General features: G+C 71.4%; 447 protein-coding genes, 7 tRNA genes, 5 pseudogenes and 2 riboswitches (2 of these 461 cut by a window edge). Of the genes and pseudogenes, 254 read left to right on the top strand and 205 right to left on the bottom strand.

Annotated elements, in window-relative coordinates; all coding sequences use genetic code 11:
* On the bottom strand, positions 1-175 hold the beginning of the coding sequence (locus tag FHX81_RS14880) for a helix-turn-helix domain-containing protein (RefSeq protein WP_141978738.1). It extends 254 nt beyond the left edge of the window; only the first 175 of its 429 coding nucleotides appear in the window; the start codon lies at positions 173-175; its stop codon lies off the left edge, out of view.
* Between the two features lie 165 nt (positions 176-340).
* Between FHX81_RS14880 and FHX81_RS14875 the strand changes: the two genes are divergently transcribed.
* From FHX81_RS14875 to FHX81_RS14855, 5 genes are read left to right on the top strand one after another with little or no spacing between them, the layout of a single operon-like run.
* Entirely contained in the window at positions 341-619 is a 279-nt protein-coding gene (locus FHX81_RS14875) for a helix-turn-helix domain-containing protein (protein WP_141978737.1), read from the top strand.
* A complete protein-coding gene (locus FHX81_RS14870) occupies positions 616-960 on the top strand; it encodes a WhiB family transcriptional regulator (RefSeq protein WP_342787200.1) in 345 nt (114 codons plus the stop codon). The genes FHX81_RS14875 and FHX81_RS14870 overlap by 4 nt, the downstream gene beginning before the upstream one ends.
* Entirely contained in the window at positions 957-1286 is a 330-nt protein-coding gene (locus FHX81_RS14865) for a hypothetical protein (RefSeq protein WP_141978735.1), read from the top strand. Before FHX81_RS14870 ends, FHX81_RS14865 begins: the two co-directional genes overlap by 4 nt.
* Before the next feature lie 14 nt (positions 1287-1300).
* Positions 1301-2080: a hypothetical protein gene (locus FHX81_RS14860; RefSeq protein ID WP_141983942.1), complete on the top strand. Its 780-nt coding sequence runs from the start codon at positions 1301-1303 to the stop codon at positions 2078-2080.
* Positions 2077-4188, top strand: coding sequence for a cell division protein FtsK (locus tag FHX81_RS14855; RefSeq protein ID WP_141978734.1), 2112 nt, complete (start codon positions 2077-2079; stop codon positions 4186-4188). The genes FHX81_RS14860 and FHX81_RS14855 overlap by 4 nt, the downstream gene beginning before the upstream one ends.
* Positions 4189-4432: 244 nt before the next feature.
* Here FHX81_RS14855 and FHX81_RS14850 read toward each other — a convergent pair whose 3' ends face one another.
* The 3 genes from FHX81_RS14850 to FHX81_RS14840 all read right to left on the bottom strand — a co-directional run bounded on the left by FHX81_RS14850 (position 4433) and on the right by FHX81_RS14840 (position 6103).
* Positions 4433-4756 (bottom strand): hypothetical protein, encoded by a 324-nt coding sequence (locus FHX81_RS14850; RefSeq protein ID WP_141978733.1) that lies wholly within the window; start codon positions 4754-4756, stop codon positions 4433-4435.
* Positions 4757-4982: 226 nt separating this feature from the next.
* Positions 4983-5306, bottom strand: coding sequence for a hypothetical protein (locus FHX81_RS14845; protein ID WP_141978732.1), 324 nt, complete (start codon positions 5304-5306; stop codon positions 4983-4985).
* Between the two features lie 398 nt (positions 5307-5704).
* Positions 5705-6103, bottom strand: a complete 399-nt coding sequence (locus FHX81_RS14840; protein WP_141978731.1) for a recombinase family protein — start codon at positions 6101-6103, stop codon at positions 5705-5707.
* A gap of 260 nt (positions 6104-6363) precedes the next feature.
* Here FHX81_RS14840 and FHX81_RS14835 point away from each other — a divergent pair, with 260 nt between their 5' ends.
* Entirely contained in the window at positions 6364-6984 is a 621-nt protein-coding gene (locus FHX81_RS14835; protein WP_141978730.1) for an NUDIX domain-containing protein, read from the top strand.
* 1 nt (position 6985) lies between these two features.
* Here FHX81_RS14835 and FHX81_RS14830 read toward each other — a convergent pair whose 3' ends face one another.
* From FHX81_RS14830 to FHX81_RS14820, 3 genes are all read right to left on the bottom strand, one after another.
* Complete coding sequence (locus tag FHX81_RS14830; RefSeq protein WP_141978729.1) at positions 6986-8566, bottom strand: tyrosine-type recombinase/integrase; 1581 nt, start codon at positions 8564-8566, stop codon at positions 6986-6988.
* A gap of 112 nt (positions 8567-8678) precedes the next feature.
* A tRNA-Arg gene (locus FHX81_RS14825) sits at positions 8679-8751 on the bottom strand.
* A gap of 124 nt (positions 8752-8875) precedes the next feature.
* Entirely contained in the window at positions 8876-9931 is a 1056-nt protein-coding gene (locus tag FHX81_RS14820) for a LacI family DNA-binding transcriptional regulator (protein ID WP_141978728.1), read from the bottom strand.
* 63 nt (positions 9932-9994) lie between these two features.
* Here FHX81_RS14820 and FHX81_RS14815 point away from each other — a divergent pair.
* Positions 9995-10885, top strand: a pseudogene (locus FHX81_RS14815) (MFS transporter); the annotation flags it as partial.
* 262 nt (positions 10886-11147) lie between these two features.
* Here FHX81_RS14815 and FHX81_RS14810 read toward each other — a convergent pair.
* Positions 11148-11717: a DUF3558 family protein gene (locus tag FHX81_RS14810; protein ID WP_141978726.1), complete on the bottom strand. Its 570-nt coding sequence runs from the start codon at positions 11715-11717 to the stop codon at positions 11148-11150.
* Positions 11718-11796: 79 nt separating this feature from the next.
* Here FHX81_RS14810 and FHX81_RS14805 point away from each other — a divergent pair, with 79 nt between their 5' ends.
* A complete protein-coding gene (locus tag FHX81_RS14805; RefSeq protein ID WP_141978725.1) occupies positions 11797-13749 on the top strand; it encodes a bifunctional copper resistance protein CopD/cytochrome c oxidase assembly protein in 1953 nt (650 codons plus the stop codon).
* Here FHX81_RS14805 and FHX81_RS14800 read toward each other — a convergent pair.
* The 3 genes from FHX81_RS14800 to FHX81_RS14790 are packed head-to-tail and all read right to left on the bottom strand — an operon-like array spanning position 13746 to position 16122.
* Positions 13746-14549, bottom strand: a complete 804-nt coding sequence (locus tag FHX81_RS14800) for an ABC transporter permease (protein ID WP_141978724.1) — start codon at positions 14547-14549, stop codon at positions 13746-13748. The two genes, FHX81_RS14805 and FHX81_RS14800, sit on opposite strands and share 4 nt — an antisense overlap.
* Positions 14550-14563: 14 nt before the next feature.
* Positions 14564-15493, bottom strand: a complete 930-nt coding sequence (locus tag FHX81_RS14795; RefSeq protein ID WP_211363485.1) for an ATP-binding cassette domain-containing protein — start codon at positions 15491-15493, stop codon at positions 14564-14566.
* 11 nt (positions 15494-15504) lie between these two features.
* Entirely contained in the window at positions 15505-16122 is a 618-nt protein-coding gene (locus FHX81_RS14790) for a TetR/AcrR family transcriptional regulator (protein WP_141978722.1), read from the bottom strand.
* A 162-nt stretch (positions 16123-16284) separates the two neighbouring features.
* Here FHX81_RS14790 and FHX81_RS14785 point away from each other — a divergent pair, with 162 nt between their 5' ends.
* The 4 genes from FHX81_RS14785 (at position 16285) to FHX81_RS14770 (ending at position 28133) form a co-directional block, all read left to right on the top strand.
* Complete coding sequence (locus FHX81_RS14785; RefSeq protein WP_170232052.1) at positions 16285-16776, top strand: single-stranded DNA-binding protein; 492 nt, start codon at positions 16285-16287, stop codon at positions 16774-16776.
* A 988-nt stretch (positions 16777-17764) separates the two neighbouring features.
* Positions 17765-19441: an energy-dependent translational throttle protein EttA gene (gene ettA, locus FHX81_RS14780; RefSeq protein ID WP_141978720.1), complete on the top strand. Its 1677-nt coding sequence runs from the start codon at positions 17765-17767 to the stop codon at positions 19439-19441.
* A gap of 18 nt (positions 19442-19459) precedes the next feature.
* On the top strand, positions 19460-22978 hold the full coding sequence (locus tag FHX81_RS14775; protein WP_141978719.1) for a hypothetical protein: 3519 nt from the start codon (positions 19460-19462) through the stop codon (positions 22976-22978).
* Between the two features lie 196 nt (positions 22979-23174).
* Positions 23175-28133 (top strand): NAD-glutamate dehydrogenase, encoded by a 4959-nt coding sequence (locus FHX81_RS14770; RefSeq protein WP_141978718.1) that lies wholly within the window; start codon positions 23175-23177, stop codon positions 28131-28133.
* A 51-nt stretch (positions 28134-28184) separates the two neighbouring features.
* Here FHX81_RS14770 and FHX81_RS14765 read toward each other — a convergent pair whose 3' ends face one another.
* Positions 28185-29750 (bottom strand): carbohydrate-binding module family 20 domain-containing protein, encoded by a 1566-nt coding sequence (locus tag FHX81_RS14765; RefSeq protein ID WP_246107819.1) that lies wholly within the window; start codon positions 29748-29750, stop codon positions 28185-28187.
* A 217-nt stretch (positions 29751-29967) separates the two neighbouring features.
* On the opposite strand from FHX81_RS14765, the gene FHX81_RS14760 reads away from it, so the two are divergent.
* The 6 genes from FHX81_RS14760 to FHX81_RS14735 all read left to right on the top strand — a co-directional run bounded on the left by FHX81_RS14760 (position 29968) and on the right by FHX81_RS14735 (position 35105).
* Positions 29968-31518: a glycoside hydrolase family 13 protein gene (locus FHX81_RS14760; protein WP_141978716.1), complete on the top strand. Its 1551-nt coding sequence runs from the start codon at positions 29968-29970 to the stop codon at positions 31516-31518.
* Positions 31500-32522, top strand: a complete 1023-nt coding sequence (locus FHX81_RS14755) for a LacI family DNA-binding transcriptional regulator (protein WP_141978715.1) — start codon at positions 31500-31502, stop codon at positions 32520-32522. Before FHX81_RS14760 ends, FHX81_RS14755 begins: the two co-directional genes overlap by 19 nt.
* Positions 32519-33436 (top strand): DNA glycosylase AlkZ-like family protein, encoded by a 918-nt coding sequence (locus FHX81_RS14750; protein ID WP_141978714.1) that lies wholly within the window; start codon positions 32519-32521, stop codon positions 33434-33436. The genes FHX81_RS14755 and FHX81_RS14750 overlap by 4 nt, the downstream gene beginning before the upstream one ends.
* Positions 33437-33486: 50 nt before the next feature.
* On the top strand, positions 33487-33918 hold the full coding sequence (locus FHX81_RS14745; RefSeq protein ID WP_141978713.1) for an acyl-CoA thioesterase: 432 nt from the start codon (positions 33487-33489) through the stop codon (positions 33916-33918).
* The gene (locus FHX81_RS14740; protein ID WP_141978712.1) at positions 33911-34537 is read left to right on the top strand and encodes a DUF8010 domain-containing protein; all 627 of its coding nucleotides are present in this window, start codon (positions 33911-33913) and stop codon (positions 34535-34537) included. The genes FHX81_RS14745 and FHX81_RS14740 overlap by 8 nt, the downstream gene beginning before the upstream one ends.
* Before the next feature lie 109 nt (positions 34538-34646).
* The gene (locus FHX81_RS14735; RefSeq protein WP_141978711.1) at positions 34647-35105 is read left to right on the top strand and encodes a hypothetical protein; all 459 of its coding nucleotides are present in this window, start codon (positions 34647-34649) and stop codon (positions 35103-35105) included.
* A gap of 39 nt (positions 35106-35144) precedes the next feature.
* Here the strand turns inward: FHX81_RS14735 and FHX81_RS14730 are convergent, their stop codons facing one another.
* Together FHX81_RS14730 and FHX81_RS14725 are read right to left on the bottom strand one after the other, a co-directional pair.
* Positions 35145-36734, bottom strand: a complete 1590-nt coding sequence (locus FHX81_RS14730; protein WP_141978710.1) for a glycoside hydrolase family 13 protein — start codon at positions 36732-36734, stop codon at positions 35145-35147.
* Between the two features lie 57 nt (positions 36735-36791).
* A complete protein-coding gene (locus tag FHX81_RS14725) occupies positions 36792-37178 on the bottom strand; it encodes a globin (protein WP_141978709.1) in 387 nt (128 codons plus the stop codon).
* 146 nt (positions 37179-37324) lie between these two features.
* On the opposite strand from FHX81_RS14725, the gene FHX81_RS14720 reads away from it, so the two are divergent.
* Positions 37325-38689 (top strand): NsdA family TPR-like regulatory protein, encoded by a 1365-nt coding sequence (locus tag FHX81_RS14720; protein WP_141978708.1) that lies wholly within the window; start codon positions 37325-37327, stop codon positions 38687-38689.
* Positions 38690-38731: 42 nt separating this feature from the next.
* On the opposite strand, the gene FHX81_RS14715 is transcribed toward FHX81_RS14720, so the two are convergent.
* Both FHX81_RS14715 and FHX81_RS14710 read right to left on the bottom strand, forming a co-directional pair.
* The gene (locus FHX81_RS14715; protein WP_141983941.1) at positions 38732-39619 is read right to left on the bottom strand and encodes a mechanosensitive ion channel family protein; all 888 of its coding nucleotides are present in this window, start codon (positions 39617-39619) and stop codon (positions 38732-38734) included.
* Positions 39620-39674: 55 nt separating this feature from the next.
* Positions 39675-41768, bottom strand: coding sequence for a prolyl oligopeptidase family serine peptidase (locus tag FHX81_RS14710; protein ID WP_246107817.1), 2094 nt, complete (start codon positions 41766-41768; stop codon positions 39675-39677).
* Between the two features lie 152 nt (positions 41769-41920).
* Between FHX81_RS14710 and FHX81_RS14705 the strand changes: the two genes are divergently transcribed.
* Complete coding sequence (locus FHX81_RS14705; protein ID WP_246107816.1) at positions 41921-42586, top strand: HNH endonuclease; 666 nt, start codon at positions 41921-41923, stop codon at positions 42584-42586.
* A 13-nt stretch (positions 42587-42599) separates the two neighbouring features.
* Here FHX81_RS14705 and FHX81_RS14700 read toward each other — a convergent pair whose 3' ends face one another.
* Positions 42600-42782: a hypothetical protein gene (locus tag FHX81_RS14700; RefSeq protein ID WP_141978706.1), complete on the bottom strand. Its 183-nt coding sequence runs from the start codon at positions 42780-42782 to the stop codon at positions 42600-42602.
* A gap of 580 nt (positions 42783-43362) precedes the next feature.
* Here FHX81_RS14700 and ctaJ point away from each other — a divergent pair.
* Positions 43363-43608 carry an aa3-type cytochrome oxidase subunit CtaJ gene (gene ctaJ, locus FHX81_RS14695; RefSeq protein ID WP_141978705.1) on the top strand — a complete coding sequence of 82 codons (246 nt, stop codon included), beginning with the start codon at positions 43363-43365 and terminating at the stop codon, positions 43606-43608.
* A complete protein-coding gene (locus FHX81_RS14690) occupies positions 43595-44080 on the top strand; it encodes a DUF5130 family protein (protein WP_141978704.1) in 486 nt (161 codons plus the stop codon). The genes ctaJ and FHX81_RS14690 overlap by 14 nt, the downstream gene beginning before the upstream one ends.
* A 48-nt stretch (positions 44081-44128) precedes the next feature.
* On the opposite strand, the gene FHX81_RS14685 is transcribed toward FHX81_RS14690, so the two are convergent.
* Entirely contained in the window at positions 44129-44293 is a 165-nt protein-coding gene (locus tag FHX81_RS14685) for a DUF397 domain-containing protein (protein ID WP_141978703.1), read from the bottom strand.
* Positions 44290-45129 carry a helix-turn-helix domain-containing protein gene (locus FHX81_RS14680; RefSeq protein ID WP_141978702.1) on the bottom strand — a complete coding sequence of 280 codons (840 nt, stop codon included), beginning with the start codon at positions 45127-45129 and terminating at the stop codon, positions 44290-44292. Before FHX81_RS14680 ends, FHX81_RS14685 begins: the two co-directional genes overlap by 4 nt.
* A gap of 212 nt (positions 45130-45341) precedes the next feature.
* Between FHX81_RS14680 and FHX81_RS14675 the strand changes: the two genes are divergently transcribed.
* Positions 45342-46220 (top strand): helix-turn-helix domain-containing protein, encoded by an 879-nt coding sequence (locus FHX81_RS14675; RefSeq protein ID WP_170232051.1) that lies wholly within the window; start codon positions 45342-45344, stop codon positions 46218-46220.
* A 28-nt stretch (positions 46221-46248) separates the two neighbouring features.
* Here FHX81_RS14675 and pepN read toward each other — a convergent pair whose 3' ends face one another.
* The gene (gene pepN / locus FHX81_RS14670) at positions 46249-48810 is read right to left on the bottom strand and encodes an aminopeptidase N (protein WP_141978700.1); all 2562 of its coding nucleotides are present in this window, start codon (positions 48808-48810) and stop codon (positions 46249-46251) included.
* A 221-nt stretch (positions 48811-49031) separates the two neighbouring features.
* Here pepN and FHX81_RS14665 point away from each other — a divergent pair, with 221 nt between their 5' ends.
* The 3 genes from FHX81_RS14665 to FHX81_RS14655 all read left to right on the top strand — a co-directional run bounded on the left by FHX81_RS14665 (position 49032) and on the right by FHX81_RS14655 (position 51773).
* Positions 49032-49655, top strand: coding sequence for a mycothiol-dependent nitroreductase Rv2466c family protein (locus FHX81_RS14665; RefSeq protein WP_141978699.1), 624 nt, complete (start codon positions 49032-49034; stop codon positions 49653-49655).
* Between the two features lie 68 nt (positions 49656-49723).
* Positions 49724-51079: an aldehyde dehydrogenase family protein gene (locus tag FHX81_RS14660; RefSeq protein WP_141978698.1), complete on the top strand. Its 1356-nt coding sequence runs from the start codon at positions 49724-49726 to the stop codon at positions 51077-51079.
* A gap of 157 nt (positions 51080-51236) precedes the next feature.
* Positions 51237-51773 carry a hypothetical protein gene (locus FHX81_RS14655; protein WP_141978697.1) on the top strand — a complete coding sequence of 179 codons (537 nt, stop codon included), beginning with the start codon at positions 51237-51239 and terminating at the stop codon, positions 51771-51773.
* Here the strand turns inward: FHX81_RS14655 and FHX81_RS14650 are convergent.
* A complete protein-coding gene (locus tag FHX81_RS14650) occupies positions 51744-52481 on the bottom strand; it encodes a 2-phosphosulfolactate phosphatase (protein ID WP_246107815.1) in 738 nt (245 codons plus the stop codon). The genes FHX81_RS14655 and FHX81_RS14650 overlap by 30 nt on opposite strands.
* 27 nt (positions 52482-52508) lie before the next feature.
* Here FHX81_RS14650 and FHX81_RS14645 point away from each other — a divergent pair, with 27 nt between their 5' ends.
* Together FHX81_RS14645 and FHX81_RS14640 are read left to right on the top strand one after the other, a co-directional pair.
* Entirely contained in the window at positions 52509-52976 is a 468-nt protein-coding gene (locus FHX81_RS14645; RefSeq protein ID WP_141978696.1) for a ribose-5-phosphate isomerase, read from the top strand.
* Positions 52976-53779 carry an Fpg/Nei family DNA glycosylase gene (locus FHX81_RS14640; RefSeq protein ID WP_141978695.1) on the top strand — a complete coding sequence of 268 codons (804 nt, stop codon included), beginning with the start codon at positions 52976-52978 and terminating at the stop codon, positions 53777-53779. The genes FHX81_RS14645 and FHX81_RS14640 overlap by 1 nt, the downstream gene beginning before the upstream one ends.
* A gap of 1 nt (position 53780) precedes the next feature.
* Here the strand turns inward: FHX81_RS14640 and FHX81_RS14635 are convergent, their stop codons facing one another.
* Positions 53781-54542, bottom strand: coding sequence for a hypothetical protein (locus tag FHX81_RS14635; protein ID WP_141978694.1), 762 nt, complete (start codon positions 54540-54542; stop codon positions 53781-53783).
* A 62-nt stretch (positions 54543-54604) separates the two neighbouring features.
* The gene (locus tag FHX81_RS14630; protein ID WP_141978693.1) at positions 54605-55813 is read right to left on the bottom strand and encodes a GNAT family N-acetyltransferase; all 1209 of its coding nucleotides are present in this window, start codon (positions 55811-55813) and stop codon (positions 54605-54607) included.
* An 83-nt stretch (positions 55814-55896) separates the two neighbouring features.
* On the opposite strand from FHX81_RS14630, the gene FHX81_RS14625 reads away from it, so the two are divergent.
* Positions 55897-56616, top strand: a complete 720-nt coding sequence (locus FHX81_RS14625) for a maleylpyruvate isomerase family mycothiol-dependent enzyme (RefSeq protein ID WP_141978692.1) — start codon at positions 55897-55899, stop codon at positions 56614-56616.
* A 141-nt stretch (positions 56617-56757) separates the two neighbouring features.
* Here the strand turns inward: FHX81_RS14625 and FHX81_RS14620 are convergent, their stop codons facing one another.
* The gene (locus FHX81_RS14620; RefSeq protein WP_141978691.1) at positions 56758-57105 is read right to left on the bottom strand and encodes a VOC family protein; all 348 of its coding nucleotides are present in this window, start codon (positions 57103-57105) and stop codon (positions 56758-56760) included.
* Positions 57106-57119: 14 nt separating this feature from the next.
* Between FHX81_RS14620 and FHX81_RS14615 the strand changes: the two genes are divergently transcribed.
* Positions 57120-57746, top strand: a complete 627-nt coding sequence (locus tag FHX81_RS14615; protein WP_141978690.1) for a hypothetical protein — start codon at positions 57120-57122, stop codon at positions 57744-57746.
* A gap of 345 nt (positions 57747-58091) precedes the next feature.
* Here FHX81_RS14615 and FHX81_RS14610 read toward each other — a convergent pair whose 3' ends face one another.
* From FHX81_RS14610 to FHX81_RS14590, 4 genes are all read right to left on the bottom strand, one after another.
* Positions 58092-58994 (bottom strand): hypothetical protein, encoded by a 903-nt coding sequence (locus FHX81_RS14610; RefSeq protein WP_141978689.1) that lies wholly within the window; start codon positions 58992-58994, stop codon positions 58092-58094.
* A 56-nt stretch (positions 58995-59050) separates the two neighbouring features.
* Complete coding sequence (locus FHX81_RS14605; protein ID WP_141978688.1) at positions 59051-59485, bottom strand: hypothetical protein; 435 nt, start codon at positions 59483-59485, stop codon at positions 59051-59053.
* A 180-nt stretch (positions 59486-59665) separates the two neighbouring features.
* Positions 59666-60127 carry a lactococcin 972 family bacteriocin gene (locus FHX81_RS14600; RefSeq protein ID WP_141978687.1) on the bottom strand — a complete coding sequence of 154 codons (462 nt, stop codon included), beginning with the start codon at positions 60125-60127 and terminating at the stop codon, positions 59666-59668.
* A gap of 668 nt (positions 60128-60795) precedes the next feature.
* Positions 60796-60869, bottom strand: a tRNA-Gly gene (locus FHX81_RS14590).
* A 61-nt stretch (positions 60870-60930) separates the two neighbouring features.
* On the opposite strand from FHX81_RS14590, the gene FHX81_RS14585 reads away from it, so the two are divergent.
* Positions 60931-61004, top strand: a tRNA-Pro gene (locus FHX81_RS14585).
* A gap of 65 nt (positions 61005-61069) precedes the next feature.
* On the opposite strand, the gene FHX81_RS14580 is transcribed toward FHX81_RS14585, so the two are convergent.
* Together FHX81_RS14580 and FHX81_RS14575 are read right to left on the bottom strand one after the other, a co-directional pair.
* A complete protein-coding gene (locus FHX81_RS14580; protein WP_141978686.1) occupies positions 61070-61321 on the bottom strand; it encodes a hypothetical protein in 252 nt (83 codons plus the stop codon).
* A gap of 89 nt (positions 61322-61410) precedes the next feature.
* Positions 61411-62316, bottom strand: a complete 906-nt coding sequence (locus FHX81_RS14575) for a LysR family transcriptional regulator (protein WP_141978685.1) — start codon at positions 62314-62316, stop codon at positions 61411-61413.
* Positions 62317-63480: 1164 nt separating this feature from the next.
* Between FHX81_RS14575 and tig the strand changes: the two genes are divergently transcribed.
* The 5 genes from tig to FHX81_RS14550 all read left to right on the top strand — a co-directional run bounded on the left by tig (position 63481) and on the right by FHX81_RS14550 (position 68307).
* On the top strand, positions 63481-64839 hold the full coding sequence (gene tig, locus FHX81_RS14570; RefSeq protein WP_141978684.1) for a trigger factor: 1359 nt from the start codon (positions 63481-63483) through the stop codon (positions 64837-64839).
* 142 nt (positions 64840-64981) lie between these two features.
* Positions 64982-65560 (top strand): ATP-dependent Clp protease proteolytic subunit, encoded by a 579-nt coding sequence (locus FHX81_RS14565; RefSeq protein WP_211363810.1) that lies wholly within the window; start codon positions 64982-64984, stop codon positions 65558-65560.
* A gap of 35 nt (positions 65561-65595) precedes the next feature.
* A complete protein-coding gene (locus FHX81_RS14560; RefSeq protein ID WP_141978683.1) occupies positions 65596-66222 on the top strand; it encodes an ATP-dependent Clp protease proteolytic subunit in 627 nt (208 codons plus the stop codon).
* A 209-nt stretch (positions 66223-66431) separates the two neighbouring features.
* A complete protein-coding gene (gene clpX / locus FHX81_RS14555; RefSeq protein WP_141978682.1) occupies positions 66432-67712 on the top strand; it encodes an ATP-dependent Clp protease ATP-binding subunit ClpX in 1281 nt (426 codons plus the stop codon).
* A gap of 1 nt (position 67713) precedes the next feature.
* The gene (locus FHX81_RS14550) at positions 67714-68307 is read left to right on the top strand and encodes an RBBP9/YdeN family alpha/beta hydrolase (protein ID WP_141978681.1); all 594 of its coding nucleotides are present in this window, start codon (positions 67714-67716) and stop codon (positions 68305-68307) included.
* On the opposite strand, the gene FHX81_RS14545 is transcribed toward FHX81_RS14550, so the two are convergent.
* The 4 genes from FHX81_RS14545 to fdhD are packed head-to-tail and all read right to left on the bottom strand — an operon-like array spanning position 68294 to position 71998.
* Entirely contained in the window at positions 68294-69037 is a 744-nt protein-coding gene (locus FHX81_RS14545; RefSeq protein ID WP_141978680.1) for a methyltransferase domain-containing protein, read from the bottom strand. The two genes, FHX81_RS14550 and FHX81_RS14545, sit on opposite strands and share 14 nt — an antisense overlap.
* Positions 69038-69085: 48 nt before the next feature.
* Positions 69086-69952, bottom strand: coding sequence for an alpha/beta hydrolase (locus FHX81_RS14540; protein WP_141978679.1), 867 nt, complete (start codon positions 69950-69952; stop codon positions 69086-69088).
* A gap of 58 nt (positions 69953-70010) precedes the next feature.
* On the bottom strand, positions 70011-71177 hold the full coding sequence (locus FHX81_RS14535) for a CaiB/BaiF CoA transferase family protein (protein ID WP_141978678.1): 1167 nt from the start codon (positions 71175-71177) through the stop codon (positions 70011-70013).
* Positions 71174-71998, bottom strand: coding sequence for a formate dehydrogenase accessory sulfurtransferase FdhD (fdhD, locus tag FHX81_RS14530; protein ID WP_141978677.1), 825 nt, complete (start codon positions 71996-71998; stop codon positions 71174-71176). The genes FHX81_RS14535 and fdhD overlap by 4 nt, the downstream gene beginning before the upstream one ends.
* Positions 71999-72065: 67 nt before the next feature.
* Here fdhD and FHX81_RS14525 point away from each other — a divergent pair, with 67 nt between their 5' ends.
* Genes FHX81_RS14525 through FHX81_RS14515 form a run of 4 tightly spaced genes read left to right on the top strand, consistent with a single transcriptional unit; the run spans position 72066 to position 77298 of the window.
* On the top strand, positions 72066-73373 hold the full coding sequence (locus FHX81_RS14525; protein ID WP_141978676.1) for an OFA family MFS transporter: 1308 nt from the start codon (positions 72066-72068) through the stop codon (positions 73371-73373).
* On the top strand, positions 73370-73477 hold the full coding sequence (locus FHX81_RS42995) for an MFS transporter small subunit (protein ID WP_425473820.1): 108 nt from the start codon (positions 73370-73372) through the stop codon (positions 73475-73477). The genes FHX81_RS14525 and FHX81_RS42995 overlap by 4 nt, the downstream gene beginning before the upstream one ends.
* A 10-nt stretch (positions 73478-73487) precedes the next feature.
* The gene (locus FHX81_RS14520; protein WP_141978675.1) at positions 73488-75008 is read left to right on the top strand and encodes a phytoene desaturase family protein; all 1521 of its coding nucleotides are present in this window, start codon (positions 73488-73490) and stop codon (positions 75006-75008) included.
* A gap of 4 nt (positions 75009-75012) precedes the next feature.
* Complete coding sequence (locus tag FHX81_RS14515; RefSeq protein WP_141978674.1) at positions 75013-77298, top strand: tetratricopeptide repeat protein; 2286 nt, start codon at positions 75013-75015, stop codon at positions 77296-77298.
* A 7-nt stretch (positions 77299-77305) separates the two neighbouring features.
* Here FHX81_RS14515 and FHX81_RS14510 read toward each other — a convergent pair whose 3' ends face one another.
* The gene (locus FHX81_RS14510) at positions 77306-77749 is read right to left on the bottom strand and encodes a hypothetical protein (RefSeq protein WP_141978673.1); all 444 of its coding nucleotides are present in this window, start codon (positions 77747-77749) and stop codon (positions 77306-77308) included.
* 127 nt (positions 77750-77876) lie between these two features.
* On the opposite strand from FHX81_RS14510, the gene FHX81_RS14505 reads away from it, so the two are divergent.
* Both FHX81_RS14505 and FHX81_RS14500 read left to right on the top strand, forming a co-directional pair.
* Positions 77877-78449 carry an ArsR/SmtB family transcription factor gene (locus FHX81_RS14505; RefSeq protein ID WP_141978672.1) on the top strand — a complete coding sequence of 191 codons (573 nt, stop codon included), beginning with the start codon at positions 77877-77879 and terminating at the stop codon, positions 78447-78449.
* 9 nt (positions 78450-78458) lie between these two features.
* On the top strand, positions 78459-78659 hold the full coding sequence (locus FHX81_RS14500; RefSeq protein WP_141978671.1) for a hypothetical protein: 201 nt from the start codon (positions 78459-78461) through the stop codon (positions 78657-78659).
* 4 nt (positions 78660-78663) lie between these two features.
* On the opposite strand, the gene FHX81_RS14495 is transcribed toward FHX81_RS14500, so the two are convergent.
* The 3 genes from FHX81_RS14495 to FHX81_RS40515 form a co-directional block, all read right to left on the bottom strand.
* A complete protein-coding gene (locus FHX81_RS14495) occupies positions 78664-80955 on the bottom strand; it encodes an FdhF/YdeP family oxidoreductase (protein WP_141978670.1) in 2292 nt (763 codons plus the stop codon).
* Between the two features lie 211 nt (positions 80956-81166).
* Positions 81167-82123 (bottom strand): hypothetical protein, encoded by a 957-nt coding sequence (locus tag FHX81_RS14490; protein ID WP_141978669.1) that lies wholly within the window; start codon positions 82121-82123, stop codon positions 81167-81169.
* A gap of 66 nt (positions 82124-82189) precedes the next feature.
* A complete protein-coding gene (locus FHX81_RS40515; protein WP_170232049.1) occupies positions 82190-83089 on the bottom strand; it encodes a hypothetical protein in 900 nt (299 codons plus the stop codon).
* A gap of 133 nt (positions 83090-83222) precedes the next feature.
* On the opposite strand from FHX81_RS40515, the gene FHX81_RS14485 reads away from it, so the two are divergent.
* The 4 genes and pseudogenes from FHX81_RS14485 to FHX81_RS14470 all read left to right on the top strand — a co-directional run.
* On the top strand, positions 83223-85859 hold the full coding sequence (locus tag FHX81_RS14485; protein WP_141978668.1) for a valine--tRNA ligase: 2637 nt from the start codon (positions 83223-83225) through the stop codon (positions 85857-85859).
* Positions 85856-87220, top strand: a complete 1365-nt coding sequence (gene folC / locus FHX81_RS14480; protein WP_141978667.1) for a bifunctional tetrahydrofolate synthase/dihydrofolate synthase — start codon at positions 85856-85858, stop codon at positions 87218-87220. The genes FHX81_RS14485 and folC overlap by 4 nt, the downstream gene beginning before the upstream one ends.
* Entirely contained in the window at positions 87217-87615 is a 399-nt protein-coding gene (locus FHX81_RS14475) for a DUF4233 domain-containing protein (protein ID WP_141978666.1), read from the top strand. Before folC ends, FHX81_RS14475 begins: the two co-directional genes overlap by 4 nt.
* A 215-nt stretch (positions 87616-87830) precedes the next feature.
* Positions 87831-88576, top strand: a pseudogene (locus FHX81_RS14470) (alkaline phosphatase D family protein); the annotation flags it as partial.
* Positions 88577-88771: 195 nt separating this feature from the next.
* Here the strand turns inward: FHX81_RS14470 and FHX81_RS14465 are convergent.
* The 3 genes from FHX81_RS14465 to FHX81_RS42990 all read right to left on the bottom strand — a co-directional run bounded on the left by FHX81_RS14465 (position 88772) and on the right by FHX81_RS42990 (position 89935).
* Positions 88772-88951 (bottom strand): transcriptional regulator, encoded by a 180-nt coding sequence (locus FHX81_RS14465; protein ID WP_342787199.1) that lies wholly within the window; start codon positions 88949-88951, stop codon positions 88772-88774.
* Between the two features lie 92 nt (positions 88952-89043).
* Positions 89044-89289, bottom strand: coding sequence for a hypothetical protein (locus tag FHX81_RS14460; RefSeq protein WP_141978664.1), 246 nt, complete (start codon positions 89287-89289; stop codon positions 89044-89046).
* A gap of 268 nt (positions 89290-89557) precedes the next feature.
* Positions 89558-89935 (bottom strand): Imm1 family immunity protein, encoded by a 378-nt coding sequence (locus FHX81_RS42990; protein WP_425473886.1) that lies wholly within the window; start codon positions 89933-89935, stop codon positions 89558-89560.
* 315 nt (positions 89936-90250) lie between these two features.
* Here FHX81_RS42990 and FHX81_RS14445 point away from each other — a divergent pair, with 315 nt between their 5' ends.
* The 5 genes from FHX81_RS14445 (at position 90251) to FHX81_RS14425 (ending at position 95298) form a co-directional block, all read left to right on the top strand.
* Entirely contained in the window at positions 90251-91738 is a 1488-nt protein-coding gene (locus FHX81_RS14445) for a helix-turn-helix transcriptional regulator (protein WP_342787198.1), read from the top strand.
* A gap of 393 nt (positions 91739-92131) precedes the next feature.
* Positions 92132-92476, top strand: a complete 345-nt coding sequence (locus FHX81_RS14440) for a WhiB family transcriptional regulator (protein WP_141978660.1) — start codon at positions 92132-92134, stop codon at positions 92474-92476.
* Entirely contained in the window at positions 92473-92805 is a 333-nt protein-coding gene (locus tag FHX81_RS14435; RefSeq protein WP_141978659.1) for a hypothetical protein, read from the top strand. Before FHX81_RS14440 ends, FHX81_RS14435 begins: the two co-directional genes overlap by 4 nt.
* A 62-nt stretch (positions 92806-92867) precedes the next feature.
* On the top strand, positions 92868-95123 hold the full coding sequence (locus tag FHX81_RS14430; RefSeq protein WP_246107814.1) for an FtsK/SpoIIIE domain-containing protein: 2256 nt from the start codon (positions 92868-92870) through the stop codon (positions 95121-95123).
* On the top strand, positions 95116-95298 hold the full coding sequence (locus tag FHX81_RS14425) for a hypothetical protein (protein WP_141978657.1): 183 nt from the start codon (positions 95116-95118) through the stop codon (positions 95296-95298). Before FHX81_RS14430 ends, FHX81_RS14425 begins: the two co-directional genes overlap by 8 nt.
* A gap of 65 nt (positions 95299-95363) precedes the next feature.
* Here the strand turns inward: FHX81_RS14425 and FHX81_RS14420 are convergent, their stop codons facing one another.
* Positions 95364-96998, bottom strand: coding sequence for a recombinase family protein (locus FHX81_RS14420; RefSeq protein ID WP_170232048.1), 1635 nt, complete (start codon positions 96996-96998; stop codon positions 95364-95366).
* Between the two features lie 60 nt (positions 96999-97058).
* Here FHX81_RS14420 and FHX81_RS14415 point away from each other — a divergent pair.
* Positions 97059-97853: pseudogene (locus FHX81_RS14415) on the top strand (alkaline phosphatase D family protein); the annotation flags it as partial.
* A gap of 215 nt (positions 97854-98068) precedes the next feature.
* Here FHX81_RS14415 and FHX81_RS14410 read toward each other — a convergent pair.
* Genes FHX81_RS14410 through FHX81_RS14400 form a run of 3 tightly spaced genes read right to left on the bottom strand, consistent with a single transcriptional unit; the run spans position 98069 to position 100763 of the window.
* On the bottom strand, positions 98069-98743 hold the full coding sequence (locus tag FHX81_RS14410; RefSeq protein ID WP_141978654.1) for a hypothetical protein: 675 nt from the start codon (positions 98741-98743) through the stop codon (positions 98069-98071).
* A gap of 5 nt (positions 98744-98748) precedes the next feature.
* Positions 98749-99573 (bottom strand): 5'-methylthioadenosine/S-adenosylhomocysteine nucleosidase family protein, encoded by an 825-nt coding sequence (locus FHX81_RS14405; protein ID WP_141978653.1) that lies wholly within the window; start codon positions 99571-99573, stop codon positions 98749-98751.
* Positions 99570-100763, bottom strand: a complete 1194-nt coding sequence (locus FHX81_RS14400) for a hypothetical protein (protein ID WP_141978652.1) — start codon at positions 100761-100763, stop codon at positions 99570-99572. Before FHX81_RS14400 ends, FHX81_RS14405 begins: the two co-directional genes overlap by 4 nt.
* A gap of 124 nt (positions 100764-100887) precedes the next feature.
* Here FHX81_RS14400 and FHX81_RS14395 point away from each other — a divergent pair, with 124 nt between their 5' ends.
* The 3 genes from FHX81_RS14395 to pulA all read left to right on the top strand — a co-directional run bounded on the left by FHX81_RS14395 (position 100888) and on the right by pulA (position 107733).
* Positions 100888-101091 carry a hypothetical protein gene (locus FHX81_RS14395; RefSeq protein ID WP_141978651.1) on the top strand — a complete coding sequence of 68 codons (204 nt, stop codon included), beginning with the start codon at positions 100888-100890 and terminating at the stop codon, positions 101089-101091.
* Positions 101092-101332: 241 nt separating this feature from the next.
* Complete coding sequence (locus tag FHX81_RS14390) at positions 101333-102037, top strand: NUDIX hydrolase (RefSeq protein WP_246107813.1); 705 nt, start codon at positions 101333-101335, stop codon at positions 102035-102037.
* Between the two features lie 173 nt (positions 102038-102210).
* The gene (gene pulA / locus FHX81_RS14385; protein ID WP_141978650.1) at positions 102211-107733 is read left to right on the top strand and encodes a pullulanase-type alpha-1,6-glucosidase; all 5523 of its coding nucleotides are present in this window, start codon (positions 102211-102213) and stop codon (positions 107731-107733) included.
* Positions 107734-107780: 47 nt separating this feature from the next.
* Here pulA and FHX81_RS14380 read toward each other — a convergent pair whose 3' ends face one another.
* Positions 107781-109814 (bottom strand): hypothetical protein, encoded by a 2034-nt coding sequence (locus FHX81_RS14380; RefSeq protein ID WP_141978649.1) that lies wholly within the window; start codon positions 109812-109814, stop codon positions 107781-107783.
* A gap of 64 nt (positions 109815-109878) precedes the next feature.
* The gene (locus tag FHX81_RS14375) at positions 109879-110511 is read right to left on the bottom strand and encodes a hypothetical protein (RefSeq protein ID WP_246107812.1); all 633 of its coding nucleotides are present in this window, start codon (positions 110509-110511) and stop codon (positions 109879-109881) included.
* A 73-nt stretch (positions 110512-110584) separates the two neighbouring features.
* Between FHX81_RS14375 and ndk the strand changes: the two genes are divergently transcribed.
* Positions 110585-110995, top strand: coding sequence for a nucleoside-diphosphate kinase (gene ndk / locus FHX81_RS14370; RefSeq protein ID WP_141978647.1), 411 nt, complete (start codon positions 110585-110587; stop codon positions 110993-110995).
* On the opposite strand, the gene FHX81_RS14365 is transcribed toward ndk, so the two are convergent.
* On the bottom strand, positions 110970-111650 hold the full coding sequence (locus FHX81_RS14365) for a GNAT family N-acetyltransferase (RefSeq protein ID WP_141978646.1): 681 nt from the start codon (positions 111648-111650) through the stop codon (positions 110970-110972). The two genes, ndk and FHX81_RS14365, sit on opposite strands and share 26 nt — an antisense overlap.
* Before the next feature lie 56 nt (positions 111651-111706).
* On the opposite strand from FHX81_RS14365, the gene FHX81_RS14360 reads away from it, so the two are divergent.
* Genes FHX81_RS14360 through FHX81_RS14340 form a run of 5 tightly spaced genes read left to right on the top strand, consistent with a single transcriptional unit; the run spans position 111707 to position 116718 of the window.
* Positions 111707-112627, top strand: coding sequence for an ABC transporter ATP-binding protein (locus FHX81_RS14360; protein ID WP_246107811.1), 921 nt, complete (start codon positions 111707-111709; stop codon positions 112625-112627).
* A gap of 1 nt (position 112628) precedes the next feature.
* Positions 112629-113417, top strand: coding sequence for an ABC transporter permease (locus tag FHX81_RS14355; protein ID WP_141978644.1), 789 nt, complete (start codon positions 112629-112631; stop codon positions 113415-113417).
* Complete coding sequence (locus tag FHX81_RS14350) at positions 113414-114268, top strand: ABC transporter permease (RefSeq protein WP_141978643.1); 855 nt, start codon at positions 113414-113416, stop codon at positions 114266-114268. Before FHX81_RS14355 ends, FHX81_RS14350 begins: the two co-directional genes overlap by 4 nt.
* 42 nt (positions 114269-114310) lie before the next feature.
* The gene (locus FHX81_RS14345) at positions 114311-114721 is read left to right on the top strand and encodes a DoxX family protein (protein ID WP_141978642.1); all 411 of its coding nucleotides are present in this window, start codon (positions 114311-114313) and stop codon (positions 114719-114721) included.
* Positions 114722-114753: 32 nt separating this feature from the next.
* Entirely contained in the window at positions 114754-116718 is a 1965-nt protein-coding gene (locus tag FHX81_RS14340) for a TIGR03960 family B12-binding radical SAM protein (protein WP_141978641.1), read from the top strand.
* Between the two features lie 43 nt (positions 116719-116761).
* Here the strand turns inward: FHX81_RS14340 and FHX81_RS14335 are convergent, their stop codons facing one another.
* Positions 116762-118240, bottom strand: coding sequence for a S8 family peptidase (locus tag FHX81_RS14335; protein WP_141978640.1), 1479 nt, complete (start codon positions 118238-118240; stop codon positions 116762-116764).
* A gap of 261 nt (positions 118241-118501) precedes the next feature.
* Here FHX81_RS14335 and FHX81_RS14330 point away from each other — a divergent pair, with 261 nt between their 5' ends.
* From FHX81_RS14330 to proB, 6 genes are all read left to right on the top strand, one after another.
* Entirely contained in the window at positions 118502-119245 is a 744-nt protein-coding gene (locus FHX81_RS14330) for a TIGR03936 family radical SAM-associated protein (protein ID WP_141978639.1), read from the top strand.
* Positions 119246-119437: 192 nt separating this feature from the next.
* On the top strand, positions 119438-122419 hold the full coding sequence (locus tag FHX81_RS14325; RefSeq protein WP_141978638.1) for a translation initiation factor IF-2 N-terminal domain-containing protein: 2982 nt from the start codon (positions 119438-119440) through the stop codon (positions 122417-122419).
* A 263-nt stretch (positions 122420-122682) separates the two neighbouring features.
* The gene (rplU, locus tag FHX81_RS14320) at positions 122683-122997 is read left to right on the top strand and encodes a 50S ribosomal protein L21 (protein WP_053722830.1); all 315 of its coding nucleotides are present in this window, start codon (positions 122683-122685) and stop codon (positions 122995-122997) included.
* Positions 122998-123011: 14 nt separating this feature from the next.
* Entirely contained in the window at positions 123012-123275 is a 264-nt protein-coding gene (gene rpmA / locus FHX81_RS14315) for a 50S ribosomal protein L27 (RefSeq protein ID WP_073889563.1), read from the top strand.
* Between the two features lie 95 nt (positions 123276-123370).
* Positions 123371-124843 (top strand): GTPase ObgE, encoded by a 1473-nt coding sequence (obgE, locus tag FHX81_RS14310; RefSeq protein WP_141978637.1) that lies wholly within the window; start codon positions 123371-123373, stop codon positions 124841-124843.
* Positions 124840-125970 (top strand): glutamate 5-kinase, encoded by a 1131-nt coding sequence (gene proB / locus FHX81_RS14305; RefSeq protein WP_141978636.1) that lies wholly within the window; start codon positions 124840-124842, stop codon positions 125968-125970. Before obgE ends, proB begins: the two co-directional genes overlap by 4 nt.
* A gap of 374 nt (positions 125971-126344) precedes the next feature.
* On the opposite strand, the gene FHX81_RS14295 is transcribed toward proB, so the two are convergent.
* The 3 genes from FHX81_RS14295 to FHX81_RS14285 form a co-directional block, all read right to left on the bottom strand.
* On the bottom strand, positions 126345-127616 hold the full coding sequence (locus tag FHX81_RS14295) for an MFS transporter (RefSeq protein WP_141978635.1): 1272 nt from the start codon (positions 127614-127616) through the stop codon (positions 126345-126347).
* Positions 127617-127774: 158 nt separating this feature from the next.
* Entirely contained in the window at positions 127775-128311 is a 537-nt protein-coding gene (locus tag FHX81_RS14290) for a GNAT family N-acetyltransferase (protein ID WP_141978634.1), read from the bottom strand.
* 22 nt (positions 128312-128333) lie between these two features.
* Positions 128334-130412 carry a RecQ family ATP-dependent DNA helicase gene (locus tag FHX81_RS14285; RefSeq protein WP_141978633.1) on the bottom strand — a complete coding sequence of 693 codons (2079 nt, stop codon included), beginning with the start codon at positions 130410-130412 and terminating at the stop codon, positions 128334-128336.
* A 141-nt stretch (positions 130413-130553) separates the two neighbouring features.
* Here FHX81_RS14285 and FHX81_RS14280 point away from each other — a divergent pair, with 141 nt between their 5' ends.
* From FHX81_RS14280 to FHX81_RS14220, 13 genes and pseudogenes are all read left to right on the top strand, one after another.
* Positions 130554-131819, top strand: a complete 1266-nt coding sequence (locus FHX81_RS14280) for a glutamate-5-semialdehyde dehydrogenase (protein WP_211363483.1) — start codon at positions 130554-130556, stop codon at positions 131817-131819.
* Positions 131816-132376, top strand: a complete 561-nt coding sequence (locus tag FHX81_RS14275; protein ID WP_141978631.1) for a TetR/AcrR family transcriptional regulator — start codon at positions 131816-131818, stop codon at positions 132374-132376. The genes FHX81_RS14280 and FHX81_RS14275 overlap by 4 nt, the downstream gene beginning before the upstream one ends.
* 59 nt (positions 132377-132435) lie before the next feature.
* Entirely contained in the window at positions 132436-133620 is a 1185-nt protein-coding gene (locus FHX81_RS14270; protein ID WP_141978630.1) for a cytochrome P450, read from the top strand.
* 4 nt (positions 133621-133624) lie between these two features.
* Complete coding sequence (locus tag FHX81_RS14265; protein ID WP_141978629.1) at positions 133625-133846, top strand: ferredoxin; 222 nt, start codon at positions 133625-133627, stop codon at positions 133844-133846.
* A 118-nt stretch (positions 133847-133964) separates the two neighbouring features.
* Positions 133965-135149, top strand: a complete 1185-nt coding sequence (locus FHX81_RS14260; protein ID WP_141978628.1) for a cytochrome P450 — start codon at positions 133965-133967, stop codon at positions 135147-135149.
* Positions 135150-135153: 4 nt separating this feature from the next.
* Positions 135154-135375, top strand: a complete 222-nt coding sequence (locus tag FHX81_RS14255) for a ferredoxin (protein WP_141978627.1) — start codon at positions 135154-135156, stop codon at positions 135373-135375.
* 198 nt (positions 135376-135573) lie between these two features.
* The gene (gene nadD / locus FHX81_RS14250) at positions 135574-136167 is read left to right on the top strand and encodes a nicotinate-nucleotide adenylyltransferase (RefSeq protein ID WP_141978626.1); all 594 of its coding nucleotides are present in this window, start codon (positions 135574-135576) and stop codon (positions 136165-136167) included.
* A gap of 69 nt (positions 136168-136236) precedes the next feature.
* Positions 136237-136623 carry a ribosome silencing factor gene (gene rsfS / locus FHX81_RS14245; protein ID WP_141978625.1) on the top strand — a complete coding sequence of 129 codons (387 nt, stop codon included), beginning with the start codon at positions 136237-136239 and terminating at the stop codon, positions 136621-136623.
* The gene (locus FHX81_RS14240) at positions 136620-137234 is read left to right on the top strand and encodes a histidine phosphatase family protein (protein WP_141978624.1); all 615 of its coding nucleotides are present in this window, start codon (positions 136620-136622) and stop codon (positions 137232-137234) included. Before rsfS ends, FHX81_RS14240 begins: the two co-directional genes overlap by 4 nt.
* On the top strand, positions 137231-137962 hold the full coding sequence (octT, locus tag FHX81_RS14235; protein WP_170232047.1) for a diglucosylglycerate octanoyltransferase: 732 nt from the start codon (positions 137231-137233) through the stop codon (positions 137960-137962). The genes FHX81_RS14240 and octT overlap by 4 nt, the downstream gene beginning before the upstream one ends.
* 11 nt (positions 137963-137973) lie before the next feature.
* A complete protein-coding gene (locus FHX81_RS14230) occupies positions 137974-138816 on the top strand; it encodes a DegV family protein (protein WP_141978622.1) in 843 nt (280 codons plus the stop codon).
* A gap of 86 nt (positions 138817-138902) precedes the next feature.
* Positions 138903-139634: a ComEA family DNA-binding protein gene (locus FHX81_RS14225; RefSeq protein WP_141978621.1), complete on the top strand. Its 732-nt coding sequence runs from the start codon at positions 138903-138905 to the stop codon at positions 139632-139634.
* 544 nt (positions 139635-140178) lie between these two features.
* Positions 140179-142461 (top strand): annotated as a pseudogene (locus FHX81_RS14220) (DNA internalization-related competence protein ComEC/Rec2); the annotation flags it as partial.
* 632 nt (positions 142462-143093) lie between these two features.
* On the opposite strand, the gene thrC reads toward FHX81_RS14220, so the two are convergent.
* Positions 143094-144356, bottom strand: a complete 1263-nt coding sequence (thrC, locus tag FHX81_RS14210; protein WP_141978620.1) for a threonine synthase — start codon at positions 144354-144356, stop codon at positions 143094-143096.
* 11 nt (positions 144357-144367) lie between these two features.
* Positions 144368-144483, bottom strand: a riboswitch (SAM riboswitch).
* A 96-nt stretch (positions 144484-144579) separates the two neighbouring features.
* Between thrC and holA the strand changes: the two genes are divergently transcribed.
* Positions 144580-145563 carry a DNA polymerase III subunit delta gene (gene holA / locus FHX81_RS14205; RefSeq protein WP_141978619.1) on the top strand — a complete coding sequence of 328 codons (984 nt, stop codon included), beginning with the start codon at positions 144580-144582 and terminating at the stop codon, positions 145561-145563.
* Between the two features lie 251 nt (positions 145564-145814).
* Here holA and rpsT read toward each other — a convergent pair whose 3' ends face one another.
* Both rpsT and FHX81_RS14195 read right to left on the bottom strand, forming a co-directional pair.
* A complete protein-coding gene (gene rpsT, locus FHX81_RS14200) occupies positions 145815-146075 on the bottom strand; it encodes a 30S ribosomal protein S20 (RefSeq protein ID WP_141978618.1) in 261 nt (86 codons plus the stop codon).
* A gap of 128 nt (positions 146076-146203) precedes the next feature.
* Positions 146204-148483 (bottom strand): glycoside hydrolase family 3 N-terminal domain-containing protein, encoded by a 2280-nt coding sequence (locus FHX81_RS14195; RefSeq protein ID WP_170232046.1) that lies wholly within the window; start codon positions 148481-148483, stop codon positions 146204-146206.
* Positions 148484-148630: 147 nt separating this feature from the next.
* Between FHX81_RS14195 and FHX81_RS14190 the strand changes: the two genes are divergently transcribed.
* Complete coding sequence (locus FHX81_RS14190) at positions 148631-149434, top strand: TSUP family transporter (protein WP_246107810.1); 804 nt, start codon at positions 148631-148633, stop codon at positions 149432-149434.
* Here FHX81_RS14190 and FHX81_RS14185 read toward each other — a convergent pair.
* From FHX81_RS14185 to FHX81_RS14175, 3 genes are all read right to left on the bottom strand, one after another.
* On the bottom strand, positions 149403-150173 hold the full coding sequence (locus FHX81_RS14185; protein ID WP_246108255.1) for a VOC family protein: 771 nt from the start codon (positions 150171-150173) through the stop codon (positions 149403-149405). The genes FHX81_RS14190 and FHX81_RS14185 overlap by 32 nt on opposite strands.
* Positions 150174-150275: 102 nt before the next feature.
* Positions 150276-150491: a type II toxin-antitoxin system antitoxin gene (locus FHX81_RS14180; protein WP_141978614.1), complete on the bottom strand. Its 216-nt coding sequence runs from the start codon at positions 150489-150491 to the stop codon at positions 150276-150278.
* Position 150492: 1 nt separating this feature from the next.
* Complete coding sequence (locus tag FHX81_RS14175) at positions 150493-151413, bottom strand: SPFH domain-containing protein (protein ID WP_425473819.1); 921 nt, start codon at positions 151411-151413, stop codon at positions 150493-150495.
* A 120-nt stretch (positions 151414-151533) separates the two neighbouring features.
* Here FHX81_RS14175 and FHX81_RS14170 point away from each other — a divergent pair, with 120 nt between their 5' ends.
* The 3 genes from FHX81_RS14170 to FHX81_RS14160 are packed head-to-tail and all read left to right on the top strand — an operon-like array spanning position 151534 to position 153488.
* Positions 151534-152643: a winged helix DNA-binding domain-containing protein gene (locus FHX81_RS14170; RefSeq protein WP_141978613.1), complete on the top strand. Its 1110-nt coding sequence runs from the start codon at positions 151534-151536 to the stop codon at positions 152641-152643.
* Between the two features lie 4 nt (positions 152644-152647).
* Positions 152648-153106, top strand: coding sequence for a GNAT family N-acetyltransferase (locus FHX81_RS14165; RefSeq protein ID WP_141978612.1), 459 nt, complete (start codon positions 152648-152650; stop codon positions 153104-153106).
* A 13-nt stretch (positions 153107-153119) separates the two neighbouring features.
* Positions 153120-153488 carry a VOC family protein gene (locus FHX81_RS14160; RefSeq protein WP_141978611.1) on the top strand — a complete coding sequence of 123 codons (369 nt, stop codon included), beginning with the start codon at positions 153120-153122 and terminating at the stop codon, positions 153486-153488.
* On the opposite strand, the gene FHX81_RS14155 is transcribed toward FHX81_RS14160, so the two are convergent.
* The 4 genes from FHX81_RS14155 to FHX81_RS14140 all read right to left on the bottom strand — a co-directional run bounded on the left by FHX81_RS14155 (position 153465) and on the right by FHX81_RS14140 (position 156625).
* Positions 153465-154061 carry a class I SAM-dependent methyltransferase gene (locus FHX81_RS14155; protein ID WP_141978610.1) on the bottom strand — a complete coding sequence of 199 codons (597 nt, stop codon included), beginning with the start codon at positions 154059-154061 and terminating at the stop codon, positions 153465-153467. The two genes, FHX81_RS14160 and FHX81_RS14155, sit on opposite strands and share 24 nt — an antisense overlap.
* A 207-nt stretch (positions 154062-154268) precedes the next feature.
* Positions 154269-154940 (bottom strand): hypothetical protein, encoded by a 672-nt coding sequence (locus tag FHX81_RS14150; protein ID WP_141978609.1) that lies wholly within the window; start codon positions 154938-154940, stop codon positions 154269-154271.
* Positions 154937-156130: an AAA family ATPase gene (locus FHX81_RS14145; protein WP_141978608.1), complete on the bottom strand. Its 1194-nt coding sequence runs from the start codon at positions 156128-156130 to the stop codon at positions 154937-154939. The genes FHX81_RS14150 and FHX81_RS14145 overlap by 4 nt, the downstream gene beginning before the upstream one ends.
* A 60-nt stretch (positions 156131-156190) precedes the next feature.
* Positions 156191-156625: a type II toxin-antitoxin system PemK/MazF family toxin gene (locus tag FHX81_RS14140; RefSeq protein ID WP_211363482.1), complete on the bottom strand. Its 435-nt coding sequence runs from the start codon at positions 156623-156625 to the stop codon at positions 156191-156193.
* A gap of 102 nt (positions 156626-156727) precedes the next feature.
* Between FHX81_RS14140 and lepA the strand changes: the two genes are divergently transcribed.
* Together lepA and FHX81_RS14130 are read left to right on the top strand one after the other, a co-directional pair.
* Positions 156728-158575, top strand: coding sequence for a translation elongation factor 4 (gene lepA, locus FHX81_RS14135; protein ID WP_141978605.1), 1848 nt, complete (start codon positions 156728-156730; stop codon positions 158573-158575).
* A 116-nt stretch (positions 158576-158691) separates the two neighbouring features.
* Complete coding sequence (locus FHX81_RS14130) at positions 158692-159264, top strand: Uma2 family endonuclease (protein ID WP_141978603.1); 573 nt, start codon at positions 158692-158694, stop codon at positions 159262-159264.
* A gap of 55 nt (positions 159265-159319) precedes the next feature.
* Here FHX81_RS14130 and FHX81_RS14125 read toward each other — a convergent pair whose 3' ends face one another.
* Both FHX81_RS14125 and FHX81_RS14120 read right to left on the bottom strand, forming a co-directional pair.
* Positions 159320-159541 carry a hypothetical protein gene (locus FHX81_RS14125; RefSeq protein WP_141978601.1) on the bottom strand — a complete coding sequence of 74 codons (222 nt, stop codon included), beginning with the start codon at positions 159539-159541 and terminating at the stop codon, positions 159320-159322.
* A 120-nt stretch (positions 159542-159661) separates the two neighbouring features.
* Positions 159662-160087 (bottom strand): HD domain-containing protein, encoded by a 426-nt coding sequence (locus FHX81_RS14120; protein ID WP_141978599.1) that lies wholly within the window; start codon positions 160085-160087, stop codon positions 159662-159664.
* A 109-nt stretch (positions 160088-160196) separates the two neighbouring features.
* Between FHX81_RS14120 and FHX81_RS14115 the strand changes: the two genes are divergently transcribed.
* The 3 genes from FHX81_RS14115 to FHX81_RS14105 all read left to right on the top strand — a co-directional run bounded on the left by FHX81_RS14115 (position 160197) and on the right by FHX81_RS14105 (position 164520).
* Positions 160197-161681 carry a chitinase gene (locus tag FHX81_RS14115; protein ID WP_141978597.1) on the top strand — a complete coding sequence of 495 codons (1485 nt, stop codon included), beginning with the start codon at positions 160197-160199 and terminating at the stop codon, positions 161679-161681.
* Between the two features lie 143 nt (positions 161682-161824).
* The gene (locus tag FHX81_RS14110) at positions 161825-162862 is read left to right on the top strand and encodes an NAD(P)H-dependent flavin oxidoreductase (protein WP_141978595.1); all 1038 of its coding nucleotides are present in this window, start codon (positions 161825-161827) and stop codon (positions 162860-162862) included.
* A gap of 17 nt (positions 162863-162879) precedes the next feature.
* Positions 162880-164520 (top strand): DUF885 domain-containing protein, encoded by a 1641-nt coding sequence (locus tag FHX81_RS14105; protein WP_141978593.1) that lies wholly within the window; start codon positions 162880-162882, stop codon positions 164518-164520.
* Here FHX81_RS14105 and FHX81_RS14100 read toward each other — a convergent pair.
* Both FHX81_RS14100 and FHX81_RS14095 read right to left on the bottom strand, forming a co-directional pair.
* On the bottom strand, positions 164494-165927 hold the full coding sequence (locus tag FHX81_RS14100) for an amino acid permease (protein ID WP_141978591.1): 1434 nt from the start codon (positions 165925-165927) through the stop codon (positions 164494-164496). The two genes, FHX81_RS14105 and FHX81_RS14100, sit on opposite strands and share 27 nt — an antisense overlap.
* A gap of 121 nt (positions 165928-166048) precedes the next feature.
* Positions 166049-167017: a quinone oxidoreductase family protein gene (locus FHX81_RS14095; protein WP_141978589.1), complete on the bottom strand. Its 969-nt coding sequence runs from the start codon at positions 167015-167017 to the stop codon at positions 166049-166051.
* Positions 167018-167085: 68 nt separating this feature from the next.
* On the opposite strand from FHX81_RS14095, the gene FHX81_RS14090 reads away from it, so the two are divergent.
* Genes FHX81_RS14090 through FHX81_RS14080 form a run of 3 tightly spaced genes read left to right on the top strand, consistent with a single transcriptional unit; the run spans position 167086 to position 168029 of the window.
* Positions 167086-167322: a hypothetical protein gene (locus FHX81_RS14090; protein WP_141978587.1), complete on the top strand. Its 237-nt coding sequence runs from the start codon at positions 167086-167088 to the stop codon at positions 167320-167322.
* A 12-nt stretch (positions 167323-167334) separates the two neighbouring features.
* The gene (locus FHX81_RS14085) at positions 167335-167763 is read left to right on the top strand and encodes a guanyl-specific ribonuclease (protein ID WP_141978585.1); all 429 of its coding nucleotides are present in this window, start codon (positions 167335-167337) and stop codon (positions 167761-167763) included.
* Positions 167760-168029 carry a barstar family protein gene (locus FHX81_RS14080; RefSeq protein ID WP_141978583.1) on the top strand — a complete coding sequence of 90 codons (270 nt, stop codon included), beginning with the start codon at positions 167760-167762 and terminating at the stop codon, positions 168027-168029. The genes FHX81_RS14085 and FHX81_RS14080 overlap by 4 nt, the downstream gene beginning before the upstream one ends.
* On the opposite strand, the gene FHX81_RS14075 is transcribed toward FHX81_RS14080, so the two are convergent.
* Positions 168026-168817 carry an enoyl-CoA hydratase-related protein gene (locus FHX81_RS14075; protein WP_141978581.1) on the bottom strand — a complete coding sequence of 264 codons (792 nt, stop codon included), beginning with the start codon at positions 168815-168817 and terminating at the stop codon, positions 168026-168028. The two genes, FHX81_RS14080 and FHX81_RS14075, sit on opposite strands and share 4 nt — an antisense overlap.
* A gap of 62 nt (positions 168818-168879) precedes the next feature.
* Between FHX81_RS14075 and FHX81_RS14070 the strand changes: the two genes are divergently transcribed.
* Both FHX81_RS14070 and FHX81_RS14065 read left to right on the top strand, forming a co-directional pair.
* Positions 168880-169500 carry a DJ-1/PfpI family protein gene (locus tag FHX81_RS14070; RefSeq protein WP_141978579.1) on the top strand — a complete coding sequence of 207 codons (621 nt, stop codon included), beginning with the start codon at positions 168880-168882 and terminating at the stop codon, positions 169498-169500.
* A gap of 11 nt (positions 169501-169511) precedes the next feature.
* The gene (locus FHX81_RS14065) at positions 169512-169982 is read left to right on the top strand and encodes a MarR family winged helix-turn-helix transcriptional regulator (RefSeq protein WP_246107809.1); all 471 of its coding nucleotides are present in this window, start codon (positions 169512-169514) and stop codon (positions 169980-169982) included.
* A gap of 3 nt (positions 169983-169985) precedes the next feature.
* On the opposite strand, the gene FHX81_RS14060 is transcribed toward FHX81_RS14065, so the two are convergent.
* The 11 genes from FHX81_RS14060 to FHX81_RS14010 form a co-directional block, all read right to left on the bottom strand.
* The gene (locus FHX81_RS14060; RefSeq protein ID WP_141978577.1) at positions 169986-170774 is read right to left on the bottom strand and encodes a hypothetical protein; all 789 of its coding nucleotides are present in this window, start codon (positions 170772-170774) and stop codon (positions 169986-169988) included.
* Between the two features lie 11 nt (positions 170775-170785).
* Positions 170786-171493 carry a helix-turn-helix domain-containing protein gene (locus FHX81_RS14055; RefSeq protein WP_141978575.1) on the bottom strand — a complete coding sequence of 236 codons (708 nt, stop codon included), beginning with the start codon at positions 171491-171493 and terminating at the stop codon, positions 170786-170788.
* Between the two features lie 95 nt (positions 171494-171588).
* Positions 171589-172314: a sirohydrochlorin chelatase gene (locus FHX81_RS14050; RefSeq protein ID WP_141978573.1), complete on the bottom strand. Its 726-nt coding sequence runs from the start codon at positions 172312-172314 to the stop codon at positions 171589-171591.
* Complete coding sequence (locus FHX81_RS14045) at positions 172311-173183, bottom strand: ABC transporter permease (RefSeq protein ID WP_141978571.1); 873 nt, start codon at positions 173181-173183, stop codon at positions 172311-172313. The genes FHX81_RS14050 and FHX81_RS14045 overlap by 4 nt, the downstream gene beginning before the upstream one ends.
* Positions 173170-173958 carry an ABC transporter ATP-binding protein gene (locus FHX81_RS14040; RefSeq protein ID WP_141978569.1) on the bottom strand — a complete coding sequence of 263 codons (789 nt, stop codon included), beginning with the start codon at positions 173956-173958 and terminating at the stop codon, positions 173170-173172. Before FHX81_RS14040 ends, FHX81_RS14045 begins: the two co-directional genes overlap by 14 nt.
* Positions 173959-173979: 21 nt before the next feature.
* The gene (locus FHX81_RS14035; RefSeq protein ID WP_141978567.1) at positions 173980-175041 is read right to left on the bottom strand and encodes an ABC transporter substrate-binding protein; all 1062 of its coding nucleotides are present in this window, start codon (positions 175039-175041) and stop codon (positions 173980-173982) included.
* 14 nt (positions 175042-175055) lie between these two features.
* The gene (locus FHX81_RS14030) at positions 175056-176399 is read right to left on the bottom strand and encodes a sulfate adenylyltransferase subunit 1 (RefSeq protein WP_141978565.1); all 1344 of its coding nucleotides are present in this window, start codon (positions 176397-176399) and stop codon (positions 175056-175058) included.
* The gene (cysD, locus tag FHX81_RS14025; RefSeq protein WP_246107808.1) at positions 176400-177305 is read right to left on the bottom strand and encodes a sulfate adenylyltransferase subunit CysD; all 906 of its coding nucleotides are present in this window, start codon (positions 177303-177305) and stop codon (positions 176400-176402) included.
* A complete protein-coding gene (locus FHX81_RS14020; RefSeq protein ID WP_141978561.1) occupies positions 177302-178003 on the bottom strand; it encodes a phosphoadenylyl-sulfate reductase in 702 nt (233 codons plus the stop codon). Before FHX81_RS14020 ends, cysD begins: the two co-directional genes overlap by 4 nt.
* Positions 178000-178158 carry a hypothetical protein gene (locus FHX81_RS42025; RefSeq protein WP_015098919.1) on the bottom strand — a complete coding sequence of 53 codons (159 nt, stop codon included), beginning with the start codon at positions 178156-178158 and terminating at the stop codon, positions 178000-178002. The genes FHX81_RS14020 and FHX81_RS42025 overlap by 4 nt, the downstream gene beginning before the upstream one ends.
* Positions 178155-179837, bottom strand: a complete 1683-nt coding sequence (locus FHX81_RS14010; RefSeq protein ID WP_141978559.1) for a nitrite/sulfite reductase — start codon at positions 179835-179837, stop codon at positions 178155-178157. Before FHX81_RS14010 ends, FHX81_RS42025 begins: the two co-directional genes overlap by 4 nt.
* Before the next feature lie 292 nt (positions 179838-180129).
* Here FHX81_RS14010 and hemW point away from each other — a divergent pair, with 292 nt between their 5' ends.
* The 6 genes from hemW (at position 180130) to FHX81_RS13980 (ending at position 185838) form a co-directional block, all read left to right on the top strand.
* Positions 180130-181344: a radical SAM family heme chaperone HemW gene (gene hemW, locus FHX81_RS14005; RefSeq protein ID WP_141978557.1), complete on the top strand. Its 1215-nt coding sequence runs from the start codon at positions 180130-180132 to the stop codon at positions 181342-181344.
* A 115-nt stretch (positions 181345-181459) separates the two neighbouring features.
* Positions 181460-182482, top strand: a complete 1023-nt coding sequence (hrcA, locus tag FHX81_RS14000) for a heat-inducible transcriptional repressor HrcA (protein ID WP_141978555.1) — start codon at positions 181460-181462, stop codon at positions 182480-182482.
* 82 nt (positions 182483-182564) lie between these two features.
* Positions 182565-183713: a molecular chaperone DnaJ gene (gene dnaJ, locus FHX81_RS13995; RefSeq protein WP_141978552.1), complete on the top strand. Its 1149-nt coding sequence runs from the start codon at positions 182565-182567 to the stop codon at positions 183711-183713.
* Entirely contained in the window at positions 183710-184444 is a 735-nt protein-coding gene (locus tag FHX81_RS13990; protein ID WP_141978550.1) for a 16S rRNA (uracil(1498)-N(3))-methyltransferase, read from the top strand. The genes dnaJ and FHX81_RS13990 overlap by 4 nt, the downstream gene beginning before the upstream one ends.
* A 47-nt stretch (positions 184445-184491) precedes the next feature.
* On the top strand, positions 184492-185322 hold the full coding sequence (locus tag FHX81_RS42845) for an alpha/beta hydrolase family protein (RefSeq protein ID WP_170232045.1): 831 nt from the start codon (positions 184492-184494) through the stop codon (positions 185320-185322).
* A 174-nt stretch (positions 185323-185496) separates the two neighbouring features.
* Positions 185497-185838, top strand: coding sequence for a histidine triad nucleotide-binding protein (locus tag FHX81_RS13980; protein WP_141978547.1), 342 nt, complete (start codon positions 185497-185499; stop codon positions 185836-185838).
* Positions 185839-185841: 3 nt separating this feature from the next.
* Here FHX81_RS13980 and FHX81_RS13975 read toward each other — a convergent pair whose 3' ends face one another.
* On the bottom strand, positions 185842-186630 hold the full coding sequence (locus FHX81_RS13975; RefSeq protein ID WP_141978545.1) for a GNAT family N-acetyltransferase: 789 nt from the start codon (positions 186628-186630) through the stop codon (positions 185842-185844).
* 136 nt (positions 186631-186766) lie between these two features.
* Here FHX81_RS13975 and FHX81_RS13970 point away from each other — a divergent pair, with 136 nt between their 5' ends.
* The 11 genes from FHX81_RS13970 to FHX81_RS13920 all read left to right on the top strand — a co-directional run bounded on the left by FHX81_RS13970 (position 186767) and on the right by FHX81_RS13920 (position 196476).
* A complete protein-coding gene (locus tag FHX81_RS13970; RefSeq protein ID WP_141978543.1) occupies positions 186767-187843 on the top strand; it encodes a PhoH family protein in 1077 nt (358 codons plus the stop codon).
* Between the two features lie 5 nt (positions 187844-187848).
* On the top strand, positions 187849-188403 hold the full coding sequence (gene ybeY, locus FHX81_RS13965; RefSeq protein WP_141978541.1) for an rRNA maturation RNase YbeY: 555 nt from the start codon (positions 187849-187851) through the stop codon (positions 188401-188403).
* 13 nt (positions 188404-188416) lie between these two features.
* The gene (locus tag FHX81_RS13960) at positions 188417-189715 is read left to right on the top strand and encodes a hemolysin family protein (RefSeq protein WP_141983934.1); all 1299 of its coding nucleotides are present in this window, start codon (positions 188417-188419) and stop codon (positions 189713-189715) included.
* A complete protein-coding gene (locus FHX81_RS13955) occupies positions 189708-190040 on the top strand; it encodes a cytidine deaminase (RefSeq protein ID WP_141978539.1) in 333 nt (110 codons plus the stop codon). Before FHX81_RS13960 ends, FHX81_RS13955 begins: the two co-directional genes overlap by 8 nt.
* Positions 190041-190370 (top strand): (2Fe-2S) ferredoxin domain-containing protein, encoded by a 330-nt coding sequence (locus FHX81_RS13950; protein ID WP_141978537.1) that lies wholly within the window; start codon positions 190041-190043, stop codon positions 190368-190370.
* Positions 190371-190439: 69 nt separating this feature from the next.
* Entirely contained in the window at positions 190440-191336 is an 897-nt protein-coding gene (era, locus tag FHX81_RS13945) for a GTPase Era (RefSeq protein WP_141978535.1), read from the top strand.
* Complete coding sequence (gene recO / locus FHX81_RS13940) at positions 191337-192089, top strand: DNA repair protein RecO (RefSeq protein WP_141978533.1); 753 nt, start codon at positions 191337-191339, stop codon at positions 192087-192089.
* A 43-nt stretch (positions 192090-192132) separates the two neighbouring features.
* Positions 192133-192951, top strand: coding sequence for an isoprenyl transferase (locus tag FHX81_RS13935; protein ID WP_141978531.1), 819 nt, complete (start codon positions 192133-192135; stop codon positions 192949-192951).
* Entirely contained in the window at positions 192952-193377 is a 426-nt protein-coding gene (locus FHX81_RS13930) for a YbjN domain-containing protein (RefSeq protein ID WP_281291734.1), read from the top strand. It begins immediately after the preceding gene.
* Entirely contained in the window at positions 193377-193649 is a 273-nt protein-coding gene (locus tag FHX81_RS13925; RefSeq protein ID WP_141978529.1) for a hypothetical protein, read from the top strand. Before FHX81_RS13930 ends, FHX81_RS13925 begins: the two co-directional genes overlap by 1 nt.
* Positions 193650-193731: 82 nt before the next feature.
* Positions 193732-196476, top strand: a complete 2745-nt coding sequence (locus FHX81_RS13920; RefSeq protein WP_141978527.1) for a P-loop NTPase fold protein — start codon at positions 193732-193734, stop codon at positions 196474-196476.
* On the opposite strand, the gene FHX81_RS13915 is transcribed toward FHX81_RS13920, so the two are convergent.
* Positions 196461-197111, bottom strand: a complete 651-nt coding sequence (locus FHX81_RS13915) for an SAM-dependent methyltransferase (protein ID WP_141978525.1) — start codon at positions 197109-197111, stop codon at positions 196461-196463. The genes FHX81_RS13920 and FHX81_RS13915 overlap by 16 nt on opposite strands.
* A gap of 98 nt (positions 197112-197209) precedes the next feature.
* Here FHX81_RS13915 and FHX81_RS13910 point away from each other — a divergent pair, with 98 nt between their 5' ends.
* A complete protein-coding gene (locus tag FHX81_RS13910; RefSeq protein ID WP_141978523.1) occupies positions 197210-198220 on the top strand; it encodes a permease in 1011 nt (336 codons plus the stop codon).
* Positions 198221-198233: 13 nt separating this feature from the next.
* A complete protein-coding gene (locus FHX81_RS13905) occupies positions 198234-198953 on the top strand; it encodes a TIGR03943 family putative permease subunit (protein WP_141978521.1) in 720 nt (239 codons plus the stop codon).
* Here FHX81_RS13905 and FHX81_RS13900 read toward each other — a convergent pair.
* Genes FHX81_RS13900 through FHX81_RS13890 form a run of 3 tightly spaced genes read right to left on the bottom strand, consistent with a single transcriptional unit; the run spans position 198941 to position 200082 of the window.
* Positions 198941-199372 carry a Fur family transcriptional regulator gene (locus FHX81_RS13900; RefSeq protein ID WP_141978519.1) on the bottom strand — a complete coding sequence of 144 codons (432 nt, stop codon included), beginning with the start codon at positions 199370-199372 and terminating at the stop codon, positions 198941-198943. The two genes, FHX81_RS13905 and FHX81_RS13900, sit on opposite strands and share 13 nt — an antisense overlap.
* Positions 199369-199770 (bottom strand): ArsR/SmtB family transcription factor, encoded by a 402-nt coding sequence (locus tag FHX81_RS13895; protein WP_141978517.1) that lies wholly within the window; start codon positions 199768-199770, stop codon positions 199369-199371. Before FHX81_RS13895 ends, FHX81_RS13900 begins: the two co-directional genes overlap by 4 nt.
* Positions 199771-199815: 45 nt before the next feature.
* Positions 199816-200082: a hypothetical protein gene (locus tag FHX81_RS13890; RefSeq protein WP_246107806.1), complete on the bottom strand. Its 267-nt coding sequence runs from the start codon at positions 200080-200082 to the stop codon at positions 199816-199818.
* 17 nt (positions 200083-200099) lie between these two features.
* Between FHX81_RS13890 and FHX81_RS13885 the strand changes: the two genes are divergently transcribed.
* Both FHX81_RS13885 and FHX81_RS13880 read left to right on the top strand, forming a co-directional pair.
* A complete protein-coding gene (locus tag FHX81_RS13885; protein WP_141978515.1) occupies positions 200100-200480 on the top strand; it encodes an antibiotic biosynthesis monooxygenase family protein in 381 nt (126 codons plus the stop codon).
* Between the two features lie 111 nt (positions 200481-200591).
* Entirely contained in the window at positions 200592-201977 is a 1386-nt protein-coding gene (locus FHX81_RS13880; RefSeq protein ID WP_141978513.1) for a glycine--tRNA ligase, read from the top strand.
* 81 nt (positions 201978-202058) lie between these two features.
* Here the strand turns inward: FHX81_RS13880 and FHX81_RS13875 are convergent.
* Positions 202059-202961 (bottom strand): annotated as a pseudogene (locus FHX81_RS13875) (AraC family transcriptional regulator); the annotation flags it as partial.
* Between the two features lie 33 nt (positions 202962-202994).
* Here FHX81_RS13875 and FHX81_RS13870 point away from each other — a divergent pair.
* The 3 genes from FHX81_RS13870 (at position 202995) to FHX81_RS13860 (ending at position 209016) form a co-directional block, all read left to right on the top strand.
* Entirely contained in the window at positions 202995-206357 is a 3363-nt protein-coding gene (locus FHX81_RS13870) for an NACHT domain-containing protein (RefSeq protein ID WP_141978511.1), read from the top strand.
* Between the two features lie 67 nt (positions 206358-206424).
* A complete protein-coding gene (locus FHX81_RS13865; RefSeq protein WP_141978509.1) occupies positions 206425-206856 on the top strand; it encodes an anthrone oxygenase family protein in 432 nt (143 codons plus the stop codon).
* Positions 206857-207480: 624 nt separating this feature from the next.
* Positions 207481-209016, top strand: coding sequence for a SulP family inorganic anion transporter (locus FHX81_RS13860; RefSeq protein ID WP_246107805.1), 1536 nt, complete (start codon positions 207481-207483; stop codon positions 209014-209016).
* 47 nt (positions 209017-209063) lie between these two features.
* Here FHX81_RS13860 and FHX81_RS13855 read toward each other — a convergent pair whose 3' ends face one another.
* The 3 genes from FHX81_RS13855 to FHX81_RS13845 form a co-directional block, all read right to left on the bottom strand.
* Positions 209064-209525, bottom strand: a complete 462-nt coding sequence (locus FHX81_RS13855; protein ID WP_141978508.1) for a DUF6194 family protein — start codon at positions 209523-209525, stop codon at positions 209064-209066.
* Between the two features lie 73 nt (positions 209526-209598).
* Complete coding sequence (locus FHX81_RS13850; protein ID WP_141978506.1) at positions 209599-210474, bottom strand: serine hydrolase; 876 nt, start codon at positions 210472-210474, stop codon at positions 209599-209601.
* Between the two features lie 16 nt (positions 210475-210490).
* Positions 210491-211222, bottom strand: coding sequence for a Type 1 glutamine amidotransferase-like domain-containing protein (locus FHX81_RS13845; RefSeq protein WP_141978504.1), 732 nt, complete (start codon positions 211220-211222; stop codon positions 210491-210493).
* A 52-nt stretch (positions 211223-211274) separates the two neighbouring features.
* Here FHX81_RS13845 and FHX81_RS13840 point away from each other — a divergent pair, with 52 nt between their 5' ends.
* From FHX81_RS13840 to FHX81_RS13830, 4 genes are read left to right on the top strand one after another with little or no spacing between them, the layout of a single operon-like run.
* The gene (locus FHX81_RS13840) at positions 211275-211913 is read left to right on the top strand and encodes a YdcF family protein (RefSeq protein WP_141978502.1); all 639 of its coding nucleotides are present in this window, start codon (positions 211275-211277) and stop codon (positions 211911-211913) included.
* A gap of 21 nt (positions 211914-211934) precedes the next feature.
* The gene (locus FHX81_RS13835) at positions 211935-213197 is read left to right on the top strand and encodes a deoxyguanosinetriphosphate triphosphohydrolase (protein WP_141978500.1); all 1263 of its coding nucleotides are present in this window, start codon (positions 211935-211937) and stop codon (positions 213195-213197) included.
* A gap of 20 nt (positions 213198-213217) precedes the next feature.
* Positions 213218-213466, top strand: a complete 249-nt coding sequence (locus FHX81_RS40510; RefSeq protein ID WP_170232044.1) for a hypothetical protein — start codon at positions 213218-213220, stop codon at positions 213464-213466.
* Entirely contained in the window at positions 213445-214491 is a 1047-nt protein-coding gene (locus tag FHX81_RS13830; protein ID WP_141978498.1) for a serpin family protein, read from the top strand. The genes FHX81_RS40510 and FHX81_RS13830 overlap by 22 nt, the downstream gene beginning before the upstream one ends.
* A 623-nt stretch (positions 214492-215114) precedes the next feature.
* Here the strand turns inward: FHX81_RS13830 and FHX81_RS13820 are convergent.
* Positions 215115-215552, bottom strand: coding sequence for a helix-turn-helix domain-containing protein (locus tag FHX81_RS13820; protein ID WP_425473818.1), 438 nt, complete (start codon positions 215550-215552; stop codon positions 215115-215117).
* A gap of 247 nt (positions 215553-215799) precedes the next feature.
* Here FHX81_RS13820 and FHX81_RS13815 point away from each other — a divergent pair, with 247 nt between their 5' ends.
* Positions 215800-216369: a carboxymuconolactone decarboxylase family protein gene (locus FHX81_RS13815; protein ID WP_141978495.1), complete on the top strand. Its 570-nt coding sequence runs from the start codon at positions 215800-215802 to the stop codon at positions 216367-216369.
* Between the two features lie 4 nt (positions 216370-216373).
* Here the strand turns inward: FHX81_RS13815 and FHX81_RS13810 are convergent, their stop codons facing one another.
* The gene (locus FHX81_RS13810; protein ID WP_281291733.1) at positions 216374-217291 is read right to left on the bottom strand and encodes a sigma-70 family RNA polymerase sigma factor; all 918 of its coding nucleotides are present in this window, start codon (positions 217289-217291) and stop codon (positions 216374-216376) included.
* 34 nt (positions 217292-217325) lie between these two features.
* On the opposite strand from FHX81_RS13810, the gene dnaG reads away from it, so the two are divergent.
* From dnaG to FHX81_RS13795, 3 genes are all read left to right on the top strand, one after another.
* On the top strand, positions 217326-219215 hold the full coding sequence (gene dnaG / locus FHX81_RS13805) for a DNA primase (protein ID WP_141978493.1): 1890 nt from the start codon (positions 217326-217328) through the stop codon (positions 219213-219215).
* Positions 219215-219718 (top strand): hypothetical protein, encoded by a 504-nt coding sequence (locus FHX81_RS13800; RefSeq protein WP_141978491.1) that lies wholly within the window; start codon positions 219215-219217, stop codon positions 219716-219718. The genes dnaG and FHX81_RS13800 overlap by 1 nt, the downstream gene beginning before the upstream one ends.
* 63 nt (positions 219719-219781) lie before the next feature.
* A complete protein-coding gene (locus tag FHX81_RS13795) occupies positions 219782-220528 on the top strand; it encodes a trans-aconitate 2-methyltransferase (RefSeq protein WP_141978489.1) in 747 nt (248 codons plus the stop codon).
* A 69-nt stretch (positions 220529-220597) separates the two neighbouring features.
* Here FHX81_RS13795 and FHX81_RS13790 read toward each other — a convergent pair whose 3' ends face one another.
* Positions 220598-220828, bottom strand: a complete 231-nt coding sequence (locus tag FHX81_RS13790) for a hypothetical protein (protein WP_141978487.1) — start codon at positions 220826-220828, stop codon at positions 220598-220600.
* Positions 220829-220966: 138 nt separating this feature from the next.
* Between FHX81_RS13790 and FHX81_RS13785 the strand changes: the two genes are divergently transcribed.
* The 3 genes from FHX81_RS13785 to FHX81_RS13775 all read left to right on the top strand — a co-directional run bounded on the left by FHX81_RS13785 (position 220967) and on the right by FHX81_RS13775 (position 222179).
* Positions 220967-221038 (top strand) — tRNA-Asn (locus tag FHX81_RS13785).
* Between the two features lie 119 nt (positions 221039-221157).
* Positions 221158-222018, top strand: coding sequence for an oxygenase MpaB family protein (locus FHX81_RS13780; RefSeq protein ID WP_141978485.1), 861 nt, complete (start codon positions 221158-221160; stop codon positions 222016-222018).
* Positions 222019-222104: 86 nt separating this feature from the next.
* Positions 222105-222179, top strand: a tRNA-Ile gene (locus FHX81_RS13775).
* A 68-nt stretch (positions 222180-222247) separates the two neighbouring features.
* Here the strand turns inward: FHX81_RS13775 and FHX81_RS13770 are convergent.
* The 11 genes from FHX81_RS13770 to FHX81_RS13725 form a co-directional block, all read right to left on the bottom strand.
* Positions 222248-223423, bottom strand: a complete 1176-nt coding sequence (locus FHX81_RS13770; protein ID WP_141978483.1) for a site-specific integrase — start codon at positions 223421-223423, stop codon at positions 222248-222250.
* Positions 223423-223602, bottom strand: coding sequence for a helix-turn-helix transcriptional regulator (locus FHX81_RS13765; protein WP_141978481.1), 180 nt, complete (start codon positions 223600-223602; stop codon positions 223423-223425). Before FHX81_RS13765 ends, FHX81_RS13770 begins: the two co-directional genes overlap by 1 nt.
* Positions 223599-224939, bottom strand: a complete 1341-nt coding sequence (locus FHX81_RS13760) for a replication initiator (protein WP_141978479.1) — start codon at positions 224937-224939, stop codon at positions 223599-223601. The genes FHX81_RS13765 and FHX81_RS13760 overlap by 4 nt, the downstream gene beginning before the upstream one ends.
* A 91-nt stretch (positions 224940-225030) precedes the next feature.
* On the bottom strand, positions 225031-225867 hold the full coding sequence (locus tag FHX81_RS13755) for a hypothetical protein (protein WP_246107804.1): 837 nt from the start codon (positions 225865-225867) through the stop codon (positions 225031-225033).
* Between the two features lie 5 nt (positions 225868-225872).
* Positions 225873-226226, bottom strand: a complete 354-nt coding sequence (locus FHX81_RS13750; protein ID WP_141978477.1) for a hypothetical protein — start codon at positions 226224-226226, stop codon at positions 225873-225875.
* Positions 226227-226295: 69 nt separating this feature from the next.
* Positions 226296-226733: a hypothetical protein gene (locus tag FHX81_RS40505; RefSeq protein WP_170232043.1), complete on the bottom strand. Its 438-nt coding sequence runs from the start codon at positions 226731-226733 to the stop codon at positions 226296-226298.
* Complete coding sequence (locus FHX81_RS13745; protein ID WP_141978475.1) at positions 226733-226948, bottom strand: hypothetical protein; 216 nt, start codon at positions 226946-226948, stop codon at positions 226733-226735. Before FHX81_RS13745 ends, FHX81_RS40505 begins: the two co-directional genes overlap by 1 nt.
* A gap of 71 nt (positions 226949-227019) precedes the next feature.
* The gene (locus FHX81_RS13740; RefSeq protein ID WP_246107803.1) at positions 227020-228273 is read right to left on the bottom strand and encodes a cell division protein FtsK; all 1254 of its coding nucleotides are present in this window, start codon (positions 228271-228273) and stop codon (positions 227020-227022) included.
* Positions 228274-228496: 223 nt separating this feature from the next.
* On the bottom strand, positions 228497-228688 hold the full coding sequence (locus tag FHX81_RS13735) for a hypothetical protein (RefSeq protein ID WP_141978471.1): 192 nt from the start codon (positions 228686-228688) through the stop codon (positions 228497-228499).
* A gap of 2 nt (positions 228689-228690) precedes the next feature.
* Positions 228691-228954, bottom strand: a complete 264-nt coding sequence (locus tag FHX81_RS13730; RefSeq protein ID WP_141978469.1) for a hypothetical protein — start codon at positions 228952-228954, stop codon at positions 228691-228693.
* 254 nt (positions 228955-229208) lie between these two features.
* Positions 229209-229541 (bottom strand): hypothetical protein, encoded by a 333-nt coding sequence (locus FHX81_RS13725; RefSeq protein WP_141978467.1) that lies wholly within the window; start codon positions 229539-229541, stop codon positions 229209-229211.
* A gap of 117 nt (positions 229542-229658) precedes the next feature.
* On the opposite strand from FHX81_RS13725, the gene FHX81_RS13720 reads away from it, so the two are divergent.
* From FHX81_RS13720 to FHX81_RS13690, 8 genes are all read left to right on the top strand, one after another.
* A complete protein-coding gene (locus FHX81_RS13720) occupies positions 229659-230483 on the top strand; it encodes a hypothetical protein (protein ID WP_141978464.1) in 825 nt (274 codons plus the stop codon).
* Positions 230474-231295 (top strand): protein phosphatase 2C domain-containing protein, encoded by an 822-nt coding sequence (locus FHX81_RS13715; RefSeq protein ID WP_141978462.1) that lies wholly within the window; start codon positions 230474-230476, stop codon positions 231293-231295. Before FHX81_RS13720 ends, FHX81_RS13715 begins: the two co-directional genes overlap by 10 nt.
* 1401 nt (positions 231296-232696) lie before the next feature.
* A tRNA-Val gene (locus tag FHX81_RS40500) sits at positions 232697-232785 on the top strand.
* Between the two features lie 784 nt (positions 232786-233569).
* Positions 233570-234634, top strand: a complete 1065-nt coding sequence (locus FHX81_RS13710; RefSeq protein WP_141978460.1) for a sigma-70 family RNA polymerase sigma factor — start codon at positions 233570-233572, stop codon at positions 234632-234634.
* 57 nt (positions 234635-234691) lie between these two features.
* Positions 234692-236236 (top strand): MFS transporter, encoded by a 1545-nt coding sequence (locus FHX81_RS13705; RefSeq protein ID WP_246107802.1) that lies wholly within the window; start codon positions 234692-234694, stop codon positions 236234-236236.
* Positions 236237-236510: 274 nt separating this feature from the next.
* Positions 236511-237476 (top strand): LLM class flavin-dependent oxidoreductase, encoded by a 966-nt coding sequence (locus FHX81_RS13700; protein ID WP_141978458.1) that lies wholly within the window; start codon positions 236511-236513, stop codon positions 237474-237476.
* Between the two features lie 112 nt (positions 237477-237588).
* Positions 237589-237819, top strand: coding sequence for a ribbon-helix-helix domain-containing protein (locus tag FHX81_RS13695; RefSeq protein WP_141978456.1), 231 nt, complete (start codon positions 237589-237591; stop codon positions 237817-237819).
* On the top strand, positions 237806-238153 hold the full coding sequence (locus FHX81_RS13690; protein ID WP_141978454.1) for a type II toxin-antitoxin system PemK/MazF family toxin: 348 nt from the start codon (positions 237806-237808) through the stop codon (positions 238151-238153). The genes FHX81_RS13695 and FHX81_RS13690 overlap by 14 nt, the downstream gene beginning before the upstream one ends.
* Before the next feature lie 58 nt (positions 238154-238211).
* Here the strand turns inward: FHX81_RS13690 and FHX81_RS13685 are convergent, their stop codons facing one another.
* Positions 238212-238406, bottom strand: a complete 195-nt coding sequence (locus FHX81_RS13685; RefSeq protein WP_141978452.1) for a ferredoxin — start codon at positions 238404-238406, stop codon at positions 238212-238214.
* On the bottom strand, positions 238403-239602 hold the full coding sequence (locus FHX81_RS13680; protein WP_141978450.1) for a cytochrome P450: 1200 nt from the start codon (positions 239600-239602) through the stop codon (positions 238403-238405). Before FHX81_RS13680 ends, FHX81_RS13685 begins: the two co-directional genes overlap by 4 nt.
* Before the next feature lie 185 nt (positions 239603-239787).
* Here FHX81_RS13680 and FHX81_RS13675 point away from each other — a divergent pair, with 185 nt between their 5' ends.
* Genes FHX81_RS13675 through FHX81_RS13665 form a run of 3 tightly spaced genes read left to right on the top strand, consistent with a single transcriptional unit; the run spans position 239788 to position 241744 of the window.
* Positions 239788-240660: an ABC transporter ATP-binding protein gene (locus tag FHX81_RS13675; protein WP_141983927.1), complete on the top strand. Its 873-nt coding sequence runs from the start codon at positions 239788-239790 to the stop codon at positions 240658-240660.
* Positions 240657-241508 carry an ABC transporter permease gene (locus FHX81_RS13670; protein ID WP_246107801.1) on the top strand — a complete coding sequence of 284 codons (852 nt, stop codon included), beginning with the start codon at positions 240657-240659 and terminating at the stop codon, positions 241506-241508. Before FHX81_RS13675 ends, FHX81_RS13670 begins: the two co-directional genes overlap by 4 nt.
* Entirely contained in the window at positions 241505-241744 is a 240-nt protein-coding gene (locus FHX81_RS13665) for a helix-turn-helix transcriptional regulator (RefSeq protein ID WP_033437276.1), read from the top strand. Before FHX81_RS13670 ends, FHX81_RS13665 begins: the two co-directional genes overlap by 4 nt.
* 314 nt (positions 241745-242058) lie before the next feature.
* Here the strand turns inward: FHX81_RS13665 and FHX81_RS13660 are convergent, their stop codons facing one another.
* A complete protein-coding gene (locus FHX81_RS13660; RefSeq protein WP_211363481.1) occupies positions 242059-242643 on the bottom strand; it encodes a TetR/AcrR family transcriptional regulator in 585 nt (194 codons plus the stop codon).
* A 59-nt stretch (positions 242644-242702) separates the two neighbouring features.
* Here FHX81_RS13660 and FHX81_RS13655 point away from each other — a divergent pair, with 59 nt between their 5' ends.
* The 5 genes from FHX81_RS13655 (at position 242703) to FHX81_RS13635 (ending at position 248033) form a co-directional block, all read left to right on the top strand.
* Complete coding sequence (locus FHX81_RS13655) at positions 242703-243806, top strand: FAD-dependent monooxygenase (RefSeq protein WP_141978448.1); 1104 nt, start codon at positions 242703-242705, stop codon at positions 243804-243806.
* 201 nt (positions 243807-244007) lie between these two features.
* The gene (locus FHX81_RS13650; protein ID WP_141978446.1) at positions 244008-245168 is read left to right on the top strand and encodes a nitric oxide synthase oxygenase; all 1161 of its coding nucleotides are present in this window, start codon (positions 244008-244010) and stop codon (positions 245166-245168) included.
* Between the two features lie 83 nt (positions 245169-245251).
* Entirely contained in the window at positions 245252-246349 is a 1098-nt protein-coding gene (locus tag FHX81_RS13645; protein WP_141978444.1) for a Re/Si-specific NAD(P)(+) transhydrogenase subunit alpha, read from the top strand.
* Positions 246346-246669 carry an NAD(P) transhydrogenase subunit alpha part 2 gene (locus FHX81_RS13640; protein WP_425473817.1) on the top strand — a complete coding sequence of 108 codons (324 nt, stop codon included), beginning with the start codon at positions 246346-246348 and terminating at the stop codon, positions 246667-246669. The genes FHX81_RS13645 and FHX81_RS13640 overlap by 4 nt, the downstream gene beginning before the upstream one ends.
* Complete coding sequence (locus FHX81_RS13635) at positions 246666-248033, top strand: NAD(P)(+) transhydrogenase (Re/Si-specific) subunit beta (protein ID WP_141978440.1); 1368 nt, start codon at positions 246666-246668, stop codon at positions 248031-248033. The genes FHX81_RS13640 and FHX81_RS13635 overlap by 4 nt, the downstream gene beginning before the upstream one ends.
* Here the strand turns inward: FHX81_RS13635 and FHX81_RS13630 are convergent.
* Both FHX81_RS13630 and FHX81_RS13625 read right to left on the bottom strand, forming a co-directional pair.
* Positions 248030-250078 (bottom strand): EAL domain-containing protein, encoded by a 2049-nt coding sequence (locus FHX81_RS13630; RefSeq protein WP_141983924.1) that lies wholly within the window; start codon positions 250076-250078, stop codon positions 248030-248032. The genes FHX81_RS13635 and FHX81_RS13630 overlap by 4 nt on opposite strands.
* 5 nt (positions 250079-250083) lie before the next feature.
* Entirely contained in the window at positions 250084-250890 is an 807-nt protein-coding gene (locus tag FHX81_RS13625; protein ID WP_141978438.1) for an SAM-dependent methyltransferase, read from the bottom strand.
* 467 nt (positions 250891-251357) lie between these two features.
* Between FHX81_RS13625 and FHX81_RS13620 the strand changes: the two genes are divergently transcribed.
* The 3 genes from FHX81_RS13620 to crcB are packed head-to-tail and all read left to right on the top strand — an operon-like array spanning position 251358 to position 252467.
* On the top strand, positions 251358-251795 hold the full coding sequence (locus FHX81_RS13620) for a MarR family winged helix-turn-helix transcriptional regulator (RefSeq protein ID WP_141978436.1): 438 nt from the start codon (positions 251358-251360) through the stop codon (positions 251793-251795).
* Positions 251785-252138 (top strand): fluoride efflux transporter FluC, encoded by a 354-nt coding sequence (locus FHX81_RS13615; protein ID WP_141978434.1) that lies wholly within the window; start codon positions 251785-251787, stop codon positions 252136-252138. Before FHX81_RS13620 ends, FHX81_RS13615 begins: the two co-directional genes overlap by 11 nt.
* Positions 252135-252467: a fluoride efflux transporter CrcB gene (crcB, locus tag FHX81_RS13610; protein WP_141978432.1), complete on the top strand. Its 333-nt coding sequence runs from the start codon at positions 252135-252137 to the stop codon at positions 252465-252467. Before FHX81_RS13615 ends, crcB begins: the two co-directional genes overlap by 4 nt.
* On the opposite strand, the gene FHX81_RS13605 is transcribed toward crcB, so the two are convergent.
* From FHX81_RS13605 to FHX81_RS13595, 3 genes are all read right to left on the bottom strand, one after another.
* The gene (locus FHX81_RS13605) at positions 252457-255132 is read right to left on the bottom strand and encodes an NACHT domain-containing protein (protein ID WP_141978430.1); all 2676 of its coding nucleotides are present in this window, start codon (positions 255130-255132) and stop codon (positions 252457-252459) included. The two genes, crcB and FHX81_RS13605, sit on opposite strands and share 11 nt — an antisense overlap.
* A gap of 3 nt (positions 255133-255135) precedes the next feature.
* On the bottom strand, positions 255136-257385 hold the full coding sequence (locus FHX81_RS13600; protein WP_141978428.1) for a HelD family protein: 2250 nt from the start codon (positions 257383-257385) through the stop codon (positions 255136-255138).
* A 225-nt stretch (positions 257386-257610) separates the two neighbouring features.
* On the bottom strand, positions 257611-258450 hold the full coding sequence (locus tag FHX81_RS13595; RefSeq protein WP_246107800.1) for an SGNH/GDSL hydrolase family protein: 840 nt from the start codon (positions 258448-258450) through the stop codon (positions 257611-257613).
* Between the two features lie 211 nt (positions 258451-258661).
* Between FHX81_RS13595 and FHX81_RS13590 the strand changes: the two genes are divergently transcribed.
* From FHX81_RS13590 to FHX81_RS13575, 4 genes are all read left to right on the top strand, one after another.
* Positions 258662-259348: a hypothetical protein gene (locus FHX81_RS13590; RefSeq protein ID WP_246107799.1), complete on the top strand. Its 687-nt coding sequence runs from the start codon at positions 258662-258664 to the stop codon at positions 259346-259348.
* 250 nt (positions 259349-259598) lie between these two features.
* Positions 259599-260165 (top strand): TetR/AcrR family transcriptional regulator, encoded by a 567-nt coding sequence (locus FHX81_RS13585; RefSeq protein WP_246107798.1) that lies wholly within the window; start codon positions 259599-259601, stop codon positions 260163-260165.
* A gap of 54 nt (positions 260166-260219) precedes the next feature.
* A complete protein-coding gene (locus tag FHX81_RS13580) occupies positions 260220-261581 on the top strand; it encodes a dihydrolipoyl dehydrogenase family protein (RefSeq protein ID WP_141983922.1) in 1362 nt (453 codons plus the stop codon).
* Between the two features lie 117 nt (positions 261582-261698).
* Entirely contained in the window at positions 261699-262070 is a 372-nt protein-coding gene (locus FHX81_RS13575; protein WP_141978422.1) for a hypothetical protein, read from the top strand.
* 30 nt (positions 262071-262100) lie between these two features.
* Here FHX81_RS13575 and FHX81_RS13570 read toward each other — a convergent pair whose 3' ends face one another.
* Positions 262101-263345 carry a hypothetical protein gene (locus FHX81_RS13570; RefSeq protein WP_141978420.1) on the bottom strand — a complete coding sequence of 415 codons (1245 nt, stop codon included), beginning with the start codon at positions 263343-263345 and terminating at the stop codon, positions 262101-262103.
* A gap of 437 nt (positions 263346-263782) precedes the next feature.
* Here FHX81_RS13570 and FHX81_RS13565 point away from each other — a divergent pair, with 437 nt between their 5' ends.
* Entirely contained in the window at positions 263783-264286 is a 504-nt protein-coding gene (locus FHX81_RS13565; protein ID WP_123743506.1) for a DUF3145 domain-containing protein, read from the top strand.
* A 124-nt stretch (positions 264287-264410) separates the two neighbouring features.
* Here FHX81_RS13565 and FHX81_RS13560 read toward each other — a convergent pair whose 3' ends face one another.
* From FHX81_RS13560 to lanKC, 4 genes are all read right to left on the bottom strand, one after another.
* Entirely contained in the window at positions 264411-266159 is a 1749-nt protein-coding gene (locus FHX81_RS13560; protein ID WP_141978418.1) for an ABC transporter ATP-binding protein, read from the bottom strand.
* Positions 266159-267751 (bottom strand): ABC transporter ATP-binding protein, encoded by a 1593-nt coding sequence (locus FHX81_RS13555; protein ID WP_141978416.1) that lies wholly within the window; start codon positions 267749-267751, stop codon positions 266159-266161. The genes FHX81_RS13560 and FHX81_RS13555 overlap by 1 nt, the downstream gene beginning before the upstream one ends.
* Positions 267752-267911: 160 nt before the next feature.
* Complete coding sequence (locus tag FHX81_RS13550) at positions 267912-268073, bottom strand: SapB/AmfS family lanthipeptide (RefSeq protein WP_141978414.1); 162 nt, start codon at positions 268071-268073, stop codon at positions 267912-267914.
* Between the two features lie 38 nt (positions 268074-268111).
* On the bottom strand, positions 268112-270643 hold the full coding sequence (gene lanKC, locus FHX81_RS13545) for a class III lanthionine synthetase LanKC (RefSeq protein ID WP_141978412.1): 2532 nt from the start codon (positions 270641-270643) through the stop codon (positions 268112-268114).
* A gap of 500 nt (positions 270644-271143) precedes the next feature.
* Here lanKC and FHX81_RS13540 point away from each other — a divergent pair, with 500 nt between their 5' ends.
* The gene (locus FHX81_RS13540; protein ID WP_141978410.1) at positions 271144-271722 is read left to right on the top strand and encodes a hypothetical protein; all 579 of its coding nucleotides are present in this window, start codon (positions 271144-271146) and stop codon (positions 271720-271722) included.
* 119 nt (positions 271723-271841) lie between these two features.
* Here the strand turns inward: FHX81_RS13540 and FHX81_RS13535 are convergent, their stop codons facing one another.
* The 6 genes from FHX81_RS13535 to FHX81_RS13510 form a co-directional block, all read right to left on the bottom strand.
* On the bottom strand, positions 271842-273269 hold the full coding sequence (locus tag FHX81_RS13535) for an acyl-CoA carboxylase subunit beta (RefSeq protein WP_141978408.1): 1428 nt from the start codon (positions 273267-273269) through the stop codon (positions 271842-271844).
* 30 nt (positions 273270-273299) lie between these two features.
* Positions 273300-274535, bottom strand: a complete 1236-nt coding sequence (locus FHX81_RS13530) for a beta-ketoacyl-[acyl-carrier-protein] synthase family protein (protein WP_141978406.1) — start codon at positions 274533-274535, stop codon at positions 273300-273302.
* Complete coding sequence (locus FHX81_RS13525; protein WP_053720023.1) at positions 274532-274771, bottom strand: acyl carrier protein; 240 nt, start codon at positions 274769-274771, stop codon at positions 274532-274534. Before FHX81_RS13525 ends, FHX81_RS13530 begins: the two co-directional genes overlap by 4 nt.
* A gap of 61 nt (positions 274772-274832) precedes the next feature.
* Positions 274833-275810 (bottom strand): beta-ketoacyl-ACP synthase III, encoded by a 978-nt coding sequence (locus FHX81_RS13520; RefSeq protein ID WP_141978404.1) that lies wholly within the window; start codon positions 275808-275810, stop codon positions 274833-274835.
* On the bottom strand, positions 275807-276757 hold the full coding sequence (locus FHX81_RS13515; RefSeq protein WP_141983921.1) for an ACP S-malonyltransferase: 951 nt from the start codon (positions 276755-276757) through the stop codon (positions 275807-275809). Before FHX81_RS13515 ends, FHX81_RS13520 begins: the two co-directional genes overlap by 4 nt.
* A gap of 172 nt (positions 276758-276929) precedes the next feature.
* Positions 276930-278105 carry a PucR family transcriptional regulator gene (locus FHX81_RS13510; RefSeq protein WP_141978402.1) on the bottom strand — a complete coding sequence of 392 codons (1176 nt, stop codon included), beginning with the start codon at positions 278103-278105 and terminating at the stop codon, positions 276930-276932.
* A gap of 128 nt (positions 278106-278233) precedes the next feature.
* Here FHX81_RS13510 and FHX81_RS13505 point away from each other — a divergent pair, with 128 nt between their 5' ends.
* Together FHX81_RS13505 and FHX81_RS13500 are read left to right on the top strand one after the other, a co-directional pair.
* Positions 278234-279733, top strand: coding sequence for an alpha/beta hydrolase (locus FHX81_RS13505; RefSeq protein ID WP_141978400.1), 1500 nt, complete (start codon positions 278234-278236; stop codon positions 279731-279733).
* A 215-nt stretch (positions 279734-279948) separates the two neighbouring features.
* On the top strand, positions 279949-280767 hold the full coding sequence (locus FHX81_RS13500) for a mechanosensitive ion channel family protein (RefSeq protein ID WP_141978398.1): 819 nt from the start codon (positions 279949-279951) through the stop codon (positions 280765-280767).
* Positions 280768-280839: 72 nt separating this feature from the next.
* Here FHX81_RS13500 and FHX81_RS13495 read toward each other — a convergent pair whose 3' ends face one another.
* Positions 280840-282087, bottom strand: coding sequence for a phytase (locus FHX81_RS13495; RefSeq protein WP_246107797.1), 1248 nt, complete (start codon positions 282085-282087; stop codon positions 280840-280842).
* A 143-nt stretch (positions 282088-282230) separates the two neighbouring features.
* Positions 282231-282354, top strand: a riboswitch (FMN riboswitch).
* 49 nt (positions 282355-282403) lie between these two features.
* Between FHX81_RS13495 and pnuC the strand changes: the two genes are divergently transcribed.
* Positions 282404-283036: a nicotinamide riboside transporter PnuC gene (gene pnuC, locus FHX81_RS13490; protein ID WP_141978396.1), complete on the top strand. Its 633-nt coding sequence runs from the start codon at positions 282404-282406 to the stop codon at positions 283034-283036.
* Here pnuC and FHX81_RS13485 read toward each other — a convergent pair.
* From FHX81_RS13485 to aceE, 3 genes are all read right to left on the bottom strand, one after another.
* Positions 283033-284259 carry an extracellular solute-binding protein gene (locus FHX81_RS13485; protein WP_141978394.1) on the bottom strand — a complete coding sequence of 409 codons (1227 nt, stop codon included), beginning with the start codon at positions 284257-284259 and terminating at the stop codon, positions 283033-283035. The two genes, pnuC and FHX81_RS13485, sit on opposite strands and share 4 nt — an antisense overlap.
* Before the next feature lies 1 nt (position 284260).
* Positions 284261-286279, bottom strand: a complete 2019-nt coding sequence (locus FHX81_RS13480) for a substrate-binding domain-containing protein (RefSeq protein WP_141978392.1) — start codon at positions 286277-286279, stop codon at positions 284261-284263.
* A gap of 161 nt (positions 286280-286440) precedes the next feature.
* Positions 286441-289191, bottom strand: a complete 2751-nt coding sequence (gene aceE, locus FHX81_RS13475) for a pyruvate dehydrogenase (acetyl-transferring), homodimeric type (RefSeq protein WP_141978390.1) — start codon at positions 289189-289191, stop codon at positions 286441-286443.
* A gap of 296 nt (positions 289192-289487) precedes the next feature.
* Here aceE and FHX81_RS13470 point away from each other — a divergent pair, with 296 nt between their 5' ends.
* The 3 genes from FHX81_RS13470 to FHX81_RS13460 all read left to right on the top strand — a co-directional run bounded on the left by FHX81_RS13470 (position 289488) and on the right by FHX81_RS13460 (position 290602).
* Positions 289488-289922: a DUF3052 domain-containing protein gene (locus tag FHX81_RS13470; protein ID WP_141978388.1), complete on the top strand. Its 435-nt coding sequence runs from the start codon at positions 289488-289490 to the stop codon at positions 289920-289922.
* A 112-nt stretch (positions 289923-290034) separates the two neighbouring features.
* Positions 290035-290493: a peroxiredoxin gene (locus FHX81_RS13465; RefSeq protein ID WP_141978386.1), complete on the top strand. Its 459-nt coding sequence runs from the start codon at positions 290035-290037 to the stop codon at positions 290491-290493.
* Positions 290494-290530: 37 nt separating this feature from the next.
* Positions 290531-290602: transfer RNA gene (locus FHX81_RS13460), tRNA-Val, on the top strand.
* Positions 290603-290705: 103 nt separating this feature from the next.
* Here the strand turns inward: FHX81_RS13460 and FHX81_RS13455 are convergent.
* On the bottom strand, positions 290706-291017 hold the full coding sequence (locus FHX81_RS13455; protein ID WP_141978384.1) for a hypothetical protein: 312 nt from the start codon (positions 291015-291017) through the stop codon (positions 290706-290708).
* Positions 291018-291885: 868 nt separating this feature from the next.
* Here FHX81_RS13455 and FHX81_RS13450 point away from each other — a divergent pair.
* Positions 291886-292671, top strand: coding sequence for a hypothetical protein (locus FHX81_RS13450; protein ID WP_141978382.1), 786 nt, complete (start codon positions 291886-291888; stop codon positions 292669-292671).
* Positions 292672-292680: 9 nt separating this feature from the next.
* Here FHX81_RS13450 and FHX81_RS13445 read toward each other — a convergent pair whose 3' ends face one another.
* A complete protein-coding gene (locus FHX81_RS13445) occupies positions 292681-293526 on the bottom strand; it encodes an MOSC domain-containing protein (RefSeq protein ID WP_141978380.1) in 846 nt (281 codons plus the stop codon).
* Between the two features lie 79 nt (positions 293527-293605).
* Between FHX81_RS13445 and FHX81_RS13440 the strand changes: the two genes are divergently transcribed.
* A complete protein-coding gene (locus tag FHX81_RS13440) occupies positions 293606-294046 on the top strand; it encodes an Lrp/AsnC family transcriptional regulator (protein ID WP_141978378.1) in 441 nt (146 codons plus the stop codon).
* A gap of 16 nt (positions 294047-294062) precedes the next feature.
* On the opposite strand, the gene FHX81_RS13435 is transcribed toward FHX81_RS13440, so the two are convergent.
* Positions 294063-294470, bottom strand: coding sequence for a TIGR04141 family sporadically distributed protein (locus FHX81_RS13435; RefSeq protein WP_170232041.1), 408 nt, complete (start codon positions 294468-294470; stop codon positions 294063-294065).
* Positions 294471-294924: 454 nt separating this feature from the next.
* Between FHX81_RS13435 and FHX81_RS13430 the strand changes: the two genes are divergently transcribed.
* Together FHX81_RS13430 and FHX81_RS13425 are read left to right on the top strand one after the other, a co-directional pair.
* Complete coding sequence (locus tag FHX81_RS13430) at positions 294925-295215, top strand: hypothetical protein (RefSeq protein WP_141978374.1); 291 nt, start codon at positions 294925-294927, stop codon at positions 295213-295215.
* Between the two features lie 24 nt (positions 295216-295239).
* The gene (locus FHX81_RS13425) at positions 295240-296271 is read left to right on the top strand and encodes a saccharopine dehydrogenase family protein (RefSeq protein WP_141978371.1); all 1032 of its coding nucleotides are present in this window, start codon (positions 295240-295242) and stop codon (positions 296269-296271) included.
* On the opposite strand, the gene lipA is transcribed toward FHX81_RS13425, so the two are convergent.
* From lipA to FHX81_RS13410, 3 genes are read right to left on the bottom strand one after another with little or no spacing between them, the layout of a single operon-like run.
* Positions 296246-297250, bottom strand: coding sequence for a lipoyl synthase (lipA, locus tag FHX81_RS13420; RefSeq protein WP_141978369.1), 1005 nt, complete (start codon positions 297248-297250; stop codon positions 296246-296248). The two genes, FHX81_RS13425 and lipA, sit on opposite strands and share 26 nt — an antisense overlap.
* A gap of 15 nt (positions 297251-297265) precedes the next feature.
* Entirely contained in the window at positions 297266-298207 is a 942-nt protein-coding gene (locus tag FHX81_RS13415) for an oxidoreductase (protein WP_141978367.1), read from the bottom strand.
* Between the two features lie 21 nt (positions 298208-298228).
* Positions 298229-298684 carry a hypothetical protein gene (locus FHX81_RS13410; protein WP_141978365.1) on the bottom strand — a complete coding sequence of 152 codons (456 nt, stop codon included), beginning with the start codon at positions 298682-298684 and terminating at the stop codon, positions 298229-298231.
* A 124-nt stretch (positions 298685-298808) separates the two neighbouring features.
* Here FHX81_RS13410 and FHX81_RS13405 point away from each other — a divergent pair, with 124 nt between their 5' ends.
* Both FHX81_RS13405 and FHX81_RS13400 read left to right on the top strand, forming a co-directional pair.
* On the top strand, positions 298809-299450 hold the full coding sequence (locus tag FHX81_RS13405) for a TetR/AcrR family transcriptional regulator (RefSeq protein ID WP_170232416.1): 642 nt from the start codon (positions 298809-298811) through the stop codon (positions 299448-299450).
* Positions 299451-299498: 48 nt separating this feature from the next.
* Positions 299499-300431: an LLM class F420-dependent oxidoreductase gene (locus FHX81_RS13400; protein ID WP_141978363.1), complete on the top strand. Its 933-nt coding sequence runs from the start codon at positions 299499-299501 to the stop codon at positions 300429-300431.
* Here FHX81_RS13400 and FHX81_RS13395 read toward each other — a convergent pair.
* The 7 genes from FHX81_RS13395 to lpdA all read right to left on the bottom strand — a co-directional run bounded on the left by FHX81_RS13395 (position 300416) and on the right by lpdA (position 307484).
* Complete coding sequence (locus tag FHX81_RS13395) at positions 300416-300856, bottom strand: ArsR/SmtB family transcription factor (protein WP_141978361.1); 441 nt, start codon at positions 300854-300856, stop codon at positions 300416-300418. The two genes, FHX81_RS13400 and FHX81_RS13395, sit on opposite strands and share 16 nt — an antisense overlap.
* A 1-nt stretch (position 300857) precedes the next feature.
* Entirely contained in the window at positions 300858-301709 is an 852-nt protein-coding gene (locus tag FHX81_RS13390) for a hypothetical protein (protein ID WP_141978359.1), read from the bottom strand.
* 52 nt (positions 301710-301761) lie between these two features.
* Positions 301762-302505: a lipoyl(octanoyl) transferase LipB gene (gene lipB, locus FHX81_RS13385; RefSeq protein WP_141978357.1), complete on the bottom strand. Its 744-nt coding sequence runs from the start codon at positions 302503-302505 to the stop codon at positions 301762-301764.
* Positions 302492-303082, bottom strand: coding sequence for a phosphatase PAP2 family protein (locus tag FHX81_RS13380; protein ID WP_246107796.1), 591 nt, complete (start codon positions 303080-303082; stop codon positions 302492-302494). The genes lipB and FHX81_RS13380 overlap by 14 nt, the downstream gene beginning before the upstream one ends.
* Positions 303083-303087: 5 nt before the next feature.
* A complete protein-coding gene (locus FHX81_RS13375; RefSeq protein WP_141978353.1) occupies positions 303088-303972 on the bottom strand; it encodes a TIGR01777 family oxidoreductase in 885 nt (294 codons plus the stop codon).
* 323 nt (positions 303973-304295) lie between these two features.
* Positions 304296-306059 carry a 2-oxoglutarate dehydrogenase, E2 component, dihydrolipoamide succinyltransferase gene (sucB, locus tag FHX81_RS13370; protein ID WP_141978351.1) on the bottom strand — a complete coding sequence of 588 codons (1764 nt, stop codon included), beginning with the start codon at positions 306057-306059 and terminating at the stop codon, positions 304296-304298.
* A 54-nt stretch (positions 306060-306113) separates the two neighbouring features.
* Entirely contained in the window at positions 306114-307484 is a 1371-nt protein-coding gene (gene lpdA / locus FHX81_RS13365) for a dihydrolipoyl dehydrogenase (protein WP_141978349.1), read from the bottom strand.
* 176 nt (positions 307485-307660) lie between these two features.
* Between lpdA and FHX81_RS13360 the strand changes: the two genes are divergently transcribed.
* Positions 307661-307981, top strand: a complete 321-nt coding sequence (locus tag FHX81_RS13360; protein WP_141978347.1) for an oxidoreductase — start codon at positions 307661-307663, stop codon at positions 307979-307981.
* Between the two features lie 38 nt (positions 307982-308019).
* On the opposite strand, the gene FHX81_RS13355 is transcribed toward FHX81_RS13360, so the two are convergent.
* Positions 308020-308589, bottom strand: a complete 570-nt coding sequence (locus FHX81_RS13355; protein WP_141978345.1) for a TetR/AcrR family transcriptional regulator — start codon at positions 308587-308589, stop codon at positions 308020-308022.
* 49 nt (positions 308590-308638) lie between these two features.
* Here FHX81_RS13355 and FHX81_RS13350 point away from each other — a divergent pair, with 49 nt between their 5' ends.
* Entirely contained in the window at positions 308639-309247 is a 609-nt protein-coding gene (locus FHX81_RS13350; RefSeq protein WP_141978343.1) for an NAD(P)-dependent oxidoreductase, read from the top strand.
* A gap of 25 nt (positions 309248-309272) precedes the next feature.
* On the opposite strand, the gene FHX81_RS13345 is transcribed toward FHX81_RS13350, so the two are convergent.
* On the bottom strand, positions 309273-310769 hold the full coding sequence (locus FHX81_RS13345) for a leucyl aminopeptidase (protein WP_141978341.1): 1497 nt from the start codon (positions 310767-310769) through the stop codon (positions 309273-309275).
* A 193-nt stretch (positions 310770-310962) separates the two neighbouring features.
* On the opposite strand from FHX81_RS13345, the gene FHX81_RS13340 reads away from it, so the two are divergent.
* Positions 310963-312183, top strand: coding sequence for an APC family permease (locus FHX81_RS13340; RefSeq protein ID WP_141978339.1), 1221 nt, complete (start codon positions 310963-310965; stop codon positions 312181-312183).
* Positions 312184-312304: 121 nt separating this feature from the next.
* On the top strand, positions 312305-313405 hold the full coding sequence (locus FHX81_RS13335; RefSeq protein WP_141978337.1) for a branched-chain amino acid aminotransferase: 1101 nt from the start codon (positions 312305-312307) through the stop codon (positions 313403-313405).
* Between the two features lie 69 nt (positions 313406-313474).
* Here FHX81_RS13335 and FHX81_RS13330 read toward each other — a convergent pair whose 3' ends face one another.
* From FHX81_RS13330 to cobU, 4 genes are all read right to left on the bottom strand, one after another.
* Positions 313475-313711 carry an RICIN domain-containing protein gene (locus FHX81_RS13330; protein WP_141978335.1) on the bottom strand — a complete coding sequence of 79 codons (237 nt, stop codon included), beginning with the start codon at positions 313709-313711 and terminating at the stop codon, positions 313475-313477.
* 178 nt (positions 313712-313889) lie between these two features.
* Positions 313890-314594 (bottom strand): adenosylcobinamide-GDP ribazoletransferase, encoded by a 705-nt coding sequence (gene cobS / locus FHX81_RS13325; protein ID WP_141978333.1) that lies wholly within the window; start codon positions 314592-314594, stop codon positions 313890-313892.
* The gene (gene cobT / locus FHX81_RS13320; RefSeq protein ID WP_141978331.1) at positions 314594-315631 is read right to left on the bottom strand and encodes a nicotinate-nucleotide--dimethylbenzimidazole phosphoribosyltransferase; all 1038 of its coding nucleotides are present in this window, start codon (positions 315629-315631) and stop codon (positions 314594-314596) included. Before cobT ends, cobS begins: the two co-directional genes overlap by 1 nt.
* The gene (gene cobU / locus FHX81_RS13315) at positions 315628-316185 is read right to left on the bottom strand and encodes a bifunctional adenosylcobinamide kinase/adenosylcobinamide-phosphate guanylyltransferase (protein ID WP_141978329.1); all 558 of its coding nucleotides are present in this window, start codon (positions 316183-316185) and stop codon (positions 315628-315630) included. Before cobU ends, cobT begins: the two co-directional genes overlap by 4 nt.
* 78 nt (positions 316186-316263) lie before the next feature.
* Here cobU and FHX81_RS13310 point away from each other — a divergent pair, with 78 nt between their 5' ends.
* Positions 316264-316464: a hypothetical protein gene (locus tag FHX81_RS13310; RefSeq protein ID WP_141978327.1), complete on the top strand. Its 201-nt coding sequence runs from the start codon at positions 316264-316266 to the stop codon at positions 316462-316464.
* Positions 316465-316540: 76 nt separating this feature from the next.
* Here the strand turns inward: FHX81_RS13310 and FHX81_RS13305 are convergent, their stop codons facing one another.
* A complete protein-coding gene (locus tag FHX81_RS13305) occupies positions 316541-316774 on the bottom strand; it encodes a hypothetical protein (RefSeq protein WP_141978325.1) in 234 nt (77 codons plus the stop codon).
* A gap of 368 nt (positions 316775-317142) precedes the next feature.
* On the opposite strand from FHX81_RS13305, the gene FHX81_RS13300 reads away from it, so the two are divergent.
* Positions 317143-317850 carry a helix-turn-helix domain-containing protein gene (locus FHX81_RS13300; protein WP_141978323.1) on the top strand — a complete coding sequence of 236 codons (708 nt, stop codon included), beginning with the start codon at positions 317143-317145 and terminating at the stop codon, positions 317848-317850.
* 65 nt (positions 317851-317915) lie between these two features.
* Here FHX81_RS13300 and FHX81_RS13295 read toward each other — a convergent pair whose 3' ends face one another.
* Entirely contained in the window at positions 317916-318902 is a 987-nt protein-coding gene (locus FHX81_RS13295) for an aldo/keto reductase family protein (protein ID WP_141978321.1), read from the bottom strand.
* 49 nt (positions 318903-318951) lie between these two features.
* Entirely contained in the window at positions 318952-319587 is a 636-nt protein-coding gene (locus FHX81_RS13290) for a DUF3043 domain-containing protein (protein WP_141978319.1), read from the bottom strand.
* 42 nt (positions 319588-319629) lie between these two features.
* On the opposite strand from FHX81_RS13290, the gene FHX81_RS13285 reads away from it, so the two are divergent.
* From FHX81_RS13285 to FHX81_RS13275, 3 genes are all read left to right on the top strand, one after another.
* Positions 319630-320649 carry a glycerate kinase family protein gene (locus FHX81_RS13285; RefSeq protein ID WP_141978317.1) on the top strand — a complete coding sequence of 340 codons (1020 nt, stop codon included), beginning with the start codon at positions 319630-319632 and terminating at the stop codon, positions 320647-320649.
* Positions 320650-320739: 90 nt separating this feature from the next.
* The gene (locus FHX81_RS13280) at positions 320740-321114 is read left to right on the top strand and encodes a HesB/IscA family protein (RefSeq protein ID WP_141978315.1); all 375 of its coding nucleotides are present in this window, start codon (positions 320740-320742) and stop codon (positions 321112-321114) included.
* Between the two features lie 74 nt (positions 321115-321188).
* Entirely contained in the window at positions 321189-321503 is a 315-nt protein-coding gene (locus FHX81_RS13275; RefSeq protein ID WP_141978313.1) for a PASTA domain-containing protein, read from the top strand.
* 111 nt (positions 321504-321614) lie between these two features.
* Here the strand turns inward: FHX81_RS13275 and FHX81_RS40495 are convergent, their stop codons facing one another.
* Together FHX81_RS40495 and FHX81_RS13270 are read right to left on the bottom strand one after the other, a co-directional pair.
* Positions 321615-321788 carry a hypothetical protein gene (locus FHX81_RS40495; RefSeq protein ID WP_170232040.1) on the bottom strand — a complete coding sequence of 58 codons (174 nt, stop codon included), beginning with the start codon at positions 321786-321788 and terminating at the stop codon, positions 321615-321617.
* 74 nt (positions 321789-321862) lie between these two features.
* Positions 321863-323044 carry an MFS transporter gene (locus FHX81_RS13270; RefSeq protein ID WP_246107795.1) on the bottom strand — a complete coding sequence of 394 codons (1182 nt, stop codon included), beginning with the start codon at positions 323042-323044 and terminating at the stop codon, positions 321863-321865.
* 81 nt (positions 323045-323125) lie between these two features.
* On the opposite strand from FHX81_RS13270, the gene FHX81_RS13265 reads away from it, so the two are divergent.
* Positions 323126-323560 (top strand): MerR family transcriptional regulator, encoded by a 435-nt coding sequence (locus FHX81_RS13265; RefSeq protein ID WP_141978311.1) that lies wholly within the window; start codon positions 323126-323128, stop codon positions 323558-323560.
* 49 nt (positions 323561-323609) lie between these two features.
* Here the strand turns inward: FHX81_RS13265 and asnB are convergent, their stop codons facing one another.
* Complete coding sequence (gene asnB / locus FHX81_RS13260; protein ID WP_141978309.1) at positions 323610-325538, bottom strand: asparagine synthase (glutamine-hydrolyzing); 1929 nt, start codon at positions 325536-325538, stop codon at positions 323610-323612.
* Between the two features lie 205 nt (positions 325539-325743).
* Here asnB and ctaC point away from each other — a divergent pair, with 205 nt between their 5' ends.
* The gene (gene ctaC, locus FHX81_RS13255) at positions 325744-326676 is read left to right on the top strand and encodes an aa3-type cytochrome oxidase subunit II (RefSeq protein WP_141978307.1); all 933 of its coding nucleotides are present in this window, start codon (positions 325744-325746) and stop codon (positions 326674-326676) included.
* A gap of 12 nt (positions 326677-326688) precedes the next feature.
* Entirely contained in the window at positions 326689-327105 is a 417-nt protein-coding gene (locus FHX81_RS13250) for a cytochrome c oxidase subunit 4 (protein WP_141978305.1), read from the top strand.
* A 53-nt stretch (positions 327106-327158) separates the two neighbouring features.
* Here the strand turns inward: FHX81_RS13250 and FHX81_RS13245 are convergent, their stop codons facing one another.
* From FHX81_RS13245 to FHX81_RS13225, 4 genes are all read right to left on the bottom strand, one after another.
* A complete protein-coding gene (locus FHX81_RS13245) occupies positions 327159-327827 on the bottom strand; it encodes a lysophospholipid acyltransferase family protein (protein WP_141978303.1) in 669 nt (222 codons plus the stop codon).
* Positions 327828-328221: 394 nt separating this feature from the next.
* On the bottom strand, positions 328222-329274 hold the full coding sequence (gene trpD, locus FHX81_RS13235) for an anthranilate phosphoribosyltransferase (RefSeq protein WP_141978301.1): 1053 nt from the start codon (positions 329272-329274) through the stop codon (positions 328222-328224).
* Between the two features lie 7 nt (positions 329275-329281).
* Positions 329282-329692, bottom strand: a complete 411-nt coding sequence (locus tag FHX81_RS13230) for a hypothetical protein (protein WP_141978299.1) — start codon at positions 329690-329692, stop codon at positions 329282-329284.
* A 53-nt stretch (positions 329693-329745) separates the two neighbouring features.
* Entirely contained in the window at positions 329746-330138 is a 393-nt protein-coding gene (locus FHX81_RS13225) for a hypothetical protein (RefSeq protein WP_141978297.1), read from the bottom strand.
* Positions 330139-330222: 84 nt separating this feature from the next.
* Between FHX81_RS13225 and ctaE the strand changes: the two genes are divergently transcribed.
* From ctaE to FHX81_RS41285, 5 genes are all read left to right on the top strand, one after another.
* Positions 330223-330831, top strand: coding sequence for an aa3-type cytochrome oxidase subunit III (ctaE, locus tag FHX81_RS13220; protein WP_082404045.1), 609 nt, complete (start codon positions 330223-330225; stop codon positions 330829-330831).
* A gap of 44 nt (positions 330832-330875) precedes the next feature.
* Positions 330876-331685 (top strand): cytochrome bc1 complex diheme cytochrome c subunit, encoded by an 810-nt coding sequence (gene qcrC, locus FHX81_RS13215; protein ID WP_141978295.1) that lies wholly within the window; start codon positions 330876-330878, stop codon positions 331683-331685.
* Positions 331682-332806 (top strand): cytochrome bc1 complex Rieske iron-sulfur subunit, encoded by a 1125-nt coding sequence (gene qcrA / locus FHX81_RS13210; protein WP_141978293.1) that lies wholly within the window; start codon positions 331682-331684, stop codon positions 332804-332806. Before qcrC ends, qcrA begins: the two co-directional genes overlap by 4 nt.
* Positions 332803-334473: a cytochrome bc1 complex cytochrome b subunit gene (gene qcrB / locus FHX81_RS13205; RefSeq protein ID WP_141978291.1), complete on the top strand. Its 1671-nt coding sequence runs from the start codon at positions 332803-332805 to the stop codon at positions 334471-334473. The genes qcrA and qcrB overlap by 4 nt, the downstream gene beginning before the upstream one ends.
* A 65-nt stretch (positions 334474-334538) precedes the next feature.
* Positions 334539-335039 (top strand): hypothetical protein, encoded by a 501-nt coding sequence (locus FHX81_RS41285; RefSeq protein ID WP_211363479.1) that lies wholly within the window; start codon positions 334539-334541, stop codon positions 335037-335039.
* 268 nt (positions 335040-335307) lie between these two features.
* Here the strand turns inward: FHX81_RS41285 and FHX81_RS13195 are convergent, their stop codons facing one another.
* Both FHX81_RS13195 and FHX81_RS13190 read right to left on the bottom strand, forming a co-directional pair.
* Entirely contained in the window at positions 335308-335592 is a 285-nt protein-coding gene (locus FHX81_RS13195; protein ID WP_053718754.1) for an Lrp/AsnC family transcriptional regulator, read from the bottom strand.
* 42 nt (positions 335593-335634) lie between these two features.
* Positions 335635-337338: a DEDD exonuclease domain-containing protein gene (locus tag FHX81_RS13190; protein ID WP_141978289.1), complete on the bottom strand. Its 1704-nt coding sequence runs from the start codon at positions 337336-337338 to the stop codon at positions 335635-335637.
* Positions 337339-337465: 127 nt separating this feature from the next.
* Here FHX81_RS13190 and FHX81_RS13185 point away from each other — a divergent pair, with 127 nt between their 5' ends.
* From FHX81_RS13185 to FHX81_RS13170, 4 genes are all read left to right on the top strand, one after another.
* Positions 337466-338815, top strand: a complete 1350-nt coding sequence (locus FHX81_RS13185) for an NYN domain-containing protein (protein ID WP_170232039.1) — start codon at positions 337466-337468, stop codon at positions 338813-338815.
* Positions 338816-339111: 296 nt separating this feature from the next.
* Positions 339112-340152: a C40 family peptidase gene (locus FHX81_RS13180; RefSeq protein WP_141978287.1), complete on the top strand. Its 1041-nt coding sequence runs from the start codon at positions 339112-339114 to the stop codon at positions 340150-340152.
* Positions 340153-340216: 64 nt separating this feature from the next.
* Positions 340217-341455, top strand: coding sequence for a hypothetical protein (locus FHX81_RS13175; protein WP_141978284.1), 1239 nt, complete (start codon positions 340217-340219; stop codon positions 341453-341455).
* A 9-nt stretch (positions 341456-341464) separates the two neighbouring features.
* Complete coding sequence (locus tag FHX81_RS13170; RefSeq protein WP_141978282.1) at positions 341465-342595, top strand: glycosyltransferase family 4 protein; 1131 nt, start codon at positions 341465-341467, stop codon at positions 342593-342595.
* Positions 342596-342705: 110 nt separating this feature from the next.
* Here the strand turns inward: FHX81_RS13170 and FHX81_RS13165 are convergent, their stop codons facing one another.
* Entirely contained in the window at positions 342706-345603 is a 2898-nt protein-coding gene (locus FHX81_RS13165; protein WP_170232038.1) for an AfsR/SARP family transcriptional regulator, read from the bottom strand.
* Positions 345604-345925: 322 nt separating this feature from the next.
* Positions 345926-347734 (bottom strand): AMP-dependent synthetase/ligase, encoded by a 1809-nt coding sequence (locus tag FHX81_RS13160; protein WP_141978278.1) that lies wholly within the window; start codon positions 347732-347734, stop codon positions 345926-345928.
* 112 nt (positions 347735-347846) lie between these two features.
* On the opposite strand from FHX81_RS13160, the gene FHX81_RS13155 reads away from it, so the two are divergent.
* The 7 genes from FHX81_RS13155 to FHX81_RS13125 all read left to right on the top strand — a co-directional run bounded on the left by FHX81_RS13155 (position 347847) and on the right by FHX81_RS13125 (position 353054).
* Positions 347847-348227 (top strand): polyketide cyclase / dehydrase and lipid transport, encoded by a 381-nt coding sequence (locus FHX81_RS13155; RefSeq protein ID WP_425473815.1) that lies wholly within the window; start codon positions 347847-347849, stop codon positions 348225-348227.
* Positions 348228-348238: 11 nt separating this feature from the next.
* Positions 348239-349027 (top strand): metallophosphoesterase family protein, encoded by a 789-nt coding sequence (locus FHX81_RS13150; RefSeq protein ID WP_141978274.1) that lies wholly within the window; start codon positions 348239-348241, stop codon positions 349025-349027.
* Positions 349028-349054: 27 nt separating this feature from the next.
* Positions 349055-349492, top strand: a complete 438-nt coding sequence (locus FHX81_RS13145) for an SRPBCC family protein (RefSeq protein ID WP_141978272.1) — start codon at positions 349055-349057, stop codon at positions 349490-349492.
* Positions 349489-350697 carry an ArsA family ATPase gene (locus FHX81_RS13140; protein ID WP_141978270.1) on the top strand — a complete coding sequence of 403 codons (1209 nt, stop codon included), beginning with the start codon at positions 349489-349491 and terminating at the stop codon, positions 350695-350697. The genes FHX81_RS13145 and FHX81_RS13140 overlap by 4 nt, the downstream gene beginning before the upstream one ends.
* Before the next feature lie 5 nt (positions 350698-350702).
* The gene (locus tag FHX81_RS13135; RefSeq protein WP_141978268.1) at positions 350703-351056 is read left to right on the top strand and encodes a hypothetical protein; all 354 of its coding nucleotides are present in this window, start codon (positions 350703-350705) and stop codon (positions 351054-351056) included.
* Positions 351050-352021, top strand: a complete 972-nt coding sequence (locus FHX81_RS13130; protein WP_141978266.1) for an ROK family protein — start codon at positions 351050-351052, stop codon at positions 352019-352021. The genes FHX81_RS13135 and FHX81_RS13130 overlap by 7 nt, the downstream gene beginning before the upstream one ends.
* Before the next feature lie 100 nt (positions 352022-352121).
* Entirely contained in the window at positions 352122-353054 is a 933-nt protein-coding gene (locus FHX81_RS13125; RefSeq protein ID WP_141978264.1) for a sensor histidine kinase, read from the top strand.
* A 183-nt stretch (positions 353055-353237) separates the two neighbouring features.
* Here the strand turns inward: FHX81_RS13125 and FHX81_RS13120 are convergent, their stop codons facing one another.
* Positions 353238-353714, bottom strand: coding sequence for a hypothetical protein (locus FHX81_RS13120; RefSeq protein WP_141978262.1), 477 nt, complete (start codon positions 353712-353714; stop codon positions 353238-353240).
* A gap of 202 nt (positions 353715-353916) precedes the next feature.
* Here FHX81_RS13120 and FHX81_RS13115 point away from each other — a divergent pair, with 202 nt between their 5' ends.
* The 4 genes from FHX81_RS13115 to FHX81_RS13100 all read left to right on the top strand — a co-directional run bounded on the left by FHX81_RS13115 (position 353917) and on the right by FHX81_RS13100 (position 356890).
* Positions 353917-354651 (top strand): lysophospholipid acyltransferase family protein, encoded by a 735-nt coding sequence (locus tag FHX81_RS13115; RefSeq protein ID WP_141978260.1) that lies wholly within the window; start codon positions 353917-353919, stop codon positions 354649-354651.
* A 22-nt stretch (positions 354652-354673) separates the two neighbouring features.
* Positions 354674-355186, top strand: coding sequence for a polyadenylate-specific 3'-exoribonuclease AS (locus tag FHX81_RS13110; protein WP_141978257.1), 513 nt, complete (start codon positions 354674-354676; stop codon positions 355184-355186).
* An 80-nt stretch (positions 355187-355266) separates the two neighbouring features.
* On the top strand, positions 355267-356292 hold the full coding sequence (locus FHX81_RS13105; RefSeq protein WP_141978254.1) for a 6-phosphofructokinase: 1026 nt from the start codon (positions 355267-355269) through the stop codon (positions 356290-356292).
* Between the two features lie 169 nt (positions 356293-356461).
* A complete protein-coding gene (locus tag FHX81_RS13100; RefSeq protein WP_141978252.1) occupies positions 356462-356890 on the top strand; it encodes a hypothetical protein in 429 nt (142 codons plus the stop codon).
* On the opposite strand, the gene FHX81_RS13095 is transcribed toward FHX81_RS13100, so the two are convergent.
* Positions 356877-357896 (bottom strand): DUF2891 domain-containing protein, encoded by a 1020-nt coding sequence (locus FHX81_RS13095; protein WP_141978250.1) that lies wholly within the window; start codon positions 357894-357896, stop codon positions 356877-356879. The genes FHX81_RS13100 and FHX81_RS13095 overlap by 14 nt on opposite strands.
* 64 nt (positions 357897-357960) lie before the next feature.
* Between FHX81_RS13095 and FHX81_RS13090 the strand changes: the two genes are divergently transcribed.
* Positions 357961-359349 (top strand): class II 3-deoxy-7-phosphoheptulonate synthase, encoded by a 1389-nt coding sequence (locus FHX81_RS13090; protein WP_141978248.1) that lies wholly within the window; start codon positions 357961-357963, stop codon positions 359347-359349.
* 55 nt (positions 359350-359404) lie between these two features.
* Here the strand turns inward: FHX81_RS13090 and FHX81_RS13085 are convergent, their stop codons facing one another.
* Entirely contained in the window at positions 359405-361465 is a 2061-nt protein-coding gene (locus FHX81_RS13085) for a Stk1 family PASTA domain-containing Ser/Thr kinase (RefSeq protein ID WP_141978246.1), read from the bottom strand.
* Positions 361466-361650: 185 nt separating this feature from the next.
* Between FHX81_RS13085 and FHX81_RS13080 the strand changes: the two genes are divergently transcribed.
* On the top strand, positions 361651-362016 hold the full coding sequence (locus FHX81_RS13080; protein WP_170232415.1) for an Rv2175c family DNA-binding protein: 366 nt from the start codon (positions 361651-361653) through the stop codon (positions 362014-362016).
* A gap of 84 nt (positions 362017-362100) precedes the next feature.
* Here the strand turns inward: FHX81_RS13080 and FHX81_RS13075 are convergent, their stop codons facing one another.
* From FHX81_RS13075 to FHX81_RS13065, 3 genes are all read right to left on the bottom strand, one after another.
* Positions 362101-362988 (bottom strand): phytoene/squalene synthase family protein, encoded by an 888-nt coding sequence (locus tag FHX81_RS13075; RefSeq protein ID WP_141978244.1) that lies wholly within the window; start codon positions 362986-362988, stop codon positions 362101-362103.
* A 112-nt stretch (positions 362989-363100) separates the two neighbouring features.
* Complete coding sequence (crtI, locus tag FHX81_RS13070) at positions 363101-364594, bottom strand: phytoene desaturase family protein (protein WP_141978242.1); 1494 nt, start codon at positions 364592-364594, stop codon at positions 363101-363103.
* Positions 364595-364596: 2 nt separating this feature from the next.
* Positions 364597-365664 carry a polyprenyl synthetase family protein gene (locus tag FHX81_RS13065; protein WP_141978240.1) on the bottom strand — a complete coding sequence of 356 codons (1068 nt, stop codon included), beginning with the start codon at positions 365662-365664 and terminating at the stop codon, positions 364597-364599.
* Positions 365665-365769: 105 nt separating this feature from the next.
* Here FHX81_RS13065 and FHX81_RS13060 point away from each other — a divergent pair, with 105 nt between their 5' ends.
* Complete coding sequence (locus tag FHX81_RS13060) at positions 365770-366657, top strand: methylenetetrahydrofolate reductase (RefSeq protein WP_141978238.1); 888 nt, start codon at positions 365770-365772, stop codon at positions 366655-366657.
* An 82-nt stretch (positions 366658-366739) separates the two neighbouring features.
* Here FHX81_RS13060 and FHX81_RS13055 read toward each other — a convergent pair whose 3' ends face one another.
* A complete protein-coding gene (locus tag FHX81_RS13055; protein ID WP_141978236.1) occupies positions 366740-367396 on the bottom strand; it encodes a DUF3153 domain-containing protein in 657 nt (218 codons plus the stop codon).
* A 105-nt stretch (positions 367397-367501) separates the two neighbouring features.
* On the opposite strand from FHX81_RS13055, the gene FHX81_RS13050 reads away from it, so the two are divergent.
* Entirely contained in the window at positions 367502-369181 is a 1680-nt protein-coding gene (locus tag FHX81_RS13050; protein WP_141978234.1) for a DUF885 domain-containing protein, read from the top strand.
* Between the two features lie 87 nt (positions 369182-369268).
* Positions 369269-369895 (top strand): CHAP domain-containing protein, encoded by a 627-nt coding sequence (locus FHX81_RS13045; RefSeq protein WP_141978231.1) that lies wholly within the window; start codon positions 369269-369271, stop codon positions 369893-369895.
* A 46-nt stretch (positions 369896-369941) separates the two neighbouring features.
* Here FHX81_RS13045 and FHX81_RS13040 read toward each other — a convergent pair whose 3' ends face one another.
* The gene (locus tag FHX81_RS13040; RefSeq protein ID WP_141978229.1) at positions 369942-370502 is read right to left on the bottom strand and encodes a GNAT family N-acetyltransferase; all 561 of its coding nucleotides are present in this window, start codon (positions 370500-370502) and stop codon (positions 369942-369944) included.
* Positions 370499-370999, bottom strand: coding sequence for a YbaK/EbsC family protein (locus tag FHX81_RS13035; RefSeq protein ID WP_141978227.1), 501 nt, complete (start codon positions 370997-370999; stop codon positions 370499-370501). The genes FHX81_RS13040 and FHX81_RS13035 overlap by 4 nt, the downstream gene beginning before the upstream one ends.
* A 182-nt stretch (positions 371000-371181) precedes the next feature.
* Here FHX81_RS13035 and FHX81_RS13030 point away from each other — a divergent pair, with 182 nt between their 5' ends.
* Both FHX81_RS13030 and FHX81_RS13025 read left to right on the top strand, forming a co-directional pair.
* Positions 371182-371595 (top strand): SAV_6107 family HEPN domain-containing protein, encoded by a 414-nt coding sequence (locus FHX81_RS13030; protein WP_141978225.1) that lies wholly within the window; start codon positions 371182-371184, stop codon positions 371593-371595.
* Complete coding sequence (locus tag FHX81_RS13025; protein ID WP_141978222.1) at positions 371592-372356, top strand: maleylpyruvate isomerase family mycothiol-dependent enzyme; 765 nt, start codon at positions 371592-371594, stop codon at positions 372354-372356. The genes FHX81_RS13030 and FHX81_RS13025 overlap by 4 nt, the downstream gene beginning before the upstream one ends.
* Before the next feature lie 81 nt (positions 372357-372437).
* On the opposite strand, the gene FHX81_RS13020 is transcribed toward FHX81_RS13025, so the two are convergent.
* Positions 372438-374012 (bottom strand): alkaline phosphatase D family protein, encoded by a 1575-nt coding sequence (locus FHX81_RS13020; RefSeq protein WP_141978220.1) that lies wholly within the window; start codon positions 374010-374012, stop codon positions 372438-372440.
* 23 nt (positions 374013-374035) lie between these two features.
* Between FHX81_RS13020 and FHX81_RS13015 the strand changes: the two genes are divergently transcribed.
* The 5 genes from FHX81_RS13015 (at position 374036) to FHX81_RS12995 (ending at position 378486) form a co-directional block, all read left to right on the top strand.
* Positions 374036-374746: a VOC family protein gene (locus FHX81_RS13015; protein WP_141978218.1), complete on the top strand. Its 711-nt coding sequence runs from the start codon at positions 374036-374038 to the stop codon at positions 374744-374746.
* Positions 374747-374761: 15 nt separating this feature from the next.
* Complete coding sequence (locus FHX81_RS13010) at positions 374762-375073, top strand: hypothetical protein (RefSeq protein ID WP_141978216.1); 312 nt, start codon at positions 374762-374764, stop codon at positions 375071-375073.
* A gap of 22 nt (positions 375074-375095) precedes the next feature.
* Positions 375096-376751, top strand: coding sequence for an ankyrin repeat domain-containing protein (locus FHX81_RS13005; protein ID WP_141978214.1), 1656 nt, complete (start codon positions 375096-375098; stop codon positions 376749-376751).
* A gap of 93 nt (positions 376752-376844) precedes the next feature.
* The gene (locus FHX81_RS13000) at positions 376845-377489 is read left to right on the top strand and encodes a GntR family transcriptional regulator (RefSeq protein ID WP_141978211.1); all 645 of its coding nucleotides are present in this window, start codon (positions 376845-376847) and stop codon (positions 377487-377489) included.
* A 1-nt stretch (position 377490) separates the two neighbouring features.
* Entirely contained in the window at positions 377491-378486 is a 996-nt protein-coding gene (locus tag FHX81_RS12995) for a 1-aminocyclopropane-1-carboxylate deaminase (RefSeq protein WP_141978209.1), read from the top strand.
* A gap of 242 nt (positions 378487-378728) precedes the next feature.
* Here the strand turns inward: FHX81_RS12995 and FHX81_RS12990 are convergent, their stop codons facing one another.
* Positions 378729-383276 (bottom strand): ATP-dependent helicase, encoded by a 4548-nt coding sequence (locus FHX81_RS12990; RefSeq protein WP_141978207.1) that lies wholly within the window; start codon positions 383274-383276, stop codon positions 378729-378731.
* Between the two features lie 84 nt (positions 383277-383360).
* Here FHX81_RS12990 and FHX81_RS12985 point away from each other — a divergent pair, with 84 nt between their 5' ends.
* Positions 383361-385259 (top strand): Hsp70 family protein, encoded by a 1899-nt coding sequence (locus FHX81_RS12985; RefSeq protein ID WP_141978205.1) that lies wholly within the window; start codon positions 383361-383363, stop codon positions 385257-385259.
* Between the two features lie 51 nt (positions 385260-385310).
* Positions 385311-386528, top strand: coding sequence for an MFS transporter (locus FHX81_RS12980; RefSeq protein WP_141978203.1), 1218 nt, complete (start codon positions 385311-385313; stop codon positions 386526-386528).
* Here FHX81_RS12980 and FHX81_RS42605 read toward each other — a convergent pair whose 3' ends face one another.
* Together FHX81_RS42605 and FHX81_RS12975 are read right to left on the bottom strand one after the other, a co-directional pair.
* Positions 386529-386654: a hypothetical protein gene (locus FHX81_RS42605; RefSeq protein ID WP_281291732.1), complete on the bottom strand. Its 126-nt coding sequence runs from the start codon at positions 386652-386654 to the stop codon at positions 386529-386531. It abuts the gene before it with no gap.
* Between the two features lie 9 nt (positions 386655-386663).
* Entirely contained in the window at positions 386664-387503 is an 840-nt protein-coding gene (locus FHX81_RS12975; protein ID WP_141978200.1) for a LysR family transcriptional regulator, read from the bottom strand.
* Between the two features lie 71 nt (positions 387504-387574).
* Here FHX81_RS12975 and FHX81_RS12970 point away from each other — a divergent pair, with 71 nt between their 5' ends.
* The 4 genes from FHX81_RS12970 (at position 387575) to FHX81_RS12955 (ending at position 390041) form a co-directional block, all read left to right on the top strand.
* Complete coding sequence (locus tag FHX81_RS12970; RefSeq protein WP_141978198.1) at positions 387575-388036, top strand: cupin domain-containing protein; 462 nt, start codon at positions 387575-387577, stop codon at positions 388034-388036.
* Positions 388037-388046: 10 nt separating this feature from the next.
* Positions 388047-388241 carry a DUF3046 domain-containing protein gene (locus FHX81_RS12965; protein WP_141978196.1) on the top strand — a complete coding sequence of 65 codons (195 nt, stop codon included), beginning with the start codon at positions 388047-388049 and terminating at the stop codon, positions 388239-388241.
* Positions 388242-388412: 171 nt separating this feature from the next.
* Positions 388413-389456 carry a recombinase RecA gene (gene recA / locus FHX81_RS12960; RefSeq protein WP_141978194.1) on the top strand — a complete coding sequence of 348 codons (1044 nt, stop codon included), beginning with the start codon at positions 388413-388415 and terminating at the stop codon, positions 389454-389456.
* Between the two features lie 114 nt (positions 389457-389570).
* On the top strand, positions 389571-390041 hold the full coding sequence (locus tag FHX81_RS12955; protein WP_246108250.1) for a regulatory protein RecX: 471 nt from the start codon (positions 389571-389573) through the stop codon (positions 390039-390041).
* 266 nt (positions 390042-390307) lie between these two features.
* Here FHX81_RS12955 and FHX81_RS12950 read toward each other — a convergent pair whose 3' ends face one another.
* Positions 390308-390997, bottom strand: coding sequence for a YqeB family protein (locus FHX81_RS12950; RefSeq protein WP_141978190.1), 690 nt, complete (start codon positions 390995-390997; stop codon positions 390308-390310).
* A 54-nt stretch (positions 390998-391051) separates the two neighbouring features.
* Between FHX81_RS12950 and FHX81_RS12945 the strand changes: the two genes are divergently transcribed.
* Positions 391052-391693, top strand: coding sequence for an HAD family hydrolase (locus tag FHX81_RS12945; protein WP_141978188.1), 642 nt, complete (start codon positions 391052-391054; stop codon positions 391691-391693).
* Between the two features lie 45 nt (positions 391694-391738).
* Here the strand turns inward: FHX81_RS12945 and eda are convergent, their stop codons facing one another.
* Together eda and edd are read right to left on the bottom strand one after the other, a co-directional pair.
* Positions 391739-392377: a bifunctional 4-hydroxy-2-oxoglutarate aldolase/2-dehydro-3-deoxy-phosphogluconate aldolase gene (gene eda, locus FHX81_RS12940; RefSeq protein WP_141978186.1), complete on the bottom strand. Its 639-nt coding sequence runs from the start codon at positions 392375-392377 to the stop codon at positions 391739-391741.
* Positions 392374-394239, bottom strand: coding sequence for a phosphogluconate dehydratase (gene edd / locus FHX81_RS12935; RefSeq protein ID WP_170232037.1), 1866 nt, complete (start codon positions 394237-394239; stop codon positions 392374-392376). The genes eda and edd overlap by 4 nt, the downstream gene beginning before the upstream one ends.
* Before the next feature lie 225 nt (positions 394240-394464).
* On the opposite strand from edd, the gene FHX81_RS12930 reads away from it, so the two are divergent.
* The 4 genes from FHX81_RS12930 to FHX81_RS12915 all read left to right on the top strand — a co-directional run bounded on the left by FHX81_RS12930 (position 394465) and on the right by FHX81_RS12915 (position 398279).
* Positions 394465-394761 carry a hypothetical protein gene (locus FHX81_RS12930; RefSeq protein ID WP_141978184.1) on the top strand — a complete coding sequence of 99 codons (297 nt, stop codon included), beginning with the start codon at positions 394465-394467 and terminating at the stop codon, positions 394759-394761.
* A gap of 118 nt (positions 394762-394879) precedes the next feature.
* A complete protein-coding gene (locus tag FHX81_RS12925) occupies positions 394880-395641 on the top strand; it encodes a hypothetical protein (protein ID WP_141978181.1) in 762 nt (253 codons plus the stop codon).
* 9 nt (positions 395642-395650) lie between these two features.
* The gene (locus tag FHX81_RS12920) at positions 395651-397528 is read left to right on the top strand and encodes a fumarate reductase/succinate dehydrogenase flavoprotein subunit (RefSeq protein ID WP_141978179.1); all 1878 of its coding nucleotides are present in this window, start codon (positions 395651-395653) and stop codon (positions 397526-397528) included.
* A 1-nt stretch (position 397529) separates the two neighbouring features.
* Positions 397530-398279 carry a succinate dehydrogenase/fumarate reductase iron-sulfur subunit gene (locus FHX81_RS12915; protein ID WP_141978177.1) on the top strand — a complete coding sequence of 250 codons (750 nt, stop codon included), beginning with the start codon at positions 397530-397532 and terminating at the stop codon, positions 398277-398279.
* Positions 398280-398297: 18 nt separating this feature from the next.
* Here FHX81_RS12915 and FHX81_RS12910 read toward each other — a convergent pair whose 3' ends face one another.
* The 7 genes from FHX81_RS12910 to FHX81_RS12880 form a co-directional block, all read right to left on the bottom strand.
* Positions 398298-399461: an MFS transporter gene (locus tag FHX81_RS12910; RefSeq protein ID WP_141978175.1), complete on the bottom strand. Its 1164-nt coding sequence runs from the start codon at positions 399459-399461 to the stop codon at positions 398298-398300.
* Between the two features lie 72 nt (positions 399462-399533).
* Positions 399534-400124, bottom strand: coding sequence for a TetR/AcrR family transcriptional regulator (locus FHX81_RS12905; RefSeq protein ID WP_141978173.1), 591 nt, complete (start codon positions 400122-400124; stop codon positions 399534-399536).
* Between the two features lie 29 nt (positions 400125-400153).
* Positions 400154-400711, bottom strand: a complete 558-nt coding sequence (locus FHX81_RS12900; protein ID WP_246107793.1) for a hypothetical protein — start codon at positions 400709-400711, stop codon at positions 400154-400156.
* Between the two features lie 361 nt (positions 400712-401072).
* Positions 401073-401330, bottom strand: a complete 258-nt coding sequence (locus tag FHX81_RS12895) for a hypothetical protein (protein WP_141978171.1) — start codon at positions 401328-401330, stop codon at positions 401073-401075.
* A gap of 247 nt (positions 401331-401577) precedes the next feature.
* A complete protein-coding gene (locus tag FHX81_RS12890) occupies positions 401578-404430 on the bottom strand; it encodes a vitamin B12-dependent ribonucleotide reductase (RefSeq protein ID WP_141978169.1) in 2853 nt (950 codons plus the stop codon).
* Between the two features lie 104 nt (positions 404431-404534).
* Positions 404535-404993, bottom strand: a complete 459-nt coding sequence (nrdR, locus tag FHX81_RS12885) for a transcriptional regulator NrdR (protein WP_073886580.1) — start codon at positions 404991-404993, stop codon at positions 404535-404537.
* A 347-nt stretch (positions 404994-405340) separates the two neighbouring features.
* Complete coding sequence (locus FHX81_RS12880; RefSeq protein WP_141978167.1) at positions 405341-405838, bottom strand: LysM peptidoglycan-binding domain-containing protein; 498 nt, start codon at positions 405836-405838, stop codon at positions 405341-405343.
* Positions 405839-406079: 241 nt separating this feature from the next.
* Between FHX81_RS12880 and lexA the strand changes: the two genes are divergently transcribed.
* On the top strand, positions 406080-406757 hold the full coding sequence (gene lexA / locus FHX81_RS12875) for a transcriptional repressor LexA (protein ID WP_230566876.1): 678 nt from the start codon (positions 406080-406082) through the stop codon (positions 406755-406757).
* Between the two features lie 13 nt (positions 406758-406770).
* On the opposite strand, the gene FHX81_RS12870 is transcribed toward lexA, so the two are convergent.
* Genes FHX81_RS12870 through FHX81_RS12860 form a run of 3 tightly spaced genes read right to left on the bottom strand, consistent with a single transcriptional unit; the run spans position 406771 to position 409775 of the window.
* On the bottom strand, positions 406771-407793 hold the full coding sequence (locus FHX81_RS12870; protein WP_342787195.1) for an LPXTG cell wall anchor domain-containing protein: 1023 nt from the start codon (positions 407791-407793) through the stop codon (positions 406771-406773).
* Positions 407794-407797: 4 nt separating this feature from the next.
* Positions 407798-409243: a GTPase HflX gene (gene hflX, locus FHX81_RS12865; protein ID WP_141978163.1), complete on the bottom strand. Its 1446-nt coding sequence runs from the start codon at positions 409241-409243 to the stop codon at positions 407798-407800.
* Positions 409244-409286: 43 nt separating this feature from the next.
* Positions 409287-409775, bottom strand: coding sequence for a helix-turn-helix domain-containing protein (locus FHX81_RS12860; RefSeq protein ID WP_246107792.1), 489 nt, complete (start codon positions 409773-409775; stop codon positions 409287-409289).
* Positions 409776-409847: 72 nt separating this feature from the next.
* Here FHX81_RS12860 and FHX81_RS12855 point away from each other — a divergent pair, with 72 nt between their 5' ends.
* The 3 genes from FHX81_RS12855 to FHX81_RS12845 are packed head-to-tail and all read left to right on the top strand — an operon-like array spanning position 409848 to position 412162.
* Entirely contained in the window at positions 409848-411065 is a 1218-nt protein-coding gene (locus FHX81_RS12855; RefSeq protein ID WP_141978159.1) for an MFS transporter, read from the top strand.
* On the top strand, positions 411049-411312 hold the full coding sequence (locus tag FHX81_RS12850; protein ID WP_141978157.1) for a hypothetical protein: 264 nt from the start codon (positions 411049-411051) through the stop codon (positions 411310-411312). Before FHX81_RS12855 ends, FHX81_RS12850 begins: the two co-directional genes overlap by 17 nt.
* Positions 411305-412162 (top strand): SMP-30/gluconolactonase/LRE family protein, encoded by an 858-nt coding sequence (locus FHX81_RS12845; protein ID WP_141978155.1) that lies wholly within the window; start codon positions 411305-411307, stop codon positions 412160-412162. Before FHX81_RS12850 ends, FHX81_RS12845 begins: the two co-directional genes overlap by 8 nt.
* Here the strand turns inward: FHX81_RS12845 and dapF are convergent.
* Genes dapF through FHX81_RS12830 form a run of 3 tightly spaced genes read right to left on the bottom strand, consistent with a single transcriptional unit; the run spans position 412159 to position 414566 of the window.
* Complete coding sequence (dapF, locus tag FHX81_RS12840; protein WP_425473814.1) at positions 412159-412965, bottom strand: diaminopimelate epimerase; 807 nt, start codon at positions 412963-412965, stop codon at positions 412159-412161. The two genes, FHX81_RS12845 and dapF, sit on opposite strands and share 4 nt — an antisense overlap.
* A gap of 10 nt (positions 412966-412975) precedes the next feature.
* Positions 412976-413878, bottom strand: a complete 903-nt coding sequence (gene miaA / locus FHX81_RS12835) for a tRNA (adenosine(37)-N6)-dimethylallyltransferase MiaA (protein ID WP_141978150.1) — start codon at positions 413876-413878, stop codon at positions 412976-412978.
* Between the two features lie 4 nt (positions 413879-413882).
* Positions 413883-414566 carry a class III extradiol dioxygenase subunit B-like domain-containing protein gene (locus FHX81_RS12830; RefSeq protein WP_141978148.1) on the bottom strand — a complete coding sequence of 228 codons (684 nt, stop codon included), beginning with the start codon at positions 414564-414566 and terminating at the stop codon, positions 413883-413885.
* A 185-nt stretch (positions 414567-414751) separates the two neighbouring features.
* Between FHX81_RS12830 and FHX81_RS12825 the strand changes: the two genes are divergently transcribed.
* A complete protein-coding gene (locus FHX81_RS12825) occupies positions 414752-416086 on the top strand; it encodes a DUF349 domain-containing protein (protein ID WP_141978146.1) in 1335 nt (444 codons plus the stop codon).
* A 323-nt stretch (positions 416087-416409) separates the two neighbouring features.
* Here FHX81_RS12825 and FHX81_RS12820 read toward each other — a convergent pair whose 3' ends face one another.
* The 3 genes from FHX81_RS12820 to miaB all read right to left on the bottom strand — a co-directional run bounded on the left by FHX81_RS12820 (position 416410) and on the right by miaB (position 418885).
* Positions 416410-416865: a hypothetical protein gene (locus FHX81_RS12820; RefSeq protein ID WP_141978144.1), complete on the bottom strand. Its 456-nt coding sequence runs from the start codon at positions 416863-416865 to the stop codon at positions 416410-416412.
* Positions 416866-416942: 77 nt separating this feature from the next.
* Positions 416943-417419 (bottom strand): Rv2732c family membrane protein, encoded by a 477-nt coding sequence (locus tag FHX81_RS12815; protein ID WP_141978142.1) that lies wholly within the window; start codon positions 417417-417419, stop codon positions 416943-416945.
* Positions 417416-418885, bottom strand: coding sequence for a tRNA (N6-isopentenyl adenosine(37)-C2)-methylthiotransferase MiaB (gene miaB / locus FHX81_RS12810; protein ID WP_170232036.1), 1470 nt, complete (start codon positions 418883-418885; stop codon positions 417416-417418). The genes FHX81_RS12815 and miaB overlap by 4 nt, the downstream gene beginning before the upstream one ends.
* Before the next feature lie 57 nt (positions 418886-418942).
* Here miaB and FHX81_RS12805 point away from each other — a divergent pair, with 57 nt between their 5' ends.
* A complete protein-coding gene (locus FHX81_RS12805; RefSeq protein WP_246107791.1) occupies positions 418943-419890 on the top strand; it encodes a TAXI family TRAP transporter solute-binding subunit in 948 nt (315 codons plus the stop codon).
* A 230-nt stretch (positions 419891-420120) separates the two neighbouring features.
* On the top strand, positions 420121-421056 hold the full coding sequence (locus tag FHX81_RS12800; RefSeq protein WP_246107790.1) for a beta-propeller fold lactonase family protein: 936 nt from the start codon (positions 420121-420123) through the stop codon (positions 421054-421056).
* Between the two features lie 5 nt (positions 421057-421061).
* On the opposite strand, the gene FHX81_RS12795 is transcribed toward FHX81_RS12800, so the two are convergent.
* Both FHX81_RS12795 and FHX81_RS12790 read right to left on the bottom strand, forming a co-directional pair.
* Positions 421062-422441: a HAMP domain-containing sensor histidine kinase gene (locus tag FHX81_RS12795; protein ID WP_141978138.1), complete on the bottom strand. Its 1380-nt coding sequence runs from the start codon at positions 422439-422441 to the stop codon at positions 421062-421064.
* The gene (locus FHX81_RS12790) at positions 422442-423113 is read right to left on the bottom strand and encodes a response regulator transcription factor (RefSeq protein ID WP_141978136.1); all 672 of its coding nucleotides are present in this window, start codon (positions 423111-423113) and stop codon (positions 422442-422444) included.
* 161 nt (positions 423114-423274) lie between these two features.
* Here FHX81_RS12790 and FHX81_RS12785 point away from each other — a divergent pair, with 161 nt between their 5' ends.
* The 4 genes from FHX81_RS12785 to FHX81_RS12770 all read left to right on the top strand — a co-directional run bounded on the left by FHX81_RS12785 (position 423275) and on the right by FHX81_RS12770 (position 426546).
* Positions 423275-424003 (top strand): amino acid ABC transporter ATP-binding protein, encoded by a 729-nt coding sequence (locus FHX81_RS12785; RefSeq protein WP_211363805.1) that lies wholly within the window; start codon positions 423275-423277, stop codon positions 424001-424003.
* A gap of 62 nt (positions 424004-424065) precedes the next feature.
* Positions 424066-424950: a glutamate ABC transporter substrate-binding protein gene (locus FHX81_RS12780; RefSeq protein ID WP_141978132.1), complete on the top strand. Its 885-nt coding sequence runs from the start codon at positions 424066-424068 to the stop codon at positions 424948-424950.
* A 76-nt stretch (positions 424951-425026) separates the two neighbouring features.
* Positions 425027-425701: an amino acid ABC transporter permease gene (locus FHX81_RS12775; RefSeq protein WP_141978130.1), complete on the top strand. Its 675-nt coding sequence runs from the start codon at positions 425027-425029 to the stop codon at positions 425699-425701.
* Positions 425698-426546, top strand: coding sequence for an amino acid ABC transporter permease (locus tag FHX81_RS12770; RefSeq protein ID WP_141978128.1), 849 nt, complete (start codon positions 425698-425700; stop codon positions 426544-426546). Before FHX81_RS12775 ends, FHX81_RS12770 begins: the two co-directional genes overlap by 4 nt.
* 58 nt (positions 426547-426604) lie before the next feature.
* Here the strand turns inward: FHX81_RS12770 and FHX81_RS12765 are convergent, their stop codons facing one another.
* A complete protein-coding gene (locus FHX81_RS12765) occupies positions 426605-427684 on the bottom strand; it encodes an Rv2629 family ribosome hibernation factor (protein WP_141978126.1) in 1080 nt (359 codons plus the stop codon).
* Between the two features lie 48 nt (positions 427685-427732).
* Between FHX81_RS12765 and FHX81_RS12760 the strand changes: the two genes are divergently transcribed.
* From FHX81_RS12760 to FHX81_RS12750, 4 genes are all read left to right on the top strand, one after another.
* Entirely contained in the window at positions 427733-428431 is a 699-nt protein-coding gene (locus FHX81_RS12760; RefSeq protein ID WP_141978124.1) for an EcsC family protein, read from the top strand.
* Between the two features lie 292 nt (positions 428432-428723).
* A complete protein-coding gene (locus FHX81_RS40490) occupies positions 428724-428876 on the top strand; it encodes a hypothetical protein (protein ID WP_170232035.1) in 153 nt (50 codons plus the stop codon).
* Between the two features lie 31 nt (positions 428877-428907).
* The gene (locus FHX81_RS12755; protein ID WP_141978122.1) at positions 428908-429099 is read left to right on the top strand and encodes a hypothetical protein; all 192 of its coding nucleotides are present in this window, start codon (positions 428908-428910) and stop codon (positions 429097-429099) included.
* 415 nt (positions 429100-429514) lie between these two features.
* A complete protein-coding gene (locus FHX81_RS12750; protein WP_141978119.1) occupies positions 429515-429943 on the top strand; it encodes a CBS domain-containing protein in 429 nt (142 codons plus the stop codon).
* A 42-nt stretch (positions 429944-429985) separates the two neighbouring features.
* On the opposite strand, the gene FHX81_RS12745 is transcribed toward FHX81_RS12750, so the two are convergent.
* On the bottom strand, positions 429986-430510 hold the full coding sequence (locus FHX81_RS12745) for a CGNR zinc finger domain-containing protein (RefSeq protein WP_211363477.1): 525 nt from the start codon (positions 430508-430510) through the stop codon (positions 429986-429988).
* A gap of 62 nt (positions 430511-430572) precedes the next feature.
* Between FHX81_RS12745 and FHX81_RS12740 the strand changes: the two genes are divergently transcribed.
* From FHX81_RS12740 to FHX81_RS12730, 3 genes are read left to right on the top strand one after another with little or no spacing between them, the layout of a single operon-like run.
* Positions 430573-431223 (top strand): maleylpyruvate isomerase family mycothiol-dependent enzyme, encoded by a 651-nt coding sequence (locus FHX81_RS12740; protein WP_141978115.1) that lies wholly within the window; start codon positions 430573-430575, stop codon positions 431221-431223.
* Between the two features lie 59 nt (positions 431224-431282).
* Positions 431283-432215 carry a DUF3500 domain-containing protein gene (locus FHX81_RS12735; RefSeq protein ID WP_141978113.1) on the top strand — a complete coding sequence of 311 codons (933 nt, stop codon included), beginning with the start codon at positions 431283-431285 and terminating at the stop codon, positions 432213-432215.
* Entirely contained in the window at positions 432212-432844 is a 633-nt protein-coding gene (locus FHX81_RS12730; protein WP_141978111.1) for an endonuclease V, read from the top strand. The genes FHX81_RS12735 and FHX81_RS12730 overlap by 4 nt, the downstream gene beginning before the upstream one ends.
* Here the strand turns inward: FHX81_RS12730 and FHX81_RS12725 are convergent.
* Both FHX81_RS12725 and FHX81_RS12720 read right to left on the bottom strand, forming a co-directional pair.
* Positions 432832-434052 (bottom strand): family 4 glycosyl hydrolase, encoded by a 1221-nt coding sequence (locus FHX81_RS12725; RefSeq protein ID WP_141978109.1) that lies wholly within the window; start codon positions 434050-434052, stop codon positions 432832-432834. The genes FHX81_RS12730 and FHX81_RS12725 overlap by 13 nt on opposite strands.
* Complete coding sequence (locus FHX81_RS12720) at positions 434049-434915, bottom strand: LysR family transcriptional regulator (RefSeq protein WP_141978107.1); 867 nt, start codon at positions 434913-434915, stop codon at positions 434049-434051. Before FHX81_RS12720 ends, FHX81_RS12725 begins: the two co-directional genes overlap by 4 nt.
* A 71-nt stretch (positions 434916-434986) precedes the next feature.
* Here FHX81_RS12720 and FHX81_RS12715 point away from each other — a divergent pair, with 71 nt between their 5' ends.
* Together FHX81_RS12715 and FHX81_RS12710 are read left to right on the top strand one after the other, a co-directional pair.
* Positions 434987-435889, top strand: a complete 903-nt coding sequence (locus tag FHX81_RS12715; RefSeq protein WP_141978105.1) for an alpha/beta hydrolase — start codon at positions 434987-434989, stop codon at positions 435887-435889.
* Positions 435889-437052, top strand: coding sequence for an MFS transporter (locus FHX81_RS12710; RefSeq protein WP_141978103.1), 1164 nt, complete (start codon positions 435889-435891; stop codon positions 437050-437052). The genes FHX81_RS12715 and FHX81_RS12710 overlap by 1 nt, the downstream gene beginning before the upstream one ends.
* On the opposite strand, the gene add is transcribed toward FHX81_RS12710, so the two are convergent.
* On the bottom strand, positions 437009-438010 hold the full coding sequence (add, locus tag FHX81_RS12705; protein WP_141978101.1) for an adenosine deaminase: 1002 nt from the start codon (positions 438008-438010) through the stop codon (positions 437009-437011). The two genes, FHX81_RS12710 and add, sit on opposite strands and share 44 nt — an antisense overlap.
* Positions 438011-438169: 159 nt before the next feature.
* Between add and FHX81_RS12700 the strand changes: the two genes are divergently transcribed.
* The 5 genes from FHX81_RS12700 (at position 438170) to FHX81_RS12680 (ending at position 444004) form a co-directional block, all read left to right on the top strand.
* A complete protein-coding gene (locus tag FHX81_RS12700) occupies positions 438170-440011 on the top strand; it encodes a Xaa-Pro dipeptidyl-peptidase (RefSeq protein ID WP_141978099.1) in 1842 nt (613 codons plus the stop codon).
* Positions 440012-440103: 92 nt separating this feature from the next.
* On the top strand, positions 440104-440616 hold the full coding sequence (locus FHX81_RS12695) for a M23 family metallopeptidase (protein ID WP_141978097.1): 513 nt from the start codon (positions 440104-440106) through the stop codon (positions 440614-440616).
* 122 nt (positions 440617-440738) lie between these two features.
* Positions 440739-441503 carry a M23 family metallopeptidase gene (locus tag FHX81_RS12690; protein ID WP_141978095.1) on the top strand — a complete coding sequence of 255 codons (765 nt, stop codon included), beginning with the start codon at positions 440739-440741 and terminating at the stop codon, positions 441501-441503.
* A gap of 115 nt (positions 441504-441618) precedes the next feature.
* Positions 441619-442647, top strand: a complete 1029-nt coding sequence (locus FHX81_RS12685) for a DUF4192 domain-containing protein (protein WP_170232034.1) — start codon at positions 441619-441621, stop codon at positions 442645-442647.
* 613 nt (positions 442648-443260) lie between these two features.
* On the top strand, positions 443261-444004 hold the full coding sequence (locus tag FHX81_RS12680; protein WP_170232033.1) for a phosphotransferase: 744 nt from the start codon (positions 443261-443263) through the stop codon (positions 444002-444004).
* On the opposite strand, the gene FHX81_RS12675 is transcribed toward FHX81_RS12680, so the two are convergent.
* Genes FHX81_RS12675 through FHX81_RS12660 form a run of 4 tightly spaced genes read right to left on the bottom strand, consistent with a single transcriptional unit; the run spans position 444001 to position 448900 of the window.
* On the bottom strand, positions 444001-446052 hold the full coding sequence (locus tag FHX81_RS12675) for a S9 family peptidase (RefSeq protein WP_141978091.1): 2052 nt from the start codon (positions 446050-446052) through the stop codon (positions 444001-444003). The genes FHX81_RS12680 and FHX81_RS12675 overlap by 4 nt on opposite strands.
* Complete coding sequence (gene galE, locus FHX81_RS12670; protein WP_141978089.1) at positions 446052-447029, bottom strand: UDP-glucose 4-epimerase GalE; 978 nt, start codon at positions 447027-447029, stop codon at positions 446052-446054. The genes FHX81_RS12675 and galE overlap by 1 nt, the downstream gene beginning before the upstream one ends.
* Before the next feature lie 27 nt (positions 447030-447056).
* Entirely contained in the window at positions 447057-448211 is a 1155-nt protein-coding gene (gene galK, locus FHX81_RS12665; protein WP_141978087.1) for a galactokinase, read from the bottom strand.
* The gene (locus tag FHX81_RS12660; RefSeq protein WP_141978085.1) at positions 448208-448900 is read right to left on the bottom strand and encodes an iron-dependent transcriptional repressor DtxR; all 693 of its coding nucleotides are present in this window, start codon (positions 448898-448900) and stop codon (positions 448208-448210) included. The genes galK and FHX81_RS12660 overlap by 4 nt, the downstream gene beginning before the upstream one ends.
* A gap of 61 nt (positions 448901-448961) precedes the next feature.
* Here FHX81_RS12660 and FHX81_RS12655 point away from each other — a divergent pair, with 61 nt between their 5' ends.
* Positions 448962-449810, top strand: a complete 849-nt coding sequence (locus tag FHX81_RS12655; protein ID WP_141978082.1) for a sulfurtransferase — start codon at positions 448962-448964, stop codon at positions 449808-449810.
* A 131-nt stretch (positions 449811-449941) separates the two neighbouring features.
* Here the strand turns inward: FHX81_RS12655 and FHX81_RS12650 are convergent, their stop codons facing one another.
* Entirely contained in the window at positions 449942-450559 is a 618-nt protein-coding gene (locus tag FHX81_RS12650; protein WP_141978080.1) for a DUF3558 family protein, read from the bottom strand.
* Positions 450560-450721: 162 nt separating this feature from the next.
* Between FHX81_RS12650 and FHX81_RS12645 the strand changes: the two genes are divergently transcribed.
* The 5 genes from FHX81_RS12645 to FHX81_RS12625 all read left to right on the top strand — a co-directional run bounded on the left by FHX81_RS12645 (position 450722) and on the right by FHX81_RS12625 (position 456926).
* Positions 450722-451897: an acetoin utilization protein AcuC gene (locus FHX81_RS12645; protein WP_141978078.1), complete on the top strand. Its 1176-nt coding sequence runs from the start codon at positions 450722-450724 to the stop codon at positions 451895-451897.
* A gap of 2 nt (positions 451898-451899) precedes the next feature.
* On the top strand, positions 451900-454563 hold the full coding sequence (locus FHX81_RS12640; protein ID WP_141978076.1) for a bifunctional acetate--CoA ligase family protein/GNAT family N-acetyltransferase: 2664 nt from the start codon (positions 451900-451902) through the stop codon (positions 454561-454563).
* A gap of 134 nt (positions 454564-454697) precedes the next feature.
* Positions 454698-455531: a glutamate ABC transporter substrate-binding protein gene (locus FHX81_RS12635; protein WP_141978074.1), complete on the top strand. Its 834-nt coding sequence runs from the start codon at positions 454698-454700 to the stop codon at positions 455529-455531.
* A 58-nt stretch (positions 455532-455589) separates the two neighbouring features.
* Entirely contained in the window at positions 455590-456363 is a 774-nt protein-coding gene (locus tag FHX81_RS12630; protein ID WP_141978072.1) for a GntR family transcriptional regulator, read from the top strand.
* Between the two features lie 236 nt (positions 456364-456599).
* Positions 456600-456926 (top strand): hypothetical protein, encoded by a 327-nt coding sequence (locus tag FHX81_RS12625; protein WP_141978070.1) that lies wholly within the window; start codon positions 456600-456602, stop codon positions 456924-456926.
* Between the two features lie 78 nt (positions 456927-457004).
* Here the strand turns inward: FHX81_RS12625 and FHX81_RS12620 are convergent, their stop codons facing one another.
* The 4 genes from FHX81_RS12620 to FHX81_RS12605 all read right to left on the bottom strand — a co-directional run bounded on the left by FHX81_RS12620 (position 457005) and on the right by FHX81_RS12605 (position 460096).
* Positions 457005-457670, bottom strand: coding sequence for a hypothetical protein (locus FHX81_RS12620; RefSeq protein ID WP_141978068.1), 666 nt, complete (start codon positions 457668-457670; stop codon positions 457005-457007).
* Positions 457667-458218 carry a hypothetical protein gene (locus FHX81_RS12615; RefSeq protein ID WP_141978066.1) on the bottom strand — a complete coding sequence of 184 codons (552 nt, stop codon included), beginning with the start codon at positions 458216-458218 and terminating at the stop codon, positions 457667-457669. Before FHX81_RS12615 ends, FHX81_RS12620 begins: the two co-directional genes overlap by 4 nt.
* 97 nt (positions 458219-458315) lie before the next feature.
* A complete protein-coding gene (locus FHX81_RS12610; RefSeq protein WP_141978064.1) occupies positions 458316-459119 on the bottom strand; it encodes an ABC transporter permease in 804 nt (267 codons plus the stop codon).
* Positions 459116-460096 carry an ATP-binding cassette domain-containing protein gene (locus FHX81_RS12605; protein WP_141978062.1) on the bottom strand — a complete coding sequence of 327 codons (981 nt, stop codon included), beginning with the start codon at positions 460094-460096 and terminating at the stop codon, positions 459116-459118. The genes FHX81_RS12610 and FHX81_RS12605 overlap by 4 nt, the downstream gene beginning before the upstream one ends.
* A gap of 572 nt (positions 460097-460668) precedes the next feature.
* Between FHX81_RS12605 and FHX81_RS12600 the strand changes: the two genes are divergently transcribed.
* A protein-coding gene (locus tag FHX81_RS12600) for a helix-turn-helix domain-containing protein (RefSeq protein WP_141978060.1) crosses the window boundary here: on the top strand, positions 460669-461373 show its 5' portion. It continues 150 nt past the right edge of the window; 705 of the gene's 855 nt are visible here — the first part of the coding sequence; it begins with the start codon at positions 460669-460671; its stop codon lies off the right edge, out of view.

The raw sequence follows: 461373 nt of genomic DNA, 5'->3' as shown, positions 1-461373 counted from the left end.
TCGAGAGCGCTTCGAGCGTCCGGCGGCTTCTTCGGCGCTGTGTGCTGTTGTTCTGGAGCTCGCCGACGATCGCCTTGGACACACCCGAGCGGTCGGTGAGTTCGCGCTGGCTGATGTCCAGTTCGGCCATGCGCTGGTTGATCGCTTGTGCGACCGCCGCCCAGTCCCCGGTCAAGTGCTCCTCCGCGCTCCGCCCGAAAGGCGAGCGTAGCGCGGTGCAATTCCGCTGACCTCCGAACACGCAGTGTCCAGCGGTTTTGGCCCTTGCTGTGCCTTGGCGGGATGAAATTGACCCGCGAACGCGACTGAAACTAGACGTTCGACACAAGGGGTCTTGCTTATGAGCGACAAGCCTGAGAGCGCCAAGCCGGCGTTCTACACAGTCCGAGAGGCGGCGCGGATTCTGCGCGTCGCGCCTTCCACGCTCTACCGAGTGATCCGTGAGGGTGACTTCCCAGCCGTTCGGCTGCGGACGCGCTACGTGGTGCCAGCCATCGCGCTTGACCAGCTCTTGGAGCAAGCGGCCACGAGTGGGGGGTTGGTCGACCCCGCTCAGATCGCTGCTCAGCGGCGAGCTGCCCGCGAGTTCAACCGGAAGGTCGGGGGTGCCTCGTGGTGAACCCGGAGGACTACTTCGAGGTGGTTGCGGCGGATCTTGACCGGTTCGCGGCGGTGCCGGACGAGGTGTTGTGGGAGATCGTCACGTTGGACGGTCGGTGCTTGTGGTTGGTGCCGGTCGACGAGGTGCCGGAGTGGGACGAGGAGGAGTCGACCGATCGGGAGTTGGCTGCCCGGTTGTGTGCGGAGTGTCCGGTGCGGCGTGCGTGCTTGGAGTTGGAGTTGCGTACGGCCGGTGCTGACACGGTTGGTGTGTGGGGTGGCCTGTCCGAGGAGGAGCGGCGTGCCCTGTACCCGGTGTGGCGGGCGCGGCGTGGCCGGATGGGTGGGCCGTCGTCATGACGATCGACCTGACGGCTACTCAGGTGTTCGCTGGCGTGGGTGTGCTGCTGGCGTTGGTGATGGTGTGGCGGGCCGGTTCGCGTAAGGCGAAGGCTGCGGCGGACACGGCGCGTGCCGGTGCCCGGTTGCTGTCGCTTACGGGTCGGGTGCTCGTGACGGCCGGCGTCATCGTGGGTGTGCAGTGGCTGGTGATCACGCACGGGCGTGACTCCACGTTGCTGTGGGTGGCGCTCGGTCTGCCGGCGTTGTTCTCGGCCTACACGCTCACCAGGGCGTTGACGGTGACTGCGGTGGACGGTCCGCGTCGTAGGGGTGATCGACGGTGAGCACACCGAAGGGTGTGGGAAGGGTGGTCGCCTTCGGGCGGCCACCCGCCGCGCCGGACGAGAACACGGCCGCGAGGCTCGCGCGGGAGGCTGCCGAGGCGGCGGAGCTGCGGGCGCACCAGGCGCGGCCGGACGTGGTGGCGTTGCGGGTCGAGCGAGTACGGGCGCAGGTCGACCGGTTGTGTTGGGCGGGGATCGTGCTCGGTCTCGGGTTCACCATGACCAACGTCCAGCACTTCGCGGCTGGTGACGCGCCGGTGTGGTCGTTGCCGTGGTTGGCCGCGTGGTTGCTCGATCCCACGGTGTCGCTCGTGCTGCTCGCGATCCTGCGGGCGGAGCAGGTGACGGCGCGGTATCGGGTGCGGACGGGGCCGTGGGTGCGGCGGGCGAAGTGGTTCACGCTCGCTGCCACCTACGTCATGAACACATGGGCGTCCTACGCGGCCGGTTCGCTGTCGGGGATCGTGCTGCACTCGGTGCCGCCGCTCGTGGTGTTCGTCGCGGCGGAGGCGGTCACCGACCTCCGGGACAAGCTGACCGAAGCGGTGTCGGCAGCGTTCACGGAGGCCGACCAGCGCAGGCCGGTGACCGTTCATGAGCGACAGCCGCGAACGAGCGCCAGAAGCAAGCGTCGGACCACGTTCGGGGAGTACCTGGCGGCAGCACGGGCGGCGTGGGCACCAGAGGTCACGGTGACGCCGTCGTGGGTGCGTGAGGTCACCGGGTGCTCGCGCGGGCTGTCCTCACGGCTCGCCGCCACGCTCGTCCGTGAAGTGGGCGGGAGCGGGTCATGAACGGTCGGGAGGTCGTGAGCGCGGTTCTTGAAGGTGAGTTCGTGAACGACCAGCCGTCACGGAGGTCGTGGGGACAGCGGCTGGTGGACTGGTGGCAGCGTTCACCGCGTGTGCCCGGTGTGCTGAAGTCGCGGCGGCTCGTGGTGCAGGCCGTCAAGGATCTCGTGGTGGCGGTGCTGCGGTCGCCGTTCCGGTTCGTCGGTGCGGTCGTGCGTGGGCTCGTGGTCGCGGCGCGGTGGTGGCGGTCGTGGGTTCGGGTTGCCGACTACCGGGCGGCTGCGGAGCAGTCGGAGAAGTTGGCGGACAAGTTCACCGACATTCGGGCGTTGGCGTTGTTCCGGTGGAAGGTCACCGGCGCCGTCGTCGTCCTGGCCGCCGTGGTGGTAGCGGTGCTCGATCTCGTCTACGGACACAGGGTGCTGTGGATCACTGGCGGACTGGTCGCGGTCGCGCTGGCGGTGCTCGGCCGCCGCAAGGACGGCTCACCGGGCCGTAAGCCGGTGCTGGCCGGACCACGGACGCTGACGTGGACGATGGACCCTCAGGTGCTCGTGGACGCGTTCCGGGACGCGAAGCTCATCGGCAAGGACGAGTCGCTAAGGCTGGTCGAGCGCGCCACCAGGCAGGGTGATGGGTGGGCCGTCACCGTGGACCTGCCCGCGACCCGCAAGGCGGCCGACGTGGTGAAGAACCGGGAGGCGTTGGCGTCGGCGCTCGCGGTGGACGAGGTACAGCTCATCGTGGAGCGCGTACGCGGCAACGGCGGCCACGCGGGCAGGGTCGCGCTGTGGGTCGCCGACGAAGACCCTTACGGCTCGCCTCCACTCCGGACACCCTTGCTCACCGTGGAGCGGTGGGACGCGTGGCGGCCGGTGCCGTTCGGCCGTGACGCGCGGCAGCGGCGGGTGGACCTGCCGTTGGTGTGGACGTCATTGCTCGTGGGCGCAATCCCCAGGCAGGGCAAGACTTTCGCGGCACGGTTGGCAGCCGCGGGCTTGATCCTGGACCCGCACACCCGGCTCTACGTGGCCGACTTCAAGGCCGGAAAGGACTGGTACGCGGCGGCACAGGTCGCCCACCGGTTCATGGCCGGTGACGAACCGGCACACGTCCTGACCCTGGTGGACTGGCTCGTGGAACTCGTCGCCGAGGTGCAGGGCCGCTACCGGCGGATGCAGGACCTTGACGACGAGGTGTGCCCCGAGTCGAAGATCACGCCCACCATGTCCCGTGACCCGAACCTCGACATGCCGGTGACCGCGATCTTCATCGACGAAGTCCAGATCCCGCTGGAGGACCGGACACCGCTGGAGGTGCAGGACAAGAAGCTCACCGCAGGCGAGTACGTGGGCGAGTTGCTGACATGGCTAGCCCGCAAGGGACCGGCCGCCGGCATCGTGCTCGTGCTGGCCACCCAACGACCCGACAGCAAGACCATCCCCAGCAACCTTCGGGCGGTACTGGGCTCACGGTTCGCGCTGCGGGTCATGGACTGGCGCGACAGCAACATCGTGTTGGGCGAGCAGATGAACACACGCGGCTACGACAGCAGCCGGCTACTGGCCACGCACAAGGGCGTCGGCATCCTCCGACCGGACGGAGAGACCACCGCAGGGGCAGACGTACTCGCCACCACGGTGCGGACCTACTACATGCCGAATGAGGACTGGCGAGCCATCTGCGCCCGTGGACGCGCGCTTCGGGAGGCAGAGGGCACCCTGTCCGGTCACGCGGCCGGACAGGACAACCGGCCGATGCTCGACCATGCCGCAGTGGCGAAGGCGCTCGGAACGGTCGCCGAACGCACGACGGAAGTGGAGGTACCTGAACCGCTGGCGTCCGTTGTGGACTACCTCGGCGACGACCTCCAGCCCGGTGGGCGTGACTTCGTTCCCACAGCGGAACTCGTGGCCGCGCTGGACGTCGAACCCACAGCGTTCGGTCTGCGCATGGGCGAGTTCGGCTGCCGACCGACCCGCGACCGGATCACCACCGACGACGGCGTGCGCCAGGTACGCGGCTACCTTGTCGCCGACATCCGCGCGGCACTCACCGCCGTCCGAGAGGGCGCGATCGTGGACGGTGAGGTGGTCGAGGATGACCACTGACCCGTCCCGAACCCCGTCCCACACCGGTGAACCCGTCCCACCGGCTGTGACACCTCCGAAACCGCGTCTCACCAGCGCAAACAAGCTCTTGTGACGGGGTGTGGGTGGGACGGGACACCCGTCCCAGACAAGGCGAAACGGCCGTGTGCGGTGCCATCCGAGTGGATGGTTCGCACACGGCCGTCCCGTCCCACAGGTGCCGGGGGAGGCGTCCGGCACCCCATGCCCAACCGTCAGGGCGCGGTCAACGACGGTTGGAGGTCTCCAGCGCCAACAGGTCCGCCAAGTCCGGGCCGCTCATCAGCAGCCCGTCACACTCGGCCGGCGACACGAGCCACCGTGTCCGGTGCCCTTCGACCACGGCGGGAGGCAGCGGCAGCATCGAACCCGGAGGGAACACCAACTTCTCGTCCAGCCCGTCTGCCGATGACACCACGAACACGGCCGACTCGATCATCAGACCGAGTGTCGGAACGGGAAGCATCACCACCGGCGTCGGCACCGTGCGGAACGCCTTCGACGCGACCACCCGCCGCGCCGGCTCAGGCTCCACCACCACGGCGGTCATCAGCGTCCCGAGAACGGCCAACGCCGACCGCGTGACACCGCCGTCCGACACCGGCCACAACCGCCGGACCTCCTGAGGGTCCAACGTCGCCATGGCCGGAGCCGACAACGCCAGCGCATCGCACTCGGAGTTCGTGACCGGATCGACGTAGGTATCACCGACCCACAACGCACCCGGCACTACCGGCCACCCGTGGGCCACGCACTCCAGCGCGGTCTCGAGCCCGTTACTCCTCACCGGCCCCCCCGACCCAGAAGATCCGGGGGATCGCACGCCCGCCGGCCCGGTAGAAGATCAACGCACTCTCCGCCGACTGAAGACCCATGCGCATTCCACCGTGGACGCTGATCACCTCGACGCCCGTCTTGGTAGTCATCCCCCACGCGACGATCTGCAAGTCCTCAGGAGGTCCGAACGTCTCTTGCACCACCGCGAACACACGCGGAGCCTGACCGTCCACGAACTCCTGAACCTCACCCACGACCTTCGGATCATCGAACAGCGAGACCGCCTTCTCGTCGTCCTTGTCATCCACCAACGTCAGGTCCATGACGTCCCTTCTCTATCTTTATTCCTCTCGGTCGGGCGCACTTGGTTGCGCGCCCGTACCGCTATCTGCGGCTTGTTCCGGCTCTGCGGGACGAACGAGGTCAACGGACAGGCGACGACCTTGAGCACGCTCTCGAAGCGCGTCACCCAGCGCCACCATCTGATCGCCAAGTGCCTGCTCTCGATCCGGTGGAAATGCCTGGTCAGGCCATCTCTCGTCTGCACCTATTGAGGCGAAGATGTATGACGCCATCTCAGTGTTTACGGCCGTCAGAGCCGCCATGAACACCACTGGATCGAGGATCACGATCCACCTCGTCGCCAGTCCAGGAAAGCTGCCGCGAGGCAGACGATGGCTATCACCGTGAGCGTTATTCCCCAGATCTCCATCACGACGGCTCACATCCCGTCCGTCTTGGTGCCGTCGTCCACCTCATGGATGACGACCACTGTGGAACCGGCGCGCTGGATCAGACGGCGTAGCTGCGCCTGCACCGCAGATTGATCCGACAAGTGATCAAGGGCCGGAACGATCACAGCGGTTTCGTTCCGCAACACCAGTGCTTGGAGCAGACCGCCGACACCGGGCCGCGTCACCTGATCCGACCGCGACCCGCGATCGGTGAACACGTTCGCGAGTCGAAGCCCGCGTTCCTGGCAGAACTGGATCATCTCGGCGCGGAGCGCCGCCAACTCGGCTTCGGTTGCCGCATCCGACCGGAGATACCCGTAGACAACACGTTCGAGTGGATCAGTTGGGGTCGGAGGCTCCTCGGTGGGTTCTGCTGTCACCGTCATGTCATCCCCTTGCTTTGGGAGTCCGGCGACAGGGCTCCTGGGAGGGGTGCAACCGTCACCGGACAGCGCGGGAAGCCACCGTTAGGCGGCTTGTGTCAGAATGAAATCAAGTCTGATATTGACCCGTGGGTCAGAACATGACCTGCGCACGACACGGTGACGCCACGCGAGGCGCACGAGATGGCGGGGGAGGCTTGGCCATGCCGGTGACCGGTTCGCAGAGCCGCACGGTCCTGGAGCAACAGATCAGGGCGCGACGGATGACCTTCGAGGAGTTCGCCGAGTACGCCGAGACGTTCGCGCGGCAGCATGGTGAGGTCGGGACGCTCAGCGTGCGTCACCTACAGCGGCTCGCTGCTGGCCCTCGCAAGGACGGCCGACCGGTTCGTGTTCTGCCGTCCACCGCCCGACTGCTCGAAGCGATCTTCCACACGAGCATCGAAGACCTGCTCGGTCGGCCAGACCTCCGCCGCGCTCAACGGGATAGCCATCCACTTCGGGTGGTTATCGCCGTAGTCGTAAAGGGCTCTGAGGTTCTCTTGGTACGGAGGCGGAGCGAACCGGCTGACAGGGCGTGGCAATTCCCGGCGGGAATGGTGAAGCCAGGTGCCACGCCGGAGGTCGTGGCGGTCCGCGAGACGTTGGGTGAAACCGGCGTTCACTGTGCCGTGCGTAATGAACTCGGCAGCCGGCTCCACCCGATCACCAACGTGCTGTGCGACTACGTTCTCTGTGACTACGTAGCGGGCCACGCGGAGAACGCGGACGAGTTCGAAAACGTAGATGTCAGGTGGGTGGGACGGGACGAGTTGGAGCGGTTGATCCCGGCCGACCAGATCTATCGACCAGTGCTCGACGCGCTCGAACTGTCTGCGGTATGAGCTACTTCGCTTTCCGGTCGGCGTGTAGTTCCACGACTTCGGCCGAGTGATCAGGGATCGGTTTGGTCGGGTCGAGCACGACCGCTCGCTTACCGCGACTCGCTGAAACTAGACCTTCGGCCTTCAACTCGGCAACCGCTCGGTTCGCGGTACCCACCGAAACGCCGTAGCGGGCCTTCAGTTCGACAACGGTGGGGAGCATGTCGCCGGGGCGGAGCGCACCGCAGGCGATAGCGCCGCGAAGGTCTGCCGCGATCTTTTGGTACGGCCCGGTGATCTTTGGCTCAAGCCGTGTGACCGTACGGCCGCTCTCGTCCACGACGATGGGCGCGGCGGGCATCCGACCGGACAAGGTGCCTGCGGCCCTCTGATCGGCCTCTGAGAGCCACGCCGTGTAGACGCGCAGGGTCGTAGCACCACCACCGCCATGGCCGAGGCGACCGGCCACGGTGCGCGGGTCCACGCCAGCGCTGATCAGCTCTGTGGCGCTGTAGTGGCGCAGCTCGTGAAGGTGGCTTTCGATGCCGAGTCGCTTGCACATGCGCGAGTACCGCTGGGAAACCGAGTCCGGCTTCAGGTATGCGCTGTGGTCGATCGACGTCGAGAAAAGGTAGCCCTTCGGGTTGACCTTCCGGCCCATCTCCGCAGCAACGCTTTCGCACTGCTGGAGGTAGATGCGCAGGAGACTCACAGTGGTCTCGTCCAGCGCGATCCGGCGTTGCTGGTGATCCTTGGTGTCCTTCTCCCAAGTGTCCGCGCCCTCTTGGCCGATGCTGGTCTTGACTTCCAGCAGCGCTTTGTCCAAGTGGAGCTGATTGAGTCGAAGGCCGCAGAGTTCACCGCGACGAGCACCCGTGGTCATGGCCAACCAGACCAGCATTCCCCACGGGAGGTCTTGGAACGCATCGTTGACGATGACGGCGGCTTGCTCAGGGGAAGGCGGGTTCGGCTTCGCTTTGGGGGCAGCCGGTTGCTTGGCTTGATCGAGCGGGTTGACAGAGATCCACCTCCACCGCATGGCCATCGCGAGAGCGCCGCTCAGACAGGCGTGGACTTTGCGGATGGTCGAGGCGGACAAGCCCTTGCACTCGTGGGGCTTGCACTTGTCAGTGCACTCATGCTCGCCCTTCTTGCGGTGCTCGATGAACTTGCCCTTGCCGCCGCAGTGGGCCGAACACTGCTTGAGGATCGAGTAGAACGACTCGATCGTCTCGCCGTCGAGCTTGGCGACCTGCAACCCGCCGAGCAGTGGCCGGATGTGGTTGCGGATCAACCGCTGGTAGCCGATGAGGGTGCTCTTGTCGACGTTCAGGCCGTCGAGGTACCGGCCCATGAGCGTGTCGACGTTCACCTTCGTGCGCGGGTTGCGCTGCTCGTCCACCTGGTTGAGCAGGCGTGTGAGCACCTTCTCGGCCTCGCGCTCGGCGTTCGGGGTGCCGTGGGGGACGAGTTCCTTGAGGTAGTTGCGCTGACCAGTCAACTGGTCCACACCTGCGTAGACGCTGACGCGCAGCGATCCGCTGGGCAGCGTCTCGATCTGGCCGCGCTTGCGGCGCTCAGAGCGTGTCTTGGAGGCCGTCATGGTGCGAGTCTACGACTGTTCGCACCACATGCGGCACCACGGAACGTTACTAAGATCAACTAAGTTCCTAGCCTCTGACCTGTCCGTGCAGGTCAGAGGCTTGTACATCCAGCGCCCCCGGCAGGATTCGAACCTGCGACCTCGGGATTAGAAGTCCCTCGCTCTCTCCACTGAGCTACGGAGGCTGGAGGGGCTGTGACCACGCGCTGTAGCAGCGTAGCCGCCCCACCGGACACATCGTCCGGAAGACTCGTCGCGTTTCGTCCCGGGGCCGGAAGGGTGATCAAGATGGCCGAAAAGTGAGGTGGATCACTTCGGTGAGGCCGTCGAGTCGCGCGAGACGAGGGACACCGGCAGTCTTGTCGGCTCTCCCGGTCTGCCGCCGTCGAGCAGGCGCAGGGCCAGTTCGCCCGCGTGCCGACCCTTCTCGGCCAGGGGTTGACGGACCGTAGTCAACGGTGGGTCCGCGTGCTCGGCGGCGGGCACGTCGTCGAAGCCGATGATCGACACGTCGGCCGGCACGCGCAGCCCGAGGTCCCGCACGGCCTGGAGCGCGCCGAACGCCAGCTCGTCCGAGGCGCACAGCAACGCCGTCGGTCGCGGGGTCGAGGAGAGCAGGCTGCGGGCGCCCGCGCGGCCCAGTTCACGGCTGCTCCGCGCGCACTCCCACACCGGCGTGTCCGTCCCCGTCACGTCGAGGTAGCCGTGCAGCCGGTCCCGCGTCACGCGGAACGACGTGGAGGCCAGCCGCTCGGGCGTCACCGGCCCGTTGTGCCCGTCCGGGTGCAGCGCGAACGTCACCACGCCGAACCGCCGGTGTCCCATCCCCCACAGCGACGACGCCGCCAGCCGCGCACCGCCGAAGTCGTCCACCTCGACGCGCGCGGTGTTCGGCAGCACCGGTTGGTCGATCACCACCATCGGCAGCCCGCGTGCCCGCACGGCGGTCAGCGCGGGCGCGTCGTCGGGCAGCGAGTAGGCCACCACGACATCGGCCTGCGCCCGCGTCACGGTCTCCGGCCGCGGCCCGCCCCGGTCGCGTCCCGGCATCAGCACCAGGCAGTGGTCGTGCCCGTCCACGGTCGACGCGAGCCCGTCCAGCACGATCGACAGCGCCGCGTCGGCGAACGACGCCGACAGCCCCTGTCCCAGCATGAACCCGACGGCCGCGCTGTGCCGGGTCGCGAGGCTGCGCGCCACCGGGTCGGGGCCCGCGTACCCCATGGACGCCGCGGTCTCCAGGATGCGCTCGCGCAGTGCGGCGGAGAGCTGGTCGGGCCGGTTGTAGGCGTTGGACACGGTGGCTCGCGACACGCCGACCGCGCCGGCCACCGTGTCGAGCGTCGGCTTGCGAGGGCGGTCCACGTGATGAGCGTAACCAGGTAATCGATTGGACGTTCTGAAGCGCTCTAGTTCACACTCGACGGCATGCCCACGTCACGTCTCGCCGTCTTCGCGGTGTTCCTGTTCAACGGGGCGTTGTTCCTGTCCTGGGCCGCGCGCATGCCCGCGCTGGCGGCGCAGGTGGGCGCGACCGAGGCCACGCTCGGCCTGGCCCTGTTCGGCGCCAGCGTCGGCCTGGCGTCGACGGCGCCGTTCGCCGCCCGGATCTGCGCGCGGGTCGGTGCGCGGAAGCTGATCGTGGTGGGCGCGGGCGTCACGGTGCTCGCCGTGCCGTCCCTCACGCTCGCCGACACGCCGTGGCAGCTTGGTCTGGTGCTGTTCGTGCTCGGCGCGTGCGGCGCGTCGCTGGACGTCGGCATGAACGTGGCGGCCGTGGCCGTGACCCGCAGCCTGGACCGCCCGCTGATGCCGCAGTTCCACGCGGGGTTCAGCGTCGGCGGCCTGATCGGCTCGCTGGGCGCGGCGGCGGCCGCGGCCGCCGGCTGGGGGCTGACCCGGCACCTGGTCTTCGTCGCGATAATCGGCGCGGTCGTGATCGCCTGGGTGATCAGGGCCGTGCCGGACACCACCGGGGAGACGACCGACACCGCCGCGGACGACCGCCCGGTCCTCAAGCGGCCGTTGCTGTGGCTGCTGGCCACGATCACGCTGTGCTCGGCGATCGCCGAGGGCGCGGCGTCGGACTGGTCGGCGCTGTTCTTCGTCAACGAACGGGGCGTGAGCGAGGCCGCGGCCGCCGCCGCGTACGCCGGGTTCTCCATCGCCATGGCCACCGCCCGCCTGCTCGGCGAGCCCGCGCAACGCCGGGTCGGCCCGTACGGGCTGCTCGCTTCGGGTGCCGTGGTGGCCGCGCTGGGCCTGGGGCTGGCCGTGCTGGTGCCGCTGCCCGCGTTCGGCTACGTCGGATTCGCCTTGGCGGGGCTCGGGCTGGCGTTCGCGTTCCCGGTGATCATGGACCTGGCCGGTGACGCGGGCAAGCGCGCCGACGGCACGGGCGGTGAACGCGAGATCGGCCTGGTGACGACGGTCGCCTACACCGGGTTCCTGCTCGGCCCGCCGCTCGTCGGCGGCATCGCGCACGTCAGCGACCTGTCGATCTCGCTCGGTTTCGTGGCGTTCGTCATCGCGTTGATGGTGCCCGCCGTGCTGCTGGCGCGCCGGTCCCGCGCCCGTGAGCTCACGCGATCGGGAGCCGGTTCAACGCGGCCTTGAGCAGGGGCTGCATGGCGGCGAGCATCTGCTCGGGCACGCCGCCCGCCTGCGCCATCGCCACCAGGACGCTGCGGTTGGCGTTCACCGCCAGGGTCGCGGTGCACGCCATCTCGCCGCCGCTCAGCTCGCACAGCACCCACGTCGAGTGCCCGTCGACGACCACCTCGCGGCCCTTGGCCTGCCGCGTCCGCACCTGCTCGTACTTCTGGTAGAGCGCGGCGACGACGGTCCGGCCGGCCTGCGAGCCGTCGTCCAGCACGTACTGGCACGACTCCTGGATCACGTCGTCCTTGCGCGCGGGGTCCTTCTTGAACGGCCCGATGCCCTTCAGGTCTGCCGCCGTGAGCAGCGAGCACGGCTCCACGCCGACGACCGTGCGCGCCTTGGCGATCTTGGGTTCGCCCGCCGGTTCGGCCGATGCCGTCGTGGGTGTGATCCCGGCCTGGGGCAACGCGTCCCCGTTGACGGAGTAACTGCACCCCGCCGACAGGAGCAAGGCGAGGGCCATCACGAGCGCCGAGCGAGAACTGGTCACGTCCGGCAACGGTAGTGGGTGTGATCTCCGCACGTCCGGCGGTTGGTGGCGGTGTGGTCGGGCCGCCTACGCTCGTCACGTGCCCACTGACGCGCCCTCCCGCACCCGGCGGACCGGTCTCATCCCCCTGCTGATCGTCGGCACGGCGATAGCCGCGCTGGTGGCGGTGGGGCTGCTCGTGCTCAACGGCACCGACGCGTCCGGGTTGATCGTCGTGCGGGTGGTGACCGAGGCCGCGGCCGTGGTGACGATCGGGTCGCTGCTGCTGGCGGCGTTCCTGGTGCCGCCGCAGGAGACCGGCACGCTGGCCGCGGACGGTTACGCGGCCGTGCGGACGGCGGGCTGGGCGGCGCTGGTGTGGACGTTGGGCGCGGTGCTGTCGGTGCCGTTCACGGTGGCCGACGCGCTCGGCCAGCCGGTGACGGCGCTGCTGGAGCCGTCGGTGCTGGTGCAGGTGGCCGGGCTGGTGGAGCAGTCGAAGGCCTGGATGATCACGGCGGTGCTGGTGGCGCTGCTGGCGCTGGGCTGCCGGCTGGTGCTGTCGTGGGGCTGGACCGTGCCGCTGTTCCTCCTGTCGGTGTTCGCCCTGATCCCGGTGGCCGTGACGGGGCACTCGTCCGGCGGCGGCTCGCACGACGTGGCCACGAACAGCCTGCTGTTCCACCTGATCGGGGCGGCGTTGTGGGTGGGCGGGTTGATCGCGCTGCTGGCGCACGGCCGGCGTGGCGGCGAGCACCTGGGGTTGGCCACGGCGAGGTTCTCCCGGCTGGCCCTGGTGTGCTGGATCGTGATGGCGGCGTCCGGCGTGATCAACGCCTGGGTGCGGCTGCCGGTGAGCCGGCTCCTCGGCAGCGACTACGGGCTGTTGGTGCTCGGCAAGGCGATCGCGCTGATCGTGCTGGGTGTCGTGGGGTACTTCCAGCGCGAGAAGAGCGTGAAGGAGGTCGTGGCCACCGGTTCCGGGCGGTCGCTGGTGCGGCTCGCGGGCGTCGAGGTGCTGCTGATGTTCCTCACGCTGGGGCTCGCCGCGGCGTTGAGCCGCACGCCGCCGCCGGCCGAGGGTCGCGTGCTGCCCAGCACGGTGGAGCTGCGCATCGGTTACGACCTGTTCGGCGCGCCGACGCTGTCGCGGCTGCTGTTCGACTGGCGGTTCGACCTGATCTTCGGCACGGCCTTCATCGCGCTGGGCGTGCTGTACCTGCTGGGGGTGTGGCGGCTGCGCAAGCGCGGTGACGCGTGGCCGGTCGGCCGCACGATCGCGTGGGTGGCGGGCTGCCTGACCGTGGTGTTCGCCACGTCGTCCGGCGTGGGTCGGTACGCGCCCGCGATGTTCAGCATCCACATGGAAGCGCACATGCTGCTGTCCATGCTGGCGCCGATCCTGCTGGTGCTGGGCGGCCCGGTGACGCTGGCGATGCGCGCCCTGCCGCCGGCCGGCAAGGGCAACCCGCCGGGGCCGCGGGAGTGGCTGCTGGCGTTCGTGCACTCGCCGGTGGCGAAGGTGCTGACCAACCCGTTCGTGGCGCTGGCGCTGTTCGTGGGCTCGTTCTACGGCCTGTACTTCTCCGGCCTGTTCGACAGCGCGTTGGACTACCACTGGGCGCACCTGGCGATGAACGCCCACTTCATCCTGGTCGGCTACGTCTTCTACTGGCCGGTGATCGGCATCGACCCGGCGCCGAACCGGCTGCCGCCGCTGGGCCGGCTCGGGCTGCTGTTCGCCTCGATCCCGTTCCACGCGTTCTTCGGCATCGTGCTGATGAGCTCCCAGACCGTGATCGGCGACAACTTCTACCGGTCGCTCGGCCTGCCGTGGGTGACGTCGCAGCTGGAGGACCAGCGGCTGGGCGGCGGCATCGCGTGGGCGGCGGGCGAGTTGCCGCTGATCGTGGTGATGGTGGCGCTGCTGGTGCAGTGGGCCAGGTCGGACAGCCGCGACGCCCGCCGGGCGGACCGGCGGGCGGACGCGGACGGTGACGCGGACCTGGCCGCGTACAACGCGATGCTGCGCAAGATGTCCGGCAAGGACTAGAGCGGCCGGCGGAAGCCCTTGACCGCCGCGAACCACCCCGCCGCGGCCAGCACGGCGCTCGTCGCCAGCGCCCCGACCACGCCCGTCACGGGCTGGGCCAGCGCCAACGACCGCGCCGCGTCCACCGCGAACGTCAACGGGTTGACGGTCGCGATCGCCTGGAGCCAGCCGGGCAGGCCGTTGATCGGCACGTACGCGCTGGAGGCGAACATCAGCGGGAACATGGCCAGGAAGCCGACGGTCTGCATCAGCTCGGCGTTGCGCAGCCACGCGGCGATGGCCAGGAAGATCCAGCCCAGGCCCCAGCCGACGGCCAGCGCCAGAGCCAGCGCCGCGGCGGTGCCCGTGATGCCGCCGGCGGGGGAGTAGCCGAAGACCACGACGGCGAACACGAGCATCAGCAGCAGTTGCGCGGCCGTGCGGACCAGGTCGGACAGGCTGCGTGCGACCAGCACCGAGCCGGACCGGATGGGCAGCGAGCGGAACCGGGCCAGCACGCCGTTCTTCATGTCGGTGACGAGTCCGACGCCCGCCTGCAACGCGGACTGCATGGCGGTGTTGACCAGGATCGCGGGCATCAGGAAGTCGATGTAGGCCACGCCCTGCGGGAAACCGGGGGTGTCGGCGATGCTCGCGAAGATCTGGCTGAACAGGGTCAGCATGATCAGCGGCTGGAGGATGCTGAACACGATCATGCGCGGGTCGCTGACCAGGGTGCGCAGGGAGCGCTGGGTCAGCACCAGCACCTGGGTGCCGAAGTCGGTGCCGCGCCAGCGGGGCGCGGCGGTGAGGGTGGTCATCCGGGGGCTCCTGTTCAGGCCGCGTGCTGCGCGAGGGTGAGGTAGACGTCGTCCAGGGTCGGCTCGCCCAGGGCCAGTTCGGTGGCCTCCAGGCCGACCTCGTCCAGCGCGCGGACCACCGTGGCGATCTCGCGGGACGACGTGACCGGCGCGGTCAGCGTGTTGGCCGCGGGCACGGGCTGCAGGCCCGCCCGTTCGAGGGCGCCGGTGGCCTGGGGGACGTCCGAGACGTCGGCCAGGGTCACGGTGACGGTGCGCTGCCCGACCTGGGCCTTCAGCTCGGCGCTGGTGCCGGCGGCGACGACCTTGCCCTGCGCCAGGACCGTGATCGAGTCGGCGAGGCGGTCGGCCTCGTCCAGGTACTGGGTGGTGAGCAGGACCGTGGTGCCGTCGGTGACCAGGTTCTCCACGATCTCCCACAGGCCGAGCCTGCTCGCCGGGTCCAGGCCGGTGGTCGGCTCGTCCAGGAAGATCACCTCCGGGTGCCCGACCAGGCTCGCGGCCAGGTCGAGGCGTCGGCGCATGCCGCCGGAGTAGGTGCGGGACGGCCGCTTCGCCGCGTCCGCGAGGCCGAACAGCTCCAGCAGTTCCGCGCCCCTGGCCCTGGCCTCGCGCGGTGACGCGCCGAGCAGCCGGGCGATCAGGACGAGGTTGTCCAGGCCGGAGAGCTGCTCGTCGACGGCGGCGAACTGGCCGGTCAGCCCGATCCGGCTGCGCACCTGGTGCGCCTGCGCGACCACGTCGAACCCGGCCACCTCCGCGTGGCCGGAGTCCGGCGGGAGCATCGTGGTGAGGACGTTGACCAGCGTCGTCTTGCCCGCGCCGTTGTGGCCGAGCAGGCCGAGCACGCTGCCCTTGGGCACCGCGACGCTCACCCCGTCCAGGGCTTTCTGCGCGCCGAACGCCTTGCCGACGTCGGTCACCTCGATCATCAGGTCTTCCACTGGTTTCCCCCTCAGTTCTGCGTCAGCACGCCGTGCAGGAACAGCTGCACGAGCTGGTCGGCGTCGGCGGTGGAGTCGCCGAAGCCCTCGCCTTGCATGCGGTTGGTGAACACGAGCCCGAGCAGCAGGCGTGCGGCCAGGGACGGGTCGACGCGCAGGTGGTCGTCCGGGCCGAACAGCGACGCGACGCGCTCGGTGATGCGCTGCATCTCGACCGGCGGTCCCTTGCGCTGCCTGCCGTGCCCGTCCTCGCCGTTGTGCGGGTCGTAGCCGGAGTCGCGCAGGACGCTCATCAGCTTCCACATCCGGTCGAGGTAGCCGGAGACGGCGCTGATGGCCCAGGAGAGGCGTTCGGCGAGGGTGCTCGCCTGCCCGGCCTCGTCGATCAGCGCCAGCTCGGAGTCGACCGCCAGCACGCTGAGCACGCACGTGCGGATGAGTTCCTGCTTGTCCTTGAACGCCCGGAAGACCGTGCCCTCCGCGATGCCGGCCGCTTTGGCGATCTGACTGGTCGTGACGTTGGCGCCGTGCGCGTACAGGAGCGGGACGGTGGCCGCGACGATCGCCTCCCGGCGGTCTTCGGGGCTCATCGCGGGTGCTCGGCGGCGGCGGGTGGTCTCCTCGGGCATGGGTGCAGCTTATGAGTGAGTCCTCACTCATGTCAACGAGTGAGCGCTCACTCATTCGCGTTATGCATGCTTCAGGCAGTTGTCCACAGATCCGAAACCACTGCTGGGCCGCCGCTCGGAGCACCGGCAACCTGGTCCCAAGAGCGCAACCAGGAGGCGGACATGGCTTACAACGAGACCCGGGTCACCATCTGCGGCAACGTCGCCGGCCCGGTCACCCACACCAAGGTCGGCACGGGCTTCAGCCGGGCGAAGTTCCGGCTGTTCAGCGCCGAGCGGATCTGGGACCAGGAGGATCGCAGCTGGTCCGACGGCTCGCGGATGTTCTTGACGGTGTCCTGCTGGCGGATGTTGGCGGACAACGCCCAGGCGTCGTTGAACAAGGGCGACCCGGTGGTGGTCACCGGCCGGCTGACGATCAAGGAGGTGGAGGTCGAGGGCAAGCGGCAGCCGGTGGTGGAACTGGAAGCCACCGCGATCGGCCCCAACCTGGCCCTGTGCACGGCCATGCCGACACGCACCAGGCACACCCCGGACTCCGTCGAGGCCAGGGCCGCGCCCGAGATCGTCGCCCCCCGCGAACCGGGCCAACTGGCACTGGCCGTCGCGGGTGACGTGGAGCAGTCGAAGAAGGTGGCCGAAGTGCCGTTCTGAGCCGCGGTAGCCGGGCGCTCGGAGGTGCCGCGCCGGCTCGTCGAGGGCGAACGTGCCCGGTGGTCGGGCGGCCGGGAGCCGTCACCGCTGGTTTCATGGAGGAGAGGAGCCGAAGGGGCGACCGGGATCCCGGGACCGACGACCCGGCCACCTGCCGCAGGCGATCAGGCCGACCTCAGGGGCCACACCTCCGCGCCGCACGGCGGAACACCCGCCTGCCCGGAATTTCCGTCGCCCGACCAACTCCACGCCGCACCTCGACCGGCACCTCCGGCCGTTCCGCCCGTCCCGTGACCGTCGACCGCACTTCCGTGCCGCAGGGCACCGCGGGCTTGTCGGGACCCCGACCACTGCCTCCGTCCGGCGACCGCCGACCGCAGTTCCGCGTGATGGGGCGCCCTCGGGCTTGTCGAGGCTCCGGCCGGGGCCACCGGACCGGCTCGAAGCGCGCCTGGACCGGCACCGAGGATCACGTCCTCCTCTCCGGGACCATCAGCGGCAAGGTCGCGGGGCATCCGGGCGCCCGGTCGACGTCCCGGTCGGCGGCCGGCGTGGTCGGTTGACGAGAGCGCTCGGTGGCCGATCGGACGGTCGGCGAACCGGAGCAGGCGCCGCTGGCCCTCCCGGGCCAGGCGGGGCGCCCGAAGGAGGTGGCCGAAGTGCCGTTCTGAGCCGATCGAGCGACAAGGGCTCCCGCCGGCCCGATCGGGGCGGAGAATGCGCGGGCAGTCGTCGCCGTTGCGAGCGTGGAGGGGGGAGGTCGTCGGGCCGGCGCCAGGGCCGGATCCGCACGCGGGCACCGGGGGTTGACAGCGCACCGAGTTCGCGCATCCGGTCGGAGCCGCTGGTCGCAGGGTCGCGCCAGGCTGGACCGGTGGTCGTGTGACGTCTGTGGGTGACCCACGTTCGCGTTAACTCTGCGTTGTGACCCGTCCGTAGCCGGCGTCCGAGGTTCGGGCCCGATCGGCACCGCTCTACGATCGCGGGCATGGCCGAGTACGTCTACACCATGAAGAAGGTGCGCAAGGCGCACGGGGACAAAGTCATCCTGGATGACGTCACCATCATGTTCCTCCCCGGTGCGAAGATCGGCGTTGTCGGTCCGAACGGCGCCGGCAAGTCGAGCGTGCTGAAGATCATGGCCGGCCTGGACACACCGGGCAACGGCGAGGCCTTCCTCTCGCCCGGCTACACCGTCGGCATCCTCCAGCAGGAGCCGCCGCTCAACGAGGAGAAGACCGTCCTGGGCAACGTCCAGGAGGGTCTCGGCGAGATCAAGGTCAAGCTCGACCGCTTCAACGAGATCGCCGAGAAGATGGCCGTCGACTACTCCGACGAGCTGATGGAGGAGATGGGGCAGCTCCAGGAGGAGCTGGACCACGCGAACGCGTGGGACCTCGACTCCCAGCTGGAGCAGGCGATGGACGCCCTGCGCTGCCCGCCGCCCGACGCCGACGTCAAGACGCTGTCCGGTGGTGAGCGCCGTCGGGTCGCCCTGTGCAAGCTGCTGCTGAGCAAGCCGGACCTGCTGCTGCTCGACGAGCCCACCAACCACCTGGACGCGGAGAGCGTGCTGTGGTTGGAGCAGCACCTGGCGCAGTACGCGGGCGCCGTCCTGGCCGTCACCCACGACCGGTACTTCCTGGACAACCTCGCCGAGTGGATCCTGGAGCTCGACCGCGGTCGGGCCCACCCGTACGAGGGCAACTACTCGACCTACCTGGAGAAGAAGGCCGAGCGGCTGGCAGTCCAGGGCAAGAAGGACCAGAAGCTGCAGAAGCGGCTCAAGGACGAGCTGGAGTGGGTCCGGTCGGGCGCGAAGGCCCGCCAGGCCAAGTCCAAGGCGCGTCTCGGCCGCTACGAGGAGATGGCCGCCGAGGCGGAGAAGACCCGCAAGCTCGACTTCGAGGAGATCCAGATCCCGCCGGGCCCGCGTCTGGGCAACGTCGTGGTCGAGGTGGAGAACCTGAAGAAGGGCTTCGGCGAGCGGGTGCTGATCGACGGGCTGTCGTTCAGCCTCCCGCGCAACGGCATCGTCGGCGTCATCGGTCCGAACGGCGTCGGCAAGACGACGCTGTTCAAGACCATCGTCGGCCTGGAGCAGCCGGACGCGGGCACGGTCCGCATCGGCGAGACGGTCAAGCTGTCCTACGTCGACCAGAACCGCGCGGGCATCGACCCGAAGAAGAACGTGTGGGAGGTCGTCTCCGACGGCCTGGACTACATCCACGTCGGCAACGTCGAGATGCCGTCGCGGGCCTACGTCAGCGCGTTCGGCTTCAAGGGCCCGGACCAGCAGAAGCCGGCGGGCGTGCTCTCCGGCGGCGAGCGCAACCGGCTCAACCTGGCGCTGACGCTCAAGCAGGGTGGCAACCTGATCCTGCTGGACGAGCCGACGAACGACCTGGACGTCGAGACCCTGGGCTCGCTGGAGAACGCGCTCGAGCAGTTCCCCGGCTGCGCCGTGGTCATCTCGCACGACCGGTGGTTCCTCGACCGCGTCGCCACGCACATCCTGGCGTGGGAGGGCACGGACGAGAACCCGTCGCAGTGGTACTGGTTCGAGGGCAACTTCGAGGGCTACGAGAAGAACAAGGTCGAGCGCCTCGGCGCGGAGGCGGCCAGGCCGCACCGCGTGACCTACCGCAAGCTCACACGGGACTGAGAGCCGGGTACCTACATCGTGGCGGCGAGGGGCGAGGCGCAGGCGGACGTCGAGGTGAGCACGCTGGTCGTGCCCGCCTGGCGGTTGCGTTGGCGGGCACCGGAGCTCGCGCTGGTGCTGGGCGAGCGCGCGGTCGCGCTCGCCTCCACCCGCCGTGACGAGGTCGACCGGCTGCGCGCGGAGGCACTGGTGGTCTTCGCGAGCAACCGCATGGGCCGGGGCGTCCGGATCGCGGACCGGGCGCTGGACGCCCTCAAGGCGGCCGAGGCGGCGTCGGAGCGGGAAACGGCCTGGCGGTTGCGGGTCGAGCTGGCCGATTGCGCCAGGTCGGTCGGCGCGCCGCTGACGGGGTTCGCGGCCGTCCGCCCGGTCCTGGAAGCCGACGACGTCCCGCCGGGGCTGCGGGCGACCGCGCTCGTCCAGGCCGGCGAGTGCCTGGTCTCGGTGGGTCGGGGCGCGGCCCTGGCCCAGGCGTTGGACGAGGCGGACCACCTGTACCAGGCGGATCCGCTGCTGGACCACGACACGACCCTGCTGCACCGGGGTCTGCTCCGCGCCTCGGCGGCGGGTCAGCACCGCCGGTGGGGCGACCTGCCGGCGGCGGTCGCCGCGGCCCGCGACGGCCTGGCCGTGCTGGACCGACTCAAGGAGCCGTCGACCGACAACGGCCAGGTCCGGGGCAGGCTCACGGTCGAGCTGGTCTGCGCCCTGATGGACCTCGACAAGCTGGGCGAGGCCTCCGAGATCGGCACCCCGCTGCTGGAACGCCCGGTCCGCGCGCCGTCCGCCTCCACCGCCGGCTGGCTGAGGTTGGCCCTGGCCACGCGGGTCCACCTGCCCGCCGGCCGGGTGGACCAGGCTCGTGACCTGCTCCGCGACGCCGCCGACAGCGCCGAACGCCACCAGCTGGACACGCTCCTCGCGGAGAGCCTCCTCGCGCTGGCGCACGTCCACGAGGTGGCGGGCGACCTGGCCGAAGCCCTGGCGAACCTCCGTTCCGCGCACGCGGCCGAACGCCGTCGGGCCAGGGCCGTCTACGCGGTCCGGGCGAGGCTGGCCGCCGAGTTCGCGGGCATCCACCGCCGCCCCGCCGGCGGCCTGCACGACGAACTGGCCGCCCTGCTCCGCACCGGCACGCCGACCCCGGCCACCGACCCCAACCTGGCCCCGGAGGTCAAGCAGCAACTCCGCCAGTGGCGTCCGGTCCAGATGCACCGCAACGAGGGCGTCCGGGTCAAGCGCTCTCGCCGTGCCGCGGAGGACATGACCGTCGACGGCATCTCCGCCGCGAGGGCCCACGCCGCCGACCGCTGGCGCCTGGTCCAACCGTTCGGCGAAACCGAAGGCGACCAGCAGCCCGGCGACCAGCAGCCCGGCGGCCAGCAACCAGGCGGCCGCCGCCGCGCCCCGGACCGGGAACCCCGCCCCACGCAGGGCCGTCCGGAACACGCGAGGAGCGGCCAGGCCCGCCCCACCACCGGCGCGCCTTCAGGCACCCGCACAAGCCCCGCAAGCCCGACGCAGCCGACGCCGCCCACTGCCACCCCCGCGCGCCCCGCCGCCGCCACACCGGCCGGAACCGAGCCGACCGGCGGTTCGGATGGCGCCACGACTTCGGCGGACACCCCCGCGGTCGGCTCGGCGACGGCCGGTGCGGGGGTCGGGGTCGTATCGGCCGCCGGCCACGCGGCGGACGGCTCCGATGACGCCACGACTCCGGCGGCCGCCCACGTGGGCGGCTCCGGTCCAGCCGCGGCCGGGTCCAGCGCTGCCGAAGCCGGGGTCGCCTCGGCCGGCAGCCACGCGGCGGGCGGGTCCGGGGACGCCGTCACTCCGGCCGGTACCCACGTGGGCGGCTCCGGGCCGGTCGCCGCCGGTGTGGGCGGTTCGGAGGACGCCATGACTCCGGCGGGCACCCGTGCGGGCGGCTTCGGGGAGGTTGCGGCTGTTCCGAGCGACGGGGTCCCGGGTGCGGGTCCTGCGCACGTGAGTGGTGCCGGTCCGGTCGTGGATGCGTCCGGCGGGGCCGGGGCGGAAGTCGGCTCGGGTGGGGTGTCGGCTGCCGGTGGGTCGGGTGGCGACCCGTCGGGAGACGCGCGAGGCGTGGCGGAGGTACCGGCCGCGGGCGGTGTCGGGCTTGCTGATGCGGGGTCGGCCGGGGCGCGCCAGGATGCGTCCGTGACGAGCGGCATCGAGGCGGGAAGTGTGGCGGAGGGCCCTGCCGCGTCGGCCGGTCAGGCAGGCGCGGAGGCCGGTGGGCACCGCGAGTCGACCGGCCCGGCCGGTGCCGTGCCGACGGCGGAAGCCGGTGGTCCGGTCGGTGGCGGGTCCGGTGAGGCGGATGCCCCCGCCGCGACCGAGGGCGGCGAGCGGAGCGTGCCCGCGGCCGGGTTGATCGCGGCGGCCGGTGCGGTGCGCAGTGGGCGCAGGCGGGCCCGTGAGGCTTCGGAGGAGCAAGGCGAGCGGGCGGCTGGTGAGTCCGACTCCAGTGTGCTGGACACGTTGAAGGCGGCCGGGTTGCTCGACCCGCAGCGGGCCGGTGGACGGCGGCGGGCTCGGGACGCGGACGAGGCCGAAGCGCCCGAATCCACGCCGCGGGCGGAAGGCGAGCCGGTGCAGTGGCGGGTCGAACCACCCGCCCGGTTGCGGAGCGAGGACCCGCCGGTGGTCGACATGTTCGACTCGCCGACCATGGTCCAGCCCGCCATCCGCGACGACGTGCCGCCGGTCGGGCTCGGCGCGGCCTTCGTGAAGGGGCCGCTCATCCCGACCGCCCGCGTGCCCGACCCGCCCGACTACCCGCCGCCGCCCGTGCCCGACTTCGGCATCCCCGGCCAGTCCGGGTTCCAGGCGGAGCGGACGACGCCGGAGCCCGAGGCGGCGGACGTCGAAGCACGTCCCGCCTTCCCCGCCTCCGACGTCGACTCGACGCCCGAGGAGCAGGTGGAGCCGTTGCCCGAGCCGGACCAGGTGCCGGGCTTCCCCGAACCCGACCAGGTCCCGCCCGTGCCGGTGCCCGAGCCCGTCCCGGCCGACCCGTCGCCCGAACCCGCGCCGCCCCCGGCGCGGTTCGGCCCGACCGGGTTCCTCAGCGCCGCCGACGTCGAGCACGACGACACGCCGACGACGACCAGCCCGAAACCGGCACCCGCACCGACACCGGAGCCGGAAGCGCCGAGCGGTGAGGTCCCGAAGGAACCCTTCGTCACCGCGGTCGTGGTCGGTGGCAAGACGATCGACCTGCCCGCGATCGTCGAACCGCCGCCGCCGTCCGGCGACTCGCCGAGCGCCACCCGCGCCTCACGCCGCCACAAGAGCGACCTGAGCCTGGCCGAGCTCCTGGCCGAAGCCCTGGTCGCCTACGAGGACGCCCGGCGCGAGGACGAGGCCGCCGGTCGCGTCGACGTGGACGAGGACACCGTGCCGATCCCACCTGTCGGGACACCGCCACCCGTCCCGGACACCGAGACGACGGCTCCGATCCAGCGCGTCGACCCGCCGCGCCGGTTCGACACGTGGACACTTCCCGAAGCGTGAAATGATTTGAGGTTCTAATAAGGTTTCCCACCGGTAACAAAGCGGGAAATAGCCCACGTCACAAGTGAATTCCGGACTTTCCGGCAAGTTGTTCGATTCAGTGCGAGGGTTGCGGCGAACGTGATCGCGCCCGTCTGGTTAAGTGGTGCGCACACCCGGTACACAGAGGTGCCGGATAGCGTGGAGTCGCCTGAACATGACCTCGACTGGAGCCCCGTCCCGATCCGAGCACGCCGCCCGCGACGTCGGCGCGGCTCGCCCGGCCAGTCCCGAACAGGCCCGTGACGAATTGATCGAACGTGCCGCCGCCAACGCCCCCGAACTCGCCGAGCTCATCCGCCTGTACTACCGCCACGTCCCCGCCGAGGAAGTCAACGACGACGACCCGGTGGACCTGGTGGGCGCGGTGCGCTCGAACTACCAGCTCGCCGGGACACGGGTGCCCGGTCGCCCGGTGGTGCGGATCATCAACCCCACCCGCGCGCACGACGGCTGGGCGTGCCCGGCCACGGTGGTGCAGGTGGTCACCGACGACATGCCGTACCTGGTCGACTCGGTGGCCTCCGAGCTGACCCGGGGCGGCGTGCAGGTGCAACGGGTGGTGCACCCGATCGTCGTGGTGCGCCGGGACCTGGTGACGGGCGCGCTGCAGGAGGTCCTGCCGGCCGCGGACCCGGCCGACCCGCCGGGCGACGCGCTGGCCGAGTCGTGGATGTACATCGAGGTCGACCTGCTCACCGACCCGGACCGGGCCCGTGAGCTGGAAACGAAGCTGCACGCGGTGCTCAACGACGTCCGCGAGGTCGTCGAGGACACCGACAAGATGACCGGCACGGCCCTGCACCTGGCCCAGCAGCTGGAGGCCGAGCCGCCGCCGCTGCCCGACCACGAGGTGCGCGACGGCGCGAACCTGCTGCGCTGGCTGGCCGACGACCACTTCACGTTCCTCGGCTACCGCCAGTACGAGCTGGTCCACGACGACCCGGCGACCGGCGGTGACCCCGCGCTGCGGGCGGTCCTGGCCAGCGGCCTGGGCGTGCTCAGACAGGACAGCCTGGCGGCGCGCAGCCTGACCGCGGGCCCGGACGCGGGCGCGCAGGCACTGTCACCCGAACTGCTGGTCCTGACGCAGGCCAGCGCCCAGTCGAGCGTGCACCGGTCGGTGTACCCGTACTACGTCGGTGTGAAGACGTTCGACGCCGACGGCAACGTGACCGGCGAGCACCGGTTCCTCGGCGTCTTCTCCACCACCGCGCTGCACGAGGACGTGCTGGACATCCCGGCCGTCGAACGCCGGGTCCGCGACGTCATCCACCGCGCCGGCTTCCCGCTGCACTCGTACTCGGGGCAGCGGATGCTGGAGGTCATCCAGAACTACCCGCGCACCGAGCTGTTCTCGGTCGACCCGGACACGCTCTACCAGACCGTGACGGGCGTGATCGCGCTGGCCGAACGCCGCCGGCTGCGCCTGTTCCTGCGCCGCGACCCGTACGGCCGCTTCTACTCGTGCCTGGTCTACCTGCCGCGCGACCGCTACACCACGACGTCGCGGCTGGCCATGCAGGAAGTGCTGATCGACCAGCTCGGCGGCGTGAACCTGGAGTACAGCGCGCGCGTCGGCGAGTCCGCGCTGGCCCGCGTGCACTTCACCGTGCACACCGACCCGACCCGCCAGGTCGAGCCGGACACCGGCTACATCCAGCAGTTGCTGGCCGAGGCGGTGCGCTCCTGGGACGACCGCATGGTCGAGGCGGTGCTGGACGACCGGGGCACCGGTCTGGGCGCGGAATCGTCGTCCGAGCAGGGCCAGCGGATCGCCGCGGCGTTCCCCGAGGCCTACAAGGAGGACTTCACCGCGGCCGAGGGCCTGGCGGACTTCCGGCGCATCGAGGCGCTCAAGCCCGGCGACCTGGACCTGGTGTTCTACGTGCCGAGCGACGCCGAGCCGGGTGAGCGGCGGTTCAAGCTGTTCCTGGTCGGGGCGCGGCTGACGCTGTCGGACGTGCTGCCGATGTTGCAGCGCATGGGCGTGGTCGTGGTGGACGAGCGCCCGTACGAGCTGTCCCGCGACGACGGCGCGGAGTGCTGGATCTACGACTTCGGCCTGCGCGTCGACCAGGTGACGCTGGACAAGCTGTCCGCCGAGGACATGGAGGCCGTGCGCACCCGGTTCCAGGACGCGTTCGCCGCCGCGTGGCGCGGTGAGGCCGAGGTCGACGGCTTCAACACGCTCGTGCTCAAGGCGGGTGTCACGTGGCAGCAGGCCGCGATGCTGCGCGCCTACGCCAAGTACCTGCGCCAGGCGGGCACGCCGTACAGCCAGGACTACATCGAGGACGCCGTCCTGGGCCACACCGAGGTCGCCACGGCCCTGGTGCGGCTGTTCGAGGCGCGGTTCGACCCGGCGCTGTCGGACGACCAGCGCGTCAGCCGCACCGAGCACCTGGCCGCCGAGATCACCGCGATGATCGACGACGTGACCAGCCTGGACGCCGACCGCATCCTGCGCAGCCTGCTCACGCTGGTGCAGGCCACGTTGCGCACGAACTACTTCGTCCGCGACGTCGACGGCAACCCGCGCCCCTACCTGGCGGTGAAGCTGAACCCGCAGGCGATCCCGGACCTGCCGCAGCCGCGGCCGCGGTTCGAGATCTTCGTGTACTCGCCGCGGCTGGAGGGCGTGCACCTGCGCTTCGGCCCGGTGGCACGCGGCGGGCTGCGCTGGTCCGACCGGCGCGAGGACTTCCGCACCGAGATCCTGGGCCTGGTCAAGGCGCAGGCGGTGAAGAACGCGGTGATCGTGCCGGTCGGCGCGAAGGGCGGCTTCGTGCTCAAGCGCCCACCCGCACCGACCGGTGACGCCGGCTACGACCGCGAGCAGCTGATGGCCGAGGGCATCTCCTGCTACCGGCAGTTCATCTCCGGCCTGCTGGACCTGACCGACAACCTCAACTCCGGCACGGTGCTGCCCGCGCCGCAAGTCGTCCGGCACGACGGCGACGACACTTACCTGGTGGTCGCGGCGGACAAGGGCACCGCGTCGTTCTCCGACATCGCCAACGAGGTGTCGAAGTCCTACGGCTTCTGGCTGGGTGACGCGTTCGCGTCCGGCGGGTCCGTGGGCTACGACCACAAGGCCATGGGCATCACGGCCAAGGGCGCGTGGGAGAGCGTGAAGCGGCACTTCCGCGAGCTCGGCGTGGACACGCAGTCGGAGGAGTTCACCGTCGTCGGCGTCGGTGACATGTCCGGTGACGTGTTCGGCAACGGCATGCTGCTCTCGGAGCACATCCGGCTGGTGGCCGCGTTCGACCACCGGCACATCTTCATCGACCCGAACCCGACCGCGGCGGCGGGCTTCGCCGAGCGCAAGCGACTGTTCGAGCTGCCCCGCTCGTCGTGGGACGACTACGACCGCTCGCTGATCAGCGAGGGCGGCGGCGTGTGGCCGCGCACGGCGAAGTCGATCCCGGTCAGCGACCAGGTCCGCGAAGCACTGGGGCTGCCCGAGGGCGTGGTGAAGCTGTCGCCGCCTGAGCTGATGAAGGCGGTCCTGCTCGCGCCGGTCGACCTGCTCTGGAACGGCGGCATCGGCACCTACGTGAAGGCGGGCGCGGAGTCGCACGCCGAGGTCGGCGACAAGGCCAACGACGCGATCCGCGTCAACGGCGCCGACCTGCGCGTCAAGGTCGTCGGCGAGGGCGGCAACCTCGGCCTGACCCAGCGCGGCCGGATCGAGTTCGCCCGCACCGGCGGCAAGGTCAACACCGACGCGCTGGACAACTCGGCCGGTGTCGACTGCTCCGACCACGAGGTCAACATCAAGATCCTGCTGGACGAGCTGGTGCGGGACGGCAAGCTCGACCAGGAGCAGCGCAACGAGCTGCTGGGCCAGATGACCGACGAGGTCGGCGAGCTGGTGCTGGCCGACAACTACTCGCAGAACGCCGTGCTCGGCGTGTCCCGGGCCCACGCCGCGCCGATGCTGTCGGTGCACGCGCGCCTGGTCGCCGACCTGGAGCAGCGGGGCGTGCTGGACCGCGCGCTCGAAGCGCTGCCCAGCGCGGCGGAGTTCAAGGCGCTGGAGAAGGCGGGCGACGGCCTGACCTCGCCGGAGCTGGCCACGCTGCTCGCGCACGTGAAGCTCGCGTTGAAGGAGGAGGTGCTGGCCGGCGACCTGCCGTCGATCGACGTGCTGGCCCGCCGGCTGCCCGAGTACTTCCCGAGCGAGCTGCGGGAGCGGTTCGCCGACGCCATCGGCAGCCACCCGCTGTCCCGCGAGATCATCACCACGGTGCTGGTCAACGAGGTCGTGGACGGCGCCGGCGTGTCGTACGCGTTCCGGTTGGCCGAGGAGATCAGCGCGTCGGCCACGGACGCGGTGCGCGCCTACACCGTGGTCACGGGCATCTACGACCTGCCGTCGATCTGGCGGCAGATCCGGGCGCTGGACACCGTCGTGCCGACCGAGGTGCAGGACGACATGGTGCTGGAGACGCGCCGCCTGCTGGACCGCGCGTCGCGCTGGCTGCTCACCAACCGGCCGCAGCCGCTGGCGGTGGGCTCCACGATCAGCCGGTTCGCGCCGGTGATCGCCGAGCTGGCGCCGCGCACGATCGACCTGCTCCAGGGGCGCGAGAAGGAGTCCGTGCTGGCGCACGTCGAACGGCTGGTGGGCCACGGCGTGCCGGAGGAGCTGGCGCGCCGGATCGCCGGGCTGCTGTTCACCTACGGCCTGCTGGACGTGACCGAGGTGGCCGAGCTCGCCGAGCGCGAGGAGGGCGAGGGCGCGACCGGGCAGGAGCGCACGCACGCGGAGACGGCGGAGCTGTACTTCGCGCTGTCGGAGCACCTGGACGTGGACCGGATGCTCAGCTCGGTGTCGAACCTGGAACGCCTGAACCGCTGGCACTCGCTGGCGCGCCTGGCGCTGCGGGACGACTTCTACTCGTCGCTGCGGTCGATCACGATCGACGTGCTGCGGTCGGCGGAGCCGGGCGACAGCCCGGAGGAGAAGATCGCCACCTGGGAGCAGGCGAACTCGTCCCGCCTGAGCCGCGCCCGCGCCGCATTGGCCGAGATCAACCGGGTGAGCAAGCTGGACCTGGCCACCCTCTCCGTGGCCGCCCGCCAGGTTCGCAGCATGATCCGCTGACGTGCCGCCGCCGGGGCACCACCACGCGGTGCCCCGGCGGCGGAACGCGGTCTAGTTGCGCCAGGTGTCCGACAGCGTCGCCGGGGACGTGGCGGTGCGGTTCGCGCCGCTCTCCCACGTCACCGCGCCGTTGGACTCCTTGCGGATGTACTTGTACTGGAACGACGTCCCGGTGGGCAGCGACACCGAGCCCCGCCAGGTCGGGTAGGTGGCCGCGGACAGCGGGACGGCGGCGGCCGGGTTCCACGAGCCCAGGGACGGGTGGTCGCCGACCACGAAGATGTTCTGCCCCAACGACGTGGTGGCGTTCACCGCGAACGACGCCGTGCCGACCGGCGGCGGCGTGTCCCCGCCCGTCGCGCCGACGTGCAGCGCCAACGCCTCACCCGCGCCCACCGTGGCGGTGAACTGACCGTTCGCGCCGACGGCCACGGCCACGCACCCGTCCTTCTGCACGTTGCAGTACGACCCGGCGGGCAGCGAGGTCTGGAACGTCCGCGTCAGCGCCGACGACTCGCGGTTGATCGCGACGAAGCCCTTGCCGCCCCGCCCGAACGCGATGGCGTCGCCGCCGTTGTCCCACCAGTTCACCACCGACGTGCCGGCCACGGCGTTGCGGAACTGGACCATCGACGCGATCTGCGTCCACCGGTGCTGGCACTTCCACCCGGACGTGTAGCACTCGGACCCGGACGGCGGACCGGCGTCGTGGTTGGAGAACTCGTAGCCCGAGTACACGTTCGGCGCGCCGTAGGGCCAGGCCAGCATGAACACGTTCGCCAGCGTGTAGGTCGACCCGTCCTTGTACGTCAGCGTCGACCCGTTGCGCTCGGTGTCCCAGTTGTCGACGAACGACCGCGCCTGACCGCTCGGCAGGTAGCCCCACGACTGCCCGAAGGTGCTCAGGTACGCCAGGTTCTCGTTGTTGAAGATCCGCTTGATGTCGTAGGCGTACCGGAACTCGTCCACGTCACCCGACCCGGTGTACTCGCCGGGCTGCACGGCCTCGCCGGCGCCGTAGATCACCTCGTGCACCCAGAACACGTTCGGGTTGCTCAGCCGCGACTTGATCGCCGACAGGTCGGCCGCCGCCATGTGCTTGGCCGCGTCGATCCGGAACCCGTCCACGCCGAGCGAGATCAGGTGGTTGAGGTAGGACGCGATGCGCCCGCGCACGTGGTCGCTGCCGGTGTTGAGGTCCGACAGCCCGACGAGCTCGCAGTTCTGCACGTTGCCGCGGTTGCGGTAGTCGCTGATGTGCGACCGGCACGAGTGGAAGTCCGGGTCGCTGTAGATGCCGGGGTAGTTGTACTTCGTGTACGACGAGCCGCCGGTCCCGGTGCCGGACCCGGCGCTCATGTGGTTGATCACCGCGTCCGCGATGACCTTCACGCCCGCCGCGTGGCAGGTGTTCACCATGTTCCGGAACGCGGCCTCGTCGCCGAGGCGTCCGGCGATGCGGTAGCTGACCGGTTGGTACGAGGTCCACCACTGGGACCCCTGGATGTGCTCGGTGGCCGGCGAGACCTCCACGAACCCGTAGCCGCGCGGCCCGAGGACGTTCGTGCACTCACCGGCGACCCGCGCGAACGGCCACTGGAACAGGGTCGCGGTCACGTCCTTCGCGGACGGCGGCGTTGCAAAACTTTGCGGAACCGCCAAAAGGCTGAACAGCAGTACGGCTATCGCGCACAAAGCGCGTCGACTAGCGGAAACCACGTTGTCTCCTAGGTGGCAGGGATGTGCTCTACGTCATACCAGCTGCCGGACTTGCTGAAAACACTTGCAAAGTATTTCATTGCCCTCCGGCGGAACCGATCCGGAAGGACACCCCATGACGCAGGACTGGTGGCGCGAGGCCGTCATCTACCAGGTCTACGTGCGCAGCTTCGCCGACTCGGACGGCGACGGCGTCGGTGACCTGCCCGGCATCCGCTCCCGGCTGCCCTACCTGGCCGACCTCGGCGTGGACGCCGTCTGGATCACGCCGTTCTACCGCTCCCCGATGGCCGACGGCGGCTACGACGTGGCGGACTACCGCACCGTCGACCCGCTCTTCGGCTCCAACGACGACGCCGAGGCCCTCGTCCGGGACGCCCACGAGCTCGGCATCCGGGTGATCGTGGACCTCGTCCCGAACCACACGAGCGACCAGCACGCGTGGTTCCGGCAGGCGCTCCAGGCGGCGCCGGGCTCCCCGGAACGCGCCCGCTACCACTTCCGCGACGGCCGGGGCGACCTGCCGCCGAACGACTGGGAGTCCGTCTTCGGCGGCCCCGCGTGGACGCGGGTGGCCGACGGCCAGTGGTACCTGCACCTGTTCGCGCCCGAGCAGCCCGACCTGAACTGGGACCAGCCGGAGGTGCGCGACGAGTTCCTGGACGTGCTGCGCTTCTGGCTCGACCTGGGCGTGGACGGCTTCCGCATCGACGTCGCCCACGGCATGGTCAAGGCCGACGGCCTGCCCGACGTCGGCACCCCCGGCCACCTCAATCTGCTGGGCACGGAGGCGCTGCCGTTCTTCGACCAGGACGGCGTGCACGAGATCTACCGCGACTGGCGCAAGGTGCTCGACTCCTATCCGGGCAACCGGATCGGCGTGGCCGAGGCGTGGACGCCCAGCCCCGAGCGCACCGCCCGCTACCTGCGCGCCGACGAGCTGCACCAGGCGTTCAACTTCCACTACCTGACCGCCGGGTGGGACGCCGCCGACCTCAAGCAGGTCATCGACGACTCGCTCGCCGCGATGCGCCCGGTGGCCGCGCCGACGACGTGGGTGCTGTCCAACCACGACGTGCAGCGGCACGCGACGCGGTACGGGGGCGTGACGCGGGCGCGGGCCGCCGCGCTGCTGATGCTGGCGCTGCCCGGCAGCGCGTACGTCTACCAGGGCGAGGAGCTGGGCCTGCCCGAGGTGCTCGACCTGCCCGAAGACGTGCTCCAGGACCCGGTGTGGGAGCGGTCCGGCCACACCGACCGCGGCCGGGACGGCTGCCGCGTGCCGGTCCCGTGGACGGCCGACGGCCCGTCGTTCGGCTTCGGTGACGGCGGCTCGTGGCTGCCGCAGCCCGCCGACTGGGGCCGGCTCAGCGTGGCGAGCCAGCTCGGCGACCCGAACTCGGTGCTGGAGCTGTACCGCGCCGCGCTGCGCGTGCGGCGGGAGCACCCGGACCTCGGCGCGGGGTCCGACGTGGAGTGGCTCGACGTGCCGGAGGGCGTGCTGGCGTTCCGCCGCGGGGCGTTCACCTGCGTGGTGAACTTCGGCCCGGACGTGGCACGACTGCCCTCGGACGGGGACGTGGTGCTCGCCTCGGGTGGATTCGCGACCGAAGACGCGGACGTCCTCGTGCCGCCGGACACGACCGTGTGGCTCTCGCGCCCGTAGAGTCACACGGTGTGACAGCGCGGCTCAGTGACATCGCGACCCAGGCAGGCGTGAGCGAGGCGACGGTCAGCCGAGTGGTCAACGGCAAGCCAGGCGTTTCGGCCGCGACCCGCCAGGCGGTGGTCGCCGCGATGGACGTGCTCGGCTACGAGCGCCCGCCCAGGCTCCGCCAGCGCAGCGCCGGGTTGATCGGGTTGATCACCCCCGAGTTGAACAACCCGATCTTCCCGGCGTTCGCGCAGGTCATCGAGCAGGTGCTGACGCGCGACGGCTACACGCCGGTGCTGTGCACGCAGACACCCGGCGGCTCGACCGAGGACCAGTTGACCGAGATGCTGGTCGACCGGGGCGTCACCGGGATCGTGTTCGTGTCCGGGCTGCACGCCGACACGACCGCCGACAAGGACCGGTACGTCAAGCTGGCGGGGCGCGGCGTGCCGTTCGTGATGATCAACGGCTACACCGACCAGGTGTCCGCGCCGTTCGTCTCGGTGGACAACCGGGCCGCCGTCCGGTTGGCGGTCACCCACTTGGTGGAACTCGGGCACGAGCGGATCGGCCTGGCCGTCGGACCGCCGCGGTTCGTGCCGGCGCAGCGCATGGTCGAGGGCTTCACGCTCGTCCGCCCGCAGGCCGCCGACCTGGTCGAGCACTCCCTGTTCACGGTCGAGGGCGGCCAGGCCGCGGCCGACGCCCTGCTGGACCGCGGCTGCACGGCGATCGTGTGCGGCAGCGACCTGATGGCGTTCGGCGCGATCCGCGCGGCCCGCCGGCGCGGCTTGGCCGTGCCGCGCGACGTCTCCGTGGTGGGCTTCGACGACTCGCCGCTGATCGTGTTCGCCGACCCGCCGCTGACCACGATCCGCCAGCCGGTCGAGGCGATGGGTCAGGCCGCCGTGCACGCGTTGCTGGAGGAGATCGGCGGCACGCCCGCACCGCACGCGGAGTTCGTGTTCCAGCCGGAACTGGTGGTGCGCGGCTCGACGGGCGCCCGTCCCAGATGACCGTGCCCGCCCAGCGGATGCGAGCGCAGCGGCTGTCGCACCCGGCCACCGACGTGGTGGACCTGTTCGCCTCCGTGTTCGCCCTGCAAGCACAGGACGTCCCGGCGGTACGGCTCGCGGCGCGCGCCCGAGGCGTGAGGTCCCTCGACGGTCCTCTGGTGCGCACCTGGGCCATGCGCGGCACCCTGCACCTGCTCCACGAAGACGACCTGTGGGTCGTGAACCTGCTCGGTCCGACCTTCATCGCCGCCGGACGCCGTCGCCGCGATCAGCTCGGCCTCACCGATGAGCTGTGCGAGCGCGCGCTACCCGCGTTGCGCGAAGTCCTCACCGAGCCGGTGGACCGCGCCGAACTCGTGCGCCGGCTCGCCGAGGTCGGCATCGCGCTCGACCCCAAGTCCCAGGCACCGGCCCACCTGCTGGCGTTCGCCGCGCACTCGGGCGTGCTGTGCCGGGGCCTGGACGACACCTACCGGCTCCTGCGCGTCGAGTGCGAGCCGCGCGGCGTGGACGAACTGTGGCGGCGCTACCGACGTGCCTACGGACCGGCCACGCGGCACGACTTCGCCGCGTGGAGCGGCCTGCCCAAGCGGCAGCTCGGGGACCTGCCCGAGGTGGCCGACGCACCGGCCGAGCCGACCGGCGCGGTCCGGGTGCTCGGCCACTTCGACACCTACCTGCTCGGCTACCGCGACCGCTCCGCCGTGCTCGACCCCGAGCACGCGCCGCTCGTGCAGACCGGCGGCGGTGTCCTCACCCCGTACGTCGTGGTCGACGGGCAGGTGGTGGCGGTGTGGCGGCGCGACGGCGGGCACTTCGCCGTGCGGCCGTTCGGCGAGCGCCCGGACATCGCGGACGAGGTCGCCGACCTGGGCCGATTCCTCCACGTGGACGCCCGCTTAACCTGGGTGTAGCTCGTGGATAAGGTCACTGCCACGCATCGACACCGGGAGGCGCGTTCAACTTGGGTGTGTTCGTCACGGGCGTGCGCCCGCGCTGGTCGGACATGGACGCGTTCGGCCACGTCAACCACGCCAACACGGTGACCCTGCTGGAGGAGGCGCGCATCGACCTGCTGTTCACCGAGGCGGCCCGCCACGGTGTGCCGGAGATGTCGCACGGCATGGTCGTGGCCCGGCTGGTGGTGGACTACCTCGCGCCGCTGGTGTTCACCGGTGACGAGATCGTGGTGGAGATGTCGGTGCGGGAACTGAAGTCCGCGTCGTTCACGTTGGACTACACGGTCCGCGGCAGTCGCCAGGAGGGCAGCGCCGTCGTCACGACGGCCGAGACCCTCATGGTGCCGTACAACCTGACGGCCGGACGTCCGCGCCGTCTCCTCGAAGCCGAGCGCGACTTCCTCGCGGGCTGGCGTGCCGGAGGTAATGGTGCCTGAGCTGGTCCTCGCCGATCCCGCCGAGCGGGACGACCTCGGCGCGTTCGTCGCCCGTGCCGTCCGCCTGGACGCCCAGGCGGTCGTGCGGCTGCGCAACCGCGCGTCCGGCGACCTGGTGGACGCGTGGGTCGCGACCCCGTTCGACACCCTGGCCACCCGGACCGTGGCCGGCCGCACCACGCCCGGCGACGTGACGGTGTCCGGCACCGACCTGCTCACCGGCCTGGCCGTGGTCCGCAGCGAGACCGTGGACCCCGGGCCGTCGCGGGACATGATGTGGCGCTCGGCGCTGCCGCCGTCCGCGGGCTGGCTGCCGGTCGACCGGCTGCCCGGCAGCGTCGTGTCGGAGCTGGCCGAGAAGGGCGTGGAGGTCGCCCGGGAGAATGCCGGTCCCCGCGGTACCCCGCCCGCCTCGCTGCTGGACCAGACCGTGCTCACGGTGAGCGGTTCGGGCCTGGACGTGAAGGTGCCGATGCGGTGCCTGTTCGCGTTGTCCGGCATGGGTTTCCTGGGCGGTGACGACGTCCGCATCACCGCCACCGACTCGTGGCTGCGCATCGACGCCCGCTTCGGCGCGGTCGTCCGCCGCCGCCACTCCATGCTGCCGCTGCTGGTCTGACCTCACCGCTCGACCGGATCAGCTCCGCTATCGTCGGTCCGTGGCAGCACGCGCGCGAAGCGCTCCGGGCTCCCGTCCCGACGGGGGGTTACCGGAGGCCGACGGTCCGGTGAGCCGTCCGACGGGCTGGTTCGAGCAGCCGATCCGGACCGGGCTCGCGCTCCTGGTCGTGTGCGCCGGTCCGCTGATCCTGCTGGCCGGTCTCGGCGGGTACGTCCCCGACGACGACCGGACGGCCGTGGTCGTGACCGGCCTCGTCTGGACCCCGCTGACCGTGGTCGTCCTGGCCCTGGCCGTCGGCGGCACCGTGCGGGACCAGCGCGTGTGGCGCGCCCTGGACGCGGACGGCGTGCGCGTCATGGGCGAGGTAACGTCCGCCGAGCACATCCCGTGCGGCGAGGACGAGCGCTGCACCAGGGTCCGGATGCTGGTCACCGTGCCGGGACGGCCGCCGTTCACCACGAGCCACCTCCTCCTCGGCGAGGAGGTCGTCGCGGTCGGCACCCGCATCCCGATCGACGTGCACCCGACGCGCGACCTCTTCCGCCTGGCCGACGCGTCCCGGTAGTCCTCCCGCCGCGGGCGGCGCGGCGGGAGGACCACCGGGCTAGACCAGCCAGACCGCCGTGTCCGGTGGGAGCTGGTTGCCCGCCATCGGGCCGCTGGCCAGCAGGACCTCGCCCGGCGGCAGCGGCACGGGTGCGCCGGAGGTGTTCAGGGCGCAGATCAGGCCGCCGCCCTTGCGCCGGAACGCGAAGCAGCCGGGCGGTGCGCCGTACCACTCCAGCTCGTCGCCGTTGAACGCGCCGTGCGACTTCCGCAGCTCCAGGGCGTGCCGGTAGAACGACAGCATCGAGTCGGGGTCTTCCAGCTGCGACTCGGCGGTCAGGCCGGCCCACTCGTTCGGCTGCGGCAGCCACGTGGTCACGCCCCGGGTGAAGCCGAACGGCGGCGTGTCGCCTTCCCACGGCAGCGGCACGCGGCAGCCGTCGCGGCCCCGCTGGGTGTGGCCGGAGCGCAGCCAGATCGGGTCCTGCAACGCCCACTCGGGCAGCTCCACGTCCGGCAGGCCGAGCTCTTCGCCGTTGTAGAGGTAGACCACGCCGGGCAGCGCCAGCTCCACCAGCGTCATCGCCCGCGCCCGCTGCGCGCCGAGGGCGCCGCCGCCGTACCGCGTCACGTGCCGCGGCACGTCGTGGTTGGACAGGGTCCAGGTCGGCGGCGCGCCCACGCCGCGCACCGCGCCCAGCGAGTGCTCGATCGCGGTGCGCACCGCGTCCGCGTCGAACGGCGCCTTCACCAGCCGGAAGTTGAACCCCAGGTGCAGCTCGTCGGGCCGCACGTACCGCGCGAACCGCTCGTCGTCGGCGACCCAGATCTCGCCGACGGCCATCCGGCCGGGGTACTCGTCGATGACCTTGCGGATCATCCGGTGGATCTCGTGCACGCCGTCGTCGTCGAACCGGGGGTCGAGCGAGTTGTCGTGCATGCCGACCGGATCGGCCCGCGGGTCCAGGTTCGGCAACCCGTAGGGCTTGGCCATGCCGTGGGCGACGTCGATGCGGAACCCGTCCACCCCGCGGTCCAGCCAGAACCGCAGCGTGTGCGCGAGGTCTGCGGCGACCTCCGCGTTCGCCCAGTTCAGATCGGGCTGCTCGGGCGCGAACAGGTGCAGGTACCACTGGCCGTCGGGCACCCGGGTCCACGCCGGGCCGCCGAACTGGCTCGGCCAGTTGTTCGGCGGCACGGACCCGTCGAACCCGCCGCCGTCGCGGAACACGAACCGGTCCCGCTCGACCGAGCCGGGCCCGGCCCGCAGGGCGGCCTGGAACCACGCGTGCCGGTCGCTGGTGTGGTTCGGCACGAGGTCGATGGTGACCTTGAGGTTGTGCGCGTGCGCCTCGGTGACCAGCCGGTCGAACGCGGCCAGGTCGCCGAACAGCGGGTCGACGTCACGCGGGTCGGCCACGTCGTAGCCGTGGTCGGCCATGGGCGAGGTGAAGAACGGCGTGAGCCAGAGGGCGTCCACGCCGAGCAGTTCGAGGTAGCCGAGCCGGGAGCGGATACCGTCGAGGTCGCCCACGCCGTCACCGTTCGCGTCGGCGAAGGATCGGACGTAGACCTGGTAGAAGACGGCGTCACGCCACCAGGCGGACTCGTCGGCGATCTCTGGTTGTAGATCGGAGGATCGTCGCACGAGGAGTCATCCTGCCATTCGCGACCGACACCACGACCCCGTTCGGGTGATCAAGAATCACACCCAGGCGTTCATCATGCTGTTCGCGGCCATCTCGAGGTAAGCCCACAGTTGCTTGCGGTGCTCGGGCGACAGCTCAACGGAGTCGACGCCCACCTTGATGCAGCGCAACCACGCGTCCCGCTCGACGGGACCGATCACGAACGGGGCGTGCCGCATCCGCAACCGGGGATGGCCGCGGTTGTCGGAGTACGTGTGCGGTCCGCCCCAGTACTGCATGAGGAACAGCCGGAAGCGCTCCTCGGCGGGGCCGAGGTCTTCCTCGGGGTACATCGGACGCAGGACGGGATCGTTGGCCACTTCCTCGTAGAAGCGCGCGACGATCTGGTGGAACGTCTCGTACCCGCCCACTGCTTCGTAGAAGTTCTCCGGAGGAGTGGTCACCCCTCCATCCTGCCTCAGCCACCGGTGGGCAGCCGACGCCGGGCGGGGTTGGCGAACGTCTGGCGCATCACCGCGACCCGTGGTGGCCGCGTCACGCCGCCCCGCATCCTGGCCCCGGCATCACCTGCCGTGAGGGAGGACACGACATGGGCGGCTCGAACGAGGCGCTGCTGAGCTGGTTCCGGCGGGGTGGGTGGACGCAGCTCGAGCTCGCGCGCGCCGTCGGGCGGCTCGGCCGGGCGCGGGGGTTCAACGTGGCGCCGGACAGCTCCCGGGTGCGGCGGTGGCTGGAGGGCGAGCAGCCGCGGCACCCGGTGCCGGAGCTGCTGGCGGCGTTGTTCGCGGAACGGCTGGGCACGCCGTGCACGCCGGCGGACCTCGGGTTGACCGCGCCGGCCCGCGACCACGTGTCGTGGGACCACCGGGCGCTGGTGGCGACGTTGCAGGACTTCACGAGGAGCGATCTGATGATCAAACGCAGGGACGTGCTCGGCGCGACCGCCGCCCTGGCCACCGGGGCGGTGCTGGAGGGGCGCCTGGCCGGGTGGCTGGGCCCCGACGACGCGGTGCCGGCCCCGGCGCTGGGCCCGGGTCGGATCGGCAGCGCGGAGATCGCCGAGATCGAGGCCGCGACCAGGACGTTCTGGGCCTGGGACGCCCAGCGCGGCGGCGGCCTGTACCGGGAGGCGGTGGTGGGGCAGCTCAAGGCGATGACGGACCTGCTCGACCACGCCTACCCCGACCCGATCGCGCGCCGGCTGTTCCGCTCGACCGCGGACCTCGCCCGGCTGGCCGGGTGGATGTCGCACGACGTGGGTCTCCAGGCGACCGCGCAGCGGTACTTCACCCTGGCGCTGCACTGCGCCAAGCGGGCCGGTGACACCGGCCTGGGGGTCGAGGTGCTGTCCCGGATGGCGCGCCAGATGGTGCACGTGGGCAAGCCGCGCGAAGCGCTGTCCCTGGTCGCGCTGGCCCGCCGGGGCTCGGGGAGCGGGCTCGCGCCGATGGCGTCGGCGATGCTCTCCACCTGCGAGGCGTGGGCGCACGCGACCCTGGGCGACGTCGGGGCGGTGGACCGGGCGCTGGGAGCCGCGCAGGAGCGGTTCTCGCGGGCCGACCCCGCCGGGACCCCCGGCTGGCTGTCGTACTTCGACCTGGCGGGCCTGGAGGGCATGGCGGCCCTGGCGTACCGGACGGCGGCCGAGCACCGGCCCGGCACGGCGGACCGGGCCGAACCGCACCTGGCCGAGGCGCTGCGCCTGCGCCGCGAGACCTACCGGCGGTCGAACCTGTTCGACGTCATCTCACTGGTCGGCGTCCGCGTGCTGCAGGGCGAGCACGCGGAGGCGAACCGCCTGGCGACCACGGTGCTGGCCCCGGCCGGCCGGATCAGCTCCACCCGGACGTTCGACCGGATCGCGGTCGTCCGCGACCGCGCCGCCGCCGACGCGGCCCGCGCCAAGGACGCGCGGCTGCTGGCCGACACGCTCGCCGCGCTCGTCGCGGCGTGACGGGGGACCGGTCCGGGCACCCGCCCGGACCGGCCACCCGGCTCAGGGCGACTTGATCGAGATGCCCGACTCGTCCAGGGCGGGCATCAGCTTGGCCCGCAGCGCCCGCTGGACGGCCCACTGGCGGCCCGGTCGGACCTTGACCGTCACCCGCATGGTGATGCCCTCGGGCGTGACCTTCTCCACGCCGAGCACCTGCGGCTTGTCGATCACGTCCTTGGCCAGCGGCTCCTCGCCCGTCGCGGCGGTCACGGCCTCGGTCAGCACCTCGGTCGCCGAGGCCAGGTTCGCGCCGTAGGCCAGCGGCAGGTCGACCACCGCCACCGCGAAGCCCTGCGACGAGTTGCCGACCCGCATGATCTCGCCGTTGCGGACGTACCAGACCGTGCCGTTGGTGTCGCGGATCGTGGTGATCCGCAGCGCCACCGACTCGACCGTGCCGGTCGCCGGGCCGAGGTCGACCACGTCACCGACGCCGTACTGGTCCTCCAGCATCATGAACATGCCGGACAGGAAGTCCTTGACCAGGTTCTGCGCGCCGAAGCCGATCGCCACGCCGAGGATGCCCGCCGAGGTCAGGATCGGCGCGGGGTTCATGCCCAGCTCGGTGAGGATCTGGATGAACGCCACGCCGAACACGATGATCGTGACGAACGACTTGAGCACCGAGCCGATGGTCTTGGCCCGCTGCTCGCGCCGTTCGGAGACCAACGCGCCCAGCGCCTGCGGTGCGCGTTCCCGCAGCGGCTTGAGCAGCTTCGGCTTGCGCCCGCCGTTGCCCCGGGTCATCCGGTCGATCAACCGGCGGAGCAGGAACCGGACCACCACGGCGATGATCAGCGTCAACGCGATCCGCAACGCGCCCTCGGCGATCTTGGGGCCGTGGGTCACCCACCACTCGACGGCGAGGGTCGACTCCACGTCGAACATCGGCTTCGTCGGTGTCGGGGTCGGCTGCACGTCCTGCACCTGCTCAGTCCTCCACTCACAACTCCAGGCCGGTAGCCCAGGCCAGGAACGTCAACTGGTCCACGGCCAGGCCGACCGACCGGCTCACCGACCGGCCCGCGTGCCCCACCTCGGTCTCGCGGCGGAGCAGCACCGGGTGCTTGGTCGGATCACTCGACGTCGCGTGCTGCAGTGCCGCGCACATCTTCCGGGCGTGGTTGGGGTCCACGCGGCTGTCCGACTCGAAGACCGTGAACAGCACCGAAGGGTACTCAACACCCGGCCGGACCCGGTGGTACGGGGAGTAGGCCAGCAGCCAGGCCAGCTCTTCGGGCACGGACGCGGAGCCGTACTCCTCCGCCCACAGCCGCCCCAGCAGGAAGTTCTCGTACCGGACCATGTCCAGCAGTGGCGCTGAGCACACCACCGCCGCGTACAGCTCCGGCCGCTGCGTCAGGGCCGCGCCGACGAGCAGCCCGCCGTTGGACCCGCCCATGATCGACAGCTGTTGCGGCGTGGTCCACCCGTCGCCGATCAGCCGCTCGGCCGCCGCGTGGAAGTCGTCGAACACGTTCTGCTTGCGCTCGCGCATCCCCGCCCGGTGCCATTCCTCCCCCTCCTCGTCGCCGCCGCGCAACGAGGCGTGCGCCCACACGCCGCCCGCCTCGACCCACGCCAACGTGGTCGCGCTGTACCCCGGGCCGCGGCCCACCGCGAACCCGCCGTACCCGGTGAGCAACGTCGGCCGGGGCAGGTCCGGGTGCCGCTCCCCGGACACCACGAACATTCGCACGACCGTGCCGTCCGACGACGTGTACGAGACCTGTTGTGTGGACAACTCCGGCAGGGTCACCGTTCCGGGTGCCGCCACGTCCAGCTCCGCCCGGCCGGTGGCGGGCGAGTACCGGTACACCGACAGGGGCGTGACGAAGTCCGACCAGCCGAACCACAGCACGTCCCGATCGGCGACGGTGAGCGCGTCGGTTGTGGACAACCCGTGCACCGACCCCGTGCCGGGCATCGGGACCTCGCCGAGGTGCTCGCCGGTGGCGGGTGAGTGCAGGTGCAGCTCGGACACCGCGTGCCGGGTCCGCAGCAGCACCAGCGACCCGTCCAGCCAGTGCACGTCGTCCAGCACCGAGTCCGGCTGCTCGCCCACCAGCTCGGTCCACGCCGTCGGCGCCGCCGGGTCCGCCACGCACAGCCGGAACCGGGGCGCGTCCAGGCTGGTCCGCAGGTAGAGCCGCCCGTCCGGCGCGACCCACGCCGAGCACTGCACCCCGTCGGAGTCGCGCACGACCGGCGTCAGCTCCCCGGACGAGTGCAGGTCGGCGATCCACACCGAGTCGCGCCGCACGGTGCCGGGCGCGCCGTTCACGACCAGCCACCGCCCGTCCTCCGACAGCGACAGCCCGTAGTAGTAGGTGTGGTCGAGCCCGTCCCCGTGCACGTTGACGTCCTGCGACGCGGGCGTGCCGACGCGGTGCCGCCACACCCGCCGGTGGAACTGCCGCTCGTCCTCGGGCACCAGCGCGGGGTCGACCCGCCGCACGTAGAAGAACTCCTCGCCGCCGGGCAGCCAGCCCACCGGCGAGTACCGGCACCGGTCGACCGGGCCGTCCAGCAGCTCGCCCGTGTCGACGTCCACGACGTGCAGCAACGAGTGCTCGTCGCCGCCCACGGAGACCTGGTACGCCAGCCGCGTGCCCTCCCGGGACGGCGACCACCGGTCCAGCGTCGTCCGCCCGGACGGGTCGAGCTGGGACACGTCCAGCAGCACCCGCTCCACGCCGTCCACCCGCACGTACAGCACCGGGTGGTCCTGGTCCGGCCCGCGCCGGGTGTAGAACGCGCGGCCGGCCCGCCACACCGGCGTGCCCACGGACCCGGTCCGCGCCAGCTCACCCAGCCGGGCGGCCAGCGCGTCCCGGCCGGGCATGGCGTCCAGCCACGACCGCGCCAGGCCGTCCTGCTCGGCCGACCACGCGGCGGTGCGGGGGTCCGCGGCGTCTTCCAGCCAGCGGTACGGATCTTCGACCGCGTGTCCGTGCAGGTCCTCGACGAGGTCGAGCCGCGACGCGGCGGGATAGGTGATCGTCGCAGGCAGCGCTGCGCGGGAGGCTTCGGTCACCTCGCCGAGCGTAGCGCTCGTGATGAAAACCATGTCCGATAGGGGTCCGTTCACCGAAGTTTTGGTCCCGGCTTCGTGACACGTCACATATCACAGGTGATTTTTGGGGTCGATCTGTGGTCTGCTAGCACTGAACCGGTGGAGGTGGTCGCGTGCCAGACCGACAACCCACCCCGATCGGCGCCCTGGTGAACGCCGGGATCGCGTCGTCGGTCCCGTCCGGCCAAAAACAGCTCGCGGTGAGTGCCGTGCACGCCGTGGCCGACGGGCAGGGAGCCGGTCAGGCGCCCGTGGTGCTGCCCTGGGGCCGGCGCAAGGTCCTGCTGCTCAACGCCACGTTCGAGCCGCTCACCGCGCTGCCGCTGCGGCGCGCGGTGGTGCTCGTGGTGTGCGGGAAGGCCGAGGTCGTGCACGGCGACCCCGCCGGTGCCGTCGTCCACTCCTCGACGTCCGAGGTGGTCGTGCCGTCGGTGATCCGGCTGGCGAACTACGTGCGGGTGCCCTACCGCGGCCGCGTCCCGCTCACCCGCGCCGGGTTGATGCACCGCGACCGGTACCGCTGCGCGTACTGCGGCGGGCGGGCCGAGACGATCGACCACGTCGTGCCGCGCAGCCGGGGCGGCCCCCACTCGTGGACCAACTGCGTGGCGTGCTGCGCGAAGTGCAACCACCGCAAGGCGGACAAGCTCCTCTCCGAGCTGGGGTGGCGCCTGCGCGTGGTCCCGAACGCGCCCCGCGGGCCGCACTGGCGGCTGCTGGCCGGCGTCACCGAGGCCGACCCGCTCTGGCTGCCCTACCTCGGCGAGCCCGCGGCGTAGCGAGACCTCTCCCTCACACCGCCGGGGCCTGGCCCGCGGCGGTGCCCGTGATGCGCACGGAACCCGACGTGATGCGGACCGAGCCCGCCATCGTGATGCGCACGGAGTCGGTGTCCGACCCGGTGATCCGGACGGACCCCTGCGACGTGATCCGGACGGAGTCGTCGGAGGTGATGCGCACCGACTCGGCGAGCACTGCCTGAGGCTGAACAGTGGTAACGCTCTGCGCCGATTGGGTGTACGACGAAAGGGTGAGGGCGGCGACCAGAACAAGGTTCATGGTGTACATGTCGTGTCCTCCGTGACTCATCGGGCGGGAATTGGTCTCCGGAATCGGATGCGCAAGACCCGTACAGGTGAAAAGCTAGAAGCCGAGTGGGCCCAGGACAAGACGCCAAACCGGCCGCCATTCGCCTCCGTCCGGGCGAAGACCGTCCGGGTGTACGCACTGCGACGATCGAGCGCCGGAGCTGGTGCATCCGGCACCGATGGACACCGAGGGTGACGTCGTCGCAGGTAGGGGGTCGGCCAGATCACACGCGGCCATGCCACGTGGCCGGGGCTGGTGCCGGCGGGCGGCCCGGGGGCCGGGCCCGTGCGGGCGTTCCACGACGTGGTCACCGCCGTACGCGTGGTGGCCGGCCGTCCCGCGGGGGCCGCGTTCACAGTTGGCAGCGGTCCGGCGGGGGAGCCGCGCACGGCCCGCGAACCCCGCCCGCGCGGGAACGGGTGCCCTCACCCGGACCTGACCTGGACGATCGGTTACCGTAACCGGCGTGACCATCGTGGAGACCGTGCTCGTCTTCGCGCTGATCCCGCTGGCCATCTACGGCGTGATCACGCTACTGACGCTGAGGCCGAAGGCCACCCGCATTCAGCGGTACCGGCCCGGCCAGGAGTGGAACTACGCCCCCGCCTGGTGGACGGCGAACCCGGCCGGCCTGCCCGGCGGCGCGCACCAGGCCGTCACGGCGCCGGCCGAGGGCCGGACCGCCAAGGGAGGTGCCCGTGGCAACTGGTGAGCTGACGAGGGTGGAGGTGGACCCCGCGGACCTGCCGGTGGGTGCCGCGATCACCAACAGCGGTCGGATCTCCGCCGCGAAGATGTACGAGCCGCACGCGCCGAGCCTGCCGTTCACGCCGGTGCAGCTCGCGAGCCTGGACGAGGCGCTGACGCTGGCCGGCCGCACCACCGGGCTGGACTTCAGCGTGTACCTCGGCGAGCTGGGCGCGGACTCCCGCGCCAAGGCCGAGGAGCTGCACGCGAGCACCACGCGCCCGACGCACGCCGTGCTGATCGCCGTGTCGCCCGGTGAGCGCCGGGTCGAGGTGGTGACGGGCGACGAGTCCCACCGCCGCATCGCCGACCGCGGCGCGAAGCTGGCCGTGATGAGCATGGTCGCCTCCTTCAAGGAGGGCGACCTCGCCGGCGGCCTGGTGAGCGGCCTGCGGATGCTGACCGACCAGGCGGGTCACGCGCCGAAGCACGTCTGACGCACGACGAGGTGAAGGCCCCGGCGCACCACGCCGGGGCCTTCGCGCTCACCGGGACTTGAGCGCTTCGACGAACGCCTTCAGCCGACCGGGGCTGATCCCGAGCACGACTTCAGGGTTCTTGCTGTCCCGCACCGCGCCGAGGTGGTTGGCCACCTCGACGCAAGAGCCGCTCTCGACGCTCTTGCTGGCTTTCCTCCACCGAAGTGTCATGCGACTCCTGTCGTCCGCACCTCCCTCGCGATGACCTCGAAGGACCGCTCCGCGCTCATCGCGACCTCCAGCAACCTTGGCACGGACGCCTCGAAGCCGGCTACCGACTCAGGCTCCTGGACGAACACCGAGCTGATCGAGTTCTCCAGGTGCACGAACGAGGTCCCGTTGCACTTGATCAGGTGGAAAGCGCCGTTCAGACCCGCGTGCCAGCCGGTGGCCGAGGGCACGATCCGGAGTTCGACGTTCTCGTGCGCGCTCATCATCAGCAGGTGGTCGAACTGCTCGGCCATGACCTCGGGTCCGCCGATCGTCTGCTGCAACACCGCCTCGCCGATCAGGGCCGTGAAGCGGACCGGGTTGCGGCGGGTGAGGACGTCACGCCGTCCCATCCGGACCGCGACGCGGGTCGCGATCTCCGCCTCGGGCATCTCGGCCGCTTCCATGATCGAGCGGGTGTAGGCGCTGACTTGCAGCAGCCCCGGGATGACCAGCGGCGACCAGCTCACCACCTCTTGGGCCATCTGCTCGACCTCCACCAAAGCGGCCAGTTGGGCCCGGCGCTCGGGGAGTTCGATCACCGCAAGGGGTGATCCACCGGGGTCCTCGGTCATCTCCAGGATTTCTTCGCGATCCCGATCGGTGATGTCGAGCGGTTCGAGGATGCGAATGACCTCTGCTCGCGTCGGGACGCGCTGGCCGCTTTCGTTGCGTGAGAGCAACGAATGTACGACGCCAATCTTCTTCGCGAGTGCGCGTTGGCTGAGCTTGTTGGCCACGCGCACGTTGCGCAAACGCGCGCCCAGTGCGATGGATTTCGAGGTGTTGCGGTTCATGGAAATGCATCTTATGGCGGGACCGGTGGTCAAGTCGCTCGCTCGAAAAGGGGATTGACCGTTTGTTGTGGTCCGGACAGGGTGTTGTGCAACAGACCACCGACCAGCCCGCACACTGGTCGGACATGTGCGACGGGGTGGTGCGGCACGTGAGCCCGCGGCTGCCTACCGCCCCGTCGCATCCTTTGTCGCTTGTGCGGACAGGGGGATTCGTGGAGTCCGAAGAAAAGCCGGTGACCCGGTTGAGCACCGCGCGCAGCCGTGAATTGGGCGAGGAATTGCGCCGGGTCCGGCACAAGGCCCGGATGTCGTCCGGGTTCCTCGCCGACGCCCTGGGGTGGTCCCTGGGCAAGTTGTCGAAACTGGAGACCGGGAGCCGCGGCACGAGCCCGTGGGAGATCGGGACGCTGCTGGGTCGCTGCGGCGCGGACAAACCGACCCGCGACCGCATCCTCGCCATCGCGAGCGAGGCCGACTCGGGCAACTTCCTCCGGCGCCACGACCCAGGGCCGGACGCGCTCACCGCGGTGTACGTGCACGAGCACGCGGCCCGCACGCTGACGACCTACGAGCCGCTGGTGATCCCCAGCCTGGCGCAGACCGAGGACTACGCCTACGCGCTCACCGGGGACCGCGACGCGACCGAGGCGCGGATGGCCAGGCAGGAGACCCTGCGCCGGCCGGGCGGCCCGGAGACGGTCATCTACGTGCACGAAGCGGCGTTGCGGCTCGTCGTCGGCGACGCCAGGGTCATGCGGGACCAGTTGCTGCGGCTGACGCTGATGTGCGGCTGGGCGCGGATCAGGCCGCTGATCATCCCGATGAGCGCGGAGCCGCACACGGTCCTGCGCCACCCGGGCACCCTGCTGACGTTCCCGGCACCGCTCAAGCCGCTGGCCTACGCCGAGACGGAGGCCGCGACGGTGTTCCACGACGAGCCGGGCGCGGTCGCCGCCTACGAGGCGAAGATGAGCCACCTGGAACGCCTGGTCCTCACGCCGGTCCAGTCCCGCGACGTGTTCGCCCGCTGGGCCGACGCCTACGACCGCGACCACCGCTCGGCCCCGGACGTGAAACGGGGCGACGCCTGAAGCGCCGCCCCGTTGCGCCACACCCGGTTCAGGACCGGTCGAACTCCTGGGCCGCCAGGGCGCGCACGATGCCCGCCCTGCCCTCCGACACCAGTCGTCGCAGGGCGGGCGGCCGCTCCTGGGCCAGCCACTCGTCCGCCGCCGTGACCGTCTCCTTCGCGATGGACCACGACGGGAACAGGCCGACGACCATCGACTGGGCCCGCTCGCTCGACCGGCGCTCCCAGACGTCGGCCACGTCGGCGAAGTACCGCGTGACGAACGGCTGCAGCAGCACCTTCTGACCGGGGTGCTGGATGCCCGCGATGATCGCCTCCGACACCGCGTTGGGCAGCTCGTCATCGTTCACCGCGCGGTCCCACGCCTCGTTCTTGGCGTCGATCGTCGGCCGCAGCGCGCGTGCCGACTCGGCCTTGCGGCGACCCGTCGCGGTCGGGTCGCGCTCCTCCTCGGCCCGGATCTCGTCCAGGTCGGCGGCACCGTGCGCGACCAGCGCGTGCAGCAGCCGCCAGCGCAGGTCGGTGTCCACGTCCAGGCCGTCGAGCACGTCGGTGCCGTCCAGCCACCCGCGCACGACCGCCAGCGTGGCCTCGTCCAGCACGGAACCGGCCAGCGAGTTCACGAACGCGAGCTGGTGGTCCGAACCGGGCTCGGCGGCCCGGGCCAGCTCCAGCGTCCTGGTGGTGAACCGCCGCCAGCCCTCGTCGCGCCACGACACGTCCGCGTACGACGACAGCGCCGTCTGCGCCTGGAGCAGCAACCGCTGCACCACGCCGACCTCGGTCTCCGCGTGCAGCCCGCCGAGCACCAGGTTCACGAAGTCGCGTGCCTTCAGCTCGGCCTCGCGCGTCATCTCCCACGCCGCCGACCAGCACAGCGTGCGCGGCAGCGGCTCGGCGATGTCGGCGATGTGGTCGATCAGCGACGCCAGCGAGTCGGCGTCCAGCCGCATGGTGCAGTAGGTGAGGTCGTCGTCGTTGACCAGCACCAGCTTGCCGCGCGGCACGCCGACCAGGTCGGGCACCTCGGTGCGCTCGCCGGACACGTCCAGCTCGACCCGGTGCGTGCGCACGAGCTTCCCGGAGTCGTCGGAGTCGTACACGCCGATCGCCAACCGGTGCGTGCGCAGCTCGCCCTCGCCCGGACGCGCCCCGCCCTGCAACACGGCGAACTCGGTGAACCTGCCCTCGGCGTCCACGGAGAACTTGGGCCGCAGCAGGTTCAGGCCGGTGGTCTCCAGCCACTGGGCGCTCCACCACGACAGGTCGCGGCCGGACGCCTCCTCCAGCGCGTTCAGCAGGTCGGCCAGCGTGGCGTTGCCCCACGCGTGCTTGCCGAAGTACACCCGCAGGCCGGACAGGAAGTTCTCCAGCCCGACGTACGACACCAACTGCTTGAGCACCGACGCGCCCTTGGCGTAGGTGATGCCGTCGAAGTTGACCTCGACCGCCTGCAGGTCCGGGATGTCGGCGGCCACCGGGTGCGTGGACGGCAACTGGTCCTGCCGGTACGCCCAGGACTTCTCGATCTTGGCGAACGTCGTCCACGCCTGCCGGTACTCGGTCGCCTCGGCCTGCGCCAGCACCGACGCCCAGGTGGCGAACGACTCGTTCAGCCACAGGTCGTCCCACCAGCGCATGGTCACCAGGTCGCCGAACCACATGTGCGCCATCTCGTGCAGCACGGTCTCGGCGCGGCGCTCGTACAGGTAGCGGGTGACGCGGCTGCGGAAGACGTAGTCCTCCAGGAACGTGACGCAGCCGGCGTTCTCCATCGCGCCCGCGTTGAACTCGGGCACGAAGCACTGGTCGTACTTGCCGAACGGGTAGGTGACGCCGAACGCCTTGTGGTAGAAGCCGAAACCCTGCTTGGTCTCGGTGAACAGCCGCTCGGCGTCCATGTGCGGTGCGAGCGACGCGCGGCAGTAGATGCCCAGCGGGATCGTCGTGTCGCCGTCGCTGAACTCGTCGCGCCACTCCGCGTACGGGCCCGCGACCAGCGCGACCAGGTACGTGGACATGGGCTTGGTCGTGGCGAAGACGTGCTCGTCCGCGCCGCCCTGGCCGTCCACAGTGGACTCGATCGCCGAGTTGGAGACGACCTTCCAGTGGTGCGGCGCGGTGACCTTGAGGTCGTAGACCGCCTTGAGGTCGGGCTGGTCGAAGCAGGCGAACATGCGCTTCGCGTCCGCCGTCTCGAACTGCGAGTACAGGTACACCTCGCCGTCGACCGGGTCGACGAACCGGTGCAGGCCCTCGCCGGTGTTCATGTACCGGCAGTCGGCCTCGATCGTCAGCTCGTTGACCTCGGCCAGGTCGGGCAGGTGGACGCCGTCCTCCTCGCGGTACGAGGAGACGTCCAGCTCGTGCCCGTTGAGCACGGCGCGGTGCACGTTGGCGGCCACGATGTCGACCCACGAGGACGCGCCGGGCGTCCGGCTGCGGAACGCGACCGTCGTCGTCGAGCGGAACGTGTCCGAGCCGGGCTTGCCGCCACCGTCGGTCAGGTCCAGTTCGATCCGGTAGGAGTCGACCTCCAGCAGCGCGGCCCGCTGCTGCGCCTGGTCGCGGGTGAGGTTGGGTGCCGCCACTGGTCACCTCGTCTGCCGGCGCCACGGGACCTCGACGCCGACGTCGTCGGAACGGGGAAAGGGTGTCGAGTCGGTGAACACGACAGTCGCATCCAATCACGTGGGACGCCCGGAAGTGGACTGGCGTCCGAGGGAAGACTGCGCGCGGTCGGCTGGTTGAGCACCATGGGGGTGCCGCACCCGGCGAACCCGCTCACGAACAGCCACGGAGGGAACACCGCATGTCGACAGAGGGACGCACGAAGGTCGACTTCTACTTCGACCCGATCTGCCCGTTCGCGTGGATCTCGTCCCGGTGGATCCTCGAAGTGGAGAAGCAGCGCGACCTCGACCTCGACTTCCGGGTCATGAGCCTGTCCGTGCTCAACGAGGGCCGCGACCTGCCGGCCGACTACCGCGAGATGCTCGACCGGGGCTGGGGCCCGGTGCGGGTGGCCATCGCGGCGGCCAAGGCGCACGGCGACGACGTGCTGCGCGACCTCTACACCGCGCTCGGCACCCGGATCCACAACGAGGGGCTCGGTCGCGATCGCGACTACGACCAGGCCATCAAGCTGGCGCTGGAGGACGTGAAGCTGCCGGCGGAGCTGGCCGCGGCCGCGCACACCGACGAGCACGACGAGGAGCTGCGGGCCAGCCACCACCGCGGCATGGACCCGGTCGGCATGGACGTGGGCACGCCCACCATCCACATCGACGGCGTGGCGTTCTTCGGGCCCGTGCTCACCAAGATCCCGCGGGGCGAGGACGCGGTGAAGGTGTTCGACGGCGCTCGGGCGTTGGCGGGCTTCCCGTACTTCTTCGAGCTCAAGCGGACCCGGACCGGGGGACTGGACTTCTCCTGACGCGCCCGGTGTGACACTCTTGGGCAGGTTTTGTTCTGGAGTGTCACACCGTTCTCGGGGAGTCCGCAGTGATCGAGGTCGTCAACCCGGCCACCGAAGAGGTCGTCGGCACGGTCCACGCCGGCACGCCCGGCGACGTGGACGCGGCCGTGACCAGGGCGAACACCGCGTTCCCGGCGTGGTCGCGGACCTCGGTGGAGTCCCGGGTGGCGATCGTGCGTGCGGTGGCCGACGCGCTGGAGGCGCGGGCCGACGAGTTCGCCTCGACCATGACGACGGAGATGGGCACGCCCATCACGTTCGCGTCGCGGGTGCAGGTGCCGAACCCGGTGGGCATCGCGCGCGGCGTGGCCGAGGCGGTGGAGGCCGGGTGCCTCGGCGAGTCGGAGATCGGGAACTCGCTCGTGCTGCGCGAGCCGATCGGGGTGGTCGCGGCCATCACGCCGTGGAACTTCCCGTTGCAGCAGATGGTGGCCAAGGTCGTGCCCGCGCTGGCGGCGGGGAACGCGGTGGTGCTCAAGCCGAGCGAACTGGCTCCGCTGACCGCCGACCTGCTCGCTTCGGTGCTGTCCGACGCGGGTGTCCCGCCGGGTGTGTTCTCGCTCGTCCACGGGACGGGTCCGGTGGTCGGCGAGGCGTTGGCGAGTCACCCGATGGTGGACATGGTGTCGTTCACCGGTTCGACGCGGGCCGGTCGGCGGGTGTCCGCGCTGGCCGCCGAGACGGTGAAGCGCGTGGCGCTGGAGCTGGGCGGCAAGTCGGCGAACGTCGTGCTGGACGACGCCGACCTGGCGCGGGCGGTGAAGATCGGCGTCGGCAACGCGTACATGAACAACGGCCAGGCGTGCAGCGCGTGGACGCGTTTGCTGGTGCCCGCGTCACGGCACGACGAGGCGTTGGAGATCGCGGTCGCCGCCGCGGCCAAGTACGAGCCGGGCGACCCGGCCCTGCCCTCGACGCGCATGGGCCCCGCCGTCTCGGCCGCCCAGCGCGACCGCGTCGTCGACTACATCTCGCGCGGCACCTCGGAAGGGGCCAAGCTCGCGTTGGGCGGCCCGTCCCGCCCCCTGGACCGCGGCTTCCACGTCACGCCGACCGTGTTCGGCAACGTCGCCCCGGACATGGTGATCGCGCAGGAGGAGATCTTCGGCCCGGTGCTGTCCGTGATGCCGTACGCGGACGAGGACGACGCCGTGCGCATCGCGAACTCCACCATCTACGGCCTCGGCGGCGCCGTCTTCTCCGCCGACCCGACGCGGGCCCTCGCCGTCGCCAAGCGCCTGCGCACGGGCCAGGTCGACATCAACGGCGCGGCGTTCAACACCAGCGCCCCGTTCGGCGGCTACCGCCAATCCGGCAACGGCCGCGAGTTCGGTGCGCACGGCCTGGACGAGTTCACCGAACTGAAGTCGATCCAGCGCTGACCGCATTTCTGCGCCTTGGGTGCTTCATGCTTACGGCCTATCGTCGTCGACTGCATCCGGTCCTACGCTGAGGTCTGCACGGGGGAATTCTCGGGAATCGATCACTGTTTCCGGGCAGCCCGCGCGACCAATCACTCATTCCAGCGGGGAGCGAATGATGAAGCAATTCCGCACGTCCTTGGCCGTTGTCGGCGCGGTTGTCGCGCTCACGGCGGCCGGCGTCCTCACCCAGCACGACGTCGGTTCCGCGCAGCCCGCCGCCTCGGCCGATCAGGGGATCGCGCACCTGGGCACGCAGGTCGACCTGCCGGCCGGGGTCTGGACGGCAACGCCCCTGGTCGTGACGCTGCCGTTCGCCGGCACCTACGAACTCGACGCCGACGTGCGCGGACGCCTGTCCGGGGTGCCGGCGGTGAACACGTACATCAGCGCCAGGTTGTGGAACGACACGACCAACACCGTCGTCCCCCAGAGCGAACGCCTGATCCAGCAGGTCATCGACTCCAACGCCGGCGGCGGGCAGACCGGGGGCAACCAGACCGCGCCGATCAGCGAGCTGATCCACGTGGACGAGCCCACGACGATCCGGTTGCAGGCCCGCCGGATCGACGCCGTCGGTTCGGCCGTCGTCGCCCAGATCTACTCCGACGGCGCCGGCTACACGTCACTGCGCTACGACCGGGTCGGCGACTGACCAATCGCGGAGAACACCGTCGGTCAGGCGCGGAACGGCGGTGCTGACATTCACCTGGGAGGCGAGGGCCACGTCACCGGCGTGGCCCTCGGCAATGAGCTCGCGGCCGGAGACGCAACCGTGAAGAATGTCTTCCACCGACGCCCACGCGTACATTTCCGCGGCCACGGCGGCCTCGACCGAAGCCGAGCCGTAACCCAACAGCGACGACATCACCGCCCCCGCGCCCAACAGGTCCTCGACCGCCGGCCGCAACGGCCCGGCGTCCGCGTCGGCGGTGATGGTCACGCCCCAGCGCTCACCGGCGGGCACGACGCCGATCGGCCCGCCCGCCGCCAACTCCCGGGCCGCCGCCGCGACCGCCCGCGCGTTGCGCAGGCACCCCGCCAGGACGACCGCCCCGGTCGAAGCCGCCACCGAGCACAACGTCGCGCCGTTCGCCGAAGCCAGCTCCAACTCCGCCCCGGCCGGCACCGACACCAGCGACGACGGCCGCAACGTCCACGACGGGTCGGCCGGCCGCGCCGCCGAAGCACGATCCGCCCAGTGCACCGGCCGCACCGACCCGCCTCGCGCCACCACCACGTCCACGGCCGTCGAGAACGACAGCACGTCCACGACCACGAGCACCGCGCACTGCTCCCCGAGCGCGGCAACCCCCTCCGAGCCCCATTCCAGCCGCAGCCGGGAACCCTCTTGTCCGAACACCCGGCCAAGGATGGCAGACTTGCTGACGTGCGCGTTTACCTGGGATCGGACCACGCGGGCTTCGAGCTGAAGACCCACCTCGTCAAGCACCTGACCGACGCGGGCCACGAGGTGGTCGACGTCGGGCCCGCCGTGTACGACGCGGAGGACGACTACCCGCCGTTCTGCATCGAGGCGGCCCGCCGCGTCGTCGCGGACGAGGGCAGCCTGGGCGTCGTCATCGGCGGTTCCGGCAACGGCGAGCAGATCGCGGCGAACAAGGTGCCCGGCGCGCGTGCCGCGCTCGCCTACAGCGTCGAGACCGCGAAGCTGGCCCGCGAGCACAACGACGCCCAGCTCATCGGCATCGGCGGTCGCATGCACACCACCGAGGAGGCGTTCGCGATCGTCGAGGCCTTCCTCGCCACCCCGTTCTCCGGCCAGGAGCGGCACGCCCGCCGGATCGGCATCCTCAGCGAGTACGAGCGCACCGGCGAGGCGCCGGCCCTGCCGTAATGCCCGAAGGTCACACGCTGCACCGCCTGGCGAAGCTGCACCAGCGCCGGTACGCGGGCTCGACCGTCCGGGTGTCGAGCCCGCAGGGCAGGTTCCCGGCGTCCCTCGTGGACGGTCGACTGCTCGAACGCGCCGAGGCGCACGGCAAGCACCTGTTCCACGTCTACGGGCCGGACGCGACCGTGCACGTCCACCTGGGCCTCTACGGCACGTTCACCGAGTGGCCGCACCCGGTGACCGAGCCGGTCGGCCAGGTGCGGATGCGGCTGGCCGGGCCCACCCACTGGACGGACCTGCGCGGCCCCACCCGGTGCGAGGTCCTCACCGACGTCGAGGTGGCCGCGCTGCGCGCCCGCCTCGGCCCGGACCCGCTGCGCCGTGACGCGAAACCCGACCTCGCCTTCGCGCGTGTGGCCCGGTCCCGCCAGTCCATCGCCGTGCTGCTGATGGACCAGACCGTGCTCGCGGGCGTCGGCAACGTCTACCGCGCCGAGGTGCTGTTCCGGCACGGCGTGCACCCGCTCGTGCCCGGCAACCGGGTCGACCGGGCGTTGTGGGACGACCTGTGGTCCGACCTGGTCGTGCTCATGCGCGCGGGCGTGAAGGTCGGGCGCATCGACACCGTGCGGCCCGAGCACCTGCCGGAGGTCACCGGCCGCGCGCCACGCCAGGACCGGCACGGCGGCGAGGTCTACGTCTACCGCCGCACCGGTCAACCGTGCCTGGTCTGCGGCACGCCCGTGGCCGCCGCGGAGCTGGCCGGCCGCAACCTGTACTGGTGCCCCACCTGCCAGCCCGCCTGACTCAGATGTCGAACCCGCCGAAGTCGCCGCCGCCGTAGTCGCCGCCGAAGTCACCGCCGTAGTCGCCGCCGGCGTCACCGCCCGCGTCACCACCGTCGGCGGCGTCGCCGCCATCGCCACCGTCGCCGCCCGGGTCCTCGGCCGCCACGGCCGCCGGCACGCCGACCATGCCCGAGAACATCGCGCTGAACAGCAGCATCGAGCCGAAGCCCCACGCACCCGCGACCAGCGCGGGCTTCCACCACGGCTCGGAGTACCAGCCCTGCGGCACCGGACGGCCCGCCACCACACCACCGGGGTAGTAGTGCGGCGTGTGCGAACCCGGCCGCGGCGAGGCGACGTACCGGTGGCCCTCCACCGTGACGTCACGCTCCTCCGACACCTTGCCCGCCCGGCCCTGACCGGTGAGGTCGGGCAGCTCGGGGCCCGGGTCGAGGTCCATCGCGACGCGCGCGGCCCGCACGTAGTACAGGCCCTCCATCGCGGTCTGCGTGACCAGGCGGCACTGCTCCACCGTGCGCGCCTGCTCCATCTGCGACCCGGCCGCGGTGAACCGCTCGGAAGCGTCCGCCAGCGCCTGCTGCGAGGCCACGTCCGTGCCGGTCAGGTTCATGACCTGGCCGCCCAGGCGCTCCACCCAGCGGCGCGCCTCGGCCTGGGCGTCCTCCAGCTCACGGCGGCGCTTCTCGGCGGCGGAGCGGGCGGAATACCAGATGGCGCCCGCCAGGACCAACAGCACGAGCAACACGATCGTGGTGGTCATCAACCCTCCCGGTGCTTGATGCCCGGAAAACGCCCCGTGCCGGGCCGAGGTTCCCGAAACGGTCAGAACACCTCCGGGCAGTGGGGCTCCCGATCACCCAAAAGCGCATGTGACACGGCGTTCAGCGCACCCTCGGTGACCTCACTCACCCGTTGGGCGCGGGCCAGCATCGCCAGCCTCGTCCCACCGAGGTACGCCGCGCCCAACGCCTGCACGTCCAGCACGAGGTCCGGCGCATCGTCCACCCGGTGCACGGTCGCCGTGCCGTCCTTCACGGTGAACCGCCACCGGCCCGCGTTCCACGGGCAGAACCCGTCCGACACCTCCAGCACGGCGTCCACGTCGGAGTTGTAGCGGCGCTGGGTGAGCGCCCGGTCGACGTCCACGACCCGCACCCACAGCGCGTCCGACCGGCCGCGCAACGCGAGCCGCACGTCGTCCAGCAGGTGGACGACCGGGTCGTCCGACGCGGTGTAGGACTTCACCTCGCCGACCAGGTCGACGTCCAGCAGGTACCGGTAGAGCGCCGCGTACGCCTCGTCGGTGCGCGCCGCGATCTCCCGCACGTGCAGCTCGTTGCGCGGGCCGCGTTCCCGCCAGTCGTGCTTGATCCGGTAGACCGCGTAGCCCTGCGGGTGCAGCACGTAGTGGTAGGCGCTCAGCCCGTCGCGGTCGCGCTCGGTGTCGGCGAACTGGTGCTCCCACGCGGCGTCCAGGCGGCTCAGCCACCCCGTCCGGCCCGGCCTCACGTCGTCGTACACGGCCTTCATGGCCGGCATGGCCTCGTCCCGCGACACCTCGCGCAGCCGTTCGCCGTCGACCGAGACACCGGGGTGGAACTCCGCGCCGCGCGGCACCTCCAGCCGGGCGAACTCGGCCGCGAGCCCGTAGCCGAACCGGGGGTAGATCGCCGCTTCCGACGCCCAGAGCGCGGCGATCGCCTCACGGCCCTCTTCGTGCAGGCCGTGCAGCTGCGCCCGCATCACGCGCGTGAGCACGCCGCGCCGTCGATGGCCCGGCTTCACACCCACCGACGTGACCGCCGCGACGGGCTGCGGGCCGGCTCCGGGCAGGGTGATCTCGCGGGTCTGGATGCCACCGCCGCCGATCAGCTCGTCGCCGTCGAACACGGCGTGGTGCCGTTCCGGCTCGAACAGGCCACGCCACCGTTCGAGCTGGTCCTCGACGCTGTCGGAGAGGAACGAGGCGTTGACGACCCGCTGGAATTCCGCGAGGTCGTCGGCGGTGAGGGTGCGGAGGGTGAGCGCCATGCCACGTTCATACGCCGGTCTCCGGCCGCGCGCGATCGAATTGGGGGTCGCACCCCGGCGGGTCGTTCCGCGATGCTGCGCGGATGGACGCCCACTCGTTGGCCGGCGCACTCCACGCCGAAGCGGAGGCCTTGGCGGACGCCGCCGCCCGCGCACCACACGATCGTGACGTGCCGGCGTGCCCGGGGATGACGGTCCGCGACCTGCTCGTGCACGTCGGCTCGGTGCACCGGACGGTGACCCGGTGGGTCGCCCGAGGCGGACGTCCGCCGGGCAGGGGCTTCCCGCCCGGTGATGCCGACCCCCTCGACTGGTACCGGGAGGGTGTCGCGTCGCTGATCGCCGCGCTGGACCCGGCACGTGCGGGCGAGCCCGCGGCGACGTGGTGCCCGTGGGACGGGACGCTGGGGTTCTGGGTGCGGCGGATGGCGCACGAGACGGCCGTGCACCGGGTCGACGCGCAGGCCGCGGCGGGTGCGGTGGAGCCGTTGGAGCCGGGGTTGGCGGCGGACGGCATCGACGAGGTGCTGCGGCTGTGGCTGGGCTGCCACCAGCCGCCCGGGGCGCACACGTCCGGGCGAGCCGTGACGCTGCGCGTGCCGGGCCGGGAGTGGACCGTGGCGCTGCACGAGGGGGTCGTGGACTACTGCCCCGGTGCCGACCCGGCGGCGGTGGTCAGCGGCTCGCCGTCCGACGTCGATCTGTGGTTGTGGGGGCGGGTCGGGGAGGAGCGCGTGTCGGTGGAGGGTGACGTCGGCGCCGTGCGGTCGCTGCGTGCCGCCGTTGCTGCCGCAACCGGGTGATCCGCGGTCGTTCGCGGGGCACACTGTCCGCGTGACGAAGCTGCGCGTGATCGTGAGATGCCTGGTGACCTTCGCCATCGGCTGCCTCATGGTGGTGCTGGCGATCCGCTTCGGCGAGGCGCTGTGGCGTGCCGTGACGTCCTAGCCCACGTGTGCCTTGACGAAGCAGAACTCGTTGCCCGCGGGGTCGAGCATCACCTGGAAGCTGCCCTGCTCGTCGGTCTGCACGGCACCCCGGGTCGTCGCCCCGAGCCCGACCGCCTTCTGCGTCGCCGCAGCGATGTCGTCGACGTCGACGTCCAGGTGAAGCCTGTTCTTCACCGCTTTGGCCTCCGGCACCGGCTGGAAGGACAGCCGCGGCCAGCCGGGCGGGACGACGTGCGCCCACCCGTGCGCCCGGTCCACCGGCTCCCCACCGAGCAACCCCGCCCAGAACCGCACGAGCCGTGCGGGGTCGAGGCAATCCACCACGATCTGGTCCAGACGCATGGTTCCATCATGAGGTGACCTGGGATCCGTTCGGCACGTTGGGCCAGGCTCTGTGGATCACCGGCGGCCAGTGGGCCGGCAAGAGCACCGTGGCCCGAATCCTGGCCGTCCGCCACGGAATGACGGCGTACCACTACGACTACCACGACGCCCGCGGCCATCTGGACCGGCGGACCGCCAACAACGTCCCCCTGCTCGGCGCGGAAACCGCCTACGTCACCAATACCCCGGCCGAAACAGCGGCGTGGGTCATCGACCACTTCCCGATCCGCTTCGAATGGGCGCTGGACGACCTGCGCGGCTTGTTCTCCGGCCGTCCGATCATCGCCGAGGGCTGGGGCCTCCGCCCGGACCTGGTCGCCCCGATCATGACATCCCGCAACCAGATGGTCGTCATGGTCCCCACGGACGACTTCCGCCACCACCAAGCCACCGTCCTCCCGCGCGCCTCCCGCCTCTCCCACGAGGTCAGCGACCCGGACCTGGCCCAACGCAACCGCCTCGAACGCGACCGCCTGATCGCCGAGGACTGCGTCACCCAAGCCCGCCGACTGGGCATCCGCGTCCTCGAAGTGGACGGGACACAAGACGCCGAAACCATCGCCACCGAAGTGTCCGACCATTTCGGCTTGACCTCTTGACTTCCCCGCCCGCCGATTACAGGTCGCGGGAAGCGCCCAGGACTGCCTTGCTTCCCGCAACCACTCGACGAGTCGGCACGTGCCAAGGGGGTCATGGCAACAACTCGTCGCCACGCAATAAACCCGCATTCGCTCGAAACGTCAAGCCGGTCCGCCACCCCAATGGCATGAACAATTCCCGCCGCCACCCCGCCGGGGCGCGCGATCTCGACAAACCGCCCATATGACCGCAGGTCATTCCCTCCGCCCCGACCCGGCCTCCGCCCCGCCGGCCACCTCCCTGATCGCACCCCATCCGGCAGCACACCCGCTTGGCGGGCCCCACTCGACTCTGACCTGGAGTGTTCATCCGTTCCTGATGAGGGCGCTGTTCCGCAACTGAGCGTCCAGCAGCTGTTTCGCCTGAACGAGCGCGGTCAGGCGATCGGCGATCAACTCCTCCTGGAACTCCGCGTGCAGTCGCAGGGCGGTGCCCGGCAGACGCACCTCGTCACGGCACCGCGCGTCCGCGGTGGCGGTCGTGATCTCCTCGGGTGTCACGTCCCGTTCGGGCTCGACGGTCGTGATGGAAACGGAGGTGGCCCACCTGGGGTCGCCTTCGGCGTCAGCCGTCGTGGCGTAGTGGTACCCGGCCCGGTCCATGCACCTGCTCCACCGGGTCTGCGCGTTCCGGTAGCTGTCGTCGCGTTCCGCCCGAGCCTGTGCCTCCTGCTCGATCACGGTGAACGTGGTCGACGGCACGACGCGGTCGTCACGCAGCGCGTGACGGAGGTCGTCCGCCCCGGCGTCCAGTCGGCGCTTCACCTCGCCGTCGCAGCCGCCCGGGGGCACCGGCCGCCCGCGGTAGTGCCCAACGGTTCCGTCGAACACGGGAACGTACGCGGCGGGCACCTCAACCGCCTTGGTCGCACCGCGTGCGGCGGCGGTGAAGAGGTCGTCCTGGTAGCCCACCGGTCCCCGGTAGCCGTTGCGTTCCGGGTCGCGGTCGCGGAGCCGGCCGATCAGGGCTGCGGCGCGGACCGGCCGTGCCGGGTGTACCTCGGGCAGCGGCAGGTCGATCCCGAAACGCGTCATGCACTCGTCGAGCGCCCACATGCGCGCCCGTTGGATCTGCGCGTACTCCGCCGGCGTGAGTTCGAAGCGTTGCAACGGCAGCGCCACTTCTCCCGCGGGCAGCGGCGGCTGCTCCTCCGCGCCGCACGCAGCTGTGATCAGCAAGAGCAACGCCACCAGTGATCTGACCAGCATCGGGTTCCCCTACGAGTGGGTGGCGGGCCCCGCGAGGACCCGCCACCGTGCCGACCTCAGATGTAGACCTTGCTGGTGTTGAACACGTAGCCGCTGACGGTCAGCTTCCCCCGGGCGAACGCCCAGTTCACCTGGGTGAACGGCACGGCCGCGGTGAACGCCGACCCACTGCCCGACGGGACCGTGGACCAGGTGGGCCATCCGTCGCCGTACTTGCCGCACCAATACGCCACGCTGTTGCCGCTGTACTGCCAGCCCATGGCGACGGCGTCACCCGGCTTGGCGCCGTAGATCACGCTGAACACGTGGTTGTTGTAGTAGCGGACAGCGATCGTGCGACCCTCGGCTTTCGCGGACGCCACGTTCGATGCGGCGACTCTGTGGTTCGCCGCCGTGCCGCACCACGTCTCGGCTGCCGACGCCGGCGCGACCGCGAGCACGCTCGCCGCCAGCGCCACCGCCAACGCTCCCATGAGTTTTTTGATCAGCACCTTCCGTCCTTCCTCGGCCGTATCACGGCCAGTCCTGTCCACCAGAAGAATTCGCGTTCCGGCTTCAGTGAACGATCTGTCAGCAATGGCGGCAGAATGCCAGGCCCGGGTCAACGGGGAAAACCTCGAACCGAGTTCACCACGCAGCCGGCCGTGTGCAGGGCAGTGCAGGGGCGAGGATCACTTGCGCCAGTACGCTTTGCAGGTCGCCGAGGTGTATTCGGCGAGTCGCGCGTACGAGACGTACCCCGCACGGACCCAGTCGGAATCGTAACCCCCGTTCATCTCCACCGATGAGCCGTGCGAGACCGTGAGGTGCTCGTACTGCGAGTAGCAGACCTTCCGACCGCCGGCGTTGTACGTGGCCCCGTAGGCCCAGGTGCCGCCGCCCACCTTCTCCACGGCCTGTGCTCCGACCTCGCCGGAGGTGCCGTCGACGGTGATCGCACCCGCACCGGTGTACTCGACCCACCCGCCGTCGACCGTCTGACCTTGTGCGACGACCCGGATCCCGGAGTGGCCGCCCGGGGAGGAGCCGTGCGGCACCGGGGCAGCGGGCGCCGGCGTGGAAACCGCCACGACCGCCAGGGCGGCCGCCCCCAACGCGGCTCCCAGCCTGACTGTCGCGTTTCGGAAGCTCATACTTCGTCCCCTCGTCCTTCCAGCACTCGAGAAACGGGCAGCGGTCGCGCCTGTCGCGTTTCCCTTTCCCACTGGAATCGCGCTCAGGCGACAACCTCCACCATGGCGATCGCTCTCGAAGAGTCCGATCGAAGCCCTGCGGCACCGAGAGTGCCCGTCGCTTGCCGGGCTGACAAGGAAGAACGCCGTTCGGATGTGTTCGAACATGTTCCGGACGGCGCAAGACACCAGGGCTCAAGACACCGGAAACCGCCGCCAACCCTCCGGAGTTCACGGCAGAATCGCGCACCCTGCGGACCTGATCCGGGAAAGAGGGGTGGTCGGTCGAAGTCGTGGAGCGTGTCAAGAAGCGCGGTGCTCACCAAGGCGGCACCGGTTCACCACCGATGTCATCCGCAGACGCGGACGTCCCCTTGCACGACCTCCGGCACACCGGCGACACCCTGGCGGCGGAGACCGGGGCGACCCTCCCTGAGCTGATGGACCGGATGGGGCACAGCTTCTTGCGCACAGCGCTCATCCACCTCCATGCGAGGGAGAGCGCGGGCGGAGTATTACGGCGGGGGTCCGGAGCCCGGTGAGCGCCGCGAAGGGCGCGGAAGGTCCGCAGAAAGCAAAAGACCGTCCACGTGGGACGGTCCGTAAAGGCTCTACCTGCGGGAAGGGGCTGGAGCGGGTGACGGGAATCGAACCCGCATGACCAGCTTGGAAGGCTGGGGCTCTACCATTGAGCTACACCCGCATCGCGCCTACCGGGGTGGGCGCGTGGTCAGCTTAGCCGGTCGCGATAGGCTGGGGTGGACCGGGGCGTGGCGCAGTTTGGTAGCGCACCCGCTTTGGGAGCGGGGGGTCGCAGGTTCAAATCCTGTCGCCCCGACGGTAGCCCTGGCCGGCCGGTGGTTGGTCAGGGCACTTCCCCGGGCTCCGTGGCCCGCGCGCCCCTCAGCCGCCCAGTTCGTTGACCGCGGTGGAGATCGTGGCGGCCTGGCGTTCCAGTTCGGTGTCCGGTGAGTCCTCGTCGACGCCGCGCGCCAGCAGCTCGGCCCGGGACAGCAGCAGCATCGCGCCGCGGAAGTCGTCGGTGTCCAGGTCGTCCACCTGGACCACCTCGATCCGGCCCTCGACCAGGACCAGGTTGGGGTCCGGCAGGTCGGAGGTCAACAGCTCCCGCAGGTCACTCGCCTTCACGGTCATGTGACCGTTCTACCCGGCACCCGCGCCGCGAAACGCGGGCCGTTCTTGAGCACACCCGCGCCCGGGTGCTCAAGAACGGCTCCCCAGTGTCATGCCGGAGTCGCCACCTGCTCGCTGACGACCTGCGCCGCCGCCGACACGAGTGCCGTCACCGACGGGTTGGTCGAGTTGTCCTGACGCCACGCGAACTGGGTGTAGACCCGGAACGGCGGGACCCAGGGCAGCCGGCACAGCCTGCCGTCGGCGAGCTCCGCCGCGACCGTCACCTCGGGGACGAGCGAGATCCCCAGACCCGAGGCGACCGCCCGCTTGGCGGCGTCGATCGAGTCGAGCGCCAGCACCGGCGACTTCGACTCGGCTTCCTGCAGGCCCAGCGCCTGCTCGAACTGCTCGTAGTAGCTGGCGCCGTTCTCGGCCCGGATGAGCGTGCTGCCCCGCAGCTCGTCCTCGGTGATCACCGAACGCCTGGTCAGGGCGTGGGTCGGGCCGGCGACCATGACCAACGGCTCCGGGCACAGCACCGTCGTCTCCAACCCCTCGCGGGGCTCCACGGAGCCGATGAAGAAGGTGCAGTCGAGCCGTCCCTCACGCACCGAGGTCAGGTTGGCCTGGGTGTTGCGCGAGTGGAGTGAGATCTGGACGCTCGGGTAGCGCCAGCACATGTACTCGATCAGTGGTAGCAGACGGTAGTCGGTCAGACTCTGTGCGCTGCCGATGACCAGCTTGCCGTGCGGCTCGCCGTTCATCGTGATGGCTTTCCTGGCCTTGTCGGTCAGGGTGATGATGTTCCGCGCGAACGGCAATAGCTCGACACCGGCAGAGGTCATCTGGATGCCGCGCGGAAGTCGACGGAACAGCGGCACGCCGAGGGTCTCTTCGAGTGCCTTGATCCGAGTGGTTATAGTGGGTTGTGAGCAATTCAGCGTGGCGGCTGCCTTGGTGAAACTGCCCGTTTGAACCACAGTTGTGAACGCCAAAAGCTGACGCGTCTCCATGGAGCTCCCCAACGGTGCGTTTAAGTGGTCCACGATGAGGGCGGTGCGGGCCGGCATCGTGGTCTCTCGTGCGTGGCGGCAGTTGACCTGGCTGCGCTCCTGCGTGCGCGTGGCCTGACCTCGGTCAACATCGCCGCGCTACCGCGAGGGGTGGTACGCGGTGGCCGCGGTGTGCGTCCGGGGCCCGTCGGACCCCGAAGTCACCGCCGGCGCCCAGCGGTGGTCCTGGGATAGTGTTCGGCAGCGGCGGAATGGATCTCATCGGGTCATCGGCACCTTGTCTGGTAGGTGGTAAAAGAGCTCGATGACATTGTCTCGCTCGTTCCTGTCGGTCCCGGTTGCCGGTTGCGTCCGCTGCTGACCCCCCAGAACGTCCGGCAACGCCAATTATTGCTGGTCCAACATGCGGATCCCGGCGTCACGCTACCTGAAACCCACACTAATGGACTACGGCGGTTGGAGTCATCTCGACAAGTGAAAGTTTTCTGTCGAGCACTACTCCGAACGGCCTCAATTCACTCTTTTCGACGAACCTCCCCTCGCTGGCGGTTGCTGACTGTTAGTCGGCTCTACGACATACGTGTTACACGACGACGTGGTCGCCTCGCTCGGTGCTGACGCGGTCAGGCGTGCTCGCGGCTCCCAGTGCCACTCGAATGGCCTAACGAATCGTCCTGTCGATCGACCGTTGAGCCGCATAGGTACGCCCGATCCGCCGCTGGTGAAGCCGCGAAAATGCGGACTCGCGTCGTCGGTCACGGAGCGCCGGGGACGCCGGGGCGGCCGCGGAGGGGCCGAGGGGTGGGCCGGCCGCTCCCGGCTCGCGGCAGAGTTAAGAACCAGTGTTGTGATTTTCGCCGCGCCGGCAGGGACGTCCGGCAGGTCGCCGGCGACTGCCCGTGAGACCGCACGGGAAGGCACCCGAACGAGCGAAATTCCACCCGTGTCGCGAATTGCCGCCCCGCGACCGCAAAGCGATTCCCGCCGAACGGGTTTTGCCCGCGACAATGCCCCGACGGCCCCCGTCCAACCGGTTGCGGCGCCCGGACCCGGGGTGCTAGCGCCACGCGCTCGGCCGACCGCCTAGACTCAGGCGGAATCCCGGCGCGCCCCCACGCGTTCACGGGGTGTTCCGCACGTCCTGCCCGTTACGAGGAGACCACGTTGAAGAGCACCGTCGAGCACCTGAGCCCGACGCGGGTCCGGATCAACGTCGAGGTGCCGTTCGACGAGCTCAAGTCGGACTTCGACCGCGCCTACCGCAAGCTGGCCAAGCAGGTCCGCATCCCCGGCTTCCGCCCCGGCAAGGCCCCCGCCCGCGTGCTGGAGAGCCGCATCGGCCGCGCGCCCGTGCTGGACGAGGTCGTCCAGGAGGCCATCCCGGCCAAGTACCTGGAGGCCGTCAGCTCCGGTGAGCTGCGCACCCTGGGCCGCCCCGACTTCGAGGTGACCAAGATCGAGGACGGCGAGTCCCTGGCGTTCACCGCCGAGGTCGACGTCCGCCCCGAGATCACCGTCCCCGCCTTCGGCGAGCTGACCGTCAGCGTCGACGACCAGGAGGTCACCGACGAGGACGTGGAGACCCAGCTCAACGAGCTGCGCGCCCGGTTCGCGACCCTCACCGGCGTCAAGCGCCCGGCCGAGAACGGCGACTTCGTCGTGGTCGACCTGTCGGCGACCGTGGACGGCGAGGAGGTCGAGGAGGCCAAGACCACCGGCCTGTCCTACGAGATCGGCTCCGGCCAGCTCGTCGAGGGCATCGACGAGGCCCTGGTCGGCGCGTCCGAGGGCGAGTCGAAGAACTTCACCACGACCCTGGTCGCGGGCGAGCACGCGGGCCGCGACGCCGAGGTCACCGTGGTGCTGAACTCGGTCAAGGAGCGCCAGCTCCCCGAGCTGGACGACGAGTTCGCCCAGCTCGCCAGCGAGTTCGACACCCTGGACGAGCTCAAGGCCGACCTGCGCACCCGCCTGGGCCGCGTGAAGAAGATGCAGCAGGGCGTCCAGGCCCGCGACAAGGTGCTGGAGGCGCTGCTGGCCAGCGTCGAGGTGCCGCTGCCCGAGGCCGTCGTCCAGGGCGAGGTCGAGGCGCGGGCGCACGACGCCATCCACGCCCTCGACCACGACGAGGCGCGCTTCGCCGAGTGGCTGGCCGAGCAGGGCCAGACCAAGGAGCAGTTCGACGCCGAGGTGCGCGAGGCCTCCGAGCAGGCGGTCAAGACGCAGCTCGTGCTGGACGCCATCGCCGACGCCGAGCAGCTCAACGTGACCGACGCCGAGCTGACCGAGCGGATCATCTACCAGGCGCAGCGGTTCGGCATCAGCCCGGACGAGTACGTCAAGCGGGCCCAGCAGTCGGGCCAGCTGGGCGCCATCTTCGCCGACGTGCGCCGCGGCAAGGCGCTGGCCACGGTCGTGCGCCAGGCCACCGTGACCGACGCCGCGGGCAACGCCCTCGACCTGGACGAGCTGTTCGGCGAGACCAGGTCCACTGAGGAGCAGGAACCCGCCAACGCGGAGTGAAGCCCTGAGCGAACGCGGGCGGTGTCGGGACGTCGACGCCGCCCGCCTTCGTTAAGGTCGTTGCTACGAGACTCTTTTCGGCACAGTTAGTCGCAAAGTTAGGCAGGCAGACGTGACGCAGCACTCTTTCTCGGAGCCCGTGATGCGAGCGGCCTCGGGGATGAACCTCAACGACTCGGTCTACGAGCGTCTGCTCCGCGAGCGGATCATCGTCCTGGGGACCCAGGTCGAAGAGAACATCGCCAACCAGATCGTGGCCCAGCTCCTCCTCCTGGCCGCGGAGGACCCGGAGAAGGACATCACCTTCTACATCAACTCGCCCGGCGGCTCGGTGACCGCGGGCATGGCGATCTTCGACACCATGCAGCTGATCGAGCCGGACGTCGCGACCTACGCGATGGGCCTGGCCGCGTCGATGGGGCAGTTCCTGCTCTCCGCGGGCACGCCCGGCAAGCGCCACGCCCTCCCGCACGCCCGCATCCTGATGCACCAGCCCTCGGCCGGCGTCGGCGGCACGGCGGCGGACATCGCCATCCAGGCCGACATGCTCACCCGCACCAAGCACGAGATGGCCGAGCTGATCGCCCAGCACACCGGCCAGCCGGTCGAGCGCATCATCGCCGACTCCGACCGCGACCGCTGGTTCAACGCCCAGGAAGCCCTGGAGTACGGCTTCGTGGACAAGGTGATCACCCGCGCCAGCCAGGCCAAGACCAACTGACCGCGACCCGAGCACCAGCCACCAGGAGACCTGAAGTGAGCCAGTTCCACGCGCCGCAGTCCCGGTACGTGCTCCCGTCGTTCGTCGAGCGGACGAGCTACGGCATCAAGGAGTCCAACCCGTACAACAAGCTGTTCGAGGAGCGCATCATCTTCCTCGGCGTGCAGGTGGACGACGCGTCGGCGAACGACGTGATGGCCCAGCTGCTCGTGCTGGAGTCGGAGGACCCCGACCGCGACATCCTGATGTACATCAACTCGCCGGGTGGCTCGTTCACCTCGCTGATGGCCATCTACGACACCATGCAGTTCGTCCGCCCCGACATCCAGACCTACTGCCTGGGCCAGGCGGCCTCGGCGGCGGCCGTGCTGCTCGCGGCGGGCACCCCGGGCAAGCGGCACGCGCTGCCCAACGCCCGGATCCTGATCCACCAGCCGGCCACCGAGGGCGTCTACGGGCAGGTCTCCGACCTGGAGATCCAGTCCAACGAGATCCAGCGGGTGCGCAGGCTGCTGGAGACCACGCTCGCCAAGCACACCAGCCGCACGCCGGAGCAGGTGCGCCTGGACATCGAGCGGGACAAGATCCTCACGGCCGCGGAGGCCAAGGACTACGGCATCGTCGACAGCGTCCTGCCGTACCGGAAGCTCTCGGCGAAGTAAGTCTCGGCGTGGCGCCCGACACGCCGAGCTGACCAGGGGGTCCTGTGCAGTTCGGGGTGTCGGGGGCACGCTGGTCCTCCCGCACAGGCGGGTAGGGCAGGTACCGTCGAGGGGAACGGGCGGACCCCGCACCCAGCGGGCACTCGCCACATCAGCAGTCAGGCGCACCTCACCAGGTCGTGCGCCGGAGGGGACAGAGGTCAGCGGTCATGGCACGTATCGGTGACGGCGGCGACCTGCTGAAGTGCTCTTTCTGCGGCAAGAGCCAGAAGCAGGTGAAAAAACTCATCGCCGGACCGGGTGTCTACATCTGCGATGAGTGCATCGACCTCTGCAACGAGATCATCGAGGAAGAGCTCGCGGAGGCCGGTGACGTCAAGCTCGACGAGCTGCCCAAGCCCGCCGAGATCCACGAGTTCCTCGACCAGTACGTGATCGGCCAGAACGAGGCCAAGCGCACGCTCTCGGTGGCGGTCTACAACCACTACAAGCGCATCCAGGCCGGTGACCGCGGGCGTGAGGGCCGCGACGACGGCGTGGAGCTCGCCAAGTCGAACATCCTCATGCTCGGACCGACCGGGTGCGGCAAGACCTACCTGGCCCAGACGCTCGCCAAGATGCTGAACGTGCCGTTCGCCATCGCGGACGCCACGGCGCTGACCGAGGCGGGCTACGTGGGCGAGGACGTGGAGAACATCCTCCTCAAGCTCATCCAGGCGGCGGACTACGACGTCAAGCGCGCCGAGACCGGCATCATCTACATCGACGAGGTCGACAAGATCGCTCGAAAGAGTGAAAATCCGTCGATCACGCGGGACGTGTCGGGTGAAGGCGTGCAGCAGGCGCTGCTGAAAATACTGGAGGGGACGACGGCCTCGGTGCCGCCGCAGGGTGGTCGCAAGCACCCCCACCAGGAGTTCATCCAGATCGACACGACGAACGTGCTGTTCATCGTGGCGGGCGCCTTCGCGGGTCTCGACAAGATCATCCAGGACCGGGTGGGCAAGCGCGGTCTCGGCTTCGGCGCCGAGGTGCGCACCAAGGCCGAGGTCGACGCGGCGGACTACTACGCCGAGTCGATGCCCGAGGACCTGATCAAGTTCGGGTTGATCCCCGAGTTCATCGGCCGGTTGCCGATGGTCGCGAGCGTCACCAACCTGGACAAGGACTCGCTGGTCCGCATCCTCACCGAGCCGAAGAACGCGCTGGTCAAGCAGTACCAGAAGCTGTTCGAGATGGACGGCGTGGAGCTGGAGTTCACCCGGACCGCCATGGAGGCGGTCGCCGACCAGGCGATCCTGCGCGGCACGGGTGCGCGCGGCCTGCGGGCGATCATGGAAGAGGTCCTGCTGCCGGTGATGTACGACATCCCCAGCCGCACGGACGTCGCCAAGGTCGTGATCACGGAGCAGACCGTGAAGGAGAACGTCAACCCGACCATCGTGGCCCGGCAGCCCTCGCGCCGGGAACGTCGCGAGAAGTCCGCCTGAGTTGTCGCTCCCGCACACGCTGATCCTGCACGGCCTGGGTGGTTCCGGGCCGGAGCACTGGCAGAACTGGCTGGCGGGCGAGCTGGCTCACCACGGCGGGTCGGTGGACCTGCCCGAGTTCAGCTCGCCCGACGCGCCGCGGCTCTCGTCGTGGCTGGACGAGCTGCGGTCCCACCTCGCCGCGATGCCACCACCCGGGTCCGGTGAACGGGTGGTGGTCGCGCACTCGCTGGCGGTGCTGCTGTGGCTGCACCACGCGGCGGGGTCGTTCGACGAGTCGCTGCGCGTGGACCGCGTGCTGCTGGTCGCGCCGCCCGCGCCGGACTTCGACGGCGAGCCGTTGATCTCCGAGTTCCTGCACCCCGTGCTGGACCCGACGGTGGTGCGGCGGGCGGCGGTGTCGACCCGGCTGGTGGTGGGCGCGGGCGACGACTACTGCACGGTGACGCAGGCCAAGGAGCTGGCCGAGGCGCTGCGGGTCGACCTGGACGTGATCGTGGACGGCGGGCACCTCAACGTCGCCGCCGGGTACGGCTCGTGGAGCGCGGTGCTGAAGTGGGTCCGCAGCGGCCGGGTACCGCTCACGCCGCGCTGACCGTCACCCGGAAGAGGGTGAACGCGGCCAGGAACGGTCCGGCGGCGAGGTCGGCCAGCCAGGCGTCGGCCGATCGGTGGGTGAGGCGGCCCGCCTGGACGGCCCGCCGGGCGTTGCGGGTGAGGCCGAGCAGGTGGTCGGCCGTGGCGAAGTCGTGCAGGACCTGGACGTCGGCCTCCACGGAGGTGACGGTCAGGCCCGCCGCTGCGGCGAGCCGGGCGAGCTGCCTGCCGACCACCGGGTTGGGCACCACCCGGTCGCACACGAACCGGTTGAACGCGAGGTTCGTGGCCACCGAACCGGGGTCGACGGCCAGGGTCTCCCAGTCGGGCTGGGCCAGCGCGGCACGTCCGCCGGGCCGCAGCACGCGGCGCAGCTCGGCCAGGACGGCGGCGGGGTCCGCGACCAGGTGCAGCACCCGGTCGACGCGGGCGCGGTCGACGCCGCGGTCATCGAGGGGCAACGCGTGGGCGTCGCCCTGCCGCACGTCCACCCGCAGGTGCGCGGTGCGGCGCTTCGCTTCGTCGACCATGGCCGGGTCCACGTCCACGCCGACGACCTCACGGGCCCGTTCGGCCATCGCGGGCAGGTCGGTGCCGGGTCCGCAGCCGACGTCGAGCGCGACGTGGTCCGGTCGGAGGTCCAGGGCGTCCAGGAGCCGCTGCTTGTAGGCGCTGCCCGCCGCCGCGGCGTGGTCGAGGTAGGCGATCGGGTCGGGTTGCGTCACCATGTGGCCAGGCAACCACAGGCCTGTGGAGGTCCTGTGCAGGTCCTGGGGCTATCGGGGGACGCGCTTGCCGAGGAAGCGGATGACGTCGGGGACGACCTTGCGGTAGAGCGCGTCGTTGTGGCCGCCCGGGACGATCGACGCCACGGCGGGTTTGGCGTCGGCGATGAAGCGGCGCGTGCCGGTGATGAAGTTGTCGCGGTCGCCGGCCCAGACACCGATGGGGGCGGTGCCCAGCTCGTCGATGTTCTTCAGCGGGTCCAGGGACGCCCACTGGGCCTCGTCGGCGAAGGCGTTGCGCTTGGACATCTCGGCCCAGTCCGTGAGCAGGGCGGGAGCGATGGCGGCGACGGCCCGGGTCGGTTCGCGGCGCTCGTGCCGTCGGCGGGCGTAGAGCAGCGCGCCGAAGCCGCCCATGGAGACGCCGGTGCAGGCGAACGGTGCGCCGAAGCCCCGGTCGGCCAGCCAGCGGGGCACCTCTTCGAGCAGCATGGCCATGGGGTCGTCGCCCGGGACGTTCTCGTGCCAGTAGTGGTCGCCGCCGTCCACCGCCACGAAGCCGAACGGCGGCACCTGGCTCCGGCCGACCGCCGACACCAGGACTTCGGCCATGCCGCCCGGTGACGCCGTGCGGGCCGTGCCGAAGCGGCCGTGCAGCAGGATCGACATGGGCAGGTCCCGCGTGGGCACGCCCGGCGGGACCATGGTCAGCAGGTCGACGTCACAGCCCCGGTAGTCGGAGCGGACGCGGTCGACGCGCACGACGGCGCGTTTCACGGCGGGCACCGGTCCGGCGACGCCGAGCGCGTGGCGCAGCGCCTCGCCCAGCGGGGCGTCGCCGTGCCACGCGGCCGTGAGGCCCGCGGTGGCCAGAGCCGTGCCGCCGAGCGCGGTGAGCACCGTTCGCCTGGTGACCATGTGCGTTCCCCCTGCCGATCCCCTCCTGGACATCGTCGTGAACAGGGCTCGCGTTTCGTCAGATCGCGGACCGGTTCCGCAGTTCCTCGATCTGCTCGGTGGAGTACCCGAGTTCGCGCAGGACTTGCCCGGTGTGCTCGCCCAGGGCGGGCACGGGGGCCGGAGTCCAGTCCCAGGCGGTGGAGTCGACGGGAGGGCGCAGGGCGGTGACCCGGCCGTGGGGCACGGGGACGGACGTCTGCCGGTCCCGCGCGGTGAGCTGCGGGTGGTTCGGCAGGTCGGTGACGCTGCGGGTCAGGGCGGCGGGCACGTCGGCCCCGTCCAGCGCTTCGAGCAGGGCCGCGATCGTCCAGGCGGTGAAGTCGAGTTCGGCGTGCAGGGCCGGTCGGTGGGCCACGCGGGACGTGACCGTGGTGAAGCGGGGGTCGTCGGCCAGGTCCGGGCGGCCGAGCAGGTGGCACAGGCGACGCCACTGGGGGTCGTTCTGCACGGCCAGGTGGACGGTGCCGTCGGCGCAGGCGAACGGGCCGTAGGGTGCGATGCTCGGGTGGTGCGCGCCGGCGCGCGGCGCGGCCCGGCCGGTGCCGGCGGCGTAGAGCATGGGCTGGTGCATCCACTCGGCCATGGCGTCGAAGAGGGACAGGCCGAGGGTGGCGCCTTCACCGGTCCGGGCGCGGTGCAGGAGGGCGGCCAGCACGGCGGACTGGAGTTGGACGCCCGCCGCGATGTCGGCCACCGAGATGCCGGCCCGCGCCGTCACGTCGCCCTCGCCGGTGAGGTCGATGAGGCCGGTCTCGGACTGGATCAGGGCGTCGAACGCCTTGCGGGACGCGTACGGGCCCGAGTCGCCGTAGCCGGAGAGCTCGCCGATGACGAGGTCGGGCTTCACCCGGCGCAACGACTCCGCGTCCACGCCGAGGCGGCGGGCGGCGGCGGGGGAGAGGTTGCACAGGACCACGTCGGCCGTGGCGACCAGGTCGTGCAGGACCCCGGAGGCGGACGGGTGCTTGAGGTCGAGCGTGAGGGACTGCTTGCCGACGTTGGTCCACGCGAAGTAGGAGGAGACCTCGCCGCACGTCGTGTCGTAGTGGCGGGCGAAGTCGCCCCCGTCCGGGCGTTCCACCTTGATCACGCGGGCGCCCAGGTCCGCCAGGAGCCGGGTGGCGTACGGCACGGCCACCGCTTGTTCGAGGCTGACGACGGTGACGTCGTCCAGCGGTCTCATGCGGTGATCCGGTGGTGGCCCGTGTAGACGTTCATCGAGTCGCCGCGCACGAAGCCGACCAGCGTCACGCCCTGCTCCTCGGCCAGGTCGGCGGCCAGCGACGACGGGGCCGAGACGGCGGACAGGACGGGGATGCCGGCCATGGCCGCCTTCTGGACCAGCTCGAACGACGCCCGGCCGGACACCATCAGCACGGTGCCGGCCAGCGGGATTTTGTTGTTGAGCACGGCCCAGCCCAGGACCTTGTCCACGGCGTTGTGCCTGCCCACGTCCTCGCGGACGACGAGCGCCTCGCCGGTGGTCGTGAACAGGCCCGCGGCGTGCAGGCCGCCCGTGGCGGCGAAGACCTTCTGGCGCTTGCGCAGCTCGTCCGGCAGGGCGGAGAGGACGTCCACGTCGACCGTGCAGCGGTCGTCGGCGGGGGAGTGGTGGGTCTTCAGCTTGACCGCGTCCAGCGCCGCCTTGCCGCACACGCCGCACGACGACGTGGTGTAGAAGTTGCGCTCGACGCCGGTGTCGGGCGGCGCCACGCCGTCGGCGAGCGTCAGGTCGAGCACGTTGTAGGTGTTCAGGCCGTCCGGGCCGGTGCCCTCGCAGAAGCGGGCGACCGAGATGTCCTCCAGGCCGCGGATGACGCCTTCGCTGAGCAGGAAGCCGTGCGCCAGCTCGACGTCGTGACCCGGTGTGCGCATGGTCACGGTGAGTGCCTTGCCGCCCACGCGCAGCTCCAACGGCTCTTCGGCGGCCAGCGCGTCGACCCGTTTGCGGGACGTTCGTCGCGCATACGTGACCACTGGGCGACGCACGGTGACCCGCCCCATCGCGAAACTCCTTCCCTTGGCTAAGTTTTTTCGCAAGCCACTCACCAGGTTACGGAGGTGTCGGGCAGTGGGTTTCCTGGACCGCTCTCGCACGATCGCCCCACCGGGGTGGAACCGCTGGTTGATCCCGCCCGCCGCGCTGTCGGTGCACCTGGCCATCGGCCAGGCGTACGCGTGGAGCGTGTTCAAGCCGCCGTTGGAGGGGGCGCTGGACCTCACGGGGACGCAGAGCGCCCTGCCGTTCCAACTGGGGATCGTGATGTTGGGGTTGTCGGCGGCGTTCGGCGGCACGCTGGTCGAGCGCAACGGGCCGCGGTGGGCCATGTTCGTGTCCGCCACCTGCTTCTCGTCGGGGTTCCTCATCTCGGCGCTGGGCGCGTGGACGCAGCAGTACTGGCTGGTGGTCGTGGGGTACGGGTTCGTCGGCGGCATCGGGTTGGGCATCGGGTACATCTCGCCGGTGTCCACGCTGATCAAGTGGTTCCCGGACCGGCCGGGCATGGCCACCGGCATCGCGATCATGGGCTTCGGCGGTGGCGCGCTGATCGCCTCACCGTGGTCGGCGCAGATGCTGGAGTCGTTCGGGCGGGACAGCGGCGGCATCGCGCGGACGTTCCTGGTGCACGGCGTCGTCTACGCGGTGTTCATGTCGGTGGGAGTGCTGCTGGTCCGGGTGCCCGCGGAGGTCGCGGAGCGGGAGGTGGTGCGTTCGGCGTTCGGCGTGTCGGCCCGCAACGCGCTGCGGACGCCGCAGTTCTGGTGCCTGTGGGTGGTGCTGTGCTTCAACGTCACGGCCGGCATCGGCATCCTGGAGAAGGCGTCGCCGATGATCCGCGACTTCTTCGCCGACACGTCCACGCCGGTGGCGGCGGGCGCGGCGGCCGGGTTCGTGGCACTGCTGTCGCTGGCGAACATGGTCGGCCGGATCGCCTGGTCGTCCACTTCGGACCTGGTGGGCCGCAAGAACGTCTACCGGTTGTACCTGGGCGCCGGCGCGGTGACGTACCTGGTGCTGGCGCTGGCGGGTGACGCGTCGAAGCCGTTGTTCGTGGTGTGCGCCATGCTGATCCTGTCGTTCTACGGCGGCGGTTTCGCGACGGTCCCGGCGTACTTGAAGGACCTGTTCGGCACGTACCAGGTGGGCGCGATCCACGGCCGGCTGCTGACCGCGTGGTCCCTGGCGGGCGTGCTCGGGCCGTTGATCGTGAACGCGATCGCCGACGGGCAGAAGGCGGCCGGGAAGACCGGGCCCGACCTCTACACGGCGTCGCTGTTCATCATGATGGCGTTGCTGGTGGTCGGGTTCGTGGCCAACGAGCTCGTGCGGCCGGTCGCGGCCGAGTACCACGAGCCGGAAGTGGAGGCGGTCCGGTGAACCAGCGGTGGTTGGTCGTGTTCGCGTGGCTCTGGGTCGGCGTGCCCCTGGCCTACGGGCTGGTCGAGCTGATCCGCAAGGTGACGGCGTTGTTCACTGGTTAGAGTCGACCAGGTGGATACCTACGACGTGGTGGTGGTCGGCGGCGGGCACAACGCGCTGGTGGCGGCCTCCTACCTGGCACGGGCGGGCCGCACGGTGCTGGTGCTGGAGAAGCTGGACCACGTCGGCGGCGCGGCGGTGAGCGAGCAGGCGTTCCCGGGCGTGCCGGCGCGGTTGTCGCGCTACTCGTACCTGGTCAGCCTGCTGCCGGACCGGATCGTGGCCGACCTCGGGCTGCGCGTGGCGCTGCGGTCGCGAGCGGCGTCGTCGTACACGCCCGGTGGCGACCTGCTGGTGGAACGCGTGCCGGGTGAGGCGACCGCCGCGTCGTTCCGGGCGCTGACCGGGTCGGACGCCGAGTGGGAGCGGTGGCGCCGGTGGTACGACGACCTGGCGGTGCTGGCCGAGGCGTTGTCGCCGACGATGCTGGAACCCCTGCTGTCCCGGGAGCACGCACGGCTGCGCGTCGACTCGGTGGCCCGGATGCGGTTGTGGGACCAGGTCGTGGAACGGCCGCTCGGGGAGACGTTGGAGGAGCTGTTCGCCGACGACGTCGTGCGCGGGGTCGTCGCCACGGACGCGTTGATCGGCACGCACACGTCGTTGCACGACCTGAAGGCCAACCGGTGCTTCCTCTACCACGTGATCGGCAACGGCACGGGGGAGTGGCAGGTTCCGGTGGGCGGGATGGGCGCGGTGACCGGCGAGCTGCTGCGGGTGGCGCGGGAGGCCGGCGCGGAGGTCGTGACGGGGGCCGAGGTGACGCGGGTCGAGGTGGACGGCGTCACGGGTGAGGTCGAGTACGACGGCCGCACGGTCGGCGCGAAGTTCGTGCTGTCGGGCGTCGCACCGTCCACCTTGGACCTCCTGCGCGGTCGTCCGGCCCGGTCGGTCGCCGAGGGCTGCCAGGTCAAGGTGAACATGCTGCTGGAACGGCTGCCCCGGTTCCGCAGCGGCGTCGACCCGCGGGTGGCGTTCGCCGGGACGCTGCACATCGACGAGTCGTACCGGCAGCTGGAGACGGCGTACCGGGAGAGCGCCGCGGGGCAGGTGCCGTCGGTGCTGCCGTCGGAGATGTACTGCCACACGCTGACCGACCCGTCGATCCTCGCGCCCGAGCTGGTCGAGCGCGGGTGGCACACGTTGACGTTGTTCGGGCTGCACACCCCGGCGGCGCTGTTCGAGCAGGACAACGCCGGGCTGCGGGACGAGCTGGTGGGCCGCTACCTGGCCGGGTTGGACGCCCACCTGGCGGAGCCGATCGAGTCGTGCCTGGCGCGGGACGCCGACGGCCGGCCGTGCCTGGAAGCCCGCACGCCGCTGGACCTGGAGGCGGAACTGGGCCTGCCGCGCGGCAACATCTTCCACGACGAGCTGGCGTGGCCGTTCGCCGAGCACGAGGACGAGGTCGGCCGGTGGGGCGTGGAGACCGACGTGGCGAACCTGTTCGTGTGCGGCGCGGGCGCACGTCGCGGCGGCGGGGTCAGCGGGATCGCCGGCCACAACGCGGCGATGGCCGTGCTGGAGCGCTGAACTGGTGAGCGATGTCCGCAACGAGGTCAGCGGCACGGTGTTCGGCTCGGTGCTGCAAGTCGGGCGGTTGGCCGCGCCGATCGCGGCGGCGTCGGTGACGCCCGCGAGCCTGCCGGTGGACGAGGGCTTCGTGGGCCGCGCGGCGGAGCTGGCCGAGGTGCGCGAGTTCCTGTCACCCGGTGGGGAGGGGACCGCGCTGGCCGTGGTCGGCCTGGCCGGGGTGGGCAAGTCGGCACTGGTCGTCCGCGCCGCGCACCTGGCGGTCGAGGCCGGGTGGTTCCCCGGTGGCGTGTTGTTCGTGGACGCCCAGGGTTACCGGGAGGACCGGCGGCTGGACGCGGATGACGCGCTGGCGGCGTTGCTCCGCGCCCTCGGCGTGCCCGGTGAGGCCGTCCCACCGGGCCGGGGCGAGCGGGAAGCGCTGTACCGGTCGCAGCTCGCGGCACGCCCGGCCGTGCTGGTCGTCGTGGACAACGCGTCGTCGGCCGATCAGGTGCTGCCGTTGCGGCCCGCCGGGCAGGCGCACCGGCTGGTGCTGACCAGCCGCGACAACCTGCCCGTGCCGAGGGCACGCCGGATCGAGCTGGACGTGATGAGCCGCTCGGAGGCCGCGGCCGTGCTGGAGGACGCGGTCCGGGCGGTCGACCCGGACGACGACCGCGTCACCGCGGATCCCGCCGCTGCCGGTGCGTTGGCCGAGGCGTGCGGGTATCTGCCGCTGGCGCTGCGGATCCTCGCCGAGGTGGTTGCCGACCGACGTGCCGAGGACCTGTCGCGATTCGCCCGGTCCGTTGCCGCGGCCCACGACCGGTTGGGCAAACTGGCTTACGACTCGATCGACGTCCGCACGGCGTTCGACGCCTCGTACGGGAGGCTGTCCGACGAGCAGGCGCGGCTGTTCCGCCTCGCGGCACTCCACCCGGGCCGCACGGTGACGGTCGCGACAGCGGCCGCGTTGGCCGGCGTCACGGCCGTCGACGCGGAGGAACTGCTGGTCCGACTGCGCCGCGCGCACCTGCTCCAGCCTGGTCTGGTGGCCGACGAGTACCGGTTCCACGACCTGCTGCGCATCTACGCCGCCGAACGGTGTGTCGAGGTGGAAGACACGCAGACCCGTCAGGCGGCAGAGCGCGCTCTGGTCCGCTACTACCTGGCACACGTCAAGGGTGTGCACAGCCATCTGGATCCCGGTGCGACACAGCACGAGGTGTTCTCCGATCGGCTCACGTCGTTGACGTGGTTCGACGGCGAGCTGCACAACCTGCTGCCGCTGCTGGAACTCGCGGCGCGCAACGGGTGGCACGAGGACGTCAGGGACGTGGGTCAGGCGGCGCTCCGGTACTTCGACCTGCGCCGGCCCGCGGAGTGGATCCCGGTCTGCTCGCTGGTCCTCGCCTCGACCCGGGCGCTCGGCGACCGCCTCGGTGAAGGTCGGGCGATCAGCGACCTGGGCACCGCGTACCACCGGCAGCGGCGGTTCGACGTGGCGATGGACCACCTCCGGACCGCGGCGGCGTTGCTGCGCGAGGTCGGTTCACCGCGTGACCAGGCGCGCTCGCTCAACCGCATCGCGGCGTCGTACGCGGTGACCGGTCACTTCCCGGAGGCGGTCCGGCACTTCGAGCTGAGCGCGGGGATGTACCGGACCGTCGCTGACGCGGAAGGCGAGGCTCAGTGCTTGACCAACTTGGCCAAGGTGCACCGGCACGCGGGCGAACCGGCCGAGGCGGTCGCGGTCTACCGGCGCGCCCTGGACCTGAGCCGGCGGGTCGGGGACCGGGACGGCGAAGGGGATTGCCTGAACGGCTTGGGCATTGCCTACGACCTGCTCGGCGCGCACGACGAGGCCGAGGGCCACTATCTGGCCGCGCTCGACGCTCACCGGGAGGCGGGCAACCGGCTCGCCGAGATGCAGGTGCTCAACAACCTGGGGCTGACGCTGCAGCACGCCGCCAGGTCCGCGGAGGCGCTGCGCCACCACGAGCGAGGCCTGGCGACCGCCCGGGAGATCGGCTACGCGTACGGCGAAGCGATCTCCGTCCGGAACCTGGGACTGGCCTACTGGTCGCTGAACCGGCGGAAGGCGGCCGTCGACCACCTGCGGCGTGCGGCCGGGCTGCTGGACGAGGCCAACGACCCGAAGTTGGCCGAGAGCGCCCTCGATGCCATCCGGCGGATCGAGGCCGAGGGCCGTGGTGTGCGGCGCTGGCTGCGGCGGCCCTCCCGGTGGGTGAAAGACCTGATGTCGTTGTCGGAGTACTCGCTCTCGGTTTGGACGAGGAACGGCTGACAGCGGTTCAGAGGGCGGCGAAGAGGGTGTCGATGAGCTGCTGGGCCCGGTCGGCGGTGGCGTCGGTGGTCACGGTGATCTCGACCGTGCCGGCGCGGGCGACGACGGCGGTCCGGACGACCTCGCCGGTGATGGCGGTGGCGCGGTAGGCCTCGTCGTGGAAGCCGGGCAGGTCGGTGATGCCGCTGTGGTCGCGGCGGCCCTCGGCGAACGACGCGGCGTCCGCGCCGGTCTCGAAGCGGACCTCGGCCGAGCCGCCGCCGTACGCGCAGCGCACGACGTTGCCGCTGATGGTCTGGCGCGGGCCGGTGAGCCGCATCTCCAGGGCGGCGCCCACGACGTTCGGGGGAGCGTCCTCGCAGTTCACGCCGGCCGAGTCGGTCGGCGTCGGTGACGGCGGCGGCTCGGTGGCGGGCGCGCTCGTGCATGCGCAGAGCGCGAGCAGTGCCAAGGGGAGCACGGTCCTCATCACGTCCGTAGGTTCGCCCGAACGGCCGCCTCCGTTACCCGAAGGCGTATCAAGGAACCTTTCTAAAGAAACCTTGCTAAAGGAACCTTGATGTAGCTACCGTGATCGCATGGCCGACGAACAGGTAGAGCTGATCCGGGATCCGAAGACGCTCCGGGCGCTCGCCCACCCGCTGCGGTGGAAGCTCCTCGACGTGTTGGCCACCTACGGGCCGTCGACCGCGACCCGGTGCGCGGAGCTGCTGAGCGAGAGCGTCGCCAGTTGCTCCTACCACCTCAACATGCTGGCCCAGTACGGGTTCGTGGCCGAAGTGCCCGGCAAGGGCAGGCAGAAGCCGTGGCGGCTGGTGCGCCGCGAGCAGAGCTGGTCGTCCATCGGGATGGACGACGAGGCCGCGCTCGCCGCCGAGGCCGCCGGTGACGCGTTCCTGGAGAAGGAGTTCGCCTCGATCCGCGAGCGCTTCCGGATCAAGGACCGCGAACCGCTGGAGTGGCGCGAGCAGATGGGGACGTTCGCGACCACCGAGTTCCTGACCGCCGAGGAGGCGGCCGAGTTGCACGCCCGGATGGCCGAGCTCTTCAAGCCCTACGCCGACCGGCACGAGAACGAGGTCGCCCGCCCGGAAGGCGCCCGTCCGGTGCGCTACTTCCTGGCCACCACCGTGGCGCCGCGCCGCGACTAGGGGGACACCATGCCGCACGACGACCTGCTGCTCGCCGTAGCGATGCAGCGCATGCACGACGACCACCACGCCGCCGCGAGCCACCGCCTGGCCGGGAGCAAGCGCTTGCGCTCGCTGAGCGGCCGGGTCCGGCTGGACTGGCGGGTGGTGCGCGACCAGCGCGTGCTGGTCGCGAGCGTCGGGTTCTCCTGGCGCCGGGCCGCGAGCTGACGGCTCAGTCGACCTTCTCCAGCCGCACCACGATGGACTTCGACGTCGGCGTGCCCGACACGGTGGCCGTGGAGTCCAGCGGCACCAACGAGTTCGCCTCCGGGAAGTACGCCGCCGCGCAGCCCTTCGCGGTCGGGTAGGCCACCAGCCGGAACCGCTCGGCCCGCCGTTCCGTGACGCCGGTCGGGTCGTCCGGCCACTCGCTGACCAGGTCCACGTGCTGCCCGTCGAGCAGGTCGAGCGCGTCCAGGTCCTCGGGGCTGACGAACACGACCCGCCGGCCGTCCTTGACACCCCGGTAGCGGTCGTCCAGGCCGTAGATCGTGGTGTTGTACTGGTCGTGGCTGCGCATGGTCTGCAACAGCAGCCGACCCTCCGGCACCCGCAGCACGGTGAGGTCGTTGGCCGAGAAGTGCGCCTTGCCGGACCGGGTGCCGGTGAACTCCCGGGCGTCGCGCGGCGCGTGCGGCAGCACGAAACCGTCCGGCCGGCGCACCCGGGTGTTGTAGTCGTCGCAGCCGGGCACGACCCGCGCGATCCGGTCGCGGACCAGGTCGTAGTCCTTCTCGAACTCCTCCCACGGCACCGGGTGGTCCGGGCCGAGCACGGCCCGTGCCAACCGGCACACGATCGACACCTCCGACAGCAGCCGGTCGCTCGCCGGGGTCAGCCGGCCGCGCGAGCGGTGCACGACCGACATCGAGTCCTCGACCGTGACGAACTGCTCGCCGGTGTGCTGGAGGTCGCTCTCCGTGCGGCCCAACGTGGGCAGGATCAACGCCGTGCGGCCGTGCACCACGTGCGACCGGTTCAGCTTGGTCGACACGTGCACGGTCAGGTCCAGCCCGCGCACGGCCGCCTCGGTCACCGCCGTGTCCGGGGTGGCCGCCACGAAGTTCCCGCCCACGGCGAAGAACACCTTCGCCGCGCCGTCGCGCATGGCCCGGATCGACGCCACCGTGTCGAACCCGTGCTTGCGCGGCACGTCGATGCCGAACTCGGTCTCCAGCGCGGACAGGAACTTCTCCGGCATCTTCTCCCAGATGCCCATGGTCCGGTCGCCCTGCACGTTGGAGTGGCCGCGCACCGGGCACAGGCCCGCGCCCGGTTTGCCGATCATGCCGCGCAGCAGCGCCACGTTCGCGATCTCGCGGATCGTCGGCACGGAGTGCTTGTGCTGCGTCAACCCCATGGCCCAGCAGAAGATCGTCCGCTGCGACTCCGCCAGCATCCGGGCGAACAGCTCCACCTGCGCGCGCGGCAGCCCGGTGGCCGTGTCGACCGACTCCCAGTCCAGCCGCCGCACGTGGTCGGCGTACTGGGCGAACCCCTCCGTGAAGCCCTCCACGAACCCGGTGTCCACCGCGTCCCAGGACAGCAGCAGGTTGCCCGCGGCCTGGAACAGCGCCTGGTCACCGCCCAACCGGATCTGCAGGAACTCGTCGGCCAGCTTCGTGCCCGCGCCCACCAGCCCGCGCACGTTCTGCGGGTTCTTGAACCGCAGCAACCCCGCTTCCGGCAGCGGGTTCACCGCCACGACCTTCGCGCCGCCGCGCTTGGCCTCCTCCAACGCCGACAGCATCCGCGGGTGGTTCGTGCCCGGGTTCTGGCCCACCACCACGATCAGGTCGGCGCGGTTGAAGTCGTCGATGCTCACCGAGCCCTTGCCGATGCCGGTCGTCTCCGACAGCGCCGCGCCGGACGACTCGTGGCACATGTTCGAGCAGTCCGGCAGGTTGTTCGTGCCGAACGAGCGCACCAGGAGCTGGTACAGGAACGCGGCCTCGTTGCTGGTGCGGCCGGACGTGTAGAACACGGCCTCGTCCGGGCTCGCCAGGCCGTTGAGGTGCGAGGCGATCAGCGAGAACGCGTCGTGCCAGTCGATCGGCTCGTAGTGCGTGGCGCCCTCGCGCAGCACCACCGGCTCGGTGATGCGGCCCTGCTGGCCCAGCCAGTAGTCGGTCTTGCCGGCCAGCTCGGCGATCGGGTGCGCGGCGAAGAAGTCCGGGCCGACGCGCCGCCTGGTCGCCTCCTCGGCCACCGCCTTCGCGCCGTTCTCGCAGAACTCGGCCAGCTTGCGGTGCCCCTGCGGCTCCGGCCACGCGCAGCCGGGGCAGTCGAAGCCCTCGCGCTGGTTGAGCAGCTTCAACGTGGTCGCGGTCCGCGCCACGCCCATCTGCTCCACCCCGCGCCGCAGCGACACGGCCACGCCGGGGATGCCCGCCGCCCACCGCTTGGGCTCGCTCACGTCGAGCTGCGACTCGTCGATGTCCTGCCGGGGCGGGTTGCGGTCCATGCCTCATATTGTGCCGCCGGCGCACCCCGCGCGAGCGCGCCGGCGGTCTGTCCGATCTCCGGTCGCGCCGGGGCGACGCGGGACCGCCGGCACGGGCCCCAAGGGGTTGTGAACGGCCCGTGCCTTCGGCGTCCTCACCTGCGACGATCCCGGTGATCAACGTCAATTGTGATCGGCATCACTCTCAGGCGAATCGTCCGATCGGGTGACCTCAGTCGACACAGCCGTCTTCGGTCAACAGGGGCTGGGTCGGGTCGAAGTACTCCTCGGGCTCCCGCTCGGGGACGGCCGGGCCGTCCACCCGGGGATCGGCGATCGACGGCGCGAGGAAGCCCCGGTCGATCGCGTCGCACGACATCGAGTAGGTGAAGCCGGACGACTGGTCGGTCCACAGGCCCCGGCTCGTGTCGCGGACGTCCGGGCCGGACCGCACGACGTAGTCCATCACGACCCGGTTCATCGCGACGATGTCCAGCGGTCCGGTCACCCGGCCCGGCTCGGGCGCGGCGAACGCGTAGGCGAACACGTAGTTCGTGCGCACGACCAGCTCGCCGGGTCCGCCCGCCTCCGCGCGCATCGTGCCGTTGACCTTCGGCGCGGCCGGCAGCAGCGGCCACCCCGTCGCCACCCGCGTCACCACCATCGTCGCCTCGACGTCGTGGCGGCCGTCGAACAGCGGCCGCATGTGGTCCTGCAGGTCCGGCGCGAGCAGCCCGAGGAACGGCTCCACGTCGTGCCGCTCGACGACCCGCCGGTCCAGCCGGGACGCGATGACGGCCTGGCGCACCCGTTCGTAGGCCTGCGCGACCTCGTCGGCGGTGAACCCGCCCACCGCCTCGGCCGGTGGCGCGACGACCCCGGCTTCGCCGTCCGCCCAGCCTGCCGCGGGGGTGCCGGTGAACGGCCGCTCCAGGTCCACCCCGGTCCACGCGGCGGGCCGCGACCGGTCGGGCCCGACCGCGCTCCACGCCGCCACGCCGCTCAGCATCGCCGCCACCAGCGCCACTCCCGCGACCGCCCGGGCGCGTCCCCGGGACAACCTCGGCAGCGGTCGACGCCTGCGCCCGGGCCGGTTGGCCCGCGCCTCCTTCTCGGCCCGCCGAGTCGCCTCGCGGATCCACTTCGCGTCGTTCAGGTCGGGGTGGTCTTCCAACCCGTACGCGTCCACAGAGTCCCCCGATCGAGTGATTCGATCACTCGATCGGACGAACAGGTTCCGGCGTTACCGGGTCGTTCAGTCCGGGCAGCCGTCGGCCGGTGACGACGGCGCGCCGAGGTCGAAGTCCACGCCCGGGGGTGTGGACGGCTCGGTGAACGCGGGCGCCAGGTAGCCGCGCTTGGCACTCGAACACGCGATCGAGTGCAGCGACCCCAGCGACGCGTCCGCCCACAGCCCGTCCACGCCCGGGCTGCCCGTGCGCAGCGAGTACCGCACCTGGAACCGCGCCGACGCCACCACGTCCAGCGGCCCGCGCACCGCCCCCGGCCGGTCCGGTGCGAACGCGTAGGCGAACGTGTAATCGGTCCGCACCGCCAGCTCACCCTCCGGCCCCACCTCGGCGACCATCTCGCCGCGCACCTTCGGTGCCACCTCGGCCAACCGCGCGCCCTTGTCCACCCGCGTCGCCACCAACGCCGCCTCGCCGTCGTTGCGGCCGTCGAACAGCACCCGCACCGACTCCCGCAGGTCCGGCGCGAACAGCCCGAACAGCGGCTCCAGGTCGTGGTCGCGCACCACCCGCGGGTCCAGCCGCGCCGTGACCACGGCCTCGCGCACCCGCTGGTACGCGCCCGCCACCTGCTCCGCCGAGTACGGGCCGACCTCCGCCGCCTCAGGGACCACCACGCCGTCCGCGCCGTCCGCCCACGCCGCCGCCGACGTGCCCGCGAACGGCTCGTCCGGGTCGAATCGGCGCTGCCCGGCCGGCGCGCCCGACTCCGACTCGACGACCGCCCACGCCAGCAGCACCGCCGCCACCGCGATCGCCAGCCCGATCCAGAACCGCCGCCGCGGCCGGCGCGGCAAGGACCGCAACCGCCGCACCCTGGCCTCGCGCTCGGCCCGCCGCACGGCCTCCCTCGCCCACCCGGCGTCCCGCAGGTCGGGGTGGTCCTCGATCCGGTACTCGTCCACGTTGCCCCCAACTCGTCGACCGCCACCCAAGGCGTTACCAGCTATCGCCCGGGAAGTCGATACGGGACGCTCCGGAGCGCGCTAGCAGGTATCTGGTTAGAAGTCGATACCCGCGCCTCCGTAGACTTCGACCGTGACTGAGACCCCCACCGCACCGCAGCGCTCCGAACTCCCGCCGGCGTGGAACCCGGCCGAGGTAGAGGCCGGGCTGTACGAGCGGTGGGTCGAGCGCGGTTACTTCACGGCCGACGCGACCAGCGACAAGCCGCCGTTCTCCATCGTGCTCCCGCCGCCGAACGTCAACGGCAGCCTGCACATGGGCCACGCGCTGAACCACAGCATCATGGACGCGCTCACCCGCCGCCGCCGCATGCAGGGCTACGAGGTGCTCTGGCTGCCCGGCACCGACCACGCGGGCATCGCCACCCAGACCGCCGTCGAGCGCGCCCTCGCCGGCGAGGGCAAGTCCCGCCACGACGTGGGCCGCGAGAAGTTCGTCGAGCGCGTCTGGCAGTGGCGCGACGAGGTCGGCGGCAAGATCCTCGGCCAGATGCGCCGCCTCGGCGACGGCGTCGACTGGACCCGCGTCCGCTTCACCATGGACGAGGGCCTGTCCCGCGCGGTCCAGACGATCTTCAAGAAGCTCTACGACGACGGCCTGATCTACCGCGCCGAGCGCATCATCAACTGGTGCCCGCGCTGCCAGACCGCGCTGTCGGACATCGAGGTCGACCACTCCGAGGACGACGGCGAGCTGATCTCGATCCGCTACGGCTCGGGCGAGAACTCGATCGTGGTCGCCACCACGCGCGCCGAGACCATGCTGGGCGACACGGCGGTGGCCGTGCACCCGGAGGACGAGCGGTACCGGCACCTGATCGGCACCGAGGTCGAGGTGCCGCTGACCGGGCGGCACGTGCCGATCGTCGCCGACGAGCACGTCGACCCCAAGTTCGGCACGGGCGCGGTCAAGGTCACCCCGGCGCACGACCCGAACGACTTCGAGATCGGGCAGCGCCACGACCTGCCCGCGCTCACCGTCATGGACGGCCGCGGCGTGATCACCGCGCACGGCCCGTTCCAGGACATGGACCGCTTCGAAGCACGGCCGGCCGTCGTCGCGGCCCTGCGCGAACAGGGCCGGATCGTGGCCGAGAAGCGCCCGTACCAGCACTCCGTCGGCCACTGCTCGCGCTGCGACACCGTGATCGAGCCGCGCCTGTCCATGCAGTGGTGGGTGAAGGTCGCCCCGCTCGCCGAGGCCGCCTCCGCCGCCGTGCGCGACGGCCGCACCACCATCCACCCGCCGGAGCTGGCCAAGCGCTACTTCGACTGGGTCGACAACCTCAACGACTGGTGCATCTCGCGGCAGCTGTGGTGGGGCCACCGCATCCCCGTCTGGTACGGCCCGAACGACAAGGTCATGTGCGTCGGACCGGACGACGAGCCGCCCGGCGAGGGCTGGGTGCAGGACGAGGACGTGCTCGACACGTGGTTCTCGTCCGGCCTGTGGCCGTTCTCCACGCTCGGCTGGCCCGCGCAGACCGCCGACCTGGCCAAGTTCTACCCGACCAGCGTGCTGTCCACCGGCTACGACATCCTGTTCTTCTGGGTCGTCCGGATGATGATGTTCGGCCTGTACGCGATGGACGGCGAGCAGCCGTTCGACCACGTGTTCCTGCACGGCCTGATCCGCGACCAGTTCGGCAAGAAGATGTCGAAGTCGCGCGGCAACGGCATCGACCCGATCGACTGGATGGACGCCTACGGCACCGACGCCACCCGGTTCACGCTGCTGCGCAGCGCCAACCCCGGCTCGGACATGGCGCTGGCCGACGAGTGGGCCGCCGGCTCCCGCAACTTCACCACGAAGTTGTGGAACGCCTCCCGGTTCGCGCTGAACAACGGCGCCACCGTCGAGCGGCCGCTGCCGCCGCGCGAGGAGCTGACCGACGCCGACCGCTGGATCCTCGACCTGCTCGACGGGCTCGTGACCGAGGTCGACGGCCACTTCGAGGCGTTCGGGTTCGCCAAGCTCAGCGAAGCGCTCTACCACTTCACGTGGGACGAGTTCTGCGACTGGTACCTGGAGCTGGCCAAGGTCCAGCTCGCCGAGGGCGGCGCGCGGGCCGACGCCACCCGGTCGGTGCTCGGGCACGTGCTCGACGTGGTGCTGCGGCTGCTGCACCCGTTGACGCCGTTCATCACCGAGACCCTGTGGACCACGCTGACCGGCGGCGAGTCGCTCGTGGTGGCGGACTGGCCGAAGCCGACCGGTGCCGCGCGCGACGAGGTCGCCGCCGAGCGCGTCGAGGGCCTGAAGAAGCTCGTCACCGAGATCCGCCGGTTCCGCTCCGACCAGGGCCTCAAGCCCGCGCAGAAGGTCGCGGGCAAGGTGCGCGGCGCGTGCTGCGTCGACCTGCTCGACCAGGTGCCCGCGGTGCGGTCGCTGACCCGGATGACCGAGCCGGGCGACGACTTCGCGGCCAGCGTCTCGCTCGACGTCGGCCTGCCCAAGGGCACGGTCAAGGTCGAGCTGGACCTGTCCGGCGCGGTGGACGTGGTCGCCGAGCGCAAGCGGCTGGCCAAGGACCTGGCCGTGGCCGAGAAGGAACGCGCCCAGTGCGAGGGCAAGCTGGGCAACGCGGCGTTCCTGGACAAGGCGCCGGCGGACGTGGTGGCCAAGATCCAGGCCAGGTTGGTGGCGGCCACCGCCGAGATCGACCGCATCCACGCCCGCCTGGAGACACTGCCGCAGGACAACGCGTGACCGGGTTCGAGACGGGGGCGCTGGAAGAGCTCCGACAGGTCGAGTCGGAGCTCAACACCCGCTGGCCCGAGACCAAGATCGAGCCGAGCCTCGACCGCATCCGCGCGCTGGCCGACATCCTGGGCGACCCCCAGGCGTCGTACCCGGTGGTGCACATCGGCGGCACGAACGGCAAGACGTCCACGTCGCGGATGGTCGACGCGCTGCTGACCAGGATCGGCCTGCGCACCGGCCGCTACACCAGCCCGCACCTGCAACTGGCGACCGAGCGGATCAGCGTCGACGGCGCTCCGATCAGCCCGGAGCGCTACGTCGAGATCTACCGCGACATCGAGCCGTACCTGTCGATCGTGGACGCGCGCGGCGACGTGCCGATGAGCAAGTTCGAGGTGCTCACCGGCATGGCGTTCGCCGCGTTCGCCGACGCGCCCGTGGACGTGGGCGTGATCGAGGTCGGCATGGGCGGGTCGTGGGACGCGACGAACATCGCCGACGGCCGGGTCGCGGTCATCACGCCGATCGGCCTGGACCACGTCGAGTACCTCGGCGGCGACCTGGCCGGGATCGCGCAGGAGAAGGCCGGGATCATCAAGCCGGGTGCGGTCGCGCTGCTGGCCAAGCAGGAACCGGCCGCGGAGCAGGTGCTGCTGCGGCGGTGCGCCGAGGTGGACGCGACGGTCGCCCGGCTCGGGTCCGAGTTCGGCGTCATCCAGCGCGACGTCGCCGTGGGCGGGCAGGTGCTGCGGCTCCAGGGCCTGGCCGGCGAGTACGACGAGGTCTTCCTCCCGCTGCACGGCGCGCACCAGGCGGCGAACGCGGCCCTCGCGCTGGCCGCCGTGGAGGCGTTCTTCGGGGCGGGTCCGGACCGGCAGCTCGACGTCGAGGCCGTGCGCGAGGCGTTCGCCACCGCGACCTCGCCCGGTCGCCTGGAACGCGTCCGCACCGCGCCCACCGTGCTGGTCGACGCGGCGCACAACCCGCACGGCGCGGAGGCGCTGGCGAAGGCGCTGGACGAGGAGTTCGGCTTCCGCAAGCTCGTCGCCGTGGTCGGCGTGATGCAGGAGAAGGACGCCGTCGGCATCCTCAGCGCGCTGGAACCGGTCGTGCAGGAGGTCGTGCTGACCGCGAACTCCTCGCCGCGCGCCATGGACCCCGACCTGCTCGCGGGTGTGGCCATCCCGATCTTCGGCGAGGACCGGATGGTCGTGCAGCCGCACCTGGACGACGCGATCGAGGAGGCCGTGCGGCTCGCCGAGGAGAGCGACGACGGCGACATCGTGTCCGGCGGCGGCGTCGTGGTGACCGGCTCGGTCGTCACGGCGGGCGACGCACGTGCCCTGTTCGGCAAGGAGCCGTCGTGACCTCACCCGCCGCGCAGCCGGCGCCCGCGCCCAAGAAGGACCCGATGAAGTCCTTCCGCGGCATCATGGCCGCCACGCTGATCCTGGAGGTGATCGTCGTCGCCCTGGCGCTGCCGGTGGTGGCGAAGCTGGGCGGCGGGGTCGGCACCGGCGCCGGCTACCTGGTGTTCGGGCTGATCGTCGCGCTGATCGCCACGTGCGCGCTGCTGAAGCGCCCGTGGGCGGTGTACCTCATCGGGGCGATCCACCTCGTGATGATCGGGTCGTTGTTCGTGCTGACCGCGCTGGGCGCGATCGGCTTGCTGTTCGCCCTGGTGTGGGCGTACCTGCTCTGGCTGCGGCGTGACGTGGCCAAGCGGATGGCCGAAGGCAGGCTGCCCAGCCAGCAGGGGTAGTCCGGACGGGCGGTCGCCTCTGCCCTTCCGCCTGCCCTGCCGGTCTTGAGCGCGGTCCGATCGGCTCAGCACGCTGGGAACGCGGCCCAGGCCTTCCTCGTGCGGCGGCGGGCGCCGGGTGGAGGAGGAGATCGTGGTGCTCCGCCGTGCGCTGGGCTTGTGACGGCCGGCCGGCGTTCACCCGGAATTCGGCTTCACCGATTACAAACCCGCCCATGAGCGATGGTGTGGTGAACCGGCGGACGCTGCTGCGCGCCGGTGCGATCGGTGCGGGCGCGGTGTTCGTCCCGGGCGGTGTGGCGTTGGCGCGCGGCGGCGACCGGCCGGTGCTCACGCACGGCGTGCAGTCCGGTGACGTCACGTCCGACGGTGGGCTGGTGTGGACGCGGGCCGACCGGCCGTCCCGGATGCTGGTGCAGGTGTCGTCGGACCCGTCGTTCCGGCACGCGCGGACCGTGCGCGGACCGCTGCTGACGCCGGAGACCGTGGCACGGGCCGGGTCCGGCTGCGCGGCCTGCCGGGTGGGCGCGAGGTGCACTACCGCGTCGTCGCCGAGGACCTGGACGGCCGCACCCGCGGCGAAGCCGTGACGGGCAGCTTCCGCACCGCGCCCGCCGGCCGTGACGGCGTCCGGTTCGTGTGGTCCGGCGACGTGGCGGGCCAGGGCTGGGGCAGCAACCCGGACCTGGGCGGCATGCCGATCTTCGGCGCGATGGCCGCCCGCCGCCCCGACTTCTTCCTCAACAGCGGCGACACGGTGTACGCCGACGGCCCGCTGCAGGAGGAGGTGACGCTGCCCGACGGGCGGGTGTGGCGCAACGTCGTCATCCCGGAGAAGCTGAAGGTCGCCGAGACGCTGGACGAGTACCGCGGCCAGTTCGCCTACAACCTGCTCGACCCGCAGTACCGCTCGTTCGCGTCACGCGTGCCGATGATCGTGCAGTGGGACGACCACCACGTCAGTCAACCAACAACAGTCTAGCAGTCCGACCAAGCCACGGCCGTCAGGCCCTTGCGTGTCCCCAAATGGCGTGCTGAACCTCTTCGCGCCTAGGATGAGCGAACTATCTCGTAAGGTTCGACGTACGCTTGGTCATCCGTAGTTGGATGGGGACGAGCGCCCGCCAAGGTGGTCAGCCTTAGCGGGCTGCAACGATCAGATCGTCACGACCTCAAAAAGGTCGTCAAAGCTCATCGGGGCAAGCGCCGTCAATGCCCCACCGATGAAAGCCGGACCGGGAGTCATGTGCCCGGCACGCACGCGCATGACCGTGGACCGTGCAACGTGCATCTCTTTGGCTAGTGCGTATGAGCTTTTGAAGCCGGCGAGCGCCACGGCTTTAGAGAACTGATCAGCCTTAAGTGCAACTGAGTATCGATGGGACATATGTGCCGCCTCATGGTGTGGCACACGACGTAATACCTGGCCTAATCTACAGCGTTTGTGACGTCGCTGAAGTCGTTGAGGCCAAGGACGCTCAACACCTTGACCGCCTCGCTCATGAAGTTCCTAAAAGCGTACTCGTCGGTAAAATGCAAGCTGACCATGCCGTCTGCAAACGAGAAGAACGACTCTTTACCTACGATCTCGTGATCGACCTTGCAGTTCGCGTCGATCTCCGCACTAGTACGGACTCGTGAAGTTCCAAAATCGGCTTGCATGTACTTGTTCACACTTTCTGGTGATAGTAGATCTGGCTAACCCGAACGATGTGCAGGGATAGGATCTCGCCGATTCGATTCGGCAACTTGAGTCGAGCTAGCCTGACTGCCGGTGCACGTGTCTTCGTGGTCGGCCAATTTGGCCTGATCGGCTATCTGCTTACCGCAGCGATAGCAAGATTGGTCTAGTCGGTCGAGTAGTTGTTTACGTGTCTCACCGCCGCGCTGTTGCATCCAAGGTTTCGCGTTAGCCACCGCTGGCCCCTTGAGTTAGTACCGGTCAGAATGGGTCATAGGGACGCCATTCGATGCAAGTCGGCCTTCTCCGGGTCGTCAACCATTCGCTTAAAGCGGATCGCGCATCCGATATGGGGATGGCAGCGCTACGCGGAAAGACAGCGCCTGTGGATCCACTGAAGACCAGGTCGATATCCGGCAGCGGGCGTCTTGGGTTGTACGAGTTCGCGATTACAAGATCCGGGTCATCTTGGTCTGTATAGTTAAGTGCGGCGAAGCCGCTTACCGGACGGACGCTTACACGTAGTTGATGGTTTGGGTGAGGGCCTTCCCGTGTGACTCGAAACTCGCTATCGCCGATATACATCAAGGTTTCCCATTCCGCGTGGTCGGTGCGTAGAACGTCGTCCACTAGCCGCATGGCGTCGCGAATCCCTTTGGCGACGCGGGCAACTCCGGTCGTAAGCACCGCCGTGACAATCATGCGCTTCCACTCGAATCTTCGCGCGTCTTGCGGGAAGGGCTTCCGTCGATAGGTCTCTTTCGCGGCAACGGTCCTACCGGGTACCGGCTAATGTCTATGCCGAGTTCGACATGCTTCACACTCGCTCGGCATAACGCCTGCTAAGCAGTGGATTCGTGGTGATCGATCTAACCCGATGGTGTACCTACAGACCCGTAGTACCCTGGTCTGAGGTAGGGCGTCCGCCGCGACACTGACGGGGGAAGTCGAGAGATGGGTGCAGCTGGTTCACGGGGCGGTGGCCCCGGTAGTAGCCGCCGTTGTCAGGGCTGTGACGCTGTGCTGGCTGCTGACAACACTGCCCGCTTGTGCGGACGTTGCCACCGCGAGCAGCGGGACCAACTGAGGACCCCTCCCGCTCAACTTAGGCATGAATTCTTTGAGACGGACGAGTTTCGAGCCGCCTTTGCGAGTCAGCACATCGGACGCGTATTTAAGGCATACCGGAACCATCCACGCCACTTGACTCTGTTTGGCAAGGCTTTGACGCAAGAGCTACTTGGACGATGGTTGGGCTTGACCCAGGCTCAGGTAAGCAGGATTGAAAACGGGAAGCCTGAGCAATACCTTGAGACCTTGCAAAACTGGGCCAAGATTCTGCACCTTCCTCCGCACATGCTCTGGTTCGATCTTCCGGGTCAAACCCGCTTGCGGCTACCTGAATCGAAGTCGAGCCGAGGATTCGGCGGACCAGTGGATTCCGAAGATCAGGACAAAATTCTGGTCGTCAACACCGGTATGGACACCGCCGAGTTGATACAGCGCGTCCGTACCTCGGCAATTGACCAGCCAACGATAGATGCCCTGAGCATAACTGTAGAACAACTGTGCTGTGACTACGCGCATGCTGACGCGCGCGAACTTGTGCGCAAAGGCAGGTACTGGCTCAATCACGTCAGTGTGCAACTGGAGAAGCAACTGACGCTTCCGCAACACCGTGACCTGTTGCATAATGCTGGCTTGCTGGCACTACTGGTCGGCTGTCTTGAAAATGACTTGGGCGACATGGACGCGGCCAAAGCGACTCGCAAGATGGCGCTAGAACTAGGAAATGAGTCCGGCGACGCTTCAATCGTCGGTTGGGCTCATGAAATGCTGGCTTGGTTCCACCTCACGGCGGGCAACTATCGCGCCGTGATTCCGGCTGCGCAAGCCGGAATCATCGCGGCACCGTCCCAGTCGGTGGCGGTGCAGCTTTATGGCCAGCAGGCTAAAGCGTATGCTCGGATGGGGATGTCAGAGGAAGTGTACGCATCTCTTGAGCGCGGCAGTGAACTACTCGGCCAGTTGCCATATCCTGAGCGGCCGGAGAATCATTTCGTAGTCGATCCTGAGAAGTGGGACTTCTACGCTATGGACACGTATCGGACTGTGGGACGCGATGACTTGGCGAAGCGGAATGCCGAGGAAGTAATCCGGCGCAGCGTCACCCCTGACGGGTTCGTTGTCTCTCCGATGCGCAGCGCAGAAGCAAAGTTGACGCTCGCCGTTGTGGCAGCAAGGGCGGGTGACGTGGACGGCGCTGCCGAGATGGGTATGGAAGCATTGCAGCACGGACGTCAGAGCCGCCCATCCCTTCTCATGGTCGCATCCGAGTTGGACACGGAGTTGAGTACGTACGGCGCGCGCGCGGGCGGGGACTTCCGCGACCTGTTCGAGCAGGTTAAGCGGGGCAAGACGCCTGAAATCGACGGCAAGTGACGGTCCACTGATCAACATCCTCGCCGTGAATAATCATACCGGCGGATATTCTTCCTGAGCATATCGCGCTAGGGTGCACCCCTGCTGACCTGCGATATGTTGTCTCCCGCATACGCATACTTCGAGTGTGACATAGTCGTCATCGCGACGTTCCGGCCTACTTGATGGCGCGGCCTGCAAATCAGCGGGCCGAAGCCTCAAGTAAGGAATAACCATCATGCGTTCGTCGCGTACTGAGTTGCTGTCTATAAGGCAAGTTGCGTGGCTGACTGGCGGCAGTGTCGCAACCGTCTGCCACGCAGTTCGTGTCGGCACGCTGCCCGTGGTGTGGCGGCGTGGCGAGTTGCGGGTTCCCGCCTCCGCTGTTGCGGAGCTGGCGGGCGGTGGCCGCCGATGAGTGAGGTCCACGAGCGGATTGCCGCCGATCTTGACGAGTGCGCGGGGCTGGCGGATGACCAGCTCGCGCACGCGGTCCGGAATCGGGGCCTGTGCGGGTGGCTGTCGACCAGTGGCGAGTACCCGGAGTGGACGGGTGACTTCCGGTCAGATCAGGAGTTGGCCGCACGTGTGTGTGCGGCGTGCCCTGTCCAGCGTGAGTGCCTGGAGTGGGAGTTCCGCACTCGCGGTCACGCGACGGCTGGCGTGTGGGGTCCGCTGCCAGAGGACGAGCGGCGCGCGGTCTACGAGTGCTGGGAGGAACGCCGCGACGGCGGCACCGTGGCGGGTGAACAGGCATGACCGAGTTTGAGTTGTCTGCAGAGCTCGTGCTGGTCGGCCTGGCTGCTGTCTTGGCGCTCTGGGTGGCGTGGCGACTTTCGGTCAGGAGGGCGCGTAAGGCGTCCGAGGCGGCCCGGGGCGGCGTGCGGTTGCTGTCGCTGACTGGTCGGGTGGTCGTCGGCGCTCTGCTCATCTCAGGGGCGCAGTGGCTGGCGTTGACGCACCCTGGCGCGTCGGGGTGGGTGAAGTTGGCCGCCCTCGCCGTTCCCGCGATGCTCGCATCGTGGGTCTTGGTGCGGGCGCTGACCGTGACCGCCGTTAACGATCATGCGCGAGGTCGACGGCGATGACTCCCCGCGATGATCGTCAAACAGGCAGGGGAGAACTCGTCCGCCAAGTCCTAGATGGAGAGTTGGTCGACAGTGAAACTGTTGTGGCACAACGCAAAGCGTCATCGAAGGTCAATTCCGCGGTGCGGTCTATCGCTGATCTTGATGCGGTAGCCCGGGCACGGTCGGTGGTGGCGTACCGGGCGCGCACGGCGCCCCGCGATGTCGTCCGCTTGACGTGGTTCCTCACCCGGGGAACCGGGCGCTGGATCGCCAAGGCGTGGCGGTGGGCGTCGTATGCGGACCTTCGCGCCGATGCCCGTGCGGCCCGGATCGCCGGCGACGTGGAGGCGCGGCGGACGGCTCAGGAGTTGATCAGGTCCGACGCCAAAGCGCGGTGGGCGAAGTTCGGGAACTTTCTCCGGCGGACTCTCGTCGGTCTGGCTGCCGTAACGGTGCTGCTGGTCCTCCTGGCGCTCGTGGACGCCGTACTGGACCGGTCGGCTATGCCGGGGTGGCTCAGGGCCGTCTACGCCGTTAGGGACGCTCTGACGGCCGCTATGTCGGCGGCGTGGCCGTGGATTCCTCCGCTGACCGTGGTCGGGGTGGTCGTGGCGGCCATGTGGGAGGGCCGTGACCGCACACCGGGGGCGGGATGGCTCACGCGGCCGGATCGCGATGACTCCGATTCGTGGGTAGACGAGCGGATGATTACCAGGGCGCTTGCACACCTGGGAATTGCCCCGCTGAACTCCTTCCTCAAAGGTGGCGGAGAACTGGTCTACACCGTTGCGGCGCGAAAGGACGGTGACGGAACACAGGCGCAAATCCGCCTGCCGCTCGGAGTGACGGCGGAGATGGTGTCCGATCGGCGCAAGGTGTTGGCGGCCAACCTAGGGCGCGCGTCATTGGAGACGTGGCCCACCACAGGGGAGGAAGACGGAGTTCTGGACCTGTGGGTTGCTGACAAAGGCACGCTCTCCGGTGGCGCTGGTGATTGGCCGCTGTTGCATGACGGGGCCGTTGACGTGTTCGAAGGTGTTCCGTTTGGCCTGACGCAACGCGGACTAGTAATCAACGCGCCATTGGTCGGAAGTAACTGGTTGGTCGGCGGCAGGCCCGGACAAGGAAAGACTAATCTTCTCCGGGTGCTGATGGTTGGGGCGGCGCTAGACCCAACCGCCGAACTATGGGCGTTCGTGATGGGAGAGAGCCCCGATTTCGATCCCCTGGTACCGCGCCTGAGTCGCTATCGCATGGGAATGGATGACTCAGTCGCCGCCGATGCCGTTCAAGCGCTAGAGGATCTTCTCGGTGAAATGGAGCGGCGCGGCCGTACTCTCGGCGGGCAGTCAGGCCGACCGCCGAAGGTGTCGCGCAGACTCGCCGACAACCCACGGTTGGGCCTGCACCCGATCATCCTGTCAATAGACGAGTGTCACGAACTCTTCCAGCACCGAAAGTACGGAAAGCGAGCGGAAGAACTCGCGGTCAAACTGATCAAGCGTGGTCGCAAGTACGGAATAGTTCTCCTGCTGGCTACCCAGTCGCCAACGAAGGACAGTATTCCGAAAGAGATCACGCGGAACGTGTCGTGTGGCGTGGCATTTGCTGTCGCGGACCACATCGCCAATGATGGGCTATTGGGGTCGGGCAAGTACCGGGCTGGTGTCCGGGCAACCGAACTCAGGATGCACACCGACCGGGGAACCTGTGTTGCGGTTGGCGTCACGCACAACTCGTTCGAGCTCGTGCGCACGTTTTACCTGCCGTTCGAGGACGGCATCGATGAGGTGACGCCCGTCATTAGGCGCGCCATCTCAAATATTGGAAACTTGCCCCTTACGGCCGGCTCGGACTTGAAAGAGGTCGAAGCCGTACCTGCCGATTACCTGCGTGACATTCAATCAGTGATCCAAGGAGAGAGTCGTGTCCGCACTCAAACTGTTCTCTCGCGACTGGTTGCGCTCAACCCGCAAGAATACGAACCGTGGACCGCACGTGATCTCCGGGCCGTGCTTCTCGGGTTCGGAATTCAGTCTCGTAAATCTGACGGCGCAATGGTCGTTCGATCTGAGGACGTTGCCGATGCGATCACCCGTCGTGCCGAGAGTGCTCTTGAGACCTATATGGACGGACGGAGGACGCCAGGGAGTCAGGGACCTTTCCCTGCCGCCTCCCTGAGCCTTGGTCCCTCGGCTGACCAGCGCGGACGTCCGTCAGGGAGGCGGGCCGGCCCACTCCTGAACGGTCCGGAGACGGGCCGGATTCCATTGTCGGACGGACATGACAAGGGCTCCCTCCCTGTGGACGGGGAGGTGGGTCCGGGCGGTGGATGACATCGCCGCCGGAGCGTCCACTAAGGACGATCAACGGCGGATTCCGGCAACGCTCATGGCTGGGCTTGACGGAGAAATTTGGATAACCGTTGACGGCGCAGACGTCCGGCAGTTGGCCGAGAGAATCGGCGAGGTATGCGATGTGTTGATCCCGGAACAGCAACGTAGACAATGAGCCTGTCGACCTGATGACAGAGGGCCCCTTCGCAAAGTGCGGAGGGGCCCTCTGTCATTGGTTTCCTAGCTTTGATCCTGGCCGTGTTTTGGCTCGGTCAAACCGACCCTAGTCCAGTCGAGTAGATCGGTGACCTCTACCGTCTCGCCAGTGGTGCCGATCCGGTCGCGCCATTCGGCTAGTTCCGGCATTGCTTCCTGCCAGCCATCCGGCAAACGCCAACCGGCGGACCACGTACCATCGGGCCGTTTCTGCACCGCGAACGCGAACCCCAATTCGAGCCACCTGAGGCGTCGATCTTCCGGTGTCATCACCGCTAGCTCTTGTTGCCAGGTTCGATCGGTCGGAACCCATTGCACGCCGCCAGGGTCGGCCGGGAGAGCTCTGAGCATGTCGATATCGGCTAGGATCTTGTCCCCGTCGTCCATGATCTGACGCCTGGCTTCCGGTGACTTGGCCCGAGCAATTCCGGACATCAGCTTGCCGTGTTCACGCTCCAGTTTCGCAATGTCGTTGGCATGATTGGTAGGCGGCAAAACGATGCGCTCCCGGACCGGAACCATTGCGAAGATCCTGTAGAAAGCCTGTTCGGCCAAGGGCTCGATTTCTTCCGCTCGCATGGACGGGCCGTGCTTGCGTGATGGGCAACGCCAGTACCGGTATACGTACTCGCTCTTGCTTCCATCCTTCCGGGTGCGTGTATTGGTCGCGATGCGGTGCCACAGGGGTTCGAGGCACTCCGGGCACACCAGGACACCGGAGAATTGGTAAGGCTGGTTGCTGCCTCGCGCCTTCCGTCGCGCCTTTTCTTCCAGCCGGGCCGATATGTCCGCCTGTTCGGCGGGTTCGAAGATGCCGAAGTCCACTAGGGCGGGGTCGACCAGCAAGCGGCGGAGTGAAGTCAGCCGCCACGTTTTCTCTTTTAGTTCGACCGTTGTGAGGTCTTCTCCTCGTCGCTCTGCACCTAGCTGCAATTGCCTGTCCCTTGGCGTCACGACCTTGTTTTCCGTCAACCAGTCGCACATCTCGGTAAGGCTCTTCCCTGCCCGTGCCATCTTGGAAAGCGTGTGAAGAATCTTGACCGCATACGGGTCGAGTCCGAGGATCCAGCCGCCCTTGGGCAACTCCACGGGCATGGTGCCGTAGATATGGCCTTCCCCTGCCCAGCGGCCCGCTTCCTTGAGGGCTGCTTTCGAGTCGCGGAAACGCTCCCTCATTCGTTCGCGCTCCATGCGTGCGAACGCGGCAATCAGGGTGATCATGAACTCCGACATCGAGTTACTCGAATCGATGCCTTCCGCAATGCTGACCAGCCGCTTGCCTCGTGCCCTGAGCCATTCAAGCAAGGCGAGCGCGTCCATCACGTTGCGCACCAGCCGATCAAGCTTCGAGACAACCAACGTCTTCCACGGCTTTGGCGGCGCGTCGGACAGCCAGACCTTGAGCCCATCCCGCTTGTAGGGTTCCAAGTCTCCGGAGACGTGCAGGTCCTCTACGGTCTCAGTGATCGGGACGTCGTAGGCGCTTGCCCATCGGTGCGTGTCCCGCGTCTGCACCTCCGTGGAGGTGCTCTCGTCCGAGAAGTGCGATTGCCGCAGGTAGCACAGTGCGGCATCGTTGTCGGGCGTGAACGGGACGACCGGCGGCCGGTTGCTCGTCTGCTTCTTGAGCCGGCGTTTCCGAGGGGTCGGTGCGCTCATGATCGGCATCCTCGCTGGTAGGGGCCCATGTCGACTGTAGTTGGCTGACTCACGTCGTGGGACCACGAGGTGACCAACAACTGGTACCCCGGCGAGATCCTCACCTCGCCCGCGTACACCGAGAAGCGGGTGGACGTGCTGGCGGCGCGGGCGTTCCGGGCGTTCCACGAGTGGCAGCCGATCGACCCGCGGCAGGCGGTGGACGGCCGGGTGTACCGCAAGTTCCGGCACGGGGCGCACGTCGAGGTGTTCGTGCTGGACATGCGGTCGTACAAGGACGCCAACACGGCACCGCGCGACGGCGTCGGGCACGTGCTGGGCGAGCGGCAGGCCCGCTGGCTGGTGGACTCCCTGGACCGCAGCCGGGCCACCTGGAAGATCATCGCGGCCGACCTGCCGATCGGGTTGACCGTGCCGGACGGCACGGACATCGAGGGCGTCGCCAACGGCCTGCCGGGTGCGCCGGGCGGTCGTGAGCACGAGCTGGCGTGGGTGTTGAGGGAGCTGAAGCGGCGGCGCGTGCGCAACACCGTGTGGCTCACCGCGGACGTCCACTACACGGCCGCGCACCACTACTCGCCGGAGCGCGCGTCGTTCCAGGACTTCGACCCGTTCTGGGAGTTCGTGTCCGGTCCGCTGAACGCGGGCGCGTTCGGCCCGAACACCCTCGACCCGACGTTCGGCCCGGAAGCGGTGTTCGTCAACGCCCCGCCGGCCGCGAACACCACCCCGCTGGACGGGTTCCAGCACTTCGGCGAGGTCGAGGTGACGCGGGACGGCGAGCTGACCGTGTGGCTGCGCGACATCAAGGGCCGGTCGTTGTGGAGCAAGACGCTCCAGCCCGAGAGGCGGTGACCCCGACCCGGGGCGCGTCCACACCGGATCGACCTCGGCTCGTCCCTGGTCGCCGATGTCCGGTACGGGGTCCCGTGGGGGCCGGGCGGTTCTGCCCGACGCGCGGGACCTTCGCGCCCGGCCAGTCGTGAGCGGGAGTGGTGCCGACCGCACCGGCCCGCCCCCACGAGGGGCGAGCCGGTGACCAGGTACGCGTCGAAGCCCGCACCCGCACCTCAGGCGGCGTCTTCGAGGGCGGATCCTCCTGGGCTGCTCTGCTCCCAGGCGAAGCTGAACAGCGACAGCGCGAGGTCGTAGAGCAGGCTGGACTGCCGGGCGGCGATGCAGGGCGAGTGGCGGCCGTGCGCCGATCCGCCGTACAACGTCAGGTACGCGACCTCGTTGGTGATGACCAGCCGGTACCTGTTCGGCAGGTCGTAGAAGCGCAGTGACACGTTGCCGTGGCGGCGGGCCGCGGCGGCCACGTAGTTCGCGTTCACGCGGACCTGCTCGGCGAGGAACCCGGACGCGAAAGCCGGGTCCGCGCGCCGCACGTCCTCCTCGCGCTTGGCCAGCCACGAGTGCGGGCTCGAACGCAGGTCGGGCAGCAGGACCTGCACGACCTGCTGCGGTCGCGTCCCGTCCGCCCAGACGGAGCTGAACGTGTCGCGGGTCAACTCGTTCCCGCGGCCCGCCAGCACGCGGATCCAGTGAGCTCTCGTCAGGTCACGCGCGAGATCCGGACTGGCGAGTTCCTGGCGCCGGTAGACATGTTGCACGGGAAGCCCGGCCAGGCGCGAGAACAAAGCCGTCAACGACCGCCGGACGCGACGGGAGAACGCCCAACCTAACGCGACGGTGAGGCAGGTCGCGACCAGGGAACTGGCGATCGCCAGGATGAACTCGACCACCTGCCTCACCTGACCAGGTAAGGGATCAGATCGCGGAGGACAACGGCCGCGTTCCTGGACGCGATCTCATGCGCGTCGTCGTCCTTCTGCGCGTCGGCGAGGTCGGAAATCCCTCGTACGACGACCCAGGGCCGGCTCCCTGCCTCGTGGCAGAACTGCCCCAACCCGTCGGACTCCATGTCCACCGCCAGCACCTTGTCGTTGAACGACCTCAGGTACCGGCGCTCCGGGGCGTTGTCGGCGGCGATCACGACGTTGCCGGAGCCGATCAGTCCGGAGTGCGCCAGGAAGTCGTCGATCGCGGCCGGTTCTCCCCGCGTGGAGAAGAAGTCGTCGACGGCGCGCCCGACGGTCGCCGGGGCTTCCCAGTGGCGACCCCGGTGCTGCGTGCCGTGCGAGGTCTTCTTCTGCAGGTCGTAACCCACGACCTTGGTGGCGACCACGACGTCCCCGATGCGCTGCCCCGGATCGATGGCGCCCGCGATGCCCGCCAGGACCAGCACCTCCGGTGAGAAGTGGTGGACCAGTCGCCGTGCCGCGTCCATGGCCGCACCTTGCCCCTGGCCGTGCGTCCGCACGGCGACGACGCGGGTGAACCGCGTGCCCGAGTGGAAGCCGTCCCGCAGCGGCGACAAGGCGAGCACGTCGCGAACCGCCCGGGTCTCGGCCGGGGTCATGGTGATCACTCCGATGCGGTGGCCTTCTTCCCGCTTCTCCGGTAGGCGTGCAGCCGCCGGGCCCACTGACGCCCCTGGGCCGATGGCGCTGCCGGTGATGGTGTTCCCGTCACCGGTCAGCATCGCGCCTTCGACGGTTATTCTCATGGTCATCCCACATCTCCCGAAGGGCTGTTCGGCGTGGCGGTCCCGGCCTGGTTCACCGTGGCGTCCTGGCCTATCGCCGAGTTGTCGAACTTGAGACTTCCCGTGTTGAACACGTTGGCGTTGATGATGGTGTTGACCTGACGTTCGAACGTGGAAACGTCCATCCCCTTGAGCTTGAGGAACTCGACGATCGACTCGATCATCGGGTTGAGGATGAAGTTCTTGTTCTTCAGGATCTCCGGCGCGTCGAAGGCGATGTGCCGGTCCCGGTCCTTCAGGTCCGATTCCTGGCGGATGCTGACCCGGGCGCCGATGACCGAGTTCCGCTTCGACACGAGGGTGCGGTCCTTCCTGGCGTACCACGCGCGGATGGCCACCCACGGCGCTGTGCCGAGGTGCCACGACCCGCGGAGTTCGCGGGGGAGGTCGCGCAACGAGCGGAAGGCCGAGCGGACGACTTCCCCGGCACCGTTGCGCCGGTACGCGTCGACCACCCGGAATTCCCGGGGAAGGCTCGTGAGCATGCCCAGGGCGAAATCGATGTTCAGCGTGCGCGCCCCCAGGGTCAGGTTCAGGAAGAGCGTCGTCACCACTTCGCCAGATCTGCTGACCCCGATCTCCAGGTAGTGCTTGACCAGGCTGCCGGGGTCGTTGATGATCTGCTCGATCTCGTTGGCGGTCGGCTCGTCGAGCAAGAGGTGTCGGGCTGCGGCGACGTGCTCTTCGGCGATGAAGAGCCGGTCTCGCACGTGTAACCCGGGTAATCCCGGCCCTTCCTGGTGGCTCCCCAGTTCGGTGGCCGCTTTTCGCAGGAAGCGCACGAGTTCGGGGGCGTCGAAACGGGGGTGGTCGCTCGCGATGAACTCCGACTTCTTGGCTTCGTCGCGCACCAGCTGGATCGACTGCGGTGGCCACCGGTGCACGAACCCGCTGCCCACGAAAGGGCTCGGGGTGCTCTGGCTGGAGTAGTGGTGGCCGTACACCACCAGGGTGCTCGCCTGTTGTGCGTCGACCACTTCCGACCGCTTGGACAGGCGGGGCGGCCGGAGGTCCGCCGTCCGGTGCAGCCGGTTCAAGGCGAGTTGCCGCGTCACGCCCGCGACCACCGCGAGAGCGGCCGCGAGGAGCAGCGTCACCACCCCTTGGGGCAGCGCGGCCGACAAGGAGGACGACGTCAGCTTGGCGGTGACTGCCACGACGACCACGAGCAGGGCGCAGGTGCCCAGGTCCAGCCAGAACCGGCGCTTCTGCTCCCGCAGTCTCTGCACGGCGTCAGCCGACTCCGCCCGGGCCCGCCACCTGTGACCCCACGATCGTCCCTTGAGCTTGAGGAGGTCCAGGGACGTGCGCGGCACGTCCGCCACCGATCGCATCGCCAAGAGGGCGCAGACGGCCGACACGGTAGCCAAGACGTCGGTGCACAAGCCCGCGGCGAACAACGCGACCAGGCACAGTTGGTACGCGGTGCCCAACGCCCATGCGCGCCTGGCGTGCTCCACCACGGCGACGAGGTCGAACCCGTAGGACGGCGCGACCCTGTGCCGGCAGTCGTTGTGCACGTCGCGGATGACTCGGTCGCGGAACTCGCGGTCGAGGTAGACGCCGGCGCACAGGTGGCGGGTGGCCGTGCTCTGGCGGTCGTCGCGCACTCCGGCGGGAGTCGTCGCGGCTGTGCCCATCTCGCACCTCCGGGCTATAGGTCATTCTGACTATAAGTACGGTCCGACTTCAGGTCAATCCGACCATTAGGGGGTATGATGATTCGGTGATCAGGAATGTCGCCCCAGGTCGTCACGCCGGCGACGTCGCGGTGACGGTGGACCTGGTGATCTTCACCATCCGAGACGACAGGCTGCAGGTGCTGCTGGTGGAGCGGGGGAAGGAGCCGTTCCTCGGCATGTCCGCGCTGCCGGGCGGGTACGTCCGCGACGGCGAGACGCTGGACCGCACCGCACTGCGCGAGCTGAACGAGGAGACTGGCCTCGACGGTCGGCGGCTGCACCTGGAGCAGCTGAAAACCTACGGTGACCCAGGGCGCGACCCGCGTGGCCGGGTGATCACCGTGGCGTACCTGGCCCTGGTGCCGGACCTCTCCACTCCGGTGGCCGGCACGGACGCCAGGGCTGCGCAGTGGGTCCCGGTGGACTCCGTCGACTTCGACGAACTCGCCTTCGACCACGCCGTGATCCTGCGCGAGGCGCTCGAGCGGGCGCGTTCCCAACTGGAGTACACGACGATCGCCGCCGCCTTCTGCACCGAGCCGTTCAGCATCAGCGACCTCCGGCGCGTGTACGAGGTCGTGTGGGGGTTCCCGCTCGATCCGAGCAACTTCCGCCGGAAGGTCACGGGGGCGGAAGACTTCCTCGTCCCCACGGGCCGGCGCAGCACTCCGGAGATCGGCCGACCCGCCGCGCTCTACCGCAGGGGAACGGCCCAACTGCTCTTCCCGCCGTTGATGCGGTCGGGCTGAGCGCGACAGGTTCGCGCTCGGCTGTGAGTGGCAGCACGGTTGTGTCACGCAAGGGTCTGCAAGCACTTGCAGCCGTCTGGGCCTTGTCCGGCCGAGATTGTCGTGGTTTTGTGCACCTCGCCCCGGCGTGCCGTCGGGGCGGGGTTGCAAATTCTTGCGACAAGGAGGTCGCGATGCGTCGGGCCGTCGCCGCGCTCATCGCCCTGGCCGTTGTGCCGTTCGTGCCACCACCCGCCGGCGCCGCGCCCGAAGTGGGGCAGCGGCTCGCGGTCGGAGCCGTCACCGACCTCGCACCGGGGGTCCGGGGCGGTGACCGGGCGCTGGCGAAGGACGCGCTGCGGGCCGACCTGGCCGGTGAGCGGTTCTACTTCGTGATGCCCGACCGGTTCGCCAACGGCGACCCGGGCAACGACCGCGGCGGCACGGCGGAGACCGACCGGCTCAAGAGCGGCTACGACCCCGCCGACAAGGGCTTCTACCACGGTGGCGACCTCAAGGGCCTGCGCGACAAGATCGGCTACCTGGACGAGATGGGCGTCACCGCGATCTGGATGACGCCCATGTTCCGGAACCGGTGGGTGCAGGGCTCCGGCGACGACATCTCGGCCGGCTACCACGGCTACTGGACCACCGACTTCACGAAGCTCGACCCGCACTTCGGCACCACCAACGACATGCGGCGGCTCATCCAGGACGCGCACCGCCGCGGCATCAAGGTCTTCTTCGACATCGTCGCCAACCACACCGCCGACCTGATCGACCACGCCGAGGGCGAGTACGACTACGTCAGCACGGGCGCGCAGCCGTACCTGGACGAGCAGGGCAACCCGGTCGACATCTCGAAGATCGCGGGCAAGGAGCCCTTCCCGAAGCTCACCGCGCCGTACACGCCGGTGGTCAAGGGCGAGAAGACCCCCGCCTGGCTCAACGACCCGCAGCTCTACCACAACCGCGGCGACTCGACGTTCAGCGGCGAGTCCAACGAGTACGGCGACTTCTTCGGCCTGGACGACCTGATGACCGAGCACCCGACGGTCGTCAAGGGCATGAAGCGGATCTTCACCAGCTGGATCGACACGCTGGGCATCGACGGCTACCGGGTCGACACCGTCAAGCACGTCAACATGGAGTTCTGGCAGGCACTCGCGCCGCACGTGAAGCAGTACGCGGCGATGCGCGGCAAGAAGGACTTCTTCGTCTTCGGCGAGGTGTTCGACGCCGACCCGGCGTTCACGTCCCGCTACACGACCACCGGCCGAATGCAGGCCACGCTCGACTTCCCGTTCCAGAGCGGCGCGGCCCGGTTCCTGTCCGGCCAGGGCGCGGCCCGGCTCGGCGAGGTGCTGGTGGAGGACGACCGCTACACCGACGCGGACTCCAACGCGTCCTCGCTGCCGACGTTCCTCGGCAACCACGACATGGGCCGCATCGCGTGGATGGTCCGGGAGAGCCGCCCGGGCATCTCCGAGGCCGAGTTGCTGGACCGGCTGGAGCTCGGCAACGCGCTGATGTACCTGTGGCGCGGCAACCCGGTCGTCTACTACGGCGACGAGCAGGGGTTCGCGGGCACCGGCGGCGACAAGCTCGCCCGGCAGGACATGTTCGCCTCGAAGACGCCCGAGTACGCGGCCGAGGACCTGGTCGGCAGCGACCGCACCGGCGCGGTGGACAACTTCCGCACCGACCACCCGCTGTACCGGCAGCTCCGGGACCTGGCGAAGTTCGTGGACCGCGACCCGGTGTGGCGCGAGGGGAACCAGGAGCTGCGCCTGGTGCGGGGTGACGTGCTCGCGTTCAGCCGCACGGGCCGCACCCAGCAGGTCGAGCACGTGGTGGTGGCCAACGCGGGCACCGCCCCCGCGACCGTCGACGTCCCCGTGTCGGGCCGGGGCTACCGCCCGGTCTGGCCCGCCGCGGGTTCGCAGGTCAACGCCGCCAACGGCGAGGTCAGCGTGACCGTCCCCGCGTTGTCCGTCCTGGTGCTCCGCTCGACCGGCCGGATCCCGTCCGCCGCGCCCACGCCGACGCTGGCCGTGCCGCCGACCGGGACCGTGCTGGACGACCGGGTCGAGCTGCGCGCCGACGGCGTCACCTCGCCCTACGCGCAGGCCACCTTCGCCGCCCGGGTCCAGGGCGAGCGCGACTGGCAGGTGCTCGGCACCGACGACGCCGCGCCGTACCGGGTGTTCGCCGACCTGGCGGGCCTGCCGGGCGCGGCCGCGGGCAAGGACGTCGAGGTCCGCGTCGTCGCCAAGGACGCCAAAGGCGCGCTGGGCGCGGACGGCGCCCGGGTCGGCCTGGTGGCCGCACCGCCGGTCGAGCCGCCGACCACCGTGACGTCCGACTGGCTGGTGGTGCACTACAACCGCCCCGCGGGCGACTACGACGGCTGGGGCCTGCACGCGTGGGGCGACGTCGAGAACGCGCCCACCTGGGACGCGCCGCTGCCGTTCGCCGGTGAGACGCCGTACGGCCGGTTCGCGTGGGTGAAGCTCAAGCCGGGCGCGCGATCGGTCGGCCTGATCGCCCACCGCGGCGACGAGAAGGACACCGACGGCGACCGGTTCGTCGACCCGAGCGCCACGCCGCAGGTGTGGCTGGCGCAAGGCCAGGCCGCCGTCCACGCCAGCGAGGTCGCCGCGACCGGGCGAGCCGTGGTGACGCACACCGGTGACGCCACCGGTCTCGTGGTGCGGGCGAACGGTGCCGACCACCCGTTCACCGGGGGAGTGGCGACCGTCCCCGCGACCGCGCCCGTCGAGTTCTCCGTGCTGCGCAACGGCACGGTCGAGGCGACCGGCCGCACGGCGGGCCGCGCCTGGGTCGACGGCGACGAGGTCCACGCGACCCTCGCCGCCGCGCAGAACCGCGCGGTGATCCACTACAACCGGCCCGACGGCGACTACACCGACTGGACGCTCTACCACTGGACCGGGTCGCTGGAACCGAGCCCGGGCTGGAACCAGTCCCGCGTGCCGGACGGGACCGACGGGTTCGGCGTGTACTGGTCCGTGCCGCTGGAACCGGGCGCGGCCGGGCTGAGCAACATCATCCACCGCGGCGACGCCAAGGACCCGGGACCGGACCAGTTCCTCGACGTCACGGGCACGGGCCACGAGGTCTGGTACGTCTCCGGCTCGACCAAGCCGGACGGCTCGATCTCCTACGTGCTGCCGCCGTCCGGTGGTGAGGGCGTGGACGACGACCTGACCAAGGCCAAGGCGATCTGGGTGTCCGAGGACCTGGTCGTGTGGGACGTGCCCGTGGTGCCGTCCGACGGCTACCGGCTGGAGTACGACGGCAAGGTGCTGCGGCTGGAACCGTCGTCGGACGCCGTGCCCGCGCGGTTCCCGCACCTGCGGGGCAAGCCGGTGTTCCGGGTGCGTGACGGCGAACGGCTGGACGAGGCGTTGCGCGGCAAGCTGTCCGCCGTGCACGTCGATCCGGGCGGGGGCCTGCGGCACCGCACGGGCGTGCAGATCGCCGGCGTGCTGGACGACCGGTTCGCCGCGGCGGCGTCCGCGCTGACCTACGGGCCGACGTTCGACGGCGACCGGGTGACCGCGCGGCTGTGGGCACCCACGGCGTCCTCGGTGAAGTTGCAGGTGTTCGACCAGCCCGGCGGCACGGCGACGACCGTGGACATGGCGCGCGACGACGCGTCCGGCTCGTGGTCGGCCTCCGGTGCGTGGCGGGACAGGTTCTACCTGTTCGAGGTGACCGTCGCCGGGCGCGCGGTGACCGTGACCGACCCGTACTCGGTGGCGCTGGCGGTGAACTCGACGCACTCGCAGTTCGCCGACCTCGGCGACGCCCGCACCATGCCCGCCGACTGGGCCGGGCACGTCGCCCGCGGCCTGGACGGTGACCCGACCGAGCACGGCATCACCGAGCTGCACGTCCGCGACTTCTCCATCGGGGACACCACCGTTCCCGAGCCCGACCGCGGCACGTACCGCGCGTTCACCCACTCGTCCTCGGTCGGCATGACGCACCTGCGCGAGCTGGCGGCCGCGGGGCTGGACACCGTGCACCTGCTGCCGACGTTCGACATCGCGACCATCCCGGAGAAGCGCGCGGACCAGCAGCGGCCGGCGTGCGACCTGGCGTCGCTGCCCGCCGAGTCGCCGCAGCAGCAAGCCTGCCTGGCCGGGGTGGCCGCGAAGGACGGCTTCAACTGGGGCTACGACCCGTACCACTACGACGTGCCCGAGGGCTCGTACGCCACGGACGACGCGCAGACCGGCTGGGCGCGCTCGAAGCAGTACCGCGAGATGGTGAAGTCGCTGCACGACAACGGCAACCGCGTGGTCGTGGACGTGGTCTACAACCACACGGCCGCGGCCGGTGACGCGCCGACGTCCGTGCTGGACAAGGTCGTGCCGGGGTACTACCAGCGGCTCAACCTCGACGGCACCGTGGCCGACTCGACGTGCTGCGCGAACACCGCGACCGAGAACGCCATGATGGGCAAGCTCGTCGTCGACTCCGCGGTGCGCTGGGCCAGGCTCTACAAGGTGGACGGCTTCCGCTTCGACCTGATGGGCCACCACCCGAAGGCGAACATCCTGGCCGTGCGGGCGGCGCTGGACGCGTTGACCGTCGAGCGCGACGGCGTGGACGGGCGCAAGATCCGGATCTACGGCGAGGGCTGGGACTTCGGCGAGGTCGCCGGCAACGCCCGGTTCGAGCAGGCCACCCAGGCGAACATGGCCGGGACGGGCATCGGCACGTTCAGCGACCGGCTGCGCGACGCGGTGCGCGGCGGCGGACCGTTCGACGCCGACCCGCGCGTGCAGGGGCTGGCGTCGGGTCTGGCGGGCGACCCGAACGGCTCACCGGCCAACGGCGACGTGACCGCGCGCCTGACCAACTACACCGACCTGGTGAAGCTGGGCATGGCGGGCAACATGGCGTCCTACCGGTTCCGCTCCACCGCCGGCGGCGAGGTCTCGGGTCGTGACGTGACGTACAACGGCTCACCCGCCGGGTACGCGGGCGGGCCGGCCGACGTGATCACGTACGTCGACGCGCACGACAACGAGACGTTGTTCGACTCGCAGGTGTTCAAGCTGCCCGTCGGCACGTCCATGGCGGACCGCGTGCGGATGCAGAAGGTCGCCCTCGCGCCCGTCCTGCTGGGCCAGGGCCAACCGTTCCTGCACGCCGGCGCGGAGTTCCTGCGCTCGAAGTCGTTGGACCGCAACAGCTACGACTCGGGTGACTGGTTCAACCGCTACGACCCGTCGTTGCGCGACAACGGCTTCGCGCGCGGCCTGCCGCCGGCGGCCGACAACGAGGACAAGTGGCCCTACGCCGCACCCCTGCTGGCCGACCCCGCCCTGGAGCCGTCTTCGGCGGACATGCGCGCGGCCCTGGACAACACCCTGCAACTCCTCCGCATCCGCGCGTCCTCCCCGCTGTTCACCCTGAACGACGCGGCACTGGTGCAGCAGAAGCTGTCGTTCCCGACCGCCGAACCCGGGATCGTCGCCGCACTCCTGGACGACACCGTCGGCCCGGACACCGATCCCGCGCTCGACGGCATCCTGGTCGTCATCAACCCCTACCCGACGTCCAAGACCCTCACGGTCGCGGGCGACTGGCGGAACCACCCCCTGACCGGCGACAAGGCCACCACCACCAACGGCACGCTCACCGCACCGGCCCGCTCGGTGGTCGTCCTGACCAGGTAGGACGGGTCCGATGGCGGTAGGGCGACGCTCGCCCTACCGCCATCGGCCTACCGCTCCGGAGGGTTGCCGCTGGTGGGCGCTTCGGCGAGGTGATCCTGGAGCAGGGCATGGCGGAACTGGTAGACCGGACCGACGGTGCGGATCAGGTGGCGGGACCGCGCGTCCTCCAAGAAGCGGAGCAGGCGGATCGGTGTCCCGTACCGCAAGGTGAAGTAGACCTGGGCCAGGAAGGTCTGCGTCGCCGAGGCGACCAGCAGGCCGGTCAGCACCCCGTACGCCAGGGCCGCCGTCCACCCGGACAGGCTGAACGTCAGCAGCCAGACCGCCACACCGGCGAGCGCCCCGGACAAGAGGTGCGCGATGACGTCATGCCGCCACGCTTCGACAGGCTCCGCCGCTTCGAGGCCACCGCTGGAGGTGGTTCCGTTCAGCAGGCCCAGGAAGGCGGCGAACCCGAACACGAGGACTGCGCCCAAGGCCAACCCGACGATCGGCTCCGTCACCTGCCACACCGCGATCCCGGGCACCGCACCGCCCACCACGACCCCGATCCGCTCCGGCACGGTGAGCCGCGGGCGCACCAGGTGTCCGACCGCGAGTCGGACCCGGTGCGGTGGGTCAGGTACGACGAAGGTCGCTGCCAGACCGAACGTCAAGCCGTACAGCGCGACCCCCGAGAACTTCGCCGGCGGGCTCCCGATGCCCATCGTGGCGAACACGATCCAGCCTGCACCTGTCCCGACAGCGGTTGCGAGGGTCACCCTGACCGGCCGAGGCACCCAAGTGGGTAGCGACCACCACTCCAGGTCGCGGCTACCCGCACGGCTCAGGTGACCGGCGATGTGGAAGAGGGTGCGGCGGGCGGTGGCCCCGTCGTAGCGAGAGACCGGTTTTCCGGGACCCTGTGCGTAAGCCGACTCGATGACGTGGTCGAGGAGGTGTCGGATGATGGCCGCGGCATCGGCGAAGCGCGAGGTGTCGAGCAGCTCGTCCACCGGGCCGTCAACGGGGTAGGTGTCCCGCACCAGGTTGACGGTGAGAGGCGTGGACACGGCTTGGGTCAACGGGTGTCCGGCGTCGTTCACCACGGTGTCGGCGACGCGTCGCCATGATGGCGGAGGTGGGTCCGGCAACGGCCGTAACAGGTGATCCGCGACATCCGGCGGCCGCAGCGGGAGCAGTTCCAGCGCGACGGCCCCGACCAGGATGTGCTGTGTGGCCGCGACCACCAGCTCACGGGTACGGGTGAGGAGGACCAATCGTGCGGTCACCTGCCGGGTGAGCGAGCGCAGGGCGATCGCCCTGGTGTGTTCCGGCATTTCGTCCAGACCGTCCAGGAACACCGCGATGCGACCGGCGCGCAGCAACGCGGTCGCCCGCTCCCCGCCCCTGCGCCCGTGCAGGAGCGGCAGCGTGCCGAGCTTGCCGACGAGCCACTCCATGAACGGTTGGTTACCGGGGTTCCAACCGGAGAGGGTGATCAGCACGGGCACCGGCACCCGCTGCCGCTCGGCCGGGTCGACCTGATCGCGATACCGCAGAGCGTCCAGGAGCAGCAGCACCGCCGCGGAGGACTTGCCACTGCCCGGCTCGCCGGTGATGATCAACCGTCCCGAAGGAAGTCCGCCGTAGATCCGGTGCAAGGTTCTCCGGTCCCCGTTGCGCAACCTGGCCGAGGTGACCCGGTCCAGTCCCGGCAGCGGGTCGAACGGCACGTGCCCGTCCCGGGTGGTCGTGGCGGCCGACGACGGACCGGCAACGGGCTCCCTGCTCCGCCGCCACCGTATGGGCAGTGGCGCCGGCTGCAGCAGCCCGCGTTCCGTGGCGGCCTGCTGCCACTGGGCCCGCATGGCCTGCGCCAAGTCGTCTGCGAGCCCGTCGACATCAACGGGGGCGTGTGTGACCACCTTGACCAACTGGTCCCACAACAACAGCACCATCGTGGCGGCGGCGAGTGCGAACTGACCGAACGTGCTCATCTCGCCACGAGGAGCCGGATCGAGCAACGCCACCCACAGGACGCCGGCACCCAGTCCGGCGGCGACCACGAACCGCGCGAGGCGCGGTAACCACGGCTTCACCCCCACACCATCGCGCACGGAGCAACGTTCGTGACACTCGCCGAGGATGCCGTCTCGGTACCCGCTAGTGGTCGGCCAGCTCGACGCGTGACCGGACGTCCTCGGCGCGCAGGATGCGGAACCCCCGCTCCTGCGCGCCGAGCACTTTCAAGAACCCGGGGCTGGTCTCCATCACGTAGGCCTCGATCGTGTCGTCACCGACCTCGATCCGCTCCAACGGCACCCATGGCGTGCCCACGACCGCCGCCACCACCAACGCCACCGCGCCCACCACGTACCCGAACCGGCGCAGCACGAAGTCCATCTGAGCGTGCAGCCGCCGCATGCGCTCCACGAGCACCACGAGCGCCGTCAACACCACCGCGCCGACCGGCATCCACCACCGGTGGTACGAGAGGACGTGCGCCACCAGGAACGCCACCAGCACCGCGACCGCCAGCGGTGCCGCCCGGGACCGCCTCCCGACCGCGTAGAACACCGTCAACGGCACCATCACCACCAATAGCGCGCTGCTGATCCACGCGTCCGCCATGAACGTCCCCAGGAACAGCCCCGGCGCGTCCTCCAGGTCCAACGTGTGCAGCAGCGCGAACGCCGTGTGCCAGTCGTAGTGCGACACCGCGAGCAGCCGCAGCAGCACGAACAGCACCGCGGCTCCGGTGAGGGTGCTCCCCAGGTGGGGCTTCTCGGTGGCCACGGCCGGCACTATCGCAGCTCCGGCTACCCTTTACCCCAGTTGCACAATCCCGTACGAAGGAGTACCGACCGCCGTGAGCGAGCGCACCCTGGTCCTGGTCAAGCCCGACGGCGTCAGCCGCGGCCTGGTCGGCGAGGTCATCTCCCGCATCGAGCGCAAGGGCCTGAAGCTGGCCGCCCTGGAGCTGCGCGTCGTGGACCGCGCGACCGCCGAGCAGCACTACGCCGAGCACGACGGCAAGCCGTTCTACAACGACCTGGTCGAGTTCATCACCGGCGGCCCGCTGGTCGCCGTCGTCGTGGAGGGCTCGCGCGCCATCTCCGCGTTCCGCCAGCTGGCCGGCGGCACCGACCCGGTCGAGAAGGCCACCCCCGGCACGATCCGCGGTGACTTCGGCCTGGAGGTCCAGTTCAACCTGGTCCACGGCTCGGACTCGCCGGAGTCGGCCGAGCGCGAGATCAAGCTCTGGTTCCCGAACCTCTGAGCTGCTGTTGCAACGGCCCGGTCCGCCCAGCGGTCCGGGCCGGTGTCGCAACGCGCCCCGCCTGACGCCGACCGGCCGACGCGCGCGCCGGCGACGAGCCCGGCCCGCCCGGCGCGGAACCGTGCAGCACGACGCCGGGGCGGTGGCCCAGCGGCAGGTACATGCGCACGTCGTCGAACCGGACGTCGCCCACCGCGATCACGTTCGGCAGGCGGCCCCACTCGCGGAACCCCAAGCTCTCGTACAGCTGGATCGCGCCGTGGTTGTTGCCGCGCACGCCGAGCGTCAGCATCTCCAGCCCGGCCGCACGCGCGTGCTCGACCACCGCGCCCAACAACCGCGCGCCCAACCCGAGCCCTCGGGCCGCCGGGTGCGAGGTCACCCGCCGCACCTCGGCCATGTGCGCGAACACCTCGCTGTCGGAACGCTTCCACGACGCCGTGCCGCGCAGCACACCGTCCACACGCGCCACGACGAGCGCACCGTCCGAAGGCGACGCGAGCACGCCGTCCAGCCAGGCGTCGGTCTGCGCGCGCCCCGGTGGCGACGTCCAGCCGATCGCACCGCCGGCGGCCACCACGGCGTGCAGCACCTCGTGCACTTCGGCCCGAAGCCGTTCGTCGGTCGCGACCGGCCAACTCAGCTCGATCTCCACGGCGCCACCCTAAAACGGTTCCGGAAATGTCGGACCCCGCCGCTAACGTGACGAACGTGACCTCCACCCTCGTCCACGCCAAGGACCTGACCAAGCACTTCGGCTCGTTCGAAGCCGTCCGGGGCATCGACGTCGAGGTGCGCAAGGGCGAGGCGTTCGGCTTCCTCGGCCCCAACGGCGCGGGCAAGTCCTCGACCATGCGCATGGTGTCGTGCGTGTCACCGCGCACCGGCGGCGCGCTGCGGGTGCTGGGCATGGACCCGGACACCGACGGCCCGAGGATCCGGGCCCGCATCGGCGTGGTGCCGCAGCAGGACAACCTCGACACCGAGCTGACCGTCCGGCAGAACCTCCAGGTCTACGGCCGCTACTTCGGCCTGTCCCGGGCGGCGGTGCGCGAGCGTGCCGTCGAGCTGATGGAGTTCGCCCAGCTCAGCGACCGCGCCGAGGCCGAGGTGGAGCCGCTGTCGGGTGGCATGAAGCGGCGGCTCACGATCGCCCGCTCCCTGGTCAACGACCCGGAGCTGCTGCTGCTCGACGAACCGACCACCGGCCTCGACCCGCAGGCCCGCCACCTGCTGTGGGACCGGCTGTTCCGGCTCAAGCAGTCCGGCGTCACGCTCATCATCACCACGCACTACATGGACGAGGCCGAGCAGCTGTGCGACCGGCTGGTGGTGATGGACGGCGGCCGGATCGCGGCCGAGGGCTCGCCCGCGGAGCTGATCCGCCGCTACTCGACCCGGGAGGTGCTGGAGCTGCGCTTCCCGCCGGGTGAGCAGAGCGCCGAGCAGGTGCGCGACCTGGCCGAACGGGTCGAGGTCCTGCCCGACCGGGTGCTGCTCTACACCGGCGACGGCGAGGCGGCCCTGGCGGCGGCCCACGCGCGGGGCGTGCGACCGGTGTCCAGCCTGGTGCGCCGCAGCACGTTGGAGGACGTGTTCCTGCGCCTGACCGGCCGGACGTTGGTGGACTGAGGTGGAGGCGCACGTCGTCGGCCCGTGGCGGGCCGCCCTGATCGCGGTGGAGCACCACTGGACCTGGTACCGGCGCAACTGGCGGGCCACGGTCATCTCGAACTTCCTGCAACCGGTGCTGTTCCTGCTGGCCATGGGGGTCGGCTTCGGCTCGCAGGTGCGGCAGGGCGAGGCCACCGGCGGCCACCCGTACCTCGTGTACCTGGCGCCCGCGCTGCTGGTCATCACCGCCGCGCAGAACGCGATGTTCGAGTCGACGTGGGCGGTGTTCTCGTCCTTCAAGTGGCAGCGCACGTACCTGGCGATGGTGTCCACGCCGATCACGCCCGCGCAGGTGCTGCACGGCCAGTTGCTGTGGATCGCGCTGCGCCTGGCGTCGGGCACCGCCGTGTTCCTGGCCGTCGCCGCGGCGCTGGGCGCGATCACCAGCCCGTGGGCGCTGCTGGCCGTGCCGTTCGCCACCCTGGCCGGCATGGCGTTCAGCGCGCCCGTGGTGGCCTTCGCCGCCACCAGGGAGAAGCCGGACTCGTTCAACGCCGTCTTCCGCTTCGTCCTGATGCCGATGACCCTGTTCACCGGCGCGTTCTTCCCGTTGGACCAACTGCCCGGCTGGATCCACCCGCTGGCCTGGCTCACCCCCGTGTGGCACGGCATCGAGCTGACCCGCGGCGCGACGTTCGGCACCCTGGGCCCGCTGCCCGCGCTGGGCCACGTCGCCTACCTGTCCGCCCTGGTCGCGCTCGGCGTGGTCCTGGGCCGCCGCTACTTCCACCGGAGGCTGGCCGTATGACCAACGAGACCTCCACCGCGGACGCACCCACGCCGGTCCGGCCGCGCGACGGCGCCGGGCTGCTGCTCCGGATCGTCCCGCCGGGCCTGTACGCGGGCCGCGCGCACGTGCTGGTCGAACGCTCGTACCTGGTCAGCAGGCGCGGCTGGATGTCGGTCCTCTCCGGCTTCTTCGAACCGCTGTTCTTCCTGTTCTCCCTGGGCTACGGCCTGGGCCGGCTCGTCGCCACGGTCGACGGCCCCGGCGGGCCCGTGCCGTACGCCGTGTTCGTCGCGCCCGCCCTGCTGGCCGCCTCGGCGATGAACGGCGCGGTGTTCGAGGCGACGTTCAACCTGTTCTTCAAGTTCAAGTACGCCAAGACCTACGACGCCGTGCTGGCCACGCCGCTCGGCCCGGTCGACATCGCGCTCGGCGAGGCCGCGTGGTGCCTCATCCGCGGCGGCCTGTACTCGGCCGGCTTCCTCGCGGTCATGCTCGGGTTCGGGCTGATCGGCTCGCCGTGGGCGCTGCTGGCGCTGCCCGCGTGCCTGCTGGTCGCGCTGGCGTTCGCGGCGGTCGGCATGGCCGCGGCCACGTTCATGCGCTCGTGGCACGACTTCGACCTGGTGCAACTGGCGGTGATGCCGCTGTTCCTGTTCTCGACCACGTTCTACCCGCTGTCGGTCTACCCCGGCTGGCTCCAGGCGGTCGTGCAGTGGACGCCGCTGTACCACGCGATCGAGCTGATGAGGGGGCTGACCACGGGTCACGTCGGCTGGGGCGCGCTCGGGCACGTCGCGTACTTCGCCGTGATGGCCCTCGTCGGAGTGGTCGTCGCCGCGCGCAGGCTCGGCAAGTTGCTGCTGACCTGACCTGGTTCAACACTGGACGGACCCCGAGCACCGGAGGTCGTCATGGACGTCATCGCACTCATCGGCCGCATCCTGTTCGTGTTCCTGTTCTTCGGCTCGGCGGTGGGCCACCTCACCCAGACGGCGGCCATGGCCGGCTACGCCGCGTCCAAGGGCGTCCCGTCGGCGAAAGCCGCCACGTTCGGCAGCGGCGTGCTCATGGCCGTCGGCGGGTTGATGCTGCTCCTGGGCGTGTGGGCGGATCTCGGCGCGCTGCTGCTGGTGCTGTTCCTGCTGCCCACGGCGTTCCTGATGCACAACTTCTGGAAGGAGACCGACGCGCAGGCCAAGCAGCTGGAGATGATCCAGTTCAACAAGGACATCGCGCTCGCCGGCGGCGCGCTGATGTTCTTCGGCCTGTACGCGGGTCCGGGTTCCGAGCTGGGCCTCACCATCACCGGACCGCTGTTCTGATGCCCGCCGGCACTCCCGTTACCCTGGTCGGCGTGAGTGTCGAGTCGGTTTTCCCCGCCCTGGAACCCCTGCTGCCGAGGGTGTCCAAGCCGGTGCAATACGTCGGCGGGGAACTCAACGCCACCGTGAAGGACTGGGACGCCGCCGCGGTGCGGTGGGCGCTGATGTACCCGGACGCCTACGAGGTGGGGCTGCCCAACCAGGGCGTCATGATCCTCTACGAGGTCCTCAACGAGCAGCCGGACGTGCTGGCCGAGCGGACCTACGCGGTGTGGCCCGACCTCGAGCGGCTGATGCGCGAGCACGGCGTGCCGCAGTTCACCGTCGACAGCCACCGCCCGGTGGGCGCGTTCGACCTGCTCGGGGTCAGCTTCGCGACCGAGCTGGGCTACACGAACCTGCTCAACGCGCTCGACCTGGCGGGTGTCCCGATCCGGGCCGCCGACCGCACCGAGGACCACCCGATCGTGGTGGCGGGCGGGCACGCGGCGTTCAACCCGGAGCCGATCTCGCCGTTCGTCGACGCGGCCGTGCTGGGCGACGGCGAGGAAGCCGTCCTGGAGATCACCGACATCGTCCGGGCGTGGAAGGCCGAGGGCTGCCCCGGCGGCCGCGACGAGGTCCTGACCAGGCTCGCCGAGACCGGCGGCGTGTACGTGCCCCGGTTCTACGACGTCGAGTACCTGCCCGACGGCCGCATCCAGCGCGTGGTGCCCAACCGCGAGCGCGTGCCGTACCGGGTGTTCAAGCGGACCACGATGGACCTCGACGCGTGGCCGTACCCGAAGCAGCCGCTGGTGCCGCTCGCGGAGAGCGTGCACGAGCGGATGAGCGTGGAGATCTTCCGCGGCTGCACGCGCGGCTGCCGGTTCTGCCAGGCGGGCATGATCACCCGCCCGGTGCGGGAGCGGTCCATCGAGGGCATCGGCGCGATGGTGCAGCGCGGCCTGGAGGCGACCGGCTTCGAGGAGGTCGGCCTGCTGTCGCTGTCCAGCGCGGACCACTCGGAGATCGCCGAGATCACCAAGGGCCTCGCCGACCGCTACGAGGGCACGAACACCGGCCTGTCGCTGCCGTCGACCCGGGTGGACGCGTTCAACATCGACCTGGCCAACGAGCTGTCCCGCAACGGCCGCCGCTCCGGCCTCACGTTCGCCCCCGAGGGCGGCAGCGAGCGGCTCCGGCGCGTGATCAACAAGATGGTGTCGGAGGAGGACCTGATCCGCACGGTCAGCGCGGCGTTCGGCGCGGGCTGGCGGCAGGTCAAGCTGTACTTCATGTGCGGCCTGCCCACCGAGACCGACGACGACGTGCTGCAGATCGCGGAGATGGCCAAGAACGTCATCCGCGCCGGTCGCGAGGTCTCCGGCCGCAAGGACATCCGCTGCACGATCTCCATCGGCGGGTTCGTGCCCAAGCCGCACACCCCGTTCCAGTGGGCCGCGCAGTGCGACCCCGACACGGTGGACGACCGGCTGCGCAAGCTGCGTGACGCGGTGAACTCCGACCGCGCGCTGGGCCGCAACATCGGCATGCGCTACCACGACGGCAAGCCGTCCCTGATCGAAGGCCTGCTCTCGCGCGGCGACCGCCGCATCGGCCTGGTGATCGAACGGGTGTGGCGCGAGGGCGGTCGGTTCGACGGCTGGTCGGAGCACTTCTCCTACGACCGCTGGGTGCAGGCGGCGGAGGCCGAGCTGACCCCGCTGGGCGTGGACCTGGCCTGGTTCACCACGCGGGAGCGCGAGGAGCTGGAAGTCCTGCCGTGGGACCACCTGGACTCGGGGTTGGACAAGGAGTGGCTCTGGGCGGACTGGCAGGACGCGCTGGACGAGCGCGAGCAGGACGATTGCCGCTGGACGCCGTGCTTCGACTGCGGTGTGTGCCCGGCCATGGGCACCGACATCGAGGTCGGGCCCACCGGCCGCACGCTGCTGCCGATCTCGCCGGTCGGCAAGGGCTCCCCGGTGCGCAACCCGGCGCTCACCCAGGGCTGACGGCCCGCGGGCGGCCTCCGGCGTGCGGAGGTCGCCCGGTGGCCTACTCCCGCACGGCGGCCAGCGCGTCCACCAGGCCGTGGCCGTAGAAGCCGTTGTACTCCGAGTGGCCCGTGCAGAACGCGTCCTGCGCGCCCGTGCCGTTGAGGTCGTAGTCCGCCGGGCACGGCAGCGTCTCCGCCTGCCCGTTGAGCATCTTCGACAGGTCCGTCGCGGACGCGCCGGGGTGCGTGGACGCCAGCAGCGCCGCCACCCCGGACACGTGCGGCGCGGCCATGGACGTGCCGCACGAGTAGTCGTACCCGGCGGACGGCACGGTCGACAGCACGCAGCCGCCCTGCCCGTCGTCCGGCGCCTGCCTGCGGTCGCCGCCCGGCGCGGCCACGTCCACCGCGCCCAGCCCGTAGGAGCTGTACCCGGCCTTCACCCGGTCCGCGCCCACCGACGACACCGCCACGACGTTGCGCAACTGCGCCGGCAGCACCAGGCACGTGTTGTCCACCGGCCGCGGCTTGACGTCCTCCGGGGCGGCGTTGGTCGGGCTCATCGCGTCCCGGCCCGGCTTGGTCAGGTCGGCCGCCGCGTTGCCCGTCGCCGCCACCGTCAGCACGCCGCGCCCCGACGCGTGCTCGACCGCCCGCCGGACCGCCTCGTAGACCACGGACTGGCCCTGCTGGTCCTGGCAGGTGAACACCCACGGGTCGATGAAGTAGCTGTTGTTGGTGATGGTCATGCCCCGTTCGGCGGCCCACATGAACCCGCACACCGCGTACTCGGGGTAGATGAACCCGGCGTCGTCCACGACCTTCACCGACGCGATCCGCACGCCCGGCGCCACGCCCGTCGTGCCGCGGCCGTCGTCGGCCGCCGCGATAGTGCCCGCCACGTGCGTGCCGTGGCCGGACGTCGTCGGCGCCCACGCGGCGGGCGACGGGTCGGCCACGCCGGTCGTGCAGCCGGCCGACAGCGCCGGGTCCAGCGCGCCGACCAGGTCGGGGTGCGTCGGGTCGATGCCCGAGTCGAGCACGCCGACCACCACGTCCCGGCTGCCGGTGCTGATGGCGTGCGCCTCGGCCGCCCGGATCAGGTCCATGTCCCACTGCTCGGCCGTGCGGTCCGCGGCGCCTTCCGCGGGACGGGCCGGTGTGACCTCGTCCTTCTTCGTCTGCCGGGCCGGCGCGCCGTTGCGCTTGGACAGGCCGTCGGCCTGCGCGCTGTACGCCCGGTGCGCGCCGATGCGCCGCCCGAACCGGGGATCGGGCGAGACGGCCACGGCCACCGCGATCTGCGGGTAGTAGTGGGCGGTCGTGCCGCACGCGGCGGCGATCTGGGCGTCGGCCAGCGGAGCGCTGGTGCCCGGGTCGAACACGACCAGGTAGCGCAGCGTCGGACCCGGCTGGACGCAGTCGACCGCGGGGGCGGCACCGGCGGGCTCGGCCGCGGTGGCGGTCGCCGAGAAGCAGCCGGTCGCGAGCAGCGCCGCGCTGACCGCGACCGCTTGGACGCGGCGGTGCAGAGGCACGGGGGACCTCCAGGGCTGGACCGGTGACGGGGGAGCCGTCGGTCCGACGTCGGGGCGAACCGTCGATCGGACTGCTGCTGCCGGACCGTAGCCAGACCCGGCGGGGCAGACAAGCGCAACGGTGCCGAACAGGTCCAAGGTACCGTCCTCGTGGAGTAGGAGCGTGGACCGTTGGGGTGCTCGACCCCGTCACGGGCCACCAGGCACCCAAGGGGAGTAGCTCTGAGCCGCCAGCAGCAGCCCAACCCGTCGGCCGCACCTGTGCAGAAGCTCCGACTGCGCTACGCCAAACGCGGTCGGTTGCGGTTCACGTCACACCGTGACATCGCGCGCACGTTCGAGCGCGCGCTGCGTCGTGCGGGCGTCCCCATGGCCTATTCCCAGGGCTTCAGCCCTCACCCGAAGGTGTCATGGGTGGGCGCGGCGCCGACGGGCGTGGCGAGCGAGGCCGAGTACGTGGAGGTGTCCGTCGTCGACCGGGTCGACCCGGACGCGCTGCGGACCGCGCTGGACGCCGTGCTGCCGCCCGGCCTCGACGTGCTGGAGGTCGTCCAGTCCGCCGGCGGCACGCTGCCCGAGCGGATCGAGGCGAGCGCGTGGCGGGTCGAGCTGCCCGGCGTGTCGCCCGAAGAGCTGACCGAAGCCGTGACCGCGCTGATGGCGTCGGAATCCGTGCAGGTCGAGCGCCTGACCAAGGACGGGAAGAAGATCGTGGACGTGCGGCCGGCGATCGTGTCGGCCGAGGTGGGACCCTCGGCGGGGGCGCATTCGAGCGACGCCGGACACGATGCACGAGATTTGTCACAGCCGTGTGGGATACTCATGACGGTCGTACGGCAGACAACCCCTACCGTGAGACCCGACGACGTGCTGAGCGCGCTCCGAGTCGTCGCCGACCTGGTTCCGCCGGTCCCCGCGAAGGCGACCCGGATGGCGCAGGGGCGGCTGGACGACGAAGGCGGCCTGGTCGACCCGCTTGCCCTGGACAGGGCGGCGGAGGTCTGACCGGGCGGTGATCTTCAGCTTCGCTGACGGCGTCGTCGAAGCAGTATCGGGACCTGCTGTGCCGCGTGCCCCACGGGCGGGCGCCACAGCGCGAGGCAAGGATTCCCGCCGCCAGCCGCGGCGGTGAGTGGACAAGAGAGGCCCCTGCGCGGCCGCGTCGGTTGGGACGCGCCCGGGGGCGGAGGAGCTGCATTGTCGAACACGGAAAAGCCTGCCGGCGCCGCCGGCGGGGGTAACGCCACATCCGCACACCCCGATCTGGCGGATCTGCCCGCCAAGCTGCGGGTGCACGCGTTGGCCAAGCTGCTCGGCGCGAGCAGCAAGGACGTGGTGGCCGCCCTCGCCGACCTGGGCGAGACGGTGAAGGGCGCGCAGTCGAGCGTGAGCCGCGATCTCGCGCTCAAGGTCGCCGAGAGCCTGCTGGGCTGGGACGACATCGTCACCGGAGAGGTGGACGAGCAGACCGAGGAGCCGGTGGCGGTGGCCCGCGAGGTCGCGCCGCTGGTGCCGCTGTTCGCGCCGCCGTCCGCGGTGTTCCTGCCGCCGACCCCGGTGGCCAAGGCCCAGCCGGTCAAGGACGTCCCGGTCGGCCGGGACGAGGACCTCGACGACACCGAGGAAGACACCGACGAGCACGCAGCCGCCGACGACGCCGGCGACGAGGGCGAAGGCCGCCGCCGCCGCCGTCGTGGTCGGCGTGGCCGCGGTCGCGGCAAGGGCGTCGGCGAGGACAACGGCGAGGACGAGCCCGGCGAGGAGCAGGCCGAGGCCGCCGAGGCCGAGGCCGAGCCCGCCGACGAGGCGTCGGCCGACGAGGAGGGCGCGGGCAGCCGTCGCCGCCGGCGTCGCCGCCGCCGCAAGACCGGCGCCGAGGAAGAGGCGGCGCCGAACGAGGACGACCCGCCGAACACGGTCGTCCACGTCCGCGAGCCCGCTCGTGACGCGCGTGACGACAAGGCCGATTCCGAGGCCGCGCAGAACGAGGTGCGCAGCGTCCGCGGGTCGACCCGGTTGGAGGCCAAGCGCCAGCGCCGCCGTGACGGCCGCGAGGCCGGTCGCCGCCGCGCCCCCGTGCTGTCCGAGGCCGAGTTCCTGGCCCGCCGCGAAGCCGTGGAGCGCACGATGGTGGTGCGCGAGCGCGGCGACCGCACGCAGATCGGCGTGCTGGAGGACGGCGTCCTGGTCGAGCACTTCGTGACCTCGTCGGGCAGCGGCTCGCTGGTCGGCAACGTCTACCTCGGCCGGGTGCAGAACGTGCTGCCCTCGATGGAGGCGGCGTTCATCGACATCGGCCGCGGCCGCAACGCGGTGCTGTACGCGGGCGAGGTCGACTGGGACGCGGCCGGCCTGGAGGGCAAGGCCCGCAAGATCGAGCAGGCCCTGTCGACCGGTGACAGCGTGCTCGTGCAGGTCACCAAGGACCCGGTGGGTCACAAGGGCGCCCGGCTGACCACCCAGATCAGCCTGCCCGGCCGCTTCCTGGTCTACGTGCCCGGCGGCGGCGCGACCGGCATCAGCCGCAAGCTGCCCGACAACGAGCGCAAGCGCCTCAAGGACATCCTCAAGCGCGTCGTCCCCGAGGACGCGGGCGTCATCATCCGCACCGCCTCGGAGGGCATCGCCGAGGAGGAGCTGGCCCGCGACGTCACCCGCCTGCAGGCGCAGTGGCAGGTCATCAAGGAGAAGGCCGACGCGCCCAAGGCGCAGGCGCCGCAGTTGCTGTACGAAGAGCCGGACCTGCTGGTGAAGGTCGTGCGCGACCTGTTCACCGAGGACTTCTCCACGCTCGTCGTCCAGGGCTCCGACGCGTGGGAGACCATCGACGGCTACGTGCGGCACGTCGCGCCGGACCTGCAGGAACGGCTGCGCAAGCACGTGGGCAACAGCGACGCGTTCACCGAGTACCGCATCGACGAGCAGCTGCTCAAGGCGCTGGACCGCAAGGTCTGGCTGCCGTCGGGCGGCTACCTGGTCATCGACCGCACCGAGGCGATGACGGTCATCGACGTCAACACCGGCAAGTTCACCGGATCGGGTGGAAATCTCGAGGAGACGGTGACCCGGAACAACCTGGAGGCGGCGGAGGAGATCGTCCGCCAGCTCCGGTTGCGCGACATCGGCGGCATCATCGTGATCGACTTCATCGACATGGTGCTGGAGTCGAACCGCGACCTGGTGCTGCGCCGGCTGACCGAGTGCCTGGGCCGCGACCGCACCCGCCACCAGGTGGCGGAGGTGACGTCGCTGGGCCTGGTGCAGATGACCCGCAAGCGGGTCGGCACCGGCCTGCTGGAGGCGTTCTCCACCACCTGCGAGCACTGCCGCGGGCGTGGCCTGGTCGTGACGACCGAGCCCATGCACGCGCACGGCAACGGCAACGGCAACGGCGGTGGCCAGCCGCAGCAGCAACAGCAGCAGGGTGGCGGCCGCAAGTCGCGCCGCGCCAAGCACGCGGACGTGCCGGAGCCGGTGGCCGAGCAGACCGTGGAGCCGACCGAGGAGCCCGAGGCGATCGCCGAGCAGCCGACGTCGGTCGACCCGGTGGCCGCCGTCGTGGAGGAGGAGGCCGCGCCGGAGACCCCGAAGCGCGACCGCCGCCAGCGCCGCCGGGCCCGCCGCGAGGCCGGCGCGGTCGTGAAGCACGGCGACGAGGAGCCCGTGCCGTCGACGGCCACCGAGCAGTCGGCGCCCGAGCAGTCGGTGTCGGAGCAGCCCGCGGCTCCCCAAGCCGCCCCTGAGCAGCCCGCCCCTGAGCAGCCCGCCACCGAGCTGCCCGCGGTCGAGCGGCCGGTTGCCGCGCAGCCTGCCGCCGCGCAGCCTGTCGGCGAGCAGGACGCTCCCGCTCCGGCCGACCCTGTCGCCGTGGCGGCGGAGCAGCCCGTCGAGACCCCGTCGGCACCCGCCGACGCGCCCGTCACGACCGGTCGCACCCGCCGGCGGGTGACCAAGCCCGCCATGGTGCCCGAGCCCGTCACCCCGCCCGTCGCGGTGGCACCGGTGGAGGTCCCGCCCGTCACCCGGACGAGCGTCGCACCCCCCGCCCAGGTCGCCGAGCAGCCGGTCAACGGCCACGTCGAGCCGAACGCGCCCGCCGTGACCACGCGTCGCCGCACGGCCCGCCGTGCCGCCTCCCGGCCCGCCGGCCCGCCGCTGGACGGCGTCAAGGAGAGCTGACCGGAGACGTCGCACACCCGAACCGCTGCCCGGCCTGGCCGAGCAGCGGTTCGGCGTGTCCGGGCCCGGTTCGGCGCAATCCCGCTGACCAGGTCGAACGCGGTTCACCGACCCCGGTTTGACCACGCCGTGCACCGCCACGTAACCTGATACGCGGCCCGCCATCCGGTGGGCCCTGTCGCGTGAAGCCCAGCTCGCTCGTAGCAGTGCGGCCGAGGCGTGCGCGATCCCGTCCCGTCGAGTAGCAGGAGACTTCCGTCCCGATGTACGCGATCGTCAAGACCGGCGGCAAGCAGTACAAGGTGGCTGTCGGCGACGTCATCGAGGTCGAGAAGCTCGAAGGCGAGCCGGACACCGAGATCACCTTCGCGGCGCCGCTCCTCGTTGTGGACGGCGATGACGTCACCTCCGCGGCAGACGCCCTGGCGAAGTTCTCGGTGACCGGCAAGGTCGTCGAGCAGACCAAGGGCCCCAAGATCCGCATCCACAAGTTCAAGAACAAGACCGGCTACCACAAGCGCCAGGGTCACCGCCAGAAGCTGACCCGCGTCGAGGTCACCGGCATCACCGGTAAGTGAGGATCTGACTAGCCATGGCACACAAGAAGGGTGCGTCCAGCTCCCGCAACGGCCGTGACTCGAACCCCCAGTACCTCGGGGTCAAGCGGTTCGGCGGTCAGGTCGTCAAGGCCGGCGAGATCCTGATCCGCCAGCGCGGCACCAAGTTCCACCCCGGCGTCAACGTCGGCCGCGGCAAGGACGACACGCTGTTCGCGTTGGCGCCCGGTGCGGTCGAGTTCGGCACCAAGCGCGGTCGCAAGACCGTGAACATCGTCCCGGTCGAGGCTGCTGCCTAAGCAGCTCGGGCGAGACGGAACGACCTCCGACGAGGGGCGGGACCGGTGCATTCCGGCTCCCGCCCCTCGTTGCTTCTGCTAGAGAGGAAATCCCCGTGTCCCGCTTTGTCGACCGGGTCGTCATCCACGTCGCCGCAGGGGACGGGGGCAACGGGGTCGCCTCCGTGCACCGCGAGAAGTTCAAGCCGCTGGGCGGCCCGGACGGCGGCAACGGAGGCAAGGGCGGCGACGTCGTGTTGGTCGTCGACTCCCAGGTCCACACGCTCCTGGACTTCCACTTCCGCCCCAACGCCACCGCCGGCAACGGCAAGGGCGGCCAGGGCGGCAACCGCGACGGCGCGAACGGCGCGGACCTCGAACTGCGCGTGCCCGACGGCACCGTCGTGATGACGCCGGACGGCGAGGTGGTCGCGGACCTCGTCGGTGAGGGCACCCGGCTGATCGCCGCCCAGGGCGGCCGCGGCGGTCTCGGCAACGCCTCGCTGGCGTCCAAGGCGCGCAAGGCGCCCGGGTTCGCGCTGCTGGGCGAGCCGGGCGAGCAGCACGACCTCGTGCTGGAGCTGAAGTCCGTCGCCGACGTCGGCCTGCTGGGCTTCCCGTCGGCGGGCAAGTCGTCGCTGATCTCGGTGCTGTCCGCGGCCAAGCCGAAGATCGCCGACTACCCGTTCACCACGCTGGTGCCCAACCTGGGCGTGATCACCGGCGGCGAGACCATCTTCACCATGGCCGACGTGCCCGGCCTGATCCCCGGCGCGTCCGAGGGCAAGGGCCTCGGCCTGGACTTCCTGCGGCACATCGAGCGCTGCGCGGTGCTGGTGCACGTCGTGGACTGCGCCACGTACGAGGCGGACCGCGACCCGCTGTCGGACATCGACGCGCTGGAGGAGGAGCTGGCCAAGTACACCCCCTCCCTGGCCGACGACCTGGCCGAACGGCCGCGCGTCGTGGTGCTGAACAAGATCGACGTGCCGGAGGCGCGCGACCTGGCGGAGCTGGTGCGCCCGGACATCGAGGCGCGCGGCCTGCCGGTGTTCGAGGTGTCCACCGCCAGCCGTGAGGGGCTGCGCGAGCTGACGTTCGCGTTGGCGCGCGTGGTGGAGGAGTACCGGGCGGCGAAGCCGAAGCAGGAGTCGACCCGGATCGTGCTGCGGCCCAGGGCCGTGGACGACCAGGGCTTCACCGTGGTGGAGGACTCGCAGACCGAGGGCGGCTTCATCGTGCGCGGCGAGCGGCCCGAGCGGTGGATCCGGCAGACCGACTTCAGCAACGACGAGGCCGTCGGCTACCTGGCCGACCGGCTCGCCCGCCTCGGCGTCGAGGAGAAGCTGGTCAAGATGGGTGCCGAGCCGGGCTGCCAGGTCACCATCGGCGACCTGGTGTTCGACTGGGAGCCGACGACGCCCTCGGGCATCGCGATGACCATGAGCGGCCGGGGCACGGACGCGCGGCTCGAGGCGAACAACCGCGTCGGCGCGTCGGAGCGGCTGGCGGCGAAGAAGGCCCGCCGCATCCCCGGCCCGGCCGGGTCCGACGTGGCGGACGAGTTCGAAGAGGACGACGACGAGTGATCGGTTCGGTGGCGGCGTCGCCGGCCCGGCAGGCGGTGTCCGCGGCGTCTCGGGTCGTGGTGAAGGTCGGGTCGTCGTCGTTGACCACCGCCGCGGGCGGGTTGGACCGTTCGCGGCTGGACGCGCTGGTGGACGCGGTCGCGGCGCGGTGCGCGGCGGGCAGCCAGGTGGTGCTGGTGTCGTCGGGCGCCATCGCGGCCGGCCTCGCGCCGCTGGGCGTGACGCGGCGGCCCCGTGACCTGGCCACGCAGCAGGCGGCGGCGAGCGTCGGGCAGTTGGCGCTGGCGCACGCGTACGCGCACTCGTTCGGGCGGTTCTCGCTCACCGTCGGGCAGGTGCTGCTGACGGCGGACGACGTGGTGCGGCGGTCGCACTACCGCAACGCGCAGCGCACGTTCTCCCGGTTGCTGGCGCTGGGCGCGGTGCCCGTGGTGAACGAGAACGACACGGTGGCCACCGAGGAGATCCGGTTCGGCGACAACGACCGGCTGGCCGCGCTGGTGGCGCACCTGGTCGGCGCGGACGCGTTGTTCCTGCTCTCCGACGTGGACGCGCTCTACGACGGCGATCCGCGCCAACCGGGCGCGCAACGCGTCACCGAGGTGGCCGGCGCCTCCGACGTGGACGGTGTGCGGGCCGGTTCGGTCGGGTCGTCGGGGCTGGGCACCGGCGGCATGGCGTCGAAGCTGGCAGCGGCCCGGTTGGCGGCGTCGGCGGGCATCCCCGTGCTGCTGGCGGGTGCGGCCGACGCGGCGCGGGCGTTGAGCACGGCCGACGTCGGCACGGCGTTCGCCGTGACCGGTCCGCGGCTGTCCGCGCGCCGGTTCTGGCTCGGTCACGCGGCCGACGCGACCGGCAGGCTGGTGCTGGACGACGGCGCGGTGGCCGCGGTCGTGGGACGGCGGCGGTCGCTGCTGGCGGCGGGCATCACGGGTGTCGAGGGCGCGTTCGAGGCGGGTGACGTGGTCGAGCTGGTCGACCTGTCCGGGCACGTGGTGGCGCGCGGCGTGGTCGGGTTCGACGCGGCCGAGCTGCCCGCGTTGATCGGCCGCAAGACCAGCGACCTGCCGGCCGAGCAGCGCCGGGAGGTCGTGCACGCCGACGACCTGGTGCCGCTGCAAGCTTAGGCGCGGTCGCGCAGCCACCGACCGGCCGCCCGCCAGATCACGTGCGGGGCGACGTCGGTGTGCCAGATGGTGGCGCGGGTGGTGCCGAGTTCCGATACTGGCACATGATCGCCACCGGCGCGGGCAGCCCGATGAAGCCGCACCCGGCACCTGTTCACGCCACGCCGACACCGAGCCCAGCGGCTTGCGGAGCGGTTCGGCCCACAGCCACATGCCCACCGCGCCGATCGAGCGCGACCACTCCCGGCTGAGCGCGGAGGAACGGCGCGATCCGGCGCAGGGAGGACGGCTCCTGGCCGACCCCCCCGGGCCGCCGCACCGCGATCCCGACCGCCCTGCGTGACCTGTCCGGCGAGCCGCTGACCCGCTGCGGACTAGCGCAGCTCGCTGCCCTTCGTCTCCGGCATCGAGAGGATCACGAAGAACGCGATCGCGGCACCGGCCGCGACGTAGAAGAAGAACGTGCTGCCCGGCAACCACTGGATCACCAGCGGCGCGGTGCCGCCGAACAGCGCCACGGTCAGGTTGTACCAGGAGCCGATGCCCAGGGCGCGCAGCTCGGTCGGGAACAGCTCGCTCATCACGGCGGGCGCGATCGACGTCATGGCCGTGTACAGGCCCAGTCCCACGCAGAACACCAGCAGCAGGTTGCCCACGCCCGGCCCGATCAACGTGGACAGCGGCACCACCAGCACCGCCGTCGCCGCCGACCAGGCCAGCAGTTGGGGCTTGCGGCCGAACCGGTCCGACAGCGCGCCCATCGGGTACTGCAGCAGGATGAACAGACCCGTCGCTATCGACAGGGCGAGGAACACGTCCCCGGCGTCCGCACCCCGCTTGGCCACCGCGAACGGCGTCAGCGCGCTGAAGAACGTGTAGTAGCACAACGTCGACAGCATGGTGAAGCCCACGAGCCGCCCGACCGCCTTGGGGTGCTCGCGCAGCGTCAGCAGCAGCGGGCGCTTGAGCTGCTGCGCCTTCGCCTTGTTGTGCTCGAACTGCTCGGTCTCCTCCAGGCTGCGCCGCATCCACAGGCCGACCAGGCCGAGCACGCCGCCGACCAGGAACGGGATGCGCCAGCCGTAGGACGCCAGTTCGGCCTTGTCGAGCGTGCGGGCCAGCACGTACCCGAGCAGTGACGCGGTCAGCACCGCGACACCCGTGGAGATGTAGAAGAACGCCGAGTACCGCCCCCGCCGGTGCGCCGGCGCGATCTCCGCCAGGTACGCCGAGGCGTTGGAGACCTCACCGCCCAGCGACAGGCCCTGTGCGACGCGGGCCAGCAGCAGCAGGATCGGCGCCAGCCACCCCACCTGCGCGTAGGTGGGCAGCAGACCGATGGCGACCGAACCGCCGGCCATCAGGATGATGGTCAGCAGCATCGCCGTCCGCCGCCCGCGCAGGTCGGCGAACCGCCCGAGCAGGTACCCGCCCAACGGCCGGAAGAAGAACGCGATCGCGTACGCCGCGAGCGTGTTGATCAACGCGAGCCGCGGGTTGTCCTTGGGGAAGACCTGGGTGGCGAAGTAGATCGAGAACGTGGCGTAGATGGTCCAGTCGTACCACTCGATCGCGTTCCCGATGCTCGCCGCGACGAGCTTGCGGATGGGCAGGCGGTGCTGGGTCTCGGTCTCCAGGGCAGCCATGGGTGGACACAACCACAAAGCAACCGAAGCCGGTAGATCCCTCACCGAACCCCGTTGTGCTCACCTCGCCGTGCCGTTCGCGGCCTCCCGCCCACGGCCGGTGACCACGCAAGTGGTGCCCGCTCGGGTATCCGCCCGCGATGCGCGAGCCTTCGCCGTCACGGCATCGCCGCCCGCCACTCGGCGGCCAGCAGGCCGAACAGCAAGTCGTCCGTCCACTCTCCCTTCAGCCACGTGTTCTGCACCCGGTGCCCCTCCTGCCGGAACCCGAGCTTGGTCAGCAGCCGCGCCGACCGGACGTTGCGGGCGTCGCACTCGGCGGACACCCGGTGCAGTCCGCGCGTCTCGAACAGGTACGCCAGCACCCGCCCCACTGCTTCCGCCGCGTACCCGCGCCCCTGGTGCGCGGTCGCCAGCGTGTACCCGATGTCGGCCTGCATCCGGTTCTCGTGCAACCCCACGCCGACATCGCCGACGAGCGTCCCGCCCGCCTCGACCGCGAACTGGTACCAGCCCGGTGCGGTCGGGTCGGCCGTGGCGACGTCCCGCACGAACTCCTCGGCCTGAGCCAAGGTGAACGGCGCTTCCCAACCCTGGTACCGGGCCACGTCCGGGTCCGACCGGTACGCGGCGAGCCCCGGCGCGTCGGCCGCGGTGAAAGGCCGCAGCACCAACCGTTCCGTCGTCAGTCCCACCCCGTCGTCCCCACCTCCTCCGTCACGCTGTCACCGCCAACGCGAACGGCAGCACCGCCGACGCACCCGCCCGCCTCAGCAGCCGTGCGGCGACCGTCACCGTCCACCCGGTGTCGACCTGGTCGTCCACCAGCAGCACCGGACCGTCCACACCGGACAGGTCCGGCACGTCCGTCTCGCGCACCAACCCCGCCAACCGCTGCGCGCTGTTGGCCCGACGCGCCGCCTCGCCCAGCCACACCTGCCCGAGCAGCGGCAACCGGCCGACCTCCGCGATCCGCCGCCCGAAGCTGCCCACCAGTGCCGGCCTGGTCCGCGACCCGACCGTCACCACGCCCACCGGCCGGTCCGCCCAACCCCACGCGGACAGCACCTTCACGCACGCGGCGAACACGTCCTCGGGGATCTCCTGGTCTTCCCCCGCGAACAGCGACCGCAACCGGTTGCCCCACCCGATGTCGGTCAACCGGCCCAGCGCCCGCCCCGTGGCCGCCAGCTCGCCCGCCGGGATCTTCCCGGACAACGACACCCCGGCCGCCGCCATCCCGGTCGGCCACATCTTGCGCGGCTCCACCTCGACGCCGGGCCGCAGCAGCCGTTCCCGGGCCGCCGACGCCGCCGCGTCCGACACCTCCGCCGACGGCCGCTCCCCGGTGCAGTTGTCGCACCGCCCGCACGGCGCCGCGTGCGGGTCGTCCAACTGCCGCAGCAGGAACTCCATGCGGCAGCCGTCGGTGGCCAGGTAGTCCAGCACCGCCTGCCGCTCCACCCGCCGCGCCGCCTCGATCCGCTCGTACCGCTCGGCGTCGTAGGACCACGGTCGCCCCGTCGACACCCACCCGCCGCGCACCCGCCGCACGGCACCGTCCACGTCGAGCACCTTCAACACCACTTCCAGCCGGGTGCGCGACAGCTCGACCACCGGCTCCAGCGCCGCCGTCGACATCGGCCGGTCCGCCGGCAGCGCGTCGAGCACCTGCCGCACCACGTGCTCCGGGGGGAACGCCAGCGACGCGAAGTACGCCCAGATGTCCTTGTCCTCGGGGCCCGGCAGCAACAGCACCTCGGCCCGCTCCACACCACGCCCGGCCCGGCCGATCTGCTGGTAGTAGGCGATGGGGGAAGGCGGTGCGCCCAGGTGCACCACGAACCCCAGGTCCGGTTTGTCGAACCCCATGCCCAGCGCCGACGTCGCCACCAACGCCTTGACCCGGTTCGCCAGCAGGTCCTCCTCGGCTCGCTGCCGCTCGGCCGGGTCGGTGCGCCCCGAGTACGCCGCCACCTCGTAGCCCCGTTCCCGCAGGAACGCCGCCACGTCGTCCGCCGAGGCCACCGTGAGCGTGTAGATGATCCCCGAGCCGGGCAGCCGCTCCAGCCGCTCGGCCAGCCACCCCAGCCTGGCCTCGGCGGTCGGCAGCCGCACGGCCGACAGCCGCAGGCTCTCCCGGTCCAACGGCCCGCGCAGCACCAGCGCGTCCGTGCCCGCGCCCAGCCCCAACTGGTCCGCCACGTCCCGCACCACCCGGTTGTTCGCCGTGGCCGTCGTGGCGAGCACCGGCACGCCGGCCGGCAGCTCGGTCAGCAACGTCCGCAGCCGTCGGTAGTCCGGCCGGAAGTCGTGGCCCCAGTCGGAGATGCAGTGCGCCTCGTCCACCACCAGCAGCCCCGCCGACGCGGTCAGCGACGGCAGCACCGTGTCCCGGAAGTCCGGGTTGTTCAGCCGCTCCGGCGAGACCAGCAGCACGTCCACCTCACCGGCCGCCACCCGGTCCTGCACGTCCTGCCACTCGTCGGTGTTGGCCGAGTTGATCGTCGCCGCGTGCACCCCCGCCCGCGCGGCGGCGTCGACCTGGTTGCGCATCAGCGCCAGCAACGGCGACACGATCACCGTCGGCCCCTCGCCCAGGGACCGCAGCAACGCCGTGGCGATGAAGTACACGGCGGACTTGCCCCACCCCGTGCGCTGCACCACCAGCGCCCGCCGCCGTTGGGACACCAGTGCGTGGATGGCCGTCCACTGGTCGTCACGCAGGACCGCCCGAGGGCCCGCCAAAGCCCTCAGTCGCTCCTCGGCCAGTTCCCGCAACGCGCTGTCGTCCATGGCGACACAGTGGCAGACCGCCCCGACAAGACGGACACCTGTGCGACGGTCCCAGCCGCAGCTTCACCCGGACGTGGTGGGACGTCCGTTCCTCGGGAACCTCGGCGACAGCCGCGGCCGGGTGACCGTAGGCTGGACGACGTGACTGATGACCTGCGCGAACAGGTGCACGCCGCGGCTCGGCGCGCCCGTGTCGCCGCCAACGAGCTCGTCCTCGCCACCCGCCAGAGCAAGGACGCCGCACTGCACGAGATGGCCACCGCGCTGCGCACCCGCGCCGCCGAGGTGCTCGAAGCCAACGCCAAGGACCTCGAAGCGGGTCGCGCCGCGGGCCTCACGCAAGGCCTGCTGGACCGCCTCACGCTCACCGAGGCGCGCGTCGACGGCGTCGCCCGGGGCCTCGAGACCGTCGCCGGCCTCGCGGACCCGGTCGGCGAGGTGCTGCGCGGCTCGATCCTGCCGAACGGCCTGGAGCTGAAGCAGGTCCGCGTCCCGATGGGCGTGGTCGGCATGGTCTACGAGGCGCGCCCGAACGTCACCGTGGACGCGGCCGGCCTGGCGCTGAAGTCCGGCAACGCGGCCCTGCTGCGCGGCTCGTCCACCGCCGAGCACTCGAACACCGCGCTGGTCGCGATCCTGCGCGACGCCCTGGAGGCCGCCGGCCTGCCCGCCGACGCCGTGCAGCTCCTGCCGTGCCACGACCGCGCCTCGGTCACCCACCTGATCACCGCGCGCGGCCTGGTCGACCTGGTCATCCCGCGCGGCGGCGCCGGTCTGATCAACGCCGTCGTGCAGCAGGCCACCGTGCCGACCATCGAGACCGGTGTGGGCAACGTGCACGTGTACGTGGACGCGAGCGCCGACCTCGACATGGCGCAGCGCATCGTGCTCAACTCCAAGACCCGCCGCACGAGCGTGTGCAACGCGGCCGAGTCGCTGCTGGTGCACGCCGACATCGCGGACGAGTTCGTGCCCCGCATCACCGACGCTTTGAACGCGCAGGACGTCACCATCCACGGCGACGAGCGGTTCGCGCGCGACCCGAGGGTCCAGGCCGCCACCGACTCCGACTGGGACACCGAGTACCTGTCGCTGGACATCGCCGCCCGCGTGGTCGGCTCGATCGACGAGGCCATCGAGCACATCGCCGAGCACGGCTCCGGTCACACCGAGGCCATCGTGACCAGCGACCTCGCCGCGGCGCGCCGGTTCACCGCGCGCGTCGACGCGGCGGCGGTCATGGTCAACGCCTCGACCGCGTTCACCGACGGCGGCGAGTTCGGCATGGGCGCGGAGATCGGCATCTCCACCCAGAAGCTGCACGCCCGCGGTCCGATGGGGCTGACCGAGCTGACCTCGTCCAAGTGGGTGGTCTGGGGCGAGGGGCACGTCCGGCCGACGTCGTGAGCAGGCCCAGGGACGCCGCCGCGACCAAGGCGGCGTTGCTGGACGCCGCGACGAAGCTGTTCGGCGAGCGCGGGTTCGACCGCACCACGGTGCGCGACATCGCGAGCCTGGCGGGCGTGAACCAGGCCCTGCTGTTCCGCTACTACGGCAGCAAGGACGCCCTGTTCGCGACCGTGCTCGCCACGCAGAGCCGCGAGCTGCTGGAGGACTCGCCCGCCGAGCACCTGCTGCGCAACGTGCTGCTGCGGATGATGGAGGAGAAGCCGAGGCCCGAGGACCACCCGTTGTACGCGGTGCTGCGGTCGTCCCACCACGACTCGGCCGCGGAGGTCGTGCGCCGGCAACTGGGGGAGGAGTACGCGCGCGCTCTGTCGTCCCTTACGGACGCCGCGGACGCGGAGTTGCGCGCGGACCTCGTCCTGGCGTGGGTCGTGGGCATCGGTGTGCTGCGCAGCGTGTTCGGCAAGCAGCCCCTGGCGGACGCGGACGCGTCCACCGTGGCGGCCCTGGTGACCCGGGCGTCGTCCGTCCTGTTGGAGCACACCGATACCGGTTGACGGTCTGTAACGATCTGCCTACTGTCGGATGTAAGCGAATGCTTACATGGGGGTAGACGATGGAGACCAGGGCTTATCCGTTCGCCGAGCTCGACCACTTGCAGATCAATCCCGTGTACTTCGAGCTGCAACGGGACGAGCCGGTGGCCAGGGTGCGGCTGCCCTACGGCGGTGAGGGGTGGCTGGCCACGCGGTACGAGGACGTCAAGACCGTCCTGGCGGACCCGAGGTTCAGCCGCGCGGCCGTGATGGAGCCGGGCGCCGACGTGCCGCGCACGCTGCCCACGATGCCGACCGAGACGAACATCCTGAGCATGGACCCGCCGGACCACACGCGGCTGCGCAAGCTGGTCGCGAAGGGGTTCACCGCGCGGCGCACCGAGCAGCTGCGCGAGCGCGCCCAGGAGATCGTGGACGGCCTGCTGGACGCGATGCGGGAGCAGGGGCCGCCGGCCGACCTGGTCGAGGCGCTGGCCATGCCGCTGCCCATCACGATCATCTGCGAGATGCTGGGCGTGCCGTTCGACGACCGCGGCCAGTTCCGCGCCTGGTCGGAGGCGGCGGTGGCGATCACCGCGTTCACCCACGAGGAGATCCTGAAGGCCAACGAGGCGTTGCGCGGCTACATCGGCGAGCTGGTCGCCCGCAAGCGCGCCGAACCGACCGACGACATGCTGTCCGTGCTCATCGCGGCACGGGACAACGAGGACCGGCTCAGCGAGGAGGAGCTGGTCTCGTTCGGGGTGACGCTGCTGGTGGCGGGCCACGAGACCACCGCGAACCAGATCGGCAACTTCGCCTTCCACCTGCTGCGCATGCCGGACCGGCTGGCCGAGCTGCGGGCCGACCCGTCGCTGGTGCCCGCCGCGATCGAGGAGCTGCTGCGGTTCACCGCGCTGGGTGGTTCGGCGGGCTTCCCCCGGATCGCGACGGCCGAGGTGGAGCTGTCCGGCGTGACGATCAAGCCGGGCGAGGCGGTGTTCGTCAACAACGTGACGGCGAACCGCGACCCCGAGGTGTTCGCCAACCCGCACGAGGTGGACTTCCACCGCGAGCACAACCCGCACATCATGTTCGGCCACGGCGCGCACCACTGCATCGGCGCGCCACTGGCCCGGATGGAGCTGCAAGTGGCCATCGGGACGCTGCTCGAGCGGTTCCCGTCGCTGGAACTGGACGGCGACGTGACGTTCAAGAAGGGCCGGCTCATCCGCGGCCCGCAGGCCCTGCCGGTGAGGTGGTGACCCGATGAGCGAGTGGACGATCGCGGTCGACCGCGGCGCGTGCATGGGCACCGGGATGTGCACCTCGATCGCGCCGGACCACTTCCGCCTGGACGGTGGCACGTCCACGCCGGTCAAGGTGGACGTCGACCCGGACGACGCGGTGATCGACGCGGCCGAGTCGTGCCCCATGGAGGCGATCCTGGTGCGTTCGGCGGACGGTTCGGTGCTCGCGCCGCAGCTCTAGCGGACGACCGCTCCGCAGCGCCGCCGGTGAAAGCCGTAGCGGCGTTGCGGAGCACGTCCCGCGGCACGGGGCGGGTGCCTACTGTCGGCGGGGACGATCACCGGCAGGGGGAGTGTCGATGCAGGTCAGGCCCTATCCGTTCCCCGAGCCCGACGACCTCGACGTCCACGAGACCTACCTGGAGCTGCAACGGGACGAGCCGGTGGCGAGGGTGCGCCTGCCGTACGGCCGGGAGGCCTGGCTGGTGACCCGCTACGCCGACGCGAAGGTCGTGCTGGCCGACCCGAGGTTCAGCCGCGCCCCGGTGATGGACGCCGACTACGACCCGCCGCGGACCATGCCCGAGGTGCCGGGCATCACCACGATCCTGAGCATGGACCCGCCGGAGCACACCCGGCTGCGCCGGATCCTGGCCAAGGCGTTCACCGCCCGTCGCACCGGCCAGTTGCGCGAGCGCGCCCAGGAGATCGTGGACGGCCTGCTGGACGCGATGCAGGAGCAGGGGCCGCCCGCCGACCTGGTGGACGCGCTGGCCATGCCGGTCGCCATCACGCTCATCAGCGAGATGCTGGGCGTGCCGGCGCTGGACCGGGCCCAGTTCCGCGCGTGGTCGGACGCGGCGGTGGCGATCACCGCGTTCACCGTGCCCGAGATCGAGGCCGCGGCGGCGTCGCTGCGCGCCTACATCCGCGACCTGGTCGAGGACAAGCGCAAGAACCCCGCCGACGACATGCTCACCGTGCTGGTGCACGCGCACGACAACGACGACCGGCTCACCGAGGAGGAGCTGGTGTCGTTCGGCGTCACGCTGCTCATCGCCGGGCACGAGACGACCGGCAGCGAGATCGGCAACTTCGTCCACCAGCTGCTGACCCACCCGGACCGGCTGGCCGAGCTGCGCGCCGACCCGTCGTTGCTGCCCGCCGCGGTCGAGGAGCTGCTGCGGATCACGAAGCTGTCCGGTGCACCGGGCTTCCCCCGCATCGCCACCGCCGACGTCGAGCTGTCGGGCGTGACCATCCGCGCGGGTGAGGCGGTGTTCGTGGACGGTCTGGTGGCCAACCGCGACCCGGCCGTGTTCCCGAACCCGCACGAGCTGGACTTCCACCGGCCGCACAACCCGCACTTCGCGTTCGGCCACGGCGTGCACCACTGCATCGGCGCGCCCTTGGCAAGGATGGAGTTGCAGGTGTCCATTTCGACCTTGCTCAATAGGTTTCCGCACCTGGAGTTGGCCGACGACGTGGTGTTCAAGAAGGGCAGACTGGTGCGAGGCCCCGAACGCCTGATGGTGAGGTGGTAGACCGATGAGCGAGTGGACCATCGAGGTCGACCGGGGCGCCTGCCTCGGCACCGGCATGTGCAGCTCGATCGCGCCGGGCCATTTCCAGCTCGAAGGCGGTACGTCCACGCCGGTCAAAGCGGACGTGGACCCGGACGACGCGGTGATCGACGCGGCCGAGTCGTGCCCCATGGAGGCGATCCTGGTGCGGTCCGCGGACGGCTCGGTGCTCGCTCCGCAGCTGTAGGGAAAAAGTTCCGCCAATCGCGTCATGGCCGCGTGACGTGCGCGTTCCTCTTCCGTGCGGCCCTGTGTTCGGGGTGGGTCGCGCGATCCGCGGATGCGGCCCACTCCCCCCGGGGCCGCGACGGGGAGACGAGTGCGCGGGCGGCCTTTCGGGGAGCGACCGGCCGCCCGCGCACCACCCGAACTAGGCTCACGTCCCATGTCGAACCGGCGGATCGGCGTCATGGGTGGCACCTTCGACCCGGTGCACCACGGCCACCTGGTGGCCGCCAGCGAGGTCCAGGCCCGCTTCGACCTGGACGAAGTCGTCTTCGTGCCCACCGGCCAGCCGTGGCAGAAGAGCGAGCGCGAGGTCAGCGCCGCCGAGGACCGGTACCTGATGACGGTCATCGCCACCGCCTCGAACCCCCGGTTCTCGGTCAGCCGGGTCGACATCGACCGGCCGGGGCCGACGTACACCGTCGACACCCTCACCGACCTCAAGGCCACCCACCCCGACGCCGACCTGTTCTTCATCACGGGTGCGGACGCGCTGGAGCAGATCCTGTCCTGGCGGCGGGCGGACGACGTGTTCAGCCTCGCGCACTTCATCGGCGTCACCCGACCGGGTTACGAGCTGGTCGACACGCACCTGCCGCCGGGCGCGGTGTCGCTGGTAGAGGTGCCGGCGATGGCCATCTCGTCGACCGCCGTGCGCGCCCGGACGGCCTCCGGACTGCCCGTCTGGTACCTCGTGCCGGATGGTGTCGTTCAGTACATCTCCAAGCGCCGGCTTTACTCGATGCCGGACTGAGCGCGGTCGCCGGTACCCTCATTGACTCGTGCGGGCGTAACGGCGCCCGCCGGTGTGATGAGGAGTGACGTGGCAGCCACCGACGAGGCACGACGGTTGGCGCTGGTCGCCGCGAACGCGGCAGCCGACAAGAAAGCGCACGACGTGATCGTGCTCGACGTGTCCGACCAACTGGTGATCACGGACTGCTTCGTGATCGCCTCCGCTCCGAACGAGCGGCAGGTCGGCGCGATCGTGGACAACGTCGAGGAGAAGTTGCGCGAGGCCGGGCGCAAGCCGGTCCGCCGTGAGGGCGCGCGCGAGGGTCGCTGGGTCCTGCTGGACTTCGTGGACGTGGTCGTGCACGTCCAGCACGTCGAGGAGCGCACCTTCTACGGCCTGGAGCGGCTGTGGAAGGACTGCCCGCGCATCGAGTTCGACGCCGGGCCACCGGCCGACGAGGTCGCCGAGGTATGACCCTGAACCGGCTCGTGCTGTGGCGGCACGGTGAGACCGACTACAACGCGACCGGCCGCATGCAGGGCCACCTGGACTCGTCGCTGACCGAGACCGGGTGGAACCAGGCGCGGTTCGCGGTGCCGGTGCTCGCCGGGTTCACACCCGAGCTGGTGGTGGCCTCCGACCTGCACCGCGCCCGGGACACCGCGACCGTGTTCACGAACGCGACCGGGGTCGGCCTGCGCGTCGACGAACGGCTGCGGGAGACGCACCTGGGCAAGTGGCAGGGGCTGACCTCGGCCGAGATCGAGGTGGAGTGGCCGGGCGCGCTGGACCTGTGGCGGGTCGACGGCACCCTGGCGCCCCCGGACGGCGAGACGCGCGTGGAGGTCGCCGAGCGCGCGCTCGCCGTGGTGGCCGAGGTGGACGAGGAGTTCTCCGGCACGGTCATGCTGTGCGCGCACGGCGGCCTGATCAGCGCGTTGACCGGCCGTTTGCTGGAGCTGCCGGTCGACCGGTGGGCGCTGCTGGGCGGCATCGGCAACTGCCACTGGACGGTGTTCACCCGCCGGCCGCAGGGCGACGGCAGGTGGCGGTTGTCGTCGTACAACGCCGGAATCACCCGGTGAGACTGCTCGTCCTCGGCGATTCGCTCTCGTTCCACGGTCCGCGGGGACCGTTGCCGGCCGACGACCCGGGGTTGTGGCCGAACGTGGCGGCGTCGGCGTTGGGCGGGCACGCGGAGCTGGCGGCGGGGTTCGGCTGGACGGCCCGGGACGCGTGGTGGTCGTTGACCGGTGACCCCAGGGTGTGGTCGTTGCTGCCGCGCACGGACGTGTTGGTGCTGGCCGTGGGGCACATGGACACGTTGCCGTCGCCGTTGCCGACCTACCTGCGGCAGGGGCTGCGCTACCTGCGGCCGGACGGGGTGCGGCGGCGGGCGCGCGCCGGGTACCGGACGTTGCAGCCGGTGCTGTCGCGGGCGTTCTGCGGGTATCCGGTGGCGCTGCCGCCCCGGTTGACGGTGCGTTACCTGAACGACTCGGTGCGTGCCGTGCGTGCGCTGGCACCGGGCACCAGGGTGGTGGGGATGACGCCTTCGGTGCACTGCTCGGCTGCTTACGCCGGTGTCCACAGTGGGCGTGCGGCGGCCGAGCGCGCGCTGCGCTCGTGGGCCGAGGGGGCGGACGTGCCGCTGCTGGACGTGCCGCCGTTGGTCGGTGACCACGTTCGGTCACGGCGGGGCAACCCGGACGGCATGCACTGGGGTTGGGAAGGGCACGAGCTGGTCGGGCGGGCCATGGCGGAACTGATCAGGTCCGTGGCGGTCGGCCACTCGGGTGCGGCGGAGCCGTAGTCTCGGCTCTCGTGTCCACCACGATCGTCACCGACTCCACGGCGTACCTGCCCGAGGGGTTCGCCGAGCGGCACGGCGTCCGGGTCGTGCCGCTGCACGTGGCCGTGGACGGCCGGAGCAGGTTGGACGGGGTGGACTTCGGCCCGGCGGAGCTGGCCGCCGCGTTGGGGGAGCACCGGCGGGTGACCACGTCCCGGCCGACGCCGGGTGAGCTGGCCGAGGTGTACCGGTCCGTGCTGGCGGGGAGCGCGGAGGAGATCGTGTCCGTGCACCTGTCCCGTGACCTCTCGGGCACGTGGGAGGCCGCGCGGTTGGCCGCGGAGGAGGTCGACCCGGTGCGGATCAGGGTGGTCGACTCGCGCGCCACCGGGATGGGGTTGGGGTTCGCCGCGCTGGCCGCGTGCGCCGCGGGTGGGGACGCGCGGTGCGCGGAGGAGGCGGCGGTGGCTGCCGCCGGCCGGGTCAAGATGTTCTTCTGCGTGGAGACGCTCGACCACCTGAGGCGTGGTGGGCGGATCGGGGCGGCGGCGGCGTTGGTGGGGACCGCGCTGGCCGTGAAGCCGTTGTTGCACGTGGACGACGGCCGGATCGTGCCGCTGGAGAAGGTGCGCACGATGGGGCGGGCGATCGCCCGGCTGGTCGACCTGGCCGCTTCCGCGGCGGGGTCCGGGCCGGTCGGTCTGGCTGTCCACCACTTGGCCGCGCCGGAACGCGCGGCGGAACTGGCGACGTTGCTGGACGAACGCGTTCCCGGCTCGACCGGATGCCTGATTTCCGAGGTCGGAGCGGTGATCGGCGCGCACACGGGCCCCGGTGTGCTCGGTGTCGTGGTGCTGCCCGGGGGAGTGTCCTAGCTCTCGTTATCCATGATTGAGGCAGTTATCCACAGATCGCGAACACGAACCCCACTGCCGTCCCGACCCGGCCTACCGTCGATCCCATGTTCGACAAGAACCCGGAAACCACGACCGCCCGCCTGAAGGCCCTCGTTTCCCAGGAACGCGGCAAACACCGCGCATCGGACCCGGAGACCCTGGTGTTCGTCTCCTCGGCCGGTGCCGACCCACCGAACCCCCTGCACCGCGTGCACCGCCTGCTCCGCCGTTGGCTGCCCGAGCCCGCCGTGCCGCATCGCCGCAGACTCCTGCTGGCCGGTGTCATGGCCGGCGTGGCGCTGGCCGTCGCCCTCGCCTTGTGGTGGCAGCGCCCCGTGCCGGAAACCCCACCGGCCCTGCCGGTCGCCGAGGCCGCCGCCGTCACGAGCGCCGAGGAACAGCTGGTCGTCGACGTGGTCGGCCTCGTCCCCACGCCAGGCCTGGTCACCGTCCCGAACGGCGCCAGGGTCGCCGACGCCCTCCGCGCCGCCGGCGGAGCCAATCCCGGAGCCGACCTGACCACCCTCAACTTGGCCCGCAAAGTCGTCGACGGCGAACAGTTGGCCGTCGGCATCCCCGTTCCACAACCGACCAACGCCGCCACCGGACCACTCAACCTGAACACCGCCACCAAAGACCAACTGGACACCTTGCCGGGCGTGGGCCCGGTGACCGCCCAGCGAATCGTCGACCGAAGGCAGAAACGCGGCCCCTTCACCTCCCTGGACCAACTGGGCGAGATCGACGGCATCGGCGACACCAAGTTGGCCAAACTCCGCGACCTGGTCCGCCTCTGATCTGCCGAGCCGGCGATCAGGCGACGCCGTGCCCGGGGGTCGGCGGTGCGGCCGAGGCGGCCGCGAACGGTTCGACGAGGTCGAGGCTGTCGCCTGCCGGTCGTCGACGTCGTGAACACCCGGCCCCGCCGGTTCTCCGCCGACCTCACCCACCAGTAGGAGCCCGCGCGACCTCGTCGTGACGCGGATCGCCGTCATGGGTCGGACCGCGCTGCCCCCGCACGGTGTTCGAGCGGGCCACCGCGTCGGCGCAACGGGTCGTCGATGCCGCGACCGCGATCCCGACGTGCTCGCCGCCCAGCCGAACTCTCCGACGTAGTCGGATCCCGTGCCCATCCACCATCACCTGGAGTCCTCATGCGACCCGAGAACCACCCAAGCGTCACACCGGTAGGCGCTTCCGGCCATCGCCGCCCGCTCACCCGCATCCGCCGCGCACTACGAACCGTGACGGCTCGTCTCGTCACCTTGTCGAGGTCCCGCTGGGTGGGCTCATGATCCGTGGACCTCTCCTCCCGACCGCCGCCGCTTCGAAGGCCGCGTCGTGAACCCCCGCACGCACCTCGTCCCGGCGGCACTGGCGGTGTGGGCGACGGCACTGGCCGGACTGCTCGGCACGTGGTGGGCGGCGCCGGTGGTCGGGTTGGGTGCGGCTGTCGTCGGCGGGTTGGTGTTCCGCGCATGGCGGCCGGCCGCGGTGGCGGTCGTGGTGGCGGGACCGGTGGCGGCGTGCTGGATCGGGGCCCAAGTGCACGGGGCGGTCCACCACCCGTTGCGGGCGGCGGCGGCAGGTGGGGTGGCCGCCACTGTCCACTTCGAACTCGACGATCGGCCGCACGGCTTGCGCAGCAGTGGCTTCGGCTCGCGGGCGGGCGGGGTCGACCTGGTGCTGGTCCGCGGCACGCTCACCGCAGGCGGCCGGATCGCGGTGTTGGCGCCGGCGGCTCGGTGGCAGGATCTCCTGCCCGGTCAGCGGGTCACCGCTCGCGGAACCCTCGCCCCTCCCCGAGGCGGTGAGCTGACGGTCGCGGTGCTGCGCGTTCGTGGACCTCCGCGGGACGTGTCCGAAGCGCCCGTGTGGCAGCGGGTCGCCGAGGACCTGCGTGCCGGGCTGCGGAAGGCGAGCACCGCCCTCGATCCCGAACCGGCCGGGTTGCTGCCCGCGCTCGTCGTGGGTGACACCTCGGCTCTTCCCCCGAGAGTGGTGGAGGAGTTCCGCACGGCCGGTCTCGCGCACGTCCTCGCCGTCAGCGGCGCGAACCTGGCGATCGTCTGCGGCGCGGTCCTGTTGCTGCTGCGGTTGCTGCGGGTCGGTCCCCGCGGTTGCGCGGCGGGGGCGATGGCGGCGCTGGTGGGGTTCGTGGTGCTGGCCGGGCCGGAGCCGAGCGTGTTGCGGGCCGCGGTGATGGGTGCGGTGGCGTTGCTCGCGCTGGTGCTGGGACGGGAGCGGTCGGCGTTGCCGGCGCTCGCGGCCGCGGTGGTGGTGCTGGTGCTCTACGACCCGGAACTGGCCACGGAACCCGGGTTCGGGTTGTCGGTGGTGGCGACGGCGGCGCTGGTGCTGCTCGCGCCGAGGTGGGCCGCGGCGATGAAGGACCGGGGTGTGCCGGTCGGCTTCGCCGAGGCGCTGGCGGTGCCGGTGGCCGCGAACCTGGCGACCGCGCCGCTGGTCGCCGGGCTCTCCGGCCAGGTGAGCCTGGTCGCGGTGGTGGCGAACCTGCTGGCCGCCCCGGTGGTGGCGCCGGCCACCGTGCTCGGTGTGCTGGCCGCCGTGGCGGCACCGGTGCACGAGCCGACGGCCCGGGTGGTCGTCGAAGTGGCCGGGCCGGCGGTGAGTTGGCTGATCGCCGTCGGGCGGCACGCGGCGGCGGTGCCGGGTGCGGCGGTCGGGTGGCCCGGCGGCTGGGTCGGCGGGGCGTTGCTGGCCGGGGTGCTGCTCCTCGGCTACGCGATCACCAGGCTTCGCCGGGTGCGGACGTTGGTGGTGGCGGCCGTGGTCGGCGCGGTGGTGGTGGTCGTGCCGCTGAACGTCGTCTCGCCCGGGTGGCCCGTGCCCGGCTGGTCGGTCGTGGCGTGCGACGTCGGGCAGGGCGACGCCGTCGTCCTGGCGACCGCCGAGCGTGACCGGGCGGTGGTGGTGGACACCGGACCGGACCCGGCGCCGGTGCTGTCGTGCCTGCGTCGGCTCGGGGTGCGGCGCATCCCGCTGGTGGTGCTCAGCCACCTGCACGCCGACCACGTCGGCGGGTTGGCCGCGGTGATGGCGGAACGGAGCGTGGGCGCGGTGGCGGTGGGGCCGTCACGGCAACCGGAGTGGGCTTGGGAGGAGGTGACGGAACAGGCGCGGGCCGCCGGGGTCCGCGTGGTCGAGCTGGGCGCCGGGCAGCGGCTGAGCTGGCCGGGCCTGCAGCTCGACGTGCTGGGTCCGCGCGTGGACCCGGTTGGCGGGACGAACACGGCGGTCAACGACGCGTCGCTGGTGCTGCGGGCCTCCACCGCGGCCGGGCGGGTGCTGCTGACCGGCGACATCGAGCTGGCCGGGCAGGCGGACCTGCTCGGCGGGCACGTGGACCTGCGGGCCGACGTGCTCAAGGTGCCGCACCACGGGTCGCGGTACTCGTCACCGGCGTTCCTCGCGGCCGTGCGGCCGCGGATCGCGCTGGTCAGCGTCGGCGCGGGCAACCGCTACGGCCATCCCAGCGGGGTGCTGGTCGACGCGTTGACGAGCCGGGGCGCGCTGGTGCTGCGCACCGACCGGGACGGCGACACCGCCGTCCTGGCCGGCCCGGACGGGCCGCGGGTCGCCCGCAGGGGAGGCGGCCCTCCGCACCACGGACAAGGGGAGAACGATGGGGAAAGACGTCTGGATCCGATTGCACTCCGGCTGGTCGCCGCGAGGCGACAACCGGGCCGTGGCCTGGGTGCTGTGGCAGCCCGGGTACACCGCGCAACCGTGGCCGCGCACCGAACTGCGGCCCGCTTTCACCTACTACGTGTGCGAGAAGCTGCCCGACGGCGTTCGCGCCGTGGTCGCCAGGGCCACCACCACCGCCGTGATCGGACTGGCGGAGGTCCTGTCGGCGGACTCGGCGTACCGACTGGTCGCCGACGCGTTGTTCGACGACGACCTCGCCATACCGCCGGAGGAGTGGCATGCCGAGCGCTACAACCGGGAGAAGGCGGACAGCGCCTGGCCGCAGTTGCTCACCGCCTGGCGCGTGGTCACCGAACCGGTCGGCCCGCACGTCCTGCCCGAGCTGACCGCGTTCCCGCGCACCGGGTGGCTGCGGTCGTCCCGGATCTCGCTGTGACCGGCACCGCGTCCACGCGGACGGGCGGTGGCGGGCGACCAGGGGGATCGGCACCCAGGCGAGCGCCGCCGGGGTGAGCCGGGCCGTGTCGCCCGTGGTGCCGTCCGGTCGGCCGGAACCGCGGTCCGGCCGACCAGACGGCGACGGGTCAGTCCTGGAGTGCCTTCAGGACGGCTTCGGCCGACGGCGGGACGTTGGCGCGCGGGCCGACGCGGTCGCCCAGGGCGTCGAGGGTCTTGAGGCCGTCGCCGGTGATGAGGAGCACCGTCTCGCCGTCCGGGTCCAACTGGCCGGTCTCGATGAGCTTCTTCGCGGTGGCGACGGTGACGCCGCCGGCCGTCTCGGCGAAGATGCCCTCGGTCCGGGCCAGCAGGCGGATGCCCTCGACGACCTCTTCGTCGGTGACGTCCTCGATCGCGCCGTTGGTGCGGCGGACGGCGTCCAGCACGTAGGGGCCGTCGGCGGGGGCGCCGATCGCCAGCGACCGGGCGATGGTGTCCGGGCGGACCGGGGAGACCACGTCGTGGCCCGCCTTGAAGGCGGCCGAGACGGGGGAGCAGCCGGTGGCCTGCGCGCCGAACACGCGGTACGGGGTCTGCTCGACCAGGTCGAGCTCGCCCAGCTCGCGGAAGGCCTTGTCGACCTTGGTCAACTGGGAGCCGGACGCGATGGGCACCACGATCTGGTCGGGCAGCCGCCAGCCGAGCTGCTCGGCGACCTCGTACCCGAGCGTCTTGGAGCCCTCGGCGTAGTAGGGGCGGACGTTGACGTTGACGAACGCCCAGTCCTCGTGCTCGGCGGCCAGTTCCTGCGCCAGCCGGTTCACGTCGTCGTAGTTGCCGTCGACGGTGATGAGGTTGCCGCCGTAGACGGCGGTCATGAGGATCTTCGCCTGCTCCAGGGTGGACGGCACCAGCACCACCGACTGCCAGCCCGCGCGGGCCGCGGCGGCGGCGACGGCGTTGGCCAGGTTGCCGGTGGAGGGGCAGGCGAGGACCTTGAAGCCGAGCTCGCGGGCGGCGGCGAGGGCGACGCCGACCACGCGGTCCTTGAACGAGTGGGTCGGGTTGCCGGTGTCGTCCTTCACCCACACCTTGCGCACGCCCAGGGCCTTGGCGAGGCGGTCGGCCTCGACCAGGCGGGTGCCGCCGGGGTTGGTGTTGGGGTGCGACTCGACAGTGGACGGCACGGGGAGCAGGCCGCGGTAGCGCCAGATCGACCGGGGGCCCGCCTCGATGTCCTCACGGCGGACCCGACCGAAGTCGTAGGCCACTTCCAGCGGCCCGAAACACTCGAGACAGGCGTACTCCGGAGCGAGCGGCGTCTCGTGACCGCACTCGCGACACGACAGCGCGCGGGCGGGACCGAGGTCGAAGGAGGTGGTGGCCGAGGGCACACTGACAGCAGTCATCGCGAGGTATCTCCTCATCTTTCCCGCGCGTCGCGGGTCGGAATTGGCACCGTGGTCGCCAGCGGATGCTGTGCGACGGGTTGCCGGGGCTTCTTCGGGCCGATCCCTCTGCCCCTCTGGATGAGCGGTATTCAGTTGTGCCCTCAACTTACGTCACCATCCCGACCCGCAGCCAGAGACGTCCACCATCCGGACGCCCGGCGGGCGTGGGAGGATCGCGCCCGTGAGTGCGCCCGCTGACACGCCCGACGCCGTGCACCTGGTCATCGGCGAGGAGGAGTTGCTGGTCGAACGTGCCGTGCGCGGTGCGTTGGCGGCGGCGCGGAAAGCTGATCCGCAGGCCGACCTGACCCGCGTGCGCGTGACCGATCTCACCCCGCCTGAGCTGGCGGAACTGGTGAGCCCGTCGCTGTTCGCCGAGGGCCGGGTGGTCGCGCTGGAGGCCGCGCAGGAGTGCGGCAAGGAGATCGCCGAGGCGGTGGTCGCCTACGCCAAGGCGCCGGCGGACGGGGTGACGCTGGTCGTCGTCCACAGTGGCGGTGGGCGCAGCAAGGCGGCCAAGGACCTGCCCGGGTTGCTGCGCAAGGCGGGCGCCGCGGTCACCGAGTGCCCCAAGATCACCAAGGCGGCGGACCGGGAAGCGTTCGTGCGCAACGAGATCCGCGCGGCGGGCGGCGGCAAGGCCGACCCGGAGGCCGTGGCGGCGCTGATCGAGGCGATCGGGTCGGACCTGCGCGAGTTGGCGGCGGCGGCTTCGCAGCTCGTCGCCGACACGGGCGGCAAGGTCGACGCCGAGGCGGTCCGCCGCTATCACCGGGGTCGGGCCGAGGTGACCGGGTTCGCGGTCGCGGAGAAGGCCGTGATGGGTGACCGGGCCGGCGCGCTGGAGGCGTTGCGGTGGGCGTTGCAGCTCGGTGTGCCGCACGTGCTGGTCGCCGACGCGCTGGCCGACGCGGTGCGCACGATCGCGCGCGTGTCCGCGGTGGGCCGGGGCGACCCGTTCAAGCTGGCGGGCGAGCTCGGCATGCCGCCGTGGAAGGTGAAGAAGGCCCAGGGCCAGTCACGCGGCTGGGAGGACCGGGGGCTCGCGGCGGCGATGACGGTGGTCGCCGACCTGAACGCCGACGTCAAGGGCGTCGCCGCCGACTCGGGCTACGCCCTGGAACGCGCCGTCCTCAAGATCGTCGCCGCCCACGGCCGCCGCTGATCGGCCGGCTGACGGGCTGTCGGCTGCGGCTGGGGGCTGCGGCTGGGGGCTGCGGCTGGGGACTGACGAGCTGTCGGCTGTGGCCGGCGGGCTGCCCCGACCGCCTGCGGTTGATCGGCTGTCGCTGTCGGGCGTCGCCGACCGGCTGTCCCGGCTGTCCCGGGCGGTGTCTTGGTGGACGGTGATCGGCCCGTGAACGGGAAGTGCCGCCCACCCCGAGGGGTGGGCGGCACTCCGGCGTGAGGACCAGATCAGAGCTGGTTGGCGCGCCGCGCCAGCGCCGACTTCTTGTTGGCGGCCTGGTTGGCGTGGATCACGCCCTTGGTGACGGCCTTGTCGAGCTTGCGGGAAGCCTCCTGCGCGAGCGCGGTGGCCTTCTCCTTGTCACCGGCCTCGGCGGCCTCACGGAACTTGCGGATGGCGGTCTTGAGGGACGACTTGACGGCCTTGTTGCGCAGGCGCGCCTTCTCGTTCGTCTTGATCCGCTTCATCTGGGACTTGATGTTCGCCACGCGAAAGCCACCTTTTCCTCGGTCTCGGAGTCGCACCGCGCTTGTCACCGGCTCCGCCCCATGAAGGGGCGGTTTTCCTCCACAGCGGAATGCCGCACGGGTACGGCCCAGAAGGGTATCAGGGCAGCTCACCGCACCGTGAATCGAGCCCTCTCGGCACCGACCACGACGTCGTACGCGCCCCTGGCCACCTCGGGCTTGCCCGAGCCGTCCACATCACCCGCCGTCACCGCGAGCCGCCGCACGTCGAAGGACACCTCGACCGTCCGCGACTCGCCCGCCTTCAACGTCACGCGCGTGAAGCCGACCAGGCGCTTGTCCGGCGTCAGCACCTTGCTCACGGGCTGGTGCACGTACACCGGCACGACGAGAGTGCCGTCACGCCCACCGGTGTTGGCCGCGGTCACCGACACCGTCACCTGGCCGTCCCTCCGCACCTCGGCGGACTTCAGCGTCGGCGCGGACGTGGTGAACGTCGTGTACGACAGGCCGTGACCGAACGCGAACGCCGGGTCGTACCCCGAACCGGCCGCCGTGTTCGCGCCGCGGAGCTGGTCGTACGAGAACGGCTGGTCGCCGACGGTCTTGGGCCACGACACCGGCAGCTTCCCGCTGGGGTTCACCGCACCGAACAGCACGTCGGCGATGGCGCTGCCGCCCTCGGTCCCGGGCAGCCAGCCCGCGACCAGCGCCGGCGCGTCCGCCACCGTGCCGAGCACCTGCGGCCGGCCGGTGAGCAGCACCACCACGACCGGCTTGCCCGTCGCGCGCACCGCGTCCACCAGGCCCTGCTGGTCGGCGGTCAGCGCGGGTTCCTCGGTGTCCGCCTCGCCCTCCGCGCCCGGGTCCTCACCGAGCACGACGACCACCGCGTCGGCGTCACCGGCCTGCGCCACCGCGTCCGCTCGGGTGGTGGCGCTCACGACGTTCGCGGACGGCGCGGCGGCCTTGATGCCCTGGAGCACGGTCACCGCGGGCGGCGCGGGTGACCCGGCGGGCACGCCCTGCCAGCCGACCGACCAGCCGCCGAGCTGCCGGGCCACGGAGTCGGCCGAGTCGCCGGTCACCACGAGCTTGCGCGCGCCGGTCGACAGGGGCAGCACCCCCTCGTTGCGCAGCAGCACCGTGCTCTCCGCCGCCGCCTGCCGCGCCAACGCCCGATCCGCCCCGTTCACGATCGCGTCGGCCTTCGCCGCGTCCACGAACGGCCGCTCGAACAGCCCCAGCTCGAACTTGAGCGTCAGGATCCGCCGCACGGCCTGGTCGATCCGCTTGCCGGGGATCGCGCCGCTGCGCACGCCCGCCAGCAGGCCCGAGGTGAACCCGGCCGCGTCCGACGGTTCCATCGCCATGTCCACGCCCGCGTTGACGGCCATCGCGATGGCTTCCTCGTAGTTCGCCGCCACGTGGTAGCGGTCGACCAGGAACCGGATGTCCTCCCAGTCGGTGATCGCCACGCCCCGGAACCCCATCCGGTCGCGCAACTGCGTGGTCAGCAGGTACTTCGACGCGTGCGCGGGCACGCCGTTCACCGCGCCGGAGTTGATCATCACGGTGCCCACGCCCGCGTCGAACTGCGGCTGGAACGCGGGCAGCACGGTGTCCTGCAGGTACCGGATCGGCAGCTGGGCGGGCGCGCGGTCGTGGCCGTTGAACGGCTCCGAGTAGCCCGCGAAGTGCTTGGCGGTCGCGGTCAGCTTCGCCGTGCCGTCGGTCGGGTCGGACTGCTGGCCGCGCACGTTCGCCGCCGCCAGCGCACCGGCCAGCACCGGGTCCTCGCTGTAGGTCTCGTAGTAGCGGCCCCAGCGGGTGTCGCGGGCGATGTCGGACACCGGCGCGAAGTTCCAGAACACGCCGGTGGCGCGCATGGCGCGGCCGGTGGACGCGCCGAGCTTCTCCTGCAGCTCCGGGTTCCACGTCGCGCCCAGGCCGATCTGGTGCGGGAACATGGTGGCGCTGAGCACGTTGTTGTGCCCGTGCACGCCGTCCGCGCCGTAGATCAGCGGGATCCGCAGCCGGCTGTGGTCCAGCGCGTACTTCTGGATCGCGTTGGTCATCTCCGCCCACGCCCGCGGCGTGTTCGGGTTCGGTGCGTCACCCCCGCCGGACAGGATGGACCCGACCTTCGCGTCCTCCAGCACGGCCTCCATGCAGTCCTCGCGCAGCGGACCGGGGTTCCACTCGCAGTTGCCGCGCAGCTTGCCCAGCCGGATCTGGGTCATCTGCCCGACCTTCTCCTCCAGCGTCATCCGCCTGAGGAGGTTGTCGACGCGTCGGTCGACCGGCGCCCGCGCGTCCTGGTAATCCTGACCGGCCGGCTCCATCACGCCGCTGGCCTGCGCGCCGGTGACCAACAGGGTCAGCGTGACCAGCGCGGCGACCGCGGTCCGCTTGCGGGATCTCAACACCGAGAGCCTCCAGGTCGATCGGGGAACACCCGCGAACACCCTTCCTGTGTGAATCCGCGCACAACAGGGCTGAACGGCCCATTCTGGGAGCGCTCCCATCGCGGTAAGGGGTGAAATGCAGTACGCCCGTCTTGTTTGATGTGCCGTGTGACCGCCGCACTCGACTGGCCCGGTTTCGGGAACGTCTCGCTCGCCGCCCTGTTGTTCCTCTGCCTGGCCGCCGTCCTCGCCGGCGCGGTCGACGCCGTGGTGGGCGGCGGCGGGCTGATCCAGTTGCCCGCGCTGCTGCTGATCGGACCGGGCGGCCAGCCGCTGTACGCGTTGGCCACCAACAAGATCGCGTCCGTGGTCGGCACGGCGGCGGCCGTGCGGACCTACTCGCGGCAGGCCGCGATCGACTGGTCCTCGGCGCTGCCGATGGCGGGGGCGGCGTTCGCGGGCGCGGTGGGCGGCGCGGCGTTCGCGGGCGCGCTGGCACCCGGTGTGCTCAACGGCGTGGTGCTCGTCGCGCTGGTCGGCGTCGGCCTCTACACGTGGCGCAAGCCGGAGCTGGGCGTGGCGGAGGCACCGCGGTTCACGCGGTTCGCGCAGATCGCCGTGATGGCGCTGGGCGGCGCGGTGATCGGCTTCTACGACGGCCTGGCCGGGCCGGGCACGGGCGCGTTCCTGGTGTTCCTGCTCGTGGGCCTGGTGGGGTTCGCGTTCCTGCGTGCCTCGGCGACGGCCAAGGTCGTGAACGTGGCCACGAACCTGGGTGCCCTGCTGTACTTCATCCCGGCCGGGAAGGTGCTGTGGGGCTTGGGCCTGGTGCTCGCGCTGTGCAACGTCACCGGCGCGGTGTTCGGCGCTCGGCTGGCCGTGCGGCGCGGGTCGGCGTTCGTGCGCCGGGTGTTCCTCACCGTCGTGGTGGCGCTGGTGGTCAGTCTGGGGTGGAAGGCGGCGGTTGGATGACCCGGAACGTCGCGCCCATCGGGTCGCCGACCGTGGTGAACCGGCCGAACCGCGACTCGGCCACGTCGCCGACCGTGATGCCGCCCAGCTCCCGCACCCGGCGGACGGCCGCGTCGGCGTCGGTCACCGCGAAGTAGGTCATCCAGTGCGGCGGGATCTCGGCGGGGATGTCGTTGGCCATCCCGAACACACCCGCCACCGCGCGGCCCTCGACCCGCAACTGCGTGTACGGGAAGTCCGGCAACGGGTCCAGCCCGACGTCGAACACCTGCTGGTAGAACTCGGCCGCGCCGAACGGGTCGCGGGTGGCCAGCTCGTTCCACACCACCGAACCCGGCTCGTTCACCACGTACGCGCCGATGTGCGTGCCCGCCTCCCACAGGCCGAACGCCGCGCCGTACGGGTCCACCGCGATGGCGCCGCGCCCCGGCCCGCCGGTGTCGAACTCCGGCACGAGCACCTTGCCGCCGTTGGCGTTCACCTTCTCCAGCGACTCGTCGAGGTCGTCGGTGGCCAGGTAGGTCGTCCACACCACGGGGAACATCACGTCCGACGGCATCTCACCGAACCCGGCCACGGGCCGCCCGCGCACCAGCGCCATCGTGTAGTGCCCGGTCTCCGGGCCGCCGATCTCGAAGTCCCAGCCGAACAAGCCGCCGTAGAACTCCATGGTGGCGTCGCGGTCGGTGGTCATCATGTCGACCCACGCCGGTGTGCCCTGCGGGTACGGGACGTCCATCTCGCTCACCCGGCCAACAGTCGCACCAGCGCCTGCGCTCCGCGAGTTGATCACCGCGCGGGAACGCCGCCGGCGGGAGTGGTCCGCGCCGACGGCGTCCGGTCATCCGTCCCGGCTCTCCCCGTCGTCCTTGCGGGGTCGGCCGCGCTTGGGTGGCGCGGCGGCCCCGGTGGGCAGCCGCCCGGCTTCGGCGAGCGCGCGGCGCAGCAGGAACTCGATCTGCGCGTTGGTGCTGCGCAGCTCGTCGTTCGCCCACCTCGTCAGCGCGTCGTGCACCGCCGGGTCGAGGCGCAGCAGGACGCTCTTGCGCTCGGCCACGTCAGGTGTACAGCGACCCGGCGTTGACCACGGGCTGGGTGGATCGGTCGCCGCAGAGCACGACCAGCAGGTTCGACACCATCGCCGCCTTGCGCTCCTCGTCCAGTTCCACCACGTCCTCCTCGGCGAGCCGGTCCAGCGCGAGCTGGACCATGCCGACCGCCCCCTCCACGATCCGCGACCGCGCCGCGACCACCGCGCCCGCCTGCTGGCGCTGCAGCATCGCGTGCGCGATCTCCGGAGCGTAGGCCAGGTGCGTGAGGCGGGATTCGATCACCTTCACGCCGGCCGCCTGCACGCGGGCCGCGATCTCCACCGACAGCGTCTCGGTGATCTCGTCGGCGTTCTCCCGCAACGACAACCCGGTGTCGTCGTGGTTGTCGTAGGGGTAGCTGGTCGCGATGTGCCGCACCGCGGTCTCGGTCTGGATGCCGACGAACCGCACGAAGTCGTCCACCTCGAACATCGCCCGCGCGGTGTCCTCGACCTGCCACACGACCACGGCGGCGATCTCGATCGGGTTGCCGTCCGCGTCGTTGACCTTCAGCGTCGCGGTCTCGTGGTTGCGGATCCGGGTCGACACCTTCGCCTTCGTGGTGAACGGGTTCGCCCAGCGCAGGCCGTCCTGGCGGACGGTGCCGGTGTAGCGGCCGGCGAACTGGAGCACCCGCGACTCGCCGGGGGCGACGGTGAACAACCCGACGGACACGACGACGGTGGCGACGAGCACCAGCGTGCCGGCCACGATCGCCGGGACGCTGGGCCCGTCGTCGCCCGGGATCGAGCCGAGCGTGATCAGCGCCGTGCTCGCCAGCGCCCCGACCACCACACCCGCGAGCACGCCCCACCCCGATGGCGCGCGTGCTTCCTTCTCCCGGACCACCGGGACCGGCATCTGCACCGCAACGTCCGTGACGTCCACGTTCCACCCCTCGATGTCATATCGCCTGCTTAGCAAAGTGATATCACTTTTTGGGGGTGCGGGCAAGTCGGCGGCAAGACGAGGACAGGAGCTGACCGCGATGGGACCTACGGTGGGCGCATGACCCCGGTACTGAGCCGTCGCGCCCTCGGTCGGGCCACGCTGGCCCGCCAGTTCCTGCTCGCCCGCACGGACGCGACCGTGCCGGAGGTCGTCACGCACCTGGTCGGCCTGCAGGCCCAGACGCCGCACACCTGGTACACCGGCCTGTGGACGCGGATCGACGGCTTCACGCCCGACCGGGCCGCGGACCCGCTGGTGAACCGCGACCTGGTGCGCATCGCCGTGATGCGGTCGACGATCCACCTCGTCACCGCGCGGGACGCGCTCGCGCTGCGCCCGGCCGTCCAGCCCGCCCTCGACCGCGACCTGTTCCGCAACTACACCCACGGCCGGGACATGCGCGGCCTGGACGTCGACGCGGTGGTGGCCGCCGGGCGCGCGTTGCTGGCCGAGGAACCGCGCACGAACAAGGAACTGGGCGCGCTGCTGCACGAGAAGTGGCCCGACCGCGCGCCCTCGTCGCTGGCGTACGCGATCCGGTGCCTGGTGCCGCTGGTGCAGGTGCCGCCGCGCGGGGTGTGGGGCCGCAGCGGCTCCATCGCGCACGCCGGCGCGGAGACGTGGCTGGGCGCGCCCGTGGTCGACAAGCCGTCGGTGGACGACCTGGTGCTGCGCTACCTGGCCGCGTTCGGGCCCGCGACGGTGAAGGACGTGCAGACCTGGTCCGGTCTCACGAGGCTGCGCGAGGTGGTCGAGGGGTTGCCGCTGCTGCGGCTGCGCGACGAGGACGGCCAGGAGCTGTTCGACCTGCCCGACGCGCCCCGGCCGGACGAGGACGTGCCCGCGCCGCCGAGGTTCCTCTACGACTTCGACAACGTGCTGCTCTCGCACGCCGACCGGCGCCGGGTCGTCACCGCGGACGTGCGCGCGCGGAACTACGACCCGCACGGGCCCGTGCCGCAGTTCTTCCTGGTCGACGGCGTCACGGCGGGTGACTGGAAGCTGGACCGGACCAAGGAGGTGGCCACGCTGGAACTGCGGCCGTTCCGCCGCCTGCCCGCGCCCGACGAGGTGGAGCGGGAAGCCGCGCGCCTGCTGGCGTTCCTCGCGCCGGACGTGCCGCGGCACGAGGTCCGGACAACCTCACCGGCGGCGCCGCGTCCCTGACAGCATGGGGACGATCACCGTGCGCCCGCCGCGGGCGGAGGACAAGTGGCCGCTCGTCGACGTCCACGTCAAGGCCCGGCGCAGCTACTACGAGGGTCACGTGCCCGAGGCGGAGCTCGCCGAGTGGGAGCGGTCGGCGCGGGCCACCGGTTACGTCTTCGACAAGCCCGACCGGATCTGGCTGTGTGCCGAGCTGGACCAGGTCTTCGCCGGGTTCGCCCTGGTCACGCCGGCCGGTGACCTGTTGCAGCTCCAGGTCGCGCCGCGGTGCTGGGGCAGGGGCGTCGGCCACTCGCTGCACGAGGCGGCGATGGACGCGCTGCGCGACCTGGGCGTCACCACCGCGCGCCTCCACGTGTTCGCCGAGAACCACCGCGCGCGGCGCTTCTACACCGACCACGGCTGGCGCGAGACCGGCCGCGACGGCGACCACGTCCGAATGGCGCTGGAGCTGCGCGTGTGATCGCCTGGGCACCGTGGAGATCCTGAGCAGCCGCGTCCTCCTGCGCTCCCGCGACCCGGAGCGCGTCACGGCGTTCTACCGGGACGTGCTCGGCCTGGCCGTCTACCGCGAGTTCCCCGGCGGCACGGTGTTCTTCCTCGGCCAGGGGCTCCTCGAGGTGTCCGGCACCTCCACCGGGCAGGCCACCGACGCCACGCAGCTGTGGTTGCAGGTGCGCGACCTGCGCCGGGCCGCCGAAGACCTCGCCGAGCACGTCGTCCGCCCCGCCCGGCGCGAGCCGTGGGGTCTGGACGAGCTGTGGGTCGCCGACCCCGACGGCCGGCCGATCGTGCTGGTCGAGGTGCCCGCCGACCACCCCCTACGCCGGGACGTGCGCGACTAGCTGCACCGCGGGCCCGACCACGCCGCCGTACTGGTGCAACGACGTGCGCACCCCGGTAAACCCGGCCGCCTCGGCCTCCCGGATCAGGTCGTACTCCGAGGTGTCGAGCACCCGCCGGTGCACCGAGACGACCAGCCTGCCGCCGGGACGAAGCACGCGGGCCAGCTCGTGGAACGCGGCCGGCCGGTTGCCCCAGAGCTGGAGGTTGTTCACCGAGACCACCACGTCCACCGAGTCCTCGGGCTGGCCGGTCCGCGTCGCCGCGCCCTCGCGCAGCTCGACCCGGCCCGCCACGATCAGCTCCGCGCACCGCGTGCGCGCCTCGTCCAGCATCACCTGCGACGGGTCGACGCCGATCGCCTTCAGCGCCCGTTCACCGGCGAGCTTGAGCCCGACGCCCGGACCGGGGCCGAGCACCAGCACGACCTCCTCGGGCGTCGGCGCGGCCACGTCGGTGACGTGCTCCTCCACCTTCGCGTTCAGCACGGCCATGACCCGGCCGCCCAGCTCGCCGACCTTGCCCCGGGGGTGGCCGAAGGCCGCGTCCAGCGCCTTCATCAGGTTGTTCGCCATGGCTCCAGCGTCGCGGCGACCCGCTCCCACGGCATCGGGGACGGCCCGGAGACCGGCCCGGAGATCGCACCCCGAGGTCGGTCAGCGCCGGCCGAGCCGCCGCAGCGCGCCAACGACCAGCGAGAACACCCGGTTCGGATGCAGGTGGCGGTGCGGCTTGAAGTCAGGTCGAGGCGGGTTCTCGGTATACGGCACCGCCTCGTCCGCTCAGCTCCGTGGGCCACCCACGAGCGAGTCGATGTCGACTTCCAGTTCGCGCCAGGACACATCGGTACCCGCCGGTGTCGCGAATTCTCCCAGCTCCACTGCCTTGGCCAGGATCTTCGGCGCATCGGACTCGCGGTAACGACGCCCACCCGACTTGCCAACCTCACGCACCATGACCTGTTTGGGGTCATGCACCATCGCGGTGTTCCGGCCATAGTACTTCTTGGGGATGGTCCAGGACGGGTAAGCGGCGGCCACGGCGCGGGGGAACAGGAGCAACCAGGCCTCCATCTCCCAAGTAGCGAGTACGTAGTGCGAGCGGTTGAGACGGGCCGACAGCGCTTGTTGGACGCGCCACCGTGCAGCCGTGCGCTCCGGTGAGTCCACAGCGTCGAAGTCTTCGTGCACGAAGAAGGCGGCAATCGCGGCCTGCTCGCGTGCTGCGCGAGCCTCGGCGAGTCTCACGAGTCTGTCGACCCAGCTGGCGAGATTCTGCGGGCCGGCTTGGCGAAGACGGACCTGTTCGTTGATCTCCACAATCCGCCCACGCGCGTCCGGATGCCGCGATTCGATCGCGATGCGAAGGCATTGCCGGTCGTTGCTGTCCTCTCCGGCGAGCACGATGACGGGCTTCTTGGTGGCACGCTGTGCGGTGCCGGCGCGCCGAGTCAAAGGTCGCCACCCAAAGCGCCGGAGAACCACAGTTCGCCCAATGGCAGGTCGTCGCTGGCCTGTACGATCCGACGCACATCGGCCAGTGACACCGCGGGGATGGCAGAGGATCCGTCGTCCCGTCGTTCGCAGATCACGAACTCTTCCGGGCGAAGCCGGTCCGCCAGAGCGGGAGAATGGGTTGCGATCAGGAATTGACTTCGTTCACTCGCATCGCGGAGCCTTTCGACCAACATCTCGAGTGCTTGGGGATGTAGGCCGTGATCAATCTCTTCAATGCAGGTCAGGGCGGGAGGATCCGGGTCGTACAGCAATGCGAGCAGGCCGAGCAGTCGCACTGTCCCGTAGGATGCGTCGACAAGTGGTGTCGGCCGTCGAAGACCTCTCTCATGGAGGACTACTACCACCTCGTTCGACCCATTCGCCGGGTATTCGAACTCGATCGAGTCCAACTGGGGAAGAGCACGCCGTGCATCCTCCTCCAATTGCTCGAAGGACGACGGGTCGGTCCGGCGCAGCATCAGCATAAAAGATGCAAGATTGCTCGCGTCGTCTTCGAGGTACTCGCGATGACGGGAGATTCGAGCCGGACGACGCGCGGCCGGGACCGCTACATCGAAAACCCGGAACGAGGCCAGTCGGTCTGCCACGGCGGAGACTTCTTCTCCACCTGCGCCGTGAAGGCGCGGCAAAGTGGACAAGCCACTGCTGAACGACTTGATCCCGATCGAGTCCTCGGTTCCCCCGGTGGCCCCCGTGTTGACCACCGTTGCCTGTTGCCCACTGATGGTGATCCTTCTGCCACGTCCTTGGGGCCGCTTGAATTGAAACGCCTCCCGGCGCGACAACACGTCGCCGGTTGATCGCCGGGTTCGAGTGATGCGCAACTCGTACTCGTCGGGTCCGTTGCGACTGCTGTGCGTCGTCCATGTCGCCGTCGCGTTGATTCGAATGCTGGAGGGAGGCTTCTCGCCGCCGTGGAAAACAATCTGGTCGAAACCGCCGCGAGCGTTCAGTGCCGGTTCGAGGTCGGTTCGGATTATGTCTGCGAGAAACTCGAACACCTTGAGGACGTTGGTCTTGCCCGCCCCATTGGGGCCTACTAAGACGGTGAGGTCGCCGAGTGGCAAGTGGATCTTCCGAAGACTTCGGAAATTTTCCACTTCGAGGCTCACCAGTCGCTTGTCCATGGCTTGGACTCTAATGGTCCTCGCGTTCGGATCCGATGCGACTCGCCCGCCTCCGCCGACTCAGCGCCAGCCGAGCCGCCGCAGCGCGGCAACGACCAGCGAGAACCGCTCCGGCTCCAGCACCGAGCCCTCCCGGCGGATGTCGTCCTCGTTCAGTTCGAACACCCGGTCCAGCCGCACGTAGGACCGCCGGCCGTCGCGGTCCCAGCGGCCAGAGCCCAGGTCCAGGCAGTCGTTCACCTCGTGCCGGTCGGGGGTCCTGCTGGTCAGCATCAGGCCGAGCAGCGCCCGGCGGTGGCGGCCGACGACCAGCAGCGGCCGGTCCTTGCCGCGGCCCGGGTCCTCCTCGAAGGGGACCCACGCCCACACCACCTCGCCCGGGTCGGCCAGGCCGTCCAGGTCGGGCGAGTACTCCAGGGTGGCCGCCACCGCGGCCGTGTGGACCTCGCGCACCGCGCCCTTCGCGGGGCGGGCGTCTTCACCGTTCGCGTGCACGGCGGCGAGCATATGGTCTCGGTCACGTACGCGCGGAACGCCACGACGCCGTGACGTGAGAAGATGGGTCGATCCCCCGTCCTTCGTGTGCGAGGAACCTGAGTGACCACGTTCGCCGACCAGACGTTCACGCCTCCGGAGCTCATCCGGAACTTCTGCATCATCGCGCACATCGACCACGGCAAGTCGACCCTGGCCGACCGGATGCTGCAGCTCACCGGCGTGGTCGAGGAGCGGGCCATGCGCGCTCAGTACCTCGACCGCATGGACATCGAGCGCGAGCGCGGCATCACGATCAAGGCGCAGAACGTGCGGCTGCCGTGGCAGGTCGAGGGCCAGGACCACGTGCTGCACATGATCGACACCCCGGGTCACGTCGACTTCACCTACGAGGTCTCGCGCGCCCTGGAGGCGTGCGAGGGCACCGTGCTGCTGGTCGACGCCGCGCAGGGCATCGAGGCGCAGACGCTGGCCAACCTGTACCTGGCGATGGAGAACGACCTCACCATCATCCCGGTGCTGAACAAGATCGACCTGCCCGCCGCGGACCCGGACAAGTACGCCAAGGAGCTCGCCCACATCGTCGGCTGCGAGCCCGAGGAGGTGCTGCGCGTCTCGGCGAAGACCGGCCTCGGCGTCGGCGCGCTGCTGGACGAGGTCGTCAAGCGGGTGCCCGCGCCGGTCGGCGACGCGGACGCGCCCGCCCGCGCGATGATCTTCGACTCGGTCTACGACACCTACCGCGGCGTGGTCACCTACATCCGCGTGGTCGACGGCAAGATCACCCCGCGCGAGCGGATCAAGATGATGTCCACCGGCGCCACGCACGAGCTGCTGGAAGTCGGCATCATCTCGCCCGAGCCGAAGCCGAGCCGCGGGCTGGGCGTCGGCGAGGTGGGCTACCTGATCACCGGCGTGAAGGACGTGCGCCAGTCCAAGGTCGGCGACACCGTCACCTGGGACAAGAAGGGCGCGACCGAGCCGCTGGCCGGGTACCGCGAGCCCAAGCCCATGGTCTACTCCGGGCTGTACCCGGTGGACGGGTCGGACTACCCGGTGCTGCGCGAGGCGCTGGAGAAGCTCCAGCTCAACGACGCCGCGCTGACGTTCGAGCCGGAGACGTCGGCCGCCCTGGGCTTCGGCTTCCGGTGCGGCTTCCTCGGCCTGCTGCACCTGGAGATCACCCGCGACCGGTTGGAGCGGGAGTTCGGCCTGGACCTGATCTCCACCGCGCCCAACGTGGTCTACCGCGTGGTGATGGACGACGGCACCGAGCACGTGGTGACCAACCCGTCCGACTGGCCCGACGGCAAGCGCGCCGAGGTGTACGAGCCGGTCACCAAGTGCACGATCATCGCGCCCAGCGAGTACATCGGCGCGATCATGGAGCTGTGCCAGTCCAAGCGCGGCCAGCTCGGCGGCATGGACTACCTGTCCGAGGACCGCGTCGAGCTGCGCTACACCATGCCGCTCGGCGAGATCATCTTCGACTTCTTCGACGCGTTGAAGTCGCGCACGCGCGGGTACGCGTCGCTGGACTACGAGGAGTCGGGCGAGCAGGACGCGGACCTGGTGAAGGTGGACATCCTGCTCCAGGGCGAGCCGGTGGACGCGTTCAGCGCGATCGTGCACAAGGACCACGCGTACGGGTACGGCACCAAGATGGCCAGCAAGCTGCGCGAGCTGATCCCGCGGCAGCAGTTCGAGGTGCCGATCCAGGCGGCCGTGGGCGCGCGCGTGATCGCCCGCGAGACGATCCGCGCCATCCGCAAGGACGTGCTCGCCAAGTGCTACGGCGGTGACATCACCCGCAAGCGCAAGCTGCTGGAGAAGCAGAAGGAAGGCAAGAAGCGGATGAAGATGGTGGGCCGGGTCGAGGTCCCCCAGGAAGCCTTCGTCGCCGCCCTGTCCACCGACGATTCCGGCGGTAAGGACAAGGGCAAGAAGTAGTACCACCGGCCAAATCCGCGCCGATCGGCACATCTTCGGGTGACCGGTCGGCGCGGATCGCTGTTTCCGGGAGTTTTCTCCGCCATGGTTGGCGCACCAACCGGGAGGAGGGGACCATGACCGTCATGGTCGAACACGAAGGCAGCTCCTACACGGTCGAGGACCTGGAGGGCATGCCTGATGACGGACGCCGTTACGAACTCGTCGACGGGCACCTGCTCGTGAGCCCGGCACCGGGGTACCGGCATCAGAAGATCGTGCTGAAGCTCGGCGCGTTGCTGGATGCGAGCTGCCCGGAGGATCTCGCCGTGTTGCCGGCACCCTTCGCCGTGCAGCCGAGCGGAAAGACCGAGTTGCAACCGGACTTGCTCGTCGGTCGTCACGCCGACTTCACCGAAAAGTTGTTGCCCGTCGCCCCGTTGCTGGCAGTGGAAGTGCTCTCACCGAGCACGGGTATTCGCGATCTCACCATCAAGAAGAACGCGTACGAGCGGATGGGTGTGATCAGCTACTGGGTGATCGATCCGCAGGAACCCGTGCTGGCGGCGTTCGAGCTCGACCCCGAGGGCTGCTACCGGCAGGTGGCCGAGGTGCAGGGGGAGAAGCCGTTCGACGCGACGCTGCCGTTCCCGGTGCGGGTCGTGCCGGCCGAGCTGCTCGGCACGCTGTGGGATGGCGAGTCGGAATGACGAAAGGGCCCCCAGGACGCCCCTGTCCTGAAGGCCCTCACAAGGGTGCGGCGGATCAGCCGTGGTTGCGCAGAGTGGTGCTCAGCGCCTGGCGGCGGAGGATCGCCTCGATCTCGCGAGCCTCGTGGCTGGAGTGCCGGGCGAGGATGGCTTCCATGTCCATCCGGGCGCTCGGGGTGTCGTAGGCGGCCAACTCGCGGTTCAGGTCCGCTTCCCGCTTGCGGATCTGCCGCCGGGTGGCGAAGTACGTGCGAACGGTCTCCAGAAGGGTGGTCATGTCGCCTTTCGGTCGTCCATCTGTATCGGTTCACCTACAATGATGCCGCACGTCAGGGGCTTGCGCGACCAAATATGACGTGATCTCCGCCGCAAGTGTCACGAGGGCGTGAAGGCCGCGTCACCGGCCTAGGACGTCCAGTGCCCGGGAGTACTTCGCGCGCAGTCGGTCCTGGGTGGCGGTGTCGAGGAGGGCCAGTCGCGGCGGTGAGGTGTTGTCGGCGATGTCGGCCCGCTTCACGGCCACCGCGACCGGGTCGGCCAGCACCCGCGCGAGGTAGTCCTCCTGCGCCTCGCCGTCACGGTGGGTCAGCACCAGGACGGTCGCGACCACCTCCGGCGGGCACCCGGCGGCGAGCAGGTCGTCGGCGGTGACGGAGGTGTCCTCGACGACGTCGTGCAGCACGGCCGCCATGCGCGCGTGCTCGCCGGACACCCGGCCCATCACCCGCAGCGGGTGGCCGATGTAGGGCTGGCCGGACTTGTCGACCTGCCCGTCGTGGGCGGCCCGCGCGATCCGGATCGCGTCATCAACGGTGAACGTCATCGGATCATTGTTCACACCCTTGACAACCCCCAGTGGTCTAGTCCATTTTTCGAGTGGCCCACCTCACCTGCGCTGGGCTTTGGCCGCCGACGAGAACGTGGAGGTGGACGTGGTTTCGAGGACGAGACGCGCACTGGGCGCGGTGCTGGCGGGTGTGCTGGCCATCGCGGGCCTGACCCTGGTGGTCGTGGGCAGCGCGTCGGCCGCCAACCTGGTCGCCAACCCCGGGTTCGAGGGCGGCACGGGCGGGTGGACGTGCAGTGCCGCGGCCACCGCGGCGACCACGACCAAGCGCAGCGGCACGCACGCCATGGCGGGCACCCCGGCGGGTCAGGACAACGCGCGCTGCTCGCAGACGATCCCCGTGCAGGCCAACACCGCCTACAAGCTGTCCGCGTGGGTCCAGGGGACCTACGTCTACCTCGGCGTGACCGGCACCGGCAGCGGAGACAAGAGCACCTGGACGCCGGGCTCGGCGGGCTTCAGCCAGCTCTCGATCGACTTCACCACCGGCGCGAGCACCAGCGTCACGATCTTCGTGCACGGCTGGTACGGCCAGCCGACGTTCTACGCCGACGACGTGAGCCTCGACGGCCCCGGCACGCCGCCGACGAGCACGACCACCAGCACGACGACGACCACCACGACCACCACGACCACCACGACGACGACCACCACCACCACGACCGGGAACCCGAACCCGACGCTGCCCAAGCACGCGCTCACCGGCTACTGGCACAACTTCGACAACGGCTCGCGCCTGCTCAAGCTCGCCGACGTGCCCACCACGTACGACATCGTGGCCGTCGCGTTCGCCGACGCCACCACCACGCCGGGCGCGGTCGCGTTCACCCTCGACCCGACGCTGTCGAGCAAGCTCGGCGGCTACACCGACGCCCAGTTCAAGGCCGACGTGCGCACGCTGCAGAACCGGGGCCAGAAGGTGATCATCTCGGTCGGCGGCGAGAAGGGCACGATCAGCGTCGGCAACTCCACCGCCGCGACCAACTTCGCCAACAGCGTGAAGTCCCTGATCGCGAACTACGGGTTCGACGGCGTGGACATCGACCTGGAGAACGGCGTCAACGCCACTTACATGGCGCAGGCGCTGCGCGCGATCCACGCGGGCGGCGGCAAGGTGATCGCGATGGCGCCGCAGACCATCGACATGCAGTCCACCGGCCAGGAGTACTTCAAGCTGGCGCTGGCCGTGAAGGACATCCTCACCGTCGTCAACATGCAGTACTACAACTCCGGCACGATGCTCGGCTGCGACCAGAAGGTCTACGCCCAGGGCACGGTGGACTTCCTGGTCGCGCTGGCCTGCATCCAGTTGCAGAACGGCCTGCGCCCCGACCAGGTCGGCCTGGGCCTGCCCGCCTCGCCGTCGGGCGCGGGCGGCGGCTACCAGTCGCCCGCCAACGTGAACCGGGCGCTCGACTGCCTGGCCAAGGGCACGAACTGCGGCTCGTTCAAGCCGGCGCAGACCTGGCCCGGCATCCGCGGCGCGATGACCTGGTCGATCAACTGGGACGCGTCCAACAGCTGGCAGTTCGCCAACACGGTCGCACCGCACCTGGACACGCTGCCGTAAGCCCGATCGCACGACACACCGCTCCCGAACGGAGGACTCCCGTGAGAGTCCTCCGTTCGGGACGCGTGTGTCGTACGTCGGGAACACCCGGGTTCAGCGTTCGGAACACGCCGTCCGGCGGTCGCGCGGGTTAGGGTCGCGCCATGCTGGACCGACTCGAAGTGCCCGTCATCGCCGCGCCGATGGCCGGTGGCGCGTCCACACCCGCGCTCGTGGCCGAGGTCGGCCGGGCGGGCGGCCTCGGCTTCCTGGCGGCCGGCTACCTGTCCGTCGAGGCGCTCGCCGAGCGGATCACCGCGACGACCGCGCTGACCGACCGGCCGTTCGGCGTGAACCTGTTCGTCCCCGGTCCCCGCTCCACCACCGACCTGTCCGGCTACCGCGAGCGCGTCGCGGCGCAGTCCCCGACCGAGCCGGGCGAGCCGCGCTGGGACGACGACTCCTACGCGGCCAAGCTGGAACTCGTGATGGCGCTGCGCGTTCCGGTGGTCTCGTTCACGTTCGGCCTGCCCAACCCCGAGGACGTGCACCGGCTGCACGCGGCCGGCGCCACGGTCGTCGTCACGGTCACGACGCCGCAGGAAGCCGCGCAGGCGGCCCAGGTCGGCGCGGACGCGCTGTGCGTGCAGGGCAGCGACGCGGGCGGCCACCGCGGCACGTTCGCCGACGACGGCGTCTCGCCCGGCGGCGGTGAGCTGTACGGTGTGCTGGCCGCGTTGCGGCTGGTGCGCGCGAAGGTGGACCTGCCGCTGATCGCGACCGGCGGGCTGGTGCACGGCGCGGACGTGGCCGCCGTGATCACCGCGGGCGCGGTCGCGGCGCAGCTCGGCACCGCGTTCCTGGCCACGCCGGAGGCGGGCACGTCCGCCGCGCACCGCCAAGCCCTCGCGGAGGGCACCCGTCGCACAGCGCTGACCAGGGCGTTCAGCGGACGTCCGGCGCGCGGCCTGGTGAACCGGTTCCTGGTGGAGAACCAGGATCGGGCGCCCGCCGCGTACCCGGAGGTGCACCACCTGACCAAGCCGGTGCGCGCGACCGGCGACCCGGAGCTGATGTCGTTGTGGGCCGGGCAGACGTACGCGTTGGTCCGACCGGCCCCGGCGGCCGAGGTGGTGGCCCGGTTGGTCGCCGAGGCGCGCCAGGCCCTTTCCGTCGCGATCACGCGCATTTCCCCGGTGTAGCACCACAGAATGTCGGCGTGACCACCGCGCGCGAACTCGCCGACGAGATGTTGACCCTGGTCCTGGACGCCGATCCCGTCATGGCGACGTTGCTGGGAATCCCCGGCTGGGACAACCGGCTGCCGGACCCCAGCGCGGACGCCGAACGCGTGCTGCGCTCCCGTGCCGGGGACATCGCGCGGCGCGCGCGTGGCGGGGATGACGACCCGGTGACGCGTGCGGTGGTCGTGGAGCAGGCGTGGGGGCTGGTGCACCGGCTGGACGCGCACCTCGTCGAGCACACCCACGCCGAAGGCCTCACCGCGCCGCTCGCGGTGCTGCTGGCGGCGTTACCGCTGGTGCGGCCGTCGGACGACGAGGCGCGCAAGGCGTACCTGACCCGGCTGTCCGCGCTGCCCGGCTACCTGGACGCGCTCACCCGAAGACAGCGGGACACGGTGCGCCGCCCGCTGCGGCACCTGGTGGAAGCCGCCGTCCACCGCCTCGACCGCTACCTCGCCGAGGCCGACGACCCGCTGGGCGTTCCGCTGCGCGACACCCCGTTCGCCGCGGTGTGCGCCCGGCTGCTGCACGAGACCGTGCGGCCGGCCGTCACCCGCTACCGCGACTTCCTGCGCGCCGAGGTGGTCGGCCGCGGCCGCGGCGAGGACCGGCCCGGCCTGTGCTGGCTGCCCGACGGCGACCTGATCTACGCGGACCTGGTCCGCACGTACACCACGACCGGCCACACGCCCGAGGAGCTGCACCGGATCGGCCTGGCGCTGGTCGAGGAGCTGGACCGGGAGTACGAGGAGATCGGCGGCCGGGTGTTCGGCCCGATGTCGGCCGCCGGCGTGCGCGCCCGCCTGCTCGGCGACCCGGAACTGCGCTGGACCAACCCCGAGGACATGGTGGCGGTGGCGGCGGCGACGATCGCCCGCGCCGAACAGGTCGCGGGGGAGTGGTTCGGCACGGTGCCGCGGGCCCGGTGCGAGGTCGAGGCGGTGCCCGAGGCGGAGGCGCCGACCGCGCCGCTGGCCTACTACGTCGACCCGGCGATGGACGGTTCCCGGCCGGGCACCTACTACGTCAACACCCACCGGTCCGAGCTGCGCGAGCGGTTCAGCGCCGAGTCGACCGCGTTCCACGAGGGCGTGCCGGGCCACCACTTCCAGATCTCGCTGGCCCAGCGGCTCGACGACCTGCCGCTGCTGCGCCGGTTCGCGTCCATCGAGGCCTACCTGGAGGGCTGGGCCCTCTACACCGAGCGGTTGGCCGACGAGATGGGCCTCTACAGCGACGACCTCGCCCGGCTGGGCATGCTGTCCGGCGACTCGCTGCGCGCCGCGCGCCTGGTGGTCGACACCGGGCTGCACGCGATGCGCTGGACCCGCCGGCAGGCCGTGGACTACCTGCGCGCCAACGCCGTCATGCCGGACGTCGACATCTTCTCCGAGGTCGACCGGTACATCGAGAACCCCGCGCAGGCGCTGTCCTACATGGTGGGGCGGCTGGAGATCCAGCGCCTGCGCGGCGAGGCGGAGCGGAGGCTGGGCGACCGCTTCGACATCAGGGCGTTCCACGACCTCGTGCTCGGCGGCGGGCCGTTGCCGATGGCCGTGCTCGCCGACGTGGTCGACGGGTGGTGCGGCTCAGTCCTCGGTGTTGTTGAGGACTGACTTCCGCTTGCTGTAGGCGAAGTACACGACCAGTCCGATGAGGAACCACATGCCGAAGCGCAGCCAGGTCTCCGGGGCCAGGAACGTGATCAGCCACAGCGAGAACACCACGCCGATGATCGGCACGACCGGCATGCCGGGCGTCTTGAACGTGCGCGGCAGGTCCGGCTGCTTGTACCGCAGCACGATCACCGCGACGCAGACCACCACGAACGCCAGCAGGATGCCGATGTTGGTCAGCTCGGCGGCCTCGGCGATGGGCAGGAAGCCTGCGATGACGGCGGAGGCGACGCCGAGCACCCACGTGGTGCGCGTCGGCACGTGCTTGACCGGGTGGGTCTTGGCGAACCACTTCGGCAGCAGGCCGTCGCGCGACATCGAGTAGCCGACCCGCGCCGCGCCCATCAGGAACGTGAACAGCACCGTCGTGATGCCCAGCACCGCGCCGACGGAGATGATGATGCCCAGCGCCGGCAGTCCGATGTCCGCGAACGCCGAGGCGAACGCGCTCTCCGCGTCCACGTCCTTGTAGTTGACCATGCCGGTCAGCACGAGGCAGGCCAGCACGTACAGCACCATCGAGACGGCCAGCGAGTAGATGATCGCCTTCGGCATGTGCTTCTGGGAGTCCTTGGACTCCTCGGCGGCCGTGCTCATGGCGTCGTAGCCGAACACCGCGAAGAACACCGTGGCCGCGCCGGTCAGCGCACCGGAGATGCCGAACGGGAAGAACGGGTTGTAGTTGTCGGTGTTGATGTGGAACGCGCCGACGACGATCACCAGCAGCACCACGGCGACCTTCAGGTACACCAGGGTCGTCTCGAAGCGGGCCGCGTTCTTCATGCCCATGTTGAGCACGAACGCGATCAGCAGGCACAGCAGCACGGCGAACAGGTTGACCTTGTAGCTGCCCGCCGCGACGTCACCGGTCTCGGTGCCGGGCGCGCCGAGCATCCACACCGGCAGGTCGAGGCCGAGCAGGTTCAGCAGCTCGTTGAAGTAGCCGCTGATGCCGATCGCCACCACGGCCACGATCGCGGTGTACTCCAGCAGCAGGTCCCAGCCGATGAACCAGCCGACGATCTCGCCGAGCACGGCGTAGCCGTAGGTGTAGGCCGAGCCCGCCCTGGGGATCAGGCCGGCGAACTCCGCGTAGGAGAACGCGGCGGCGGCGCTGGCGATGCCCGCGACGAGGAACGAGATCAGCACGGCCGGGCCCGCGGTCTTGTTGGCCACGGCCCCGGCCAGCGAGAAGATGCCCGCGCCGATGATGCCGCCGATGCCGATCGCGGTGAGCTGCCACAGCCCCAGCGTCCGGGTCAGCGCTGTCTTCTCGTCACTGATCTGCTCGATCGGCTTGCGGCGGAACACGCCGCTGCCCCGGCCGAATCCGTCCTGCACCGTCATCGTCCAGCTCCCTCGGTGGATTGGTGTGCGGCGAACCGTACGCCGGTCGACTGCCACCGGGTTTGTTCGATTGCACCATTCGAGGGAGCGGTTTTTGTGCGGCCGTACGGATTGACGAAGCTCAGCCGCGGGCGAAGACGATCTTGCCGGCGGTCTCGCCGTCGAGCATCGCGCGCAGGCCCTCCTCGACCCGCTCGAACGGCAGCTCGGCGCCGATCTGCGGGCGCAGGCCGGTGAGGTCGCAGAACGACAGCAGGTCGCCCAGCTCCTCGCGCGTGCCCATGGTCGAGCCGACGACCCGCAACTGGAGGAAGAACAGCCGGGGCAGCTCGGCCGCCGACGCGTCACCGCTGGTCGCACCGGAGATGACCAGCGTCCCGCCCGGCTTGAGCGCCTTCATCGAGTGCGACCAGGTGGCCTTGCCGACGGTCTCGAACACCGCGTCCACCCGTTCGGGGAGCCGGGCGCCCGACTCGAACGCCTGGTGCGCGCCCAGGCTCTCGGCCAGCGCCCGCTTCTCCTCGGTGCGGCCGGTCACCCACACCCGGAAGCCCGCCGCGCGGCCCAGTTGCACCAACGCGGTCGAGACGCCGCCGGACGCGCCCTGCACCAGCATCGTCTGGCCCGGCCGCAGGCCCGAGTTCACGAACAGCATCCGGTACGCGGTCAGCCACGCCGTGCCCATGCACGCCGCCTCGGCGAAGCTCAGCCCCGCGGGCTTGGGCAGCGCGTTGCGCTTCGGGACCACGACGTGGTCGGCGAACGTGCCTTGGTGCTTCTCGGTGAGCAGCGTGCGGCGCGGGTCCAGCGTCTCGTCACCGGACCAGTCCGGGTCGCCGATCACCGAGTGCAGCACGACCTCCGTGCCGTCCTCCAGCACGCCCGCGCCGTCGCACCCCAGGATCATCGGGAACTGCTCCGGCTTGATGCCCACGCCGCGCAGCGTCCACAGGTCGTGCATGTTCAGGCTCGCCGCTTTCACGGCCACCTTCACCCAGCCCTCCGGTACCTCGGGATCCGGTCGTTCGCCCACGCGCAGGGCGGCGATCGGGTCTTGCGGGCTCGGCTCGGCTGCGTAGACGGCGAACATGCGGGCAACTTACCGACTGGTAGTGATCCGTGTGCGGTGAAGCGCGTCACGCGACTACGCTCGACGGTGTGGTGGACGCGGTCGAGCAGTGGTGGGACGGGGTCGAGCTGTGGCTCGCGCAGCTGGCCTTCCCGTTCCAGTTCGCGCTGCTCATGTGCGTGCTGCTGCCGTTGTCGCTGGGCCTGGCCCGGCTGATCGACCGGGTCGTGGACAACGCCTCGACCAGGTTCAACCCCGTGCCGAAGGTGCCGCCGGCGGCGGAGCAGGAGCAGCCCCGGAAGGTGGAGGCGGGCGAGCCTTCGTAGGCTCTGCAGACCGTGACTCCCGCCCGGCGGCTCTCCGTCGCACTGCTCGGCCTGATCGCGCTCGTCGTGGTCGGCTACTTCGCCAAGGACCTCACCGGCACGTCGTCGCCACCCCCGCCGCCCGCGGTGTCGGGCGTGCCGGGCGCCGACTCCGGGTTGCCGGTCGAGTCGCTGTCGAGCCTGCCCGCGCAGGTGAAGGACACGTGGGAGCTGATCGCGCGGGGCGGGCCGTTCCCGTACCCGCGCAACGACGGCGTGACGTTCCAGAACCGCGAGAAGCGGCTGCCCGCCAAGCCGTCCGACTACTACCGGGAGTACACGGTGCCGACGCCGGGCAGTGACGACCGAGGGGCGCGGCGACTCGTGACGGGGTCGTCCGACGAGGTGTACTACACGGGTGACCACTACCGGTCGTTCGTGGTCGTGGACGTGAGCGCATGACCCACCGGCACGTGGTGCGGCGGGGCGCGCACTCGAAGGAGGCGGCCATCGGGGCGATCGCGGACGCGCTGAGCTTCCCCGACTGGTTCGGGCACAACCTGGACGCGCTGTACGACTGCCTGACCGACCTGTCGTGGCTGCCCGAGGGCGAGCACGTGCTGGAGTGGGAGGGCGGGAACGCCGACGTGGAGGCCGTGCTGGCGGACGCGGCCGCCCGAACCGCCGAACTGGGCGACCGCGTCCTCACGGTCGTCTACACGGACTAGGCCTCGGCGCCGGCTCCCCCGGCGGGGACCCAGGAGGGCTTGCGCTTGCCGACGAACGCGGCGATGCCCTCCTGGCCCTCGGGACCGCCGAAGTGCCGTGCGGACAGGGCCAGCATGTCGGCGAACACCTCGCCCAGCTCACTCGACCGGGGCTCCCGGAGCATCCGCTTGGTGGCGGCCAGGGCGTTGGGCGCGCCCAGCGCGAGCATGTCGGTGTAGCGGGTGACCTCGGCGTCGAGGTCGTCGGCGGGCACGGCCGAGTTGATCAGACCGATGGCCGCGGCCCGCGGCGCGGCGAACGTCTCGCCGGTCAGGAACAGCTCGTGCGCGGCACGGGGGAGCAGGCGGGGCAGCACCGTCACCGAGATGACGGCGGGCACCACGCCGATGCGGACCTCGCTGAACGCGAACGTCGCCGTGTCCACCGCGACCGCGATGTCGCACGCCGCCACCAGGCCCACACCGCCCGCTCGCGCCGGGCCGGCCAGGCGGGCGACCACCGGCTTCGGGCTGGTCCAGAGCTGCTCGAGGATCGCCGGGAACTCGTTGACCCCCTGCTCGTCGGCGCTCGCGCCGCCCGCCTCCTTGAGGTCCATGCCGGAGCAGAACACCGGTCCGGTGTGGCTCAGCACGATCACGCGCACGGCGTCGTCGGCCGTCGCGGTCTTGAGGTGCCCGGTCAGCTCGGCGCGCAGCCGGGCGGACAGGGCGTTGCGGTTGTGGGGGGAGTCCAGCGTGATCGTCGCGATGCCACGCCGCACCTCGTAGTGGACCAGCTCGTCTGCCATGGACGGCACTCTACGATCCCGTCGTAATTGACAGTGTTCTGTCAAAATGACAGGATACTGTCATGACAAGGACGGTGCACCTCGCGCTCTACGACACGCTGGCGGACTGGGAGTTCGGCCACGCGACCGCGCAGATCAACACCCCGGACTTCCAGAAGGAGCCCGGCCGGTACCGGGTGCGGACCGTCGGTGCGACGCTCGACCCGGTGACGTCCCTCGGCGGCCTGCGGATCACGCCGGACCTGGCGCTGACCGACGTCGACCCGGCGGACAGCGCGATGCTGATCCTGCCCGGCGCGGCGACGTGGGAGAGCGGTGGCAACGCGGTGTTCGCGACGGCGGCGCGGCGGTGGCTGGACGCGGGCGTGCCGGTGGCGGCGATCTGCGGTGCGACGATCGGCCTGGCCGCCGAGGGCCTGCTGAACTCGCGTGCCCACGGTGGCAACGCGGTCGAGCAGTTGGCGGCCGTGCCGGGGTACACCGGTGCGGCGTTGTTCGGCTCCGAGCGCGCGGTGCGGGCCGACGGACTGATCACGGCCGGTGCGGCGTCGGCGCTGGAGTTCGCGCGGGAGATCTTCGCGGAGCTGGACCTGTACGAGCCGGCCGTGCTGGAGGCGTGGTACGGGCTGTACCGGACGGGCGACCCGGCGTGGTTCGGCAAGCTCGTCGCCGCCGTCTCGTGAGCGAGCGTCTCGTGAGCGAGGTTGAGCCGGGGGTCGAGCCGCGCACCGAGGCGGGTGACGTGCTGACCGAGGTCATCATGCGCACGTTCCGCCTCTACGGCGGCTTCCTGGAGGCGGCGGAGGTGATGACGAAACCGGTCGGCCTGACCGCCGCGTGGTGGCAGGTGCTGGGCGCCGTGCTGCGGCAACCGCTGCCGGTGTCCGGCATCGCCCGCGAGATGAGCCTGACCAGGCAGAGCGTCCAGCGCATCGCCGACCTGCTGGTGGCGAAGGGCCTGGCCGAGTACCTGCCCAACCCGGCCCACAAGCGCGCCAAGCTCCTCCGCCCGACCACCTCGGGCTACACCGCCGTCTCCCGCCTGGCCCGGGCCCAGCACGCCTTCACCAACCGCATCTCGTCCCACGTGGACCTGGCCGACCTGCGCACCACCCTGACCGTCATGGACCGCCTGGTGGAGGCCCTGGACGCGGAGGACTTGTAGCAGTCACTCGGCGCCATAGCCGTGACGCAGCACGTCCCAGGTCAGTCGAGCGTCCTCCGCGTCCTCCCCGGCACCCGACCAAGCGGCATGCGCCGGATCGTCGAGGACCGCCGCTTGGTCGAGATGGCCCTCGGGTGGCACCGGGCCGAGCGCTTCGAGGATGTCGCTGGGATCTTCGACCACCGAAGCCAGGAATGCGAGATCGAGGAGATGTCGCGAGTTGAAGGCCTCTGCGGGACGTGAACGTGCATGGTCGCCGTACGCGGCTGTCTTGATCGCCAAGGCTCGTGCCAGGTCGGGCACCACGATGTCGGCTGTTCGCCCACCATGGGTCGCTTTGATGACAACGCGGTGGAGCAGTGCCTGGCGACCACCGTAGACGGGAACGGTCCGACCCGGAGGCGTGGTCTCCAGGTTCGGGGGCGGCTTCACTCCGGCAGGAGCCAGCACATCGACCTGCTCCCCGTTGGGGCCGAGGTACCGGTGCGTCGACTCGATCGGGCTGTCCGGCGCGACCTTGTAGCCCAACTGAGCCAGTACGTCCACGGCTTCTTTGAGTGACGACGGCTGGATCTCGACGTTGAACAGCACGTCTACGTCACTGGTCACCCGGATCGGTCGTCGTCCCGCGACTGCACCGTGGAGGTAGACCATGATGCCGCCGATCACGACGTGTTCGGCGGGTAGTCGCTCGGAGAGCGTGAGAAGTGCGGGCCACAACGCGTCGTCGTGCAGTCGTGGCAAGTCCGCTGAGCCGAGGACGGGCAGCTCCGGCCACCTGTCGGAAATCATGCGCCGACAGGCTAGTCGACCTTCCCCAGCAACTCGGCCGCAGCGCGGCGGGACCGGTCGTCACCGAGGTCCAGCAGATCGGCCGCTGCTGTTCCGCGCGATACCGTGACCTCGGCGAACACCTGTGCCACGACGGCGGGTGGAAGGCTGTCCGGCACCACGTGGATCACCACATCGGGTGAGGTCGACTGCCAACCGATACCTTTCATGGCCCGCAACGCGGCGAAAGCCGCCGGAGTGGTGTACCACTCATCAGGTTCGCCCTCCGGCAGCACCAGGTTGGCGCCGTGCAGCCGGGCCGCCCACTGGCCGCCGACCGCGACACCGGTCAACGACCGGACCCGCTTGCGCGCGGGGCCGGGCATCCGCACGCGGTGCACCTGAGCCCGGCCGGCCAGCAGCCGAGGCCACTCCGACAGGGGTCGGCGGGCGTACCGCCGGGCCCGGACCAGCTCCGACGAGGACACCCAGTGCGGCTTCAGGTCCGAGACGAGCGACAACACCGCCCACGCCATCGATGGTGACAGCGGTCGTCCGGCCGTCGGTTTGATGACGTTCGCCCGACGGGTGACCGCCTCGGCTTGCACCAGCACGTCCCGCCCGGGGCTGATCGCTTCGAGATCTCCGGAGCGGACGAGTTCACGGACGCGCTCGGGCGAGACCCGCAGCCGCTCGGCAGCTGCGCGGACTGTGATCCAGTCCCGGAGTCCTTCCGCCATTAACGCCTCCAGCCAGCGACGACTTACACAATACCCCGCGCAGTGGGGGGTATTGTGCGTCGACTTCAGGTTGTGCGCAGACCTTCAGGAGGAGATCACGCGGAGGCGGCGAGGGGAGCCAGGGCCGAGTGGTAGCGGTGGAGGATCAGTTCGGCGACTTCCGGGTCCGGGCCCAGCGGTGGGGCGATGATCGCGTCGCCGGCCAGGCGGGTGACGCGGTCCGGGAGGAAACCCGGGGCCAGGAACCACGACGCCACGGCGATGCGGCGGGCGCCGCGGGCGCGCAGGCGGGCGACGGCGGTCGGCACGTCAGGCTGCGCGGTGGCGGCGAAGGCGGGCTCGACGCCCGCCCAGCCGGAGCCCGCGGCCCAGCGCGCGGCGATGGACGAGACCAGCGCGTTGGCCGGGGCGTGCGACGAGCCCGCGCCCGCCAGCACCACGCCCAGCGTGCGGTCGCGGGAGCGGATGCCCACCGAGGCCAGCCGGCGCAGCGCCGCCGACTCCAGCCGGGGGTCCGGTCCGAGCACGTCGGCGATCGACACGTCGAAACCCGGCAGCCGCGTGTCCGCCACGGCACCGGGCACGTCCACCCGGGCGTGGAAAGCCTTGCCCAACAACAACGGCACCACCACGGCCGAGCGGTGACCGTCCGCGTGCACCCCTCGCAGCACGTCACCCAACAACGGCACCGAGAGGTCCAGGAACGACCCCCGGACGTCCAACGACGGGGCCAACGCCCGCACCACGTCCAACAACTGGTGCACGACGGCCGCCGACCGCGGATCACGGCTGCCGTGCGCCACGGCCACCAACGCGGTCACAGCGCACCCGTCAATCCGCGCGCGCGCAGCACCGCCCGCTCCAACGGCCGGAACACCAGCAGCTCGATCCCCACGCCCACCAGCAGGATGAGGAAGATCGCCGCGATCACCATCGAGATGTCGTTCAACGCCGACCCGTTGTGCAGGTACTGCCCCAGCCCCTCACCCAACTGCGGCGACGTGGCGATGATCTCCGCCGCCATCAGCGACCGCCACGAGAACGCCCAGCCCTGCTTCAACCCGGCCAGGTACCCCGGCAGGGCGGCGGGCAGCAGGATGTGCCGCGCCGCCGCGACCCGGCTCGCGCCCAGCGCCTGACCGACCCGCGGCAGCAGCGGCGGGACCTGGTCGACACCCGACACCAGGCCGTTCGCGATCGAGGGCACGGAACCCATCAGCACGACGAAGTAGATGGTCGCGGGCGTCGCGCCGAACCACAGGATGCCCGCCGGCACCCACGCCACCGACGGCAGCGATTGCAGGCCGGTCAGCAACGACCCGATGGCCGCGCGCACCACCCGCACCTTCGCGATCAGCAACCCCAGCGGCGTGGCGATCACCACGGCGGTGAGGAACCCGAGCACGGCGCGGCTCACCGAGGTCCACAGCACCTCGAACGCCCGGCCGGTCTGGATCGCCTCCGCCACCGCCGCCCACACCGACGCAGGCGACGGCAGCTGGTACTCCGGCCAGAACGCCAGCGCCCACAGCGCCTGCCACACGCCCAGCAGCAGGGCGAACGCGATCAGCGGCGGCACGGCGGTGCGGACGAACCGCTTGCGGAACGACGGCCGCCGCTCGCCCGACGGCGCGTCGAGCGCGTCCAGCCCGGCGCCGACCGCCGCGAGGTCCGTGTCAAGCTGCGGCATGACCGCTGATCACCTCTCGCAGGTGGGCCGTGATGTCCTCGATCACGGCGGGCTCGTCGCAGTCCACGGTGGACCACTCGCGCACCACGCGGCCCGGCCGGGACGACAGCAGCACGACCCGCTGACCCAGCCGCACGGCCTCGCGCACGTCGTGCGTGACGAACACGATCGCCGTCGCCGTCTCCCGCCACACCCGCACCAGCTCCGCCTGGAGCACGTCGCGGGTGATGGCGTCCAGCGCGGCGAACGGCTCGTCCATCAGCAGCAGGCCGGGCGTGTTGTCCTCGGCGCTGCCCAGCGTGGAGGCCAGCGCACGGGCCAGCGCCACGCGCTGCCGCATGCCGCCGGACAGCTCGTGCGGGCGCTTGTGGCCCGCGCCGACCAGCCGCACCAGCGACAGCAGCTCGCTGGCCTTCTCCCGCCGCGGCCCCCGCTTCACGCCCGCGAGCCGCAACGGCAGCTCGACGTTGCGCGCGGCGGTCAGCCACGGCATCAGCGCGGCCTCCTGGAACATCACGGCGGGCCGTGACGTGGTCAGCTCGATGCTGCCGGAAGTGGGCGCGTCCAGCCCGGCGACCAGGTTCAGCAAGGTCGACTTGCCGCAGCCGGACGCGCCCAGCAGGCACACGAACTCGCCCGGCGCGACCGACAGGTCGACGCCGTCGAGCGCGACGACGCCGGCCGGGCCGTGGCCGAAGACCTTCCGCACCCCGGACAAGGTCACCGCGGCGTCCACGTCGGACACGGCCGCTGGGGTCTCAAGCGTGGCGGTCATGGTGTGCCTGCCTTCCTCGAGTTACTTCTTGTCCAGCCCGGCGGTGTCCACGGTCGGCTTGCCCGCCGCCGTGAGCACCTTGTTCAGCAACGTGAAGTCGGCGAGCCCGGCCACGTCCGCGGCCTCCTTCGCCACGCCCGCGGTCACCGCGTCCTCCGCCAGCTGCGGGAAGCTCTTGGCCTGCGGGTCCACCGTCAGCTCGATGTTGTCGAACGCCCGGTCCAGCACCGCGTCGCCGAGCGCCTTGCCGGTGAGCTGCTTCAACGCGGCGTTGACCACCTGCTTGGCCTCGACCTCGTTGTCCAGCGCGAAGTCGGTCGCCGCGAGGTGGCCCCGCAGCAGCGCCTCCACCGTCTGCGGGTGCTCGGCGAGGAACTCGGCGCGCACGAGGACGACGGTGGTCGGGAACCTCCCGCCCTCCCACAGGTCCTTCTCGTCCAGCAGCACCTTCGCGCCCGCGTCGAGCACGAGCCGTGACGACCACGGCTCCGGCGCCCACGCGCCCTGGATGTCGCCGCGCTTGAACAGGTCGAGCGACTGCGAGTTCTCGACGTTGGTCACCTGCACGTCGAGCTTCTCGTCGGCCAGCCACTTCTTCAGCGCGACGTCCTGCGTGTTGCCGAGCTGCGGGGTGGTGAGGACCTTGCCGTTCAGGTCGGCGGGCGAGGTGATCTCGGGCTTGACCACTAGCTGCGCGCCGCCGGAGGTGGCGCCGGCGACCAGCCGGACCGCCTCGCCGCCCGACTTGGCGTAGGCGTTGATGGCCGGGCCGGATCCGATGAACGACACGTCCAGTGAGCTGCCCAGCAGCGCGTTGACCGCGTCCGGGCCGGCGTTGAACGTCTGGGTCGTGAGCTTGGTGCCGCCGAGCTCCTTGGCGAAGAAGCCCTTGTCCACGCCGATCAGCGCGGCGGCGTGGGTGACGTTGGGGAAGTAGCCGAGGCGGACCTCCGCCGCGGCGCCCTGGTCCTGGGCGCCGGCGGTGGAGTCCTCGCCGCGGTCGATCCGGGAGCACCCGGCTAGTGCCGTGAATGCGGTCAGTACTGCCAGTGACGTGGTCAGGAAACGGCGTTTGGTGCTCACGATCGGGAGACCTCTCAGGGACCGGGGGACACGAGGGCGTGGCTGTCGGGTTGGGCGGCGTCGCCGCCCTCGGTACAGCTCTCCACGCCGTCCACCTCCGGCAGCGGGGCACCCACGAGCCCTGCCGCCAACGTGCTGCCGTCGGCGGCGTCGATCACCAGGAACGCACCCGTGCGGCGGTCCTTCGCGTAGTCGTCCACCGGGATCGGCTCGGCCGTGCGGACCGCGACCTGGCCGATCTCGTTGAGGCTCAGCGAGCCGGGCGCGTCGGTGCTGGCGAGCTTCTGCTCGTCGAACCGGGTGCGCAGCTCGGTGACGATCGCCTGCACGGTCCGCGTGCCGTGCTTGACCAGCACCCGGGCGCCCGGCGTCAGCGCCTTCTCCGACAGCCAGCACACCGTGGCCTCGAACTCGTCGGTCACCGTCGGCTGGTCGCCCGCGGCGGAGATCAGGTCGCCGCGGGAGATGTCGAGGTCGTGCGCCAGCAGCAGCGTCACCGACTGGCCCGAGGAGGCTTCCGGCAGCGGGCCGTCGGCGGTGTCGATGCCGGTGACGGTGGACCGCAGGCCGGCGGGCAGCACGGCGATCTCGTCGCCGACCCGCACGGTGCCCGCCGCGACCTGGCCCGCGTAGCCGCGGTAGTCCGGGTGCTCGGCGGTGCGCGGGCGGATCACGTACTGGACCGGGAAGCGGAACGGCGCGTCGTGCGCGTCCGGCTCCACCGGCACCGACTCCAGGTGCTCCAGCAGCGTCGGGCCGTCGTACCAGGGGGTCCGCGTCGAGCGCTCCACCACGTTGTCGCCCGCCAGCGCGGACACCGGGATCTCCACCACGGCGTCCTCGGCGTACCCGAGGGCGGTGGCGTGCGCGGTGAACTCCTTGGCGATGCGGGAGAACGTGACCTCGTCGAAGTCCACCAGGTCGATCTTGTTGACCGCCAGCACCAGGCGCGGCACGCCCAGCAGCGCCAGCACGGCCGCGTGCCGCCTGGTCTGCTCGATGACGCCCTTGCGCGCGTCGACCAGCAGCACGCCGAGCTGGGCGGTGGACGCGCCGGTCACCGTGTTGCGGGTGTACTGCACGTGGCCGGGGGTGTCGGCCAGCACGAACGAGCGCTTGGGCGTGGCGAAGTAGCGGTACGCCACGTCGATGGTGATGCCCTGCTCGCGCTCCGAGCGCAGGCCGTCGACCAGCAACGACAGGTCGGGCGTGGTCAGGCCGCGGTCGGCGCTGGCGCGGTGCACCGCGTCGAGCGTGTCGGCCAGCACCGACTTGGTGTCGTACAGCAACCTGCCGACCAGCGTGGACTTGCCGTCGTCCACGCTGCCCGCCGTCGCCAACCTCAACAGGTCGCTCATCTAGAAGTAGCCCTCCCGCTTGCGGTCTTCCATGGCGGCCTCGGACAGCCGGTCGTCCGCGCGGGTCGCGCCGCGCTCGGTGAGCCTGCTGGCCGCCACCTCGGCGATGACGGCGGAGATGTCGGTGGCGTCGGACTCGACCGCGCCGGTGCACGACCCGTCGCCGACGGTCCGGTAGCGGACGGTCTTCTCGATCTTCCGCTCGCCCTCGCGCGGACCGCCCCACGGGCCTTCCGCCAGCCACATCCCGTCGCGCAGGTACACCTCGCGCCGGTGGGCGTAGTAGATCGACGGCAGCTCGATGCCCTCCCGGGCGATGTAGTGCCACACGTCCAGCTCGGTCCAGTTGGACAGCGGGAACACGCGGACGTGCTCGCCCGGGCGGTGCCGGCCGTTGTAGAGGTTCCACAGCTCCGGGCGCTGCCGGCGCGGCTCCCACTGGCCGAACGCGTTGCGCAGGCTGAAGATCCGCTCCTTGGCGCGGGCCCGCTCCTCGTCCCGGCGACCGCCGCCGAACACCGCGTCGAACCTGTGGTTGGTGATCGCGTCCAGCAGCGGCACGGTCTGCAACGGGTTGCGGGTGCCGTCGGGGCGCTCGGCCAGCCGGCCGTCGTCGATGTAGTCCTGCACCTTGGCGACTTCCAGCCGCAGCCCGTGCTGCGCCACGACCTTGTCGCGGAACTCGATGACTTCCTCGAAGTTGTGCCCGGTGTCCACGTGCAGCAGCGGGAACGGCACCGGCGCGGGCCAGAACGCCTTCACCGCCAGGTGCAGCAGCAGGGTCGAGTCCTTGCCGCCGGAGAAGAGGATCACCGGCCGGTCGAACTCGCCCGCCACCTCGCGGAAGATGTGGATCGCCTCGGACTCCAGGCGGTCCAACGTGTCCAGAGCTGTCGCGGTGGTCATCCGTGCAACCCGCATTCGGTCTTGGCCAGCCCGGCCCACCGGCCGCTGCGGGCGTCGGCGCCCGGCAACGGCTTCGCGGTGCACGGAGCGCAGCCGATGGAGGGGTAACCCGCCTGCACCAAGGGGTTCTCCAGGATCCCGTGCTCGGCGATGTAGGCGTTGAACTGCTCGTCGGACCAGGGCGCGATCGGGTTGACCTTCACCAGCCCGTTGCGGTCGTCCCACTGGACGATCGGCGTGTTCGCCCGGGTCGGCGCGTCCACGCGGCGCACGCCGGTGACCCACGCGTCGTAGTTCTTCAGGGTCCGCTGGAGCGGGATGACCTTGCGCAGTTGGCAGCACCGGTTCGGGTCGGTCCGGTTCAGCAGGCCGAACTCGGCCTCCTGGTCGGCCACCGACTGCTCGGCCGCGGCGTTGACGATGTGCACCTCGGGGTAGACCAGGTCGACGGCGTCCCGCGTGCCGATGGTCTCGGCGAAGTGGTAGCCGGTCTCCAGGAACAGCACGTCCACGTCCGGCTTGACCTTGGCGGCGAGGTCGACCAGGACGGCGTCCTGCATGTTCGACGCGACGATCCAGCTCTCGCCGAACGTGCGGGCGGTCCACGCGAGCGCCTCTTCGGCACTGGCATCCGCCAGCTCGACCGAAGCGGCCTCGGCGATCACCTTCAGTTCCTCGACCCGGGTGGGGGCGGTCATCGCTGCACCTCCTGAGGAAGGTTGAGACCAACGAACTTCACGGTGAACACGCGGCGGCAGGAGGCGCAGAGCCACGAGTAGCTCGGCTCCTCCTGCGGACGGAGGTCCTCGTCGCCGCAATACGGGCAGTAGAAGGGCGTAGCGCGCTCGCTCATTTCAGGTCCGCCTCGTCCGCGCGGGCGACCCACTGCGCGAACCGCTCGTCCGCCTCGCGCTTGGCGACGAAGTTGCGCACCACCCGCTCGACGTAGTCCGACAGCTCGGCGGCGGTGACCTTGTGGCCGCGCAGCTTGCGGCCGAACCCGGCGTCCAGGCCGAGCCCGCCGCCCAGGTGCACCTGGAAGCCCTCGACCTGGTTGCCGTCGGCGTCGGTGACGATCTGGCCCTTGAGCCCGATGTCCGCGGTCTGGATGCGGGCGCACGAGTTGGGGCAGCCGTTGATGTGCACGGAGATCGGCTCGGCGACGCCCGCCACGACGTCGGCCAGCCGGGACTCCAGCGCGGCCACCAGCTCCACCGCGCGCGCCTTGGTCTCGACGATCGCGAGCTTGCAGAACTCGATGCCGGTGCACGCCATCACGCCCCGCCGCCACGGCGACGGCTCGGTCTGCAACCCCAGCTTCGCCAGGTCCGCCTGGAGGGTCTTCACCTCGGCCTCGGGCACGTCCAGCACCACGAGCTTCTGCTGCGGCGTGAGCCGCACCCGGCCCGAACCGGCCCGCTCGGCCACCTTGGCCACCTCGACCAGCGTGGAACCGGACACCCGGCCCGCGATCGGGGCCGCGCCGACGTAGAACAAGCCGTCCTTCTGCTTGTGCACGCCGATGTGGTCGCGCGGGACCGCGGGGTTCTCCGGCGCGGGGCCGTCGATCATCTTCCGCTTGAGGTACTCGGTTTCGAGCACTTCCCTGAACTTGTCGACGCCCCAGTCCGCGACCAGGAACTTGATCCGGGCCCGGTGCCGCAGCCGGCGGTAGCCGTAGTCGCGGAAGACGCTGATCACGCCCTCCCACACCTCCGGCACCTCCTCGGACGGCACCCAGGCGCCCAGCCGCTTGCCGATCATCGGGTTGGTGGACAGGCCGCCGCCGACCCACAGGTCGAAGCCCGGGCCGTGCTCCGGGTGGTCCACGCCGACGAACGCCACGTCGTGGATCTCGTGCGCCACGTCCGGCAGGCCCGAGATCGCCGTCTTGAACTTGCGCGGCAGGTTCGAGAAGCGCGGGTCGCCGATGTAGCGGCGCAGGATCTCGTCGATCGCGGGCGTGCCGTCGACCACCTCGTCCGCCGCGATGCCCGCCACCGGCGAGCCGAGGATCACGCGCGGGCTGTCGCCGCAGGCCTCCATCGTGGTCAGGCCCGCGTCCTCCAGCTTCCGCCAGATCGTCGGGACGTCCTCGATGCGGATCCAGTGGTACTGCACGTTCTGCCGGTCGGTGATGTCGGCCGTGTCCCGCGCGTAGGTCTGGGACAGCTCGCCGATCAGGGCGAGCTGCTGCGTGGTGAGCCGGCCGCCGTCGATGCGGACGCGCAGCATGAAGTACTCGTCGTCCAGCTCTTCGGGCTCCAACGTGGCCGTGCGGCCGCCGTCGATGCCCGGCTTGCGCTGGGTGTACAGGCCGTACCAGCGGAAACGGCCACGCAGGTCGGCCGGGTCGATCGAGTCGAAGCCGCCGTGGGCGTAGATGTTCTCGATCCGCGACCGGACGTTGAGCGGGTTGTCGTCCTTCTTGCTCCGCTCGTTCGGGTTCAACGGCTCGCGGTAGCCCAGCGCCCACTGTCCCTCACCTCGGCGCTGCTTGGTGCGCTGAGGCGTCGTCGTCGGGGGGACCATCCTCGTCCTCCGGGGATTCGGGGCGCTGGTGCGCGTGCGAGTCCCGGTGGAGCCGTGGTGGGGGTCTCGTCAGCGCACCCGGCGCCGACGGGAACAAAAAGGCAGGCGCGGGTTATGCCGAACGACGGCACATCGCGCTGGAGACACGCCGGAAGTCGACGTGGCGGCGGACCACCAGGCGCACTCCGGTCGATGTCATGTCAGTCAGCGTGCCACGCGTCCATCTCGTGGTCCACCGCCATCCGCATCGTGGGACGGGGTTGCGCCGCTGGTAGATGGGACAATGGGAGGCATGCCCTCCGCTCTGCCGATCGGTGACCCCGCGCCCCCCGACGGCTCCCTGCCCGCGTCCGCGCTCACCGGTCTGGGTGACCGCCCGTTCGGGGTGTACGTGCACGTCCCGTTCTGCGCGACCCGGTGCGGCTACTGCGACTTCAACACCTACACCGCCGGTGAGCTGGGCACTTCCGCCTCGCCGGCGTCCTGGCTGGAGGGGCTGCGGCGGGAACTGGACCTCGCGGCGTCCGTGCTGGGCGACCCGCCGGCGGCGGACACGGTGTTCGTGGGCGGTGGCACACCGTCGCTGCTCGGCGCAACGGGGTTGGGCCAGGTGCTCGACGCGGTGCGGTCCTCGTTCGGCCTCTCGGCGGGCGCGGAGGTGACCACGGAGTCCAACCCGGAGTCCACGTCGCCGGAGTTCTTCGCCGCCATCCGTGACGCGGGTTACACCCGGGTGTCGCTCGGCATGCAGTCGGCCGCCCGCCACGTGCTGGCCGTGCTGGACCGCGCGCACACCCCCGGTCGCCCGGTGGCCGCCGCGCGGGAGGCCCGCACGGCCGGGTTCGACCACGTGAACCTCGACCTCATCTACGGCACGCCGGGGGAGACCGTCGCGGACCTCCAGGCGTCGTTGGACGCCGTGCGCAGCGCCGGTGTCGACCACGTGTCGGCGTACGCGCTGATCGTGGAGGAGGGCACGGCACTGGCCCGCCGGGTGCGGCGCGGCGAGCTGCCGATGCCGGACGACGACGTGCTGGCGGACAAGTACGAGCTGATCGACGCGGCCATGACCGCGCAGGGCCTGACCTGGTACGAGGTGTCGAACTGGGCGGCGTCGGCCGAGGCCGCGTGCCGGCACAACCTGCTGTACTGGCAGGGCGCCGACTGGTGGGGCGCGGGCCCCGGCGCGCACAGCCACGTCGGCGGCGTGCGCTGGTGGAACGTCAAGCACCCGGCGAAGTACGCCGAACTGCTGGCCGCCGGCACGTCACCCGCCGTCGGCCGCGAGCTCCTCGACGACGACGACCGCCGGGTGGAACGCGTGCTGCTGGAGCTGCGCCTGGCCACCGGCCTGCCGCTGGACGGCCTCGACGCCGACGGGCAGGCCGAGGCCAAGTCCGCCGCCGCCGACGGCCTGCTGGACCACACCGCCCTCGACCTCGGCCGCTGCGTCCTCACCGACCGGGGCCGCCTGCTCGCCGACGCGGTCGTGCGCCGGCTCACCTGACCACCGGGCCCGCTCCGGCGCCGCACCGAAGCCCGGCGAACGGTTTTTCCGATCCGGGCCGCAAGCTCCGTAAACTCAAGGTGAAGCAGCTCGGTCCGTCCTGGAGGTGACGTGCGTGAACGCCGATGAGCGCCGGTTCGAGGTACTGCGCGCGATCGTCGCCGACTACGTGTCGAACCAGGAGCCGGTCGGTTCGAAGGCCCTGGTGGAGCGGCACAACCTGGGCGTGTCGAGCGCGACGGTCCGCAACGACATGGCGTCGCTGGAGGAGGACGGGTACATCACCCAGCCCCACACCAGCGCCGGCCGCGTGCCCACCGACAAGGGCTACCGACTGTTCGTGGACCGGCTCAGCGAGGTCAAGCCGCTGTCCACGCCCGAGCGCAAGGCCATCCAGAACTTCCTCGAAGGCGCCTACGACCTCGACGACGTGCTGCGCCGCAGCGTCCGGCTGCTGGCCCAGCTCACCCGGCAGGTCGCCGTCATCCAGTACCCCACCCTGAGCCGCTCCACGGTCCGGCACATCGAAGTGCTCGCCATCACACCGGCCCGGCTGATGCTGGTGCTGATCACCGACACCGGCCGCGTCGACCAGCGCTCGGTCGACCTCGGCGACGTGATCACCGAGGACAACGTGGCCCGCATCCGGTCCATGCTCAACGGCGCCATGGTCGGCAAGCGCCTGTCCGACGCCTCGGCCGAGGTCGCGAAGCTGCCCGGCGACGCGCCCGGTGACCTGCGCGACATCGTGCTGCGGGTGAGCACGGTGCTGATCGAGTCGCTGGTCGAGCACCCCGAGGAACGCCTGGTGCTGGGTGGCACGGCGAACCTCACCCGCAACGTGGCAGACTTCCCGGGTTCCCTGCGCCAGGTGCTGGAGGCGCTGGAGGAGCAGGTCGTGGTGCTCAAGCTGCTCGCCTCGGCCCGCGACCCCGGCCGGATCCTGGTGCACATCGGCGAGGAGAACGAAGCGGCCGAGATGCGCAGCACCTCGGTCGTGTCCATCGGCTACGGCAGCCGGGACAACCTGCTCGGCGGCATGGGCGTGGTCGGGCCGACCCGCATGGACTACCCCGGCACGATGGCGGCGGTGCGAGCGGTCGCCAACTACGTGGGGGAGATCTTGACCGGACGGTGACGGCGGGGGAACACCGCGGTCCCGCAGGACGTTTCGCAAGCGAGCGAGCGCGTGACGAAGCGCGTTCGCAGGAGGAAACACGGTGGCGAGGGACTACTACGGCACGCTCGGGGTCTCCAAGAACGCGACTCCCGACGAGATCAAGCGCGCCTACCGCAAGCTCGCGCGGCAACTGCACCCCGACGTCAACCCCAACGAGGAAGCGCGCTTCAAGGAGGTGACCGCCGCCTACGAGGTCCTGTCGGACCCCAAGAAGCGGCAGGTCGTCGACCTGGGCGGCGACCCGTTGGAGCCGGGCGGCGGTGGCGGCGGCATGCGCGACCCGTTCGCGGGGTTCGGTCTCGGCGACATCATGGACGCGTTCTTCGGCGCGGGCGGCGGTGGCGGACGAGGTCCGCGCAGCCGCGTGCAGCCCGGCTCGGACGCGCTGATCCGGCTGTCGATGACGCTGGAGGAGTGCGCGGCGGGCGCGTCGCGCGAGTTGACCGTGGACACGGCGATCCTGTGCGACCGGTGCGTGGGCAGCGGCTGCGCCGAGGGCTCGTCCCCGGTGCGCTGCGACACGTGCGGTGGTCGTGGCGAGGTCCAGTCCGTGCAGCGCTCGTTCCTGGGCCAGGTCGTCACGGCCCGGCCGTGCCCGGTCTGCCGCGGCCTCGGCGAGGTCATCCCCGACCCGTGCCAGCAGTGCGCGGGCGAGGGCCGGGTGCGCTCGCGGCGCACCATCTCGGTGCAGATCCCGGCCGGTGTGGCCGAGGGCATGCGGGTGCGGCTCGCGGGCCAGGGCGAGGTCGGCCCCGGCGGCGGGCCCGCGGGCGACCTGTACGTCGAGGTCGAGGAGGTGCCGCACGAGATCTTCGAGCGTGACGGCGCGAACCTGCACTGCTCCATCCGCATCCCGATGACGACCGCCGCCCTGGGCGCGGTGCTGCCGCTGCAGACGTTGGACGGCGACGAGGAGCTGGAGATCGAGCCCGGCACCCAGCCGAACACCGAGCTGGTGCTCACCGGGCGCGGCATGCCCCGGCTGCGGTCCAGCGGTCGCATCGACGGTCGTGGCGACCTGCACGTGCACCTGGAGGTCGTGACGCCGACCAAGCTGGACGCCCGGCAGGTCGAGCTGCTGCGCGAGCTGGCCGTCGTGCGCGGCGAGGACGAGCCGACGCTCGCGCACAACGGCAAGGGCGGCGGCGGTCTGTTCTCGCGGCTGCGGTCCGGCCGCAACCACCGGTGACGCTGCCGGTCTTCCTGGTCGCCGCGCTGCCGCCCGGTGACGAGGCCGTCCTGGACGGCCCCGAGGGGCGGCACGCGGCCACCGTGCGCCGGTTGCGCGCGGGGGAGGAGCTGGTGCTCTCCGACGGCACGGGCGCGCAGGTGCGGTGCGTGGTGTCGGAGGCGTTCAAGGACTCCCTGCGGTTGCGCGTCGTGCAGCGGTGGGTCGTGCCCGAGCCGTCCGTCCGGGTCGTGGTGGCGCAGGCGCTGGTGAAGGGCGACCGGGGTGAGCTGGCCGTGGAGCTGGCCACCGAGGCGGGCGTGGACGGCGTCGTGCCGTGGCGCGCCTCGCGCTGCGTGACCAAGTGGGAGGACGGGCCGCGCGGGGCGAAGGCGCTCGAGCGCTGGCGCAGCACCGCCCGTGAGGCGGCCAAGCAGGCCCGCCGGGCCCGCGTGCCGTCGGTCGCCGAACCCGTTTCGACGTCCGGGCTGGTGCGGTTGGCGGCGTCGTCGGCGATCACTTTGGTTTTGCACGAATCCTCTTCCTCGGCCCTCGGATCGGTTCAGCTACCCGCCTCGGGTGATGTGCTGCTGGTCGTCGGGCCGGAAGGTGGCATCACCGACGAGGAATTGTCGACGTTGACCGGTGCCGGCGCGCACGTTGTGCGACTGGGACCCACCGTTCTGCGAGCGTCGACGGCCGCGGCGGTCGCTTTGGGTGCGCTGGGTGTGCTGACCGATCGCTGGCGGTAATCGGCCTTGCTCCCTTCTGGCGAACACCTGACATAGGGGTTACCCTCATGGCAGAGGGGCTGACTTGGCCTAACCGGGATCGCCCCTCCGCAGACCCGCCGGACACCTCCCCCCTCGGTCCGGCGCTCGCCGCGTCGCGGTGGGACGACCCCCAGGTCCCACCGCGACGCGGCCTCTTTTTTGCCTCCAAGGGGTTTCGATTGCGCATCGTCTACGGGCCGCACCCGAGCCAGTTCGGCGAGTTTTCCACGCCGCCCGGTGAATCGTTTCCGGTTGTCGTGGTAATCCATGGTGGTTTTTGGCACCAGCGTTACGGACTCGAACTCGGCCGCCCCTTGGCCGCTGACCTGGTCATTCACGGCGTGGCCGCGTACAACGTGGAGTACCGGCGGGTAACCGGGGGTGGCGGGTGGCCCGCGACCGGTGACGACGTGCTCGCCGCCATCGACGCCCTCGACCCGTCGTTCGGCCCGGTCGTCACGCTGGGTCACTCCGCGGGCGGGCACCTGGCCGTGTGGGCCGCCGCGCGCCACCCGCGCGTCGTCGGGGCCGTGGCGCAGGCCGGCGTCCTGGACTTCCTCCAGCACCCGGAGATCACCCGCCGTGCCGCCGAACTGCTGGGCGGCACGCCCGCCGAGGTGCCCGACCGCTACGCCGACGCCTCCCCGGCCGCCCAACTGCCCATCGCCAAGCCGCTCGTCCTGGTCCACGGCGAGGACGACGAGGACGTGCCGTTCGCCCAGAGCGAGGCGTTCGCCCGCGCCTCCGGCGCCGAGCTGATCGCCCTCCCCGGCACCGACCACATGTCCCTCGTCACCCCCGGCACCACCGCCTGGGCCACCTGCCGCACCGCCGCCCTCCGCCTGACCCGAACGTAGAACTCACCGGTCCCGAACGTTCGACACGCGGGACCCGAACGTTCGACTCTCGCGGAGGCCCTACCTCCACGCCGCGTGTGTCGAACGCTCAGGACCCGAGAGTCGAACGCTCGGGACCGGTGAGTTCAACGCTCGGGACGGCACGAGCCGGGTGGGTCGGTAGCCTGCGGAGCCATGTCCGACTGCCTGTTCTGCCGCATCGTCGCCCGCGAGATCCCGGCGACGGTGGTGCACGAGACCGACACCACGCTGGCGTTCCGCGACATCGCACCCCAGGCGCCGACGCACGTCGTGCTGGTGCCCAAGGTGCACGCGACCGACGCCGTCGCCCTGGCCGCCGCCGCGCCCGGCGTGCTGGACGACCTGTTCCTGGCCGCCGGCGAGGTGGCCAAGTCCGAGGGCGTCGCCGACGCCGGCTACCGGTTGCTGTTCAACACCGGTCAGGACGCGGGCCAGACCGTCTTCCACGCCCACCTGCACGTCCTCGGCGGACGGCGGCTCGGCCCGCTGGCCTGACGCCTAACCCAGGGCCTGCATCACCGGCGCCCACAGCCGCGCCCGGTCGCCGCCGAACGCACCCAGCACCATCAGGTCCGCGGTGAACCGCGGCACGACCCCGCGCGCCTCCAGCCACGCGCCCAACCTCGCGTCGCGCACGTCCACCCGCACCACCGCCCCGACCGCCACGTCCGCGACCAACTCCGCCGCACGCCCCGCCGACGGCGCCACGACCGGCCCCACCATCGTGACCGGGCCGTTCCGCCACGTCGCCACGAACCCGTCCTCGGCCACCCTGACCTGCGACGCGAACCCGAACAACGCCGCCCACATCGCCGACCGGTCGGCGCCGAACACCTCGGCGTCGACCGCCACCACCCGCGCCCGGTCCGCCGGTTCCGCCGGCCACGACGTGCCCGCGGCCGTCCCGCCGAACGCCCCGACGTGCGCGGTCACCGTCCCCACCGACCGGAACCCCAGCTTCTCGTACAACGGCTTGCCGTACGAAGTCGCGTGCAGCGACACCACCGGCGTCCCCGCGAACGCCAGCGCGTGCTCCACGAGCCGCCGCCCCAACCCGCGCCCGCCGTGGCTCGACGCCACCAGCACCATGCTCACCGCCGCGTGCTCGTCACCGAACCGGGTGACGATGGTCGTGCCCACCAGCCGATCGCCGTCGAACAGCCCGAAACCGGTTCCGACGCGCAACAGGAAGGCCCACTTCTCCCGCTCCTCGGGCCACCCCCGGTCCGCTGCGAGCCCGACGCAGGCGGGCAGGTCGTCGAGGGTGAGCGCGCGCAACTTCTCCACAGCTCCGAGTACACCCGCCGTGTCCAACCCGTTTCTTACTCCGGTGCGGACTGTCGGTGGGGGCGGCTAGCATCGGAACCGGTAGGTCGAATTCACGAGCACGGCGCGAACGCGCAGGAAGAGGGCCCGAGGCCACGTGGCCGGTACCGACGACAACACGCCGCAGGCAGCCACCACCGCGGCCGACGCCCAGTCCAAGTTCGCCGTGCCCGACGGCGCGGTGCTCGCCCTGCTCGGGTCGCGCGACGAGAACCTCCGGCTCGCCGAGGAACTGCTGGTCGCCGACGTGCACGTGCGCGGCAACGAGATCACGCTCTCCGGCCAGCCGGCCGACGTGGCGTTCGCCGAACGGGTGTTCTCCGAGCTGGTCACCCTCGCCAGCCGCGGTCAGCAGGTGGGCCCGGACACGGTCCGCCGCACGGTCGCGATGCTGTCCGCGGGCACCGCGGAGTCGCCCGCCGAGGTGCTGAGCCTGGACATCATCTCGCGGCGCGGCCGGACCATCCGGCCGAAGACGCTGAACCAGAAGCACTACGTGGACGCGATCGACCAGAACACCGTGGTGTTCGGCATCGGTCCGGCGGGCACCGGCAAGACCTACCTGGCGATGGCGAAGGCCGTGCAGGCGCTGCAGGCCAAGCAGGTGAACCGGATCATCCTGACCCGGCCGGCGGTCGAGGCGGGCGAGCGGCTGGGCTACCTGCCGGGCACGCTGTACGAGAAGATCGACCCGTACCTGCGCCCCCTGTACGACGCCCTGCACGACATGGTCGACCCGGAGTCCATCCCGCGCCTCACCCAGGCGGGCACGATCGAGGTCGCCCCACTGGCCTATATGCGTGGTCGGACGCTTAATGACGCGTTCATCATCCTGGACGAGGCGCAGAACACGACGCCCGAACAGATGAAGATGTTCCTCACCCGGTTGGGGTTCGGGTCGAAGATCGTGGTGACCGGTGACATCACGCAGGTCGACCTGCCCGGTGGGCAGCGCAGCGGCCTGAAGGTCGTCAAGGACATCCTCGAAGGTGTCGACGACGTCCATTTCTCCGTCCTGACCAGCAACGACGTGGTCCGCCACCGGCTGGTCGCCGACATCGTGGACGCCTACGAGAAGTGGCAGGTCGAGCAGGACGAGGGTGACGCGGCCAACGGGCACCAGCACCACGCCGGACCCGGTGCGCGGTCGCGTGGGCAGCGCCGGGGACGATAGGCGCCGTGAGCATCGAGATCGCGAACGAGTCGGGCGTGAGCGTGGACGAGCCGTCCATCGTCGCCGCCGCCCGGTTCGCCCTGGACCGGATGGGCGTGAGCCCGTTGGCCGAGCTGTCCGTCCTGCTGGTGGAGCTGGACGTGATGGCGGACCTGCACCAGCGCTGGATGGACCTGCCCGGCCCGACGGACGTGATGGCGTTCCCGATGGACGAGCTGGACTCGGCGCGCCGCCCGGACGCCGCGGGCCTCGGCCCGGCGTTGCTCGGCGACATCGTGCTGTGCCCGGACTTCGCCAAGGACCAGGCCAAGAAGGCGGGCCACAGCCTGCTGGACGAGCTGCACCTGCTGACCGTGCACGGCGTGCTGCACCTGCTCGGCTACGACCACGCCGAGCCCGCCGAGGAGCGGGAGATGTTCACGCTGCAGAACCGCATCCTGGGCGACTTCCGCACCGCGGCGGCCGAGGCGGAGCGCAAGTCGGCGCAGCGCGAGGCGGACTCGAAGCTCCTCGGGGCGGTGGGCCTGGAGGACGCGGACCGGCCCGAGCCGACGACCTGAGGCGGCCGGGGTGATAGGCAGTTCCGCCGGCTTGCTGGTGTTGGCCGTGGTGTTGGTGTTGGCCGCGGGTGCGTTCGCGGGGGTGGACGCGGCGCTGGGCACGGTGTCGCGGGCCCGGGTCGAGGCGTTGCAGCGGCAGGGCCGGGCGGGCGCGGGGCAGTTGATCGCCCTGCTGGCCGACCGGCCGCGGCACGTGAACCTGCTGCTGTTGCTGCGGCTGGGCTGCGAGCTGGCGGCGACGGTGATCGTGACCGTGGTGTGCCTGGGTCTCATCGCCACCGACTGGGTGGCCATGCCGGTCGCCGGGCTGAGCATGCTCGTGGTGTCGTACGTGCTGGTCGGCGTGGGTCCGCGGACGATCGGCCGGCAGCACCCCTACGCGGTGAGCCTGCTCGCGGCGGGCCCGATCCGGGTGCTGGGCCGCGTGCTGGGGCCGTTGAGCAAGCTGCTGATCCTGGTCGGCAACGCGATCACGCCGGGCAAGGGCTTCCGCGAGGGTCCGTTCTCGTCCGAGGTGGAGCTGCGCGAGCTGGTCGACATGGCGCAGGAGCGGGGCGTCGTGGACGAGGGCGAGCGCGAGATGATCCACTCGGTCTTCGAGCTGGGTGACACGATCGCGCGCGAGGTGATGGTGCCGCGCACCGAGATCGTGTGGATCGAGCAGACCAAGTCGATCCGCCAGGCGCTGGCCCTGTCGCTGCGCACCGGGTACACCCGGGTGCCGGTGATCGGGGAGAGCGTGGACGACATCGTCGGCGTGGTGAACCTGAAGGACCTGGTGCGGCTGACGCTGGCCGAGGAGCCGAACGGCACGTCGGTGGCGGACGTGATGAAGCAGGCGTCGTTCATCCCTGACTCGAAGCCGATCGCGGACCTGCTGCGGGAGATGCAGCTGTCGCGCAACCACCTGGCGGTGGTGGTGGACGAGTACGGCGGCACGGCGGGCCTGCTCACCATCGAGGACATCCTGGAGGAGATCGTCGGCGAGATCACCGACGAGTCCGACACCGACGACCGGCCGCCGGTGGAGCACCTGGACGACGGTTCGGTGCGGGTCAGCGCGCGGCTGCCGGTGGACGACCTGGACGCGTTGTTCGGCACCGAGCTGGACGACCACGAGGTGGAGACGGTCGGCGGGCTGCTGGCGCAGCGCCTGGGCCGCGTGCCGCTGCCGGGCACGGAAGCCGAGATCGCGGGCCTGCGGATGCGGGCCGAGGGCGGCAAGGACGAACGCGGGCGGATGCGCATCACGACGGTGCTCGTGCGCCCGGTGGACAACGGCGACGACAGCGAGGGGACCACCGGTGAGTGACCTCGACCCCGAGGACCAGAAGATCGTCACGCTGGCGCGCTCGGCGCGGGCCCGCACCGGCGCGGCGGAGGGCGCGGCGGTGCGTGACACGGACGGCCGGACCTACGCGGCGACCACGATCGCGCTGCCGTCGCTGAAGCTGACGGCCCTCCAAGCCGCCGTCGCCGCGGCCGTGTCCAGCGGCGCCGAGGGCCTGGAGGCGGCGGCCGTCGTCACGGCGTCCGGCGAGGTGGACCAGGACTCGGTGGCGGCGGTGCGCGACCTGACCGCCGACGCGCCCGTGCTGCGCGCCGACGCGTCGGGCGCGGTGCAGGAAACCGTGTAAGTGCGCGACTACGTCACCGTGTGCCGCGGCTGCTGCTGCGGCACGCTCAAGAAGCACCCGGACTACGACCACGACGAGCAGTTGCGGCGGTTGCGGGCGCTGGCCGACGGTTCCGGCGGTCGGCTGCGCGTGCGCACCGCCGACTGCCTCGACGCGTGCGAGAACTCGAACGTCGTCGTGGTGAAGCCCGCCGGGCAGAAGCCGGTGTGGCTGGGCTTCGTCCTGCACGACGCGGTGATGGACGACGTTGAGCGCTGGCTCACCGACGGCGGCCCGATGCCGGCGACGCTCGAGGTGAACCGCATCGCGCCGCCCGCGCAGCAGGCCTGAACAGGTCCGGCACGGGTGCCTGGCGAGGGCTGACGCGGCGCGGTCGGCGGGGGCGGGGACAATGGGTGGATGGATGGTTACCGCTCCGGGTTCGCGTGCTTCGTCGGCCGCCCCAACGCAGGCAAGTCGACGTTGACCAACGCGCTCGTCGGGACCAAGGTCGCGATCACGTCGAGCAAGCCGCAGACCACCCGGCACACCATCCGGGGCATCGTGCACCGCGAGGACGGGCAGTTGGTCCTGGTGGACACCCCCGGCCTGCACCGGCCGCGCACCCTGCTCGGCCAGCGGCTCAACGACCTGGTGCGCGAGACGTGGTCCGAGGTGGACGTGGTCGGGTTCTGCGTGCCCGCCGACCAGAAGGTCGGCCCCGGTGACAAGTTCATCGCCGCCGAGCTGGAGAAGATCGCCAAGCGCACGCCGGTCATCGGCATCGTCACCAAGACCGACCTGGTCGGCCAGCAGCAGGTCGCCGAGCAGCTGCTCGCCCTGCAGAACGTGATGGACTTCGCCGAGCTGATCCCGGTGTCCGCGGTGGACGGCTACCAGGTCGACGCCCTGGCCGACCTGGTGCTGGGCAAGCTGCCCGAGGGGCCGCCGCTGTACCCGGACGGCGAGCTGACCGACGAGCCGGAGCTCACCCTGGTCGCCGAGCTGATCCGCGAGGCGGCGCTGGAGGGCGTGCGCGACGAGCTGCCGCACTCGATCGCCGTCGTGGTCGAGGAGATGCTGCCCCGCGAGGGCCGCGACGACCTGGTGGACATCCACGCCAACGTGTTCGTGGAGCGCCCCAGCCAGAAGGCGATCATCCTGGGCCACCGCGGTGAGCGCCTCAAGCAGGTGGGCATCACCTCGCGCCGGCACATCGAGAAGCTGCTCGGCACCCGCGTGTACCTCGACCTGCACATCAAGATCGCCAAGGACTGGCAGCGCGACCCGAAGCAGTTGCGCAGACTGGGGTTCTGAGTGGCGAACCTCTACCGGGACACCGGGGTGGTCCTGCGGGTGCAGAAGCTCGGCGAGGCCGACCGGATCATCACGCTGCTCACCCAGCGGCACGGCAAGGTGCGCGCGGTGGCCAAGGGCGTGCGCCGCACGTCGTCCCGGTTCGGCGCGCGGCTGGAGCCGTTCGGGCACGTCGACGTGCAGTTCTACCCCGGCCGGTCGCTGGACGTGATCACGCAGGTGGAGACGCTGGACGCGTTCGGCGTGGTGCTGGTGGACGACTACCAGCGCTACACGGCGGCGTGCGCGGTGCTGGAGACCGCCGACCGGCTCACCGCCGAGGAGGGCGAACCGGTCGTCCGGCTGTACCTGCTGGTCACGGGCGCGTTGCGGGCGTTGGCGGCGAAGGAGCGGGACGCCTCGCTCATCCTGGACGCGTTCCTGATGCGTGCGATGGCGTTCGCCGGGTGGGCGCCTGCGGTGGACGAGTGCGCCCGCTGCGGCGACCCCGGCCCGCACAAGGCGTTCAACGTCCACGCCGGGGGCATGGTCTGCCCGCGGTGCCGTCCGCCGGGCAGCGCCACGCCGTCCGCCGACACGTTGCGCCTGCTCGCCGCGCTCCTGCGCGGCCGGTGGGACGTGGTGGACGGCATCCCCGCGGGCGCGCGCCGCGACGCGAGCGGCCTGGTCGCCGCGCACCTCCAGTGGCACCTGGAGCGGCAGTTGCGCTCGCTGCCGTTGGTCGAGCGCAAGGCGCAGCCGGCCGACGGTTAGGCTCGCTCGCCGCACGAGAACCCCACCCATGGAGAGGACAGCCATGCTCCGCCGACGGCGGGTTGAGCGCGTCCAGCGCGTTCCCCGACCCCCGGAACCGCACCCGACCGGCGCGACGCCGCCGGTGCTGCCTGCGGACCTCGTGCCCCGGCACATCGCGATCGTCATGGACGGCAACGGCCGGTGGGCGAACCAGCGCGGCCTGTCCCGCATCGAGGGCCACAAGCGCGGCGAGGCCGTGGTGGTCGAGGCCGCCAAGGGCGCGATCGAGATGGGCGTGAAGTGGCTGTCGCTGTACGCGTTCTCCACCGAGAACTGGCGGCGCAGCCCGGAGGAGGTCCGCTTCCTCATGGGCTTCAGCCGTGACGTGATCCACCACCGCACCGACGAGCTGGACGAGCTGGGCGTGCGGGTGCGGTGGGCGGGTCGCCGGCCCAGGCTGTGGCGCAGCGTCATCAAGGAGCTCGAGGTCGCCGAGGAGCGCACGAAGGACAACACCGTGCTGAACCTGGCGATGTGCATCAACTACGGCGGGCGGGCCGAGGTCGGCGACGCGGCGCGGGAGATCGCCCGGCTGGTCGCGGCGGGCAAGCTCAACCCGGAGAAGGTGGACGAGCGCACCCTGGCCAAGCACATGTACCAGCCGGAGATGCCGGACGTGGACCTGTTCATCCGGCCCTCCGGCGAGCAGCGCACGTCGAACTTCCTGCTGTGGCAGTCGGCGTACGCGGAGCTGGTGTTCCAGGACATCCTGTGGCCCGACTTCGACCGGCTGGACCTGTGGCGCGCCTGCGAGGCGTACGCCATGCGCGACCGGCGCTTCGGCGGCGCCGTGGACAAGCCCGACGTGGAGGATGCTTAAGTGACCGACCAGGACGCCAAGGTGACCGCGGAACTGCTGACCGCGGCCCGTGAGGCGTTGGAGATGTTCCACGACGTCCACGTCGACGACGACGGCGCGTTGAGCTTCCAGCACGGCGAGGTGCCGTGCGCGGTGCAGGCGATGCGGCTGGCCGAGGGCCTGACCGTGCTCAGCCTGACCTGCGTGGTGGCCTGGGACCTGCCCGACGACCGCAACCTCGCCGTGTCCGCCGCCGAACGCGCGGGTCAGGGCCTGTTCGGCACGCTCGGCGTGGTGCACACCGAGCGCGGGATGGACGTCACGTTGCGCTACGCGTTCCCGGCCGAGGGGTTGAAGCCGGAGCCGTTGAGCACGCTGCTGATGTTGGTCGTGTCCACTGCTTCGCAGCTGCGCAACGAGCTGCTGGCCGGAACCGGGAGCGCCTGATGGCCGGTGTGATCGTGTACGAGCCCGACGACGAGACGGACGTGGAGGGCCTGCCGTGGGCGATCACGTTCGAGGCGTCGGCGGGGGAGGAGTGGGCGTCGTTCGTGTGCGGCCCCTACGACCGTGACGACGCGGTGAAGCTGGCCGAGGAGGTGCTCGCCGCGAGCCGCGGCGTGACCGCCGTGGTCGAGCCGCTGTTGCCGGTGGCGGAAGCGGCGGACGTGCTGGCGACGATCGCCGAGCTGCGCGACGAGGAAGCCGACCCCGAGTAACCCTCAGTAATGAACCCGGTACCGTCGGCACTCCAATAGGTTGCCGGCGCGACCGGGGGGCCTGGTGAGTTCACCGAGGATCGTGAAACTGGGGAACGTCGACGGGGTGGCGGTGGCGGTCTGCGTCACCGCCGAACCGTGGGACATGGGGGTCGACGCGCTGGTCGTGTCCGTGGGGGAAACCCTCGGTGACCTCGGGTCGGTCCTGGCCGATCGGTTCCCGACCTTCGACCAGGCCGTCTCGCGGGTCAACCTCGCCCGCATCGCGCCGTCCGACCCCGAGGTTGTCCGGCTGAGGGGCATCGGCTCGCTCGCCCTCGTAGTCCTCGCATCGCCCCATGGCGATTACGGGCTCGTGGACACGTCGAGCGTGGTGGCGGCGACGCGGGCGGCGATCCGCACGGCTGCCCGGGAGGGCGCGACCGGTGTCGCGCTGCCCCTGCTCGCCACCGGCGCGCTCGGCCTCCCCCCGCGCGATGTGGCCGCGGCGGTCGTGCCGGCGGTCCTGGACGTCCTGCGGCTGCCCTCCAGGCGGGGGTTGCGGCAGGTCGTGCTGTTCGGCCGTGACGCCGAGGTGGTCGACGCGGTTGTCCGTCGGTGGTCCGATCACGATCGCCCACCCGCGGAGGCCGAGGCGCCGACGTCGGTGGCGGAACCGGAGCGCGCGACGCCGGTGGATCGCCCCGATGAGCGCCGGGTGTCGGACGACCTGGCCGGCGGGGTGTCGAGCGACCTGGTCGACCCGACCGAGCCGATCCCCCTGGCCAGGGACCGGCTCGGCGTGGCCACGTACGCGTCGATGCTGGCCGCGGTGATCGCCGAGCGCGCCACCCCGACGCCGCTGTCGGTCGGCGTGTTCGGGGATTGGGGCTCGGGCAAGAGCTTCTTCATGGGCATGCTACGCGGGCGGATCGGCGAGTTGGCGGAGTCCGGCTCGCCGAAGTACTGCCGACGCGTGGTGCAGATCGGGTTCAACGCCTGGCACTACGCGGACACCAACCTCTGGGCGAGCCTGGCGGACGTCATCTTCCGCGCGCTCGCCGACGCGGACCGCGACCCGCACCGGCAGCGCGGCGAGCTGCGCCGCCTGCTGGCCGAGACGGTCGACCGGCACGACGAACTGGCAGAGCTCAACCAGCGTGCCGAGGAGGAGGTCGCCCGCCTCAAGGCCAAGGTCGACGAGGCCGACCGTCAGCACGTCACCGGCGCCCGCGACCTGCTCATCGCGCTGAGGGAGTCGACCCGGCTGCGGGAGCGGCTGGACCGGGTGTGGAGCCGGATCGGCGTCGCCGACGAGGTCGAGCAGGGCCGGCTGCTGTCGCAGCAGCTGCGGGACTCCCACGCTGACGTGGACGCGCTGCGCCGATTACCGAGCGACCGTCAGGGCAAGGTCGCGCTCGCCGCGGCGGGTGTCGTGCTCGGCGTCACGGCGGCCGCCGCGGTGGTGGCGCCGCTGATCACCTGGCTCGGCGGTGTCGCGGGCCTGGCCCTCGCGACGGTCGGCGGCGGGCTGCTCCTGCGTGCCCGCAAGGGGCTGGGTGAGCTGCGCGTGCTGGCCGAGGATATCCGCGGCGGCCTTGACCGGATCCACGAGGAACGCGTACGCGAGCAGGTCTCCGACACCGTGGACCTGCTCCGCAAGGCGGAGGCGGACCAGCTCGTCGCCCAGGCGCAGCTGGACGAGGTGGTCACCCACGTCGGTGAGCTGGGCAGGCAGCTGGCCAACCTCGACCCGGCACGCCGGATGTCGGCGTTCGTGGCCGCCAAGGGCGAGGCCTACACGCGTGACCTGGGGGTCGTGTCCGTCCTGCGCAGGGACTTCGAGCAGCTCGTCGCGCTGCTGGCCGACTGGCGGGCGAACCCCGACGCGGACCGCGGCGGGCAGCGACCGGTCGACCGGATCGTGCTGCACATCGACGACCTCGACCGGTGCGAGCCGCGGCAGGTCGTGCAGGTCATGGAGGCCGTGCACCTGCTGCTGGCGATGGACCTGTTCGTCGTGGTGGTCGGCGTCGACCCGCGCTGGCTCGTGCGCTCGCTGCGCGACCACTACGCCGGTGTGCTGGACGGGGACACCGCGGCGTCACCGTGGCGCGTCCTGCCGGAGGACTACCTCGAGAAGATCATCAACATCCCGTTCACCCTGCCCGGCATGGCCCGCGGCAGGCTGGGCGAGGTGCTGCGGTCCATGGCGGAGGTCGAGGCACACACCTCGGTCGCCGGGGACGGCCCGGACGTGCCGCGAGCCGATCCGGGCGACGACGTGCCGGAACACGTGCTGCCCGTCGAACCGGGGGCGCAGCTGGATACCTCCACGCCCGCTCCCCTGCCCGCCCGGCCGCTGACCGAGCGCGAGATGGTGTTCCTCGCCGCACTGGACCCGCTCGTCGACACACCGCGCGCGGCGAAGCGGCTGTTCAACATCTACCGGATGATCCGCGCCACCCGCGACCTCGGCGACGCGGCGCGGTTCCTCGGTGACGACGAGCGGCCCGGCGAGTTCCAGGCGGTGGTCGTGCTGCTGGGGATCGTCGCCGTGGCACCCTCGCTGGCCGTCGCCGTGCTCGACGCCCCGCCGGCGGTGGAGGTCCGCGGCGGGCTCGTGCACCGGGACCAGGGCGGGACGTGGGCCTCGTTCGCGGCGGACCTGCGGCCGGACGACGGGCACTCACCGGTCGTCGGGAGGGTCACCCCCGATCAGGAAGGCCGGTGGCTGCGGTTGCACGACGGGCTCGAAGGGGTCACGCGCCTGGTCACGTTGCCGGGGCTCGCCGTGTTCCAGGAGTGGACCCCGCACGTGCGGCGGTTCTCCTACTTCGACCGCTGAGGTCTTTCGAGCACCTCGTACCCGATGAACGCGAACATGCGGGCGCCCGGGGTCAGCGGTCGCGGTTCGGCCCGGAAGCGGTGGACGCCGACGCCGTACCCCGTGTCCGGGTCGGACAGCCACCGGCGCTCGAACCCGCGCTCCTCGAACCACGCGCAGATCGACGGCACGAGGTCCGGAGCGCCGCGGTGACGGGTCCAGATCACCGTGCCACCCGTCCGGCACAACGCGGCGCAGTGGTCGACGGTCCGCTCGACGTCGGAATCGGTGATGTTGCCGAACACGCCGCAGACCAGCACGAGGTCCGCCGGGACCAGGTCGCGGTAGTGGTCGGTGAGCGAGGCGTCGGCCGTCAGCACCTCCACCCCGGGCAGGCCGGCCGCCCGTGCCGCGGCGACGTCGGCGTTGCGCGGGTCGAGCTCGACCAGGCGTGCTCGGACGTCGTCGCGCCGGGGGTGGTCGGCGAGCACGTCCAGCAGGTCACGCCCCTGGCCTGCGCACAGGCTCACCGCGCGCAACGGTCCCGGGGGACTGTCGTCCAACGCGGCCCGGACCTGCTCCTGGACGGCGCGCAGCCGCCGGGCCAGCCCCGAGTCCGGACGGTCGTAGTCGTCGTGCCACCCGTGCCAGTCCACCCCGCGAACCTACCGCCGGTGACGGCCGCGTGGCCGTCGGCCGAAGACCAGCCGGAGGTCGGTGAGCCACGGGCCGGAGTTCTGGCATCATCTCGAAAGTGACAATCACTGGCGAGATCCGCGGCTCGCGCCGGCGCGGCACGCCACCGCGCTGGAAGATCACTTCGCTGGAAGTGCTCTGCGTGCTGCTCGTGCTCGCGCTGGTGCTGCAGGACTGGCTGGTCGGCGTGCTCGACGTGCCGGTGCTGCGCACGGCGTCCACGGTGTTCGTCGCGGTGTGCGTGCAGGCGCTGCCGTTCCTCGTCCTCGGCGTGCTCATCAGCGGCGCCATCGCGGCGTTCATCCCGGCGAACGTGCTGCGCAGGGCGTTGCCGAAGAAGACCGCGCTGGCCGTGCCCGTCGCCGGTGTCGCCGGGGTCGCGCTGCCCGGCTGCGAGTGCGCGTCCGTGCCCGTCTCACGCCGCCTGATGCAGCAGGGCGTGGCACCCGCCGTGGCGCTGACGTTCCTGCTCGCCGCGCCCGCGGTGAACCCGATCGTGCTCGTGTCCACGGCCGTGGCGTTCCCGAACGCGCCCATGATGGTGCCCGCCCGGTTCGTCGGCGCGCTGCTCACCGCCATCGTCATGGGCTGGCTGTGGACCCGGTTCGGCAAGGCCGAGTGGATCGCCGAACGCGCGTTGCGCCGCCTGCCCGACCACGACGGCACGTCCCGCTGGGCGGTGTTCGCCGAGACCGCGCGGCACGACCTGGTCGACGCGGGCGGGTTCCTGGTGCTCGGCGGCGTGTTCGCGGCCGCGTTCAACGTGCTCGTGCCGCAGGAGTGGCTGGAGACGCTGGGCGGCCAGGTCGTGCTGGCCGTCGTGGTGCTGTCGCTGCTGGCCGTGGTGCTGGCGCTGTGCAGCGAGGCCGACGCGTTCGTCGCGGCCTCCATGTCGGCGCTGCCGCTGCTGCCCCGGCTGGTGTTCCTCGTGGTCGGCCCGGCGGTCGACGTCAAGCTCATCGCGCTGCAGGCGGGCGCGTTCGGCAAGTCCTTCGCGGCGCGCTTCGCCCCGGCCACGTTCCTGGTGGCGATCGCGTCGGCCCTGGCGGCGGGAGCGGTGTTCCTGTGAGGCGTGAGGTCCCATGAGACGAGAGACGCAGAACATCCTGCTGGTCCTGCTCGGCGGCGCGCTGCTCAAGCTCGCGCTGACCGGCACGTACCTGCGGTACGTCAAGGAGTCGCTGCAACCGTGGCTGGTCCTGACCGGCGGCGTCATGGTCGTGCTGGCCCTGGTGTCGATCGTGCGCGACATCCGCGGCGGTCAGCAGAACCCGAGCGGCGTCGAGCACGCCGGGCACGAGCACGGCACGTCCCGCAGCCCGTGGATGCTGCTGCTGCCGGTGTTCGCGGTGTTCCTGATCAGCCCGCCCGCGCTCGGCGCGGACACGGTGAACCGGTCCGACCGCAACGCCGCCCAGGAGGCCAAGGCGTCGAGCGGGTTCGCGCCGCTGCCCTCCGACGACGTCGTCCCGCTCACCATCTCGGAGTTCGTCACCCGCACGGCGTGGGACGACTCCGGCTCGTTGGACGACCGCACGGTCAAGCTCACCGGGTTCGTCGTGCGCAAGGACGCCGACGTGTTCATCGCCCGGTTGACCATCTCGTGCTGCGCCGCGGACGCCTCGCCGGTCAAGGCGAAGATGGTCGGCCAGGACTTCGCCGCGCTGCCCACCGACCAGTGGGTCGAGGCCACCGGCCGGGTCGTGCCCGGCTCGGCGACCAAGGAGAGCGCGTTCGTGCCCACGTTCACGGTGTCGCAGGTCGTGCCGATCGCCACGCCCGAGGACACCTACGAGGGCTGAGCCTGCCCGCAGCAGTCGCGGCACGTGCCGAAGATCTCCACGGTGTGGCTGACCTCGACGAACCCGTTCTCGGCGGCGACGCGGTCGGCCCACTTCTCCACCGCCGGGCCCTCGACCTCCACCGTGCGGCCGCAGTTGCGGCACACCAGGTGGTGATGGTGGTGCTGGGAGCAGCGGCGGTAGATCGCCTCACCGGAGTCGGTGCGCAGCACGTCCACCTCGCCGGCGTCGGCCAGCGACTGCAACGTGCGGTAGACCGTGGTCAGGCCGATGCCCTCGCCGCGTTTGCGCAGCTCCTCGTGCAGCTCCTGGGCCGAGCGGAACTCGCCGAGCGAGTCGAGCAGCTTGGACACCGCGGTGCGCTGCTTGGTCGACCGCAGGCCGGGCACAGCGGTGGTCGGACGCTCGCTAGTGGTCACATCTCCTCCGTCCGGGGGGACCGGTCGGTCTGGTTGATACCACGCGGCCCCTCGTCCACATGGGTCACCGCGTCCACCACGATGTGCGCGAGGTGCTCGTCGACGAGCCGGTAGACGACCTCGCGGCCGTGCCGCTCGCCGTGCACGACGCCCGCCGCCTTGAGCACCCGCAGGTGCTGGCTGATCAACGGCTGGGCCACGCCCAGCGCCTCGACCAGCTCGTGCACGCACCGGTCCGCCTCGCGCAGTTGCAGCACGATCGCGATCCGCACCGGCGCGGCGAGCGCGCGCAGCAGCTCACCGGCCGCGGACAGGGTCCGGGTCGGCTGGCGCGGCGCCGGCGGGGGCACGCGGCGTTCCGGGGAGTGCACGTGCTCGCCCCGCACTCCGACCGTCACGTCGCCTCCCACGTGGTATGGATTTTCACCACCGATACTACGGCGCTAGAGCACGGACACCGTGATGAGCACCAGGACGGCCAGCACGAGGAGTCTCAACACGCGCGCGCTCGGGGTGAGCAGGGGCCAGGTCGTGGCGAGCAGCGCCGCCACCCCCAGCGCCAACAGGCCCAGCAGCAGCGCGCCCACCGTGCCCTGGAGCCACACGCCGAGCCCGAACAGCACCAGGACCAGCAGGAACGCCGCCGGCGCGGGCACCCGCGAGAGCGGTCCGGCACCGGGGATCAGGGTCCGCTTCGAGTTACCAGCCACCGTGGCATCCTTGCACCGTGCTGCTCGTGTGCCGCTTCACCGTGGCCGAACCCGGGGTCGAGGCGTTCACCGGGCGCGTCGACCGGGCGTTGGCCCTGCTCACCGCCCAACCCGGCTGTCGGCGTGCCCAGCTGTCCCGGTCGACCGACGAGGCGGACCGGTTCGTGCTGACCGTCGAGTTCGACTCGGTGGTGGCCTACCGGCGGGCGCTGTCGCCGTTCGAGGTGCGGGAGCACGTCATCCCCCTGCTGTCCGAGGCGAACACCGACGAACCCGCCGCCTACGAGCCGCTGCTGGTCGCCGCCGACGGCGCGGTGCGGCGCGAGGTGAGCCTGCTGGCGCACGACGCGGGCACCGTCCGCCTGGGTGAGGCCGCGGGGCCGACCACCCCGCGCTGAGCGGACCGCCGGGGCGCGGGGCGTGGCCCGGTCGCCCGATGGGGAGCTGACGGCAAGGACTACCCTGGCAAGCCCGTTTCCGTCCTTTCTGCATCTCCCGATGGAGTGTCCGTGGCAGCCGATCGCATCGAGACCGTCGTCAGCCTGTGCAAGCGTCGCGGGTTCGTCTACCCGTGCGGCGAGATCTACGGCGGCACCAGGTCGGCGTGGGACTACGGCCCGCTCGGCGTCGAGCTGAAGGACAACATCAAGCGCCAGTGGTGGAACTACATGGTGCGCGGCCGCGAGGACGTCGTCGGCCTGGACTCGTCGGTGATCCTGCCGCGCGAGGTGTGGGTGGCGTCCGGGCACGTCGAGGCGTTCGTCGACCCGCTGATCGAGTGCAACTCGTGCCACAAGCGGTTCCGGCAGGACACGCTGGCCGAGGAGTACGCCGAGCGCACCGGCAAGCAGGTGGCCGAGGGCGACGTGTCCGACGTGCCGTGCCCGAACTGCGGCACCCGCGGCCAGTACACCGAGCCGAAGATGTTCAACGGCCTGCTCAAGACCCACCTCGGCCCGGTCGAGACCGACGAGGGCCTGCACTACCTGCGCCCGGAGACCGCGCAGGGCATCTTCACCAACTTCCTGAACGTGCAGACCACGTCGCGCCGCAAGCCGCCGTTCGGCATCGGCCAGATCGGCAAGAGCTTCCGCAACGAGATCACGCCGGGCAACTTCATCTTCCGCACCCGTGAGTTCGAGCAGATGGAGATGGAGTTCTTCGTCGAGCCGGGCACGGACGAGGAATGGCACCAGTACTGGATCGACGAGCGCACGCGCTGGTACACCGAGCTGGGCATCTCCAAGGAGAACCTGCGGCACTACGAGCACCCCAAGGAAAAGCTGTCGCACTACTCGAAGCGCACCGTCGACATCGAGTACCGGTTCCGGTTCGGCGGGCAGGAGTGGGGTGAGCTGGAAGGCATCGCCAACCGCACCGACTTCGACCTCACCACCCACTCGAACCACTCCGGCGTCGACCTGTCGTACTTCGACCAGGCCACGAACTCGCGCTACAAGCCGTTCGTGATCGAGCCCGCGGCGGGCGTGGGCCGGCCGATGATGGCGTTCCTGCTGGAGGCCTACACCGAGGACGAGGCGCCCAACGCCAAGGGCGGCGTGGACAAGCGGGTGGTGCTCCGCCTGGACCGCAGGCTGGCCCCGGTGAAGGCGGCCGTGCTGCCGCTGTCGCGCAACGCCGACCTGTCGCCGAAGGCCAAGGACCTGGCCAACGCGCTGCGCAAGCACTGGAACATCGAGTTCGACGACGCGGGCGCCATCGGCCGCCGTTACCGCAGGCAGGACGAGATCGGCACGCCGTTCTGCGTCACGGTGGACTTCGACACCCTCACCGACCACGCCGTGACGGTGCGGGAGCGCGACACCATGTCGCAGGAGCGCGTGTCGATGGACCAGCTGGAGGGCTACCTGGCCGCCCGGCTGATCGGCGCGTGACCTGAGCGTTGAACTCGGGGGTCCCGGGCGTTCGACTCTCGGGACCTGAGCGTTCGACTCACGGGGTGGCGCGGTGGTCGGAGGGGAGAGGCCGCGTTCCCGCTTGAACGCCGTGCTCAGCGCGAACGCGGTGCTGTAGCCGACCTGGCGGGCGACCGCGGCCACCGTGGCGGACGGTTCGCGCAGCAGGTCGGCGGCCAGGGTGAGGCGCCAGTCGGTCAGGTAGGCCATCGGCGGTTCGCCGACCAGTTCGGTGAACCGCCTGGCCAGCGCCGCCCGCGACACGCCGACCGCCTCGGCCAGCGAACCCACCGTCCACGGGTGGGCCGGGTCGGCGTGCAGCAGCCGCAGCGCCCGCCCCACCACGGGGTCGGCGTGCGCCGAGAACCAGGCCGGCGTCCGCGCTTCCGGCCGGCAGAACCACGACCGCAGCACGGAGATCAGCACCAGGTCGAGCAGGCGGTCCAGCACGGCCTCCTGGCCCGGCTCGTCCCGCGTGATCTCGTCGGCCAGCAGGGGCACCAACGGCAGCTCCGCGCGCGGCGCCACGAGGAACGGCGGCAGCACCGACAGCAACCGGCGGCTCACCTCGCCGTCCAACTGGTACGTGCCGCTGAGCATCACCACGGACCCGTCGGCGTTCGCACCCCACGTCCGCACGCCCAGTCCCCACTGCTCGCACAACGCTGCGCCGTCCGGCGTGGTGGTGATCTCGCCGGGGTGGACCACCGCCTGCACGGGCGTCGCAGGGTCGTCCGCCAGCACGTACGGGTCGGGCCCGCGCAGCACCGCGACGTCACCGGCGCGCAGCGGCACGGGGTCACCGTCGTGCGGCAGCAGCCAACCGTCCCCGCGCACCATGGCGACCACGGTGAGAGGCGCGCGGTCCTCGATGCGCAGTGACCACGGCGGGTCCAGGACGGTGCGCATGAGGAACGCGCCCCGGGCGCGCGGCCCGTCCAACAACGCGGCGAGAGCGTCCACGGACCGAGCCTAGGGCTGCGGCAGGATGGCGTCGTGCGATTACCCGGCAGACTGGCTTGGTGGGCCGCTGCGGCGGCCGTGGTGTCCGCGGCACTGGCCGTCGCCGTCAACATCGCGACCGACACCGTCGAGGCGGTCGACCGGCCGTGGTGGCCGGCCGTCGCCTGGTCGGCGGTCGGACTGCTGGTCGTGCTGGGCGTCGTCGTGCAGTCGTCGGTCGAGCGGCGGCGCGCGGCCTCGGCGTCGCCGGAGCCGGGGGACGTGCTCCGGACCGTCCTGGACGGGGTGCGGGAGGCGTGGACGGGTGAGGCGGCCAAGCGCAAGCTGCTCCAGCCCGCGCCCCTGGACGTGCGCTGGTCGTCCACCGAACGGCCGGTCGCGGCCGATCGGCGGACCGTGTTGGACGACCCGGACGGTCCCGGGTGGCACGACGCCCCGTTGACGGGCGGTGTCGGGCAGGTCGCGGACGCGCTGCCGGCCCTGCCGCACCGGCAGCTCGTGGTGCTGGGCGCGCCGGGCGCGGGGAAGAGCGCGTTGGCGGTCCTGCTGACGCTCGGCCTGGTCGACCGGCACGCGGCCGGCGAGCCGGTTCCGGTGCTGCTCGCCGTCTCGTCGTGGAACCCCGCCGTCGAAGAGGTCGAGGACTTCCTGGTGCGGCGGACGGCCGAGGACCACGCGGTCGACGCGGAGACCGTCCGCCGCCTGGTGCGGGACGGGCTGGTGCTGCCCGTGCTGGACGGCCTGGACGAGGTGCCCGCGGTCTGGCACGAACAGGCGTTGCGCAAGCTGGAGCGGTGGACCGTCGCCAAGCGGCCTTTGGTGCTGACCTGTCGCAGCGAGGAGTACGAGCGGGCCGTCACCTCCAGCGGGATCGTGCTCGGCCGGGCGGCGGTGGTGGAGCTGGCACCGGTGGACGGGTCCCGGGTCGGGTCGTTCCTGGCCACGGGCACGCCCGTGCCGCAGAGGTGGGAGCCGGTGTTGAGGCACCTCGAGGCCGAGCCCGGTGGTGTGCTGGCCGAGGTCCTGTCCACACCGCTGATGGTGTCGATCGCCCGGTCGGCCTACCGGTCCGCCACCACCGATCCCGCGGCGCTGCTCAGGCTCGCCGACCGCGCCGCCGTGGCGCGGACCCTCTTCGACGCCTTCCTGGCCGACGCCTACCCACCGGCCGAGCCGGACCCCACCGCGGTCCGGCCGGCTCCGCCACGGCCCCGCAAGGCCGTGAAGTGGTTGCGCTACCTGGCGTTCCAACTGCACCAGGCCGGCACGCGCGACTGGCACTGGTGGAACGTCTCACCGAAGCACACCGCACCCAGCCCGTCGCCGCGACGGTGGATGGCCGGTGCGACGCTCGTGATCCTGCCGGTGGCGGTGGTGGTCGTCGCCCTCTGGGGATTCTTCGCCCCCTTCGGTCCGGCATCGGCGGAGGACCGGCTCACCCTCGGCATGCAGATCGTCTTCGGGGTGGTGGCGATCTGCATCATGTTCGTCATCTTCAGCCTGCGATCGCACCTGGCGAGCCTCCTGGCAGCCGGTGGCACCTACCTCGTCGGTTCCGGCGTGGCGGTGCTGATCGAGCAGTTCCTGACCTCGGATCGAGAGGTCGGCGCGCTCGGCGTGATGTTGACCGTCACGGTTGTCTCCTATGAAGTGTTGGCACGGATCCCGCTGTGGGTGCAGTCCGGCAGCAAGGTCGTCACGGTCTTGCGGGACCGGTTCGTCGACGGCGATCGGCGAGTGGTCTGCGGTGTGTTCGGCGCGGCGTTCTGCGTCGTGGCCGGTGCGGCGGTGCAGAATCGCGCCGTCTTCGTCTCCGCCGCCGCCTACGCGGTGATCGCGGCCGTGATGCCGGTGCCGACGCGGGCGTGGCGGTCCAGCTTCACGCCGTGGGCGACGATGTCGGCGGCCTGGCGCCGGTCGCTCGCCGCCGCCGCTCGGCACGGTGCTCTGGGTGGGACGCTGGTGGCCGTCGCGGTGGCGTGGACGTCGACACCGTCGGCGATCATCCGCGCGGCGGCCGTGGCGGCTGTGTGCTGCGGGCTGAACGCCGCCTACTGGGCCGGTCTGCGCTCGCTGGCCTGGTACCGGTGCGTGGTCGTCGCCAACGCCATGCTGGGGATCGGGCCGTGGCGTCCGCGACGGTTCCTGAACGAGGCGCGGAACCTCCAAGTGCTCCGACAGGCGGGGACGGCCCTGCAATTCCGGCACGCGCTGCTCCAGGACCACCTGGAGGAGCCGGTGCGGGTCGAACACCTGACGACCCTCGTGGAGCAGGACGACTACATGTCCGAATACGCGGTGGTGAGCCTGGCCGAGGCGATGGCACGCCGGGGCGACGTGGCGGAGGCGATCACCCTCCTGCGGGACACCGTGCCGCAGTTCTACTTGAGCGACCCCACGGCGAAACCGCTGGCCGACCTGCTGGCGGCCGAAGGCCGGCTGGACGAGTTGCGCGAGATGGCGGCCGAACTGCCGGGCACGCGTGGTCACGAAGCGGGAATGGCCCTGGCCAGGGCGCTGGTGGCGGCCGGACGGGTGGACGAGGCGATCCCGGTCCTGCGTGCCGGGCTGTGGCACGGCCTCGGCGCCGAGGAGGCGGCGGAGGAACTGGTCGGGTTGCTCGCGCACCACGGCCGGCTGGCCGAGATCCGGGTCCTCACCTACGGGGAAGACCTGCTCGCCGTGGTCGCGGCCGGGTGGCTGTCGACACACTCGGCGGACGAGCCGCTCGACCACGTCGTCGACTTCCTGCGCTCCCACCTGGACGACGAGGTGGTGGTCTTCCACGACGGCCGCGTCAAGCTGGCCGACCTCCTGGCCCGGACGGGGCGGGAGGCTGAGGCGCTCGCGGTGTTGCGGGACGGCGCGGATCGGCCGCACCCGACTCAGGAGAACGTGGCATGGCGCTTGGCGGCGTTACTGGCCGAGGCCGGGGAGTGGGCGGAGTTGCGGGAACGCGCCGACGCGGACGACATCTGCGTGGGCGCGCACGCGACCCGCCTGCTGGCCGCGGACCTCGCCGCACGGGGTGACGTCGAGGAGGCGGTCGCCCTCATGCGGGCGCGGCTGGAGCGCGACGACCGGGCTCTCCGGCGGATGGACTTCGACGCCGAGTACGCCAACCTGCTGCACGGCAACACCACCGCCCTGCTGCTGGCCGACCTGTTGGTGGAGGTCGGACGCGTGGACGAGGCCGCCGCCTTCCTGGCCCGCCGGTTGAAACTCGACCACGAGCACGCGATGTGGGACGTCGAGGACATGCTCGTGGACGTCTTGTTGGGCCTCGGCCGCCTCGACGACGCGGTGGGCGTCCTGCGCACGATGATGAATCGGGTCGACCCGCACTCCGAGCAGGCCGCGGCACGGCTCGCCGCGTTGTCCGAGGCAGGCAGGTAGACGCTCGCGTATGCGATCGAGGCGTTGAGCCATGGGAAGTCCAGGACCCCTCGACTTGACTGGGCGCATGTTCCCCACGGTGACGATCATCGCGGCCCTCGGCTGCGGGATGATGGCTGGAGTCTTCTTCGCGTTCTCCGCGATGGTCATGCCCGGTCTGCGGCGGGCCGAGCCCGAGGTCGGCGTGGCCGCCATGCGGGCGATCAACCTGGCCGTGGTGAACCCCGCGTTCATCGCCCTCTTCGTCGGCACGGCGGTCGTCGGCGTGGTGGCGGCGTTCGGGGGTGGCCCGTGGGCGTGGGCCGGCGCGGCGCTCTACGGCCTGGGCGGGATCGTGCTCACCGGCGCGTTCCACATCCCGCGCAACAACGAGCTGGAGCGGTTCGGCACGACCGAGTACTGGGCCCGCTACCTGCGCGAGTGGGTGCCCGCGAACCACGTCCGGGCGCTGCTGTCGCTCGCCGCGGCCCTGGCGTTCACCCTGGCCGCCCTACGGTAGCAATCACGTTGAGTAATCATATTTCGGTTTAATGATCTGCGTCACGAACCATCGGGTGAATATCGAACCGACTGCGTGAAAACGGCTTCTACATTAACCCCCACGTCACCCGGATTTGTGACACTGGATTGCAGTCACGGTTCCTCGGGGGGTGTCATGGCGCGTGTTGTCGTCGTCGCGGTCGCCTTGGCGCTCGTCGCCGTGCTCGTGCCGTCGCCGTCCGGCCCGGTCGGCGTCGTGCGCGCCGCCCCGGTCGGGCACTCCGTCACGAGTTCGGAGGAAGAGCCGGCCCGCGAGTACCGCACCGGCGCCGAGTCGCGATCTTGGACCACGCGCTCGTCGCCGGCCCGACCAGCGGTGAACCACTCCCGCGTCGTCCCCGTCCTCCGGCGCGTCGACGCGTCCACGGGCACGGACCCACCGGTCGGCCGAGGACGACGGGAACACCTCCGGGCGTGGTCCACCCCATCGGCTCTCCAGGTGTTCCGGAACTGATCGGCGCCCCACCGCCAGTCGATCGCACAGTCCGACCACCGACGAGTGGGGAAATCCGATGGAAATCCACCCACGGGCGCACGACGCCCGTGCATATCCGCCCCGCCTGTCCCAGGAAATGGGACGCGGGTGCGCGAACGACCGATCACCGACCCCGTCCACCAGTCGCGCGACATCACGCGCGGTGAGCGGATCGGCGGGGAACGACCGGTGAGCACCATGACCGGACGACCCGCCGCGGCCCGGCTGCGGGCGACCCTCTGGCCCGACGTCGGCGCGTCACTGGTGGTGTTCCTGGTGGCGCTCCCGCTGTGCGTGGGCATCGCCGTCGCCTCCGGCGTCCCGGCCGAGCTGGGCATCATCACCGGGGTGGTGGGCGGCCTTGTGGTCGGCCTGCTGCCCGGCAGCACCATGCAGGTCAGCGGCCCGGCGGCGGGCCTGACCGTACTGGTCGCCGACACCGTAGCGAGGCACGGCCTGCCCGCGCTCGGCCTCATCGTGCTCGGTGCCGGCCTGCTCCAGGTGACCATGGGCCTGCTGCGCCTGGGCCGCTGGTTCCGCGCCATCTCGCCCGCCGTGGTCCAGGGCATGCTCGCGGGCATCGGCCTGGTGCTCGTGCTGGGCCAGCTCTACCCGTTCGCCGGCCAGGACCAGCCCGTCACGACCGGCGGGAAGTTCACGGGTCTGGCCGACCTGGTCCGGGCCGCGACGACCACCGCCGTCGGCCTGAGCGGCGTGGCCGTCGCCGTGCTGACGCTGGTCGTGGCCTCGCTGTGGAAGCGCACGCCGTGGCGCGCCGTGCCGGGGATGCTGGTGGCCGTCGTGGTCGCCTCGGCGGTGGGCGTGCTGCTGCCGGTCCCGCGCATCGAGGTCGGCCCGCTGACCGACGTGGTGGCGCTGGTCGACCTCTCCCTGCTGGACGTGGGCCTGCTCGGCGCGATGCTGACGTTCGCCCTCGTGGCGTCGGCGGAGACGTTGTTCTGCGCGGCCGCCGTGGACCGGATGCACAGCGGGCCGCGAACCCGGTACAACCGGGAACTCGTGGCGCAGGGCGTCGGCAACGCGGTGTGCGGCGTGCTCGGCGCGCTGCCGATGACCGCCGTGATCGTGCGCAGCGCGGCCAACGTGGACGCGGGGGCCCGCACCCGGCTGTCCCGCGTGCTGCACGGCTGGTGGCTGCTGGTGTTCGTGGTGCTGCTGCCGGGCGTGCTGTCGTACGTCCCGCTGCCGGTCCTGGCCGCGCTGCTGGTGCAGGCGGGCTGGAAGCTGCTGGCGCCCAGGCAGGTCCTCGCGCTGGCCCGCGCGGACCGGGCGGAAGCGGCCATCCTGGTCCTGACCGCCGGCCTGATCGTGCTGACCGACCTGCTCACCGGAACCCTCGCCGGCCTGCTGGCCGCGGTGGTCAAGACGGCCTGGGACATGTCCCGCCTGACCGTCACGGTGACCGCGCACGGCGAGGACCACCACCACGTGGCCGTGCGCGGCAACGCGACGTTCCTCAAGCTGCCGGGCCTGCTGGAGACCCTGGAGGCCGTGCCGGACAGCAGGCACGTCCGGGTCGACCTGACCGGCGTCCGCCACCTCGACCAGGCGTGCGGCCAGGCGATCGACCACTGGGCCGCGGGCCGCGGCGGCGTCGAGCTGATCCACCCGGCGTCCGACTGAGCGCCACGCCCGGCGCGGGACCGCCCCCCCGCGCCGGGCGACCCGCCTCACGCCTGCGACCGCCGGGCGTGGTTGGCGTGCTTGCGCGCCGCGAACTCGTGCGCCTCGACGAGCAGCGGCCCGACGGCGTCCGCCGTCGCCTCACCCGGCGACACCACGCAAACCCAGTACTGGGAGGCGTAGACGGGGTGCGGCATCAACCGATCCCGTTCCGCGTGGTCGAAGCCGGTCCTCAGCACGCCTTGTTCGTCGCGTTCGGTCGGCACGGGCCCGAACAACCCGGTGTACGTCGCCTTGGTCAGCCCGATGTTGAGCCGGTAGGCGCCCGGCTGGTTCAAGTCGGACACCTGCTCGTAGTTGTCGCTGGTCACGATCGTCGCGAACGGCATCTGGCGCTCGGGCGGGAGGTCGCCGTCGGGGTCGTAGAGGAAGAACGTGTCGCCGTAGGCCTCCATCACGCGGGTACCGGCGAAGGACTTGATGTGCTCCGTCATTTCCTCGGCATTCACACCTTCAAGCGTAACTTTCAACTGCTAATTGAAGCTTTTGGCGGGAAAGCGCAGGAGGGTCGAGGTCAAAGCTTCAACCGGCCGGGATGAGCGCCGCGACCAGCTCGCCGGTGACGGCGGTCAGGCGGTCCTTCGCGGTCTGCTCGTCCACGCCCGTCTGGACGGACAGGACGGCCACGGCGTAGCGGTCGGCGAGGACGCCGGACGTGTGCAGGTGGAGGTCGGCCGGCAGGTACCACATCCAGCCCTGCTTGGCGTAGGCGTCGGTGCCGGGGGCGAGCAGGCCGTACGCCTGGTCGAAGCCGTCCGCGGCGGTCGGGGTGGCGGAGGACAGGGCGTCGACGATGAACGTCCGGTCGGCGGTCGGGAGGCCGGTCGCGATGTAGCGGTAGAGCCGGGCGACGTCGGCGGCCGACATCTCGACGTCACCCCACTGGGAGGCGTCCGCGGGCGCGTGGGTCGCGGTCAGGCCTGCCTGGGTGGCCACGCGGCCGATCGCGCCCATGCCGTCGTGCACGGTCCACAGCGCGTTCATGGCGTCGTCGTCGCTCAGGCTCAGCGCGCGGGCCAGTCGGTCGAGGTCGGCCGCCGGGACCTCGCCGGACGCCAGCACGTCGACGGCCACCAGGAGCTTGCTCAGCGACGCCGAGCGGAACGGGGTGTCGGCGTCGGCGCCCGCCGTCGCACCGGTCTCCAGGTCCACCACGGCGAGCCCCAGGTCGACGTCGCCCGCGGCCCCGACCGCCCGCGCCACCGCCGCCGAGAGGTCCGGGGCAGGTGCCTCGGCGGAGCGTGGCGCGGCCGGACGCGGGGCGTCCGCCGAGGTGCTCGCGGTGCTGTCGGGCGCGACCAGCGACGCGTGCGCCGTGCACTCCGCGGTGCGCGGGTGCACCAGCGCGATCACGGCCGCGACCACCGCGACCGCGACCACCCACCAGCGTCTTCCCACCCCTCCACGGTCCGTCTCACAACCGCCTGACGTCGAGCGGTTCCTCCTGTGCGGTTGCTGAAGATTCGTCACGTCGCACGACGTACGCACCGCCGCGGGGCCGTTCGGACACGGCCTCCACGAGCTCGGTGCCGTGGTAGACGAGCCCGGCGCCGTCGTCGGTGCAGTGCGTCACCGGCAGCACGCCCGACGCCACCGCCGCGTGGATCGTCGGCCGCCGCGCCGCCTCGCTGTCGTAGTGCACGCCGTTGCCGTACGGCAGGAAGCCCAGCCCGTTGGTGATCACCCGCAGCTCCGGCCCGAACGAGTCGGTCGCGCCGCCCGCGAACCAGCAGATCGACCCGGCGGACACGCCGCCGAGCACGACGCCGTCCTGCCACGCACCCCGCAGCGCCGGCCCGAGGTCGTGCACCGCCCACACGGCCAGCAGGTTCGCCACCGACCCGCCGCCGACCCACACCACGTCGTGCTCGCGCAGGAAGCCCGGCACGTCGGTCGTCGGCGGCATGGTGAACAGGTTCAGGTGCGACACCTCCCAGCCCGCGAGCTGCCCGGCTTCGGAGATGTCCGCGTTGAACCACCGCTGGTCGCCCGCGGCCGTGCCGATGTGGCACAGCTTCGGCGTGCGGCCGTGCACGCCGGACAGGTCCACGGCGTGGCGCACGAGGCCGTGGAACTCGAGGTTGGTCCGGCGCCCGGCGCGGAAACCGCCCGAGGTCGCCACGATGGTCGGCTGGTCTGCTGGCATGAGGTGATCCTGGCAGCGGTGACGTCGGGGCCGATATGGGATCATCCGCGACGTGACGTTCCTGCCGAGGCTCCGCAGGCTTGCCACGCGCGTCGTCCTGGGCGGCCTGGTGATCGGGCTGCTGGTCGTCGGCGGCACGGCGTTCCGCGTGTGGCAGGTGGCCCGCGAGGACGACCGCACCCACGCCGACATGGCCGTGGTCCTGGGCGCGGCCCAGTTCAACGGCGTGCCGTCGGACGTGCTGGAAGCGCGGCTGGAGCACGCCCGCCGGCTCTACGAGCAGGGCGTGGTCAACTACATCGCCACCACCGGCGGCCGCCAGCCCGGCGACAACTTCACCGAGGGCGAGGCCGGCCGGATGTGGCTGGAGGAGCGCGACGTGCCCGCCGACCGCATCCTCGAGGTCGGCGAGGGCACCGACACGCTGGGCAGCATCCGCGCGCTCGCCGCCGCCGCCCGGGAGAAGTCCCTCACCACGGCGGTGATCGTCAGCGACCCGTGGCACTCGCTGCGGGCGCGCACGATGGCCGAGGACGAGGGGCTGTCGGCGTGGACGTCGCCGACCCGCAGCGGCCCGAACGTGCAGACCCGCGAGACCCAGCTGTTCTACATCCGCCGCGAGACCGGCGCGCTGCTCTACTACCACCTGATGAAGGCGCCGGCGGGTGCGTTCGACGGCATCCTGCTGTAGGCCGCCGCTTACCCTGGGCGGATGAGCCAGGGCTACACCGAACACGACTTCGCGCGGCTGCTGCCCGAGCCGCCCAAGGGAGCGGTGCTGCCCGGAGCGCGCACCGAGCGCCGTTCGCCGTTCTCCCGCGACCGGGCCAGGGTGCTGCACTCGGCGGCGCTGCGCCGGCTCGCGGGCAAGACCCAGGTCGTCGGCCCCAACGAGGGCGCGGAGGTGACCGGTGTGCCGCGCACCCGGCTCACCCACTCGCTGGAGGTCGCCCAGATCGGCCGGGGCATCGGCGAGGAGCTGGGCTGCGACCCCGACCTGGTCGACACCGCGGGCCTGGCCCACGACATCGGGCACCCGCCGTTCGGGCACAACGGCGAACGCGCGCTCGACGAGCTGGCCGGGCCGTGCGGCGGCTTCGAGGGCAACGCCCAGACGCTGCGCATCCTGACCCGGCTGGAACCCAAGACCGCCCGGGGCCTCAACCTGACCCGGGCGTGCCTGGACGCGGCGACCAAGTACCCGTGGACCCGCCGTCCCGGGATGGTGAAGTTCGGCGCCTACGACGACGACCTGGACGTGTTCTCGTGGGTCCGTCAGGGCGCGCCGGACCACCGGCGGTGCCTTGAGGCGCAGGTCATGGACTGGGCCGACGACGTCGCCTATTCCGTGCACGACGTGGAGGACGGGGTGCTCGCGCACCGGATCAGCCTGTCCGCCCTCGGCGACCCGGCCGAGCGCGCCGTCATCGCCGACCTGGCCGCCAAGCACTTCTCCGACGAGCCGGTGTCCGTGCTCGAAGCCACCGCCACCGAGCTGCTCGGCCTGCCGGTGATCGCCGAGCTGGCCGAGTACGACGGCTCGCTGCGCGCCCAGGTGGCGTTGAAGCGACTCACCAGCGAGCTGGTCGGCCGGTTCGCCTCGGCCGCCGTCGGCGCTACCCGCGACGTGCACGGTGACGGCCCGCTGAGCCGCTACCGGGCCGACCTGGTCGTGCCGCCCCGGGTCGCGGCCGAGGTGGCGCTGCTCAAGGCGGTCGCGGTGCGGTACGTGATGAGCGACCCGTCGCGGCTGGCCATGCAGGCGCGGCAGCGGGAGCTGGTCGCCGAACTGGTCCACCTGCTGCTCATGCGCGCCCCGGACACGCTCGACCCCGCGTTCCACCCGGCCTGGGTCGCCGCGGGTACCGACGCCGAACGGCTGCGCGTCGTGGTCGACCAGGTGGCGTCCCTCACCGACGCCCAGGCCGCGGCGTGGCGGCGGTCGCTGGCGAACGTCGCCCCCGAACCCCTGTGACCGGTGGCACACTCGACGTCATGGCCGATGAGTCCAGGAGACCGCCAGGCCGTCCTTGGCCGTGGCGCAGACCGACCCGCGACCCGGTGCACGTCGGTGGCGAGTTCCCGTACGACGGGTGGGACGACGAACCCGACGACGGCGCCGCCGGCGTGCGCGAGCCACGTCACCCCCAGCCGCTCGGACCCGTGAGCGGCGCGGGCGAACGTCCGATCCCGGACGACCCGATAGCGGTTAAGGAGACCCAGTGCCTGATCGAGCGCACCTGACGTTCGCCCTCACCCTGCACGACGCCGTCGCGCCCGACCGCACCCGCAACGCCTGTTGGTCGCCGTACTCGGTGGCCAGCGCGCTGGGCATGACGGCGCAGGCGGCGCGGGGCGAGACCGAGGCCGAGCTGGTCGCGCTGCTCGGCGCGGACCACGCCAAGGTGCTCAAGGGCGCGGTGGTGGGCGACGACGCCGAGTTCGCCGTGGCCAACACGCTGTGGGCGTGGGACGACCTGCCGCTCAACGAGGGTTTCCTCACCGACCTGGCCGGCTGGCCGGGGGCGAAGGCGCGCTCGGCGCCGTTCGCGCAGGACCCGGAAGGCGCGCGCAAGCTCATCAACGCCGACGTGGCCGAGACGACCCGGGGGCTGGTCCCCGAGCTGCTGGCATCGGGCGCGATCACGTCCGACACGGTCGCGACGCTGGTCAACGCGCTGTACCTGAAGTGCGCGTGGAGCGAGGAGTTCCCCGAGCACGACACCGCCGACCTGCCGTTCCGAGGTGCCGGCGAGGTCGCCACCATGCGCCGTGAGGGGAACGTGCGCTACGCCCAGCGGGACGGGTGGCAGGCCGTGGCGCTGGCCGCGCGCGGCGGTGTCGAGGCGGTCGTGCTGCTGCCCGACGGCGACCTGGGCGGCACCGAGGGCGTGCCCGCGGTGCTGGAGGCGTTGGACCACGACCGGGTCGAGCTGTTCCTGCCCAAGCTGGACCTGTCCGTGAACGTCTCCCTGGCCGACGCGTTGCAGCAGGTCGGCGTGCGCACGATGTTCGGCCGTGGCGCGGACTTCACCGGCCTGAGCCCCGACCCCCGGCTCTATGTGGACGACGTGGTGCACGAAGCCGTGCTGCGGCTGGACGAGCAGGGCTTCGAGGGTGCCGCGGCGACCGCCGTGATGATGCGCCTGACCTCGTTCATGCCCGCCGAACCCGCGCGCACGGTCCGCGTCGACCGGCCGTACCTGCTCCTGGTGCGGCACGCTGAGACAGGCGCCATCTACTTCCTCGCCCAAGTCGCCAAGCCCTGATGGATCCGCACCCGTTCGGCGAACCGGGGACTTCGCGCCGCACTGAGCCGGGCCGCCAGATCGGTGCGGCCGCCCCGTTCGGTCCAATAGGTGGTTCGTTCGCGGGTCACGAGTTCCACCAGAGCGGGTGCACTGTCATCGACCAGCGCGAAGAAGTCGTCGGGTCGGAAGACCTCATAAGGCCGCGAGTCCGCGTCCTCATCGGCAATGAAGAAGTCTTGGTCACCCGTGAGGATGAAATCCGCCCCACAGGCCACCGCGCAGCGTGCACGTGGCGGTCGTCAGCGTCACCACCGGGGAACGAGTCGTCGATGGAGAAGTCCTCGACCCTGCCACCTTCGAAGGTCCGCGCGATCGGATCCCGTATGGCGGTGATCTTCGCGCCGCTCCGCGTCGGGTTGTTCCGACGTAGGCGGTAGATCGTCTCCGCGAGCACGTCCTCGGTCCAGTCAACCGCGAATGGTTCTCCGGACGACCTCAACCGCAACAGTGCGAGCCAGTCCCGGAGAATGCGCGGGAGTAAAGCACATTCGCATCGACGAGGACTCTCGTGGGGGCCACTGCGGCAGGTTAGCGCTCAACCCTGCTTTCTCAGTGGCCGGGTCGACGGCCGTGAGTCACTGTCAGTCGTCTTCCAACGCCCGCAGTTCCTCGAATGCGGCCAACTGGCGTTGCCTGCGCGCATGCCGTTCCTGCAGTACGTCGGCTGTCCGCAAACGGGTGTGCGAACCGACCTTGTGCGCGGGAATCTCGCCCGCACCGATCTTGCGCATCAAGGTTGGACGCGAGGTGCCCAGCAGTTGGGCGGCGGCGGTCGTCGTCAGTTCCTCGGGCATCGTGCTGACGGTGACCACGTGCCCCTGCGCAACGGCGTGGACGACCTGGGCGATGATCGCCGACAACTCGTCCGGTACCGGGACGCCTTCGCTTTGGCCGTCGGTCATGGCGGTGAACCGCGCGCCACGAGCAGGAAGCCGGGTCATGAGCGCCTGCGCCTGCCGCTGGTCGCGTTCGTCCGCCAACACGACATCACGATCAGCCGTGGCCACTACCGTCGACACTGCCATCACTCCCTCACGGGGCACTCCAGTTACAACCGATCGTGTGTGCACTTATATGTGCAACAAGGTCCATGGAACCACGCTCGTCGGACAGGTGCCAACTGCACTGCACGACCCGCGGCACGGACCGCGATCGATGCGCCTGACCTTGTTCCTGCGGGCCGAACCGCAAGTCGCCAAGCCGTAGCTGTCACGTCCGGGCCTCCCTCCTCGTCCACCGGGTGAAGACCCGAAACGAGGAGGGGACATGGCACCCAGGATCCCGGTCGTCACGACCGAGCAGGCCAACCCGCTGGTGCGCTTCGCCTACCGGTTCGCCAGGAAGCGCTTCGGGGCGGTGCCGGAGCCGTTCACCGTGGCCGCGCACCACCGCCGGCTGTTCGTGGCGAGCGCGCGGCACGAGATGGCGGTGGAGAAGGCGGCCAAGACGCTGCCCGTGTCGCTGCGCGAGCTGGTCGTCTACCTGACCGCGGTGAAGCTCGGCTGCTCGTGGTGCGTCGACTTCGGCACCATGCTGATCAAGCACGAGGGCCTCGACGTCGACCGGCTCAAGGAGATCCACGACTACCGCGCGTCGGACAAGTACACCGAGCTGGAGAAGCTGGCCCTGGCCTACGCCGACGCGATGACCGAGACGCCCACCGCGGTCACCGACGAGCAGGTCGCCGAGCTCGACCGGCGGCTGGGGCACCAGGGCCTGGTCGAGCTGACCTACCTCATCGCGCTGGAGAACCAGCGCGGCCGGTTCAACTCGGCGTTCGGCATCACCGACCAGGGCTTCACCTCGGGTGACGCGTGCCGGGTGCCCATGCCGTAACGCTTCAGGGAGCCTCGGGGAACGGCACGTGGCCGAGCTTGTCCGGGTTCGACATGTCGTACACGCCGGCCACCCTGCCGTCCCGCACCACGATCGCCTCGACCCGGGGCGTCAGCTCGCCCTGGGCGGCGAACACCAGCCCGAGGTCGCCGTTGACCAGCGCGGGCCGACCCTCGACGTCGCCGTAGCGGCGCATGAGGCCGAGGATGAGGCGCGCGACCTTGTCCGCGCCGCTGACCACGTGCACCGCGGTCTTGGCCTTGCCGCCGCCGTCGCCGACCATCACCACGTCCGGGTGCAGCAGGCTGACCACGGCGTCGAGGTCGCCCGACGCGACGGCCGCGAGGAACCGCTCCAGCACCTCGCGCTGCTCCTCCAGCGCCACCCGCGGCGGCGGGTCGGCCTCCGCCACCGCCCGCCGGCCCCGTGACGCGTGCTGGCGGGCCGTGGTGACCGTGCAGCCCAACGAGTCCGCGATCTCCGCGAACGGCACGTCGAACGCGTCGTGCAGCACGAACGCCACCCGCTGCTCGGGGGTGAGGCGGTCCAGCACGACCAGCGCCGCCATCCGCACGCCGTCGTCGCGCACCACGGCGTCCAGCGGGTCGTCCTCGCCCGAGGTCACCACCGGCTCGGGCAGCCACTGCCCGACGTAGCGCTCCCGCCGCACCGCCGCCGACCGCAGCCGGTCCAGGCAGATCCGGCCCACCACGGTGGTCAGCCAGCCCCGCAGGTCCCGGATGTCGGTGCGCGCCCGGTCGCTCAGCCCGGACAGCCGCAGCCACGCCTCCTGCACCGCGTCCTCGGCGTCCGCGACGCTGCCGGTGAGCCGGTAGGCCACGCCGACCAGGTGGGCGCGGTGGCCGGTGAAGGTCGCGGCCAGGGTCTGCTCGGCCGCCGGGGACTCCGAGGCTGTGGTCACGGGCGCCAGTCTGCCAGCACTAGACTCGCTCGACGTGGCAGGACGCATCCGGGAGAGCGACATCGCACTCGTCCGCGACCGGAGCCGGATCGACGAGGTCGTGGGGGACCACGTCTCGCTGCGTCGGGCCGGTGGCGGCGCGCTGAAGGGGCTGTGCCCGTTCCACGACGAGAAGTCGCCGTCGTTCAACGTCCGCCCGTCGCACGGCACGTTCCACTGCTTCGGCTGCGGCGAGGGCGGCGACGTCATCGCGTTCGTGATGAAGATCGAGCACCTCGGGTTCGTCGAGGCGGTCGAGCGGTTGGCCGACCGGGCGGGCATCCAGCTCACCTACGAGGGCGGCGGCGCGACCATCCAGCGTGACCGCGGCACCCGCAGCCGGCTCATCGAGGCGCACCGGGTCGCCGCCGAGTTCTACGCCGAGCAACTGGCCACGCCGGACGCGCTGGCGGCGCGGGAATTCCTGGCGCAGCGCGGGTTCGACGAGGCCGCGGCCCGGCAGTTCGGCTGCGGTTTCGCGCCCGGTGGCTGGGACAGGCTCACCAAGCACCTCCTCGGGCGCGGGTTCGAGCTGACCGAGCTGATCAAGGCCCAGCTGACCAAGGAGGGCAGGCAGGGGCCGATCGACCGGTTCCACCGCAGGCTGCTGTGGCCGATCCGGGACATGGGCGGCGAGGTCGTCGGGTTCGGCGCGCGGCGCATCTTCGACGACGACCCGATCCAGGCCAAGTACCTCAACACCAGCGAGAGCCCGATCTACAAGAAGTCCCAGGTGCTGTTCGGGCTGGACCTGGCCAAGCGGGAGATCGCCAAGCGCAGGCAGGCCGTGGTCGTCGAGGGCTACACCGACGTGATGGCCATGCACCTGGCGGGCGTGCCCACGGCGGTCGCGTCCTGCGGCACGGCGTTCGGCGCCGACCACATGAACGTGCTGCGCCGGCTGCTCATCGACGACTCGCTCAACGGCGAGGTGATCTTCACCTTCGACGGCGACGCGGCCGGGCAGAAGGCGGCGCTCAAGGCGTTCGAGGGCGAGCAGGCGTTCTCCGCGCAGACCTACATCGCCATCGCGCCGGACGGCATGGACCCGTGCGAGCTGCGGCAGGCGAAGGGCGACGTGGCCGTGCGGGACCTGGTGGCCCGCCGCACGCCGCTGTTCGAGTTCGCCATCAAGACCCGGCTGCGGGACTACGACCTGGACTCGGTCGACGGCCGGGTCGAGGCGCTGAAGGTCATGGTGCCGTTCGTGGCGCAGATCAAGGACCGGGCCAAGCGGGACGGTTACGCGACCCGGTTGGCCTGGTGGGTCGGCTGGGACGACGAGGCCGCGGTGGTGCGCCGGGTGCGGGAGACGGCGACCGGCCGCGCGCCCGCCGGGCCCCGCCGCGCCGCTCCGGTCGACCCGAACCAGGGCGCGCTGGACGTCGACGGCCCGCCGCGCCCCGACCCGCGCGACCCGGCGCTGTGGGCGCAGCGGGAGGCGTTGAAGGCCGCGTTGCAGCTGCCCGAGATGGCCGGCCCGTACTACGACTCGCTGCCCGACGAGGCGTTCACGCACCCCGCCTACCTGGCGCTGCACCAGGCGATCCGGGACGCGGGCGGCGTGTCGTCGGGGCTGGCCGGTCCGGCGTTCCTGGACGCGGTGTCGCAGGTGTGCCGGCAGCAGGCCGTGCGGTCGGTGCTGACCGAGCTGGCCGTGGAGCCGCTGCGGGTCAAGTCCGAGGACGAGTACCGGTACGTGCAGAGCGTGCTGGCGCGGTTGCAGCAGATCCTGGTGGCCGGGCAGATCACCGAGATCAAGTCCCGGCTGCGGCGGGTGTCGCCGATCGAGGAGCCCGACGAGTACCGGGCCCTGTTCGGGGACCTCATCGCGCTGGAGGACTACCACAAGGCGTTGGGTCAACAAGCGGTGGGCGGGCTGTGATGGGGCTGTTCCGGAGGATTTTCGGCTCGGGTGCGCCCGAGGGGTTCACCGGCGTGCTGGACGCGGACGAGAACGTGTTGGCGTCGGCCGCGGTCGGCGCCGAGTGGCTCGTGGCGACCACGCACGGGCTGTGGTTGCCGGGGCCGCGCCGGGTCGGGTGGCACCTGATCAGCAAGGCGACGTGGAGCGGGAACGCGCTGGCGGTGGTCGAGGCGGTCGAGGACGGGACCGCGGGCACCGCCGTGGTGCTGCGCGACCTGCCGCCGCAGCGGTTCCCGCTGGAGTCGCCCGGCAAGGTGCCCGAGGTCGTGCACGAGCGCGTGACCGGGTCGATCAAGTCCCGGGAGCACAACGAGACCGTCGGCGCGTGGTTCGTGCAGCGGAAGGTGGCCGGGCGGGACGGCGTGGTGCTCCAGGTGCGGCCCGATCCCGGGGCGGACGTCGAGCGCGTCCGGGAGGTCGCGGCCTCGGTGGCGGCGAAGATCGCCAAGCTGCGCGGTTGACGGTGTGCAGTACGCGCGTACTGTGGATAGCGGTACGTCCGTACTGCTACTGGGAGTGCGCGCATGTGGGATCCGGGTCGGTACCTGGCGTTCGCCGACCACCGGTCGCGGCCGTTCCACGAGCTGGTGGCCCGCATCGGCGCCGAAGCGCCGCGCCGGGTGGTCGACCTGGGCTGCGGCCCGGGGAACCTGACGGAGTCGTTGGCGCGGCGGTGGCCGTCGGCGGTGGTGGAGGCGCTGGACTCGTCGCCGGAGATGGTCTCGGCGGCACGGGCGCGCGGGGTCGACGCGCGGCTCGGTGACGTGACGACGTGGGAGCCCGCGCCGGACACCGACGTGGTCGTGACCAACGCGGTGCTGCAGTGGGTGCCGGGGCACGAGGACCTGCTGCGGGAGTGGGCGCGGGCGCTGCCGTCCGGCGCGTGGCTGGCGGTGCAGGTGCCCGGCAACTTCTCCGGGCCGTCGCACGAGCTGGTGCGGTCGCTGGTGGCCGAGTCGTGGCCCGCGTTGCGGGGGTTGCTGCGCCCGTCGCCGGTGCTCGACCCGAGGGGGTACGCCGAGGTGCTCGACGGCTGCGCGGTCGACGCGTGGGAGACGACGTACCTCCAGCGGCTGGAGGGCGAGGACGCCGTGCTGGAGTGGATCACCGGGGCGGCGCTGCGGCCGATCCGGGCGGCGTTGGACGACGGCGAGTGGGCCGCGTTCCGGGGTCGGCTGGCGCCGTTGCTGCGCGAGGCGTACCCGCCGCGGGCGGACGGCACGACGTGGTTCCCGTTCCGCCGGGTGTTCGCCGTGGCGCTCGTGCCGTAGGCGTGCGCCCCGCGGACGTGCGCCGAGGCCGCCCCGGCGTGCGGGGCGGCCTCGGTCGGCGCGGGACGGTCAGTTGGCGCGCGGGATGACGGGGTCGCGCCGGTGGCCGTTGGAGCTGGGCTGGTGCCGGCCGAAACCGGTCTTCTCGCCCACCTTGGCGCGCACGATGCCCGCCGCGCCCTGGACCGCCGGGTGGTCGGCCAGCGAGCGGTAGGCGCGCACGATCTGGTCGTAGCGCTGGCGTCCGGCGCGCGCCCCTAGGACGTAGCCGACGGCGGCGCCGAGCAGGATGCCCTTCATGAGGTGGTCCTCTCCTGGAGATCGTGCCTGGTCACACCCCTTCCTACCCCATGAGGAGGGGGGTGTGCGCGAGCACTGTTGAGGATGCGCTAGAGTTACGTCCTGTCGGGCCGGGAGGCCCGGTCCACAACAGAACATTCCCCCTTAGCTCAATGGCAGAGCATTCGACTGTTAATCGAAGGGTTACTGGTTCGAATCCAGTAGGGGGAGCGCGATGGCAGCCCCGGGCCGGTCGGCTCGGGGTTTTGTCGTCTCATGGGGCCGGGGTACCCGCGAGTCACCCGTTTGTCACACGTTCGGGGCCGGTTTCTTGCGGCAGGCTGGGCCGCATGGCCGACCGATCCGCCCCCTTCGACCGCTTCGCCATCCGGCGCCGCATCACGTCCCTGGACCCGGAACGGGACCACGCCGAGATCATGCGCCTGTCGTCCGGGTACGAGTTCCCGTGGGACTACGTGCGGGCGCTGGAGTTCGCCCTGTTCCGGACCTACTGCGTGCCGTCGATCTCGGCGTTGCTGGCGAAGACGGGCGAGTTCGAGCGGCGGCCGCAGAAGCGGTACGACGACACGGCGCTGCTGATGGCGGAGCTGGTGGAGCACGGCTACGACTCGCCGCGGGGCCGTGAGGCGTTGCGCGTGGTGAACCGGCTGCACGGGCGGTACGACATCTCGAACGACGACATGCGGTACGTGCTGTCGACGTTCATCTTCGACCCGATCGAGTGGATCACGAAGTTCGGCTGGCGACCGTTGACCGACCACGAGCGGCTGGGCGCGTTCCACTTCTACCGCGCCGTCGGTGCCCGGATGGGCATCAAGGACCTGCCCGCCACCTACGAGGCCTACCGGGCGTTCAAGCGGGAGTACGAGGACGCGAACTTCACCTACAGCGACACGAACCGCGCGATCGGCCGGTACACGCTGGACCTGTTCTGCTCCTGGTACCCGGTGCCCCGCGCGCTCACCGCCAAGGCCGTCCTAGCCATGCTGGACGGTCCGATGCTGACCGCGTTCGGCTTCCCCCGCCAACCGCGCTGGCTGACCACCGCCGCCCACACCACCCTGCGCCTGCGCGCCACCGCGCTACGCCACCTCCCGCCCCGCAGGGCACCGCACCTGACCAACGCGAAGAACCGGACCTACCCGAACTACCCCACGGGCTACCGCCCCACCGACCTCGGAGCCCCGTAGTCCGCCAGTGCACAGCTTGGTCACGCCACCCGGGTTGTCGAGACGCGGGGGATCACCCCTCTGTACCCTCCGGAACCGCACGTCAGGGGGCGGTAGCTCAGCCGGTCAGAGCAGCGGACTCATAATCCGTCAGGTCGTGGGTTCGAACCCCACCCGCCCCACCGTTTTACCTGGTCAAGTGTGGTGACGATGATGGCCTCCATGATCGTCACCACACCAAACCCCCACCTTATGAGCGGAACCCCTTAACCGCCTCCAGCGCGTCAGCGGCCTTCCGGCTGGTCACCTTGCGCGCCATGTAGACGTCCTGCGTGGTCGACACCTTGGAGTGTCCGAGCTGATCGGCGATCTGCCGAGCGCTCAATCCGGCCTCGTCCAAGATCGTCGCCACCGACCGCCGGAACGTCCGGAAGGTCACCCACGGGTAGCCCGCCCGGTCCCGGAACTCCCGCCACCGCGCGAGCGTGTTGTGCTTGTCCCGGAGCCCGCCGAGCGAGTTCGGGAACACTGGGCCTCGCAGGTCCGCCTGGTCGACCCCGAAGCGTTCCGCCAGCTTCGCCCGCCGCTCTCGAAGCACGTCGACCAGCCAGGCCGACAGCGGCAAAGCCCGCTCGGACACGTCCGTCTTGCCGTGGTTGATCCGCTGACCCTGACCCTTGACCCGGATCAGGCTGCCACCCCAGTCCACCGTTCCGGCGTTCAGGTCCAGGTGGTGCCAGTGCACCGCCAACCCCTCCCCGGTCCGCTCACCCGTGCCCGCGTACCAGCGCGCCAGGTCAGGCAGGTCGTGACGGACCGCCTCTTCGTCCGAGTCGAGCTTGGCCAGCAGGTCGGCCAGCTCCTCCAGCACCAGCGCCCGAGCACGCGCCTTGCGTCCCTCCAGCGGTGCCACGTCCCGGACCGGGTTGGACGCCAACGCTCCGTGCCGCACCGCCAGGCCGCAGATGCCGGACAGGATCGTCCGCACCGTCTTGGCCGTCGCCGCGCTGTGCTTGTCCTGCGCCGCCGCCACCACCTGACCAAGCCGCGGAACGGTCAACTCCTGCACCCGCAACTCGCCGATGGCAGGCAGGACCAGGCCGCGCAACCGGTTCTCGTAGGTCTCCTTGGAGGTGGGGGAGCGGCGGCCCGCGTCGATCGCCCGTTGGAACTGCTCCAGCCACAGCTCGGCCGCCTCCCAGAACCTCATGTCCGGGGTGATGCCCTCCGCCCCGGACGGGGGAGTGCGGTTCCGCAGCGCCTCCTGAAGTGCACGCGTCGAAGCTGCCTTGGTCTTGCCCCACCTCTCGACGTAACGCGTCACCCCGTCGAAGTCGCGGAACTTCGTCGTCGCCCGCCATCCCGTCGAGGTGGGGTAGGTCCTGATCTTCCCGTACGTGCCGAGCGGAAGCGGTGGGCGCGGCATCAGGCGATCCCGTCCGGTAGCGAGTCGACCCAGGCCTTGACCTGGTCGGGGACGAAGCGCACGTACTTGCCGATCCGCTTGCCGGGCGGGCCGTAGTTGCGGGTGCGCCATTGGTAGAGGGTGTTGACCGGGACGCCCAGGAAGTCGGCGACCTCCTTCATCCCCCAGAGCTTGCTCATGCTGCTACCTCCTGTTCGTACCGTTGTCTGCGCTGTTCACGGGTGCGTTCGGCGATGGCCAGGGCCAGCTCGCGCTCGGCATCGTCGGCGTAGCCGGTGCCGGTGTAGGTCCAGTCGTTGACCAGCAGCACCGAGCCGGGGTCGTGGCCGAGCTGGTCGAGCATTTCGGCGGTGCGAAACGCGCGGCGCTCGCCCCGGATGGCCTTGAAGGTGGTCGAGTAGGCGCGGGACTTGCTCAGGAAGTGGCCCCGGAAGGCGAGCATGTGCGCCCAGCGCCGCAGGTTGAGCTTCGAGTACTGCTTCAGGTCACCGAGGTCCCACGTGGTCTGGATGATCCGGCGGTGGTGGGCATGCACTCGCAGGTGGTCGATGTCGAGTTGGGAGCGGATCGGGCGGTCGGCTGCTTCGCTCTTGCCGGTGCCCTTGGTGGCGTACTTGGCCACGTAGCCCGCCAGGCGCGTCTCGCTGATCTCGCCGTCCTCTTCGACCTCGTGGGCGCTGGTCGGGCGGATGCGGCGGACGTCGACCTGCGAGCCCCACCGCAGCGTGATCGGGGTGCCGTCGGGTAGCGCCTGGTCCAGGGCGACGGACCGAGTTGCACTGGTGATGGCGGCTGCCAGCAGCTCGGCCGAGGCCCACGGCGGGGCGGGGTCGGCGGGACCGTCCGGGCCGTCCAGGCGCACGACGGCGTGGAAGTGGACCAGGCCGCGCCGTTGGTACTCGGCGACCTTGGCGTAGGAGAGCCGGGCGTGGTCGGTGAACGCACGGACCGGCAGCCCGACGGCCTTCATCACCTCGCGCTTGAGGGCGGTGACGAACCGGTGCCACAGCTCCCCGGCGTTGGCCTGCCACAGCACCGAGCCGACGTAGTCGTAGGTGTCGGGGTCGAGCGGGGTTCCGATGGTCGGGTCGTCGGGGTGGTGCCAGGTGCCGCACGCGCAGGGCAGGACCTTCCCGCGGCTGGTGGTGCGCCGGTTGTGCACCGGTCCGAACGACGGGGCGGTCAGCGTGGCGAACACGCGCGGCTTCTCCGTGACCGAGGTCGGCACGCCCTTCGAGCCACCGGCGAGTCCGGCGTGCATGAGGTGGTAGGCGTCAGCCGCGTACCGGTCGGAACAGGAGGGGCACACGGACTCGCGGCGGTTGCCGCAGGGGATGAACACGTCCCCGCCGTGCCAGTCCAGCAGTGCCCCGGTGGCCTGGTCCTGGACCTGCCAGCCGCCGGTCATCCGGATCGGTTGGGCGCATCCGCCGGTCGCGGTGACCTTGTCGCGCCAGGTCCGGTAGTCGGCCCGCCGAAGCCGGTGGGCAATACGGTCATCAAGCGTGGACACCACGCGTCACCTCCTTCGAGCAGCACGAGTAGCGGGACACGGCCCGGGGAAGGTGGCCGTGTCCCGCCGATGAGGCAGCGGTTCCTGCCGTGGATCAGGTGAAGGCGTGCCCGTTGTGGGCGTGGACTTCGGCGACGATGCGGTCGGCGAGGTCGGCCGGGACGCGCGCCGCCTGGCGGACGTCGTCGGCGGTCAGCGGACGGCCTTCGGCGGCGACCTGGTCGACCTTGGCCTTGACCGCGTCGCGGATCGGGTCCGGCAGCTTGAGCCTGGTTCCGGTGGCCAGCGCCGCCTGAACCGGCCGTGGAGCCGCCGCAACGGGAGCCGGGGCGGGTGTGGGTGGTGGCGCGGTGGTGTTGGCGGCGCGGTAGGCGTCGGTGATCGCCTGGTTCATGCGCTGCTGGATCACCGGCATCACCTCGGCGACGCCGAACACCACCACCGGCACCATCACGTGGATGGCGAGGTTGCCGACCTCGAACCGCTCACCCTCGCGCACCGCGATCGTCGGGTAGACGTTCATGAACAGCGTCGAGCCGAGCAGGATGCGCTTGAGCCAGTCCACCCACTTGGAGTCCACCGGCACGCCCCGGTGCAGCACCTCGGACTCGAACACCAGCAACATGATCAGGATCCCGGCCAGCATCGGTTCAGCCAGCCATGCCGCCCACCACAACGGGTCGGTCAGCGGTCGGTGGCCAGCCAGGAAGTCCTGAACCCCGGCCGTGGTGAAGCCGAGCCCGAGTGCGAGGAAGAACCACATTCCGCGCGTGATCAACCGGCGTTGGGACTCGATCCGCACCGCCACCATGTCGGGGTCGTCGACCAGGCCGCGCAGTTGCGCCGATTCGGCCTTCTTGCGGCGCAGGCCCACGACCCGTTTCGTGACCCCGGCCTGAACGTCGATCTCGTCGGAGTCGTCGACCTGCACCGGGATCACCTCTCCGAAGTCAGCCGCGCGAACAACTCACGTCCGGCGGGCGTGATCTCCATGTGGTCGGCGTTGAACGGCTCGCCTGACTCGTCCTTCAACACGCGCGTCTGTCCCGCGATGAGACAGCCGTGCTCCTCCAGCAGGCCGATCACCTCCGACTCGTCCCAGGTGGCCTGTCGAGCCTGTTCGGCGTGGTCGTGAAACCACCCCGACGGGCCACTCTGGATGGGCGAGCGGGTGTAGAGCCGGTCAGCGACGGCGTAGCGCAGCATCTTGACCACGTCGTCCTTGATCCAGTCCGGTGGGTCCTCCTTCTTCCAGTCCGGTATCGGCGGCACGTTCCCGGTTCCGGGCATGAGTGATCCCCTTCCTTTCGGTGTTGTGGGTCTTCTGACTTGGATCGAAGGTGAAGCGATTGGCGAGCCTTACCGCGCACCCCGCAGGTTCGACCAGCGGACCCGGATCGCCTCACCGGAATTCGTCAGCGCCACCACGTAGACGTTCTTGCGGATCACACCGTGCAACTGCGTGGTGAACTCGCCCTCGGCCGCGTAACGCTGCTTGACCAGCGACTCGACCACAGTGGCGACGTCGTCGTCGGCATGGCGGCAGTGCCCGTCACCATCGAGCACCACGACCCGGCCCGACCGATCCAACTGGCCGATCACCCCGGCCGTGATGTCGTTGAGCACCTGCGGCACCAGGTCAGGCGTGCCGCCGAACCCCGCAGGGGCCACCGGCTTCGGTTCCGGAGCAGCGGCGGCCTGCTGCCAGTCGTCGGCGAACAGATCGACCTGCCCCGGGTCGACCCCGCCGCGCGGCCGAGGGGCACGGGTCGCGCCACGGGCACGGATGCGCGCCATCACAACCGCCCGCGTCGGTGCTCGATCTCGCGGCGGACGAAGTCGCGCAGGATGTAGAACACCGCCACGACACCGGCCAGGGCCAGCACCAGCGTCCATACGAAGAACGCGCCGGTGCCGTCGACCTGGTAGACGACGAACAGCACCCCGCCAGCGACGGCGAGGAACAGCGCGAACCGCCACGCCGCCCACAGCCGGATACCCAGGTTCCACATGATTGTTCCTCCACTTCGGAATGAGCGATGTGCTTGCGCGCCAACGACTTCGGCCGCAGCGCGTGCGAAGGTCAGGCGACGGCGTGCAGCCGCGGACGACCCGAGGTGACGAACGCGACCAGGTCGCGGATGTCCTGGTCGGTCTGGAATGAGGCCCGTACGCGCAGCGGGTTGCAGGAGCCCTGCTCCACCACGAACCCGATACCGGCGTGCGCCGGGTCCAGCGGGATCTCGTCGGCCAGCGCGCCACGCAGCCGCATCCCGTCACCCAGGACCATGTCCACCTGGCTCTGCGAGGTCACCGACAGGCACACCCGCGCGGTGAACAGCTCGCGGATCGGGACCGTGTCCTTGGTCGGCTCCTGCACGTAGCCGCAGACCCCGAACCCCGCCGCCCGACCCTGCGTCATGATCTCCGAGAGCAGCTTGAGCACACCGCGCACCTCGGACGCCGGTCCGTAGCTGGTCATCATGCCCAGCTCGTCGATCTGCAACAGCCGCAACGGCGTCTCCACCGACGGGGTGAACTTGCGTTTCCCCTGCTCACGCAGCACCGCCTGCCGCGCCTTCAACTCGTCGCGGAACGACTCGACCACCGAGACCGCGTCGGCCCACTCGATCGCCCGACGGTGGAACAACGGAGCACCGATCTCGGTCTCCATGCCCTCCTTCAGGTCGATCACGTCCGGCACCACCAGCCGGTCACGCAGCAGCGGAGCCATGCCCCGCAACGGCGACCACAGCAACGAGCCCTTGCCCGAACCCGTGGCACCGGCGGTGAACAGGTGCTGACCGAGGAACGATTGGGTCCAGGGTGTGCCGTACTCGGTGTCACCCAGCTCGATCGCGCCCAGGTCGACCTCATCGGCGTCGTGCGGCAGGTCGATAGCCGGGATCGGGTCCGCGCCGAACGGGTTCTCCCGCTCGATCACGAGACCGATCACCTGAGGCTTGATCTTCACCACCGCGACCCGCTGAGCGAGTAGGGCGTGGGCCAGGGCGTCGGCGCGTTCCTCGAACAGCGACGGGGTCTGACCCCGGTTGAGCCGCACGTGGATCGTGTCGATCGACGGCGACGCCGACCGCACCCGCAGAATGCGCGGCACCGCCATCGCGTCCGTGCGCCGGTTGACCGTGACCAGGTCGCAGTCGGACAGGATGTCCGCCCAACGTCGCCCCACGTAGGTCAGCCAGCGGCGGCGGAACGCCCGCAACCACGGCGCGGCCACCTGGTCGAACGAGGCCGGGTGGCCCCGGTACCAGCCCGCCACGCCGAGCAGCGCGCCGCCGACGATCCCGCTCGTGGTCGGCAACCCCCACTCCACCGCGCTCTTCGTAACCGCCGTGGCAAGGCCCGCCGGAACCGCCACCATGCCGGGGTGCCGGACACCCCACTTGATCGCGCGAACCTCCAACCCCTGACTACGAGTCGGTTTCGGCATGACAAGCCACCCCTCTCTGAATCGTGAGACCTTGGAAACCAGGAGCCCGACCAGCCTCATTCGGCGTGATCGGGCCCCTGGCGAGAAATGCGCCGCTCCCGGCGGTCTAAATGTCCTGCAAGTACGGCTGCACATCCGCCATCGCGACCGTCAAATCCGCGACCGCACGCGTCACCGCCTTGTGCTTACCGCTGAAACGGAACCGCGCGAACGGCATCCCGTCCAACGCCTCCTTGAGCTGACTCATGGCCGCGTCGACCGCGTCCACCGCCTGACCCGCGCCGTAACGAGCAGCCATCGTCAGACCCTCCAGTTCTTCGCGACCAACTCCGCCTCGTACTTCCGGGCGTCCTTCGTGAACTCCTCGATCTCCCGAACCGCCTTGTCACACAACGACTTCAGCTCATCCGCGTCCGGCACCGCCCACGCCTCCGCCGGGATGTCCGCGTCCTCCGCCTTGGCGATGAAGCCACGGACGTGCTCGTCCACCGTCTCCTGCAACAACACGATCGCGGCCCGGAATGTCGCGTAGTTCTCCTGCGCCGCCATGTTCACGATCTCCACCACACCACCTCATTTCCGTAAAGAACGGGAGACACAAAGCCCCCGGCACCGGACACGACACGCGCCGGGGGCAACGAATCTCCCGGCACCAACCCATCGGGTGCCGGAAAAAGGCATGGATCTACCCACTGTGGAATTCTCAAAGAACAAACGGACACCCCTGCTACAGGGCAACACGGCCTACCCCGACAACGCGGAGCGGTTCACGCGGCCACAGGAGCCCGATTCTCGGAACGGACGATCAGGAGCGTGACTCAGCCGAGCGGCTTGAGCCCCATCGCACGCCAGGCCAGACCGGACACCGTCTCACCCTTGCCGTTCTTGAAGCTGTACGGCGACACCGTCGCGTCCACCAACTCCACCAACGTGCCCTCCTCGAAGCCCGGACCCGGGTCGGTACCGAGGGTCACGCGGATCTCCTCACCCTTCTGCCCCTTCGACTTCACGAACACCGACACCACGAACTGCGACGCGCCATCGCGGTCGGTCACGACCTCCGCCGTACCGTCCACCTCCCGCGTCTTCAACGTCGGCTCCTCCGTCACCATCAACCGCCAACCGGTCAGCACCACCGGGATGTCACGCATGTCTACCTCCTAGGTCGTTTACCCCTATAAACACTGTCGACGCTTGCTGTTGTTGAGGGGTCTAAACAGCAAGGTACTCCCATGACCTAGGGCCGTCAAGGGGTCTAAACTCCACATGTGGACGACGACTTCGCGAGCCTCAGGGATGACCCCGACCCGGTACGGCGCGGCAGGCGGGCTACGGCTCTGCTAGCCGTCTACCAGCAGCGATCGACCGAGTTGGCCCGTCTCCGGCGCGCAGCGATCGAGGAGGCGCGCGATCTCCTCGGTGGCAGCTACACGGAAGTCGCCAAGGCATTCGGCCTGACCAAGGGCCGGATCACTCAGATCCGCAGTAGCGCACCACCGGCGCATCGCGCGTTCTTCGGCGTCGGCCCGTTGGACATGGCACTACCCGGTCGCATCATCCGGGAACGCGATGACCTGGTGATCGCGGCCGAGGACGACGCCACCGGTGCCCACCTGCTGGCCGAGCTGGAGAAGCTGACGTTCATCACCAACCGCGTCATCCTGGACCCGCGCGAGGAGTGGGAGCCGACAGGCGACGCGGTTGTGGTGTGCGGTCCCGCGTCCGCGCACATCGGCCACCGACTGATGTCGCAAGACCCCGTCCTTCGCATGGCGCTGGGTGATGGTGCCCAGTGGTTCATCGTGGACGAAGTGACCGGGGAGCGGCATCTGTCGCCGCTGGACGAGGTGACGCCTTCCAGGGCTGATCACGCCTACATAGCGCGCCATCGTTGGGGTAACCACGTCATCGTGCACATCGCTGGCCTTCACGCGCTCGGCTCGATCGGTGCGGCGCACCACATCACAGACACCATCGCGGACCTGTTCACAGAGTTCGGTGACTCCGAGTTCAGCATGGCCGTCACCACCGAGTTCGACGGGCTTACGCCGAAGGCATCGACGGTGCTCGTTCCACCTAGGCGGTGGTCCTAGCCGTGTTCCGGGGCGCTTCGCTCTCCAGCGACGGCAGCTCGGAGGGTGGCCAGGACAGGTGGGCCGCGTCTGAGAGGCATGCAGTCGTGCTCGATGGCGCGTCGAGCTTCACCCCTGCCGTCGTAGACGCCTCTGAGTACGTCGACCAACTGTGCGCCGAGTTGACGAGCGAGCTACGCGACGGCGATCACGATCTAGTCGCGATACTCGGCACCTGCATCAGCGCCGTAGCTTCCCGCTTGTCCCTTCGACCCGCAGAAGCCCCGTCATCTACGGTCCTCCTCGCTAGGGAGCGCGGTGACGAGTTCAACCTCTTGGTGCTCGGAGACAGCACGGCCGTGGTGTCGGTAAATGGCGAGATCAGCCGAACTACCGACGACCGGCTAGCGTCAGTCGGCGGTGACCTTCGACGCCGATACAGGTCGAGGCTAGCCGCGGGCACTGGTTACGACGATGAGCACCGCCAGCTCTTGCGCCTTCTCCAAGAGCAAGAGCTAACCGCGAGGAACACTCTCGATGGCTACTGGATCGCAGAAGCGGACCGGCAAGCAGCCAAGGAGGCCGTCGTGCAGACGTTCGCGCTGGCCGACCTTGATTGGTGCGTGCTGGCCACGGACGGTGTCCAACGCCCGATCGATCACCTCGGAATGCACTGGCCCGATATCGCTGGCATGACGGCTCCGGAGTTGTCCCACTTGCTAGCCGACCTACACCACTGGGAAGAGAACCAAGACCCCGATGGTGCAGCTCTGCCGCGCTCGAAGAGACACGACGACAAGGCCATCGTGGTCTGGACCCCTACCCGCTCCTAACGCCGTCTCCCCAGCCGCGCGGCACTGTAGCCCACGTGTGCAAAGTTTCTTTTCTTCATCAAGGCGACCCCTGCCGGGGTCGCTCGCGCCGCTCCGTCCTGGCCGCTCGGCAGGGCCAGGGGCCCGGCTCCGCCACCCTGGCCCGCCGGCGGCCGAAGACGCGACCGACCCCGGCAAGCGCCGCAAAACCAAAGACATGTCCTCGCCGGACGGGCAGGCCAGCAGGATGACCGGAGGACACCGCCAGCTCGGTTGCCAGCGTGGGCCGGGTTTCGTGTCATCCCGCCGACCTCCCCGAGGGCAACCACACGCGTCAAGGGGGCAGTTCCAGCCCAGCGGTCCTGTGTGGACGGAAGGTGCCCCCTTGACACGCATGGTTGGGGCTAGCCAGGTCGGCGGGATGACACGAAGCCCTCCTTAGATAAGGGGTCCTAAGCCTAACGATCACGGTTTGGTAACAAAAGATGTGGTTTCGTCCTTTTTGTCGGATTTTTTAGTGCCCTGTAGTGGTACTGGAAGACCTCCATGTTGGCGAGGATCGTCCTGACTGAGCGGCCTGGGCGACACCGAGTCCCTGGTTCAACGGCTTTGACCAGCGGAAACTCTCGATGGTTAGGGAAGGGCCGGGGACTATAGCACTGGGCTCCGACAAGGAGACCAACCCGCCTAAAATTGGCTCCACTATGCTGAACCTGCTCCCGATGCGTGACTCAGTCGAGAGCACCCTCGCCCTTCCTGATCCTCAGTCGAACCAGCTGGTCGACTGAGGGCCGGCACTCTGTCGATCTACATCGACCGCCGGTGGAGGAAGTGTGGGAAACAGGGGTAAACGAAGAAGGTCCGAAGACTCGGGAAAGTGCACTCCCTGCCGTCTCCGGACCGTCTTCGCAGCTAGCCAGTTCGTCCTCAGTGCCGCCAAGCTCCTGTGGGACCTGCTGGCTGGGTAGCCGGGTTACTGGGTTGCTGGGTTGGGTCGCAAGCTCAACCCAGCACCTATGTGTGAGCTCAGGCAATCCGCCCTGCATCACATGTACGTCATGTGTAGCACTCTACATGACCTGCTGTAAGACGCTACAGCGTCTGACCTGCGAAATTCGACTTAGATAGTCTACTCGGTAGGCAGGCCAACGGCTGGTTTGGGATCCGAAGAAGATCGTCCGGAGTCCATCAGTTGGAACGGGCGCCGGGCAGTCCGGCACACGGTGGTCGGAGCGCTCCGCTACCGCGCCGGTGGACAGCTCGACGCCTTGGCGGCATCGACTGGCCACGAGCTTGCCTTCCGCGAGGTGGTGCGGCTGGGCAGGACAAGATCCATGCCACACCTTTGCCCCACGAAACGACGACAGACGACCGCGAAGCACGATCCACAGTGGTCGTTCGCGGACGCTAGGCGCGCTGGTGGTGGCGGGTGCTGGCAAGGGTCGGCAGACGACGGGGGAGACGGCCAACAATCCGTCAGGTCGTGGGTTCGAACCCCACCCGCCCCACCACCGGACCAGCGGGAACGCTGGTCCGGAGAGCAGCTGGAAATCCTCGTCCGCGGGCGCCGCCCGGACCGTCGGTGCAGCTTGCCCTCGGTGTGGAGGATGCGGTCGGTTCGCATCAGGCGGAAAGCCCAGGATCTTCAGGAAGAACGAGTAGGTGTAGGCGTGGTGCCGGCGCCAGGCCGCTGATCGCGTCCGGACGACTTCGACCTCCACCCCGTCGACCACGATGACGGGGTGGCGGATCGGTCCGCTGAAGTAGCGCGGATCGACGATGGGCAGCCGACCGGTGTGAGAAGCAGGCCAGGGAGACGAACGCCCTGGAGCGGATGGCCTCGCGGATCCGCCGCTTCCCCTCGACGCTCGGCGCCAGGGCCGTCCGGTCCCGCCAGTACGGGGTGCGCGCCGCGTCCAACAACGCGCACAGCTCGTCGACCCGTGCCGCGTCCTCGCGCGCACAGGACACGAGACGTGCTCGGCCACCTCGCTCGCCACGCGGTGCAGCGGGCGCCCGGCGGTCGAGCGCTTCGGCCGAAGTGCTCGTGCGGGTTCGGCAACGGTATCGCCGCAGGTCGGGGCGTTGTCGAGGGTCGTCATCGGAAAACTCCGGCCGGGAGCGACCAGTTTTCGGTGGCGGCGGTGTCCATCCCTTCGAGACCACATCTCGACCGCTTCGCCAGGCCGACCCGACCCCACCCGCCGTCGCACGTCAGACCTGTCGCGCCGCCGTCCCAACGCCGCCACCGGGCTCCGGCCCGGGGGCGGTGACCACAGGAAAGAAGGAGCCACCATGCGAGGGATCCCGCCAGCCAGGGGAACCGACGCCTCGGCGCAGCGCTCGGCCGAGGGGTTGCTCGCGTTGGCGCGCAGTGGGGACGGGGAGGCGTTCCGAGGGCTCGTCGAGCCCTATCGGCGGGAGCTGCAGGTCCACTGCTACCGCATCCTCGGCTCCGTGCAGGACGCCGAGGACCTGTTGCAGGAGACGTTGCTGGCGGCGTGGCGGGGGATCGGCGGGTACGAGGAGCGCGCGTCGGTGCGGACGTGGCTCTACCGAATCGCCACCAACCGCTGTCTCAACGCACTGCGGGCCGGCACCCGTCGTCCGAACGACTATGCGGCCTACCAATCGGAGGTCCCGTTGCCCGAGCCATCTCACCGCCGCGCGGAGCCGAGCTGGCTGGAGCCGTACCCCGACGCGCTGCTCGACGAGATCGCCGACGACATGCCGGGACCGGAGGCGCGCTACGAGGTCAGGGAATCGGTGTCGCTGGCCTTCCTGACCGCATTGCAGCAATTGCCGCCGAAGCAGCGGGCCGTGCTGGTTCTCCGGGACGTGCTCGGCTTCCGGGCGGCCGAAGTCGCGAATATCCTGGACACCACCGAGAATGCGGTGACCAGCGCCCTGAGAAGGGCCCGGAGCGCGCTGACGCAGGAACTGCCCGGTCCCGACTGGGAAAGTGCGCCGCTGCCCAACTCGCCGCAGGAACGCCGGATCGTGGACGACTTCACCCGCGCTTTCCAAGCCGGTGACGTCGACGCGGTGGTCGACCTGCTGACCAACGACGCGCGGCTCACCATGCCGCCGCTGCCGCTGGAGTACCAGGGATTGGACGCCATCCGCCACTTCCTGGCCACGGTGGCGTTGCGCGACGGGATGAGCCACGTGCTGATCCCGACGCGCGCCAACGGCCAACCGGCCTTCGGCTGCTACCTGCGCGACCCGCGGACGCCGATCCTGCACGCGCACGGCGTGCTGGTGCTGACCCTCACCGGTGACCGGATCACCGGCCTCACCAGATTCCACGACAACTCGCTGCTGCCCATCTTCGGACTTCCGCGATCGCTCCGCGAGTAAGACCCCACGACCGACTGCGAGTCCGCCGCGCAGTTGTTCCGACAGCACGTCCAGGAAGTGCGCGCGGCAACGCGCGCACGGGATGAACGGCAAGGCCGTGACACTCGTCCACGGCATCTGCCTGCATTTTTTACCGATGAAGTGAACCGAAGGAGAACGGTGAGTACCGAAACAGGACGAATGTCGTCCAAGCAGGCGTGGACATTGGGGCTCGCCTCACTGGCGTCGTTCATGATGGCCCTGGACAGCCTCGTCGTCACCACCACGCTGAGCACGATCCGCGCGGATCTGACGGCCTCGATCGAACAACTGGAATGGGTTGTCAACGCGTACAACCTCACCTTCGCGGTCCTGCTGCTGACCGGCGCGGCACTCGGTGACCGGTTCGGCCGCCGCAAGATGTTCAACACCGGTCTGGCGCTGTTCACCGTCGCGTCGGTGGCTTGTGCGCTGGCGCCGAACATTGTCTTCCTGATCGTGGCCCGAGCCTTCCAGGGCGCCGGGGCCGCGATGGTGCTGCCGCTGTCGCTCACGCTGATCACCGCGGTGTTCCCGCCGCAGACGCGCGGCAAGGCGATGGGTCTCTACCTGGGCCTGACCGGTCTGGCCACGTTCAGCGGCCCGTTCATCGGTGGTGCGATCGCCCAGGGCCTGGCCTGGCAGTGGATCTTCTGGCTGAACCTGCCGATCGGCATCGTCGCGATCCTGCTCGCTTCGCGGAAGGTCGACGAGAGCACCGGCCCGAACAACAAGCTCGACCTGGGCGGTCTCGCGCTGGTGACCCTGGGCGCGTTCGGCATCATCTGGGCCCTGGTGCGCGGCAACGCGGCCGGTTGGGGCAGCGCCGAGGTCGTCGCCTCGATCGTGCTCGGCGTCGTGCTCATGGTCGCGTTCGTGTTCTACGAGAAGCGCACGCCGCGGCCGATGGTCCCGATGGGCTTCTTCAAGCTGCGCGCGTTCTCCACCGCCAACCCGGCGAACTTCCTGGTGTTCGCCTCGCTGTACGGCACGATGTTCTTCCTCGCGCAGTACTTCCAGGTCGTCAAGGGTCACGGCCCGCTGGTCGCCGGCCTCATGCTGATGCCGTGGACCGGCACGCTCATGGTGTGCGCGCCGATCGCCGGCCGCCTGGTCGACAAGGTCGGCGAGCGCAAGTTCGTCGTCGGCGGCCTGTTCCTGCAGGCGGTCAGCATGGCGTGGATCGCGGTGGCCATCGACACGAACACCTCGTACCTGGAGATCCTGCCCGCGCTGGTCATCGGCTCGGTCGGCATCACGGCGGCCATGCCGGCCGCGCAGAAGGCGGTCGTGAGCGCGGTCCAGCCGCAGCAGATCGGCCAGGCGTCCGGTGTGTTCATGATGCTGCGCATGTTCGGTGGCGTGTTCGGCACCTCGGTGTCGGTCGCCGTGTTCGGCGCCGTCGGCGGTTACGCCACGGCCGAGTCGTTTGCCGAGGGCTTCTCGGGCTCGATGACCGCGGTCGCCATCCTGGCGTTCGTCGGCATGCTGATCGGTCTCGCGATGCCGAGCAGGCGTCCGGGTGCCGCCCCGGCCGCCGCGCCGCCGCAGGCCGCCGCGGTCCCGCAGCCCGAGAAGGCCTAGGGCGACGAGCGGTCGACAACTCCATAAACTGCCGCACAACGGCAACCGCGCAATAGTCGCGGACGTCGGCCACACCCGGCCGGCGTCCGCGACTATTGCTATTCAGGGCATTGTTCGACGGCCGGCGAAGTGCACGTTGACCTGCTGCTTCGTGTTCCCGTCGGCCTGTGGACGGGAGGGCATGCGAGAAGAAGCGGTTTCTTTCAACGGTGTGCTAATAATTGGTGGCAGCCAGCGAAAGCCTGTCGTGTGAATTCTTGGAGAGGAGTCCAGTGTGGGCGCAGAAATTGGTGTCGCGCTGCCGGTCCGCGAGTACTCGATGCTGTACCCGACCGACGCGGCGGCCCCGCTGATCAGCCTGGCGAGGAAGGTCGAGGAGTTGCGGTTCGACTCGGTGTGGGTCGGTGACTCCTTCGTCACCCGGCCGCGCCTGGAGCCGCTGGCGCTGCTGGGCGCGATCTCGATGGTGACGGAGGACGTCACCATCGGCACGGCGGCGTTGACGGCCGTGCTGCGGGAGCCGAAGGCGCTGGCGCACGCGATCACGACGCTGGACCAGCTCAGCAACGGGCGGCTGAAGATGGGCCTGGGCATGGGCGAGCCGCTGCCGGTGAACAACGAGAGCGACCTGGTCCCGATGTCCTACACCGAGCGGATCACGCGCGTCGACGAGATGGTGCGGGCGTTCAAGACGGTGTGGGAAGGCCGCGAGGGCGACCTGAAGGGCCAGTACTACAACCTGGACGAGCTGCGCCAGCAGGGCCCGCCGAAGACCCAGGGCGGCCCCGGCATCTACCTGGCCAGCAACGGCAAGCCGAAGGCGGTCCGCCGCACGGCCGAGATGTACGACGGCTGGATGCCGGTGCACATCGACGCCGAGGGCTACCGCCACTCGCTCGGCCAGATCCGGGAGCACGCGAAGAACTTCGGCCGCAACCCCGACGACATCCGTCCGACGATGTACATCAACGTCAACATCGGCCAGGACACCGCCTCGGGCGAGGCGGCGCTCAACGACTACACCACGCGCTACTACCAGCTACCCCAGACCACCATGTCGAACTACCAGAACTACTTCGGTGGCACGGAGAAGGGCCTGGTCGAGCACCTGCGCGAGTTCATCGAGGCCGGGTGCCGGCACATCATCCTGCGGATCAACACCTTCACCGACTACGACGACATGCTGCGGGTCATCGGCGAGAACGTGGTGCCCGCCATCCACGAGATCGAGGTGGACTGACGTCGCGACGAGACCACCACCGGGGCGGGCGATTGCGAACGCAATGGCCCGCCCTCCCGCGAGCGGGGCGGGCGGGTTCCTACCCGGTAGGACCGGAGGTAGCATCGGTGGTATGAAAATCAGTGTGAGCCTCCCCGAGGAGGACGTAGAGTTCGTTGATCGCTACCTGCGGCAACACCGGAGCGCCTCCCGGTCGTCGGTGATCCACCAGGCGATCACGTTGCTGCGCGAGGCGGGTCTGGAGAACGCCTACGCGAGCGCGTGGGACGAGTGGGAAGCCGGAGGGGACGCCGACATGTGGGACGTGACCGCGCCAGACGGTGTCCACGATGCGGCGAGGTGACATCTACTGGGTGGACCTGGAGCCGGTGCGGGGCGCCGAGGCGAACAAGATCCGCCCGGCCGTGGTCGTGAGCAACGACGCGGCGAACCGGGCCGCCGGACGGGGCGGCCGGGGTGTGGTGACCGTGGTGCCGATCACCTCCAACACCGCGAAGGTGTACCCGTTCCAGGTGCTGCTGCCCGCCAAGGACTGCGGGCTCGGCGCGGACTCGAAGGCCCAGGCCGAGCAGGTGCGCACGGTCGCCGCGGCCCGGCTCCGCGCCCGGATCGGCGGCCTGCCGCCCGCGGTGCTCAAGCAGCTCGACGACGCCCTGCGCGTGCACCTGTCGCTCTGAGCGACCGCCGCGCACGACCACCGCCGGGACCGCCCGCGGACGGCCCCGGCAGCCCTGGTCACTCCAGGACGCGGATCGCGCCGGCCGGGCACAGGTGCGCCGCTTCACGCGCCGCCTTCTCGTGCTCGCCCGTCGGTGACGGCTCCAGCAGCACGACCGTCCCGTCCACCTCGTCCTGGTCGAACACGGCCGGGTCGGTCAACGCGCACATCCCCGACCCCGCGCAGCGGTCCGGATCGACTTCGATCTTCACGAGAACTCCACCGGCAGTTCGTGCACCCCGTAGATCGCCATGTCGGTGCGGAGTTTGACATCCTCGGCGGGCACCGCCAGCCGCAGGTCCGGGAACTCCCGGAACAACGCGCTGAACCCGACCCGCATCTCGATCCGGGCGAGCTGCTGGCCCAGGCACTGGTGCACGCCGTGGCCGAACCCGAGGTGCCCGGACGCGGACCGGTGGACGTCGAACTCGTCCGGCCGCTCGAACCGCGCCGGGTCCCGGTTGGCGGCGGCCACCGAGATGGAGACCGACTCACCCGCCCGGACCACCACGCCGCCGACCTCCACGTCCTCCAGGGCCGTGCGCACCGTGCCGAACTGGATGATCGTCAGGTACCGCATCAGCTCCTCGACCGCGTTGTCCACCAACGACGGGTCGGCCCGCAGCGCCGCGAGCTGGTCGGGCCGCTGCAACAGCAGCAACGTCCCGATGCCCAGCATGTTCGCCGTGGTCTCGTGGCCCGCGACGAGCAGCAGCAACCCCATGTTGGCGACTTCGGAGTCGGTCAGCTCGCCGGTGGCGACCAGCCCGGTCAGCATGTCGTCGCCCGGCTCCACGTGCTTGCGCTCGGCCAGCCGGAGCACGAAGTCCTCCAGCCGCTCGAACGCCGCCATGATCTCGTCCATCGTGGAGTCCAGGCTCAGCAGCTTCGCCGTGTCCTGCTGGAACGCCTCACGGTCCTCGTAGGGCACCCCCAGCAGCTCGCAGATCACCATCGACGGCACCGGCAGCGCGAAGTTCGCCACCAGGTCCGCGGGCGACCCGGCCGCCCGCAGCGCGGCCAGGTGCTCGGCCACGATCTGCTCGATCCGCGGCAGGAGCTGGTTCATCCTCCGCACGGTGAACTGCCCGGTGAGCAGCTTGCGGTAGCGGGTGTGGTCGGGCGCGTCCATCCCGATGAACATGCCCGGCTTGGCCGGCGGCCGTTGCGCCACCGGCTCGCCGCCGACCGTCCGCGGCGAGTGCTGGAGCTCGACCCGGCTGCTGAACCGGCGGTCCGCGTGCACCTCGCGGGCCAGCTCGTAGTTGGTCACGAGCCACCCCAGGTGCCCGTCGGGGAACTTCATCCGGCTGATCGGCGCCCGTTCGCGGAGCAACCCCAACTCCGCGGGCGGGTCGAACGCCGTGGGGCGTTGCGTGGGCAGCTCGGAGTACAGCGTTTCGGTCATCTCGCACACCTCCCAGTGCGTTAAGGGACCTACTTCGCAACATACAGAAGTTTCACGAACCCGTGAAGTAAATATGGCGTAGGGAAGGGGTGTAGTACGACTGATAGCAGATGTGCTACAAAATGACCGAGAACTCTGACAGGGGGAGGTGAGGGTCCTTGGTCATCGAGGTGCGCGATCTGCGGATGCGCTACGGCACGACGGACGTGCTGCACGGGGTCGACTTCACCGCGGGCCCGGGTGAGGTGGTGGCCCTGCTGGGGCCCAACGGCGCGGGCAAGACCACGACGATCGAGATCCTGGAGGGCTTCCGGCTGCCCTCCGACGGCCACGTGCGGGTGCTGGGCGTCGACCCGGCGACCGGCGACGAGGCCTGGCGCGCCCGGCTCGGCGTGGTGCTCCAGTCCTGGCGCGACCACGGCCGCTGGAAGGTGCGCGAGCTGCTGCACCACCTCGGCCGCTACTACGAGCCCTACGCGACGCCGGGCCAGTCCCGGCCGTTCGACACCGACGAGCTGATCGAGACCGTCGGCCTGGCCGAGCACGCGCACAAGAAGGTCGGCAGCCTGTCCGGCGGCCAGCGGCGGCGGCTGGACGTGGCGATCGGCATCGTCGGCAAGCCCGACCTGCTGTTCCTGGACGAGCCGACGGCCGGGTTCGACCCGCACGCGCGCCGCGACTTCCACGACCTGGTGCACCGGCTGTCGGACCTGGAGGGCATGACGATCCTGCTCACCACGCACGACCTGGCGGAGGCCGAGAAGCTGGCCGACCGGATCCTGGTGCTCGCGGGCGGCCGGATCATCGCCGACGGCAGCCCCGACCAGCTCAGCCGTCAGGTCGAGGGCAAGTCCGAGGTCCGCTGGACGCACGACGGCCTGCGGCACGTGCACACGACCGACGACGCGACGGCGTTCGTGCGCGACCTGTTCCGGCAGCACACCAGCGGCATCTCCGAGCTGGAGGTGCGCCGCAGCACGTTGGAGGACACCTACATGGCACTCGTGCAGCGGCACGAGAGCGGGCAGGCGACGGAAGAGGAGGTGGCGCTGCGGTGAACACCAAGGCCCAGGCGATCCGGCTCGGCGTGGACCGCGGCGTGCGCGAGTTCCGCCACTCCATGGGCAGCTCGGACCAGTGGTACAACGTGTTCACCGGGCTCGCCGCGCTGACCGTGCTGTGGTTCCAGCGCGACTCGTCGGTCGAGGGCTCCGGCGTCTCGCTCGCCACGCTCACCCTGCCCAGCATGCTCGGCATGGGGATGGTGTTCGGTGCCCTGGTCGGTCCCGCGGGCCAGCTCTCGACCAACCGCGAGGACGGCACGCTGCTGCGCGCCAAGGCGGTGCCGAACGGCATGATCGGCTACCTGGTCGGCCGGACCGTGCAGACGTCGCTGGACTCGCTGTCGGGTCTGGTGGTCGTGCTGGTGCCCGGCCTGTTCCTGGTGAACGTGCTGGCGGGCGCGGGTGTGGGCGGTGTCCTCGGCCTGGCCGCCGTGCTGGCGCTCGGCATGGCGTCGATGCTGCCCTGGGGCGCGGTGGCCGGGTCGATCACCAAGAGCCCCGGCGGCGCGATGGGCATCACCATGCTGCCGATGATGGGCATCATCGCGATCTCGGGCATCTTCTACCCGATCACCGCGATGCCGGGCTGGTTGCAGGGCGTGGCCCAGGTGTTCCCGGTGTACTGGGCGGGGCACGGCGCCAGGGCGGCGCTGCTGCCGGACGCGGCGGCGGCCGCGGAGCTCGGCGGCACCTGGCGGATCACGGAGATGGTGGGCGTGCTCGGGGTGTGGGCGGTGGTCGGCTTCGTGCTAGCGCCTACGATCCTGCGTCGGATGGCTCGCCGGGAGTCCGGATCGGATATGGAGCAGCGCCGACAGGCGGCGCTGCAGAGGGTGCGATGAGCGAAAGCGTCTACAACCGGATCGCGATGCTGCGCGCGGAACGGGGTGTGTCACGCCGGCAGCTCTCCGAGGCGTTGGGCATCCACTACCAGACCGTGGGCTACCTCGAACGGGGTGAGTACAGCCCCAGCCTGTACCTGGCGCTGCGCATCGCGCAGTACTTCGAGGTGCCGGTGGAGGTCGTGTTCTCGACCGACCCGTTCCCCCGGCTGGGCAGCTCCGAGCGGTCCGCGTAGACGAGGGAGGGGGCGGTGCCGACGCGCACCGCCCCCTTCGCGCCACCCCGGCCCGGCCTCGATCACGTCGGTCGAGGAGCCTGCCGACGCCGAGGTCCTCCAGGCGTGTCGCGTTCAGGGCCTGCTCGACGATCTCCGCGAGGCCGGGGTCGACCGCGTGGCCGACCCGGTGGCCGCGCGGGAATCTCCGCATGACTGGAGGACGGCTCGAGAACCTCGTCACGCGTCGTGCGCGGGGGGTGGACGGCTGCCTCCTGCCCAGAGGGGAGGGCCCGGAACACCCACATGCCTACGACGGTGGCGACGGGCGCCACTCACCTCCCGAGCACGCCGCGCAGCGCCGCGCGGATCGCGGCGGTCAGCTCGGCCACGCTCTCCGGCGTCCCGGGCGCGGGTGCGCCGAGCGCGCCCGCGCCGACCAGCCGGTCGAACAGCAGGCCGTCCACGAACGCCACCAGCTCCCGGCTCTGCCGCTCGGGGTCGGGTGCGCCCAACGCCGCCAGCAGCTCCCGAGCCTGGGCACGCGGTTGTTCGCCGTGGGCCAGGATGCCGCGCAGCTCGTGGTGGTGGGTGGCCTCCAGCAGGCACGCGTACCGGGCCAGCGTGCGCTCGCGGCCGGTGGTCATCCACCGGTCCAGCACGTGCGCGACCGACTCGGCGAGCAGGTCGGGGTCGAGCGGGACGGTCAGCCGGGCCTCCGCGACCTCGGCGGTGTCGAGGTCGGCGAGCCGCTGCACCACGCCCTCGACCAGCGCTTTGCGGGTGCGGAAGTAGGCCGAGGTCGAGCCGGTCGGCACGCCCGCCTGCGCGTCCACCGCGCGGTGGGTCAGCCCGCGCATGCCCTTGGTGGCCACCACGTGGATCGCCGCGTCGGCGAGGGCCGCCATGCGCTCCGTCACAGTGCGTCCTCCTTCTACAGCTGTAGAGTACTGGTATCTACAGCTGTAGAAGGAGGGGCATGAAAGCGCTCGTGGTGGGTGGTGGCCTCGGTGGCGTCACGGCGGCGGTCGCGTTGCGGCAGGTCGGCTGGGAGGTCGGGGTGCTGGAACGCGTGCCGGAGTTCGGCGAGGTCGGCGCGGGCGTCGGCGTGATGCCGAACGCCCTGCGGGCCCTGGCGGCGCTGGGGCTGGCCGACGAGGTGCGGCGGATCGGCACGCCCCGCGTGCCCGGCGGCATCCGCGACCCGAGGGGCCGGACGCTGACGCGGGTCGACGCCTCGCACGAGGACCACGTGGTCGCGGTGCACCGGGCCGACCTGCACCGGGTGCTGCGGTCGGCGCTGCCGCCGGCGTGCCTGGTCACCGACACCGAGGTGACGGACGTGGACGACCTGGACGCCGACCTCGTGGTCGCGGCGGACGGCCTGCGCAGCCGAACCCGGCAGGCGCTGTTCCCGGGAATGCCCCAGCCGGTGTACACGGGCACCACGGCGTGGCGCAGCGTGACGAGAGCCGTGTTCCCCCGCGACCTCGGCCTCGGCCAGACCCTCGGTCCCGGCGCCGAGTTCGGCGTCCTCCCGCTCGGTGACGGTCGGGTCTGCTGGTACGCGGCCACGACCGCCCCTGCCGGTGGCCGTTCGGCGGACGAGCTGGGCGAGGTCCGCCGGCTCGTCGCCGACTGGCACGACCCGATCCCGGACCTGCTGGACGCCACGCCACCCGAGGCCGTGCTGCGGCACGACATCCACGAGCTGGCCGCGCCGCTGCCGACCTACGTGCGCGGCCGGGTGGCGCTGCTCGGCGACGCGGCCCACGCGATGACGCCCTACCTGGGCCAAGGCGCGTGCATGGCGATCGAGGACGCCGTGGTGCTGGCCGCCGTGTGCGCCCGCGCCGACGACGTGGCCGGCGCGCTCGCGGAGTACGACCGGCAACGCCGGCCGCGCACGCAGTCGATGGCGAAGGCGTCGCGGATGCTCGGGAGGGTGGGGCACAAGCTGCGGAACCCGGTGCTCGTGAAGGCGCGTGACACCGCCATGCGCGCCGTCCCGCCGTCGATCGGGCTGCGCGGGATGGCCCGGTTCATGGCGTGGACGCCGCCGTCGCTGTCACCCGATAGGTGAATATGCTGCTGTGAGGTAAATCACAAGTAACCGCCGCGATTCGGCTGGATAACGATCGAATATCACTCGTTTCCGCTGGAAGCCTCACCCTTCTGCGCGATCAAGCGCTTACTGTCCGCCATCAGCAGTAGGTCTTGAATGCACTTCGGCACCCGGCACGGCGGTGCAGCGACGGCGAAGGTCCAACTACGGTGTCCCGCCATGGCCCCCGTCCCCTCGTGTCCGGCTGAAGCCATCCCCCTGCACGACTCCGCCGCGCCCACCGTCGACCTCGCCGAGGCCGAGGAGTTCCTCCGCCTGCACCACTCCGAACACCCCGAACTCGGTCCCGTCGAGTACCGCCTCGCCGAGATGCACGCCGAAGTCGCGGCGACCGGCACCTACCGCCACACGCCCGACGAGCTGACGTTCGGCGCACGGGTGGCGTGGCGCAACAGCGCGCGCTGCATCGGCCGGCTGTACTGGCGCAGCCTCAAGGTCCGCGACCTGCGCGACCTGCGCGATCCCAAGGAGGTCGCGGACGAGTGCGTCGAGCACCTCGAGCTCGCCGGCAACGGCGGCAAGGTCCGCCCGGTGATCAGCGTGTTCGCCCCCGACGAGCCCGGCAGGCCCGCCCCGCGGATCCGCAACGAGCAGCTGATCCGGTACGCGGGCTACGTCGGCTCGGACGGCGGCGTGCTGGGCGACCGGCGCAACGTCGAGCTGACCGCCGCGGCGATCGACCTGGGGTGGCGCCCGCCCGCCCGGCGCGGGCCGTTCGACGTGCTGCCGCTGATCGTGGAGCGCGAGGACGCCGAGCCGGCCATGGTCGAGCTGCCGCCCGACGCGGTGCTGGAGGTGCCGATCGGGCACCCCGAGCTGCCGTGGCTGGCCGACCTCGGGCTGCGCTGGCACGCCGTGCCCGCGATCAGCAACATGCGCCTGCGCATCGGCGGGATCGACTACCCGGCCGCGCCGTTCAACGGCTGGTACATGGGCACCGAGATCGGCGCGCGCAACTTCGCCGACGTCGACCGCTACGACCTGCTGCCCTACCTGGGCAGGCGGATGGGGTTGGACACCTCGTCGGTGCGGACGCTGTGGAAGGACCGCGTGCTGGTCGAGCTGAACCGCGCGGTGCTGCACTCGTTCACCCAGGCCGGCGTGACGATCACCGACCACCACACCGAGTCCGACCGGTTCCTCACCCACGTCGAGAAGGAGGAGGCGGCGGGCCGGTCGTGCCCGGCGGACTGGACGTGGATCGTGCCGCCGATGTCGAGCGGCATCACCAGCGTCTTCCACCGGTACTACGACAAGCGCGAGCTGGTGCCGAACTTCTTCCCCGGCGACACCGAGGGCGTCTGCCCGGTGATCCACTGAAGGTCTCAGCAAGACGTATGTACGGTTAACGTTAAAGCCCACGTGTGGCGTAGATCACCTCGGCCCGGCTAGGGTGACTCTCCGTGAGAGTGGGCATACCCGTCGAGGCGCGGCCCGCTGAGCGCCGCGTAGCCGGTCTACCGGAAACGGTGACCACGCTGATCGGTGCCGGACTCACGGTCGACGTGCAAGCCGGAGCGGGCCGACACGCCCACGCCTCCGACGCCGCCTACCGCGCAGCCGGTGCGAACGTCGTCGCCGACCACCCGGCCGGGCAGTCCGACGTGATCGTCTCCGTCCAACCGCCGACCCCCGAGCAGGCCGCCGCCCTCCGCGAGGGCGACATCACGGTCAGCTTCCTCCAGCCGGCCGCCGAGCCCGAGCTCATCGAGGTGCTCAAGGACCGGAAGGTCACCGCGTTCAGCCTCGACCTGCTGCCCAGGGTGACCAGGGCGCAGTCCGCGGACGCCCTGTCGTCGCAGGCGCTCGTGGCGGGCTACCGGGCGGTGATGGAGGCGGCGAGCCGGCTGCCGAAGTTCCTGCCCATGTTCACCACGGCGGCGGGCACGATCCCGCCCGCCAAGGTGCTCGTCCTCGGTGCGGGCGTGGCCGGCCTCCAGGCCATCGCCACAGCCCGACGCCTCGGCGCCGTGGTCGAGGCCTACGACGTGCGCGCCGCGGCCAAGGAAGAGGTGAGGAGCCTCGGCGCGCGGTTCCTCGAACTGGACCTCGAAACCCAGCGGGGCGTGTACGCCGAAGCGCAGTCGGAGACGTTCCTGGAACGCCAGCGCGAGCTGATCGCGGACCGGGTCGCCGCCTCCGACGTGGTGATCTCGACCGCCGCCATCCCGGGCCGCAAGGCGCCCGTGCTGGTCACCAACGACATGCTCAAGGCGATGGCGCCGGGCTCGGTGGTGGTCGACCTGGCCGCCGAGTCCGGCGGCAACGTCACCGCGAGCAGCCCCGGCGAGGAGACCTGGGTCGGCGAGGTGCTGGTCTACGGCGCGAAGAACATGCCCAGCAGCATGCCCGTGCACGCCAGCAGGCTCTACGCGCGCAACGTGGCCAACCTCCTGATGATGATGACGGAGGACGGTCAGGTGGTCCCCGACCTCACCGACGAGGTGCTGTCCGGCTGCTGCCTCACGCACGCGGGCGAGCTGAGGAGGGAGCTGCCGTGATCGACCTGTTGACGATCTTCGTGCTGGCCGTGTTCGTCGGCTTCGAGGTCGTGTCGAAGGTGTCCACGATCCTGCACACGCCGCTGATGTCCGGCGCGAACGCGATCCACGGCGTGATCCTGGTCGGCGCCATCCTCATCACCGGCCGCGCCGAGCACGCGCTGGAGGTCACCCTCGGCCTGCTGGCGGTCTTCCTGGCCACGGTGAACGTGGTCGGCGGCTTCGTGGTCACCGACCGGATGCTGGAGATGTTCAAGGGCCACAAGGGCGGCAAGCCCGTGAAGAGCGCGACCAACGGGCACAAGGAGGTGGGGGAGTGAGCCCCACCTGGGTCCAGCTCGCGTACCTGGTCGCCGCGCTGTGCTTCGTGCTGGCGCTCAAGGGCCTGAGCACGCCGAAGTACGCCCGCGCGGGCAACCTGCTGGGCGCGGCGGGCATGGCGCTGGCCGTGGTCACCGCCTACGTCGACGGCGCCGTGCACAACGGCCCGCTGATCCTGGTGGCCGTGGTCGCGGGGGTGGCCGTGGGCATCCCGGCCGCGCGGTCGGTGAAGATGACCGCGATCCCGCAGATGGTGGCGCTGTTCAACGGCGTGGGCGGCGCGGCGGCGGCGCTGGTGGCGTTGACCGAGTTCCTGGCCGTGCCGCACGGCTCGGTGCTGTTCCAGGTCGCCACCGTGCTCACCGTGCTGATCGGCTCGGTCAGCTTCTCCGGCAGCGTGGTCACGTTCCTCAAGCTCCAGGAGGTCATGACCACCCGGCCCGTGCTGCTGCCCGCGGGCCAGTTCCTCGGCATCGGCGTGGCCGCGGTGAGCGCGCTGCTCGCGCTGTCGGTCGTGCTGACCGGGAACAGCGCGCTGCTGGTGCTGCTGGCGCTGGCGGGTCTCGCGCTGGGCGTGCTGTTCGTGCTGCCGGTGGGCGGCGCGGACGTGCCGATCGCGATCTCGCTGCTCAACGCGTTCACCGGCCTGGCCGTCGCCGCGTCCGGCTACGTGCTGGCCAACACCCTGCTGATCGTCTCCGGCACGCTCGTCGGCGCGTCCGGCACGATCCTGACCCGGCTGATGGCCCAGGCCATGGGTCGGCCGCTGACCAACATCCTGTTCGGCGCGTTCCAGACGACCACGGCGACCGCGGCCACCGAGGAGCAGCGCACCGTCCGCTCCGGCACCGTCGAGGACGTGGCGATCCTGCTCGGCTACGCCCACTCCGTGCTGGTGGTACCCGGCTACGGCCTCGCCGTGGCGCAGGGCCAGCACGCGGCACGGGAACTGGCTCAGGTGCTGGAGCAGCGCGGCATCACCGTCCACTACGGCATCCACCCCGTCGCGGGCCGGATGCCGGGCCACATGAACGTGCTGCTCGCCGAAGCGGACGTGCCGTACGAGCACCTCAAGGAGCTCGACGACGTCAACCCCGGCATCGGCAGCGTCGACGTGGTGCTGGTGGTCGGCGCGAACGACGTGGTCAACCCGGGCGCGCGGGACGAGCCGAGCAGCCCGATCTACGGCATGCCGATCTTCGACGTGGACCGGGCCAAGGCCGTGGTGTTCATGAAGCGCTCGATGCGGCCGGGCTTCGCGGGCGTGGACAACAGCCTGCTCTACAACCCGAAGACCACCATGCTGTTCGGCGACGCCAAGGAGTCGCTGACCAAGCTGCTGGCCGCGGTGAAGCAGGTCTAGGAACCGGCCAGCTCGTAGGACGGCACGGCGGGCGCGAGGTGGTCGCCGAACGCGGCGTCCGCCTCGACCCGCGTCCACCACCGCGTCCGGTCCTCCGTGGACAGGTCCGGCACCAGCACCGCCACCCCGGACGAGCGGAGCAGCGCCACCATCCGCTCCACCGCGGTGTGCAGGAACGACTCGGGCCGCTCGGCGAGCCGGCTCACCACCGACGGGTCGAGCACCAGCGCGTCCACCGGCAGCTCGTCCAGCAGCGACAGCTCGGCCTGCCCGCCGTTGAACCGGGTCAGCCCGGTGGCGATCCCGTTGTCCCGCAACACCTGCGCGTTGTCCTCGCCCACGCCTTCGAGCATCGAGCGGGTGTCCAGGAAGATCCGCAGCCGGGACGCGGGCAGCCCGGTCTCGGCCAACGTCCCCATCACCGTGCGGACGAGGTCCTCGTCGCGCGACTGCATCGGCGACAGCTCGAAGAACAACGCGCCGAACGACTCCGGTCCGTTCGCGTCGGCCGCCGCCTCGCGCAGCGCCCACTGGCCCAGCGCCAGGGACAGCCCGGTCTCCTCGGCCAGCGCCACGCACTCGTCGTGCCCGGCGTCGTCCCACCGCAGCCGGGCCACGTGGCCGAGCACCCGCCCGTCGGCCAGGCCGACCACGGGCTGGTACTCGACCTCCAGCTCCCGTTCGGCCAGCGCGCCGGGCATCCGCGCGGCCCGCGCCTGCCGCTCCCGCAGCGCCTGGTCGGCGTGCCGGTCGTAGGTCAGCCACTGCCGCTTGCCGACCGCCTTGGCCCGGCGCAGGGTCGCGCCGCCCGCGCGCAGGATCTCCGCGACGTCCCACCCGGCGGGCGGCCGGTCGACCACGCCGATGGACGCGGACACGGCCACGCCGGTGTCCATCGGCCGCTGCAACGCCTCGTTGATCCGGTCGACCATGGCGGGCACGGTCGGCGTCCCCGGCGCGTTGTCCACCACGATGGCGAACTCGTCGCCGCCCATCCGGGCGACCAGCGCGACCTCGTCCGCCACCACGGCTTCGAGCCGGTGGCCGACCTCGGTGAGCAGCCGGTCGCCGACCGCGTGCCCGAGGCCGTTGTTCACCAGCGAGAACGCGTCGAGGCCGAGGTGGTAGAGCGTGATGCCGGCGCGTGACGTGCCGTGCAGGGCCTCCAGCCGGGTGGCGAAGCGCTGCCGGTTGGACAGGCCGGTGAGCGAGTCGTGCAGCAGCTGGAAGTCCAGGTTCTTCTGCAGCAGGTGCAGTTCGCTGACGTCCTCGACCATGGTCACGTGGTACGCGGGCTCGCCGTCCGCGTCGCGCAGCAACGACACCGCCAGGTGCGCCCACACCGGCTCGCCGTCCTCGCGCAGCAACCGCCGCTGCTCGCGGACGCGCGCCACCCGGCCCGCGCCCACCGCCCGGTACGTCGTCGCCAGCCCTTCGGCGTCCGCCGGGTCGAACAGCTCGACCAGCCGCCGGCCGGTGAGCTCGCCGCGGTCGCGGCCGATCATCTCGGCCAGGGCCTCGTTCACCTCGACGCACCGGCCGTCCAGGTCGGTGATCACGATGCCGAACGCGGAGGAGTCGAACACCTCGCGGAACCTGGCCTCGCTCACCTTGAGCACGCGCTCGGCCCGCAGCTTGGCCGCCATGAGCGCGCGCTTGACCTCTTCCTGCTGGTCGAACGCGTCCAGCCGCATCGCGGTGGCGAAGCCGGTGCTGACGCTGCCCAGGATGGCGACGACCTTCTCCGCCAACCGCGGCACGTCCCGCAGCTCGGGGCTGAACAGCAGCGCGTGCCCGAGCACGTCCACCGTGCGCTGCAAGGTGTCCGGACCGGTGAAGTGCGCCTGGACCAGCCGACGGCCGACCCCGTCGACCGCGTCGACGGCGAACGGCTCGGCCTGCACCGCGTCGGCGATCACGTCCACGAGCTCGAGCAGGAACAGCTCGATCTCGATCGGCGACATCGGCACGTACGCGGTGGCGTACACCGCCCGCATCCACTCGCGCGCGATGTCCTGCCGCCGGGTCCGAGCAGGTGGCGACACGTCGCTCACGCCTTGCGCCCCACTCCGGCGAAGATCCCCGCCCGCTCGGAGTCCTCTTCGAGGGCGCCTTCCTCCGGCCGCCACAGCGGCAGCGGCACCACGCCGGGCTCGACCAGGTCGAGACCCTCGAACAAAGCGCTGATCTCGGCGTGGGTGCGGGGGTACATCGGGTTCGCGCTGTCCCGCATCACGGCCACGACCCCGGACATCTCCTCGGGTTGCAGGTCGGAGGTGAACTGGGACAGGGCCAGGAAGCTGCCCGGCGGCACGGCGTCGCGGTAGGCGGCGACCACGCCGGCCGGGTCGCGGTCGGGCGGCACGAAGTGGAACACCCCGACGGCGAGCACGCCGATCGGCTCGGCGAAGTCGATCAGACCGGTGGCGCGCACTCCCGCCAGCACCGCGTCCGGGTCGGTCATGTCCTCCTGGAGGATCGTGGACCGGTCGTCCTCGGCCAGGAGCATCCGGCTGTGCGCGACGGCGACGTCCTCGTAGTCCACGTACACCACGCGCGACCCGGGCGCGGCCCGGTGCGCGATCTCGTGCACGTTGCCGACGGTCGGGATGCCGGAGCCCAGGTCGAGGAACTGCCGCACGCCCGCGTCGACCAGGTGCAGCACGGCCCGGCGCAGGAACGCGCGGTTGAGGCGGGCGATGGTGCGGGCGTTGGGCTGGGCGAGGAGGAACTTCTCCGCGAGCTCCCGGTCGGCGGCGAAGTTGTGCCCGCCGCCGAGCAGGTAGTCGTAGAGCCGCGCGGCGCTGGGCAGTCCGGTGTCGACCTCGTCGGGGACCCAGCTCAGCCGTTCCGCCACCGATTCCTCACCCGTGTGTGTGCCCCTGCGAGCCCTTCGCCCCACTGGGGCGAGGTTACTGATCCGGCGGGACGAGGGGGCAGGGGACGGGGGTGCTTGTCCCCGATCGGCGTACAAACGATCAGTCCGGTGATCACTCTGAGTGGGTCGGATGCCACTCTCGGTCCCTGTCGCGGGTGGCCGGGCCGCGGCCCTTTCGAGGCCACTGTGGACAGTGGGCCCGGCCGCGCGGGTGGTGCGGCGGGATCGTCTCGCCATGCGGGCGGGTGGAGTGTGACGCGGCTCGCGTCGAACCGGCCTCGCGCGGCACCCGGCCACGCCGTCGCGATGGCCGGTCGAGGTGTTCCACCGCAGGTGGAACGCCCGGGGCGACCAGGCCGATCCGCCGGCGAGCGGCCGTGGCGGACGGTCGTTCGCACCCGGACCGGATCGGTGTCCGACATGGTGCGACCCAGTACCCTTCCCGCATGTCAGACGAGGCACGCTCGCTCACCGACGTGGTCACGAGGCTCCGCCGGGCGCTGCGCACGAGCATCCGGTCGGAATGGCCGTGGGACTCCCTGCCGATGGCGCAGGTCGAGCTGCTCCAGACGCTCGCCGAGCGCCCTCCGATGCGCGTGGGCGACCTCGCCGCCGAGTTGCGGCTCGCGCCGAACACGGTCAGCGGGCTCGTCGGCCAGCTCATCGAGAACGGCTTGGTCGAGCGGGGCGGCGACCCCAGCGACCGCCGCGTGGCCCGGCTCTCCGTGACACCGCAGGGGCACGAGCAGTTGGCCGTCTGGCAGGCCGCGCACGAGAAGCGCATCGGCTCCGCGCTGGACAAGCTCGACCCGGGCGAGCGCGCCGACGTGGTCCGCGCCCTGGCCGCGCTCGACCACCTGGTGGACCACCTGCGTGCGAACTGAAGCCCGCACCGTCGCGGCCGTCGCGCTGGGCGGCGGCCTCGGCGGCCTGGCGCGCTACGGCCTCACCGCGGTGGCGCCCGGTCCTTGGGGCACGCTGCTGGTCAACGTCGTGGGCTGCGCGTTGATCGGCGTGCTGATGGTCCTGGTGCCCCGCCTGCACCCGCTCGCGCGGCCGTTCCTCGGGATCGGCGTGCTGGGCGGCTTCACCACGTTCTCCGGCTACGCGCTGGACGCCGTGCGGCTGGGCGGCCTCACCGCGTTCGCCTACCTGGTCGCGACGCTGCTCCTGGCGCTGGGCGCGACGTTCGCCGCCATGGCCGCGACCCGCCGGGTGGCGCCGTGACCGTGCTGCTGGTCTTCGTCGGCGCGGCGGTCGGCGCGTCGCTGCGCCACGCCGCGAGCCGGGTGCTCCCGCGGTCGTTCCCCTGGGCCACCCTCGCGGTCAACGTCGTCGGCTCGTTCGTGCTGGGCTGCGTCGCAGGCGCGTCACCGGACCTGGTCGCGCTGCTCGGCACCGGCCTGTGCGGCGGCCTCACGACCTACAGCACGTTCAGCTACGAGACGATCCGGCTGGCGGAGGACGGCCGCTACCGGCAGGCGTTCGCCAACGTCGCCGCGAGCCTCACCACCGGCGTGGCCGCCGCCGCCCTCGGCTACGCCCTCACCCGATGACGTTGAACTCTCGACGCATCCACCGGTCGAGGAAGTCTCGCACCTCTTCGGGCACACCCATCTCCTCCAACGTCCTCAGCGCATCGCGTCGAGCGAGGTGGTGCTTCCGGCCGTGCACCAGGTCGAACATCAGCTGTGGCACGTCACCGACGTGGAACAGGCCAGGTCGTTGCTCGTAGGTCTCGAGGTCGGGAAGCTGGAGCAGCAGCTCAGCCCCGTGCGGTCCCCAGAGGTCCAGGAACCTGAACAGCTGGTCTACCTCCTCCGCCAGATCCTCCTCCGGGTCCGGGTCGTCCGCCGGGCCCGGGTCCTGCGGCATGTCGAACCACCACCACTTGTCGGAAATCCACGGCAGGTCGGCGTCGATGAACAGTTGGGGGTCCACCGAGCACCACTTGTCGAGTTCCGTTTCGACGAGCGGTGGAACCTCGGCTGGTCGCATGTAGGCGACTTTCGGGCCGAACTCGGAAAGGGCGCGTCCGAGGTCGTGGTGCAGTGGCTCGGCATCCTCGTCGTCGCTGGTGAAAGGCCACTCCGCCATCGGCACCGCAGCCAGTCCCAGGCGGTACCACAGCACGTCGGCCGCCTGGTTGCCCTGGCTCGCCAGCTCCCGCAGCACTGCCGTGATCGTGTCGTGCACTACTGCCTCGTTGGCCGGCAAGCAGTGGTACGCAGCGCCGAGCAGTGGAGTGTCGTGACCTGGTCGGGTCTCGCCGTGCCAAGTCAAGAACAGCGACTCGACCGGCATCGAGGTCGCCGCACGGACCAGGGCCTCGACCAGCGAGCGGAGCACCCCCGGCGTCGGGACCAGGTAACCGAGCGTTCGGGCGGCGAAGTCGAGCAAGGTCGTGTCGCCGTTCTGGACGACCAATCGCAGGACTTCGCTCGCGCCGTCGTCCCGATGCTGGTCGAGCAGTTGAAGTGCGATCTGCGCGACGACTTCCCACTGCCCCGCGACGACCTCCGGCGCCAGCACCGACCACAGCTCCTCGGGCGTCGGGTGGGTGCGCACCAGATGCTCGGCGGCGAAGTACTCCATGAAGGTCCGGTGTGCGAAGCCGTACCGAGCCTCGGTGGCGCCGCCACCGATGTCGGTCAGCACCCAGGGGCGGCCCGAGCAGAAGTCCACGAACCGCTCGGCCTCCTCTTCCGCCTCGTCGGGCCGGTACTCCTTGTGCTCCAGGAACGTCGTCAACATGCGGACCACCTGGCCGCGCGGCCAGCCGACGCCGGACGACTCGGCGGTGAACTGCTGCCATGCCAGGTACCCGACGGCGCTGCGCAACCGGCCCTGGAAGCGGGGCATGCTCGTCAAGCCGCGCCGACGGTCCCACTGCTCGAAGAGCATCACAGCGCACTTCTCGTACACCTGCGCCAGGTTGTTGGGGATGTAGTGCTCGTGCGCGTACATGTTGCACAGCAGTGCCAACAGCAGGGGGTTGGCTCGCAACTCACCGACCGATTCGCTCTCGCGGAAGAAGGCGTCCGCCATCGCCGGGCGTTCGCGTTCAGCCACCGTCTCGCTCAGCGCGAACCAGTTCCGGGCGTACCGCCTCACCTGGTCGTCGTCGAACCGCTTGATGGTGCCGGTGCTGAAGAGCCCGCTGTCGAGCGGGGCGTCGGTGTAGCCGATCTTGCGAGCGGTGACCACTACGGGCACCAGGGGGTAGAGGCGGGTGAAGGACTCCACCAGCCGCGCGAAGCGCTCACGGAGTTCCGGCTCGACCAGTTCGTCAACGCCGTCGAGGATGACGACCGCACGGCCGTTGCCCAGCAGGTACTCGATGGCGTCTTCGGGCGGAGTGACGTTGTACGGCTCCTGGCACGACTTGGCCAGGTACCAGGCCAGTCCTCGCCCACCTTCGCGGAACGAAGCGGTGAAGTTGCGCAGGACCAGCATCAACGGTACACGGCCGTCATCGCCAATCGCGATGTCCCGGGCGAGCTTGGCCGCCAAGGTCGACTTCCCGGCGCCAGGATCACCCAGGATCACCGACCGGCGACCGGGTGAGGTCAGGTCGGACAGCCCTTGCAACGACGGCTGCACGTACAGCTCCGAGTACGGCACGGACCGGTGCAGGCCGAGGTGCGGCATGCGGATCACCGCGTGCTCCTGCGCGACCTGACTCCGCAGCAGCTCCCCGAACTGGTGGAAACCGGCCAACGACCCGGTCCGGCCCAGCAACTGGGTGTTGCTCGCCGCCGCCGCGACGAGGTGTGCCACACCGGCGGCGGTGGTCGTGTCGACGTCACCGGCGCGCAGGCCCCGGGTCTCCTCTTGCACAGCGACGAGCAGTGACCCCAGCACCACGTCGGCGCCGATGGTCAACTGCTCCGGGCGTAGATCCGCCGCGTGGCGAAGGCCGAGCCGGATCTCCTCGCGGAGGGTCGGCTCGATCTTCTCGGCTTCCCGGTCGCGGAGCAGCCGCCACAACGTCAGTTGCAGCGCGACTTCCTCGAAGTCCGGTGACCTCAGGTACCGCAGCAGCGACTCGGCCTGCGGACCGTCCAGTGACGCCAGGAAGTCGTCGGCCACACGCCGCGCCGTCAAGGTCCGGCTGTCGTCACGCGTCTTCTTGGCGCCCCAGTGCCGCCGAGCCGCGCCGAACAGCTTCGATCCAGCGGTGGCGGCGGTGCGTCCCGCCGCTGCCTCGATCCCGGTCACCGGTCACACGGTAGCCAACCTCGCCAGCACCTCCGGCAGGTCGCCGGTGTGCACGACGCCGAGCCGTTGCGTGGCCCGGGTCAGCGCCACGTACAGGTCGCTCGCGCCGCGCGGCGACTCGGCGAGGATGCCCGCCGGGTCGACCACCAGCACCGAGTCGAACTCCAGGCCCTTCGCGTCGGTCACGCCCAGCACGACCACCTGCGCGTCGAGGTCGTCGGAGGCGCCCGGGACGGTGGAGCGCAGCGACGCCACCGACGCCGCGGGCACGATCACGGCCAGCTTGCCGTCCCCGATCGCGGCGACCTCCTTGCCCGCCAACGACGGCAGCGCCTCGGCCACCGACGGCACCCGCAGGCTCCACGGTCGGAAACCGCTGTCCCGCACCGAGGTCGGCGGGACCAGGTCCGGGTCGACCGACGCGAGCACGTCCGCCGCGACGGCCATGATCTCCGACGGCGTCCGGTAGTTGACCGTCAGCTCGGTGAGCTTCCAGCGGTCCATCACGTACGGCGACAGCACCTCGTGCCACGACGACGCGCCCGCGATGTCGCCGGTCTGCGCGATGTCGCCGACCACGGTCATCGACTTGGACGGGCACCGGCGCATCAGCGTCCGCCACGCCATCGGCGACAGCTCCTGCGCCTCGTCCACGATCACGTGCCCGAACGTCCACGTCCGGTCCGCCGCCGCGCGCTCGGCCGCCGTCTCGTAGCGCTCCGCGCCGTGCCGCTCGGCCAGCCGGTAGGCGTCCACCAGGTCGGTCGCCATCAGGATGTCCGGGTCGGCGTCGTCCTCCAGGTCGAGGATGTCCAGCACGCCCTGGGCGTAGTCGATCGCCTGCCGCCGCTGCCGCTCGGCCCGCGCCTTGGCCTCGGTGTCGTCCTCGCCGAGCAGCTCGGCCGCCTCGTCCAGCAGCGGCACGTCGGCGGGCGTCCACTCGGCACCGCGCGGGCGGACCAGCAGTTCGCGCTCGGCGGGGGTGAACTTCGGCGCGGCCTTGGCGATGAGCTTCGGCGACGCGAACAGGTCCTCCAGCAGCCGCTGCGGCGTCAACGTCGGCCACAGCTTCTCGATCGCGGCCTGCACCGCCGGGTCCTCGCGCAGCTCGCGCCGGATGTCGTCGACGTCGGCCTGGTCGAGCAGGTGTCTGCCGAGCCGGGACACCGCCTGCGAGGCCAGTGTGGAGATGATCTCCCGCTGGAACGCGCGCCGCGCCTCGTTGTGCGGCCGCCGGGTCCGCCGCGCCCGGCCGCGGGCGTCGCTGATCGCCCGCCGGTCCAGCCGCAGCACGTCCTGCTCGAACGGGACCTCGACCAGGCTCGGCGCCTCCTGCCGGTCCCGGATCGCGTGCGCCACCACGTCGGCCATCGCGATGCGGCCCTTGAGCGCGGCCACCTCGGCGGGTTCGCGGCCCACCGCGGTGAGGCCGGGGAACAGCTCGCCGACGGTCGACAGCAGCACGCCGGTCTCGCCCAGCGACGGCAGCACCTGCCCGATGTAGCGCAGGAACGTCGCGTTCGGCCCGACCACCAGCACGCCGCGCTTGGCGAGCTGCCGCCGGTGCGTGTAGAGCAGGTAGGCCGCGCGGTGCAGGGCGACCGCGGTCTTGCCCGTGCCCGGACCGCCCTGCACGACGACCACGCCGTTCAGCTCGGTGCGGATGATCTTGTCCTGCTCGGCCTGGATGGTCGCGACGATGTCGCCCATCTGGCCGGTGCGGCTCGCGTTCACCGCGGCCAGCAGGGTGGCCTCGCCGGTCAGCCCCTCGGAGGGCCGGTTCGGGTCCACCGAGTTGATGTCGAGCAGCTCGTCGTCGAAGCCGACGACCTTGCGCTGCTTGGTCCGCAGGTGCCTGCGCCGGCGCACGCCGTCCGGCGCGGCGGCGGTGGCCAGGTAGAACGGGCGGGCGGCGGGCGCGCGCCAGTCCATCAGCAGCGGCTCGTACTCCTTGTCCTCGTCGAACAAGCCGATCCGGCCGATGTAGAACCGTTCGTCGGTGTGGAAGTCGAGCCGGCCGAAGCACAACCCGTTCTCCACCGCGCTGTACTGCGCCAACTGGTCGGAGTACATGGCCACCGAGGTGTCCCGCTCGGACCGCATCTGGTGCGTTCCGCCGGTTTGCCGCAGCGCGCCGGCCAGGCGCTTCGAGCTCTGCTCGCGGAGGTCGTCCAGCCTGCCGTACAGCATCGACACGTATTCCTGCTCCGACTCGGTTTCCGCGAGCCGGAGGTCATCGGAGGGGCTTGACAACGTGCCTCATTTCTGGATAGCGTGGTTTATCAGCCTGTCTCGCATTGCGGCTGACGGTTCTTAGCGGGCACACCTCTGCGCCCGTCGTGCGCAGAACGTCTAATCTACTACACGTTCTTGGCGCCCGGGTGTGAACAAACCCCGCGATCCCCGCCCGACCCCGTGACGTGCGAAGGCCGCCGCCGAGCGGGTGCTCGGCGGCGGCCTGGTCCCTCGGGGCGGGCGCTACAACCGGTCGGCGACGATCCGGCCGATGGCGACCATGCCGTCCGCGTTCGGGTGCAGCGGCGCGACCGGGCCGGTCGCCGCCACGCCCTCGAACCACCGGTCCCGCGCCGGTGCGCACGCGTCGTGGCCCGCGCTGGGCGGCGCGATGTCGACGAACTCCACGCCGTGCTCGTCCGCCGCGCGGGCGAACACCTCGTTCAGCCGGTACAGGCCGCCTTGCAGGTAGTCCGCGTCACGGCCCCAGATCGGCTGGTCCGGGTAGCAGCCGCCGGGTCGGATGTAAGTGCCGTAGCCGACCACGACGATCCGCGCCTCGGGCGCGCGGGCCGAGATCAGGTCCAGCGCGGCGTCGAACTCGGCGGCGTAGGCGTCGATCCGCTCGGCCAGCTCGTCGCGCCCGTTCGCGGTGAGCTCGTCGCGGCACGACGTGCCCGCCGGCGCGGGCAGCAGGTTGACGCAGCCGCGCGCCAGCTCGACGAACCCGACGTCGTTGCCGCCGATGGTCAGCGTCACCAGGTCGGTCGACGGGCTCAGCGCGTCCGCCTGCGGCTCGTGCGTCCCGCGGATCGTGTCCTGGGGCTCGGCCAGGTTCTCGGTGACGGCGCCGGAGCACGTCATGTCGGTGAGCCGGGCCCCGATGCGCCCGGCCAGCGCGGCCGGCCAGTTGCGCGTCGACCGCAGGCAGCCCGGGTCCTCCACGTCCTGCTGGGGGATGAGCGGTCCCGCGGCGGACGAGTCGCCCAGCGCGACGTACTCGAAGTCCGGTTCGGCGGTCGCCGCGCCGGTCGCCCAGGTGATCGACAGCACCGCCAGCAGTGCGGGTAGCAGCCTGCGCACGAGCGCCTCCTCTTCGTGATCGGGTCGGGGTCCGCTCGACATGATGTGGCCTGCGCCGCGACCGTGCCCCGGTGAGCCGGGGTAGATCACCCGAGAGGGTCGGCGCGCGGCAGCACACCGGGTGAGGGCCCGCCACCCGATGAGCGGCTGTACGAAGGCACGCGGGTGAAACCGGATCACGCTGCCGGGCCGCTCCGGCAGGCTGGGACGCGTGAAGGAGAAGCGCCGGGAGTTGGCGAGGCTGTGCCGCATCGCGGTCGACCGGCCGAGGTGGCAGCTCGGGTTCGCGGTGGTCGTGTCGGCCTGGTCCCTGGCGTGGGTGGTCGGGCAGGCGTTCGGCGCGCCGAGCCCGCTGGAGGTGCTGCCGGTGCGCTGGGCGGGCCTGCCGACGGGCTGGCTGGACGCGACGCGGTCCTGGTTCGACGGCCGCACCGGGTTCCTGGCGGTGGTCGGCGGCCTGCTGTGGGCGATGACGAGCCCGGGCAGCCAGTCGCCCGCGCTGGTCGGCTGGCTCGCGGTGATGGCGGCGGCCGAGGACGTCGGCTACGTGGCGGTGCGGTGGGCGTTGCTGGCGCTGGCGGTGTTCCTGGCGGTGATGGGGCTGGTGTCGCTGACCGGCCGGCGGGCGTTCGTGGTGGACCGGGTCGCGGTCATCCCGCGCGACGTGGCCCGGGCCGGTGCGACCGCCGTGGCGTTGGCCGCCGTGGTGCCGCTCGTCGCGCCGGGACTGGCACTCGTCCGGCTGGTCGGCCCCTACGTGACTCGGCCACCGCGCCGTCGGCCGGGGGCGCCGATCGTCGGCGCGGCGTCGACCGAACGGCCGCCGGCGGCCGTTCCGGCCGGTGGGACACCCGGTGAACTGCAAGAACCGGTTCCGGCGCAGCGCGGCTCGCGGTGACGGCCGGCGGATTCGGCGATGACGTGAGATCACGGGGGTTGGCGGCGGTTCGGTGAGGGTATGCAAATAGTTTTGCACCCCAACAATCCGAACCGAAAGATGAGTCAACCTCACATCACATTCCGGAATCGCCTGTTTGGGCTTACCGGTCCGTATCCATCAAGATGTGCCCGTGCCAGAAAATCCCGCCGAAAACCGCTTAGCCAAGGTGATGCGTCGTCAGCCCGTTCAGCAGCGCGGGGCCGCGACGGTGTCCGCGATTGTCGATGCCTGTGCGACGCTGCTCAACGACTACGACTACGACGACATCACCACCGCTCGGATCGTCGAGCTCGCAGGCGTGCCAATTGGATCGTTCTACCAATACTTCCCGGACAAGCGTTCTGTTGTGCACGCGTTGGCGTTGCGCGGCATGGAGGAGTACCTGGGCCGGGTCGAATCGCTGTTCACCGAGGGTCGGCTCGCCGACGACTGGCGGCAGGCGGTGCAGCAGGTCGTCGGCATCTACCTGCGGATGCTGGTCGAGCTGCCCGGTTTTGGCCGGGTGCGGTTCAGCGACCTGCTCGACGGCCACCGCCTCGACGCCTCCGTGGACCAGTACGAGCTGATGGCCGAACGGCTGCGAGACCTGTTCCTCGGTCGCTTCGCGGTGCGCGGCGACGCACCGGTCACGTTGACGTTCCGGATGGCCGCCCAGACCGCGGACGCGATGTTCAAGCTCGCCGAACGGGTCGAGCCGGACGAGCGCCCGGTGGTGCTGCGCACCGCGGACGGCGTGATCCTGAGGATGCTGGCCGGGGTGTTCGACCCCTCGTGACTTGCCGCGCCGGTCCGGGTGGTGTGGGGTGGACCGGTGAGCGACGACTTCGACGTGATCGTGATCGGCGGCGGCCCGGTGGGCGAGAACGCCGCCGCCCGGACCGCCGCCGGCGGACTGCGGACCGCGTTGGTGGAAGCCGAACGCGTCGGCGGTGAGTGCTCGTACTGGGCGTGCATGCCGAGCAAGGCGTTGCTGCGCCCGGGGCACGCGCTCGCCGCCGCCCGCCGGGTGCCGGGCGTGCCGGTCGGGGCACGCCTGGACCCCGTGGAGGTGTTGAAGCGGCGCAACAGCTTCACCTCCGACTGGGACGACGCGGGCCAGGTCGAGTGGGCCGAGGGCGCCGGGCTGACCGTCGTGCGCGGTCGCGGGCGGCTGGTCGGCGAGCGCCGGGTCGACGTGGACGGGCGTGTGCTGACCGCGACCAAGGCGGTCGTGGTGTGCACGGGCAGCGTGCCGCGCATCCCGTCGCTGCCCGGTCTGGCGGACGTGGCGTACTGGACGTCGCGCGAGGCGACCTCCGCGCAGGAGGTGCCCGAGTCGTTGGTGGTGCTCGGCGGCGGCGTGGTCGGCGTCGAGATGGCGCAGGCGTGGGCCCGGCTGGGGTCCGACGTCACGCTCGTGGTCTCCGGTGAGCGGCCGCTGCCCAAGTTCGAGGCGTTCGCGGGCGACCTGGTCGCGGAAGGGCTGCGCGAGGACGGCGTCCGGATCGTCACCGGGGCCAAGGCGGTCGCGGTGTCCGGTTCGGACGGAGGTGTGGCGCTCCGGCTGTCGGACGGGTCGGAGGTGCGCGGTGCGCACCTGCTGATCGCGACCGGTCGGCAGCCCGCGACCACCGACCTCGGGGTGGAGCGGTTCGGCTTCACGGCGGGCGAGGCGCTGGACGTCGACGACACCGGTCGGGTGTCCGGAGTGGACTGGTTGTACGCCGCGGGTGACGTCACCGGTCGCGCGTTGCTGACGCACCAGGGCAAGTACGCCGCGCGGGCGGTCGGCACGGCGATCGTGACCGACGCGGTCGACCCCGAGCCGTGGACGGCGCCCGTCGCGACGGCGGACCACACGGCCGTGCCGCAGGTGGTGTTCACCGACCCCGAGGTGGCGTCGGTGGGCTGGTCCGAGGCGCAGGCGCGGGAGGCGGGGCTGGAGATCCGGGTCGTCGACCTGGACATCGCGGTGGCCGGTTCGTCGCTGCACGCGGACGGGTACCGGGGCAAGGCGCGCATGATCGTGGACGAGCGCAAGCGCACGCTCGTCGGCGTCACGTTCGCGGGTCCGGACGTGGCGGAGCTGATCCACGCGGCCACCATCGCGATCGTCGGCGAGGTCACCGTGGACCGGTTGTGGCACGCCGTTCCGGCGTACCCCACCATCAGCGAGGTGTGGTTGCGGCTCCTCGAGGCCTACGGCCTCTGACACTCGGTACACGGGTGTCACCGGATCGTGCACACTTTCCGCCGAGTGCCGTATCCCCGGTGGGGCCATAAAGACTCTTAACCTCAAAATGCGGCTTCAGCTCATTACACTGCTCGCGTGACCAGGGGAACCGTGGCTCTCGCGATCGGCGCGGTGCTGTGGTGCGCCTACGTGATCGTGTCCACGTTCCTGCCGGGCGGGCCTTCCTGGCCACCGGTCGCGGTGCACCTGCCGGGGTTCCTGGTCGTGCCGGTCGTGCTGCACACGCTGTTCCGCGCGCGCTCCAACGCGTTGTTCTGCCTGGCGCACGTCCCGAAACCGGTGCTGTTCACCGGGTTCGCCGTCGCGGTGGGCGGCTGGTTGTTCTCCTTCGGCGCGATCGCGGGCAAGCCGGGCACGGAGACGTTGTGCGCGGTGGCCGGGCTGGTGATCGTGCTGCACGTGGCCTTCGGGTTGATCGGCGTCGGCCTCGTGCGCACGGGGTACTGACGCACGGGGTACTGAGAGGCGCTGCCGCTCCTACTGCTGCGAGGCGGGTAGCCGGACCGCCTGCTCGGTGAGCCCGGCCAGCGTCGGGTCGGCCGGGTCCTGGTCGCCCTCGACCCACACCACCTGCGTGATGCGCACCTGCGCGCCCTTCGTCGACACGGTGATGGCGGACCGGTCGAACGTGGACGGACCGCCCGGCCACGCGCGGCCCTCCTCGACCAGCGGGGTGATGCCGCCCGCGCCCGCCACCGACGCGATGGCGTGCAGCTCGGCCGCCCGGGTCGCGTCGGGCAGGCTCAGCTCCGCGACGGCCACACCGGCCCTGCGACCGTCCACTGTGGTCTCGTACTGGGCGCGCCGCAGCTGCATGCACACGTGCTGGGACAGCCACCCCCGCACGTCCCCGAACGCGTGGCCCGCGCAGTCGTCGGTCCGGTCCGCGCCGCGCGGTGTGAAGTTCCGGCCGTCCACGACGACGGTGGTCGGCTGCGGGGTCGTGGTGGAGGTCGAGCTGTCGGCCGTGTCGCCCGGCGACAGCGAGATGATCAGCGCGACGACCAGCAGCACCGCGACGACCACGCCGCCCACGTAGGGCAGCACCTGGCGCTTCGTCGGCGCCGGCGTCACCTTCGGCAGCAGCATCGTGCTCGCCGACGCGAGGTCGGCCGCCGCGTCGGAGAAGCCCTCGGCGAGCAGGAGCTGGCGGGCGGGCGGCGTGCCGGTGGGCGCGAGCACGGCGATCAGCTTGGCCGCGTGCCCGGTCGAGCAGGGCCGGTCGCTGGTGGCCAGCTCGCGGGCGGCGGCGAGGAGGGTCGTCGGCTTCGGGTGCAGGACGCGCACGCCCCGGTTGAGGTCCACGGTCGGCTGCACGACCTGGCTGACGTAGGGGCCGACCGCGACGACGGTGGTCACCGGCAGCGGCTCGCCGCGCATGTCCTGGATGCGGCGGGCGACGGCGGTGGAGGCGTCGAGGGCCTCGGCGGCAGGGTTGGTCGCGCCGTCCGGGCGGGTCAGCGGCCAGCCGTCGATCTTCCACGGCCCGTTGAGCGGCGCCTCCAGCCGCATCGCCGGGTCGGGCAGGTCCACGCCGACCACCACGAGCACGCCGCGGGGCAGCACGATGACCGCGTCGAGGTCGCGGGGGCTGTCGGGTGGGCGCACGCCGAGCAGCGCGACACCGCCGAGCACGGCGTCGCCGTTGCCCCAGGTGCTCAACGCGGCGCGCACGTCGGCGCCCACCGCGGAGGGCTCGGTCCCGAGTCGGATCAGCCGCACGGGATCGCCACACGGTCGTCGCACGGTTCGGCGTTCCACACGGTCGGACACGGTAGCGCCGCGCGACCCCGACCTGCCGGGCGCATCGCGGGAGAAGGCGGTGCGTGACTCCCATCACCTGAACGGACGTGAGTCGTCGGTGGGTTGCCGGTCGAAGTCGAGTGATCACGGTGAAGACGAGGTGAAGCGCAAGATCACGTGAACGTGTCGGGGTGATCTCGGAAAGTGACCTCGCGGTGCGGTGTCGGGCTGGGAGGTCACGGATTTCGGGGTCGAAAGTCCTGTATCTGACCCGGGTGGGTGAGGAACGGGATGGTTCTTATGGCGGACTGCTGCCGCAGCGGGCAGAATGACCAAGTCGGGAATTCACAAGATCGTCCGCGTCCATCGAGAGGTCGTAGGGGAAGACGTCCCTCGTCGAGTAGCGGAGGTCAGCTGTGAGCACCCGTGGCAGCAGCAGTGGCGTGGTCTACGTCCACTCGTCGCCGTCTGCGGTCTGTCCGCACGTCGAGTGGGCGATCTCGGGCACCCTCGGTGAGCGAGCGGACCTCAAGTGGGCGGCGCAACCCGCGGCGCCAGGTCAGTTGCGCGCCGAATGCAACTGGACCGGCGACGCCGGCACCGGTGCCAGACTCGTGTCCGCGCTCCGGGCGTGGCCGATGCTCAGGTTCGAGGTGACGGAAGACCCGAGTCCGGGCGTGGACGGCGTGAGGTACTGCTTCGCGCCCGTGCTGGGGTTGTGGCACGCGCGTACCAGCGCGAACGGCGACATCGTCGTGTCGGAGGACCAGCTCCGGGCGTTGGCGGCGCGCAGCAGGGGTGGTGAGTCGTTCGCGCACGGCGTGGACGAGATCCTCGGCGCGGCTTGGGACGACGCCCTGGAACCGTTCCGGCGGGCGGGTGACGGCGCACCGGTCACCTGGCTGCACCGCGTGGGCTGACCAGCCCTCCCCCCCTCCCGCGCGTGTCGAACGCTCAGGTCCCGAGTGTCGAACGCTCAGGTCCCGAGAGTCCTACGTCCGGGACCCCCGAGTTCAACGTTCAGGCGGGCGGCCCCGACCCATGTCACATCGAGCCTCGTGGGCTGGTGGCGGGTCCGACGGGCGCGGGGGAGGGGGCGGTGGGGGTGGGTGGTTGTTGCCAGGCGGCCATCAGGTCGCGGTAGAGGGGGGAGGTGGTGAGGAGGTCCTGGTGGCGGCCAAGGAGGGGTGGGCCTCCGTCCATGAGGAGGACTCGGTCGGCTCGCAGTGCGGAGGAGAGTCGGTGGGCGATGACGATCAGGGTGCCGTTGCGGGCGGCGAAGGCTTGTTCCACGACGGCTTCGGCGGCGGGGTCCAGGGCGGAGGTGGCCTCGTCCAGGACCACGATCTCGGCCGGTGAGGTGTAGACGCGGGCGGCGGTGAGGAGTTGGGCCTCGCCGGCGGAGAGGCCGGCGGCGGAGTGGCCGATGGTGCCGGAGAGACCGCCCAGTTTGGTGAGCAGGTCGGAGGCGCCCACGGCGGCGGCGGCTCGGAGCAGGGTGGCGTCGGAGGCGTCCGGGGCGAAGAGGGACAGGTTCTCGCGGACGGTGCCCGTGAAGAGGTAGGTCTCCTGGGGGACCAGGGCGATGCGGTGGTGGCGGTGGTCGGGCGCGACGGAGCGGACCGGGGTGCCGCCGAGGAGGATCTCGCCGGACCGCGGGTCGACCAGGCCGGTGATCAAGCCGGCCAGGGTGGACTTGCCGATGCCGCTGGGGCCCACGACGGCCAGGTGGGAGCCCGCTGGGAGGGTCAGGTCCAGGTTGCGGACGACCGGTTCGGCGGTGGGGCTCCAGCCGAACGTGACGGCACGCAGTTCGAGGTCGGTGCCGGTGGGCGTGGCGTCGCCGTCGGGTTCGCGGATCGGTGGTGCGGCTTCGGCCAGCCGGCGGAGGGCGACCACGAGGCGCAGCACGACGGTGCTGGTGGTGTCCGCGAGGCGGCGCAGCGCGGGTTGGACGCTGGTGCTCAGGTAGACCACGGCACCGAGGACCTCGCCGACGGTCAACGTGCCCGCCCGCACCATGCCGGGGGCGATGAGCAGCAACAGCACCAGCGGGGCGAAGCCGCCCAGGGCGATGACGACGCCGCGCAGCGCGGTGGCGAACGCCATCCTGACGGTGGCCGAGGCCTGGTGGTCGACCTCGATCATGACGTCACGCACGGCGTGGTCGGTGCCGCCCACGGCGGTGACGTCGCGGACGCCCAGGAACACCGTGCCGGCGACGGAGGCGGCTTGTTCGTCGGCCAGCACGAGGCGGCGCTGGCCGCGTGCGAGCGACGGCAGGAGGAGGCCGAACAGGATCAGCGCGGCCACCACGGGCAGGATCACCAGCCACGCCAAGGAGGAAACCGTGGCGGCGAGGCCGACGAGGGCGGCGGTCGTGGTGACGAGCAGGGCCCTGGCTTGCACGAGGACGCCGGCGGTGGCGTCGCGGACGACCTCGACGTGGCGGGTGATCCGGGCGACGGCGCTCGCGTCCGGTTGGCGGGTCTGCGAGCCGGCGTGCAGGACGCCGCGCACGATCTGGCGGACGAGCGCGTCGCGGAGGGGCTCGACCACCGCGCCCAGGCGCATGAAGACCTGGCGCAGGCCGAAGCCGCCGAGGACGGCGACGGCGGCGAAGAGCAGGAGCCAGGCCACGCCGGTCCACGGGCGGCCGGCGGCGAAACCCCGGTCCACGGCCAAGCCGACCAACCGGCCCGACAGCAGCGCCGGCACGCCTTCCAGGACCGACCAGCCGAGCAGGACCGCGATGCCGCGCCGCTGGTCGCGCAACGCCCGCAGGTAGGTCATCAGCCGAACACCGCCCGGTACTCGTCGTCGTGCCAGAGGTCGTGGTGCGGTCCGGTCGCGCGCACCCGCCCGTCGTCCAGCCAGACGACGAAGTCGGCGCGACGGGCGGTGGCGGCGCGGTGGGTGACGACCACGCGGGTGCGGCCGGGCAGCGCGGACTCGACCGCGCGTTCCACCGTGGCCTCGGTGACCATGTCGAGGCTGGCGGTGGCGTCGTCGAGCACGAGGATGGCCGGGTCGCGGACGAACGCCCTGGCCAGGCCGAGCCGTTGCGCTTCGCCGCCGGACATCGGCGCGGTGGACATCGGGGTGTCGTAGCCCTCCGGGAGCCGGACGACCACGTCGTGCACCTGGGCGGCGCGGCAGGCCGCTTCGACGTCGGTCCGGGGCAGTGCGGTGCCGTAGCGGACGGCGTCGGCGACGGTCGTGCCCACCAGGGCGGGACGTTCGAACGCGTAGCCGACGGAGCCGCCGCGGCGCACCTCGCCCGACGACGGCCGCACCAGTCCGCCGATGACCGAGGCCAGCGCCGACTTGCCCGCGCCGGAACGGCCCACCACCGCGACGAACGCCCCGGCGGGCACGGTCAGGTCGACGTCGTGCAGCGCGTCCGGCACGGTCACGCCGGTCAGCTCGATCCGGCCCCGGTCGGTGTAGCCGGGCGCGGCCTGTGCGGGCAGGGGCGTGGTGAGGACTTCTTCCAGTCGGCGAGCGGACGCCCGCGCGCGTTGCAAGGCCGTCAGGAGCGTGGTCTGTCCCACCACGGTCATCCCGAGGGCGACGTAGCCCAGGGCGGCCAGCACGTCGCCGACGCTGAGCCGGCCCGCGACCACGCCGAAGCCGGCGGCGGTCAGGACGGCCAGCTCCACGGCGGGCAGCAGCAGGCCGGCCCGCCAGATCATCCGCGCCTGCGTGCGCCACATGCCGACACCGGCGGCGGTCAGGCGGGGCAACGGGCGCAGGACGCGTTCCGCCTCCTGGTCGGCACGACCGGAGGCGGCGATGGTGCGCAGGCCGCCGACGGCGTCGACCAAGCGCGCGGACAACTCCCCGGACACCTCTTGGTAGGTCGCCACGTCGGCGGCGGTCAAGCGCAGGTGCGAGCGCACCAGCAGCGCGGCCAGCGGCACGCTCAGCAGGAACACCACGGCCAGCCGCCAGTCCAGCAGCGCCAACGCGGTGATCGCGCCGACCGCCGTGACCACCGAGATGCCGAGGTTCACCGCGAGCACCGAGACGCCGCCCGCGATCGCGCTGTCACCGGTCAGCCGGCTCACCGCGTCACCGGCCTCGAACCGCGCCGGGTGGCCCAGCGCGAGCAGGTGGGAGGTCAGCCGTCCGCGCAGCCACGCCGCGCCACGTGCGGTGATCGCCGCCGCCAGCACCACGCCGATCGCGTCACCGAGCACTTCCACGCCCGCGAGCCCGACCAGCCACCACACGGTCGGCGCGTCGAGCCGCCCGTCCAGGGCCATGTCGACGGCGGAGGCCAGCGCGGTCGGCAGGAGCAGCCCGGCGGCGGTGGCGGGCAGCGCGTTCAGCGCCAGCAGCACCCACCGCAGGTCACGCCGGATGACGGTGGACAGCACCACGATCTGGGACTCCTAGGTCTATTGCCGCCCTCCGGCGCATCATGGCCCTGCGAGGTCGCGATGGCCTCGCCGCCGACTGCGCGGCAGCGGCAACCGAAAAGAGAACCGGGTGAGCGGCGCACTTCGACTGCGCCGCTCACCCGGACCGGTGTTGCGAGTGTCAGCAGAGGACCAGGCTGACGGTGGAGTGGCTGCAGGGGAGCAGCAGGGAGGCGTTGGACGCCGTGGTGCTGCCGCCACCGCCGCTGCTGCCGCCGGTCGCCATCGCGTTGGCCTGGGCCTCGGGGGTCTCGAGGTCCTGCAGGTCGAGGATGAAGTCCATCGTGACTCCTCAATTCGGGGGATTGGAAAGGGTTACTGCTACCGGTCCGGAAGGGCCGGGGCTGTGAGGAACGGCAACACGGGTGTGCCGTCCAGGGCGGCGCCGAGCGCCAGCAGCACGCCCGCGCTGCCGGTGTCGACGTCCATGGAGAGCCGACGCAACTGGATGCCGGGGAACGCCAGGCCTTCCTGGTAGGGCACGGCGTGCCAGGACAGGGCGGCCAGGTGCCGGTCGATCGCGTGTCGGGGGCCGTTCGCGTGGGCCAGGGTGGCGAGCAGACCGGCCCGGCCGAGCATCAGCGCCGGTTGGATCACGAACTCGCCGGTCGTGCCGCCGACGAGCTCCGGCAGCCGTTCGACCACCGGCAGGTCCGGCGCGGCCAGGCGGAACTCGTTGAGCACCAGGGCGATGCCCGCGCTGCCGACGCCGACGTAGGGCAGCGTGCGGAAGTTGCCGTCGCGGACCTGCGTCGAGCCGTCCAGCGCGGTCATCGTCTCGGCGAGGTCCCGCTCCAGGGCGCGGGCGCCCAGGTCGAGCCAGCGGCGGTCGTCGGTGTGCTGGAACAGGCGCAGGAACAGCAGCGCCGGTCCCGACCAGCCGTGCTCGAAGCCCGCGCGGGCCTTCGGGCCGGGCGGCTCGGCGTCCGCGAGCGCGGTGCCGAGCCGTTCGCCCAGTTCCAGCGCCTGCGTGGCGTACGTGTCGTCCGCACGGGTGCCGGCGAAGTGCAGCAGGTTCAGGCCGATGCCCGCCAGTCCCGCGCTCAGGCCGTGGTCACGGGTGTCGGGCAGCACCTGGGCGTAGGAGCGGACCAGCTCCTCGGCCAGGTCGTGGTGGCCGAAGTTCTCCAGCACGTGGGCGATGCCGTGCGCGCCGGTGAAGAAGCCGGGCTCCTTCGGCGGCTCGCGGCGCACCGCGTCCAGCAGCCACTGCTCGTGCTCGGGGTAGCGGCCCATGCCGGTCACGTGCAGTGCGTGCAACACGCCCGCCGCGCCGTAGCCGAACCCGGTGCCCCCGACCTCGAACTGCTCGACGTCGCCGGGGAACAGCCGGTCCTCGCGGTGGGGCGTGGCGCTGGCCAGGATGCCCGCCGCGATCGACTTGCGCACCACCTGCCAGTCCGGTTCGGGCACGTCCAGCGCGGTGGTCGTGTGTCCGGCGGGCACGTCACGCCGGGTCAGGACGTCGAGGATCTTCGCGCAGTACTCGTCGGGCAGGCCGAACCGCCGCTGGATGAAGTCCACGTGCGAGCGCAGCTTCGACGGCGCCAGGTCGATCACGGCGTTGAGCGGCAGGAAGACGTAGAGGCGCACGGCGGCCAGCGCGTGCTCGTCGATCTCGAAGCCGGTGCGGTCCGGAGGCGCCTGGAAGCCGGGGGAGCCGAGCGTGGGCTTGCCGTTCTCCTCGACGGCGAACGCCAGCTCGAAGTCGATCAGCGACACCGCGTCGTCGTCGTCCACCAGGATGTTGAGCGGGTGCAGGTCGCAGAACACGACACCGCGCTCGTGCACGGCGTGCACGATCCGCTCGACCTCGGCGACCAGTTCGAGCGCCCGCTGGGTGTAGGCGGTGATCTCCTCGTCGGTGACCTCGTGGTGGGTCAGCGGGTAGTTGTTGCCCAGCCACTGGCCCAGCGGGCGGCCCGACACCCGCGACATGGCGACGAACTCGTGCTCCCACGCGGTGAAGTGCTCGTGCACCTCGGGGACGCCGGGCACGCCGGCCACCTTGCTCAGCATCGCGTGCTCGCGGCGCAACCGGGCCACCGCGTCGACGTTGTCGCGGTCGAGCCCGGCGTGGGGTCTGGCCTCCTTGAGCACGACCGGTCTGTCGTCGGCCTTGCGGACCGCCTCGTACACGCCACCGCCGTTCGAGAAGTGCAGCGACTGCACGACCCGGTACGGGAACGCGTCGGCGTCACCGGTGCGCCGCGCGGCCAGGTGCTCCTCCAGGCACGCCGGCAGCTTCACCCAGTCCGGCACCCAGAACGTCGGCTTGCGCTGGTCGGGCACGAGCGCGCCGTCCGGGCCCTCGATGGCCAGCACGCGCTTGCCGTCCCGCTCCAGCCACTGCTCGACGAAACCGCCGTAGCGGACGAACAGCGGTCCGGCACCGTAGCGGAGGTCGCTGAGGATGTACGCCCCCGAGAAGCCCTTGAGGATCTCCGACAACTCGACGAGCGTCGATTCCAGCTCCGCGTCGTCGGCGGGGTAGATGGTGATGAGCTTCCCGCTGCCTTCACGCGGCGCGTACTTCGAGTTGCGCGCCAGCACGATGGACTGGGTGCGCAGGTATTTGAACGGGATCCGGCGCGCGATCAGGTACTCGTACGACTTCCGCAGCACCTCGCCCGCGTTCAGCACGGTGGCCGAGACGTGCACCTTCCAGCCCTGCTTGGGCAGCACCACGCCGTCCGGGTGGACGTGCCGCCAGATGTTGCGGTCGCCTTGGGTCCAGCCGTCCGGCAACGCGGGGAGCACCTGCGAGAAATCGTCTTCGGCGGTTTCCGCGTGGCTTTGCACGTCGTAGAACAGACGGTCCGCGAAGCAGTAGGCCTCATAGCGGAGGTCCACGGGGTTTTCGCCTCCTTGCGAGTTGGCCGACCGGCATATTCCCGCACGGCAACGGCGGAGAAGCCAATCCACCATTTCGGGGGGTGTTGACGTCCGATCGTGGGATTGAGCAACGCTCGGATTTGCACTGCAGGTGGGTATAAGGCGCCAGAAGTCACCCGATCGCGAGGTTTGGCGACACGCCAGTGCGGATAGCAGTCACTCGACCAGGCTAAACGAAACGCGATCGTTCTTCGTGTTCGAGCGTGCCGACCTGCGCGTTCGGTGATTCACCGCTGTTTTGCGGGAACCGTCACGGACTGTGTCGAAAGAGGTGGTCAGGGCACTGTTCCCCGTTATCGGGGCAGCGGTCACCCGATATCTCGGGCAAAGGTGACGCGCGGCGCGCGGAAGCCATTGTCAGTGGTTATGCCGGGCGGGCCAAACCGCACTCTGCGGGTCCACCGCTGCACCGTCCGGGTGATTACCCGCGCGTACGGCGGCTGTGGCACCCTCCAGGGGTGTCCGCGCGCCTGCTGCTGCCCGCCGTGCTCCTCGTCGCCGCCGCCACGGCGGGGGTGGGCGTGCTGGCCCGCGAGGTCTACCAACGGCCCGCGGTGGCCCAGGGCGACCAGGTCGCCGCGCCGGTCACGGGGTCGTCCGCTTCGGTGCCCCGCAGCGCCCAGCCGGGCAGCGGTGCGGTGCAGCTGAGCGTCGACGCGGCGCAGCACCCCGACGGCCAACGCGTGCGCGAGGTGCTCCAGCAGTTCTTCGACGCCATCAACACCCACGACTACGACGAGTGGACCAAGACCGTGACCGCGCACCGGGTGCAGGGCACGTCGGAGACCGAGTGGCTGGCGGACTACGAGAGCTCGAAGGACGGTTCGATCCTGGTGCACCGGATCGAGTCGGTCACGCCGACCAGGCTGCGGGTGATGATGACGTTCACCAGCACGCAGGACGTCGCGAAGGCACCGGCCGAACTCCAGTCCGACTGCATCCACTGGCGCGTCGTCTACCCGATCCAAGAGGAACGCGGCGCGCTGCGCATCGACTCGTCCCCCGGCGGCTCGACCTCCCGCTTCACCCCCTGCTGACCCGAGTGTCGAACGCTCAGGTCCCGTGAGTCCTACGTTCAGGTCCCCTGAGTTCAACGCTCGGAACACCACGGTGGGGTCGCCCCCCGACCTGGCGACCCCACCGAGAACCCGACCCGCTACAGCGGGATGTTGCCGTGCGCGCCCCGACCCGCCGGGGCCGCCGCGAGCGCCTGCGCCAGCTTGCGCCGCGTCTGCGTCGGCTCGACGACCTCGTCCACCACGCCGATCGCGATCGCCCGCTCCACGCCGCCCGCGATCCGCTCGTGCTCCTCGACGAGCTTCGCGTGCAACGCCTCCCGCTCCTCGTCCGGCACCGCCGCCAGCTTCTTGCGGTGCAGGATGCCGACCGCGGCCTTGGCGCCCATCACGGCCACCTCGGCGATCGGCCACGCGAACACCGCCGTCGCACCCAGCGAACGCGAGTTCATCGCGATGTAGGCGCCGCCGTACGACTTGCGCGTCACCAAGGTCACCCTCGGCACGACGGCCTCGCCGAACGCGTGCAGCAGCTTCGCGCCCCGCCGCACCACGCCGTCCCACTCCTGACCGACGCCCGGCAGGTACCCCGGCACGTCCACCAGCACGAGCAGCGGCACGCCGAACGCGTCGCACATCCGCACGAACCGCGCCGCCTTCTCCGCCGACAGCGAGTCCAGGCACCCGCCCTTGCGGATCGGGTTGTTCGCGATCACGCCCACCGTGCGCCCACCGAGCCGGCCGAGGCCGACCACGATGTTCGGCGCCCACTTCGCCTGCAGCTCCTCGAACGCGTCCTCGTCCAGGATCGCCCGCACCAGCGGCTTGACGTCGTAGGCCCGCTGCGGCTGCTCCGGCAGCAACGCCCGCAGGTCGTCGCCGTCGGGCACCGAGTGCAGGTCGAACACGCCGGGCTGGGCGAACAGCCCGGTGATCCGCCGCGCCCGCTGGTAGGCGTCGGGCTCGTCGTCCGCGATCACGTGCACGACACCGGACTTGCGCCCGTGCGCCTCCGCGCCGCCCAGGCCGTCCATGTCGATCTGCTCGCCGGTCACCGACCGCACGACGTCCGGCCCGGTCACGAAGACCTTGCCGGCCGGAGCCATGATCACCACGTCGGTCAGCGCCGGGCCGTACGCACCGCCGCCCGCCGCCGGGCCGACCACCACGGAGATCTGCGGCACCCGGCCGGACGCCCGGATCATCGCGGCGAACATCTGGCCCATGCCGTCCAGGGACTCCACGCCCTCCGGCAGCCGCGCGCCGCCGGAGTGCCAGACGCCGATCACCGGTGTGCGCTCGCGCACCGCGGTGTCGATCGCCTCCACGATGTGCCTGCACCCCTCGGAACCGAGCGCACCGCCCATCCGCGTGGCGTCGCTGCAGTAGGCGACGACCTTCGCGCCGTTGATCCGGCCGCGCACGGCGAACATGCCGCTGCCGTCACGGGATCGCAACGGCGCGATGGACCCGGGGTCGAGCAGTTGCGCGAGCCGGACCTCCGGGTCGCGCGGATCGGTGTCGCCGTCCGCACCCGGGTTCGCCGGTCGGGACGCAAGGGCAGTCATCGCGAAAGGCTCCTCGTGAGACGAATGACGTCAGGCCTGGGTGAAGACGAGCGAGACGTTGTGGCCGCCGAACCCGAACGAGTTGTTCACCGCGGCGACCAGGTCGATCTTGCGCGGCTCGCCGGTGACGACCTCCAGCTGCACCTTCGGGTCCTGGTTCTCCAGGTTCAGCGTCGGCGGCACGATGCCGTCGCGGACCGACAGCAGCGTGGTGATCGCCTCCACCGCGCCCGAGGCGCCGAGCAGGTGGCCGTGGTTGCCCTTCGGCGCGGTCAGCACCGGGTGGTCGCCGATCGCGCGGCGCACGGCCTGCGGCTCGATCACGTCGCCCACCGGGGTGGACGTGGCGTGGCAGTTGACGTGGCCGACGTCGGCCGGGTCGACGCCCGCGACGCGGATCGCCTTCGCGATGGCCCGGGACTGGCCGATGCCCTCCGGGTCCGCCGCGGTGATGTGGTGGCCGTCGGAGCTGGTGCCGATGCCCGCGAGCTTGCCGTAGATCCGGGCACCGCGGGCGCGGGCGAAGTCCTCGCGCTCCAGCACCAGGATCCCGGCGCCCTCGCCGAGCACGAAGCCGTCCCGGTTGACGTCGAACGGGCGCGACGCGCGTTCCGGGTCGTCGTTGCGGGTGCTCATGGTCCGGGCCTGGATGAAGCCCGCCATGGTGATGGTGGTGATGCACGCTTCCGCGCCACCGGCCACGACCACGTCCGCCTCGCCGGACTTCAGCATCCGGTACGCCCAGGCCAGCGCCTCGGCGCCGGACGCGCAGGCCGACACCGGCGCGTGCACGCCCGCGCGTGCCTTGAGGTCGAGGCCGACGTGCGCGGCGGGGCCGTTCGGCATGAGCATCGGCACGGTCAGCGGCGAGACCTTGCGCAGGCCGGACGCCTCGATGAGGTCGTCCTGGTCCAGCAGCGTCATCGCGCCGCCGATGCCAGTGCCCACCACGACGCCGAGCCGCTCGGGGTCGACGTCGTCGTCACCGAACCCGGCGTCCGCCCAAGCCTGGCGGGCAGCGACCACCGCGACCTGCTCGCAGCGGTCCAGCCGGCGCGCCTCGACGCGCGGCAGCACCTCGGTCGGCTCGACCGCGAGCGGCGCGCCGATCTTCACCGGCAGTTCGAAGCGCTCCACGAAGTCGGCCGTCAGCGTGCGCACGCCGCTGCGGCCGGTCAGGAGGGCGTCCCAGGTGGAGGCGACATCGCCACCGAGCGGGGTGGTGGCACCCAGCCCGGTGACGACGACGTCGTTGCTACTGGTCATGCGTTGCTGGCGATGTAGTTGACCGCATCGCCCACGGTCTTGAGGTTGGCCAGCTCGTCGTCCGGGATCTTCACGCCGAACTTGTCCTCGGCCTGCACGGCGATCTCCACCATGGACAGCGAGTCGATGTCCAGGTCGTCCACAAAGGACTTGTCAGCCGTCACGTCGGCCGCCTCGACACCGGCGACCTCCTCGACGATCTCGGCGAGCCCCTTCTGGATGTCCTCGTTGCTCACTGAAAATCCCTTCCTTCTTGCTTCGCCGGCTGGGTGGTCCCACCAGAGTCTCGGATTGCGGTCACGGCAGCCGGACGACCTGTCCCGCGTAGGACAGGCCGGCTCCGAAGCCGACGAGCAGCGCCACGTCACCGCTGCGCACCTCTCCCGCCGCGCGCATGTGGTCCAGCGCGAGGGGGATCGAAGCGGACGAGGTGTTGCCGGAGTCCACGATGTCACGAGCGATCACGAGGTCTTCACGCGCACCCTTGGCGCGCAAGCGCTTCGCGATGGCCTCGACGATGCGCAGGTTCGCCTGGTGCGGCACGAAGACGTCCACATCGGACACCTCCAGGCCGGCCAGCTCGATCGCCTTGAGCGCGATCGGCGCGATCTGCGTGGTCGCCCACCGGAAGACCGACTGGCCCTCCTGGAAGATGAACGACTGGCGGTCCCTGACGTGGATCATGTCCACCAGGTCGCCCGCGCTGCCCCACGACACCGGGCCGATGCCCGGCTCGTCGGACGGACCGACGACCGCCGCGCCCGCGCCGTCGGCGAAGATGATCGCGGTGGACCGGTCGTCGCCGTCCACCCAGTCGGTCAGCTTCTCCGCGCCGATGACCAGCACGTGCTTCGCGGTGCCCGCCCGGACCAGGTCGGAGGCGGTGCCGAGGGCGTAGCAGAACCCGGCGCACGCGGCGTTCAGGTCGAACGCGGGCGCGCCCTTGACCCCGATCCGGTCGGCGACCTGGGCGGCCGCGTTGGGGATCTGGGACGGCATGGTGCAGGTGGCCACGATGACCGCGCCGATGTCCGACGGTGCGAGCCCGGCGTCGGCGACGGCCTTGGCGCCCGCCTCGACCGCCATGTCGACCAGCAGCTCGTCCGGCTTGGCCACGCGGCGGTTGGCGATGCCGACCCGGTCGCGGATCCACTCGTCGGAGGTGTCCATGCGCAGGCTCAGGTCGTGGTTGCTCACGATCGTCTCGGGCTGGTAGCTGCCCAGGCCGAGGATGCGGGTGCCGACCGGGCCGGTGGGGACCGAGAAGGTGGTCACTCGGCCACCTCCGCCGGGGCGGCGGTGATCAGGTCGACGACCTGGTCGAGCTGGTCGGGGGTCTTGAGGCCCAAGGTGGGTGTGCCCTTCAGTTCGCGCTTGGCCAGGCCGGTCAACGCGCCCGCGGGCGGCAGTTCGACCACCGCGGTCACGCCGTGGCCGGCGAGGGTTGCCTGGCAGGCGTCCCACCGCACGGGGCGGGTCACCTGGGAGATCAGCCGGCTGAGCACGTCGTCGCCGTCGGAGACCACCGCGCCGTCGGCGTTGGACAGCAGCGGCAGCGCGGCGTCCTTCACCACGATCCCGGCGGCACGGGCGCGCAGCGCGTCCTCGGCGGGCGCCATGAACCGGGTGTGGAACGCGCCCGCGACCTTCAGCGTCCGGATCTTCGCCCGCCCGGGCGGCTGCTCGACCAGTCGCTCCAGCGCGTCCACCGGACCCGCGGCCACGACCTGGCCCGCGCCGTTGCGGTTCGCGCCGACCAGGCCGAGCTCGTCGAGCCGGGCCAGCACCTCGTCCTCCTCGCCGCCGAGCACCGCGGCCATGCCGGTCGGCGTCAACGCGCAGGCGGCGGCCATCTCGGCACCGCGCACGGCGGCGAGCGCCACGGCGTCGTCGGTGCTCAGCACGCCCGCGATGGCGGCGGCGGCCAGCTCGCCGACGGAGTGGCCTGCCACGACGGTGTCGGCGGGCAGCTCGACCCGGCGGCGCAGCTCCTCGTAGGCCAGCAGGGCCAGCGCGACCACCAGCGGCTGCGTGACGGCGGTGTCCTTGATCTCGTCCGCGTCCGCCGTGGTGCCCAGCCGGGCCAGGTCGAGACCGGTCGCCTCGGACCACGCGGCGACGCGCTCGGCGGCCCCCTCGACTTCGAGCCAGGGGGTCAGCATGCCGGGTGTCTGAGACCCCTGTCCGGGGGCGAGGAGCGCGATCACCCGCTCACTGAACACGCTCGCGGCCGGTTCCGGGGATGTCGCCACAGACGAAACCCAGGTCCCAGCGTTGTAGGGTCTCTACAAATGTGACTCGTAGATGAACGTAGAACGACGTCGCGTGTTGTCGATCCCGACCCAAATCGGATATGCGTCGTCCGTCACACCCGGACGGGGGTCGTCCGCTGGGTCACCACAGTCCGCGCGCGCGGGCCAGCCTGCCCACGGAGAGCGCCACCCTCAACACCAGAGCGTCACGGGGGTCGTTGGCGTTGCGCCCGGTGAGCTCGGTGGCCCGCTTGAGCCGGTAGCGGACGGTGTTCGGGTGCACGAACAGCTTCCGCGCGCACGCCTCCAGCACGCCCCCGACTTCCAGGAACGCGTCCACCGTCTCCAGCAGCGAGCCGCCCGCGTCCTCCAGCGGCCGGGCCACCCGGTCCACCAGCTGCCACTCGGCCTCCGGGTCGCCCGCCAGCGCCCGCTCCGGCAGCAGGTCGAGCGACCGCACCGGCCGCGGCGCGGCGGGCCACCCCACCACCGCGCGCAACCCGGACAGCGCGTCACCGGCACTGCGGTGCGCCTCGGCCAGGCTGGTCACCGTCGGGCCGGCCACCACCGCGCCCGGCCCGAACGCGTCGGACATCCGCACCAGCGCCTCGCCCCGCTCCGTCTCCCCGCCCAGCACCACGACCAGCCGGGAGCCCTGCACGCTCAGCAGCACCGGCCGCCCGATCCGGGCCGCCCGGCTGCGCACCTCGAACACCACCGCCGGCGGGTCGTCCGACGGCGGGTTGCCCACCAGCACGGTCGCCTCGGCCGCCGGGTCCCAGCCCAGCGCGGTGGCCCGCGACAGCAACGACTCCTCCGCGTCGCCACGCACGATGCCGTCCACGACCAGCGCCTCCAACCGGGCGTCCCACGCGCCGCGCGCCTCGGCCGCCGCCGCGTAGGACGTGGCCGCGGAGAACGCGATCTCCCGCCCGTACCGCAGCACGCCCTCGGTCAGCAACGCGCGCTCGGCCTCGTTCTCGGCCAGCTTCGGCAGCAACTGCTCGAACAGCTCCAGCGCGATCCGCACCAGCTCGACGGTCTGGCGCAGGCTCACCCACCGCGAGATGTCCTTGGGCGCGGAGCGGAACGCCTCGGCGGTCAACCGGATCGCCTGCTGCGGGTCGTGCAGCCAGGACACGAACCCGGCGACGCCGTTCTGGATCAGCAGCAGCACCCCGGCCCGCTGGTCGGCGGGCATCCGCCGGAACCACGGCAGGCGTTCCTCCATCTCGGCCACGCTCGCCGCGGCCAGGTCGCCCGACGCCCGTTGCAGCGTTCGCAAGGTGGCCCGCGACAACGCGGTTGAGCTGGTCATGGCCCCACGATCGCACGGGCCCGCAGGGCCGACACCAACGAGTGACAACCCCTGACGCTCCGCGCCGATCCCCTTACCGTCGGTTGCGTTCTGACCGGCTCGTTCGGGAGGGTCTAGTGCGCAGGTACATGTCAGTCGCGCTGGCGGTCGGCGCCGTGCTGGCGACGGCGGTCGTCCCGTCGCTCGGAGCGGCGCGCAGCGATCCGCTGGCCGAGTTCCACACGCAGCAGCTCGCCTGGTCGCCGTGCAAGCAGGCGCTCGAGTGCGCCGAACTGGTGCTGCCACTGGACTACGCGCGGCCGTCGGCGGAACGGATATCGCTGGTCATCAGCCGGAAGAAGGCCGCGGAACCGGCACGGCGGCGCGGTATCCTGGTGCTCAACCCCGGCGGGCCGGGCGGCTCGGGCCTGGGCATGCCGACGTTCCTGGCGGGCAGTGAGCTCGCCAAGGTCTACGACCTGATCGGGTTCGACCCGCGCGGCGTCGGCGGCTCGACCGCGCTGACCTGCCGCACGGTACCGGAACTGGCCACGGTCGACACCCGACCGGCTGATTCGGAGTTCCCCAGGTGGGCCGCCGAGGCGCAGGCCGCCGAGGACGCCTGCCACCGCTCGGCGGGCGGCATCCGGCCGTTCATCAGCACCGCCAACACCGCGCGCGACCTCGACGTGGTGCGGGCCGTGCTGGGCGAGGAGAAGCTCAACTACCTGGGCTACTCCTACGGCACGTACCTGGGCGCGGTGTACGGCAGCCTGTTCCCGGGCGGGCTGGACCGCAGCGTGCTCGACTCGGCCGTGCACCCCGAGTGGGTCTGGCGCGAGCAGTTCCGCGCGCAGGCGGTGGCCCACCGGCGCAACGTGGACGCGTGGTCGAACTGGGCCGCCCAGCACCACGACCGGTTCAAGCTGGGCGCGACCCCCGACGCCGTCATGGGGACGGTCGAGTCGGTGGCGACGGCCCTCGCGGCGAAGCCGGTCGGCGACGCGACCCGCACGCGCTTCGACGCGGCCGTCGGCGTCGGCGCGCGCTACCGTCCACTGTGGGCGGACCTCGCGGTGGCCGTGACCCAGCTCCAGTCCGGCGCGCCGTCCACGGCCGGCGCGCTGATGTCCGGCGCGGCGGAGGACGACCTGATCTCCGGCGTGTTCAACACGGTCACGTGCGAGGTCGACTGGCCGACCGACCTGGAGACCTACTACGAGGACATGCGCGTCTTCCGCGACCGCTACCCGTACGGCTTCGGCGTCATGCGCGCGGCTCCGACCACGTGCGCGTTCCGCAGCTTCACCCCGCCGGAGCCCGCCGTGGCGCTCAAGCGCGAGGGCTACCCCGTGGGCGTGATCGTGCAGGCGGAGGGCGACACCCAGACGCAGTACGAGGGCGGCCCGGCCATGGCGGAACGGCTCAGGCACAACCTGGTCACCGTGCGGGACGAGGGCAAGCACGGCCTCTACGGCAGCGGCAACGCGTGCGTGGACCGGGCCGTCAACCGGTACCTGGTCGACGGCATCCTGCCCGCCAGCAGCTCGTACTGCCCCGGCGACCCGCGGCCCGACGTGAACCAGGCGAGCACCCCCGAGCACGTGCGGACCTACCTGGACGGCCGAGGCCTGTCCGCCCGGTCGTAGGCACCGCGGCCCCGACCACCGACGCGAAAACGCCCGGCGCGAGAACCTCGCGCCGGGCGTTTCCCTCTCCCCGGTCCCCACCGGTGACTCCACTCTGGACTGCCGACGCGGGAACCGCCACGTCAGTCACCCTTTCGTGCCACCACTTCAGGTTGCCGGGTGATTCGGGCTGAGAAACGATCCCGGCACAAGCGCAAACGCGAAGGAGGGTCGTCGTGGGTACCCAGATCACCGAAGGACTCGGGCAGGCGTGGACGATGGTGGCCACGTTCGTGCCGAAACTCCTCGGCTTCCTGGTCGTGCTGCTCATCGGGTGGATCATCGCCAAGGCGCTCAGCAAGGCCGTCGGGTTCCTGCTCAAGCGGGTCGGCTTCGACCGGCTCGTGGAGCGGTCCGGGCTGTCCGGCGCGATGGCGAAGTCCCCGATCGACGCCTCCGGGCTCATCGTCAAGCTGGTCTACTACTTCGTGCTGCTGATCGCCCTCCAGCTCGCGTTCGGCGTGTTCGGCACCGGCAACGCGGTGAGCGCCCTGCTCAACGACGTCATCGCGTACCTGCCGCGCATCGCCGTGGCGCTCGTCCTGGTGCTCGTGGCCGCCGCGATCGGCAAGGCACTGCGCGGCCTGGTCACCGGCGCGCTGGGCAACCGGCCGTACACGCGCATGCTGGGCGGCATCACGTACGGCTTCATCGTGGCGCTGGGCGTCATCGCCGCGCTCAACCAGCTCGGCATCGCCGTCGCGGTCACCATGCCGGTGCTGATCACGGTGCTGGCCACGATCGCGGGCGTGATCGTGATCGGCGTCGGCGGCGGCCTGGTCCGGCCGATGCAGCAGCGCTGGGAGGGCTGGCTCAACCGCATCCAGGAGGAGTCCGCGCACATCACGCCCGCGCCCCGGCAGTCGCAGGACACCGTGACGAGCCGGGCGCAGGAGCCGGTGACGGCCGGCACCCGGGCGGCACGGCAGGCGCCGGTGGACCCGCCGACCCCGCCCGCGGGCATGCCGTTGCCGCCGCACACCGAAGGGCGCTGACACCCCTACGACGACCGTCGCGACAGGCCCCCGACCCGGAGCACCGGGCGGGGGCCTGTCGGCGTGCGCGGGTCAGCCCAGCTCGTCCAGCACGTCCGCCCAGCTCACGTACGCGAACCCGGTGGTCGCCAGGTCGCCCGCGGCCGGCGTGCGCTCACCGTCGTGCACCACCAGCAGGCCCTTCGGGTAGGCGGGCCCGAGGTCGGCGGTCACCAGGTGCGCGCCGTCGGAGTGCTCGACCGAGTCGTTGCCCCGGCCGGCGCCCACCACGAACTCGCCGACGTAGCGGTTGCGGCCGGTCCGCTCGTAGGCCACGAACCGCGAGTCACCCTGGCTGGACGCGATCAGGTAGCCGTCGCCGACGGTCAGCCCCTCGGCGTCGGCGGTCAGGTGCCGGCCGCCGAAACCGGGGTCCGCGCCCGACACCGAGCACTCCTCCGTCTCCGGGTCGTAGCTCTGCGGTACCCCGAACGAGCGAACCTTGTCGATCAGCGCGGGCGTGCCGAACCCGGTCGCCCGCAGCGGCACGCGCCAGATGCCGACGTCCTCCTGCGCGGCGTACAGCACGCCGTGCCGGGAGTCGACCACCATGCCCTCCAGCTGCGGCCCTTCGCCCGGCTCGCCGCACGGCGTCCACGTCGTGCCGTCGGGCAGCGGGAACGACGACGGCAGGTCGAGCGTGGACACCACGGCCGTGCCGACCGAGCCGGCCGGACCGGGCGTCACGCGCAGCAGCGCCACCCTGGTCTCGTTGCGCCGGTTCGTCACGACCACCGGCGTGCGGCCGACGAACCCGGCCGCCAGCCCGTACGCGGTGTGCTGGTCGTCCACTTCCTCCTCCGACGAGGAGAACACCGGCCGCGCGCCCGGGTCGGTCACGTCGCGCACGACCGCCGAGCCCGCCGCCGCACCGCGACCGTCGAGCTCGTAGACCCGGACGCGGTCCCGGCCGCGGTCGCTGACGAACGCCAGGTCGCGCGACCGCCCGCCGACCGGCACCCGGCTCAGCACGTCGACGTTGTTGAACCGGCCCGGCTTGGCCTCCGGCGTCGGCGGCGCGGGCGCCGGGTACGTGCCCAGGGTGCGGCCGGTCAGGTCGAACGCGGCCAGGCCGCCTTCCTTCAGCGTGCCGAGCACGACGCTCTGCCGCGCCGATCGCGGGTGCACCCACACCGCCGGGTCGTCGGCGTCGGCGTTGGCCGGGGTCCCGGAGGCGTCGTCGACGAACGCGCGGGTCTGGGTGACCGGCACGACCGCGTCGGGTCCGGGGGAGGAGGCGATGAGCAGCGGCACCACCGCGGCCATGAGCAGGATTCGCATTCGGCGGAAGCTACTGCCCGCCGGTGTACCGGGGCTGAAGTCGAGGTGACCACGAGGACGCGGCTTCTCGGATCGTGCCCGATGTGCGTTCGGTCACCCCAGGAACAGTTCCGCGCGCGATGATGTTCCGACGCGATGAGAGACATGCGCTCCGGGGCTCGGTGGAACTCCGAACCGGCGGTGACAGCCCGCGACCCGCCCGCCAGGGCGGTTGACCCGGTGGAACTCCGGGGCCGACGGTGAAAGTCCGGATGGGAGGCGCGCATGCCGTTGGCCCGCCATGCCCCGGAGACGCCTGTCGGGGATGGAGGACGCGGTGCACGTCTTGATGCAGCAGGGCTTCACGGTGTTCGGGCAGAAGGTCTCCTGGGCCGAGTTCATCGGGCAGGTCTTCGCGCTGGTGGTGGTGTACCTGGCGCAGAAACGCTCGCTCTGGACGTGGCCCGTGCAGCTGGTCTCGGTCACGCTGCTGTTCGTGGTCTACATGTCCGCGCAGCTCGGCGGCACGGCGGCGCGCCAGGTCGTGATCGCGCTGATCACCCTCTACGGCTGGTGGGCGTGGACGCGCCGGCGTGACCCGGTGTTCGGCGTGGTGGTCCGCAAGGGCACCGCGAAGGAGCGCATCGCGGTGGTCGCGGCCTTCCTCCTCGGCACGGTCGCGTTCGCGTCCCTGCTCGACGCCCTGGACGCCTCGTGGGCGCCGTGGCCGGACGCCGCGATCTTCGTCGGCACCGTCCTCGCCTTCACCCTCCAGGGGTTCGGCCTGGTCGAGTTCTGGCTGGTCTGGCTCGTGGTGGACGCGATCGGCGTGCCGCTGCAGATCCAATCCGGCCTGTGGTTCAGCGCCGCCGTCTACACCGTCTTCGCCGTCCTGGTGATCCGCGGCTGGATCGACTGGAACCGGGCCGCCAAGCAGACCACCGGCCGGGTCACGGCGCCGACCTCCTAACGCCCCTCGGCGGCCCGGACGAGGTCGTCCGCGAGTCGGCCCAGCGACTGGTCGACCGAGTCCGGGTTCTCCAGCACGTGGTGCAGGCTCTCCTGCATCACGCCGGTCAGCTCGTCGTAGTGCGGCGAGGGCCGGCGGATCCGGGCGTTGAGCAGGCTGTCCCGCAGCTCGCGCGGGACCAGGCCCGGCTCCTCGTACAGCGCCCGGGTGGTGGGCGCCCACCCGGCGAGCTCGCCCATGCGCCGCTGGTTGTCGTCACGGGTGAGGAACTTGATGAACTCGCGGGCGGTCCGCTGGTGCGCCGAGCACCGCGACACGGCCAGGTTCCACCCGCCCAACGCGCTGGGCCACGGCAGCGCGACCCGTCCCCACTCGCCGACCACCTTCGACACCTCGGTCTCCAGCACCGGTCCGGCGTACGGCCAGTTGCGCATGAACAGCGCCCGGTCGGACCGGAACGCCTCCAGCGAGCCGTTCTCGTCGTAGTCGCGGGCCTCGCTCGGGATCCAGCCCTGCGCGAAGCCGTCGGCGAGGGCTTGCACGCCCGCTTTCGTCTCGGCGGCGTCCAGGCGCTCCAGGTCGCCGCCGTGCGCCCACACGGCCTCGGCCGCGTTGACGATCAGGCCCTCGTAGCGCCGGAACTGGCCGACGAAGCCCTGCAGGCCGTGCTTCGGCGCGATCCCGATCGCCTGCCGCCGCATCTCCTCCCACGTGGTCGGCGGGGCGACCCCTTCCTCCTCGAGCACGTCCTTGCGGTAGTAGAGCAACCCGGCGTCGCTGCGCCAGGGGACCGCCCACAGCGTGCGGCCGTCCGGGGACCTGGCCGCGTTCACCGCCTCCGGCAGCATCCGGTCGACGCCGAACTCGGCCGGGTCCAGCGGCTCCAGGTGACCGGCCGCGGCGAACGGCACGGTCCACACCATGTCCACGGCCATCACGTCGTAGCAGTCCGGGCTGCCCCGCCCGCCCCGCAAGTCCTGGCCGCGCGCGGTCAACTGGGCGCGGTGGGCGTCGGTCGACGTCGGCATCTCCACGAACACCACCTGCTCGCGCCTGCTGGCCTGCTCGTTCCAGCGGTCGACCAGCTCGCGGACCCGGCCGTGCGCGGTGGTGTCGAGGCCGTCCACGAAGGTGATCGGCCCGGTGCCGTCCGCCGCGTCGTCCCGGACCGGGGTCGTGCAGGCCGCCAGCAGCACCACCAGCGGCACGAGAACGCGGATCACGTCACCCTCCCCATGCGGCACGCGTTATGACGTCCAAGGCGTCTTCCTGGCCCTGAGTCGCCCCGGAGCCGTTCCGGGAGACGATCTCCAGGCAAGGACCCCCGTTGGCCTGTGCGGCCTCGTGGAGCGGCGCTGAGGCCGCGCACGCGCCCTCCGCGAATCCGACGGCCACCACCCGGACGTGACCGCCGGCGGCCTTCGGCACCGATGGGATCCGTGCCGCCGCCGTCAGCACCACCAGGTGCGCGCCCTGCCCGACCCCCGCGTCGAGCACGCCCTCGGTCATCGGCAGCTCCACCACCCGGTCGCGCGGGCCGGCCAGCTCCCGCACCCGCGTCGCGAACAGGTTCGCCTCCGGCGAGCCGTCCCGGGCCACACCGATCACCCGCGGCCTGCTCGCGGTCTCCCACGCCCGCCGCACCAGCCTCGCGTCCGGTTCGACCGGCAGCGTCCGCGGCCGGTCCGCCAGCACGCCGGGACCCCACCGCAGGCCCGTGTTCCAGGCCAGGTCCCGGAAACCGGCCCGCTTGAACTCGTCCTGGGCCTGCGGCGACAGCAGGTGCGCCAGGAACCGGTCCACGATCCGCTGCCGTCGCTGGTTGGGCCGACCGGGCCGTTCCACCTCGACGAACGGGTGGTCCAGCACGAGCGCGCCCTTGCGCGGGTAGAGCACCCGGCAGCCCTCGGTGCGCGCCACCGCCCGCTCCGAGCCGACCAGCGCCACGTCGCCCGCGCACGGCCGGTCGCCGGTCGTGCGGCCGGTGACCCGGCGCAGCTCGCGCAGCGCGTTCGGCACGTCCGGGTCCAGCTCGTCCAGCTCACCGGACAGCAGCGCGGCGGCCGCGGCCATCCCGACGCCCGAAGACGTGTCCACCGCCGCGGGCCGCCGCACGTCACGCCACTCGAACTCGCCGTCCGGCGGCGCGATCCGCCCGGCCAGCTCCTCCGACGCGCCCAGCACCACCGGGGAGATCGCCACCCCCTGGCGGCGGCGCAGCCGCACGTCCTCGCGCTGCCGCAACGCCTCCTCCACCGCGGTGACCTCGGCCGAGGTGTCCGGCAGCCACACGTGCGGTTCGGCGGCGTCCACCAGGGTCAGGTCGCCCGGCTGCCAGCCCCGGCCCAGCGCCTCGGCCGCCAGCCGGTCGGACTTGCCCGTGTACACCAGCGCGTTGACCTCCTTGCAGCCCTGCGCGTTGTGCCGACCGGAGTCGTCTTCCAGGTCCAGCGCGAGCGACCGGACGACCTGCTCCTTCTCCGCCGAGACCAGCACGTTGAGCTGGATCGGGGGAGGGCAGGGCGGCTCGACGGGCGGCCGCGCGCCGAACGCGTCCACCGCACCCGCACCGACCAGCAGCACGGCCAGCCCCAGCCGGGCCCACGGCGGCTTGCGGCGCACCCGCTCCGGCTTCGGCTCCGGCTCCGGCCTCGGCGGTGGGGTGAACCCGTTCGGCACGTGCAGCCAGGCGCGTTCGTGCACCTCCTTGACGTCCGCGTGCACGGGCCGGAACGAATCCGGGTCCATCGCCGGGTCGGGCCGCACCACGTCGGCGTAGATCCGGTCGGAGACGATCAGCGCGAACGAGGCCGTCGAGCGGTCCAGCGCGTCGCGCAGCGGCTCGGCGTCGAGCAGCCGGAACGCCAGCGTCACCTCGTCGCCGACCACGCCTTCGCCGTCGTACAGCACCTCGCCCGCCGTGATCGCCATCCGCAGCCGGATCTGGGCGTCCTCGTTGCGGGTGGCGTTGTACCGGCGCAACTGGCCCAAGAGGGCGTGCGGCACGCCGTCGACCACCCGGCTCTTGGGCACGTCGGGCGGCACGAGCACCAGCACGCCGTCGCCGCGGTCCTCGTGGTCGACCGCCGACCACGTCAGCCCGTTGTCGACGAACGCCGTCTCCAGCGCCGCGTAGAGGCCGAGCCGGATCTCCTTCTGCGGCGTCAGCGGGCGGCCGCTGAACGCGGACACGTCGACGACCAGCACCGTGCGGTGCACCGCGTGCAGCGGTCGCGTCCCCATCCGACCCCTCGTTGGAACGCCGGGTTTGTGGGGCAAGTCTATGGGGTGTGTCACAACCGGCAGCGGGAAAGCGGAGATTTCCGCTGGTCGGCCGCATTACTGCGGAAACGCCTCGGGGGCGGCACCCGCGTCACCGCGCGTGCCGCCCCCGAGGTCGACGATCAGGCCAGACCGGCGTCCGAGGTGGACGGGCCCGCCGCGCCCACGTCGTCGATCTTGTACTTCCGGGCCGCCTGCACGACCAGCGACTGCTGGATCTCGCCGCGCTTGGCCAGCGCCGCCAGCGTGGCCACCACGACCGACTCGGCGTCGACCAGGAAGTGCCGCCGCGCCGCCGGCCGGGTGTCGGAGAACCCGAACCCGTCGGTGCCCAGCGTGGTCATGTCGGTCGGCACGTACGGCCGGATCAGGTCCGGCACCGCGCGCATCCAGTCCGACACCGCCACCACGGGGCCCGCCACGTCGGCCAGCACCTGCGTGACGTACGGCACGCGGGGCTCCTGGTCGGGGTGCAGCAGGTTGTGCCGGTCGACCTCGACGGCCTCGCGCCGCAGCTCCGAGTACGACGTCGCCGACCACACGTCGGCCTGCACGCCCCACTCCTCGGCCAGCATCCTCTGCGCCTGGACCGCCCACGGCATCGCCACGCCGGACGCCAGCAGCTGGGCCCGGGGGCCGCTCTGCGCCGACGCCGCCTGGTACCGGTACAGGCCCTTGAGCAGGCCTTCGACGTCCAAGCCCTCGGGCTCGGCCGGCTGCTGGTACGGCTCGTTGTAGACGGTCATGTAGTAGAAGATGTTCTCGGCGTTCTCGCCGTACATCCGCCGCAGACCGTCCTTGACGATGTGCGCCACCTCGAACGACCACGCCGGGTCGTACGCCACCACGGCCGGGTTGGTGTGCGCCAGCAGCAGCGAGTGCCCGTCCGCGTGCTGGAGGCCCTCACCGGTCAACGTGGTGCGACCGGCCGTGGCGCCCAGCACGAAACCTCGCGCCATCTGGTCCGCCGCCGCCCACAGGCCGTCACCGGTCCGCTGGAACCCGAACATCGAGTAGAAGATGTAGATCGGGATCATCGGTTCGCCGTGCGTGGCGTAGGACGTGCCCGCCGCCGTGAACGACGCCGTCGACCCGGCCTCGTTGATGCCCTCGTGCAGGATCTGGCCCTGCTCGCTCTCCTTGTACGCCAGCATCAGCTGGGCGTCCACGGAGGTGTACATCTGGCCGTTCGGGTTGTAGATCTTCTGCGCCGGGAACATCGAGTCCATGCCGAACGTGCGCGCCTCGTCCGGGATGATCGGCACGATCCGGCCGCCGATCTCCGGGTCCTTGGCCAGGTCGCGGACCAGCCGGACGAACGCCATCGTGGTGGCGACCTCTTGCTTGCCCGAGCCCTTGCGGATCACGTCGTAGACCTTGTCGCCCGGCAGCACCAGCGCCTTGGACTTCGTCCGCCGCTCCGGCACGAACCCGCCGAGCTGCTTGCGCCGCTCGAGCAGGTACTGGATCTCCGGGGAGTCCTCGCCGGGGTGGTAGTACGGCGGCAGGTACGGGTCCAGGTCCTTGTCCTCGATCGGGATGCGCAGGCTGTCCCGGAAGAGCTTCAGGTCCTCGTGGGTCATCTTCTTCATCTGGTGCGTGGCGTTGCGCGCCGCGAAGTGCGGGCCCAGGCCGTAGCCCTTGATGGTCTTGGCGAGGATGACCGTCGGCTGGCCGACGTGCTCGGACGCCGCCTTGTACGCCGCGTAGACCTTGCGGTAGTCGTGGCCGCCGCGCTTGAGGTTCCACACCTCGTCGTCGGACATCGGCGTGACCAGGTCCTTCGTCCGCGGGTCGCGGCCGAAGAAGTGCTCCCGGACGTACGCGCCGTCGTTGGCCTTGTACGTCTGGTAGTCGCCGTCCGGCGTGGTGTTCATCAGGTTGACCAGCGCGCCGTCGCGGTCGGCGTGCAGCAGGGCGTCCCACTCACGGCCCCAGATGACCTTGATGACGTTCCAGCCCGCGCCGCGGAAGAACGCCTCCAGCTCCTGGATGATCTTGCCGTTGCCGCGCACCGGGCCGTCGAGGCGCTGCAGGTTGCAGTTCACCACGAAGGTCAGGTTGTCGAGCTGCTCGTTGGCCGCCACCTGCAGCAGGCCGCGCGACTCCGGCTCGTCCATCTCGCCGTCGCCGAGGAACGCCCAGACGTGCTGGTCGGAGGTGTCCTTGATGCCGCGGTCGTGCAGGTAGCGGTTGAACCGCGCCTGGTAGATCGCGTTCATCGGGCCCAGGCCCATGGACACCGTGGGGAACTCCCAGAAGTCCGGCATCAGCCTGGGGTGCGGGTACGACGGCAGGCCGCCGCCCGGCCCGGCGTGCGAGAACTCCTGGCGGAAGCCGTCGAGCTGCTCGGCGCTCAGGCGTCCCTCGAGGAACGCGCGGGCGTACACCCCGGGGGAGGCGTGACCCTGGATGAACACGTGGTCACCGCCGCCGGGGTGGTCCTTGCCCCGGAAGAAGTGGTTGAAGCCGACCTCGTACAGGCTCGCCGACGACGCGTAGGTCGAGATGTGACCGCCGACGCCGACGCCGGGCCGCTGCGCGCGGTGCACCGTCATCGCCGCGTTCCACCGGATCCAGGCCCGGTAGCGGCGCTCCACCTCCTCGTCGCCGGGGAACCACGGCTCACGCTCGGTGGGAATGGTGTTGACGTAGTCCGTGCTGGTCAGCGAGGGGACACCGACGTGGCTCTCCCTGGCCCGCTCGAGCAGCCGCAGCATCAGGTAGCGGGCGCGCTGCTGCCCGCCGCCCTTGAGCGCGGCGTCGAACGACTCCAGCCACTCCGCGGTCTCCTCCGGGTCGATGTCGGGGAGGTGGGCGGCCAGACCGTCACGGATGACGCGTACCCGCTCGGGGGTGTTCTGCGGGGCCAAGGGATCTCCTCGTTCCGGGGTCTTCTCAGTCCCATCGTCGCCCGACAGTCACGGTCCCGTCACCTCTACCGGTGAGTAACTCTGGATCGTTTCTCTCGCGCGCGCGAATAGGAGGTATGTAGAGCGTGCCTCATCCGGTCGGGGGACCGCACTCGGGGGTACCCGATGCGGCGTGTCTTGGCCCTTACGGTTGCGCGTGGCGGGGCTGACAGTGTTCGCTAGCCGCGACTGGTAGTGACATCGCGCGGCAGTCGTACCCCGGCTGCCGCTCTTGTGTACTTGGAGGAGTGGAAGCCGTGGTCGCCGCGGAAGACGCCGGCAAGATCGGTGTCGCCGACAGGCTCGGGATCGAACCGGGCAGCGTGGTCCAGGAGATCGGCTGGGACGAGGACGTCGACGACGACCTGCGTGCCGCGATCGAGGAGCGGGTGGGCGGTGATCTGCTCGATGAGGACGCCGACGAGGTCATGGACGTGGTCCTGCTCTGGTGGCGCGAGGAGGACGGCGACCTCGCCGACGCCTTGATCAACGCCACCACGGCACTGGCCGACGACGGCGTGATCTGGGTGTTGACGCCCAAGACCGGGCGAGCCGGTCACGTCGAGCCGAGCGACATCGCCGAGGCCGTGTCCACCGCGGGGCTCGCCCAGACCTCCAACATCACGGTGAGCGGTGACTGGTCCGCGACCAGGCTCGTCTCCCCGAAGTCGGCGGCCAAGACGAAGCGCTGACCGCGGACGAGGCACGCCGACCGCCATGCCCTAGGCTCGACGGCGGGCTCCCCGATCGGGTGGAGCCCGTTCTTCGGGTTGCCCACGTGGCACGCGGTGGTGGAGGGTTGCATTGGTCGAGGTTGGCGCTCAGGCCCCTGACTTCACGCTCAACGACTACAACAAGCAGCCCGTGACGCTGTCCTCGTTCCGCGGGGAGCGCAACGTGCTGCTCGTGTTCTACCCGTTCGCGTTCAGCGGCATCTGCACCGGTGAACTGTGCCAGGTGCGCGACGAGCTGGCCGCCTACGAGGACGAGAACGTGCAGGTCATCGGCGTGTCCGTGGACACACCGTTCAGCTTGAAGGCGTGGGCCGCCCAAGAGGGCTACCAGTTCCCGCTGCTGTCGGACTTCTGGCCGCACGGGCAGGTCGCCCGGGCGTACGGCGTGTTCAACGAGCAGGCCGGTCTCGCCAACCGCGGCACGTTCCTCATCGACACCGCCGGCGTGGTCCGCTACGCCGAGGTGAACGCCCCGGGCGAACCCCGCGACCAGGAAGCCTGGAAGAAGGCCGTCGCCGCCCTGTCCTGATACCTTCCCGGCGCCGCCTCACCACCGGCGCTGCCCCGGGCGCGTAGCTCAGCGGAAGAGCACTCGGTTTACACCCGAGCGGTCGCAGGTTCGAATCCTGCCGCGCCCACCGCGTCACCCGGGGTGCAACCCCCAGACCCCGCCCGGCGGGTTCCGCCCCCCGGACCCCTGCCGGGGCTCTCGCCCCTGGCCCCACGGCGGCGGGCTCCACTTCAGCGCTTGGCGCCTTCGCTTCGCCCTGGGAGCGTCGCGGTGGTCCTGTCGCGTGCTCTCAGGTTTCGTCCAGCCAGATCACGTGTGCTCGTCGTGCTCCGGCTGATCGGGGAGCTGATCTCGAACACGGTTCGCGCGTGGTTGGGGCTGTCGGAGGTGAGCCGGAAGTCGACCTCGACGGAGTTGGCGTCGGCCCGGTCGTCGTAGGCCACGCCGTAGCCGGCGACGCGGACGTCCTTCGGGTCTTCGTACTCCTCGACGATGGCGAACAGGCGTGGGGCTTCCTGGCGGGCGATCTCGTGCGCGTTCACGCGGCTTTCCTCTCGTGCTCGTGGATCAGGTCCGCCAGCGCGTCGGCGGGCATCAGGCGGTTGCCTGCCTGTTCGGGCGTCACCAGCCACATCACCGGTGTGGTGTCCAGGGCACTCGGGGGTAGCGGGATGGGCATTCCCGCGGCCCCACCCGAGCCCGGGCGCTCAGGAGCACCGACGGCACGGGCGGGTGGACCAGGAAGGAGGCGATCGGCATGTTCGGGCACGCGAGGACCGGCGTCGGTGAGGCGGCGACCGCGGGTCGTCGGCCAACGTCATCACGAGGCTCTCGGCCACCATGAACGCGCCCAGGCGAGAGCCTGTGACCGTGAGGACGTTGGGCCGGTGCAGTCCGGGCCCCGACCACCAGTCGCGCACACGGCGGGCATTTGTGGTCGCCTCGTCGGACGGTCGCAGACAGGGGTCGATGACACGGGACTCGTCCGCCGGATCGGCGAAGTGACCGTTGTGCCAGATGGCTTTGGGCAGGACGGGCCGGCCCATCTCGGCGTAGTCCAGGGCGGCTTGCGGGATCGTGTTCGCGGGCACTGCGTCGCCTTTCTCTGCCTCGGGCGTGAAGGTGCTGTTCGGCGCGGGAGGCTTCCAACCGCACCCGCCGAGAACCGGGAGCACGGTGATGGCCGGCTATCCCTGGCGCTCGGCCTTCGACGCAGTGGAGTAGTCCGGGTACCTCGGGTGGATCCGCGACACACATGTCGAATAAAGCTCACCTTCATCTGGGCGGCGCATCGCGGAAAAGGGCATGTGCGTTACATCGGGTTGTCGGGATAACGGTCCGGCACGCGTTGTAACGTGCGTTCGGGCACTCGCGATGATCGGGCGTACATCGAATTCGAGGAAGTGCGCCGTGGAACACCAGCAGATCTCCCACCCCCAGCCCTATCCCCAGCCGGTGGCGGCGAAGCCGACCAAGTTCGCCGCGCTCGCGTGGGCGGCCCTGATTCTGGGTGTAGTGGGCATTGTCGGTTCGCCGATCATCATCCTCAACAACCTGACCGCAGTCGTCGCCGGCGTCGGTCTGGTCCTCGGGTTCATCGCGCTCTTCGGCACCAAGAAGATCGTCGCGGTGATCGGTGTGGTGCTCTGCGTGCTCGGGATCGTCTTCACCGTCATGGTGCAGCAAGCGGCGGTGGAGGAACTCGACGAGATCATCAACGGCTCGACCAACCAAGGGCAGGTCAGCGGCGGTGTGGACAGTGCCGCGCCGGTCGAGCCGAAGCCCGGGGCGGCGCAGGCGCCGCCCACTTGGGGACAGCGCTACACCTGGGCCGACGGCTTGGCCGTCGAGGTCTCCGCGCCCACGCCGTGCACGCCCGGCGAGTACGCGGCACCGCCGAACATCGCTCGCGCGACCAAGGTGACCGTGACCGTCACCAACGGCACCGACAAGTCGTTCGACGCCGGACTCCTCTCGTTCGGCAGCGATGCGCAATTCGACGGGCGGAAAGCGGAAACGGTGTTCGACTCCAGTGGTGGGTGCGGAAACGGCGGTGCGGGGAACGCCACGGTGCTGCCCGGCAAGACCTACACGTACGAGACGGCCTTCTCCGTCGGTGCGCAGCCCGGCGAACTCCAGATCACCTTGCAGCCCACTTTCGGCTCGGACAAGGCCGTGTTCGTAGGCCAGGCGTGAAGCGACCCGTCACGGAATGACGGCGGTTTCGGTGATGCCGGACAGGTCCGGCTCGGAGCGGGTGGTGGGGATGAAGTCGTCGCCCACGGAGAGGTGGCCCGGGACGAGGACGGCGTACTTCGCGCCGAACGCGACACCGGCCGGTGTGCGGCGGTACGCGGCGAGGGTGCGCAGTGGTTCCGGGCCGGCCCGGGTGCCGGTCGGTTGGTCGACGGTGGTGACGGCGCAGCGGATGGCCGGTTTGGCGTAGGCCAGTTCGACGGTTCCGGTGGTCAGGTGGAGGGCGTGGTCCTCTTCGTGCGCGGGCCAGTCGTCGACGACGATGTTCGGGCGGAAGCGGCTCGCCGGGACGGGGTGGCCGCCGTTGGCGGTGATCCGGGCGTTCAGGGCGTGCAGCGAGGTGGCGGAGAGCAGGTGCACCGGGCAGCTGTCGGCGTAGGCCGACGTGCCCGCGGTGCGGCCGTCGGTGACGCGGTGGTGTTCGGGCGGGGCCAGGACGAGCCGGCTCGGTGCGCCGAGGACGGCGGTCAGCCAGGCGGCGACGGGGTCGCCCTGGTCGATGCCCGTGTAGCGCGAGCCGAACAACGTGACCGGACGTCGTGGTGAGGTCGTGTCGATCGGCACGGCGATGCTGCCGGCCTCGGGCGCGGCCAGGGTGAGCCGATCAGGGTCGACGGTCGGCCGGATCGTGGCCAGCAGCGGGTCGCGGCGTTGGGAGCGGTAGGTGCCGGAGAGGTCGGTGACGAGGTAGCGGCGGTCGTGTTCGAGGCCGGCGTGGCCGAGCCGGCCGGACCGGAGGCGGATTCCGGCGCAGCCCTTCACCGGGTAGTGGTACAGCTCCGAGATCGTCGCCATGTCGGCAACGGTAGCCAAGGACTCGGGCAACGCGATTGCGGGAATTGTTCGACCGGGCTTCGCGGAGCAATAATCCGGCGTGGACAGCATCGATCGCGCAATAATCGAGCAGCTACGCGCGGAAGCCCGGCTCACCAACACCGAACTCGCCGACCGGGTCGGCCTGACTCCGGCACCCTGCCTGCGCCGGGTGCGCCGCCTCGAACGGGACGGCGTGATCACCGGCTACCACGCCCGCGTCGACCCGGTCCGGACCGGCCGGGCGTTCGAGGTGATCGTCAACGTCGACCTGGCCGTCAAGGACCGCGCCACGGTCGCCCGGTTCGAGGAACTGGTCGCGGGCTACGCCGAGGTAGTGGAGTTCCGCCGGATGTTCGGCCTGCCCGACTACTTCCTCCGCATCGCGACCGCCGACCTCGACTCGTTCGAGCGCTTCGTCACCGACCGGCTCGAGGACACACCCGGCATCGGCCGCGTCGACTCGCACCTGACCATGAAGACCATCAAGCACGAGCCGTGACGCGGTCGACCACCGGTCAGGCCGTCCCGTGCCAGCGGCCCTCGCGCAGGTGGTAGGTCCGGTCGCCGATGGTGGTGTCGAAGGCGACCCAGCGGTCCATCGGGATCGGGGCGGTGAGCAGTTGTTCGCGGGCCGGGTCGGCGCAGGGGATCAGGCGGGACTGCTTGAGCTCGTCGGTCCGGGCGAACTCCGGGATGCGGGCGAAGCGGGTGGTGACGGCGGTGACGTCCAGGGTCGGGTCCAGCGGAACCGGGCCGTAGCCGCCGACGTCGTTGCTGCGGAACGAGACCGTGTCGCCTGCTCGTGGTGCGGCGGCGGCGGGCCAGCGGAGGGCGAGGTGGCCGAACCGGGTGCTGCCGCCCAGCGCGGCGGCCAGGCGACGTTCCAGAACGGTCAGCAGGGTGTCGTCTTCGACGGTGTTCATGGCGGTCGGAACTCCTTTTCGGGCGCGGCGGAACGGCGAGGAAGAGTTCGGCGTGTGCATTCACCGTGGCCCGCGGACGGGTGGAACGGGCGGGTCGGTCGGCGAGCGGCAAGTGGGGTGAGCTCAGCGGCGGTGAGGTGTGGACGGGGGTGATGAGGTGCGAAGACCACGCTGGGGCGCGGCGTTGGGCGTAGTGAGTGGCACTACGGAAAAGCAAGTCACTCGATGTGGTGATTATCGTTTTTCGGGCGTGATCGTTTCCTGAAGAGTTGCTGAAGCTGCCGCCGTCGGCGAATGGTGCGACAGGTCGAGGCGAAACGCGGCGGGACCGTTCGGCGCAGAGAGGCGTCCGCTTGCCCCACGTGGGCCGAATGGCCGATTAGGGGTTGCTAACCGGATCTCCCTATGTGACATCCCCCTACCCCGCGGCGGGGCGAAAGCGTAACTTCCTCGCATGTCGCCCAGGACGGTCATCGCGGTGGTCGGTGCCGCGTTCTTCCTGGCCGGGCTGCTGATCATGCTGCTGCCCCTGTCCGCGGACTCGCCGGAAGGCGTCGCGGTGTCCTGCGGGAACAGCGTGGGCATGGGGTACGACGCCGTGGTGGTCGAGGCCGAGGGGCCGGCGTTCGTCGAGATCTGCGGCCGGCTGCGGATGGAGCGGTTGGCGTGGGCCGCGCCGGTCATCGTGGTCGGGTTGCTGTGCGTGGCCGGGAGCGTCGTCGTGCGGCGCGACTCGTCCCCGTAGCTACCTACGAGTAGCTTCTACCCCATGAGGTGGATGGTCTACGGCGCTTACGGGTACACCGGCACGCTCGTCGCGGAACTGGCGGTGCGGCGCGGGCTGCGGCCGGTGCTCGCCGGGCGGGACGCGGCCAAGCTGCGGCCCCTGGCCGACCGGCTCGGCCTGGAGCACCGGGTCTTCGGCCTCGACCAAGCGGCGCGGGCGCTCGCGGACGTGGACGCGGTCGCGCACTGCGCCGGGCCGTTCTCCTCGACCTCGGGGCCCGTGGTCGACGCCTGCCTGGACTCCAGGACGCACTACGTCGACATCACGGGTGAAATCGACGTCTTCGAAGCCGTCAGCCGGCGGGACGAGGACGCGAAGCGGGCCGGCGTGGTGCTGCTGCCCGGCGCGGGGTTCGACGTCGTGCCCACCGACTGCCTCGCCGCCCTGCTGCACGACGCCCTCCCCACGGCCACGCACCTCGACCTCGCGTTCCTGGTCCAGGGCGGCGCGAGCGCGGGCACGGCGATGACCGCCGTCGAAGGCTCGGGCGGCGGGGGACGGGCGCGCGTGGACGGCGTGATCCGCGACGTCCCGCTGGGCCACCGCCGCCGCACGGCCCAGTTCCGCGACCGGCCCAGGGAGGTCGGCGCCATCCCGTGGGGCGACGTGAGCACGGCCTACCGGTCCACCGGCATCCCGAACGTCACCACGTTCACCACCATCCCGGGCGCGCTGGGCAAGCTCCAGCCGCTCACCGCGCCACTGCTGCGCACCACCGCCGCGCAACGGCTCGGCCGGGCGCTGGCCAAGCGCATCGGCGGCCCGAACGCGGCCACCAGGGCCAGGACCCGCTGCGAGGTCTTCGGCGAGGTCTGGGACGGCGAGGGCCACCGCGTGCGGGCCGCGCTCTCCGGCCCGAACGCCTACGACCTGACCGCCGACTCCGTGGTCCGTGCGGTCCAGCGCCTGGCGGGCACGACCCCCGGCGCGCACACGCCGTCCAGCGCCTTCGGCTCCGACTACGTCCGGGCGCTGGACGGCGTGGTGGTCAGCGAGCCGACAGCAGTGAGGTGATCTCCTGCGCCGCGCCACCGGCTTCCAGCAGGTGGCGCAGGTTCTCCGGCAGCACGTCCCCGCGCTTCTGCACGGCCTGCGCGTACAGCCGGCCGGCGCGGTAGGACGAGCGGACCAGCGGGCCGGCCATGACACCGGAGAAACCGATCTGCTCGGCGGTCTCCTTGTGCGTCACGAACTCCTCCGGCTTGACCCACCGCTCCACCGGGTGGTGCCGGGGCGAGGGCCGCAGGTACTGCGTGATGGTGATGATCTCGCAGCCCGCGTCGTACAGGTCGCTCAACGCCTCGGTGACCTCGTCCGGGGTCTCGCCCATGCCCAGGATCAGGTTGGACTTCGTCACCAGCCCGGCTTCGCGGGCGGCGGTGATGACCTCCAGCGACCGCTCGTAGCGGAACGCCGGCCGGATGCGCTTGAAGATGCGCGGCACGGTCTCCAGGTTGTGCGCCAGCACCTCGGGCCGCGACGAGAACACCTCGGCCAGCTGCTCGGGCACCGCGTTGAAGTCCGGGATCAGCAGCTCGACGCCGGTGCCGGGGTTCATCGCGTGGATCTGGCGGACGGTCTCGGCGTACAGCCACGCCCCGCCGTCCTCCAGGTCGTCGCGCGCCACGCCGGTCACGGTCGAGTAGCGCAGACCCATGGCCTGCACGGACTCCGCCACCCGACGCGGTTCATCGCGGTCGAGGTCGGCGGGCTTGCCGGTGTCGATCTGGCAGAAGTCGCAGCGACGGGTGCACTGCTCGCCACCGATCAGGAAGGTGGCCTCCCGGTCTTCCCAGCACTCGTAGATGTTGGGACAACCGGCCTCTTCGCACACCGTGTGCAGGCCCTCGCGTTTGACCAGGCCCTTGAGCTCCCGGTACTCGGGGCCCATCTTCGCCTTGGTCTTGATCCACGAGGGCTTCTTCTCGATGGGCGTTTGGCTGTTGCGGACTTCCAGCCGCAGCAGCTTCCGACCTTCAGGTACGACGGTCACGACCTCAACCCTACGTCACGAGGGGTCGGGTGCGACGCCCGTGAGCTTGGCCGTCAAGTCCCACAACCGGCTGGCCGCGAGCTCGTCGCGGGCCGCGGTGGTGGACCCCGCGCGGGCCGGGTGACCGCGCGTCTCGCGGAACCCGTCCGGCCCGTAGTAGCCGCCCGGCTCGACGTCCGGCGACGTCGCCGCGTAGAGCTGCGGCAACGCCCCGACCTCGACCGACTGGGAGAAGAAGTCGCTGATCCTGGTGCCGAGCCCGAGCAGCGGGTTGCGCCTCGCCCGCGCCATGTTGGCGCTCAGCTCGGTGGCCGTCATGCCGGGGTGCGCGGCGACGGACGTCACGTCCAGGCCCGCCGCGCGCGTGCGCCGGTCCAGCTCCCTGGCGAACAGCAGGTTGGCGAGCTTGGACTGCCCGTACGAGCCCCAGGCCGTGTACCGGCGCACCTCGTAGTTCGGGTCGGCCAGGTCCACCCGGCCGATCTGGTGGAGCAGGCTCGACACGGTGACGACACGCGCGCCCGGCCGCGTGCGCAGCGCGGGCATCAGCAGCCACGTCAGGGCGGCGTGGCCGAGGTGGTTGGTGCCGAACTGGCGCTCGAAGCCGTCGGCGGTGCGCCCCAGCGGCACCGCCATCACGCCCGCGTTGTTGACCAGCACGTCCAGCGCGTCACCGGTGCGCTCGCGCACCTGTGCGGCGGCCGCGCGGACCGACGCCAGGTCGGCCAGGTCCAGCGGCACCAGCTCGGCCTTGCCGCCGGTGGCGAGCACGCGTTCCAACGCGCGTTGCCCCCGTTCGGGGGACCGGCAGGCCAGCAGGACGCGCGCGCCCTTGCCCGCCAGCACCTCGGCGGTGCGCAGGCCGAGGCCCGAGTTGGCCCCGGTGACCAGCGCGGTGCGCCCGCTCTGGTCCGGGATGTCCGCGGTGTCCCACTTCCGGGCGTTCCACTTCGGCATGGGTCAATACCTACCAGGCGGTCAGGCGCTCTTGGCGAGCCTGCGGTGCCGGCCCGCCACGACGCCCGGCCGCGTGCGGACCAGGTTCGCGAACGCCGCGCCGACCCGGGCGATCTCCGCGGCGGGCTCGGACAGCTCGGCCAGGCCCGCGGTGAGGGCCAGCATGCGCTGCTCGCGCTCGATCGCCTCGGTGGACGTCAGGTGCGCGTCGAGCACGGCCCGCAGCACGGGCTGTTCGGCGGCCAGCGCCCGCCACGTGCGGGCGACGGTCTCGACCCGGTCGTCGCTGTCCTCCAGAGCCGCGCCGAGCCGTCCGGTGAGCTGCTGCATCCAGCGGTAGTGCAGGGCCAGGAGCAGTTCGTCCTCGGTGGCGAACAGGTCGCGGTCGAACGCCAGGGGTGCCGCGGGATCCCCCGCCGCGGCGCGGAGCACGGCGTCCAGCGCGTCGCGCCGTCGGTAGAAGTCGGACCAGCTCATGATCACGCCCTCCTCTTGTGGTGACCGGCGTCATACCCCAGGTCTTTCGCATACCGCCGGTATGAGACGAACATACCACGAGTACGTACCGTCGGTATGTCGTACGGTTGTGAACGTGGTGACAGTGCGGTCGAGGCGGTTGGACTACTCGGAGTCGACGAGGCAGGCGCTCGTCGACAGTGCCGTGGAGCTGTTCACCAAACGCGGTTACGCGGGCACTTCGCTGGACGAGGTGGCCAAGCGGGCCCGCCTCACCAAGGGCGCGCTCTACCACCACTTCAGCGGCAAGCAGGCCTTGTTCGAGGCGGCCTTCGACTCGGTCGAGACGAAGTTCATCGAGAAGCTCGGCGAGATCGTGAGCGCGCCCGGCGACCCGTGGGAGACCGCCATCGCGGGTCTGCGCGCGTACGTGCGGGTCTGCCTGGAGCCCGCCTACCAGCGGATCGTCATCCACGAGGCGCCGGTGGTGATGGGCTGGGAGCGCTGGCGCGAGGCGGAGGAGCACTTCAGCTACGGCCTGCTGCGCTCCACGATCGAGGTCCTGGTCACCTCCGGCGAACTGGAACAGCTGCCCGTCGAGACCATGAGCCGCCTGCTGTTCGGCGCGCTGTCCGCGGGCGCGAGCACGATCGCCGGCGCGTCCGACCCCCGCAAGGCCAGCGCCGAGGTCGAACGCACCATCGTCCGCGTGGTGGAAGGCCTCCGGGTCCGGACCGACGTCCCACCGCCCGTCGAGGACAAGCGCTCACGGTCCCGCCGCCGGTGAAGGCACTCGAATCGCGGCGGGCCGACCCGTCGGACTAGCGTCAACCGGGTGGAACTCCGCATCTTCACCGAGCCTCAGCAAGGGGCCTCCTACGACGACCTGCTGGCGGTGGCGCGCACCGCCGAGGCCGCGGGCTACGGCGCGTTCTTCCGCTCCGACCACTACCTCAAGATGGGTGACGGCGACGGCCTGCCCGGCCCGACCGACGCCTGGATCACGCTGGCGGGCCTCGCCCGTGACACGAGCACGATCCGCCTCGGCACGCTGATGACCGCCGCCACCTTCCGCCACCCCGGCCCGCTGGCCATCTCGGTGGCGCAGGTGGACCACATGTCCGGCGGCCGGGTCGAGTTCGGCTTCGGCGCGGGCTGGTTCGAGGACGAGCACACCGCCTACGGCCTGCCGTTCCCCGCGACCCGCGAGCGCTTCGAGCGGTACGAGGAGCAGCTGGAGATCATCACCGGCCTGTGGAACACGCCCGTCGGCCAGACCTACGACTTCTCCGGCAAGCACTACACCCTCACCGACTCGCCCGCGCTCCCCAAGCCCGCGCAACGCATCCCGGTGCTGGTCGGCGGCACGGGACGCAAGCGCACGCCCGCGCTGGCCGCCCGGTTCGCCGACGAGTTCAACCTCCCGTTCCAGCCCGTCGCGGACGCCGTCGAGGTGCTGGCCCGCGTGGACGCCGCGTGCGCCGACATCGGCCGCGACCCGGAGGAGGTCACCCGCTCCGCCGCGCTCGTCGTGTGCGTGGGCCGTGACGACGCCGAGGTCGCCCGCCGGGCCGCCGCCATCGGCCGCGACGTGGCCGAGCTGCGCGAGAACGGCCTGGCCGGCACGCCGGACGAGGTGGTCGACAAGCTGGGCTCGTGGCGCGAGCAGACCGGCATCAGCCGCGCCTACCTCCAGGTCCTCGACCTCGCCGACCTCGACCACGTGGAGTTCATCGCGCAGGCCGTCGCGCCTCAGCTCCGGAGCTGACCGGCGACGTCCGACGCGGCGGTGAGCAGGACGAGCACGGGCACGGTCGCGGCCTGCCGCAACCGGTAGCTCCCGCGCTTGTCCTGCTCCACCACGCCGGACGCGGTCAACGCCTTCAAGTGGTGGTACAGCTGGCCGGTCGACCCCAACCGGGCCGCCTGCTGCAACGCCGTCGCGGGCTGCCCGCCCCGCGCCAGGAGGGTGCGCACGATCTCCACCCGCACCGGGTGCGCCAACGCGGACAGCACCTCGATCCGGGGCCGGTCCGGCAACGACAGCACGTGCTCCGGCGTCACGTCCACCCGCCACGACACCGGGCTGTCACCCGCCGCGGCACCCGCGAGCGCGTCCCGCTCGTCGCCCTCCAACGCGGCCACGCGCTGTTCCAGCTCGGCAAGTCGCTGCACCAGGTCCACCGCGGTCATCCTACGAGAGGCCCACCTGGAATTCCCGCAGCACAGCGGCCTCCACCAAGGCCCTGCGCGCCAACCCGGCCAACTCCCCGGCCCGCGCCTGCCACCCCTCGTCGACCTCTTCGACCAGCACGGCCGCACTGCCCTCCGGCACGTTCAAGCCGACCGCCACGATCCCCGGCAGCACTCCCACCACCACACCGTCGAGCACCTTCCGGCACATCCGGTTGACCTCCGCCGCCGTGCCCGCCCACGTCCCCAGCGCCCACGAACGACGCTTCTCGTCCGTCACGTCGGGGAACCGCCCGAGCACTTCGAGCCGCAACCGCGGATCGTCCACGTACCGCTCGACCTCCACCGACCGCCCGAGCACCAACCGCAACACCTCGGCCGCGAACGCCGGCACCGCCACCCCCAACCGCCGCCCCAGCCAGTCGCCGGCCGCGAGGTCGCCGTGCCGGACCATCACCGACACCAGCTCGCCCACCGTCACGAACCGCTGCGGCTCGTCCGCCACCACCCCGTTCGTGGACGTGAGCCCCAACGCCCGCAACGCCGCCTGGTGCGCGCCACCGTCGAAACCCAGGTGGTACTGCTCCCACTCCCGGACGCGCACCCTCTCGTCCGCCGCGACACCACCCCCCGCGTACGCGGCCAGGTGCGACAGCACCCGAACCGCCGCCAACGGCTGCCGCTCGTGCGGCCGGTGCGCGACCCGCCCACCACGCCCGTCGAGCACCACCGCCACGTGCCGCCGGTTCGCCCGCATCCAGTCGAACCAGCTCTCGGACGCGACGCCGGGCAGCACCGTCACGGCACCGGCCACCCCGCACGCTCGGAACAGGTGCCGTCGAGTCAGGAGCACGACGATCTCCCTCCAGTTGTCCGTAATTCCGGAACTCCAGAGGGTAGACCCGTCAGCCCGCCCGGACCGCGAACGTCACCCCGGCCGCCACCGGCTGCTCCCGCACGATCGTCCGATCGGTCACGGGCAGGTCGCCGTTCAACGCGTCCACCACCGCCCGACGGACCAACGGCAGCACCTCGGCCACCGTCACGTCACGTCCCAGCTCGTGCGACAGCGACGCCACCCCCGCGTCCCTGATCCCGCACGGGATGATGTCGCCGAACGCCGCCAGGTCCGCGTCGCAGTTGATCTCGAACCCGTGCATCGTGACGCCGCGCTGCACCCGGATCCCGATCGCCGCGACCTTGCGCTCGCCACCCCGGTCGTCAGCCGGGAGCCACACACCGCTGCGCCCCTCGACCCGCCCCGTGCGCACACCCAAGTGGTCGCACACGTGGATCAACGCCTGCTCCAACCGCCGCACGTACTGCACGACGTCCAACGGCTCGGCCAGCCCCACGATCGGGTAGCCCACCAACTGCCCCGGCCCGTGCCAGGTGATCTTCCCGCCCCGGTCCACGTCGATGACCGGCACGTCGCCACCCCTGGGCCGCTCCTCGGCCTCGGTGCGCCGACCGCACGTGTAGACGGGCGGGTGCTCCAGCAGCAGCATCGTGTCGCCGATCGCGCCGTTCGCCCGCGCCTCGGCGAGCTCCCGCTGCAGGTCCCACGCGGCCAGGTAGTCGATGGTGCCCAGCTCGCGCACCTCGATCGGGTCCGTCGAGGTGCGGCAGGAAAGGTCAGGACTGCTCACGTCTCGACACTACGCCCACGGGCACCAGCCGAAGGGCACGGGAGACGACCAGGCCCACCCCGACCACCGCCAGCACCGCACCCACCGTGTCGGTGAACCAGTGCATCTCCAACACCACCCGGCTGGCCGCCGTCACCACCACCGCCGTGCACGCCAGCACCACCGCGACCTTCAACCACCGGCGGGCCAACCACGCGCACAGCACCACCCCCGTGAACGCCACCGACGTGACCGCCGTGACGTGCCCGCTCGGGTACGCCCACTTCGGGAACTCGATCGGCCGGACCCGCTGGTACCAGTACCGGGCGAGGACCGTGGACCAGCACACCGCCAACAGCACCGCGCACCGCGCCAACAACGGGTCCTTCGCGAGGAACGCCCGCAACACCAACGAGACCAACGCGATCGTCGCCAGCCCCGGGCTGAGCACGAAGCTCACCACCGCCGACACGTCCACGAACCCCGGCCCCAACGCCACCGCCCCCCGCCGCAGCCCTTCGTCCACCGCGGGGGGTTCGTGCCGGACCGTGAGCCCCAACACCATCGAGGCCAGCGCCAGCACGACGCCGACCAGCACGCCCATCACCTCTCGACGGCCGCCGCGACGGCCGCCCCGAGCGCCGGGTGCAGGAACTGGAGGCCCCGCTGCTCCAACACCCGCGGCACCGCCCGCTGCCCGGCCAACAGCCCCTCCTCCGCCATCTCGCCCAACACGGCCTTCAACGCGAACGTCGGTGCCACCCACGGCGTGGGTCGGCGCAAAGCGTGACCGACCGTCCGCGTGAACTCCGCATTGGTCACCGGACCGGGCGCCGTCACATTCACCGGCCCCGACACGTCGTTCTCCACCAAGAATTGGATCGCCGCCGTCACATCGTCCAACGAGATCCACGGCATGTACTGCCGCCCATCACCCAACCGCCCACCCAGGAACAACGAGAACAACGGCCTGATCTTCCCGAACAAACCACCCGACGGACTGATCACCAACCCGGTCCGCATCTTCACCACCCGCGCGTGCCCCTCCGCACCGGCCGTCGCCGCCTCCCACTGCCGGCACAGCCCCGCCAGGAACCCCGTCCCCGACGGGCTCGACTCGTCGACCACCTCGTCCCCGGTGTCGCCGTAGTACCCCACCGCGCTGGAGTTCACCAACACGGGCACCCCGTGCTCCACCACAGCCGCCGCCAACACCTCCGTCGGCACCGTGCGACTGTCCAACAACACCTGCTTGCGCGCGTCACTCCACCGCTTGTCCGCGACCCCGGCCCCACAGAGGTTGACCACCGCGTCGACCCCGTCCAGCGCCCCACCGTCGATCCGCCCGGCCGGCGGATCCCACCCGCGCTCATCCGGCCCGGACGGCCGCCGCCGAACCAGCCGCAGCACCTCGTGCCCCCCACCGCGCAACGCGGCGACCACACTGGTGCCGATCAACCCCGACGATCCCGCGATGACAACCCGCATGCGTTGATCGTCTCGCAGCACGCCACCGGTTGCACAGCGGCAACCGTGTCACCCCCGCCACCTCACCGCGACTTCCCGAAGCAGGGATTCGTGTCATCCCGCCGACCTGGCTTCGCCCTGCCGCGTGTGGTAGCCCGGAGGTCGGTCGGTGGGATGACACGTAACCCTGACCACCACCAACCCGACAGGAGCCGACAACGGATTTGGTTGCCATCCTGCTGATCCGCCCGTCCGGCGAGGAATCTTCAGTCTTCTGATCTTTTATCTTCGCCGAAACCAAAAGCCGCCCCCCACCCGGGGAGCGGCTTCCGGTCATTCGACTCTCAGAGCCCGAGGTCGGCCTCGAACGACCCTTCTTCCAACCGGTTCTTCACGGTCGTGAGGAACCGACCGGCGTCCGCACCGTCCACCAGCCGGTGGTCGTAGGTCAGCGCGAGGTAGGCCATGGACCGGATGGCGATGGTGTCGTCACCGTTCTCGTCCGTGATCACCACGGGCCGCTTCTTGACCACGCCCACACCCAGGATGCCGACCTGCGGCTGCTGGATGATCGGCGTGTCGAACAGCGCGCCGTTGCTGCCCAGGTTGGTCAGCGAGAACGTGCCGCCGGTCAGCTCGTCGGGCGTGAGCTTGTTGGCCCGCGCCCGCGCCGCCAGGTCACCGATCTTGTGCGACAGGCCGGCCAGGTTCAGGTCACCCGCGTTCGCGATGACCGCGTTGAGCAGGCCCCGCTCGGTGTCGATCGCGATACCCAGGTGCTCGGCACCGTGGTACACGACCTCCTTCTTCTCCTCGTCGATCGACGCGTTCAGCACCGGGTGCTGCTTGAGCGCCTCGACCGCCGCCTTGGCGAAGAAGGGCAGGAACGTCAGCTTCGTGCCTTCGCGCTGCTCGAACGCGGCCTTGGCCCTGTTCCGCAGCCGGGCGATCTTGGTGACGTCCACTTCGAACACCTGCGTGAGCTGCGCCGAGACCTGCAGCGACTCCCGCGTGCGCTGGGCGACGATCTGCCGCAGCCGGGGCAGCTTCTGCACCGTGCCGCGCTTGCCGCTGGTGTCGGCCGGGGCCGACGCGACGCGCTGGGCCGGGGCCGACGCCGCCGGCTGGGGCGCCTCCTGCTTCGGGGCCTTCTTGGCCTCGACCGCCGCGAGCACGTCCTGCTTGCGGATCCGGCCGCCGACACCCGTGCCCTTGAGCGTGGCCAGGTCGATGCCGTTCTCCGAGGCGAGCTTGCGCACCAGGGGCGTCACGTAGGGCGCACCATTCGACTCGGCCTCCGGCTCGGCCTTGGGAGCTTCCTGCTTCGGCGCGGGAGCCTCCTGCTTGGGTGCCTCCTGCTTGGGGGCTTCCTGCTGGGGCGCCTCCTGCTTCGGGGCCTCCTGCCGGGGAGCCTCCTGCTTCGGCTCCGGCTTCGGCGCTTCCTGCGCCGCCGGCGCCGGCGAACCCGAACCGATCACCGCGAGCCGACCGCCGACCTCGACGGTCTCGTCCTCACCGGCGGTGATCTCCAGCAGGGTGCCCGCCACCGGCGACGGGATCTCGGTGTCGACCTTGTCGGTGGACACCTCCAGCAGCGGCTCGTCGACCTCGACCGAGTCGCCGACGGCCTTGAGCCACCGGGTCACGGTGCCCTCGGTGACGCTCTCGCCCAGCGCGGGCATGGTCACCGGGGTGCCCTCGGCCGACCCGCCGGACTGGGCCGGCGCGGCCTCCGCCTCGGGCTCGGGCGCGGACTGCGGCTCGGACTGGGACTCGGGTTCGGACTGCGGCTCCGGCTGCGCCTCCTCGGCCGGCGCGGCAGCGTCACCGGCGGTCGAGTCGGACGCGTCGGACGACGCCCCGGAGTCCGAACCGTCACCGATGACGGCGAGCTCAGCGCCGACCTCGACGGTCTCGTCCTCCTGGGCGACGATCTTCTGGAGCACGCCCGCCGCGGGCGACGGGATCTCGGTGTCGACCTTGTCGGTGGACACCTCCAGCAAGGGCTCGTCGACCTCGACGCGGTCACCCTCCTGCTTCAACCAGCGGGTGACCGTGCCCTCGGTGACGCTCTCGCCGAGTGCGGGCATTTGGACGGAGAAGGCCATCGTTCGCTGACTCCTCGTGCGTGGGTCGGGGATCGGCTGACTGGGGTGCGACGGTCAGCCGTGCACGTGCAGCGGCTTGCCGGCCAAGGCGAGGAAAGCCTCGCCGAGGGCTTCTGTCTGGGTCGGGTGGGCGTGGATCAGCGGAGCCACGTCCTCGGGGTAGGCCTCCCAGCTGTAGATGAGCTGGGCCTCACCGATCAGCTCGCCGACCCGCTCGCCGACCATGGTGACACCGACCACCGGGCCGTCGGGTGCCTTCACGAGCTTGACACCGCCGGCGGTCTTCAGGATCTGGCTCTTGCCGTTGCCCGCGAGGTCGTAGACGAACGTCTCCGCGGAACCGTACTTCTCCTTGGCCGCGGCCTCGGTCAGCCCCACGGACGCGACCTCGGGCTTGCAGTAGGTGACGCGCGGGATGCCGGCCTCGTCGATGACCTTGGGGTTCTGCCCGGCGATGTCCTCGGCGACGAAGATGCCCTGCTGGAAGCCCCGGTGCGCGAGCTGCAGGCCGGGCACGATGTCGCCGACGGCGTACACCCCCGGGACGCTCGTGCGCAGCCGCTCGTCGGTGATGACGAAGCCGCGCTCCATCTGCACGCCCGCTTCCTCGTAACCGTGGCCGGCCGTGTTCGGCCCGCGGCCGACGGCCACCAGCAGCAGGTCGGCCTCCAGCACGTCACCGGACTCGAGCGTGACCGACACGCCCGACTCGCTCTGCGTCGCGCCGGTGAACTTCACGCCGGTCTTGAACTTGATGCCGCGGCGGCGGAAGGCGCGCTCAAGCTGCTTGGACGCGTACTCGTCCTCGGCCGGGACCAGGCGGGGCAGCGCCTCCACGATGGTCACGTCCGCGCCGAAGGAGGCCCACACGCTGGCGAACTCGACGCCGATCACGCCGCCGCCGAGCACGACGACCTTCTCCGGGATGAAGTCCAGGTTGAGCGCCTGGTCGCTGGTGATGACCCGGCCGCCGATCTCCAGGCCGGGCAGGCTGCGCGCGTACGAGCCGGTCGCCAGGACCACGTTCTTGCCGGTGTAGCGCTGCCCGTCCACCTCGACGGTGTTCGGGCCGACGAACGTGCCCGCGCCCTCGACCAGGGTCACCTTGTTGGCCTTGACCAGGCCCTGGAGTCCCTTGTAGAGGCGGCTGACCACGCCGTCCTTGTACGAGTTGACGCCCGCGATGTCGATGCCCTCCAGCGAGGACTTCACGCCGAACTGGTCACCTTCGCGCGCGTTGTCCGCGACCTCCGCCGCGTGCAGCAGCGCCTTGGTGGGGATGCAGCCGCGGTGCAGGCACGTGCCCCCCAGCTTGTCCTTCTCGACCAGGATGACGGACAGGCCGAGCTCGGCCGCGCGGAACGCGCAGGCGTAGCCGCCCGAGCCGCCACCGAGGATCACAAGGTCGGCGGAGGTGTCGGTCACGGAATCTCCCTGGAGAGCTTGATGCCTTACTCCGCGCGGGTGCGCGCGTGTGGTTGCCATCTTGTCACTACCGCGCGAACGGCCGCGACGCGGTGTCGGTCTTGGGGCGATTTGCCCCCACCTTCACACGGGCGCCGGCACCATGGTCGGCAGAAGTCCTTGCAGGAGGTGGCCCGGTGGGGCTGTTCGACCGTTTTCGCAGGAAGCAGCGGCCTGGCGTGCTCAGATCGGCCACGTCCACGGACACCGGCCACCTGGAGCGGTGGGCCGCCGCGCGTCGGGGCGTCGAGGCGTACGTCGAGCCGAAGACGACCGTGACGGACACCACGATCGTGCTCGTGGCGCACGACGGCGAGTGGACGCGCCGCCGGATCGACGGCACCGAGGGCGCGAAGAAGCTGGCCAAGAAGCTGGAGATCCCGATCTACGACGCGGGCATCGTGGGCTACCCGAAGCGGATGCGGGAGTACTCGCGGCGCAAGAACCAGGGCGCCTGACCTCCGGCCTGCCTCCGGGTCCGGCCCCGAACCTGCCCTCAGGCCTGCCTGATCCCGTCCCACAACGTCCTCACCAGCGCTTCCGGATCTCCCGGCCGGTCCGAGAAGAATCCCAGGAACGCCTGGTAGTGGCACGCGCCCAGCAGCAGGTCCGCCGCCGACCCCGGGTCGACGCCCGCCGGCAACCGCCCCAGCTCCCGCTCCGCCTCCAGGTACCGCGCCAACGTCTCCGGCACGGTCGCCGGACCGACGCCGTGCACCTTCAGCGCGTCCCGGTGCGCCGCCAGCAACGCCGGCTCGGAGAAGATCGACGCGGCGATCGGGAACGTCTCGCCGTAGAACGCGATCGCGGCCCGCGCGATGCCGACCAACGTCTCCCGCACCTCGCCGCGTCCTGCCCGCAGCCCGGCCAGCAGCCCCGTCAGGTCGCTCGGCGCGCGTTCCCGCAGCACGGACAGGAACAGCTCGGTCTTGTCCGCGAAGTGCTTGTAGAGCGCCGCTTCGGAGAAGCCCGCCGCCTTGGCGATCTCCTTCGTGGTCGCCCGCGCGAGCCCCTTGGTGCGCATGACGTGGGCCGCCGCGTCGAGCATGCGGTCGCGTGTGGTCATGGGGCTATCCTAGAGGTTAGTGAGTACTCACCAACCGAAGGGTGGAGCCATGCGCATCACGGTTCTGGGCGCGAGCGGGGGCACCGGCTCGAAGATCGTCGAGCTGGCCCGGGGAGCGGGGCACGACGTCACCGCGATCGTGCGCACGCGCAACGGCCGCGACACGGTCGCCGACGTGATGGACCCCGACTCGATCGGACCGCACGTGGCCGGCGCGGACGCCGTCGTCTCGGCGATCGGCCCGCGGGCGGCGCTCGCGCCGACCTCCGTGCAGACGGACAGCACGAGGTCGGTCGTCCTGGCGATGAAGGCGCACGGCGCGCGCCGGCTCGTCGTGGTCAGCAACAGCGGCATGGTGACCGACGGCGACGACCCGTTCACCCGCTACCTGGTCAAGCCGGTCCTGCGCCGGGTGCTCAGGCACCCGTGGGGTGACATGGCGCGGATGGAGGACGTCGTGCGCGCGAGCGGTCTGGAGTGGACGATCGTCCGCCCGCCCCAGCTCACGAACGGTCCGCGCACGGACGCGTACCGCACCGCGGTGGGCACCAACGTGCGCGGGGGCATGCGGGTGTCCCGGGCCGACCTGGCAGCGCTGGTGGTGCGCTGCCTGGCCGACCCGGGAACCGTCCGTCAGGCGATCAGCGTGGCGAACTGACCATCACGAGCCACGACTCGCGGGCTCAGCCGTTCGCCGCGATGTCCGCCAGCACCGCCGCCAGGGTGCGCACCGGCACGCCGGTGCCGCCCTTGGTGGTGTACCCGTACGGCCCACCGGTGTGGAACGACGGCCCCGCCACGTCGATGTGCGCCCACGTCACGCCCTCGGCCACGAACTCCCGCAGGAACACGCCCGCGGCGAGCATGCCGCCGAACCGGTGCCCGGCCACGTTCGCGATGTCGGCCACCTTCGAGTCGAGGTCGCCGCGCAGCTCGTCCGGCAGCGGCATGGCCCACGCCTGCTCACCCACCGCGCGCCCGATCGCGGCCACGCGGTCGCGGAACTCCTCGGTGCCCATCACACCGGCCGTCCGCTTGCCCAGCGACACGACCTGCGCGCCGGTCAGCGTGGACGTCTCGATCAGGTAGTCCGGGGCGTCCTCGCAGGCGCGCACGATCGCGTCGGACAGGATCAGCCTGCCCTCGGCGTCGGTGTTGAGCACCTCGACGGTCTTGCCGCCGTACATGGTCAGCACGTCACCGGGCCGGTAGGCGGTGCCCGACGGCATGTTCTCCGCCATCGGGGCCCACGCGGTCACCTCCAGCGGGTACTTCAGCTTCGCGGCCAGCACGACGGTGGCGATCACGGCCGCCGCGCCGCCCATGTCCGAGGTCATCTCGTCCATGCCCGCGGCGGGCTTGATCGAGATGCCGCCGGTGTCGAACGTGATGCCCTTGCCGACCAGCGCCACCTTCTTGCCCGCCTTCGGGCCGCGGTAGGTGATGCGCACCAGGCGCGGGGGACGGCTGGAGCCGCCGCCGACGCCGAGGATTCCGCCGAAGCCCTGCTTGCGCAGCGCCTTCTCGTCCAGCACCTCGACCTCGAGGCCTTCGGCCTTGGCCAGGGCGGCGGCGCGCTCGGCGAACGAGGCGGGGAACAGGTCGTTCGGCGGGGTGTTCACCAGGTCGCGGGTCGCGGTGACGGCCTCGGCGATCGCGGTGGACGCCTTGAGGGTCGCGCGGTGCGCACGGATGTTGCCCTCGGCCGGCGCGACGAGGTCGACGCGCGCGACCGGGCCGTCGCCCTTGTTCGACTTGTAGGCCGTGAACGAGTACGCGCCCAGCAGCGTGCCCTCGACGGCGGGGCCGAGGTGCAGGGTGCTCAGCGTGGTGACCGCGCGCTTGCGGCCGGAGAGGGCGCGGGCGGCGGCGCCGGACGCGCGGCGCACCTGCTCCTCGGTGACCGAACCGTCGTCGGCGGGCTTGCCGAGGCCCACGGCGAGCACGACGCGCGCGCTGAGCTTGCCCAGCGCGGGCACGGTGACGACCTCCTCGGCCTTGCCGCTCGCGCCGACGGCGTCGAGCACGTCCAGCAGCGCGCCGTCGAACGCGGCGTTCACCGCCTCGGAGCCGGCGGCGAGGGCGAGGCCGTCCGGTCCCTGGACTGTGCCCACCACAACGGCGTCGGCGGTGGTGCTGCTCGGGTCACTGTCGGTGATGGCCAGCTTCGGCGCGGTCACTGCGGCTCCTTGACGGGGTCCTCCCGGCGCTTCCTGGTCGTGCGGCGGGATGGGGATGATCTGACGAATGCTAAAGGTCGCGTTCACACTGATGGCCGCCGCACCTTCGATCGCAATGAGTAACAATTAACACGAACGGGGGTCAACCGGCCGGGCGTTCGCGGTCACCCGGTTGATCTGAGACTGTGTACCGGTGACAATCACGCCCCGTGCCGGAGCCGTGGCGCTCGCCCTCGGCGCGACGTTGGGGGCCGGTGTGTTCACCGGTTTCGCCCCCGCCGCGGCCGTGGCGGGCCCCTGGTTCCTGCCCGGCCTCTTCTTAGCCGCCGTGACGGCGTTGTGCTGCGCGTTCTCGACCGCGGACCAACACCGCGCGTATCCGGACGCCCCCGGCGGGTACGCCTACATCCGGAACCAGCTCGGGCCGTGGCCCGCGCGCATCGGCGCGAGCGCGCACCTGGTGGGCAGAGCGGGGATGGCCGCGGCGCTGGCCGGGATGTTCGGCGCGTACGTCGTGCCGGAGCACCGGGCGGCGGCGGCCGTGGGGCTGATCGTGGTGACGGCGGCGTTGGGCGCGGCCGGTGTCCGCTGGAGCACCGGGGTGAGCGTGGCCGCCGCGGGTGTGGTGCTCGGGGTGCTCGCGCTGGTGGTGCTGGTGTGCTTCTCCGTGGCGCCGCCGGAGAACCCGGCGGTCGGCGGGATCGGGCCAGCGGCTGGTGGGCCGGGGTTCGACGGGGTCATGGGAGCGGCGCTGCTGCTGTTCGCGGCGTTCGTCGGGTTCGAGCGGGTGACCGCGCCGCGAGGCGGTGACCAGGTGTTCTCCTCCCGCGTGCTGCACGTGGCCGTGCCCGTGGTGATCGGTGTGGTGCTGCTGGTGGGTGTCGGCGTGGGCGCGGCGCTGCTGCGGCAGCTCGGGTCGGCGCGGTTGGCGTTGTCGCCCGCGCCGCTGCGTGACGCGCTGGTCGTGGCCGACGGGGCGTGGCTGCTGCCCGTGCTCGCGGTCGGCGCGGCGGTGGCGGCGGTGTCGTCGCTGTTCTTCGTGCTCGCGTCGGCGCGGCGGACGTTGGTCGGGTTGACCGAGACGGGTGACCTGCCGGCGATCCGGGCCGGGTGGCCCTTGGAGGTGGTGGGCGCGGCGCTGGCGGTGGGCGCGGTGGTGGCGCTGCCGCCGTCGACGGCGCTGGCGGTCGGTGCGTGCGGGACGGCGTTCTACTACGGCTTCACGAACGCGTCGGCGCGGGTGTTGTTGCAGGAGGACCGGACGTGGCCGATGCGCACGGCGTGCCTGGGGCTCGGGCTGTCGGTGCTGCTGGCGATGAGCGCGCCCGCCACGGCGTTGGTGATCACCGGGTTGGGGATCGCGGTGGGCACCGGGTTGCTCGGGCTGGGTCGGGTGCGGCAGCCGGTCGGGTGAGGCGTTCGCGAAGGTTCCTCGGTTCTCCGGCGTGAGTGTTCCCCGGCTCTTTTGGATGGTCGGATGTCCGAGCGTCGGGACAGCGATTTTCTGACGTCCCACCGGCGGCTATCGTGCTGCCATGACGACCGCGTTGCCTTTCACCCGGACCCCCAACCCGCAGCCGGCGACCCCGGAGCGCGTTGCGGAGGTACTCGCCAAGCCGGGCTTCGGGCAGCACTTCACCGACCACATGGTGACGATCCGCTGGAACCAGGAGCAGGGCTGGCACGACGCCGTCGTCGAGCCCTACCACTCGCTGGAGCTCGACCCGGCGGCCATGGTGCTGCACTACGGCCAGGCGATCTTCGAAGGGCTCAAGGCCTACCGCCAGCCCGACGGTTCGATCGCGTCCTTCCGCCCCGAGGCGAACGCCGAGCGCTTCCGCGCGTCGGCGCGCCGGTTGGCGATGCCCGAGCTGCCCGACGAGCTGTTCCTGGAGTCCATCCGGGAGCTGCTGGCCGTCGACGAGCGGTGGGTGCCCGCCATCCCCGAGGAGTCGCTGTACCTGCGGCCGTACCTGTTCTCCACGGAGAAGGGGCTGGGCGTGCGGCCGGCGAAGGAGTACCTGTACGTGCTCATCGCCTCGCCCGCCGGGTCGTACTTCGCGGGCGGGCTGAAGCCGGTGACGGTGTGGTTGTCGACCGAGTACGTGCGCGCGGCACCCGGTGGGACCGGTGCGGCGAAGTTCGCGGGCAACTACGCGGCGTCGCTGGTGGCGCAGGCGCAGGCCGCCGACCAGGGTTGTGACCAGGTCGTGTGGCTGGACGCGGTGGAGCGCCGGTGGGTCGAGGAGATGGGCGGGATGAACCTGTTCTTCGTCCTGGGCTCGGGGGAGGGCGCGCGGGTCGTGACGCCGGAGCTGTCCGGGGCGTTGCTGCCGGGGATCACGCGTGACTCGCTGCTGCGGCTGGCGGCCGATTTCGGGTACGCGGTGGAGGAGCGGCGGTTCTCCACGGAGGAGTGGGAGAAGAAGGCGGAGTCCGGTGAGCTGACCGAGGTGTTCGCGTGCGGGACGGCGGCGGTGATCACGCCGGTCGGGCACGTGAAGCACGCGGACGGCGAGTTCGCGATCTCCGGTGGGCGCACCGGTGAGGTGACGATGAAGCTGCGGAACCACCTGACGGGGATCCAGCAGGGCCTGGTCGGCGACCCGCACGGGTGGATGACGAAGATCGACTGACGACCGGCGGGACCTGCCGGCAGCCCTGTGCCCGCCTCCTCCGGGAGACGGGCACAGGGCGTCACGCGGCTACCGCCACCACTGCTGGTTCCAGGGTCCGCAGTCCCAGAGCTGCACCTTGCCGCCGTTGCCGCCGGTGTTGGTGTCGGCGTCCAGGCAGCGCTGGAACCGCACGTTCTCGAAGTGCCGCACCGCGGGTGTCGCCCGGGAAGCGGCGACCTCCCCGGCCTGTGGCGCACGTCGGTCCGCCGACGCCGCGCCCGTGCCGCCCGTGACGATCGCCACCACGGCCAGCAGTACCGCCATCGTCCAACCGGCCTTCCACCGTCCTCGCATCCGTCCCCCCATCGTGGTGCTCCCCGGCCCGACCGGCGGGCCGGCTCGCATTCCACTGTGGACTGTGGTGGCCGGGCCCCGCTGGGCCGAACGGGCCGGACGTGCGGGCACCGCGGGCTGCCCGTGGGGGCAGCCGCCCGGGCGGCGGTCAGAGGGCGGTGACGGCCAGCACGGCGAGGGTGGCCGTTTCGCACGCCGCGCCGAGGACGTCGCCGGTGATCCCGCCGAACCGCTTCCGCGTGTGCCCGATCAGGAGCAGGACCAGGACCGCGGCCACGACGACGGCCAGGGGGCCGTGCCACGGGTGCACGAAGAACCCGGCCGCGGCCAGCGCGGTCCACCAGCCCACGGCGACCCGGCGCGGCTGGGTGCCCGCCACCAGGGCGCCCAGGCCCTCCGGGCGCGCGGCCGGCACGCCGCTCAGGCAGCACAGCACGAACGCGGCCCGGCCGGTGGTCAGGGCCAGGAGCACCGCTCCCCAGGTGACGGTCGGCAGAGCGGCGGCCTCCGCGCCCAGCACGACGATGAGCGCGACCACCGCGAACGGGCCCGCGCCGCCGTCCTTCATCACCGCGAGCGCCCGTTCGGGCGGGCCGTAGCAGCCCAGGCCGTCGGCGGTGTCGGCCAGGCCGTCGAGGTGCATGCCCCGGGTGGCCAGGGCGAGGAAGCCGACGGTCAGGAAGCCGGCGACGAGGTCGGGCAGGGGGAGCCGGAGGATGGCCACGGCGGCGGCGCCCAGGAGGAGGCCGACGAAGGGCGCGAAGGCGATGGCTCGCCGTGCCGCCCGCGCGTCGACTTCGCCGGAGCCGACGCGGAGGGGCAGGACGGTCAGCCAGGACAGCGCCAGGCGCATCAGGCGGGCCCGGAGATGCCCGCGCTGTCGAAGGTCGCCATCTCGGCCAGGATGCGGGTGGCCATCACGACCAGGGGGAGCGCGGCCACGGCACCGGAGCCTTCACCCAGGCGCATGCCGAACTCCAGCAGCGGGTCGAGGCTCAGGTGGCCCAGGGCGAGGGCGTGGGCCGGTTCCACCGAGCGGTGGCCGGCGACCCACCAGTCGCGGGCGCCGGGGGCCAGTTCTTCGGCGACGACGGCGGCCGCGCCGACCACCACGCCGTCCAGGATGACCGGGGTCTTGCGGACGGCGGCCTGGGCCAGGAAACCCGCCATGGCCGCGATGTCGGCGCCCGAGGAGGCGGCCAGGAGCGCCACCGGGTCGTTGATGACCGGGCGGGCGCGGCGGAGGGCGTCGCGGATGGCGGCGGTCTTGCGCATCCAGCCCTGGTCGTCGATGCCGGTGCCGCGACCGACGACGGCGACCGGCTCGGAGCCCGTGAGGGCGGCGATGAGGACGGCGGCCGGCGTGGTGTTGCCGATGCCCATGTCGCCGGCGATGAGGAGGTCCGCGCCGCCGTCGACCTCGTCGTCCACGAGTCGGCGGCCCACCTCGACGGCCCGCTCGGCCTCTTCGCGGGTCAGGGCGTCCTCGCGGTCGATGGAGCCGGAGCCGCGGCGGACCTTGAAGTCGCCGACGGCGGTGTCGGAGTCGACGGCCAGGTCGACCACGCGGACGGTGGCGCCGGCGGCGGTGGCCAGGACGTTCACCGCGGCGCCGCCCGCCAGGAAGTTCGCGACCATCTGGCCGGTCACCTCGGGCGGGTAGGCGGAGACGCCGTGCTGGGCGACGCCGTGGTCACCCGCGAACACGACCACCCGGGGACGGGTGAAGGGGCGGGGCGGGCACTCGCCCTGGCAGGCGGCCACCCACGCGCCGAGGTCTTCGAGCCTGCCGAGTGAGCCGACCGGCTTGGTGAGCACGGCGTGCCGGGCCAGCGCCTCGGTGCGGGCGTGCTCGCTCGGCGGCTCGACGGACGGGAACTCGATGGTCACCGACTACCTCCGGGTTCGCGCAAGCGCAGTGGGATTCCGGCGACGACCAGCAGCACCTCGTCGCAGACCTCGGCCAGCCGCGCGTTGAGCGAGCCGAGGTGATCGCGGAAGAGCCTGCCAGAGTGCGTGCCGGGCACGACGCCCAGGCCGACCTCCGCCGACACGAGGACCAACCGGGCGCGGGTGTGCGCGACCGCCCGGACCAGCGCCGCGCACTCGGCCTCGACCTGGCCCATGCCGTGGCCCTCCCAGGCGCCCGCGTCGTCCAGCACGCCGTTGAGCCAGGTAGCCACGTCGTCCACCAGGATCGGCGGGTCGACCTCGCTGGTGGCGGTGAGCAGGGCGATCAGGTCGCTGGGCGCGGGGGCCTCCACCGTGGTCCAGGTGGCGGGGCGGCGGGCGACGTGCTGGGCGATCCGCAGTTCCCAGTCGGCGTCGTCGGGGTAGCGGCGCGCGGTGGCCACGTAGGTCACGACGTCCTCGGCGAGCAGCCCTTCGGCGTGGGCGGACTTCCCCGAACGCGCGCCGCCCAGCACCAGTGTCCGACGCGTCACACCGCACTCCAACCGTTCCGTGAGGACATAGCCTGACCGGGAACGTTACCCGTACGGAGCAGCGCGAGGAGGTCCGTCATGGAGTACCGGTGGCGGTACCAGGACGAGCACGGCCACGAGATCGACGGCCCGGCGGCCGCCTTCCCCGACCAGACCGCCGCCGAGGACTGGTTCTCGTCCGCGTGGGTCGAACTGCGGGAGGCGGGCGTCGCGCAGGTGACGCTGCTGCGCAGCGAGTCCGAGGTCTACGGCCCGATGTCCCTCGCCCCGGCCGAGTAGCCGTCCGGCTCCTGCGCGACGTCCGGTGAACGGGCAGCCCCGGTAAGCCGCTGCCCGTCCGCCTGGAGGACCGGAGTCAGTTCAGGCTGATCGCGGCAGCCAGTCGCCGCAGCTCCGGGATGCGCGCCCCGAGCATCCGGTACAGCTTCTCCGCCGCGTCGGGCGTCAGGGCCACGGTCGCCGTCGTGTCGAAGGTGATCTCGTAGTCGCCGTCAGCGGTCACGGATTCCTTGAACTCCGCCTCGCTCGTGATCCGGATGTACGACGTCTGCTCGACCGCGTCCGAGGGCTGCAGCACCATCTGGGTCAACTCTCTTCCTCTGCAATGGGCGTGTGCTCCTCTTCCGCCGCAACACCCGTTCGTGCGCGCGGCGAAGAAGGATGAACCGACTTCGGCAATGGCCGCAGTCGCACCGGAAACACCGGTAATACCGCACGAGTACGAGGGTGGCGCTCGCTGCACCGATAGGTATCAGAACCGTCCACATGCGCGCTCCCGGTCACCGGGTATTCCGTCGGTGCTGCCGTTCTTACCGGTTCCACCGAGCGGTTCCGCCGATCGACGCGTCTGGTGAGGTCTGATCGGAGGTCTGGCGCTGTCTGGTGGCGTGGCCGTGCATGTGTCTGGTATGAGTGCAGGACTGTCTGGTATCGCCGGACGCGAGCAAGGGGACGACTGTGTCGCAGGCACTCGAAGTGACCGGGACGCGGTTGCGGGCGGCGCGGGAGTACGCGGGGTTCTCGCTCACCCGCATGGCCCAGGCGACCAACTACTCGAAGTCATATCTGGGGCTGGTCGAGACGGGTGTGAACCCGGTTACCCTGGAGGTGGTGGCGGCGTACGAACGAGCATTAGGGGCCGGCGTGTACCGATCGGACATCAATCACCCGCGACTCAAGAAGATCGACGGCCCCGGACACCTGCAGCACATTCGGGAGGCGGTGGAGAGCGGGGATCCCGATATCTTCGCCCAAGGGCCGACGTCCAGTTCCGTCGACGCGGCGGTGGCTCCGGTGTTGGGGCCGCAGGCCATGGAGAACTTCCGGCGGTGGGCGGTCGGCGGGCGCACGTCGACGCTCAGGGCCAACGCGGTGAGCATCCTGGGGTTCTCGCCGGGGCGGGAGAACGCCGAGGTCGTCGTCAACGTGCTGGAGAGCGACGACGTCGTGCGGCGGTTGTGCCTGGCGTCCGAGGTGTCCCGCCTGACGCAGTGCGCGTGGGACGTTGCGCTCGCCGTCGCGGACGACCCCGTCGGTGCACCGGAACCCCGGAAGCTCGCCGCCAAGTTGGCGAAGGAAGCCGTCGACCCGAAGGACACCGAAGCGCGCTGGTGCGCGGGTTACCTCCTGCAGCGCATGGCGGTGGTCCTCGGGCCGGAGGACTGATCCCGGCCCGGCACACCGAAGCCCCGCCCGGGGACGTCCGAGCGGGGCTTCGGGGGTGATGCGCGTCAGGGGGTGACGGTGAACCGCGGGTCGGTTTCGACGACGCCCTCGAGCACGTCGTCGATCTTCTTCAGCAGCTCGTCCTCCAGCTTCACGCCGGCCGCCTTGACGTTCTCGTGCACCTGCTCCGGCCGGGAGGCGCCGATGATCGCGCTGGCCACGTTCGGGTTCTGCAGGGTCCACGCGACGGCGAGCTGGGCCAGGGACAGGCCCGCCTCGTCGGCCAGCGGCTTGAGCTGCTGGACCTTGGTCAGCACCTCGTCGCGCAGGAAGCGCTGGATGAACTTCGAGCCGGTCTCGTCGGTGGCCCGAGAGCCCTCCGGCACGGGCTGACCCGGCAGGTACTTGCCGGTCAGCACGCCCTGCGCGATGGGCGACCACACGATCTGGCTGATGCCCTCGCGCTCGGAGGTCGGGACGACCTGCGACTCGATCACGCGCCACAGCATCGAGTACTGCGGCTGGTTGGAGATGAACGGCACGTTCAGCTCACGGGCCAGCGCCGCGCCGCGCGCGATCTGGTCGGCGTTCCACTCCGACACGCCGATGTAGAGCACCTTGCCCTGCCGCACGAGGTCGGCGAAGGCGAGCATCGTCTCCTCCAGCGGCACCGACTTGTCGTACCGGTGCGCCTGGTAGAGGTCGACGTAGTCGGTCTGCAGCCGCTTCAGCGAGCCGTTGATCGACTCCACGATGTGCTTGCGGCCGAGGCCCTTGTCGTTGGGGCCGCCGGGGCCGGTCGGCCAGAAGACCTTCGTGAAGATCTCCAGCGACTCGCGGCGCTGCCCGGCCAGCGCGCGACCCAGCACCGACTCGGCCTTGGTGTTGGCGTAGACGTCGGCGGTGTCGAACGTGGTGATGCCCGCGTCGAGCGCGGCCCGGACGCAGGCCGTCGCCTGGTCCTCCTCGACCTGGGAACCGTGGGTGAGCCAGTTGCCGTACGAGATCTCGCTGATGTTCAGGCCACTGCGGCCGAGGCGTCGGAACTCCATGCGGCCAAGCCTAGTACCGGGTCGTTCGGGTAGCTAATGAACTCCGGGGTCACACCTTGTCGCCCGGGTTCACCCTCGGCTTGGGCACGCGCAGCTTGCGCAGCTGGCTCGCGCGGATGAACGAGTACCAGCCGATGGACAGGCCGCGGGTGGTGTCGTTGGGGAACTTCAGCCGCACCCGCCGGTTCACCAGCCGGCCGAGGACGAAGCCCTCCACGACCATCGCGAGCAGCATGAACGTGGTCAGCAGCGTCGCGTACTGCTGGATCGCGGGCGCCGGCACGATCAGCGCCACGAACACCAGGATCGCCAGCGGCATGAACAGGCCCATGAGGTTGCGCCGCGAGTCGACCACGTCGCGGATGTAGGCCTTCACCGGGCCGCGGTCGCGGGGCAGGAGGTACTTGTCCTCGCCCGCCATCATCCGCTGCCGCCGCTCGACCGCCGCCGCGCGCCGCTCCTCCTTGGACACCTTGTTCCCGCGTGCCCGCTTCAACGCCTCGCGCTGCGTGCGGGGCGGCGGCGGGACGGGTCCGCGCCGCTTGCCCTCGGCCTCGCGCCGCTTCGGCGTGGGCCGCCCCTTGCCGGGCGTGCGCGACGGATCGGCCGAGGTCACCTCCGCGGAAACGTCCTCGGTGGTGGTGGTCTCGGCGGCTTCGTCGGCGTTGCGGCGCAGGAACCTCACCACACCAGAGTAGGAGATGCCCCGATAAGTACTGTTCGCGAGGTGCGAGTTGTTATTGCGCCGGACTGCTTCGGCGGAACGCTGACCGCGCGGGAAGTCGCCGAGGCCGTGGCCGGGGGCTGGCGCCGCACCGCTCCCGACGACGAGCTGCGGCTGTGCCCGCTGGCCGACGGCGGGCCCGGTTTCGTCGACGTCCTGCACGCCGCGCTGGGCGGCACGCTGCACGCGACGACCGTCACCGGACCGCTGGGCACGCCCGTGGAGGCGGTGTGGCTGGAGCACGACGGGTGCGCCTACGTCGAGTCCGCCCAGGCCTGTGGCCTGCACCTCATCCCCGCGGACGAGCGCGCCCGGTCCGCCGAGACCGCCACGACCCGGGGCGTCGGCGAGCTGCTCAACGCGGCCGGTGACGCGGGCGTTCACACGATCGTGGTCGGCCTGGGCGGTTCGGGCACCACGGACGGCGGCGCGGGGCTGCGCGAGACCGTCCGGCCGCAGACCGCCCGCCTGGTCGCCGCCGCCGACGTGGAGAACCCCCTGCTGGGCCCGCACGGCGCCGCGCGCACGTTCGGCCCGCAGAAGGGCGCGTCACCCGATGCGGTGGAACGGCTGGAGGCACGGTTGGCCGCGATGGACGAGCTGGCCGACGTCCGCGACCGGTCCGGCGCGGGTGCGGCGGGAGGCCTCGGGGCCGCGCTGCTGGCCCTCGGGGCCACGGTCGAGTCCGGCGCGGGCATGGTCCGCGCGCTGACCCGGCTGGACGACGCGCTCGACCACGCCGACCTGGTCGTGACCGGGGAGGGCAGCTTCGACTGGCAGTCGCTGCGCGGGAAGCTGGTGACCGCCGTGGCCGGTGGCGCGGCGGAACGCGGTGTGCCGTGCGTGGTGCTCGCGGGCCAGGTGGCGGTGGGCAGGCGGGAGGCGGCGGCGGTCGGCGTGCAGGAGTCGTACGCGGTGGCCGAGCACGCCGGTTCGGTGGGGCGCAGCATGGCCGACCCGGCGGGCACGCTCGCCGACCTGGCCGCGCACGTGGCGAGGCAGTGGTCACACCCCCGTCCGTGACGTCTGTGCGACCATGGGGGTAGGAACAAAGCGGGTGCTTCCCGTGTTTGCCCGGAATAGATGCCCGCAAAGGACCTCTGAGGGAGAGCCATGACGACCGCTCAGGACGCAGTCACCCCGACTCCTGAAGCCCCGCCCACCCACGGCGTGACGCTGACCGACGCGGCTGCCGTGAAGGCGAAGGCGCTGCTGGACCAGGAGGGCCGCGACGACATGCACCTGCGCATCGCCGTCCAGCCCGGTGGCTGCGCGGGGCTGCGTTACCAGCTGTTCTTCGACGAGCGCACGCTCGACGGTGACGCGCTGCGCGACTTCGGCGGCCTGAAGGTGGCCGTGGACCGCATGAGCGCCCCGTACGTCGAGGGTGCGGTGATCGACTTCGTCGACACGATCGAGAAGCAGGGTTTCACCATCGACAACCCGAACGCCGGCGGTTCCTGCGCCTGCGGCGACTCGTTCCACTGATCGACCGCGATCGACGGAAGGGCCCCCGCCACGGCGGGGGCCTTTCCGTTGCGCCCGGTGGGACGCTGGGAGCCATGACGGACACGCACGTGCCCCGCTTGGTGGGCCTGACGGTCCCGCAGGCGCGGAAGACGGGTCATGACGCGGGCGTGGTGGTCACCTCACGTGACGTGGACGGCCCACCGCTGGGCGCCCTGACCTGGCCGGGCACCTGGATCGTCACCGCCCAGCACCCGACCGCCGGCGAGCGGGTCCCCCGCGGCACGCCGGTCGCGGTCGACTTCGAGGAGCGCCCCGACGCGGGCGGTGCGGGCGACCGCGAACCACGCCACCCACTGCCGAGGCGTGACGAACCCGAAGCCGATCCCCTTCGGGACCGCGCCGAGTGAACGTCCGGTTCCGGGGAACCGCACCGCTCCGGGACCTGGGCGTGCGGCCGGGCGGCCCGGGCACTCGGGTGCATGTGCTCCGTGGGAGCGACGCACCCGCCGGGTCCGGCGTCAGACGTAGACCTCCAGGTCCGCGACCTGGGCGTAGTTGGCGTCATCCACCTGCCACGGCGCGGTGGGGTGCGGCTCGGGGAGGGCCCGGTCCGCCGCTCCGCGCAGCTCCTGCGGCACCTCGGTGCAGTCCTCGATCAGCTCGGCCAACGTGTTCGCTTCGGTGTTCCTCACATCGGCGACCGTATGCGTGCCGAGTGCTTGACAAAAGCCCTACCGGGCGGTAATGCCCGCCCGGTAGGGCCATCTCACACGTGCGCGGCCAGCGGTGTGGTGGTGCCGGACGTCGCCGGCCGGGCGGCGGTCACCCTGCCGACCACCAGGGCCACCCCCACGCCGAGGATGGTCGACAAGCCGCCGACGGTGCCGATCCACCGCAGGCCGAGCCCGCTGGTCAGCACCACGCCGCCGAGCATCGGGCCCAGCGCCGCGGCCACGTTGAACGCGGAGATGTTCACCGAGGCGACCAGACCGGCCGCCGAACCCGCCTGGCCCATCAGGTAGGTGTGGATCAGCGGACCGGCCGTGAACGCGCTCGCGCCCAGCACGAACACGCTCACCACGGCCGCCACCTTGCTCTCCAGCACCAGTCCCTGGGTCAGCAGTCCCGCGCCGAGCACGGCCAGCGGCACGGGCAGGACGCGGGCGATCCGGTCCGTCGGCACCCGGCCCGCCAGCGTGCTGCCGACCAGCGTGCCCAGCCCGTACACCAGCAGCACCCCGGTCACCCAGCCCGGCTCGAACCCGCTGACCTCGCGCAACGCCGGCGCGACGTAGGTGAACGCGGTGATCAGGCCGGTGAACGACAGGACCGTGGTGGCCAACCCCAGCAGCACGGTCCGCCTGCCGAACGCGAACAGGCCGGCCCGCACGCCGGGGTCCGGCTCGTGCGCGATCTTCGGCGTGCCCAGCACGACCCCGACCAGCCCGATCGCGGTCAACGCGCTGACCAGCACGAACGACGCCCGCCAGCCGTAGTTCTGGCCGATCAGCGTGCCCAGCGGGATGCCCAGGATGGTCGACAGCGCGACACCGTTGACGACCTTGGCGATGGCCGCTGTCTGCTTCTCCGGCGGCACGGCGGCGATGGCGACCTGGGACGCCACCGCGAAGAACAGCCCTTGCGCGAGCGCGGCCACCACGCGCGCCGTCATGAGCAGGGTGTAGTCGTGGGCCAGGGCGCTGCCCAGGGAGGCCACCAGGGCCAGTGCCATGACGGAGATCAGGAGCGTGCGGCGCGCGATGCGCCCCGTCAACACGGTGAGCACGGGACCGCCCAGTGCGACCGACACGGCGTACGCGGTCACCAGCAGGCCTGCGGTCGGCACGTCCACACCGAGGTCGGCGGCGACCTCGGGCAGCACGCCGACGATGATGAACTCGGATGTCCCCACGGCGAATGCGCTGAGCATCAGGATGAAGGCGATCACGACGACGACGCTAAAGTGTGACACTGACGTCAGGGTCAAGGTTGCGTGATCGAGCCCTCTTTTCGACAGGGGTGGGAATAGGTGCTGATCGGTGAGCTCGCGGAGAAGACCGGCGCCACGGTGCGCATGCTGCGCTACTACGACCAGCAGGGACTGCTGACGCCCCAGCGCACGGAATCCCGCTACCGCGTCTACGACGAGTCCGACGTGGAACGCGTCCGCAGCGTCCGCTGCCTCATCGGCTCCGGCCTGAACGTGCGCCTGGTCCGGCTCGTGCTCGCGCACGCGTTCGGCCAGGACGTCGAGCTGCCCGAGGACGAAGCGGGCTGCGTGCCCCTGCTGCGCATGCTCAACGACGAGCTGGCGTCCATCGACACCCGCATCGAGCAGCTGAGCCGCAGCAAGGAGCACCTGGGCAGGCTGGTGGTCGACGTCACCCGCATCATGGCCGAGAAGTCCGACGGGGCGTGCCAGGTCGAACCGGTGCGGGCCGAACCGGTGGGCAGGGCCGGGTGAGACGCGAAGGCCCCCGGCACGTGCGCGCCGGGGGCCTCCACCGGGAGGGCTAGAGCTTCACGGGGTAGTGCGGCTCGGGCACGACCGGTCGGATCCGGCCCTCCACGAAGATCCCGTGCCAGATCATGAACACCAGCAGCGCCCAGATCCGGCGGCTGTTGTCCGCCACGCCCGACCGGTGCTCCTCGATGACCCGCAGCACCGCGCTCTTGTCGATGTACCGGTCGGTCTGCGACTGGCGCACGGTGTCCACCGCCCAGTCGTGCATCTCGTCCTTCAGCCAGTGCCGGATCGGCACCGGGAAGCCCAGCTTGCGCCGGTTCAGCACGTGCGCGGGCACGATGTCGCGGATCGCCCGCCGCAACGCGTGCTTCGTCGTCTCCTTGGTCAGCTTCAGCTCCGACGGCACCTGCGACGCGATCCGGAACACCTCGGGGTCCAGGAACGGCACCCGCAGCTCCAGCGAGTTCGCCATCGTCATCTTGTCGGCCTTGACCAGGATGTCGCCGCGCAGCCACGTGAACAGGTCCACGTGCTGCATCCGCGTCACCGGGTCCCAGCCCTCCGACTCGCGGTACGGCTGCGCGGTCACGTCCTTGTGCGACACGTTCGGGTCGTACGTGCGCAGCACCTGCCGAAGCTGGTCGTCCATGAAGATCCGGGCGTTGCCGTAGTAGCGCTCCTCCAGCGTGAGCGCGCCCCGGCGCAGCAGGTCCTTGCCGCGCACGCCCTGCGGGATCTTGGTCGACACCCTGCCCATGGCCTTGCGCAGCGCGCCGGGCACCTTCTCGAACGGCGCCAGCGACAGCGGCTCCCGGTAGATCGTGTAGCCGCCGAACAGCTCGTCCGCGCCCTCGCCGGACAGCACGACCTTCACGTGCTCGCGCGCCTCGCGGGCGATGAACCACAGCGGCACCAGCGCCGGGTCCGCCACCGGGTCGTCCAGGTACCAGGTGATCAGCGGCAGCGCGTCCATCATCTCCTGCGCCGTCACCGCCCGGACCACGTGCTTGACCCCGATCGCGGCGGCCGACTCGGCGGCCACGTCGATCTCGGAGTAGCCCTGCCGCTCGAACCCGGTGGTGAACGTGATCAGATCCGGGTTGTGCTCCTTGGCCAGCGCCGCGACCACGGTCGAGTCGATGCCGCCGGACAGGAACGAGCCGACCGTCACGTCCGCGCGCATGTGCTTGGCCACCGAGTCGCGCAACGCCTCGGTGATCTCGTCGTACAGCCGGTTCTCGTCCGCCTCGCCGCGCACGGTCCGCGGCCGGAACGTGGCCGGGAAGTACCGCTCGACCACGGGCTTGCCGCCCGGCGTGAGGGTGAACGACGTGCCGGACTCGATGCGGTGGATGTGGCTCTGCAGCGACTCGGGCTCCGGCACGTACTGCAGGATCAGGTAGTGCTGGAGGGCCTTCTCGTCCACCTCCGGCCGGATGCCGATCGCGGGCGCCAGCTCCAGCACCGACTTCTTCTCGCTGGAGAACGCCACGCCGCCGGGGCCCGCCGCGTAGTACAGGGGCTTGATGCCGAACGGGTCGCGCGCGCCGAACACGACCCGGCGCGCCTTGTCCCAGATCAGGAACGCGAACATGCCGCGCAGCCGCGCCACGGCACCCGGGCCCCAGTAGTGGTAGGCCGCCACGATGGTCTCGGTGTCGCCGTCGGTGGCGAAGACCGCGCCGAACTGCTTGGTCAGCTCCGCGCGCAGCTCCACGTAGTTGTAGATCTCGCCGTTGAACAGGATCGCGTAACGACCCTGCTGGTCGTGCGGACCCCAGTGCAGGGGTTGGTGCGAGTGCTCGATGTCGATGATGGACAGCCGGTTGAAGCCGAAGACGACCTCACCGCCCTGCCAGGTGCCACTCTCGTCCGGGCCGCGGTGGCGCATGCAGCGCAATGCCCCCGCCACCGCCGAGCGCGCCCGCTGGGCCTCGTTCTCGCCAGGGCAAACCAGTCCTACCAGGCCGCACACGCCGTAAACACCCTTCGTGTCGTGTGGAGAAGACTCCAGTATGCCGGGGGGCCGGTGTGTGACCGAAACTGCACTCCACCGGGGCGGCCCCCGACGGGTGACGCGTCGTGCGCTGAGCTACGCTCCCGCATGATCCGGCATGGGGAGAATTCCACCCCTGCCTGCGAGCTTGGTGACGTTGAGTGGCGCGAGGAGGCGGCGAGCAGTGGGCCTGAAGGAGGGCACCAGGGCAGCCCGGCTGGCTAAGGTCGGCGGGCTGGTCGGCCTGGTCGGCGTCGGGGCCACGGGTTGCTCCACGGAAGAGGTGCTGCGCTTCGGTTGGCCGGTGGCCGTGACGCCGCAGGCCGAGGCGATGCGCGAGCTGTGGACTTGGTCGGTCGTCGCGGCTCTCGCGGTCGGCGTGATCGTGTGGGGCCTGATCCTCTGGTCGGTCGCGTTCCACCGCAAGAAGAGCGAGGAGCTGCCCCGCCAGGTCGCGTACAACCTGCCGCTGGAGCTCGTGCTGCTGGTCGTGCCGACGATCATCGTGGCGGTCTTGTTCTACTTCACCGCCGTGACGCAGAACTACGTCACGGACAAGAGCAAGACGCCCGACGTGACGGTCGACGTGATCGCGTTCCAGTGGAACTGGGAGTTCCAGTACCCCCAGCACAAGACCGAGGCGGCCGACCTGCCGGTGAGCACCGTCGGCACGTCCGGCGAGATCCCGCTGCTGGTGGTGCCGCAGGGCAAGTCGATCCGCTTCAACCTGCGGTCGACCGACGTCATCCACTCGTTCTTCGTGCCGGAGTTCCACTTCAAGCGGGACGTCTTCCCCGAGCCGGAGAAGAACAACCAGGACAACGCGTTCCAGATCGACCAGATCGACCGGACCGGGTCGTTCGTCGGTCGCTGCGCCGAGCTGTGCGGCACGTACCACGCGGTGATGAACTTCGAGGTCAGGGCGCTGGAGTCGGCCGACTACGACCGGTACATGGAGCTGCGCAAGCAGACCAACCCGGACACCGGGCAGCCCTACACGGCGGCCGAGGCGCTGACCGAGATGAACTGCGGTGAGCTGTGCACGCCGTACGCCACGACGACCACGCCCTTCGACACCGACCGGACTGTCCGCGAGGCGTCCGACGGTGGGAAGTAGGAGGACGCAGCGATGAAGGTCGAAGCCCGCATTTTCGACTTGGTGATGGGGTTCTCGTTCCTGATGGCCGTCGTGTACGGCTACTGGACGTGGGCGGACACCGGTTATGTCGAGCCGACCGGGACGGTGGCGCTCGCGCTGACCGGCGGCCTGGCGCTGATCGTCGGCACCTACTTCCGGTTCGTCGCCCGGCGCATCGAGGTCCGGCCGGAGGACAACGCGGACGCCGAGGTCAGCGACGGCGCCGGTGAGCTGGGCTTCTTCAGCCCCGGCAGCTACTGGCCGATCGGCCTGGCGGCGGCGGCCGCGACGGCGGGCGTGGCGCTCGCGTTCTGGCACGTGTGGCTGCTGGTGATCGCCGTGGTGCTGGTGCTGATCGCCGTGGGCGGTCTGGTGTTCGAGTACCACACCGGTCCCAGCCACGACTGAGTGAACGCACGCGAAGGGGGCCACCTCGCCGAGGTGGCCCCCTTCGTCGTGCCTCAGGCCGCGGTGGCCGAGTTCTGGTAGCTGTCCACGTACTCCTGCCCGGTCAGCTCCAGGATGCGGTAGACGATCTCGTCGGTGACCGAGCGCAGCACCGGCAGCGACTCGTGCATGCCCGCGTACCGGTCGAACCGCAGCGGCTCGCCGAACCGGACGGTGATGGGGCGGACGCGGGGCAGCTTGCGGTCCACCGGCTGCACCTCGTCGGTGCCGATGAGCCCGACCGGGACGACCGGCGCGCCGGACTCCAGCGCCATCCGGGCCACGCCGGTGCGGCCGCGGTGCAGCCGGCCGTCCAGGGAGCGCGTGCCCTCCGGGTAGATCGCGAACGCGCCGCCGCCGTCCAGGATGTCCTTGGCGGTGTCCAGCGACGCCCTGGCGGCCCGGCCGAGGCCGCGGCGCACGGGGACGTGGCCGAGGGAGCCGAAGAAGTAGCGCGACAGGGCTCCCTTGACGCCCTTGCCCTCGAAGTACTCCGCCTTGGCGAGGAACGAGACGCGGCGCGGCACCACCATGGGGATGACGATGCTGTCGATGAACGACAGGTGGTTCGGCGCGAGGATCACCGGACCGTCGGCGGGCACGTTCTCCAGCCCTTCGACGGTCGGCCGGTAGACCAGCCGCGCCGTGGGCGCCACCACTCGTTTCATCACCGTGTAGAGCATGGGAACAGCATGACCCGCCCCTGTTGCGCGGCGGTGAAAAGGTGGCCGTCGTCTCGATCGCTCACGCGGGGTGTCGTCGCACCACCAGCGCCTCCGCGGCGGCGGGCACGGCGACCGCGCTGCGCACCCCGGTGTGGCCGGCCTACCGCAACGGCGGGCGGCACCGCGACGGGCCGGTCGTGCGCACGGCCCACGAATGCCGGCGAGCCGTGCTGTGGAACGGCTCGGTGGGGCTCGCGCCGATGGGCCACGCCCTGCCCGGAGGGCTCACGACCGTGCCGCTGGTCGACCCGGGCCCGCTCGTCCGCCCGGATCGCGGTGGCCGCCCGAGGCGACCGGACACCGCCAGAGAACCGGTGACGGCCCTGCGACCGGCAGTGCCGCCACCGACCGCTCAGGCGTCCGCCAGGGCCTTCTTCAGCTCGGTCGACCGCGCCGCCCACCGGCGCAGCAGGTCCGCCGCCGCGCCCGAGTCGACGGCCTCCGCCGCCCGGCCCAGGCCGGCCGCGAGGTCGGCGTTCAGGTCACCCGACAGGCCGGCGTGCGTCGCGATCGCGCCCGCCGCGTTGAGCAGCACCGCGTCCCGCACCGCACCCGGCTTCCCGGCCACCAGCTCGCGCACCACCTCGGCGTTCACCGAGGCGTCACCGCCTCTGAGGTCCTCGGGCAGCGCGGGGGCGATGCCCAGCGCCGACGGGTCGATCCGGTCGGTGCGCACCCCGCCGCCGTCGGCCACCCACACCGACGTCGTGGTGGTCGTGGTGATCTCGTCCATCCCGTCGTCACCCCGCACCACCAGCGTGGTGTTGCCCCGCCGCGCGAAGACGCCCGCGACCAGCGGCGCGAACGCCACCCGCGCGCACCCCACCAGGCCGACCTGCGGCTGAGCCGGGTTCGTCAGCGGCCCGAGCAGGTTGAACGACGTGGGGATGCCGATCTCGCGCCGCGGCGCGCCCGCGTGCCGGAAACCGGGGTGGAACACCGGCGCGAAGCAGAACCCGATGCCCAGCTCCTCCACCGTCTGCTGCACGCCCAGCGGCGGCAGGTCGATGGCCACGCCCAGCTCTTCGAGCACGTCCGCCGTGCCGCACTTGGACGACGCCGCCCGGTTGCCGTGCTTGACCACCGGCACGCCCGCCGCGGACGTGACGATCGCCGCCATGGTCGAGATGTTCACCGACCCGGAGCTGTCACCGCCGGTGCCGACGATGTCCGCCGCCCGCACGTCCACGGTGAACCGGCGGGCGTGGCGCAGCATCATCGTGGCGATGCCGTCGACCTCCTCGGGCGTCTCGCCCTTGGCCCGCAGCGCCACCGCGAACGCGGCGATCTGGGCGGGCGTCGCCGCGCCCGACATCACTTGGTCCATCGCCCACGCCGTGTCGTCCTGCGACAGGTCGACCCGGTCGACGAGCTGGTTCAGCAGTAACGGCCAGGTGCGCTCCACGGCGACCTCAGCCCCGGACGACGGGCAACGCCGTCGAGCGCAGCACCTCGGCCACGGTCTCGGCGGCCGCCAACGGGTCGAGCGGGTGCACCAGCACCGCGTCCGCCTGCGACCACGTCGCCAGCCACCGGTCGTCCTTGCGGCGGACCGCGACCACGATCGGGGGGCAGTCGGTGATCTCGTTCTTCAGCTGCCGGGACAGGCCCATGCCGCCGGTCGGCTGCGCCTCGCCGTCCAGGATCGCCAGGTCGACGCCGCCGTTGTCCATCTCGTAGAGGACGTCGGCGACGGCGCCCGCCTCGACGTACTCGACGCGGCCCAGGTCCGGCGCGGGACGGCGACCCACCGCAGTGATGATCGTCTCACGCACCTCGGGGCGGTGGCTGAACACCAGGATCCTGGTCGTCTGCGTGCTCATCGGCGCGATCCTCCGGCGGGTCGGGGTGCCAGGTGGGTCCAGATGTTATCCGGCTAACCATGCGTGACCTGAAGCGCGTCCCACCCGATCCAGTCGCCGCCGAGCCGCTGGGCCAGGCTCGCCATCCGGGCCCGCTCCTGAGCGCAGTGCAGCGCGTCCAGCCGCTGCACCCGCAACGCGTGCCAGCGGCCGTCGTGACGCAGCTCCCACCCGTCCGGCGCGAGCAGCTCGCGCGCGCGTTCGACCTGGTCAGAGGGCAGTTCGAGGTGGTGGCGCAGCACCGCCGGCTCGTCCGGCCGCCAGCGGGGCGAGCGGGCCAACGCCGCCGAGTCCGCCTCCGCCACGTCGAACGCCTCCACCACGACCTCCAGGCCAGGTGAATCGATCTCCAGTGCGGGTACACCCCGTCGCGCCCGGCGATCACGCAACCGGTTCAACCACCCCATGACCGTCCTCACCGTGCGTGTGACCCAGATGACCTGCGTACGTGCCCCGGACCCGATGGGCGGGACGAAAACCTGCAAGCAATAATGCGTCGTGTGACAACGGCAGCGCCCTCAATCGGCCAGCGCGTGCACTCGCTGAACCGCCCGAACATGGTCAGCGTCGGCACGATCGTCTGGCTGTCCAGTGAGCTCATGTTCTTCGCGGGGCTCTTCGCCATGTTCTTCACGGTGAAGGCCCAGAACGAAGGGCACTGGCCACCAGCACCGACCCACCTGAACGTGCCCTACGCACTGTTCTTCACGATCATCCTGGTGGCGTCCTCGTTCACGTGCCAGTGGGGCGTGTTCGCCGCCGAGCGGGGTGACGTGTTCGGTCTGCGCCGCTGGTACATCGTGACGCTGATCATGGGTGCGATCTTCGTCGCCGGCCAGGCCGGTGAGTACGTCACCCTCGTCAGCGAGGGCACGACGATCCCGGCCTCGGCCTACGGCACCGTCTTCTACCTGACGACCGGCTTCCACGGCCTGCACGTGATCGGTGGCCTGATCGCGTTCGGCTACCTGCTGGTCCGCACGAAGCTGAGCAAGTTCACGCCCGCGCAGGCGACCTCCGCGATCGTCGTGTCGTACTACTGGCACTTCGTCGACGTCGTCTGGATCGGCTTGTTCGCCATCATCTACATCGTGCCCTGACCAGCTCGAACCCCGAACTCACACCAGCAAGGGTTGCCGCACACATGACCACCAACACCACACGGGCCCGGAAGCGCAGCACGAAGCTGCGCCGGCGGATCTCGGGCCTGCTCGCGCTGGGCTTCGCGCTGCTGGCCGCGGGCTTCCTGTTCAGCGCCCTCGCGCCGCAGCCGCAGACCGCGCAGGCGCAGGACGACCCGGCGCAGGTGCGACTGGGCGAGCAGCTCTACAACAACACCTGCATCAGCTGCCACGGCAAGAACCTCGACGGCGTCGAGGACCGCGGCCCCAGCCTGATCGGCGTGGGCGAGGCGGCCGTGTACTTCCAGGTGTCGTCCGGCCGCATGCCGATGGCCCGCCAGGAGGCGCAGGCGCAGCGCAAGCCCGCCAAGTTCACGCCGGAGGAGGTGGACGCGATCGGCGCGTTCATCCAGTCCCGCGGCGGCGGCCCGCAGACGCCCGAGGAGCGCGGCGAGGCGCTGCGCGGCGACGACCCGGCCCGCGGCGGCGAGCTGTTCCGGCTCAACTGCTCGGCGTGCCACAACTTCACCGGCCGCGGCGGGGCGCTGTCGTCCGGCAAGTTCGCGCCCGAGCTCGACGGCGTGACCGAGGAGCAGCTGTACACCGCGATGCTCACGGGCCCGCAGAACATGCCGAAGTTCTCCGACCGGCAGCTCACGCCGGAGGAGAAGGAAGACATCATCGCTTACATCAAGTCGGTGACCGACGGGAACAACAACCCCGGCGGCGCCCCCCTCGGCGGCCTCGGGCCGGTATCGGAGGGTCTGATCGCGTTCATCGTGGGTATCGCCGCACTCATCGGCGTGACCCTCTGGATCGGAGCCAAGGCATGAGCGGCGTGAAGCCGAACGAGCTGCCCGACGAGGCGGAACTCGCCGGGATGAGCCGGGACGAGCTGGTCAAGCTCGGCGCCCGCATGGACGGCGTGGAGATCGTCCACTACGAGGACCGCTGGCCGGTCAAGGGCACCCGCGCCGAGAAGCGCGCCGAGCGCCTGGTGGCCCTGTGGTTCGCCATCTCCGCGCTGGCCGGCCTCGCGTTCCTGGTGGCGTTCCTCTGGTGGCCGTGGAAGTACGAGGCTCCGAACACCGACGACCACTTCCTGTACAGCCTCTACACGCCGGTCATCGGTCTCACGCTGGGCGTGGCGATCCTCGGCCTCGGCGTGGGCGCGCTGCTCTACACGAAGAAGTTCATCCCGGAGGAGCTGTCGGTCCAGCAGCGCCACGACGGCGGCTCGTCCGAGGTCGACAAGGCCACGGTCATCGCCCAGCTGGCCGACGCGGGCGAGCGGTCCACGATCGGCCGCCGGTCGCTCATCAAGCGCACCGCGGGCCTGGGCGCCGGCGTGTTCGGCCTCGGCGTGCTGGCCGTGGGCGTGGGCGGCTTGATCCGCAACCCGTGGGCGCACAGCGACTCCAAGGACTCGCTCTGGCACACCGCGTGGAAGTCCGACGACGGCGAGAAGGTCTACCTGCGCCGGCACACGGGCGACTTCCACGAGGTCGCGCTGGTGCGCCCCGAGGACCTGGACGCCGGTGGTTTCGAAACGGTGTTCCCGTTCCGCGAGTCGGAGCGTGACGACGAAGAAGCCCTGGTCCACGCGCTGAAGCGGGCCGACAGCCCGGTCATGCTCATCCGCCTGCGCCCCGGCCAGTCGGTGGTCAAGCGCGCCGGCCAGGAGGACTTCAACTACGGCGACTTCTACGCGTACTCGAAGATCTGCACGCACCTCGGGTGCCCGACTTCGCTGTACGAGCAGCAGACCGGCTTGCTCCTGTGCCCCTGCCACCAGTCGCAGTTCGACGTCTTCCACTACGGCAAGCCCCGGTTCGGTCCGGCGACCCGCGCGCTGCCGCAGCTTCCCATCACGGTTGACGAGGACGGATACTTGATTGCCCGCGGCGACTTCATCGAGGCCGTGGGTCCGGCGTTCTGGGAGCGTAAGTCATGAGCGGCATCACCACGCCGACGAAACGGCAGGGTGCGGGCGCACGCGTGGCGGGTGGCGCCGCCAAGTGGGCTGACGACCGGTATCACGTTGCTTCCGGCATGCGGAAGCAGCTGAACAAGGTCTTCCCGACGCACTGGTCGTTCCTGCTCGGCGAAATCGCGATGTACAGCTTCATCGTGCTGCTGTTGTCGGGCACGTACCTGGCCCTGTTCTTCGACCCCTCCATGGAGGAGGTCGTCTACAACGGCAGCTTCGTCAACCTCCAGGGCATCGAGATGTCCCGGGCGTTCGAGTCGACCCTGCAGATCTCGTTCGAGGTCCGCGGCGGCCTGTTCGTGCGGCAGGTCCACCACTGGTCCGCGCTGCTGTTCATGGGCGCGATCGTCGTGCACATGTTCCGGATCTTCTTCACCGGCGCGTTCCGGCGCCCGCGTGAGATCAACTGGGTCATCGGCATCGTGCTGTTCATGCTGGGTGCCATCGAGGGCTTCCTCGGCTACTCGCTGCCCGACGACCTGCTGTCCGGCACCGGCCTGCGGGTGATGGCGGCGCTGCTGATCTCGATCCCGGTGATCGGCACGTGGAGCAACTGGCTGCTGTTCGGCGGCGAGTTCCCCGGCACGGAGGTCATCCCGCGCCTCTACTCGCTGCACATCCTGCTCATCCCGGGCATCATCCTGGCGCTGATCGCGGTGCACGTGGGCCTGGTCTGGTACCAGAAGCACACCCAGTTCCCCGGCGTCGGCCGCAAGGAGACCAACGTCGTCGGCGTGCGCATCATGCCGGTGTTCGCGGCCAAGGGCGGTGGCTTCTTCGCCGTGGTCGTGGCCGTCACGGCGATCATGGGCGGCGTGTTCCAGATCAACCCGATCTGGAACTTCGGCCCGTACAACGCGTCGCAGGTGTCGGCGGGCGTGCAGCCCGACTGGTACATGGGCTGGACCGACGGCCTGATCCGCCTGTGGCCCGCGTGGGAGCTCTACCTGGGCAACTACACGGTGCCTGCGCCGTTCCTGCCGTTCATCCTCGGTCTGCCGCTGCTGACCGGCCTCGCCGCGGTGTACCCGTGGATCGAGCGCAAGATGACCAAGGACTACGCGCACCACAACCTGCTGCAGCGCCCGCGCGACGTGCCGGTCCGGACGTCGCTGGGTGTCATGGCGATCTCGTACTTCATGGTGCTGCTGCTCTCGGGCGGCAACGACATCATCGCGATGAAGTTCGACATCTCGCTGAACGCGATGACCTGGATCGGCCGCATCGGCATGCTCCTGGTCCCGCCGGTGGCGTACTTCATCACCTACCGCATCTGCATCGGGTTGCAGCGCGCGGACCGCGAGGTGCTGGAGCACGGTGTCGAGACGGGCATCATCAAGCGCCTGCCGCACGGCGAGTTCATCGAGGTGCACCAGCCGCTGGGCCCGGTGGACGACCACGGCCACCCGCTGCCCCTGGCCTACCAGGGCGCGTCGGTGCCGAAGAAGATGAACAAGCTGGGTTCGGCCGGGCACCCGGTGCCGGGCAGCTTCCTGACCCCGGACCCGCCGGAGGAGACCGCCGCCCTGGCCCGTGCGCGGGCCGAGCGCGGTGTGTCGGCGGACGCCCTGTCCGGCGAGAACAAGCCGGCGGGCGAGCTGGCCGGGAAGCCGGCCCAGCCGGAGGACTGACCCGTTCGCTCGTGGTGAAGCCCCGCACCGGTTCCGGTGCGGGGCTTTCCCGTCAAGGTGCGGCGGTGCCCACGCGTCCGCTGCTCTTCCTCGACGTGGACGGTCCGCTCATCCCGTTCGGCGGCGTCGGGCACCCGACCCACGGGCCCGTTCCGGCGACCGGCAACCCGTTGCTGACCAGGGTGGACCCCGATCACGGCCGGCGGCCGGCCGCCCTGCCGTGCGACCTGGTGCGGGCGACGACGTGGCCGGAGGACGCGAACGAGTCCGTCGCACCCCTGCTGGGCCTGCCGCCCCTGCCGGTCGTGCCGTGGCCGGAGGAGGACACCGATTTCACGGTGCTCGACGAGTGGCTGCGCCAGGGCCGCCGACCCGCCTGCCGTGGTGCGACGCGCGTGCTTCGCAGGGGTCCCCGCCCAGGGGATCCCTGTTTTTCATCCTGCCGGCGGGGTCCGACGATGTCGGCCGGTGCCGGGGTCGTCCGATCGGGCGTCTTCGAGTGCGACCGGAACGAGATGGCGGTCCGCGCTCAGCGCACCGGGCACCTCGGACGCCCGGAGGACTGACCCGTTCGCCCGTGGTGGAGGCCCCGCGCCGGTTCGGGTATGGGGCTTGCCGCATGTCCGCGTGACCGAGGGCGGCCGGCCGGCGGTGTTCACCGACTCCGTGGTCGACCGCCCACCCGAGCGTGCGAGCCACGGTGTCGAGCAGACGGCGCTGAGCTTCACCTCGCAGTCCGAGGGCGGAGAGCCGGTCACCGAGTTCCGCGAGCGGCAGCGCCCGGCCCGCGGGGGCGCGGATCGCGACGTACCCGCACACGGCTGCCGGACGTGCTCAGGCGTCTTCGAGGCCGATGGCGAACGCCGCGTCCGTGTCGCGCTTCGAGTAAGACCGGAACGAGATGTGGGTGTCCGTGTTCAGCACGCCGGGCACCTTGGAGATGTGGCCGGGCACCAGGTCGGCCAGGTCCTCGTGCCGGGCGACCTTGACCAGGGCGATCAGGTCGACGTCGCCGGCGCACGAGTAGACCTCGGTGACGCCCTCGATGTCGGCGATCGCCTGCGCCGCGTCCGGGATGGTCTCGGCGGCGGCCTGGATCAGCACGATCGCGGTGATCACAGCGGTCCTCCACAAGTCGTCGGGGTATCGACCGACCACATGCTAGTGGCCCGCCGCCCGGTACTGGTCGCGACCGGCCTCGGCGCGCGCCACCCACTCACGCCACGAGCCGGCGGCGAACGCGGGAGAGGTCCACGGGCGGTCGCAGTGGACCAGCCGCGTGCCCGGCCGGTCGATCCACCGCAGCACCACGCCGACCTCCTCGGCGGGCGCGCCGAGCAGCGGCCCCTCGCCCGGGACCACGGTCTCCGCCGACGCCACCAGCGCGTCCACCACCGGCATCGGCCGCACGCCCCGCCGCGCCACCCCCGCCGACGCCAACCGCCCGTGCCGCACCACCGCGAACTCCCACCCGCCGGTGCCGTCGGGCCGTGCGGCCACGACCTCCGGCAACGCCGCCAGGCCGGCGAGCCGCTGCGCCCGGTCCAACGACCGCACCAGCGACGACATCCGGTCCCGGCGGGTGGCGGCGTCCTCGAAGCGGTGCGCGGCGGCGAGCGCGTCGATCTGCGCGGTCATGTCGTGCAGCGGCGTCACGTCGGCCCCGGCGACCAGGCGGCGGAAAGCCGAAGCGGCGGGGGAGTAGTCGTCCACCGACTGCCGCCCCGCGCACGGCGCCTTGCACCGGCCCAGCTCGAACAGCGCGCACGGGGTGGCGGAGGCGTTGCGCGCCGGGATCCGCATCGAGCACGCCCGCAGCGGCACGGCCTCCAGCAGCGCCTCCAGCGCCGTCTCGGCCAGCCGCCGGGACCGGAACGGGCCGAGCGCCCCCTCACGCGGCGTGCGGACCACGGAGAGGCGCGGAAACGCCTCGTCCGTCAGCACGAGCCACCACGCCTGCCCCTGGTTCTTCGAACGCCGGTTGTAGGCGGGTTTGTGGGCGGTCAGCAGCCGCAGCTCCCGCACCTCCGCCTCCAACGAGTGCGCGCACTCCACCGCGTCCACCCGGACCGCGAGCGACACCATCTCCCGCAGCCGCTTGCGCCCCTCTCCGGCGGTGAAGTACTGCCGCACCCGTCGCCGCAGGTCGGACGCCGTGCCGACGTAGAGCACCTCCTCCGACGGGCCGCGGAACAGGTAGACGCCCGGGGTGGACGGCAGGTGCGCGGCCAGGGTCCGCTTGCGGCGCTGCGCGGGCGTCACGTCGGGCAGGTAGGCGACCAGCTCCTCCAGCGAGTGCACGCCGACGGAGCCGACGCGTTCCAGCAGGTGGTGCAGCACCTCGACGGTCGCGCGGGCGTCGACCAGCGCCCGGTGGTTGGGCTGCTCCGCCACGCCGAACAGCTGGGCCAGCGCCGACAGCCGGCAGCTGGGCGCCTCGTCCCGGCTCAGCACCCGGCGGGCCAGCTTCACCGTGCACACGACCGTGGGCTTGGGCCAGGTGTAGCCGTGCCGGGCGCAGGCGGCCTTCATGAAGCCCACGTCGAAGCCGGAGTTGTGCGCCACCAGCACCGCGCCGGCGGCGAACTCCAGGAACGCCGGCAGCACCGTGGTCAGCCGCGGCGCGCCGGTCACCATCAGCTGGGTGATCCCGGTCAGCGCCACGACCTGCGGCGGGATGCCCCGCTCGGGGTCGACGAGGGTGCCGAACTCGCCGATCACCCGCCCGCCGCGCACCTTGACCGCGCCGATCTCGGTGATCGCGTCCTCGTCCGCCCGGCCGCCGGTGGTCTCCAGGTCGAACACGACGAACGTGGTGTCGCGCAGCGGTGTGCCCAGTTCGTCGAACGTGAGCTGAGTAGTCATCGGGCGGCACGGTAGCCGCACCCACCGACAGTTCTGATCGCCGGCTGATCGGGGCGCCCGGTCGCCTTCCCGGCGACCGAGCCGCCGTCCGCGGAGCAGCGGCCATTAGCACAGCTAGCCTGTACGGGTGCAGGACCCGATCGAGCAGCCTGAGGACACCGGCGACCTGGAGACCGACCAGGCCGTCGAGTCCACTGTGGACTGGTCGGCGCTGCCCGAGCCGTTGCGCGCCCGGCTCGCGGAGTTGAGCGCGGACGCGCTGGGCGACATGGCGAAGGTCGACATCCCGCAGTCGCTGCGCGCGGTGGCGCGGTTCGCGCCGACGAAGCGGGCCCGGTTGGGCGCGCCGGCCCTCATCGGCGGGTTGAAGTCGTCGGCGAACTTCCGGGCGGCCGTGGTCGAGTGGCTGCGGCGCAACCGGCCGGCGGTGCTCGAGGTGACCTCGCCCGACCCGGTGGCCGCGGGCGCGGCGGCGGTCCTGCAGGGCGAGGAGGTCGCGTCCCACTTCATCGAGCTGGTCGGCAGGCGCGCGGCGGACGCGGCGCTGCGGTCGGAGCGCGACCTGGCCGTGCAGCGGGCGGAACGGCTCGAGGTGGAGCTGGAGCGGCTCAAGGCCGAACGGGCCGAGGCGGGCGGCGCGGTGGACAAGATCCGCGAGGCGTCCGAGGCAGAGCTGGAACGGCTGCGCAAACGGTTGCGCGAGCAGGGCGTGCGGTTGCGCGAGGCCAAGGACCGGGCCGAGGCGGCGGCGGCGGAGGCGGACCGGGTGCGGGCCGAGGCGGAGGCCGCGTTGCGCCGGTTGACCGCCGAGCGGGACCGCGAGCGGGAACGCGCCGAGCACGAGCGCGCCAAGGCGCAGCGGGCCGAGTCGGACGCCGAGGTGGCCCGCCAGTCGGCCAAGGAGGCGCGGCAGGCCGACGAGGTGCGGTTGGCCCTGCTGGTCGACACGCTGGACGGCGCGGTGAACGGCCTGCGGCGCGAGCTGGCCCTGGGCGGCGCGGGTCCGCGGCCTGCGGACCTGGTCCGGGGCGCGAGCGCGGCGCAGGGCGCGGTCGGCCGGGTCGAGGACCCGGCGGCGCTGGACCGGCTGCTGGCGCTGCCCGCCGTGCACCTGATCGTGGACGGCTACAACGTCACCAAGACCGGCTACCCGGAGCTGTCGCTGTCGGACCAGCGGGACCGGCTGGTGCACCAGTTGGCCGTGCTGGCGGCGCGCACCGGCGCGGAGGTGACGCTGGTGTTCGACGGGGCCGGCGTGGTCGCCGTGCCGACGTCCGCGCCACGTGGCGTGCGGGTGCTGTTCAGCGATCCCGGGGTGCTGGCCGACGACGTGATCCGGGCGCTGGTGACCGCCGAGCCGGAGGGCCGTCCGGTGGTCGTGGTGACGTCCGACCGGGCGGTGGCCGACTCCGTCCGACGGCGGGGCGCGCACCCGGTGCCGTCCGCGGTGCTGCTGGCCCGCCTGGGCCGAGTGTGACCCAGATCGTGTTTTTAACACCACCAGGGGTCACACGGGCAGGTCACAGCTAGGCCGATCGTGAACCAAGCTGAACTCGGCGTGATTTCCATGCCCCGCTAGTGGACGCCGGGACTCACTTTTCGTAACCTAGCCGAGATCTCGCGGCGGCAGTGGTCCATCCTGGGCCGCGACGCGGGTTCACCGCCGAATCGGCCTGTCGGGGAGCCGAGCCGGAATCTCTCACCAGAGGTGCGCCGGGCCGCGTCACGCGCCCGGCCGGCAGGCGGGATCAGACGAAGGAGACACACGCGACTGTGGCGTCGCAACGACTCAAGCGCGGCCTGCGCGGGGCGATGGCGGCCACGGCGGTGGCCGCTGCCGCGGTGGGCGCTCTGCCCGTACCCGCCGGAGCCCAGCCCAACACCCCCGCGAACGCCTCCGAGGCGCTGAAGAAGTACAACGAGCTCGCCGAGCAGGCGACCAAGCTCAACGAAGAGCTCCTGCGCGCCGAAGAGCAGCGCAACGCCAACCAGGCCGAGCTGGACAAGGCCAACGCCGACCTCGCGCAGGCGACCCAGGCGGGCGACCAGGCCAAGGCCGACGAGGAGACCTTCCGGGTCCAGGTCGACAAGCTGACCGAGGCGTCGTTCGAGGGCGCGCGGTTCAACCAGCTCTCGGCGCTGCTGGTGTCCGACTCGCAGCAGGACTTCCTCAACCGCATGTCCGCGCTGGGCGTGCTCGCGTCGGACAACAACGAGTCCCTCGAACGGCTCTCCGGCGCGGTCGACGCCGCCGAGGACGCGCGGCAGAAGGCGGCCGACGCCCAGTCCCGCGCGCAGGCCGCGACCGACGAGGCGACCAAGATCGCCGACGACATCAAGAAGCGCAACGACGAGCTGCAGGGTCAGATCACCGAGGTCAGGACCCAGCTCAACCGCCTGACGGCGCAGGAGCGCAACACGCTGACCAACACCGGTCCCAAGGTGACCACCAACGTGCCCGCGGGCGCGGCGGGCGTCGCGCTCCAGTTCGCGCTCGACCAGCAGGGCGACATGTACCTGTACGGCGCGACCGGCCCGGACCGCTGGGACTGCTCCGGCCTGACGTCGAAGGCCTACGCCGCGGCCGGCGTGTCGATCCCGCGCACCTCCGGCGGCCAGGCGGGCGCCGGGCGCGCCGTCAGCCGCGGCGAGGTCCAGGCGGGCGACCTGATCATCTACAACGGCGGCAACCACGTGGGCATGGCGGTGGACAACGCGCGGGTCGTGCACGCGTCCACCGACGGCGTCCCGGTCAAGGTCGTGCCGCTGGAGAACCCCGGCAGCATCTACGCCATGCGGCGCATCGCGGGCTGACAACTTTCATCCGGCAGGGCCATCCTTGTGACGAGGGTGGTCCTGCCGATGACTTTGGAGGCCCGTGAGCCGCATCAGGGTCGTGCTGGCCGTGGTGGTGGCCGTGACGTTCCTCGTCGGACTCGTCACGGCCGTCGCGCCGACGACCCCGACCGCTCCGCTCCGCGCGGACGCCGTCCGGGCGTTGCTCGACCAGCGCGCGCGAGCCGTGCTGGACCGGGACGAGGCGGCGTTCGGCGCCGTGCTCGACCCGGAGGCCGACGCCGGGTTCCGGCAACGGCAGCTCGACCTGTTCCGCAACCTCGCCGACGTGCCGCTGGCCGAGTGGGAGTACCGGATCGAGGGGGAGATCGGCCTCTTCGGGGTGGCGCTGCCCGCCGCCGAGGAGGTGTGGGCGCCGGACGTCCGGCTGGGCTACCGGCTCGCCGGCGTGGACGTGGAGCCGAGCAGCCAGGGCATGGCGTACCTGTTCACCCGGCGTGACGGCCGCTGGTACCTCAACTCCGACACCGCGCTGGAGCCGCTGGGCCGCCGCACCTGGCGCGGGCCGTGGGACTTCGGGCCGTGCCACGTGCACACCGGTACCGGCGGGTTCGTGCTGAGCCACCCCGGCGGGGAGGCGCTGGCCGCACGCGCGCTGGCCGAGCTGGACGGCGCCGTGACGGCCGTGACCGAGGTGTGGGGCCAGGCGTGGGCGCGTCAGGTGGCCGTGCTGGTCCCCGCGAGCCCGGAGGAGATGGTCGCGCTCGTCGGACCCGGGTTCGCCACCGGCGCGATCGCGGGCGTCGCGGTGGCCGACCGGGTCGACCCGGACACGCACACGGCGCTCGGCCAGCGGGTGGTGCTCAACCCCGACAGCGCGGGCGCGTTGTCGCCCCTGTCGCTGCGGGTGCTGCTCAGGCACGAGATCACGCACATCGCCACGCGCGGGCAGACCGTCGACGGTGCGCCCATGTGGGTGCTGGAGGGGTTCGCGGACTACGTGGGCTACCGGCGCAGCGACGTGCCGCCGACCAGGGCCGCGCCGCTGCTGGCCGCCCAGGTGCGGCGGTCCGTGCCGTCCGCGTTGCCCGCGGACGCCGATTTCCGCGGTGACGCGATGGAGCTGGCCTACCAGCAGGCGTGGTCGGTGCACCTGTACCTGGCGTCGTCGCTGGGGGAGTCGGGGCTGGTCGCGCTGCACCGGCGGCTGGCGCGGGTTCGGGCGTCCGAAGTGGACGGCGTGCTGCTGGAAGCCACCGGCGGGGACACCGCGGCGCTCGTGCGCGGGTGGCAGGACTTCCTGCGGCGGACGTTCCCGTAACGTGGTCGCGTGCGTCGGACCTTGCTGGTGACCAATGACTTCCCGCCCCGGCCCGGCGGAATCCAGTCCTACCTGCACGCGTTGGCCGTGCGGCTGCCGGAGCTCGTGGTGTACGCGCCGTCGTGGGAGTCGTCGTCCGGCTCGCACCCCGAGTTCGACGCCGTGCAGCCGTTCGAGGTGGTGCGGCATCCGGGGACGTTGATGCTGCCCACGCCGGACGTCGTGCGGCGGGCGTCGGACATCCTGCGTGGAGCGCGCTGTGACGCCGTGTGGTTCGGGGCGGCGGCCCCGCTGGCTCTCATGACGTCACGGCTGCGTGCGGCCGGCGCGTCCCGGGTGGTGGCGTCCACGCACGGCCACGAGGTCGGGTGGTCGATGCTGCCCGGCGCGCGGCAGGCGTTGCGGCGCATCGGGTCGGACGCGGACGTGGTGACGTTCGTCAGCCGGTACACGCGCTCGCGGTTCGCGGCGGCGTTCGGGCCGATGGCGGCGTTGGAGCACCTGCCGTCCGGGGTGGACACGTCGGTGTTCGCGCCTTCGGCGGCGGCGCGGGAGGAGATGCGGGCGCGGTACGGGCTGGGCGACCGGCCGGTGGTGGTGTGCGTGTCGCGGCTCGTGCCGCGCAAGGGGCAGGACGTGCTGGTGCGGGCGTTGCCGGAGATCCGGCGGCAGGTGCCGGACGCGGCGTTGCTGCTGGTGGGCGGCGGGCCGCACTGGGGTGCGGTGGAGCGGCTGGCGGCGTCGGTCGGGGTGTCGGAGCACGTGGTGCTGACCGGGTCCGTGCCGTGGGAGGAGCTGCCGGCGCACTACAACGCCGGTGACGTGTTCGCGATGCCGTGCCGGACGCGGGGGCGCGGGCTGGACGTCGAGGGCCTGGGGATCGTGTACCTGGAGGCGTCGGCGACCGGGCTGCCGGTCGTGGCGGGGCGTTCGGGTGGCGCGCCGGAGACCGTGCGGGACGGCGTGACGGGGCGGGTGGTGGACGGGCGTGAGGTGACCGAGGTGGCCAACGCCGTCGCCGCCCTGCTCGCCGACCCAGGCACGGCGGCGAAGATGGGCGCGGCGGGCCGCGAGTGGGTCACCGCGAACTGGCGCTGGGACGACCTGGCCGACCGCCTGGCCACCTTGATCAACACCTGAGCGTTGAACTCACAGGTCCTGAGCGTTCGACACTCGGCACCTGAGCGTTCGACACTCGCGAGAGTCGAACGCTCAGGACCCGAGTGTCGAACGTTTAGGACCCGAGAGTTCTACGTTCGGGCCGGGTCGTCGCCCAGCAGCCGGTCGACCGCGGCCAATTCGGCGCGGGCGTGGCGCTCGGTGATGCGCAGTCCCAGGTCGGACGTCAGCGTCACGGCCTGGGTGGCCAGGGTCCGCGCCTCGGCGACCTGGCCCAGCAGGCGGCGCACGCTCGCCAGGCCGACCAGGGCACGCGCCTCGCCCGGCAGGTAGCCGATCCGGCGGGCCTTCGTCAGGGCCTGCTGGAACTGCTCGTCGGCCGTGCGCAACGAGCCGAGGCCCCGGTTCGCCGAGGCCATCACCACCAGCACGTTCGTCGTGATCCGCTGGTCCCCGTCCTGCCGCAGCTCGGCCAACGCCCGGTCGGCCAGCTCCAACGCCTCCGCGTGCTCGCCCAGGTCCAGCCGCACCGACGCGATGCTCTCCAGCACCCGCGCCGCGGCCTCGCGGAACCCCGACTCCGTCGCCAACCGCAACGCCTCGGACAGGTGGGTGAGCGCGCGCTGCGGCTCGCCCATGAGCTGCGACGCCACGCCCAACAACGTCAACGCGGTGATCTCGCTGCCCCGCAACCCGTGCTCCACGCTGATCGCCAGCGCCTCACCGAGCAGGTCCACCGCCTCGGCCAGCTCACCGGTCTCGATCGCCAGCACGCCCAACCCGGTCAGCACACCCGTCTCAGCCGACCGCGGCCCACCGGACTCCCGCTTCAACGCCAGGCACGTCTCCAGGTCGTCCCGCGCCGACGCCAGGTCGCCCGCCTCCAGCCGCACCACGCCGAGGTTGCCGCGCACCTCCGCCTCCGACGCCAGGTCACCGCGCATCCGGTGCAGCTCGACGGCACGCGTGTAGTGCGCGACGGACGTCTCGAAGTCGCCGAGCCGCCAGTGCAGCGTGCCCAGGTTCTGGTGCATCGCCGCCTCACCCGCCACGTCGCGCTGCTCGTGCGCCGCGTCCAGGCCGTACCGCGCGGTCGACAGCCACTCGGTGACGTGCTTGCCGATCCACAGGTAGCCGCGCAGCCCGTCCGCCAGCCGCCACGACATCGCGGCCGGTCCGCGTTCGGCCGCCGACCGGATCGCCGCGGTCAGGTTCGCCCGCTCCGCGTCCAGCCACCCCCGCGCCTGCGCCGCCGTCTCGATCCGCGGCAGCCGCACGGCCCGCCCGGCGGGCGTCGGCAACCGCATCAGGTCCGGGTACAGCAGCTCGGCGCAGTGGTCCACCGCGCGCACGTAGAACTCCAGCAGCCGCACCCGGGCCGCGGCCACGTCCTCGTTCCCGGCCTCCGCCATCTCCGCCGCGAACCGCGCCAGCTCGTCGTGGAACGCGTACCGGCCGCCGTCGGCGCTCACCAGCCGCGCCCTGGTCAGCTGCCCGAGCAGCGCGGCGGCCTCCGGCACGGTCAGGTCAGCCGCGTTCGCCGCCGCCTCGGTGCTGAAGTCGGGCCCCGGCACCACGCTGAGCAGCGCGAACAGCCGCCGCGCGCCCGGCGTCAGCCCGGCGTGCGCCAGGTCCAGCGGACGGCGGTCGCCCAGCTTCTCCAGGTACCGCGCCACCGAACCGCCCGCCACCGACGCGGCCGCGATGTGCAGCGTCAACGGCAGGTGCCCGCACCGCCGCGCCAGCTCCTGCGCCGCCTGCCCGGACCGCTGCAGCACGGCCAGCGACTCGTGCGGCTCGAACACGTCCAGCCCGACCCGCCGGGCACCGTCGACGGCGATCAGGCCGCGCAGGTCGTCCCGGCTGGTCACCAGCACCGGGCAGCTCGCCGCGCCCGGCAGCAGCGGCCGCACCTGGTCGGGCGCGGCGGCGTTGTCGAGCACCAGCAGCATCCGCCGCCCGGCCAGCAGCGACCGGAACAGGCCGCTCTGCTCCTCGGAGTCCACCGGGATCTGCTCCGGCGGCACGCCGAGCGCCCGCAGGAACCGGGTCAGCACCTCCACCACCGGCGTGGCCGGTCCGGACGCGTAACCACGCAGGTCCACGTACAGCCGACCGTCCGGGAACCGCTCGCGCAGCCGGTGCGCCACGTGCACCGCCAGCGCCGTCTTGCCCACCCCGGGCACGCCGGTCAACGTCACGATCGGCACCGCGGTGCGCGGCTCGTCCGGGGCGATCAGCCGGGAGATCCGGTCCACCAGCCCGGCCCGGCCGACGAAGCCCGGCACGTCCGGCGGCAACTGGTCGGGCACGTCCGGGTCGGCCCGCTCGGTCGGCGCGGCCAGGCTCGGGTCGCCGACCAGGATCGCCTGGTGCAGCTCGCGCAGCGCCGCGCCCGGCTCGATGCCGAGCTGCTCGCCGAGCAGCCGGTCGACCAACCGGAACGCCTCCAGCGCCTCGGCCTGCCGGCTGCCCCGGTACAGCGCCACCATCAGCTGCGCCCAGAACCGCTCCCGCAACGGGTGGTCCGCGGTCAACGACCGCAGCACCGGCACCAGCCGCTCGTGGTTGCCCAGCGCCAGCTCGACGTCGTTGCGCTCCTCGTGCACCACCAGCAGCCGCTCGGCCAGCCGCGGCACTTCGTCGTCGCGCAACACCTCCGACGGCACGTCCGACAGCGCCGGTCCGCGCCACAGCGCCAGCGCCTCGGCGTACAGCTCGGCGGCGTCGGCCAGGTGCCCGGACTGCGCCGCCTGCCGCGCCAAGCCGGCCGTGGTGGTGAACCGGTGCACGTCCACCTGCTCCGGCGGCACGACCAGCCGGTAGCCGTCCGAAGTGGTCCGGATCAGCGACGGGTCGCCCAGCAGCTGCCGCAGCCGCATGACGTAGGTCTGCAACGTGCCGCGGGTGCGCGCCGGGGGGTCGCCGCCCCACAGGAAGGACACCAGCTCGCCAATTGAAACGACTCGGCCGGCGCGCAACGACAGGGCAGCCAGCAACGCCCGGTGCTTGCCCGCCCGGACGGGCACCGGTTGACCCTGTATGCGCACTTCAAGCGGGCCGAGAAGGCCGAACCACGGCCCAGCGCCCATCCGTTTGCGTCCCCTCGTTCCGCCTCCCAGGGGCACAGCCTAGGCGAGCGCTGACGGCACGAGTCATCACCGCGTCAGCGATACGACAGCGCGCTGCGGCAGTCTATGAAAAGTCCCGGTTGGGGGACCGGGACAACAGAACTTCTCGGGTCCGCGTCAGCGGATACGCGATCACTGGGGGTCGAGTGGCCCGCACTTCGGTGCGGGCCACTCGTCTTTTTCCGTCCCGGACGGCCGGGGTGGCCCCCCGGACCCGGCGTCAGCGGGCGTAGATGGCTTCGATGTCCTGCTTGTAGGTGCTGGCGACGACGGACCGGCGCAGCTTCAGGCTCGGCGTCATCTCGCCGCCCGCCTCGGTGAAGTCCACCGGCAGGATGCGGAACTTCTTGATCGCCTCCGCCTTGGACACCGCCTGGTTGGCCTCGTCCACCGCGGCCTGGATCTCGGCGCGCAGCGTCTCGTCGTCCACCATCTCGGCGACGGTCGCCGACGACGGCTTGCCGTTCTGCTCCTTCCACGCCGGGAAGAACTCCGGGTCGATGGTGATCAGCGCGCCGATGAACGGCTGCGCGTCGCCGACCACCATGCACTGGCTGATCAGCGGGTGGGCGCGCAGGCGGTCCTCCAGCACGGCGGGCGAGACGTTCTTGCCGCCGGCGGTGACGATGATCTCCTTCTTCCGGCCGGTGATCTTGAGGAAGCCGTCGGAGTCGAGCTCGCCGATGTCGCCGGAGTGGAACCAGCCGTCCTCCAGCGCCTCCGCCGTGGCCTGCTCGTTGTTCCAGTAGCTGCGGAACACGATGTCGCCCTTGATCAGGATCTCGCCGTCCTCGGCGATGCGGACCGAGGTGCCGATCACCGGGCGCCCGACGGTGCCGACGCGGAACGCCGCCGCCGTGTTCACGCACGCCGCCGCGCTGGTCTCGGTGAGGCCGTAGCCCTCCAGCACCGGCACGCCGATGCCGCGGAAGAAGTGCGCCAGCCGCTCGCCCAGCGGCGCGCCGCCGGACACCGCGTTGGTGCACCGGCCGCCCAGAGCCGCCTGGAGCTTGCTGTAGACGAGCTTGGCGAACAGCGCGTGCTTCAGCTTGAGGCCCAGGCCGACGTTGCCGGTGTCCAGTGCCTGGCTGTAGGCCACCGCGGTCGCCTCGGCGGCGTCGAAGATCTTGCCCTTGCCCGCCGCGTGCGCCTTCTGCTTCGCGCCGTTGTACACCTTCTCGAACACGCGCGGCACGGCCACCACGAACGTGGGCCGGAACGACTGGAGGTCCTCGACCAGGTTCTTCACGTCGGCCGTGTGCCCCATGGTGACGCGCGTGTAGACGCCGCACACCGACAGGGCGCGGGCCAGGATGTGGGCCAGCGGCAGGAACACCAGCAGCGAGTTGCCGGCCTGCATGAGCTGCGGGAACGCGGTGATCCCGCCCTTGACCTCGGCCAGCAGGTTGCGGTGGGTCAGCTCGCAGCCCTTGGGGCGACCGGTGGTGCCGGAGGTGTAGACGATGGTCGCCGTGTCGTCCGCGCCGACCACCTTGCGCCGTGCGCGCGCGTCGTCGTCGGACACCGACGCGCCCAACGCGGTCAGCTCGTCGATCGCGCCCGCCGCGTCACCGGAAGGACCGTCGACCTGCCACACGTGCCGCACCTCGGGCAGGCCCGCCACGACGGAGTCGACCGTGGCGCGGTGCTCGGAGGTCTCCACGAACACGGCCTTGGCCGACGAGTCGGACAGGATCCACTCGACCTGCTCGGCCGAGGACGTCTCGTAGATCGGCACGACGACGCCGCCCGCGTGCCAGATGGCGAAGTCGAGCAGGGTCCACTCGTAGCGGGTCTTGGACATCAGGCCCACCCGCTCGCCGGGCTGCAACCCGGCCGCGATCAACCCCTTGGCGACCGCGAGGACCTGCGCGGCGAAGTCGCGGGCGGTGATGTCCACCCACGTCCCGTCCACGCGGCGGCGGAAGCTGACGGCGTTGCCGAAGCGCTCCGCGTTCGCCCACACCATGTCGGTGAGGTTCTCCTCGGCAGCCACAGTGGCGGTGGCGGGGACGCTGAACTCGCGCACGTCGACCTCCGGACGATTGTTTGTTACCGGTGGGGAAACCTAGCCTGTGATTCCGGCGATACACCAGGCCGGCCCGCGTTTCCGTAACCGTGTCGTGGCACTCTCCTCATCCGTGCCCAGTGTCGACGTCGTGGACGAGACGTTCCTCGCAGTGCCTCCGGCGGTGGTCGCCGCGGCCTTCGCGCCGCCCGGCGCGTGGGCGGAGTTCTGGCCCGACCTGTCCCTCGAGGTATACGCCGACCGGGGGGCTGAGGGGTTGCGCTGGACGGTCGCCGGCGCGCTGGTCGGAACGATGGAGGTGTGGTTGGAGCCGGTCCTGGACGGCACCCTGCTGCATTACTTCCTGCGTGCCGACTTGCCGGGCGATGCGTCCGACAAGCGCACCCGCCGGGAGGTGCGCCGCCGCCAGTTGGCCGCCAAGCGGGTGTCACTCGGCCTCAAACTGATCTTGGAGGACGGCCGGCCGCCCGGTGTGCCACCCGTCCTGCCGTAGATTTGGGTCTTGTGCGCGTTCACGTCGTCTCGGATGTCCACGGCAACGCGGAGGCCCTCGCCCGCGCCGGTGACGGCGCCGACGCGCTGGTCGTGCTCGGCGACCTGGTCGACTTCGTCGACTACCACGACCACGGCAAGGGCATCCTGGGCCAGGTGTTCGGCGCGGAGAAGGTCGAGGTCTTCGCCCGGCTGCGGCGCGGCCGGTTCGGCGCCGAGACGGTCCGCTACATGCGGTCGCTGTGGGAGAGCCTGGACAACGCCGCGGACGTCGTCCAAGAGGCGATCATGGAGCAGTACACCGCGATGTTCGCGGTGATGAGCGCGCCCACCTACGCCACGCCCGGCAACGTCGACAGCCCCGAGCTGTGGCCGCTGTTCGCCCGCGACGGCGTGCACGTCCTGGACGGGCAGGTGGCCGAGATCGGCGGGCTGCGGTTCGGCTTCGCGGGCGGCGCGCTGCTGCACCCCGGGTTCGTGCCCAACCGGCGCGGACCGTGGCGGCCCTACCTGCGCACCGAGGAGGAGTTCGGCGCGGCGCTGGCCGGGCTCGGCGAGGTGGACGTGCTGTGCACCCACGTGCCGCCCGCCGTGGCCGAGCTGACCTACGACGTGGTCGCCCGCCGGCCCGAGCTGGGCTCGACGTCGTTGCTGAAGGTGATCGAGCGCGACCGGCCGCGGTGGTCGGTGTTCGGGCACGTGCACCAGCCGATGGCGCGCCGGGCGCGGGTCGGCTGGACCGAGTGCGTCAACGTCGGCCACTTCCAGCGCACGCGCACGCCCCACGTCCTGCGATGGTGAGCCGAACCACCGGGTAGCCTCCCCGGCATGGCCGACGAGTCCACCCAGTCCATCGTCATCGACGCGACGCCCGAGCGGATCGCGGCGGTCATCGCCGACTTCGACGCCTACCCCGAGTGGGCCAACGGGATCAAGCGGACCGAGGTGCTGGAGACCGGGGCGGACGGCCGGGCGGCGCAGGTCAAGTTCAACATCGACCAGGGCCCGATCAAGGACGAGTACGTGCTCGCCTACGACGAGTGGTCGCCGGACCGCATCTCGTGGCACCTGGTCAAGGGCCAGATGCAGAAGTCGCAGGAGGGCAGCTACGCGCTGACCCCCAAGGGCGGCTCCACCGAGGTCACCTACACGCTGTCGGTGCAGCTGGTCGTGCCCATGATCGGCCTGTTCCGGCGCAAGGCCGAGAAGATGATCATGGACACCGCGCTCAAGGAGCTCAAGCGCCGGGTGGAAAACGCTGGATGAGCGCCCGCCTGCTGCTCTTCACCGGTAAGGGCGGGGTCGGCAAGACGACCTTGGCCGCCGCCACCGCCACCGCGCTCGCCGCGGGAGGTCGCAAGGCGCTGGTTGTGTCCACCGACCCGGCCCACTCGCTGGGTGACGCGCTCGGCGTCCCGCTGACCGGGCACGTCGGCGAGGTCGACGGCGCCGGTTCGACCGGGGTCCTGCACGCCGCCCAGATCGACCCCCGCGCGCTGGTCGACGACGCGTGGCGCGACCTGCGCGGACACCTGCGGACCGTGCTCGCCGGCGCGGGCGTGGACGAGCTGGACGCCGAGGAGCTGACCGTCCTGCCCGGCGTCGAGGAGCTGCTGGCGCTGTCGGAGGTGCGGCGGTTGGCCGCCACCGGGCCGTGGGACGTGGTGGTCGTGGACTGCGGACCGACCGCCGAGACGTTGCGGCTGCTCGCGCTGCCCGAGGCGTTCGCCTCCTACCTCGAACGGCTGTTCCCGACCCACCGGCGGGTGGTGCGCGGGCTGCTGGCCGGCGTCGCGGGCAGCGGCACGGTCGAGAAGTGGGACGCCACCGCCGACGCGCTCGGCCGGCTGGCCGAGGACCTGGAGCAGCTGCGCGGCCTGCTGACCTCGCCCACGACCAGCGTCCGGCTCGTGCTGACGCCCGAACGGGTCGTCGCGGCGGAGACCAGGCGGACCGTGACGGCGCTCGCGCTGCAGGGCATCCGGGTCGACGGCGTGGTGGCCAACCGGGTCGTGCCGGACCCCGGCGCGGACCGCGGCCCGGCCGCCGACTGGCTGCGCACCCGTCGTGCCGAGCAGGACGCGGTGCTCGCCGAGCTGGCCGACCTCGGACCGGTGGCCGCAGTGGAGCACCGGGCCGCCGAACCGGTCGGCGCGGCCGCGCTGCTGAAGGTCGCCGAAGGCCTCTACCAGGGGCGTGACCCGCTGGACGGCGTCGTCGACGAGGAGCCGCTGCTGTCCGTGGAGCGGACCGGCGAGCTGGAGTACACGTTGCGCCTCGCGCTGCCGGTCGGCGACTCGTCGCTCGACCTGGCCCGGGTGGGCGACGACCTGGCCGTCACCGTGGACGGCAGGCGGCGGCTCGTGGCGCTGCCGTCGCTGCTGAGGCGCTGCCTGGTGACCGGCGCGGAGCTGGACGACACCGGGTTGGCCGTGCGGTTCGCACCCGACCCCGACCTGTGGATGCGGTGAGGCCCGTGGACGCCAAGCTCGCCGAAGAGCTCCGCCTGCTGCTCGACGCCGCCGCCGAGCGGGCGCAGCCGTGGCTGCACCGCATGGCCGCCGCCGAGGGCGAGCACGACACCCGGACGTGCGGCTGGTGCCCGGTGTGCAACGCGGTGGCGCTCGCCCGGGGCGACCGGTCGGAACTGGCCGCGAAGGCCGCCGAGCACGTGGCCGGGCTGATCGCGGTGCTGCGGGCGGCGCTGGCCGAACCCGCCGCGACCGGGCCCGCCGCGACCGGACCGGCCGAGGAGGAAGCCCCGAGACCGGACAAGCCGCGCGTCCAGCACATCCCGGTGGTGCGGCGCGACCAGGGGTCGCAGTGCTGACTGTCGGCGTCGACGTCGGCGGGACGAGCGTGCGCGCGGGTGTCGTCGACGGTGACGGCGCGGTCCTCGACACGGCGCGCGCGGCCACGCCCAGCGGCGAAGGAGCGCTGGAAGAGGCGATCGGCACGGCCGTCGCGGAACTCGCGTCCCGGCACCGGATCGCGGGCGTCGGCCTGGCCGTGGCCGGGTTCGTGGCCTCCGACCGGCGCACCGTGCGGTTCGCGCCGCACCTGGCGTGGCGGCAGGCGCCGGTGGCCGAGCGGATCTCGCGGCGCGTCGGCATGCCGGTGGTGCTGGAGCACGACGCGAACGCCGCCGCGTTCGCCGAGCACCGGTTCGGCGCGGCGCGCGGTGCGAAGATCGCCGCGCTGGTCGCGATCGGCACCGGGATCGGCGGCGCGCTGCTGATCGACGGCCACGTGTTCCGCGGCGCGCACGGCGTGGCGCCGGAGCTCGGGCACCTGCGGCTCGTGCCGGACGGGCGGCCGTGCCCGTGCGGCAAGAACGGCTGCTGGGAGCGGTACTGCAGCGGCACGGCGCTGAGCACGACCGCGGTCGAGCTGCTGGCCCGCCACCCCGGCCAGTCGACCGTGCTGGCGCGGGAGGCGCTGGGCGACTCGCGTGCCGTCACCGGGCGTCGGGTGGCGGGCGCGGCGCGGGACGGCGACCCGTTGGCGCAACGCGCGATGGCCGACCTGGCCCGGTGGCTGGGAGAGGGGTTGGCGCTGGTCGCCGACGTGTACGACCCCGAGGTCGTGGTCATCGGCGGCGGGGTGTCGGAGTCAGCGCCGCTGTTCCTGGACGACGCGCGGGAGCGGTACGCGGCCGTGGTGACCGGGGCCGGGCACCGGCCGTTGGCGCGCATCCGGACCGCGCAGCTCGGTGACGACGCCGGCATCGTCGGGGTGGCCACGCTCGCCCGTGACGTGGCGGCGAGCACAGCCCGCAACGGACGGCACCGTTGACCTCCGGGTCCGCGTAGCATCGCGGGATGCGGACCGCCGTCAACAGGGGACCGCGAGACCACCACGTCCGCGAGTCCCGCGTCGATCCCGTGGCGCGCCGATGAGGACCGGTGCGGCGCACGGGCACGTCGGGTACTTCCACGAGGCCGCGTTCTACGGCAGCGACGACGACTACCGGTCGTTCGTCGTGCCGTTCGTGGACGAGGGCGTGGCGGCGGGCGAGCCGGTGGTCGTGGCGTGCCGCGAGGCGAACGAGCGGCTGGTGCGTGACGCGGTGGCCGACCCGTCCGGGGTGGTGTTCGTGCCCGGCGGCGACCAGTACGACCGGCCGACCGAGGCGATCCTGGGCTACCGGAAGCTGTTCGCCGAGTACGCGGGCGTGGCGCAGATCCGGGTGGTGGGCGACGTGCCGCACCCGGGCGTCGGGGCGTCGTGGGACTGGTGGGCGCGGTACGAGGCGGCGGTGAACGAGGTGTTCGCCGAGTACCCGTTGTGGGGGTTGTGCCCGTACGACCTGCGAACCACCCCGGCGCGCGTGCTGGCGGACGTGGCGCGGACCCACCCGTGGGCGGTCGGGACGGACGGTGCGCACCAGCCCAACCCGCGGTACCGGCCCTCGTGGGCGCTGCCGTCGACCGCGCCGTCGGGGTTCGAGGCGGGGCGGCCGCTGGTGGAGCTGACCGATCCGACGCCGGCGGAGGCGCGGCGTGCGGTGACCGGGGCGTGCGCCGGCGTCCGGTTGAGCCGGGACGAGGCGGACGACATCGTGTACGCGGCGAGCGAGGCCGTGACCAACGCGCAGGCGCACGGTCGGCCGCCCGTGCGGCTGCGGGCGTGGGCGGGGGCGACGCACGTGCTGGTGGCCGTGACGGATCGGGGCGACGGGCCGACGTCACCCCTGGCGGGCCTGGTCCCGACCGACCGCACCGCCACCGCCGGCGTGGGCCTGTGGCTGACCCACCGCACGTGCCGCGACGTGATCATGAGCCGTGACGCCGAGGGCTACACCATCCGCCTGATCGCCGGCCCCTGACCCCCGCGTGTCGAACCTTCAGGTCGCGCGTGTCGAACGCTCAGGTCCCGCGTGTTCAACGCTCAGGTCGCGCGTGTTCAACACTCAGCACACGCCGGCCGACCATCCGCCCGTCCTGAGCGTTGAATTCAGGGGTCCTGAGCGTTCGACACTCGGGTCCTGGGCGTTCGACACTCGGGAGGGTCAGAGGACGGCGCCGTCGTCCCAGCCCGAGTCGGGGGGGTTGGTGTTGCGCATGCGCAGGATCAGCCAGCCCGCGCCCGAGCACATCACGATCAGGGCCAGCGGCGTGCCGATGGCGCCGGTCAGGCCGAACAGGCCGGGGAACAGCAGCAGCACGACGCCCAGGAGGATGAGCAGCAGGGCCGCGATGGTGCCCGGCCGCAACGCGGGCAGCGGCGGCGGGTCCGGCGGCACGTAGTGGTCGTTCGGGTCGTCCGAGTCCGGGTACGCGTCGGGGTCGTCGTCCGCGGTGGCCACGGCCGGCTGGCCCTCCGGCCGCACGGGACGGGCCGGCTCGGCCTCGTCGCCCTCGTCCGGGTCGACGTCGTCGAGGAAGGCCTGCTTGCCCACGCCTTCGCGTTCCAGACCCGCCACGATCTCGGCGAAGGTCGCGTCGACGTCCTCCGGGCCGTCGGTCGAGTCGCGTCGGGAGTTCATCGGCGTGCTCCAGCCCTCCGGGTCGTGAAGGCCAATCCTCTGCCAGTGTCCATCGTCCCACGAGCCCGTTGTGTTGCGGATTACGGCAGCCGGTGGACCTCGGCGACCGTACCGCCTCCGCGCGGAGGTTCGTTGTGTGTTTCGGCGCTGGATCCGTAGGCTGGCGTCGGGGATCAAGCACGTCGAGGAGGCGCTCCCAGCGGTGCTCTACTGGTTGATGAAACACATCTTTCTCGGGCCGCTCCTGAAGCTGTTCTTCCGACCCCGGATCATCGAGGGCGCGGAGAACATCCCCAAGGAGGGCGGGGCCATCCTGGCGAGCAACCACCTCGCGGTCTCCGACTCGTTCTTCCTGCCGCTGAAGCTGTCGCGCCGCGTCACCTTCCCGGCCAAGATCGAGTACTTCACCGGCAAGGGCCTCAAGGGCCGCTTCCAGCGCTGGTTCTTCTACGGCGTCGGCCAGGTGCCGATCGACCGCTCCAGCGCCTCGGCCGCCCAGGGCGCGCTCGACACCGGCGTGCGGATCGTGCGCGAGGGCAAGCTGCTCGGGATCTACCCCGAGGGCACGCGGTCGCCCGACGGCCGCCTCTACAAGGGCAAGGTCGGCGTCGCGTGGATCGCGCTGGAGTCCGGCGCGCCGGTCATCCCGGTGGCGATGTTCGGCACCGACAAGGCCAACCCCATCGGCTCGAAGATGTGGCGGCCGTACCCGATCCGGATCAAGATCGGCAAGCCGCTGGACTTCTCCCGCTACGAGGGCCTGTCCGGCGACCGGTTCGTGCTGCGGTCCATCACCGACGAGATCATGTACGCCCTGATGGAGCTGTCCGGCCAGGAGTACGTCGACGTGTACGCGGCCAAGGCCAAGGAAGGGCCCCAGGGCGACGGGAAGCAGGCGAAAGCCGTCGATCGGCTGCCCGAGGCGAAGGCGGGCTGATCGGCACCCCTAGGCTGGCGGGGTGCGGTTCTTCTACGACTGTGAGTTCATCGAGGACGGGGTCACGATCGACCTCGTCTCCATCGGCGTGGTCGACGAGGAAGGCCGCGAGTTCTACGCCGTGTCGACCGAGTTCGACCCGGCCAAGGCCGGTCCGTGGGTGCGCGCGAACGTGCTGAACCAGCTGCCGCCGCCCGCCGACCGGGCCTGGCGCAGCCGGGAGCGCATCCGCGCGGACCTGCTCGACTTCCTCGGCGGGCCCAAGGCCAACCGGGACGACGTGGAGCTGTGGGCGTGGTTCGCCGCCTACGACCACGTGGCGCTGGCGCAGCTGTGGGGCCCGATGCCCGCGCTGCCGCGCTGCCTGCCCCGATTCACCCGCGACCTGCGGCAACGCTGGGAGGACGTGGGCAAGCCGCGCCTGCCGCAGGCGCCCGCCGACGCGCACGACGCGCTGGCCGACGCGCGGCACAACCTCGCGCGCTGGAAGGTGATCGAGACCGAGCGGCAGCGGAGGGGTTTCCCGGTCCGGTAGGTGGACCCTCGCTTGCTGCACCGATCCAGCACGTGTCAGGCTTGGGTGACCCACGCCACGAGAAGAGATTGGCTAAGCAAATGCGCATTGGTGTGCTCACCGGCGGTGGCGACTGCCCCGGCCTCAACGCGGTCATCCGCGGTGTGGTCCGCAAGGGCATCGAGGCCCACGGCTGGGAGATCGTGGGGTTCCGGAACGGGTGGCAGGGGCCGGTCGAGAACCTGACCAAGCCGATCGGGCTCGATGACGTCGAGGACATCCTCACCAGGGGCGGCACCATCCTCGGCTCGTCGCGCACCAACCCGTACAAGATCGACGGCGGTGTCGACCGCATCCGCGAGACCCTCGCGGCGAACAAGGTCGACGCGCTGATCGCCATCGGCGGCGAGGACACCCTCGGCGTCGCCAAGCGGCTGACCGACGACGGCATCGGCGTCGTGGGCGTGCCGAAGACCATCGACAACGACCTCGGCGCGACCGACTACACGTTCGGCTTCGACACCGCCGTGCACATCGCCACCGAGGCGATCGACCGGCTGCGCACGACGGCCGAGTCGCACCACCGCGCGCTGGTGGTCGAGGTCATGGGCCGGCACGCGGGCTGGATCGCGCTGCACTCCGGCCTCGCCGGCGGCGCGAACGTGATCCTGGTGCCGGAGCGGCAGTTCAGCGTCGACAAGGTGGTCGAGTGGGTGGAGCGGCGCTTCGAGCGCCAGTTCGCCCCGATCATCGTCGTCGCCGAGGGCGCCATGCCCGAGGGCGGCGCCGAGGTGCTGCACTCCGGCGAGAAGGACGCGTTCGGCCACGTGCGGCTGGGCGGCATCGGCACCTGGCTGGCCGAGGAGATCGCGGAGCGGACCGGCAAGGAGTCCCGCGCGGTCGTGCTGGGCCACGTGCAGCGCGGCGGCATCCCGACCGCCTACGACCGCGTGCTCGCCACCCGGTTCGGCCTGCACGCGGTGGACGCGGTCGCCGACGGCGACTTCGGCGTCATGGTCGCGCTGCGCGGCACCGACATCGTCCGGGTCAAGCTGTCCGAGGCCACCGCGGAGCTGAAGACCGTCCCGCTGGAGCGCTACCAGGAGGCCGAGGTCTTCTTCGGCTGATCGGTCCGGTTCGCGGTGAGGAGCCCCTGGCGTCCGGTGACGCCAGGGGCTCTTCCACTACTTGGCGTAGTCGGTTCCCGACTCGGAGTGGATCGGGACACCCTGGGCGGCGCGGCATTCCCGGACCGTTCCCGCGGCGGTGCCGCCGGGGCGGACGGAGGGTGCCGCCATGCCGGCCACCTGCCAGGTGCGCGTGCTGCGCAGGTTCACCGTCACCGTGGACGGCGGGCCCGTCCCGGGTGACGTGTGGCGCAATGTGGCCGGACCCGCTCGTGGAGGCGGCCGAGTCGCCGGCACCGGCGCAGCGGGCGGCGGTAGCGCCGCCAACGGCCTGGTCGCGTTCGGGCGGCGGCACCCCGCCGAAGCCGCGCGGCCGGCCAGGCAGGCGCGGGTGCCGGCGTTGGACGCCGACCTCGGGCACGAGCTGGATGAGGCGTCGACCCTGCTCGCCCTCGCGTCACGGGCGGGTTCGGCGGCCCGCGCCGACCTCGCCGAGGCGTTGCCGCCGGCCTGCCCCTCCCGCATCCCGTCGCACCTGGTCGTCCGCGTGCACGGGGTCCGCGTGCCGGCCGCCGACGCGTGCCTCACCGGTCCGTGAACGCCCCGAAGTCCAGGTAGGCGGCGAACGTGCCCAGCCAGTGCTCGGCGTAGTAGCCGTGCCCGGACACGTGCCGCAGGCCGGCCTCGCGGTGCGCCTCGGCCGCCGTGCGGGCCAGGTCGGCGTACCGGTGGTCCTCGGGCAGCGCGGCCGCGACGGACCGCCACTGCCACGCCCGCGACAGCGCCAGCCCGACCAGGTGCGAGCCGTACGCGCCACCCGGGTCGTCCACCGGCACCGGTTCGCGCAGCACCTTCCAGCGCGAGTCCTCCAGGCGCGGGAGGAACGCCTCGAACCACGCGGTGAACTCGTCGGCCGGCAGCACCCGCCGCACCAGGTCCGCCTCGGTCAGCGCGGGCGACAGGAAGTCCGCCGCGTCCGGCTCGAACCCGCCGTACCCGACGTCCTCCCGGTGCCACCGCAGCGCCGCCCGCTCGCACGCCGACGCCAGCTCCTCGTCGCCCACCGCGCGTGCCGCGTCGAGCACCAGCCCGGTCGCGAACGCGGTGTTGCCGTGCGTGCCGGTCCGGACCGGCAGCCGCGCGGTCGTCACCTCGGCGAGATACCGGTCACGCAGCACGGCGCTCAACGGCCGCAGCTCCACCGCCCACGGCGAGCCCCAGGTGCGGAGTTCCGCATCGAGCACCAGCAGCCACGCCCACCCGTAGGGGCGCTCCCAGAACCCGCCGCTCGGGCCGTCGAAGAACGCCGCCTCGGTCCGCGCGTGCTCCTGCGTGATCAGCGCGTCGAGCACCCGGCGGGCCTGCTCCGCGCCCTCGACATCGGGCCGGACCCGCAGCAGCCGGACCGCCAACCAGGTCTGATGCACGCACGAGTGCCAGTCGAACGACCCGGCGAAGATCGGGTGCAGCACGCGCAGCGGCACCAGGTCGGCGTCGCCGGTCACCACGTGCGACCAGTGCGCCGGGTAGTCCCGCCGGAGGTTCTCGACCGCGGTCGACAGCGACCTGGCCGCCGCGTCGTCATCCGATCGGGTGTCCGGCATGGTCCACATAATGCACAGGTCGGACCCGAGTCCGTCTCTGAGTGTGGACAGCTATCTTTAACACGTGAACTGGACCGTGGACGTGCCCGTGGACACGCTTCCCGAGCTTCCGCCCCTGCCGCCCGAGCTGCGCGACCGACTGGACGACGCGCTCGGCCGGCCCGCCGCCCAGCAGCCGGAGTGGCCGGACGCCGAGCAGGTGCGCCGCGTGCGCGCCGTGCTGGAGAGCGTGCCGCCGATCACCGTGCCCGCCGAGATCGACCGGCTGCGCGACAACCTGGCCGAGGTCGCCCGCGGCGAGGCGTTCCTGCTGCAGGGCGGCGACTGCGCGGAGACGTTCGCGGACAACACCGAGCCGCACATCCGCGCGAACGTCCGGACCCTGCTGCAGATGGCCGTCGTGCTCACCTACGGCGCGAGCCTGCCGGTGGTGAAGATCGGCCGCATCGCGGGCCAGTACGCCAAGCCGCGCTCGTCGGGCATCGACGCGCTCGGCCTGCCGTCCTACCGCGGCGACATCGTGAACTCGCTGGTCGCCACGCCCGAGGCGCGCGTGCCGGACCCGTCGCGGATGATCCGCGCCTACGCCAACGCGGGCGCGGCGATGAACCTGCTGCGCGCGATGACCACGGCCGGCATGGCCGACCTGCACCGGCTGCACGACTGGAACAAGGACTTCGTCCGCCAGTCGCCCGCGGGTGAGCGGTACGAGGCGCTGGCCGGCGAGATCGACCGGGGCCTGCGGTTCATGTCGGCGTGCGGCGTGAACGACACGTCGCTGCACACCACCGAGATCTTCGCCTCGCACGAGGCGCTGCTGCTCGACTACGAGCGGGCGCTGCTGCGCCTGGACACCAACGGTGACCAGCCGAGGCTGTACGACCTGTCGTCGCACTTCCTGTGGATCGGCGAGCGGACCAGGCAGCTGGACGGCGCGCACATCGCGTTCGCCGAGCTGCTGTCCAACCCGATCGGGTTGAAGATCGGCCCGTCGACCACGCCGGAGATGGCCGTCGAGTACGTCGAGCGGCTCGACCCGCACAACCAGGCGGGCCGCTTGACCCTGATCAGCCGGATGGGCAACGGCAAGGTGCGCGACGTGCTGCCGCCGATCGTCGAGAAGGTCACCGCCTCCGGCCACCAGGTCATCTGGCAGTGCGACCCGATGCACGGCAACACGCACGAGTCGTCCACCGGCTACAAGACCCGCCACTTCGACCGGATCGTCGACGAGGTGCAGGGCTTCTTCGAGGTGCACCGGCGCCTGGGCACCCACCCGGGCGGCATCCACATCGAGCTGACCGGCGAGGACGTCACCGAGTGCCTGGGCGGCGCCCAGGAGATCTCCGACCTGGACCTGGCGGGCCGCTACGAGACCGCCTGCGACCCGCGGCTGAACACCCAGCAGTCGCTGGAGCTCGCGTTCCTGGTCGCCGAGATGCTGCGCAGCTAGGACCCCGCTGAACGACGGTGGCCCCCGACTCCGCGAGTCGGGGGCCACCGTCGTCCTACACGCCGATGATGGTGATCTTGGTGTCCTTCGGGACGCGCTCACCGGCCCGGACGGACTGGTTCACCACGCGGGCCCGGTCGCGGTTGTTGAACTGGACGTCGACCTTCAGGCCCGCGTCCTCCAGGATCTTCTTCGCTTCCTTGACGGTCTTGCCCTCGACCTGCGGCACGGTCACCGAGTCCGCGGACAGGATGACGGTCACCTGCCGGTTGCCCGGCGGCATGTTCGTGCCCGCCGGCGGGTCGGTGCGGATCACCTTGCCGCCGTCGACCTTGTCGGAGAACTCGGTCGGACCCTCGACCGGGTCGAACCCGGCCGCGCTCAGCTCGGCGAACGCCTCGTCCTTCGTCTTGCCCGTGACGCTGGGCACCGGCTTGGGCTGCGAGCCCTTGCTCAGCACGATCGTCACCGCCGAGCCGATCGGCACCGGCGTGCCGGGCGCGGGCTTCAGCGTCACCACCTTGCCCTTGGGCACGCGGTCGCTGAACGCGTCCTCCGCGGGGTTGAGCTGCGGCTTCAACCCGACCGACGTGATCTCCTGCTCGGCGGCGGCCACCTCGACACCCGCGTTGACCTGCGGCACGACCGGCTTGCCCGCGGACACCACGAGCCGCACCAGGTCACCCTGGTTGGCCTTGGTCCCGGCGGGCGGGTCGGTGCTGATCACCTGCCCGCTGGGCACGGTGTCGTGGTTCTCCCGGCGGGCCGTCTTGGTCAACGACGCCTCGTCCAGCAGCGCGGTGGCCACGGCCTCGTCCTTGCCGACCAGGTCGGGCACGGTGGTGACCCGGCCGACCGCCAGCCACCAGGCGGTGACGCCGATGAGGATCGCGGCCACCACGACCACGCTGAGCCACGTGATGAACTGCCGCTTGCTGCGCGCCCGCATCTCCTCGTAGAGCTGCTCGGGCGTCTTCTTCTTCGGCGGTCTCCTGGCGCGCGGACGGCTCGCCGGTGGCGGCGGGCCGACCGGTTTGGGCTCGGGCGGCGTGAGCAGCTCGGCGCGCGGGATCGCCCGGGTGCCCTGCGGACCGGCGGTCGGCGGCACGAGCGGGTTCGGCCGGTGCACCGGCACGGTCGGGTCGGCGAACGGCGCGCCCGCGCCCACCCGCACCGGCTCGACCCGCACCGTCTGCTCGGCCGGGCGCACCGGGGCGGACACGAGTTCCGTGGCTTCTTCCGCGGGCGCGGGGGCGGTCGGCAGCGGCACGTCCACGGTGGCGATGCCCAGCACCGCCCGCGCGGTCTCCACCTCGGACAGGAACGACTCGGCGTCCGCAGGCCGCAGGAACGGCTCCTTGCGGGTCGCCCGGCGCACCAGCTCCGCGACCTCCGGCGGCACGTCCGGGACCGCGGGCACGTCGTCGTTCACGTGCCGGTAGGCCACCGAGATGGCGTTGTCGCCCACGTACGGCGGCGTGCCGGTCAGCATCTCGTACAGCAGCACGCCCGCCGAGTAGACGTCGCTGCGCGCGTCCGTCGTGCCCGTCGTCACCTGCTCCGGGGAGAGGTAGGCCACCGTGCCGAGAATCATGGTGTCGCTGGTCACCCCGGCCGTGGAGACGGCGCGGACCAGCCCGAAGTCGGCGACCTTCACCGTGCCGCCGGGCCCGATGAGCACGTTCTCCGGCTTCACGTCCCGGTGCACGAGGTCGGCGCGGTGCGCGGCGGCCAGCGGTGACAGGACCTTCTCGATGACGGTGAGCGCCAGCGGCACGTCCAGCTTGCCGCGCGCGTTGAGCAGGTCGCGCAGCGTGCCGCCCTCGACCAGCTCCATGACCAGGTAGACCCGGTCCTCGTCCACGCCCTGGTCGTGGACCTGCACCACGCCGGGGTGGTGCAGCTTGGCCGCGGCACGGGCCTCCCGCTCGAACCGCGCGACGAACTGCGGGTCGGCCGAGAACCGGGGGTCCATCACCTTGATGGCCACCGTGCGCTCCAAGCGGGTGTCCACACCGCGGTACACGGTGGACATGCCGCCCCGCGCGACCAGGGAGCCAACCCGGTAGCGTTGTTCGAGCAGCCCGCCGATCACGTTCGTCGCCGACCTTTCCACAGCCGTGGATCGTACGGTGGGGTGATGCCGACCGATGCTGTGCGCTGGAGCATCCCACGCGCGCTTGTGGGATCCGCGTCAAAGTCGGGCGAAACAGGGGGTGTCCGCAAGCCGACCCTCAGGTGTATCGCCACCACCCGGTTGGCGCAGGGCGTGGTTCACGTCGTTGTGGCATCGTGACGCACGTGAGTGCGATTCCTGCCGCTGCGGATGTGCTGGCTCCCGACCTGGAGGTCCTGCCCCTCCCCGAGGTCGCCGAGCGTCTTGGCCTGCCGATCAACCGAGTCCACCAGTTGCTGCGCGACGGTCAGCTGCTCGCCGAGCGCCGTGGTGGTGTGCTCGTCGTCCCCGCCGCGTTCCTCGCCGCCGGAGGCGTGGTGAAGGGGCTGCCCGGCACCATCACGGTGCTGCGCGACTCCGGCTTCTCGACCGAAGAGATCCTCCGGTGGCTGTTCACCGAGGACGAGACCCTGCCCGGCACGCCCATCGAGGCGCTGCGCGGCGACCGCGGCCGTGAGGTGAAGCGGAGGGCACAGGCCTTGGGCTTCTGACGAGCACCGCACCACCCGAGACGACCGACCACGTCCGGGCGGCTCCCCGGCCGGGAGTCGTCCGGACGTCGTGCTCCCGGCGGGCTAACGCCCGGTGACCCTCGCCGCCAGCGCCCGGGCGAGACCCGGCACGGCTACCGCCAGCCGGCGCGACGTCGGCACCACGACCCGGCGGTCCAGCACCCGGTAGTCGGCGGCGGCGATCTCGTCCAGGATGCCCCGGTACAGCGTGAACGCGGTCCGCACGCACGGCCGTGACACGGGGTGCAGCATCGGCACGCCCGGCTCGGCCTCGCGGTACACCGCCGACGTGTGCGCCACCAGGTGCCCCAGCACCCGCCGCACCCGCCGGTCGGCCTTCCCGGTCCGCCGGCACCACACCAGCAGCTCCCGGTCGACGCCGTAGGCCGCCAGCACGTCCCGCGGCAGGTAGACCCGGCCGCGGTCGAGGTCCTCGCCGACGTCGCGCAGGAAGTTCGTGAGCTGGAACGCCCGGCCCAGCGCGGCGGCGGGCGGCTCGGCTTCGGCCCGCGGCACGACCGTGCCGAACACCGGCAGCAGTTGCAGCCCGATCACCGCCGCCGAACCGCGCACGTACCGCTCCAGCGCGGCGAAGTCCGGGTACGAGGTGACGGTGAGGTCCATCCGCATGGACGCCAGGAACTCGTCGAACAGCGCCGGGTCGATCGAGTGGCGGCGCGCGGTGTCGGCCAGGGCCACGAGCACGGGGTGGCCGGTCGGCCGTCCCGCCAGCTCGTCGGCCAGTTGCGCCTCCAGCAGTTCGAGGTCGCCGGCCGGGTCGGTCGACGTGCCGCTGTCCACGATCTCGTCGGCCCACCGCGCGAAGCCGTACAGGGCGTGCACGGCGGGCCGCTGCGCGGGCGTGAGCAGGCGGGTGGCGAGGAAGAACGTGCGGCCGTGCCGGGCGTTCAGCTCGCGGCACCGGGCGTAGGCCGCGGCCAGGTCCGTCACGTGCGCCGTCCGGCCGGCCGGGCAGCCCGCGGGCGCGCCGGTGCGGCGCTGGAACGGGGCAGCGGAGGGGGCGCGGACATCGCGGCCACATCGTCGCACAACGCGCGCGCGGTCAACGCCGGGTGTGCGCCCGCTCGGGTCGCGCCGGCCGCCGCGACCTCGCCCCGGTGAGCCCGGTGATCCGCTGCGCGGCCAGCTTGCCGGAGATGAGCACCGGCGGCACGCCGACGCCCGGCGTGGTGCCGCAGCCGGCCAGCACCGCGTTGTCCAGCACGAGGTTGCGCGGCCGGAACGGCCCCGTCTGGGCGAGCGTGTGCGCGGCCGAGAACGGGGTGCCCGCGGCCAGGCCGAGGTCGGCCCAGTCCTGGGGCGTGACCAGCCGCTCGACCTGGATCGCGGCGCCGAACCCGGTGAGCCCGCGCCGCTCCAGCACGTCGACCAGCTCGTCGCGGTAGGCCGGGCCGACCCGCTCCCAGTCGATCGGGCCGACGCGCAGGTTCGGCGCGGGCGCGAGCACGAACATCCCCTGCCCCGGCGGCGCGGTGACCAGCAGCGACGGGTCGCTCATCAAGGTGCCCCGGCGGGTCAGCTCGTCGAACGTCCGGTCCCACTCCCGGCCGAAGAGCAGCGTGTGGTGCGCCAGCTCCGGCCACGTCCGGTCCACGCCCGCGTGCAGCACGACCGCCGACGGCGACCACGTGACCGGCACGGGACGGCGCGGGCGGTGGCCGAGCAGGCGGTAGGACACCGGCAGGTCCGGTGTGAGCACCACCGCGTCGCACGGGATGCGCTCGCCGTGCGAGGTGCGCACCGCGGTCACCCGGCCGCCGATGCGCTCCAGCCAGGCCACCGGCGTCTGGAACCGCAGGTCGGCGCCCGCGTCCCGGGCGGCCGCCGCCAACGCGTCCGGCAGCGCCCGCATCCCGCCCTCGGGGTAGTGCACGCCCGCGATGGTGTCCATGTACGCGATGACGGCGTACGCGGCGAGGGCCTTGCGCGGCGGGACGCCCGCGTACAGCGACTGGAACGAGAACACCCGCTGCAACCGCTCGTCGCGCACGAACCGCGCCACCGACGGCCCGAGCCGGGCGAACCCGCGCAACCCGGCCAGCTTCGCCAGCTCGGGCGTGAGCAGCGACAGCGGCGAGTCGAAGTTCGACCCGATGAACCTGTCCCGCTCCACCCGGTACAGCTCGGTCAGCCACCGGCGCAGCGCCCGGTAGCCGGTGGCCTCGCGCGGACCGGCGAACCGGCGCACCTCGGCCTCCATCGCCTCGGCGTCGGAGTGCACGTCCAGCGTGCTGCCGTCGGCGAACCGGGCCCGGTAGGCGGGGTGCACGGGCCGCAGGTCCAGCCGGTCGGCCAGCGAGTCGCCGACCGCGTCGAGGGCCTCGTCCACCAGCTCCGGCATGGTCAGCACGGTCGGCCCGGTGTCGAACCGGTAGCCGCCCACGTCCAGCCGTCCCGCCCGGCCGCCGGGCACGGCGTCGCGCTCGACCACGGTGACCCGGCGACCCGCGCCGAGCAGGTGCAGCGCGGCCGACAACCCCGCCAACCCCGCGCCGACCACGACGACGTGGTCCGTGCGGCCGGTGACCGTGCGCATCGTCAGGAAGTCCTCTTGGTGGCGCTGATCGCCAGCTCCGCGAGCCGCTCACCGGCCGGTTCGGCGATCGGCGACCGGTCGAGCGCCCGCAGCGCGGACCCGGTCAGCTCGGCGATCCGCTCCTCCACCGCGTCCACCGCGCCCACCTCGCGCAGCCGGACGCGCACCTGGTCGACCATGGCCACGTCGAGGTCCGGCTTGCCCAGCGCCTCGTGCAGCACGTCCGCGCCGAACTCCATGCCCAGCGCGACCAGCAGCGTCCGCTTGCCCTCGCGCAGGTCGTCGCCCGCGGGCTTGCCGGTCACCGCCGGGTCGCCGAACACGCCGAGCAGGTCGTCACGCAGCTGGAACGCCACCCCGATGTCGGTGCCGAACGACCGCAGGCCGGCCACCAGCTCCGGTGACGCCCCGCCGATCGCCGCACCCATGTGCAGCGGCCGTTCGACGGTGTAGGCGGCGGTCTTGAGCCGGTCGATGCGCAGCGCCGCGTCCGGGGAGGCGTCCCCGCGCGCCTGCGTGAGCACGTCCAGGTACTGGCCGGCGAGCATCTCGGTGCGCATGTCCCGCCACGGCAGGCTCAGCCGCTGCAACGCGTCGGTGGGCAGCCCGGCGGCGAACAGCATGTCGTCGGCCCACGCCAGCGCCACGTCGCCGATGAGCACGGACGCGGCCAGCCCGAACCGCTCGGGCTCGCCGAGCCAACCCCTGGCGCGGTGCTCGCGCGCGAACCGGACGTGCACGGTCGGCATCCCGCGGCGGGTCTCGGAGGCGTCCATCAGGTCGTCGTGCACCAGCGCGCACGCCTGGATCAGCTCCAGCGAGCTGACCGCGGTGAGCACGGCGTCGGCCAGCTCGCCGTCCGGGTCGCCGCCCGCCGCGCGCCAGCCCCACCACGCGAACGTGGGCCGGATCCGCTTGCCGCCGCCGAGGACGAAGTCGGCCAGCGCGTCGACGGCGCCGGTGAAGTTCTCCTCCATGCGCGCACCCAGTGCCCGGCGGTCGGCCAGGTAGGCGGCCAGCGCTTCGTCGACGTGCTTGGGCAGTTCGAGGTCCAACGGGTGGGGCGGCACCCGTCTATCGTCACCTCTCGCACTTCGGGATGCCCAACCGGGGGGCTGGTCCCATCTGGTGACGGCGGTCTTCCACGACTCGGACGTACCTCTAGGCTGTGCGGCATGACGTCGGTGGTCGAGCGCTTGCGCACGGGGTCCCCCGTGTTCTCCGTCGAGTTCTTCCCCCCGCGCGACGAGGCCGAGGAGACGATCCTGTGGCGGGCGATCCGCGAGCTGGAGCCGTTCGACCCGGCGTTCGTGTCCATCACCTACGGCGCGGGCGGCTCGTCGCGCGACCGGACCATCCGCACCACCGGCCGGGTGGCGCAGGAGACGACCCTGCTGCCGATGGCGCACCTCACCCTGGTCAACCACTCGGTGGCCGAGCTGCGCAACGTGATCGGCTGGTACGCGGCGGTCGGCGTGCGCAACATCCTCGCGGTGCGCGGCGACCCGCCCGGCGACCCGAACGGCGAGTGGGTGGCCCACCCGGAGGGGCTGACCTACGCCGAGGAGCTGGTGCGGCTGTGCCGTGAGCTCGGCGACTTCTGCGTGGGCGTCGCGGCCTCGCCGTACGGCCACCCGCGGTCGGCGGACCTGGACACCGACACCGAGTACCTGGTGCGCAAGCTGCGGGCCGGGGCGGACTTCGCGATCGCGCAGCTGTTCTTCCAGCCGGAGGACTTCCTGCGGCTGCGCGACCGGGTGGCCGCGCGCGGCTGCGACACGGTGCTCATCCCGGGCCTCATGCCGCTGACCACGCCGCGGACGTTGGCCAAGACGATCGAGCTGTCGGGGTCGTCGGTGCCGGACGTGGTGGCGCGCCGCCTCGACCCGTACGCCGACGACCCGACGGGCTTCCGCAAGGCGGGCATCGACCTGATGACGGAGATGGGGGAGCGGCTGCTCGCCGAGGGCGTGCCGTGCCTGCACTTCTACACGTTCAACCGGTCGAAGGCGACGCGCGAGATCGTCGGCCGGCTCGGCCTGGTGCCGGCCCGCGCCGTCTAGCTCCCCGGCTCCTGGTCGCTGCCGCCGCGGGTCGCGAGGTCGCCTTCCCGGCGACCTCGCGCCACCGTGCGCGGGGCGGCGGTCACACGCTCTCCACCTGGTGGCGGCGGTGGGCGACGATGGCCAGGATCACGACGATGAGCGCGGCGCCGCCGGTCAGCGCGGCCACCAGCATGGTCCAGCCGAAGTAGGACACCGAGTCGGCGCCCGCGTAGCGGACGGTCGCGGTGAGCATCGAGGCCTGGCCGGGTTTCGGGGACCACGCGATGGTCGCGTTGTCCTCCTCTCGCCCGTTCGTGTCGACGATTTCACCCGGGAAGCTGATCTTCACCTGGATGTCGGCGCGTTCCGGCGGCACCTGCGTCAGGTCGACCGACCCGGACAGCGTCACCAGGTCGCCGGACCGCCGGAAGGTCAGCTGGTACCGGCTGGACGACGCGCTGGTCGCCGCGGACAGCGACCGCACCTCGTCGAAGGTCAGCCCGGTGAACGAGAGCTGCGTGCCGACGTAGTCCTCGACCTTGTACGGCTTGGTGCTGACCCTGCCGGCCAGCTCGTTCGGCACCTTCAGCTGCGGACCGGGGTCGTTGTCCTCGGTCGGCGGGGTGGCGGCGACGATCTCGCCGGACACGCGGTCGTCGGTGGACAACGCCATGGCGGCGTGCAGCCGGACGCACCCCGTCAGCGCGAACAGCGCGAGGAGGAGAACCGGCAGGAGGAGCGCGGAGGCCCTGGGCACCCGGCCATCCTGCCGGCCACGGTCAAAAGTTGACCGGAGGTACACGATCGTGAGCGTGGCTAATTACCTGTTGGGGGGACACGGCCCGCAGGTAACGTGCGATTCATGTCAACCTCCTCCGCCGGCGTGCACGGCATCAGCAACCAGTTCGTGGCGGACTACGCGGCAGCGGACCCGTTGGCCGCGACGTTCATCGGCAAGCCCGGCCACGACGACCGGCTGACCGACTACTCGCCGGAGGGCCACGCCGCCCGCGAGGAACTCGCCCGCACCGCGCTCGCCGCGATCACCGCCGCCGAGCCGGCGGACAAGTCGGAGGCCGACGCGAAGGCCGTGTTCCTGGAGCGCATCGGCCTGGAGGTCGACCTGTACGAAGCGGGCCAGGTGGAGGGCAACCTCAACGTCATCGCGAGCCCCGTGCAGTCGATGCGCGAGGTGTTCGACCAGATGCCCACCGACACGGCCGACGACTGGGCCGTGATCGCGAAGCGGCTCACCGCGGTGCCGGACGCGGTGGCGAACCTGCGCGCGGGTCTGGCGCACGCGGCCGACAAGGGGCACGTGTCGGCGTTGCGGCAGGTCACCAAGGTCGCCGAGCAGTGCGACACGTGGGCGGGTCGGGTCGGCGGCAAGTCGTTCTTCGCCGCCCTGATCGCCGACGCGCCCGCGGACGGCGCGCTGCGCACCGAGCTGGAGGCGGGTGCGAAGGCCGCCGCCGAGGCGTACGGCGACCTGGCCGCGTTCCTGCGCGACGACCTGGCGCGCAAGGCGCCGCGGAAGGACGCGGTCGGCGAGGAGGTCTACCGGCTCCAGTCCCGCTTCTTCACCGGTTCCCGGCTCGACCTCGCCGAGGCCTACGCGTGGGGCTGGGAGGAGTTCACCCGGGTCGAGACCGAGATGAAGCAGGTCGCGAACCGGATCAAGCCGGGCGCGACGCTCGCCGAGGCGGCGGCCGCGCTGGACGCGAACCCGCGCTACCTGGTGCACGGCAAGGACGGCCTGCGGTCGTGGATGCAGGAGCTGTCGGACAAGGCGCTGCAGGACGTGCGCGGCGTGCACTTCGACCTGCCGGACGAGCTGATGAAGCTGGAGTGCCGCATCGCGCCGCCCGGCGGTGGCGTCGGCGCGTACTACAGCAGCCCCACGCCGGACTTCTCCCGTCCCGGCCGCATGTGGTGGTCCGTGCCCGACGACAAGGAGGAGTTCCCCACCTGGCGCGAGGTGACGACCGTCTACCACGAGGGTGTGCCCGGTCACCACCTCCAGGTCGCCACGGCCGTCTACCAGGCCGAGAAGCTCAACGAGTTCCAGCGCCTGATGTGCTGGGTGTCCGGTCACGGCGAGGGCTGGGCGCTGTACGCGGAGCGGCTGATGCGCGAGCTCGGCTACCTGGAGGACGACGGCGACCTGCTGGGCATGCTCGACGCCCACCTGTTCCGCGCGGCCCGCGTGATCGTCGACATCGGCATGCACCTGGAGCTGGAGATCCCCCGGGGCACCGGCTTCCACGAGGGCGAGCGGTGGACCCCGGACCTCGGTCTGGAGTTCATGCTGACCCGCACCATCACCGACCCGGCGCACGTGCGCGACGAGATCGACCGCTACCTGGGCTGGCCCGGCCAGGCCCCGTCGTACAAGCTGGGCGAACGCCTGTGGCTGGCCGCCCGCGACGACGCCCGTTCCCGGCACGGCGACGCGTTCGACCTGAAGAAGTTCCACCGGGACGCCTTGGAGATGGGCGCCATGGGGTTGGACACTCTTCGTGAACGGCTCGCCGAGCTCTGACGTCGGGTGCCGGTGACCCCGGTTTCACGCCGAGGTCACCGGTTCCGGTGTTGGATGGTGGGCGAACGACCGTAGGGGGGGGACCTGATGACCGGACGTGCGAAGCGGACCGCGCTCGGTGCGGTGCTGGCCGGTGCGCTGCTCGTCGCCGGCGCGCCGGCCCACGCGCAGGCGCAACCGCTCGGCGACCAGGCCGAGTGGCGCATCCGCCAGGAGATCGTGGACCACGCCCTGCGGCAGGTCGGCCAGCGCGAGGGCAACGGCAACTACTACCCGCCGCAGTACCAGGTGGCGGGCCAGGGCGTGCTGCGGCCGGCGGAGTGGTGCGGCGTGTTCGTCAACTGGGCGTGGACCACCGCCGGCGTGCCGGACAAGCCTTCGATGCGTCCCGCTCCCGGCGCGTCGGTGCTCGACCAGGGGCACTGGGCCACCTACTGGCAGAAGTGGGGCAGGGCCAACGGCCGGTGGAAGGACATCGCGGAACGCGACGTCGCACCCGGTGACGCGGTGGTCTACGGCAACTACCCCGACATGCACGCGCACGTCGGCCTGGTGGTCGAGGTCAAGTACGACCGGACCGGTCTGAAGGCCACTCACGTGCGGACCGTCGAGGGCAACTTCGGTGACCGGGTGGTGTACTCGAAGCTGCGCAAGATCGAGGGCTTGAACGCGGGCAAGTACCTGCAGGCGTCCGGTTTCGTCTCGCCGTTCTAGGAGATCGGAAGATCGAGGGCGTCCTCGCCGGACGGGCGGATCCCCGTCACGTGAGGGGAAGCGTCCGCCCGAGTACCGCAAAAGGCCGGGGGTCGCCGGTGAACTGGTAGTGCCGCAGCACGTCCACGAAACCCATCCGCCGGTACAACCGCCAAGCCTTGCTCGGCCCCTCCGGAGTGGACAGCAGCACCCGCGAGCTGGGCACGCCCTCCACCAGGTTCCGCAGCAACTGCTCGCCCACCCCGCGCCCCTGGGCGCGGGGCAGGACGTGGAGTTCCGTCAGTTCGAAGTAGTCGCGCATCCACTCCTCGACCGCGCGAGGACCGGACACCATGGTCAGGCCGTGCCGCACCTGCTCGTGCCACCACTGGCCGACCGAACCCCGGTAGCCGTAGCCGATGCCGATCAGCTCGTCCTGCTCGCCGAGCGCCACGACGCACCGCCAGCCGTCGCGGAGCATGTGCGCCAACCACATGGGCGCGCGTTGCTCGGCCGTGCCGGGTGGGTAGTCCATGGCGCTCACGTAGAGCGCCAGCGCCTCGTCCAGCCGGGAGTTCAGCTCCCGACTGGACAGCGTGACGATCCGCTGGGACGGCGCGGCGGTCACTGGGCGACCTCGGCCGGTGTGCCGCCGGTCAGGTCGATCAGGCCCGCGTAGGTGGTCGGGTAGACGGCGTGCGGGTGGCCGGCGGCTGCCCACACGACCTCGTACTGCTCCAGCGCGACGTCGACGAACGTCATGATCGGCGCGGGGTGTCCCACCGGGGAGACGCCGCCGATGACCTGGCCGGTGTGCTCGCGGACGAACGCGGGGGTGGCCCGTTCGATCGAGTCGGCGCCCGCCAGCACGGCCAGCTTGGCCGTGTCCGCGCGGTGTGCGCCGGAGGTGAGCACGAGCAGCGGCGCGGCCACGCCGTCGCGGACGGCGGCGAACACCAGGCTGTTGGCGATCGCGCCGACCGGCACGCCCACCGCCTCGGCCGCCGCGGCGGCGGTGCGGACGGCGTCGGCCAACACGCGGATCCCGTTCGCCGCCTCGTGGTGGCCCGCCTCGGACAGTGCGGCGGCCACCTTGCGGATGCCGGGGTGGTCGAGTGCGCTCACCTGTTCATAAGACCACGGACGGTCGGGTTGAGGAGTTCCGGGCCGGCAGGATAGTCTGGTCCGGCTCGAACGTTTGTTCGAGCAATGCCTTGGTGGTGGGGCGGGGGAAGCGCCCCACCACCAAGTGCCGCCGTCTCCCCGCGGCGGTCGTCGCTGTCCCGACGCCGCGAGGAGGCCGCGAGATGACTCAGACCTTCCCCCGCCGCATTCCCCTCCCGCTGCCACCGGCGTCGGCGGTGTCCCTGCTCGGTCAGGCCCGCGAGTGCCTGGCCGAGGCCGAACGGGACCCGAGCCCGTCCACCCGCTTCGCCACGGCCTACCTGGCCGCGATGCGGGCCGCGGCGGCCGTGCTGGCGGCCAGGGGCCGACCCCACCGGGGCCGGGCCAAGCCGACCAGCGTGTGGGTCCTGCTGTCCTCCCTCGCGCCGGAGCTGCGCGAGTGGGCCGCGTTCTTCGCCGAGTGCTCGGCGACGCGCGCGGCCGTGCTGGCGGGCATCACCAGGCAGGTCACCCACCGCGCAGCCGACGACCTGGTGCGCCAAGCGGCGCAGTTCACCGAGCTGGTCGACGAGATCATGTACGAGGACGGACTGTGAGCAGGGGACTGGTCGCCTACGACCGCCTGATCGACGTGGTGGAGGCCGAAGCCGAGCGCCTGGCGGCGTCGGCCGAGGGACAGCGCCCGGAACGCCAGGTGCCCGCGTGCCCGGGGCTCAACCTCGGGGAGACGGCGCGGCACGTGGGCAGCACGTACCGGATGGTGTCGACGTGGCTGAGGGAAGGCAGCCAACCCCTGGTGTGGCAGCAGGACCCGGAAGCGGGGCAGGAGCTGCCGGAGTACGTCCGCGCGGGCGTGCCGCCGCTGGTGCGCGCGTTGCGGGCGCACGGGCCGGACGACCCGTGCGAGACGTGGTGGCCCGCCGAGCGCAACCACAACTTCTGGGCGAGGCGGCTGGCGCACGAGTCGACCGTGCACCGCATGGACGTCCAGGCGGCGGCCGGGCTGCCGGTCGACCCGGTGGACGACGACGTGGCCGAGGACGGCGTGGACGAGATCCTCACGCTGTGGCTGGGCCACCGGCTGGACATCCTCGGCGTGCGCGGCACGCGTGAGGGCACGGTGGCGATCCGCGCGGGCCGGAAGGTGTGGCTGGCCACCACCGGCCCGGACCCGGCGGTGTCCCGGCTCGTCACCGACGAGGAGGCCGCTTCGGCGAACGGCGCGGTGACCGGCACGCCGATGCAGGTGTACCGCTGGCTGTGGGGCCGCATCCCGGACCGCGACCTGCCGCCGACCACCGGCGACCACGACGCGATCGCCCAGCTGTGGGCGTTGCTGAGGTTGGCCACCAAGTAGCCGCGCCGACCCCCGGACGTGCGCCCGCCGCCGGACACCGACCCCGTCCGACGGCGGGCGCACCCGCCTCGCACCGGCAACTCACAGCGCCAGGGAAGTGACCTCCACCAACCCGCCACCCGTCGCCGTCTCCAACCGGAACCGGGCCGAACGGCCGTCGATCTCCAGCACGCCCACCGAGTTGCCGAAGTGCGGTCCGCTGAACTTGTGCCACGCCACCGGGTCCGGCGAGATGCCGCGTCGATCCGCCCACCACCGCAGCACGCGCGCGATCGGCTTGGACCACGACAGCCGGAACGCGGGCCGGAACACCCACGGCGGATCGTTGTGCACGGGCGAGCACACGAGCTGGTACACCTTCGCGTCCACCGACGTGGCGAACGTCGCCCGCGCCGCGTAGCTGTGGTGCACGTCCCCGGACAGCACGCACACCGTGCCCGGCGCGTCGTCGGACCGCGAGACCCGCTCCAGCAACCGGGCCAGCCGCTCGAACGACGCCCGGAACGCGGGCCAGTGCTCCAGGTCCGCGACCTGCCGCACCTTCTCGCCGACCCGGCCGCGCCACCCAGGCAGGCCCGCCATCCGCTCGTTCAACGACTGGAGGTGGCTCAACCCGTGCGGCATCAGCCACGGCAGCGACGAGCCGATCAGCAGGTGGTCGAAGTCACCGGTCGCGTTGGCCTCGATCCAGTCGAACTCGCCGTCGCCCACCATGAGCCGCTCCGGCCCGGACAGGATGCGCCCGCTGCGCGTGTCGATCACCAGCAGCCGCACCCGGCCGAAGTCGCGCCGGTAGCTCCACCGCGTCGACTTGCCGCCGTCGACCTCCTGGTCGGCCCGCTCGGCGAACTCCTCCAGCAGCGACTGCACGTCACCGCCCGCGGACCGCACCTTGGCGTACAGCTCGTCGGTCGCCAGCTCCTCCGGGCTGAGGTTGCCCAGGTGCTGGTAGACCCAGTACGACGCGAGCCCGGCCCGGATGCGCTCCGGCCACCAGCGCTTGGCCGCCATCTGCTCGCGCCACGTCCGCGAGGTGTTCCAGTCGTCGCGCACGTCGTGGTCGTCGAAGATCATCGACGTCGGCACCACCGACATCAGCCAGCGGATCTCCGGGTCGGCCCACGACTCGTGGTACAGCTCGGCGTACTCGCGGAACGACACCACCTCGCCCGCCGGCTCCGCCCTGCGCTGGGCCAACCACTCCTTGATGCGCGGCGTCGGCTCGTCGGCGTAGACCTGGTCGCCCAGCAGCACCAGCGCCTCCGGCCACTGCTCCTGCGGCTCGTCCTTCATCCGCAGCGCGTACGCGTCCAGCGCGTCGAACCCGAGCTTGTCGGGCGTGCCCTCGCCCTTGGCCGCGCGGCACGACCCGAACAGCAACCGCCGCACCGGCCCGGTCCGGATGCGTGGCGGCGGGAACGGCGAGTCCGGCCGCGGCCACACCACGTCACCGTCCAGTCGCACGTCGTAGGGCGTCGTCGTGCCCGGCGCGAGCCCTTCGACCACCACCAGGGCGAAGTGCTGCTCGCCGACCTGGAACGTCTCCGCACGGTGACCGGCGACGGCGACCTCGCAGGCGGCGTCCACCTCCACCCACACCGTCGCCGACGTGGCATCGACGTGCCGCAGCACCGGACCGAGAACCAGCTGAGCCATTGCGCAGACGTTACCTTCGGACCATGACGACGAGGTGGTACGACGTCGTGGTCGATTCGGCGGAACCCGCCGCGCTGGCCCGGTTCTGGGCGGGCGTGCTGGGCAAGCCGATCACCGGCGAGAGCGCGGACGAGGTGGACGTGGCGTTGAGCGACGGCCAGGAGCTGGTGTTCGTGCCCGTCCAGGACCCGAAGACGGCCAAGAACCGGGTGCACCTCGACCTGGCGTCCACCTCGCCGGAGGACCAGGAGGCGATCGTGACGCGGGCCGTGGACCTGGGCGCGCGGCCGGTCGACGTCGGGCAGGGCGACGTGCCGTGGGTGGTGCTGGCCGACCCGGAGGGCAACGAGTTCTGCGTGCTGGAGCAGCGTGACGAGTACGCGCACACCGGCCCGGTCGCCGCGGTCGTGGTGGACGCGCTCGACCCGCGGGCGCAGGCGGCGTTCTGGGCCGGGCTGACCGGGCTGCCGGTGACGCGCGAGGACGCCGACTTCGCGGCGTTGACGCAGGGAGCCGGGCCGTCGCTGGAGTTCCTGCGGGCGCCCGGGCCGAAGGCGGTGAAGAACCGGCTGCACCTGGACCTCGTGCCGCCCGCCGACGGCGACCTGGCGACCGAGGTGGCCCGGTTGGAGGCGTGGGGCGCGGTGCGGGTGGACGTCGGTCAGATCGACGTGCCGTGGGTGGTGCTGGCCGACCCCGAGGGCAACGAGTTCTGCGTGCTCACCCCGCGCTGACGGCGCGGCGGACCTGTGACGCGAACGGCCTTCGACGTGCTCACCCGTGCGGCGTCGTGGCTGACCGAGGACGGTTTCCTGGTGGCGAACCCGGACCTCGCCGCGGTCGTGACGGAGGAGGACCGGCCGTGGGGCCGACGACCGGGCGGGGCGTTGCGGTCGGCAGGTCCGACCACGACTCGCGACGACGCCGCATCGGGCGCGCCGGCCACCTGGACGTCCGCCTGCCGTTCCGGTACCTCGGCGCCGACGACCGGGCCGGACCGGACCGGACCGGCCAACCCGCACTACGCCGAGGCCCGCCACCTCCGGCCCGGACATCGGTGACACCACGTCCACGGGAGGGATCGTGCGAGACGAACACCCGGTCATCGCGGCGGCGGAGGCCGGCGACGCGGACCGGTTGGCGGAGTTGCTGGACGCCGAACCGGAAGCGGTGAACGCCCGGGGCTGGATGGGCACCACCCCGCTGATCGCCGCCACGTGGAAAGCCGATTCCGCGACGGCGGTCCGGCTGCTGCTGGATCGCGGCGCCGACCCGCTCGCCGTGCGGACGAACGGGGACGGGGCGCTGCACTGGGCAGCGAGCGGTGAGGTGGCGAAGCTGGTGACCACCGCGGCCGGGCTCGCGGCGCGTCACCTGTTCGACCGGACGCCGCTGCACGTCGCGGTCCAGCACGGTCACGTGGACGTGGTGCGGGTCTTCCTCGACGCGGGTGCCGACCCCGCCGCGCTCGACGCGCACCGACGGACACCGCTGGACCTGGCCGAAGACCCCCGCATCGCGCGGCTGCTGATCGAGGCCGGCGCCCCGTGCCGGACAAGCCGGCCGAGCACGCCGCTGCACGATGCGTGCCGGCGTGCCGCCTCCGACGCGGACTGGGTGCCGGTGGTCGAGCTGCTGCTGGTGCACGGCGCCGATCCGGGCGTGCGGGACGAGTTCGGCGATCTGCCGTCGGACCTGGTCGGCGAGCACCGCCCACGGGAGCTGCGGGACCGGTTGAACGCCTTGGTGGCGGCATCCGGGCGTTCGGTGGAACTGGGACCCGACGAGGCGGCGGTGGGCCCGCAGGAGCGCGTCGCGGTCCACCCGGCTCGGCCGGAGGCGCTGACCACGGCGTTCTCCGGCACGGTGCTCGTGCGGTGGCGGCTGACGCCGACGATCGAGCCGGTCGAGGTCATCCGGGTGGGTGGGCGGAAGCGCAGTCGCGGGCCTCGCAGCGGAGGCGCCACGCTGGCCTTCACCGACGGGGACTCCGTGTGGCTGCGGGATTGGGCCGACCTGCGGCGGACCCGCCACGTCGCCGCGGAGTTGCCGCCCGGGAACCGGTACGCCACCCCCGTGCTCTCACCCGACGGCCGGCGGCTCGTGGTCCCCTCGTGCGAGCGCCTGCACGTGATCGACCTCGACCGCGGTGAGGTCGTCGGCGAGCTGGACGGCTTCGGGGATTGGAGCGTGGAGCCGCGGTTCGCCCCGGACGGCAGGACGCTCGCCGTCGGCAACTCGATGCAGGGCACCTGGTGGCTGACCGTGCTCGAACCGGATGACGACGGAAACCCGCGGAGCCGCTATGAGCGCGAGGACGGGCTTCCCACGGGCAACGGCCCCGAGATCGTCACCGACGTCGCGTTCACCCCGGACGGGCACAGGTTCGCGACCTGGGTACGCCCCGACCACGGCTGCCACGGGCCCCACGGCTATCGCGGCCTCGTCGCCACCACCTGGTCCCGGTCGGGCGAGCCGGCCTGGCACTTGCACGTCGACGACGACGTCATCGGCGCACCGGGGCAAGCCGCCTCGGCGTCGCTGTGCTTCACGCCCGACGGCTCGTGGCTCGCGGTCGGACTGGACTCGGGCGTCCTGTGGCTCGACGCCGAAACCGGCAGCCCCGCGTGCCACGACCGCACCTCAGGCGCGGTGAACGCCTTGGCGTCCCACCCCGACCTGGGCCTGATCGCCGCGACCGACCACGGACTGCGCCTCTGCCGTCCGCCTCTCGGTTGATCGCATCGGCCATCCCCGTCGGGGTCGCCCGCCCCTCGCTGTCTTGTCCTCTTGCCTGGCGCTCCGGCTGGAGGCGGTCTAGAGTGCGGCAGTATGCAATATATTAGTCGGGCGTTGTTCCGCGACCAGGCGCTGCACGCGATCCGCGAGGCGATCCTGGGCGGCGACCTGGCGCCCGGCGTGCCGATCAAGGACGTGGAGCTGGCGGAGCGGCTGGGGCTGTCCCGGACGCCGGTGCGCGAAGCGTTGGCCCGGCTGACCGACGAGGGGTTGGTCGAGAGCAAGCCGCACAGCTACACGCGTGTCACGCCGTTGGACACGGCCGCGGTGCGGGACGCGCACGTGGTCGTCCAGTCGATGCACGCGCTCGCCGCCCGACTGGCCGTGCCGCGCGTCGTCGAGGCGGACCTCGACGCGATGCGTGCCGCGAACACGACGTTCGCCCGCGCTCTGGCCGCCGGCGACGTGCCGGCCGCGCTCGCCGCGGACGACGAGTTCCACGCGGTGGCCGTGCGGCGGGCGGACAACTTCGCCGTGACGGCCACCATCGAGCGCTACACGCCGCTGGTGCGCCGCCTGGAACGGCTGCGGTTCGCCGCGCCGACCGGCCGCCACTCGGTGGCGATGCACGACGAGATCACCACCGCCTTCGCCGCGGCCGACGCCGACCTCGCGGCGCGGCTGGTCGAGCGGAACTGGGCGACGTTGGCCGACCTGCTCTCGGTTGAGGAGAACTGACATGGCACTGGGCGATTTCGAGCGCTTCCCGTTGACCTTCGGGCCGTCACCGGTGCACAAGCTGGAGCGGCTGACGAAGCACCTCGGTGGCGCGCAGGTGTGGGCGAAGCGGGAGGACTGCAACTCCGGCTTGGCCTACGGCGGCAACAAGACCCGCAAGCTGGAGTACCTGGTGGCCGAGGCTCTGGCGACGGGCTGCGACACGGTGGTGTCCATCGGCGGCGTGCAGTCCAACCACACGCGCCAAGTCGCCGCCGCGGCGGCCCGCGCCGGCCTGAGGTGCGTGCTGGTGCAGGAGAGCTGGGTCGACTGGCCGGACGCCGTGTACGACCGGGTGGGCAACATCCTGCTGAGCCGGTTGATGGGCGCCGAGGTGCGGCTGGTGGAGGCGGGTTTCGGCATCGGCGTCAAACCGGCTTGGGAGCAGGCGATCGAGGACGTCCGCGCGGCCGGCGGCAAGCCGTACCCGATCCCGGCGGGCGCGTCGGACCACCCGCTGGGCGGCCTGGGGTTCGCCGGCTGGGCGGCCGAGGTCGAACGGCAGGAGGCCGAGCTGGGCGTGCGGTTCGACACGGTGGTCGTGTGCTCGGTGACCGGTAGCACGCAGGCGGGCATGGTCGCGGGGTTCGCGGGCAGCGGCCGGACGGTCATCGGCATCGACGCCTCCGCCGAGCCGTGCGACACGCGCGACCAGATCACCCGCATCGCCAAGAACACGGCGGGCCTGCTGGGTGTCGAGGTGACCGACGAGGACGTCATCCTCGACGACCGGTTCCACGAAGGGATCTACGGCGTGCCGGGCGAGTCCACTGTGGACGCCATGAAGCTCGGGGCTCGGCTGGAGGGCATGATCACCGACCCGGTGTACGAGGGCAAGTCGCTGGCCGGGCTGGTGGAACTGGTCTCGACCGGCGAGATCCCGCGTGACGCCAACGTCCTCTACGCCCACCTGGGTGGCCAGCCTGCGCTCAACGCCTACAGCGCCCTGTTCCGCTGAGGTCCGGCCCGGCCCGCGCGGTGCGCTCGGCGTTCCGCCGGGGCGGACTCGTTGGTCCGTGAGCCCGGTGTCAGCGGGGCGGTCCGTGAGTGACGGCCGGGGTGGTGGTGCGGTGGATGGGGTGGTCGTGGTCCCGCTGCCTCCTGCCGATCCGGCAACTTGAGTGGTGTGCGGGAAGTTCCTCGGGAGCTTCTCTCCGGGTGATCTCGGAGATGGCGTAGGTCGTGGGTAGGACAGGGCGGTCAGGCTCGGAGGCGTAGGCCTTTCGGGGTGGCGCGGAAGCCGGCTTCTTGGAGGATGCCGGAGAGGTGGGAGGTCAGGGCGACTTCGCCGTCGGCCTTCTGCACGGCCAGTTGGCCCAGCCAGCCGTCGCGCACCGCTCGGCTCAGGGCTTGGGCCGCGGCGCGCAGGGAGTCCTCTTCCTCGGTGAACGACAGCAGGGACCGGCCACCCCGTTCCACGTAGAGCGTGGCCAGGCCGTCCACCATCACGACGAGCGCACCGGACTTGCGGCCGGGGCGGTGCTTGCCCTCGCCGGACAGGTCCGGCCACGCCAGGGCCGCGCCGTAGGGCTGGGCCGGATCGGTGGCGGCCAGTACGACGGCTTCCGGTTTGCCCGTGTGCTCTTGACCGGGCGGGCGGGACGAGGCGCGGAGTCGGTCCACGGCGCCTCGGGCGGCGAACTGGGCGGCGCCGAGGCCTTCGACCACGTAGCCGCGCACGACCTGGCCGGACTCCTCCATCGCGCGCAGCACCCGGTACACGCCGCTGAAGCCGCCGGTCACCCGCTCGGTGTCCAGCGCGCCCCTGGTCAGCACGCCGTGCCGTTCGAGGAACGCCTCGGCGCGCGCGTGCGCACGCCGGGTCGCGTCCACGGCGGGCACGACGGCCAGCGACCACCGCCCCGCCACGGTCGGTGGCCCGGTGCGGCTCGGCAGGTCCGGTCTGCCGGCCCGCATCCGCGCGTAACGGCCCCGCGGCGCCGCCCGCCGCGGTTTGTGCGCGGCGCCGCCGCCGGCGACCAGCGCCCGCACCGGCGCCAACGTGTCGTTGGTGACCACGCCCGCCCACACCAGGTCCCACAACGCGCCGACGACCTCGCTGTCCGTCGTCGGCCCCTGCAACGACACCCGGTCGACCACCTGCCGGAAGAACAACGCACCCCCGCCCAACGCCTCCACCACGGCGGTGTGCAGTGACGACTCCGGCATCGCCTCGGGCACCAGGTCCGGCAGCAGCAGGTCGGCCACGTCGGTCGGCGCCAACGCGATCCAGCCGTCACCGCCCGCCAGCGAGCCGCACCCCGTCCACGTCACCTCGCCGGACGCGGTCAGCTCGTCCAGCAGCGCGGGGCTGTAGCCGGGCAGCCGCGCGGGCAGCACCAGCGACTCCACCGCGCTCGCGGGCAGCGGCGCGCCCGCCAGCTGCTCGACCACCGAGTACACGTCGTCCACGGTCGGCGCGGACCGCAGCCGCCGGCCCACCCCGTGCCAGCCCGGCAGGAACCGGCCCAGCGCCGCGGGCTCCACCGGCTCCACCTCGGCCCGCAACCGGGCCAGCGACGCGCGCCGCAGCCGCCGCAGCACCTCGGCGTCGCAGTACTCGGTGTGCGTGCCACCGGGTCTGAGCTCGCCGCGCACCAACCGCCCGGTGGCGGCCATCCGCTCCAGCACCCCGGTCACCACGGCCACGCCCAGCCCGAACCGCTCCGCCGCTTCCACCGCCGGGAACGGCCCGTGCGTGCGCGCGTAACGGGACAGCAGGTCGCCCAACGGGTCGGCCACCGGCTCGGTGAACACCTCCGGCACGCCCACCGGCAGCGCCACGCCCAACGCGTCACGCACCCGGCCCGCGTCCTCGATCCCGATCACCCGGTCCTCGCCCGCGATGCGCACCCGGATCGCCCGCCGCTGCGCCACCAGGTCCGCCAGCCACTCCGGCCGCACGCCCCGCTCCGCCGCCTCGGCCTCCGACAGGTCGCCGAGGAACCGCAACAGGTCCGCCGCACCCTCCGCGTCACGCGCGTGCCGGTCCGGTGCCAGGCGTTGCAGGTTCCGCTCGACCTCCGCGACCACCTCCGGGTCCAGCAGCTCCCGGATCGCCTCGGAGCCCAGCAGTTCCGCCAGCAGCGCCGAGTCCAGCGACAACGCCGCCGCCCGCCGCTCGGCCAGCGGCGCGTCCGCCTCGTACAGGAACATCCCGACGTAGCCGAACAGCAGGCTGCGCGCGAACGGTGACGGCGACGGAGTCTCGACCTCCACCACGCGCACCCGCCGTGCCCGGATGTCGCTCATCAGCTCACGCAGGCCGGGCACGTCGTACACGTCCTGCAGGACCTCGCGCATGGCCTCCAGCACGACGGGGAAGCTCTCGTACTTCGCCGCCACGGACAGCAGCTGAGCCGCCCGCTGCCGCTGCTGCCACAACGGCGAGCGCTTGCGCGGGTCGCGCCGGGGCAGCAGCAGCGACCGCGCCGCGCACTCCCGGAACCGGGCCGCGAACAACGCCGAGCCGCCCACCTCGGCCACCACGACCTGCTCGACCTCCTCCGGGTCGAGCAGCACGTCGTCCGCACCCGCCACGACCTGCGCGCCGTCCAGGTCGACCGCGTCGGGCAGCCGGATCACGATGCCGTCGTCGGAGTGCGCCGCCTGCACCTCGATGCCGCGGCGCTCCCGCAGCCGGGCCGCGATGGCCAGCGCCCACGGCGCGTTGACCTGCGCGCCGAACGGCGAGTGCACCACCAGCCGCCAGTCGCCCAGCTCGTCGCGGAACCGCTCGACCAGCACGACCCGGTCGTTGGGCACGTGCCTGGTCGCCTCGCGCTGCTCGCCCAGGTAGGCCAGCAGGTTCGACGTCGCCCACGCGTCCAGCCCGGCCGACGCGGTCCGCTCCGCCGCCGGCGCGTCCTCCATCGTGGACACCTCGCGCAGGAACTTCCCCAGCGCCCGTCCCAGCTCCAGCGGGCGGCCCGGCGCGTCGCCCTTCCAGAACGGCATCCGCGCGGGCTGGCCGGGCGCGGGAATTACGATCACCCGGTCGTGGGTGATGTCCTCGACCCGCCACGACGACGTGCCGAGCAGGAACGTGTCGCCCACCCGCGACTCGTAGACCATCTCCTCGTCCAGCTCGCCGACCCGCGAGCCGGGGCCGCGCTCGGACGGCGGCGTCATCACCGCGAACAGGCCGCGGTCGGGGATCGTGCCGCCCGACGTCACCGCCAGCCGCTGCGAACCCGGCCGGCCGCGCAGCTCGCCGGTGATCCGGTCCCACGTGATGCGGGGCCGCAGCTCGCCGAACTCCTCGCTCGGGTACCGGCCCGCGAGCATGTCCAGCACCGCCTGCAACGCCGACTCCGGCAGCGCGGCGAACGGCGCGGCCCGCCGCACCAGCCCGGACAACGCTTCGACCGTCCACGTCTCCATCGCCACCATCGCCACCACGTGCTGCGCCAGCACGTCCAGCGGGTTGCGCGGGTACCGCACGGCCTCGATCGCGCCGTCCCGCATCCGTTCCGCCACCACCGCGCACGACACCAGGTCGCCGCGGAACTTGGGGAACATCACGCCCCGTGACACCGCGCCGACCTGGTGCCCGGCGCGGCCGACGCGCTGCAGGCCCGACGCCACCGTCGGCGGCGCCTCGACCTGCACCACCAGGTCGACCGCGCCCATGTCGATGCCCAGCTCCAGCGACGACGTGGCCACCACGCACGGCAACCGGCCGGACTTCAGCTCTTCCTCGACCACCACCCGCTGCTCCCGCGACATCGAGCCGTGGTGGGCGCGGGCTATCGCGGCCGAGCGCTGGGTGGTGACGCCGGACTGGGCGGGCGCCTCGGCCGGGAACCGCTCCGGCTCGGCGGCCTCCCCCTCGGCCTCCTCGGCGAGCTCGTTGAGCCGCGCGGTGAGCCGTTCCGCCAGCCGCCGCGAGTTGGCGAACACGATGGTCGACCGGTGCTGCCGGACCAGCTCCAGCACCCGCTGCTCCACCGACGGCCAGATCGACGCCCGCTGCTCCGCACCCGCCGCCGAGCCCGACACCTCGCCGGTCGGCTCGCCCAGCACCGACATGTCCTCGACCGGGACCTCGACCCGCACCTCGATCGTCTTGGCCGTCTTCGGCTGCACGACCCGCACCGGCCGCCCGCCCGCGAGGAACGCGCCCACCTCCTCGACCGGCCGGACCGTGGCCGACAGCCCGATCCGCTGGGCGGGCCGCTCCAGCAGCGCGTCCAGCCGTTCCAGCGACAGCGCCAGGTGCGCGCCGCGCTTGGTGCCCGCCACCGCGTGCACCTCGTCCACGATCACCGTCTCGACACCGCGCAACGAGTCGCGCGCGGCCGAGGTGAGCACCAGGAACAGCGACTCCGGCGTGGTGACCAGCACGTCCGGCGGTGTCCGGGCGAACGCCCGCCGCGCGTCCGCGGGCGTGTCGCCGGTGCGCATGCCGACCGTGATGTCCGGTTCGGGCAGCGACAGCCGGTGCGAGGCCTGCCGGATGCCCGCCAACGGCGCGCGCAGGTTGCGCTCCACGTCCACCGCCAGCGCCTTCAGCGGTGAGACGTACAGCACCCGGCACCGCCGCCGGGGCTCGGCGGGTTTCGGCGTGGCCGCCAGCCGGTCCAGCGCCCAGAGGAACGCGGCGAGCGTCTTGCCGGACCCGGTCGGCGCGATGACCAGCGCGTGCTCGCCCGCGGCGGCCGCCTCCCACGCGCCCGCCTGCGCCGCCGTGGGCGCGGCGAAGGCCCCGGCGAACCACTGCCGGGTCGCGGGGGAGAAAGCAGCCATGACGTCCACACCGACATCTTGAACCAGCGGTCCGACATTTTTCGGTTGTGGCACGATCACCCCGTTCGAACCGAAGGGGTGACCGTGCGCGTCCTGTCCGTCGACCTGGGCACTTCCAACACCGTCGCGGTGCTCGCCGCGCACGGCAGGCCGCCCCGGGTCGTGGAGGTCGACGGGTCGGCCACCATGCCGTCGGCCGTGTACTGCGAGGAGGACGGCACGCTGGTCGTCGGCCGTGACGCCGAGCGCCGCGCCCGCCTCGACCCGGCCCGCTTCGAGCCCAACCCCAAGCGCCGGGTGGACGACGGCGTGCTGCTCCTGGGTGACAACGTCGTCCCGGTCACCGACGCGCTGGCCGCCGTGCTGCGCCGCGTGCTGGAGGAGACGACCCGCCAGCTGGGCGGTGAGCCGCTGGACGAGGTCCGCCTCACCCACCCCGCGCAGTGGGGCGCGACCCGCCGCAACGTGCTGCTGTCCGCGGCGCGCCTCGGTGGCGTGACCGCCGAGGTCGTGCTGGTGCCCGAGCCGGTGGCCGCCGCCTCGCACTACGCGTCGCTGTCGGTCGGCCAGGCGCTCGCGGTCTACGACCTGGGGGCGGGCACGTTCGACGTGGCCATCGTCGGCGCCACCCAGAGCGGGTTCACCGTGCTCGCCGAGGACGGCCTGCAGGACCTGGGCGGCCTGGACGTCGACCAGGCGCTGCTGGAGCACGTCGGCAGGCAGGTGTCGCACCGCGACCCGGCGGCCTGGCAGCGGCTTCTGCGGCCCGAGTCCACCGCGGACCGGCGGGCCCGCCGCACGTTGCAGGAGGACGTTCGGGCGGCCAAGGAGTCGCTGTCGCGGCACGCGCACACCGAGGTGCCGATGCCGGAGCCGTTCGAGGACGTGCTGGTCAACCGCTCCGACCTGGAGGCGCTGGTCCGGCCGAGCATGATGCGCAGCGTGGAGCTGCTCGAGTCCACGATCCGCTCCACCGGCATGGCGCCCAACCAGCTCGCGGGCATCTACCTGGTCGGCGGCTCGAGCCGGATCCCGCTGGTCGCGAACATGATCGCCGAGCAGGTGCGGATCGTGCCGACGAGCCTGGACCAGCCGGAGACCGCGGTCGCCCTGGGCGCGCACCACGTGCCCAGGAACGGTGTCACGCCGCGTTCCCAGGAGCCGACCCGGGCCAAGGAGCCCGACACGGTCGTCACCAAGCCGGTGACGCCGCCGGGCGGGGCGTTCCAGACCAACCCGGCGGTCAGCGGCGCGCACCCGGTGAACCCGGCCGTGAGCGGTCCGTACCAGGTCAACCCCGGTGCCAGCGGCGCTTACCAGGTCAACCCGGCGGTCAGCGGGCCCTACCAGGTGTACCCGCAGACCGCGCCGCAGCAGTTCAACTTCCCGACCGTCGGCACGCGCGCGCCGGCCGAGTCGAAGAAGAAGCCCGACCGCAAGACCCTGCTGATCGCGGCGGGCGCGGCCGTGGTGCTCGCGCTGGCGGTGGTCGGCGGGATCTTCGCGTTCAGCGGGGTGGACGTGCCCAGCGCGCAGGAGTGCAAGAACGACACCCAGCAGGACGACAAGGGCTTCACCGAGTGCCTGCGGCTGCTCGCGGGCACGATCCCGGACACCAGCACGTGCAAGGCGGGCGGCACGCCCGGTGTGGGCGGTGTCAACGGCATCAAGGGCACCGTGGTCAGCTGCGCGGTGAAGGACGACTACTCGGTCCAGTACGTGCTCACCGAGACCGTCATCGGCGCGCAGCACGGCGCGGAGGCCGTGGTGCGGTCCCTCAAGACCGACATGGTCGAGGCGCAGTGGGCGGGCAACGGCCTCACCGGCAAGTACCGGGCCGCCGCCGACGGCGGGCTGGGGCTGCTCGTGTTCACCGCGGACGACCTGCCGCTGCTGGGCATCGTGACCAAGAGCGGTGGCGGGGAGCTGACCGCCGACCAGGTCGCGGACTTCTTCGAGGCCGCGGTCCAACCGGGCACCTGAGACCCGGACGGTGGCTGGTAGGGCCCGGCCCCGGCCGGCACAGTCAAGATCATGACCGTGGTCGACGCCGTGCAGCGCAGGGTCCTGCGGGTGCTGGCGGTGACCCAGGTGCTGGGCGCGGCCGGCGTCACCATCGGCCTGGCGGTCAGCACTCTCATCGCGGCCGTGCTCGCCGACTCCGACGCGGTCGGCGGGATGGCGCAGACCGCGGCCGTGCTCGGCGCGGCGGTGTTCGCGCTGCCCGCGGCCCGGTTGGCGGCGCGCAGCGGACGGCGTCCCGCGCTGGTGCTGGGCTACGGGGCCGGCGCGGTGGGCGCGGCGGTGGCGGCGTGCGCGGTGGTGCTCGGCTCGTGGCAGGTGCTGCTGGTCGCGCTCGTGCTGTTCGGCGCGGCGTCCAGCGCGAACCTCGCCGCCCGGTACGCGGGCGCGGACCTGGCTCATCCGCACCGCAGAGCGCGCTCGGTGGCGTTGGTGGTGTGGGCGGCCACGGTGGGCGCGGTGGCCGGTCCGAACCTGGCCGACCCGGCGGGTCGGGTGGCCGTGCGGCTGGGGTTGCCGGTGGGCGCGGGGCCGTACCTGATGTCGGCGGTGCTGTTCGGCCTGGCCGCGCTGGTCGTGCTGCGGTTCCTGCGGCCCGACCCGCTCGTGCTGGCGAAGTCCGCCGTCGCGCCCTCGGTGGGGACCAAGCGGTCGGTGGCGGTGTGGCGGTCGCTGCCGCCCGCCGGGAAGCTCGCGCTGGGCGGCGTGACGCTGTGCCACACCGCGATGGTCGGTCTGATGTCGATGACCCCGGTGCACATGGAGCATGCGGGCTCGTCGCTGCGCGTCGTGGGCGTGGTGATCAGCCTGCACGTCGCCGCGATGTACGCGGCCAGCCCGCTGTTCGGGTGGATGGCCGACCGGCTCGGCCGGGTGCCCGTGCTGGCGATCGGCGCGGCGCTCGTGGTCGCGGCCTCGGGCATCGCGGGCATGGCGCCGTCGCACGACGCGCCGCAGCTGGCCGCGGGGCTGGCTCTGCTGGCGTTCGGCTGGTCGGCGGGCATGGTGGCGGGATCGGCGCTGCTCACCGAGTCGGTGGCGGTGGTGGACCGGCCGGCCGCGCAAGGCCTGTCCGACCTGTGCATGAACGTGGGCGGCGCGCTCGGCGGCGTCGCGGCGGGCGTCGTGGTGACCGCGTGGTCCTACGCCGCGCTCGGCCTGCTCGTGGGGTTCACCGCGCTGCCGCTGCTGGTGACGTGCCTGTTCGCGTCGTTGCAGCGGGTGCGCTGATCAGCGCTTGCGGTTGTACCAGAGCGCGCGCAGGCCCGTCACGATCGCCGCGACGAGACAGGCGATCACCGCGATCGTGGCGATCGGTGAGGACAAGCCCGTGGGGTCTTCCTGCAACAACAGCACGGGTCGAGGTTAGCGCGCCGCCGCCGCGAACTCCCGCACCCGGACCGTCTCGCCCGCCGTGCGCCAGACCAGGCCCCACGCCAGCCGCGGCGCGTCGACCAGCGGCAGGAACGCGACCCTGGGCCGGGCGAAGTAGCCGGCGGCGTGCGCGCCCAGCGGGCAGACGCCCTCGCCGTTGGCGATCGCGGTCAGCAGCTCCTGGAACGTCGTGACGTCCCGTCCGCGCTTGACCGGCGTGCCGTTGGGTGTCGTGTCACGCCAGTAGGCGGCGCGGAAGACCGTGTCGCGGGCCAGGTCCTCCAGTGTCACGGACCGCTGCCGCGTGAACGGGTGCGTGTCGGCCACGGCGAGCACCAGCGGCTCCTCGAAGAGGACCGGGCCGGGCGTCAGGTCCGGCTCGCCGACCGGGAACAACGTCACCAGCACGTCCACCTCGTCGGCCCTGAGCAGCGAGAACGGGTCGGTGAACGGTGCTTCGCGGACCAGCACCTCGCTGTCCGGGTGGCGGGCGCGGAACCTGTCCAGGACGTCGGTGACGAGGTCGGCGACGGCCGGCGCCTCGAACCCGACGCGCAGCAGCGACGTGCCGCGCGCGGCCTCCGCGGCACGCGCTATGCCGTCCACGATCTGCCGGTAGGCCGGTGCCAGGTCGTCACGCAGGCGTCGGCCGATGGGCGTGAGCGCGACCCGGCGGCTGGTCCGTTCGAACAGCGGCGCGCCGATGCGGCGTTCGAGCTGCTTGACGGACTGGCTGACGCGCGCCTGGGAGACGTGCAGCCGCTCGGCGGTGCGGCTGAAGTGCAGCTCCTCCGCCAGCGTCAGGAAGACCTCCAGGTCACGACGTTCCATAACCGTCAGGTTATCGTTCCATGCGATCTCCGGCGTTGTTCGGACCCCGTGCCGCGACGAGTCTCGACGTCATGGAGAACACGCTGCTCGTCCGCGCCGACCAGGCCGAAAAGCTCGACGCCGACCCCGCCGCCGTCGTCACCCTCCTCGCCGACCTCGACGGCCTGACCGGCAACCGCTCCACGTTCCGCGACGGCTCCGACGGCGCGCCGCCGCACTTCCACACCCGCGCCTCGGAGCTGTTCTTCGTGCTCGACGGCACGCTCCAGGTGCTGCTGGACCAGGACCTGGTGACCCTGGAGCGCGGTGACTTCCTCGTCGTGCCGCCACGCGTGCCGCACGCGTTCGGCGCGCTCAAGGGCGCGGACGCGGACGTCCTGTTCGTCTTCACGCCGGGCATGGGCCGGTTCGACTACTACCGCCTGCTCGACCGCGTGCAGTGCGGCGAGGCGAGCCCTCAGGAGATCCGCGACTCGCAGGACCGGTTCGACAACCACTACGTCGACAGTCCGGTGTGGAAGGCCGCGCGCTAACCTGGGCCCGATGCGCATCACGATGTTCCGCAAGCTGATGGCCAACGAGTTCGGCCAGGTCAGGGCGGAGATGGTGGCCCGGGACCACGTGCTGTCCGCCCTCGGCGGTCGGACTCCCGACCAGGCGTTGGAGGCGGGACTGCCGGCCAAGGAGATCTGGCTGGCCGTCTGCGACGCGTTCGACGTGCCGGAACAGCGGCGGTGACCCGGTGTGTCGACCACGTGGTCGAACACCTGTTCGGCTACACTCCCCGACACGACCGGGTGACAACACCCCGCAGGTGACCTGGTCCCCACCGAAAAATGTCGGACCCCACCCGTAACGTCGGCCCCGACATCGCACCGCGACCCCAAGACACTCCGAGGTGGACTCCAGATGGCACCCCAGGCACCCGACCGGGACAAGGCCCTCGAGCTGGCCCTGGCCCAGATCGACAAGCAGTTCGGCAAGGGCTCGGTCATGCGGCTCGGCGAGGAGGGCCGTGCCCCGATCGAGGTGATCCCCACCGGCGCGATCGCGCTCGACGTCGCGCTCGGCATCGGCGGCCTGCCCCGCGGCCGCGTGGTCGAGATCTACGGCCCTGAGTCCTCCGGTAAGACCACGGTGGCGCTGCACTCCGTGGCCAACGCCCAGCGCAACGGCGGCATCGCGGCGTTCATCGACGCCGAGCACGCGCTCGACCCGGACTACGCGCGCAAGCTGGGCGTCGACACCGACGCGCTGCTGGTCTCGCAGCCCGACACCGGTGAGCAGGCGCTGGAGATCGCGGACATGCTGGTCCGCTCCGGCGCGCTCGACATCCTGGTCATCGACTCGGTGGCGGCCCTGGTGCCCCGCGCCGAGATCGAGGGCGAGATGGGCGACAACCACGTGGGTCTGCAGGCCCGCTTGATGAGCCAGGCGCTGCGCAAGATCACCGGCGCGCTCAGCTCGTCCAACACCACCGCGATCTTCATCAACCAGCTGCGCGAGAAGATCGGCGTGATGTTCGGCTCGCCCGAGACCACGACCGGTGGCAAGGCGCTGAAGTTCTACGCCTCCGTGCGGTTGGACGTGCGGCGGATCGAGACCCTGAAGGACGGCGGCGAGCCGGTCGGCAACCGCACCCGGGTCAAGGTCGTGAAGAACAAGGTCGCGCCGCCGTTCAAGCAGGCCGAGTTCGACATCCTCTACGGCGTGGGCATCAGCCGCGAGGGCTCGCTCATCGACATGGGCGTCGACCAGGGCATCCTGCGCAAGTCGGGTGCTTGGTACACCTACGAGGGCGACCAGCTCGGCCAGGGCAAGGAGAACGCGCGGAAGTTCCTGCGCGAGAACCCGGACGTGGCCAACGAGATCGAAAAGCGGATCAAGGACAAGCTGGGCATCGGCGCCACCCTCGACGCGGACGAGACCGCACCGGCGCCGGTCGAGTTCTAAGCGGGCGTGGCAGGACGAGGTGGCCGTGGTCGCGGGCCGTCCCGCGACCGTTCGGCCGACGAGGACGAGCCGCGCCCGGTCGACCCGGCGAAGGAGCAGCGCAAGGCGACGGACATCTGCTACGCGCTGCTCACCGCACGGGCCCGCACGCGGGTCGAGTTGAAGGACGCGCTGCTGCGCAAGGGCATCAGCGAGCAGACGGCCGAGCTGGTGCTGGGCAAGTTCGACCGGGCGGGTCTGATCGACGATGCCGCGTTCGCCGAGGTCTGGGTCCGTTCGCGGCACACCTACCAGGGTCTGGCTCGCCGTGCCCTGGCCATGGAACTGCGCCGCAAGGGCGTGGCGGACGAGGTGGCCGCCGAAGCCGTCGCGGCCGTGGACGACGAGGCCGAGGAAGACCGCGCGCGTGACCTGGTGCGCAAGAAGCTGCGCACCATGGCGACCTTGGACGACACCACCAGGATCCGCCGCCTGGTGGCCGCCCTGGCCCGCAAGGGCTACGGCGAAGGCCTGGCCTACCGCGTGGTCCGCGACGAACTGCGCCGCGCGGGCGACGAGACCACTGCCCTGGACGACCTGCTGTGAACCCGACCACCGGCCGCTGCGGCCTCCGATGAACCCCGGGGCGGGGATCGCCGCCGGAGGGACCAGGGGGCGGTTGGGTTGAGGCCTGGGTCGGGCTGCGGCCCTCCGGGTGCGGCTTGCGGGCCGAGGGTGGGCCGGCGCGGCGGGCTGTGGCCCCGCGGCTTGCGGCTTGTGGCGTGAGTGGTGGGTGAGTCCGGTGCAGGACGGGGTTCACGGCTCTGGCCGGACTGCGCGGTGTCGAGCTCTGCCGAGCGCCGGCGCTCACCTCAGGACAACGGTCGGGTCAAGCGCCAGTACTGGCGCTTCTTCTCCTCGCGCACCACGACACCGAGCCGGCTCAGCTCCTCGCGCAGCTCGTCGGCGTCCCCGCCGTCGCCCTTGCGCAACGCCTCCGCCCGCACCTTCAGCAACGCGTTCGCGCCCGGTGGCAGGTCCGGGGTCCCGTCGACCCACCGCCGGTAGTCCTCCCGGTACGGGTCGCTGTCCAGCCACTGGTAGCCGTGCGTCTGGAACGCCTCGGCCAGCACCTCCGGCTTCAAGTCGTGCGTCTCCCGCGCCAGCTCACCGGTGTCCACGCCGAGCAGCACGAGCTTCTTGCCGTCCAGGAACACCCCGGACACCAGCGTCCGGTCGAAGCTGCGGTGCCGGCCGCCGCGCAGCAGCTCGACCCCTTCGTTGAACACCTCGACCACCAACCGCTCGTGCGCCGCGATCCCGGCCACCAGCAGCCCGAGCACCGCCCCGACGGCCACCGAGCCGATCGTCGCCCACGGCTCCGGGATGGACGCCACCAGCCGGAACGGCCCCTGCATCGGCGCCCACGACAGGTCGGCCACCCACCCGGCGATCGACTTCAGCCCCCAGACCACGAGCGCACCCAGCAACGGGAAACCGACCGAGACCAGCGCCACCTGCCCGCGCGGCTCGGCGACCACCGTGGTTCGTCGCGCGTCCATCCCCCACTACCTCCCCAGAAGTGAGCCTTCAACTTATCGCCGTAGCCTGTGGCGGTGCGGATCAGGGCCGACCACGTCGTCTGGGACTGGAACGGGACCCTGTTCGCCGACAACGACGCGGTGCTCGCCGCGGTCAACCGGGTCTGCGCCGACTTCGGCCACGCGGCCATCACGCTGGAGCACTGGCGCGACGTGTTCAGCCGCCCGATCAAGGCCTGCTACGAGCGGATGTTCGGCCGTCCGCTGACCTCGGCCGACTGGGACCGCATCGACCTCGTCTACCACGCCGAGTACCGGGCGGTGATGGACCGGTGCGGGCTGGCCGCGGGGGTGCCCGACCACCTCGCCTCGCTGCGCCACAGCCAGTCGCTGCTGTCCATGTGGTTCCACGACGAGCTGGTCCCGCTGATCACGAGGTTCGGCCTGCACGAGCTGTTCAGCCGGGTGGACGGCCTCAAGGCCGCGGGCGACGGCGGTTCGAAGGCCGAGCACCTCGCCGAACACCTGGACGCCCTCAGGCTGCACCCGAAGGACGTCGTGCTGATCGGTGACGTGGCCGACGACGCCGAAGCCGCCCGGCACGTGGGCGCGCAGGTCGTCCTGGTCGCCACCGGCACCAGCTCCCGCGCCGTCCTGGAACGCACGGGCGCACCGGTCGCCGACTCGATCCCGGAAGCCCTCGCCCACCTGGCATGAGAAGGGCGCCTCCCACCGCGAAGGGGAGACGCCCTCAGCCGGGACCTACAGCGCCGACGCGGCCCGTGCCAGCTCCTCGACCCGCGCCCAGTCACCGGACGCCAGCGCGTCCTTGGGCGCGAGCCACGACCCGCCGACGCAGCCGACGTTCGGCAGCGCCAGGTAGTTCGGCGCGGTCGCGGGCGTGATGCCGCCGGTCGGGCAGAACCGCAGGCCGGGCAGCGGACCGCCGATGGACTTCAGGTAGTCCACGCCGCCCGCGGCCTCGGCCGGGAAGAACTTCAGCGAGGTCAGCCCGCGCTCGGCCAGCCGCATCGCCTCCGACACGGTCGCCGCGCCCGGCAGGAACGGCAGCCCGGTGTCCTCGGCGGCGTCCAGCACCCGGTCCGTCGACCCCGGCGTCACGAGGAACGCCGCACCGGCCTTGGCCGCCTGCTCGGCGTGCTCGGGCGCGGTCACGGTGCCCGCGCCGATCACGATGCCCGGCACCTCCGCCGCGACCCGCTCGATCGCGGCCAGCGCGGCGGGCGTGCGCAGCGTCAGCTCGATCACGCGGACGCCGCCGCGCAGCAACGCCTCCGCCAGCGGCACGGCGTGCTCGGCGTCGTCCACGACGACGACCGGGATGACGGGGGACAGCGCGAGCAGGTCCGCCGCCGTCGCATGAGCCGGCGCGTTGGTCACCGGGACACCTCCTGGTTGAACTGGCCCTCGAAGTGCGAGGCCGCGATCGGTCCGAACACGCCGGCGCCCCGGTCGGCGGGCCCGACCGCCCGGCGCAGCGCGGCGAACAGCTCCCGGCCCGTGCCGGTCCACGCCTGCGCGTCCGGCGGGAAGTCCACCAGATCGCGCGCGGCCAGCTCCGCCGGGTCCACGAACACCTCCAGCGTGCCGGTCTCGGCGTCCAGCCGCAGCACGTCGCCGTCGCGCACGCGGGCCAGCGGGCCGCCCACGGCCGCCTCGGGGGTGAGCTGGATGGCGGCCGGGATCTTGCCCGACGCGCCGGACATGCGGCCGTCGGTGACCAGCGCGACCTTGAACCCCCGGTCCATCAGCACGCCCAGCGCGGGCGTCAGCTTGTGCAGCTCGGGCATCCCGTTGGCCTGCGGGCCCTGCTGCCGCACCACCACGACCACGTCCCGCTCCAGCTCACCGGCCTGGAACGCGGCGCTGAACGCCTCCTGCGAGGTGAACACGCGGGCCGGCGCCTCGACGACCCGGTGCTCGGGCTTGACCGCCGACACCTTGATCACCGCGCGACCCAGGTTGCCCGACAGCATGCGCAGCCCGCCGTCGGCGGCGAACGGGTCCGACACGGGCCGCAGCACGTCGGTGTCCAGGGAGTGCGGCGGGCCGGGACGCCACTGCAGCACGCCCTCGACCAGCACCGGCTCCTGCCGGTAGCGGTGCAGGCCGTCGCCGGCGACGGTCTTCACGTCGGCGTGCAGCAGGCCCGCGTCCAGCAGCGTCGAGACGAGGAACTGCACGCCGCCCGCGGCCTGGAAGTGGTTGATGTCGGCCGAGCCGTTCGGGTAGACGCGGGCCAGCAGCGGCACCACCGAGGACAGCTCCGAGAAGTCGTCCCAGCTCAGCTCGATGCCGGCGGCCGACGCGATGGCGACCAGGTGCATGGTGTGGTTGGTCGAACCGCCGGTGGCCAGCAGCGCGATCACGCCGTTGACCACGGACTTCACGTCCACCACGTGCCCGATCGGGGTGTAGTCCGCGCCGCGGCTGATCTCCACCGCGCGCCGCGCGGCCTCCTCGGTCAGCGCCTTGCGCAGCTTGGTACCCGGCGGCACGAAGCTGGCTCCGGGCAGGTGCAGGCCCATGACCTCGACCACGAGCTGGTTGGAGTTCGCCGTGCCGTAGAACGTGCAGGTCCCGGGGCTGTGGTAGGACTGGGCCTCGGCTTCGAGGAGGTCCTCGCGGGTGGCCTTGTTCTCCGCGAACAGCTGCCGCACCCGCGCCTTCTCCGAGTTCGGCAGGCCGGAGTGCATGGGGCCCGCGGGCACCAGGATCGCGGGCAGGTGCCCGAACGACAGGGCTCCGATCAGCAGGCCGGGCACGATCTTGTCGCACACGCCGAGCAGCAGCGCCGAGTCGAACATCTCGTGCGACAGGGCGATGCCGGTGGCCATCGCGATGACCTCGCGGCTGAACAGCGACAGCTCCATGCCCGCGCGACCCTGGGTGATGCCGTCGCACATGGCGGGCACGCCGCCCGCGAACTGCGCCACGCCGCCGACGGCCCGCGCGGCGTCCTTGATCCACGCCGGGTACTCGTGCAGGGGCTGGTGCGCCGACAGCATGTCGTTGTACGCGGACACGATCGCCACGTTCGGGCGACGCAGTGCCCGGAGGAGGTCCTTGTCACCGCCCGTGATCCCGGCGAAGCCGTGGGCCAGGTTGCTGCACGCCATGTCACGGCGGGCCGGGCCCTCCTGCTGGGCCTGGGCGAGTCGTTCCAGGTAGGCGGACCGGCCGGCGGCGCTGCGGGCGGCGATTCGAGCCGTCACTTCGGCGACGACGGGATGCACGCTCATGGTTCGCTGTCTCCGGTGGTGATCACGGGCCGTGGTGGGCCCGGTGGGACGACAGCGCTGGCGTCGCACGGACGGACGTGACAGCAAGCACACTATGTCACGACACATGATCGTGACAAAAACGATTCAGATCCTGAGACGCAACTCGGACACCTGTGGTGCTTGTCACAGCGCCTTCCACTTGGCAGAGTCGGCACACGGACCGACCCGAGGGAGGTGCTGACCATGACGTCCTCCGAGATCGTGGAACTGCGCAGGGCGCTTGGCCAACTGCGCCACTGCGTCGGCGGCCTGCGCGCGCGGTACGGCGACGTGGCCGCGGTGCAGAGGCTGGCCAACGACGTCGAACGCCTGGACATCGACGCGACCGAGCTGGTGGACCTGGACAGTCCCCCGCGCCAGCGCCAAGCGCCCCGGGTCGAGCGGGAAGTCGTCGTCGTCCCGGACACGCCGTACGACCCGCAGCTGTGGCACGACGCCGACGACGAAGGGCTCGGCGGCTACCGCAGCCATCGAACCTGAACCCAGGAGCAGACCGGCCCCCGCGTGCGAACGCGGGGGCCGCTCCCGTTTCAGGGCCGGTGATGTGTCCCAAACCACAATGTGTCCCGCACCACAACGACGTGGAACGAGGTGAGGTATGAGGGCGCAGATCGCCCAGCGCACGTTGCGCACAGACCGGTGGTGGCTGCCGCCGCTGGCGACGTTCGCGGGCCTGCTCCTGATTTCGATCTACGCGGCCGTGCGGACCTTCATGGGTGATCACTACTGGGTGGACGAGTACCGCTACCTGACGCCCATGTACTCCCCGTGCCTGACCGCGGAGTGCCTGCCGAACGCGGCGCACTTCGGCCGCCTGCTGCCCGAGCTGCCGGGGTTCCTCACCCCGCCGGTGATCATCATCCCGTTCCTGCTCGGCTTCCGGGTGACCTGCTACTACTACCGCAAGGCGTACTACCGGGCAGCGTGGATGTCCCCGCCCGCGTGCGCGGTGGCCGAGCCCCACGCCAAGTACACCGGTGAGACCCGGTTCCCGCTGATCGCCCAGAACCTGCACCGGTACTTCTTCTACGCGGCGTCGCTCCTGCTGCTGATCAACATCTACGACGCGTTCTACGCGTTCAGCACCGGCATCGGGCTGGGCAACATCGTGCTGCTGGTGAACGTGTCGCTGCTGGCGGCGTACACGCTGTCGTGCCACTCGTGCCGGCACATCGCGGGCGGGCGGTTGAAGCACTTCTCCAAGCACCCGGTCCGGTACTGGGCGTGGACGCAGATCTCCAAGCTCAACGCCCGGCACATGCAGTTGGCCTGGGCGTCGCTCATCTTCGTCTGCGTCACGGACCTCTACGTCGCGCTGGTCGCCTCCGGGACGATCGCCGACCTCCGATTCGTCAACTGAGGAGTGGTTTTGCCCGAGCTGGAACGGCATTCGTTCGACGTGCTCGTGATCGGTGCCGGCGGTGCGGGGTTGCGCGCCGCGATCGAGGCCCGTGAACACGGGATGCGCACGGCGGTGCTGTGCAAGTCGTTGTTCGGCAAGGCGCACACGGTGATGGCCGAGGGCGGCATCGCGGCGGCCATGGGGAACGTGAACTCGAACGACAACTGGCAGGTGCACTTCCGCGACACCATGCGCGGCGGGAAGTTCCTGAACAACTGGCGGATGGCCGAGCTGCACGCCAAGGAGGCGCCCGACCGGGTGTGGGAGCTGGAGACCTACGGCGCGCTGTTCGACCGCACCAAGGACGGTCGGATCAGCCAGCGCAACTTCGGCGGCCACGAGTACCCGCGGTTGGCGCACGTCGGCGACCGCACCGGGCTGGAGCTGATCCGCAGCCTCCAGCAGAAGGTCGTGTCGCTGCAGCAGGACGACCACGCCGAGACGGGCGACTACGAGTCGCGGCTGAAGGTGTTCCAGGAGTTCACCGTCACCGACCTGGTGCTCGACGACGGCAAGGTGGCCGGCGCGTTCGGCTACTGGCGCGAGTCGGGCCGGTTCGTGCTGTTCGAAGCGCCCGCGGTGGTGCTCGCGACCGGTGGCATCGGCAAGTCGTTCAAGGTCACGTCGAACTCGTGGGAGTACACCGGCGACGGCCACGCCCTGGCCCTGCGCGCGGGCGCGTCCCTGATCAACATGGAGTTCGTGCAGTTCCACCCGACCGGCATGGTCTGGCCGCCGTCGGTGAAGGGCATCCTGGTCACCGAGTCGGTCCGCGGTGACGGCGGCGTGCTGCGCAACTCCGACGGCAAGCGGTTCATGTTCGACTACATCCCCGAGGTGTTCAAGGACAAGTACGCCGACAACGAGGCCGAGGCCGACCGCTGGTACACCGACCCGGGCGACAACCGGCGGCCGCCGGAGCTGCTGCCGCGCGACGAGGTGGCCCGTGCCATCAACTCCGAGGTCAAGGCCGGTCGTGGTTCCGAGCACGGCGGCGTGTTCCTGGACGTGTCCACGCGCCTGCCCGCCGAGGAGATCATGCGGCGGCTGCCGTCGATGCACCACCAGTTCAAGGAGCTGGCCGACGTCGACATCACCGCGCAGCCGATGGAGGTCGGGCCGACCTGCCACTACGTGATGGGTGGCGTGCAGGTCGACCCGGACACGGGCGCGTCGTCGGTGCCGGGGCTGTTCGCGGCCGGCGAGGTGTCCGGCGGGATGCACGGCTCGAACCGGCTGGGCGGCAACTCGCTGTCCGACCTGCTGGTGTTCGGTCGCCGCGCGGGCGCGGGCGCGGCGGACTACGTGGGCGGGCTGTCGGCTCGGCCGGTGTGCTCGGACGAGGCCGTGGCGCAGGCGGAGCGGACGGCCGTGGCGCCGTTCTCCGGGGCCGAGGGCGGCGGGGAGAACCCGTACACGCTGCACATGGAGTTGCAGCAGGCGATGAACGACCTGGTCGGCATCATCCGCCGGTCCGAGGAGATGGCACAGGCGATCGAACGGCTGGAGGAGCTGAAGCGGCGGGCCGCGACCGTGGTGGTCGAGGGGCACCGGCAGTTCAACCCCGGCTGGCACCTGGCGCTCGACCTGCGCAACATGCTGGTGGTCAGCGAGTGCGTGGCGCGAGCCGCGCTGCTGCGCACGGAGAGCCGCGGCGGGCACACGCGTGACGACTTCCCGAGCATGGACGCCGAGTGGCGGCGCAAGTTGCTGGTGTGCACGCTGGCCGGCTCGTCGGTCGAGGTGGTGGAGGAGCCGCAGCTCCCGATCCGGCCGGACCTGCTGGAGCTGTTCGAGAACAGCGAGTTGCAGAAGTACCTGACCGCCGACGAGCTGGAGGGCTGACATGGGGTACCAGGGGCACTTCCGGGTGTGGCGCGGTTCGGATGAGGGCGGCGGCCTGGAGGACTTCACCGTCGAGGTCAACGAGGGTGAGGTCGTGCTGGACGTGATCCACCGCCTCCAGGCGACGCAGACGCCCGACCTGGCCGTGCGGTGGAACTGCAAGGCGGGCAAGTGCGGGTCGTGCTCGGCGGAGATCAACGGCAAGCCGCGGTTGCTGTGCATGACCCGGATGTCGGTGTTCGCCGAGGACGAGACGGTGACCGTGACGCCGATGCGCACGTTCCCCGTGATCCGCGACCTGGTCACGGACGTCTCGTACAACTACCGGAAGGCACGTGAGATCCCCGCGTTCAAGCCGCCGAAGGGCGTGGCACCGGGGGAGTACCGGATGCAGCAGGTGGACGTGGAACGCTCGCAGGAGTTCCGCAAGTGCATCGAGTGCTTCCTGTGCAACAACACGTGCCACGTCATCCGCGACCACGAGGAGAACAAGGAGTCGTTCGCCGGGCCGCGGTTCCTGATGCGCGTGGCCGAACTGGAGATGCACCCGCTCGACGAAGCCGACCGGGTGCAGGAGGCGCAGTCGTCGCACGGCCTGGGGCTGTGCAACATCACGAAGTGCTGCACCGAGGTGTGCCCCGAGCACATCAAGATCACCGACAACGCGTTGATCCCGATGAAGGAACGCGTGGCCGACCGCCGCTACGACCCGATCGTGTGGCTGGGCAACAAGCTGTTCCGGCGGTCCTGACCGCGGACCCGCGTTGCGTCACACCCGGTGGCGCAACGCGGGGCGGCGGGTGGCCCGCCGCAGGTCGGGGACCAGGCTGACGAGGCCGAGCACCGCGAGACCCGCGCCCAGCCACAGCGGCGCGCGCAGGCCGTGGTCGGTGATGAGCAGGCCGCCCAGCCACGAGCCGATGATGATGCCGAGCGTGATGAACGAGCCGTGCACGGTGTTGACCAGCGGACCGGCGTTGCCCGCGCGTTGGACGCGGGTGACCATCGCCGGGTTCATCGTGACACCGACCAGGCCGATGCCGAGCAGGCTGACCACGGCGGGCAGCTTGAGGTCGGCGAAGAGGGCGAAGCCGGTGAGGAACGCGGCGTTCAGCCCCAGGCCCACGACCAGCGCGGGCAGCGCGTGCCGGTCGGCGAAGCGGCCCACCACGTGGTTGCCGACCACGGTGGCCACGCCGTAGGCGATCAGCAGCAACGGCACGGTGGTCGTGGCGAACCCGGTGACCCCGGTCAGGATCGGGTTGACGTAGCTGAACGCGGCGAACGTGGCACCGATGACGAACGTGCTGGTGGACAGCACCAGCCACAGCTCCGGCCGGGCGATCGAACGCAGTTCGGCGCGCACACCACCGTGACCCTCGACGCGCTCAAGCCGCGGCACGCCCGCGAACGTGCCGGCGGCGGCCACGACGGTCAGCGCCGCTATGCCCCAGAACGCCGCGCGCCAGCCGAAGTGCTCGCCGACGACCGTGGCCAGCGGCAGGCCCAGGAGCGTGCCGAGCATCAGCCCGTTCAGGACGGTCGCGGTGGCCCGGCCGCGCAGGTGCTCCGCGACCAGGGCGGACGTGACCGAGAGCGTCACGCCGAAGAACGCCTGCGCCGCCGCGCCGGTGACGACCCGGGCGGCGAGCATCACCCCGTAGTCGGTGGCGGTGGCGGCCAGGACGTTGCCGGCCAGGAAGACGGCGAACAACGCCATCAGCGCGGCCTTGGGGCGCAACCGGAGCACGAGCACGGTGAGCAGCGGACCGCCGACGGCCATCGCGGCGGCGAACGCGGTGATCAGGTAGCCGATCTCGGGGATGGTGACGTGCAGGCCGGCGGCCATCTGCGGCATCAGGCCGGCGACGACGAATTCGCTGGTGACCATGGCGAAGATGCCGAGGGCGAACAGGTGGACGACACGGGGCATGGCGGTGCTCCTGTTTTGTATTGATCTGTCCAAAATGGGGGCAGCGGTGTGCGCGGTCCGTTCACCGGGCTGTTAGAGGGCGTCCAGGGCGGTGTCCGCGATGGCCTTGAGCGTGGGGATGTCCGCCCCGCCCTGTCCGGCGACCCGGATGCCCGCGATGACGGCGTTGACGAACCGCGCCAGCTCCACCGGGTCGCGCCCGGACCGGAACTCGCCGTTCCGCAGGCCGGCCGCGATGACCGCCCGGAGCCCGTCCAGCCTGCGGCGCTGGTCGCGGTCGACCAGTTCGGCGGCCTCGCGGTCCCGCCCGGCCAGCTCCACGGTCGTGTTCACGGTCAGGCAGCCGATCCCGCGCTCGTCCCGCCGGTTCTCCGCCTCGCCCGCGACGATCCCGTCGAGCAGGTCGCGCAGCCGTTGCCGGGGTGACCGCGTCTCGTCCTCGAGCATCGCGACCTGGTTGGCCGTCATCAGCTCGGTGTAGCGGACGAGGGCGCGCTTGAAGAGCTCGTGCTTGCTGCCGAACGTGTTGTAGATGCTGCTGCGGCCCAACCCGGTGGCGCGGCACAGGTCTTCGGTGGACGTCGCCTCGTAGCCGTTCACCCAGAACGTGCGCATGGCGGCGTCCAGCGCCTGCTCCTCGTCGAACTCCCTGGGTCGGGGCACGGGCCGAGCGTAGCAGGTTTTGGACTGACCTATCCAGAATTGGCGAGCCGGGCCGTCACCCAGAGGAACACCTTCGGGTCACCCAGCCCGGATGCGGTGAGCCAGTCGGCCGCGACCCGCGCTTGCGACTCGTCCTGGACGAGCCCCCAGCGACCAGGGCGGACGCCGGTCGCCCGCCGCACGTCGTCGACCAGGCCGCCGAGGCACGTCCAGGTGTGCCAGGTCCCGCTGTCGTAGCCGACCAGCTCGAACCCGAGCACGTCGGTCGCGGTGACGGGCTCGGCGCGGGCGAGGCGTTCCGGCAGGCTGCCCGCCGACACGTCCCAACCGCCCTCGCGCACGTCCGCCGGCAGGGGCTGGACGTCCTGGGCGGCGATCCCGACCTCCAGCACGTGCAGGTCGCTCCGACCCGCGCGGGCCCGTTCTGCGGACGTCGGGTCGCCGAACCACTCGTCCCAGTCGTCCGCCACGACCGTCGTGACGCAGCCGCTCAACGACACCAGCTCACCCTGCGGCAGGCCCACGTCCTGCCAGTCCTGCCGCGCGTCCCGTGACGCCAGGCGGTAGCCGGCCAGGACGTGGTTCACCGTTCCCACCCGCGCCCGGACGCGGCCGGCTCGTCACGGCACAACAGGGAGCGGTCCACGGCGACACCATAGGTGCGGAGCGTGCCGACGAGCACGTGATGAACGGCTATGGGCGGGTCAGCGGTCGCTCATCTTCGCAGAGTCGATCACTCGCGCGGGTGTCAAGGATCGGCCGAGGCTGATCTCGGGTGCGGTCGGCAAGAACGCCTGAAGTCTCCGTCGCCACTCTCGGGGACAGCGGTGCTCGGGGATGCCGATGGCCGCTGCGACGTCCCCTCCATGCCGGGTGACGACTGGATGACGGACGGTGGGAGGTCGATCCTGTTGTCGACCTCCCACCTCCACCGGGCAGGCCTACCAGCTACTTCTTCTTGCTGGGCGTCTGCGCCAGAGTGCTTGCCGCAGCCGACCTCTCCGCCTTGGTGGACGACGAATCCATCAGTACTTTGCCTGCCTTGGACGCGGCCTTCGCACCGGTTTGCCCCTTGCTGCTCGGCGCCTGGGAGAGCGCGCTAGCAGCGGCTGCCTTCTCGGCTGGCGTCGACTTCGGGCTGGCGAGCACCTTGCCTGCGTTCGAAGCCGCTTTGGCTCCGGTCTGACCGCGATTACTGCGTGTCATGTGATGACTCCCTGCTCTCGATTTGTGATCGCAGCCGAGCCGTGGTCGCATAGTGGCTCTCACACCGCAGTTGCGACCTCGGTTCAGCTGCACCGAACGCCCGGCCCTAGCAGGCCGGGCGTTCGTCGTTCCGACGCTCTTCGCGCCGGACGTGATGCATGTGAGGGCCGGAACGCACTCGCCCCGGCCCTCACATCGCTGTGGAGTTGTCAGCCGCGCCTCACCGGTCGTGGCTTCCCTTCGGTGATCAGCTGCAGCCCGATGTGGAGCCGCAGCCCTCGCACAGGTAGCACGAGCCGGCCGGGCGCATCTTGGTGCCGCAGGTCATGCACAGCGGCGCGTCGGCGGCCTTGCCCAGGTGCAGCTCGAGCAGTTCCGTGGAGCTGCCCACCTTGATGTCCTGCGGCTTGGACTTCTTCTCCGCGGGAGCCGGGGTGGTGGCGGCGGACGGTGCCGCGTCGACCGACGTGCGCAGGCCCTCCAGGTCGACGTCGGAGCCGGTGCCGTAGTCGGACGAGACCTGCGCGGTGCGCTCGTCGGCGGTGAAGATGCCCAGCTGGGCGCGCTTCTCGAACGGCAGGTAGTCCAGCGCCAGGCGGCGGAACAGGTAGTCCAGGACGCTGGTCGCGATGCGGACGTCCGGGTCGTCGGTCATGCCCGCCGGCTCGAAGCGCAGGTTCTGGAACTTCGAGACGTAGAACTCCAGCGGGATGCCGTACTGCAGGCCCACCGAGATCGACATGGAGAACGCGTCCATCACGCCGGCCAGCGTCGAGCCCTGCTTGCCCAGCTTGACGAAGATCTCGCCCAGGCCGTCGTCGGGGTACGACCCGGCGTGCAGGTAGCCCTCCGCGCCGCCGACCGTGAACGACACCGTCTGCGACGGGCGCTTCTTCGGCAGGCGCTTGCGCACCGGGCGGTACTCCACGACCGTCTCCGGCTTGGCCTCCACCGCGGCGGACGCCTTGGCCGACTTGCCCGCCGACAGCGGCTGGCCGACCTTGCAGTTGTCGCGGTAGATCGCCAGCGCCTTCAGGCCCAGCTTCCAACCCTGGTAGTAGATCTCCTCGACGTCCTCGACGGTCGCCGTCTCCGGCATGTTGACCGTCTTGGAGATCGCGCCCGAGATGAACGGCTGCACCGCGGCCATCATCCGCACGTGACCCATCGGGGCGATCGACCGGTCGCCCATGGCGCAGTCGAACACCTCGTAGTGCTCCGGCCGGAGACCGGGCGCGTCGACCACGTGGCCGTGCTCGCCGATGAACTCGACGATCGCCTCGATCTGCTCCTGCTGGTAGCCCAGCACGCGCAGCGCGCGCGGCACGGTCTGGTTGACGATCTGCATCGAGCCGCCGCCGACCAGCTTCTTGAACTTCACCAGCGCCAGGTCCGGCTCGATGCCGGTGGTGTCGCAGTCCATCATCAGGCCGATGGTGCCGGTGGGCGCGAGCACGCTGGCCTGCGCGTTGCGCCAGCCGTTGCGGGCGCCGATCTTCTGGCACTCCTGCCACGCCTTGGTCGCGACCTTCTGCACCGCGCCGTCGTTCGCGTGGTAGGTGCGCAGCATGTCGTTGGCGGCCGAGTGCTTGCGGATGACCCGCTGGTGCGCCTCGGCGTTGCGGGCGTAGCCGTCGTACGGGCCGACGATGCCCGCCAGCTCCGCGGACCGCTTGTACGCCACAGCCTGCATCAGGGACGTGATCGCGGCGGCCAGCGCGCGGCCACCCTCGGAGTCGTACGCGTGACCGGTCGCCATGAGCAGCGCGCCCAGGTTCGCGTAGCCGATGCCCAGCTGGCGGAACGCGCGGGTCGTCTCGCCGATCGCGGGGGTCGGGAAGTCCGCGAAGCAGATCGAGATGTCCATCGCGGTGATGATCAGCTCGACCGACTTGGCGAACAGCTCCGCGTTGAACGAGCCGTCGTCGGACAGGAACTTCATCAGGTTCAACGACGCCAGGTTGCAGCTGGAGTTGTCCAGGTGCATGTACTCCGAGCACGGGTTCGAGGCCGTGATGCGGCCCGACTCCGGCGTGGTGTGCCAGTCGTTGATCGTGCCGTCGTACTGGATGCCCGGGTCGGCGCACTCCCACGCGGCCTTCGCCAGCTTGCGGAACAGGTCCTTGGCGTCGACGTGCTCGATGACCTCGCCGGTCATCCGGGCGCGCAGGCCGAACCGGCCGCCGTTCTCGTAGGCGTGCATGAACTCGTCCGACACGCGGATCGAGTTGTTCGCGTTCTGGTACTGCACGGACACGATGTCCTTGCCGCCCAGGTCCATGTCGAACCCGGCGTCGCGCAGCGCGCGGACCTTGTCCTCTTCCCGCGCCTTGGTCTCGATGAACTCCTCGACGTCGGGGTGGTCGACGTCCAGCACGACCATCTTCGCCGCGCGGCGGGTCGCGCCACCGGACTTGATGGTGCCCGCGGACGCGTCCGCGCCGCGCATGAACGACACCGGGCCGGACGCCGTGCCGCCGGAGGACAGCAGCTCCTTGGACGAGCGGATGCGCGAGAGGTTCAGGCCCGCGCCGGAGCCGCCCTTGAAGATCAGGCCCTCCTCGCGGTACCAGTTCAGGATCGACTCCATCGTGTCGTCCACCGACAGGATGAAGCAGGCGCTGACCTGCTGCGGCGAGGTCGTGCCGACGTTGAACCACACCGGCGAGTTGAAGCTGAACACCTGGTGCAGCAGCATCCAGGTCAGCTCGTGCTCGTAGATCTCGGCGTCGTCCTCGGTGGCGAAGTAGCCGTGCTTGATGCCCGCCTCGACGTAGGTCTTCACGACGCGGTCGATGAGCTGCCTCAGGCTGTGCTCCCGCTGGGGCGTGCCCACCGCGCCGCGGAAGTACTTGCTGGTGACGATGTTGGTGGCGTTGACCGACCAGAAGTCGGGGAACTCGACGCCGCGCTGCTCGAAGTTCACCGAGCCGTCGCGCCAGTTCGTCATGACGACGTCGCGGTGCTCCCAGGTGACCTCGTCATAGGGGTGCTTGCCCGCGGTGGTGAAGACGCGCTCCACCTTCAGCTTGGCGTTCTTGTCCCCCGCGCCGTTGCGGGTGGCCGTCTTCTTGCTGGAGCCACCGACGGTCTCCGTCATCCCGGGTCCCTCTCGTCTTGCTCGTCTTGGAAGGTGTTCGTTCCGCGGCCACGTCCGGGCTCCCCGTCCGAGGCGGCCGCGAGGTTGTCCTGCGTCGCGTCCGCTCAGTCGTCAGTGCGCTGGGCGGTGCGAAGATCGGCGATCTCCTTCTCGAAGTCCTCGACGGAGGAGAAGGAGCGGTAGACGGAGGCGAACCGCAGGTAGGCCACCTCGTCCAGGTCGCGCAGCGGGCCGAGGATGGCCAGGCCCACCTCGTGGCTCGGGATCTCGGCGTTGCCGCCCGAGCGGATGGACTCCTCGACGCGGTGGGCCAGCTGCTGCAGGGCGTCCTCGTCCACCGGGCGGCCCTGGCAGGCGCGGCGCACGCCGTTGACGACCTTGTCGCGGCTGAACGGCTCGGTGACGCCGGAGCGCTTGACCACCGCGAGCACGGCTTCCTCCACGGTGGTGAACCGGCGGCCGCAGCTCGAGCACGAGCGCCGGCGGCGGATCACCTGGCCCTCGTCGACCTCGCGCGAATCGACCACACGGCTGTCGGCGTTGCGGCAGAACGGGCATCGCACGGCTGGTCCCCCCTTCTCCGCGCAGCATCCATCGCGTCAGCCCACGTCATGGGGAAAACCCCAACCTGTGGACTAACTACAACGGTGTGACCACTAGATGTAGGGGTCAACCTATGCCCGAGCCCTACTCGTCTGCAAGTCGGACACACCGGTCGGCGTTCACCCGATGGGACGCACAGCACTCCGCGACGCGACGGTCACGGACCGCCTCCGTCAACCCGCGTGTCGAACGCTCGCGCCCACCGTGTCGAACGCTCAGGACCCCTGAGTTCAACGTTCCGGACGTTGAACTCAGGGGTCCTGAAGGTTCGACACGCGGGACCTGAGCGTTCGACTCTCGCGAGGGGTCAAGGGGTGCCGTGGGGGACGACGAGGGACTGGCCGGGGACGACGTCGGTGGACGGCAGGGAGTTCAGCTCGAGGATGCGCTCGACGACGGCGTCGGGGTCGCTGGCGGGTGCGCTGCGCTCCGCGACGTCCCGCAGGGTCTCGCCCACCTGGACGTGCACGACGTTGGTGCGTTCGGGGACGGTGGTGGCGCCGGAGACGTAGAGGTGGAGCAGGCTCAGCAGGGCGGCGAACACGGCCGCGACCGCGGCGTAGGCGACGAACTGGACGGCCGGGTGGCGCCGCGGCCGGACCTCGCAGGCGACCGGCTCGGGCGCGGTCTGGCGCACGACGGGCGGGCGGGGGCGGGTGGCCGGGCGGCGATTGCCCTTGTCGTGTACTTCGAACCGGCGAAGGACCCGTGGTCCCGGTCGCAATCCCGCGCCGAGGGCGACATCCTCGACACCGGCGCCGTCCACCAGTTCGAAGCCGTTCCGGGTGCCAATGACCACCGCCATGATGTCCTCCAACGCAGGTCATCCGATCATGATCGAACCTGTGTTCGATCGAACGTCCGTGCGAATGTGTACCACTTCGCCGGGCGAAATAGCCAGGACACGCCGAGGTTTACTTCGAACAGGTGTTTGATCTGGACAACGAACGCGACTACCGTCCACAAGTGAAGATCGTCGGAGAGCCGGCCTGGGCAATCGGGACCGGTGAGGAGGAAGCACCGTGGCACGCAAGACCAGTGAAGACCTGCGCACCGCCGATGTGCCCTCCGCGCCCGAACCGGCGGACATCGCGGGCAACGCCGGGCTGACCCTGCGCCAGCGCAAGGTGCTCGACGTGATCCGCGACTGGCTGGACCGGTTCGGCTACCCGCCCAGCGTGCGGGAGATCGGGGAGGCGGTCGGCCTGACCTCCACCTCCTCGGTCGCCCACCAGCTGCGCGCGCTGGAGCGGAAGGGGTACCTGCGCCGCGACCCGAACCGGCCGCGCGCGGTGGGCGTGCTGCCCGCGGAGATCGTGACCGGCCTCGACCCGGCGTCCAAGCCGACGCCCGCGTACGTGCCCATGCTGGGCCGCATCGCGGCCGGTGGGCCGATCCTGGCCGAGGAGGCCATCGAGGACGTGTTCCCGCTGCCCCGCGAGATCGTCGGCGAGGGCGACGTGTTCCTGCTGAAGGTCGTCGGTGACTCGATGGTGGACGCCGCCATCACGGACGGCGACTGGGTCGTGGTCCGCCAGCAGCCGACGGCGGACAACGGCGAGGTGGTCGCCGCGATGATCGACGGCGAGGCCACCGTGAAGACGTTCAAGCGCAAGGAGGACGGGCACGTGTGGCTGATGCCGCACAACGAGGCCTACCAGCCCATCCCGGGTGACGACGCGTCGATCCTGGGCAAGGTCGTGGCGGTCCTGCGCCGGCTGTAGCCGCTGCCGACCCTCACGCCCGACGGCGGGACCGGCGCACGAGTGCCCCCACCAGCACCAACGCCACCGCGCCGCCGCCCACCACCGGCCACGGCGACCGCGTGTCACCCGTCGGGGGAGTGGTGTCGTCGGCGGCGGCCGGTGTGTCGGCCGACGTGGTGGTCGTGGTCGGTGGGGGCGGCACGGCCAGCGCCGTCGCGCCCGCCACGGCCCGCAGGGCCGACGACGTGCCGGTGCCGCCGAACTCGGACGCCGACAGCAGCGTGCCGTCCGGGTCGAACGCGATCGCCTCACCCTGCGGCTCACCGGCCAGCGGCACCCGCACCGGGTCGCCCTCCAGCGCCTTGGCCAGGTCGCCGTCCGGCACCGGGAACAGGTACGCGTCGGTGTAGGTGCGCAACGCCGCCACCCGGCCGTCCCGGGCCATCGCGCCGCCCGTGACCAGGCGCGTCACCACGGAGTTCTGCAACGGTCCGCCGGGCGTGTCGGTCGTGCTGATCGACACCCGCGCCACCTGCTCCAACGGCGTCGGCGCGCCCTCGCTCAACCCGGACGCCGGCCGGTACACCAGAGCCGATCCGATCGTTTCCTTCGTGACGATGTGCGGAATGCCGGAACCGTCGATCAACAATGCCTCGGCGTCGTGCTTTCCGTCAGGATACGTGAGGCGGTGCAAACGGGCGCTGCCGTCCGGGGAAACCGCGTGCAATGCCACGGTTTCCCGGGTCTTGCCGTTGTCCCCGGTGTCCGCCGCCCAGAGAGTTCCGTCAGGGGCCAGTGCCAGATCTTCGACGTCGAACGGATTGTTCGGCGTGGTGATCGTGCGGGTGATCGCGCACGTCCGGTCGAGCACCTGCACCTGCAACCGGCCGTTGTCGCTGTCGTTCACCGCGAACAGCCGCGCGCCGTCGGACGCGAGCCCGGACAGCTCCTCCAGCCGCGGGTCGGTCACCGCGCACACGTCGACGACGGCCGGCTCCGCCACAGCGGAACCGGCCGTCATCACCAGGCTTGCGACCAGCAGGAACGCGCGCAACGGCTCAGGCGCGGCTTCCGTTCACGGCGAACGCCTCCAGCGCGCCCGCCAGGTCCGGGCGGACCCGGGCGGACAGCTCCGTGCCCTCCTCCGTGTGCCGCTCCTTGAGCACCTCGCCCTCGCGGTGCACGCGCGCGACCAGCTCACCCCGCGCGTACGGCACGAGCGCGTCGACCACGACCTCCGGCCGCGGCGTCATGGCCGCGATGCGCTCGCGCAGCTCGGCGATGCCCTCGCCGGTGTGCGCGGAGACGAACACCGCCGTGGGGAACAGGTGGCGCAACCGGGCCATGCCCAGCTCGGCCACCGCGTCGATCTTGTTCACCACGAGCAGCTCGGTCGGCATCGGGTCGTCGCGCCGCGACGAGATCTCGGTGATCACCTCGCGCACCGCCTGGACCTGCTTCTCCGGCATCGCGTCGGACCCGTCGACCACGTGGACCAGCAGGTCCGCGTCGGCGACCTCCTCCAACGTCGACCGGAACGCCTCGACGAGCTGGTGCGGCAGGTGCCGCACGAAGCCGACGGTGTCGGTCAACGTGTAGGGCAGGCCTTCGGGGGTCTCGGTGCGCCGCGTGGTCGGGTCGAGGGTGGCGAACAGGGCGTCCTGCACCAGCACGCCCGCGCCGGTCAGCGCGTTGAGCAGGCTGGACTTGCCCGCGTTCGTGTACCCGGCGATGGCCACGTTCGGCACCGCGTTGGCCACGCGGCGGTGCCGCTTGGTCTCCCGGATGACGCTCATCGCGGCGATCTCGCGGCGCAGCTTGGCGATGCGCGCGCGGATGCGCCGGCGGTCGGTCTCGAGCTTGGTCTCACCGGGACCGCGCAGACCCACGCCGCCGTTGCCGCCGCCGGCGCGACCACCGGCCTGCCGGGACAGCGACTCACCCCAACCGCGCAACCGCGGCAGCAGGTACTGGAGCTGGGCCATCTCGACCTGGGCCTTGCCCTCCCGCGTGGACGCGTGCTGGGCGAAGATGTCCAGGATCAGCGCGGTGCGGTCGACGACCTTGACCTTGAGCTTCTCCTCCAGCTGCCGCAGCTGGCCGGGGGAGAGCTCGCCGTCGCAGATCACCGTGTCCGCGCCGGTGGCGATCACGATGTCGCGCAGCTCGTGGACCTTGCCGGAACCGATGTAGGTGGCCGGGTCGGGCCGGTCGCGCCGCTGCACGAGGCCTTCCAGCACCTCGGAGCCCGCGGTCTCGGCGAGCAGGGCCAGTTCCGCCAGGGAGGCGTCCGAATCGGCCGCCGTGCCCTCGGTCCACACGCCGACCAGCACGACCCGCTCCAGCCGGAGCTGGCGGTACTCGACCTCGGTGACGTCCTCGAGCTCGGTGGACAACCCGGCTACGCGGCGTAGCGCGGCGCGCTCCTCGAGCGCCATGTCGCCGGTGGACAGCTCGTCCTCGTGGTCGAGCCAGTCGTTGCTGCTGTACGTGTTTTCCGTCATTTGCCCTTCATCGTCCCACGGCACCCCTGCCCGGTCCGAGTGGTTAATCGCCTGGGTAGAGCGCCAGGTAGATCGCCACGCGTTCCCCGTCGGGGTGGGCCGGCTCGGTTGCCAGCTCATCCAACAACGTCTGGAGGCGCCGATTTAGTTCCGCGCGGTCGACGCGGGCGACGAGTCGGAACTGCTTCAGGGCGGCCGGACCGACCTCCGCGACCTCCCCGAGGAACGCCTCGAACACGGCCTCGCTCGTCTCTTCGGCGTACTGGTTCTTGGTGAGCCGCCAGGACAGGCCCGTCGACTTGTACGGGATCTCCCGCGCGCCCCGGTTGCCCGCGCGCGCCTCCTGGGCCTCCAGGAAGCCCGTGGCGACCAGTTTGCGCACGTGGTGGAGGGTGGTGGCGGGGTCCTTGCCCAGTCGCTCGGCGATCTCCTTGTTGGTCATCGCGCGGTCGTAGGTGAGCCGGATGATGCGCAGCCGCACGGCCGAGGCCAGCGCGGCTGCTTCGGCGTCGGTGGCCGGGCGTCGCTGCACCGCACCAGCATAAGGACCGGCGTCCGTCAGAGTGATTGACACTTTCCAATCACTCCCGAGAGACTCCTCGTCGTGTCCCTCTGGTCTCATCGCGACTTCCGCCTGCTGTGGGCAGGCGACACCATCAGCCAGTTCGGCTCCAAGATCGGCCGCACCGTGCTGCCGCTGCTCGCGGTGGGCGCGCTGGCCGCCACGCCGTTCGAGATGGGCGTGCTCTCGGCGGCGGGCACGGCCGCGTTCCTGCTGATCGGGCTGCCCGCCGGGGTGTGGGTGGACCGGCTGAGCCGCCGCCCGGTGATGCTGGTGGCCGACTTCACCCGCGCGGCGCTGCTGCTCTCGGTGCCGGTGGCGTGGTGGCTGGGCGTCCTCACGCTGGCCCAGCTCGTCGTGGTCGCCCTGCTGGTGGGCGCGGCCACGGTCATGTTCGACATCGCCTACCAGTCGTACCTGCCCGCCCTGGTCGGCCGTGACCAGCTCGTCGAGGGAAACTCGAAGCTGGAGGCCAGCCGGGCCGTGGCGGAGGTGTCCGGCCCGGCCGCCGCCGGTGGCGTGGCGCAGGCGGTCGGCGCGGCGTTCGGCGTGTTCGCCACGGCTGTCGGGTACGTGGCCTCGGCGTTGTTCCTGCTGCGCATCCGGACGGTCGAGCCGCCGCCGCGGCAACCCGACAAGCCCGGCTTGCGGCACGAGATCGCCGAAGGGCTGCGTTTCGTCTTCGGGCACCGGTCGCTGCGCGCGATCGTCGCCTGCACGGGCACGGCGAACTTCTTCGGCGGCATGGCGGCGGCCGTGCTGGTGCTGTTCCTGGTGCGCGAGCTCGGTCTGTCCGAGGGCGTGGTCGGCCTGGTGCTCAGCAGCGCGGGCATCGGCGGTGTGCTCGGCGCGCTGACCGTGAACCGGTGGAACGCCCGGTTCGGCCAGACCACCGTGATCTGGCTGTCCGGCCTGGTCACGTGGCCGCTCGGGGCGCTGGTCCCGCTCGGCGCGGCGGACTGGCGGATCGTGTTCGTGCTGGTCGGCGAGGCGGCCGTGGCGTACGGGGCGACGGTCTACAACATCGCCCAGGTCAGCTACCGGCAGTCGATCTGCCCGGACCACCTGCTCGGCCGGATGAACGCGAGCATCCGGTTCGTGGTGTGGGGCGCGATGCCGCTGGGCGGGCTCGTGGGCGGTGTGCTCGGCGGCGGCATCGGGGTGACGGCCACGCTGGCGGTGGGCATGGCGTGCCAGGCGGCGTCCGTGCTGTGGGTGGTGCTGTCGCCGTTGCGGGGCCGCGATGCCGTTACCGCGTGACTTCCGGCCGTTCCGGGGCGTGACCCGGGTCAGCCTGTGGCAGGCGTCGTGCCCGGACCGGCTGCCCGGCCGGATGAACGCCGGCATCCGGTTCCCGACTTGGGCGCGATGCCGGTGGGTGCGGTGGCGGGCCACGCGGTGGGTCGCGGCGGCCGGGATGGTGTTGTCCGCCTTCCGGGTGGTCCTGTCACCGCTGCGGTCGATGCGGGACCTGCCGGTGATCACTAGCCTCGACCGGCATGGCTGACACCACCGTGCTGCGCGAAGGTCTCCGGTTCGGCGAAGGCCCGCGGCAGGGGCCCGACGGGCGGCTGTACTACTCGGACTTCTACGACCACGAGGTGCGCGCGTTCGACCTGGCCACGGGCGAGGAGGAGGTCGTCTGCGCGGTGCCGGGACAGCCGTCGGGGCTGGGGTGGCTGCCCGACGGGCGGCTGCTGGTGGTGTCGATGCGCGACCGCAAGGTGCTGCGCCTGGAGGACGGCGGGCTGGTCGAGCACGCCGACCTGACCGGGATCGCCACCTTCCACGCCAACGACATGCTGGTCGACGCCGAGGGCCGGGCGTACGTCGGCAACTTCGGCTTCGACCTGCACGCGGCCATCGCGGCGGGCGGCGAGGCGTCGATGCTGGAACCGGGCTGGGTCGCGCCCGGCACGCCGTTGGCGCTGGTCAGGCCGGACGGGTCGGTGGAGGTGGCGGCCGAGGACCTGAAGTTCCCGAACGGGACCGGGCTGCTGCCGGACGGCCGGCTGGTGATCGCCGAGACGCTGGCGTTCGGCTTGACGGTGTTCGACGTGGCCGACGACGGCACGTTGTCCGGGCGTCGGGTGTTCGCGTCGCTGCGGGACCACTTCATCGCGCCGGACGGGATCGCGGTGGACGGCGACGGTGGCGTGTGGGTCGCCCCGGCGCTCCAGCCGTTCGTCTTCCGGGTCGAGGAGGGCGGCGGGATCACCCGCAAGGTGGAGACCAGCCAGACCTGCTTCGCCGTGGCGATCGTGGGGGACCGGCTGGTCTGCTGCACCGCGCCCAGCTCGCAGCCCGAGGTGGTGTCCCAGGCACGGTCGGGCAGGTTGGAGGTGTTCGAGCTCTAGTCCCGGAGGGCGTCCCACCAGGCCTGGTCGAGTTCGCCGCGGGCCAGCAGCACGGCCGGGCCGGTGAGCGTGGAGCCGTCCTCCTCGATCACCACGGACACCTGTCCACCCGGGACGTCCACAGTGGCCTTGCCCGTGCGCCGACCCGCCCCGTACAGCCACGACGCGACCGAGGCGACCGTGCCCGTGCCGCACGACCGGGTCTCGCCCACGCCGCGCTCGTGCACGCGCATCCGCAGCGCGCCCTCGTCCAGGACGTTGATGAACTCGACGTTCACGCCGTGCGGGAACTGCACCGGGTCGTGACCGGGCGGCAGCTTCAGGTCCAGCTCGGCGACCGGCACCTCGGTCACGCACGCCAGGTGCGGGTTGCCGACGTCCACCGCGACACCGCCGAACGCGCTGCCGCCGACCGTGGCCGTGCCCGTGCCGGTGACCAGCGCGCGACCCATGTCGACGGTCACCGTGCCGTCGTCGTGCACGGTGACGGGCCGCTCACCGGCACGCGTGCCGATGGTGAACTCACCCGCGGGCACCAGCTCGGCCTCGACCAGGTACTTCGCGAAGACGCGCACCCCGTTGCCGCACATCTCGGCGATCGAGCCGTCGGCGTTGCGGTAGTCCATGAACCACGGGCCGAAGTCGGGCCGCACGACCCGCAGCACGCCGTCCGCGCCCAGCCCGCGCCGCCGGTCGCACAGCGCGCGCACCCGTGCCCCGGTCAGGTCCAGCACGCCGTCCGGGTCGGGCAGCACCACGAAGTCGTTCTCGGTGCCGTGGCCCTTCAGAAACTCGACTCCCACGCCCACCAGGCTACGGCGTGACGAGTTCGAGCACGTCATCGGCCAGGGTCGGCTCCGCCGCGTCGAACCACGTCACGCGCTGGTCGCGGCGGAACCAGGACCGCTGCTTGCGCACGAACCGGCGGGTGGCCTGCGCGGTCGTCGCGGCGGCCTCCTCGATCGAGCACTCGCCGTCGAACGCGGCCAGCACCTGCTGGTAGCCCAGCGCGCGGGACGCCGTGCGGCCGTCGCGCAGGCCGCGCGCTTCGAGGTCTCGCACCTCGTCCACCAAGCCCTGGTCGAACATGCGCGTGACGCGGGCGTCGACGCGCTCGTCCAGTTCGGACACGTCCCGGTCCAGGCCGACCAGCACGGTGCCGTAGCGGGCGGGACCGGGCTTGGGCAGGGTCGCGGAGAACGGCTGACCGGTCAGCTCGATGACTTCGAGCGCGCGGACGACCCGGCGTCCGTTGCTCGGCAGGATCGCCAGGGCGGCGGCCGGGTCGAGCTGGGCGAGCCTGCCGTGCAGGGTCTCCGAGCCGAAGACGGCCAGCTCCTGCTCCAGCTGGGTGCGGATCTTCTCGTCCGTGCCGGGGAACACCAGGTCGTCCAGCACGGCCTGCACGTACAGGCCCGAGCCGCCGACGAGCACGGGCGTGCGGTCCTCGGCGAGCAGCCGTTCGACGACGTGCCGGGCTTCGCGCTGGTAGGCGGCCACGGAGGCGGTCTCGGTGACGTCCAGCACGTCGAGGAGGTGGTGGGTGACGCCGCGCCGCTCGGGTTCGGCGATCTTGGCTGTGCCGATGTCCATGCCCCGGTAGAGCTGCATCGCGTCGGCGTTGACCACTTCGCCGCCCAGTTCGACGGCCAGCCGCACGGCGAGGTCCGACTTCCCGGTGGCGGTGGGCCCGACGACGGCGATGGGGGTTCTCACGGGCTCAAGCCTCCCAGACGGCCACGTGGTAGCCGACGCCGAAGGGGGCCAGGAACGTCGACCGGGCGCACTGCCACGGGCCCGGGACGCCGGCGGCCACCTGCCACGCGGCGCGGCCGGTCGCGCCCAGCTCGGCGGCCAGGGCGGGGTCGAGGGCGCGCAGGGCGTCGGCGTCGGCGGTGGCCAGGGCCTTGCGCACGTCGTCGTCGAACGGTTCGGCGCGGTCGTCGGGGCGGCCGACGGCCAGCTCGCCGTGGCGGTGCGAGCCGTCGCCGAGGACGAGGAGGGCGGCGGAGCCGGCGAGGTGTTCGCCGAGGGCGACGCAGTCGGCGGTGGGCAGGTCGGGCGGGATCAGGTGGACGCGGACCGAGCGCGCGCCCGCGTGCTCGCGCAGCCAGGCGGCGATCAGGGCGGGCAGGGGGAGGTCGTCTTCCACTCGGGACGACTGGTCGGACAAGGAGACCCGCACGTCCACCCCGAAGCCGCGGAAGGTGCCCGTCGCGCCTTCGACCACCCGAGGACCCGATGGGTCGACGCCGACCGCGACCCAGTCCGGCGAGTGGGCGGCCAGGTCCCGTGCGGCGGCCAGGCACGCCGAGCGCACCGGTTCGGTGTCCCGGACGGCCCCGGAGACCAGTTCGGGCACCAGCAGCGGGGGGTTCGGCACGACCACCAGGCGCGAGATCATGGCAGTCCACGCTACTCATCGGCCACCACCGGTACCGATGCGAGCCTTGACCTGTTTGAATGCGCGCGAGGTACTGGGCACTCTTAGGGAGCGTCGCGGTACTCGGGTGCTGGGCCCCGTCGTAGGCGGGGCGCCCGTGGTCGGCACGGGCACCACGAAGTGGGCAGGCGAGGAGGAAGCCGGCGATGACGGAGCACGAGACGACACCGGGAACCACTGGCGACAGTGGTGCGGGGGCGGTGGTCGAGGAGACCCGGGTGGAAACGACGCCGGTCGTGGCGCCACCGGCGGTCCCCGTGGCGTCGGACCACCCTGACCGCTGGGGGCGCGTGGACGCGGACGGCACCGTCTACGTCAAGACGGCCGAGGGCGAGCGGGTCGTCGGTTCCTGGCAGGCGGGCGAACCCGCCGAGGGCCTGGCGCACTTCGCGCGCCGGTTCGACGACATCCGCACCGAGGTCGAGCTGCTGGTGACGCGGCTCTCCTCCGGCGCGGGAGACCCCAAGCACGCGCTGACCAGCGCGAAGCACGTCCAGGAGACCCTGGCCGACGCGGCGGTGGTCGGTGACCTCGCGGCGCTGGCCGCACGCGTCGAGTACGTGCTCGTCCTGGCCGAGAAGGGCCTGGAGGCGGCCAAGGCCGCCAAGGACGAGGCTCGTGCGGCCGCGGGCGCGCGCAAGCAGGAGCTGGTCGAGGAAGCCGAGGCGCTGGCCAACGAGTCCACGCAGTGGAAGGCGGCGGGCGACCGGCTGCGGGCGATCCTGGACGAGTGGAAGACCATCCGGGGCGTCGACCGCAAGACCGACGAGCAGCTGTGGCGGCGGTTCTCCAAGGCGCGTGACGCGTTCAACCGCAGGCGCGGGTCGCACTTCGCCGACCTGGACCGGCAGCGCGGCGTGGCCAAGAACCGCAAGCAGGAGCTCGTCGAAGAGGCCGAGAAGCTCATCGAGTCCGACGACTGGGGCCCCACGGCCGGTCGGTACAAGGAGCTGATGGTCGAGTGGAAGGCCGCCGGGCGCGCGCCCAAGGAGGCCGACGACGCGTTGTGGCAGCGGTTCCGCGCCGCGCAGGACGCGTTCTTCGCCAAGCGGTCGGAGGCGTTCAGCGAGCGTGACGCCGAGTTCGCGGCCAACGCGAAGCTGAAGGAGGAACTGCTCGCCGAGGCCGAGCGGATCGACCCGTCGGTGGACCTGGAGGCCGCGCGGCAGCAGCTCTACAAGATCCAGGAGCGGTGGGACGCGATCGGCAAGGTGCCCCGCGAGCGGGTCCGGGAGCTGGAGGGCAAGCTCCGGACGATCGAGGAGCGGGTGCGGGGTGCGGTCGACGCGCAGTGGCGTCGGTCGGACCCGGAGGCCGAGGCTCGGGTCGCGCAGTTCCGGGAGCGGGTGGAGCAGTTCGAGGCGCAGGCGGCGAAGGCCCGGTCGGCCGGGGACAAGCGGCGCGCCGAGCAGGCCGAGGCGCAGGCGCAGCAGTGGCGTGAGTGGTTGGCGGCCGCTGAGCAGGCGGTTGCGAGCCGCTAGTGCGGACGATCGGGCCCCGTGCCGTTCCCCTCCGGGAGGGGAGCGGCACGGGGCCCGATCGCACCCGGACACCCGGCGCGGCCGTCGAGGCACGAGAACTGCGGTAATCGTCCCGGCACGGGCCGTTACCTTGGGCGGGTGGAACCGGAACAGGCGTCGGCGGGTGCGCACAACGTCGTGAGCGGTCGGGTGGACGGCCCCGTGACGATGGCCCACACGATCGGCTCGATGGTCTACGGCCTCCCGTGGACCAGGGTCGTGCTGGTCGTCCTGGCGATCCTGATCCCGGTTCTCTCGATCTTGCTGCTGGCCGGCTACACGGTCTACCGCGCGATCACACCCGTTGCGCCGACGACGGTGGTGTCGATCGTGCCCGCCTCGCCGTCCTCGGCACCTCCATCGGCGTCCGCGACGACATCGCCCGCGACCACCGCCACCTCCGCCGCACCCGACCAGGTGGCCAGGGTGGTGCTGCCTGTCGCCACCACCACGATCCGCCCGGCCGTGAACGCGCCTGCGCCGACCACCACCGCACCCACCACGACTGCGCCCGCGACGAGCCGGCCCGGCGAGCCGACCACGACGACGACCGGTGCGGACGGGCACCGGTGCACCGGCAACCCACCCTGGCTCAGTTGCGTGCCGTGACCCTCGGCGCGGCCGGCCCGCGGCGAACAGCAGGTCTGGTCCGTCCCGTCCGGGACGCGCCAGGTGGCCGAGGCGAACCGGTAGAACCGGTTGAGCGCGCAAGCCGCGCGGTCGCGGTGGATCTCGTGCACCGCGACCCACGTCGTCCGCCACCGGCGGCCGCGACGTCAGCCGCCGGCGGCCCGGTTCCCCGTCCCGCCCCCGGCGGTCACTGCATCGGGGGGCGGGAGGCGGCCAGTTTCACCCACTTGACCAGCAGGACGACGATGGCGACCACGGCGAGGACGAGGCCGGCGCCGGGGCCCGGGCCCGGGTGGTGGCCGGTGGTGGTTTGGGTGGTCCAGATGGAGAGGACGCCGGCCACCGAGGCGGCGAAGGAGGTCAGGGCGCAGACCCAGGCCAGGGTCCAGCGGCGGAGGGCCAGGGTCGCGGCGGGGAGCAGGACGCCTACGAGGACGGCCGCGTAGGCGAAGAGTTCGGGGAGCCCTTCGCCTTGGCCGAACAGCAGGCTCAGGCCTTGGATGTCGTCGGTCCACGGGAGGATCAGGGACACCAGGATGGCCAGTGAGGCGATCGCGATCGTCAGGGCTCCGGTGCCCGGGTCGAAGCGCCTGGCGGCGGAACGGCCGACGTCGTCGATCTCCTCGCGCAGGCCGGCCAGGTCGTCCGGGTCGTGCTCGCTCATCCGACCGCGCACCCGCCGACCGCCGCGGGCAGGGGGGTGGGCTTGCCGAACGACGGCAGGCCCAGCGTCACGCCCGGTGTCTTCGGCTTCAGGCCCGCCTCGGAGCGGTCGCCCGCCTTGGTGCGGCGGTGCGACAGCAGGGGGCCGTCGGCGATCAGGTTGTGCGGCGCGCCGTAGGTCACCACGGTCTCCACGACGTCACCCGGGCGGACGTGGGCGTCGCCGGGGGTGAAGTGGACCAGGCGGCCGTCGCGGGCGCGGCCCGTCATGCGGTGGGTCTCGGCGTCCTTGCGGCCCTCGCCGGAGGCGACCAGGAGTTCGACCTCGCGGCCCACCTGCTCGCGGTTGAGTTCGTGGGCGATCTCGTTGACCAGGGTGACCAGGCGGTCGTAGCGCTCCTGCACGACCTGCTTGGGCAGCTGGTCCGGCAGCTCGGCGGCGGGGGTGCCGGGGCGCTTGGAGTACTGGAACGTGAACGCCGAGGAGAACCGCGCCTCGCGGACCACGTCCAGGGTGGCCTGGAAGTCCTCCTCGGTCTCGCCGGGGAAGCCCACGATGATGTCCGTGGTGATGGCGGCGTCGGGCATGGCCGCGCGGACGTTGTCCAGGATGGACAGGTACTTGGTGGTCCGGTAGGAGCGGCGCATCTCCTTGAGGACGCGGTCCGAGCCCGATTGCAGCGGCATGTGCAGGGAGTGGCACACGGCGGGCGTCTCGGCCATCGCGGCGATGACGTCGTCGGTGAAGTCCTTCGGGTGCGGTGACGTGAAGCGGACGCGCTCCAGGCCCCCGATGCCGCCGGTGGCGCGCAGGAGCTTGCCGAACGCGTAGCGGTCGCCGAACTCGACGCCGTAGGAGTTCACGTTCTGGCCCAGGAGGGTCACCTCCAGCACGCCCTCGTCGACCAGCGCCTGGACCTCGGCCAGCACCTCGCCGGGACGGCGGTCCTTCTCCTTGCCGCGCAGTGACGGGACGATGCAGAACGTGCACGTGTTGTTGCAGCCGACGGACACCGACACCCAGCCGGAGTAGGCCGAGTCGCGGCGGGCGGGCAGCGTCGAGGGGAAGGTCTCCAGCGAGTCCAGGATCTCGACCTGCGCCTCGCGGTTGTGCCGGGCGCGTTCGAGCAGCACGGGCAGCGAGCCGATGTTGTGCGTGCCGAAGACCACGTCCACCCACGGCGCGCGCTTGACGATCTCGCCCTGGTCCTTCTGCGCGAGGCAGCCGCCGACGGCGATCTGCATGTCGGGGTTCGCGGACTTGGCGGGCGCGAGGTGGCCGAGCGTGCCGTAGAGCTTGTTGTCGGCGTTCTCCCGCACGGCGCAGGTGTTGAACACGACGACGTCCGGCGTGACGTCGCCTTCGGCGGGCGTGTAGCCCGCGTCCTCCAACATGCCGGCCAGGCGCTCGGAGTCGTGCACGTTCATCTGGCAGCCGAACGTGCGGATCTGGTAACTGCGAGTCACTGCACCTAGTCCTTCCGTCGGGTCCAGCGTAGAGCGTGGACGTGCGACGATGCGCAGGTGTCGGGAACGCTCCTGCGGTTGCACGCGGTCGGGGCCGCATTGGCCCTGGCCACCCTGTCGTTGACGGCGTGCGCCGACGACCTGGACCAGGTGAAGCTGACCATGGCGGCGGGCAGCCCCGGCGGGGTCTACCACAAGCTGAGCGTGGCGCTGGCCGACGCGTGGACCCGGGAGCCCGGCATCCCCCGGCCGCAGGTCGCGAACACGGCGGGCTCGGTGGACAACCTCGACCGGCTGCGGGCCAACCAGGCGCAGGTGGGGTTCTCCGCGGCCGACGCGGCGGAGGAGAAGCAGAAGGCGGACGGCGGGCACAAGCTGTACGCGCTGGCCCGGATGCACGACGACTACCTGCAGCTGATCGTGCGCGACGACCTGCCCGCGACCAAGCTCGCCGACCTGAGGGGCCTGCGGGTCAGCGTGGGCGCGCGGGACTCCGGCGTGTGGTTGATCGCGCAACGGCTGCTGAAGGCGGCGCGCATCTCGCCGGAGGCGGACCTCAAGGTGCAGTACATGGACCTGCCGACCAGCGTGGAGGCGATGCGCGCCGACGCGCTGGACGCGTTCTTCTGGTCCGGTGGCGTGCCGACGGACGCGGTCACCGACCTGGCCACGACGGTGAAGCTGCGGATGCTCGACCTGAGCGACGTGCTGCCGGGGCTGCGGGAGGAGTACCCGGTCTACGGCTCGGCGACCCTGCCCGCGTCGGCCTACCGGCTGGAGGGCGGCCCCGTCGTCACCCTGGTCGTGCGCAACTTCCTGCTGGTCAACGACACGATGTCCGAGGACGTGGCGGAAGCGCTGGTCAGAGGTCTGTTCCAGGCGCAGTCGGGGCTGGTCGCGGCGAGTCCGGTGGCGCGGTCGATAGAGGTCCGCTCGGCGATCGAGACGACGCCGATCGAATTGCACCCCGGTGCGATGCGTTATTACCGGGACGTCAAGGTTTAAGTGCCCTGTCGTCATTCCGACGGTGGAATCGGCACGCCTGGCGGCTCGCCCAAGTCGGGGTCAAGCGCGGGCTCGAACGGCGCTTTTCCGCGCTAGGCCGTTAGGGTGACCGCAAGCGTGGGACCAGCGGTGGGTCGCGCGGGATCCGACACTGAAGCGGGGAACTCGTGTCCGTTCACTCGGTATGCGCGCGTATTCACGAAAAGCTTTACCGGTTTTCTCTGCCGGGCGTGGTCGTCGCGATTCTCGCCGTGCCGGCCGGCACGGGTTTCGACGCCTCGCCCAGATGGCCGACGCGCATCCAGGTGTTCGTGGCCAACAGCGGCTCCGACAACGTCACCGTGTACGACCCGCGCCTGGGGGAGGTGACGGCCACGATCGGCGTCGGCGACTACCCCGCCGGTGTCGGCGCGCACCCGGCGGGCCACCGCGTCTACGTCACCAACGAGTCGTCCAACACCGTCTCGGTGATCGACACCCGGTCCCTGGCCGTGGTCGCCACCGTGCCGGTCGGGGCCAACCCGTTCGGCGTCGCCGCCACGCCGACCCACGCTTACGTGACCAACTTCGGCTCCGGCGACGTCACGGTCGTCGACACCGCGACGAACGCACCGGTCGCCACCATCCCGGTGGGTCGGTTCCCGCACAGCGCGGTCGCGAGCCCGGACGGTTCCCGCGTGTACGTGACCGACAACGGGGGTGACAGCGTCACGGTCATCGACACGCGGTCGCAGGCGCCGGTCGCCACGATCCCGGTCGGGGTCTTCCCGTCGGGCATCGCCATCTCGTTCGACGGCGAGCGGCTCTACGTGGCCAACACCGGTGACGACACCGTGACCGTCATCGACACCGCCGCCGCCCGACCGGTGGCGACGACCAAGGTCGGGAACGCGCCCCTCGGCGTCGCGGTCACGCCCGGTGGTCGGGTCCACGTCGCCAACACCGGCTCCAACACGGTCAGCGTCCTCGGGCCCACCGGCGACCCGCTCGGCGTGGTCAAGGTCCAGCGCATGCCCGAGGGCGCCGCGGCCGCGCCGGACGACAGCTCCGTCTACATCACCAACACGGGGTCGGACACCGTCTCGGTCCTCGACGCGGAGAGCGGCAAGCCCGTCGCCCGCTTCGCCGCGGGCAAGGGGCCCGAGGGTGTGGCCGTCACGTCCTGACCGGTTCAGACGGCCGGGAACCCGACCGTCACCCGCAGGCCGCCGCCGTCCGGCGAGTCCAACCGGATCGAGCCGTTCACCCGTTCCACGATCTGCCGCACCAGGGCCAGCCCCAGGCCCGAGCCCTGCACGTTCTGGTGGGCCGGGCTGCGCCAGAACCGGTCCGTGGCGCGGTCCAGCTCCTCCGGTGCCAGGCCCGGACCCTCGTCCTGCACCGAGAGCCGCACGACGCCGTCGCGCCTGCGCACGTCGACGCGCACGAGGGTGCCGTCGGAGGTGAACTTCAGCGCGTTGTCCAGCAGGGCGTCGAGCACGGTCTCCACGCCGCGCGGCGGCACGAGCGCCCGGCCGCCGGGCTCGCCGTCCAGCACCAGGTGCACGTCACGGGCCGCCGCGGCGGGCTGCCAGGCCGACAGGCGGCCGGCCACCGCCCGGTCCACGTCCACCGGCACCGGGTCCACCGACGGCGCGCCCGCCCGCGCCATCGACAGCAGCTCGTCCAGGATCCGGTTGAGCCGGTTGGCCTCGTCCAGCGCCGCCGCCTGGTGCGCCGCGCCGTCACCGGCCACGTGGTCCTCCAAATTGGACAGACGCAGCTTCAGCGCGGTCAACGGGTTGCGCAGCTGGTGCGAGGCGTCGGCGACGAACGCGCGCTGCGCGGCCAGCACGTCGCCCACGTTGGCGGCCATCTGGTCGAACGACCGCGACAGCTGGCGCAGCTCCGGCGGCCCGTCGGAGCTGCCGACCGGCTCCACCGGCTGCCCGGACACCACGGCGGCCAGCAGCCGCCCGGTCGCGTCGTCCAACCGCCGCACGGGCCGCAACGTCCACCGGACCAGCGGCAACGCCACGAACACGCCCAGCACGAGCACCAGCAGGCTGCCGCCGAGCAGCACCGACCACCACAGCAGCACCTCGCCCCGGGTCTTCGACGTCGGCGAGAACGTGACCACCGCGCCCCGGACCTCGCCCGCCTCCAGCACCGGCTCGGCCAGCACCAGCTCGGTCGACTCCCACGGCATGACCAGCTCCGGCGCGACCGGTTGGCGACCGGCCAGCGCGCCGCGCACCAGGTCGGCGACCTCGGGCGCGGACACGTCCACGTCGTCCGACGACGCCGCGACCACCTGCCCGTCCCGTCCCAGCAGGGCCACCCGGATGCCGTACAGCTCGTGGTAGCGGCGCAGCTCCGGCTTGAGCACCTCGGGCTGGTCGTCGATGAACGGCCGCTGCGCCACCGACGCGAACCTGGTGGTGTCGGTGAGCCGGTCGAGGAACATCTCCTGCTGCTCGGCTTGGGCCATGCCGCGGCCCAGCGGGACGCCGAGGCCGAGCAGCACCAGCACGACCAGCGTCAACACGATGCCCAGCAGCCGCGACCGCACTCAGCCCCCGCTCAACCGGTACCCGACACCGCGCACCGTCTCCAGCAACGAAGGACGCCCGAGCTTGGTCCGCAACGTGGCCACGTGCACATCCAGGGTCCGGTTGGCCCCCGCCCAGGTGCGTCCCCACACCTCGGCCAGGATGCGCTCCCGGGTGCACACCGCGCCACCCGCCGCCACCACCAGCGCCAACACCTGGAACTCCTTGCGTGACAGAGCCACCGGTTCACCCGCCACGGTGACCTCGTGCCGGGCCAGGTCGACCCGCACGTCGGCCACCTCGAACACCTCGGTGCCGGTGCCGCCCGCGCCGACCGGGTCGCCGCGCCGCCTCCGCACCGCGTGCACGCGGGCCACCAGCTCACCCACGTCGTACGGCTTGACCAGGTAGTCGTCCGCGCCGGCGTGCAGGCCGAGGATGCGGTCGTCGATCTCGCCGCGGGCCGACACGACGATGATCGCGACGTCGCTCGCCGCCCGGATGTGCCGGCACAGCGTGACACCGTCCACATCGGGCAGGCCCAGGTCGAGCAGCACCACGTCGACCCCGGTCAGCCGATCGAGTGTCCCCCGACCGGTGGCCTGTCGATCCACCGTGAAACCGCGTCGCGTCAGCGCCGGCACCAGCGCTTCTGCCACCCGGTCGTCGTCCTCGACCAACAGCACCCGCACCGTGGAGCCTCCCCGATAAGTGTCGCCACCCTGTGACAGAGTTGAGACCCTAAGTCTTGCTCAACCGCCTGGACTGGTGTGGTGATTCACACCTAGGTTTCCGCCATCGCTCAGGAACCCCTACTGGAGGACTGATGACCGCCGCCACTCCTGCTCCGCCGATGATCCGGATGGCGGGCGTGGACAAGTTCTTCGGACCCCTGCACGTGCTCAAGGGCGTGACGCTGGAGGTGCCGAAGGGGCAGGTCGTCGTGGTGCTCGGGCCGTCCGGGTCGGGCAAGTCCACGCTGTGCCGCACGATCAACCGGCTGGAGCCGATCGAGTCCGGTGTCATCGAGGTGGACGGCCAGCCGCTGCCCGCCGAGGGCAAGGAGCTCGCCCGGCTGCGCGCCGACGTGGGCATGGTGTTCCAGTCGTTCAACCTGTTCGCCCACAAGAGCATCGTCGACAACGTGATGCTCGCGCCGGTGAAGGTCCGCAAGACCCCGGCGGCCCAGGCCCGCAAGACGGCCATGGAGCTGCTGGAGCGGGTCGGCATCGCGAACCAGGCGGAGAAGTTCCCCGCCCAGCTGTCGGGCGGGCAGCAGCAGCGCGCGGCGATCGCCCGCGCCCTGGCGATGCGGCCCAAGGTGATGCTGTTCGACGAGCCGACCTCCGCGCTGGACCCCGAGATGGTCCAGGAGGTGCTGGACGTGATGACGACCCTGGCCAAGGAGGGCATGACCATGCTCGTGGTCACCCACGAGATGGGCTTCGCCCGCAAGGCCGCGGACCGGGTCATCTTCATGTCCGACGGCGAGGTCGTCGAGGACTCGACGCCGGAGTCGTTCTTCTCCGCGCCGAAGTCCAACCGCGCGAAGGACTTCCTTGGCAAGATCCTGACCCACTGAAGTCCCACGACCGCGGCGCTGAGCCTGGCGCCGCTCTACCGAACAAGAGCAGGAGAAGGACGATGAGGGTTCGCACCCTTGCGGTGGCGCTGCTGGCCGGCGGCCTCGCCCTGACGGCATGCGGCAAGGAGGGTGGCCCCGGCGACACCGGCGCGCCCTCGCAGCAGGTGGCCGCCGACGTGAAGGTCGACGGCTCGCCGACCTTCGACAAGATCAAGTCTCGCGGCCGGGTCGTCATCGGCGTCAAGGAGGACCAGCCCGGCCTGGGTTACAAGGACCCGACCAGCGGCAAGTTCACCGGCTTCGACATCGAGATCGCGAAGCTGGTCGCCGCCAAGCTCGGCTACGGCGACGACAAGATCGACTTCAAGGCGATCCCGTCCGCCGGTCGCGAGCAGGCCCTGATCAACGGTGACGTGGACTACTACGTCGGCACCTACACGATCAACGCCAAGCGCAAGGAGCAGGTCGCGTTCGCCGGCCCGTACTTCACCGCGGGCCAGTCGCTCCTGGTGAAGAAGGACGACAGCGCGATCACCGGCAAGGACTCGCTCAAGGGCAAGAAGGTCTGCTCGGTGACCGGTTCCACGCCGATCCAGAAGGTCAAGTCCGAGGGGCTGACCGAGCCGGAGAACATCGTGGAGCTCCAGACCTACTCGCTGTGCGTCGAGCAGCTGGAGCAGGGCACCGTCGACGCCGTCACCACCGACGACGCGATCCTGAAGGGCTACGCCTCGCAGTCGCCCGACACGTTGAAGGTCGTCGGCGAGCCCTTCTCGAACGAGCCCTACGGCATCGGCCTGCCCAAGGACGACAAGGCCCTGCGCGACAAGGTCAACGACATCCTGCAGGCCGCCCTCGACGGCGGCGAGTGGCAGGCGGCCTACGACGCGACCCTGGGCAAGTCGGGCTCGACGACCGACAAGCCCGTGCTCGAGCGCTACTGATCACGTCACCGCGGCCGGTCGTCGGTGCTCCGGCGGCCGGCCGCACCCACACCACACCACCTAGCCGAGGAAGCCGATGGACGTCCTGCTCGACAACCTCGACCTGTACGGGCCCGGGTTCCTCAACACCGTCGAGCTGTTCCTGATCTCCGCGGTCGGGTCGCTGGTGTTGGGGACGATCCTGGCGATGCTGCGGGTCGCGCCGGTCCCCGTGATGCGCGCCATGGGCGCCACCTACGTGACGCTCGTCCGCAACACCCCGCTCACCCTCGTGTTCTTCTTCTTCGCCCTGGCGTTCCCGCTGCTCGAGATCGTGAGCGCGGACACGTTCGGCGGCTCGGCGGCCAGCTACTACTTCTCCGCGGCCCTCATGGCGCTGACCCTCTACACGTCGGCGTTCGTGTGCGAGGTCGTGCGGTCGGGCATCAACACCGTGCCGGTCGGCCAGGCGGAGGCGTCCCGCGCCCTGGGGCTGACGTTCGGCCAGATGCTGACCTCCGTGGTGCTCCCGCAGGCCACGCGCGCGGTCGTGCCGCCGATGGTGAGCACGATGATCGCCCTGCTGAAGAACACCACCATCGCGGCGGGCTTCTCGGTGTTCCAGGCGGGCTCCATCAGCGCCAACCTGTCCGAGCGCGGGGAGAACCAGCTGATCGGCCTGCTGTGGGTCGCGGTGTTCTTCATCGTGCTCGTCATCCCCATGACCCTGCTGCAACGCAGCCTCGAGAAGCGGTGGAGCATCGCCCGATGAGCTCGGTCCTGTTCGACGTCCCCGGGCCTCGCGCCCGGCTGCGCCACCGCCTGTACGCGGTCCTCGCCGTCGCCGTGCTGGTCGGGGTGGTCGGCTTCGTGATCTTCCGGTTCGCCGAGAGCGGCCAGTTCGACGGCCGCAAGTGGACCTGGATCCAGTACGAGAAGGTCCAGCTCGACCTGCTCGGCGCGCTGATGAACACGCTCAAGGCGTTCGGCGCGGGCGCGGTGCTGGCGCTGCTGTTCGGCGCGATCTTCGCGGCGGGCCAGCTCTCGGACCACAAGGTCATCCGCGTGCCGTCGATGCTGGTCGTCGAGCTGTTCCGCGCGGTGCCGCTCGTCGTGCTGATCTTCGTGTTCCACTACGGCCTGTCCCTGGGCGCGCCGTTCTACTCGGTGGTGCTCGGCCTGACGCTCTACAACGGCTCGGTGCTGGCCGAGGTGTTCCGCGCCGGCGTGCTGTCCCTGCCCCGCGGGCAGAGCGAGGCGGCCTACGCGGTGGGCATGCGCAAGACGCAGGTGATGAACTACGTGCTGCTGCCGCAGGCGGTGCGGGCGATGCTGCCGGCGATCATCAGCCAGCTCGTCGTGCTGCTCAAGGACACCGCGCTCGGCTTCCTGATCACCTACGACGAGCTGCTGGACTTCGCCCGCGACATCGGCAGCTACTTCGAGTTCGGCCGGCCGCTGATCCCGGTGACGATCGTGGTGGCCGTGATCTACATCTCCATGTGCCTCCTGCTGACGTGGCTGGCGACGTACCTGGAGAAGCGCAGCCGGCGCGACAAGAAGGTCGTCGAGCTGGAGAAGAAGCCGGCCGAGGACGTCGTCGCGGCGGCGGTCTGACGGGCGGGTCGCGCCGCGCTCGACACGTGCGAGCGCGGCGCGACCCCGCTACCGCGGACTAGTGGCGCAGCAGCGCGCCGACGCCCTCGAACAGCGACGCGTGGCGGGTGACGAGGACCTGCGCGCCGGTCGCGGTGGCGGCGATGGCCAGCGCCTCGTCCGCGCGGTGCTCACCGGGCCGTTCGATGCCCAGCCCCCGCAGCTCCGACTCGCGCAGCGCCACCTGGGCCGGGTCCTCGCCGGACCACACCGTGCGGTCGCCCAGCGCCGGGTCGGCCACCAGCAGCGCGGCCACGTTGGCCTCGCGCAGCGCCTCGACCACGGGCTCCAGGCCCTGCACCGCCCGGCCGCCCGACCGGTTCGACTCGGCGGTGAACTCCTCCAGCACGTCGTTGTCCAGGTCGGCCTGGTACTGGGCGACGAGCGCCTGCACGGCGTCGTCGAACGCCCGGTCGTCCGCGCCGTCGCCCAGGCTCGCGCCCTCGACCTCGATCAGCACGTCCCGGCAGCGCGTGCTCAGCTCCTCCTTGATGCCCGCGCGCGCCTGCACCTCGCCGCCCAGGATCAGCAGGCGGGCGTTGATGCGGGTCACCAGCCGGTCGACCTCCTCGGCGATGCGGGCGGCGTTGCGCTTGGTGTTCTCCTCGACCGAGTGCTGCATGCGCAGGTGCGACCACCCGCCGCCGCGCACCTTGTGCACCGGGTGGTCCTCGCCCCGGACCTCGGCGGAGACCTCGCCCCGGCCGTCGTGGCCGTGCAGGTCCGCCCCGACCTTGTCGGCGAGGACGACCACGTGCGGCACGTCCGCTTGCAGCGACGACGCCAGCGGCAGCAGGTGCGGCAGGTCGGACCAGCGCACGGTGTCCGCGGCGGGCGGGCGGGGCAGCACCCGGTCCAGCAGCAGCCTGCCGTGCGCCGCGATCAGCGCCCGGCCCGCCTTGCCCGTGACCGGCGTCAGCGCCGGTCCGTCCATCGCCCGCAGCGTCGCGTCGTCCGCGCCCTGCCGGGCCAGTTCGTCACGCACCCCGCGCCAGCGCAGCTCCATCGCCTTGGCCGCGTCCTCGGTGTCGTGCGAGGCGTCCAGGTAGACCGACGCGAACGGGCCGCGTTGCCTGACCAGCTCTCCCAACGAAGACATGTCCATTGGCCTCGGCTACCCGATCGCGGGCCGCGTAACCTCAGGGGCATGGTGGACGAACCGGGTGCGATCACCAGGGTGCAGCAGAACGCCGTCGACCACCTCCTCAAGGTGGGCATCAACGGGTTCGGACCGTTCAAGGGCGCGCAGCAGATGGCGGCCGAGGCCCTGGACAAGGGGCTCACACCGCAGGAGGCGGTCAAGCACCTGATCCGGACGCACGTGGCCGCGGCGGGCGTGCAGGGCTTCGCGACGAACATCGGCGGCCTGATCACGCTGCCGGTGACGCTGCCCGCCAACCTGACGGCGTCCTACCTGGTGCAGACGCACCTGATCGCCTCGATCGCCGCCGTGCACGGGCACGACCTGGACAGCGACGAGGTGCAGACGGCGATCCTCGTGTGCCTGCTGGGCAACGCGGGGACCGAGCTGCTGAAGAAGGCGGGCATCAAGGTGGGCTCCAAGCTCACCATGAACCTGATCGAGCGCATCCCGGTCCAGCTCATCCGGGAGATCAACAAGCGCGTCGGCTTCACGCTGCTGGCCAAGTACGGCACCAGCAAGGCGACCGTGACCCTGGCCAAGGGCGTGCCGCTGGTCGGCGGGGTCATCGGCGGCACGTTCGACGCCGTCACGACGCGGGCGGTGGGCGCCTTCGCCTCCCGCTTCTTCACCGAGCGCGAGGAGCTGCCGGCGGTCGTGGAGGGCACCTTCATCGACGGCGAGGTCGTCGACGTCAGCGAGTGATCGGCCCGACGAAGGCGCTCGCAGTCGCTCGGGTGGGTGACGGTGACGGAGTGGGCGTGGTGTGGTCGGGGCGGGCGCGGTGGGAAATGATTGGCGTCGTGGCGTGAACCGCGCTACGGTCATGACCATGTTCTTCCAGATCTACCTCTGAGGACTTCTTCCTCCAGCGCGCCGCACCGGCCTCGGGCCGTGCCGCGCCCTTCTCCTGGTGGCCTTAGCGGCTCTTCTCGCGACCGTGTCGAACCACGGGTCGTAGCCCTTTGCACGCCTCGAACACCGAGGAGGCGATCGCATGCCCACCATGCGCAACGAACCGCCACACGACGACCAGCCGACCAACCGCGCCGCACGCCGCGGCGCCCGCTCGAACGGCGCGGTGCACCCGCGCTTCGGCGGCGGACGCGCTGTCGCCAACCCGCGCCAGTACGCCATGCGGCGTCGCTGACCAGCGACTTCGCCACACCCAGGAGGTAGACATGACCACTCAGGACGTTCCGCAGGCCGACGACGGCGAGCAGGACCAGCCGGAGCAGCCCGCCGTGCCGCTCAACCGCGCGGCCCGCCGCGGTCACGCCCAGAAGAACGACGGCGTGAACAAGGTCCCGGGCCGGCCGCACCAGAACACGTTCGTGGGACGACGCGTGTTCCGGCGCACCAGCGGCGGCTGACCGGCGGCACCGGTCGGCCGGACCGGAGCGCCGTCGCGGGTACGAGCACGTGCCCGCGACGGTGCTGCGCGGTGTCCGGCCGCCTGGTCCGCGACGGCATGCCGATGCGGTCCGATGTGGATGGTGGCGTGCTGTCGCCTGCGGGCGGGGCGTCCCGCCCCGGCGTCGACCGACCCTCGATTACCCGTTCGGCGGGGTCGACCGGCCGGGTGACGGCGCGGCCGGGGCAGCCGCTGCTCCGAGCGGGTGATGGTCCCGGGGCCCCGCGTGGAGATCGCCGCGCTCGGCGTACTCGTGACCGCCGGGCGGCTGACGGCACGGTGCTCTCATCGGGCGCGTGGCCTGCCGATCACGTGGCCGGCGAACTAGCCTGAGGTGGGTAGCAACCGGGTCCGGCGGAGATCGGGAGGCGCCCATGAGGATCGCTGACGTGTTGCGCAACAAGGGGTCGGCCGTGGTCACGGTCGAGTCGAGAGCGTCGGTGGCCGAGCTGGTCGCGGCGCTGGCCGAGCACAACGTGGGCGCGATGGTCGTGCTCGGGCCCGAGGGCATCGCCGGGATCGTGTCCGAGCGGGACGTCGTGCGCAGGCTGCACGACCGGGGCGGCGACCTGCTGGCCGCGCCGGTCTCGGAGATCATGACGAGCGAGGTGTTCACCTGCACCCCGCGTGACTCGGTGGACAGCCTCACGGTGCTGATGACCGAGCGGCGCATCCGGCACGTGCCGGTGGTCGACGGTGGCGAGCTGGTCGGCATCGTCAGCATCGGCGACGTGGTGAAGAGCCGGATCAGCCAGTTGCAGGAAGACCACGACCAGTTGACCGCGTACATCGCGCAGGGCTGACCGCTCCGGCCGCGCGGGCGTGCACGGGCGTCCGCGCGGTCTTCAGCGACCGCGGTGGTAGTGCCGGCTGACCCTGGCCCGGTTGCCGCACGAGGGCTTGCACCACTCCTGCCGGGGGTGGGCCTTCACGAAGTACCGGACGCACCGGGGTGCGGGACAGGCGCGCAGGTCCGTCCGCGCACCGCCGGCCAGGAACTCGATCGCCGCCGTCGCCAACGCGGCCGTCAGGCGGTCGCCCGCGCCGGCGGAGTCCACGTACCGCAGCCGCGGCTGCTCTTCCCAGTCCAGTTGCGCCGCACGCGGCACCCGCGCGGCGGCGTCGTTGACGATCGCCAGCGCGCGCTCGAAGTCCATCAGGTGCGGCGTGTCCATGCGCTCCCCGGCCTGCGCCACGCGTGCGAACAGCGATCGGACGGCCCAGCGCAGCTCCACCACCCGCAACCGCAGCTCCTCGTCCGCCGGGACCCCGGCCCACGCGGCGAAGCCCTCCGGCGTGCCCAGGTCGTCGGTGAGCCCGCCGTGCCCGTCGTGCCGGACCGTGCTCGCGAACTCCAGCGCCAGTGCCACCCGAGCCAGTCTAGTGATAGGTTCCCTAACGGGTTTGAGTTGACTAACCATTAGGGGGAGTTGTGACGATCCAGGAGCGCGCGCTGGACGCCCACCGCAGGCTGGCCGCCGTGATCGAGGACCTCACCGACGAGCAGGTCGCGCAGCCGTCGGTGCTGCCCGGCTGGACCCGCGGCCACGTGCTGGCGCACCTGGCCAACGTCACCGTCGCCCTGGCGGGCCAAGCCGAGCACGAGGGCACGAGGGTCGAGCCCTACCCCGGTGGCCGGCCCGCGCGCGACGCCGCGATCGAGGCGGGCGCCGGCCGGACCGCGGCGGAGCACCGGGCCGCGATCGCCGACGCGGCCGCTCGCCTGGCCAAGGCGTGGGCGGGCGTGCGGGACTGGGACACGCCGGTCTTCTACCGCGACGGCACGCTGATCGGCACCGCCTACGGCGTCTGGCGCGAGGTCGAGATCCACACGCGCGACCTCGACCTGCGGCCCGTCACGTGGTCGGTCGAGTTCTGCGACCACGCCGTGGACTTCCTGTCCGCGCGCGTGCCCGACGGCGTCCGGCTCGGCCTGGTGTCGCCGCAACGGCGGTGGACGATCGGCGAGGGTGAGGACGTCACGCTGACCGGCGCGCACACCGACCTGACCGCGTGGCTCGCGGGCCGCGAGCCGGACGGGCCGATCACCGGTGCGCGGCCCGCGCTCAAGCCCTGGCCGTGACCGGCCGGGCACGACGGGCACCTGCTGCCGCACGACCCGCAGGCGGATAGGTTCGAGTGATGCTGCGCGAGATCGCCGAGGCCACCAAGGGCTTCCTCGACCTGTTGGACGACGGGCAACGTGCGGCGGCGGTGGGGAGCATGGCCGACGGCCTGCGCACGCGCTGGGCGTACACGCCGGGCGTGCGGCCGGGGATCGAGTACGGCGGGCTGACCCGTGACCAGCGCAAAGCCGTGCACCGGCTGCTGTCGTGCGTGCTCAGCCCGCACGCCTACGCCCAGACGACCGCGATCATGGCGTTGGAGGACGTGCTGGACGACCGCGAGGGCGGCACCCGCGACCGGCACCAGGGCGACTACTGGACCGTGCTGCTGGGCGAGCCCGGTGACGAGCCGTGGGGTTGGCGGGTCGAGGGGCACCACCTGTCGGTGAGCGTGGTGGTGGCCGAAGGACGTGTCTCGGCCACCCCGTTCTTCCTCGGCGCGAACCCGGCCCGCACCACGTACCGGGGCCGCACGGTGCTGCAGCCGTTGGGGCTGGAGGAGGAGCTGGCCCGCGAGCTGCTGGACCGGATGGGGCGCACGGCCCGCGGGTTGGCCGTGGTCGCCGACGCCCCGCCGCCGGACCTCAAGACCGGCAACGCGCGCCGGATCGGTGACCTGGAGCCCGTCGGCGTGACGCCCGCCCAACTCGACCGGGCGTCACGCGGGCTGCTCGTCGGGCTGGTGCGGTACTACCTCGACCGGTTGACCGGGGACCTGGCCGACGAGGAGTTCGACGCCCTCGACCCCGATCGGCTGCACTTCTCCTGGGAGGGCTCGGACAAGCGCGGCCAGGGGCACTACTACCGGATCCAGGGACCGGACCTGCTGATCGAGTACGACAACACCGACAACGACGCCAACCACGCGCACTCGGTGTGGCGACGGCGGTCCGGCGACTTCGGCGAGGACCTGCTGGCGGCGCACCGCGCGTCGGTGAGGCACCCGTGACGCCCGAGGAGGCGATCGCCGAGCAGGAACGGCTGCGGCCCCTCGTGTCGGAGGTGACCGATCCCGGGCTGGTGGTGCGGCACGTCGCCGGGTTGGACGTGTCCTACGCCGACGACGACCGGGTGGCCGCGGTGGTCGTGGTGCTGGACGCGGAGTCGCTGGCGACCGTCGACTCGGTCGTGGTGATGGGCAAGGCGGACTTCCCGTACGTGCCGGGGCTGTTCGCGTTCCGGGAGCTGCCGTCGTTGCTGGAGGCGCTGGAGGAGGTGACCGTGCCGCCGGACCTGCTGGTGTGCGACGGCCAGGGGCTGGCGCACCCGCGGCGGTTCGGGCTGGCCTGCCACCTCGGGGTGGTGACCGGCCTGCCGAGCGTCGGCGTGGCCAAGACGCCGATGGGCCGGTTCGACATGCCCGACGACGTGCGCGGCGCGCACTCGGACCTGGTGGACGACGGCGAGGTGGTGGGTCGGGCGCTGCGGACGCGCGAGGGCGTGAAGCCGGTGTTCGTGTCCGTGGGGCACCGCATCGACCTCGACCGGGCGTGCGCCGAGGTGCTGCGGCTGTGCGTGACGCGGCTGCCGGAGACGACCCGGCGTTCCGACGCGTTGGGCCGGGCTCAGCTCAGGTAGGCCAGTTCCGGGTGCCGCCGCACGTAGGTGTCCAGCAGGCTGCGTGCGGTGGCGACCGAGTCGACCAGCGGGTGCAGGGCGAACGCCTTGAGCGCGGCCGACCGCGTGCCCTCCATGACCAGCCGGTCCACCGCTTTGACGGACGTGACGAGACCGGCCGCGTGGTCGGGCAGCGGGCTCACCGGCAGGGGACGTGCACCCGTCGCGTCGACCTCGCACGGCACCTCGACGATCGCTTGGTCGTCCACAGCGGACAGGGTGCCGTTGTTGGGCACGTTGAGGATCAGCGTCGTCGTCCCGTTGTCCGCGATGGCGCGCATCAACGCCATCGCCACGTGCTCGTAACCTCCGCCCTCGACGCTGTCGCGCTCGCGTTCCTGGGCCATGTACGTCGCTTCACGCTCCAGCCGCGTGGTCTCCCAGTCCACCTCACCGTCGTAGAAGCGCTGCTGTTGGCCGAGCAGGAAAGCACCGCGGTTGTCGCCCAACGCCTCACGCGTCGAGTAGTAGTAGTGCAGGTACTCGTTGGGGATGACGCCCAACGCCCGCAACCACTCCGCGCCGAATAGCCGGCCTTCCTCGAAGCCCGCCAGCGCCTCGTCGTCGGCCAGCAGCCGCGGCAGCAGGTTCTCCGCGCCCACGTGGACGCCTTGCAGCCAGCCGAGGTGGTTCAGGCCCGCGTAGTCGAACGTCGGGTCCTCCAGGTCGAGGGCCTCGGCGACGCGGCGGCACAGGCCCAGCGGCGAGTCGCAGATCCCGATCACGCGCCCGCCCAGGTGGCGGGCCATGACCTCGGTGATCAGCCCGGCCGGGTTGGTGAAGTTGACCACCCACGCCCGCGGCGCGACTTCAACGATGCGCCGGGCGATGGCGTCCGCCACCGGGGCGGTGCGCAGGCCGTACGCGATGCCGCCCGCGCCGACGGTCTCCTGGCCCAGCACGCCGTGCGCGTGGGCCACCTCCTCGTCGATCGCCCGTCCGGCCAGGCCGCCCACCCGGATCGCGGAGAACACGAAGTCGGCGCCGCGCAGCGCCTCGTCCAGGTCCGTGGTGGCGGTGACCGGCGGGCCGTCCCGCAGGACCCTCCGGATCGCGTGCAGCCGGTGCGCGTCCACGTCGTGCAGCACCACCTCGGTGATGTGCTCGTCCAGCGCCTTGTGCACCAGCGGCACGCGGAAGCCGCCGCCGCCCAGGATGACCAGCCTCATGCGTCCCATCCTGCCTCGGCGAGCAAGGCCACGAAGGCCGACGCGAGCGGGTCCGGGGTCTTGTGCGCGTACGCGACGAGGGTCCGCCGCACCGGGGGATCGGTGCGCAGGACCGCGCCGTCGAACGTCTCCGGCACGATGTTGCGCGGCACGAGCGCGGGCCCCAGCCCGGAGGCGGCCAGCACGGGCGCCGCCGCGGTCTGCTCGGTGCGCACGGCCGCGGCCGGCTGGAAGCCCCGCTCCGCGCAGGCCGCGTCGACCAGGTCGGCCAGGCCGTTGCCCGGCGCGTAGTGCACCCACCCGACGTCGGCGAGTTCCCGCAGGTCGATCGGCTCGCGGTGGTGCGTGTCGGGCGGTAGGACGACCACGAACTCCTCCACGCCGAGCCGCTGCCGGAAACCGGTCCAGTTCGCGGGCTCGGGGCCGAGGGCGAGGTCGGCCTGCCCGTCCGCCATCGCCTCGCGCAGCTCGTCGGCGTGGCGGTGCTCGAACAGGCGGATGCGCACGTCCGGGTGCTCCGCGCGCCAGCACCGGAGCACGGGCGGCAGCACGCCGAGGGTGAGCGAGTAGAGCGTGGCCACGCGCAGCTCGCCGCACTCCACGCCCGCTGTGCGCCGTGCGGCGGTGAGTGCGCGCTCCGCCTCGGCCAGAGCGGCACGTGCGTGCGGCAGCCAGGCGCGGCCCGCGGGTGTGAGGCGGACGGCGCGGGGCAGCCGGTCGAGCAGCCGGGCGCCCACGACCCGTTCCAGCGCCTGGATCTGGTGGGACAGCGCGGGCTGCGTGACGTGCAGCGACTCCGCGGCGCGGGTGAAGGAGCCCTCGTCCACGACCGTGATCAGGTATTCGAACTGCCGGAGGCTCATGACGTCAGTTTATGGACGTCAGAAAGAACATGCCTTGGACTTATCAATGCAGGTCATCGGATGATCGGTTCATGGTATTGAACGAACAGGCGCGGGTGGTGCTGGAGGAACTGGCCGGCGCGCCCGCGTTGGAGGAGCTGAGCGTCTTCGAGGCACGGCGGGCGCAACGGGGGTTCCTGGCGTTCCAGGGCACGCCGGAGCCGGTGGCCCGCGTCGCGCACCTCTTCGTGCCCGGACCGACGGCCGACCTGCCCGCCCGCCTCTACCACCCCGAGGGTGACGGGCCGTTCCCCGCGATCGTGTTCCTGCACGGCAGCGGCTGGGTGACCTGCAACCTCGACATCTACGACGTGGCGCTGCGCGCGCTGGCCAACGCCACCGGGCACGCGGTGTTCGCGGTGAACTACCAGAAGGCTCCGGAACACCCGTTCCCCGTGCCGCTGGACGACTCGTACGCGGCCACGGCGTGGCTGTTCGAGCACGCCGCGTCGGTGGACGTCGACCCGGCGCGGATCGGCGTGATGGGCGACAGCGCCGGCGGCAACCTCGCCGCCGCGGTGGCGCTGCGGGCCCGCGGTGCGCTCGACCTCGCGTTCCAGGTGCTGGTGGTCCCGGCGCTGGACGTCGACTTCACCACCCCGTCCTACGTGGAGCACGAGACCGGCTACGCGCTGTCGACCGGCACGATGCGGTGGTTCTGGTCGCACTACCTCGGCTCCTCCGGGGTCACCGACCTCGCCGCGCCGCTGCGGGCCGCGGTGGAGGGGCTGCCGCCCACGTTCGTGGCCGTGGCCGAGCACGACCCGGTGCGTGACGACGGCGAGCGGTACGCGGCGAAGCTGGACGCGGCCGGTGTGGCGGTGCGGCTGCGCCGGATCGACGGCACGATTCACCCGTTCGTGTTGATGGACGGGGTGCTCGACTCCTACCGCGTGCTGCTGGGCGAGCTGCGGACCTGGCTCGGTGCCCGATGATGCCGCCCGCGTTGGTCGCGCTGGCCGTCGGCGCGTTCGGCATCGGCACCACCGAGTTCGTGATCGTGGGCCTGTTGCCGCAGGTGGCGGGTGATCTCGGGGTCTCGATCCCGGCCGCCGGGCTGTTGGTGTCCGGCTACGCGCTCAGCGTCGTGGTCGGCGCGCCGCTGATCACCGCGGGCGGGTCGGGGCTGCCGCGCAAGCAGCTCCTGGTCGGCTTGATGGCGTTGTTCATCCTGGGCAACCTCGTGTGCGCGGTGGCCGACGACTACGCGGTGCTGATGGTGGGACGCGTGGTCGCGGCGCTGTGCCACGGCGCGTTCTTCGGCGTCGGCTCGGTGGTGGCGGCGGGGCTCGTCGCGCCGGACCGGCGGGCCCGGGCGATCGCGATGATGTTCACCGGGCTGACCGCGGCGAACGTCCTGGGCGTGCCGGCCGGCACCGCGCTGGGGCAGGAGTTGGGCTGGCGCTCGACGTTCTGGGCGGTGACCGCGCTGGGCGTGGCCGGGTTGGCGGGGATCGTGGCGCTGGTGCCGCCGCAGCCGCCGTCCACCGGGTTGCGCGGCGAGCTGGCGGTGTTCCGCCGGCCGGGGGTGTGGGCGGCGCTGCTGACCACGGCGCTCGGGTTCGGCGCGGTGTTCGCGTCGTTCACCTACGTCGCGCCGATGATGACGGAGGTGGCCGGGTTCTCGCCGGGCGCGGTGACGTGGCTGCTGGTGCTGTTCGGTGCCGGGTTGTGCGTGGGCAACGTGGTCGGCGGGCGTGCGGCGGACCGCCGCCTCATGCCGAGCCTGTACGCGTTCCTGGGTGCGCTCGCGGTGGTGCTGGCGGTGTTCGCGGTCACGGCGCACTGGGCCGTGACCGCGGTGGTCACGATCGCGGTGTTCGGCGTCTTCGGGTTCGCGACCGTGGCGCCGTTGCAGGCCAGGGTGCTGGAGCAGGCGTCGGGCGCGCCCGCGCTGGCGTCGGCGGCGAACATCGCCGCGTTCAACCTCGGCAACGCGGCGGGCGCGTGGCTCGGTGGCGTGGCGATCGACGCCGGCTTCGGCTACACCGCGCCCAACTGGGTGGGCGCGGCCATGGCGCTGGCCGCGCTCGGCGTGGCGGTGGCGAGCGGTGTCAGCGGCCGAGCGCGTCGATCTCGGCCAGCAGTGACCGCTTGAGCTCGTCGGGCGCGTAACCGGCCCGCACCCCGGTGCGGGCCAGTTCGGCCAGTTCCGACTCGCCCAGGCCGAACACCTCGTGGCACAGCAGGTACTCGCGGTCCAGGTCGGTGTGGAACATGCCGGGGTCGTCGGTGGCCAGGGTCACCGGCACGCCCGCGTCCAGGAACCTCGGCAGCGGGTGGTCCTCGATGGCCTTGACCGCCCCCGTGCGCAGGTTCGAGGTCGGGCAGACCTCCAGCGTGATCCCCTCGGCGGCCAGCCGGCGCAGCAGCTCCGGGTCGTGCACGGCGTTGACGCCGTGGCCGATCCGCTCGGCGCGCAGCTCGTCCAGCGCCTCCCGGACCTGGTCGGGGCCCGTGGTCTCGCCCGCGTGCGGCACGCAGTGCAGGCCCGCGTCCCGGGCCACGGCGAACGCCTCGCGGAACGCCCGCCTCGGCGCGTCCGCCTCGAACCCGCCCAGGCCGAAGCCGACCGTGCCCGGCGGCCGGTGCGCGACCGCGTACTTCGCGCTGGTCAGGCCGTAGTCCCGGTCCCACAGGCCGGGGATGTCGAACACCCACGCCAGCTCGACGCCGTGCTCGGCCTTCGCCCGCGCGCGGCTCGTGGCGAGGGCGTCGTCGAGCTCCTCCGGCGGGATGCCGGCCCGCAGGTGGCTGGTCGCGCTCACGGTCACCTCGGCGTAGCGGACGTTGCGCCGCGCCTGCTCCTCGGCCAGGCCCAGCACCAGCGCGGCGACGTCCTCGCCCGTGGTGACCAGGTCGTTCACCGCCGCGTAGACGTCGATGAAGTGGCCGAAGTCGGTGAACTCGTAGAACCGGAGCAGCTCGGCCTCGTCGGTGGGGACCCCGTGCTGCGGGTGCCGGCGGGCGAGGGTGAGGACGGTGGCGGGGGAGGCTGACCCGACGAGGTGGACGTGCAACTCCACTTTGGGCAGCGCGGCGATGAAGTCACGCATGGCTCGGGCGAGTCTGCACAGGTCTCCGTCGCTGGTCAAGGGGCCGTTCGTCGGGTCTTCGGGTTATGTCCACTGTGGACTTTGGACGCCCTTGACAGGGGTTGTGGCGCGGGGGAGGGTCAGCCGCAAACCTGTCCTACACATGATGGGGGTTCGGTCGTGAAGGGTGCACGGAGAGCCGCGGTGCTCGCCGCCCTGGTCACGTTGGGGCTCACGCCCGCCGTGGCCGAGGGCGCGGCGGAGGGCCCGGTGTTCGTCGGCGGCGAGGCGCAACCCGTCTTCGACCCGAAGGACGTGGTGCGCGAGAGCGTGTGGGTCCGGGCGCCGGTCGACAGCGACCGCGACGGGCACGACGACGAGGTCTACACCGAGGTCGTGCGGCAGAAGGCCACCGACCGCGGGCTCAAGGTCCCGGTCGTGTTCTTCAACAGCCCGTACTTCTCCGGCGGCAACGACGTGGCCAACCACGACGTCGACGTGGAGCTGTACGTGCCGAACCGGCGCGGCGGGTACGACAAGCGCGACGGTTCGCTGCTCAAGGCGCAGGCGGACGAGCGGATCGCCGCCGCCGTCGGGCCCAACCCCGCGCCGATCCGGTCCGGGCGCTACGAGGACTACTTCCTCGCCCGCGGTTTCGCCATGGTCTACGCCGAGTCGCTGGGCACCGGCAAGTCGTCCGGCTGCCCCACCTCGGGCGGGGAGAACGAGACCATCGGCTCGCGGTCCGTGGTCGACTGGCTCAACGGCCGCGCCACCGCGCGTGACGCGGCGGGTGCGCCGGTCGTGGCGGGCTGGACCACCGGCAAGGTCGGCATGATGGGCGTGTCGTACAACGGCACGCTGCCCAACGCGGTGGCCGCCACCGGCGTCGAGGGGCTGGAGGCCATCGTGCCCATCGCGGCCATCTCCAGCTGGTACGACTACTACCGGGCCGACGGCGCGGTGGTCGCGCCCGGCACGTTCCAGGGCGAGGACCTCGACGTGCTGGCGGAGTACGTCTACACGCGCGAGGACCGGGAGATCTGCAAGCCGGTGATCGCCGAGGTGGCCGCCCGGCAGGACCGGGTGACCGGTGACTACAGCGAGTTCTGGGACGAGCGGAACTACGTCAAGGACGCCTCGAAGGTGCGGGCCGCGGTGCTGGCCGTGCACGGGTTGAGCGACTGGAACGTCAAGGTCAAGCACGTCGCGCAGTGGTACGACGCGTTGCGGCGCCACGGCGTGGAGCACAAGATCTGGCTGCACCAGTCCGGGCACACCGACCCCGACACGCTGCGCTCGGTCGAGTGGCGGCGCACGATCAACCGCTGGTTCAGCCACTACCTGTACGGCGTGGACAACGGCATCGAGCGCGAGCCCAAGGCCACGATCCAGCGCGAGGACAGGACCACGTGGGTGGACGAGGCCGACTGGCCCGCTCCCGGCACGTCGAAGGCCCGCGTGTACCCGTGGGCGGGCGGCACGGCCAAGGGCGCGCTGCGGTTCGAGTCCGTGCCCGGCAACGCCGTGGTGGAGTCGCTGCGCGACGACTCGTCCAAGCTCGCCGAGGACCTGGTGGACCTGCCCAGCTCCGGCAACCGGCTGTCGTACACCACGCGGCCGACCACCGTGCCGGTCCGGTTCTCCGGCACGGCCCGCGTCGACCTGGCGATCTCGTTCGACCGGCCCGCGGCCAACGTGACCGCGCTGCTGGTGGACCGCGCGCCGGACGGCACGTCGCACGTGATCACGCGGGGGTGGACCGACCCGCAGAACCGGGTGTCGCCATCGCTGACCAAGCCGGTCGAGCCGGGCAAGCGGTACCGGGTCGAGGTGGAGCTGGAGCCGAACGACTACGTGGTCCCGTCTGGTCACCGCGTCGAATTCGTGTTGATCTCTTCCGACTACGACTACACGCTGCGGCCCGAGCCCGGCGCGGGGCTGTCGGTCGACCTCACCCGGACCGTGGTGCAACTGCCCGTGGTCGGTGGACTCGCCGCGTTGCGCCGATCGGTTGGTTAGAAACTAATTCACGAAGCGTCTACTTCGTAAGTCTTCCACTGACGGGTGCGGTTGTGGTCGGATCTGCGGCACAGTCGTCAAGGAGGTGGCAGATGAGCCGGACTCGGCGCGTTTTCGTCACGGCACTGGTCGCGCCGCTGGTCGGCCTCGCCCTCACCCAGGGCGAGGCCGCCGCGGCGCCCGCGTTCCAGATGCCCTTCCCGTGCAACCAGGTGTGGGAGGGGCAGACCCGGACGGGTCACAGCCCGGCCAACGCCGTGGACTTCAACCGGGTCGACGACCTGGGCGACCCGGTCGTGGCGTCGGCCGCGGGCACGGTGACGCGGGTGGAGAACGAGGGCGGCACCAGCTACGGCCGGTGGATCGAGATCGGGCACGGCGGCGGGTGGCGGACCCGGTACGCGCACCTGTCCGTGCAGCGGGTGAGCGTCGGGCAGGCCGTGTCGAAGGGGCAGCGCATCGGCGACGTCGGTACGACCGGCGGTTCGAGCGGGCCGCACCTGCACTTCGAGCAGCGGCTCGACGGGGTGGCGCAGAAGATCGTGTTCAACGGCTCGCAGATCCTCTACTGGGGCACGCGCAACTACACCAGCCGCAACTGCTGAGACGGCTGTTGCTCCGTCTGAGTGGTTAGCAACTAATTCACTGTCTCGACGTCTGGTAAGTCTTCCACTGGAACGGCCGGGCGTGGTCGGATGACCGCTCCCAGTCGTCAAGGAGGTGGCAGATGAGCCGACGCGTGTTCGTCACGGCCCTGGTGGCGCCGCTGATCGGCCTCGTCCTCACGCAGGGCGAGGCCGTCGCGGCGCCCAACTTCCAGGTGCCGTTCCCGTGCAACCAGGTGTGGGAGGGCCAGACCCGCACCAACCACAGCCCCGCGAACTCGGTGGACTTCAACCGGGCGAACGACGACGGCGACCCGGTGGTCGCCTCGGCGGCGGGCACGGTGACGCGGGTCGCGAACGAGGGCAGCACCAGCTACGGCCGGTGGGTCGAGATCGACCACGGTGCCGGCTGGCGGACCCGGTACGCGCACCTGTCCGCGCAGAGCGTGAGCGTCGGGCAGTCGGTGCGGATCGGCCAGAAGATCGGCAACGTCGGCACGACGGGCGGGTCGACCGGGCCGCACCTGCACTACGAGCAGCGGCTCAACGGCGTCGACCAGAAGATCAAGTTCAACGGGACGCAGATCTACTACTGGGGCACGCGCAGCTACACCAGCCGCAACTCCTGCGGCACGAGCGGGGTGACCGGCACGGTCGGCACGGACAGCGGGGCGTCGGTGACGGTCCGGTCGGGTCCCGGGACGCAGTACGCGGCCGTCGGCTCGGTGGCGAACGGCGCGACGGTGACGATCAGCTGCCAGACGCAGGGCCAGACGATCACCGGCAAGTACGGCACCACCAACCTGTGGGACAAGATCGGGGCCGGTTACATCTCCGATGCGTACGTGTACACAGGTTCGGACGGTCAAGTGGCACCCAGCTGCTGAGTTTCCCCAGGTCGCGGGTCGCCCTCGGATGTGCCGGGGGCGGCCTTCTCCGAGTTGTCCACAGATCGGCGATCGCCGCCGGCGTCCCCCGACGCGCTCGGCCATCGTCGTTCCCATGACGAAGCTCCTGCCCCCGACCCGCCTGCGCGACCCGGGCGACCTGATCGCCGCCGTGCCGCACCTGCTGGGTTTCCACCCGTTCGACTCGGTGGTGCTCCTGGTGGTGCACGACCACGACGTGGCGATGACGTTGCGCATCGACCTGCCGCCGCCCGGCGCCCGGCACCGCTTGGCGGCGCGACTGGTCGAGCCGCTGGCCGGGTCCCGGGGTGATGACGCGGTGGTCGTGGTGGTGGGCGGCGGCTCCGGTGACCCGCCCGAGCACCTGCCGCACGACGCGCTGGTGGACGAGCTGGACGAGGCGCTGCGGGTCGCGGGCGTGCCGCTCCTGCTGGCGGTCTGGACGCGGGCCACGGCGAAGGGCGAGCGCTGGTTCGACTACCACGACGTCGGCACGTCGGGCACCGTGCCGGACCCGTCGAGCACGGCGTTCGCCGCGGCGTCGGCGGCGGACGGCCACGTCACCTACCCGAGCCGTGCGGCGCTGGGCGACCTCCTGACGCCGGACCCGCCGGAAGCCCTGTCCCGCCGCACCGCCCTGCTCAACCGCCTGGCCACCACCCACCCGCTCCCGGACGACGACACCGTGCCACTGCGCGACCTCGACCTGGTCCGCGCCGAGGTGCTCCGTGCGGGCACGCGCAAGCGCCCGTTGACCGACGAGGAGGTCGCCGACCTCGCCCACGCCCTGTCGAACCCGCTGACGAGGGACGCGAGCCTCGCCCACTGCGTCGGCGATCACGCCCGGAGCGCCGAGGCGCTGTGGCTGGAACTGACCCGGGCGTGCCCCTCGCCGGAACGCGCGGAACCAGCCATCCTCCTCGCCTTCTCCGCCTACATCCGGGGCAACGGCGCCCTGACCTACATGGCCTTGGACCGAGCCGAGGAATCCCACCCGGGCCACCGCCTGGCCGGCCTCCTGCGCACCGCTCTCACCACGGGCCTCTCCCCGACCCAGATCCGCCTTCTGGCCGAACAAGCCGCCGCCACCGACTGGACCACCCCACCCACCACCTCCACCTGACTCCACTCCGACTCTCGCCCACCTCCCCACCCCACCGGCCACACCGGCCGCCCGCCGATGTGCCCACCGCGACCGACTCACAAGGCCCGCCCACCGCCGACCGCAGCTCACGCATCCGCCCACGACCCCGACAGCCACCCCATCGGCACTCATCGGACAGCGACCGACCCACCCCCCCAGCCATCGCCGCAAACGCGCCCGACCGGCCATCGGCCCGCGTTCCGCCGGTCTGCCCGTCACCCGTCGGATGACCATCACCGGCCGTGCCGTTCCGACCCACAGATCGACGACCAGCCACCTACCCGCGCACGCCACTGCCTCGACCGGCCCAGCCCACCGCACCCGCCGGCCCGCACCGGCCGGCGCACCGCCTGCCTCTGCTGCCCATGCCGCATTCCCTCCACCCGTTCCCTTGTCGTGTCCGCCTTGCCGAGCCGACCTCGACGTGCGGTGAGGAACCCGACCCACCGGCCGATCCCGACCAGGCGGCTCTCGAGACCGTCCGCGACCACCCAGGAGGTAGTGATTGCTCAGCTCAGCCGGCTGCTCGGCTGCCGCCCGTCGGCACGTAATGCGCCGGCGCGCCGACCGGCCCATGCCTAACGTGCGGTGAATGGGGGAGCGGAAGATCGAGATCATCGGTGACCGCGTGTACCGGCCCGCCGCGTGGTGGACGCCGGCCGTGCACGGGTTGCTCGAACACCTGCACGCCGTCGGGTTCGATCGGGTGCCGCGGCCGCTGGCCGTTGAAGCCGGCCGTGAAGTGGTCGGGCACATACCGGGTGACTCGGGTCCCGCCGGGTGGGCACGGGTGGTGCCGGAGCGGGGGCTTCGGGCGTTCGCCCGGCTGTTGCGCGACTTCCACGACGCCACGCGGAGCTTCGTGCCGCCGCGCGACGCGGAGTGGGCGCTCCGGTACCCGGCGGGCGATGTCGTCTGCCACGGTGATTTCGGGCCGTGGAACGTCGTCTGGCGCGGGCTGGAGCCCGTCGGCCTGCTCGACTTCGACTTCGCCGCCCCGGGCTCCGCGCGCTACGACGTCGCCTACGCGTTGGAGTACGCCACGCCGTTCCGCGACGACAGCGAAGCGCTGCGGTGGCACGGGTTCGACGTGCCGCCCGGTCGCCGCCGCCGGATGGAGGTGTTCCTCGACGCGTACGGCTACGACACCACCCCCGACGCCGTGGCGGCCTGGGTGGACGAGGTCGTCGGTCGGCAAGGGCTCGACGCGGTGCACGTGCGAGCCCTCGCCGACCGGGGGCTGGAACCCCAGCGCACGTGGGTGCGCGAGGGGGCGTTGGAGCGGTACGACCGGCGGGTGCGCTGGTCGAACGCGAACCGGGACCTGTTCCGCTAGACGAGTTCCGGTCGCTGCCACGGTTCGCCGAGCACGTGCTCGGCCAGGAACGCGAAGACCGTCTCGTACCAGACCTTGGCGTTGCCGGGCGTCAGGATCCAGTGGTTCTCGCTCGGGAAGTACAGGAACTTCGCCGGCACGCCGTGCCGCACGAGGTCGAAGTACAGCCGTTGCCCCTCGCCGATCGGGACCCGGTAGTCCTTATCGCCGTGGATCACCAGCATCGGCGTCTTGATGTCCGCCACGCGCAGGTGCGGCGAGTTCGCCCGCACGGTGTCCTCCTGCCGCAGCGGGTCGCCCATCTCCCGAATCCAGTAGTACGAGTCGTCCGTCGTCCCGGTGAACGCGTCCAGGTGCCACAAGGACGCGTGCGTCACGATCGCCTTGAACCGGTCGGTCTGCGTGGCGATCCAGTTCGCCATGTACCCGCCGAACGACCCGCCCATGGCGGCCGTCCGCGACTCGTCGACGTCGTCCCGCCGCACCGCCACGTCGGTGATCGCCATCAGGTCCGTGTACGGCTTCGCGCCCCACGACGCCCACCCGGCGCGCACGAAGTCGTGCCCGTACCCGGTCGACAGCGCCGGGTCCGGCAGCAGCACGGCGTACCCGCGCGCGGCCATCAACCACGGGTTCCAGCGCCAGCTCCACCCGCTCCAGCTCATCACCGGACCGCCGTGCACCCACAGCAGCAACGGCGCGGGCTGCTCGGCCGACGCGCCCCTCGGCAGCACCAGCCACGCCCGCACGGTCCGGCCGTCCTCGACCACCGTCTCGACCTCGGTCAGCGTGCCGGGCACCGACTCCACCGCACCGGGCGCGAGCAGCGGCACGGCCTGCTGGTCCACCCCGGACGCCGACAGCCGCACCGGCTGCGGCGGGTGGTCCCAGGCGCTGCGCAGCGCGTACACCGACGCGCCGTCCGGGCTGATCCGCACGTCGGTGTACGCGCCGGACGCGGTCAACTTCACCACGGCGCCGGACGCCAGGTCGAGCTTCCAGATCGGCTGGTGGCCCCGGTGGCTGCTGGTGAAGTACACCGCGTCACCGGCCGGGCTCACCACCGGGTGGTCGGGCTCCTCGGTGAACTCCGCCGCCAACTCCTCGACCGACCCCGACTCCAGGTCGATGCGCACCAACGTGTTCGTCCACGGCCGGTCCGGTGTGGAGTCCAGCGCCCGCACCGCGATGATCCCCGACGAGTCCGGCAGGAACACCGGCTGCAGGAACGAGTGCCCGTCGAGGTCGGCCAGCACGCGGTCGGTCGCGCCGTCGGTGGACGCCAGCCGCAGCCGCACCCGCTTGCCGTACGACGCGCTCACCTCGACGCCCTCGGTGTGCACGACCCACCGGCCGTCCGGGCTGATGGCGGGCGAGTCGTCCAGCCGCGCGGCGGCGTTGGGCGTCAGGTCGACCAGGTCCGCCGACTGGTCGACGCGCGCGGTGTCCACGTCGACCGGCGACGTGGTGGCCAGCAGGCGGGGGAAGCTCGGCCCCAGGTCGGAGTCCCAGTACCGCACCGGGTACGACTCGTGCAGGATCGCGGTCACCCCGGCCTCCTCACGCGCCTTGCGGTGCTCCTCGTCCTGCTCGCCGAACTCCGCGGCCGGGTGCGCGTTCGCGGTCAGCAGCAGCGTGCCCGCGTCCCGGGCCACCGCGAAGTCCGACACGCCGCCGGCGGGGCGGCACAGCTCGCGCGCCTCGCCCGCGGGCGGCAGCAGCCACAGCGCGGTCTTGTCCTTCTTGTCCCGGTCGGCCGGCTTGGCCTCCTGATCGGGTCGCGCGGACAGGAACAGCAGCGCGCCGTCCGGTGTGAACGCGGGGGCCGACTCGCCCTTCGCACCGCGGGTCAGCCGCCGCGCGGGGCGCTCACCGGCGGGGTCGACCTCCCACAGCGAGCCCTGCCACGCCTTGCGGTCCGGTGACAGCGTCGCCACCGCGGTGACGAGCCGGGTGCCGTCGGGCGACAGCGCCAGCCCGGAGATCCGCGGCATCTCGGTGAACGAGGTCAGGTCCCCGAACCCGGCCTCGGTGATCTTGCTCGTCATCACGCCCCCTGTTGTGACCGGGTGAAGTCCCACGCGTCGCGCACGATGCCGGTCAGGTCCACCCGCTCCGGCTTCCAGCCCAGCTCGGTGCGGGCCTTCTCGCTGGAGGCCACGAGCACCGCCGGGTCGCCCGCCCGGCGCGGCGCCACGTCGGCGGGGACCGGGTGGCCGGTCACCTCGCGGCAGGCGTCGATGACCTGCTTGACCGAGAAACCGAGGCCGTTGCCCAGGTTGTAGATGCGGTGCTCGCCCGCGGTCGCGTGCTCCAGCGCCCGCAGGTGCGCGTCGGCCAGGTCCACGACGTGGATGTAGTCGCGCACGCACGTGCCGTCGTCGGTGGGCCAGTCGTCGCCGTAGACCTGCACCCGGTCCCGCCGGCCCGAGGCGACCTGCAGCACGATCGGGATCAGGTGCGTCTCCACGCCGTGCCGCTCGCCGAACCGCCCGTACGCGCCCGCCACGTTGAAGTAGCGCAGCGACACGGCGGCCAGGCCGTGCGCGGCGGCGTAGGAGGTGATCGCGTGGTCGATCGCGAGCTTCGTCGCGCCGTAGGTGTTGGTGGGCCGGGTCGGCGCGGTCTCCGCGATCGGCACCCGCTCCGGCTCGCCGTAGGTCGCGGCGGTGGAGGAGAACACCAGCCGCGGCGTGCCGTGCTCGCGCATCGCGTCCAGCAGCCGCAGCGAGGTCACCACGTTGCCGTGCCAGTACTTCGCCGGGTCCTGCATGGACTCGCCGACCAGCGACTTGGCCGCGAAGTGCAGCACGCCGTCGAAGCCCGCGCCGCCCACCCCCTCGGCGAGCACGTCACCGATCGCCTCGTCGATGCCCGCCTCGACCAGCCGGACGCCGTCGGGCACCGCGTCCGCGTGCCCGGTGGACAGGTCGTCCAGCACGACCACCTCGTGCCCAGACTCCACCAACCTGGCCGCGCAGACGCTGCCCACGTACCCGGCACCGCCCGTGACGAGCAACTTCACCCTGCATCCCCGCTTTCGACTAGACCGTCATCGATCCTGGCCGGCGCCCGCGGAGGGCACCGCCGTGAACGTCCTGGGCGTGGCCCAACCCCGCTCGGCGAACGCGGCGAGCACCGCCCGCACCACCTCGTCGTGCCGCTCCACCGGCACGAGCGCGATCGCCGACCCGCCGAACCCGCCACCCACCATCCGCGCACCCAACGCCCCCGCCGCCTTCGCCGCCTCCACCGCCACATCCAACTCCGGCGCGGAGACCTTGTAATCGTCGCGCAGGGAGGCGTGCGAAGCGTCCAGCAACGGCCCCAGCTCCGCCAACCGACCGCCGCGCAGCAGCTCCACCGCCGCCAGCACCCGCTCGTTCTCCGTCACCACGTGCCGCACCAACGGCCGCAGCTCCTCCGGCAACCGCCCCAACACACCATCCAGGTCCTCGACGTCCCGCAGCGCCGCGACCCCCAACACCGACGCCGCCCGCTCACACCCGGCCCGCCGCGCACCGTAGCCACCGTCGGTGTGCGAATGACTGGCACGGGTGTCGACGACCAACACCTCCAACCCGTGCGCCGAGGCGTCGAACGGCACCTGCTCCGCCTCGAACGACCGCACGTCCAGGAACAACACATGCGCCTCGACACAGCACAACGACGCCGTCTGGTCCAACAACCCCGTCGGCGCACCCACGAACTCGTTCTCCGCCCGCCGCACCCACCGCGCCACCAGCGGCAGATCATCCACCGACCGCCCCGCCAACCCCAACAACGCCAACGCCACCGCGCACTCCAACGCGTGCGACGACGACAACCCCGCACCCGCCGGCACATCACCCGCGATCACCAGATCCGCGCCACCGACCACACCCTGATCCCGCAACACCCACGCCACACCCGACGGATACGCCGCCCAACCCTTCACCACACCGGGCTCCAGGTCGGCGACGGCCACCGGCGAGGCGTGCTGCACCGTGCCGTCGTCACCGACCGTGGCCACCAGCAACCGGCCGTCATCCCGCGGTGACGCGGCCACCGCCGTCCGGTACGGCAAAGCGAACGGCAGCACGAAACCGTCGTTGTAATCCGTGTGCTCCCCGATCAGGTTCACCCGACCGGGCGCGGACCACACCCCTTTCGGCGCGGCGCCGTGCACCCGGGTGAACGCGGCGATCGCGCGCCGCGCAGGGCTCACCGGGCCTGCACCAGGACGGCGTGCGCCACCGCCGGGTCCAGCTCGGCGACCGTGCCGTTGCCACGCACCTGGATGACCTTCGCGCCGCCCATCGAGTCGATCTCGACCGTGCCGCCCGGCACCACGCCGGCGGCCTTCAGCTCGGCCATCAGGTCCGGGTCGAGCTGCACGTGCTCGGCGATCCGGCGCACCTCGACGCGACCGCCGCCGCGCCGGGCCACCTCGTCCACGCGCACGAGGTCCGCCTCGGCCGCCGGGGCGGGCTCGCCGTCGCCCAGCTTGTCCAGACCCGGGATGGGGTTGCCGTAGGGCGAGGTGGTCGGGTTGCCGAGGAGCTTGACCAGCTTGCGCTCGACGGCCTCGCTCATGACGTGCTCCCAGCGGCACGCCTCGCTGTGCACGTGCTCCCACTCCAGGCCGATGATGTCGACCAGGAGGCGCTCGGCGAGCCGGTGCTTGCGCATGACCGCGATGGCCAGGTTGCGACCCTGCTCGGTCAGCTCCAGGTGGCGGTCGTCCGCCACGATGACCAGGCCGTCGCGCTCCATCCGCCCGACCGTCTGGCTGACCGTCGGACCGCTCTGCGCCAGCCGCTCGGCGATCCGCGCGCGCAGAGGCACTACGCCCTCTTCTTCGAGCTCGTAGATCGTGCGGAGGTACATCTCGGTAGTGTCGATGAGCTCGTTCACACCCGCTCCCCTTCGTATGGCGTCAATGCTAGTCGGCCGGTCACGGGTGCAGGATGGTGCCGTGCACCCACTGATCAGCACCGAAGCCCTGGCCGCCGCGCTGGACGGGGCCGAACCACCCGTCGTGCTCGACGTCCGCTGGCGACTGGGCGGACCGCCGGGACGTCAAGACTACGAGGTCGGGCACGTTCCCGGTGCCGTCTACGTCGACCTGGACACCGAGCTGTCCGCCCCGCCGGGAGCCGGTGGCCGCCACCCGCTGCCGGACCCGGCGGCGCTCCAGGCCGTGCTGCGCGCCGCGGGCGTCCGCCGCCATCACCCGGTCGTGGCCTACGACGGCGGTGACGGCTCGGTCGCCGCCCGTGCGTGGTGGCTGCTGCGGTGGGCCGGTCACCCGGAGGTGGCGGTCCTGGACGGCGGCTACGCGGCGTGGACCGCCGAGGGCCATCCGGTCAACGCCGACACGCCGACGCCTGTTCCCGGTGACATCGAGGTGCGGCCGGGCTCGATGCCGGTGCTGGACGCCGACGGGGCCGCCGCGTTCACCGCGTCCGGCACGCTGCTCGACGCCCGCGCGCCCGAGCGCTACCGGGGCGAGGCCGAGCCGGTCGACCCGCGCGCCGGCCACATCCCGGGCGCGCTGAACGCGCCGACCTCGGGCCACACGTCCGACGGCCGCTGGCTGCCCGCCGCGGCGCTGGCCGAGCGCTTCGAGGCGATCGGCGTCTCCCCGGACCGCCCGGTGGCGGCCTACTGCGGGTCCGGCGTCACGGCGTCGTCCGTGGTCCTGGCCCTGGAAGTGGCCGGCATCACGAAGCCGGACGCTCCCGCCCCGCTCTACGCGGGCTCGTGGTCGCAGTGGTCCTCGGACCCCACCCGCCCCGCCGCCACCGGGCCCGAGGCCGGCTGAACGCGAGGTCGCGTCGACCGGTCGCGTCCTCATCCCCGGCGATCACGCTCTTCGATCACCGGGAATCAGGGCGCGAACGGTCGACTTCCGGGCGACCGAGCCCGCCATCTGCGGAGCAGGGGCAATCCCACTCAGGCGTTGGGGATCTTCTCGAACGCCTTGGTGGCGAGCTTCAGCGCGATCGCGCACGGGTCGATCTCGTCGATCGGCGTCACGGTGGCCTGGAACGCGGGCGTGATCTCGTCCGGGTCGTCGGTCAGCATGACCAGCACCGTGCAGTCGCCGCCCTTCTCCTTCACCTCGTAAGCGGTGTTGCCGCCGACCTCGATGGTCCGCGCCTCGCCCTCGTACTCGGCGAACGTGACCATGAACAGCACGACCGAGAACGGGTCCTCGGTGCTCTGCACACAGCCCTTCTCGCCGCCCTTCGCCGCGCCGACGGCCGCCGCGACCTCCTCGGGGGTGAGGATGTCGCAGTCCTCGTAGCCCTCGGTCTTCTTCTTCGTCGTGATCTTGACGTCGCCGGACGGCTTGTCGCCCTCGGTCGTCTTCGGCGCGCTCTCCTTGGTCGACGCCTTCGGCGAGGAGGTCTTGGTCGAGGACGGCTTGCCGGACGCGGTCTGCTCACCGGTCGACCCGCCCGCCGCGGCGACCGGGCTGCCGACGACCTTGGTGGCGCAGGCCGACAGGCCGAGCGTGAGCGCCAAGGCCAGCACAGTGGTCAGGGCGGGGACTCGTCGCAGGTGCATGTCTTCTCTGACCCCGTTCCGACGTGCGGGGTTCCATCCTCGATGGCCGCAATCTGACCCGCCTCGTCTCGGCAGACTCTAAGTCCACCCGACGGGTCCGCACGCCCGGGTCGACCAAGCTGTGATCACACCGCCGGCCGCCGGGTGGGTTAGGTTGCCGACATGGGTAAGGCTGCCACCGTCGTCTGGGACGAGTCCTTCCTCGGCTACGACCTGGGCGGGGACCACCCGCTCAACCCCGTGCGGCTGGACCTGACCGTCCGGCTGGCGACCGCGCTGGGCGTGCTGGACGGCGTGGAGCTCATCGCGCCCGACCCGGCGACCGACGCCGAGATCGAACGCGTCCACGAGCCGTCCTACCTCAACGCCGTGCAGGCCGCGCCGATGGCGGGCTGGGACGTCGGCCACGGCCTGGGCACCGCCGACAACCCGGTGTTCGCCCGCATGCACGAGGCGTCCGCGCTGGTCGTGGGCGGTTCGCTGGTCGCCGCGCGCAGGATCGCCTCCGGTGAGGCGGACCGGGCGGTGAGCATCGCGGGCGGGCTGCACCACGCCATGCGCGACCACGCGGCCGGGTTCTGCGTCTACAACGACTGCGCCGTGGCCATCTCGTGGCTGCTGGACCACGGCTTCGACCGGATCGCCTACGTCGACACCGACGTGCACCACGGCGACGGCGTGCAGGCCGCGTTCTACGACGACCCGCGCGTGCTCACGGTGTCGGTCCACCAGAACCCGATGAGCCTGTGGCCCGGCACGGGGCGGCCCGCCGAGGTGGGCGGCGCGGGCGCGGAGGGCACCAGCGTGAACCTGGCCCTGCCGCCCGGCACCGGCGACCGGGCGTGGCTGCGCGCGTTCGAGGCCACCGTCCCGTCCCTGCTGCGGGCGTTCCGGCCGCAACTGCTGGTCACCCAGTGCGGCGTGGACACGCACCGGGAGGACCCGCTGGCCGACCTCGCGCTCACCGTGGACGGGCACCGCGCGATCTACCGCCGGCTGCGCGAGCTGGCCGAGGAGACCGCGAACGGCCGCTGGCTGGCCCTGGGCGGCGGCGGGTACGAGCTGCTGCGCGTCGTGCCGCGCAGTTGGACGCACCTGCTGGCCACCGTGCTGGACCGCGACGTCGACCCGAACGCGCCGCTGCCCGCCGACTGGGTCGCCCACGCCTCCACGCTCGCGCCGAACTGGCCGCTGCCGTCGTCCATGACCGACGACTCCGACACCGCGTTCGAGCCGTGGGGCGGGGAACTGGACACGCCGGTCGACCTGGCCGTGAGCCAGACCCGCCGGGCGCTGTTCCCGCTGCACGGCCTGGACCCCGACGACCCGAGGGACTGAGCGTGGACCCGTTCGACTACCCGCGGCACTGGGAGGCCGACGTCGTGCTCAGCGACGGCGGCACGGTCCACCTGCGCCCGATCACGCCCGACGACGCCGAGAAGCTGCTCGCGTTCCACGGCCGGTTGTCCGAGCGGACCCGCTACTACCGCTACTTCGGCCCCTACCCGCGCATGCCCAAGCGGGACCTCGAACGCTTCAGCACGGTCGACCACGTCGACCGGGTCGCGTTCACCGCGCTGCTGGGCGACGACATCGTGGCCGTCGGCCGCTACGACCGCCTCGGCGAGGGCAGCTCGGCCGAGGTCGCGTTCGTCGTCGAGGACGCGCACCAGGGCCGCGGCCTCGGCTCGATCCTGCTGGAGCACCTCGCCGCCGCCGCCCGGGAACGCGGGCTGAGCCGGTTCACCGCCGAGGTGCTCGCCGAGAACGGCCAGATGGTGCGGATCTTCCGGGACGCGGGCTACGGCGTGAGCCGCGCGTTCGAGGAGGGCGTGGTGCACCTGGAGTTCGACATCGACCCGACCGAGGAGTCGGTGGAGGTGGCCCGCGCCCGCGAGCAGGCCGCCGAGGCGCGCAGCGTGCACAACCTGCTGCACCCGAAGTCGGTCGCGGTGATCGGCGCGTCCACCGACCGCACCAAGATCGGGCACGCGGTGCTGACGCACCTGCTCGCCGCCGACTTCGCCGGGCCGGTGTACCCGGTCAACGCCGAGCACCGGTCGGTGCGCGGGGTGCGCGCCTACCCGTCGGTGCTGGAGATCCCCGACGACGTGGACCTCGCCGTGGTCGCGGTGCCCGCCGCCGGCGTGGACGAGGTGATGGACGCCTGCCTGGCCAAGGGGGTGAAAGCGCTGGTCGTGGTCACGTCCGGGTTCGGCGAGACCGGTCCGGGCGGGTTGAGCGCGGAACGCCGGCTGGCCGCCGAGGCGCGTGCGCACGGCATGCGGGTGGTCGGCCCGAACGCGCTGGGCGTGCTCAACACCGACGCGGGCGTGCGCCTGAACGCCACCCTCGCCCCGCAGCTCCCGGCCCGCGGACGCACCGGCTTCTTCTGCCAGTCCGGCGCGCTGGGCACCGCGATCCTGGCCACCGCCGCCGAACGCGGCCTCGGCCTGTCCACGTTCGTCTCCGCGGGCAACCGCTCGGACGTCTCCGGCAACGACCTGCTCCAGTACTGGGAGACCGACCCGGCCACCGACGTGGTGCTGCTGTACCTGGAGTCGTTCGGCAACCCGCGCAAGTTCGCCCGGCTGGCCCGCCGGCTCGGCCGCACCAAGCCGATCGTGGCGGTGAAGTCGGGTCGGCACGCGGTGACGCCCGCGCTGGCCGCGACGTCGGTGCCGGTGGACGAGTCGAGCGTGCAGGCGTTGTTCGAGCAGGCCGGCGTGATCCGGGTGGAGTCGTTGGCGCAGCTGTTCGACACCGCGCTGCTGCTGGCGCACCAGCCGCTGCCCGCCGGGCCGCGCGTGGCCGTGGTCGGCAACTCGACCGCGATCGGCCTGCTGGCCGCCGACACCGCGCTGGCTCAGGGCCTGGAGCTGGCCGGCGACCCGGTGGACGTGGGCGCGCAGGCCGGGCCTGAAGCGTTCGCCGCGGCGGTGAAGGAGGCGTTGGAGAACCCGGAGGCGGACGCGCTGGTGGTCGTCTTCGTGCCACCGCTGGCGGTGCCCGGTACGTCGTTCGCGCGCGCGTTGGCCGAGGTGGTGGAGCAGGGCGGGCGGACCAAGCCGATCGCGTCGACGTTCCTGGCGGTGGAGGGCGTGCCCGCCGAGCTGGCGGTGCCCGGTCCCGGCGGCGCACCCGGCCGGGGTTCCGTTCCTTCTTATCCGTCGCCGGAGCGCGCTGTGCTCGCGTTGGCGCGGGTGACGCGTTACGCGCGGTGGCGGTCCGCGCCCCAGGGCACGTTCGTCCGGCCCGAGGGCATCGACACCGAGGCCGCGCACGCGATCGTGGAAGCGCAGCGGCTCGACGGCGAACGGCCGCTGGACGACGACACGGCCGTGCGGCTGCTCGCGTGCTACGGGGTGGAGGTCGTGCCGTTCCGGGTGGTGACGTCGGCGGACGACGCGGTGCGCGCGGCGGGGGAGTTGGGCTACCCGGTGGCGATGAAGGCCACCGACGACCGGCTGCGGCACCGCACCGACCTGGTGGGCGTGCGGCTCGACCTGTCCGGCGAGGAGGCCGTGCGCACCGCGTACGGGATGCTGGCCGGGATGTCGGACCGGCCGGACGTCTACGTGCAACGCATGGCGCCCAAGGGCATCTCGTGCGTCCTCGGGCTCCAGGACGACCCGTCGTTCGGCACGCTGGTGTCGTTCGGGCTGTCGGGTCTGGTCAGCGACCTGCTGGGAGACCGGGCCTACCGCGCCGTGCCGCTGACCGACGCGGACGCGGCGGCGCTCGTGCGCGCGCCCAAGGCCGCGCCACTGCTGGCCGGGTACCGGGGCGACGAGCCCGCGGACCTGTCCGCGTTGCAGGACCTGGTGCTCCGGCTGGCCGCGCTCGCCGAGGACCTGCCCGAGGTGCGGGAGCTGTCGCTGGAACCCGTGCTGGCCAGCGTCGCGGGCGCGTACGTCAGCAGCGCCCGGGTGACGCTGGGTCCGCCGCCGTCGCGGCATGACACCGGTCCCAGGCGACTGCGTTCCCCCGGCGGGGCGCGCTGACGCCGGTCACGGCACCGACACCAACCGTCACCCTTGACCGATCAGGTGTCCCGATCTTCCCCTTCGCTCTGGACCAGGTCCGTTGAGCCGCTTAGGTTTCCGGCAACCCGAGGAACCTCCCGAAAAGGGGAAGAATGGCTCTGGCACCGTTGCGCGCCCTCGTTGCGGCGTGTTCCGCCGCAGTTGTCCTCGCGTCGTGCTCCACCGGTGACGACACGACCGTCGCCGGCAAGGCGGACAGCTCCAACGAGCTGACCATCGCCGTGGCGTACGACCAGCCGGGGCTGGGTGTGCGCCGCCTGGACGGCACGTACCGCGGCTTCGACGTCGACGTGGCCCGCTACGTCGCGAAGGAACTGGGCGTCGAGGAGGAGGGCATCAAGTTCACCGAGGCCACGCCGTCGGAACGCGAGAAGCTGCTCACCAGCGGCGCCGTGGACCTCGTCGTGTCCAGCTACTCGATCACCGACAAGCGCAAGGAGGTCATCGACTTCGTCGGCCCGTACTTCGTGGCCGGGCAGGACCTGCTGGTCCGGTTGGCCGATGAGCGGATCACCGGGCCCGAATCGCTCAACTCCGGCAACCTGAAGCTGTGCTCGGTGGCCAACACGACCTCCGCGCAGCACGTGAAGGACCGGTTCGCCCAGTCGGTGACCCTGGTGGAGTACCCGAACTTCAGCGACTGCGTCACCGCGCTGCTGGCCGAGCAGGTGGACGCCATGACGACCGACGACGTGATCCTCGCGGGCTACGCCGCGCAGAACCCCGAGCTGCTGCGGGTGGTCAACCAGCCGTTCAGCGAAGAGGAGTACGGCATCGGCATGCGCAAGGGTGATCCGACCAGCAAGGCGAAGGTGACCGCGGCCGTGCGGAAGATGATCGACACCGGCGAATGGCGCAAGTCGCTGGAGGCCAACGTGGGCGCCTCCGGCTACGCCATCCCGGACCCGCCGGAGCTCGCGCCGTGATCTGCGACCCACCCCGTCAGCGGTCTGACCGGCCCGAACCGCCCCGTACGCTCCCTGTGTGCATGCCTCGCATTACGTGCCCCAGTACCGCGCGGACGGGCCGGTCCGCGCCGGCATCCCCGAACACGGCCGCATCCCCCGCTACTACGCGGTGAAGACCGAGCTGCTGTGGCTCGTCGACGCGCTCGGCGAGGGCGCGGCGCTGCCGTCGGAGCGGGAGCTGGCCGAGCGGTTCTCGGTGTCGCGGGTGACGCTGCGGCAGGCCGTCGGGGAACTGGTGCTCGAGGGCAAGCTGCAACGCCGCCAGGGCAGCGGCACCTACGTCGCGCCGCCGAAGCTGGTGCAGCCGCTGTCGCTGCTCAGCTACACCGAGGGCATGCGGCGGCAGGGCGTGGACCCGGCGCGCGGCGTGATCACCGTCGAGCACCTGCCCGCGGACGACGTGCTGGCGCGGGACCTGCGGGTCGGGCGCGGCGACCCGGTGGTCCACCTGGAACGCGTGCTGCTGGCCGACGGCGAGCGGGTGGGGCTGGAGTCGACCTACCTGTCCGCGGCGCGGTTCCCGACGCTGCTGGAGGTCTTCGACCCGACGACGTCGCTGTACGCGTGCCTGACCGACCGGCTGGGCGTGGTGTTCGCCGAGGCCGAGGAGCGGGTGGAGACGGTGCTGGCGACGCCGCGCGAGGCGCTGCTGATCGGCACGAACCCGGCGCAGCCGATGCTGCTGCTGCACCGCGTGTCCCATGACAACGTTGGCGAGCCGATCGAACGGGTCCGCTCGCTCTACCGGGGCGACCGGTTCAGCTTCATGGCGCGCCTGCGGGCCGAGTGAAGGTCACGTAACGGTAACCGTTGTGGCGCAGGGGGTCGGAATTTCCCGGTCTACTTAGGACATCCGGCCGATTCCCCGGCGTCCCGTCGGGTGGCGGGCGGCGCAACGTTAGCGAATCTTTCCCTGGAACCGCCCATTGGCAGCAAGTTCTCCGTGCCCCGGCGGAGGTACCGTTGTTGCCCTGGGACGTGAGTCCTCCTCACCCGCACTGTCGCGGGGGAAGCGGGGGTGGCGCCGTGACGTTCAAAGAGGAGTTCCTGACGGAACTCGAAGACTGCCTGCGCGGGTACGGCGCGGTGCCGGTGATCAACCCGGACGCGCTGGCCCGGTTCATCGACTACGTCCGCCGACTGCCGGACGACGACTCGCGGCTGCGCTGCCTCGAAGGCGTCGACCAGGGTTCCGGCTCGTTCTGGAACAACCCGGCGGTGTGGTGGGAGCAGGTGCCCCGGTTCGGTGTCGGGTCGTCGGACTGCTCCGAGCTGCTCGACCGGATGCTGGACGAGGCGATCAGCGACGAGATCGACGTGCTGGAGATGGAGATCCGGGAGCTGCCCGGGTGAGGCGCGGCGCGGAAGTGGTTCACCCGTTGTGCACCTGGGTCGCCAGACGCACAACGGGGAGTCCCCACTCGGTGGCGGTCAGACGGACAGCAGCCGGTCGAAGAACGTGCGGTAGCGCTTGAGCGCCTGTCGGAGCTCTTCGGTCTGCACCTCGTCGCCCCGCTGCCACTGCTCCTCGAGCGCGTGCTTGTGCTCGTTGAACGTGGTGGCCAGCGTCTGCATCACCTGGGCGACCAGCTCGTCGGCCCGCTGCACGGCCTCGCGGGGGTCGTCGACGAAGTCGGCCTGCAGCGCGCGCCACTCGGCCTGGTAGTCGGCCGCGTCGTCCGGCGTGAACAGCGGGGCGTCGCCGGCCGTCGCGTCGACCGCGGACAGCTCCACCGGCTCGTCGCGTTCGGTCGGCGAGGTCCCTGCGGTCTGCCCGGTGTGCGCGTCGGACTCCGCGTGCTCCGGCTCTCGGTATCCGTTGTCGTGGTATCCGTTGTCGTGGTGGCCGGAGTCGTGGAAACCGGACCCGGAGTAGCCGTCGGACGTGGTGCGGCCGCCGGGCTGCTGGTCCGGGGTCGGCTGGTGGTGCGCGGTGCGCTCGTCGTCCGGCGTCGGCTCCCGGTCGAAGCGCTCCTGGTCGGTCAGGTCGGGCTCCACCACGTCGCGGTCGGCCGGGGTCTGCTCGACCGGCTCGCGGTCGGCCGGCGTGCGCTCGGCGAAGTCCTCGGTGGTGAGGTGCTGACGTTGTTCGGTCATGACCGCGCCCCTTCCCGGTGGTCGCCCAGCAGATCCTCGAACACGGTGCGGTAGTGGACCATCGCGGTGCGCAGGTCCTCGGTCGACACCTCGCCGCGCTCCTGGCGCTCGACGATCGCGTGCGCCTGGCGGTAGTGGTCGAGCGTGCGGGCGTGCTCGACGGACAACAGCTTCTCGCGCCGCTCGAACCCCTCGGTGGGGTAGCCGCGTTCCGCCATCAGGTCGGTGACCAGGTGGTCCGCCTGGCCGACTGCCTGGGTCGGCTCGTCGACGAACTGCTCCTGGACGCGGGTCCAGGTGCGGGCGTAGTTGTCGCGCGTCGTGGGGTCGAGCGTGCGGAGCTCGAGCTTCGCGTGCTCGCGCTCCCGCTCCGCGAGTTCGCGTTCCGCCGCCATGCGACTGCCGTTGCGCTCCAGCGCGCGCTCGTACTCGGGGCCGAACTTCGAGCGCAACCTCTTGCGCTGCATCAGGAACTTCAGCAGCACCGCGATCGCGGCCAGTACGACCAGCACGACGACGATCACGCCGATGGTGGTACCGGTGGACATCTGCGCCTCCTCGGGCTCTGTTGTCCACCGGCTACCCGTCGTCCAGCCGATCCGAAACCTGTTCGGCTCTTGACAAAGCGGCGTTACGGCGCTCGGCCTAGCGCGCCACCGCCTTGCGGTACTGCCGGATCGCCAGCGGCACGAAGATCAGCAGGAACACGACCACCCAGATCAACGTCATCAGCACGGGGTGCTGCAACGGCCACACGTCCGCCGCGGGCGCCATCGGGTTGGTGTTGCCGAACAACTGGCGCGCCGCCGCCGTCACCGCCGACACGGGGTTCCACTCCGCGAACGTCTTCAGCGGTCCGGGCAGGTTGCTCTCCTGCACGAACGTGTTCGCGATGAAGGTCAGCGGGAAGATCGCGATGAACGAGGCGTTGTTGAACACTTCGGGACTGCGCACCATCAGGCCGACGATCGCCATGCCCCACGACACCGCGTACGCGAACAGCAGCAGCAGGGCGAACCCGGCCAGCGCCTCCAGCGGCGAGGAGTGGATGCGCCAGCCGACGATCAGGCCGGTCACCGACATCACCAGGATGACGATCACGTTGTTGGCCAGGTCGCTGGTGGTGCGCCCGATCAGCACGGCCGACCGCGCCATCGGCAGCGACCGGAACCGGTCGATCACGCCCTTCTGGATGTCCTCGGCCAGCCCGCTGCCGGTGATGGTCGCGCCGAACACCACGGTCTGCGCGAAGATGCCCGCCATCAGGAACTCGCGGTAGTCCATGCCCGGGATGGCGATCGAGCCGCCGAAGACGTACGCGAAGAGCAGCACGAACATGATCGGCGACAACGTCGAGAACACGATCAGGTCCGGGACCCGCTTGATCTTGATGAGGTTGCGCTTGGCGACCACCGCGCCGTCGCCCAACGCCTGCGTGAACGCGTTCATGCTCCCTGCTCCCCCTGCTTGTCCTCGGTGCCGTTCTTGCCGGCGGCGTGCCCGGTCAGCGCGAGGAACACGTCGTCCAGCGTCGGCCTGCGCAGACCGATGTCGAGCACCTTGACCGACTCGGCGTCCAGCCTCCGGATGCCGTCCACCAGCACGTCCGCGCCGCCCGACACCGGCACGGTCAGCCGGTGCCCGCGGTCGTCCAGCGCGATCTCCGCGATGGCCAGCGGCGCCAGCGCGGCCTTCGCCGTCGCCGCGTCCTGCGTCGAGCCGACGGTCAGCTCCAGCCGTTCACCGCCGACCTGGTCCTTCAGCTCGTCCGCGGTGCCCAGCGCGATGACGCGGCCGTGGTCGATGACCGCGATCCGGTCGGCGAGCCGGTCGGCCTCCTCCAGGTACTGGGTGGTGAGCAGCAGGGTCGTGCCGCCCGCCACGAGTTCGGCGATCACGTCCCACATGCCCAGCCGGCTGCGCGGGTCCAGGCCGGTGGTCGGCTCGTCGAGGAACAGCACCCGCGGCTTGGCCACCAGCGCGCCCGCCAGGTCGAGCCGGCGGCGCATGCCGCCCGAGTAGCCCTTCACCGGCCGGTCGGCGGCCTCCACGAGGTCGAACCGCGCCAACAGCTCGCGCGCCCGCTCCCGGCTGCGCTTCTTGCCCAGGTGGTACAGCCTGCCCACCATGTCCAGGTTCTCGAACCCGGTCAGGTTCTCGTCCACCGCCGCGTACTGGCCGGACAGCCCGATCCGGCGGCGCAGCTCCTTGGCGTCGGCGACGACGTCCAAGCCGGTGACGGTCGCCTTGCCCTCGTCGTGCTCGAGCAGCGTGGTGAGCACGCGCACCGTCGTGGTCTTGCCCGCGCCGTTCGGCCCGAGCAGCCCCATGACGGTCCCTTCCGGCACCACCAGGTCGAGGCCGTCGAGGGCGACCACCGACCCGTAGCGCTTGACCAGCCCTTCGGCCACGATTGCGTCTGCCATGCGGGCCATGATGGACCCGGGGTCCGACAATTTCAGGCGGTTTTCGCGACCGGGCGCACCGCGGGGCCGCGAATCGGCGGCGAAGTGAGCCTTGTGGACTGTGCGGCCGGGGCCGTGCCGCACGTCGCGGACACCCCGCGACCGCCCGATTCCGTTGAGCCCGCAAACATCTCCGGTTGTTGCCCGCTTGTGACGAACTCGATCCGGTGGTCGTGGGGTCGCGCTCCGTCCCGACCCGGGCCGGGTTCACCCGGTCGTGCAGGTCCGTGCACGACCCGCTGCGGGGCGCGATGAGGACGCGAACCGCGGCACGGCTGTCGCGGAACCCCTTGACGTTCCGCCGTCGGACCTGCGAGATGTAGGGGTGACCAGGCTTGGAGTCCGCGCTGACCACTCGTCCAGTTCGTCGGGCACGTCCCCCGGTGCCCGCCGCCGCCGGCGGGGCGACCGACGATAGGTGGCGAGTGAAAGGGTGAATATGCACCTTTTTAGCGCTCGATCGAGTGAAAGCGAGCGGGCTGCGGAACCGCACTAGGGTGTTCGCAGTTCTTTTCCAGCGAGGAGAGATCCGCATGGCAGCCGTCCAAACCCGACGCAAGCGCAAGCTGGGGCAGTTCCTCAACGCTTTGCGCAAGCGAGCGGGCAAGACCGAGATCGACTACCACGCGCTGACGCGGAAGACGCAGTCGACGCTGTCGCGGATGGAGAACGGATACATCAGTCCCAGTTGGACCGAACTGAGCGCGTTGCTCGCGCTCTACGGGGCGACCGATGCCGAACGGCGTGAGGCGGAAGCGTTGTGGGAAGACGCGAAGCAGGACGGGACCCGCCTGGTGTACGCGGCCGCGTTCACCCCCGAGGCCAGGACCTACGCCCGGCAGGAGGCCGACGCGACGGAGGTGCGCACGATCGAGATGATCGTCATACCGGGCCTGCTCCAGACGCCCGCCTACGCGGCCGCCATCCGGCTCGCCGGGCAGCGTTTCATGGACTCGTCGGTCTCGGTGGAGCAGGTGACGGCGGCACTGGCGAACCGGCAGCGCCGACTGCCCGGCTTAGTGCTGCACGCGGTGATCGACGAGGCCGCGCTGCACCGAATCGTCGGCGGCCCGACCGTCATGCGCGAGCAGTTGTCGCATTTGCTCGAGAAGGGGAAGCAGGACAACATCACCATCCAAGTGGTTCCGTTCGGCGCCGGCGCTCACGGAACCATGTCGGGTGGTGGCGCCACCGCACTCCGCTTCGAGGACAGTGATCCTTCGGCCGTGTACCTGGAG

The sequence above is a fragment of the Saccharothrix saharensis genome, assembly GCF_006716745.1.
GTDB lineage: Bacteria > Actinomycetota > Actinomycetes > Mycobacteriales > Pseudonocardiaceae > Actinosynnema > Actinosynnema saharense.
The sequence above is the reverse complement of the archived record's forward strand: the minus strand, read 5'-3'. Positions and strand labels throughout refer to the sequence as shown.

Coding starts and splice junctions, on each gene's coding strand:
- FHX81_RS13710 (WP_141978460.1), top strand. CDS start 233,570: ATGCGAGGGATCCCGCCAGCCAGGGGAACCGACGCCTCGGCGCAGCGC.
- FHX81_RS13695 (WP_141978456.1), top strand. CDS start 237,589: ATGAAAATCAGTGTGAGCCTCCCCGAGGAGGACGTAGAGTTCGTTGAT.
- FHX81_RS12650 (WP_141978080.1), bottom strand. CDS start 450,559: ATGCACCTGCGACGAGTCCCCGCCCTGACCACTGTGCTGGCCTTGGCG.
- rpmA (WP_073889563.1), top strand. CDS start 123,012: ATGGCACACAAGAAGGGTGCGTCCAGCTCCCGCAACGGCCGTGACTCG.
- FHX81_RS13445 (WP_141978380.1), bottom strand. CDS start 293,526: ATGGCGACGATCTCGGAGCTGTACCACTACCCGGTGAAGGGCTGCGCC.
- FHX81_RS13865 (WP_141978509.1), top strand. CDS start 206,425: ATGTTCCCCACGGTGACGATCATCGCGGCCCTCGGCTGCGGGATGATG.
- FHX81_RS12715 (WP_141978105.1), top strand. CDS start 434,987: ATGGTATTGAACGAACAGGCGCGGGTGGTGCTGGAGGAACTGGCCGGC.
- FHX81_RS13050 (WP_141978234.1), top strand. CDS start 367,502: ATGTCAACCTCCTCCGCCGGCGTGCACGGCATCAGCAACCAGTTCGTG.
- FHX81_RS12685 (WP_170232034.1), top strand. CDS start 441,619: ATGACGAAGCTCCTGCCCCCGACCCGCCTGCGCGACCCGGGCGACCTG.
- sucB (WP_141978351.1), bottom strand. CDS start 306,059: ATGGCCTTCTCCGTCCAAATGCCCGCACTCGGCGAGAGCGTCACCGAG.
- ettA (WP_141978720.1), top strand. CDS start 17,765: ATGGCCGAGTACGTCTACACCATGAAGAAGGTGCGCAAGGCGCACGGG.
- FHX81_RS13905 (WP_141978521.1), top strand. CDS start 198,234: ATGAGACGAGAGACGCAGAACATCCTGCTGGTCCTGCTCGGCGGCGCG.
- FHX81_RS13655 (WP_141978448.1), top strand. CDS start 242,703: ATGAAAGCGCTCGTGGTGGGTGGTGGCCTCGGTGGCGTCACGGCGGCG.
- FHX81_RS14580 (WP_141978686.1), bottom strand. CDS start 61,321: ATGACCGTGAAGGCGAGTGACCTGCGGGAGCTGTTGACCTCCGACCTG.
- FHX81_RS14630 (WP_141978693.1), bottom strand. CDS start 55,813: ATGGCGCTCACCCTCCGCACCCTCACCGCCGACGACCTCGCGGAATTC.
- FHX81_RS13250 (WP_141978305.1), top strand. CDS start 326,689: ATGAAGGTCGAAGCCCGCATTTTCGACTTGGTGATGGGGTTCTCGTTC.
- FHX81_RS14720 (WP_141978708.1), top strand. CDS start 37,325: ATGGGCGGCTCGAACGAGGCGCTGCTGAGCTGGTTCCGGCGGGGTGGG.
- FHX81_RS13425 (WP_141978371.1), top strand. CDS start 295,240: ATGAGGTGGATGGTCTACGGCGCTTACGGGTACACCGGCACGCTCGTC.
- FHX81_RS13430 (WP_141978374.1), top strand. CDS start 294,925: ATGTCGCCCAGGACGGTCATCGCGGTGGTCGGTGCCGCGTTCTTCCTG.
- FHX81_RS14680 (WP_141978702.1), bottom strand. CDS start 45,129: ATGAACCGCAACACCTCGAAATCCATCGCACTGGGCGCGCGTTTGCGC.
- FHX81_RS13530 (WP_141978406.1), bottom strand. CDS start 274,535: ATGACCAGTAGCAACGACGTCGTCGTCACCGGGCTGGGTGCCACCACC.
- FHX81_RS12915 (WP_141978177.1), top strand. CDS start 397,530: ATGGGGTACCAGGGGCACTTCCGGGTGTGGCGCGGTTCGGATGAGGGC.
- FHX81_RS14610 (WP_141978689.1), bottom strand. CDS start 58,994: ATGCTGGTCAGATCACTGGTGGCGTTGCTCTTGCTGATCACAGCTGCG.
- FHX81_RS40505 (WP_170232043.1), bottom strand. CDS start 226,733: ATGGCGCGCATCCGTGCCCGTGGCGCGACCCGTGCCCCTCGGCCGCGC.
- FHX81_RS14110 (WP_141978595.1), top strand. CDS start 161,825: ATGCTGGACCGACTCGAAGTGCCCGTCATCGCCGCGCCGATGGCCGGT.
- FHX81_RS12605 (WP_141978062.1), bottom strand. CDS start 460,096: ATGGCAGACGCAATCGTGGCCGAAGGGCTGGTCAAGCGCTACGGGTCG.
- FHX81_RS13015 (WP_141978218.1), top strand. CDS start 374,036: ATGACGACGAGGTGGTACGACGTCGTGGTCGATTCGGCGGAACCCGCC.
- FHX81_RS12825 (WP_141978146.1), top strand. CDS start 414,752: ATGACGGAGCACGAGACGACACCGGGAACCACTGGCGACAGTGGTGCG.
- FHX81_RS13060 (WP_141978238.1), top strand. CDS start 365,770: ATGACGTCGGTGGTCGAGCGCTTGCGCACGGGGTCCCCCGTGTTCTCC.
- FHX81_RS13295 (WP_141978321.1), bottom strand. CDS start 318,902: ATGGAGTTCCGACGCCTCGGCCGCAGTGGCCTGAACATCAGCGAGATC.
- FHX81_RS13230 (WP_141978299.1), bottom strand. CDS start 329,692: ATGAGCACGCAGACGACCAGGATCCTGGTGTTCAGCCACCGCCCCGAG.
- FHX81_RS13480 (WP_141978392.1), bottom strand. CDS start 286,279: ATGGGGACGCGACCGCTGCACGCGGTGCACCGCACGGTGCTGGTCGTC.
- FHX81_RS13415 (WP_141978367.1), bottom strand. CDS start 298,207: ATGCCGAAGTGGAACGCCCGGAAGTGGGACACCGCGGACATCCCGGAC.
- FHX81_RS13680 (WP_141978450.1), bottom strand. CDS start 239,602: ATGACCGAAACGCTGTACTCCGAGCTGCCCACGCAACGCCCCACGGCG.
- FHX81_RS42025 (WP_015098919.1), bottom strand. CDS start 178,158: ATGAGCGAGCGCGCTACGCCCTTCTACTGCCCGTATTGCGGCGACGAG.
- FHX81_RS14665 (WP_141978699.1), top strand. CDS start 49,032: ATGTCGACAGAGGGACGCACGAAGGTCGACTTCTACTTCGACCCGATC.
- FHX81_RS12720 (WP_141978107.1), bottom strand. CDS start 434,915: ATGAGCCTCCGGCAGTTCGAATACCTGATCACGGTCGTGGACGAGGGC.
- FHX81_RS13045 (WP_141978231.1), top strand. CDS start 369,269: ATGACCGGACGTGCGAAGCGGACCGCGCTCGGTGCGGTGCTGGCCGGT.
- FHX81_RS13795 (WP_141978489.1), top strand. CDS start 219,782: ATGTGGGATCCGGGTCGGTACCTGGCGTTCGCCGACCACCGGTCGCGG.
- FHX81_RS14075 (WP_141978581.1), bottom strand. CDS start 168,817: ATGGCAGACGAGCTGGTCCACTACGAGGTGCGGCGTGGCATCGCGACG.
- fdhD (WP_141978677.1), bottom strand. CDS start 71,998: ATGGGGCGGGTCACCGTGCGTCGCCCAGTGGTCACGTATGCGCGACGA.
- nadD (WP_141978626.1), top strand. CDS start 135,574: ATGTCGAACCGGCGGATCGGCGTCATGGGTGGCACCTTCGACCCGGTG.
- FHX81_RS14535 (WP_141978678.1), bottom strand. CDS start 71,177: ATGAGACCGCTGGACGACGTCACCGTCGTCAGCCTCGAACAAGCGGTG.
- FHX81_RS14020 (WP_141978561.1), bottom strand. CDS start 178,003: ATGACCGCCCCCACCCGGGTCGAGGAACTGAAGGTGATCGCCGAGGCC.
- FHX81_RS14635 (WP_141978694.1), bottom strand. CDS start 54,542: ATGACCACCACGATCGTGTTGCTCGTGCTGTTGGTCCTGGCGGGCGCC.
- FHX81_RS13835 (WP_141978500.1), top strand. CDS start 211,935: ATGAGCCAGGGCTACACCGAACACGACTTCGCGCGGCTGCTGCCCGAG.
- FHX81_RS14265 (WP_141978629.1), top strand. CDS start 133,625: ATGAGCGAGTGGACGATCGCGGTCGACCGCGGCGCGTGCATGGGCACC.
- FHX81_RS12830 (WP_141978148.1), bottom strand. CDS start 414,566: ATGATCTCGCGCCTGGTGGTCGTGCCGAACCCCCCGCTGCTGGTGCCC.
- FHX81_RS13725 (WP_141978467.1), bottom strand. CDS start 229,541: ATGCGTGACATCCCGGTGGTGCTGACCGGTTGGCGGTTGATGGTGACG.
- FHX81_RS14715 (WP_141983941.1), bottom strand. CDS start 39,619: ATGTTCGACGTGGAGTCGACCCTCGCCGTCGAGTGGTGGGTGACCCAC.
- ctaE (WP_082404045.1), top strand. CDS start 330,223: ATGCGTCGTGTGACAACGGCAGCGCCCTCAATCGGCCAGCGCGTGCAC.
- FHX81_RS14790 (WP_141978722.1), bottom strand. CDS start 16,122: ATGCCCGAGGAGACCACCCGCCGCCGCCGAGCACCCGCGATGAGCCCC.
- FHX81_RS14345 (WP_141978642.1), top strand. CDS start 114,311: ATGGACGTCATCGCACTCATCGGCCGCATCCTGTTCGTGTTCCTGTTC.
- FHX81_RS13145 (WP_141978272.1), top strand. CDS start 349,055: ATGGCCGACGAGTCCACCCAGTCCATCGTCATCGACGCGACGCCCGAG.
- FHX81_RS12780 (WP_141978132.1), top strand. CDS start 424,066: ATGAGGGTTCGCACCCTTGCGGTGGCGCTGCTGGCCGGCGGCCTCGCC.
- FHX81_RS12965 (WP_141978196.1), top strand. CDS start 388,047: ATGCGCATCACGATGTTCCGCAAGCTGATGGCCAACGAGTTCGGCCAG.
- FHX81_RS13375 (WP_141978353.1), bottom strand. CDS start 303,972: ATGCGGGTTGTCATCGCGGGATCGTCGGGGTTGATCGGCACCAGTGTG.
- FHX81_RS12695 (WP_141978097.1), top strand. CDS start 440,104: ATGAGCCGGACTCGGCGCGTTTTCGTCACGGCACTGGTCGCGCCGCTG.
- FHX81_RS14095 (WP_141978589.1), bottom strand. CDS start 167,017: ATGTTCGCCGTCTACGCAGCCGAGCCGAGCCCGCAAGACCCGATCGCC.
- FHX81_RS14655 (WP_141978697.1), top strand. CDS start 51,237: ATGAAGCAATTCCGCACGTCCTTGGCCGTTGTCGGCGCGGTTGTCGCG.
- FHX81_RS13335 (WP_141978337.1), top strand. CDS start 312,305: ATGACGACCGCGTTGCCTTTCACCCGGACCCCCAACCCGCAGCCGGCG.
- qcrA (WP_141978293.1), top strand. CDS start 331,682: ATGAGCGGCGTGAAGCCGAACGAGCTGCCCGACGAGGCGGAACTCGCC.
- FHX81_RS14420 (WP_170232048.1), bottom strand. CDS start 96,998: ATGAGCGCACCGACCCCTCGGAAACGCCGGCTCAAGAAGCAGACGAGC.
- qcrB (WP_141978291.1), top strand. CDS start 332,803: ATGAGCGGCATCACCACGCCGACGAAACGGCAGGGTGCGGGCGCACGC.
- FHX81_RS13120 (WP_141978262.1), bottom strand. CDS start 353,714: ATGAACTCCCGACGCGACTCGACCGACGGCCCGGAGGACGTCGACGCG.
- FHX81_RS13410 (WP_141978365.1), bottom strand. CDS start 298,684: ATGAGCTGGTCCGACTTCTACCGACGGCGCGACGCGCTGGACGCCGTG.
- FHX81_RS13275 (WP_141978313.1), top strand. CDS start 321,189: ATGACGGACACGCACGTGCCCCGCTTGGTGGGCCTGACGGTCCCGCAG.
- FHX81_RS13105 (WP_141978254.1), top strand. CDS start 355,267: ATGCGCATTGGTGTGCTCACCGGCGGTGGCGACTGCCCCGGCCTCAAC.
- edd (WP_170232037.1), bottom strand. CDS start 394,239: ATGAGCGTGCATCCCGTCGTCGCCGAAGTGACGGCTCGAATCGCCGCC.
- thrC (WP_141978620.1), bottom strand. CDS start 144,356: ATGACTGCTGTCAGTGTGCCCTCGGCCACCACCTCCTTCGACCTCGGT.
- FHX81_RS12815 (WP_141978142.1), bottom strand. CDS start 417,419: ATGAGCGAGCACGACCCGGACGACCTGGCCGGCCTGCGCGAGGAGATC.
- FHX81_RS13310 (WP_141978327.1), top strand. CDS start 316,264: ATGGAGTACCGGTGGCGGTACCAGGACGAGCACGGCCACGAGATCGAC.
- FHX81_RS13225 (WP_141978297.1), bottom strand. CDS start 330,138: ATGGGGTGGTTGAACCGGTTGCGTGATCGCCGGGCGCGACGGGGTGTA.
- FHX81_RS14850 (WP_141978733.1), bottom strand. CDS start 4,756: ATGACCGCCGTGGTGGTGGAGCCTGAGCCGGCGCGGCGGGTGGTCGCG.
- FHX81_RS13280 (WP_141978315.1), top strand. CDS start 320,740: ATGACGACCGCTCAGGACGCAGTCACCCCGACTCCTGAAGCCCCGCCC.
- FHX81_RS13650 (WP_141978446.1), top strand. CDS start 244,008: ATGGCCCCCGTCCCCTCGTGTCCGGCTGAAGCCATCCCCCTGCACGAC.
- FHX81_RS13800 (WP_141978491.1), top strand. CDS start 219,215: ATGGGGCTGTTCCGGAGGATTTTCGGCTCGGGTGCGCCCGAGGGGTTC.
- FHX81_RS13510 (WP_141978402.1), bottom strand. CDS start 278,105: ATGACCAGCTCAACCGCGTTGTCGCGGGCCACCTTGCGAACGCTGCAA.
- FHX81_RS14010 (WP_141978559.1), bottom strand. CDS start 179,837: ATGGTCCCCCCGACGACGACGCCTCAGCGCACCAAGCAGCGCCGAGGT.
- FHX81_RS12990 (WP_141978207.1), bottom strand. CDS start 383,276: ATGGCTGCTTTCTCCCCCGCGACCCGGCAGTGGTTCGCCGGGGCCTTC.
- FHX81_RS14125 (WP_141978601.1), bottom strand. CDS start 159,541: ATGACCACCCTTCTGGAGACCGTTCGCACGTACTTCGCCACCCGGCGG.
- FHX81_RS14100 (WP_141978591.1), bottom strand. CDS start 165,927: ATGACGGTGCAGGACGGATTCGGCCGGGGCAGCGGCGTGTTCCGCCGC.
- FHX81_RS12675 (WP_141978091.1), bottom strand. CDS start 446,052: ATGACGAGCAAGATCACCGAGGCCGGGTTCGGGGACCTGACCTCGTTC.
- FHX81_RS13100 (WP_141978252.1), top strand. CDS start 356,462: ATGCCGGCCACCTGCCAGGTGCGCGTGCTGCGCAGGTTCACCGTCACC.
- FHX81_RS14750 (WP_141978714.1), top strand. CDS start 32,519: ATGACCGTGCCCGCCCAGCGGATGCGAGCGCAGCGGCTGTCGCACCCG.
- FHX81_RS14170 (WP_141978613.1), top strand. CDS start 151,534: ATGACCCCGGTACTGAGCCGTCGCGCCCTCGGTCGGGCCACGCTGGCC.
- add (WP_141978101.1), bottom strand. CDS start 438,010: ATGCGTGACTTCATCGCCGCGCTGCCCAAAGTGGAGTTGCACGTCCAC.
- FHX81_RS14865 (WP_141978735.1), top strand. CDS start 957: ATGACGATCGACCTGACGGCTACTCAGGTGTTCGCTGGCGTGGGTGTG.
- FHX81_RS14845 (WP_141978732.1), bottom strand. CDS start 5,306: ATGGACCTGACGTTGGTGGATGACAAGGACGACGAGAAGGCGGTCTCG.
- FHX81_RS14405 (WP_141978653.1), bottom strand. CDS start 99,573: ATGACCATGAGAATAACCGTCGAAGGCGCGATGCTGACCGGTGACGGG.
- FHX81_RS13495 (WP_246107797.1), bottom strand. CDS start 282,087: ATGCGAATCCTGCTCATGGCCGCGGTGGTGCCGCTGCTCATCGCCTCC.
- FHX81_RS12950 (WP_141978190.1), bottom strand. CDS start 390,997: ATGGACGCGCGACGAACCACGGTGGTCGCCGAGCCGCGCGGGCAGGTG.
- FHX81_RS14785 (WP_170232052.1), top strand. CDS start 16,285: ATGGCTTACAACGAGACCCGGGTCACCATCTGCGGCAACGTCGCCGGC.
- FHX81_RS13560 (WP_141978418.1), bottom strand. CDS start 266,159: ATGACCTACCTGCGGGCGTTGCGCGACCAGCGGCGCGGCATCGCGGTC.
- FHX81_RS14840 (WP_141978731.1), bottom strand. CDS start 6,103: ATGACGGTGACAGCAGAACCCACCGAGGAGCCTCCGACCCCAACTGAT.
- FHX81_RS14440 (WP_141978660.1), top strand. CDS start 92,132: ATGAGTGAGGTCCACGAGCGGATTGCCGCCGATCTTGACGAGTGCGCG.
- FHX81_RS14770 (WP_141978718.1), top strand. CDS start 23,175: ATGACCTCGACTGGAGCCCCGTCCCGATCCGAGCACGCCGCCCGCGAC.
- FHX81_RS14295 (WP_141978635.1), bottom strand. CDS start 127,616: ATGGCTGCCCTGGAGACCGAGACCCAGCACCGCCTGCCCATCCGCAAG.
- FHX81_RS42990 (WP_425473886.1), bottom strand. CDS start 89,935: ATGCGGCTAGTGGACGACGTTCTACGCACCGACCACGCGGAATGGGAA.
- FHX81_RS12775 (WP_141978130.1), top strand. CDS start 425,027: ATGGACGTCCTGCTCGACAACCTCGACCTGTACGGGCCCGGGTTCCTC.
- FHX81_RS12845 (WP_141978155.1), top strand. CDS start 411,305: ATGGCTGACACCACCGTGCTGCGCGAAGGTCTCCGGTTCGGCGAAGGC.
- FHX81_RS14080 (WP_141978583.1), top strand. CDS start 167,760: ATGACCCACCGGCACGTGGTGCGGCGGGGCGCGCACTCGAAGGAGGCG.
- FHX81_RS14760 (WP_141978716.1), top strand. CDS start 29,968: ATGACGCAGGACTGGTGGCGCGAGGCCGTCATCTACCAGGTCTACGTG.
- FHX81_RS13675 (WP_141983927.1), top strand. CDS start 239,788: ATGCGCTACGGCACGACGGACGTGCTGCACGGGGTCGACTTCACCGCG.
- FHX81_RS12930 (WP_141978184.1), top strand. CDS start 394,465: ATGACGTCCTCCGAGATCGTGGAACTGCGCAGGGCGCTTGGCCAACTG.
- FHX81_RS14500 (WP_141978671.1), top strand. CDS start 78,459: ATGCCGCACGACGACCTGCTGCTCGCCGTAGCGATGCAGCGCATGCAC.
- hflX (WP_141978163.1), bottom strand. CDS start 409,243: ATGACGGAAAACACGTACAGCAGCAACGACTGGCTCGACCACGAGGAC.
- qcrC (WP_141978295.1), top strand. CDS start 330,876: ATGACCACCAACACCACACGGGCCCGGAAGCGCAGCACGAAGCTGCGC.
- FHX81_RS12610 (WP_141978064.1), bottom strand. CDS start 459,119: ATGAACGCGTTCACGCAGGCGTTGGGCGACGGCGCGGTGGTCGCCAAG.
- FHX81_RS42845 (WP_170232045.1), top strand. CDS start 184,492: ATGGCAGAGGGGCTGACTTGGCCTAACCGGGATCGCCCCTCCGCAGAC.
- FHX81_RS14830 (WP_141978729.1), bottom strand. CDS start 8,566: ATGACGGCCTCCAAGACACGCTCTGAGCGCCGCAAGCGCGGCCAGATC.
- rplU (WP_053722830.1), top strand. CDS start 122,683: ATGTACGCGATCGTCAAGACCGGCGGCAAGCAGTACAAGGTGGCTGTC.
- FHX81_RS14620 (WP_141978691.1), bottom strand. CDS start 57,105: ATGCGTCTGGACCAGATCGTGGTGGATTGCCTCGACCCCGCACGGCTC.
- FHX81_RS13745 (WP_141978475.1), bottom strand. CDS start 226,948: ATGTGGAACCTGGGTATCCGGCTGTGGGCGGCGTGGCGGTTCGCGCTG.
- FHX81_RS14685 (WP_141978703.1), bottom strand. CDS start 44,293: ATGACACTTCGGTGGAGGAAAGCCAGCAAGAGCGTCGAGAGCGGCTCT.
- FHX81_RS13815 (WP_141978495.1), top strand. CDS start 215,800: ATGGCACCCAGGATCCCGGTCGTCACGACCGAGCAGGCCAACCCGCTG.
- FHX81_RS13790 (WP_141978487.1), bottom strand. CDS start 220,828: ATGAAGGGCATCCTGCTCGGCGCCGCCGTCGGCTACGTCCTAGGGGCG.
- pulA (WP_141978650.1), top strand. CDS start 102,211: ATGCGTCGGGCCGTCGCCGCGCTCATCGCCCTGGCCGTTGTGCCGTTC.
- FHX81_RS14120 (WP_141978599.1), bottom strand. CDS start 160,087: ATGACGTTCACCGTTGATGACGCGATCCGGATCGCGCGGGCCGCCCAC.
- FHX81_RS13550 (WP_141978414.1), bottom strand. CDS start 268,073: ATGGACTTCATCCTCGACCTGCAGGACCTCGAGACCCCCGAGGCCCAG.
- FHX81_RS12895 (WP_141978171.1), bottom strand. CDS start 401,330: ATGACACGCAGTAATCGCGGTCAGACCGGAGCCAAAGCGGCTTCGAAC.
- FHX81_RS13620 (WP_141978436.1), top strand. CDS start 251,358: ATGTCAGACGAGGCACGCTCGCTCACCGACGTGGTCACGAGGCTCCGC.
- FHX81_RS13245 (WP_141978303.1), bottom strand. CDS start 327,827: ATGCTCTACACGGTGATGAAACGAGTGGTGGCGCCCACGGCGCGGCTG.
- cobS (WP_141978333.1), bottom strand. CDS start 314,594: ATGCGCCTGGCGCTGTCCTGGCTGACCGTCCTGCCCCTCCGCGTCGGC.
- FHX81_RS14130 (WP_141978603.1), top strand. CDS start 158,692: ATGACCGTCATGGTCGAACACGAAGGCAGCTCCTACACGGTCGAGGAC.
- era (WP_141978535.1), top strand. CDS start 190,440: ATGGATGGTTACCGCTCCGGGTTCGCGTGCTTCGTCGGCCGCCCCAAC.
- FHX81_RS12785 (WP_211363805.1), top strand. CDS start 423,275: ATGATCCGGATGGCGGGCGTGGACAAGTTCTTCGGACCCCTGCACGTG.
- FHX81_RS12690 (WP_141978095.1), top strand. CDS start 440,739: ATGAGCCGACGCGTGTTCGTCACGGCCCTGGTGGCGCCGCTGATCGGC.
- FHX81_RS14800 (WP_141978724.1), bottom strand. CDS start 14,549: ATGACCACCCTCACCGCCGCGCCCCGCTGGCGCGGCACCGACTTCGGC.
- crtI (WP_141978242.1), bottom strand. CDS start 364,594: ATGCGCACGGTCACCGGCCGCACGGACCACGTCGTCGTGGTCGGCGCG.
- FHX81_RS12980 (WP_141978203.1), top strand. CDS start 385,311: ATGACCGTGGTCGACGCCGTGCAGCGCAGGGTCCTGCGGGTGCTGGCG.
- FHX81_RS14255 (WP_141978627.1), top strand. CDS start 135,154: ATGAGCGAGTGGACCATCGAGGTCGACCGGGGCGCCTGCCTCGGCACC.
- FHX81_RS13935 (WP_141978531.1), top strand. CDS start 192,133: ATGCTCCGCCGACGGCGGGTTGAGCGCGTCCAGCGCGTTCCCCGACCC.
- FHX81_RS12735 (WP_141978113.1), top strand. CDS start 431,283: ATGCTGCGCGAGATCGCCGAGGCCACCAAGGGCTTCCTCGACCTGTTG.
- FHX81_RS13505 (WP_141978400.1), top strand. CDS start 278,234: ATGTCAGTCGCGCTGGCGGTCGGCGCCGTGCTGGCGACGGCGGTCGTC.
- FHX81_RS14640 (WP_141978695.1), top strand. CDS start 52,976: ATGCCCGAAGGTCACACGCTGCACCGCCTGGCGAAGCTGCACCAGCGC.
- FHX81_RS13030 (WP_141978225.1), top strand. CDS start 371,182: ATGACTCAGACCTTCCCCCGCCGCATTCCCCTCCCGCTGCCACCGGCG.
- FHX81_RS12925 (WP_141978181.1), top strand. CDS start 394,880: ATGAGGGCGCAGATCGCCCAGCGCACGTTGCGCACAGACCGGTGGTGG.
- FHX81_RS12615 (WP_141978066.1), bottom strand. CDS start 458,218: ATGTCCACCGGTACCACCATCGGCGTGATCGTCGTCGTGCTGGTCGTA.
- FHX81_RS13000 (WP_141978211.1), top strand. CDS start 376,845: ATGCAATATATTAGTCGGGCGTTGTTCCGCGACCAGGCGCTGCACGCG.
- cysD (WP_246107808.1), bottom strand. CDS start 177,305: ATGACCACCGCGACAGCTCTGGACACGTTGGACCGCCTGGAGTCCGAG.
- recA (WP_141978194.1), top strand. CDS start 388,413: ATGGCACCCCAGGCACCCGACCGGGACAAGGCCCTCGAGCTGGCCCTG.
- FHX81_RS13190 (WP_141978289.1), bottom strand. CDS start 337,338: ATGACTACTCAGCTCACGTTCGACGAACTGGGCACACCGCTGCGCGAC.
- FHX81_RS13665 (WP_033437276.1), top strand. CDS start 241,505: ATGAGCGAAAGCGTCTACAACCGGATCGCGATGCTGCGCGCGGAACGG.
- FHX81_RS14155 (WP_141978610.1), bottom strand. CDS start 154,061: ATGGCGAACAACCTGATGAAGGCGCTGGACGCGGCCTTCGGCCACCCC.
- FHX81_RS12850 (WP_141978157.1), top strand. CDS start 411,049: ATGCCGTTACCGCGTGACTTCCGGCCGTTCCGGGGCGTGACCCGGGTC.
- FHX81_RS14495 (WP_141978670.1), bottom strand. CDS start 80,955: ATGGACCGCAACCCGCCCCGGCAGGACATCGACGAGTCGCAGCTCGAC.
- FHX81_RS13780 (WP_141978485.1), top strand. CDS start 221,158: ATGGCCGACCGATCCGCCCCCTTCGACCGCTTCGCCATCCGGCGCCGC.
- FHX81_RS14565 (WP_211363810.1), top strand. CDS start 64,982: ATGCGAGCGGCCTCGGGGATGAACCTCAACGACTCGGTCTACGAGCGT.
- FHX81_RS13140 (WP_141978270.1), top strand. CDS start 349,489: ATGAGCGCCCGCCTGCTGCTCTTCACCGGTAAGGGCGGGGTCGGCAAG.
- FHX81_RS14240 (WP_141978624.1), top strand. CDS start 136,620: ATGACCCTGAACCGGCTCGTGCTGTGGCGGCACGGTGAGACCGACTAC.
- FHX81_RS14835 (WP_141978730.1), top strand. CDS start 6,364: ATGACCTTCGAGGAGTTCGCCGAGTACGCCGAGACGTTCGCGCGGCAG.
- FHX81_RS12880 (WP_141978167.1), bottom strand. CDS start 405,838: ATGGCGGTGGTCATTGGCACCCGGAACGGCTTCGAACTGGTGGACGGC.
- FHX81_RS14030 (WP_141978565.1), bottom strand. CDS start 176,399: ATGAGCGACCTGTTGAGGTTGGCGACGGCGGGCAGCGTGGACGACGGC.
- FHX81_RS13735 (WP_141978471.1), bottom strand. CDS start 228,688: ATGGCTGCTCGTTACGGCGCGGGTCAGGCGGTGGACGCGGTCGACGCG.
- FHX81_RS13535 (WP_141978408.1), bottom strand. CDS start 273,269: ATGACTGCCCTTGCGTCCCGACCGGCGAACCCGGGTGCGGACGGCGAC.
- FHX81_RS14165 (WP_141978612.1), top strand. CDS start 152,648: ATGGGGACGATCACCGTGCGCCCGCCGCGGGCGGAGGACAAGTGGCCG.
- FHX81_RS12635 (WP_141978074.1), top strand. CDS start 454,698: ATGGCTCTGGCACCGTTGCGCGCCCTCGTTGCGGCGTGTTCCGCCGCA.
- FHX81_RS13435 (WP_170232041.1), bottom strand. CDS start 294,470: ATGAACACCGTCGAAGACGACACCCTGCTGACCGTTCTGGAACGTCGC.
- FHX81_RS13330 (WP_141978335.1), bottom strand. CDS start 313,711: ATGGCGGTACTGCTGGCCGTGGTGGCGATCGTCACGGGCGGCACGGGC.
- FHX81_RS14350 (WP_141978643.1), top strand. CDS start 113,414: ATGACCAACGAGACCTCCACCGCGGACGCACCCACGCCGGTCCGGCCG.
- FHX81_RS14575 (WP_141978685.1), bottom strand. CDS start 62,316: ATGGAGACGCGTCAGCTTTTGGCGTTCACAACTGTGGTTCAAACGGGC.
- FHX81_RS14505 (WP_141978672.1), top strand. CDS start 77,877: ATGGCCGACGAACAGGTAGAGCTGATCCGGGATCCGAAGACGCTCCGG.
- FHX81_RS13845 (WP_141978504.1), bottom strand. CDS start 211,222: ATGCCAGCAGACCAGCCGACCATCGTGGCGACCTCGGGCGGTTTCCGC.
- FHX81_RS12890 (WP_141978169.1), bottom strand. CDS start 404,430: ATGACGGAGACCGTCGGTGGCTCCAGCAAGAAGACGGCCACCCGCAAC.
- FHX81_RS13095 (WP_141978250.1), bottom strand. CDS start 357,896: ATGCCGGACACCCGATCGGATGACGACGCGGCGGCCAGGTCGCTGTCG.
- FHX81_RS12710 (WP_141978103.1), top strand. CDS start 435,889: ATGCCGCCCGCGTTGGTCGCGCTGGCCGTCGGCGCGTTCGGCATCGGC.
- FHX81_RS12680 (WP_170232033.1), top strand. CDS start 443,261: ATGGGGGAGCGGAAGATCGAGATCATCGGTGACCGCGTGTACCGGCCC.
- FHX81_RS14270 (WP_141978630.1), top strand. CDS start 132,436: ATGGAGACCAGGGCTTATCCGTTCGCCGAGCTCGACCACTTGCAGATC.
- FHX81_RS13765 (WP_141978481.1), bottom strand. CDS start 223,602: ATGAGCAAGCTCTGGGGGATGAAGGAGGTCGCCGACTTCCTGGGCGTC.
- FHX81_RS14040 (WP_141978569.1), bottom strand. CDS start 173,958: ATGACCGCCACGCTTGAGACCCCAGCGGCCGTGTCCGACGTGGACGCC.
- FHX81_RS14225 (WP_141978621.1), top strand. CDS start 138,903: ATGTTCGACAAGAACCCGGAAACCACGACCGCCCGCCTGAAGGCCCTC.
- FHX81_RS12645 (WP_141978078.1), top strand. CDS start 450,722: ATGGGTAAGGCTGCCACCGTCGTCTGGGACGAGTCCTTCCTCGGCTAC.
- FHX81_RS12760 (WP_141978124.1), top strand. CDS start 427,733: ATGGTGGACGAACCGGGTGCGATCACCAGGGTGCAGCAGAACGCCGTC.
- FHX81_RS14185 (WP_246108255.1), bottom strand. CDS start 150,173: ATGGACGTCCCGTACCCGCAGGGCACACCGGCGTGGGTCGACATGATG.
- FHX81_RS14600 (WP_141978687.1), bottom strand. CDS start 60,127: ATGAGCTTCCGAAACGCGACAGTCAGGCTGGGAGCCGCGTTGGGGGCG.
- FHX81_RS12620 (WP_141978068.1), bottom strand. CDS start 457,670: ATGACCGAACAACGTCAGCACCTCACCACCGAGGACTTCGCCGAGCGC.
- FHX81_RS12910 (WP_141978175.1), bottom strand. CDS start 399,461: ATGCCCCGTGTCGTCCACCTGTTCGCCCTCGGCATCTTCGCCATGGTC.
- FHX81_RS14145 (WP_141978608.1), bottom strand. CDS start 156,130: ATGGACAAGCGACTGGTGAGCCTCGAAGTGGAAAATTTCCGAAGTCTT.
- FHX81_RS13020 (WP_141978220.1), bottom strand. CDS start 374,012: ATGGCTCAGCTGGTTCTCGGTCCGGTGCTGCGGCACGTCGATGCCACG.
- FHX81_RS13925 (WP_141978529.1), top strand. CDS start 193,377: ATGGCCGGTGTGATCGTGTACGAGCCCGACGACGAGACGGACGTGGAG.
- FHX81_RS13750 (WP_141978477.1), bottom strand. CDS start 226,226: ATGCCCGGAACCGGGAACGTGCCGCCGATACCGGACTGGAAGAAGGAG.
- FHX81_RS14260 (WP_141978628.1), top strand. CDS start 133,965: ATGCAGGTCAGGCCCTATCCGTTCCCCGAGCCCGACGACCTCGACGTC.
- FHX81_RS13980 (WP_141978547.1), top strand. CDS start 185,497: ATGTCCGACTGCCTGTTCTGCCGCATCGTCGCCCGCGAGATCCCGGCG.
- FHX81_RS13125 (WP_141978264.1), top strand. CDS start 352,122: ATGAGGACCGGTGCGGCGCACGGGCACGTCGGGTACTTCCACGAGGCC.
- FHX81_RS14045 (WP_141978571.1), bottom strand. CDS start 173,183: ATGCCGCAGCTTGACACGGACCTCGCGGCGGTCGGCGCCGGGCTGGAC.
- FHX81_RS14060 (WP_141978577.1), bottom strand. CDS start 170,774: ATGATTTCCGACAGGTGGCCGGAGCTGCCCGTCCTCGGCTCAGCGGAC.
- FHX81_RS40490 (WP_170232035.1), top strand. CDS start 428,724: ATGCCCACCATGCGCAACGAACCGCCACACGACGACCAGCCGACCAAC.
- FHX81_RS12975 (WP_141978200.1), bottom strand. CDS start 387,503: ATGGAACGTCGTGACCTGGAGGTCTTCCTGACGCTGGCGGAGGAGCTG.
- FHX81_RS13395 (WP_141978361.1), bottom strand. CDS start 300,856: ATGACCGCGGTGGACCTGGTGCAGCGACTTGCCGAGCTGGAACAGCGC.
- FHX81_RS13770 (WP_141978483.1), bottom strand. CDS start 223,423: ATGCCGCGCCCACCGCTTCCGCTCGGCACGTACGGGAAGATCAGGACC.
- FHX81_RS12765 (WP_141978126.1), bottom strand. CDS start 427,684: ATGTCTTCGTTGGGAGAGCTGGTCAGGCAACGCGGCCCGTTCGCGTCG.
- FHX81_RS14540 (WP_141978679.1), bottom strand. CDS start 69,952: ATGGTCACCAGGCGAACGGTGCTCACCGCGCTCGGCGGCACGGCTCTG.
- FHX81_RS14435 (WP_141978659.1), top strand. CDS start 92,473: ATGACCGAGTTTGAGTTGTCTGCAGAGCTCGTGCTGGTCGGCCTGGCT.
- FHX81_RS12755 (WP_141978122.1), top strand. CDS start 428,908: ATGACCACTCAGGACGTTCCGCAGGCCGACGACGGCGAGCAGGACCAG.
- FHX81_RS14055 (WP_141978575.1), bottom strand. CDS start 171,493: ATGGCGGAAGGACTCCGGGACTGGATCACAGTCCGCGCAGCTGCCGAG.
- FHX81_RS12770 (WP_141978128.1), top strand. CDS start 425,698: ATGAGCTCGGTCCTGTTCGACGTCCCCGGGCCTCGCGCCCGGCTGCGC.
- FHX81_RS13350 (WP_141978343.1), top strand. CDS start 308,639: ATGCGCATCACGGTTCTGGGCGCGAGCGGGGGCACCGGCTCGAAGATC.
- FHX81_RS14070 (WP_141978579.1), top strand. CDS start 168,880: ATGACAAGGACGGTGCACCTCGCGCTCTACGACACGCTGGCGGACTGG.
- FHX81_RS12970 (WP_141978198.1), top strand. CDS start 387,575: ATGGAGAACACGCTGCTCGTCCGCGCCGACCAGGCCGAAAAGCTCGAC.
- FHX81_RS14875 (WP_141978737.1), top strand. CDS start 341: ATGAGCGACAAGCCTGAGAGCGCCAAGCCGGCGTTCTACACAGTCCGA.
- hemW (WP_141978557.1), top strand. CDS start 180,130: ATGCCCTCCGCTCTGCCGATCGGTGACCCCGCGCCCCCCGACGGCTCC.
- clpX (WP_141978682.1), top strand. CDS start 66,432: ATGGCACGTATCGGTGACGGCGGCGACCTGCTGAAGTGCTCTTTCTGC.
- FHX81_RS14545 (WP_141978680.1), bottom strand. CDS start 69,037: ATGGTGACGCAACCCGACCCGATCGCCTACCTCGACCACGCCGCGGCG.
- FHX81_RS14625 (WP_141978692.1), top strand. CDS start 55,897: ATGGACGCCCACTCGTTGGCCGGCGCACTCCACGCCGAAGCGGAGGCC.
- FHX81_RS13690 (WP_141978454.1), top strand. CDS start 237,806: ATGCGGCGAGGTGACATCTACTGGGTGGACCTGGAGCCGGTGCGGGGC.
- FHX81_RS12995 (WP_141978209.1), top strand. CDS start 377,491: ATGGCACTGGGCGATTTCGAGCGCTTCCCGTTGACCTTCGGGCCGTCA.
- FHX81_RS12725 (WP_141978109.1), bottom strand. CDS start 434,052: ATGAGGCTGGTCATCCTGGGCGGCGGCGGCTTCCGCGTGCCGCTGGTG.
- FHX81_RS14445 (WP_342787198.1), top strand. CDS start 90,251: ATGGGTGCAGCTGGTTCACGGGGCGGTGGCCCCGGTAGTAGCCGCCGT.
- FHX81_RS40510 (WP_170232044.1), top strand. CDS start 213,218: ATGGCCGATGAGTCCAGGAGACCGCCAGGCCGTCCTTGGCCGTGGCGC.
- FHX81_RS14285 (WP_141978633.1), bottom strand. CDS start 130,412: ATGGACGACAGCGCGTTGCGGGAACTGGCCGAGGAGCGACTGAGGGCT.
- FHX81_RS12750 (WP_141978119.1), top strand. CDS start 429,515: ATGAGGATCGCTGACGTGTTGCGCAACAAGGGGTCGGCCGTGGTCACG.
- FHX81_RS13355 (WP_141978345.1), bottom strand. CDS start 308,589: ATGACCACACGCGACCGCATGCTCGACGCGGCGGCCCACGTCATGCGC.
- FHX81_RS14855 (WP_141978734.1), top strand. CDS start 2,077: ATGAACGGTCGGGAGGTCGTGAGCGCGGTTCTTGAAGGTGAGTTCGTG.